Here is a 461373-nt window from a genome sequence, read left to right on the forward strand (position 1 = left end):
GTCTGGCGCCTGCTGATCCAGGAGGAGCTCGCCACCACCAAGGTTTCGCTGCGCGAGGTGTGCGGGGCCGGCGAGCCGCTCAATCCGGAAGTGATCGAACGGGTCCGCAACGCCTGGGGACTGACCATCCGCGACGGCTATGGCCAGACCGAGACCACGGCCCAGATCGCCAATTCGCCCGGACAGCCGATCAAGATCGGCGCCATGGGCCGCCCCCTCCCCGGCTACGACATCCGCATCCTCGATGCCGACGGCAAGCCCGCCACGGAAGGCGAGGTCTGCCTGCCGCTCGGCGACACACGCTCGGCCGGTCTGATGCAGGGATACCAGAGCACCGACGGCAAACTCGGAGGCTTGGAGGGCGAGGTCTACCATACCGGCGACGTCGCCTTCATCGACGAGGACGGCTATCTCACTTTCGTTGGCCGGGCCGACGACGTCTTCAAATCCTCCGACTACCGCATCAGTCCCTTCGAGCTCGAAAGCGTGCTGATCGAGCACGAGACGGTGGCCGAGGCTGCCATCGTGCCGGTGCCCGACCCCATCCGCCTGTCGATCCCCAAGGCCTATGTGCTGCTGGTCGGCGCAGCCGAGCCGTCACGCGAGACGGCCCTGTCGATCTTCCGCTACACCAATGAGCGTCTTGCCCCCTTCAAGCGCATCCGCCGCATCGAATTCGTCACCGAATTGCCCAAGACCATCTCCGGCAAGATCCGCCGCGTGCAGCTGCGCCGGCTGGAAGTGGAGGAAGACACGCAAAGCCCGTTCCGGGGCGTCGAATTCGCCGAGACCGATTTCCCGGAGATGGCATCGGAGAGGAAGCGCGCATAGGGTTGCGGCAGCGGCATTCCGGGTGCGCGGACGTCTCGTCCGCTTCTTGCTCTCGGCAGACACTACGTTTCCAAAAAGCGGACGAGACGTCCGCGCACCCGGAAAGACAATTTTCACAACACGATGAAGGACCAGGCCATGCGACAGATCGGACATTTCATCGCCGGCAAGCGCGTCGAGGGCACCAGCGGCCGTTTTGCCGATGTGTTCAATCCCACCACCGGCGATGTACAGGCCAAGGTGGCGCTCGCCAGCAAGGCCGAGCTGCGGGCGGCTGTCGAGAACGCCCGCGAGGCGCAGGCAGTCTGGGCCGGCTGGAACCCGCAGCGGCGCGCCCGCGTGCTGATGCGCTTCCTCGAATTGATGCGGGACGAGCATGACAGCCTGGCCGAACTCCTGGCGAGCGAGCACGGCAAGACCGTGCCGGATGCCAAGGGCGACATCCAGCGCGGCCTCGAAGTGGTCGAGTTCGCCATCGGCATCCCGCATCTACTCAAGGGCGAATATACAGAGAGCGCCGGCACCGGCATCGACGTCTATTCCCTGCGCCAGCCGCTCGGTGTCGTCGCAGGCATCACGCCCTTCAACTTCCCGGCGATGATCCCCTTGTGGAAATGCGCGCCGGCACTGGCCTGCGGCAACGCCTTCATCCTCAAGCCGTCGGAGCGCGATCCCTCCGTACCGATCCGCATCGCCGAATTGTTCGTCGAGGCCGGCCTGCCGGCGGGCGTGTTCAATGTCGTCAACGGCGACAAGGAAGCAGTCGACGCCATTCTCGACGACGAGGACATTCGCGCCGTGGGCTTCGTCGGCTCGACCCCGATCGCCGAATACATCTATGTCCGCGCCGCCCAGACCGGCAAGCGGGCCCAGTGCTTCGGTGGCGCCAAGAACCACGCCATCGTCATGCCGGATGCCGACATGGACCAGGTGGTCGATGCGCTGATCGGTGCCGGCTACGGTTCGGCGGGCGAGCGCTGCATGGCGATTTCCGTCGCCGTTCCCGTCACCAAGGCCACGGGCGACGCCCTGATGGAAAGGCTGATCCCGCGGGTGGAATCGCTCAAGATCGGGCCTTCCAACGACGGCTCCGCCGATTACGGTCCGCTCGTCACGCGCGAGGCGGTGGAGCGCGTCAAGCGCTATGTCGAGATCGGCATCAACGAGGGCGCGAAACTGGCCGTCGACGGCCGCAATTTCCGCCTCCAGGGCTATGAGAATGGCTTCTTCATGGGCGGCTGCCTGTTCGACGAAGTCAAGCCCGAGATGACCATCTACAAGGAGGAGATCTTCGGGCCGGTGCTCTCCGTGGTGCGTGCCGATACCTACGAGGAAGCACTCGCTTTGCCGACTAAGCATTCCTATGGCAATGGCGTAGCCATCTTCACCCGTGATGGCGACGCTGCCCGCGACTTCGCCGCCAGGGTCAATGTCGGCATGGTCGGCATCAACGTGCCGATCCCGGTGCCGATCGCCTACCACACCTTCGGCGGCTGGAAGCGCTCGGGCTTCGGCGACCTCAACCAGCACGGCCCGGATTCGATCCGCTTCTACACCAAGACCAAGACGGTGACCTCGCGCTGGCCGAGCGGCATCAAGAGCGGCGCGGATTTCTCGATCCCGACGATGCGGTAGCACTCTCCACCCTCCCCTGGAGGGGGAGGGTCGGACGAAGTCCGGGGTGGGGTGACTATCTCGACTGTCGCGGTTCTCACCCCACCCCGACGCTGCGCGTCGACCCTCCCCCTCCAGGGGAGGGTATAGAACGCGCCCTTCCAACAAGGCGACCACCATGGATTTCGAACTCAGCGACGAACAGGCGGCGATCCGGGAGATGGCGGCCGGCTTCGCGGCGGAGGCGATCGCCCCGCACGCCCTCGAATGGGATCAGAACAAGCATTTCCCCATCGACACGCTCAAGGCGGCGGCCGGGCTCGGCATGGCCGCGATCTATGTGCGCGAGGATGTCGGCGGCTCCGGCCTCACCCGTCTCGATGCGGCACTGATCTTCGAAGCCCTGTCCTTGGGCTGTCCGGCCGTCGCCTCCTTCCTGTCGATCCACAACATGTGCGCCTGGATCATCGATGCCTACGGCTCGCCCGAGCAACGCAGCCAGTGGCTGCCGGCGATGACCGGGATGGAGATGATCGCCAGCTATTGCCTGACCGAGCCCGGCCATGGCTCGGATGCCGGCAATCTCGCGACCCGGGCGGTGCGCGATGGCGACCACTATATCCTCAACGGCCAGAAGCAGTTCATCTCCGGCGCCGGCGCCAGCGATCTCTATATCGTGATGGCCCGCACCGGGGGCGAAGGCCCGAAGGGGATCTCCACCTTCATCGTGCCGAAGGACACGCCCGGGCTTTCCTTCGGCGCCAGCGAGAAGAAGATGGGCTGGCATGCCCAGCCGACGCGCGCGGTGATGTTCGAGAATGTCCGGGTTCCCGCCGCCAACCGCATTGCCGAAGAGGGCCAGGGCTTTCGCATCGCCATGGCGGCGCTCGATGGCGGGCGCCTCAACATCGCCGCCTGTTCACTCGGCGGCGCCCAGGCGGCTCTCGACAAGGCGATCGCCTATATGGGCGAGCGCAAAGCCTTCGGAAGGAAGATCTCGGACTTCCAGGCCCTGCAATTCCGCCTTGCCGACATGGCGACGGAACTGGAAGTGGCGCGCACCTTCCTGTGGCGGGCGGCCAGCGCGCTCGATGCCAAGAGCCCCGAGGCGACGCGCTTTTGTGCCATGGCCAAGCGCTTCGTCACCGATGCCGGTTTCGAGGTTGCCAATCAGGCGCTGCAGCTTCACGGTGGCTATGGCTATCTGAGCGAATATGGCGTCGAGAAGATCGTCAGGGATCTCAGGGTGCACCAGATTCTGGAAGGAACCAACGAAATCATGCGCGTGATCATCGCCCGTGCCCTGCTGGGGAGCCGCTGATGGCAGCAGAGGAAGGGCTTCCCCAGTTCGAAACATCTGCGGACGTCATCGTCGAGCGTGTCGGCTCGCTCGGCCGCATCCGGCTCAATCGCCCCAAGGCGATGAACAGCCTCACACACGCCATGGTGCATCTGATCGCACCGGCTCTCGACGCCTTCGAGAAGGACGCTGTCATCGCGGCCGTGCTGTTGACGGGGGAAGGCGAACGCGGCCTGTGTGCCGGCGGCGACATCCGCGCCCTCTACGAAGGCGAGCGCACGCCCGACGGCACGGGCGCGCAATTCTGGCGCGACGAATATCGTGTCAATGCCCGCATCGCCCGCTTTCCCAAGCCCTATGTCGCCGTGATGGACGGCATCACCATGGGCGGCGGCATCGGCCTATCAGCCCATGGCGCCCACCGCATCGTCACCGAACGCAGCCGCATCGCCATGCCCGAGGTCGGCATCGGCTTCGTGCCGGATGTCGGCGGCACCTGGCTGCTCGCCCATGCCCCTGGGGAGATCGGCACCTACCTCGCCCTCACCGGCGAGGCGATCGGACCTGCAGACGCTATTTATGCCGGCCTGGCCGATGTACAGATCCCGCTGGCCGGCATTCCCGCGCTGATTGACGAGCTGACACAGCTCACGCCGGGAACAGGCAATGCGGCAATCCATACCTTGCTAGCAAAACACGCCATGCAGCCCGAAACCGCTCGCCTTGCCGGGCATCGTGCTCTGATCGACCAATGCTTTGCCGGCTCTTCCGTCGAAGCCATCCTGCAAGCTCTCGAAGCGGATGGCACGCCCTTCGCCCTGAAGACGCGAGACCTCATCGCCTCCAAATCGCCGACCAGCCTGAAGCTCACCTTCCGGCTGATCCGGCTCGCTCGCGAGGCCGAGGGCCTGGAAGAGTGCCTGGAGCGGGAATTCGCCGCCGCCGTCGCGGTGGCGCAAGGCCATGATTTCTACGAGGGCGTGCGGGCAGCCATCATCGACAAGGATCGCAATCCGCGCTGGTCGCCGCCGAGCCTCGCCGAGGTCGACGATGGCAATATCGAAGCCTGGATCCAACCGGTGGCGGACCGGGTGTTTGGATAATGGCGACGGCAGGGGCAGATTCCGGTTGCGCAGACGTCTCGTCCGCACCTTCTCGCCCTAGAACTCAGCGTTTCCAGGAGCGGACGAGACGTCCGCGCACCCGGGAACACCTACAATCGCTCTATCGAGAAGGAGTCCCCAATGGCCAGCAGCAAGATAGGGTTCATAGGCCTCGGCCACATGGGTGGGCCGATGGCGGCCAATCTGGTGAAGGCGGGCCATCAGGTACGCGGCTTCGACCTGTCCCCGGCCTCGCTCGAGACGGCGCGCGGTAATGGCATCATCATCGCGGCCTCCGCCGCGGAAGCAGTCGAGGACGCCGACGCGGTGATCACCATGCTACCGGCCGGCGCTCATGTGCTGAAGGTGTGGTCTGAGCTGGTGAGTCTCGTGCCGGCCGGTGCCCTGCTGATCGACAGCTCCACCATCGATGTCGACAGCGCCCGCAAGGCCCATGACATAGCCGCCGGACGCAAACTCGCCGCCGTCGATGCACCCGTCTCCGGAGGCGTCGGCGGCGCCAAGGCCGGCACGCTGACCTTCATGGTCGGCGGAGCCGACGAGGCCTTCGCCCGAGCCGAGCCTCTGCTCGCCGTGATGGGCAAGCGCGTGGTGCATTGCGGCACCGCCGGCGCCGGCCAGGCGGCCAAGATCTGCAACAACATGATCCTCGGCATTTCGATGATCGGCGTCTGCGAAGCCTTCGCACTTGGCGAAAAGCTCGGCCTGTCGCAGCAGGCGCTCTACGACGTCGCCTCGACCTCTTCGGGCCAGTGTTGGTCCCTCACCACCTATTGCCCCGTCCCCGGGCCGGTGCCCACCTCCCCCGCCAACAACAACTACCAGCCGGGGTTCGCCACAGCCCTGATGCTCAAGGATCTCAAGCTCGCCCAGGCAGCGGCCAACTCGGTGGGCGCCAATACGCCGCTTGGCGCTGAGGCGGCCCAGCTCTATTCCCTGTTCGACGGCCTCGGCCACGGTACCGAGGATTTCTCCGCTATCATCCGGTTGCTGCGCGGCAAGCATTGAGGACCAGACATGACTTATGAGACCATCATCACCGAACAGCGCGGACGCGTATTGCTGATCACGCTCAATCGCCCCGAGGCCCTCAACGCCCTCAACCGCAAGCTGGCCGGCGAGCTCCTGGCGGCCACCCAGGCGGCGGACGCCGATCCCGGCATCGGCTGCCTGGTGATCACCGGCTCCGCCAAGGCCTTCGCCGCCGGCGCCGACATCAAGGAGATGCAGGCCCAGAGCTTCGTCGACATGCACAGCAGCGACTGGTTCGCGGAATGGAACCATTTCGCGGCCTGCCGCAAGCCGAAGATCGCTGCCGTAGCCGGCTATGCTTTGGGCGGCGGCTGTGAACTCGCCCTGATGTGCGATTTCATCCTGGCCGCCGACACCGCCAAATTCGGCCAGCCCGAGATCAAGCTCGGCGTCATCCCCGGCATGGGCGGCAGCCAGAGGCTGGTGCGCTCGATCGGCAAGTCCAAGGCGATGGAACTGTGCCTCACCGGCCGCCTGATGGACGCGGCGGAGGCCGAGCGCTGCGGCCTGGCCTCGCGCGTCGTTCCGGCTGCCGATCTCGTCGAGGACGCGGTGAAGACGGCCGATACCATCGCCAACATGTCGCTGACGGCCAGCATGGTGATGAAGGAAGCGATCAACCAGGCCTATGAACTGCCGCTCGCCAGCGGCCTCACCTTCGAGCGCCGCGTCTTCCAGGCCCTGTTCTCGACCGAAGACCAGAAGGAAGGCATGGCCGCCTTCGTGGAAAAGCGTCCGGCGCAGTTCAACCGGAGGTAATTTCCCCGGGTGCGCGGGCATCCTGCCCGCATCTTCCTAAACCCCAAACGCAATATTTGCGGATGAGAAGGGCGGGCAGGATGCCCGCGCACCCGGGAATATGCCTCCCCTCAGTTCGTCGAGGGGAAGTTCAGGTTCACGCCGGAGCGGATGCCGGTTGGCCAGCGTGCCGTCACGGTCTTCAGGCGGGTGTAGAAGCGCACGCCCTCCATGCCGTAGATCGAGTGGTCGCCGAACAGCGAGCGCTTCCAGCCGCCGAAGGAATGGTAGGCGACCGGCACCGGCAGCGGCACGTTGACGCCGACCATACCGACCTCGATGCTGTCGGCGAAGGCGCGGGCCGCATCGCCGTCACGGGTGAAGATGGCGGTGCCGTTGCCATATTCGTGGTCGTTGATCATCTTGGTGGCATGCGCATAGTCGCGGGCGCGCACCATGGAGAGCACCGGCCCGAAGATCTCTTCCTTGTAGATCGACATCTCTTCGGTGACGTGATCGAACAAGGTGGCGCCGACGAAATAGCCGTTCTCATAGCCCTGCAGCTTGAGCCCGCTACCATCGACCACCAGCTTGGCGCCTTCGCGCACGCCGGCGTCGATATAGCCGAGCACCTTTTCCTGGTGCTGCTTGGTGACCACCGGCCCCATCTCGGCCTGCGGATCGGCGGCGGGGCCGACCTTGAGCTTGTTGATGCGCGGCAGGAGATGCTCGACCAGCGTATCGGCGGTCGCATCACCGATCGGCACCGCCACCGAGATCGCCATGCAGCGCTCACCGGCCGAGCCATAGGCGGCCGAGACCAGCGCATCGGCGGCCTGGTCCATGTCGGCATCCGGCATCACCACCATATGGTTCTTGGCGCCGCCGAGGGCCTGGCAGCGCTTGCCGTTGGCTGCGGCGGTCGCATAGATGTACTGGGCGATCGGGGTCGAGCCGACGAAGCTGATGGCCTTGACGTCGGGATGGTGCAGCAGCGCGTCGACGGCTTCCTTGTCGCCGTTGACGACGTTGAGCACACCCTCGGGCAAGCCGGTGTCGAGGAGGAGCTGCGCCACCAGCAGGGCAGCGGAGGGATCACGCTCGGACGGCTTGAGGATGAAGGTGTTACCGGCCGCGATCGCCACCGGATACATCCACAGCGGCACCATGGCCGGGAAGTTGAAGGGCGTGATGCCGGCGACGACGCCGAGCGGCTGGCGGTCATTGTGGGTGTCGATGGCCGGGCCGACATTGCGGCTGAATTCGCCGGCAAGCAGATGCGGGATGCCGCAGGCGAATTCGACGACCTCGATGCCGCGCTGTACTTCGCCCAGAGCGTCGGAATGGGTCTTGCCATGCTCGGCCGAGATCGCCTGGGCAATCCTGTCGGCATTGGCCTCGAGCAGTTCCTTGAACTTGAACATGTAGCGGGCGCGCTTGAGCGGCGCGGTGGTCGACCAGGCCGGGAAGGCCTTCTTGGCCGCCTGCACGGCGGCGTCGACGTCCGCGGTCGAGGACAGGCCGAGTTCGCCGCTCTGTTCGCCGGTGGCAGGGTTGAACACGGGCGCGAAGCGTCCGCTGGTGGTAGCGGTCTGCTTGCCGCCGATCAGGTTGTCGATACGGGCCATGGGGTTTCCTCTGAAAAATAGGTCATCCCGGACGCATTGCGGCACGCAGTGACGCGATGCAGATCCGGGACCGTCTTCCGATAGAAGCTCATCTGTCACGCGATCCCGTGTCGGCGACGCAGCATTGCATGCTGCATCGCGCACGGGATGACATGACCTCAATCCAGCGTCTTCAAGACGTCGCCGAGCGTGGTGACTAACTCGTCGATCTGCGCCTTGGAGATGATCAGCGGCGGGGACAGGGCGATGATGTCGCCGGTAGTGCGGATCAGGAGGCCCTTCTCATAGGCCTTCAGGAAGGCGGAGAAGGCGCGCTTGGTGGGCTGACCGGCGATAGGCTCGAGCTCGATGGCGCCGATCAGGCCGAGGTTGCGAATGTCGATGACATGCGGCAGGCCCTTGAGCGAGTGCACCGCGTCTTCCCAATAGGAGGCGAGATCGGCGGCGCGGGTGAGCAGGCCTTCCTCGGCATAGGTGTCGAGCGTGCCGAGCGCGGCGGCGCAGGCCACCGGATTGGCCGAATAGGTGTAGCCGTGGAAGAGCTCGATCAGGTGCTCCGGCCCCGTCATGAAGGCATCGTAGATCTCCTTCTTGGCGAACACCGCGCCCATCGGGATCACGCCTGAGGTGATGCCCTTGGCCACCGTCATCATGTCGGGGGTCACGCCGAAATAATCGGCGGCGAAGGGCGCACCGAGGCGGCCGAAACCGGTGATGACCTCGTCGAAGATCAAGAGGATGCCGTGCTTGTCGCAGATGGCGCGGATCCGCTCCAGATAGCCCTTGGGCGGCAGCAGCACGCCGGTGGAGCCGGCGATCGGCTCGATGATCACGGCCGCGATGGTGGAGGGATCGTGCAGGGCGATCACACGCTCCAGATCCTCGGCATATTCGGCACCATGTTCGGGCAGGCCGCGGGAGAAGGCGTTGCGGGTGAGGTCATGGGTGTGGCGGATATGGTCCACGCCGGTGAGCAGCGTGCCGAACATCTTGCGGTTGGAGACGATGCCGCCCACCGAAATGCCACCGAAGCCGACGCCGTGATAGCCGCGCTCTCGGCCGATCAGGCGGAAGCGCTGCCCTTCGCCGCGGGCGCGGTGATAGGCGAGTGCGATCTTGAGCGCGCTGTCGACGGCTTCGGAGCCAGAATTGGCGAAGAAGACGTGATCGATGCCCTGGGGCGTAAGCTGAACCAGGCGCGAAGCGAGCTCGAAGGCGGCGGGGTGCCCCATCTGGAAGGCCGGCGCATAATCGAGCTCCGCCGCCTGCTTCTGGATCGCCTCGGTGATCTTGGGGCGGCCATGGCCGGCGTTGCAGCACCACAGACCCGCCGTACCATCGAGCACCTGGCGGCCATCGGCCGTCGTGTAGTGCATGTCCTTGGCCGCGACGAACATGCGCGGATTGGACTTGAACTGTCTGTTAGCCGTAAACGGCATCCAGAACGCTTCGAGGTTGTTGGTCACACGGATCGGGGCATTCATCAGGATCTCTCCGGAAGCTGCCGGGGTCCCGAAGGCTGGCGGGAAGCCCGGCTCGTTAAGCTGGCAATAGCTTTGCCTTGAATTTGAAAATTATGCCAACTCTTTGTTGTGGCAGCATCATTCCTATTTCGGCCACACTTTCATACCCGAGTTTTTGTTCTAGAACGAATGTTCAATAACAAGCGTTAGGTTCGTAAATTCCCGCACATTGAATGCAAAGTGGAATTATCGACTGCGTTCATGATATTTAACATTCTAAACAGGCCTGGATGGAGGACCACATCATGCAGAACGTCGATTTGGGTTCTCTGTTGCGGCGCGTGCGCGAGGCGCGCGGATTGTCGCAGCGCCAGCTCGCCAAGCGTGCCGGCATCTCCAACGCCACCATCTCGCTGATGGAATCGAATGCAGTGAACCCTTCGGTCGGTGCCCTGAAGCGGGTGCTCGACGCCCTGCCGATCGGCCTGGCGGAATTCTTCGCCCTCGACGCCAATCCCGGCCGCAAGGTGTTTTATCGCTCGGGCGAGTTGATGGAAATCGGCCGGGGACGCGTCTCCTACCGCCAGGTCGGCTCGGATCTGCGCGGGCGCGCGCTGCAGATGATCTCCGAGCGTTACCAGCCCGGCGCCGATTCCGGCAAAGTGCTGCTGCACCACCAGGGTGAGGAATGCGGCATCATCATTCGCGGCCAGCTCGAAGTCACGGTGGGCGAAGATGTGGCCGTGCTTGGTCCCGGGGATGCATATTATTTCGACAGCCGCGAGCCTCATCGCTTCCGCAATGTCGGCGATACGGCCTGCGAGCTGATATCGGCTTGCACACCGCCAAGCTTCTGAGCCATGAAGGAATGGGAACAACGAAACAGGAAGCGCTCATGGCAGAGGGAGGAGAGGCCGGCCGGCAACGCAACAAGACCAAGCTCGGCCTGGCCAATATCGACAAGATCCTCGACAGCGCCCTTTCGGCCTTTTCGAAACATGGCTTGCGCGGCACGCGTATCGACCAGGTCGCCGAAGCCGCCGGCATGTCGAAGACCAATCTCCTCTATTATTTCCGTACCAAGGACGCCCTCTATGAGGCGGTACTCACCCGCACGCTGGAAGTCTGGGTCACGCCGCTGAAGGAACTCGACGCCACGCGCGGCCCGGTCGCGGCCCTGACGTCCTATATCGAGCACAAGCTCAAATGCTCGCGGCTCTATCCGGAGTCCTCCCGTCTCTTCGCCATGGAGATCATGCAGGGGGCGCCCCATCTGAAGAAGGTGCTGGCGACGGATCTCACCAACACCGTCCGGCAGAAATCGGTCATCATCCAGCGCTGGATCGCCGAAGGGAAATTGCGGCCGATCGAGCCCTATCATCTCCTCTTCATGATCTGGGCGACCACCCAGCATTATGCCGATTTCGCCACGCAGATCAGCGTCCTCACCGGCAAGGACCTCACCGACGAAGCCTTCTACGAAGAAACGCTGAAGACGTTGACAGAAACGATCCTGCGCGGCGTGCTGGCCGAGCGCTGATCGGGCCTTGGGCCCAAAGCAATTTTCGGAAAGGTAGCCTCGCATTTAAGCTAATAAAATGCGCCAAAACAAAGAGTTATAGACAAAACACAACCCAGAGAAATCACGTCTTACCCTAGCAGCCGTGCTATCCTCACCCCACATGGATAGAGGGGTCATCCCCTAGAGCAAAGCGCGTTCAGGCGTGAACGCTTGTTTGCCCTAGCTCCTTGTTCCGACGCGTCTTTGCGATTCCTGGTGCTTCCAGGAAATCACAAAACGCTTTTGGGAGGACGAGATGGGACACGCTATACTGAGTGCTCAGACGATCGAGCAATGCATCATCCCGCAGGATTGGGATCGCTACACCAAGGAAGACCACGAGACCTGGTCGATCCTGTTCAAGCGCCAGCTCACGGCTCTCAAGGGCCATGTCGCGCAGGAATATCTGGATGGGCTGGCCACACTGGGTATCGACGAGACGGGTATACCGAATTTCGAGCGCATGAACGAAAGGCTGCGACGGGCCACCGGCTGGGAGGTGGTGGCCGTGCCCGGCCTGATCGCCTCCCGCCCCTTCTTCGAGATGCTGGCAAGCCGGCGCTTTCCGGCCGGCACCTTCATCCGCACGCGCGCGCAGCTCGACTATCTCGAAGAGCCCGACATCTTTCACGACGTCTTCGGCCATGTGCCGCTGCTCACCAATCCGGCCTATGCCGATTACATGAACGAATATGGCCGAATCGGCCTCGACGCGATCGACAACAAGGGCGTGAAATTCCTCGCCCGCCTCAACTGGTATACGATCGAGTTCGGCCTGATCCGCAAACCCGAGGGCATCCGCATCTATGGCGCGGGCATCGTCTCCTCCTTCGGTGAAGCCAAATATGCCGTCGGCGATACCTCCGCCCATCATCTGCGCTTCGATTTCGACAGGGTCGTCAGGACCGGCTACTACATCGACGACTTCCAGGCGAGCTACTTCGTGATCGACCGTTTCGAAGAGCTCTTTGACCTGCTCAAGGGGATCGATGCACCGGCGCTGTTCGCCGAATTGCGGGAGAAGCCCACGCTGTCCCCTTTCGAGATCCGGCCCGAGGACGAAGTGCTGCGCCGGGGCAGCGGCGACTATTGGCGTGATTTTCCCAAGACCAAGGCGAAGCTGAAGTAGAGCGATCCTTCGCTCAATGCGCGGCCAGGAAAGCGTTCATGTAGAAGCCCGCCTCCCCAGCGCCATACGCCTTGTCAGGGGCGACCGGACAAGCCCGGCGCGCGAGGCAGCCACCATGCCTGCAGTTGGTGCCTTGCGGTGAGTGCACATGGGCGGCGCAGCGTTCGACATCGTAACCGGCCATCGTGAAGGCCCCGACCGGACAGCTGTTCAGGCAGGGCTTGGCCGCACAGCTCTCGCAGGGATGGACTGCCTCTGCGAGCGGCGGCAGCGCCAGCCTTTCGCCAAGGCCGAGCGCTCCGCGATAGCTGTGCCAGAGACCATGCACGGGATGCACATAGATGCCGAGCGGCGAAGGGAAGACAGCGCCGCCGCGCTGCGCCCAGCGCTGGAACGGCAAATAGGGTGGACCGCCGAAGGGATAGAGGGCGACGGCACCGAACTCGTTCGCCATCGCGTCGATCACCCGGGCGGACCAGCGATCCAATGGATGCTGCGCACCATCGGCTGCCTCCGGCGAGGCCGCGAAGGCGGGCCATTGCCGACCACCGGCCCAGCCGAGCAGCACCAGCGTTTCGACCGGCCCGGTATCGAGCGCCGGTACGCCGTCCTCCTGCCGAGGATGGAAGGCACCCCCCACCGAGACGCCGACAGCTTCGGCATGTTCTGCAATCTGATCCAGCGTCATGGGCTCGGCGTGATTTCCCGATGAGAGCGCTGCATCCTGGTCTGGGCGGAGAGGGATGACAATCTCATTCTGCTCGATCGAGTGTCACCCTCATCCGGCTGCCGCCACCTTCTCCCGCAAGGGGAGAAGGGAATTTACTCGGCGTGGGATGCGGTATTTGGGATCGCTCAGTTGGTCTCGGCCTTCCCCATCAAAACCCCTTCTCCCCTTGCGGGTGTCGTCAACTCTCTTGAGTTGACTAGAGGTGGCGGCAGCCGGATGAGGGGTGGTGGCGCGGCCCGCTCGAGTCCTGCCCTACTCCGCCGCCGCGGCTGCCTTGGCATGCACGGCCGGATTGTTGGGATGCTCCTTCCAGGTGCGATGCCCGCCCACCGGCCTGCCGGTGCGCTTGTCGACTCCGGACGTCACCGGTTCGAGCGTGATGCAGTTCTCGATCGGGCAGACCACGGCACACAGATTGCAGCCCACGCACTCCTCCTCGATCACCTCGAACTTGCGCTCGCCGGCGACCATGTTGGTGATGGCCTGGTGGGAGGTGTCCTCGCAGGCGATGTGGCAGCGGCCGCATTTGATGCAGGCTTCCTGGTCGATATGGGCCTTGACCACATATTCGAGGTTGAGATGCTGCCAGTCGGTCACCTGGGGTATGGCCTTGCCGACGAACTGGTCGACGGAGGTATAACCCTTCTCGTCCATCCAGTCGGACAGGCCGGAGATCATCTCCTGCACCACCTTGAAGCCATAGACCATGGCAGCCGTGCAGACCTGCACCGTGCCGCAGCCAAGCGCCATATATTCCACGGCATCACGCCAGGTCTCGACGCCGCCGATGCCGGAGATCGGCAGGCCGCGGGTGGCCTCAGCCCGGGCGATCTCCGAGACCATGCTGAGCGCGATCGGCTTCACCGCCGGGCCGCAATAGCCGCCATGGGTGCCGAAACCGTCGGTGTTCGGCCAGGGGCGCATATTGTCGATGTCGACCGAGACGATGGAATTGATGGTGTTGATCAGCGACACCGCATCGGCGCCGCCGCGCTTGGCCGCCTCGGCGGGCTTGCGCACGTCGGTGATGTTGGGCGTCAGCTTCACGATCACCGGCATGCGGGTATATTGCTTGCACCAGCGCGCGACCATTTCGACATATTCGGGCACCTGCCCGACGGCCGAGCCCATGCCGCGTTCCGACATGCCATGCGGGCAACCAAAGTTCAGCTCGATGCCATCGGCCTCGGTGTCCTCGACGAAAGGCAGGATCGACTTCCAGGCATTCTCCTCGCAGGGCACCATCAGGGAGACGATGAGCGCCCGGTCCTTCCAGTCACGCTTGACCTGTTTGATCTCGCGCAGATTGACCTCGAGCGGCCTGTCGGTGATCAGCTCGATATTGTTGAAGCCCATCACCCGGCGGTCCTGGCTGTGCCAGGCGCCGTAGCGCGGACCGTTGACGTTGACCACCGGTGGGCCCTGCTCGCCGAGCGTCTTCCAGACCACGCCGCCCCAGCCCGCCTTGAAGGCGCGGACGACGTTGTATTCCTTGTCGGTCGGCGGCGCCGAGGCCAGCCAGAACGGATTGGGAGACTTGATGCCCAGGAAATTGGTGCTGAGATCGGCCATGTCGTTTCTCCTCACGCAGCCTTGGCTTCAGATTTCAGAACGCGATCGATCGAGAGGGCGGCCTGCTTGCCGTCTTCCACTGCCGCCACGGTCAGATCCTTGCCACCGGCGACACAGTCGCCTCCGGCCCAGATGCCGGGCACCGAGGTGCGTTGCTCGGCATCGACGGTAATCCGGCCTTTTTCCAGTGCGAGCGCTACGCCGTTCACTTCCTCGGGCAGGAAGGATTGCCCGATCGCGGTGAAAAGCTGGTCGCATTCGAGCCTGACGGTCTCGCCGGTGCCCGTGAGGCGCCCGCCCTGCTCCACGGTGTATTCGAGCTCGACGGCCACCAGCCTGCCGTCCTCGGCATGCAGCCGCGCGGGCTTGAGCCAGTGGCGGATCAGCACGCCGTCGGTCTGCGCCACTTCCTGCTCGTAGTCGGAGGCATTCATCTGCGGCTGGCCGCGGCGATAGGCGATAGTCACACTCTCCGCCCCCAGGCGCTTGGTCTGCGAGGCGATGTCGATGGCGGTCATGCCGCCGCCGATCACCACGATGCGGCGGCCGACCGGCAGGTCAGCAAGATCCGCCGCCTGGCGCAGGTCGGCGATGTAGTCGACGGCATCGATCACGCCCTCGATGCCCTCTTCCAGGCCGAGATCGTTGGTGTCGCCCAGTCCCATGCCAAGGAAAACCGCATCATACTCACGAGCGAGGCTCGCCAGTTCGACGTCGCGGCCGAGGCGCTTGCCATAGTCGATGGTGATGCCGCCGATCGCCGTGATGTAGTCGACCTCGGCCTGGGCAAAGCCGCCGGTGCTCTTATAGGCGGCGATGCCATATTCATTGAGCCCGCCAGCCTTCTCGCGCGCCTCGAACACGGTAACCTCATGGCCCAGCGTTGCCAGCTTGTGGGCACAGGACAGGCCCGCCGGACCGGCACCGACCACGGCGACGCGCTTGCCGGTGGGGGCGCCGCGCTTGAACAGTTGCCGGCCCTTGGCGAAGAGCTCGTCGGTGGCGTAGCGCTGCAGATTGCCGATCTCGACCGCCCTGCCCTCCGAGGTCTCCTTGACGCAGGCTTCCTCGCACAGCGTCTCGGTGGGGCAGACGCGGGCGCACATGCCGCCCATGATGTTGGATTCCAGGATGGTCCGGGCCGCGCCGACCGTGTTGCCGGTCATGATCTCGCGGATGAACATCGGAATGTCGATCGAGGTGGGGCAGGCCTTCACGCAGGGCGCATCGTAGCAGAACAGGCAGCGCTCGGCGGCAACGCGCGCCTCATGCCTGCCGAAGGCCGGATGCAGGTCTGAGAAATTGCTGGCGAGCGTGGGGGAATCGAGACGGCCCCGCGCAATGTCGGATCGTGCAGTCATCTGAACCTCTGGTATTTGGCTCTTTATTTTTTACCAGTTGATCAAAAGAACGAGTCGCTGTCAATCACACTTTTGAACAGCTCCAGAGTGAGAATCTGCCTGTCTCGACGGCTTGGCAAGGGGTTTGGGGGCTGGTCTTCAGACACACCCCTTTCAAGGTGTTTGGAACGAACCCGGAAAAGACTGGGACAGGGCAACACGACCCCTCATGCGCCCCTCCGGGGCACCTTCGCCCGCAAGGGGAGAAGACAACCGACCAGCGCCGCGTCTCCTGAAAAGATCCCCTTCTCCCCTTGCGGGAGAAGGTGCCGGCAGGCGGATGAGGGGTCGCACCACTCTATCCGAAATTCAGACCTCAACACCCTGAAAGGGGCGGGTCTGAAGATCCGCCCGCCATCATGCCGCGATCTGCTTCGCCAGCATGGCGGCGAGCTTCTGCATGATCTCGTCCGGCCCGTGGCCGATCAGCATGTAGGAACGCTCGGCATCCGACCAGTAGACCACGTTGAAGCCGTTGCGCTGTTCGAGCGTCGGCGGCGTTACCGCACCGGGGCTGTTGCCATAGATGCAGAAGGCGAGCGGGCCCGTCAGTTCGTCGAGATAGGCGATCTCGACCAGGGGCGCATTGTCGTAGTGGAAGAGTTCGACGCGCTTGAGCTCCTGGGCCGGCAGGCTGATCTTCTCGGGCGTCAGCGGGAAGCCGAGCCGACGGGTCGCTGCGGCAAGATCACGCTGCGCGGTGGAGACGTCGTTCGGCATCCAATCGAGCGTCTGCGACGTCGTCAGCCCCCAATAGTCGGCGACGGTCGAACGCCAGGCGTCCGGCCCTTCATGGTCGCTGCGCTGCGACGAGGGCAACGGCCAGAGGCCCGGCGGCATGTAGTGGCCGACCCCGGTACCCACGACGAACAAGGCGAGCGCTGCTGCGACCGCGGCAGGCGGGATGCGCCAGCGCGAGCCCCGTGCATTGTCATTGGCCACCGGCGCCGGAACCGCGGCCAGGCTTTCGGCCAGAAGCGCTTCCAGACGTTGCCGTGGCGCATGCGCCGTCAGGGCCTCGTAACTCTGCTCGAAGGGGAGCGAACCGCCCGCCAGAGCGTCCAGCCTCGCCTTCAAGGCCGGTTCCCGAGCCAGGCGCCCTTGTAACGCCGCACGTTCTTCGGGCGGCAGCGCATCATCGAGGAAAGCCACGAGGACGGCATCGTCGGGTCCCATCTCTTCCACACTCATGATGTCTCCCCCGAAGCGCCCTCGGGCGTATCCCTGTTCAGATGAGCGAGCCTGAGCCGGGCTGAGGCAAGACGACTCATGACGGTGCCGATCGGCACGGCCAACATCTCGGCCGCCTCGGCATAGCTGAGCCCCTCGCCATAGACCAGAAAGACGGTTTCGCGCAGCGCTGCAGGCAGGGCCTGCACATGCCTCAACACCTGAGCAGCCAAAATATTCGTTTGAAACTGCCGTTCGCCGTCAAAAGACAGAGCCGCCTCCGCCTCGTCGAGTTCGACGGGATTGCGGACCTTGCTGGCCCGGATCTCGTTGAGCCAGATCGAACGCTCGATGGCGAACAGCCAACGATCGAGACGCGTTCCGGGGATGAACTGGTGCGACCGCTCGAGCGCCCTCAGGCAGGTAGCCTGGACCAGTTCCTCCGCCGCCTGTCCGCTACCCGATAGCACAAGCCCGAACCGCCACAGCGCTACAAGATGCGCGGCGAGGCCGGTTCGAACGTCCTGATCACCTGATTGGGGCATGAATCGCCTATGCCGATATGGCGCGGCATTATTGTGGCGCGGCTGGCGGGAAACGCAATCATGTGAAAAGGGGTGGTGAGCGGACTTGCGACAAGCATTACCGCCGCTGCGCCAAAGTCTCCCTATCCCTTCTGTTGTCAGAAGGCCTATTCGGCGGCGTCGAGCAGGATTTCGTCGGCATTCGCCGCTTCGACCATGTCACGCAGGGCGCAATCCTCGGTGCAGTCATGGCAGCGTGCTGCTGCGCGTGCATCGGCGAGAATCTGCCGCACGGTGATCAGGCAGCGGCCGCATTCCGGTCCGCAACCCAGGCAACGATAGGCATCTGCAGCCGAACGCGGACACCCCGGCTGCTCGGTCGCGAGCGTGCTGGTGAAATCCTCATCGGTCAAAACACGGCAGGAACAGACGATCATTCGCGGCGATCTTGGGTTCGAGCAAAGGCAGTGACGCGAGTGATGTGGACGGACGCGAGCGCCTTGTCAATGGCTCGCCGCAACAATAGAATCGTTATAAATCAGTAGTTTAGAATGACAATAAACTGGGATTCGCCTCGACAGTCATCGGTGACCGACCTCATCCCTTCCCCTGGATAAAATCCTCCGGACAAATTTGACGCCACCAGGGGCTTGCCTAAATTTAGAATTCTTCTAATGTGGCTTCAGTCCACTAAGTACGGAGAAACGCTCATGAAGGGCGACAAGAAGGTCATCGACTATCTCAACAAGGCGTTGCGTAGCGAACTGACCGCAATCAATCAATATTGGCTGCATTACCGGATCTTCGACAATTGGGGCCTGCTCGGTCTTGCCAAGAAGTGGCGTGCCGAATCGATCGAGGAGATGCAGCACGCCGACAAGCTGACCTCGCGCATCCTCTTCCTCGAAGGCTTCCCGAACATGCAGACGCTCGATCCGCTGCGGATCGGCCAGACGGTGAAGGAAGTTCTCGAATGCGATCTCGCCGCCGAGCGCGAGGCGCGCTCCCTCTATCAGGAAGCTGCGGAATATTGCCGCACCGTCAAGGATTTCGTCTCCGAGAACCTGTTCAAGGAACTGATGACCGACGAGGAAGGCCATATCGACTTCCTTGAGACCCAGCTCGACCTGGTCGAACGCCTCGGCATCCAGAACTACTCGCAGAGCCATCTCGGCGGCTTCTCGGAAGAATAGGCCGTTCTTCCTCAGAACTATCGGACAAGGCGGTCGCGACGACCGCCTTTTTCTTTGGTTTCGCCGGCCTGCAGCGACGGCAGGCGCTCACCTCGTATATGGTAACCGTATCGACCATTGCCACGCTTTCGTAGCCGACGAGGACCCCATGCCGAGCAGATCGCCGATACACATCAAGCCAACCAGAATCGGCCTGATCGGCGGCTTGGCGGCCAGGGCCGGGATCTACTACTACGAGCGGATCCTGCAAGAATATCAGGGGGCGAAGATCGCCCTCGACCTGACGCTGAGACATGCCGACATGGGCACGGTACTGCGCCATGTCGGATCGGGGGACAGGGTCGGGCTCGGCCACTATCTGGGCTCGCTCGCCAACGAACTGTTCGACGCCGGCATGGACACGGTGTCCATCACCGCCGTCGCGCCGCATCTTGCCATCGACGAAATCAAGAAACGAGCGAAGGGCCCGATCATCGACGTGCTGGCAACGATCCCGGGCGCCCTGAAATCCGCGGGCTTCGAACGCGTCGCGATTTTTGGCAACCGCGCCGTGATGACCTCGGCGGTCTTCGGCGCCGTGCCGGAAGATATGGTCGTCAAGCTCGATCCAAGCGAGATCGCGCGCGTACACGAGACCTACACCGACATTGCCCTCTCCGGTAAGCGCGGCACCAAGGCCGAGGTCGCCTATTTCGACGACCTGGCCGGCGACCTGCTCGGCCGGAGGGGCGCACAGGCCATCATGCTGGCCGGGACGGACCTGTCGTCCTTCTATGCGGATCGTGAGCCCGATTTTCCCTTCCTCGATGTGAGCGCCCTGCACATCGAACAAATTCTCGCAGGAATCTGAGCGGCATCGCCGGCGAGGAATTACAGCACGACATCAAGAGGTTCGAGTCCGATGTCACGGTCGCACGTCGATCTTTGAACCGCCCCTGCAGGACTGGTCCGGTTCAATTCGGTTCCGGCGTGATATCGATCTCGACGACCTCGCCCTCCTGCGGCCCGACGCGGATGACATCCCCGACATCCTTGCCGAACAACGCCTTCGCTAGCGGCGAGACATGGCTGATCCGGCCATGGGTGGCGTCGGCCTCGTCTTCGCCGACGATGCGCCAGATCCTTTCGCGCCCGTCGGGATAGTGCAGCGTGACGGCCATCCCGAAGCGAATGCCGGTATCGGCGACAGAGGGGATCACCAACTCCGCAGAGGCCCGCCGAGCTGCCCAGTAGCGAATGTCGCGCGAGGCATTACCCATGGCAATGCGATCCCCCGCGGCCTCCGCCGTGGCGAAAAGCGCGCGCGCCCGCCTGAGCTCGGCCTCGATCATGGCAAGGCCGCGCGCGGTGACGAGATTGCGCTCGATCGAGATCGGCCGCTCGGGAAGGACCTGGGCGTCCTCCCCTTCCTGGCCGTCCTGGGTGAAGGCTCGGCTCATGTTGCGACGATCAGGCGGCCAAGGTCATGCCGCCAAGATCATGCGGCCTGGGCCGTGCCCTCGACGCGCTTGGCGATGAGGGTGCGCAGCTTGCCGAGATCCTTGGCGAAGCCGCGAATACCTTCGGCGAGCTTCTCGGTCGCCATGGCATCCTCGTTCATCTCCCAGCGGAAGGCGCGTTCGTCGATCTTGCCGGTAGTCGGAGCAGCGGCATAGTTGCCAGGCGAGAGCTGGCGCTCCAGCGTGCCTTGATCCGCATCGAGCGCCTGCAACAGGTTCGGTGCGATGGTGAGACGGTCGCAACCGGCCAGTGCCTCGATCTCGCCGGTGGAGCGGAACGAAGCGCCCATCACGACCGTCTTGACGCCGCGGGACTTGTAATCGGCATAGATACCGCGAACCGACAGCACGCCCGGATCCTCTTCCGGGGTGAAGGTGCGGCCGTCATTCTTCACGTGCCAATCGAGGATGCGGCCGACGAAGGGCGAGATCAGGAACACGCCGGCATCGCCGCAAGCCACAGCTTGCGCCTTTGAGAACAGCAGGGTCAGGTTGCAGTCGATGCCTTCCTTCTGCAGCACTTCGGCGGCACGGATGCCTTCCCAGGTCGAGGCGATCTTGATCAGAATGCGGTCGCGCTCGATGCCGCGCGACTTGTAGTCGGCGATGATGGCATGCGCCTTGGCAATGGTCGCCTGCGTATCGAAGGAGAGGTCGGCGTCGACTTCGGTCGAAACGCGCCCGGGAACGAGCTTGGTGAGTTCCGCACCGAAGGAAACGGCGAGGCGATCGGCGATGGCTGCGACGACGCCGTCCTTGCCGCCACCCTGCTTGCTGCCCCAGCTCACGGCTTCCGCGATCAAATGGTCATAGGCCGGCATTTCGGCTGCTTTGAGCAGCAGGCTCGGATTGGTGGTGCAGTCCACCGGCTTGAGCGCCTTGATCGAGTCGATATCGCCGGTATCGGCGACCACGACCGTCATGGCACGCAATTGTTCGAGTTTCGAAGCCATATGTTACGTCCTTGTTCACAGAGCTTGTTAGCGTCCCGTCACGGACCATAGACCCCAGCCCCGGCGGCGTCATCAGTTATCATGCCTGTTTTTCTGCCTCGCCGTCGGAGCGGGCAAGAGAGCACGGTGCGGCAGACATTTGCCGCCTCGAACATGCCTCGGATGATCCTCCAGGCTGCCTATCAAGATATGGCTCCGTTGCCGGGAGATACAAGGCGACTGCGGTACGCGGATCACTTGCGGCAGCAGATGATGAAGCGCTGGTAGAGATAGGTGCGCAGCCGGTTGCGCAGATTCGCCCGGCGCCTCTGGGCAGCGGCGATCGGCCGATGCGAGGAGACCACGACATCCCTGAAACCGGCCTGCTCCAGGAGCGGCAGGAGATCGGTGCTCCGCAGTCCCCGGCCAAAAGGCAGCCGCTCCATGATGCGGGCATGGCGTTCGCCCATCGCGCCATCATAGTAGGGATCGGCGCCACCGAGGCGATCGATCAGGGCGATGAGCCTGGACGCCATGCGTCCGGTCCTGGTCGGTCTCGCCCAATCCCCGTCGAAGAACAGCAATCTGCCGCCCGGCTTCAGCACGCGATGCCAATCGGCGAAGGCCTTCTGCGGCTCGGTCAGCGTCCAGACCAGATGCCGGCAGACGACGGCATCATAGGCGCCTTCCGGTTCCATGGTGTTTTCGGCGTCGCCGAGCCGGAAGCGCAGGCGCTGTCGCCCGGCATGCTTGCGCCGGGCGACAGCCAGCATCGCCTCGGAAAAATCCAGGGCCGTGACCTCGTGGCCGAGCGCCAGCAGCAGCTTGGTGATCTCGCCCGTGCCGCAGGCGAGGTCGAGAACCCGGCGCGGATCGCTGCCGAGATGATCGCGGATCGCCGCAGCCCAGGCCTCGAATTCCGGACCTTCGGGAATGTGATGCCCGAAGGCGCGGTCGAAGGTTTCCGACCGCCCCGACCAGTAATCGCGGATCTCTTCCTTGAGATCGTAATTCGCGGTGCCGGTGCTGGTCATCTGACGGTTCTCTCCATCTGTTGGCGGATGCGGGTCATGACGCCGCCGCGATCCAGCCCGCCCGCGGTGCCGGAAGATCCGGATGCCGATAGCGAATGAAGCAGCCTCCCGCGCCGTCGCGAACGATTTCGGCGGCGACACCGAAGACCGACTGGATGCGCGCCGCCGTCAGCACCTCGGACGGAGGACCGATCGCCTCGATCCGTCCCGCCTGCATCAGGGCAATGCGGTCGCAGAACATCGCCGCGTGGTTGAGGTCATGCAGGGCCGCCACCACGGTGAGGTTCTGACGGTGCACCAGATGCAAAAGGCCGATCTGGTGGCCGATATCGAGATGATTGGTGGGTTCGTCGAGAAGCAGGATCTCCGGCTGCTGCGCCAGGGCACGAGCGATGTGGAGGCGCTGGCGTTCCCCACCGGAGAGCGTGTGCCACAGGCGACCGGCAAGGGCGGTCATCGCCACCTCCTCGAGCGCGAGGTCGACGATGGCATCGTCCTGGTTCGACCAGGGCGTGAAGGCCCCCAGATGCGGTGTTCGCCCAAGCTCCACGGCCTGGCGGGCGGTAATGCGCTCGGCCGTCTCGGCCTGCTGTTCGACCAGGGCGATGCGGCGTGCGACTTCGCGGCGAGCGAGGCCATGGAGCGGCTGGCCCGAGAGAAGCACCTGCCCCCCCTGCGGACGGCGAATGCCGGCCAGCAGGGACATCAGGCTGGTCTTGCCCGAACCGTTCGGGCCGATGATGCCGAGCAACTCGCCCGGACGGACCTCCAGCGATACTCCGTGCAGGATCGAGACCCCACCAGCCGACCAGGACAGATCGTGGGCCGACAGGCTCATGCCGTCGCCTTTCTTTGGCTGAGGATGAGAGCGAAAGCCGGCGCACCGACCAGAGCCGTGATCACGCCGATCGGCAGAACCTGGCCGGGGATGATGATGCGGGACAGAATGTCGGCGATGATCATGAAGACGGCGCCGATCAAGGCGCTGGCCGGCAGCAGGCGCCCATGGCGCACGCCCACAACCATCCGCGCCGCATGGGGGATCACCAGCCCGACGAAGCCGATCGATCCGACGATACTGACCATCACGGCCGTCATCATCGCCGCAACACCGACGAGCACGACATAGGCGCGCCGGACGGAGATGCCGAGGGACGCCGCCGATTCCGTGCCGAAGGTGAAGGCATCGAGCGCGCGGGCATGCCACAGGCAGACCAGCAGCCCTACGGCCGTGACCGGCAGCGCCAGCCAGACGTCGGGCCAGCGTACACCCGAGAGATTGCCCAGCAACCAGAACATGATGCCGCGCGCCTGTTCGGCATTGGCCGCCTTGGTAACGATGAAGGAGGTCAGGGCATTGAAGAGCTGGGATCCGGCGACCCCGGCCAGGATCACCGCGCCGGTGCCGCGGCCCGAGCGCATCGCCAGCAAGGCGACGAAGCCGAAGGCCGTCAGCGCACCGAGAAAGGCGCCGGCGGGCAGGCTCAGGACCCCTGCCCCGAGGCCGAGGATGACGACCCCGACCGCTCCCGTCGATGCCCCAGCTGAGATGCCGAGGACATAGGGGTCGGCCAGGACGTTGCGCAGCAGCGACTGCAGCACGACGCCCGACAACGCCAGGGCCGCGCCGCAGCAGGCCGCGACGACCGCGCGGCTCAGCCGGTAGTTCCACACGATGCCTTCATCGATGCGATCCAGACCATAGCCGGCGCCCCACAGGCGGTTGGCAGCCGTCTTGGCGACGACGTCCATCGGAATGGCCGTCTCGCCAATGGCGGCGCCCAGCCAGAGGGCCAGCACGAGCACCGCCAGCGCCAGCATCCCGATCGCCAGCAATCGTGTGACGGGGCGATTCATCTCAGCGCTTCAGGCCGAAACGCTGGATGGCATCGGCGAGCATCTCGATGCCCTCGACGACGCGCACGCTCGGCTGCATCGCCTGCACGTCCATCTCCACGACATGGCCCTGCTTGACCGCCGGCATCAGGCTTGCCACCGGATCGGTCTTGAGAAAGTTGAGCTTCACGGCGATGTCGTCGGCCGGATAGCGGCGACGATCCATCCGGCCGGCGACGATGATGGTCGGATCGGCCTTGGCGATGGTCTCCCAGCCGACGCTCGGCCACTCCTCCTCGCTCTCCACGACGTTCCGCACACCCAACGCGGACATGATATAGCCCGGCACGCTGTTCTTGCCGGCCATATAGGGATCGACGTCGACCTTGGCGCTCGAGAACCAGAAGGCGGCGGAGACCTTGCCATCGCCGGCCGCGATCTTGAGGCGGGCGGCTTCCTCACGCGCTTTCAGCTCGGCGACGACTTTCGCCCCGCGCTCCTGCACGTCGAAGATCTCGGCAAGCTCGGTGATCTCCCGATAGACCAGATCCATGGTGAAGAGGGTGCCGCGCGTGCCGTCGCCGCCGCTGGAATTGTCCTTGCCGACGCAATCGGCGGGCGAAACATAGGTCGGGATGCCAAGTTCCTCGAACTGCTCGGGCTTGCCGACAATACCGCTGGGCCCGACATGCCATTGGAACTGCGCCGTCACAAGATCCGGCTTCCTGGCGATCACGCTTTCGAAGCTCGGATCATTGTCGGCCAGACGCGGAATTTTGGCATTGGCCGCTTCATAGCCGGGCAATACAGGGCCGAACCACACCGCCGTGCCGACGACCTTGTCGGCCAGGCCGAGGAGATAGAGAACCTCCGTGCTGCTCTGGCCGACGGAAACGGTGCGCTGCGGCGCATGCTCGAAGGTGACGGTGCGGCCGCAATTGGTGAGCTTGAGGGGATATTTCGTTGCCTGCGCAGCCGCCGGATCGATACCCAGCGCCAAGCCGAAGCTGGCCGCAAGCATGACGGCGAAGCTGGACCAGCGGGCCTTGCTCGTTGAAAGGATCATGACGTTCTCTCGTTTCGCGATAAGGGAAGCAGCGGTCTTCAGCACCAGCCGAATACCGTGAGGTTTCCTCAGGCCAGGCTGTGGCAAAGGACGTGAGCGTGCGAAGCGGAGGGAACAGGCGGGCAAGCGCCCGAAACGTCGGGAAGAAACGTCACATTGTCTCCTGTTCCGGGCATCCCCGCCCGTGACATGGGATTGATCGATATGACGGCAGGTTTCCTGGCTCGCGGATAAAGGCCTTGCATCTGCCTTCCCATGGGAGACCCACAGTGGCATGGCGCCTTTCGCGCCACGGGGATACTTGGCAATCCGCCTACAGTTGCGGGGGCAGCCACGGCATGGGCATTTAGAAAGCCGAACCGTGTTCCCTATTACTCCCGACGGGCTCGCACCCGACGGGAACCGTCACCGCACAGTTATCGGGGCGTCACGACCGCGGTCAAGCGAATATGCAAAGCGAACGGCCCCTGATGCCGTGCCCTGCCTTCCCGCGTCAGGCCCGACAAGCCAGGAAGCCCTGTTCGATCACGTCCTTCGGCAGGTTGCGCCCGATGAAGACCAGGCGGCTTCGGCGCTCCTCCTCGGGCTTCCAGGCACGCTGATGATCGCCTTCGAGCAGCATGTGCACGCCCTGCACGACGAAGCGCTGCGGATCGCCATCGAAGGCGACGATGCCCTTCAGGCGCAGCATGTCCGTGCCGAACTGTTGCACGATCATGTTGAGCCAGGGCATGAATTTGCCGGGATCGAGCGGCTCCTGGGACACGAGAGCGAAGCTGCCGACATGATCGTCATGGTCGTGGTCATGGAAACCCTCGAGGAAATCAGGCTCGGCTTCGAGGATACGGTCGAGGTCGAACGCGCCGCGGCCGAGCACCTTGTCGAGCGCGATGTCGCAACGCCGGGTCTCGTGGAGAGTGGCGGTGGGATTGATGCGACGGATCCGCTTCAACACCCGATCGAGTTCCTCTGCCGTGACCAGATCGATCTTGTTGAGGAGGATCGTGTCGGCGAAGGCAAGCTGCTCCTGCGCCTCATGCGCCGTCTCGATCTCGCCGAGCAAATGCCGGGCGTCGACCACGGTGACGATGGAGTCGAGCTGGGTCTTGGCGCGCACATCGTCATCGACGAAGAACGTCTGGGCAACCGGTGCGGGATCGGCCAGCCCGGTCGTCTCGATCAGGATGGCATCGAAGCGGTCGCGCCGACGCATCAGGCCCTCGATGATGCGAATGAGGTCGCCGCGCACCGTGCAGCAGATACAGCCATTGTTCATCTCGAAGATTTCCTCGTCGGTATCCACGACAAGGTCATTGTCGATGCCGACTTCGCCGAACTCATTGACGATGACCGCATATTTCCTGCCGTGGCTCTCGGTCAGGATACGGTTGAGAAGCGTGGTCTTGCCTGCCCCGAGATAGCCGGTGAGGACGGTGACGGGTGTCTGCGGCGCGGGCTGCATGATGTCGGAATTCCTTGATCCGTTGCGGATGCCCCGCAGCATGTCGCTGCCGAGAGGCCTCATTGAATTTTGATTTATATGAAACGTTATAACATAACTATCACAATCGCAAGTGAGCTCTCACCATCGTCACCCCAGCAATCGCCACGCAGGTGGGCAGAGGCTTGCTGGCATTCTCGACCGTGATCATTCCACCGGATTTGTCTGCCAGCAGAGGAAATCCATGCGGGAAATTTTCGAATCACGGCCCTTGTCGGATAAGCCTCACGCTTCACCCTGCAATGGAATCAGGCACCAAGGTGCATCCTGCCGGCATGACCCTCTCCTCTCCGCGAGATCCTCTCGCCATCCTCAATAGCGTGTTCGGCTACGCCGCCTTTCGCGGCCAGCAGGAGGCGGTGGTGCGCCATGTCACCGGAGGGGGCGATGCGGTGGTGCTGTTCCCGACGGGAGCCGGCAAGTCGCTGTGCTACCAGATCCCGGCTCTGTGCCGGCGCGGCGTCGGCATCGTGGTCTCGCCACTGATCGCGCTGATGCGCGACCAGGTCGAGGCACTCAAGCAGGCCGGCGTGCGGGCGGCGGCGCTCAACTCCTCCCTGTCGCGCGAGGAGGCCTATAAGGTCCGCCGTTCCCTGATGGACGGCAAGCTCGACCTCCTCTATGTCGCGCCCGAGCGCGTGGCGACGCAAGGTTTCCAGGCCCTGATCGCCGATGCCGACATCGCGCTCTTCGCCATCGACGAGGCCCATTGCGTCAGCCAGTGGGGCCACGACTTCCGGCCCGAATATCGCGAGCTAGGCGGCCTCGCCGCGTCCTTCCCCGGCGTGCCGCGCATCGCCCTCACCGCCACGGCCGATCCGGTTACCCGTGCCGACATCATCGAGCGGCTCGGCCTCAACCAGGCCGAGGTCTTCGCCACCAGCTTCGACCGGCCCAACATCAGCTACGCCATCGTCGAGCGCGACAATGCCCGCCGGCAATTGCTCGCCTTCCTGGCCGGGCACAAAGGCAATAGCGGTATCGTCTACTGCCTGTCGCGCGCCAAGGTCGAGGAGACGGCGCAATGGCTGAACGAGCAGGGTATCCGCGCTCTGCCCTATCATGCCGGCCTGGAAGCAGCTGTTCGCAGCGCCAACCAGGACGCCTTCCTGGAGGAGGAAGGCCTCTGCCTGGTCGCCACGGTCGCCTTCGGCATGGGCATCGACAAGCCTGACGTGCGCTATGTCGCCCATCTCGATATCCCCGCTTCGGTGGAAGCCTATTACCAGGAGACGGGCCGCGCCGGCCGCGATGGCCTGCCCTCGGATGCCTGGATGAGCTACGGCATGGCCGATGTGGTGCAGCGCCGCCGCATGATCCAGGAGGGCAATGCGCCGGAGACGGTGAAGCGGGTCGAACTCGGCAAGCTCAACGCTTTGCTCGGCATCTGCGAAACCGCCGAGTGCCGGCGCAAGGCAATCCTCGCCCATTTCGGCGAGACCCATCCCGGCCGCTGCGGCAATTGCGATACCTGCCTTTCGCCGGTCGAGAGCTGGGACGGCACCGATGCCGCCGTCAAGGCGATGGCCGCGATCTACCGCACCGGCCAGATGTTCGGTGCCGCCCATATTATCGACGTGCTCACCGGCAAGGTCACGGAGAAGGTCCAGCGCTTCGGCCATGACAACCAGCCCGTCTTCGGGGCGGGCAAGGACATCGAGGCGCGCACCTGGCAGTCGGTGCTGCGCCAGCTCACCGCGGCCGGCCTCGTCAATGTCAACCACGAGGCCCATGGCGCCCTGATCCTGGCCGAGGAGGCGCGAGCCGTGTTCAAGGGCGAGCGGCAGATCGTCTTCCGTCGCGACCGCCCCCGCAAGAGCACCGAGACCAAACGCGCCCGGCGCGGCGAGATCGAGATGTCGGAACGCGACGGCGCCTTGTTTGCTGCCCTTCGGGCGGAGCGCAGCCGCCTCGCCCGCGAGCAGGGCGTGCCGCCCTACATGATCTTCGCCGACACCACCTTGCGCGCCATGGCGAGCGAGCGCCCCGGCAGCCTGCCGGAATTTCTGGCCCTGCCTGGCGTAGGCCAGGCAAAGCTGGAGCGCTATGGCGAAGTCTTCCTGGAAGTCGTCAGGCGCGAGGGCTAGGATGACGGCTCGGTACCGCTGGTTCACGCCACTGTGCGGCGGCGCACAGGCCGGACATGAGCCAGCCCTCCCCTCCTTGACGCCGTTTACCATACATTTTAAGTTAGTGAACGAACGCTAACTTAAAATGCGATTCTCCCGCGCCCGGTACGCGCCCATCCAGGAACCACACCGATGCTCGCATCGCTGATGTCCGCCCGCCGCTTCTGGCCCCTGTTCTGGAGCCAGTTCTTCAGCGCCTTCAACGACAATTTCATCAAGCAGGCCCTGACCATCCTTGCAGTCTACGGCATTGCCGAAACGGCCGCGATGGAAGGCGGCGACAGCATGGTCTCGATCGCCGGTGCCTTGATCGTGCTGCCCGGCCTGCTGCTGTCGGGTCTGGCGGGGCAATTGGCCGACCGTTACGACAAGGCCCGGGTCGCCCGGCAGATCAAGCTCGCCGAGATCGCCATCGTCGCCATCGCTGCGGTCGGCTTTGCCCTGCACTCCATGCCGATCCTGCTGGTCAGCATGCTCACGCTCGGCATCATGGGCACGCTGTTCACGCCGGTGAAATACGGCATCCTGCCGGACCATCTGGCGCCGGAGGAACTGCCGGCCGGTAACGGCCTGATCGAGGCAGGCACCTTCCTATCGATCCTGATCGGCATCATCGGGGCCGGCTTCGTCGCTCCCCACCTGCCCAGCTGGATCGTGGCCGCCATCATGGTGGCGGTGGCCGTGGCCTGCTGGTGGTTTGCCCGCCTGATCCCGCCCACGGGCGAAGCGGCCCCCGACCTCAAGATCGACTGGAACATCATCCGATCGAGCTACCAGCTCGTGCAACTGGTGGCCTCCGACCGCAAGCTCCTGATCGGCTCGCTGGCGGTGGCCTGGTTCTGGATGAGCGGCATCGTCATCCTGTCGCTGACCCCTTCCCTCGCCCACAGTGTCATCGGCGGTGACGGCACGCTCAATACCTGGTTCACCACCGCCTTCTCGATCGGCATCGCCATCGGTTCGATCCTGGCCGCACGCCTGGCCACGGGCCGCATCATCGTGCTGCTCTCGCCGATCGGCTGCATCCTGATGGGGCTGTTCTGCCTCGACGTGGCCTGGATCGCCTTCGGTACCGAGCGCTCGGCCACCCCCCTCCATTTCCTGAGCTATCTCGCCACCGGCTCCGGCGTGCACATGACCCTTGCGCTCGTGCTGGTGGCGCTGGCAGCGGGCCTGTTCATCGTGCCGATCTATGCGGCCGTCCAGCACTGGGCCCCCAAGGACGAACGCGCCCGCGTCATCGCCGGCGGCAATGTCATCACGGCCCTGTTCATGACGGTCGGCGCCGGCGGTCTCTCCCTGCTGCAGGGTAAATTCGGCCTCACCACACCGACTGCCCTGCTCGGCATCGCCGTCCTCGACATCATCGCCGGCGTCATCCTGCTCTATGTCCTACCCATGAGCCGGTTCCGCGACTTCATCCTGCTGCTTTACCGGCTGCTCTATCGCCTCGAGGTCAAGGGCATCGAGAACCTGGAGACGCCGACGCCCCATCGCATCATCGCGATCAACCATGTCAGCTTCCTCGACGCCGGCCTGGTCCTGGCCCTGCTCGACAAGGATCCCGTGTTCGCCATCGACCACACCATCGCCAAGGCCTGGTGGGTCAAGCCCTTCCTCAAGATCTGCCGGGCCTATCCGCTCGACCCGACCAAGCCGATGGCGACGCGCGGGCTGATCAATGCGGTGAAGGCGGGCGAGACCCTGGTGATCTTCCCCGAGGGGCGCCTCACCGTCACCGGCGCTCTGATGAAGGTCTATGACGGTGCGGGCCTGATCGCCGACAAGTCGCATGCCGACATCGTGCCCATGCGTATCGACGGCCTGGAGCGTACGCCCTTTACCAGGCTCGACGCCAACAAGGTTTCGCGCCGCTGGTTCCCGAAAGTGACCGTCACTTTCACCGAACCGACACGCCTCACCATCGATGAGGACCTCCGCGGCAAGAAGCGCCGCCAGGCCGCCGGCGCCGCCCTCTACGACGTGATGTCGGACCTCATCTACAAGACGAGTTCGGTCGACACCGATCTCTTCCGTGCCCTGGTGGCGGCGGCCGACAAATATGGCCGCAAGCGGGTGGTGCTGGAGGACCCGGTCAGCGGCACCCTCACCTATAAGCGCCTCTTGATCGGCATCAACGTGCTCGGCCGCAAATTCATGGGCTTTACCGCCCCCGGCGAGCACGTCGGCGTGCTCCTGCCCAACGCCAATGCCGTGGCCGTCACCTTCTTCGCCCTGCAATCGACGGGCCGCATCCCGGCCATGCTGAACTTCTCCGCCGGACAGGCCAATCTGATCTCGGCCTGCAAGACAGCGCAGGTGAAGACGGTGCTGTCGTCCCGCGCCTTCGTGGAGAAAGGCCGGCTCGGCGATGTCGTGGCCGCGATGGAAGAGCATGTGCGCTTCGTCTGGCTGGAGGATGTGCGCGCCGAGGTCGGCACCGCCGACAAGCTGAGGGGCCTCCTCGGCGCCGGGCGCGCCCATGCCAGGCCCGCGCCGGGTGCCCCCGCCGCCGTCCTGTTCACCTCGGGCTCGGAGGGCGCGCCGAAGGGCGTGGTGCTGTCGCACAGCAACATCCTCTCCAACATCGCGCAGGTCGGTGCCCGCATCGACTTCGGCCCCGGCGACATCGTCTTCAACGTGCTGCCGGTCTTCCATTCCTTCGGCCTGACCGGCGGCATGATCCTGCCGCTCGTCAACGGCGTCAGGCTCTACCTCTACCCGACGCCGCTGCACTACCGCATCATCCCCGAACTGATCTACGGCACCAACGCCACCGCCTTGTTCGGCACCGACACCTTCCTCGCCGGCTATGCCAAGATGGCCAATCCTTACGACTTCCGCTCGCTACGCTATGTCGTGGCCGGCGCCGAGCCGGTGAAGGTGGAGACCCGGCGGGCCTATAACGAGAAGTTCGGCCTGCGCATCCTGGAAGGCTACGGCGTCACCGAGACCTCGCCGGTGCTGGCGCTGAACACACCGATGTTCAACAAGAACGGCACCGTCGGCCGGGCTCTGCCCGACATGGAGACGCGACTGGAGGACATTCCGGGCATCGAGGAAGGCGGCCGCCTGCATGTGCGCGGCCCCAATGTGATGCTCGGCTATCTCAAGGCCGATCAGCCCGGCGAGATCGCCGCACCCGAGGAAGGCTGGTACGACACCGGCGACATCGTCACCATCGATCCGCAAGGCTTCATCGCCATCAAGGGCCGGGCCAAGCGCTTCGCCAAGATCGGTGGGGAGATGGTGTCGCTCGCAGCCGTCGAGGCGATGCTTGCCGATCTCTGGCCTGAGAGCCCGGTGGCCGTGCTCGCCACCCCCGACCCCCGCAAGGGCGAGCGCCTGGTGCTGATCACGCCTCACAAGCAGGCCAGCCGCGCCGACGTGATCGCACATCTGCGCTACAAGCATGCCGCCGAGCTGATGATCCCCTCGGAGATCATGATCATCGACGCCATGCCGGTGATGGGCACCGGCAAGACCGATTATGTCGGCCTCAACAAGATGCTGAAGGAGCGTCAGGCCAATGCCGGCGCCGCCGAAGCAAAGGCCAGCCCACCGGCCCCGCTGCCGGGCTTGCCCGAGCCGCCCAAGCCCCCCGCGGCTTCGCCTGCGCAGGGCAATGGTGCCGAGCCGGAAGCCCATCGCCCTCCGCCTGCCCCGCTCGCCGCACCGGGTCGCCCCGCCGGCGAGTCCAGGCCGGCCGCCGAAGCAGAAGCGCCGCCTTCGGTCAGGGCCGCCCACGACGAAACGGGCGGGAATCATGCGTGACGGATCGAAGACGCGCGCCAAGATCGTGACGGAGGCCTTGCGCCTGTTCGCCCAGAAAGGTGTGGCAGGGACCTCGATCCGCGACATCGCCGGTGCCGTGGGCGTGGCGGAGGCTGCCCTCTACCGCCACTTCCCGTCCAAGGACGCGTTGTCGCGCTCCCTTTTCCTGGATGGCTATGCCAGGCTTGCCGGCGACATCCTGGCAGCGGACCAGGCCCATGCCCGGTTCGACACCAAGATCACGCGGATCGTCGAGGTCTTCTGCGACCTTTTCGACGAAGACCGCGCCCTGTTCACCTTCCTGCTGCTCTCCCAGCACGCCCATCTGGCCGAGGTTCCCCACGAAGCCGGCAAGAACGTGGTGGAGGCCGTGCACTCGATCTTCGCCGGCGCCATGCAAAGGCGGGAGATCCGCGAGCACGACACCGACCTCCTGACCGCGATGGCGCTGGGCATCGTCGCCCAGCCCGCGATCTTCACCCTCTATGGCCGGCTCCAGGGGCCGTTGCGTCATCGCGCCCCGGACATGGCGAAGGCCATCCTGGCGCTGGTCGGTTAGGGGAATTTCGAGAAAATCCGATCGGCCCTTCGCTCAGGAGAACATGCCGGCACGGCATTGCCCCGGCATCGCGGAGGATCATATCGCACCATGCGGAAATGCCTGGGTTGCGGCGCGGGCCGGACATCCGCCATGATGGCCGGCACCAGACGATTCAGATTGTCCCCGCCGGAATGAAGCCCCTATGACAGCAGCTGCCCTGGAACCCGTTCGCCTCGCCGACTACCGGGTGCCCGCTTTCCTGATCGACACGGTGCATCTCGACATCCGGCTCGAGCGGACGCAGACCCGTATCGTTTCTACCCTGACTTTGCGGCGCAATCCCCACAGCGCTGGGCAAGGCGCCTTGAAGCTCGACGGCGACGGCCTCGTCTTCGTAGAGGCGTGGCTCGACGGCGTGTCGCTGCCATCGGATGCCTATTCGGTCTCGCCCCATGGCTTCAGCCTGCACCAGCCGCCCGCCGAGCCCTTCACCTTGGCCATCGAGACGCGCCTGGATCCTTCCGCCAATACACAGCTGATGGGGCTTTACCGCTCCAACTCGGCCTATTGCACCCAATGCGAGGCCGAGGGCTTCCGGCGCATCACCTATTTCCTGGACAGGCCGGATGTGCTGTCGGTCTACACCACCAGGATCGAAGCTTCGTTCCAGGAAGCACCGGTGCTGCTCGCCAATGGCAACCGCACCGAGCACGGATCCTTGGCAGACGGCAGGCACTATGCCGTCTGGCATGATCCCTTCCCCAAGCCCTCCTACCTCTTCGCCATGGTTGCGGGCGATCTCGCCATGGTGGCCGACAGCTTCACCACCCGCTCGGGGCGGGAGGTGCGCCTGGAGATCTATGTCGAGCACGGCAAGGAAGACCGCTGCGCCTATGCCATGGACGCCCTCAAGCGCTCCATGCGCTGGGACGAGCAAGCCTTTGGTCGCGAATATGATCTCGACATCTTCATGATCGTCGCCGTGTCCGATTTCAACATGGGCGCTATGGAGAACAAGGGCCTCAACATCTTCAACGACAAATATGTGCTGGCCCTGCCCCAGACGGCCACCGACAGCGACTTCGCCGCCGTCGAGGCGATCATCGCGCATGAATATTTCCACAACTGGACCGGCAACCGCATCACCTGCCGCGACTGGTTCCAGCTCTGCCTGAAGGAGGGCCTGACGGTCTTCCGCGACCAGGAATTCTCCTCCGATCAGCGCTCGCGCCCCGTCAAGCGCATCAATGACGTCAAGCTCCTGCGCAGCCAGCAATTCTCCGAGGACGGCGGACCGCTCGCCCATCCCGTCCGTCCTGAAATCTACAACGAGATCAACAACTTCTACACCGCCACGGTCTATGAAAAGGGCGCAGAGGTCGTGCGCATGCTCAAGACCCTGATCGGCGACGAGGCTTTCGCCGCCGGCATGGATCTCTATTTCCAGCGCCATGACGGGGAAGCGGTCACCATCGAGGATTTCCTGACCTGCTTCGCTGAGGCAAGCCGGCGCGACCTCGGCCAGTTCATGCTCTGGTACAGGCAGTCGGGCACGCCGGAGATCCGCGCCGAGGGGCAGTGGGACGAAGAGGCCGGCACCTACCACCTCAGCCTGAAGCAGATCCTGGCGCCGACGCCGGGCCAACCCAACAAGCAGCCCATGCTGTTCCCGATCCGCCTCGGCCTGGTCGGCGAGGACGGCGATCTTCCCGTCACGCTCGATGGCAAGCCTTTCGATGGTCTGGTGGCCCTGGCCGAATCCGAGCGCAATTACGTGTTCGGCAATGTACGCCAGGCCCCCGTCCCCTCGTTGCTGCGTGGCTTCTCGGCACCGGTCAAGCTCACGGTCGCGCTTGACGAGGAAGCCCTGCTCACTTTGCTCAAGGCCGACAGCGACCCCTTCAATCGCTGGCAGGCCTCCCAGAGCTACGCGCTCAAGCTGCTGCTGCGCCTGGTCAAGGACCCGACGACGCCGGTCGACCCGCGTTTCATCGCGGCTGTCCGTGGCCTCCTTGCCGGGGGAGCCGTCGATCCAGCCTTCACCGCGCTTTCCCTCGCCTTGCCCAGCGAGACCGACATCGCCCGCGAGATCGGCAATGACGTCGATCCCCAGGCCGTCTACCGGGCCCGCTCGATCCTGCGGCGGACCTTGGCCCGGGACCTGCAGGCGGACTTGCTGCGCACCATCGAGAACATGACGGTGGCGGGCCCGTACTCGCCCCAGGCCGCCGATGCCGGGCGACGTTCCCTGCGCAACGGCGCACTCGACCTGGTCTGCGCTGGCGGCACGCCCCAGGCGCTGGATGCTGCCGCCGCGCAGTTCGACAAGGCCGACAACATGACCGATGAAATGGCAGCGCTGGCCACGCTGGCCCTGTCCGCTACGCCGGCCGGCGAACGGGCCCTGCACAATTTCCGCGAACGTTACGACAATGATCCACTGGTCATCGACAAATGGATGGGCGTGCAGGCGATGCTGCCGCTCGAGGCGACGCTGGATCGTGTCAAGGAACTCATGCATGACCCCGCCTTCTCCCTGCACAATCCCAACCGCGTCAGAGCCTTGATCGGCACCTTCTGTTCCGCCAACCAGACGCAGTTCAACCGCGCCGACGGCGAGGGTTATCGCTTCGTCGCCGACATCATCCTGGCGATCGACCCGAAGAACCCGCAACTGGCGGCCCGGCTGCTGGTCGCGTTCAAGACCTGGCGCTCGCTCGAACAAGGCAGGCGCACCTTGGCGGCGGCAACATTGCGCGACATCGCCAGGCGTCCGGGACTATCGCGCGACGTTGCTGACATCGCGCAAAGATCGCTTGCATGAAGCAGCCTTTGCAACTATGCGGTCGGCTCGGCGCCGGCTGACCGTTGCAATCGAGAGTACTGGTGCCTCTAGGGAAGCATTCATAGGCTGCATTCCAAGGAAAGCAGCCCCATGCCACCAGATCTTGTGGTGGTGAGTTTTCAGCTCCATACATGTAGCCAAAGCATCAAGATTTTGTCTTGAATCGGGCGCGAATTCTTCGCTTTTCAGCCGCAAACGGACACAAATAATTAAAAAAGTGTTCACGGCGACTCTAGACAAATCACGTGAAGGTTGATTCTTATAGCTTTATCGATTCGGGGGCGGTGATGACCACCTGCCCTGTCGCAAATTCTCAGATAAGGCTTGGAAGGGCTAAGCAATGGCGCGTGCAAACGCGACACATGCGTCTTTGCGCGCGCCGGGCATCCGGGGCCTTGCCAAGACACTGGTCTGCCCAACCTATCGGCGACTGATCGGGCTTGAACCGATCCTGCGCAAGGCCGTGCCCTTGCTGATCATCGCCTTCCTTGCCGTCATCGCCCTCGCCTCCTTCATCCAGGCCCGGGACAGCCGCCAGCAAGCCATGCAGGAGGCCGGCCGCAACCTCGATCTCATCGTCTCGGCCGCCGCGGCACAACTGAGTGCGATCGTCGCCCAGAGCGGCCGCGTGCCGACCCGTGCCGCGATCACGGCGCCCGAGCACACACTGCTTGCGGTGATCACGCCGCATGGCCGCCTGCTCAACGACAATGGCGACGTTGCCGGCCTGATCGGCGCGATCGGGGACCGCGTCAGTGGCCAGTTGACCGTCACGGTCGGCGGCACTGCCATGCTCGCCTCCATCGGCACCAGCGAGAGCCTGCGCATCGTCGCCGCCAGGCCGATCGACGATATCCTGGAAGGCTGGTACGCCCTGAGCGGCCGGCTGCTCGTCTTCACCACCACCACCGGCGGCGTGCTGCTGATCCTGGGCTTTGCCTATTATTGGCAGGCCTCCCGGGCCCGCCGGGCCGACGACATCTACAACAATGTGCGCAACCGGCTGGAAACCGCGCTCAGCCGTGGACGCTCGGGCCTGTGGGACTGGGATCTCGAAGCGGGACGGGTGTTCTGGTCGGATTCGATGTTCCATCTGCTCGGCTACGAGCCGCAGGACGACCTTCTGGTCCACAGCGACATCGACCGGCTCATTCATATCGACGATGGCGGCTTGCGCACCCTTTCCGCCGAACTGCTGGCCAAGGATCCGCCACTCGCGATCGACCGGCGCTTCCGCATGCGCTGCGCCAATGGCGAATGGATCTATGTGCGCGTGCGCGGCGAGCTGGTCTATGGCCCGCAGGGCAACAAGCGCCTGATCGGCATCGTCGTCGACGAAACCGAAGAGCGGCGCTTCGCCGAGCACACCAAGCGGGCGGACCTGCGCCTGCGCGACGCCGTCGAAACCATCTCGGAAGCCTTCGTCCTGTGGGACGCCGGCAATCGCCTGGTAATCTGCAATTCCAAGTTCCAGGCACTGCACAACCTGCCGGACGGCCTGGTACGTCCCGGCACCCATTACAGCGCTATCGTCGAGGCCGGCTCCCAGCCCGTGGTGCGCACCAACATGTCCGCCAACGCGCCGATCGAGCGGGGCGCGCGCACCTTCGAGGCCCAGCTCCAGGACGGTCGCTGGCTCACCATCAACGAGCGGCGTACCAAGGATGGCGGCTATGTCTCCGTCGGTACCGACATCACCTCGCTGAAGGAACAGCAGACCCGGCTGATGGACAGCGAGCGCAGCCTGATCGGCATGATCGCCGACCTCAAGCGCTCCCGGCAGGTGCTCGAGCGCCAGACCCAGGAATTGGCCGAGCTGGCTGAGAAATATGCCGAGGAAAAGATCAAGGCCGAGTCCGCCAACCGGGCCAAGTCGGAATTCCTCGCCAATATGAGCCATGAGCTGCGCACCCCGCTCAACGCCATCATCGGCTTTTCCGAATTGATGGAGAACGGTACCTTCGGCGCGCTCGGCCAGCCGCGCTATGTCGGCTATTGCAAGGACATCAACGACAGCGGACGCTATCTCCTGAACTTCGTGGACGACATCCTCGAAATGTCGAAGATCGAGGCGGGCGAGGTCACGCTGCAGCGCGAACTCGTGGCGGTCGACCGTCTGCTCGGCGACCTGCTGCGCTCGCTCCGGCCGGAGACGGACGCCAAGAAGCTCAGCCTCCACCCCTCCTGGAGCAATGGCGTGAACCTGCAGGCCGATCGCCGCGCCCTGCGCCTGATCATGAACAACCTTCTCTCCAACGCCATCAAGTTCACGCCGGAGGGCGGCAGGATCGGCGTTCGCATCCGCCGGCACGGCAGCCGGGTCGCCCTCTATGTCGAGGATTCAGGCATCGGCATTCCGGCGGAAGCAATCGGCAAGCTCGGTCGCCCCTTCGAGCAGGTCCAGACCCAGTTCACCAAGACGCACAAGGGCTCGGGCCTCGGCCTTTCCATCGCCAAATCCCTGGCGGAGCTGCATGGCGGCTCGATCCGCATCCGCTCCGCCGTGGGCGTCGGCACCGTCGTCATGGTGGTGCTGCCGGTCGAAGCCACGCGTTCGCCGGTTCAACCGACCACGCCGCTCCTGATGCGGCCCACGCCAAGACGCGCGGCATCGGCAGCGCTGTTGCACTGACACCGCCGCGCGATGGAACCTGCCGGCGTCGGCTTGGCGAGGGGATCAGGTTCGGCTCTCGCCTCCTTCATCGGCGCCACGCGCCCCATCCATCTGCTGCTGCAGCGCCGCCAGCCGCGCCTCCTGGGCCGCGATGCGATCGGCCAGAAGGTCCTCATTCGCGGCCCCGGAAGATGCCGCCGCCTGCTCCATCAATTGACGGATGTTTTCGCGGATGATCGCGATCTCGGCATCGTAGGACTGTGTCGTGCGGGGCGTGCTCATTCTTCCGGCTCCGTCGTGAACAACAGGGGATAGCCCTGGCTGCGCGCCATATCCGTCGCCCGGGTCGCCTTCGTCTCGGCAATGTCGCGCGCGAACACGGCCACCACGCAGACGCCTCTTTGATGGGCGGTAAGCATAACGCGATAGGCCTGTGACTCGTTCATCCGGAATTCGGCCTTGAGCACCACCACCACGAACTCCCGGGGGGTGTAGTCGTCATTGACCAGGATGACCTTGTGCAGCTGCGGCCGCTGGGTCCTGGTTCTGGCCTTGATGCGAGGGCGAAGGTCGGTGTCGCTCATTGGCAGAAAACTCCCAATGAAGCCTCCCGTCGGGAAGCGATGATCGCAATCATTCTTCCACGTCCGAGCGGCAAAATCGAGCCCGCTCGAAGGGAGACCAGGGATGAACCGGCCGCATCGCCGCGCGGGCTTATTTCCCGCCGACGACCTGCTTGAAAATATCCCGCACCTGCGCCTGCGTCACGCCGATGACGGCGTTGAGCTCGTCGAAATCGCTGCATTCGGCCACGCGGCTGAGCAGGATCTTGCCCGTTTCGGATGTCTTGTCGGGATCGAGATTACCGCCGACACAAAAACGGATCACCTGGGAGAGAGCGGTGTAGAGCCGCCAGGCCTCGATGAGGCGCCGATGCGCCGTCTTGGCCAGCACGCCGGCTTCCAGGGCCTTGTCGAGGGCACGGCCGGTATTGGTATCGAGCATGGCCGGATGGGTGGCCGCATGCAGGAGCTGCAGGGTCTGGGCGATGAATTCGATATCGACCAGGCCGCCCCGGGCATTCTTGAGGTCCCACGGCCCGCGCCCGCCCTTCTCGCTTTCGAGCAGGGCCCGCATTTCCGCGACGTCCTTGAGGATCTTGCGCGACTCGCGCTCGACGGTGAGGATCCCGGCGATGGTCTCCTCGATCAGGCGACCGAACTCGGCGTCACCCGCGACGATGCGCGCTCGCGTCATCGCCATATGCTCCCAGGTCCAGGCTTCCTTGAGCTGGTATTCCCTGAACCCGTCGATATGGATGGCGACCGGCCCCTTCTGCCCGGACGGGCGCAGCCGCATGTCGACGGAAAAGGCCGTTCCCTCTCCCGTCGGGGCCGAGAGGGCGGCGATCAGCCTCTGCGTCAGCCGGGCGAACCAGACGGACGGGGCGATCGCGCGGGGTCCGTCAGTTTCAATGGCATCGGGATCATGGTCGTAGAGCACGATCAGGTCGAGGTCGGAGGAAGAGGTCAATTCCCCCCCGCCGAACTTGCCCATGGCAAGGATGCCGACGCGGGCACCGGGCGGGCTGCCATGGGCCTGCTTCAGTTCGGCGATGACGAGATCGAGCAACGCCCTGACCACGGCCTGCGCCAGGGCGGTGATCTGCTCGCCGACCAGCAGGGGATCGAGTTCTCCGGAAAGCAGGCGGGCGCCGAGCACAAAAATGCGCTCGCGCACGAAAATGCGCACCAGGTCGAGTTTGTCCTCATAGCTCTCGCCCGTCGCGAGCGCACCGGCGAGGCGCGAATCGATCCAGGCCTGAGCATCACCACCCTCGGCACCATGGTCGAGCAGGCCGTCCAGCGCATGCGGGCGCCGCACCAGCACTTCGGCCAGGCGTGGCGCCACGCCGAGCACGCGCGCGAGCACCGAAAACAGCTTGGCGTTGTTGCGCAGGATCGAAAAGAGCTGGTAGCCCGAGGGCATGCGGGCGAGCAGCCCGTCGAACACGAACAAGGCCTTGTCGGGACGCCCCTCCTTGGCCAACGCCTGCAGCAGAGCGGGCGTGAGTTCGGTGAGATCCTCGCGTGCCTTGGCCGAGCGCATGGCGGGGTAACGTCCGTGATGCCAGCCGCGGATCATCTCCGCCACCTGCGAAGGCGAGGCATAACCCAGGCGCTCCAAGGTCTTCAGCGTCTCCGGATCGTTCTCCTTGCCGGTGAAGACCAGGCTGCCGACATCGCTGGCGAGCGGCGCCGAGGCCTCGAACAAGCGGGCATAATGCTGCTGCACGGTCTCCAGGCGAGCGATCAGCGCCTTGGACAGGGCTTCCACATCGGCGTAGCCGGCAAAGCGGGCAAATTCCAGGAGTGCCTGCTTCTCCGCCGGCAGGCTGTGGGTCTGCTCGTCCGCCATCATCTGGAGGCGATGCTCCAACCCGCGCAAGAAGTCGTAGGCCTCGGTCAATTGGTCACGCGCCTCCGGCGTGATCCAGCCGGCTTCCTGCAGGGCGGCGAGCATGGCGATGGTGCCGCGCCCGCGCAGGTCGGGATTGCGGCCACCGGCAATCAGCTGCTGGGTCTGCACGAAGAACTCGATCTCGCGGATGCCGCCGCGCCCGAGCTTGAGATTGTGCCCGGCAACGGCGATGGCCTCATGGCCCTTATGGGCATGGATCTGCCGCTTCATGGCATGGACGTCGGCGATGGCGGCATAGTCGAGATGACGCCGCCAGATGAAGGGCACCAGCCCAGCCAGGAAACGCTCGCCCAGCGCGATGTCACCGGCGCAGGGTCGCGCCTTGATCATCGCCGCCCGTTCCCAGTTCTGCCCGACGCTTTCATAATAGCCATAGGCGGCAGGAAGCGAGATCGCGATCGCGGTGGCTCCCGGATCGGGCCGCAGACGCAGGTCGACCCGGAAGACATAGCCATCGGCCGTGCGCTCGGACAACAATTTGACCAGCCCCTGTGTCAGCCGCACGAAGAAAGGCGCCGGCTCCAGCCCTTCGCGCAAGGGCGCCGTTTCCGGATCGTAGAGGACGATCAGGTCGATATCGGATGAATAATTCAGTTCGAACGCGCCCTGCTTGCCCATCGCCAATGCCACCAGGCCGCAATCCCGGTCCGGATTTTCAGGATCGGACGGCAGGAAACGACCTGCGGCGGCGGCCTCCCGCAGCAGGAAACGCAAGGCCAGCGTCGCGCTTTCGTCGGCCACGCGCGTCAGGGCCGCCGTGACCTCGGCAAGCCGCCAGACGCAGCCGAGATCGGCAATGCCGATCAGCAAGGCTGCCTCCTGCTTGAGCAGGCGCAGGGCCCTCATGGCCTCGGCGATATCGGCCGCGGCGCTGCATTGAGCCTTGGCACGTGCGATCGCCTCTTCGAGCACCGCCCCTGGCGCTCCTGCCAGGATGCGCTCCAGGCGGGCGGAATCGGCCAGGGCCAGCCCCCACAGGAAGGGTGAGGCGGTGGCAAGCCCGGCCAGCACGGCATGGCCCTGCCCGCCCTCCAGCGCCGTTGCGACGGTCGGTTGGGCGGCCGGATCCAATACGTCCGTCAGATCGGCGAAGCGGGATTTGACACGACGTTTGTCTTCAATGGGAATCATGCCGCCGCCTCACCCTGCTTTCACGCTCTTCTTGTCGTTCCTTGGCGATAGCATTGGTTCAAACAATTCGCATACGCAAATGGCTGACTTCGAATGCCGTCGCTACGACGTAGCATGCTCTCGAGCAGGTGTCCGGTTCAGGAGCGAACGCGCAAGCCCGGGCGGCGCAGGGCGAGCTTGGACGGCACCGGCTCCTCGGCGGGCTTGTCGGGCAATTCCAGCACCACACGTAGACCCGGCTGGTTGTCTTCCAGGCGGATCGTGCCGCCATGCAGCTTCACCATGGCGGAGACGAGCGCCAGGCCAAGGCCGGAGCCCGGGCGCGTGCGGCTCGATTCCAGCCGGACGAAGCGTTCCAGCACCCTCTGCCGGTCGGCCTGCGGAATGCCGGCGCCATGATCGGCCACGCTGAGAATGACGCGCCCGTCGCGTTTCTCGGCCGCAATCGTCACGTCGCCAGCCGGTCCGCCCTCCTCCTTGGGGCTGTATTTGAGGGCGTTGTCGATGAGATTGGCCAAAGCTTGGCTGACCAGCTCGCGGTTGCCGTGCAGCGCCAAGGGCGATTGCGCCGCCACCACGATCCTGGCACCGCTCTCCTCGGCAACGGGTTCGTAGAGCTCCGCCACTGCATGCACGGCCTCGGCGACATCGAACTCGCTGAGCGCCCCGTCGATACGGCCGCCTTCCGCCCGCGCGATCATCAGGAGAGCGTTGAAGGTGCCGATCAACCCGTCTGACTCCTCGATGGTGCGATCGAGCGCAGCGCGATAGGCATCCTCGTCCTTCGCCGTTCGCAACGCCTCCTCGGCGTGATTGCGCAGGCGCGTCAACGGGGTCTTGAGATCATGGGCGATGTTGTCGGAAACCTCCTTGAGGCCCGCCATCAGTTCCTGGATGCGATCCAGCATGGCATTGGTCGTCGAGGCCAGCCTGTCGAATTCGTCATCCGTGCCTGCGACCTTGAGGCGGCGGGTGAGGTCCCCGTCGATGATGGAGCGGCTGGTGGCATTGATGTCGTCGAGGCGATGCAGCACGCGCCGCGCCACGAACCAGCCGCCGGCCACGCCGAGCAACATGATCAAGCCGACCGACCACAGCGCCGCATTGAACATGATCGCACGCACGCGGCTCTGCTCGTCGAGATCGACGCCGACGAGGAGCTTGTAGCCATCCTGCAGGGCAAAAACCCGCACCAGCGCCGTGCGCGGACCGGCCTTGCCGCCATCATCACGGCGATAGGGAATATTGCTGAGGCCTGGCTTATCGAGGACACCGTCGGGCAGTTCGCTGACATTGCCGACGAGCGCCTCCCCCTGCGGCGTGGTGAGCAGATAGAGCAGCGATCCCGGCCGGCGGGTGCGGGCCTCGATGGTCGAGGCCAGCAGCATCACGCCACCCTGGGCATATTCGTCACTGAGGCTGTTGATCTCGGCATTGATGGAATTGCTGATCTGCGAGCCGAGGAGGCGCTGGGCATTCCAGAAGAAATAGCCGAGCAGCGAAGCCGCGAACAGCGTGAACACCAGCAGATAGGCGGCCATCAGCTTGAAGGCCGTGGTTCGGATCAGTTTCCGCAGTCCGGTCACAGCCAGTCTTTCCGATTCAGCCCCCGACGCAGTGCTCCTCATCTTCACGCGGTGGAATCCTGCCGGGATGGCTTATTTCGCACTGTCGCGGATCATGTAGCCCGCCCCGCGAATGGTGTGCAGCAATGGCTTCTCGAAGCCCTTGTCGAGCTTGGAGCGCAGGCGCGACACATGGACGTCGATGACATTGGTGCCGGGATCGAAGTGGTAGTCCCAGACATGCTCGAGCAGCATGGTACGGGTCACCACCTGGCCGGCATTCTTCATCAGATATTCGAGCAGCCGGAATTCGCGGGGCTGGAGGTCGATCTCCTCCCCCGCCCGCTTGACCACATGGGACAGGCGGTCGAGCTCGAGATCGCCGACCCGATAGACCGTTTCCTCGCCCTTGCCGGGACGCCGGCGCGACAGGACCTCGACCCGAGCCAGGAGCTCGGAGAAGGCATAGGGCTTGGGCAGATAGTCATCGCCACCGGCGCGCAGGCCCTTGACCCTATCATCGACCTCGCCCAACGCGGACAGGATCAGGGCGGGTGTCTGCGTGTCTTCGAGGCGCAGGCGGGAGATCATCGAAAGGCCATCGAGTTTGGGCAGCATGCGATCGACGATCAGCACGTCATAGGGACCGTCCTTGGCCATGGCATAGCCGCTCAAGCCATCGGCAGCATGGTCGGCAACATGTCCCGCTTCCGAGAAGGCCTTGACCAGGTAGGCGGCTGCGTCGCGGTCGTCCTCGACGATCAGAATACGCATTTTGGTTTCAGACTCATTCAGATTTCGAGTTGAAGGCGTCTGAGACGAGCTTTGCCACATTTCGAGGTCACCTCATAGGGGCGCAATGATCCGCGCCCGCAGCATTCACACGGTGTTTTCAAGAATGCACCCCCCATCCCGATCTGCTCCGACCGGAGCGAACGGGGTGGGGGGGACATGGATTCGAGCCAAGGTGCCGTCACGGCCGCCCGTGACGGGCAGCCGCATCGGCGTTTCAGCTCGGATCAGGCCTTGCCGATCGGCAGGGCGACGAAGTGCAGGCCGTCATTGTTCTTCACGCGCAGCAGCACGGTGCGCTTGGAGTCGGCCTTGGCGCTCGAAAGGATCTCGCGAACCTCGCGCACATTGCTCACCGGCTTGCCGGCAATGTCGAGGATGACGTCGCCCGGGCGCAGCGATTCGGCAGCGGGGCTGCCTGGATCGACATCGGTCACGACCACACCGGCCTTGCCGGCACCGGCAACGGCAGCAGCCGGCGCCAGTTCGACGCCCAGGCTGGCGAGCGAGCTCTTGCCGCCGGTGTCGTCATCCTGCTGCGAGCGCGCATCGGCCAGCTGCTTGTCGCCCGGCAGTTTGCTGGTCTCGACCTTGACGCTCTGCTCCTTGCCGTCGCGCCAGACGGTCAGGTCGGCGGTCTCGCCGGGCTTCACATCGGCGATGGCGCGGGCAAGCTCGCGAGAATCGCCGACTTCCTTGCCGTTGACGGCGGTGATGGCATCACCCGACTGCAGGCCGGCCTTGGCGGCAGGACCGTTCTTGGTGACGTCGGCGATCAGGGCACCCGAAGCCTTCTTCAGGCCGATGGAGTCGGCGATATCCTGGGTGACCGGCTGGATCTGCACGCCGATATAGCCACGCGTCACCTGGCCATCGGCCTTGAGCTGCGAGACCACGCGCGAAACCGTCTCGGCGGGAATGGCAAAGCCGATGCCGATCGAGCCACCGGACGGCGAGTAGATCGCCGTGTTCACGCCGATGACGCGCCCGGAGAGGTCGAAGGTCGGCCCGCCCGAATTGCCGCGATTGACCGGAGCGTCGATCTGCAGGAAGTCGTTATAGGTCGAGTTGTTGAGATCGCGGCCACGCGCCGACACGATGCCCGCCGTCACGGTACCGCCCAGGCCGTAGGGATTGCCGACAGCCAGGACCCAATCGCCCACGCGCGGTTCGTTCTGCAGTTCGAGTTCGACAAAGGGGAACTTGCCCGCATCGTCCTGGACCTTCAGCAAGGCGAGGTCGGTCTTCGGATCGACGCCGATCACCTTGGCCGTATAGGTCTTGCCGCCATCGGTGACGACATCGACTTCCTTGGCATGGTCGACGACATGGTTGTTGGTCACGACATAGCCGTCAGCCGAGATGAAGAAACCGGAGCCCAGCGCCATGCCGAACTGCTTGCGAGGCCGGCCGGGCTGCATGTTGCCGCCACCGGGCCCGTTGAAGAAGAACTCGAACGGATTGGCCGGCGCACCGTCATTGTCGTCGTCGGAAGCGCTGGCATTGGTTTCGGTCTTGACCTTGATGGAAACCACTGCCGGCCGCACCTTCTGCACGATATCGGCAAAGCCCGGCTGCGCGACGCCAGACTGAACGGCTTGGCTCTGGGTCTGCGCGAAAGCGGGCGTGACGGATGGCATGACCACGAAGTTGCCGGCAACCGCGCCGGCGACGCCAAGGCCGAACACGGCAGCCATCAGGCGCGTGCGGCGGCGGGCGAGGATACCGGCCTTCGGCTTCATGTCATGATCGGATGAATTCATCGTGATAGGCTCCATAATGACACGGCCTTCCGTAGGGATAGACCGGTCGCCTTTGCTTCAGCGCCCCCATTCAGCGCCGTTGCCGGTGACAATGCCCTGACCAACATTACGGCTCTTTTTCCGCCGGATTACTCTTTAGTAAGACGCAGTTTTTCCCGCTCGAGAGCATGTCCCACCGGCTGGATGCCGGCCCCTGTCGTACTATAACCGCACATCCCACCGGACGGCACCGGTTTTCCGCGCCCCTTAGAATCCATCTAAACTATTGATGTTGCAGGGAAATTATTGATGGGATATCAGGTCCTGCATTGAGTTGACGCGCATCGCCCTCCCGAAGCGCGACTTCGTTTCCATTTCCGATGCCACGCCGATGACGACGTTCACCACGACCGATGCCCGTGACGACCTGATGTCGCTCTATCTGCGCCAATGGAAGACGCTGCGCAGCCTGCTGCGCAAACGCAGTGGCTCGCACGATCTCGCGGAGGAGGCCGTCCAGGAAACCTGGCTTCGGCTGGCGGACATGAAGGGAACGCGAAGCCCCATTCAGGACCAGCAGGCTTTCCTGCTACGCATCGCCGGCAACATCGCCATCGATCTCGCCCGCAAGGATCGTCGGCATTCGGCCCGCTGCCTCAGCGACGAAGCCATTCTCCAGGCGGTCGCCGACAGCGCACCGTCACCAGAGACGATCACGATCGATTGCGACCAATTGCGTTTCCTGGCCATCGGCCTGGCCAAACTCGCAGCCAAGCCACGCACGGCCTTGTTGCTGAATCGCTGCGACGGCCTTTCCCATCGGGACATCGCAAAGCGACTCGGCGTTTCCGAAAGCATGGTGACGCGCTACCTCGCCCAGGCGCTACGACATTGCCGCGACCATTTCCGCGCCATCGCCTGACCTCTCGGCCGAGCGCGTATAGATTGCCGGGAGCGGATGGTGACGAGAACGCCGACCAGACAGACGGAACCAGGCCAAGAGAGGCAGCAGGCCGATCTCGCACTCAGCGACGCGGCCATCGACTGGCTGGTTAGGCTCCATTCCGGCCAGGCTGGCAAAGCCGACCATGAGGCTTTCGCGGCCTGGCGCAGGCAGAGCCGCGAACATGAACTGGCTGCCCGCGAGGCCGAGACGATCTGGCATGGTATCCGCCTTGCCGGAGACAAGGTCCAGCGCAATGCCCGCGCCAAATTGACGAGACGGGCAGTGCTTGGTGGTGTGGCGATCGGTGGATTGGCCGTCGCCGGTTCCAGCCTTCTGCGCCAGCATCTGTTCGCCGACCACAGCACCGGTGCCGGAGAACGCGCGACGATAACCCTGCCGGACGGCTCCACCGCCCTTCTCAACGGCGACACCGCGCTGAATGTCTCCTTCGATGCCGCCCATCGGCACCTGGAACTGCTCGCAGGTCAGGCGCTGTTTCAAGTCCGACCGGACGCCGGACGGCCTTTCGTGGTGGCGGCCAATGGCGGGCAAGCGCGGGCCGTGGGAACCGTATTCGACGTCGACATCCGTTCGCAGGAAGTGGTCGTTACCGTGGTGGAGGGACAAGTGGACGTGACGGCCGGTGCCGGACCCGGCACGGGCGTACTCGCGGCAGCCGATCAGCGGGTGCGCTACGGAACAGGCCGGCAGCCCTTCGCGGCCGAACCCGTCGACGCCGAATCCGAGACGGCCTGGCGCAGGGGCAAGCTCATCTTCAACCAGAGGCCGCTGGGCGATGTCGTGGTCGAGATCGAGCGCCAGCGCCGCGGCAGGATCGTGATCACCAGCGCCCGCCTGCAGTCGCTGGAGGTGACCGGGGTATTCGAACTGGCCGACCCGGAATCCGTGCTCTCCACCCTCGAGGCAACGCTCCCCGTCAAGGTGACGCGGCTGCCCTTCGTCACCATCCTGCACTGAAGCCGCCTTCCCTCGAGCGCTTGGGACATGGTTCCGCTCCCCCTCTTCCGCGAGCACTTCGAAATTTTCCTGCCGATGCGCTGCAAGATCGCCGGTCTCGTTTCGTCCTGGAGATATGGGGGACTGGCAGACGTTTTCAGGAAACGCCTGCCCTCCCCCCTTTGGTCAGCGGGGCGGGATTGATGGACGGCAGAAGATTGGGACATAACAAGGGGTGCGGCTTTGGCGGCCTCACCAGGATCGCACTTTTGGGGTCGGTATCGATCGGCATGGTGCTGGCGTCGGCATGGTGCGGCGGCACCGCCTATGCGCAAACGTCACAGCAGGGCAGTATTCGCCTCGACATCCGCCAGCAGGACCTGGGCCCGGCGCTCACCCGCTTTGCCGATCAAGCCGGGTTGCGGTTGCTGTTCGCCTCGTCCCTGGTCGCCAACCGGACCAGCCCTGCCCTATCAGGCAGTTACACCCGCGAACAGGCGCTTTCGCGCCTTCTCGCGGGCACAGGCCTCTCCTACAGCTTCACCAGCGCCAACACCGTGACCATCAGCGGGCGTGCTGCCGGCACGGCGGCCCCGCTTGCCGATGACGGCTCGCTGGTCCTCGACGTCATCACCGTGACGGCCGGCCAGGGCGGCAATCAGCAGGAAGCCCCCTACGAGACGCCGGCGCCCACCGCCTACATTTCGGAAAAGGCCATCGAGCGCTTCCGGGGATCGAGCCCGGCCGACATCTTCCGGGGCACGCCGGGCGTGACATCGGGCGAAGCGCGCAACGGTGCCGGTGCCATCGACGTCAACATCCGCGGCATGCAGGGCATGGGCCGCGTCGCGGTGACGGTCGACGGAGCCGAGAATGCCGTGACCGTCTACCAGGGCTATCAGGGCACGTCCAACCGCACCTTCGTGGACCCGGACCTGCTCGGCGGCATCGACATCACCAAGGGGTCGGACGTCACCTCCAACGGCATTGCCGGCACGGTCGCCATGCGCACGCTCGATGCCGCCGACATCGTGCAGGACGGCAAGAATTACGGCGTGCGCGTCCGTGGCGGTTTCGGCACCAATACCTCTTCGCCGAAAGCCGGCGCAGTGGCCGGCTACCAGTGGCCCTACGCCTCCTGGGCCTCCCCGGTGGCCACGCCCTCGCCGACCGGCATGGACCGGCCGGCCCTCCTGTCGCCGACGAGCGGCTCGGGCAGCGTCGTGGCTGCGGTGAAGGAGGAGAATTTCGACCTGATCGCCGGCTACGCCTATCGCAAGCAGGGCAATTATCATGCGGGAACGAACGGGCCTTCCGCCTATCCCATCCATCTGGGGCCACGCCGCGTCTGCTCCACGCCCACCTACTGCCAGAACTACACGGACTATATCGACAATGGCGGCATCGCCAATTATCGCGCCGGCGAGGAAGTGCTGAACACCCAGCTGGAGACGCAATCCTGGATCGCCAAGGGAACGGTGCGCTTCGGCGACGGCCACAGCGTGCAGCTCGGCTATAACGGCTTTCGCAGCGAGGCCGGCGACCTTCTCGCCTCCCGGCTCACCAATGACCGGGGCCAGGCGGTCCAGCAGGCACAGACCACCGGAACCTCGGTGGACAGCGTCACGCTGCGCTACCGCTGGAAACCTGCGGACAACGACCTCATCAACCTCAAGACCAATCTGTGGTGGAGCAAGCTGGAGATGCGCAATCCGCTGCGCGCCGGCTACAGGCCGCCCAAGCCGGGGGACTTCCGCTCCGGGTCCGACACGGACATGTGGGGTGCCGAGATCACCAACACCTCCAAATTCCAGCTGGCCTATGGTTCGGCCGACCTGACCTATGGCCTGTCCTATCGGGGCGAGGACACTCGCCCGAGCCGCGGCACCAAGGAGGCCGAAACCTGGCTGGACCTGCGCGACGGCATCCGCCATGAAGCTGCCGGTTTCGCCAAGGCCGCCTGGCGGCCCGCCGACTGGCTCACCCTCAACGGGGGGCTGCGCTACCAGTATTTCTGGTCCGAGGATCGCAATGCCCCCGAACTGGTGCGCCCCGACTACACCTACGACACCAGGCTGGCCAAGGGCGGCATCAGCCCCTCGATCGGCGTGACGGTCGAGCCTTTCGACGGCACCCAATTCTACGTCAACTATTCCAATGCGATGCGGCTCCCCAGCATCATGGAATCGGTCTCGGCCTTCACCATGAACGTCAATTCGCATCTGAAGCCCGAGCGTTCCAGCAATTGGGAAATCGGCACCAATCTGCGCCGGGAGGGCCTGCTGTCGGCGAATGACAAGGGCATGCTCAAGCTGGGCTATTTCGACTGGACCGTCGACGACTACATCGCGCGCCAATGGTACACCTTTCCCAACGGTGTCTCGGGCATGCGCATCTTCAACATCGATCGCGCCCATTTCTCCGGCCTGGAACTATCCGGCCGCTACGAACTCGGCGGCTTCACGGCGGATCTGGCGGCCAATTACTACACCAATGTCGAGTTCTGCCGCACCGCCGGGACCTGCGAGAACAAGTCGCTCTATGCCGACTATTCGACCAACCATATTCCGCCCCGCTATTCGCTGGCGCTCACGCTGTCCCAGAAATTGATGGACGATGCGCTCACCGTGGGCGGGCGGATTTCCCATGTCGGCGCGCGCGCCATCGGCCATGGCGACGTGACGGCGCAGGGTGCGTCCCAGTTCATCGCCCTGGTCGACTGGAAACGGCACACGTTGGTGGACGTCTTCGCCGAATACAAGTTCAGCAAGAACCTCACGGGCAGCGTCCGCGTCGAGAACCTGACCGACCAATATTACGTCGACCCCCTGAGCCTGGTGCAGCAACCGGGCCCGGGGCGCACCTTCTACGCCTCGCTGACCGCCACATTCTGACGGCGCCGATGAACACGCTACGCGAGGCCAGCTATCCCACGATAGCCCCGGCCGGGCTGGAGTGCGTACCGGAAGGCGCCCCATCGTGACCGATTGGCAAACCGTCTCAGGCTCCAGGAGCCGCCTCGCGGATCTGGCTCTCTGGGCCGGTTCGGGTCTTGTCGTGCTCAGCCTGCACCTTGGGGTTGCCATCTGGTGTCTGTGGCCGTCGCCGGCGGCGCCTTCCGCCGATGCTCCGCCGCCGGCGATCATGATCGAGCTCGCGCCGACCCCGGAGGCGATGCAGACCCAGACCAACGAGATCTCTCCCGACCTGCAGGCGGCGGAGCCCCAGGCGGCAAGCGAGGCGGTCCCGGCGCCCGAGGAGCCCGTGCCCGCCGACCCCATCGAGGAGGTCCAGGCTCCGGAGCCGGTGACGGAGGCGGCCGAGCCGCAGCCGACAATGGAAACGCTGCCGACGCAGGTCACGCAGGCCGAAGTACAGCTCCCCCAGCAGCGGCCCATCGAGGTGAAGGCGAGGCAGCAGACCACTCTCCGGGCAGAGCCGAAGAAGCCGCCCAAGCAAAAGCCAGCCAAGCCTCGTCCTCAGCACGCCCATGAAGCTTCGAAGGCAGCCGTCGTGGCACAAGCCCAGGCCAGTCAGTCGAGCCGCAACGCAGCCCGGCAAACCAGCTCCGGCCAGCTGTCCGGCCAGGCGCCGGCGGAGTGGCGCTCGCAGTTGATGGCGCATCTCGAACGGCGCAAGCGCTATCCGGCCGGCGCCCGTTCGCGCGGTGAACGCGGTATTGCCTATGTCCGCTTCCGGATCGACGATAAGGGCAACGTGCTGGCAGCCTCGCTCGCCCGCTCCTCGGGTTCTGTCGAACTCGACCAGGAGGTACTGTCCCTGGTCCGGAGGGCCTCGCCCGTTCCCCCGCCGCCGGCTGGCGTCAGCCGGACCATCACCGCGCCGGTTCGGTTTGATTCAAGGTGAGATCGGTGCACGAGCAACCAGGCAAAGCAGACAGGGCCATGGCGGTCCAACGATTGTCCAAGCTCGATCCGCGATGAACCTTGCTGGCCGAGCGATGTTCTATGAAGGCTGCCTCTCTGTCATGGTTCCGCTTGGGCTGGAGAGGAGCGCCACCGACCTGATAGCAAAAGGAAACGACTTGATGGCCAAGGACAAGGCGAAGGCATTGAAGACGGCGGATCTGCGGGTCCCCACCGATCTGGGTTCCAATGCGACAAAGGATCTGTCAGGCGCACTCACGACGTTGCTTGCCGACGTGTTCACCCTTTATCTGAAGACCAAGAATTTCCACTGGCACGTCTCGGGCCCGCATTTTCGCGACTATCATCTGCTGCTGGACGAGCAGGCCGATCAGATCTTCGCCATGACCGACGCCATCGCGGAGAGGGTCCGCAAGATCGGCGGCACCACGCTGCGCTCGGCTGGCCATATCGGGCGGCTGCAGCGCCTGTCGGACAATGATGCCGATTTCGTCACGCCCGGCGACATGCTTGCCGAATTGCTCGACGACAACAAGCGCCTGGTCGGCTTCCTGCGCGAGACCCACGATCTGTGCGACGAACACCGCGATGTCGCGACCGCCAGCCTGATCGAAAACTGGATCGACGAAACCGAACGCCGGGCCTGGTTCCTGTTCGAGACCGGCCGATAGCAAAGCTCTTCAGCACCGCGAGCTCGGCAGCCGGGGCGATCCGATGCTGCAGGCTATTGTTGTCGCATCGCTTTTGCCGAAAATCAGCGTCCGCTTTTCGGCACGATGCTCTAGCCTTCCCGCTTGAGAATATCGTCGACCCTGGCCTGCTCATCCGAACTGAGCGGTGCAGGAGCGGCAGCGTGCCGCCGCCGCGTCGACAGGAAGATGGCGATGCCACCCAGCAGCAGCAATGCCGGCGGTCCCGACCACAAAGCGAGCGTTCGCCATTCCAGAGGCGGCTTCAAGAGGATAAAATCGCCATAGCGGGCAACCAGGAAGTCCTTGACTTCAGCGTCGCTGTCGCCGGCCTTCAAGCGTTCGCGCACGAGGATGCGCAGATCCTTGGCGAGCGAGGCATTCGAATCGTCGATCGACTCGTTCTGGCAGACCATGCAGCGCAGCTGCGCCGACAACGCGCGGGCGCGTGCCTCGAGGGCCGGGTCGGGCAAGACCTCGTCCGGCTGCACGGCCAGGGCCGGCAGTACCATGAGGCCGAAAAGGCAGGCGAGGATGAAACGCTTCGCCATCGCCTACTCGGCCGGTTGCATGGTCTGGGCAAGCCGGCGCGCCGGCTTGGGAGCGCCGACGCGCAGGCGACGGTCCGACAGGGACAACAGGCCGCCCAACGCCATGATCAGGCAGCCGAGCCAGATCAGGGTGATCAGCGGCTTGTCATAGAGCCGCGCCGCAATGGCACCATCCGGCAGATTGTCGCCGAGGCCGATATAGATCTGGTCGAAACCATGGGTGCTGATGCCCGTTTCCGTCACCGGCATCTGGCGCGCCGGGTAGAAACGCTTGGAGGACGTCATACGGCCGATCTCGACGCCATCGCGGCGGATGACGAACTGCGCCTCGGTGGCCGTATAGTTCGAGCCGCGCCTGGGTACTGCGCCGACATAGGTGGCCTGGAAGCGTCCGAAGCCGGCGGTATCGCCGGGCTTCATCGCCACGATGGTCTCCGATTGCCAGGCCGAGGCGGCAACGACGCCCATCAGCGTCACGCCGACGCCGAAATGGGCAAAGGCCGTGCCGAAGGCCGACCGCGGTAGGCCGGTTGCCCGGCGCAGGCTGGATCCCAGCGGCTCGCGGAACAGCTTGATGCGCCCGGCGATCTCGACCACCGCTCCCGCCATGATGAAGAAGGCGAGGCCCGCGCCGAGCGGCGCCAGCACCGGCCCGCCTTGCTTGAGCCATAGCGTCACCAGCGCGGCCAGGATGGCGAGGCCGATCGCAGCAGCGAGGCGCTGCATGGCACCGGCCAGGTCACCGCGCTTCCAGGCAAGGAAGGGGCCGAACGGCATCACCACCAGCACCGCCAGCATCAGCGGCCCGAAGGTCAAGTCGAAGAAGGGCGGACCGACCGACACCTTGCCGCCGGTCAGGGCCTCCAGCGCCAGGGGATAGAGCGTGCCGATGAACACGGCAAAGCAGCTCACCGTGAGCAGGAGATTGTTGAGGATCAGCGCGCCCTCGCGCGAGATCGGCGCGAAGATGCCGCCCTGCTTCAGGGCTGAAGCGCGCCAGGCGAACAGGCTGAGGCCACCGCCGATGAACAGCACCAGGATCGCCAGCATGAACACGCCGCGCCTGGGATCGGTGGCGAAGGCGTGCACGGAGGTGAGCACGCCCGAGCGCACCAGGAAGGTGCCGAGCAAGGAGAGCGAGAAGGTGAGGATGGCGAGCAGGATCGTCCACACCTTGAGGGCATTGCGCTTTTCCATCACCAAAGCGGAGTGGAGGAGCGCCGTACCGGCGAGCCACGGCATCAGCGAGGCATTCTCGACCGGATCCCAGAACCACCAGCCGCCCCAGCCCAACTCGTAATAGGCCCAATAGGAGCCCATGGCGATGCCCAGGGTCAGGAAGATCCAGGCCAGCAGGATCCAGGGCCGGACCCAGCGCGCCCAGGCGGCATCGATGCGCCCCTCGATCAATGCGGCAGCCGCAAAGGCAAAGGCGATGGAGAAGCCGACATAGCCCAGATAGAGAAGCGGCGGATGGATGGCGAGGCCGACATCCTGCAGGATCGGGTTGAGATCCTGCCCCTGCATCGGTGCCGGCGTGAGGCGGGTGAAGGGATTGGAAGTGAGCAGGATGAACAAGAGGAAGGCAGCGCTGATCCAGGCCTGCACCGCCAGCACGGTCGCCTTCATCGTCGGCGGCAGGTTGCGGCCGAAGGCGGCCACCAGCCCGCCGAAAAACGCCAGGATGAGGACCCAGAGCAGCATCGAGCCCTCATGGTTTCCCCACACGCCTGTGATCTTGTAGAGCAGCGGCTTGGCCGAATGGGAATTCTCGAACACGTTGGCAAGCGAGAAATCCGAGCTGACATAGGCATAGGTCAGCACGCCGAACGCCGTGGCAACGAAGAGAAGCTGGAACAGGGCGGAACTGGTGCCGATGCGCATCAGCCCGAGATCGCCCGCGCGAGCGCCCCACAGCGGCAGCACCGACTGGATCACGGCGAGCGTGAGGGCGAGAACGAGTGCGTAGTGGCCGGCTTCGACGATCATGGCTTCTTCCCGTAGGCGCCGCCCTCTTCCCAGTGGCCTTGCGCCTTCAGCGCATCCGCCACTTCCTTGGGCATGTATTTCTCGTCATGCTTGGCCAGCAGCGTATCGGCCTGGAAGACACCGGCGCTGTCGACCACGCCCTCGGCCACCACGCCCTGCCCCTCGCGGAAGAGATCGGGCACGATACCCGAATAGACGACCTTGATCGACTTGTTGGTATCGGTCACCGTGAAGGCGATCTCCGACGCGCTGCCGCGCTGCAGGGAGCCCTGCTCCACCAGGCCGCCCAGCCGCCAGCGCTGGCCTGGCGTGGTCTGCTTGCCGACGATGTCGCTCGGACCGGCGAAATAGGACATGGTGCCGCCCAGGCTGAACAGCACCAGGCCCACCGCAGCCGCGAGGACCACACCGGCTGCGCCGATCATCGCCAGACGTCTGCCCTTGCGCGTCATAGACCCAATGCCTTCGAAAGCTCGTCCATCTGCCTGACGGCATCGGGCGAATTGGCCAGGGCCTTGCGGGCATCCGCGAGCGCAGTGCGGGCATTGTCCGCCTGCCCGAGCACGCTATAGGCCTTGATCAGCTTCATCCATTCCTCCGGGCTGCCCCCTTGCGATTTTAACCGCTCGGACAGCCCGGACACCATGCCCTGGATCATTTTGCCGCGCTCCTGCGGAGTCATCGCCTGGGCTGCCCTGACATCGTCCTGTGAAGGGCCGCGTGCAGCCGTATCGGGAGCGGCGCCATCGGGAGCAGATCCGGGCTGCCCGCCGACCCTGGCGATTTCCTGCCGCAGGAAGTCGGCAGCATTGGGATTGTCGGCAATCAGGGCCTGCCAGGCCTCGATCGCCCCGTTCTTGTCGCCGTCCTGCTCCCTGGCGAGGCCGAGGAAATAGGCAGAACGGAATTCCTTGGGATCGAGCTTGAGAGCCCGCTGGAAGGCGGCCTTGGCATCGGCCGTCACCATGCGGTCGGCGGCAGCGACGACGGCGACGCCGAAATTGGCCTCGCGTTCGGCGGTCGATCCCAGCAGCCGCAGGGCATTGGCATAGGCCTGCTTGGCATCTTCGAAGCGCTGCTGGCGCAGATAGATCTGCGCCATCAATTCCCAGCCGCGGCCATCTTCAGGATTCTCCGCCAGCTTGGCTTCGACCCGGGCCACCAGTTCATCGAGCGAGGCGTTTTCGATATTGTCGTCCAGCCGGGCCGCCAGGGGCTGGTCGGGACTCGACGGCGAGCCGAGATAGGCATAGAGCCCAAGGCTGAGCAGCGGGACCGCCACCAGGACGACGCACGCGGCAAACCTCCGCCGCCCGCTGGCCGCCTGCGCGGCCGGCTGCCGGTCCTTCTCGGCTTTCTCTCCCTCATCGGCCTCGATCAGCCGGCGGGAGACCTCGATGCGGGCGGCCTGCGCCTCGCTCCCGGCGATCAGCCCGCGCTCGAGATCGCGATCGATCTCGGCCAACTGGTCCTTGTAGATGGCGACATCGGATGCCTGCGGCGTCACGGCGCCGCCACGCTGCGCCAGCGGCCACAGCAATGCCAGAGCTGCGAGGCCGGTCATGGCGGCCAGGGCTATCCAAAGGAGCATTCGAGATCTCTTGCGCTGGCCATAAGGCCTAATTTGGGCGTTTCAAACGCGCAGAGACGCCTTATCACCCATCGGCTGCGGGCAGCGTGCGCGACCGCACCCCCGCCCGCCCAGATATCGCCGCAGCAAAGCGCGTTCATGACCGAACACCTCTTCGCTCCGGCTTGTCGTCCCGACGCGTCGCTGCGATTCCCGGCCCTTCCGCCCAATCGCAAAACGCCTCAGCTGTTGACCCAACCGCCATCCGGCTGCCGGCACGCCGTCGAACGGGCGACGCTCGGCACGCCGTCCTTGTAGACGGTCTGGGAATATTGCCGGCACGGAGCCGCACCCTGGTTCTGCAGTGGCCCGGCCACCACGCTGCCATGGGTGGTGGCGTTGCTGTCGCTCTTCCAGTCGATGCTGACCTTGGCCTTGCCATCCAGGGCCGTGCGCCGAGCCTGCTCGGCGCGGGCGCGATCGGCGGGATCGAGGCTGTCGAGGATCGGCGAATTGCTGGTGGCAGGCGTGGGCGGCGCGGCAGCGACGGTCGGCTGGGTGGTCGAGCTGGTAAGCCCGCATCCTGCCAGCGGCAGCGCCACCACAGCCAGGCCAAACAGCTTGACGATCGATTTTGTCATAGGACCCCTGACCTAAGCATAAGAGCATAAGCTGTCGGCAGCCTTACACGCAAAAACGCCCCGCGCCAACCGTCTCTCAGTGTCGCAAGGGGCAGGTGTTCCGCGTGATACGAGAAAGTGATCCTGATACCGGCCCAACCGGTTTTGCGACTTGGTGGAACCACCAGAAATCGCAAAGACGCGCCGGACTGGAGAAGTCGAACCAACAAGTGTTCGCATCTGAACGTGTTTGGTTCTAGACCGTCGCGCCTTCACCGCTTCGCGAGGATGGCCGGGCGCCGGCTGTTGGTACCGGCCCCTGCAGGGCGGGAATATCGAGGATGGCCCGCAGACCGCCGATCGGTGCTTCATCGAGATTGAAACGGCCGCCATAGAGCGAGACGAGATCCTGTACGATGGCGAGGCCGAGGCCGGTGCCGGGCTTGGTCTCGTCGAGCCGCTTGCCGCGCTGTCCCGCCTCGGCGCGCTTCTCGGGTGACAGGCCCGGTCCGTCATCGTCGATGATAATCCGGGCGAACATCGCGCCATCCAGGTGGAACGCCTCGGTCCGGATCATTACCTCGCTGATCGACCATTTGCAGGCATTGTCGATGAGATTGCCGGTCATTTCCTCGATGTCCTGCTTCTCACCGCGGAAACGCAGCGCCGGATCGACCTGAACCGTGATCTTCAGGCGCTTGACGGCATGGATTTTCTCCATGGCCCGGACCAGCCCCTCGATCACCGGTGCGATCTCGGTCACCGTTCCCACCACGCTGACGGCGGCGGCGATGCGCGCGCGCTGGAGGTGGTGATCGATCTGCTTGCGCATCACGCCGACCTGTCGGCCCACCTGTTCGGCCAAGGGACTGGCCGGCGCCGTACCCGCCTCGTTGGCGATGACGGACAAGGGCGTCTTCAGGGCGTGGGCGAGATTGCCGACATGGGTGCGGGCCCGTTCGACCACTTCCCGGTTGGCGTCGACCAGCGCATCCAGTTCACGCGCAAGCGGCACGATCTCGTCGGGTAGGTCCGGCGGCAGCTTGGCCGCCTCGCCAGTGCGCATGCGCGCCAGCGCACCGCTGATGCGCGAAAGCGGCCTAAGGCCGAAGCGTACCTGCAGCAGAATCGCAGCGAGCAGCCCGACGCCAAGTGCGGTAAAGGTCAGCAGCAGCGAATATTGAAAGTCGGAAATGGCGCTGTCGATCTCATCGGCAGGGCCGGCCAGGGTTACCCGGTAGCGGCCGTCCTCCCCAAGATCGATCAGACGCTCGACGGCACGCAGCCGGCGATCGTCCGGGCCCTTGATATAGCCCTCGCGCACACCGCTGGGTTCGCCGGGCGTGTTCTGGTCGTCGAGGCTCGGCAGGGTCGCCTCGAACAGCGATTTGGATCCATTGGAAGCCGGCTTGTCGAGGCGGTTGATCTGCCAGTACCAGCCCGACAGCGGCAACTCGAAACGGGGCTCGCCCATGGCGCCTGGCGCCGTGCGGTCGCCCACATCGGCGCCAGCGATATCGGCGACCAGCGTCTTGAGATAGACATGCAGGCGCTCGTCGAAGGAGCGCTCGGTCGCATGCTGGTAGACGGAGGAGAGCACCACGCCCGCCACCACCAGCACCACCACCACCCAGGCCGCGGCGGCGACGAAGAGGCGGAAGGCCAGCGAGCGTGTGGTCATACGCGCATGGCGTCCGGCGGCGTGAGGATATAGCCCATGCCGCGCACGGTCTGGATCACATCCACACCCAGTTTCTTGCGCAGCCTGCCGACGAACACCTCGATCGTATTGGAATCACGGTCGAAATCCTGGTCGTAGAGATGCTCGACCAATTCGGTGCGCGACACGACGCGCCCGGTATAGTGCATCAGATAGGCCAGCAGCCGATATTCATGCGAGGTGAGCTTGATCGGGTTGCCGTCGACCACCACGCGGCCGGCCCGGGCATCGAGGCGCACGGGGCCGCAGACGAGTTCATTGGTGGCATGGCCGGTGGTACGGCGGATGAGCGCGCGAAGACGTGCCAGGACCTCTTCCATGTGGAAGGGCTTGGCGACGTAATCGTCCGCCCCCGAATCGAATCCCATCACCTTGTCGGACCAGCGATCCCGGGCGGTCAGAATCAGCACCGGCATCACCTTGCCGGCGCGGCGCCAGCGGTCGAGCACGGTAATGCCGTCGAGCTTCGGCAGCCCGACGTCGAGCACAACGGCATCATAAGGTTCGGTATCACCGAGGAAATGGCCTTCCTCGCCGTCGAAGGCCCGGTCGACGGCATAGCCGGCCTCTTCAAGCGCCTTGACCAGTTGGCGGTTGAGATCCTGATCATCCTCGACCACGAGAAGCCGCATCGGTATTCCTTTACTTCACACCTACGACTTCGCCGGTCTTGGCGTTGATCGTCGCTCTTATCACCCGACCATCGGTCCCCAGAAATGTGACGACATAGCGGTAATTGCCAGGGTCTCCACACAAATTGCCGTCAATCATCTCTCCCTTTACCGCACGTCGAGCCGCTCCCAATGCCGAAAGAAGAGGCACGATCGTACCTGACTTCACGAGCGGGCGCGCCTCGCTGAGGCTGACGCAGGCAGCCATCGCCGGCTGCAACGCCACAAACCACCCCAGTCCCAGGGCAAGGGCCACGGCTAAGGAAGATATCCGCCCCATCCTCATCCTTCTGCTATAGCTCGCCTCGTGCAAAATCCAAAAACGCGCCGAAACAAGGAGTTAGAACAAGGCGGCATTTCCGCCCGACGCGCCTTGCTCTAGATTTCGCCGCAATTCCCCTCGATTCGAGCCATCATCATTGTGCAGAGCCACTGAACACGGCATGAACGTAATGCTCAATCCCGCCTTTCGCCAGAAGGAGCGCCCCGTTAATACGACAGGTGCCGGCTGGTTCTCGCCCGGGCCACGCCAGTCACGGATGCTGGCATCGATGTCGACCTGGGTCCTGCGCTCACCCATGATCGCCCTTCTGAGCCTGGTCATGGCTCTTGTGTCGGCGTTGCCCGCCCATGCCATCGTCGGCGGCACGCCGGCAGCCGCCGATATGGCCCGCCACGTCGTGATGATCGTCTCCGATCGCGGCAGTTTCTGCTCGGCCAGCGTCATTGCCTCCGATCTTCTGCTGACGGCAGGCCATTGCGTACGCAAGGGCGCCAATTACCGCCTGCTGACCTATCAGGGCGGCAAGCCGGTGCTGTCACAACTCGGTAGCGTGGCGATCCACCCCCAATTCGATGCCAAGGCCTATGACAAACGGCATTTCACCATCGATCTCGCTCTGGTGAAACTCGATGCGCCCCTGGCGGGCTATGCGCCGCTTTCCCTGGCGGCCGAAGCAGGCATCGCGGGTGCGGTCTACCGCGTCGCCGGGTTCGGCCTGACTGCCCAGAATGCCGGCAAGAGCGGCGGCGTTCTGCGTGAAATTGCGCTGGAAGGATCTCCGCCTATCTCCAGGGTGCAGTTGCGCCTGCGCGAGAACAGTGGCGTCGGCGGCGCCTGCCAGGGCGATTCGGGCGGTCCGGTGCTGCGCGAGGGCATGCTCGTGGGCGTGCTGGCTTCGGCCGTGGGCGCCAATAGCGGCCGGGGCTGCGGCGGCATGACGGGCGTGGCCCTGCTGGGCACCGCCCTGCCCTGGATTCGCAGCAATGCAGCGCGCATGGGAGCGCCCCTGCCATGACAGCCCGGCGTTTGAAATCCGGCCGATTCTTCACGGTCGAATCCGAGACTCGCTCGGCAAGAACCCGCCCGAACGCGCAACAATTTGGTTTTGGTTGGAAATGCTCTACAGCTTAGCCATGATGAAAACCCGCCTCGCCGCCGCTGTCATGTCCTTCGTGGCCCTCACCATGCCAGCCCTGGCGATCAAAGGCGGTCGCGACGTCACCGATCCCTCCGGCGTACGCAGTCACGTGGTACAGATCACGGGGCCGAGCGGCACCAAATGCAGTGGCACGGTGATTTCCCGCAAGCTTGTGCTCACGGCCGCTCATTGTTTCCTGAGCGGGCATGGCGACTATCGCATCCGTGCCCTCGATACCCAGTTCCGCTTCCGCTTCGCCGAGGCGACGCAGGTGGCGATCCATCCCCAGTTCGACGTAACGGCGCTCGGAACCTCGGCTGCGATCAACGATATCGCGCTGATCCGGGTCGACCACGATTTTCCCGACTGGCTGGTGCCGGTGCCGCTGGCCTCGCGTATCGCCGATGACGGCAGTTTCGTCGACGTCCAGGTCGCCGGCTTCGGCATGAGTCGCGATCGCGTGGTCAGCAGCGCCGGCAAGCTGCGCGAACGGCGCTTCGACATGCTGGACCAGATCGACAGCAAATCCCACCAGCTCTTCCTGATCGATCACAAGGCAACCCGCCGCACCATCAACAATAACGGCATTTGCCGGGGCGATTCGGGCGGGCCGGTGTTCCAGCGCCAGGGCGCGAACTATGTGCTCGTCGGCGTGATCTCGGCCGTGATGGGCGGCAAGGGGCGCGATTGCGGCACGATCACCGCCGTTACCGCCGTCTCGGCTTATCGCACCTTCATCGAGACCATGGCCGACAGAGCCGGCTCCCCTGTGCGCTTTCAGTAAGCGAGACGCTCATCGCCGGCGATCGCAGGCCCTGCGATCGTTCCTGTGGCCCCTGCCCTCGCTATTTCAATCCTGAGCACTGCTTTCCGAGGTCACATGCAGCCCCATGGTCGCGCTCGAAACGGCCAATGCCGGCGGCCGAGCTTAGAAGAATGAAGCAAGGAACAAGACGGAGGCAGCAATCACGACAAAGGACAGAGTCGAGATCGCAAAACTGAGATGCCGTCCAGCCGCCGAGGGATTCACGCGGCCGAAGCCCGCCACCCGCTCAGGACGATCGAAAACCAGTTGCGCACGTGTCATCAATCTTCCCCCGAATCTGATGTTCAACACGCCCTATTTCGAACATTTGCGCGTATTCGCTCTGTGCGAAAACGCACAAACTCCTCTCCTTCGACAAAACATGTTTACCAAAGAGTAAACTTAGTATTTTCCAACCTCAGACCGGCATGGACAGGGCAACATGCAAGATCATGCCCGCCAAGATCATGAGCACGGCAGCAGAGCCGATATCGACAAGCGTTTCCATCCCGCAACTCCTGTTGAATGATGCAAAGATAAGCGTGCTGTGTTGCTGGAATGCTGCCCGAGTGGGGCAATTCCCAGAATGTCCGCACAGCGATGCTCGACGATGCGGTGCCATGCCGTTTCCCCGTCGCCGCGATTCCACCCGTCTTCGGCTCGCTCGAATGGCGTTTGCTGCCGTTGCGCCAGGAAAGCCCGCAGGCAACCGCGCTCCCATCCTGACGTTTCAGGCAGGGCGGCGGAGCGTCGCCTTCACACAGGCTTCAGCGCCTGCGAGCCGCCTTGGGTACGCGCGCGGGCCAACGCACCACGTGCTCTTCCCACTCGCCCTCGCCCACCTGCTTGTCGTCGGCCTTGACCTTGCCGCGCACCGAGACATTGGCCTGGTGCACGGTATTGGGGTCCCCCGAAACCAGGGGATGCCACCAATAGAGATCCTCGCCGTCGGCGACCAACCGATAGGCACAGGTCGGCGGCAGCCAATCGATGGTGCGCACCAGCTCGGGCGTCAGCGTGACGCAGTCAGGAACATGACGCTTGCGATGCTCGTAGTCGGAGCACTGGCAGCTATGGCATTCGAGCATGAAACAGGCGACATCGGTGAAATAGGTGTCGCCGGTTTCCTCTTCCTCGAGCTTGACCAGGCAGCAGCGCCCGCAGCCGTCGCAAAGGCTCTCCCATTCCTCCGGGGAGAGGGCCTCCAAGGGCTTGGTCTTCCAGAAGGGCTTCGAAGGCTGTTCCATCGCCGTTGCCATAGCGGAACAGCCGGTCAGAGTCACCCTTCGTGAGAAGGCGGGCCGCCGGAAGGGAGCGCTTCAGCAGGCCATCTTGCGCATACCTTCCTGGATTTCCTCGACGGTGAGGTCGCGCTGATGGGTGGCGATCGACCAATGATGCCCGAAGGGGTCCTTGATCACGCCATAACGGTCTCCCCAGAACATGTCCTGCACCGGCATCGCCACTTCGGCGCCCGCCTCGACAGCGCGGGCGACGAAAGCGTCGACGTCGGCGACGAAGAGATGGATGGTCACGGGGGTGCCGTTGAGCATCTTGGGCGATAGCAGGCCCCATTGCTTGTTCGCGTCGACCAGCATGACTGAACTGCCGCAGACCTTGATCGAGGCATGCATCAGCTTGCCGTCGGGTCCGGGCAGGCGGATCATCTCTTCGGCGCCAAAAGCCTTCTTGTAGAATTCGATGGCATCGGCTGCGCCGTCGCAGACCAGATGCGGCGACAGGACGTTCATGCCGTGCGGGGCGATATCAGCCATGGTCTTCCCTCCTCATGGGCAAGTTTCGTGGACTTACCCCAAGGACGGCGCAGCGCGGCCGGTTCCGACAGGGATGAAAAATTAATTCTGAACGCAACGTTGTTTGCCATGCCGATGGAAAATCTCGGCAGGGAAATTGCAGGTCTTTCAGGATCGGCGACCGGGGGTTAGACTGTCCATCCTGACGTCTTTCGCGTACCGGTTGGTTCCATCGTGCCTGAACGCAAGCCAGAGCCGTCCTTTCGAAAGCGCCTGAGCCGCGCCGCCCTTCGTTTGGACTCGTGGCTCGACAACGCCGTCTATGCGTCGTGGCAGAAAGTGCGGGCCGGGATCGAGCGCGGCTCCGACATCTCCAACAGGTTCCAGGTCTCGGGCTGGCGCCGGATGCTGGTGGAAGTCGGCTGCGAGGGGCTGACGCTGGGCACGGCCGGCATGATCTTCGGCCTGATGCTGATGCAGCCGGCGATCCGCCAGATCGGCGATGACTGGTTGCGCCGCGCCGACATCGCCGTCACTTTCGAGGATCGCTACGGCAACATCGTCGGCCAGCGCGGCATCCGCAGCAATGACAGCGTCGCCCTGGCCGACATGCCCGACTATGTCATCAAGGCCGTGCTCGCCACCGAGGACCGACGTTTCTACGATCATTTCGGCATCGATGTCATCGGCACGCTGCGCGCGCTCACCGTCAACAGCCAGGCGAGCGGCGTGGTGCAGGGCGGCTCCTCGATCACCCAGCAGCTCGCCAAGAATCTCTTCCTGTCCAACCAGCGCACGCTGGAACGCAAGATCCGCGAGGCCTATCTGGCGCTCTGGCTCGAGGGGCATCTGAGCAAGGACGAAATCCTCAAGCTCTATCTCGACCGCGCCTATATGGGCGGGGGTGCCTTCGGCATCGAGGCGGCGGCGCAATATTACTTCGGCAAGTCGGTGCGCGACGTCTCCCTAGCGGAAGCGGCCATGCTGGCCGGCCTGTTCAAGGCACCGACCAAATACGCACCGACCAACAACCTCGCAGCGGCACGTGGGCGTGCAAACCAGGTGCTCAGCAATCTCGTCGACGCCGGCTTCATGACCGAGGGCCAGGTCTCCGGTGCCCGCCGCAATCCGGCCACGCCGGTCGACCGGGCGCGGGAAAAGGCACCCGACTATTATCTGGACTGGGCCTATGGCGAGATCGCCGACCTCGCCGATGACGGGGCATTGGGCAGCGAATCCGTGTTCGTGGTGCGCACGGCGCTGGATCCGATCATCCAGGCAACGGCGGAAAACGCCCTGGAATCGAATCTGCGCCAATATGGCAAGGACTATAACGTGCACCAGGGAGCCATCGTGGTCATGGAGCCTGACGGCGCTGTACGCGCCATGGTGGGCGGACGCGATTACAGCCAGAGCCAGTTCAACCGGGCCACGGATGCCCTGCGCCAGCCCGGCTCCTCCTTCAAGCCCTTCGTCTATGCCACCGCCTTGATGAACGGCTTCACGCCCAAATCCATCGTGGTGGATTCGCCCGTCTGCATCCGAAACTGGTGTCCCCAGAATTTCGGCCACAAATTCTCCGGTCCGATCACGCTGACACAGGCCATCACCCGCTCGATCAACGTCATCCCCGTCAAGATCTCCCTGGCCCTCAGCAAGAGCGCCGCCGACGGCCGGCGCATGATCATCGAGACGGCCAAAACCATGGGCATCGAGACGGAGCTCAAGGAGTCCTGGGCCCTGCCGATCGGGGTCGAGGCCGTCAATCTCCTGGAGATGACCGGCGCCTATGGCGTCTTCTCGTCCGGCGGACACAAGGCGCCCCCCCATGCCGCGCTGGAGATTCGCAATGCCAAGGGCGACCTTCTGCATAAGTTCGATCCCGCCCGCGAGGATCCGGTGGTGATCGACCCCAAGATCATCGCCGATATGAACGGCATGCTCAACAGCGTGGTCGAAAACGGCACGGCCAAGCGAGCCCAGCTGCCCGGCATCAAGGTGGCCGGCAAGACCGGCACCACCAATTCCTATCGCGACGCGTGGTTCATGGGCTTTACCGGTAACTTCATCGGTGGGGTCTGGTATGGCAATGACAATTTCCAGCCCACGGAGGAGATGACCGGCGGCTCCCTTCCGGCCATGACCTGGCAGCAGGTGATGACCGTCGCTCACCAAGGCGTGGAAATCCGGCCGATCCCCGGCGTTGCCCCCTTCCCGCCGGTGCAGCAGCCCAGCAAGGCCGAACCGTCGGCCCCCGATACGGCGGATGCGGCGCAGATGGCTCCTGCGCCGCCGCCTGTCCTCACCCGCAACGCGACACAGATCCTGCGGGACGTCGCCACCCTGATCGAGCAGGCCGATCATTCGCCTGCCAGGCAGGCAGCCCAGATGCGCCGCCCGGCGCCGGTTTCGGCCATCGAATGAAAGGTTTCTCCGCGATCCTGGGGCTGGTCTATGCCCTTGCCCTCGGCGGCGCGCTGGGGCTCGGTCTCACCTGGTGGGCTACCGGGGCCGATTTCCAGCTCGGCGCCCTGCGCTTCGGTCCCTGGACGGCATGGCCCCTGGCCGACCCGCTCGGGGCCGATCGCTATAGCCGCGCGCGCATCGCCCGCAGTGGAGACCTGCCTCTCGGGCCTGGTGAAGGCCTTGCCTTCACGGCGTGGGAGGATTCGGCGGGGCGAGCGCTCGATGGCACCTGCCGGTACCGCCTTTCGGCCATGCTGCCGCAGGCGCGCTGGTGGACCCTCAGCCTCTATGATCGATCCGACAGGCTGGCCCGCAATCCCAGCAACCGGGCCGGCTTCACCAGTGCTTCCGTTCTGAGGGGCGAGGAAGGACGGGTGACCGTCACCGTGGCACCCGACAGCCAGCCCGGCAACTGGCTGCCGAGTTCCCCCGGACCGATGAGCCTGATCCTGCGCCTTTATGACAGTCCGATCTCGACAGGCCTCGCTACGGAATTCGGAGCCGGCCGGAGTATTGCCGTTCCCGCAATCGAACGGCTCGACTGCGTGGCTGGAGGCCCCCCGTGATCCGCTGGCTGTTATGGACGCTCGCGGGCCTGCTCATCGGCGTCGTGGTGCATTTGGCCACGATCGTCACTCTACCCCGCCTCAGCGGGCAGACCGGCTTTCAGCGCGCGAGCGCAATCGCCCCACTCGGACGTTTCGTCATCCTGACTGCCGACAAGACCCCATTGCCGCTACCGGACCCGGCCATCGTAACGGCTTTCTGCCGCTACGACCTCACCGGTGGCCCGGTCCATGTGCGCGTTCCGCTGAATGCCGGTTTTCTGTCGGTGTCGTTCTATACGCCGGCAGGCCTCAATTTCTACACGCTGACCGACCGTGCGGGCGCGAACGGCGCGCTCGAGATGACCTTGTTCACACTGGCGCAGCTTGCCGAGATCAGGGCCAAGCAAGGTCCGGATCTGCCGGTCGCCTTGCGACTTCAGGCCCCCGAGCCGACGGGCCTGATCGTGGTGCGTGCGCTCGTGCCCGAACCGACCCAGCAGGTCGATGTGGAGCGGGGACTGGAACCCGCAAGCTGTCGCTAGAGCGTTGTTCAGAAACGTCGACAGATTTTTCGATAGAGAAAGCGCTCGGCACCCTCTCAACCCAGCGCGAGAGCGCGGGCCGTCTCGATGATCTCATCGCCCCACACGACCTTGTGCTGCCAGGCGATCGGAATGGCGCTTCGTCCCCACAGGGCACCGGCCAATTGGCCGGCCACAGCGCCGATCGTGTCGGCGTCCCCACCCAGATTTACCGCGTCTACCACCGCACCCTGGAAGCATCCGGCTCGGGATACGGCCCACAGCGCCGCCTCCAGCGTGTGCATGACATAGCCGCTGGAGGAAATGGCATCGCGTTCGACCCGCCGCCAATCCGTGCTTGCACAACGCCGCAGCCGCTCGGGAAGGTCCTCCGGCAAGTGCCTCGGCCGTAGCACGCTCGCCGGATCCGCACCGTGCAGGGCCTCGAACAGCAGGGTTGCGAAATAGACGCAGGCCTCGACGGCTTCCTCGGCCCCATGAGTCAGGCGGGACTGGTCCGCCGCATCCCGCAGGGCACGTTGCCGATCTCCTCGAGCGGCGATGACGACCGGCACCAGTCTCATTAAGGAGCCGTTGCCGGCGGTATCGGCGGCTGTCGGGCCAGCGAACGGATTGCCCGAGGCCTCATAGCGCGCCAGGGCCTTGCTGGTTACCCCGCCAATGTCGAAACACTCGCCGGTCGCGCTCAAATAGCCGTGTCGCCACCAATTGACGAAACGGTTCATGCAATCCTGGGGATCGAATTGTTCGTGCTGCTGGAGGCTCGCCGCCAGGCAAAGCGCCATGGAGGTGTCGTCGGTCCAGGCCCCGCGTGGAAGGGCGAATGGCCCGCCGCCGACGATGTCGGTCAGGGGAGCATGGCTGTCGCGGGCTGAAAATTCGAGCGTGGTGCCGAGCGCATCACCGATGGCAAGCCCGAGGAGAGCTCCCTCGGCTCGGTCGAGATAGTCACTGGAACTCACGCCTTGCGATGGCGCTTGCCACCACCGGCGCCACGACGCGGCTGGGGCGACTGACGATCGTCTTCCACGTGGCGCTCGATACGCACGCCGGTGAAGAACAGGATTTCGGCACTAGGCTCCCGGGCCTCCTGTTCACTCGGAGGGCGTGGGGCTTGGGGTTGTTTGGGAAATGGCAGGACGATGCTCATGGCGGGACCTATCAGCAGATTGCACCAGAAATCGAGACTCCGTTCGCTTTGGGGTCATTAGCAGGTAAGGAAAGTTAACAGTCTGTGTACATACGCACTAAACGCCGCCCGCCGTCGCTGCGGCGTGACTCCGGTGTGCGATTTTGCACATCGGGCCCCGATATTACGGCCAATTGGCCCTTTTTGGGCAAAACGCGCCCAACAAAATAGGCGTAGGCCTTTCGGGCATGGTGCGTCCGGCAAGGCATCACCGGCCGTCCGGGCCAGACTATGCACCCAAAGCCATCGGTTGCGGAATCACGTTTTGATACATTGCCGAATGGTAATTCGGGCAATGCCCGCCTCAGCTTTCCTCGGCGAGGTCGAGGAAATGCCGGCCCTGACGGTCCTCCGCCTCGATGACCCAGAGGTCGGGGTCGAAGCGGAATTCGCGCTGCAATCGCGTCTCAGCATCCAAGGGCGTGGCGTCCGCCGGCGTGATCCGCACAAAGCGGCGCACGCCATCATCCTCGGTGATGAGCGATTGCGGCGCCGGGCCGTAAAGCGCGGCGGTGCCGTCGAGATGGTCGATCTTGACGAAGATGGCCCCGGCCTCCTCGGAACCGCGCTGGCGCAATGCGGCGAAGGCACCCTCCGCCATGGCGCGGCGAAGATAAGCCGCGACGAACAGGCTGGATTTGAGCCGGGCGCTCATTCCACCTTGGTACCGGAACGGGCCAATTCCTGCAGCAGCCGCGTCGAGATCTGGCCGGTTACCGGCAATCCACGATCCTTCTCGAAGCGGGAGATGGCGTTGCGCGTGTCGGCCGCCATGAAGCCATCGACCTTCAGGGGACCATAGCCCTGCTTGGCCAGTGCCTTTTCGACCCCAAGCACGCGTTTGTCGGGCTGTGGGCCGGCCGGGGCCGGCGGCTCGCCATTGATCAGCGCGGCGATCTGGTCGACGGGCGGAGCGGGGGGCGCCTCTGTTGCGGTCGGTTCGGTGGTGAGCAGGGGACTGGAACTGGCGATGATCTTGGTAAGCAGCGCCGCGCTGGGCTGGCCGTCGACCGGCATGCCATTGTGCTGCTGGAAGGAGCGGATCGCCGCGGTGGTCTTGGGGCCGAGAACCCCGTCGGCCAGGCCGTCATAGAGCCCGCGCTCGGCCAAGGCGAGCTGGACATCCCGCAGCACGGCAACTGCATCCTGGGAAGCGGCATCGTCAGCCCCACGCGCGCTCGCACCCGACGCCGAAACGGAAGGAGCCGACGAGGCCGAGCCGCGCTGGGCGATGAAGGGCGAGGTATGCGTGCCGTTCTGCAGAACCAGAGCATTGACCAGGATCGCAAGGCTGAGGCCCCCCATCACCGCCAGTCCCGCGACCTCGGCCGGACGCTGCAGGATCACCCGCATGATACCAACATAACGCGAGGGGGCCTCTTCGACCTTGTCCGACAGCAGAAAATCGCGATCGGAACGGGCTAACGCTTCACGCACGCTTCTTCCCCAATTCTTCTTCGATAAAATGATCTTGGACCGCCGGACGCACCGGCAGCGTTTCAATGGTGGCGCCGCTGGCAAAGGCCCGGCGCGAGGCTTCGCTTTCGCAATCGGACGGCAGCTGAACCGTGACGGTGGTACCGTGACCGATCAGGCTGTCGACCTCCATGCGCCCGCCATGCAACTGGGCAAGGCCCTTGACCACTGAAAGGCCGAGGCCGGTACCTTCATAGGTCCGTTCGTAGTCCTTGGACGGCTTGCCGGCCGTCGACTGGAAGAAGGCCTCGCCCAGCCGCGGCACGTCCTCGCGCGCCACGCCGACGCCGTCATCGGCGACGAAGAGGGCGACGCCGTATTTCTCCTGGCGTGCGCCGATGGTGACATGGCCGCCGCGCTTGGTGAATTTGAGCGCGTTGGACATCAGGTTGAGGTAGATCTGGCGGCAGGCGCGCTTGTCGGCGATGATCGGCGGCATGTCGGGCGCGATGGCGGTCTCCAGGGAGATGCCGAGTTCCTGCGCCTTCAGCAGCAGGATATTGCGGCAGTTCTCGATGAGGTCGCGGATCTGGAAGGATTCAGGCACCAGCTCGAAGCTGCCGCTCTCGATCTTCGACATGTCGAGGATGCCGTTGACCATCGACAGCAGATGGTGGCCGCTGTCATGGATCAGGCCGGCATATTCATGCCGCCGCTCTGCCGAGAGCTTCATCATCTCCTCGTTCAGCATCAGCTCCGAAAAGCCGATGATGGCATTGAGAGGCGTGCGCAGCTCATGGCTCATCGTGGCCAGGAAGCGGCTCTTGGCGGCATTGGCCTTCTCGGCCTCGATCTTGGCGTCGATGAGCTGGTGCTCATAGGCCTTGCGATCGGTGATGTCCTGCATGACCGCCACCGTCTGGCGGTCCTCGTCCTCGCCCAGCGGCCGGCAGCGCATCTCCACCCACAGGAAGACGGGAGCCCCCTCCCCCTTGCGGCGCAGGCGGAACTCGACCGTCGAGCCCAGCCCATCCATCTCGGCGCTGGAAAGCGCAGACAGATAGGCGGGACGGTCGGCGATATGCACATAATCGAACAGGCCCTGGCCGAGCAGTTCGGACGGCTCGGCACCGAACAGCGCCTGGGACGCCGGCGAAGCATAGACGACCTGGCCGCGCTTGCCGTGCCGGGTCACGAGGTCACTGATGTTCTCCGCCAGCAGGGTATAACGGGCTTCGCCGGACTTCACGAGCTGGCGGTCGTAGCGCCTCAGGCGCAATTCCATCAGCACGATGCCGCCGACGGCAGCAAGGGCAAGCACGACGCCCAGTCCGTCGAGGAAGCGCGTACCGAGACTGGGCGGCGGCGCCATCTTCGTTCCCGCCAGAGCGATCATCATGGCGGTGATGCCGGCCAGGACGATAGCGCGGATCACGATGTTGCGGGCGCCCGTCAGCAGCGCGAGGGCGGGAGCGACGGCCAGAAGCGCATAGGCGCTGGCGCTGTGCCCGCCGCTGTGGCGGGCGACGATGCCGGCAAAGCCGCAGACGGCGAGGACGGTGAGTAGAGCCGCAACATCGAGACGACCGGTGACGGACAAGCGCCAGACAATGGCGAGCAGGGCGGCAACCAGTACCATGATGCCGCCGACACCGAGGCTGGGACCACCGGAGAAAGCCAGGAAAGGCGGCACCAATGTCAGGCCGAACAGCGCCGCGCCGAGCAGCATCGCGACGAAGGCACCATGTCGGGCCGCTGTCAAGGGATCGTGTTTCGCCGATCCGTGGACCAAGCGGTCGACGGATGCCTTGGCGGATATGAACCAATCAAACTGACGCAACGCCCCGGCACGGCCCTGCGGCCGCGCTCCCTACATGACCCGTCGACCATGGCAGTGCGTCCTTTAAACGAACCCTAAGAGAATGGGCCTGCCAGGCCGTTCCTGCGTCTGGAAAGGCCTCTTGGCGGGTCAAGTGCCAAACATGGTGAACAATTCCTCACCAAGACGGGTTGGCGGGTTAACCATCCCTTCACTTTGCCGCCGTCCGTGCGATGAGTCACGCTCCTGTCGATGGTGCCCATGCTAGAATTGACCATCGATCGGGAGCCCATGACGTGTTCTTCATCCTGCGCATGATGTTCTGGCTTGCCGTGGTCGCCCTGCTCTTGCCGGCGCCGCCGGCCCAGCATGACAAGCAGGCCCTGGCGGGTCTGTCGGCAACGGCCCTCGCCGACAAGGCCGTCGGCGCCGCCTTGTCCTATTGCGCCGCCAGTCCCCAGCAATGCGCCGCTGGCCTCGCCGGTGCCAGGCAGCTTACTGGCCTCCTCGCCAGCCCGGGTGACGATGCCGCCGCCGCTCCCGCTCCAGCCGGTCAGCGCTTCACAGCCCTGCCGCCCCCACGCCCTTCCATTCCCTGAGAGGGCTTTGTCTTCCTCGGCATCTCACTTATATGAAGGGGATGAGCAGCCAAGACATCGCCGTCATCATCGAGAATTTCGAACTCCTGGACGATTGGGAGGATCGCTATCGTTACCTGATCGAGCTCGGCAAGACGCTGGAGCCGCTGCCCGACGAGGCGCGGACAGCGGCCAACAAGGTGCAAGGCTGCGTCAGCCAGGTCTGGCTCGTCACCCATTGGAAGGAAGGGCGGGCCGGTTTTCAGTGCGATAGCGACGCCTTTATCGTGCGCGGCCTCCTGGCGATCCTGGTGGCCGTCTATTCCGGCCGCACCGCGTCGGAGATTCTGGCCATCGACGCACTTGAAATCTTCCGCAAACTGCAGCTCGAGGAACATCTCACGCCGCAGCGTTCCAACGGACTGAAATCGTTTGTCGAACGCATTCGCAGCGATGCGCGGCAGGTCCTGGTCACGACCTGATCGCTTCCTGCCTCGAACGTCTTGCGCCAAACCATAACTGGCGACACCCCCTATATACTTCAAACAACAACAGCCGGATGCATGGCATCCGGCTGTTGTTGTCGTCCCGGCAGGGCCGTGGCGAAATTACCGTCCCTTGCGACGACGCTGCTGGCCGAGGCCCATCTGCTTGGCCAGGTTGGAGCGGGCCTGAGCATAGTTGGGGGCAACCATCGGGTAATCGGCCGGCAGAGCCCACTTCTCGCGGTATTCTTCCGGCGAGATATTGTATTGCGTGCGCAGGTGACGCTTCAGGGACTTGAACTTCTTACCGTCCTCGAGGCAGATGATGTAGTCAGCCGTCACCGACTTCTTGATCGGAACCGCCGGCTTGGGAGCCTCGGCCGGCACTTCCTGCACGCCGCTGGTGATACGCTGAAGAGCACCATGGACCTCATTGATCAAGCCGGGCAGGTCCGATGCAGCAACCGAATTATTGCTGACATAGGCCGAGACGATGTCCGCCGCGAGCTCGATGAAGTTGGTGTTGTTGGATCCGTCGCTCATGGTAAATCGACTTTCTTTTTTTGGTCTGATTTAACTAAATGTTCACCACCGGCTACGCTGCCGCGCCATTCATTAACAGCAGTGCAGGCCATACATCCGCTTCGCAACTTTGGAATCGCGAATTTCGAATTGCGCACTGATGTAAACTCTCAAATCTTATCAATCAAGATCTTTTGCAAGACAAGCATGAATTTTGCACTACGCCGCATCTGATTACTGCCGTGAAAACATGCAACCGCCTACGTAAGACGCTCCCCTATCACAAATGGGTACTGCAACACCCGATCGGACTATCTGATCTGCACTGATGACCGGATAGGTCACGCCAGGCACGACAGCAGACTGCAATTGTAGAAAGGCGCACCTAACCAGCGCATTACGCAGCATCGCTGCGCCTGCCGCCGATCCCGCGCCGATGAGAAAGGTCTAGAATTCGACCGGCTTCCCTTGCGACAATTGCCACCCTCGGCAAACAGCAAATGCAAATTTGCAAGCCCGCCGCGGAATTCAACAAGACACTGAATTGCGAACTGTCGCCCCACCCCCTATTTACGACGAACTGAATAGTCTTCAAACGCTCGGCCCGTCGAATCAGTCGCAAAGTATGTCCACCGTTTCGATAGCATCCCTTTGCGGCAAAATATTGGGAGACAATTGTGCCAAACAAGAAAGTTAACAAAACAGATGCGGAATGGCGGACGCTTCTCTCTCCAGAACAATACCACATTACCCGCGAACGCGGCACGGAGCGCGCTTTTACCGGACCTTTCTGGAACGCCAAAGAAAAAGGCACCTATTCCTGCGTCTGTTGCGGTGAGGAATTGTTCCGGTCGGACACTAAGTTCGATTCAGGCTGCGGCTGGCCGAGCTATTTCGAACCCGTGCGCGCGGATGCCGTAGTCGAGTTGGAGGACAGATCCTACGGCATGCGCCGTATCGAGATCCGCTGCGCCGCTTGCGATGCCCATCTCGGCCATGTCTTCCCGGATGGCCCGCCGCCTACGGGCCTGCGCTATTGCATCAACGGCCATGCCATGAACTTCACACCCGACCAGAAGGCATGAGATGGTGACTTCCTCCCCCATTCTGCCGCCGATTGCCGAAAAGCGGCCAAGCAAACGCGTCGTTCACGGTATTGCGTTACAGGACGACTATGCTTGGCTGCGGGCGGACAATTGGCAGGACGTGCTGCGTGACGGCTCGACGCTGCCCGCCGACATCAAGACCCATCTCGAGCAGGAAAATCGCTATGCCGACGCCCAGCTTGCGGAGGGCGAGCACCTGCGGGCCGTCCTGTTCGAGGAGCTCAAGGGGAGAATCAAGGCCGACGACTCCTCGGTGCCCTCTCCGGACGGGCCCTTCGACTACTATTCGCGCTTCCGGCAGGGCGGACAGCATCGCCTGTTCTGCCGGCGCCCGCGTGGCGGCGGTGAGGAAACGCTGCTTCTGGACGGCGACGCCCTCGCAAAGGGCAAGAGCTTCTTTGCCTTCGGCGGTTTTGCCCCCTCGCCCGATCATCGGCTGATCGCCTGGAGTTGCGATGAGAACGGTTCGGAATTCCATACGATACGCCTGCTCGATACCTCGAAAGGCGTAATGCTCACCGACAATGTCCCCGATACGGAAGGCGAGGCCGTCTGGCTCGCGGATGGATCGGGCTTCTACTATGTGAGGCTCGACGAGAACCATCGCGCCTCCAGCGTGTGGCTGCATCTCTTGGCTACCCCAGCCGGTACCGACCGCCTCATCTATGAGGAGGCCGACGCCGGCATGTTCGTCGGTCTGTCGCAGACCCAGTCGCGCCGTCTGGCGGTCATCGACATCCACGATCATGAAACCTCGGAAGTCCGGGTGATCCGCCTCGAAGATGGCGACAGCCGCGTGCATCTGATCGCCGCGCGCCAGGAAGGCGTGCAATATGAGATCGAACACCGCCCCTTGCCGGACGGGAAGGATCAGTTGCTGATCCTGACCAACTTCGACGATGCCGAGGATTTCCGCATCATGACCGCGCCTCTGGCGACGCCCGCACAGGCGTCCTCAACTCAGGCATCCTGGAGCGACCTCATCCCGCATAAGCCGGGCCGCTATATCCTCGACATCGTGCTGCTGGCCGATTGGCTGGTCCGGCTCGAGCGCGAGGACGGCCTGCCGCGCATCGTGATCCGCTCCTTGTCCAGCGGCGAGGAACACGCCATCGACTTTGCCGAGGAAGCCTATTCCCTCGCGCTCGATGGCGGCATGGAGTTTGCGACAGACCGGATCCGGTTCGTCTATTCCTCGATGACCACGCCGGCCGAGACCTATGACTACGACATGCGCTCGCGCGAGCGTGTTCTGCGTAAGCGCCAGGAGGTTCCATCCGGACACGATCCTGCGCTCTACGTCACCCGCCGGGTCTTCGCCCCCACGGCCGATGGCGAAAGCGTGCCTATCAGCCTGCTCTACCGCAAGGAAACCGCCCTGGACGGCTCGGCACCGCTGCTGCTCTACGGCTATGGCGCCTATGGCCTGTCGATGCCGGCGCAGTTTTCCACCAACGCGCTGTCATTGGTCGACCGTGGCTTCGTCTATGCCATCGCCCATATTCGCGGCGGCACGGAAAAAGGCTGGCGCTGGTATCGCGAAGGCAAGCTCGCCAAGAAACCCAACACCTTCCAGGACTTCATCGCGGCCGGCAGCTATCTGGCGGAACGCGGTTTCACGGCCCGCAAGCGGATCGTCGCCCATGGCGGCTCGGCCGGCGGCATGCTGATGGGCGCCGTCGCCAATCTCGCTCCCGACCTGTTCGGTGCCATCGTGGCAGAGGTTCCCTTCGTCGACGTGCTCACCACCATGCTCGACGACAGCCTGCCCCTCACCCCGCCGGAGTGGCCCGAATGGGGCAATCCGATCGAGGACGAAGCGGCTTTCCGGACCATTCTTTCCTACAGCCCGGTCGACAACGTGGCCGCCCGTCCCTACCCGCCCATCCTGGCCCTCGCCGGCCTGACCGATCCCCGCGTGACCTATTGGGAACCGGCTAAGTGGGTGGCGCGGCTGCGCGAGAAGAACCCGCAGGGCAATCCGGTGATCTTCAAGGTCAATATGGATTCGGGCCATGGCGGGGCTTCCGGGCGCTTCGAACGGCTGAAGGAAGTGGCGCTGGTCCAGGCCTTCGCCCTGCAGAGGATGGGAGCGGCGTGACTTAAAAATCATGCCGGTCACCCTGCCAAATCAGTTCCCTTCCAGCGCCATCGCGCTTAAGTTTGCCCGCCGACGGTGCATCGGCCTTGCAGCCCGCTCCAGCGGGCATCGGGGCTGCTAGCCGCCACCCCTTCACTCGGCTCCCGCCCGGATGGCTGCAAGATCTTCGATCTCGCGGCAACCGTTCGGGAACACTGGACGGGCGGGCTGCGTTTTGTAGCCATGCCCATCGCCATCATGTCACTTCATGAGGAACACCATGTCCTTCACGCTCCCCGAACTGACCTACTCCTATGACGCCCTCGCGCCCTACATGTCGCGCGAAACGCTGGAGTTCCACCACGACAAGCATCACCTTGCCTATGTGAACAACGGCAACAACCTGCTCAAGGGCACGGAGTGGGAAGGCAAGAGCCTCGAGGACATCGTCAAGGGCTCCTATGGCAAGAATGCCGGCCTGTTCAACAATGCCGGCCAGCACTACAACCATCTGCATTTCTGGAAGTGGCTGAAGCCGAATGGCGGCGGCGCCATCCCCGGCAACCTCGAAAAGGCCATCGTCGATGGCCTCGGCTCGGTGGACAAGGCCAAGGAAGAATTCATCCAGGCCGGCGTCACCCAGTTCGGTTCGGGCTGGGCCTGGCTTGCCGTCAAGGACGGCAAGGTCATCGTCGCCAAGACCCCGAACGGCGAGAGCCCGCTGGTGCACGACGCTACGCCGATCCTCGGCGTCGACGTCTGGGAGCATTCCTATTACATCGACTATCGCAATCGTCGCCCCGACTATCTCAAGGCTTTCGTCGACAACCTGGTGAACTGGGAATATGTCGCCGAGCTCTATGAAGCGGCAGTGAAGTAAGCAGCTCCGGAGCGCCATTCGACCCGTGGGCTCGAATGGCGCTTACTTTCAAAGAGGTCGCCCCGCGCCTTCGTCGCACCCTGTCTGACTGCAGGGCGTTTTCGGATATTCTGTCGAGAAGCTGAAAGGGCGGAGCGTTCTCCGCCCTTTTCATTTTAGGAGACTTGATAGTCGATCCGTCCCGCGCAGCGCATGGCTTGCCCCATTTTGGGCACAAGGCGTAAATGCAAAATCTTGGACATGAAACACAACTTATTGATACATCTACTCTTTATAGAGAAACGGTAGCGGAGCACCTGCAATCGCTACGCATGGCTCGCCTAGCAGCCATGCAAACTCAGCAATTGTTTATTGTGCGGCGCACACTAAACTAATCCCTATCAAACGGCGCGGAATTTTTCCCCGTTTGATAGCCCTCCTTGGGCGTTTCCTCCCTAGACTTGGGCCGCAGCGCAAGCTGCGGCCTCTTTCTTTTCTGGAACCCGTTACACGCTGGCGCGTGTCCCCGGAATCACAAGGCGGGCGTAAACGACGTGGAAACAAATCGGGCTCACGCCTGAACGCAGTTGGCCCGAACGACAGCTTCTCCACCGAAAATCCCTGCCGCCATCATCCGTTGGCAACCTTTTCAAGGCGATAGTGCCTGTTCCCGCCGATCAAAGCCGCGTATAGGCGGAGCTGACATCACGATAGGCCCTCTCCTTGCTGAAGAACATTCTTTCCATCGGCGCCTGGACCATGGTGTCGCGCGTGACCGGTTTTGTCCGGGACGCCTTGATGGCCGCCCTGATGGGAAGCGGCCCGGCCGCCGAGGCCTTCATCGTCGCCTTCCGCCTGCCGAACAATTTCCGCGCCATCTTCGGCGAAGGCGCCTTCAACGCCTCCTTCGTGCCGGCCTACACCAGGGTCCACCAGCAGGATGGCGACGACGCCGCACGGCTGTTCCAGGGGCGGATCGTGTCGATATTGCTGATCTCGCAGGTCATCCTGCTGGGATTGGTGCTGATCTTCACGCCGCAATTCGTCGGCTTGAATGCGCCGGGCTTCGAGGGTGAGCGCTTCGATCTTGCCGTAACGCTCACCCGCATCACTTTTCCCTATCTCATCCTGATCACCCTAGCCACGCTCTATGGCGGCGTGCTCAACGCCGTCGGACGCTTCACGGCGGCTGCCGCGGCACCGATCCTGCTCAATGTGGCGATGATCGCCACCCTGCTCGCGCATCATTGGTTCCCGACCACCGCCCATGCCGCGGCCTGGGGCCTCACCATCTCCGGTGTCCTGCAGCTCGGCTTCATGCTGTGGGCGGCGCGCCGGGCCCGTGTGCTCGCCAAGCCCGAGCCGATCAAGCTGGACGCGCCGGTGAAAGCCTTCTTCAAGGCGCTGGGGCCGGCCACCATCGGCTCGATGGGCACGCAAATCGCCATCTTCGCCGACACCATCATCGCCTCGCTGCTATCGGCCGGCGCGGTGGCGGCACTCTACTATGCCGACCGCATCAATCAGCTGCCGCTCGGCATCATCGGCATCGCGGCCGGCACCGTGATCCTGCCGCAGATGAGTCGCCTGTTGGCGGCCGGACAGGTCGACGAGGCGCATGCCGCCCAGCGGCGGACCATCTTCCTGACCTGGCTGCTGGCAGCCCCCTTTCTCGCCGGCTTCCTCGCGGTCCCCGATCTCATCATGCGCGCGCTCTTCATGCGCGGCGCCTTTACGGCTGGTGACGCGGAGGCCGCCTCCAGCGCCCTTCTCGCTTATGGCGCAGGCTTGCCGGCCGTGGTGCTGATCCGCTCGGCCGTCGCCAGCTTCTACGCCCGCGGCGATACGGCGACGCCACTCTGGGCCTCCCTCACCGGCATCGCCGTCAACATCGGGCTGAAGGTCGTCCTGATGGGGCCGCTCCAGCAGGCGGGCCTTGCCCTGGCGACCTCGCTCGGTGCCTGGGTCAATCTCGGCCTCCTCACGGTACTGGCGAGCCGCCGCGGCTTCATGCATCTCGACAGGCGCCTCTATGCCATGCTGGCTTGCGTCGCCCTGGCAACCGTCACCGCCGGCCTGGCCATGTACGCGGCCGCCACCGCCCTGGTGCCACTCCTGGCCGGGCTCTCCCATATCGGCGACATCATCGGCCTCGCCCTCGTCGGCATCGTTGGCGCCGCGTTCTACGGCGCCACCGTGTATTGCGCGTTCGGCACGGCCGGCATGGACCTCAAAAGCGCGTTACGACGCTGATGCCGACGCCGTCGAAGCGGTCCATCCGCATCAGGGCTTCCGGCGCCTCGTCGAGGCCGATGCGGCTGCCGATCAGCTTCTGAGGCGCCAGCTTGCCGGCAGCGATCATGTCGAACATCGCCTGGTAGCGGAAAGCCTGCATGCCGTGGCTGCCGAGGATCTCGAGCTCATAGGCGATCACCCGGTCCATCGGTATCGGCGGCCGGGCATGGTCGCCCAGCATCAGGCCGACCTGGATGTGGCGGCCGCGCCGACGTAGATTGCCGATGGAATTGACGCTGGTGACGGGATGGCCAAGCGCGTCCAGCGATACCTGGGCGCCACCGCCGGTGAGGTCTCGGACCGCGGCGACGACATCCTTGGTCTGGGCCGCATTGATGGTTGCCACCGCGCCGAACTGGCGGGCGAAATCCAGCTTTTCGTCGGTCAGGTCGATGGCCACGACATTGGCGCCGACGGCGCTGGCAATCATGATCGCCGACAGCCCGACGCCGCCGCAGCCATGCACGGCGACCCAATCGCCTGCCCGAACCCGTCCCTGGTCGACCACCGCCCTGAAAGAGGTGGCGAAGCGGCAACCCAGGCTCGCCGCTGTCGCCGAATCGAGGGCCTCGGGCAATTCCACCAGATTGGCATCGGCGAAATCGAGCGCCACGAATTCCGCGAAAGACCCCCATCCCGTAAAGCCCGGCTGGAACTGCTGTTCGCAGACCTGCTGATTGCCGCCGGCACATTCCCGGCAATGGCCACAGCCCGCGACGAAAGGCACCGTGACGTGCTGCCCCGCGCGCCAACGCCGGACCTGGCTGCCGACCGCCACGATGGTGCCGGCCAATTCGTGCCCAGGCACATGGGGCAGCACGATATCGGGGTCATGCCCCATCCAGCCATGCCAGTCGCTGCGGCACAGGCCCGTGGCCTCGACCTTGACGACCACGCCTTCCGGCGAGGGCGCCGGATCGGGCACGCTCTGCAGTCTCGGCGGCTGCCCGAATTGTTCGAAAACCACAGCTTTCATGGTGGACCCGTATCGCAGCCAATGGACGAGGGCCGGCGCTGGCGCCGGCCCTGCTCGAGGCCTGCCCTATTTGGCGAGCGCATCGAGAATGCGCACCCAGGAGCGGATGCCCCGATGGAAGCTGCGCACATCGTATTTCTCGTTGGGCGAATGGATCTGATCGTCTTCCAGGGCAAAGCCGATCAGGAGCGAATCGATGCCGAGGATGCGCTGCATGTCGCCGACCACCGGGATCGAACCGCCCGACCCGATCACCGGCGCGGTGCGGCCCCATTCCTCCGCCAGCGCCGCTCGCGCCTTGGCAAGCGGCTCGCTATCCGCAGGTACGGCGATCGCCGGTCCCATGCCATGCGACTGGAATTCGGCCTTGCAGTCTGCAGGCAGGCGATCGGTCACGAATTTGCGAAAGGCAGCCTGCACCTTTTCGGGCTCTTGGCCTGCCACGAGGCGGAACGACACCTTGGCGAAAGCCTGCGCGGCGATCACCGTCTTGGCGCCCTCTCCCTCATAGCCGCCACTGATGCCGTTGACGTCACAGGTCGGGCGCACGGTGATCTGCTCGAGCACCGTGCGGTCCTTCTCGCCGGCCGGCACCTTCAGGCCGACTTCGGCGAGATAGGCCTCGCCGTCGAAGTCGAGGGCAGCCCACTCGGCCTTCACTGCCTCGGGCAATTCCTGCACGCCGTCGTAGAAGCCCGGCAGGGTGACGCTGCCATTGTCGTCATGCAGGGCGGCCAGGATCTTCGACAGCACCCGAATCGGGTTCTGGGCAGCGCCGCCATACATGCCCGAATGCAGGTCGCGGCTGGCGGCCTTGATGGTGACTTCCTCATAGACCATGCCGCGCAGCATGGTGGTGATGGCCGGCGTTTCGCGATCCCACATATCGGTATCGCAAACCAGGCAGAAATCGGCCTTCAGCTCGTCCTTGTTCTCTTTGAGGAAGGGAATGAGGCTGCGCGAGGACGATTCTTCTTCGCCCTCGAGGAACACCGTCACATCAACGGGCAATTCCCCCTGGGTCTCGATCAGGGCACGGCAGGCCTCGATGAAGGTCATCACCTGGCCCTTGTCGTCGGAAGCGCCTCTGGCCACGATGATGTCGCCATGGGGACCGGGCTTGCGCACCGGCTCGAACGGCTTGGTGTGCCACAGATTGAGCGGATCCGGCGGCTGCACGTCATAGTGGCCGTAAAACAGGACATGCGGCACGCCCGGCTTGCCGGTGCGGCGATGTCCCACCACCATGGGATGGCCGATGGTCTTGCGAGGGGAGGCATCGAAGCCGATGTCCCTCAAGACCGCAGCGGCCCATTCGGCCGCCTTCTGGCAATCGCCGGCATAGGCGCTGTCGGCGGAGATCGAGGGAATGCGGAGAAATTCGAACAGCCGGTCGAGGCTGGCATCGAGTGCCGTGTCGGCAGCATCGAGCGCTTTATTGATGTCAGACATGTGCCTTAACGATGCGGGTGAGAAAGCGCCAAGCTAACGCGCCTTGCCCGATCTGGGTAGGGCCGACTTGCCTTCCGATGGCATTTTCGCGGCCCATGGCTGCGCCCTCCCCTGAGCGGGAAGGGCAAGAATAGCGCTGGTCAGCTCGCAAGGCTCCGCATCCGGGCGGTGAGTCGCGTGCGCTGGATCATCGATCCCACCCGCCGATAGATCTGCCGCGGCGAGACCGGCTCGGTCAGCACGGCATCAAAACCAGCCTGGGTGGCGGTGAGAAGCGCAGCACGGTTCGGCTGGTTTGCAACCAGCAGAATCGGCACTTCGCGCAGTTCGCCTCCTTCGTCCTGGCTCAGTGCGCCCAACAACGCAAAGGCGTCCGCAAGCACCGGCAGTGCGATCACAACACCCAGCGGCGGGTCCCGCCGCGCCATCTCCAGAGCATCCACGATACCCGAAGCAAGTCTGACTTTGGTCATGCCGAAATCCAGCAGGTTCTCACGCCAAAACTCGGCAACCTCTCGGTTTGGATTCACTAGTAAAATATCAGCAGATTGTATTACTTTTCTATTCGACCGGTCGTTCAGTATAGTTGCGCCATCCATCGCCCAAGAGCCTCCAGCAATCGCGCTTCAAAAGCTCATACGCCAAGGGTACCCAAACGTATATGCTGATCCCAATACCTCACCAGGAGGGCTAGGAATGCAATACGGGAAATTTGACGTAGGCGGCCCGAATAACGGCGAACTGGTAGTACTTGTATACTGACTCTTCAGCTATGGCATTGCGAGAGAGCATGCCTCAGCGTCGTGAACGGCCGCCGAGCACACCTCTCAGGATCGCCTGGGTAATTTCCCGGCCGGCGGTCGTGGCGATCGTGCGCGTCACCGAGCGAATCACGGCCTGCGAGGTCGTCATGCGGCCGGAAGCACGCCCACCGCCGCTGCCCGAACCGAACACGCTCCCCAGGACGCTGCCGAGCAAACCGCCGCCCTCCTCCGCCTGCTCGGCGGGCCCCGCCTCGTCGGTGACGCGGCGCTGCAGCATTTCGAAGGCCGATTCGCGATCGACCACGGTTTCATATTTGCCGCGCAGCGGGGAAGCCTGCAGGATCGCCTGGCGCTCGGCCGGCGTGATGGCGCCCACGCGTGCCGCCGGCGGCAGGATCAGCGCCCGCTGCACGATGGAAGGCACGCCATTGCCTTCGAGGAAGGAAACCAGGGCCTCGCCCTTGCCGAGCTCCGAGATGACCTTGGCGGTGTCGAGATCGGGATTGGGGCGGAAGGTCTCGGCAGCGGCCTTGACCGCCTTCTGATCGCGCGGGGTGAAGGCGCGCAGAGCATGCTGCACGCGATTGCCGAGCTGGCCGAGCACGGTGTCGGGCACGTCGAGCGGGTTCTGGGTGACGAAATAGACACCGATGCCCTTGGAGCGGATCAGGCGCACCACCTGCTCGATCTTCTGCAGCAACGCAGGCGGGGCATCGTTGAACAACAGATGCGCTTCGTCGAAAAAGAACACCAGCTTGGGCTTGTCGAGGTCGCCGACCTCGGGCAGTTGCTCGAAGAGCTCGGACAGCAGCCAGAGCAGGAAGGTGGCGTAGAGCTGGGGCGCCATCATCAGCTTGTCGGCGGCCAGGATGTTGATGGTACCGCGCCCCTTGGCATCGAGCAGGCCGATATCGGCAAGCGACAGGGCCGGCTCGCCGAAGAATTTGTCGCCACCCTGCTGCTCCAGCGCCAGGAGCTGGCGCTGGATCGCCCCCACCGTCGTCTTGGAGACATTGCCATAGGTCTTGATCAGTTCGGCGGCCTTGTCGGCCATGTCGGCCAGCAGGGCCTGGAGATCCTTGAGATCGAGCAGCAGCAGGCCCTGGTCGTCGGCGAGCTTGAAGGCGGCGTTGAGCACACCCTCCTGGACATCGTTGAGCTGCAGCATCCGAGCCAGAAGCAGCGGTCCGACATCGGAGACCGTCGCGCGGATCGGCATGCCCTGTTCGCCGAAGACGTCCCAGAACTGCACCGGGAACTGGTCGGGCTGATAGGTGATGCCGACCTCGGCGGCCCTCTTGACGATGAAGTCCTTGGCTTCGCCGCGCTGGGAAACGCCGGAGAGGTCGCCCTTGATGTCGGCGGCGAAGACCGGCACGCCACGGGCGGAGAACCCCTCCGCCAGCACCTGCAGGGTCACCGTCTTGCCGGTTCCCGTCGCCCCGGTGACCAACCCATGGCGATTGCCGAAGGCCAGCGCGAGATATTGAGGCTCGACGCTCTTGGCGACGAAAATCCGGCTCTGATCGGTCATCTCTTCCTGTCCTGAACGGTCAAATCGCAACGCAAACCATAACCGGCCGCGCCGCCAATCGCTACGGCCAATGGCTTGATGAAGTGTTACAAGTATTTAAAGCCACGGCCTTGATCTCCATGGCAAAATGGGAAACAGAGAAGAGCGGTTTGCCTACCGTGTGTCTCTGGTAGCAGCCGCGTCACGTCAGGGAGAAGAAAGATGGAAGAGCTGGTCGCCCAACTGGGTGCGAAGATTGGCGTGAGCCCCGAAGTTGCGACGCAGGCTATCGGTGCCGTGCTTGCCTTCCTGGAGCGGGAAGGACCCGCCGACGCGGTATCGAAGCTCGTCGATTCGATCAGTGGCGCGCGTGAAGTCACCAATGAGGCCATGAATGCCCAGAGCGGCGGTTTCATGGGCATGCTGGCCGGCATGGTCGGCCATGTCGGCGGCGGCATTGCAGGCCTCGGCGGCCAGCTGATGGCGCTCGGCCTCGACCTCAACCAGATCCAGGCGATCGGCAAGGAGCTCTTCGCCTATGCCGAGAAGGAAGCCGGGCCGGAAGTCGTCGGCAAGATTGTTGCCGAGATCCCTGAACTCGGCCAGTTCGTCTGAGCCATGGCGGAGGCGGATGCGGATGAGGCCCGCTGGCGCGACGCCGTCGCCGGCGTGCTCAAGGGAGCCTCCTTCGAGGACAGGCTGACCAGCCTGTTGCCGGACGGCGCGCGCCTCCAGCCCATCCATGCCCGCATGGCCGGCGCCCTGCCCATTCCCGGGCGGTCGCCGGCTGCACCCTGGACCATCGTCCAGCGTGCCGACCATCCCGATGTCGTACCGGCGAACAGCCAGCTCCTCGAGGATCTCGAGGGCGGTGCCGGTGGCATGACGCTGGTGACGACGCAAAGCCCGTTCGCCCGCGGCTTCGGCGTCGTGATCACCTCGGCCGGCAGCCTGGACGGCCTGCTGGCCGGAGTCGTGCGCAATGCGATCGAGATCCGGCTCGAAGCGGGGCCGCAGACCCTCGAAGTCGCGCGCTGGCTCAGCGAGATCGAAGGCGGCACTGTTCATTACGGTTATGACCCGATCGGCCAGCTCGCCACCACGGGCATCTTGCCAACCGGCTGGCCCTCGACAGCTTCGGTTCTCGCCAATCATCGGCAAGGCGGCACGGTGCTGACCGCCGATAGCCGCCCCTTTCATGAGGCCGGCGCGACCCCGGGGCTCGAGCTCGCCAGCACGCTGAGCTCGGCCCTGTCCTATCTGCGCGTGCTGGAAGCGACCGGCCTGCGCCTCGAAGAAGCGCGCCACTGCATCGGCTTTACCGTCGCCGCTGATCAGGACGTGTTCACCACCATCGCCAAGCTCCGGGCCCTGCGCCTGCTCTGGCTCGAGATCGAGGACGCCTGCGACCTTGCCTCCTCCCCGATCCACATCCACGCAGAAACCGCCTGGCGCATGCTGAGCCGGCGCGACCCCGCCACCAACATGCTGCGCAATGGGCTGGCCACCGCCGCGGCAGGCCTGGGTGGGGCCGACAGTGTCGCCATCCTGCCCCATACCGCCGCCAACGGGCTCGCCGACACCCATGCCCGGCGCGTTGCCCGCAATTGCCAGCATGTCCTGATCAGCGAGGCCAATCTGCACCGCATCGCCGATCCGGCCGCCGGCTCCGGCGGGCTGGAGGCGATGACGCAGGCTCTGTGCGAGGCCGGCTGGACCCAGTTCCAGGCCATCGAACGCCAGGGCGGCATCATTAATGTGATCCAGTCGGGCTGGCTGCAGGAAGAGATCCAGAGGCTGCGCCGGCCCGTCGGTACCATCATCGGCGCCAACAAATACACCCTGGCGGAGGAACCGGCGGTTTCGGTGCTGCGGCCGGCCCCGGACGAGGAGGCCCCGCCCCCCTCGCCGGCCCTGAGCCGCAAGCGCGACGCGCTCGCCTTCGAAAGCCTGTCGGGAGGCACCCCATGAGCCGCATCCCCGATTTTTCCGCGCGTCCCCGCCGCCGACCCGCCCCTGGACCGCTCTTGACCGGCGAGGTCTGGCGCACGCCCGAGGGCATCGACATCAAGGCCGTGCATGGCGAGAGCGACCTGATCGGCCTGCAGGCGGTCGATTCCTGGCCGGGCCTGCCGCCTTTCCTGCGCGGCCCCTACCCGACCATGTATGTCCAGCAGCCCTGGACCATTCGCCAATATGCCGGCTTTTCGACTGCCGAGGAATCCAACGCCTTTTATCGGCGCAACCTTGCGGCAGGCCAGAAGGGCCTGTCGATCGCTTTCGATCTCGCCACCCATCGCGGCTATGATTCTGACCATCCGCGCGTGACCGGCGATGTCGGCATGGCCGGCGTCGCCATCGATTCCATCATCGACATGCGCACCTTGTTCCAGGGTATCCCGCTCGACGAGATGTCGGTGTCGATGACCATGAACGGCGCGGTGCTGCCGATCCTGGCGCTCTATATTGTCGCGGCCGAGGAACAGGGCGTTTCGCCCGACAAGCTGGCGGGAACTATTCAGAACGACATTCTGAAGGAGTTCATGGTCCGCAACACCTATATCTACCCGCCGGGCCCTTCCATGCGCATCGTCGGTGACATCATTGCCTACACCGCGCGGAACATGCCGAAATTCAACGCGATCTCGATCTCCGGCTACCACATGCAGGAGGCCGGCGCGACACAGGACCTGGAGCTCGGCTACACCCTGGCCGACGGTGTCGAATACATCAAGGCCGGGCTGAAGGCCGGGCTCGACATCGACCATTTCGCCCCGCGCCTGTCCTTCTTCTTCGCCATCGGCATGAATTTCACCATGGAGGTGGCCAAGCTGCGGGCCGCCCGGCTGCTGTGGACGCGGCTGGTGCAGCAATTCAATCCGACGTCGCAGAAATCCCTCGCCTTGCGCACGCATTGCCAGACTTCCGGCTGGTCGCTGACGGCGCAGGACGTCTACAACAACGTCACGCGCACCTTGATCGAGGCGATGGCAGCCACGCAAGGCGGCACCCAGTCCCTGCACACCAACGCCCTCGACGAGGCCCTGGCGCTGCCGACGGACTTTTCGGCCCGCATCGCCCGCAACACCCAGCTCGTGCTGCAGCAGGAGAGCGGCACCACCGGGCTGATCGATCCCTGGGGCGGGGCCCACGCCATCGAAAGCCTCACCGCCGACCTTGCCGCCAAGGCCTGGCAGCATATCGAGGAAGTCGAGGCGATGGGCGGCATGGCCAAGGCGATCGAAGCCGGCCTGCCCAAACTGCGCATCGAGGAAGCCGCCAGTCGCACCCAGGCCCGCATCGATGCCGGCGAACAGGCGGTGATCGGCGTCAACATCTACAAGCCGCAATCGGAGCCACCGCTCGACCTGCTCAAGGTCGACAATTCGGCGGTACGGGCGGCCCAGATTGCCAAGCTCGCGCAGTTGAAGGCCGAGCGCGATCCGGTTGCCCTGGAGCAGGCCCTGGACGCCCTGAGCAAGGGCGCGGAAGGCGATGCCAATCTCCTTGCCCTCGCCGTCGACGCGGCGCGGGCCAAGGCGACCGTCGGCGAGATTTCGTCAGCCCTCGAAAAGGTGTTCAGCCGCCACAAGGCGCAGATCCGCGCCACCTCCGGCGTCTACAAGGCCGCGATGAGTGGCGACGGCATCGCCAAGGTCCAGCAGAAGACGCAGACCTTCCGTGAGGAAGAGGGACGTCCACCCAAGATCCTGGTGGCCAAGATGGGCCAGGACGGCCATGATCGCGGCCAGAAGGTGATCGCCTCGGCTTTCGGCGATCTCGGCTTCGAGGTCGAGATCGGCCCCCTGTTCGCCACGCCCGAGGAAGTCGCCAGGCAGGCAGCCGACAGCGACGTCCATATCGTCGGTGTCTCCTCCCTCACCGCCGGGCACCTGACATTGGTTCCCGCCTTGCGCAAGGCCCTGGTGGCCGAGGGGCGGCCCGACATCATGATCGTGGTAGGCGGCGTGGTGCCCGAGCAGGATTTCGAAGCGCTCTACACGGCGGGTGCCCAGGCGATCTTCCCGCCCGGCACGGTGATCACTGAGGCTGCCGGCGGCCTGCTCGACGAATTGCTGAACCAGTTGCGCCACCGGCACCACAACAGGCCAAGGGACGCTCAGTGACGGCCGGCGTTTTATGGGATCGCAGGCATCCCTGCCTGCTCTTCCTTGAAACGCCGCGGTTCCAAGGGCAGGCAAGGATGCCTGCGATCCCAATGTACTCCGCCAAGATCGTCACGGCCCGCCCTCATCACGATTTGGCGGAGATCGCGCTCAATTCTTCCAGGTCGAGGTCCCGCTCCAGTTCGTGCAGCGTCTCGTTGTCGATCTTTCCGAGCCGGTGGAGGCGAATGAGTTCGTCGCGCCCGGTAGCGATTGCCGCCAAAACGACGTCGAAATGGGCGTGCAGCCCTGGCTGATACGCTTCGGTCCGCTCGGCATAGTCGACGATCATCGTGGCCCGGCGCTGGTAGCGCTCCAGCAATCGGGGATGGATGAGCGTCCCCTCGCTGTCATAGGCGAGCTTCTCGATGGTAACCAATTGCTTCTGCGCCATGGCGGATTCGGCCTGGGCCATGGTGAGGCGCGCCCGCTCCGATTCCGGCTCGACCGGCTTCACCCAGCCGATCACCCGCCCCAGGGTGGTGCCCTGGACGAGCACCGTTCCCAGGATGACGGCGAACGACGTCACCAGGATGAAGTCGCGGCCGGGAAAGCCTTCCGGTATGCTCAGCGCCAGGGCCAGGGTGACGACGCCGCGCACGCCAGCCCAACTCAGGATGGTGGCGTTGGCAAGGCCGAGCGGCGTGTAGCGATCGAGCCCCGCAGCCCTGCAAAGCCGGATCACCAGATCGGACCCGAACACCCAGGCAAAGCGCGCAAGGGTGAGTGCCGCGAGGATCACCAGAATGGGCACGGCCATGGTATCGGCCACCACGCCGAATCCGCCACCGCGCTCCACCACGCCACGCAGGGTGAAGCCGATCAGGATGAAGACCGCCGCTTCCATCAGGAAGATCATCACGGTCCAAAACGCCGTGCCGCGCATGCGTACCGAAGCCGAAAACACGGTGTGCTGGTACCAGCCGGCGATCAAGCCCGTGGTGACCGTGGCGATGACGCCGGAGACGTGGAGCATCTCGCCCAGCAGGTAGGACGACCAGGACAACAGGCAGGTGGCAGCGATGATCAGATATTCGTCACCGAGGCGGCGGGCGAGCAGCACCCATGTCGCGCCCGCTGCGACACCAACGAGGACACCGCCCAGTGCCAGCAGGAAGAACTCGCCGACCGCATCCACCGCACTGAAGGTGCCGGTGACGCCCGCAGCGATGGCAAAGCGGAACAGCACCAGGCCGCTGGCATCGTTGAACAGGCTCTCGCCCTCGAGCAGGATCTGCAGGCGCCGGGGCAGCTTCACCCGTTGCAGCACGGCGCGGGCGGAGACGGCATCGGGCGGCGAGACGATCGCCCCGAGCGCCGCACAGGCGGCCCAGGGCAAGGACGGGAAGACGAGATGGGTCGCCACCGCGACGACGAGAGAGGTGAAGACCACAGCACCGACCGCCAGCGAGGCGATGCCGATCATGTGGCGCCGCAACCGGCCGAGTGCGATGAACCACGCCCCGTCCATCAGGAGCGGTGGCAAGAAGATGACGAGCACCAGGTTGGGATCGAGCGCAATGGCGGGCAGGCCCGGCAGAAAGGCGAGCGATGCGCCGCCGACCAGCAGCGCCACTGAAGGCGGCAGCCCCAGCTTGTGGGCGGCAAAGTGCAGCACGATGATCGCCAGGAACATCGCGATCACCAGTTCGAACAGGTGAATAGGGTCCATCAGCCTTTGCCCCGATTTGGCTTTTGCAGACCCTATAACGTCAGATCAGAAATGAAAGCCGGCGTTTCGGCGGAAATGCCGGGCCGATGAGACTGCTCCTATCGAGTCTCTCATTTCGAAGAGCATGGCCCAGACGAGCGAGACGCGCCAATCCTTCCCCGATTGCGGGGAAGGTGGCGATGCGAAGCATCGACGGAAGGGGGAGAGCGGCTCAAATCGTGCAATAACAAGCACTATGGCGCCACTCTCCCCCACCCGGCCCTTCGGGCCACCCTCCCCGCAGACGGGGAGGGATTGGCGCGCTCAATTCTGAAATCGTACCTTGTTCAGCCCGATTGACGATATCTCCCCCGCTCAGCGCGGAGCGGTAACGATGACGTTCCAGGATCCCGGCATGAGTCTCGCCTGCAGCCGGTCGCCTTCAAGGCTCACAGTTTCGATCGGTGCCGGCGCGACGGTGTCCTGGGCGTCTTTGGTGTTGACCGCCTTCATGTTGGGATGATGGATCTGCAGCGCCTCCACCACTTGCCGGTTGCCGCCGAAGCCCCGCAGCAGCACTTCGAGGTCCATCGGTTCGCCGAGATGGCGGTTCAGGGCGAAAATGGTGACCTGGCCGGTGGTCTCGTCCTCGGTGACGCAGGCATGGAGGTAGGGAATTTCCGGCGCCGTCTTGCCGGCATAGGAGGGCGAGGAGATCAGCGAGCGCAGCACGCGGCCATGGGCATGGCGTGCCGTGAGTGCGAAGGGATGGAAGATGGTCTGGCGCCAAGCCGCTCCGCCCGGCTCCGTCATGATCGGGCCGATGATGTTCACGAGCTGGGCAATGCAGGCGCATTTCACGCGGTCGGCATTGTTGAGCAGCGTGATCAGCGCACCGCCCACCAGGAGCGCATCCTCGGTGTTGTAGACTTCCTCGATCAGCGGCGGATGCTCGGGCCAGCCGGGCTTGCGTAGATGCTCGTGGGTGCGAGCCTTGTACCAGACGTTCCACTCGTCGAGGGACAGCATGATCCGCTTGGGCGAGCGGCGCGTGGCGGCCACCGCGTCGGCAATGGCGACCACTTCGCGGATGAAGGCCTCCAGCAGCTCGATATTGCCGAGGAATTCCTCGGTGCTGTCATGCGGGTTCTGGAAATAGGTGTGCAGGGAGATGAAGTCGACATAGTCGAAGCAATGGTCGAGGACTTCGTATTCCCAGCGGGCATAGGTGGCCATGTCGCGGTTGGACGAACCGCAGGCAGCCAGTTCGATGGAGGGATCGACCCAGCGCATCACCTTGGCGGTCTCATGGGCGATGCGGCCATATTCGCCCGCCGTCTTGGCGCCGATCTGCCAGGGGCCGTCCATCTCGTTGCCCAGGCACCAGAACTTGATGTCGTGCGGCTTCTCATAGCCGTGGCTCTTGCGCAGCTCCGACAGCTCGGTGCCACCCGGGTGGTTGCAATATTCGATGAAGCGCCGCGCCTCGTCATGGTCGCGGGTGCCGAGATTGACGCCGAACATCGGTTCCACCCCGACCTTGCGGGACCAGTCGATGAACTCATTGGTGCCGAAGGCATTGGTCTCGGTCGAGAACCAGGCGAGGTCGAGCCGGCGCGGCCGCTCTTCCACCGGGCCGACGCCGTCTTCCCAATTGTAGCCGGACAGGAAATTGCCGCCGGGATAGCGCACGATGGTGGTGCCGAGTTCGCGGGTCAGCTCGGCGACATCCTGGCGAAAACCCTGGTCATCGGCGCTGGGATGGCCGGGCTCGAAGATACCGGTGTAGACGCACCGTCCCATATGCTCGACGAAGGTACCGAAGATACGGCGGTCGAGATCGGAGATGATGAAATCGTGATCGACGATCAGGCGGGCGGACGGCATGGCGAAAACTGACCTTTGAACCGGGGAAATATCGGGCGGAAAAGGGACCCACGGCGGGAGGAGAGCCGTGGGTCCTAGAGCGTTTTCCAGAAAAGCTGATAGACTTTTCGATTAAGAAAACGCGTCAAAACAAAGAGTTAGAGAGAGTGGGATTTAAAGAAATCATACTTTCTCTAGCTGTGGCGAACGCGGCCTTACTTCGCGTTCGCCAGCAATTCGTTGATGCGGGACTGGGCATCGGCGAGCGCGGCGTCGATCTCCTTGTCGCCGGTCACGCCGGCGGTGACCTCGTCATTCTCGATCTCCTGGATCGCGAATTGACGCTTCACCGCCGCCGGACGGGCGGCGCCGTTGGTGGTCAGCGGTGCGAGATCGGCCCGGTGCGGCAGGGCCTTGAACTCGGCGCTGTCGGCCACGGACCTGCGGATGGGCAGATGGCCGGTGCGCGCCCACTGGAAATCATTGTCCCACAGGAATTTCAGGAATTCGTAGGCCGATTTGCGCTGGGCATCGCTGAGATCGGCCTTGAGGACCACCCAGCTATGCCCATCGGCCCAGACGCGCGGGCTGCCGGGATAGAGCTGCGGGAAAGGCACCACCGCATAGCCATTGGACAGGGGCGCACCACTCTTCTTGGATTCTTGGTCATAGGTATCGACCAGCCAGGTGCCGCAGATGAACACGCCCGCATCGCCGGCCGCGAAGCTGGCGACCGAGGCGGCATAGTCCTGCCCCTTGGTGGTGTCGCCGTTCTGGTAGAGCGCCTTCAGCAGTGTCGCGGCGTTCTTGGCCTCGGGCGTGGCGAAATTGACCTTGGTTGGATCGGCGAAGAATTCCGAATTCTGCTGGTAGAGCAGCGTATCGAAGGTGCGCGTGAAGAAGGCACGCTCATTGGCGATGGTCCAGACGAAATAGGGCTTGCCCGTCTTTTCCTTGAACTGCTTGGCCTGGGCCAGCAGTTCCTCGCCATTCTTGGGCAGGATCGGCTTGCCAGCAGCATCGACGAGGCCGGCCTGCTTGAACAGGTTCAGATTGATGTGCCAGAGCCAGGTATGGGTATCGAAGGGCAAGGCATAGGTCTTGCCGTCCTTGGTGACCCCGGCCTTGGCGGCATCGGTGAAGTCAGCGGTATCGACACCCGCCGCCTTCAAGCCCTCGTCGAGGGGTTCCAGCAGCCCGCGCGAGGAATAGTCGCTGATCACGGCCTCATGCATGACCGAGATGGTCGGCGGCTCGCCCGAGCGGATGCGGGCGGTGAGCTGGTCGTAGCCCGGCCATTCGACGATATCGACCTTGACGCGGGTGTCCTTGCTCTCCGCATTGAACTTGTTGATCAGCGCCGTGATGATGCCGCACTCGCCATTGGCCTTGGCGACATCCGTCACCGCGCCATAGTCGGCTTCGCAGGCACCGAAGAAGCGTGACACCGAGATCTCGGTCTTGTCCTGGGCGAGGCCGGCCTGCGACGACAGCAGCAAGAGGGCCCCGGCATAGAGCAATCGTTTCAAACCGATCATGCATTTCCTCCGTTTCGGCCGATTTTGTTCAAGGTCGAGCGCGCGGCCGGGACGCGGAACCAGGAGATCTTCTCGGAGTCAGCGGATCGCGGCGCCGGCCACGGCGCGGACGATGTATTTCTGGAAGAACAGGTAGACGATGAAGACGGGCAGCCCGGCGAAGACGGCCTGCGCCATCAAGAAGCCGAGCCCCTCGGACTGGGCAAAATTGGTCTGGGTCGAGGCCATGCCGACGGTGAGGGTGAACATGTCGGGCTTGGTCGCCGAGATCAGGGGCCACAAATAGTCGTTCCAGGCCGACAGGAAGGTGAAGATGCCGAGCGTGGCCTGAGCCGGGATGGTCAGCGGCAGCACCACCTTCCAGAAGATCTTGAAGCGCGAGGCATTGTCGAGCATCGCGGCCTCGTCGATGTCGCGCGGGATGGCCTTGAAATATTGCGTCATCAGGAAGACGCCGAAGGCATGGGACAGCCCCGGCAGGATCAGCGCCGGATAGCCATTATGCATCTTCCAGTCGGTGAACATCTGGTGGCGGGCGATGATCACCGCCTGTTCGGGGATGGCGAGGCCCAGCAGCACCAGCACGAACAGGATGTCTCGGCCGAAAAACTCGGTGCGTGCGAAGCCGTAGCCGGCCAGGGATGACAGCACCAACGTGCCGATGGTCATGCCGCCGGCCACGATCATGGAGTTGAGCAGCCAGCGAAACACGCCGGATGACGCGATGATGTCGGTGTAGTTCTTCAAGGTATAGGGCGGATGCAGGGCCGTGGCGGTGGAGAGCATCAGCTCCGAATTGGGCTTGAAGGAGAGCACGATCACCCAGGCGACGGGAACCAGCCAAGCGAAGGCCAGGACCAGGACGCCCGCCAGGATCACCCGGTCTCCGGCGGTGCGGCCGACGAATTGCTGCGCGCTCGCCATGGCCTAGCCCTCCGCCCGCCGGCGGGCGGCGACATATTGCAAGATCGCGGCAATGGCCATCAGAAGGAACAGCACCTCGGAGGCCGCGGCGGCATAGCCGACATTCCAGCGCTGGAAGCCCTCCTCATAGATGAACTGCACGATGGGGCGGGAGGCGTTGTTGGGCCCTCCCCTGGTGAGAAGCTGCGCCTGGCCGAAGAGCTGGAACTGCGCGACGATCTCGTAGATCGCCACGACGACGACGCTACGCCGGATCGAGGGCAGCGTGATCGACCAGAAGGAGCGCCAGCGCCCGGCATTGTCGAGCGCGGCGGCCTCGTAGAGCTCGCCCGGTATCTGCTGCAGGGCGGCGAGGAAGAGCATCATCGGCAGGCCGATCACCCACCACAGCGTGCACAGCGCGATGGCCGGCAGGGCAAGCTCCTGGCTAGTGAGGAACTGGATCGGCGGCAGGCCGAAGATCGAGAGGATGCCGGCGATCAGGCCCCGGTCCGGCAGATACATCATCTTCCAGATGATGGTGACGATGGTCACCGACAGCACCGAGGTGCCGAAGAAGACCGCCCGCAGGGCGGCGCTACCCTTGCTTTCCCGGTTGAGGGCAAGCGCGAGGCCAAGGCCGATGGCGACGAAAACCGGTACCGTCATCAGCACGAAGACGAAGGTGTTGCTCACCGTGCCCAGGAAGACCTTGTCGGCGAACAGGCGGCGAAAATTTGCCAGGCCGGCAAAGGAGGCCGTCTGGTCAAACATGTCGTATTCCTGCAGGCTGATCCAGATGCCGCGAAACAGCGGATAGACCAGGAGAACGACATAGACGGCAAGGAAGGGCAGCACGAACAGGAGATTGCGCCAGCTCGGCCCGATCGAGGCGCCGGCATAGCGGGGTGCGGGCGTCGCGGCCGCCGTGGAGGCAAGGCTCTGCGTGGACATCAGCCCCTCCTCACGCGGCATGGAAGGCGCGGCCGCCATCGTCGAACAGATGGGCAGCTTGCGAATCCACCGAGAAGCGGGCTTCGCCGCCTGCAACGGCGGTCGAAGCGCCCCTGTCCTCGGCGACCAGCGAGGTGCCGTCGGGGAGGCGTACATAAAGATGCGTGCGGTCGCCGAGGCGCTCGACCACTTCGATCCGGCCGGCAAGGGAGCCCGCCGGATCGGCGCGGACAGCCTCCGCCCTCACCCCCAGGCGCAGCTTGGCACCCTGAGGCAGGGTGGCGACGGGCACGCGGGTGGTGATGCCAGTGCCATCGGCCAACCTGGCGGCGGCAAGGCCGCCCTGCTCGGCGACCGTGACGGGCAGGAAATTCATGGCGGGCGAGCCGACGAAACGGGCCACGAATTCGGTGGCGGGCCGTGAATAGACCTCCATAGGCGTACCCACCTGCTCGATCTTGCGGGCGTTCATCACCACGATGCGCTCGGCCAGGGTCATCGCCTCGACCTGGTCATGGGTAACGAAGATGGTGGTAGCCTGGACCTGCTGGTGCAGGCGGGCCAGCTCGACACGGGTGCGCACACGCAGCGCCGCATCGAGATTGGAAAGCGGTTCGTCGAACAGATAGGCCTTGGGGCTCTTCACCAGAGCGCGGCCGATGGCGACACGCTGGCGCTGGCCGCCGGAGAGCTGGCCGGGCTTGCGGGCAAGCAGCGGCTCGATCTCCAGGATGCGCGCTGCTTCCTTCACCCGGCGATCGATCTCCTGGCCGGGCACCGCGATGTTGCGCAGGCCGAAGGCCATGTTCTCGTAGATCGTCATATGCGGATAGAGCGCATAATGCTGGAACACCATGGCGACGCCGCGCGCGCCGGGGGGAAGCTGGTCGACCCTCTGGCCGCCGATCGAGATCGAGCCGCCATCGACGCGCTCCAGCCCCGCGATCATGCGCAGCAAGGTGGACTTTCCGCAGCCCGAGGGCCCGAGAAAGGCAATGAACTCACCCGAGCGGATCTTCAAAGAGAGGTCTGCGATGACGTTCACGGCGCCAAAGGTCTTGGACACCCTGTCGATGTCGATGGCACTCAAGGCCTCTTCCTCCTACCATCTTTTCTTATTATCATCTGATGATAAGATAGAAGCAATCGCGATCCGGTGTCAATCGCCGCCGACGTGAAGAAGGGCAATTTGTAGGAGGATTTCCCATTGGCAGGAGGGTTGCTGGGCGCTTTGTTCCCCCCCGATAGCAGTGTTAAGAGGTGGGAAGCCCCTCAGATCACGGCGGAATCAGCCGGCGGGAGGAGCACGGTGCCGCCCGCATCCAGCAACGGGCTGGTTTGGAGATGAGTATGTTCGAGCGGGATACCGCCATCAGCACGATGAGCGCGCAGGTCGCGCGCATCATCGGCACCCGCATCACCTCGGGAGAGTTTCGCCCCGGCGACACCCTGCCGATCGAGAACGAACTCTGCCAGGCCTATGGCGTCAGCCGCTCGACAGTGCGCGAGGCCGTGAAGAATTTGGCGGCCAAGGGACTGGTCGAGGTTTCGCCCAAGACCGGCACACGCGTGCTGCCTTTCGCAGACTGGAACCTGCTCGACCAGGATGTGCTGTCCTGGCGCCTCAATGCCCAGTTCGACGAGCGCATCATCGAGGATCTCTACGAAATGCGGAACTGCTTCGAGCCGCGCGCCTGCTTCCTGGCGGCGCGGGACGGTTCGGCGGATGATCTGGAACGTATCCGCATGCGCTTCTCGGACCTGGTCTCCATGCTGGGGCAGCCGGCCTTGGCGGCGGGTGCCGAGACCGAGTTCCACCTCGCCATCATGACGGCCACCCATAACGGCCTGTTCGTCACCATCGGACGGGCGGTTAAGACGGCCCTGAAGGTTTCTTTCGGCCTGACCCAGCGCAGCGCCAATGGTCAGGCGATGGACCTGCAGCCCTATCAGGCCGTGGTGTCAGCCATCCTCGCCCGCAAGGCGGACGAGGCCTCGCGGGCCATGAGCCAGTTGCTGGAAATTTCGCGGGCCCGCATGCTGGAGGCCCTGCGCAATGCGCCCCGCGCCGTGGAGAAGACGGCCGGCGAATAGAAGCGGCCCCGGAAGGATAGCGATATGCGGGACAGCGCGCCGGACCTGTGCTTATCTTCCCGCTCGTAACTGGACAGCGAGGCGACGTCCGATGATCCGCAGCAAGGAGCTCTTCACCCGGTCCGGCGACGCCGAATGGCAGCCTACGCCGGACGGCAACCGGCGACGGGTCCTGGCCTATACCGACGAACTGATGATGGTCGAATTCGCCTTCGAGAAGGATGGCGTGGGCTGGCTGCATTCGCATCCCCACATTCAGTCCAGCTATGTCGCCGAGGGACGGTTCGAGGTCACCATCGCGAGCAGAACCGAGACGCTCGTCGCCGGCGACAGCTTCATCGTGCCATCCGGCCTCGAACATGGCGTCAAGGCGCTCGAGAAAGGCCGGCTGGTCGACTGCTTCACGCCGCACCGCGCCGATTTCCTGGCGTAGTCCGGACTTTGCGTGATTGCGCGGCCCGGCGCGAAAACTACTGATCCGCGTTCTCGATCGCCCGGGAGACCACGGCCCGCACTTCCTCGCGGCTCATGAAGATGTCGTGGTTGATGAAGCCGGAGCCGAAGTCGGAGGCGTCGACCACCTTCACGCCGGTCTTCTGCAGTTCCTCGCTGTCACCGGAACCGACCCGCGGCACGCCACCGGCGAGCTTGGTCGAGATCTCCAGGGCGCGGTCGTTCTTGGAGACGATCACCGTCATCTTCGACGACAGCGACGACAGCCGCTTCATCTGGCGACGGAAGAGGTCGAGGTCGACATCCGGGTTGGCCAGCACGATGGCGCCGAAATGATTGGGAAGCGAGGCCCCCATGCGATCGGACATCGAGCGCAGGGCTTCCATCATCACCATGCTGCCCATGGAATGGGCGATCAGGTTGATGCGGCCGACCTTGGGATCGTTGGCGAGCGCGGTGAGCGTGTCCTCCAGGGCATCGCGCGACCACATCGCGCTGTCCTTGTCGGTGACATAGTCCAGCAAAGCTGCACGCGAGGGCCAGGAGAACAGCACCGGCACGCCCGAGAACTTGATGCCGTCGACCAGCTTGGCATAGCTCGTCGCCGCGCTGTCGAAGGTTTCGTTGTAGCCGTGGACATAGACGATGACGTCACGCCCCTCGGCCTGCGTCGCAAGGGAGGTGGCCGGCTGGTCTCCCGGCAGGGCGCTCACCCCGGCCACCGACCAGCCAGGTGTGGAAACCGGGTTGACCGCGGCCAGCAGCGACTTGGACGGCGGATACATCACCAGGCGCGCAGCCGTCGGGTCGGAAGCGCGCTTGGCCCCGAACCAGGGTTCCTTGTTGCCGGTCGAATTGCGCGTGGTCATCACCAGCATGGTCATGCCGCCGCGCCAGATGCCGAGCGGGGCGGTGTTGGCCGCCTGGTCGTTCGAGGCCGTGTTGGTCAGCACGGGCTTCAGGGATGAGGTCGAGTCACCGGAATCGTCATCGATCCCGACGCAGCCCGTCAGCACAAGTGCCGAAGCGATCAAAGCGAAGAGCGAGGCGACCCGCATCGAAACCCAATCCTGTTTGCTTAAGCTGCCCTCAATGCAGCAAAAGGGGTGAATAGTCAGTGAACGGGCGAAATTGAGGCGGCTGCGTTCGAACCAGCCAAAAAACCGGCCGCACTGTCGTTTTCCACGAGAATGTCGGCAAAAATATCACACCCCTTCACAGAAGGCCGGCGGTGCAGCCCCCATCTGCTGTCGCGACGCTCTTTTGTCACTCCGGCCTGGCAAGGAGAGCCACGGCGACCGCGGGCGCAAGCCTGCGGTATCCAACGAAAAAGGGCCGGCGGTGCCGGCCCTTCCCGTGTCATATGCTTTGGAGCAGACCTCAGCCCAGGCCGCCGAGGCAGACATATTTGGCATCGATATAATCCTCGATGCCGTATTTGGAGCCTTCCTTGCCCATGCCGGATTCCTTGACGCCGCCGAAGGGCGCGACTTCGGTGGTGATCAGGCCTTCATTGACGCCGACCATGCCGTATTTCAGCGCCTCGGCAACCCGGAAAGCACGGCCGAGATCCTTGGTGTAGAAATATGAAGCCAGGCCGAACTCGGTGTCGTTGGCCATCCGGACGGCCTCTTCCTCGGTCTCGAACTTGAACACCGGGGCCAGCGGCCCGAAGGTCTCGTCGCGCGCCACCAGCATGTCCGGAGTCACCCCCGTCACCACCGTGGGCTCGAAGAAGGTGTGGCCGAGAGCGTGGCGGTTGCCGCCCGCCACCACCTTGCCGCCCTTGGCAACGGCGTCGTTGATGTGCTCCTCGACCTTCTGCACCGCCTTCTCGTCGATCAGCGGGCCCTGCTGCACGCCGGCCTCCAGGCCATTGCCCACCTTGAGCGCGTTCGAGGCCGCGATCAGTTTCTCGACGAACTTGTCGTGGATGCCCGCCTGCACCAGGAAACGGTTGGTGCACACGCAGGTCTGGCCGGAATTGCGGTACTTGGCGATCATCGCGCCTTCGATGGCCCGATCGACATCAGCGTCGTCGAACACGATGAAGGGGGCGTTGCCGCCCAGTTCCATCGAGACCTTCTTGAGCGTCTTGGCGGACTGCTCGACCAGGAGCTTGCCGATCGGCGTGGAGCCGGTGAAGGTGATCTTGCGCACCAACGGGTTCGAGGTGAGCTCGCCGCCAATGGCGCTGGCAGAACCGGTGAGGACGTTGACGACACCGGCGGGAACGCCGGCCATTTCGGCCAGGACGCCCCAGGCCAGGCCCGAATAGGGCGTCTGCAGTGCCGGCTTGATCACGATGGTGCAGCCGGCGGCCAGCGCCGGGCCGAGCTTGCGGGCGATCATCGAGGAGGGGAAGTTCCAGGGCGTGATGGCGCCGACGACGCCTACCGGCTCCTTGGTGACCAGGATGCGGCGGCCAGGCCAGGGCGAGGGAATAACGTCGCCATAGACCCGCTGGGCCTCCTCGGCGAACCAACGCACATAGGCAGCCGAGAACACCACCTCACCGCGCGCCTCGGTAAGCGACTTGCCCTGCTCGACGGTGAGCAGCACGCCGAGCGCCTCGGCATTGGCCTCGATCAGATCGGCGAGCTTGTGCAGGATCTTGGCCCGTTCCTTCGCCGTCTTGGCGCGCCAGGCCGGGAAGGCCGCATCGGCCGCGGCAATGGCCCGCGCCGTCTCGTCCTTGCCGCAATCGGGCACGCTGCCGATGAGTTCACCGGTGGCGGGATTGGTGACCGGCAGGGACTTGCCGTTGTCGGCAGCGATCCATTGACCGTTGACGTAGGCGGCCTCACGCTTGAATTCGAGTGTCTGCGCCAGTTTTTCCAACATGCGCCTTCCTCCGTTATGTCTCTCGCTGGCGCTTAGATAGGCGTTCGGCGCGCGCGGATCAATGTAGAAATGTGATCACATATTCGGGTATTGCCTCGGCCCGCGAAGCCTGCGATGGAGGCCCGCCTGCACATAAAGAAAGCAAGTCGCCATGTCCAATCCCGTCCTGGCCGAACTCATCCGCGGCGGCATGGTCGAAAGCCGGCATAGCGGCGCCGTTGCCGTCAGCGATCCCGAAGGCCGCCTCGTACTCGCGCTCGGCGATGTCACCCGCCCCGTCTTCCCCCGCTCGGCGGTGAAGGCGTTCCAGGCCCTGCCTTTGCTGGAATCGGGAGCCGCCGACAAGCTCGGTCTTACCGACGCGGACATCGCCCTCGCCGTCTCCTCCCATGGCGGCGAGCCGCGCCATGTCGAGCAGGCTGCCGCCATGCTGGCCAAGGCCGGCCGCGATGCCGGCACGCTCGAATGCGGCGCCCATGCGCCGAGCTTTCGCCCGGCCGCCTGGGCCCTGCTGCGGGCCGGAGAAGAGCCCTCGGCCCTGCACAACAACTGCTCGGGCAAGCATGCCGGCTTCATCTGCCTTGCTTGCGCCAGCGACCGTGATCCCCACCATTACATCGAGGCCGGGCATCCGGTGATGCGCGAGGTGATGGGGGCGGTCAACGCGATGAGCGGAGCCGCCCTTGCCGGCGATGGCGTCGGCATCGACGGCTGCTCCATCCCCACCCAGGCCGCTCCGCTCGCAGGCGTGGCGCGGGGCTTTGCTCGCTTCGGCACCGGCGCCCATCTCGGCCCCGAAAGGGCGAAGGCCGCCGCCCGCATCCGCCGCGCTGCGGCCGCGGAGCCCTTCCTGGTCGCCGGCACCAGGCGCTTCTGCACCGAGATCATGACGATCTTCGGCGAACGCGTCTTCGTGAAGACAGGCGCCGAGGGCGTGTTCTGCGCCGCCTTTCCCGAACTCGGCTACGGCATCGCCCTCAAATGTGACGATGGCGGTACCCGGGCTGCGGAACTGATGATGGCCGGCGTGATCGCCAAGCTTCTGCCCCTTTCCGACAGCGAGGCCGAGGCGCTGAGGAGCTTCCTCGAACCGGTGCAGAAGAACTGGAACGGCCTCGAGGTGGGCAGGCTGCGCCTGGCGGGAGCCTTGGCCTAAGGCGCCGCCGCCCATCACTCTTCTTCACGTCGAAGCCGCCTTCTTCCAATCGCCGGTGCTGTTCCACCAGCGATTGGGGTTCTTGCTGTCGTCAAGCCCCTTGGAACGGCTGGACAGGATGGCCTGCAGCCTGATTACCGGCTCCTGGTAGGAATGGGCCTGGAAGATCGCCTCGACCACCCTCTCCGCAACATCCTGTGCATCGGGAAGCTCGAAAACGACTTCCACCACCCCCTGGCGCCGACGAAGATCACATTCCGCGCCGACCGCGGCCCCTTCCTGCGGGCGATAGCGCTCAATCCCGGGAGAGGACTGATAGGCATTGCTATCATAGGCTCCCATCGCCAGGGGAACGATGGCGACGACGGCCTCCATGATGCGGTCGACATCCTCGACCGGGGCCTGAAAGGTCAGAAGGCGCATGGGAACCATCGCTACCGACAATGTCTCGAAACCTGTCATGGCCCTCGCCCCTCCCCGCCGATCGAAGTGCGAAGGTTAGTTCATTGCTGCTGACAACGATCTGTCAGCACTGTCGCTATCCGAGGTCCGTGCGAGCCGCTATGCGCCTGCAGCCCGCCGCGGTCTCTCGGACGGACGGTCGGCTGTCGACCGACATGCCGCAAATCAGCGCTTGATCTAGAGTGCACTCCAGCAAGTAGCCTCGACAGCGGTCCGGGAGTGCGATGAAGACAGATGAAGATCGGAGAACTGGCGCGCCGTTCGGGATTGTCGGTCCACACGCTGCGCTATTACGAAAAAGTCGGCCTGCTTCCGCCGGCCTTTCGGAACGGCTCGGGCCAGCGGGACTATGACGCCGCCATCCTCGGCTGGATCGACTTTCTCGGCCGCATGAAGGCCGCGGGCATGCCGATCCGGGACATCGCGGCCTATGCGCTCTTATGGCAGCAAGGCGCCGGCACCGAGGCCGCGCGCCGCGACATGCTCGAGAAACAAAGCCGGCGGGTGGCAGCCCAGATCGAGGACCTTCAGTCCTGCCTCCTCGTCATCGAGCAGAAGATCCTGGATCTGGCTGAACTGGAAAAAGGACGAAAATCATGAGTGCCTATGTCATTTCCGACGTGGTTCCGCAGGATGAGGAAGCCTGGAACGCCTATGTGCGGCTTGCCCCCGCGACGATCGAAAAATATGGCGGCCGCTATCTGGCGCGCGGCGGCCCGGTCCGAACCATGGAGGGCAATTGGTCGCCTCGTCTGATCGTCCTTGTCGAATTTCCCGATCGTGCCGCCGTCGAGGCCTGGTATGCCTCCCCCGAATATGCCGAAGCCCTGGCGTTTCGCAGCAAGGCCCTAAGCAGAAACCTGATCTGCGTGGATGGCGTGGGTACACATGGTTCGACGCGCGTCGAAACATTGCCCGGCACGGCCCGCTAGAACGGGGCGACAAGTCGATGCAATTGCCAGGTCGCCGTGATGACGAGAAAACTTGCTTATTTCACCGACGCCCATCTCGGGCAAAAACTCGTCATGGGCGGTGCGATGGACAGCGACAAGATGCGCTATGCCAGTGAGCCGGCAGAACATCGAGACCATCTGCGCTGGGTCCTTGACGACATTGCCGCGAGAGGCATATCGGAGGTGATCTTCGGTGGCGACATCGGCGCACGCAACTCCGTCCCCGACTTCTTCGAGATCCTGGGATCCTACGATTTCAAATCGAGAATAGTCCTCGGCAACCACGACGACTATGACGCGGTTTCACCCTTCCTTTCCGATCAGACCCATGCCGTTGAGGGCAAGGCCTGTTTTTCCGAAGGCGATCCGGCGCTGAAATGGGTGTTTCTCGATTCATCGGCCAACCGGGTGGATGAGGACCAACTCGCCTGGTTCGCGCGCGAACTGCAGGACACGCGCCGCCTCCTGCTGTTCCTGCATCATCCGGTCCTGCCGATCGATACACCGGTGGAGCACGCCGGCGCCGCCTTGAGGGAACGCGATACTCTCAAGGCGCTTCTGATCGGCAGCGAATGCGACATATCACTGTTTTGCGGCCACTATCACATGGCGGATGAACGGCGCGAGGCGAACATCCGGCAGTTCTGCACCCCCGCCGTCTCCTACCAGATCGTCAAGGAGGCCGATCGGCTTGAAGTCGATACGACGCGACGCGGCTATCGCATTGTGGTGATCGACGGCGGCGAGATCGAAACCGAGATCGTCTATCTCGGCCTGCTCTAATCAATCGAGTGCCCGCCTGCCATCGGACCGATGCCTCCCGTCACGCCCCATTGCAGATGGGGCAGCCATGGGCATGCTTGATCAGGCCATGCGCCGGACAGCGCTCGAATTCGGGGGCCGACCACAAACCCTTCCGGTCCGTCGCCTCGGCGCGAATGTCAGCGGGCACAAACGCCGCCAGCAGCACATGGAATTTATCCAGGCATGGCATAAGCCACTCTTCCTTCGGCTCGTAGCCGAGCCGGTGCCAATCGCGCTTCGCTTTCGCCGTTTCGATCGTGCGGAGGATGAAGGATCGGTCTTCGACGAAACTCTCAATTTCCCAGGGCATCTCGGCGATATCGAAGCCCACGGTCCCAAGGCCAAAGATGCCTTGGTCCCGCGCGGCGATCCACGCTGCAAACTGGCATTGCCGATGGGCAGACGCCAGTGACGATGCGGCCAACGCCAAGACGCCGATGAACACCGACGTCAGCGAATTGCTCATCTGAAGATATGGCAGGTCAGGCCGCGCATCGTAGGTGATAAAATTCGCCATCGGGCCAGGTCCGATTTGCTCCCACGATGCAGAAGGTAAGAGGCAGATTGATCGTGGCGCAGTTCGGTTCCGGGTGCGCGGCCATGATGTCCGCGCACCCGAACGAGAACCGGATGATCGCCTCACACCTGTCCGAAGCGATATTGCGTCTCGTGATCGTAGACCTGGCCCGGCCGGATGATCGAGGACGGGAAATGCGCCTTGTTCACGGCATCCGGCAGGTTCTGGGTCTCGAGGCAGAAGCCGCCGAAGGCCCCATATTTGGCGCCGCCGAGGCCGGGAACCGGGATGTCCAGCTTGGCGGCATCGTAAAGCTGCACGCCGGGCTGGGTCGTCCAGGTCTCCAGGCTGACGCCGCTCTTGGGAGACCAGGTCCGCGCCGCCCGCGCCAATACGCCCGAGCTCCTCAGCACCAGATTCCCGTCATATTTGAACGGCCCCTCCGGGGTCTCCAGGCGCAATGTGCGCTCCTGACGGAAGTCCCATGGCGTACCCGCCACCGAGAGGATCTCGCCGGTGGGGATGAGGTCGGCGTCGGTGGGCGTATAGAAATCGGCATCGATCTCCATGCGATGGTCGAGCACATCGGCCGAACCATCGAGATTGAAATAGGAATGCTGGGCGAGATTGACTGGCGTCGCCTTGTCGGTGGTGGCGGTGAAGATCACCTGCAACGTCGCCGGCTCCAGCAGGCGATAGGTACAGGTCGTCACCACGCGGCCGGGGAAGCCCATGTCGCCGTCCTCGGAGACGAGCACCAGCGTGGCCGAGCGCTGGTCCGATTGCACCAGGGACCAGACGCGCTTGCCGAAGCCGGTGGCACCGCCATGCAGCGTGTGCGGACCGCCATGGCTCTTGGAGAGATCGTAGGTCACGCCATCAAGGGTGAAGCGGCCAAAGCCGATGCGATTGGCGACCCGGCCAGGATTGGCGCCAAAATGCGGGGAATATTTGGGGTAGTCCTCGAACTTCTCGAAGCCGAGCACCACACGCTGCGGCCCGTTCTTCGAGGGCACCAGGAGATCGCGCACCACGCCGCCATAGGTAATGATCCGGGCCTCGGCACCGGCATCGGAGCGCAGGGTGACCTCGAGCACATCGGCGCCGTTGAAGGTTCCGAACAGGACAGGCTTGGACATGGGATTTCCTTGGCAGAGATGAGGCGTGAACATCCGATCGCCGGCAGGCAGCGACGACTCGTTTCTACACAGTCCACCAATAGCGGACCACATGGAAGAAGATCGGCGCGGCGAAGACGACGGAATCGAGCCGGTCGAGCATGCCGCCATGCCCCTCGATCAGATGCCCCCAATCCTTGACGCCGCGATCGCGCTTGATCGCCGACATCACCAGCCCGCCGAAAAAGCCCATCAAGGTGATCACCAGCGCCACCAGCCCGGCCTGCCAGAAGGAGAACGGGGTGATCCACCACAGGCCGGCACCGAGCAAAGTGGCACTCGCTACCCCACCGACCAAGCCTTCCCAGGTCTTGGAGGGCGACAATTTCGGCGCCACCTTGTGCCGGCCGAAGAGCTTGCCCCAGACATATTGCAGGACGTCGCTCATCTGCACCACGATGACCAGGAAGGCGATCAGCAGGAGCTTGCGGCCCTCGAAAGCGGGAATATCCAGCGTCAGCAGCGCCGGCACATGGGAGAGGCAGAAGATGGCGATCATCACGCCCCATTGCATCTCGGCGACACGGGTCATGAACTTGGCAGTATCGCCCCTCAGCGCGATCAGGATCGGCAGGAGCAGGAAGACATAGACCGGAATGAAGATCGAATAGAGCCCGTACCACTCGATCCATATCAGGTAGTACTGGATCGGCAGCACCACGAAGAACATGGCGAACAAAGTGCGATGGTCGGCCCGGCGCGTCGGCGTCAGCGTCAGGAATTCACGCAGGGCCGCAAAGGAGGCGAAGGCAAAGAGGGCGATCACGCCGGCCTTGCCGAGGAGGAAGGCACCGCCCATCAGCGCCACCATCACCCACCAGGCGCGGATGCGGGCATTGAGATTGTCGATGGCGGCATTGCCCTGCGGGCCGGCCCTGCGGTCGAGCTGCCAGCCGATGAGGGAGGCCAAGACCAGGAAGGCGATGATGCCGCCAAACAGGGCCAGGGTATGGTTCTCGAACATCAACCCTCGTCCCCCTCATGCGGCCTGAGAGCCAGCAGGGCATTGCGGCTGCGATCGAGGAAGGCCTGCTTCTCCTCCCCGGGCCCCAGCCGCAGCGGTGCTCCGAAGGTGACGGTGCACAGGAAGGGCACCGGCAGAAACTCACCCTTGGGCATCACGCGATTGAGGTTCTCGATCCAGACCGGCACCATTTCCACGTCCGGCTGGCGCTTGGCGAGCCAGAACAGGCCGGACTTGAAAGGCAGCAGCGGCTCCTCGCCCATGTTGCGCGTCCCCTCCGGAAACAGGATCAGCGAGGATCCCGCCTCCAGGGCAGAGGCCATCTGGCCGATCGGATCGACACTGCGGGTCGCGCTCTCGCGATCGATCAGCACGGCATCGAAGACATTGTGGGCGAGGAAGCGCCGCGTCGCGCCGGCATTCCAGTAATCGCGCGCCGCCACCGGGCGTGCCGTCGCGCGCAGGGCAGACGGAAAGACCGTCCAGACCAGGATGAAATCGCCATGGCTGGCATGGTTGGCAAAATAGATGCGCGGTTTGCGCGCCGGCAGGCAGCCCTGCCAATTGCCGCGCACGCCGGTGACGAGCCGGGCAAAACCGATGGTAGCGCTTCCCACCAGCCGGCCGAACAGGGAACGGCCATCCCGCACCGCGATGTCGCTCACAGCATGGCCCCAAGCAGCGGCAAAGCCAGCAGGCTTGCGACCTGCAGCACCAGGAAGATGGCCTGGCGGCGCACCAGGGCCATGGCGCCACGAGCCCGCTCCGACATCGGGCGCGAGGCGCGGTCTTCAGCAAACAAGCCGAGACGCTTCATCGCCCCGTCGAAATTGGTGGTGCTGAAGGCATTGCCGGCCAGATGGCCGAAAATCTCGGCATCAAAGCCCGCGCGCAGGGCGAAATAGCTCTGTACCAGGCCGAGCAGCACGGCCAGCACTGCAAGCCCGCTGACGGACAGGGGCGCTGATGCATAGGTGGCGATCACGACGGCGAGGACACCCAGCAGCGTCAATCCGCGCGAAATCCAATCGAGCGCCCTGCCCTGCCGCAAATAGGAAGCGGCGATGGCGGCGATCACCGCCGGATTTTCCTGTGCCTCAGCCATGGACTTCAATCACTTTGGACATCAACCAGTTTGGCGGCTGCCACGATGGCGGCCTGCGCCTCGGACCCCAACACGATTCGCGGACGGACGGCACGTAGGATCGCAACCGCGTCGTCCACCGTTTGCGCCTGCCCACTGGCGAGCAGCCAGGTCGCAACCGCCGCGGCGCTGCGTGAATAGCCGAGTGCGCAGCACACCAGCACCGTGCCCTTGCCGCGCGCCGCTTCGATCGCTTGCGAAGCCTCCACCAGCTTTGCCGGCTGCGGCGCTATCAGGTCGAGCATCGGTACCGCACGCGTCGACACGCCCCGCCAGGCGGACAGTTCGGCGGCAAGATCGACAACGCTGCCATAGCTCCCCGGTGCGCGATCGAGGCGCGAGGGGATACGGCCGAGATAGATCCCGGGACGGACTTCGCCGGCGGATGGCTCGCGGCGCGTCCACCAGCGCGAATTGAGGAAAGCCCCGAGCTGATAGGGCGCGAACAGGAGCCGGACCGCCAGCGGCATCGAACCGTCGCCCCGTTTCTGGAAACCGGCCGCCCCGCGCCAGAGGTAGTTCGCCGCGACAAGGGCGAGCGATGCCGCCGGATAGCAGAGCCACAGCCCCCAGCCGCCGACCCCGATGCCGATGACGGCAAGAGCCAGGGCGCCCAGACCATAATAGGCGGCGAGCTTTCGACGCTTTCTAACCTCTCCCGGAGGGGGAGAGGGAACGCCCATCTCGTCGGGCCACAGCCACAGACAGAACAGGCCGAGCAAGGCGCCGGTCGGTATGTCGAAGAAATGATGCTGGTAGGTGGTGAGGACGGAAAGCCCGATCAGGGCGAACCAGGGATGGAGCAACCACCGGGCCCAGGCCGACAGATGGCTGGCGTAGTGCACCCAGAGGATCACCAGGAGCGCGATATGCAGCGAGGGCGCCTGGTTGTAGGGCTTGTCGAAGCTGAGCAGCGCATCGAACATGAAGCCGGACAGGCCGCCGCCGATCTCCGGCTTGGCAAAGCTGAAGCGCAGCGGAAAGAGGAGGAAACAGGCGACCGCGATCACCTGTGCGGTCAGCAGCCGGCGCCCCAGTGTGTCCAGCTCCGTCCTGCTAGTGCAGACGAACAGCGAGGCGGCATAGAACAGGTTGACCGACCAATAGGGAATGATCGTCCAGGCCAGGAACGGCATGCCGTGTTCCCAGCCGAACACGATGGACTGCACGAAGACGCGCTGGTCGGCGAGGTAATTGGCGAGGCCATAGCTCGAATAGAAGAAGATGCCGAGGCCTGCGAGCCAGACAAGCGCCCTGCCCCAAGGACGCCTGTCGGAGCGCCCGCCATCGGCAGGCCTTGCCGGTACCGTAATGGTCATGACGATACCTCTTGCCGGAAGCCCCTTGGAGCGCGGACATCCTGTCCGCTTCTTCCCTTCCCATCAGCAGGGCGTTTCCAAGAGCGGACTGGAAGTCCGCGCTCCAAAACAGGGGTCATGACACGGCCTTGCGGCGAGCGAGCGAGACCGAGAAGATGCCCCATTCGTCTATACGCTGTTCGAGCTTCTCGAAACCGGCGGCCTCGACGAGCTGGTCCATCTCGGCCTGCGTGCGCCGGCGCATCACCCAGGCCTGCCCCTGGCGGTGGCTGGTCAAGGCGCGCGCGATGAACTCGAGCTGCGGATGCCAGGGCTGGCCGGTGTAGATCAGATAGCCTCCGGCTGGGATGGCGGCGGCAAGGCCGCCCAGCGACCATTTGATCAGGTTGTTGTCGGCGAAGAGCTCGTAGAGCCCGGAAACCAGCCCGAGAGTGGGCTTGGGCTCGATGCCGGCAAGGCTGGCCGCATCGAAGGCATCGCCCTTGACGAAGCGGGCGATGTCGGCGAGGCCCTTTTCGGCGATCAGCCGCCCGCCCGCCTCGACATTGATGTCGCTGTAGTCGCGCAGCAGGATCGAATCCGGCCGTGAGACGCCTTCCGCCTCCAGGGCTTCGAGCACGTAGCGGCCATGGCCGGCAGCGATGTCGACGATGGAAACCGGCCGCCCCTCTTCCCGCAGCCGGGCGATGGCGGCGCGCAGCAATTCCTCGACATGGAGCTTGCGCTGGCGGATGCCGCGCCAGCCGATCGCCTCCAGATAGTTCTTGTCGGCCAACCGCCCGAGAGCCGAACGCCCCGACGGCGTGTTGCGATAGACATAATCGAGGGTGGAGCCGGAATCGAAGCCGGTCTCATGGCCAAGCCTGATGCCGTCGGAGACCAGCCCCGTCGCCTTCAGCCCAAGCTTGCTACCGGCCCAGTAGAGGCCCTTCGGCGAGGCGAGCGGCAGGGGCGAGGCAAGCCTGTCGGCTTCGTCGCGGGTGTAGCCCTGCCGGTCGGCCTCGGTGAGGACGGTGCGTTCCAGGGGCGCGGCGAAGCGCTCGCCGAGAAAGCGCCTGACATGGCCGATCGCCACCGCCCTGTCCTTCTCGCCGAGCGTGTCGTGGTAGAACCCCGGCAACACGTGCCGCTCCTTGGTAGCCGATCCCAGATTTTCGTAGAAGCGGTGCTGGGGTCCGTGATGCACCACCCAGTCGGCGCCCGAGACGAGCAATTGCGTCGGCACCGTGATGGCCCGGGCATCCTCGACCACCCGTCGTGCTGCCTCATAGAGCCCGAGCAGGATGCGCACCGAGATCGCCCGGGTGATCTTGGGATCGGCGTCGAAGGTCGCCTGGCGCTCGAGATCATGGGTGAGGAACTTGGCCTTCACATAGGATTGCACGAAGAAATTGCCCTTGTAGGCCTGCCACAGCTTCAGGCCCGGCCGGGCGAAGGGCACATAGAGCTTCACCTTGAAGGCGGGAGAGGCCACCACCAAAGCACGGATCTTGGGCGCATAGTCATGCACCCAAGCCGAGGCGACGACGGCCCCGACGCTCTGGGCGAGCACGGCGATATCGGCGGGCGCGAAACCATGCGCAGCGCCGATATGGTCGATGAAGCTCTGCACATCGCGCACCAGGGCGCCGAAACTCGGGGCATCGCCACGTTCGCCGGGCGAGTCGCCATGGCCCCGGGCATCCCAGGCGAAGAACTCATAATCGGGCATGGCGAGTTCATCGGGCAGATGCGCCATGCGCCCCGAATGCTCATGCCCGCGATGGAACAGCACGACCGCGCCCTTGGCGGGGGCATTGAGGGCCGGCCAATGGCGGTAGAACAGCTCGACACCGTCATGGCTGCGAAAAAAACCGGTCTCAGAGGGACGCATCATGACTCCTGCCGTCATCGGCCTGCTTGGCGCGGGCTTCACGCAGGCCCTTATGCACACGATTGACGATGGTCAGTGTGAGAAAAAGCACGGCAAGCGGCATGATCCAGCCGAACCAGCCGGGCAGTGGCAGGCCGAGGCCGACCCACAGGCCGAGTGCGCCGAACACGAAAGCACGGTCGCTCTTGCCGAGCGGGCCGTCATAGCGCCTGTTAGCGCCGACCATCGGCCCCATCACGCCGGCAAACTCGCTGATCACGGCCAGCACGATCACCGCGCCGGTCCAGAACGGCCCAAAGACCGGCAGGGTGGCGAAAGGCAGGATCAGCACGGCGTCGGAGACGACGTCGGCGATCTCGTTGAGATAGGCGCCGAGCAGGCTCTTCTGGCCGAATTCGCGCGCCAGCATGCCGTCGATGGCATTGAGAGCCATGCGGATGGCGAGCCAGACCGGCAACAGCAGGAAGAGGATGCGCAGGTCCGAGAGCCAGGCCACGCCGAGGCCGACGATAAGCGAGCCAGCCGCCGCCGCCAGCGTTACCTGGTTGGCGGTCGTGCCCCGCTCGGCCAGCCGCGTGACGCGCGGGCGCAAAAGGGCCTGAAAACGAGGCTTGAGAGCATAGAGACTCACGGGACTGTCCAGATTCGCGGTTTAGCCGGCTATCATGGCTCAGCCGGCGAGCCTCATGCAACCCGACCGACCAGCCCGCACGTACCGGTGCATGGAATTTCCGGCCACGCCCCGAAAACAGGGTTCTCGCAGGCATGCATGGTGATTTCGAGGGCGGACGAGACGTCCATGGGCGCTAAGATAAGGCGAGAGGCGCGAGGCCGGCCACCCCATCGCCCCGTTTACGGGGAGAAGGTAAGGATGAGGGGCGGTGCGACCTCACAAACTGACGCCTTCCGTAGCCCCTCACCTCCATCCTCTCCCCGTAAACGGGGCGATGGGGCTCATATGTCGAGCTCGATCTCCAACCGCCTCATCTCGCCCAACCCCTTATCTTAGCGCCCATGGACGTCTCGTCCGTCTCCCCTTCCCGTCAAGCACAGCTCTGCCATCGGAAACCTCAATGGCACTATCGGTTCCTTCCGTTTTCCAGGCCGTCGCCGATCTGGGATGCCCATGCGCAGGTTCATCGGCATCGAAAGGAAACGCTTCATCATGAGTCTTGCAAAATCGAGAATTCTTATCGCCGGCGGCGGTTCCGGCATGGGCCTGGCACTGGCACGGCGTTGCCTCGATGCCGGTGCGCGGGTCGTCATCGTCGGACGGAGTGAGGAGAGACTGGCCCAGGCCCGCTCGAGCCTCGGTGCCGCCGACGCTCTCGATACCGTTTCTGCCGACATCACTCGGGAACACGAGGTCGCAGCGTTGTTCGAGCACATCGGCCGGCTCGATCACATCGTCAGTACCGCGGCTGATATCGAAGGCGCCTATGCGCTTCTGCCCTCTCTCGACCTGAAGGCCGTCCAGAGAATCATGGAGAGCAAGGTCTACGGGGCCCTCCTCCTGGCCAAGCATGGCGCCGGGACGCTGGCACCGTCCGGCTCCCTGACCTTCGTCTCCGGTATCGCCGCCTATCGTCCCCTGCCGCGGGGCGCAGCGGTCGCCGCCGTCAATGCCGCCCTGGAGGGGCTGGTCAAGGCGCTGGCGGTCGAGCTTGCGCCCTTGAGGGTCAACGCCGTGTCGCCCGGTTGGGTCGATACCCCGATCTGGGCCTTCGTCGCCGGCGACAGGAAGGACGAGACCCTGGGAGCCATGGCCAGGAAATTGCCGGTCGGCCGGGTCGGCCGGCCTGAGGACATCGCCGATGCCCTGGCCTTCGTGATGGGCAACGGCTTCACGACAGGATCGGTTCTGCATGTCGAGGGTGGGCACCGCCTGGTCTGAGTGCGTCGAGCCCGGTGCTCGCCGAGGCGAGCAGCAACTTCAAGGCCGGCGGCTGCACCCGCCGCCGGCGCCAGATCATCACCAGCTCCGCGGCGAGATTGGCAGCTTGGGCCGGGGCTGGCCAGCAAAGCTCGATGACCTCGCCCCGTGCGAGTGTCTCCGCGACCGCCAGGCGCGGCACCAGGCCAAGGCCCGTTCCGGCCGCCACCAGCCGGGCAATCGCGCCGATGCTGCCCGCTTCGGCCGCGAGCTTGGGTGCCGCAAGCCCGGCGGTGGCAAAAGCCGCATCGAACAGATGGCGGTAGACGCAGCCCATCTCCGTCACGACGAACCGTCTTGTGGCAAGCATGGACAGACCTTCATCGGCCGGCAGCGGCGGTTCGCCGGCCGGCGCAATCAGGATCAGCGGCTCTCTGGAAATGCCACGCCTGGCGAAACGCTCGTCGAACTCGCCATTGTCGAAGCAGAAGGCGACGTCCACCTCGCCATCCTCCAGCTTGCGCAGGAGGTCGCCCGTACCCGCGACGGACAAGCGAAGTGCGATTTCAGGATGGGCCTGCCCGAAACGCGAGAGCCAGGCCGGCAGACGGGCGGCCGCAATCGTTTCCAAGGCGCCGATCGAGACCGCTCCGCGCTCCTGCCCCACCGTCATGGCCACGGCGCCGCGCGCCTCCTCCGTCAGCGTCAGGATCTCCTCGGCATAGGGCTGCAGCGCCGCTCCGGCGGCCGTCAGTTGCAGGCCCGACCGCGAACGCGTGAACAAAGGCGTACCGAGTTCGGCTTCCAGCGCCTGGATCTGGTCGCTCACGCTCGACTGGGCCAGATGCACCACCTCGGCTGCCCGGGTGACATTACGATGGCGGGCAACGGCGAGAAAGGTCTTGAGCAATCTGGAATGCATGGTCTTTCAGGCCTCGGTCTCGAATGATGCAGCAGAGTCCCGAACGCGCTTCAGCGGGCCACAAGACGGATGCCCGATACGAGGCAGAAGACGATGCCGGAGGCCAGGCCATACGCTGCAGACAGCAACAAGCCCTCCGGTTCCAGCAGTTCTCCCGGCCTTCCTCCCAGCAGCCAGGCGTAGCCATACATCGTGATCGGCCCGAGCAGGATACACCAAAGGCACAATCTTGCGCTCGACAAACTCTGTTTGCGCCGCAGCCACAAGGCCACCGGCATCACCAGGATCAAGGTGACGGCGTAGGTGAAAGGCAGTCCAAACATCAGAAAAGCCGCAAAGACACCGGCAATCTGAGAGTCGGGAATGCCGTCCTGCCCGCCGGCCAGGAGATCCAGCACGACAAACAGGAGTGGAAGGCCGGCAGGAACCGTCCAGGGACTGACCAGGGCCCCGAGCGCCAGGCTTCTCTCATGCTGCTTGCCGGTCGGCGCCATGGCTACTCTGCCCGTCCCGCCTGCCGCATCGCTTCGAACACCGCCTTGGCTTCGTCGGTTTCCAGCATGGCGTGGACATCGAGGTCGAGGCGGCGGCGCCAATTGGGATATTCCCGATCGGTCCCCGGCAGGTTGACCGGGTCGACCTCACCGGCAAGGTCCTCGACCTGCGCGGCGACGAGGCCCGAGGAAGCAGAGGCCAGGAAGCCATGGATGGCGCCGACGAGAGCCGGCGTCAACACACTCTCCTCGCTGCCGACGGCCTGCAGCAGCGCCTGCCTGTCCTCGGCGCGCACCGCCTCGGCGTCCTCGGCGACGGGCCTGCCAAGCGTGCGCTCCAGTGCGATGTCCGCGCCGCTCCACCAGCCGCGCAAGGTCGGCAGGTCGTGCGTGGCAACGCAGGCCAGCGACGCGGCCGGATAAAGATCGGGCCGGCGAAACACTCCGCCGTCCCGCTCGAAGAACAATACGCGATAGGAATAGAGCTCGGCTTCGGAGAGCCGCTCGCGCAGGCCCTCCGGCACGGTGCCGAGGTCCTCGCCCACCACCATGCAGCGATGGCGCTGGCTCTCCTCGGCGAGCACCGCCAGCATGCCTTCGAGCGGATAGGTCAGATAGGCGCCCTCGCTGGCCGGCGCACCATCGGGCACCACGAAGAGCCGGGTCAGCGCCATGACGTGGTCGATGCGCAGGGCCCCGGCATGGCGCATATTGGCGGCGAGCAGTTCGCGGTAATGGGCAAAACCGCTCTGGCGCAGAGCGACCGGATCGAGCGGCGGGATATGCCAGACCTGGCCGCTGGCCGAGAAGGGGTCGGGCGGAGCTCCGGCGGAGACCCCTTTCAGGAAGGCATCGGGCGCCGTCCAGACCTCGGCGCCATCCGGCGCCGCTCCCACGGCGAGATCTCGGCAAAAACCGATGGCAAGGCCGCCGCGGCTGGCCGCGGCAAGCTGCTCCTCCGCCAGGAATTGCAGATAGCCGGCGAAATCGGCGGCATGCTGCAGGTCGGGGGGCAGGGCCGCCGTCGACATCGCCGGGATCGCGCTCGACCCGGCCTGCTCCTCCAGCGCCTGGAACAGGCAGAAGCGAGCCAGCGCCTCGCCGCCCGCCATCTGGAAGGCCCGTAAGGCAGCCAAGCGCGCAGGGCGTTCAGTCAGGATCGAAAAAGCCTGGGCCAGCGCCGCCCGCTTGTGGCGCCAGACTTCGGGCCAATCGATGAAACGCCCGGCCGGTGGCGGGACCGTGAGCCGGCCTTCCAGTTCAGGCACGGCGTCAAGGGCGATCAGGGCCGGATCGAGGAAGCGCCGGTCGGAGGGCTGATAGGGGCTGGCCCGCTGCCGGTCGGAGGGGAACATGGCATGGAAGGGGTTGAGCGCGATCAGGCTCGCGCCCTTGCCGGCCGCGTCCCTGGCCAAAACCTCCAGCGTGCGGAAATCCCCGACGCCCTGGCCCCCCTGCCGTCGCAGCGTATAGAGCTGGGCGGAGAGGCCGAAGCGCTTGCCACCATCGGCGAGCATCGGTGGCAAAAAGGCCTTGGCTTGTCGGTTCCCGACGGGCGCAGCGAGCGAGCGTAGATGCTCCAGGCTCTCGCGTGCCTGGGCGAGCGAGTGATGGGGCAGGCCCATGGCGGTGAGCAGAGCGCGCTTGGTGTCTCCGGAGACCAGTGTGTGGCGGCCCGAAACCTCCCACCACTCCGGCGCGATGCCTGCCGCCTTGGCCAGAAGCTCGAGCACTTCGGGCGGCGCGTCGCCATCCCGGCGCGGCGCACGCCCCGGCTCGGCGATGAACACGCCGACCGAGCGCGGCGCAAGCTCCATGATGTCGAAGGCGCCGTAGAGGGCCGGCGGTGCGAAGGCCTGGTATTCGTCGCTGACATGCGCCAGCCGCCAGACGAGCCCGGGTGCGAGATCCGGCAGCCGGGCATAGAGCGGCTCGGCGCCGGCATGGAACCAGATCAGCGCTTTCGAGCCATCCGGTCCCGCAAGCGCCATGCCGAGGCTGCGCAGGGCCGGATTGCCCCATTCATTGTCCTGCAGAGGCTGGCCGCTTGGACCGAGCCAGATCACGTCGGGCGCTCCATCAGCCGCGGCGTCGGCAGAAGGCCTGCCGGTCAGGAACCGATCCGCCGTCACCAAAGGCAATGACTTGCGCAGGCGCGTCAGGCTCGCCACGAACTGGATCAAGGAGCGATCGGCACTGGCCCAATCGCTCCAGGTGATGGCATTGTCCTGGGCATAGGCGTTGTTGTTGCCGCGCTGGCTGCGGCCGAGTTCGTCGCCCATGGCGATCATCGGCGTGCCCCGCGACAGCAGGAGGCTCGCCAGCAAGGCCCGGACATGGCTGCGCCTGAGCGATACGATCTCCGGCGCGGTGCTGGGGCCTTCGGCGCCATCGTTCCAGCTCACCTCGCCCGAATGCCCGTCGCGGTTGCCCTCGCCATTGGCGTCATTGTGCTTGCCGGCGAAGCTCACCGTATCGGCCAGGGTGAAGCCGTCATGGGCCGCGACGAAATTGATGCTGTCGCTCGGGCGGCGGCTGCCGGGGTCGAACAGATCCGAGGAGCCGGCCAGCCGCGTCGCCAGCGCGCCGATGCCGCCGTCGCCGCGCCAGAACCGCCTGACGTCGTCTCGGTAGCGATCGTTCCATTCCGCCCAGCCTTGCGGAAAATGGCCGAGCTGGTAGCCGCCGGGGCCGATGTCCCAGGGTTCGGCGATCATCAGCCGCGTGCTCAGCACGGGGTCGGCGGCAATGGCGGCGAACAAGGGCGCTTGCCGGTCGAAACCATCGGGCCGGCGCCCCAGCACCGGGGCGAGATCGAAGCGAAAGCCGTCGAAGCCGCCGATCTCCGCCCAATGCCGGAGGGCAGCGAGGGTGAGGCCGAGCCCCGGCTCGCGATCGAGCGCCAGCGTGTTGCCGCAGCCGGTATCGTTGGCATAAAAACGCGGATTGTCGGCGAGCCGGTAATAGGAACGATTGTCGAGCCCGCGCAGCGAGTGGGTGCCGCCACGCTCGTCGCTCTCCGAAGTGTGGTTATAGACGACGTCGAGCAGCACCTCGAAGCCAGCCTCGTGCAGCCGGTCCACCGTATCGGCGATCTCGGCCATGCCGCCGGGGGCGAGGCGCGGATCCGGCGCCAGGAAACAAGCAGGATTGTAGCCCCAATAATTCCTCAGCCCGAGCGGCTCGAGATGGCGCTCGTCGATCGCCGCGGCCAGCGGCATCAATTCGAGCGTGGTGATGCCGAGCTCGGTGAAATGGGTGATCGCAGCCGGATGGGCCAGCGCGGCCACCGTCCCACGCAGCTCGGGCGGGATGCCGGGATGAGCCTGGCTGAAGCCCTTGACATGGACTTCATAGATGATGCGGCTCTCGGGCCTCACACCGGAAGGGCGGGTCCTGCCCGGCGCGGGCCGCTCCAGCACCGCCTTCGGCATGATCGCGGCAGTGTCGGTTTCGTCCAGCACGATATCGTCCACACCCTGTGCGCCCTTTATCGGCAAAGCGGAGGTCATGCCCTCCGGCAGGACGAGCCTGACAGCGTGGGGATCGATCAGCAGGCGTGCCGGGTTGAAGCGCAGCCCCTCCTCCGGGCGCCAGGGACCATGGGCGCGCAGCCCGTAGAGCTGTCCCTCCGCAAGGCCGCCGATGCGGCCGTGATGCACCGGCCCGTCGCGTCCCGAGAGCAGGATTCGCTGGCTCTCGGTGCCATCGGCATCGAACAGGCACAGCTCGATGCGTTCGGCTTCGGCAGCGTGGACGGCGAAATTGACCTCTTCCCCGATCCAACTCGCTCCGAGCGGAGCTGCCGCACCGGGATTCGCCATGCTTGAACGTGCCATACGGTCCTTGCCTCGACTGTCGAATGCCTGTCGTACTTTCCTGACATCTTGGACGATCAAAACGCAAAGACTAGATGACAGGATGCGGCGAAATTTCTGTCCGCTATCCATTGCGGCTGAATCGTCGCCGACCAATGTCCTTGTCGCGCGTTTTGCTGTAGGAACGTCCTGGCGCGATCGTGTGCCCGAAGGAAAACCATGGTTCGCCATATTGCCGACCCAGCCGGGGCCGAAACGGACGTCGTCCAGTTCACCTATGCGGACCCCACCTTTTCCAAACCGAAACAGGCCCTGATCCGGGCCATCGAGAAGGTGACGGGGCAGCCTCGGCTGAAGCGTCTCTACCTCGAAAACCAGCGCAATCCGGTGGCCGGCGAGAGCTTTTTTGCCGCAGCGGTCCGCCAGCTCCGGCTCGACGTCCAGTTCGACAGGACCCAGCTCGACAAGATTCCAAAGACGGGGCCCTGCGTCATCGTCGCCAACCACCCCTATGGCGTGCTCGACGGCATCACCATCGCCTGGCTGATCGGCCTGGTCCGCCAGGATTTCGTCATCCTCACCAATGCCGTGCTTCTGCATGCGCCGGAAACGCAGGCCTTCCTGCTGCCCGTCGATTTCGCGGAGACCGAGGAGGCGATGCAGACCAATTTGCGCACCCGCGCCGAAGCACGCCGGTTGCTCGACCGCGGCGGCTGCGTGATCGTCTTCCCGGCCGGCGGTGTCTCGACCTCACCCGACAAGCTCGGACGGCGCCCCGCCATGGACGCTCCCTGGCAGCCCTTCACCGTGCAGTTGATCCAGCGCTCCAAGGCCACGGTGGTGCCGATCTTCTTCGGCGGCCAGAACAGCCGCCTGTTCCAGATCGCCAGCCATCTCAACCAGACCCTGCGCCTGTCCCTGATCTTCAAGGAGGTGCGTGATCGCATCGGCACGATCCTGCCGATCGCCATCGGCGATCCCATCGATGGCGCAGCTTTCGCCGCTGCAACCGACCGCAAGGCGGTCGCGCTGGAGCTGATGCGTCGTACCTATGCCCTGGCGGGCCAGCTGAGGGATGACCGCACCGCCAAGCGCATCGCTGCCGGCCTTCTCGAGCCGGCGGTGCTGAACCAGCCCAAACTCTGCGCGCCGCGAGGGTAATGGCGTTGGGGGGCTGGTCTTCGGACCAGCCTGAAACGGCGAGTTGGCCGAATAGCAAGAGGCGGGTCTGAAGACCCGCCCCCTTCAGGTCACCACACTCGGTTCGGCCATGCCGGTTTTCTCGGCGATGCCGCTGAGCTGGCGCGCGACGGCGATGACATCGGCGAGAGCGGCCTGCGTCTCGATGGCATGATGGGCAGGATCGGCCTCGTAGCGCTCGAGATAGACGCGCAAGGTCGCGCCTTCCGTACCGGTGCCGGAGAGGCGGTAGACGATGCGCGAGCCGTTGTCGAACAGCACGCGCAGGCCCTGGTTCTTCGAATCCGAACCGTCCACCGGATCGTGATAGGCGAAATCGTCGGCGGATTTGACCTTTAGCGCCCCGAAGCTCTTGCCAGGCAGGCTGGGGATCTGCGAACGGACCGCTTCCATCACCGCATTGGCGGCTTCGGTGGGCACGGCCTCATAGTCGTGGCGCGAATAGTAGTTCCGGCCATATTTGGCCCAATGCTCGCGTACGATATCAAGCGTAGGCTGGCGGCGCTTGGCCAGCAGGGTCAGCCAGAGCAGCACCGCCCACAGCCCGTCCTTCTCGCGAACGTGGTTCGAGCCAGTGCCGGCGCTTTCCTCGCCGCAGATGGTGACGCGGTCGGCATCGAGCAGGTTGCCGAAGAATTTCCAGCCGGTCGGCGTCTCATAGATGCCCACGCCCATCGCCTTGGCGACCTGGTCGGCGGCAAGGCTGGTGGGCATCGAGCGGGCGATGCCGGAAATGCCCTTGGCATAGCCGGGCGCCAGATGGGCATGGGCGGCGAGGATGGCGAGGCTGTCCGAGGGCGTGACGAAGATACCGCGGCCGATGATGAGGTTGCGATCGCCGTCGCCATCAGAGGCCGCCCCGAAATCGGGGGCGTTCGGCCCCATCATGAGATCGTAGAGCTCCTTGGCGTTGACCGGGTTGGGATCGGGATGATGGCCGCCGAAATCGGGCAGCGGTGTCGCGTTCACCACCGTGCCGGCAGCGGCACCCAGCTGGTCCTCGATGATGCGTCGGGCGTAAGGGCCGGTGATGGCCGACATCGCATCGAAGCGCATGGTGAAGCCGGACTTGAACAGCTCCCGGATGGCATCGAAGTCGAAGAGCTTGCCCATCAGCTCGGCATAATCGGTGACGGGATCGACCACTTCGACGATGGTATCGCCGATCACCGTTTCGCCGAGCTTGTCGATGTCGATATCGGGCACGTCGGCGATCTTGAACTCGCTGATCGACTTGGTACGGGCAAAGACGGCATCGGTGATCTTCTCGGGCGCCGGACCGCCATTGCCGATATTGTACTTGATGCCGAAATCTCCGTCGGGCCCGCCGGGATTGTGGGAAGCGGAGAGCACGATGCCGCCGAAGGCCCCGTATTTGCGGATGACGGCCGAGACGGCCGGCGTCGACATCAGGCCGCCCTGACCGACCTTGATGCGTCCGAAGCCGGCGGCGGCGGCCATTTTGAGGATCTTCTGCACGACCTCGCGGTTGTAGTAGCGCCCGTCGCCGCCGACGACCAATGTCTTGCCGGCAAAGCCCTCAAGCGTGTCGAAAATCGACTGCACGAAATTCTCGACATAATGCGGCTGCTGGAACACCGGCACCTTCTTGCGCAAGCCGGACGTGCCGGGCTTCTGGCCATCGAAGGGTTGGGTCGGGACGGTACGGATCATAGTGAGGTTCCGGTTCTGGTTTATCCGAAGGTCTATCGATAGCATATGGGAGCAGCGCTGCCCCTCACCCTTACCCTCTCCCCGTAAGAACGGGGCGAGGGGCGCCAAGCGTGATGCCTCGATGCGAGACGTCGCGCCCGCTGGATAAGTCGCGACATCGAGGTCCCCCTCGCCCCGTTCTTACGGGGAGAGGGTAAGGGTGAGGGGCGGCTCCTCCCCTCAAAAACCGCGGCCGAGCTCTCCTCACGCCACCAACTCGCGATAGAGCTTGGCATAGCCGGCAGCCCTGAGATCCCAGGACTGGTCCAGCCCCATGCCGCGGCGCTGCATCGCCTGCCACACGGGCTTGTCGTGGTAGAGCGCGATGGCCCTCGAAATGGCATCGCGCAGCATGTCCGGCGTGATAGGCTGGAACTGCACGCCGGTGGCGGCCTTGAGCGTCAAGGCGGCATCATTGGCGTCGACGATGGTGTCGGAGAGCCCCCCGACACGTGCCACCACGGGAATGCAGCCATAGCGCAGGCCGTAAAGCTGGGTGAGGCCGCAAGGCTCGAAGCGCGACGGCACCAGGGTCATGTCCGAGCCGCCGAACATCAGATGCGAGAGCGCCTCGTCGAAACCGAACACCGTACCGACGCGCCCTCGATGCTGAAGGCTTGCCTGGCGGAAGATGCCCTCCAGTTCCCGATCGCCGGAACCGAGCAGGGCCAGCCGCGCGCCGGAGGCGACCAGATGCGGCAACGCCTCGGCGAGAATGTCGATGCCTTTCTGCCAGGTCAGGCGGCTGACCAGGCAGAACAGCGGCGAGTCGTCGTGATCGAGGCCAAAACGCTCCTCCAGTGCCTTGCGATTGCCCCCACGCCTGGCGAGGGACTTGGCATCGTAATTCACGGCCAGGCTCGGGTCGGTCTGGGGATTCCACACCCGTTCGTCGATGCCGTTGACGATGCCGGAGAGCACATCGGCGCGACCGGCGAGCAGGCCTTCCAGCCCCATGCCGGCTTCCGCCGTCTTGATCTCGGCGGCATAGCGCGGCGAGACGGTGGTGATGCGGTCGGCAAAATGCAGCCCGGCCTTGAGGAAGCCGATCATGCCGTAATACTCGACCCCGTCCAGGGCAAAGGCCCGCTGCGGCAGGCCGAGACTGCCGAGGATCGAGCGGGGATACTGGCCCTGGAAAGCAAGGTTATGCACCGTGATCACCGATTTCGGCCTGACGGCATCGGTGTAGTTGAGATAGGCCAGCGTCATCGCCGCCTGCCAGTCATGCACATGCACGATGTCGGGCCGGTAGGTCTTGACCAGACCGTGGCAGATTTCCGCCGCCGCGCTCGACAGGGCGCAATAGCGCTGGGGATTGTCGAGCCAGTCGCGCCCATCGGCGTCGACATAGGGATTTCCCGGTCGGTCGAACAGATGCGGCGCATCCACGGCCAGGAGATCGAGCTCGCCGATGGTGGCGCGCTTGATGGCGGTGCGACCACCGAAGAACCCCGGCAGCTTGGCCACCGTCTCCCAGGCCGTGCTGGCCGCCATCACGGCGGGGTAGCCGGGGATGACCGTCGTCACCGCGACGTCATGGCCTTTCAGGGCGGCAGGCAGCGCGCCGACGACGTCGGCGAGCCCCCCCGTCTTGATCAGCGGATGGATTTCGGACGCAACCGCGAGAACTTTGATCATCGAAAGCGCTAACTTCTTGTTTTGACGTATTTTCCTGGCCGATGAGCCTGTGGCTCCGCCGGAAAATGCCCTGGATCGTGTCGTCAGAGCTTCAGCTTGTCGATCATGGGCTGCGTGATCAGGCAGATGCCCTTTTCCGTCCGCCGGAAGCGCTTGGCGTCCAGTTCCGGATCCTCGCCGACGACCAGGCCCTCGGGAATTATCACGCCGCGGTCGATCACCACATTCTTGAGCTGTGCCGATCGCCCGATCTCGACATAGGGCAGGATCACGGCATTCTCCACACTGGAATAGGAGTTGATGCGCACGCCGGTATAGAGCAGCGAGTGCTTGGCCGTTGCCCCGGAGACGACGCAGCCGCCGGACACCAGTGAGGAGATCGCGGTGCCGCGCCGTCCCTCGGTGTCATGCACGAATTTAGCCGGCGGCGTAATTTCGGCGAAGGTCCAGATCGGCCATTCCTGGTCGTAGAGATCGAGCGCGGGCACGACGTCGGTGAGGTCGATATTGGCCTCCCAATAGGCGTCCACCGTGCCGACGTCGCGCCAATAAGATTCCTTTTCATGCTCGGAGCGCACGCAGCTCGCCGGGAAGCGGTGCGCCACCGCCTTGCCGTTCTTGACGATGTGGGGAATGATGTCCTTGCCGAAATCGCGGCTCGAATTGGGATCGTTGGCATCCCGGTTGAGTTCCTCGGTGAGGAACTTCATCGAGAAGACATAGATGCCCATCGAGGCCAGGGCCATTTCGGGATTGCCGGGAATGCCGGGTGGATCCTTGGGCTTCTCCACGAAGGCGACGATGCGGTCCTGCTCGTCGACATGCATGACGCCGAAGCCGGTAGCCTCCATGCGCGGCACTTCGAGGCAGCCGATGGTGACATCGGCGTTCTGCTCGACATGCTGCTTGAGCATCAGCTCATAGTCCATCTTGTAGATATGGTCGCCCGCCAGGATGACCATGTATTCGACGCCGGTGCCGTCGATGATGTCGAGGTTCTGATAGACCGCGTCCGCCGTGCCGCGATACCACATGTCCTCGGAAATGCGCTGGCTGGCCGGCAGGATGTCGAAGCTTTCATTGCGCTCCGGCCGCAGGAAGTTCCAGCCGCGATTGAGGTGGCGGATCAGCGAATGCGCCTTGTATTGCGTGGCCACGCCGATACGACGGATGCCCGAGTTGATCGCGTTCGAAAGGGCGAAGTCGATGATGCGGCTCTTACCTCCGAAATAGACCGCGGGCTTGGCGCGCCGGTCGGTCAGTTCCATCAGGCGGCTGCCGCGGCCTCCGGCCAGCACATAAGCCATGGCCGAACGTGCCAGCGGCCCACCCTTCGAATGCCTCGGTTCCGTCATACAGTTCCTCCCACTGATAATCCGGGATGACGCTGCTGCCTTCTTGTTCAGCCTTGGCTCCTATCGCGGAGCCGCGACTCTCCAAAGACATGCAACGCCCACTCCCCAGCCTAGTTCCCCGCCCATTCCAGCATGATGGCCGTTAGGGGCGGCAGATTGATACGCGCGGACGCCGGTTTGCCCTTCCAATCGCCCGCATAAGCATAGACTCCGCCGGAATTGCCTCGATTGAGCCCGAAATAACGCTCGGAGTCGGTGTTGAGAATTTCCCACCACTGCCCGGCCAGCGGCAGGGGCAGCAGATAGTCGTCGCGCGCGACGGGAGTGAGATTGGCCACCACCACGATCGGCATCGCATCGGTGGCATAGCGCGCCCAGGCGAACACCGAATTGGCATTGTCGTCGACGACCATCCACTCGAAGCCGTCACCCTCGCAATCGCGCTGATGCAGCGCCGCGCGGCCGCGATAGAGATGGTTGAGATCGCGCACGAGATCGCTCAGCCCCTTGTGCGGGCCGTATTGCATCAGGTCCCAGTCCAGCCCGACATTCTCGTTCCATTCGCGGCGCTGACCGAAATCCTGCCCCATGAACAGCAATTTCTTGCCGGGATAGGCCCACATCAGTGCGTAGTAGGCCCGAAGGGTCGCGAATTTATCGCCCTCCATGCCGGACATCTTGTTGACGATGGAATTCTTCCCATGGACCACCTCGTCATGGGAGAGCGGCAGCACGAAATTCTCGGCAAAGGCGTAGATGAGGCCGAAGGTCAGATCGTCATGATGATATTGGCGATAGACCGGCTCGCGCTGCATGTAGCTCAGCGTGTCATGCATGAAGCCCATATTCCACTTGAATCCGAAGCCGAGACCGCCGTCATGCACGGGCTTGGACACACCGGGCCAGGCGGTGGATTCCTCGGCGATGGTCATCACGCCGGGATGGGCGGCATAAACTTCCTTGTTCATGCGCTGCAGGAAGGCGATGGCGTCGAGGTTCTCACGCCCGCCATGGACATTGGGCAGCCACTCTCCGTCCCGGCGCGAATAATCCAGATAGAGCATGGAGGCGACGGCATCCACGCGCAGCCCGTCGATATGGTAGCGCTCCAGCCAGAACAGGGCGTTGGCGATCAGGAAGTTGGCAACCTCGCGCCGGCCGAAATCATAGATCGCCGTGTTCCAGTCGGGATGGAAGCCGCGCCGGGGATCGGGATGCTCATAGAGCGCGCTGCCATCGAACCAGGCCAGGCCGTGCGAGTCGGTCGGGAAATGCGCGGGCACCCAGTCGAGGATCACGCCGATACCGGCGGCATGGGCACGGTCGACGAAACGGGCGAACCCCTCGGGCGAGCCGAAACGGCTGGTCGGCGCGAACATGCCGGTCGGCTGGTAACCCCAGGACGCATCGAGGGGGTGCTCCGTCACCGGCAGCAATTCGATATGGGTGTAGCCCATATGCTGGACATAGGCGATCAGCTCGTCGCCAAGCTGGTCGTAGCTGAGGAAGCGCTGGTGCTCGCCACGCTTCCAGGAACCGAGATGCACCTCGTAGATCGACATCGGTGCCCGTCTCGCATCGCGATGCGCCCGCTCCTCGAGCCATTGCTGGTCCGTCCAGACGAAGGGCTCCGACGAGGCGACCCGGGAGGCCGTGCCGGGGCGCAATTCGCTGGCAAAGGCGAAGGGATCGCTCTTCAGCGGCAGCAGCGCGCCATTCGGACCGATGATCTCGTATTTGTAATGGGCGCCGACCCCGACACCGGGCAGGAAGATTTCCCACACGCCGGTATCGACGCGCTTGCGCATGGGATGGCGACGGCCGTCCCAGTCGTTGAAATCGCCGACGATCGACACTCGCCTGGCATGCGGCGCCCACACGGCGAAATGCACGCCCTCCATGTCGCCATGCTGCAGGGGACGAGCACCGAGCTTGTCCCAGAGCCGGAGATGCGTGCCTTCCGTCAGCAGATAGTCGTCGACCTGGCCCAGCAGCGGCCCGAAACGATAGGGGTCCTCGACCTCCCACTGCCCTCCCGCATTGACGGCATGCAGGCGGTAGATCCCGACGCTGTCGGGCACCAGGCCTTCGAAGACGCCATCGTCATGCCGCCGCTCCAGGGCAACGGGTCCGACCAGATTGGGCGCGAGCACCGACAGCGTCTCGGCATTGGGAATGAAGGCGCGGATGACGAGGCCGGCAGGTGTCTCATGCGGGCCGAGTACGGCGAAAGGATCGGCATGACGCCCGGCCGCGAGCGCGGCGACTTCCACTTCGGACAAACGCCAATCCGCTGTCTTGCTGCGGCTGGCCGGCCGCTTGGCCAAGGGTGCCGGCTTTGCGGCTCTGGCGACGGGAGCGTTCGTCTTCGTTGTCTTTGCCAAGCGCTACGACCCCTTTTCGAACCGGATCGAAACGCCTGGACTTGCCGGGACCAGGCGTCTTCCTGTGATCCTCTCGAACACAAGCTAGGGCTTTTGCTACAACGGTCAACGATTAAACGCAGCCTGCCCAAATGGGTTATGCCGAGGCTGCTGCAGGGTGAAAAATTTGGTGGTTCCGGCCTTATGGCGCGCCGTCGGCGACCTTCGAAGAAGCGCCGGCACCGGCCACCCGGCGAGGGTCAATCGAAAATCCACGGGGTGATTTGACATCGTCTCCAACATGGGCTCTAGATATGGGATCGATCCCACAATGCAGCAGCGGAGCCTTGGTGGCCACGATCAGAGACGTATCCAGGCGGGCCGGTGTTTCGCGATCGACGGTATCGCGGATCATTGCCGGCAATGGCTATGTCTCGGACAATGCGCGCCAGGCGGTGGAGGCGGCCATCGCGGAACTGGGCTACCGGCCCAACACCATGGCACGGGGACTGCGCTCCAATCGTTCCGAGATCATCGGCGCGGTGGTCGTCAACGTCGCCAGCCCCTTCTACGCCCAGATGGTCGGCGGCATGCAGAGCGTGTGCCGCGCCGCCGACAAGTCGATCCTGCTCGCCTCGGGCTACGCCCAGGCGCATGAGGAAGCGCGGGCGATCCTGGAATTGATCGACCGCTCCTGCGACGGCCTGATCCTCTATCTCGAAAATGCCGTGAGCGACGAGGTCAAGGAAGTGGTGGCCAAGGCCGATATCCCGATCGTGGCGATCGGCGGAGAGCCGACCTCGCTGGCCTGGGCCAGGGTGGGCATCGACAACTACAACGGCGCGCTCGACGGCATGCGTTATCTGCTGACCATGGGCCATCGCGACATCGCCTATTTTGCCGGCACCCTCACCTATTTCGACACGCGCGAGCGCCTGCGCGGCATCGACACCGCCCTGGCGGAAGCCGGCATGAGCCGGGCCGACATCCATTTGGAAGCCGGCGACTACAAGGAGCGCTTCGGCTACGAAGCCACGGAACGGCTGCTGGCGTCGGGCCGGCAGGTCAGCGCCATCTTTGCCGGTGACGACGACATCGGCGCCGGCGTCCTGCTGGCGCTGCGCCACCACGGCGTCAGGGCGCCGGAACAGATCTCCCTCCTCGGCTTCGACGACAATTTTCACGCGAGGCATCTCACCCCGTCGCTGACGACCATCCGCCAGCCGACGGACATAGCCGGTCAGACGGCTGCAAGACTCCTGCTCGACATGATTGCCGACAGGAATTTCACACCGGAGGACATCGTCATTCCCGCCGAACTGATCGTCCGGGAAAGCGTCATCCCCCATTCGGCAGGACAGCGGACGGACCACGCCGCGGAGGCAACAAGAGCGTAGGACGGCCCGCCCCGCCCAGCACCATGTGCCGGCCGGGATGGGTTGTGAAATGACCATAAACAAATGTGGGATCGATCCCATAACAGAGGTGGACCATGAAACGCATCCTGATCGCTTTGTGCGCGAGCACCATCATCGGCAATGCCTCGGCGGAGGCGCTGCTCACCATGCATATCGAGGAGCAGACCAGCTGGGTGCGCAATTTCAACCCCTTCGACGCAGCTGGCCGTCGGCAGAGCACGCTCGACTTCATCTACGAGCCGCTTGTCATCTTCAACGCCTACGACAACGGCAAGCCGATCTATCGCCTGGCCACCGCCTACAAGTTCTCCGATGACCTCAAATCCGTTACCTACACCATTCGTGACGGCGTCAAATGGTCGGACGGGCAGCCCCTGACCGCCAAGGACGTCAAATTCACTTTCGACCTGATGATGAAGAACCCTTCCATCGACATCGTCGGGGTCGGCGCTGCCGTACAATCGGTGGAGCTGCCCGCGCCCAACCAGGTCAAGGTCAATCTCAAGGACGTCGATTCCCAGTTCCCCGAGTCCCTCGCCGACTTCACCGTCGTGCCCGAGCATGTCTGGAAGGGCGTCGGCGATCCCTTCGCCTACAAGAATGAGAATCCCGTCGGCTCCGGCCCGATGACCGAAATCCGCCGCTTCACCCCGCAGGTCTACGAGCAATGCCGCAATCCCAATTATTGGGATGCCGAGCATCTGAAGGTGGATTGCCTGAAGCTGCCCCAGATCAGCGGCAACGACCAGATGCTGGCGACCTTGCCCGAGGGCAACATGGACTGGTTCGGTTCCTTCCTGCCCGAGATCGAAAAGACCTATGTCTCGCTCGATCCCAAGCATAATGGCTACTGGCAGCCCTCCGCCAATACCGTCTCCTTCGAGATGAACCTCAAGACCACCAATCCGGGCAACAAGGCGGCTTTCGACGACATCAAGTTCCGCCAGGCCGTCAGCCTGCTGATGGACCGCAAATCGATGGTCGATATCGCCGGTTTCGGCTACCCACAGGTCAATCCCCACGCGACCGGCCTGCCGCTGCATTTCGACAATTGGGCCAATCCGCAGGCCCAGCAGGGCCAGGACGCCTGGATGGGCTATGACGTCGACAAGGCCAACAAGCTCCTCGACGAGGCGGGCTACGCCAAGGGTGCCGACGGCTTCCGCAAGACCCCGAAGGGCGAGCCGATCGCCTTCACCGTCGCCGTGCCGAATGGCTGGACGGACTGGATCGACGCCGTGCAGATCGGCGTGGAGGGCCTGCGCAAGGCCGGCATCAACGCTTCGGTCGCCACACCCGAATATGAGCAGTGGAACAAGCAGATCGTCGAAGGCAATTACGACACCGTGTTCCAGTCCCGGCCCGACGGCCCCACCCCGTTCCGCGCCTATTACCAGACCCTCGCCACCCCCTTTGTCGGCCGGTCGTCCTTCGCCGCCTCGCGCTATAGCAATGCCGACCTCGACAAGCTGTTCGAGGACTACAAGCGCGCCTCCAAGGATGCGGACTTCCGAGCCATTTTCGGCAAGATCCAGCTCCACATCGCCGATAATTTCCCCATGGTTCCCCTGTTCAACGGCCCGACCTGGTATCAGTACAGTTCGAAGCGTTTCACCGGCTGGGTCACCAAGGACGATCCCGCGATGAATCCGGAGAACCACGACGACAACCGCATCAGGCTCATGCATCTGCTACGCCTGAAGCCAGTGGCGAATGCCGACTGATGCGGCTCTCATCCCGCCGGCTGGCGGTCTATGGTACCGCCTTCATCTTCGCCATCCTGGTCAACTTCCTGCTGCCGCGGCTGATGCCCGGCAGCCCTGTCGACGGGATGATCGCCCAACTCGGCCCGCGCGCCACGCCTGCGGCCGTCGATGCCATCCGCGCCCGCTTCGGTGCGGTGGACCAGTCCTATTGGAGCCAGTTCCTGGAATATCTGCAGGGGCTGGCGACGTTCGATCTGGGGGTATCGGTCAAATACTATCCCCAGACCGTCACCCAGGTCCTCGCCCGCTCCGCAGGCTGGACCGCCTTCCTGATCTTCGCCGCCATCACCTTCTCGCTCATCGTCGGCTGCCTTCTCGGCGCCCTGGCGGCCTGGCGCCGCGGCGGACGTCTCGACACCATCGTCTCGCCGCTGGCAATCGTGATGAAATCGGTGCCGCCGGTGGTGATCTGCCTGTCGATCCTCTTCTTCTTCGGCGTGTCCCTGCGCTGGCTGCCGGTGGGCTATGCCTATGATCCATCGCTGGATCCGTCCTTCTCGCCAGGCTTCATCGGCAGCGTCCTCCTCCACGCGGCCATGCCGGTCCTTGCGCTTTCGCCTGCACTGATCGGCGAATTCCTGACCACCATGCGCACCAGCATGATCTCCGTGCTCGGCGAGGATTACGTCACCATGGGCCGGGCCAAGGGCCTGAGGGAAATGGCCGTGATGTTCAACTACGCCGCCCGCAACGCCCTGCTGCCCGTGCTTACCAACCTTGCCCTGATCCTGGGCGCGGTCTTCGGCGGCTCCATCGTCACCGAGATCGTCTTCAATTATCCGGGCCTCGGCCTGACGCTCTATACGGCGAGCGTCGCGCGTGACTATCCGGTCATCCAGGGTCAGCTCCTCCTGATGACGCTGGCGACGCTCGGCGCCAATCTCCTGGTCGACCTCGTCTATGGCGTGATCGATCCGCGCATCGGGGAGGCCAGGGCATGAACGCCGTGCTGAAACAGAAGAAAGCCGTCTTCGGCCTGGTCATCGTCGCGCTGCTCTGCCTGACGGCCCTGCTGGCGCCGGTCCTGGCCCCCAACGACCCGGCGGCCCGTGTCGGTCGCCCGCACCAGCCCCCCAGCACCGAACATGTGCTCGGCACCACCAAGATGGGGCGTGACGTCTTCGCCCAGTTCGTCTGGGGCGCGCGCTCCTCGCTGGCGGTGGGCTTTGCCACCGGCCTGGCCATCACGGCCCTCGGCACGCTGCTCGGCCTGTTCGGCGGCTATTTCGGCGGTCGCACCGATAATGCCCTCGACCTCCTCACCAATGCGGTGCTGGTCATTCCCAACATACCGCTCCTGATCCTGCTCGCCTCCTTCGCAGGCAAGGTCGGCCCGGTCGCCATCATGACCATCATCGCCCTGACGTCCTGGCCATGGGGCGCGCGCATGACGCGCTCCCAGACGCTGGCGCTGCGCAACCGCGAATTCGTGGTTGCCGCCCGCATGATCGGCGAGCCGAGCTGGCGTGTCGTCTTCGTCGAGATCCTGCCCAACCTGCTGCCGCTGATCGCCCTCAACTTCGTCGGCAGCGTCATCTACGCCATCGTCGCCCAGACGACGCTGGAATATCTCGGTTTCGGCGATCCCCTGAACGTCAGCTGGGGCACCATGCTCTACAACGCGCAGAACTCCTCTGCCATCATCGTCGGTGCCTGGTGGGACATCGCCACGCCCTGCATCGGCATCATGCTGGTCGGGCTCGGCCTGTCGCTCGTCAACTTCACCTTCGACGAGATCGCCAATCCGCAATTGCGCTCCGGTCCTGCCTTGACCCGCTGGCTGCAACTGAGCAACCGGCGCAAGCGGCTGTCGAGGAGCGGGTCATGAGCGAGGTGCTTCTCGATATCCAGAATCTGAGCGTCGACTACCTCACCGACAAGGGGGCCTTCCAGGCCGTCAGGGAGGTCTCCTTTCAGATCCGTCGCGGCGAACTCTTCGGGCTTGCCGGGGAATCCGGCTGCGGCAAGAGCACGATCGCCTATGCCATCACGCGCCTCGCCAAGCCGCCGGCCTGGACAAGAGGCGGCCGCATCCTGCTGGACGGCCAGGACATCCTGGCCCTGCCGGAGGACGAACTCCGGCATATCCGCTGGCGCAAGATCGGCATGGTCTTCCAGAGCGCAATGAACTCCCTCAATCCGCTGCTGCGCGTGGAAGCGCAGTTCCACGACGTGCTCCGTCTCCACAAGGGCTATTCGCGGGCGCAGTCGCGGGCCAGGGCGGAGGACATGTTTCGCCTGGTCGGCATTCCCACCGATCGCCTCGGCCACTATCCGCACCAGTTCAGCGGCGGCATGCGCCAGCGCATCGTCATCGCCATCTGCCTGGCGCTTCATCCCGAGCTGATCATCATGGACGAGCCGACCACTGCGCTCGACGTCGTGGTGCAGCGCGAAATCCTGGAACAGGTCGTGGACCTGCAGCAGAGCCAGGGCTTTTCGGTGCTCTTCATCACCCACGACCTGCACCTGATGGCGCAGATCTGCCATCGCATCGGGGTGATGCTGAAGGGCGAACTCGTCGAGGTCGGCGATACCGTTCAGATCAGCACGGCCCCGCGCCACGACTATACCCGCAAATTGTGGAGCGCCATCCCGGTCCTGCCCACGGCCCGCCATCTCGAGGGGAGCCTTTGATGAACATGCTGGCCACCCCCACCCGCCTGCAAGCGGCAGCGACCTCGATCATCCGGCTGGAGAACATCACCCGCTCCTTCGGCGCCGTGCAGGCGCTGCGCGGCATCACCCTGTCGCTCGTGCCAGGCAAGGCCCTCGCTTTGGTCGGCGAGTCCGGCTGCGGCAAGACCACCTGCGCCCGCATCATCGCCCGCATGGACCAGCCGACCGGGGGAGCGCTGCACTTCCACGACCGGAACGTCACGCTGGCCGGCAGCCGCGCAGAGGAAAAGGCCTATCGGCGCGCGGTGCAGATGGTGTTCCAGGATCCCTTCGCCTCCCTCAATCCGGTCTTTTCCATCGGCCATCACCTCATCCGCCCCCTGCTGCTGCATGGCCATGCCCGGGGACGCGCCGAAGGCCGGGCGGGGGTGAAGCAGATCTTGGAGAGCGTCGGCCTCGATCCCGAGCTGACCATCGGCAAATTCCCGCACCAGCTCTCCGGCGGGCAGCGCCAGCGGGTCAACATCGCCCGCGCCATTGCGGTTCGCCCGCAGGTCCTGCTGGCGGACGAGCCCACCTCGATGCTCGATGTCTCGATCCGGCAGGGCATTCTCGACCTGCTTGCCGGCATCAAGCGGGAACGCAACCTGGCTCTGCTCTACATCACCCACGACATCGCCACGGCGGCCCATGTGGCGGAAGAAATCGTCGTGATGTTCGCCGGACAGATGGTGGAATGGGGCGATGCCCTGGCGGTGATCACCAATCCGCGCCACCCCTACACCAAGCTGCTGCTCTCGGCGGTTCCCGATCCGAACCGCCCGTTCATCCCGGGCCAAAGCGGAGCCTTCCTCAGGCGCGCCGAAGACATTCGCCGCATTTCGCGTCCCGCCTCGAACACGGTCGAACAGGCGGGCCCGAACCATTTCGTCCGGATGCCCGGATCTGCGGACCACAACGCTTCAGACTGAACAGGACTTTGCATGGACCTTCTCGTCAAACTCTACGACCTCGCCCCTAACAAGGCGCTGGACGCCCGCCTCGACGATGCCGACGTCACCCTCCGGCGCGCCCTGCCCCCGGAGCTCGCCGCCATAACGGAGTGGATCCGCCGGCATTTCACCGCCGGCTGGGCCAGCGAGGCGACCGTGGCTCTCTGCCGCCAACCGGTCTCGTGCTTCATTGCGGTCAGGCACGGACAACTGCTCGGCTTTGCCTGCTACGACGCCACCGCCAGGGGCTTCTTCGGCCCCACCGGCGTGGACGAGGCCGAGCGCGGCCGCGGCATCGGCCATGCCCTGCTCCTCGCCTGCCTCAACGACATGCGCGCGCAGGGCTATGCCTATGCCGCCATCGGCGATGTCGGGCCGGTGGAATTCTATGCCCGCACGGTCGGCGCCACACCGATCGCCGACTCCACGCCCGGCATCTTCGCCGGTCTCCTCAAAGCTTCCAGTTGATCCTTGCCCTTCGAGAGACTTTCATGACGATATCCGTGCGCAATCTTCTTCGTCTCGAAACCCAATGGACGCCGTCCGGCGAGGATCGGCCGCTCGCCTATGCCCTGACCCTGACCAATGCGTCGGACAGGCCGATATCGGGCTTCCGGCTCTGCATCAGCGGGCCGGGACGCATCGACCCGGCCGCCACGATCGAAGGCGGCTCGCTTCGAACCCGCCTGTCGAACTATGCCGAGTTCGCGCCACCCGAAGGGTTCGTCCTGCATCCGGACACGGCCTGGACCGTCACCGCCCGGGGCCTCAGCTACCCGCTGCGGCATTGGACGGACGGAACCAACACCGCCTATGTCGTCTTCGACGATGGAACCAACCTGCCGGTCACGGTCATGCCCAGCCGGTCCAGTGGCGACAACGCCTCCCCCAAGCGAGGCGCGGACGTCTATCCGGTGCCGGATATCGCGCCCGCCGCCATCTCCATCGTGCCCTGGCCGAACGAGGTTTCGGTCACGGGCCGGCGCGGCGTGCCCTTGGGGCTTGCCCCCCAGCCCGATTGCGATGCGGCCAGCCGGGCCATCGCCGCCTTTGACGAACTGGCGACCAGCCTGTTCCCGGTGGAAGGCATCGTGCGACCGGAGGCCGAAGGTGGACTCACCGTTGCCCTGCGGCGCCAGGACAGCATGGCCGCCGAAGCCTATTCGATCCTCTTCGCGGAAGACGGTGTCACGCTCACGGCCGCGAGCCATGCCGGCTTCCTCTACGGCCTGATCACGCTCGGCCAGATGCTGCGCGGCGCGCGCCTCCATCCGCAGACCTTCCTGTTCCCGCTGGAGGGCGAGATCCGGGACGAGCCCTGGGCCCGCTGGCGCGGCACGCATCTCGACGTCGCCCGCCAGTTCTATGGCTCGGCCGAGATCGCGCAATTCCTGCGCGTTCTCGCCTGGAACAAGCTGAACCGTTTCCACTGGCACCTGTCCGACGACGAGGCCTGGCGCGTCGAGATCGAGGCCTATCCGGAACTGGTCGCCACCGGCGCCTGGCGCGGCCATGGCCTGGCCATTCCCTCTCTCCTCGGCTCCGGCGCGGCGCCCACGGGCGGCTACTACACCAAGGCGGCGATCCGGCAGATCGTGGATCTGGCAACGCGCCTCGGCATCGACGTCGTGCCGGAGATCGACATGCCGGGCCATTGCTACTCGGTGCTGCAATCCCTGCCCTCGCTGCGCGACCCGGACGAACAGGGCGAATATTTCTCCATTCAGGGCTTTCCCAACAACTGCCTGAACCCCGCCCGTGAAGAGACCTACGCCTTCGTGGAAAAGCTCCTCGACGAATTGCTCGAACTGTTTCCCTCCCGCACCATCCATGTCGGCGCAGACGAGGTCCCGGCGGGCGCCTGGGAAGGCTCTCCCCAGGCCATGGCGCATCTCAAGGCATTCGGGGGCGGCGGCACCGCCGAATTGCAGGCCCATTTCCTGCAGCGCGTCCAGGCCTCGCTGACCGCCAGGGGCCGCATCACGGGCGCCTGGGAAGAGGCCGCACATGGCGGCGGTATCGACAAGGCCAGTTGCTACCTCAATGGCTGGCACACGGTGGAGATCAGCGCCAAACTCGCCTCCGAAGGCTATGACATCGTCGTCTGCCCCGGACAGGTCTATTATCTGGACATGGCCAACAGTCCGGCCTGGTCGGAACCGGGCGCCGGCTGGGCCGGCTGGTCCGATGCCGAGAAGATCTATGGCTTCGATCCGGTGGAGGGCTGGTCAGACACCCAGAGGCAACATTTCCTGGGCGTACAGACCTGTATCTGGTCTGAACCGATGACCGACAGGGGCGTGTTCGACCGCCTGATCTTCCCCCGCATTTCGGCTCTTGCGGAAACCGGATGGACGACCCCGCCCAGGAAATCCTGGGATCGCTTCAGGGCCATGGTCGGTCTGATGCCGCTGCTCTACGGGATCAGGGCGTAACCCAGGGCTGAGGCGATACCGACGGGGCTTTGCGCCGCCTCTCAAAATCCATAAGCCCGCAAACGATATGTGACATCTATTCCACCGGCGTCGTCTGCACGCCCCAGATCTCGTCGGCATATTCGCGGATGGTGCGGTCCGAGGAGAACCAGCCCATGCGGGCGACGTTGAGGATCGACTTCTCGCGCCAGGCTGCCTTGTTGGCCCAGAGCGCATCGACATTGCGCTGCATGGCGGCATAGGCGTCGAAATCGTCGGTGACGAAGAACCAGTCGCTGGAGCGCAGCGCCTGCACCGTGCCGCGATGACGCTCGCGATCGGTCGGCGAGAACACGCCGCTTTCCACCGCGTCGAGCACCTCGGCCAAAGCGGGCGAGGCCGCGATGGCGTCGGCAGGATTGCGGCCCTGGCGCTTCTTTTCCTCGACCTCATGCGCCTTCAGGCCGAAGATGAAGATATTCTCGTCGCCGACATGCTCCTTCATCTCGACATTGGCACCGTCGAGCGTGCCGATGGTGAGGGCGCCGTTGAGACCGAACTTCATGTTGCCGGTGCCCGAAGCTTCCAGGCCCGCGGTCGAGATCTGCTCGGAGAGGTCGGCCGCCGGAATGATCACCTCGGCGAGGCTGACATTGTAGTTCGGCATGAAGACGACCTTGAGCAAATTGCGCACGGCCGGATCCGAATTCACCACCTTGGCGACGTCGTTGATCAGCTTGATCACATATTTGGCCGCGGTGTAGCTCGCGGCCGCTTTGCCGGCAAAGATCTTCACGCGCGGCGCCCAATCCTTCTCGGGATGGGCGCGGATGGCGTTATAGAGCGCGATGGTCTCGAGGATGTTGAGCAGCTGGCGCTTATATTCGTGGATGCGCTTGATCTGGACGTCGAACATCGCCGAGGGATCGACGCGCAGGCCCACGGTCTGCTGCAGCACCTTGGCCAGCCGCGCCTTGTTGGCATGCTTGACCGCCGCGAAGGCCTCCTGGAAGGCAGCGTCCTTGGCGTAGGGCTCCAAGGCCACCAGCTTTTCGGCATCGTCGAGATAGGCATCGCCGATGGTTTCGCGCAACAGCGTGGTCAGCCCCGGATTGGCCGTCATCAGCCAGCGCCGCGGCGTGATGCCATTGGTCTTGTTGGTGATGCGGCCCGGGAACAGCGTGTTGAGGTCGCGGAACACCGTCTCCTTCATCAGCTCCGAATGCAGAGCCGACACGCCATTGACCTTGTGCGAGCCGACAAAGGCGAGATTGCCCATGCGCACGCGCCGGCCATGGCTCTCGTCGATGATCGAGACGGTGGCGATCATGGCATCGGAGGCGCCGCTCTCGCGTGCCTCGGTCAGCACGCGGGCATTGATGGCGTAGATGATCTGCATGTGCCGTGGCAGCAGCCGCTCGATAAGCGGCACCGGCCAGGTTTCCAGCGCCTCGGGCAGCAGGGTGTGGTTGGTGTAGGAGATCGTCTCGCGGGTGATGGCGAAGGCATCGGCCCAGTTGACCCCGTGAATGTCGATCAGGATACGCATCAGCTCGGCCACCGCGATGGCTGGATGCGTATCGTTGAGCTGGATCGCCGCCTTGGACGGGAGGGTCTTGATGTCGCGATGCTGCTGCAGGTGGCGGCGAACGATGTCCTGCAACGAGGACGAGGTGAAGAAATACTCCTGACGCAGGCGCAGTTCCTGCCCCGCCGGGGTGGAATCGGCCGGATAGAGCACGCGCGAGATCGACTCCACCTTGGTGCGGTCGTTCAGGGCGCCGATATGGTCACCGGCATTGAAGGCGTCGAGCGAGATCGGATCGAGCGAGCGGGCCGACCACAGGCGCAGCGTGTTGACGCGGTTGCCGCGCCAGCCCACGGCCGGCGTGTCATGGGCAACAGCGAGCACGGTCTCCGCCGGCTTCCAGCTGTGTATGGCCGAGCCGTCCCAGCCATCGCTTGCCTCGACGGCACCGCCGAAGCCGACCTCATAGGCGACTTCCCGGCGCGGGAATTCCCAGGGATTGCCGTTCTGCAGCCAGTTCTCGGGCGATTCCGTCTGCCAGCCATCGACGATGTTCTGGCGGAACAGGCCGTTCTCGTAGCGAATGCCGTAGCCATAGGCGGCGATGCCGACGGTGGCCATGCTCTCCATGAAGCAGGCAGCAAGCCGGCCGAGACCGCCATTGCCGAGGGCGGCATCGGGCTCCATCTCGGCAATCATGTCGAGATCGACGCCGACAGAAGCCAGCGCCTCGCGCGCCGTGGCCACGAGGCCGAGATTGTTGAGGCCGTCCTTGAGCAGGCGGCCGATCAGGAATTCGAGCGAGAGATAATAGACGCGCTTGCCGCCCATGCGGTAGACGCCGCGCGTCGTCGCCATCCAGCGGTCGACGATATGGTCGCGCAGCGCCAGGCTCACCGCCCGCAGCCAGTCATGGTCGCGCGCCACGATCGGGTCCTTGCCGACGGCATAGGTCAGCTTGGCGAGGATCAGGTCACGGAAGGCGCGTGCCTCGCCGGTCGCTTCGGGCAGCTTGGCCGCATCATCACCGACAGCCATCGCCGCCTCGGCCGAATAGAGCTTGTCGTGCAACGTTGAAGTCATGTGTCGCTTCTCGATCGTTGATCCCAGGACGGTGGTCCTTAACCCAAGTGACGCCCGGTTACGAGTGCCCCTTTTGCATAAGATGTAGGCAAAAACACTGATATCTTGTGATTTTGGCACGCTACGCCGCCATGATCATCTCATATGTTGGTTCTGCATAGCTCTCGCGCCTTGTGCATGGTGCGCACAGAACGACCCGATGCTGTTGTCGATGGCCGTGGAGAGTGCGCACTCATGACGGAATCCTGGCTGAATTCCGCTGGCGATGATGATATGCCACCGACACGGAGGCATGCGATTGCGTGGGATCGACAGGAATCGCAAAGCCGCGTCGAAACAAGGAGTTAGGGCAATCGGACGCTCCGGCGTTCTGCCCTGGGAGACAGGTATGACGGGTATCCTCTATCTTGCGGTCGACGGCGGCGGCACCAATACGCGCGCAAGGCTCTACGACGAGGATGACAAGCTGATTGGCGAAGGCCTGTCGGGTTCTTCCAATCTCACTCTCGGCACCGAGATCGCGGGTCCGGCGATCGCAGCGGCCGGCGATGCCGCCCTTGCCGCGGCCGGGCTGGCACCGGACGCGAAGCGGCTTGTCCGGGCCGGTCTCGGCCTTTCCGGCGGCAATATTCCTGCTCTCGCCGACAGTATCGCCGCCTTTCCCTTCGGTTATGGGGCCCTGACGGTCACTTCGGATGCCGTCACCGCCTGCCTCGGCGCCCATGCCGGCGAGGACGGCGGCATCTTCATCCTCGGCACGGGCTCGCAGGGCCTGGCCCTGGTGAGCGGCAAGGAAACCTCGGTCGGCGGTTGGGGGTTTGCCCTGGGCGATGATGCCTCCGGCGCCGTGCTCGGACGCTCTGCCCTCCGGGCCGCCCTGCTCAGCGTCGACCTGCTTGGTCCGGTGAGTGACCTGACCCGCCGCCTGCTGGCGCATTTTCATGACGATCCGAACGAGGCGGTGATCTGGGCCAAGACCGCCACACCGAGAGACTACGGCCGCTTCGCTCCCCTGGTGTTCGAGGCCGCCGGCGGGGATGTGGTGGCGGACCATCTCATTGCCGGGGCGACCGGCTCCATCGTCGCCATGCTCGATCGCCTGACGGACCTGGGCGCGCCCAGGATCGCCCTGATGGGGGGGCTCGCCGAACCCTATCGCCCCTATTTGCCGGTGCGCTATGACGAGATCCTGGTTCCGCCCAGGGGCGATGCCCTGGCAGGGGCCCTGACCCTGGCAAAGAGGGAGCGCTGACGATGTCGCTCAACGCACTGACCGCCCCGCGCCTGTTCAATGGCGAGGCTTTTGTCGAGGGCCACGCCGTCCTGGTGGAAGCCGATACCATCCTCGGCCTGGTGCCGCGGGCCGACATTCCCTCCCATGCCGCTGTGACCACGCTGCCCTCCGGCGTGTTGGCCCCCGGCTTCGTCGATGCCCAGGTCAATGGCGGCGGCGGATTCCTGTTCAACCAGTCTCCTGATGTCGCGACACTCGAGGGCATGGTCGCGGCCCATCGCCGCCACGGCAGCACCGCTTTGCTGCCCACCTACATCACCGACACGGCCGAAGGCATGAAGAGCGCCATCGCCGCCGCCCGCCAGGCGATCATCGACGGTGTCCCGGGCATGGCGGGCATCCACCTCGAGGGCCCCTTCCTTTCCGTACCACGCAAGGGTGCCCATGATCCCGCTTTGATCCGCCCGCTGACGGAAGCCGATGTCGAGCTCATTCTGAGTAGCGGCATCGAGACTGTCCTGCTCACGGTAGCGCCGGAAAACGCGCCGCTTCACCTGATCCGGCGCCTGGCGGATGGGGGCGTGATCGTCAGCCTCGGCCATACCGACACCAGCTATGAGGCGGTGATGGCGGCGGCGGATGCCGGCGCCACCGGCATCACCCATCTCTTCAATGCGATGTCGCCCCTGCAGGGCCGCCACCCCGGCGTCACCGGTGCCGCCCTGGATCATGGCGGGCTCTGGGTCGGCATCATTGCCGACGGCCTCCATGTGCATCCGGGCTCGCTCTCGCTGGCCTTGCGGGCGAAAAAGGCTCCGGGGCGGCTGTTCCTCGTCACCGACGCCATGCCGACGGCCGGCGATGCCAACGATGTCTTCTATCTCAACGGGCGCAAAGTCACGCGGCGCGACGGTGCCCTGACGCTGGAAGACGGCACGCTCGCCGGCTCCGACCTCACCATGGATGCGGCGCTGCGCTACAGTGTCGGCCATCTCGGCATCGGTCTCGGCGAGGCCCTGCGCATGGCCAGCCTCTATCCCGCCCAGTTCCTGCGCCTCGACAGCCGTCGCGGGCGCCTGGCGCCACGCTATCGTGCCGATCTGGTGCATCTCGACGAGCAGCTGACCGCGCGCGGCGTGTGGGTGGGTGGCCGCAAGCTGGCTGGGTCAAGTGAGTTCTCATACCAAGAGTCATTGAAAATGACTTTTGGTTCCGCCTCGCGATTTTCGCCAAATCTCTGATTTGGCATCGACAATCGCGAGGTGTTCAAGTCACGGATGCGCAAGCATCTTCGCGACTTGGTATCAAGCGGTACGGTGCGGCGCGAATAGGATGACAGCCATACCGGCGAGGCACAGGACCGCTCCGACCAGGTCCCAGCGATCAGGCCTGATCCCCTCGACGCCCCAGAGCCACAGCAGCGAGGCAGCAATATAGATGCCGCCATAGGCGACATAGGCCCGACCCGCCGCATCCGTCTCGATCTGGGAGAGCAGGAGGGCAAAGGTGACGAGGGCAGCCGTGCCCGGCACCAGCCACCAGGCCGACTTGCCCAGCCGCAGCCAACTCCAGAAGGCATAGCAGCCGCCGATCTCGCCGGCGGCCGCCAAGACGTAGAACAGAATCGATTTCATGCCGGCTGCGCACTCCGCTTCCGCGTCAGCTTAACGGGCTGCCGCAGAAGGCGGAAGGCGGCGAAGATGGCGGCGGGAACCCATGCGCTCCCGCCCCCGATCTGCTCAGAATTTGTAGCTGACGCCGACCAGCGCGACCGTCTCGTGGAAGCCGGCCTTGAAGCGGGTATCGGGCGCCACCCGGAAGCGCGACTTGCCGAAATCGGTATAGCGTACTTCGACGCGGCCGATCCAATTGTCGGTGAAAGCGTATTCGACGCCGGCACCCACGGTCCATCCCGCCTTGGTCTTGGACCCGGAGCCAACGATATCGCCGTCAAACAGGTTCCAGCGCTCGCGGATGTCAGCAAAGGCGACACCACCGGTGGCATAGACCAGGACCCGGTCGAAGGCATAACCCAAACGGGCGCGGATCGAACCCTGCCAGCGGTTGCGCATATGCAGACGACTATTGCCGTTATTGGCGTCGATCACGGTATGAGAGCCGTTGATGCCGCTGAGATCGATGTCGCCTTCCAGGCCGACCACGATATTGTTGGAGAACTGCTCATTGTAGCCCGCATGCAGACCGCCGAGCACGCCATTGACGTTGAAGCTGTCGGCGGGCACGGGCAGCGTCCGGCTCAGATCGTCCCTCTCCTTGCCCCAGGCATAGCCGATATGGGCACCGACATAGAATCCGGTCCAGCTATAGGGCGTTATTGGCGCTACCGGCTCGACCGGCGTCGCCGCGAGATCTGCAGCGAGAGCAGACGTTGGCGCCAGCAAAAAGGCCGCCAGGACGATTTTTTTCATGATCCCCACCCCATCGTGACATGATTCAACAATAAATCACTGTCACAATTCTTATTATCTGTCCACATTTTCGACAAAATTTCGATGATTTCGGAGTGGGATGATTTTTATGAAATATACTTCATGCTTTATAAGAATAATTTGATTGCTTGTTACTATGTCGCCCTTAAGTCTAATTAGCCTCTAGGGAAACACAGGCATGTTGCCTTGCCAAGTCCTGACAGCAAAACGGGCCGCAAAGCGACCCGCTGCTGGATCGACGTTCAGCTGTCTCGCGATCAGCCCTTGCTCGAAGCCGCCCAGAGATTGACGTTGCCTTCCTCGGCATAGTGATCAATCTCGGCCAGCTCCTCGGCCGAGAAATCCAGATTCTTCAAGGCACCAACGCAGTCCTCGATCTGCCCGGGCCGGCTGGCACCGATGAGGGCCGAGGTCATGCGCGGATCGCGCAGGACCCAGGCGATCGCCATCTGGGCCAGCGACTGGCCACGGCGACGGGCAATCGCATCGAGCGCCCGCAGCCTTGCCAGATTCGCCTCGGAAAGCTGGTCGGGCGAAAGCGACTTGCCGGCTGCAGCCCGGCTGTCAGCCGGAATGCCGCTTGCGCCGAGATATTTGTTGGTGAGCAGGCCCTGCGCCAACGGCGTGAAGGCGATGCACCCTGCACCATCGGCCTCGAGCTGGCCGAGCAGACTGTCCTTCTCGATCCAGCGGTTGAGCATGGAATAGCTCGGCTGATGGATGAGCAAGGGCGTACCAAGGCGGCGCAGGATTGCCGCCGCCTCCTTGGTCCGTTCGGCACTGTAGGACGAGATGCCGGCATAGTGGGCCTTGCCCTGGCGCACGGCATCATGCAGCGCCGTCATGGTTTCTTCCAGCGGGGTGTTCGGATCGAAGCGGTGGGAATAGAAGATGTCGACCGTCTCGATACCCATGCGCTTGAGGCTGGCATCGAGGCTGGAGAGCAGATATTTGCGGCTGCCCCACTCGCCATAGGGGCCGGGCCACATGCGGTAGCCGGCCTTGGTCGAGATCACCAGTTCCTGGCGGTGATGGGCGAAATCCGTCTTCAGGATACGCCCGAAGGTCTCCTCGGCCGAGCCGGGCGGCGGACCGTAATTGTTGGCGAGATCGAAATGCGTGATGCCGAGGTCGAAGGCCTTGCGGCAGAGCGCCCTGGCGTTCTCGAAGGGGATGTCGCCACCGAAATTATGCCAGAGCCCGAGCGAGAGCGCCGGCAGCTGGAGCCCGGATCGGCCGGATCGGCGATATTGCATGGCGTCGTAACGCGTTTCATCCGCAACATAGGTCATGGCAGTTCTCACAATTGGAAATGAACGTTCTACAATATGATTCATCTGACAAAATGCCCCGCCCATGGCATTTGTTCAACCGTTCAGATGACCGTTTCCGCTAAAGCGTTTTGCGATTTGGTGGAATCACCGAGAATCGCAAGGACGCGTCGAAACAAGGAGCGAAAGCAAACAAACGCTCACGCCTGAACGCGCTTTGCTCCAGAGGAAACAAAGAAGCCGGCGTCACCGCCGGCCTCCATCGTTGTTTCAAGACGCGACGCATTCAGCGGGTCGGCACGGCATCCTCGTAGTCCGCATCCGAGGTTTCGTCCTGCGTGGTCGAACCGAGCACCATGGTGAGCACCACCGAGACGACGAAGTTCAGCACCACGGCGATCAGGCCGATATAGAAGGAGGTGCCGAACAGGGCGTAGGTCGGCGCCACCGCTCCCGAAGCCATGGCCATATAGGTGCCGGCGAGCATGCCCACGGCCCAGCCGATCAAGAGGGCCCAGCCATTGAACCAGCGCGTATAGAGCCCGGCGACAAGGGCGGGGAAGATCTGGATCATCCACACGCCACCGAGAAGCTGCAGGTCGATGGCGAACTTGGTCGGCAGCCAGAAGATCACCGCAAGGGCGCCGATCTTGACGATCAGGCTCATCAGCTTGGCGAGGTAGGATTCCTTCTGCGGCGACATGTCCGGCTCGATGAAGGGCCTCCAGACATTGCGGGTGAAGGTGTTTGCCGCCCCGATCGACATCACCGCGGCCGGTACCAGGGCGCCGATGGCGATGGCCGCAAAGCAGAAGCCCGCGAACCAGTCGGGGAACATCTTGTTGATCAGGAGTGGAATCGCCATCGAGGCATCGCCATTCGGCGTCTCGATGCCGGCGGCAACCGCCATCACACCCAGCAAAGCGATGAGGCCGAGGATCAGCGAATAGGCCGGCAACGCCACCGCGTTGCGGCGGATGGCATTGGGGCCGGTGGCCGACAGCGTGCCCGTGAGCGCATGCGGATACATGAACAGCGCCATGGCCGAGCCGATGGAGAGCGTGATGAAGGGCCAGATCTGCGCCGGCGTCAGCGTCAGGCCGACATTGGCAGGCTTGCCGGCCGCGGCGAGGGCTGCCGCTTTGGCATCATAGACCACCTTGGCCTTTTCGAAGATCGAGCCGAAACCGCCGAGCTGGTAGGGAATGATAACGACCGCGGCGATCACGAAGATGTAGATCATGATATCCTTGATGAAGGCGATCATGGCCGGGGCGCGCAAGCCGCTCTTATAGGTGTAGAGCGCCAGGATGATGAAGGCGATCGTCAAGGGCAGATGAGAGGCGAAACCCGTGGCCGAGAAACCGAGGGCCTGGATCACCTTCTCCATGCCGACGAGCTGCAGGGCGATATAGGGCATGGTGGCGAGGATGCCGGTGAAGGCCACCGCCAACTCCAGCCAGCGATTGCCGTAGCGCCCGGCAATGAAATCGGCGCCGGTGAGATAGCCATGCTTGTGGGTGGCGTTCCACAGCCGCGGCATGATCAGGAAGATCAGGGGATAGATCAGGATGGTATAGGGCACGGCGAAGAAGCCGTAGGCGCCCACCGCATACATCAGGCCGGGCACGGCGATGACGGTATAGGCGGTATAGAGATCGCCACCCAGGAGGAACCAGGTGATCCAGGCCCCGAAGCGCCGGCCGCCGAGGCCCCATTCGTGCAACTGGTCGAGATCACCCGCCTTCCAGCGCGCCGCCACGAAACCCACCACGGTGACGAGGAGGAAGAAGAAGACGAACACCATCGCCGCCGTCCAATTGAGATTGTCCAGCATCAGCGTTCAACCTTCCAGGCGAGGTAGACGAACAGCGACGAAATCGGCACCAGGACGAGAAGATAGAAATAGAAGAAGGGCAGGCCGAACAGCACGGGATCGATGCTGTTATAGAGCGGCGTCAGCAATGCCAGTACGCAAGGTACCAGCAGAAGCAGGTATTTCATGGCATTTCCCCCGGAGACTCTGAGAACGTGGCGGCAGCCGAATCCTCGCCTGCTGCAAACTCTTTGGACGGATTCTTATTCCCTTGGAGAAAGATTGAGTCCAGCGGCAATACGGCTGACTTAACGGGAATGGCTGCGATTTCTAGCCGGGCTCGCGGGCTCGGCCCGGCTATTCAAAAGCCCCGCTCGATACGAGCCGAGGCAGGATTGCCGGGCCAGGCCCGCCGACAAAGCTCTTTCCCGCCCAGCCGCGCGTCAGATCTTGGCCGCCTTGACGAAGGCCGGATCGAAGGTCTTTTCGTAGGGGACGTCGGCGTTGGCGAGTTCGGGATCGAGCGCCTTGAGCGCGTTCATCATCGACTCATAGCCGTCCTTGGTGACCATGCCGTCCGGCGAATACATCTGCCGCGAATTCTGGAACGCCTGCATATAGAGGTCCCGATTGCCCAGCAGATATTCCTTGGGCACGAGATCGGCGACATCCTCGGGCTTGGCCTGGCCGAGCCACTTCAGGGCCTTCATCATGGCATTGACCACGCGCTGCGTGGTGACCGGATTGTCCTTCGCGAAGGACTGCTTGAGATAGACAGTCGCCGCCGGATTGGTGCCGCCGAACAGGGCCTTGGTGCCCTCCTCGGTACGCGTATCGAGCAGGATGGCGATGTCGTCGTCATGCTGAAGCTGGCTGATCACCGGATCGAGATGCGACAGGCCGTCGATGCCGCCATTCTTGATGGCCGCCACGGCGCTGGCGCCGCCGCCGATGCCGATCTGGGCGACGTCGGCCGAGGTCAGCCCGTTCTTCTGCAAGGCATATTGCAGCAGGAGAGCGGTGGAGGATCCCGGCGCCGTCACGCCCACCTTGCGCCCCTTGAGATCGGCAATGGTCTTGATCTCGCCGGCGAGGCTCTTGCGCACCGCGATGACAATGCCGGGAAAGCGGCCGAGGTCGCAGACGGCGATGACATCCTGCCCCTTGTTCTGCATGCGGATGGTGTGCTCATAGGCGCCAGTGACCACGTCCACAGAGCCGCCGACCAGCGCCTGCAGCGATTTGGAGCCGCCGGCGAAGTCGTTGATGGTGACGTTGAGACCTTCCTCCTTGAAGAAGCCTTTCTGCTCGGCCACGGTCAGCGGCAGATAATAGAGCAGCGGCTTGCCGCCGACACCGATGGCGAGGTCGGTTTTCTCGGGCTTGGCATCCTCCGCGAAGGCCGGCAGCGTTCCGCCGAGCGAGGCACCAAATACCATGCCGGCAGTGCCGACCAGAAAAGTCCTGCGTTTCATGATTTTTCCTCCCAATTCGCTTTCCAATATGCGTTAGCCGCGCCAGACCAGCAGCCGGCGTTCCACCGCCGTCATCAGCCAGTCGACGATGAGAACGAAGGCCATCAGCACGAACATGCCGGCAAAGACGCCGGTGACGTCGAACACGCCTTCGGCCTGCTGGATGAGATAGCCCAGGCCCGCCGAGGAGCCGAGATATTCGCCGACCACCGCCCCGACCACGGCAAAGCCGACCGAGGTGTGCAGGCTGGAGAACACCCAGGACATCGCCGAGGGCAGATAGACATGGCGCAGGAGCTGGCGCTCATTCATGCCGAGCATGCGCGCATTGGAGAGCACCGCCGGGCTCACTTCCTTGACGCCCTGATAGACGTTGAAGAAGACGATGAAGAACACCAGGGTGAAGCCGAGCGCCACCTTCGACCAGATGCCGAGGCCGAACCACAGGGCGAAGATCGGCGCCAACACCACGCGGGGCAGCGCATTCGCGGCTTTGACATAGGGATCGAAAATTGCGGCGACCACGGGCTGGCGGGCGAACCAGAAGCCGAGAATGACGCCGCCCACAGCGCCGGACAGGAAGGCCAGCGCCGATTCAGCCAGGGTGATCCAGAGATGGTACCAGATGGAGCCGTCGGTGAACCACTCCACGATCCGCTTCCACACGCTGAGCGGCTCGCCGAAGAAGAAGGCCACGGTCTTGGGCGAGCCGAACAGCGACGTCGTCGAGGCCAGATGCCAAAGGGTGATGCCGACGACCGCGACGAGCACCTGCAGGACGAGCAAGACGATCTTGTTGTTCATTGAGTCCCCCTGGACGGCCGTCTTCGGATGGCAGAATTGAATTTCGTCATTGCGAGCGCAGCAAGGCAATCCACCTGCCATAAAGCGAGAGCCCTGGATTGCTTCGCTGCGCTCGCAATGATGACGAATGATCGATCGAACTCATGAGAAAAACCGCCGAACTAGCTGTAGGCCTTCATCACCTCGTCGCGCAGGGCGTCCCAGATATCGCGATGCAGGCGGATGAAAGCGGGGTCATGGCGAATTTCCGCAATGGCGCGGGGCCGGGGCAGCGGCACGCTGAACTCGCCGATGATGCCAGCCTTCGGGCCAGCCGACATGATGACGATGCGATCGGCCAGCGCGATCGCCTCATCGAGATCATGGGTGACGAACATCACCGCCTTGCGATCCTCCGACCACAATTTCAGCAGGAGGTCGCCCATCACCAGGCGGGTCTGGGCGTCGAGCGGCCCGAAGGGCTCGTCCATGAGAAGCAGCTTGGGATTGCGGATGAGCACCTGCGCAAGGCCGACGCGCTTGCGCTGCCCGCCGGACAGCATGCGGGGATAGCGATCGCCGAAGCGGGCGAGGCCGACCCGCTCCAGCCAGGTCTGCGCCGCCTGCCTGGCCTTTTCCGCAGGCGTGCCGGCGACTTCCAGGCCGATGGCGACATTCTGCAGGACGGTCTTCCAGGGCATCAGCGATTCCTGCTGGAAGAGGTAGCCGGCCTGCCCGTTCAAGCCCTTGAGCGGCTTGCCGAAGACTTCGACCGTTCCGGCGACCGGGATCAGCAGCCCGGCCGTGGCATTGAGCAGCGTTGACTTGCCGCAGCCCGTCGGCCCGACAATGGCAACGAATTCGTGCTCCCCTACCGAGAGATCGACATTGGCCACGGCATCGAAGCGGGAATCCCTGGTCGCGAATGAAATCGAAACGCCCTTCAGCGCAACGGCTTGCGCTGCGCTCATGCGGCCTTGGCCCTTCTCATCTGCAGTCCTCCCGAATTGGTCCTACGAGTCGGCTTTGTGCGAACTCTATACCGCGACAGCAAGCAACGGCCAGCCCCGCGAACAGACTCGTCAGGAGCAAGGCATGGTCAGGACGGCGAGAAACGGGCCACCAGCTGATGGCGGTCGCCCGGATAGGTGAAGCGCACCGCCGTGACGAACTGGTCGCCGCGCCAGGTGCGCCGCTCCACCACAAGGCAGGCGCTGCCGGGCTCGAGCTTCAGCAAGGCCGCCTCTTCCCCGCGAGCCGCCGCAGCCTTGATGTGGTGTTCGGCCACCGTCCAGGGCACATGCCCGAGGAGCCAGACCCCCGGCGGTTCCCGGCCAAAGTCTGCCTCTTCCGCCAACGGCACCGCCTCGAGATCGATCAGGCGCTCTTCCAGGCAGAACGGGCTGTCACCGGCGAAATGGCGGCAGGTCAGCGCCAGCAACGGCCTGGAACCCTCCAGCGCGAATGTCAGGCGTTCCGCCGACGTCGGCCGACGCTGGCGACGTTGCAGCAATTCGAAGCGATACGGCAGACCAAGCGCGGTCACCTCCGCCTCGATGCCGTGAATGGCGAGTACGGCGGCCTCGCTGCGCGGCTGGGTCACGAAACTGCCCGCCTTGCGCCGACGCTCGATCAACCCGGCGGCGGCAAGCTGGGTCAGCACCTTGTTCACCGTCATGCGCGAGCAGCCATAGATCTCGGTCAACTCGGTCTCGAAAGGGATGCGATGGCCCGGCGGCCATTCGCCCGAAACGATGCGGTGCTCGATATCGCCGAGGATGCGCTGATGCAGCGTCTGTGCCTTGGCATCCAGCTCGAGGGGGGCTGTCTCGTTCATCAAAGGCTCCCGCTGCGATATGGCCCCATCCGGGCGAGCGCCGCAATTTCGAGGACCTCCGCTTCCTTAGCCATTGCCGCTCCCCTCGCCAAGTTCCGCTTTCCCGCTCAAGCCAATCGGCACTAAACTTTCATCATTCCACTTGCGCGTCAATTAATATGTCTATACATGTTCCCGCATAACAGCAGGGTGGAGAGATCGATGGCGACAGACAGCCAAGGGGGTCGTTTGTGGCGCAATGCGCGCCTGGCAACCCTGGTCGGGGATGACCTCGGCATCGTGGAGCGGGGAGCCGTGCTTGCCGAAGGTGAGCGCATCGCCTTCGCCGGCCCCGAAAGCGACCTGCCGGCCGGCATGCGCGACAAGGTCGAGACCATCGACCTCGAAGGGCGCTGGATCACACCGGGCCTGATCGACTGCCATACCCATCTCGTCTTCGGCGGCGACCGGGCACACGAATTCGAGCTGCGCCTCAAGGGTGCCAGCTATGAGGAGATCGCCCGGGCAGGTGGCGGCATCGTTTCCTCGGTCAACGCGACGCGGGCCGCCAGCGACGATGAGCTTCTCGCCGGCGCCCTGCCCCGTCTCGACCATCTGATCGCCGAGGGTGTCACCACGGTCGAGGTGAAGTCGGGCTACGGCCTGGAGACCCGCACCGAGCTTGCCATGCTGCGTGCAGCACGCCGTCTCGGCGAGGCCCGCAAGGTCAATGTCTCGACCACCTTCCTCGGTGCCCATGCCCTGCCCGTCGAGGCCAAGGGCGACAAGGACGCCTATATCGATCTCGTTTGCAGGGAAATGCTGCCGGCCGTGGCCGCCGAAGGCCTAGCCGATGCCGTGGACGGCTTTTGCGAGGGCATCGCCTTCCTCCCCGAGCACATCAGCAGGGTCTTCGACGCGGCGAAGAAGGCCGGCCTGCCGGTCAAGCTTCATGCCGACCAGCTCTCCAATCTGCACGGCGCCAAGCTCGCGGCCGATTACGGCGCGCTGTCGGCCGATCATCTCGAATATACCGACGATGAAGGCGCCGCCGCCATGCATACGGCGGGCACGGTCGCCGTGATCCTGCCCGGCGCCTACTACTTCATTCGCGAGACCAAGCAGCCGCCCATCGCCGCCTTCCGGGCCCACAAGGTGCCGATGGCCGTGGCGACGGACTGCAATCCCGGCACCTCGCCGCTGACCTCGCTGCTCACCACCATGAACATGGCCGCCACCCTGTTCCGCATGACCGTCGACGAATGCATCGCCGGCGTCACCCGCAACGCCGCCAAGGCGCTCGGCAGGGCCGGCGATATCGGTACGCTCGAAGCCGGCAAGCAGTGCGACCTCGCCATCTGGGATATCGAGCGCCCGGCTGAACTTGTCTACCGCCTAGGTTTCAATCCGCTACATCAACGCATCTGGAGAGGCCAGTGACCAACCCCGTTTTGCTGCGTCCCGGCAGCGTCTCGCTCGCACAATGGCGCGCCATCTATGACGGCGCGCCCATCAGCCTGGACGAGGGCTGCCGCCCGCTGGTCGAGGCCGCTGCCAAGGCCGTCGCCGACATCATCGCCAAGGGCGAGCCGGTCTATGGCATCAATACCGGCTTCGGCAAGCTGGCGAGCGTGCGCATCGAGAATGCCGACCTCGCCATCCTCCAGCGCAACATCGTGCTCTCGCATGCCGCCGGCGTCGGCGAGCCCCTGCCGGTCGAGGTCGTCCGGCTGATCATGGCCCTGAAGCTCGGCAGCCTCGCCCAAGGCGCTTCGGGCGTGCAATGGTCGACCATCATCATGTTGCGCGACTGTCTCGCCAGGGACCTGATCCCGGTCGTTCCCGGCCAGGGCTCCGTCGGCGCCTCCGGCGATCTCGCTCCCCTGTCCCACATGACGGCGGCGCTCACCGGCGTCGGCACCTTCTTCGTCAAGGGCGAGAAGGTCGAAGCCACCGAGGCGCTCAAGCGTGCCGGGCTGTCGCCGCTCGTGCTCGGTCCGAAGGAAGGTCTGGCGCTACTCAACGGCACGCAGGTCTCCACCGGCCTGGCGCTGGCTGGCCTGTTCCAGGCCGAACGTGTGTTCCAGGGCGCGCTAGTGACCGGCGCACTCTCCACCGATGCCGCCCGCGGCTCGGACGGCCCCTTCGATCCGCGCATCCACAAGGTCCGTGGCCATCGCGGCCAGGCCGAGGTCGCCGACACGCTGCGCGCCCTGATGGCCGGCAGCGCCATCCGCGCCTCCCACCTCACTGGTGACGAGCGCGTGCAGGATCCCTATTGCCTGCGCTGCCAGCCCCAGGTGATGGGCGCCTGCCTCGACCTCCTGCGCCAGGCCGCCGCGACGCTGACGATCGAAGCCAATGGCGTCACCGACAATCCGCTGGTCTTCACCGACACGGGCGACGTGATTTCCGGCGGCAATTTCCATGCCGAGCCCGTCGCCTTCGCCGCCGACATGATCGCCATGGCGCTGTGCGAGATCGGCTCCATCAGCGAGCGCCGCATCGCCATGCTGGTCGACCCGGCCCTTTCCGGCATCCCGGCCTTCCTCACGCCCAAGCCCGGCCTCAACTCCGGCTTCATGATCCCGCAGGTCACCGCCGCCGCACTGGTGTCGGAGAACAAGCAGCGTGCCTTCCCGGCCAGTGTCGACTCGATCCCGACCTCGGCCAACCAGGAGGACCATGTCTCCATGGCCTGCCACGGCGCCCGCCGTCTCCTGGAGATGAGCCGCAACACCGCCAACGTCATCGGCATCGAATATCTCGCGGCCGTGCAGGGTTGCGATTTCCACGCACCGCTGAAGTCGAGCGAAGCGCTGGAAAGCGCCCGCGCCACACTGCGCGCCGAGGTGCCCCATCTTTCCGACGACCGGCATTTCGCGCCCGACATGGCCGCCGCCACCGCGCTGATCTGGAGCGGCGCGGCGCAGAAGGCCGCCGGCCTCAAGACTTTGGCCAGCGTGGTGGAGGGCACGGCATGAGCCGGCCCGACTGGCTCGAGATCCGGCAGGGACAGGCACCACTGCTTGTCTCGCTGCCGCATACGGGCACTGAGATCCCGGCCGCGATCGAAGCGCGGCTGGTGTCGCCCTGGCTCGCCCGCAAGGACACCGACTGGTGGATCGAGACGCTCTACGACTTCGCAGCCGGGCTCGACGCCACCATCGTGCGCACGCCGATGTCGCGCACCGTCATCGACGTCAACCGTGACCCATCCGGGGTTTCGCTCTATCCCGGCCAGGCCACCACGGAGCTGTGCCCGACCACCAGCTTCGACGGCGAGCCGCTCTACAAGGACGGCGAGGCCCCCAGCACGACCGAGGTTGCCGAACGGCGCGCCCTCTGGTTCGATCCCTATCACCAGGCCCTGGCCGACGAAGTCGCCAGGCTTAGGGGACGCCATCGCAACATCGCTGTCTATGACTGCCATTCGATCCGCTCGGTCATTCCGCGCTTGTTCGAGGGCACGCTGCCGCAGTTTAACATCGGCACCAATGGCGGCGTGACCTGTCATCCCGCCTTGGCCGAGACGATCGAGGCGCTCTGCCGCTCCAGCGGGCGCGAGACGGTGATGAACGGGCGCTTCAAGGGTGGCTTCATCACGCGCAGCCTCGGCCAGCCTGACAAGGGCGTGCACGCGGTGCAAATGGAGCTCGCCTGCCGCTCCTATATCGACGAGCCGCTCGGCCCCGTCGACGAAGCCAACTGGCCGGTCGCCTTCGACGCGGCCTACGCCCAGCCCCTGCGCGAAACCCTCGGCAGCATCCTCAATGCCTGCCTGGTCTTTGCCAGGGCGCTGAAATAGTAGTGTGCCGGTCTTCAGACCGGCATTCCTTCAAGCTCAACACCGTCTTATCGGTCTCCTGCCATGAAGCTGATCCGTTTCGCCGACCTCACGCCGAAGCCCTGGAAGAATGGCGGCGGCACCACCACCGAAATCGCCGTATCGCCTGACGGCGCCGGCTTCGACGATTTCGACTGGCGCCTGTCGGTTGCGGAAGTAGCGAGCAACGGTCCCTTCTCGCTCTTCCCCCAGATCGATCGCACCTTGACCCTGATCGAGGGCCAGGGCCTCGACATGTCGATCGAAGGGCGGGAGGCGGTGAGGCTGACCCCGGTTTCCGCTCCCCTGGCCTTCCCCGGCGATGTGCCCGTCACGGCCAGCCTGGTCGAAGGCCCCATCCGCGACTTCAATGTGATGACCCGGCGCGGGCGATTCAATCACCAGGTCTCCCGGCACGATCTCGCAAAGGGACGGCTGGCGTTGCCGCAGGACGGCCTGCAGCTGGTGGTGGCGCTCGGCGTCGGTTCGATCCGGATCGGCGCTGATAGTCTCGACCTCGGCTTCGGCGACGTCCTCGTCTTCGAGGCGGACGATACGGGCAGCATCGAGGGAGCGCTGCCCGTCTTGTTGATCGGATTACGGCCCGCAACAGCGGGCTGACCGCAGTGCGAAACTCACTGCACCGCGTGCTTGACGGCGCGGCCGGTGGCCTTCACGTCCCGGCCGACGCCGGTGACCGTATTGGCGCAGGCGGTCAGAGTGAGTGCGGACACCACGAGAGCAACGATCGCGAAGGAAATTTTTGACATTCGTTCATTCCCCGAATTGGCTGTGCCGACAATGGCAACAACACGGGAATCGTTATGCCATATTCGCCTGGCTTGCACAGCCGGACTTTTCCTTCCCAAAGGGAATATCAGGGCTGTACTTGTCTATCCTGATGCTCCCGTGAGACAGGCTCGAGCCCTGGAACGGCCGCCATCCCCATGAGCTCCGCCCGTTGCCCCTATCCCAAGCCGGGCGATGCCGTTATGCTCCGCCCTCTCGAAGCGGCCCGACATTCGTCGCGGGCATGCAACCCCCTCAAAGGCACCTTGTTCCTCGACATTGCCATCATCGTCTTCCTGACGCTTCTCAACGGCGTCCTCGCCATGTCGGAACTCGCGATTGTCTCCTCCCGCCCAGCCAGGCTGCGCGCACTCGCCGGCCGCAAGAAGCGAGGCGCGGCGACCGCGCTGGAGCTCCTGGAAAATCCCGGCCGCTTCCTCTCCACCGTCCAGATCGGCATCACGCTGGTGGGCGTTCTCTCCGGCGCCTTCTCGGGCGCGACGCTCGGCACGCGCCTTGCCGGCTGGCTGCAGACGCAGGGCCTGTCAATCCACGCTGCCGACACACTTGGCGTCGGCATCGTGGTGGTAGCGATCACCTATCTGTCGTTGATCATCGGCGAGCTCGTGCCCAAGCAGATCGCCCTGCGCGACCCCGAGCGCATGGCGGCCCGGGTGGCGCCGGCCATGCGTCTCCTGTCGAAATGCGCGGCGCCTCTGGTCTTCCTGCTCGACATCTCCGGGCGCACCGTGCTGAGGCTGCTCGGCCAGGGCGGCAAGACCGAGGAGAAAGTGACGGAAGAGGAAGTGCGCACCATCCTCAAGGAAGCCGAAAGTGCCGGCGTGCTGGAAACGGCTGAGCGCGACATGATCTCGGGCGTCATGCGGCTGGGCGACCGCAGCGCCCGCTCGCTGATGACGCCGCGGCGCGACGTCGAGGTGATCGACCTCTCCGATTCCGCCAAGACGATCATGGCGCAGCTGCGCGCCACCAGCCGCTCGCGCCTGCCGGTGCAGGACGGCGAGGACGACAACATCGTCGGCGTGGTCATGGTCAAGGACCTGTTCCAGAGCCAGCTCGACGGCCGGGCCCTCAATGTGCGCGACCATGTCCAGACGGCACCGATCGTGATGGATACCAACGAGGCGCTGGGCGTGCTGCAGTCGCTGCGCTCCTCCAGGGCGCATATGGCGCTGGTTTTCGATGAGTATGGCCATTTCGAGGGTGTGATCACGGCCAATGACGTGCTGGAGGCGATCACCGGCGCCTTCCAGGACGATGACGGCGACGAACCGGCCATCACCATGCGCTCGGACGGTTCCTACCTGGTATCGGGCTGGATGCAGGCAGACGAACTGGCCGAGACCCTGTCGATGCCGATCGAGCGCGGCGACTACGAAACCGCGGCCGGCTTCATCCTGGCCGAACTCAACCGCCTGCCGCAGACCGGCGAGAGCTTCGTGCGGGACGGCTGGCGCTTCGAGGTCGTCGACCTCGACGGCCGGCGCATCGACAAGATCCTGGTGTCGAAGGACGCCTGAGAGGTACCACCTTATCGAGGCCGCCAAGCAAAACGCGGGCAACCCTTCTCCCCTTGCGGGAGAAGGTGGCGCGGAGCGCCGGATGAGGGGTGCCAACACGCTCCTTGCTAGGTTGCGTTTCTCCCCTCATCCACCCCTTCGGGGCACCTTCTCCCACAAGGGGAGAAGAATTCTCCGCGACCGCCTGCTCGGATGCGCCCTGCCTCTCACCGCGCCGGCGCGGTGACCGCCTGCGCGGCGTTGGCCCATTGCGTCACCACCATGCCGCCGACGATGAGCAGGACGCCGGCAAGGCGCGCCGGGTTGACGGGCCTCGGCGCAAAGCCCATCAGGCCGAAATGATCGATCGCCAGCGAGGCGATCATCTGGCCGGCGATCACCGCCACCATGAAATTGGCGGCGCCGAGCCGGGGTGCCAGCAAAAGCGCGGCGGTGATGTAGATCACACCCGCAAGCCCGCCCGTCCAGATCCACCACGGCCCTTTCGACGCCGCATCGATGGTGGGGATCGGGACACGGAAGGCCGCCATCACCGGCAGGATCACCGCGATGCTGACCGCCAGTGAAACCAGGGTGGCCCAGAGCGGATGACCGAGCAGCCGGCCAAGCGTGGCATTGGCCCCAGCCTGGAACGGCACGACCGCGCCTGCGATCAGGGCCGGCAGCAGCAGAAACAGGGAAGCGGGGTTGGTCATGGCGGTCTCCTTCGATCACCGAAGGTCTATGCCATGCCTAATTCAGATGGAAATTCCGATTTCCTATCCATACTATGCACCATATGAATAATCTTGCCGGCATCGACCTCAACCTGCTCACCGTCCTCGAGGCCCTGCTGGCGGAGCGCCATGTCTCGCGCGCGGCCCTGCGCCTGAACAAGAGCCAGCCGGCCGTCAGCCACGCCCTGGCGCGGCTGCGCACGTTGCTGGACGATCCCCTGCTGACACGCCAGGGCGGCAGCCTCAGGCCGACGGCGCGGGCGCTCGAGATCCAGCCTCATCTCACCGAGGCGCTCGACCGCATGCGCCATCTGCTGACCCCGGCCGGCTTCGATCCCTCGCGCGAGCGGCGCACCTTCCGGCTGGCGATGTCGGACTATGGCGCCGCCGTGCTGCTGCCGAGACTGGTGCCGCTGCTGCGTGCAGAGGCGCCGCACAGCGACCTGCTCGTCACCCAGGCGGGCCGGGAGGCGATGGCGGCCCAGATCCTCGATGGTGAAATCGATCTCGCCTTCGGCGTGTTTCCCGATCTTGGCGAGCAACTCGCTCAAGCGCTTCTGTTCGAGGATCACTATGTCTGTCTCGCGGATGGGTCCGGCCTGCCGCCCCCCGGCCGGCTCGACCTTCCCTCCTATCTTGCCCGCCCGCACGCGCTGGTGGCGCTGCGCGCCGATGTCGAGAACGAGATCGACCGCACCCTCGCCGCGCTCGGCCACAAGCGGCGGATCTGCCTCACCCTGCCGCATTGGGGCGTGGCACCGCGCCTGATCGCCGGCACGGACATCATCCTGACCGTGGCGCGCGGCATCCTGCCGCCCTCTATCGAGGCTGGCGGTCTTCGCCTGTTCGAGCCGCCTTTCACGCTGCCGGCCGTGCCCTTCACCCAGATCTGGCACCCGCGCCGTCGGGGCGATCCCGCCCATCAATGGCTGCGCGAGCGTATCGCGAGGTTTTATGGGAAAGGGCGAGGGTGATCGCGCCCTGTCATCCCGGACGCGATGCAGCATGCAGTGCTGCTTCGCAGATCCGGGACCACAGGACAATTCTGCGCCGCACTCGGATTGCGGTCCCGCATCTGCACCGCAACGCCATGCGTTGCAGTGCGTGCAGGATGACAAGCGAAAACCGTGCCTTCTTCCTCCTCAATCCCCGAGATCGACCGGCTTGAGGGTGGGATAGAGGTCGCCGGGGCCGGGATTTTCCGCGGGCGAGCGGCCACCGAGATGGGTCATCACGCCCCAGACCGCGTTGAGCGCCGTCTGCACCGCGCCCTCGACCCAGGCTGGCGTCCAGCTTACGCCGTCGCCCGCCATGAAGATGCCGCGCTGGCTCTCCGGCAGGTCGGCCTGCATGAAATGCCCGTACATGCGGTGGTTGTAGCGGTAATGCCCCGGCAGCGCTCCCTTGAAGGCGCCAAGAAAATTCTCGTCCGCCTCCCAGCTCACGCAGATCGGCGAACCGATGATGTGGCTGGCGATGTCGAGCCCGGGATAGATCTTGCCCAGCGCCGAAAGGGCGAGCTCCACCCGCCGCTCGGCCGGCAGCGGCAGCACCTTCAGCGCATCCGTCATCCAGGAATAGGACAGGCAGATCACGCCCGGCCTGTCGTCGCCATTGTCGAACAGATAGGTACCGCGGGTGATGCGGTCGGTCAGCGTCATCGACATCACGTCACGGCCGGTGGCCGGGTCCTTGTCCTTCCAGAACGGGCGATCCACCATGATGAAGGTCTTGGCCGCCTGCATGTAGCGGGTACGATCGAGCGCCATCCACAGCTTCTGGTCGAACAGGCTCTCCTCGGCGGCGATCGAGGTGGTGAGCAGATGGCTCTGGCAGGTGACCACCACCGCCTCGTAGTCGTCGCGGTTGCCCCATTGGTCCGTCACGGCAAAGCCGCCCCTGCCATTGTGGGCGATCGCCTGCGCCCTGCCCCTGGTGGCGCCGGCATTGAGCCCGGCCAGCGTGGTGCCGGCCGGCCAATGCGCCAGCTTCTCCGGCGCCTTGGACCAGATGCCCTGCGCCACCTGCTCGACCCCGCCCACGACATAGCGTTGCTCGTCGTCGAAGGCGCCGAGATTGACGCGCAGAATCTCCAGCATCGAATTGGGAAAATCCGAATCCCAGCCGCCGGTGCCGAAGCCTACCTGCCCGAACACTTCGCGGTGGCGGAAGGAGAGCTTGCGGAAGGCCTGCGAGGACACCACGAAATCATAGAAGGTGCGCTCGTCCCAATCGCGCACGATCGGATCCCAGATCTCCTTGATGCGCCTGGCGTCGCGCGCCCGCATCGCCGCCTGCAAGGCGGAGAACTGGGCCCCCTCCTCCAGCGCCTGGTGATAGGCGTCGGCGACCTCCCGGTAGAGCGGCGGCAGATCGTCCAGCGTGCGGGCATAGAGGGTCTCGCCCTCCAGATCGATCACGGTGGAGCCGGCCGCCGGCGTCAGCGGATTGGGGAAATCCCGCGTCTCCAGCCCGAGCTTGTCGACATAATGATAGAAGCCGCGCGAGGAGATAGGAAAGCGCATGCCGCCGAGTTCGGCGATGATGCCGTCCGTGCCCTCGAAGCGCTGCGAGCGCAGCCGCCCGCCGAGCCGTGCCGATTCATAGAGCACGGGCCTCAAACCGAGGCGCATCAGCTCATAGCCGGCTACCAGCCCGGCTGCGCCCGCCCCGATGATGGCGACCCGCTTGCCATGCTTGTCGGCCGGCACCGCGCCGAGCCCGGCCGGATGGGCCAGCCATTCGTCATAGGCAAACGGGAAATCCGGCCCGAAGGCGCTGATGGCATCGGAGGGGTGGTTCGGCATGGTTGTTTCCCTGCTGGCATGATGGGCGCCGGAAAGACGCACGCCATCATGCGCGAGGCAGGGGAATAGGGGAAGTGGGGTGATTTGGGGAGGGGGTGATTATGAGCCCCCTCCGCCGCAAACGAACGGCCTTCACAGAAACGCCCGAGCATACCCAGGCCGATCACTGCACGGGGTCACGGATTGGCCGCGACCTCGGCGAAGGTGATCCTGTCCCGCGCAACCTCTTCGCGCTGCGCCGGGGTCAATCCCGCCAGCGCCTTCTCCACCAGACCCGGCCCATACAGGCTCTCATCCGGCCAGTCGCGCCAGGCATTGGGATTGATGTCCTGGCTGACCAGGCCGCCCTCGGCATTGCGCACCCGGCTGCCGTAGATGACATAGCCCGGCGGCACCGTGGCGGGCTGCCCCTTCTTGCCGGTAGCAAGGTCGTAAATGCCCTGGACCTCTGCGTCCAAGGCGATCACGCCGACATATTTGCCGGCGGGATCGATGCCCATGATGTTGGCGATCGGCGCCTTGACCAGGTTGACGGCATCGGTGGCCAGGTCCCAGATCTCCATGCCCTGCTCGCTCGATCCTACGGCATAGGTGCGCACCATATATTTGCCGGCGGGATCGCAGACGGAGACGGTGACGGCATTGCTCGCCTCGCGCAGCCGCATGGTCTTCTTCTGCGCCAAGTCATAGACGCCGAGCAGGCGCTTGTCGCCGCTGCTGTCGAGCGCAAAGCAGATCGTATCGTTGCTGCCGAAATTGGCCTGCACCAGACGGCCGCCCCGCGCCTTGCCCCCGGGCTGCGTGAGCTGGCCCGACTTCACGGTGAATACCGGCTTGCGGCTGGCGACATCGATGACGGTCAGCGCGCTGGAGCCGTCGCCGCCCAGCAGCAGCCGGCTCTCGTCCGGGCTGAATTCCATCGAGGTGACATAGCCGCCGGCCTTCAGGTCGAAGAGCCTGGCGCCATCGAGCCCGTTCCACACGGTGACCACATTGTCCATCTCGGTGACCAGCAGATTGCCGTGCGGGCTGAACAGGAATTTCGAGACCCTGCCCTTGGTCGGCAGGCTCGCCAGCGCCTTCTTCTCGGCGACCGACCACAGAGTAAGGTCGCCGGACTGGTAGTCGGCGCTCATCTGGTAGACGGCGACCCGCCCCTGCGTCGATACCGCCACCTGGGAGAAGCCGGGCTTCACCGGCAGCAAGGCCTCGCGGCTCTGCACGGCGGCATAAAGCGCCACATAGGCTTTGGAAAAGCGCTGGAGCGCCGTCTCGTCCGGCGTCGCGGGCAGGCCTTTCAGGGCCTCGACGATCGCCTCCTCCCGCCTGCCATTGGTGTTGAGTAAGGTTTGGGCCCGGGCGGCATGATTGTCGGAGACGGACTGGGCCTCGGCCAGGGTCTGGCCGCCACCAAGCTTGAGCTCGTCGGTCAGCGAGGATTTCATCCAGGGCGTCTGGGCCCAGTCGGTCTCTTCCCCCACCGCCTTGGTGACGTCGCTCATGATGCGCTGGATCGAATAGCCGGAGGTGCCGACCGCCTTGACGAAGGCACCGGTGAAGGGGCTGAGCTCGCCCTTGCCGTCCAGCGCCACCGCATTGGGCGAGGTGGCATAGGCCACCATCAGCCCGCGCGCCTGCACCGTGCCGGGCGCTGCCGCAGCCCCCGCCCCCTCGACACGCGCGAGGCCGCGCCCGGTCGAGACCGAAAGCCCGGCCTGACCGCCCTCGGCCATCGGGTTGTTGCGGCAAGCATCGAGGAAGACCAGGGTCGCCTTGGCGCCTTTCTGCAGCGTGTCGACGATCGGCTGCACCGGCACGAAGCCATGCTGGAGATCCTTCGAGGTGGCATCGGTGGCCACCAGATAGTTCTCGTCTTTGATCTGGATGCCATGGCCGGAATAATAGAACATCGCCACATCGGCCCCGGTCGCACTGGCATAGGCGGTGGCGAGGCAGTTCTGCAGGCCCGCGCTATCGGCATCGCCGGCGAGGAAGACCTCGAAGCCGAGCGCCCCCATCGCCTTGGCGACAGCCTCCGCATCCCTGGCCGGATTGGGCAGGGCCGGAATGCCATTACCATAGCCGCCATTGCCGACGATGACAGCCACCCGCTTGCCGCTTGCCCCGGCCGGCGCGGCCCGGTGCTCGCAGGTGGTGGCGGCCTGGGCGGAGCTACTCGGATGCAAAACGACAGCCAAAGACAAAGTCGCGAATGACGCTGCCACAAGCCAATGAACGATTTTCATGATGCTTCCTAAAGTCTGCTTCGACAAAATTCCGAAAAGCCAAGATGAATTCCGCCGCAAACCTTCCGGAAGGTCAAGACCTTAGAACTGGCAAAGGGCCGATTTATCCGCACGCCATTGCGGCAGGCAAAGCACGAGATATTGGAGCTCCGAGCCGGCGGGCCAGGATCGCCTCGTCGTTGGCGTCACAACGATTTTCCAGCTTCACGACCGGACATTCCGCCTCCCATCGACCTTATCATTGAAGTGCGCGTCTCAACTCAGGGGTACAGTCCATGAATGCACTGTCACCGTAATTCTAATAAATTTTAGCGCCACCGTAACTCAAAAACTCGCCATTTAATATATTAGCAAATCTCCATCAGGAAATCGGCCCAACCAACCACACGGAACTCGACCATATTCGTAAATAGATACTATATCTTTCCAATATCTTTGAATTTTATAGCCACATAAAAAAACATAATCTTCTTGGCAAAAAGACAGAAAATCATCAGCCAAATTCAGCGCCTCATGCATATTTGTTGAGATTTTTTTAAAAATTGAACCATCAACTTCTAATCTAAAATCATCTCTAAGCTGTATAGCAATTTCGTTTAAATTCTTTAAAATAATATCAGCTTTCTGCCGATCAACTTCTCCGGCTAATCTCCTAAATGAATTACTCATATCATTTAAGGCATTATCCCACTCTATTGAAGTCATATATTCAACGGCTTCAGCCTCGTCGTTCACGAAAGAAATATTACTAAATGATTCGTATTTTGGTATAGTTCTTTCCCTTGACCCCGCCTCCGAGAAAAGAGCAGAATTCAGAAAAAATTTAAATCTGTTTCTGTAGGAATCAAAAGGAATCTTAACCAAGTTACACCTCTTTTTTAATATTTACAGTCTGGCTTCTTCGCTTTAGCAGCGGGTGGCTGTGCTACATTAGTTCGACCTGGAATTTGAGGAACTTGACTGTTGGCACCCAAGCCGAAAGCCCGCTGTTGTGCGGCTGCCTGGTCTGTGAGTGACGTTGCAATAGCAGGGGGTATACCTGCAGCCTGCAATGATGTGGTCATAGCTGCATTATATTGACCCACGGTTGGCGTTTGGCCGAAAAGGGAACCGCCACGACGATAGGGCTCCCAGAAGCGTTCCATAGATTGGTGAAACGCCCAATGCTGTCCACCAATGTCTTGAATGCCACCTGTTAGCGGTATTGCCAATCCCTGACCTGAAGGAATTACGCTCCCAAACGCAGCATCTTGGCTCAAATGATTAGCTTGAGTAACTCCTTCACCAAGATTTTTTATGTCATTATAGCTTGAAGCGCTTCCAGTAACAACACAGCTTTAAAGACCGAGAGGATCAAATAAAATAGCAGGCGAGACTACAAAGCCGAAATTCCTGATCCCTCCAAACATTCCAATGGGATCCGGGCTCATATACTGTCCCGCCAGCGAGTCATAGTGCCGGAATCGGTTATAATATAGCCCAGTTTCCTCGTCTTCCCACTGCCCCTGAAAGCGGATCGGACAGAGGAAGCGCGCCTGCATTACAGCATCGGCCTCGTCCTTGAGCGCTAAGGCGCCATAGATTCGCCCACCACCACGCGGGTTGACGCCACCACCGTCATCTCCACCGTTGCCCGACCGCATCGGCTGTTCCAGCGGCGCCAGCACTTCCGCCCAGTGATCGCCGGCCTCCCGGGCATTGTCATTGACCGCCCCAGCCACCCATAACCGCCGCATCTCGCCCCAGGTGCGATACTCGGCGGCCCATCGCAGCTTACCACTTCCCCCAAACATCTCGCGCGGCGTGCCGAGATGGTCGGTGACGATGTAGAACAGGGTGCCGTCCGGCGCCTCCTTCGCCAGCGGCCGGAAGGAATTCGGCTCATAATGCCAGCGTTTCGCTTTGTTCCAGTCGACGCTACCGTCGAGCCGCAGCGGCGCCTCCTCGGCGATGACGTCGCCATCCCAGCTGAAGGCTATACCGATGACGGGTACTTCCGAAAGCTCTGGTATTACGGTAATGGCGTGTTTGACAACGACCATCCTGGCACAGCTCACTCCGTGGAACAGATGCCGCGGAAGGCGCCGTCCACACCATCACCGTAATCCAATAAAGCGTACGCTTATCATAACTTAATTATTGAAAATTACTTGTAATATCGCGCCATTTAATCTTAGATGGCAAATCCTTATGATTTAGAAAAGCAACAAACGCCTCAATAACAATCGAAATCGATACCCACTCATCTGACAATAATTTCAACTCCCCGCCACCAAAGGCAAGAATGGTGCCATCAGAAAATATCTTGCTCTTACTATCAAGGTAAGCGCGGTAGAATTTATTATCTTTAGCATCATATCGCTCCAACATACAATGCAGCCCGCCACCTGCAACCTGAAGATAATTTCCGATATCATCAGTTATTGAAGCAAAAGAAGATGGACCATAATTACGCAAGCTGTTCAACACAGCGCGAATTTTAGCTTCCTTTACATTCTCAACTGGCGCTTTTTTTTCGACTTCAAAACGCATTAGAAACCTCCAGACGGCACATACACCGTTGTCGTACCTGTCATTCTCATCCCTTGAATCGGTCCAGTACCATTTGCGCCAAATCTGTTCACAAACATATCGGTGAAATTTTGATAGGCATTTCTGCTGGCATTTCCGCTTTTGACCTCGATGCCATGCAATGTACCGTCCGGATTCCTGGTTACGATGTCATATCTGCGACTGCCAAGAGGACCTTTGACTGTCAACTCTTCACCGACAACATCAACACCGTTCGTCCTCAAAAATTCCGCAAATCGGTGAGCGGCAGTAGTACCAGGAGCGGGTACTCCTAGCTGGCTGGCAAACTTTCCGTCGGGGGTACGAATACTGCCGTCCGGATAAGATCGCGCATTGCTAGTACTAGCCAATCCTAGTGGGTCAATCCACGTGGTGGGCCGCTCCACATATCCCTGTGGCCGATCTCCTCCCTCCAACTTAATCGGATCTGGGCTAGCAAATTGTCCCGCAAGAGGGTCGTAGTGCCGATAGCGATTATAATATAACCCCGTTTCCGCGTCCTGCCACTGGCCTTGGAACCGGATCGGACAAAATCGCCCCTGCGGAGAGTCAAAGGCAACTGCTTTGAAGACAAGGGTATCATCAACGTCGTCTATGACACGAATACCTCCAGCATCGTTACCGGGTCTGAAACTCTCGACATAGTCATCATTTGCCGTTGTCGACGCAGCGACTTTGAGCCCTCTTATCAAGCCCCAGGTGGTGTAACTTGCTGCCCACTGTATCTTTCCGCATTCATCTAGCGCCTCCCTCGGTGTGCCGAGATGGTCGGTGATGATGTTGAGCAACCGGCCAGGGGTCTCCTCCACTGTTCCATCCGATCGTCGGGTCCGCCGTAATGCCTCTTGCTTGGCAAGTGGGCGAAAGCTGTTAGACTCATAGTGCCAGCGCGTCGCCTGGTGCCAGTCGATGGCCCCGTCGAGTCGCAGCGGCGCCTCTTCGGCGATGACGTCTCCATCCCAACCATAGGCAACGCCGACGATCGGCGGCCTATCCTTATCGCCACTCGCCCGTCCCGACAGGTCCTCCCGGCGCTCGGAAGGTAGCGGCAGTAGGCTGCTGGCATAGTCAGGTGTTACCCGACCGGCCGCGATCAGCCCGGAAAAGCGGCTGGCATGGCTTCTTGCCTCCGCTTGCGTCAGTTCGCGCACCTTCCACACCCGTCGCCCGAACGCATCGTAGCCATACCGCCAGACGTCGCCCTCTGGCGTCATGCATTTCACAAGGCGATCGTACTGATCCCAGCCATAGTGCCAGACCTTTGGCCGAAAACCGTTGCGTTCCACCTTGCGTTCGATCACCCGCCCGCATTCGTCATGCGTGAGAGCCAGCCGCTCACCCCGTGGTCCCCTGGCGATCCGTACCACGCCGCCCGGCGTGTTGCTCCAGGCCGTCAGCTTGCCGAGCATTTCGCCGAAACCATGCAATTGGCCGGCCCCCGCCGCCGCCATGCCGACGAGATTGCGCGCCGCATCATATTGGAAGCGCTCGCGCAACTCGTCGCTGGTGCCTTCGCCCGCTCTGGTCGCTTCCACCTGGCCGTTGGCATCGTACTCATAGTTGGTCTCGCCCCACAGCCCATCCAGGATGGCTAGCGGCGCGTTAGCCCGATCCCAGCGATAGCGACGCTCGATGGCGAGGCCCGCGCCAGAGGCGGGTGCTTCCCTGAACGCAGCCTGCCCGAAGCCTGTCATCCCCAGGCTTGACCCGGGGACGCGCCCGCCTGTCTGCTCGATGAGCTGGCCCACCGCATCATGCCGGCTCGCCAGATGGAAGCCGATCGGGCTTGAGCGCCGTGTCTCCCGCCCCAGAGCGTCATGCTGGAAGGACAGCGGGGCATGGCCGTCGATGGTGAGGCTTTCGATCAGCCCTAACGGGTCGTAGCTGTAGGCGACCAGGCTTTTGCCAGGATCGGCCGCCTTTGGCGTGGAGAGCTCGCGTTCCACCCGCCGCCCCATCGCATCGAGCTTCACCGCGACCCGTCGCCCGTTCACCGTCTCGGCGGTGATAGTTCCATTCTTGTCACGCTCATACTCGACCAGGGAGGCGCCATTCTCTGCCTTGATCACCAGGCCGCGCCCGTCGTACCAGAAGCGCGTCACATCCAGCGGCGCAGTTTTGGCGTTGGTATCTTCGCGCTTGACCTTCGGCGCGAAGGTTTCGATGTGCGTGATCCTGTTGGTCCTGTCGTAGCCATAGACCAGCCGCCCGCCATCAGGCTTGATCGTCTCAGTCACCCGGCCGCCTGCGTCACGGGTGTAGCGAGTTACTCGCCCATCAAAATCCTCTTCCTCGATCACCCGGCCGGCTACATCGCGGTTGAGGGAATAGATCCGCCCCATCGCATTGGTGACGGTAATCAGGTGTCCGTCGCTATCATAGCCGAAGGAAAGCTCACCGCCTTTGGGATCGGTGATCGCTTGCAGCACCTCGAAAGCGCCAAAGCGGTAGTGCCATTGCCGCCCTTCGCCATCATTCACCGAGGCAAGCGAGCCTTCCGCGTCGAATTGGCGGCCGACGCTCACCCCATCCGGCCGCGTTAGCCTGGTGGGCGTAGCAAAACCGCCGGCGCCAGCCTCATAAGCAAGCTTGGTCACGCCGCCGAGAGCATCAACCCATTGGATCAGACGGCCGAAGGAGTCATAGGTAAAGCTTGTCAGTCCACCCTTGGCATCGCGGATCTGCACCAAACGCCCATGCTCGTCATAGGCCCGGGTTTCCTCGCTACCATCGGCCAAGAGTGTTCGGATCAGGCGCCCGCGCTCGTCGCGCGCGAAACGCGTCTCGTGCATCTCGGCGTCGCGCGCCACCACCACATTGCCGAAGTGGTCGTTCTGAAATTTGCGTACGCCCCCGGCGCCATCAACAATGGTGTCGACGTCTCCGTTTGGACCCCATCCATAGATGGTGCTGCGTCCCTCGGCATCAGTGAACTCACGCACATTGCCGTATTGGTCGTATTTGGTGTTGCCCGTATGACCATTGGCATCCGTGGTGGAGACACGCATGCCCGCCTGGTTGTAGCGGTGTCTGACCGCCCCACCCAAGGCATCGATCTCAGCTGTGACGTTCTGCTGCTCGTCGTAGTGAAAGCGCTGAGCGCGTGTCTCCTCCCCCCCCGGCAGATAGGTGGTCTCGCGGGCCTGACTGTCATAGCGGAAGCGATCGTCGTTCCAGATGCCATTGGTGGCAGTGTGGACGACGCGCCCCTCGGCATCATATTGGAACACTGTCTCTGAGCGCCGGGTCAGATTGTACCAGCGCTTGAGCAGTGGCCTAGTGGTGGACCAATAATAGCGCACCGACATGCCAAAGGCGCAGTCGGCGGAAACCATGCGCCTGCGCGTATCATAGGCATAGCGGACAAGTTCGAGCGAAGAACCGTCTGTGCCGATCAACGTGATCGAAAGGCGACGACCTTCGCCGTCGTTTTCGAAGGAAAGAGAGAGGCCGTCACTGGATTCGATTCTCTCCAGCGCCCCCACTTCTGAGCGAGTGAAGGTGAGCGCATTACCGTTAAGGTCTTCGATCTTCTCCAGGTAATAGAAGCGGTCATCATATTGGGTGAAATGCTTGACGATGCGCCGATCCTTCAAGCACAACCTGCCAAGTGCCGGCGCTTTCAATTCCAGATGCGGATAAGCGCCATTGATCGAGGGCAGGAAGTTGAAAGGGCGATCGAAGGCGACCACCTTGCCATCGGCTTGATAGAATATGAGCTCGCCACGCCTGGGGTTGGCGAAAAATTCGTCGAAGGCTGAGATCTGGCAAGCGCCGAGCGGGTTGCGCCAGCGTGTCGGCATCGGCAGCTTGAGGCCCATATAACGCGAACCGTCGAGCGGCAGCGCTGCCCCGGGAATCAGAAAATCATGCCAGGTTTCCAGATATTCGCCGCTGGTGACGGAAACGGGTTCACCGGCAGTTACAGGCAAAGACTCGGTAGGAGGAGGTCTGACAGGTGGAGGTTCAACAGGAGGAGGTCTGACAGGTGGAGGGCGGGTCGCTTCTACAGGCTCTCCTTTGGTTGCTTTGCGGAAAAATATGAATGGCAAAAAGAATCCGGCACCATATTGTAGCGGCCTACCTTCTTTTGCTGCTTGCTGGTTCAGTTTCTCTTTTTCGTCTTTTGGATCATACTCGACGATTCCACCGGTACCCTGAAGAAAGCCGCTTCCCAAAGCCCGCAAACCGCCGTTCGCATTTTGATTTATTGCTTCTTGAAGATCGTCAAAGTCTTTTCTATCCTGTCCGCTTAGAAAATCGTGCAACGATCGATCGTAAGATCCTGCGTTAGCATATTTCTGATCGTGATCATCGTCCCCCGTAGCGAGACGCCAAAGACCATATTTTATTGGATGTTCTTGCTGATAATTTTTGATCCAAGAAAGCCTATCGTCATATTCTTTCTTCTGCGCCGCCTTCGCTTTGTTACTAAGCTCATTGTACCTTTTATATGTATCATCAAAATCAGGTTTTGAGGTTGAATCCGTACAGACCTCGCCCTTGGAATTCTTGTTGTGGTCGCAGGTGGTATTCCTGCCAGGAATCGTCGCTGCCGCCTTCGCTGCATCTTGGGCAATCTTGTCCGCTTCGGCGCGTAGATCGGCGGCGGACATACCCGGGCGGCACACATTCGGATTTGGACCACCATCGGCCATCTTACTTTTCTCCGATCTCGCCCGTTGTCTCGTCTCCGCGGCCTTTTTGTGTCTCCTCCGGTCCGATCTCCGGCCCGTTAATCCAAGCGGGATCGCGATGGCTCACGCTGGCAAAGCCCTCAGAATAGAGGAAATCTGCTGCCGTATCGACATGAGCAGGCCCGAGATAGCCGGGTTTATGTACCCCTTTGTCGATACCCGGTTCGTGTCCCGTGGATGTCGCGCAACGTGAATTCAACTGAAAATCATAGTCACCATTGTTGCGCACCGAGGTTGAAACTCGTACCGCCGTATCCATGAAGGCGATGGAGTTATAGGCGACTTTGACCCTGGTATTGCCCCGAGGGGTCCAGCACACATCCGGGCCCTTCGAGACGATGGTATGCGCATGGGTCTTGCGCGCCGAAACCTTGGCTTCACTCATGCCGCCGGCCTCTTTCTGACATTGATGTGCTGGATATGCTCACGCGCCGCTATCGCATTCGCGTTGCGATGCTCGCGCGCGATACGTATGCTCTCATAGACGTCCGGCTCGAAATTCGCCCGCCAGGTCAAGAAAACGTGGCGTCTGCGGCGCTTGTCCGATGCGATATCGAGCAGAACGGTATCCAGTTCCGCTTCGCGTTGGTCACAGCTTCCGTCCGACTTGATAAGATCCAGATTTATCCTATCGCCCGGCAAGTCAAAGACAGTCGTCGGCTCGTCTGTAATCAAGTTGGTAAGGGTGACGCGTTCATCACCGCGCAGATAGCTGCCACAGATCAAGTCGGGATGCGCCGAGTTGTTGTAGGCAAATTGATAATCCGCCGGCCAATTGGGCCAAACATTCTTATCCCAATCATCGTCATAAGTGCCGCCAAGCGGCAAACGCGGCTCCCATGCAGGGGGGATCGGTCCGAGGCTCTGGGGAGCGTGGCTCGTGTAGGCGGCACTGACTGGATCATTCACCGCTTCGACCTGCGGTGCGGGGTGAGAAATCGTGAGATCGCTCCATTCCTCATCGAGCGCGCCGCGCCCCAATGGATTATAGGGGCTGAAATCGAGAATGGGTTCACCGTTCTCGTCTTGCCCTACTGGTTTGGGACCGCCATAGGCATATTCATAGTGGAGCGGCAGATACGAAATTGGCTCTGGCTCCGACAGCTGCCAACCTTCAAACCAGCGTCGGTGCTTGCGCCATTCTTGGATTTCGCGATCGGATAGCTGTCTCCTCCATCGAGGGACCCATTGGCGCGGTCCGGTAACACGCAGGTTCTTTTCGACAACGGTAGCACCGTCTTGGGCCTCGATGCGCAGACCACAAATCCATGAGGGCTTTGGCTCGCCACCCGATGCCCTGGCGACTGCGTTGACGATGATGTCTGTGCTCGGCTTATTGGGTACTAGATCGGAAGGATGTCGCAGCGAGGTAACGTTAACGGCACCATGGCATAAGTCGGTAAACACCAAAGCTGCTTGCTCCTCGGCCAGCAGCAGCCGCCCGGAAGGTGCAAATTCATACGTTCCCTTGACGATGACGACACCGAACTCCTTCCCCGTATTATCGGATGAGTAATACCGAAAATTGGGGAAAGGCGCGTGATTAATCAAGCGAGGCACGATCAAAATCCTCCAGACAGATTTCTCAGCCGATGTTGGGAGGATTGTTGTCGATCATATCGGAGATAAGCTGGATATGAGCATCGGCAAGACCATATAGCTTGACTCCCTGCAGAATGATGTCGCCGTTACTTCTCATTACCAAGATAGCTTTGGGTGGCGTCGGCTTACCTTCTGCGTCTACGCTAGCACCAACGCCGATGACGAATTCTTCGCCCACATCGACATGATAGGCATTGCCGACCTTCTGCTTGAACACCTGCCCGACATTCGACACCTTCGCTGTACCGATATGCTCCGCGCTGGCCACACCCACATTCTTGACCTGCATCCGCCCGATGGTCTGGCTAAGCACGCCGCCTCCCAACAATCCTCCCAGCGTACCCAGCGCCGATGTGCCGGCTGCCGCCATCGGGGCGCCGCCGGCTTGGAACAGGGCCTGGGGGGCGACATTGGCGGCGGCCTTCAGGCCCTGGTCGAAGAGGCCGGAGGCGACGCCGAGCACGTTGTTCATCAAGGAGCCGGCAATGCCCCCGGCAATGCCGCCCTGCCCGCCGGCATCGGCCGGCGGTACGAAGGGCGGGGTGGAGAGGATGCCGCCATCGCCGGCGCCACCGCCGCCTCCCGCCGGACCGCCGGAACCGGATCCGCCACCGAGACCGCCCAGCGCCGCCTGCGTCACCGCCGAGGCGGCTGCACCTGCAGTCTTACTGGCGGCACTGCCCGGCTGGCTCGCGGCGGCCTGCGCCGCGATCGCCATGGCCTGCTGCAGCATGCCCGCGCTCTGGCCCATCAGCCCGGCGAGCGGCGCCAGCAGGGCGGCTGCGCCCATGCCGGTGGTGGCGCCCACCACCTGGTTGAGCCCGCCGCCGACCTGGTGGTTCATGTTGGCGCCCACGGTGAGCTGATGCTGCTGACCATAGGAGTGCAGCGCGCTGGCATCCACCGTGTGGATCTGATTGTTGAGCACCTTCGAGGTCATGTCCTTCTGGGCATGCAGGTGGAAATTCTCCTGGCCCGGCGCATCCTCGAAGGAAAACTCGTTGAACTTGGTCGGATCCTTGGACTTGTAGGTGTTGGAGCGGAAGATGCTCTTGGTCTTGTGCTCGGGCAGTTGGTAGGGCACCTGCTGGCTGGCATTGGGCACCAGCGCGGTGATGATCGGCCTGTCGGGGTCGCCGCCGAGATAGGAAACGATCGCTTCCATACCCACGCGCGGGATGATCTGGCCGCCCCAATTGCCGCCGCCCCAGTTCTGTGCCACCCGGATCCAGCAGGTGTCGGTGCCGTCCTTCTTGGCGCGGCGGTCCCAGGGGAACCACACCTTCACCCGCCCATATTTGTCGGGATGAATCTCCTCGCCCGGCGGGCCGGCGATGATGGCGATGTCGGTGCCGTCGATGCGCGGGCGCTGGGTCGAGCGGTGGGGCGTCGCCGGCACCCGGCTCGGCAGGGCGATGAAACGGTTGGAATAGTCCGGCTCGCCCTCATTGGTCTCGTAGGAGCGGTCGCGCGCCACATGCACGATCTGGAAGGTGACGTGCTCCTCGTAGCTGTTGCCGGGATTGGCGACGTCATAGGGCTTGAAGCGCCGGCCGGGCGAGAGGGTGCGGATGGAGGAAGCGCCCTCAATGCGCTCGTAATCGGCCTCGGCCGCCTGCATCCTCAGCTTGGACTGTCGCTCCACCCGGTCATTGGCGATGCCTTCGGAGGCGCTGTCGGAGCCGTAGCCGCCGACCATGGGGTATTCATAGAGCTCATAGGCCTCGTTGCCCGGCAGCGACACCAGGCTCGGCGTCTCGCCCGAGGGCACGGAGCCGGGGGTGAGGAAGTTCCAGTCCCCCGCCGAGCGCTTGCCGGGCACATAGGTGAAGCTGCGCTCGAACTTGGTGAGGTGGTTGCGGTCGCTCGAACCCATTGCGAGGCGTACATCGGTCTCCGGCCCGCTGGTATAGCCCGAGACATGCGAGGCGATGTGCATGACATGCTTGGCGGCGACCGAGCCGGCCGAGCCGCCCTCATGCTCGAACCAGAAGAACAGGCCGTCCTCCTCCAGCCGGCGCAGGAGATAGGCGATATCGGTCTCGTTATATTGCACCGAATAATGCTGGGGCTTGGGTTCGGGGATGACGCCCGAGGTCACCGGCGCCTGCAATTTGTGCTCGGAAAGCAGCGTGCGGGCAACGTCGAGCGAGGTCTTGTCCTGCCAGATCCGGCAGTCCGAACGCTGGCTCATCAGCCAGTGCTGGGGCCGGATCTCGAGCTGGTAGGAACGCATGCCCCGCGTCACCGGCGGCCCTTCCACCAGGCGCACCACCAGCCCGTTCCAGGTGCGCCGCTCGCCTTGGCCGAGTTCGAGCGAGACGTCGACCAGCTTGCCGACGATCTCGTTCGGCTTGATGTCGGTCTTCTTGGAGCGTACCGCGACATGAAGCGTGAACAAGTCGTTCACCGCCTCGCGCATCTCCACGTGCTCGGGCAGCAGCACGTCGGCGCCCAGCGGTGTCTCGATGCGCAGGATGCGTTCGGCCTGGATATAGGATGCTGAGCTGGCGTCGCCGTCCATCGAATGCCTGTCCCCGTATCATCTGGCCGGCGGCGGTGGCGAGTTCGCCTCACCGCGGGCCTGCCCGTTTCGATCGCGGCCCCGGCCTGGCGCCGGCGCCGCATGCGAAGTCGATGCTCAGTGGCTGATCCGCTCTCCCAGGAGATAGACCGTCACATAGCTGATCGAGCGGTTCGGCGGCGTCGGGCCGATCCATGGCCCCTGCACCAGCCTGGCCAGGGTCGGCTCCAGCTCGGCGCGGCTGCGGGCCGATTCGAGAAAATAGGCACTGCGCCACATGAAGGCGCGGGTATCGGCCCCCTGCGCCAGCGAATAGGTCACCTGCATCACGAAGACCGTATGGCCCTTGGCGTCCATCGCCTGGGAGATCGGCTGATCATTGTTCTTCAGCCAGGTCCGCAGCGCATAGGTCAGCGAATATTCGTTGAGCAATTCGGAGCCCTGGCGGAACAAGGCCGCGGCCGCCCCGACCGTGGCGGCCCTGCCGCCGGCTTCGCGCGGCCCCGGGGCATAGGCGAAGTAGTCGAGGTTGGGGGCCCGGCCCATGCGGGCAATGGGCGGCACATCGGCCGGAACCAGCGGCCTTACGCTGAGCCTTGCAGAGGAAACGCTGAAATCGACCATGCCACTCCCTTGCGATTGTCGTTCGATATGGCTGGAAGGCTTCTCCGGAACCGGACCGGAAAGCCGTCGAAAGGTCCGGGGCGCCGCCGGATCGGAGGCGCCCCGTCATCATGCCGGAGGTGCTTAGGCAGCCTTCGTCGTGGCCAGATCGTAGGTGGCGATCGTCGGCGAACCGGAGGTGTTGTCCTCGTTGTAGGGGGTGTACTTCACCTGCATCTTGGTGAAGTTGAGCCGGATCGTCTCGACCGGGCGATCGCCATTCGAATCGACCGAATAATTGGCGAGCAGCGTGTTGGTCAGCGTGTATTCGATATAGGTGTTGCCGGGGCTGCCGGTGGACACCAGATGGATCACCGCCGTCTTGCCCGTGCGGCCCGAGCAGGCTTCCTGGAACAGCCGGGTGGAAGAGGAATCGCTGACCTTGGTCAGGATCACTTCCGAAATGGTCGGCTCGGAGGCTTCGCGGTTGGCGGCCGAACCTGCCGAAGTGTTCATGTTGCGCGAAACGTTCCAGTGAATGGCTTCGATATCCATCCACTTCTTGTGCTGTTCCTGGGTGGCGTCGCCCTGGATACCATCGAGCTGCAGATAAATCGGCATACTACTTCTCTCCTGTTCGAAGTTGAATCGGCTTAAGACAGGTCAAGGCGCTCGCGCCTTTCTGGGTCGTACCGCATCCGAATGAGCCTTCTTGCCATTCGAGGCTGCTTTATCCGCCGGCCGTTTCCTCGGCCTGGCGAATTCCGTGGCGGCCGCCGGCTCAGCGGCAATGCTGAAACGGTGACCGTCAAATCCGATCTCGATCCGCCCTGCCTTGGTTCCGGCGGTGACCTGATCGAGGAAGAAGGTGGACAGATCCGGCAGGAGTTCGCGCGCGATCATCGCCTCGATGGCACGCGCGCCCATCTCGCTGGTGCCGGCGCGGGCGACCAGGGCCTCGCGCGCCGGGGCCAGCAGCACCACCTCGCTGCCATAGCTCGCCGCGACGCGGTCCTGGATGCGCCCGATCTGGATGTCGACGATGCCCGACAGCGCCTCCCGGCCAAGCGGCATGAAGGGCAGGATGGTGGTGCGGCCGAGGAAGGCGGGCTTGAACTGCTTCTGCAACTCGCCGAGCAGCAGCCCCTCCAGCGCCTCGCCTTCCGGCATGGTATCGGGATCGGCCGAAAGCGTCGCCAGCAGGTCCGAGCCGGTATTGGCCGTCATCACGATGGTGGTGTTCTTGAAATCGATGTCGCGGCCCTCGCCGTCGCGTAGCGTGCCCTTGTCGAAGACCTGGTAGAAGATCTCCTGGACGCCGGGATGGGCCTTGTCGATCTCGTCGAGCAGCAGCACGCCATAGGGCCGGCGCCTGATAGCCTCTGTCAGCACCCCGCCCTCGCCATAGCCGACATAGCCGGGGGGCGAGCCGAGGAGCATGGAGATCTTATGCTCCTCCTTGAATTCCGACATGTTGATGGTGGTCAGATACTGGCTGCCGCCATAGAGCAGATCGGCGAGTGCCAGCGCCGTCTCGGTCTTGCCGGTGCCGGACATGCCGACGAACAGGAACACGGCGGGCGGGCGGCGCGGATCGTTGAGCCCGGCCCTGGCCGTGCGCATCGCCGAAGCGACCCGGCCGACGGCGCCGTCCTGGCCGATGACGCGTTCCTTCAGGCGCGCTTCCAGCGTCTTGACCGTCTCGACCTGGTCTGTCAGCAGCTTGCCGACGGGAATGCCGGTCCAGCGTGCCACCAGGGCCGCGATCACCTCGCGATCGACGGCGCGCGGCAACAGAGGCGTCTCGCCGGTGAGGGCGGCCAGGCTCCCTTCGGCCTCGGCCAGCGCGGCGCGGGCGCTTTCGCGGGTGCCGGGCTGCTCGGGGAAAGGCGCGACATTGCCCTCCTCGCCCCCTGACGATGACGGCTCGCCCGCCTCGTCCTCGCCCGACAGGATCGCCTCCAGCCGATCGGCCTCCTCCACTAGTCGGGCCTCGGCCTCGAAACGAGCTTCGAGCGCCTCGATCTCGTCGGCGATGGCCACCAGCCTCGTGGCTATCCAGCCTTGCCGTTCCAGGCCCTCGGCGCTCTCGGGCTCCTTGGCGAGCCAAGCCGTTTCGACCTCGAGCAATTCACGCTCGCCCCGCAGGGTGCGAATCGCCTCGGGCACCGCCTGGCGGCCCAATGATACCGCCGCTGCCGCCGTGTCGATCAGGCTGATTGCCTTGTCGGGCAGCTGCCGGGCCGGAATGTAGCGCGCCGACAGCCGTACCGCCGCAGCCAGGGCCTCGTCGCGAATGCGCACCTTGTGGTGGGACCGGAAAGCGCCGGCGACGCCGCGGAGCATGCGGATCGCGGTTTCTTCGTCGGGTTCGTCGACCTTCACCGTCTGGAACCGCCGTGTCAGGGCCGCATCGCGCTCGATGAAACGCTTATATTCGCCCCAGGTCGTGGCAGCGATGGTACGCAGCTCGCCACGCGCCAGCGAAGGCTTGAGTATGTTGGCGGCATCGCCCTGCCCGGCCTGGCCGCCGGCCCCGATCAGGCTGTGCGCCTCGTCGATGAACAGGATGATCGGCACGGACGAGGCCTTGACCGCATCGACCACGCCATGCAGCCGGCGCTCGAACTCGCCCTTCACACCGGCCCCCGCCTGCAGGAGGCTGAGATCGAGCGACAGCAGGCGGACGTCCTTCAGCATGGCCGGCACATTGCCGGCCGCGATCTCCAGGGCCAGCGCCTCGGCGATCGCCGTCTTGCCGACTCCGGCCTCGCCCACCAGGATCGGGTTGTTTTGCCGGCGGCGCATCAAGACGTCGACGACCTGGCGCAGCTCACGGTCACGCCCGATCACCGGGTCGATACGGCCGGAGCGCGCGTCCACCGTCATGTCCTGGGTGTAAAGCCGCAGGAAATCGCTTTCGCCGGTCGCCCCGGCGGTCGGCGGCGTGCCTGCCGGCGCCTGGTCCACCTCCGCCGCCTTGAGGTCGGCGAGCGCCGCTTCGACGGCCTTGAGGTCGATGTCCCGCAGGCTCGGGGCCGTGGCCCTTGCCACGATACGAAGGCTCTGCTCGGTGGCGAGCGCCACCAGGAGATCGCCGAACTCGACGCTGTTGCGCCCGAACTGCAGCGAAGCCACCAGCCACGCCTCACGGGCGAGTGCCAGCACATTCTGCGACAAGGTCAGCTGCGCCTGACTGTCCCGCGACAGGTCGGCGATAGCAAGATCGAGCTCACGCCTGAGTGCCTCGACGCCGACCCCCGCCTGTTCAAATCGCGCCACCAGACCGGGGGCCTGGACGAGCCCGCTCAGCCAATGCGCCACTTCCACAGTGGGGTTTGCGTTGCGTGCGGCGATGGACGCAGCTGTCTCAAGAGCGACACGCAGCTCCGGTCCCAACATCCTGACAAGTTGGTTGAGATCGATATTCGGCATCCACGAATTCCACGTAGGTTTTGCTGCTTATGCGCAAGTGCGCCGTAACGTCAATTGAGTTAAGCAGGATTCCTATTTTCCGTCTATAGAGCTATTATTACAAAAGCCAAGATACCGGTACACCACTGCGAGTCTACGACCGTTAGTGCGGTACGATAGTACATGACATTTTGATGACATTCGCGCGACGTGATTCATATGATTCTTCATCAATTGGAAAACTGTAAGGTAATACCATATACCGTCATTCATTCATCATACGGGCTGTGGCATTGACATTACTGTACCTTTGGAAACAGAATGCTTGAGCCTTTGGAAGCAAACTGCCATCGGGATGTGTCAGGAGTTTAAAGCTTGGGGCCGCTGTGCTGATGGATTTAAGGGAGATTATCTCTCCACTTGGGCAGGATAGCCCTTGCGGCGAGAATATTAGGGTAGCTCCCAAATATCAGGAAAAGTATTATCGGATTAAGGACGCTCGCAATGCTGCTCGAAGCGTTGAGCGGAGCGCGTCTCCGAACGATAATATTCGTCTTACGCCCGCCTGGCATGAGGTCAATGAACTAGGTCTTCAGATCTTGTCGTCCAACAGCAAGGATATCGAAATCCTTGCCTGGCTCGCCGAGGCGCAACTCAGGCTGCGTGGTTTCGAGGGCCTACGGGACAGCTTCACCGCCATGATGTCGCTTTTGGACAATTATTGGGAGGAGCTGCACTCCATCGGCGACGACGATATCGAGGAACGACTGGCTCCTCTTGCCGGCCTCAATGGCGTCAATAGCGAAGGGTCCCTGATCCAGGCGATTCGCCTGACCTCGCTGGTCCCCAATGGCAGTTTCGCCCAGCATTCCCTGTGGGACTATCAGCTCGCCCAGCGGGCTGGAGAAGCCGAGCGTCGCGACCTCCTGCACGAGGCGGCCACGGAAGCGGGAATGGCTGCCATGGCCTCCCATCTGGCCGTGGTCAACGACTGCATCGCCTCCTTTGCCAAGCTGGCGACGGTGCTGACCGAACGCTGCGGGGACCGGGCGCCGCCAAGCTCGAACACCCGCAACGTCCTGCAGGAGGTCGCGGCCGCCATCCGGGATCTCACCGGCCTCGGCACGGAAGAGAGTGATGCCATGCCGGCGACTGCGGCGGAAACGCAGGCGGGCACGGCTGCCGAGACCGCTCCGGCACCGTCGGCGCCGCGTTCCCTCGTTCCCGGCAGCATCACCTCGCGTGAGGAGGCTTTCGAGATCCTGCTCGCCGTTGCCCGCCATTTCCGGCGGACAGAACCGCACTCACCGATTTCCTTAGCCATCGAAACATTGGTGCGCAGAGGGCGCATGGACTTTTCCGAACTGCTGGCCGAGCTCCTTCCCGAGGCGCAGACGCGCAACGCCGTCCTGACCGCGGCCGGGATCCAGGCCAAGACCGAAAAACGGGACAATTGAGAGACCCTTCGGCGCCGTGCGGGAATTGAAACCCTCGTCGCCCTGGCCGTTTCCCGTTCCGAACGACGCAAGAAATTTATCTGCGGCCTAATTTTATCAACGTGCCCAATTTTACCAACGTGCCCTTGGCACAGACAGGAAGACCAAGATGGAAAGCGTTCACGCCAAGCTCGAAAGGGTGCGCAAGCCCCGGGTCCACATCAAGTACGAGGTCGAAACCGAAGGGGCGATGGTGGTCAAGGAACTGCCTTTCGTCGTCGGCGTGCTCGGCGACTTCTCCGGCAACCCCACCCAGCCGCTCAAGCCGTTCGGCGAACGCAAGTTCGTGCAGATCGATCGCGACAATTTCGACGACGTCATGCGCCGCATGACGCCCGGCCTCAACATCGCGGTCGAGAACACCCTGGCCGATGACGGCACCGACCTCGCGGTCAATCTCAAATTCGAGAGCATGGAAGATTTCGAACCCGGCGCGATCGTCAATCAGGTGCCGGCGCTCAAGGCCCTGCTCGACGCCCGCAACCAGCTGCGCGACCTGATGAGCAAGGCCGACCGCTCCGAGGACCTGGAACGGCTGCTCGAAAACATCCTGCAGAACCAATCCGACATCAAGCAGCTGGTCGGTGAACTCGGCGGCAACAAGAAGGACGGCTCGGCGAACTGACGCCGCAGCGACACGAGGATCGAGCCATGAATGCCAAGACCCAAGCCAAGCGTGACGTCGTCGTCGAAACGACAGCGGAAGAGAACCTGCTCTCCAAGGTCGTGTCGGCCACCCGCCAGACCGAGCCGGATCGCGCCCAGGACCTGCTGCGCACCCTGACCGACCAGGCCCTCAAGGGCACGGTGGTCTATGACCGCAACCTGACTGTGACGCTCAACAACGCCATCGCCGCCATCGACAAGACGATCTCGCGCCAGCTCGCGACGATCATGCAGTCGCCCGAATTCACCAAGCTCGAGGGCGCCTGGCGCGGCCTGAACTATCTGGTGAAGAACTCGGAGACCAGCGTCAATCTGAAGATCCGGGTGCTCAACGCCTCCAAGCGTGATCTCGCCAGGGACCTGTCCAAGGCCGTCGAGTTCGACCAGTCGCGCCTGTTCAAGTCGATCTACGAAGACGAGTTCGGCACCCCCGGCGGTGAACCGATGGGCGCGATCATCGGCGACTACGAGTTCGACAATTCCTTCGACGACGTCCAGCTGCTGCAGGGCCTGTCCTCGATCGCAGCGGCCGCCTTCGCGCCCTTCATCTCGGCTGCGAGCCCGCGCATGTTCGGCTTCGAGGACTATCGCGACCTGGCGCGTCCGCGCGATCTGGAGAAGATCTTCGAGACGGTGGAATATGCCAAGTGGCGTTCACTGCGCGAAAGCGACGATTCGCGCTTCGTCACCCTGGCCCTGCCCCGCGTGCTCGCCCGCATGCCCTATGGACCGAAGACGCATCCCATCGACGAATTCGGCTATGATGAGACCGGCGATTCCAAGACCGGCGAACTCCCGCACGACAATTATTGCTGGATGAACGCCGCCTATGTGATGGGAACGCGTCTGACCGAGGCCTTTGCCAAATTCGGCTGGTGCACCGCCATCCGCGGCGCCGAGAATGGCGGCAAGGTCGAGAACCTGCCGATGCACATCTTCTCCAGCGACGATGGCGATCTCGATCTCAAGTGCCCCACCGAGGTCGGCATCACCGATCGGCGCGACGCCGAACTCGGCAAGCTCGGCTTCCTGCCGCTGTGCCACTACAAGAACACCGATTACGCCGTGTTCTTCGGCGCCCAGACCGCCCACAAGCCCAAGCTCTACGACCGGCCAGAGGCGAATGCCAACGCCGCCGTGTCGGCCCGCCTGCCCTATATGATGGCGACGTCGCGCTTTGCCCACTATCTCAAGGTGATGGGCCGCGACAAGATCGGCTCCTTCATGGAAGCCAAGGATTGCGAAGCCTGGCTCAACCGCTGGATCTCCAACTATGTCAACGCCAATGACGAGGCCGGCGAGGAAACGAGGGCGCGCTACCCGCTGCGCGACGCCAAGGTGACGGTCCAGGAAGTTCCGGGCAAGCCGGGCTCCTACAATGCCGTGGCCTGGATGCGCCCCTGGCTGCAGATGGAGGAACTGACGACCTCGCTGCGCATGGTCGCTCGCATTCCCGCCAAGAACTGAGCCGGCGAACAGACAGTGAGCCGTGCCGCCGGCCCGCCCGGCGGCACCTTCGGCTTTCCTTCCGAAAGCCATCTCCGACGATAGGTTTCGAGAACTTGCTGCGAGGCAGAGCAGATCGGCTCATCGCCCTGATCGACGAGGCGCTGAATCGCCAGGTCAACGCGATCCTGCACCATCCCGAATTCCAGGCGATGGAGGCACGCTGGCGCGGACTGGCGATGCTGGTGCGCGTCGCCTCGCGCTCGAGCGAGGTCAAGATCAAGCTGCTCGGGCTGAGCTGGAAGGAGCTGGCGCGCGGCATGGAACGCGCATCGGACTTCGACCAGAGCCATCTGTTCGAGCTGGTCTATAATCGCGAATTCGGCATGCCGGGCGGCGAGCCCTATGGCCTCATCATCGGCGATTATCACCTCTCGCCCACCGATCCCCAGGAGGGCGGCGATGTGGTCGGCACGCTGACCCAGTTGGCCCCGGTGGCGGCGGCCGCGTTCTGCCCCTTCGTGGCCGGCGCCTCGCCGCGCGCGATCGGGTTGGACAGCTTTTCCGAACTCAACCGCGTGCAGGATCTTCATTGGCTCGATAGCAGCCCCGATCGCATACGCTGGAACCGCCTGCGGACCCACGAGGATACGCGCTTCCTCGGCCTGGTCGCGCCGCGCGTCCTGATGCGCCAGCCCTACGAGCCCTATTCGCGTCGGCGTGACGACGGCTTCCCCTTCCGCGAGGCCGTATCGGCGGATGGCGCAAGTCTGCTGTGGGGCAACGGCGCCTTCGCCTTCGCCACCATCGTCATCCGCAATTTCATCCAGTCCGGCTGGTTCGCCGACATTCGCGGCGTCACCCAGGACGCGGTGGACGGCGGCATGTTGAGCACGGCCGAACTCGCTGCCTATGATTTTGCGACCGAAAGCGAGGGCCTGTCCGCCCAGCCGCCGGTCGAAGTGCGCCTGACCAGCGGACAGGAGCAGCAATTCTGCGATCACGGGCTGGTGCCGATCGGCACCACCTACATGTCCGCATCGGCCATCTTCAACGCCAACCAGTCGCTCCATGCGCCCCAGCATTACGCCAATGAAAATGCGCGTCAGAACGCGCGCCTCGCCGCCATGCTGCAATATGTGCTCTGCGCCTCACGCTTTTCCCACTATCTCAAGGTGATCATGCGCGACCAGGTCGGCCGGCTGGCCGATGCCACCGCGCTGCAACGCAAGCTCGAGGACTGGCTGTCGGGCTATACGCTCGGCAATGACGATGCCGACCTGCCCCTGCGCACGCGCTATCCGCTGCGCTCGGCGGGCATTGCGGTCGAGGAACTCGCCGGCAAGCCAGGCACTTTCATCTGCACCGTGCGGCTGCAGCCGCATTTCCAGCTCGACGACGTGTCGACCAGCTTCCACCTCATTGCCGAAATGGCGCCGCCGACGAGTGGTGCCGATACGGCCTCCCCGCCCAGAAGGATGACCGCATGACGCTCGCCGCCAGCATTGCCAGTTCCCTGTCCGAAGGCGCCCTGAGCCAGGCGCTCGACCATGCCAAGGACCATGTGCGGGCCCGTCCCTCGGACAAGGACGCCCGCCATCTCTATATCGACCTGCTCGTCCTCGCCGGGGACTATGAGCGGGCCGATACGCAATGCAGCCTGGCCGTGACCCTGGCGCCGCAGGACACCATGGGCTTTGCCCTGCTGCGCAACCAGCTGCGGGCCATGGCGGCCCGCAAGGCCTGGTTCGAGGCCGGCGCCGTGCCGGAATTTCCCCAGGGGCCGAGTGCGCTCGACAAGGCCGCCATCGAGCTCGCCATCGTCCATCGCGAGGGTGGTGCGGCAAGACCCGCGCTGGAAGCGCTGGACCAGCTGCGCGGCGAACAGCCCATGCTGTGGAACGGCAAGCCGGTCGGTGATTTCCGGGACCTCGACGATCGGGTGCCGCATGCGCTCGAAGTCATCATGACGGGCGGCGCCTATCTGTGGATCGACTTCGCCAAGATCGCCTCGGTAACGGTGGAGCCGATCGCCCGGCCGCGCGACCTCGCCTTCCGGAGGGCGGAGCTGTCGCTGATCGACGGCGCGTCCGCACCCGTGCTGCTGCCGGCGATCTATCAGGGTACCGAAGGCAACGAGACGCTCTTGCTGGGACGCGAGACCGAGTGGGTCGCCGAGCCTTCGGGCATCACCACCGGCCGCGGCCAGCGTTGCTTCCTGGCCGGCGACGACCTGGTCTCCTTCCACGACATGCAGACCCTGGGCATGCCGGAAGTCGCCCATCACAAGCAGGCTGCCCATGGTTGATCCGCTCGAACGGTTCCGGGCCCGCGAACAGGTCCTGTCGCGCTCGATCCTCGATCGATTGCTCGACGCGACACCCGATCTCGTCCAGGACCCCGCCCTCAGCCTTGCGGACCAGGCGCGGGAGATGCGCGAGGCCATCCGCCGCGACCTCGAGGCGCTGCTCAATACCAGGCGCTGTCCGACCACCCCGCCGGACAGGCTGGCGGAGCTCGAGGACGCGCTGGTCAGCTACGGCGTGGAAGGGATCGTCTCCGCCAATCTGGTCACCGACGAAGCCAAGCTGCAGCTGGCACGCGCCATCGAGCGGCGCATCGCCCTGTTCGAAACGAGACTGTCGAACATCCGCGTGACCATCCTCAAGAATCGCACCCAGGGCGAAAGAGCGCTGCGCATGCGCATCGAGGCGACCTTCCGCCTCTATGACGGCATGCCGCCGATCAATTTCGAATCGACCATCGATCCCACCAGCCAGCGCTTCCAGGTGGAGGCGGCACATGGCTGAGGGGTTCCTGCGGCGCTACAATGAGGAATTGTCGGCCTTGCGCCGGCGTGCATCGCGGTTTGCCGATGCCTTCCCCAAGATCGCGGGACGCCTGCGCTTGACCGGGGAGGTTGCCGACGATCCCCATGTCGAGCGTCTCATCCAGAGCTTCGCCTATTCGGCAGCCAGGGTGCGCCAGAAGCTCGACGACGAATTTCCCGAACTCACCGACGGCCTGCTCGAAACGCTCTATCCGCATTATCTCGCCCCCCTGCCCTCCATGAGCATCGTGCGCTTCGCACCGGGCGAGTCGCTGGCCGCCATGCAGACCCTGCCGCGCCACACCGAGGTGCAGGCCGAACCGGTCGGCGGCGAGACCTGCCGCTTCCTGACCACGCAGGATGTCGAAATCGCGCCGGTGGAAGTCACCGCGGTCACGCTGTCGGGACAGCCGATCCAGGCCCCCCTTTCCCGCCATGCCGGTGCGGCCGGCTGTCTGCGGCTGTCGATCCGTTCCCTGGCAGGGCGGCGTCCCTTGTCGGAGCTCGGGGTCAAGCGCCTGCGTTTCTACATTGCCTCGCCCTGGCGGCAGGCGAGCGCCTTGTACGAATTGCTCGTCAACCACACGCAGGGCATTGCACTGGCACGCCATGCCGACGACGACAAGGCGATCTTCCTGCCGGCCGATCACCTCAAGCCTGTCGGCTTTTCGGCCGACGAGACCATGCTGCCCTATCCGAGCACGAGTTTTACCGGTTACCGCCTGCTGACGGAATTCTTCGCGCTGCCGCAGAAATTCCTGTTCTTCGAGATCGACGGGCTGCAGCGCTGGCATGGCGACGGGCTGGAGATCTTCGTCTATCTCGGCCAGACGGACGGCAAGCTCGAGCGCTCGGTTACCAGCCGGGATCTGGTGCTGCACGCGACGCCCGTGGTCAATTTGTTCCGCCAGACCTGCGAGCCGCTCGCGCTCGACGGCACGCGCACCGAATATCGGCTGCTCTCCGACTCGCGTCGGCAGCGGACACGCGAGATCTATTCCATCGAGAAAGTGACGCTGACGGGATCGAAGGGCGAGCAGCAATCCTGCCAGCCCTTCTTCGGCCGCACCCAGCGGTCAGGCGCTGCCGCCGCCTATTGGCAAAGCTATCGGCGCTTCGACCCCGACGACGGCACCTGCGATCTCGACATCGCCTTCGTCGACCACAACCGCCGGGTTACCGGCAATATCGATGCCGTGGCCAGTGTCGACGCCTGGTGCCTCAATCGCGCTCTTCCCGAGCGCCTGCCCTTCGGAGGCGGCCATCCCCATCTCAAGCTGGCGCTCGGCAACGAGGCGGTCGGGCGCATCGAGGCGTTGATCGCCCCGACACCCGCCGTGCGCATGAATGACGAGGATGGCCGCAACTGGCGACTGATGTCGCATCTCCTGCTCAACCATGTCTCGCTGTTCGACAATGGCGGGGCGGCGCTCAAGGACATCCTCTCGCTCTATGCCTTCCGTGACCTGCCGGAGACCCGCCAGCTCGTCGACGCCATCATCCGGGTGGAGGCGCGAGCTGCCACCGCTCGCATCCGGGGCGGCATGGTGCCCGGCACCGAGATCACCGTGGAATTCGACCCGGCTGCAATCGATCGCCCTTCCGCCTTTCTGTTCGGCAGCGTGCTCGATCGCTTCTGCGGCCTCTACACCTCGGTGAACAGCTTCACCCGGCTGACCGTCTCCATCAAGGGCCAATCCAAGCCGATCGCCACCTGGCCCGCCCGCGCGGCCGAGCGGCCGCTGCTGTAGGAGGCCCTTGCACGCCATGCTTCCTGATCCCAACACAGACAGCCTTGCCGACCTGCTCGAACGCGACCCCGGCCGTTTCGAGCCGACCACGGCCTTCCGGGTCGCCCAGGCCTCCGGAGAGCAGCTTGCCATCACGGCGCATGGCGGTGTCTCGCCGGCCGCCCTGCCGGTATCGGGCTTTCGCCGGAAAGAAGGTGAGGCGACGCTGCGCAGCGCCCTCGCCGGGCTCGCCGGACCGTTGGGTTCGCTGCCGCCAGCCTATAACGAACTCGTCATGCGCGAGGAACGCAACAAATCCTCCTCGCTCGCGGCCTTCCTGCAATTGTTCGGCGCCCGCATGGACGAACTGTTCGTCGATGCCTGCGAGAAATACCGGCTCGCCCGGCTGCTGCGCTGGGGAACCCGTGAAGGGCGCAACGGCTTCATCAAGACATTGCTGTCCCTCACCGGTTTCGGCACTGCGAGGCTGCGGGAGCGCAGCGGCACCGACGACGACGTGCTGCTGCGCTTCAGCGGCTTCTTTGCAGCGCGAACCCGCAATGCCAGCAATCTGAGAGCCATGCTGTGCGAAGTGAGCGGCCTGCCGGTCGAAATCGAGCTCTTCCAGGGCCGTTGGCTGAGCGTACCCGAACACGAGCAGAGCCGGATGACCCGGGCGGCCACGGTGCGCCTTGGCGTCGATGCCATGGCAGGCTCGGCCATCCGGGACCTCTCCAGCACCTTCCGCGTGGTGATCGGTCCTCTCGACTATCGAGACTATCTGTCTCTGGCGCCAGGGAGCCGCAATATCCAGGAACTCTTCGCGCTTACCCGCCTGTTCGTCGGTTGCGGGCTCGATTTCGACATCCAGGTCGTTCTCAAGAAGGAGCACGTTCCTTTCTGTCAGCTCGGCCAGGCGGGCGATCCACCACGCCTGGGCTGGAACAGCTGGGCACGCACCGCACCGGCGGCACGGGACAGCGACGATGCCGTCATTACCGAGCGCCAGGCGGTGCTTCAACCGGTCTCGTGAGGAGATGGCCATGCGGTTGGAACTCAAGCAGGTCGAGGCAAACGGAGCCGGGGCGGGCACGCCACCCTGGGTGCTGGAACGCGGGCGCCGGACGCTGGGACGATCGGTCGATTGCGACTGGCAAGTGCCTGACGCCGGCCGCACCGTCTCCAAGCTCCATTGCACCATCCTGCGCGATCGCGACGGCTATTTGCTGCGTGACGAAAGCGCCAATGGTACCCGCGTGGACGGCGTGCTGGTCCTGGAGGGCGAAACTGCTCGCCTCCGGCATCAAACGCGCCTCGAACTGGGGGGCCATGCCTTCGCGGTATCGGTCACCGGCGAGGCCGACCGCGACATCGTCGACCCCGATGCCGGCCTCGCCGTCAGTTCGGAGAACCTGACGATCACCGCCATCCTTGCCGATATCGCGCCGGGCGGGCAGACGGCGACCGGCGTGATGGGCGGGCGTCTTTCCGACGACTGGCCTTTGGAGCAGCCGAAAGCCTCCCAGCCCGCGGGACGCAAGCGCGAGGCCGCTCCCTCCTCGCGTCATGTCGAGATCGGCTGGAATGGGCCACCGGATCCCAGGGCGATCAAGGCGGTCCTGCCGGATGACTGGAACGAGGATTTCGACTACGGCAACCGCCTCGAACATGGCCGGGCCACTTTCGTGTCCATACCCATGGCCCGCGACCGCAGCAAGGATGGCAGCGGGGCGGCACCGGCAAGTAACGACGGAAGGCAGGTGGTCGTGCCCACCGAGCCGGACGAGGAGCCCGCCGATTTCCTGGCCGCCATGGCCGCTCCCTCTTCCTGGCTGCCGCGCTGCGACGGCCTGCTCGCCCAATGCGAAGAAGCGCTCGAGAAGGCCTTCGTCACCTTCGAGATCGGCGCCGAGGCCTTGGCACCAGCACCGGACGTCTTCGGCCTCACTCGAGAGGAAGCCCTGTTGGCACGGCTCGAAACCCTGCTGGCGCGCCAACAGGCACTCGCGGAGGCGCTCGGCACCTTGGTCCGCGAAGTCGGCCCCCAATTGGAGCCACGCATCGTCGAGGCGAGCATCGATGCCCGTGCCATGGGCCTGCCCTGGCGCCGCAACGGCGCCTATTGGCAAGCCTATCGCCAGCAATTCGAGGCCGACGGCCGGGATCTCTCCGTCCGCGACCTGTTCCGCAGGGCAATGCTGCGCTCCCTCGACCCGGCTAGGAACGAACCAGGCGGCAGCGAGCCGGCCAAGACTGGGCACGGCACTGCGCACAGCACGACAAGCAAGGACGACGAAGTCGCATGAGAAACGAAAACAGGGTCGCGTGGAGCGAGGGAATGTTCCTTCGCGTGCAGCATTTCCAGCAGGCCGACCGCTGGACGGAGCGGCTCGTTCGAGCGACCACGCGTGAGCTTGCCGCCTATCCCTGGGGCATTGCCGAGATCGGCATCGATCGCGGTGCCCTGGCCATCGGACAGTTCGCCCTGGCGAATCTGCGCGGCACCCTGCCCGACGGCACGCCGTTCGAAGCGCCCTTCGATACCGACCTGCCGCCGCCGCTCGAGCTCGACGAGGCCACCAAGAACGCCATCATCTATCTGGCGCTGCCGGCCCGCCGGCCTGGGCGCGCCGACATCGCCGTCAATGGCGCGGCTTCCTCGTCGGGGGTGCGTTTCGTCGCCTCGCACTACGAAGCGCCCGACGCCAATGTCGAGACCGACTTCATGGCGCCCATCGATGTCGGCCGGCTGAGCCTGCGTTATCTCAAGAGCGGCGACGACCTCGCCGGCTACGAACTGATCGGCCTTGCCCGCATCATCGAGGTGCGCTCGGACAAGGCCGTGCTGCTCGATCCCGACTACATCGCCCCGTGCCTGAATTGCGCAGCCGAAGCGCGGCTCAGCGAACTCATGGCCGAACTCCTCGGTATCGTGCGCCACCGCGCGGCGGCCATCGCCGAGCGCATCGGCGATCCTACCATCCGAGGCACGGCCGAAGTCGGCGATTATTTCCTGCTGCATATCCTGAACCGGGCCGATCCGCTGCTCAGCCACATCGCCGCCAATGCGACGCGGATCCATCCGATGACCTTCTACGAGCATTGCATCCAGCTCGCCGGGGAACTCGCCACCTTCACCATGGATTCCAAGCGCGCCAGCGAGTTCCCGCCCTATCGGCACGACGACCTCAAGGCGACCTTCGCCGCCGTGTTCGACGATCTCAGGACCTCGCTCTCGGCCGTGCTCGAACAGGCGGCCGTCGCCATCGAGCTCGCCGAACGCCGGCATGGCGTGCGCGTGGGCACCATCAACGACCGAACCCTGCTCAAGGATGCCGGTTTCGTGCTGGCCGTCAGGGCCGAGATGCCGGCCGAGGAGGTGCGCCGCCGCCTGCCGGCCCAGATCAAGGTCGGCCCGGTGGAGCGCATCGCCGAACTGGTCAACGTCGCCCTGCCCGGCATTCCCGTCCGGCCGCTGCCGGTGCTGCCGCGCCAGCTGCCCTATCGTTCGGGCACCATCTATTTCGAGCTCGATACCAAGAACCCGCTGTGGAAACAGCTCGATACGTCGGGCGCCATCGCCCTCCATCTCGCCGGCGACTTTCCGGGTCTTGAGATGGAGCTCTGGGCCCTGAGGGAATGAAGGAGGCCAGCCGATGAACAAGGCAACGACAGCCCCCTGGCAGTCCCTGCCGACGGTGGTCGAGCTCACCGAGGACGGCGCCAGGAAGCAGCAGGTCGCCCGCAAGATGGCCGAGATGCTGGACGATGCGCCGCAGGATGCCGCGGGTCCGGCCGAACCATTGCGCTCGGGCGGCTGGTCGGCCGACACGCTGGTGCGCAATTTCCGCTTCGGCGGCGAGGAAGTCCCCACCATCGTGGCCTCGGCCGCACCCCTGCTCAATCTCGCCCATGCCTTGCGCCACACCGCGGACCAGCCCGACATAGAACAGTTGCGCCGCACCACCACCGAAGCGATCAACCGCTATGAGCGCGATCTCGCCGGCGCCCGCATCAGCCCGGAGCGGGCGCGCGCCGCTCACTATGTCGTCTGCGCCACCGTCGACGACGTGGTGCTCAGCAAGCCCTGGGGCGTGCGCGCCGGCTGGGCCCGCTCGGGCCTGGTCTCGACCTATCACATGGACGTCACCGGCGGTGACAAGGTCTTCGACCTGCTCGACCATTTCCACCAGAGCCCGGGCGCCAACAAGGATCTGCTGCTGCTGATCTATCTCAGCCTGTCGCTCGCCTTCGAGGGCCGCACCCGCGTCTCCCCGCGCGGCGCCCTCGAACTCAGCCGCATCCGCGACAGCCTCTACAAGACACTGCTCGGCCAATATGGCGCCTTCGAGCGGGAATTGTCGCCCCACTGGCGCGGCGTCATCGCCAGGCACAAGCCGTTGCGCACCGCGGCGGCGCTCTGGACGCTGCTCAGCATCCTGGCGCTGCTGTTCGGCCTCGGCTACCTCTTCTTCTCGCTGTCGCTCGACCGGGCCTCCGACGGCACCTTCACGCGCCTGGCCAACCTGCCGCCCAACGAAGCACCGAGCATCTTCATCCCGCCGCCGCCCAAGGCGAAAGATCCGCCGCCGGTCCAGGTCCAGGCCAAGGCCGAGGTCCCCCCGGAACCCGTGGGTGTGACGCGTATCCGTCAATTCATGAACTTCCTGCAGCCGGAGGTCGACAAGAAGCTCGTGACCTTGTGGAACGACAATGGCCAGGTGCTGGTCCGCATCAACAATGCCGGCCTGTTCGATACGGGCAAGGCTGACGTCAAACCCGGTTTTCAGGATCTGATCGACAAGATCGGCGTCGCCCTGGCCGCTTCTCAATTCAGCGCAAGGGTGATTGGCTACACCGACAACCGGCCATTCAACGGCAATCGACGCATCCGCGACAATCAACAATTGTCAGAGGAGCGGGCCGACGCCGTCGGCAACATATTGAAGACCTACGCTCGCGACCGCATCACCACCGAAGGCCGGGGTGAAGCCGAACCGATCGCCTCCAACGATACAGACCCGGGACGCGCGCAGAACCGCCGCACGGAGATCCTGGTGATCGGCAAGCCCGAGGATGGCTATACCGGTTCGCCTCTCGTGATGAGCCTGCCGGTTGTCGATCGCAGCGTCATTCGGCCGGGAGGCGCCACGCCATGAACCCGCTCAGCTATTATTATACGATCCGCTCCTATGTCGAAGCCTATGGCACGCTGCTCGGCCAACGCTTCCTGCCCATCGTCTGGATCGCGGCGCTCTGCCTCATCATCTGGTTCTACGGCCACCTCATCGGCTATGGCGAATTCTATCCGCTTGCCAGCGCGACCAATCGGCTGATCGCCATCGGCATCGTGCTGGTTGCCGGCCTCGCCTATATCGGCATCAGCATCTACCGGGCCCGCAAGCGCGACAAGGCGCTGGTCGCCGACCTCGAAAAGAGTGCGGAGGCGGAAGCCGCCGCCAGCCAGCAGGCCGAGGTCAGCGAAATCCGCGACCGCCTGAAACAGGCCTTGGCACTGCTGCGCCGCGTCACCAAGAAACGCTTCGGCTATGTCTATGAACTGCCCTGGTATGTGATCTTCGGGGCGCCCGGCTCGGGCAAGACCACCGCCCTCACCCATTCGGGCCTGAAGTTCCCGCTGGGTGATGCGCTCGGCGCCAATTCCGTGCAGGGCATCGGCGGCACGCGCAGCTGCAACTGGTGGTTCACCGACGAGGCCATCCTGATCGATACGGCCGGCCGCTACACCACCCAGGACGATCTCAACGGCAGTTCCAAGGCCGGCTGGGAAGGTTTCCTGACCCTTTTGAAAAAGCACCGCCGCTCGCAGCCGGTGAATGGCGCTCTGGTCACCTTGTCGATCGCCGACATCCTGACCCGCGAGCCCACCGCCCGGCTGGAAGAGGTGCGCGCCATCCGCCAGCGCCTGTCGGAGCTCGACGAATACCTGCAGGCCCGCGTCCCCGTCTATCTCGTGCTGACAAAATCGGACCTGCTCACCGGCTTCGTGGAATTCTTCGACGGGTTCAATGCCAGCGACCGCGAACAGGTGTGGGGCACTACCTTCGGTCTGGACGAGAGCTACAAGGCCGACGATCTGCCCGAGCGTTTCCTGGAGGAATTCAGCCTGCTCCAGCAACGTGTCGACGCCATGCTGATCGAGCGCCTGCAGCAGGAACCCGACAGCGAGATACGTGGACGCATTTTCCGTTTCCCCGCCGAGCTCGCTGCCCTCAAGGAGCGCCTGCATGAGGTGCTGGTGGAACTTTGCGCAGGATCGAAGCTGGTCGAATCCCCGCTGCTGCGCGGCATCTATTTCGCCTCTGGAACGCAGGCGGAGGTGCCCGGCGCGGCCGGTGCTCCACGCATGCGCCGCAGCTATTTCCTGCCGCGCCTGTTCAAGGAAGTCATCTTCGGAGAGGCCGCGCTCGTGGCGCGCGACAAGCGGCTGACCCGCCGCCAGCTGATGCTGCGCCGTATCGCCTATGGTGTCTCGGCCGTGGTGCTCGGCGTGGTCTTCTCGAGCTGGATCGCGACCTATTTCCAGAATTCCCGCGCCCTGGCGCAGGCCGACGAACGTATCAGCTCCTATGAGAAGCTGGTGCAGGGCATCCCGGTACGCGACGTCAACGACACCGATTTCCTGCGCATTCTCCCGGCGCTGAACGATATCAGAGGCGTGACCGATGGCTTCTCGGGGTCAGATACGTGGCAGGTCGGCTTCGGGCTGGACCAGAGCGACAAGATCGCCGGCCGGCAGCGCGAGGCCTATCAGCGCGCCCTCAATTCGCTGCTGCTGCCGCGCCTGATGGTGCAGTTGCAGAAGCAATTGGGCGACACCTCCAATCTCCGCCAGACCTTCGATGCCCTCAAGCTCTACGGCATGCTCGGCGGATTGGGCCAGATCGACGCCAAATTCGCCTCGCAGGAGGCCGAGCAGATCTTCGACTCCCTCTATCCCGGCGAGGGAAGGGTGGCCGCCCGCCGCGAACTTCTCCAGCATGTCGAGCAGTTGGTGGCGAGGAGACTGCCACCGATCGACATCGACCAGACCCTGGTCGCCAAGGCCCGGCAGGCAATCAGCGGGCAGAGCCTGGCGGCACGGGCCTATGACATCCTGGAGGAGAATCGGCAGGTGCGCGCATTGGCACCCTGGGTGCCCGCCGATGCGCTCGGCCCGCTCGGCGAACGGGTGTTCCAGCGCCAATCCAAGGCTGCGCTGCGCGAAGGCATTCCCGGCCTGTTCACCGGCGAAGGCTATCGCTCCGTCGTTTTGCCGGAGGTCGCCGAAGCCGCGCGCCAGGCGCTGGACGAACACTGGGTTCGCGGCGAGCCGCCCAGCGGCGGCATGACGGTGGACAGCCTGTCCCTGGCTGCGCTGCAGCTCTATTTCGACCAGTATGAGAAACGCTGGGCGAGCCTCCTGGCTGATCTGAACATCAAACCGTTCCAGTCACTGGCCGATGCCGCCGATACGCTTCGCGTTCTCTCCAGCGAGCCGGGCCCGATCGAATCCCTGGCCCGTTCCATCGCCAATGCCGCCGACCTCAGGCCCCAGGCGAGCGCCTCCGTGGCGCTGGCCCAGCAGGGTAGCCAGAGCACTGCCTTGAACAGCAGCACGATCAGCGTCCCCGATCCCTATGGCCGCCTGCGCGAAGCACTGGAAACCCCCAAGCAGAGCGAAACCAGTAGCTCGGAAAAGCCACGTTCGCAGATCCAGGCCCTGAAACCCCTGCTCGGAGCCATGTATACCCAGCTCTCGCGGGCTGCAGGATCGACACAGCCGGTGAACAAGATCTTCAACACCGACAGCCAGCTTGCCGCCGCCGTGCAATCCCTGGCGGAAGAGAGCCGACGCTTGCCGCCCCCGATCGACGATCTGGTGGCAGGCCTTGTCGGGGATGTCGGCGCATTGGCGTCCAAGACCGCCCGCAACGAGGCAGCCGACAAATGGGCTGGTGATGGCGCCAGGCTTTGCTCCACCATCATGGCTGGACGCTATCCCTTCGATCGGTCTGCCAGGGAAGACATGGCACTGACGGATTTTGCCCGACTGTTCGGTCCCAAGGGGCTTTTCCCGAGCTTCTTCCAGAACGAACTGCAGGCTTTCGTCGACACCTCGGCCAGTCCCTGGCGCTGGAAGGGCGCTCCCGGGGCGGAGGGGATGGCAAGCGAGGCACTGGCCCAGTTCGAAAATGCCGACGAGATCCGCAAGGCCTTCTTCCCGAATGACGGCGAGATGCCCTCGATCCGCATTACCATGACCGGCCTGTCTCTCAACGATGCGACCGACATGGCCGTCCTCACGACGGCCGGCGAGGGCGTCCGTCTGTTCAAGAGCAACGCCCAGGCCAAGACATTCGAATGGCCGTCGAAGGACACCAAGGCCGAATCCTGGGTGTACATGCCTCCCGGTGACTTCAACCGGAAGATCCAGGTAACCGGCGAATGGGCGACCTTCCGGCTGCTCGACAAGGCCGTGATCACCGCTGAAGGAACCGACCTGTTCAAGGCCCGCTTCAGTCAGGACGGCAGGAGCGCCGAGTTCAGGGTGCAGTTCGGCGGTACGCTCAATCCCTACCGCCTAAAGGCGCTGGCGGATTTCCGCTGCCCTTCGCAATTCTGAGGGCGGGTGATGAGTCAGCGCGGCGCTTCTCACCCTCCCTCGTCCGAGAATGACGGCATCGGCTTTTTCGGCAAGGTGCCGAGCCATGGCGATTTCGTCTCGACCGGTCTCGGTCGCCAGGCCGAGACCGAACTCGTCAACTGGCTGCAATCGGGCCTGCAGGAAAGCGAGCAGACGCTCGGCGCCCAATGGGAAAACCTGTTTCATGCCTCCCCGCCCTGGCGTTTCGTGATCGAGCGATCCTTGTGGGGGCACGCCACCATGGTGGGCATCCTGCTGCCGAGCAAGGACAGGGTCGGCCGCAGTTTCCCGCTGGTGATCGCAGCCCGGCTTGGCAATTATGACGGTCCGGCACGCCTTTTCTGCTTCGACGAGAGCTGGTTCACCGCCGCCGAAGCGATTGCCGAGACGTCGACACTGCGCGATTTCAACATCACGGCCTTTCTGGGCGGGCTGAAGCGCCTGCGCCTCCCCCAGGCCCGGCCGGTGCCGCCACCACCACCCGGCTCTGCCGATAGCCGCGTCTCGCTGTGGTGGACCGTTGAAAGCGGCACCGGACGGGCCAGCGGCTTCAAGACTCAAGGGGCACCACGCGCCGGCGATTTCGTACGCCTGCTGAAAGGCGGCAACCCCACCGTCAAGCCGCCCTCTCGTCCGCCCTCACCGCCTGCGCCGGCCGAGAGAACCGAAACGACGGCCCCGCCCATGGCTGCAACTCCGTTGCCGGCACTGGTGATGGAGCGCGGCTATGCCACGCATGCCGGCACGCGCCTGTCGATCAATGCCGACGCCTTGCTGGTCTCCGATAATCCGCGCCTTTTCGCGGTTGCCGATGGCGTCGGCGATGGCAATGGCGCAGCGGAGGCTGCCAAGATCGTCACCAACACGCTGGCCTATGTCTCGCCGGCCGATACGCTCGAAACCCTTGTGCAGGATGTGAAGGGCAAGCTCGGGCGTGCGCATAGCCTGGTGCAGTCGATTCGCTTCCCGGGCGCGTTGGAGCTTCCAAGCGCCAGCGTCGTCACCCTCGCCCTCGAGAACGGGGACTTCGCCGTGATCTGGGCCGGCAATGCCCGCTGCTATCTGATGCGCGAGGGCATGATGCGCTGCCTGACGCGCGACCATGTCGAGATCGGTCTGCGTTTCGCGCTCGCGCGCAGCATCGGCGCGCCCCGCCAACTGGTGCCCGAGATCGTGCACGACAGGGCCCAGCCGGGCGATCGCTTTCTGCTCTGCAGTGCGGCGCTCGCGCGTGTCCTCGACGAGCGCAGCATCGCCGCCAACATCGCCGAGCAGCCGGTGAAGGAGGCCGCCGCCGCCCTGATTCAGGAGGCCCTGATCGCCAATGTGCGGGAGAATGTCAGCGCCATCGTCGTGGCTGTCCAGGCGACATGAGCAGCGAACTGCCGCCGGATGACCTGGAGGCGATCGCCACCTGCTTTGCCGCGTTGTGGCAGGCCCTCAGCCGGAGCGGCGCCGAACCACGCACGCCCGCTGAAACCCGTCTGCTGGCCGATCGCGTGCGCGATGCGCTTGATCGGCGCCTCGACAGGCTAGATGCGGTGGAGCCAGGTTTCATCGCCAACAGCTTCGCCCTGGAAGCAATGGTCCATGAGGGCGCTCTCACACAGATCCATCGCCTGCGCCATCGCGATCTCGGCACCCGCCACGCCCTCAAGACGCTGCGGCCCGACCAGGCCGACAATGTCGTCGCCCGCGACCTCCTGCTGCGCGAGGCCGGCTTCGGCGCCAGACTGCGCCACCGCCACGTCGCCGCCGCCACCGCCGCTTTGCGGCTCGCCGACGGCCGGCCGGCGCTGCTGATGGACTGGCTGCCCTCCAGCCTCTCGGAGCGGATGCGAAAAGCCTCGTTCCGCCGTGACGAGGTGGCCGGGATCGCCGCGGCCCTGTTGTCGGGATTGGAGGCGGTGCATGCAGCCGGCCTGGTGCATGCCGATCTTGCGCCGGACAACCTGCTCTATGACGGCAAGGATCTCGCCACGCTGCGTATCGCCGATTTCGGCATCGCGCTGGAAGCGGGGCGGCGCCATGGCGATGTCGACCTGGCGAAGGCCGGCCGCGACGGCTTCAGCGCCCCCGAACAGCAGGCGGGCGAGCCCCTCGACGGCCGGGCAGACCTCTATGCCTGCGGGCGGATCCTGCGGTTGCTGCTGGAAGACCGCGCTGATCCACCCCAGGCCGAAGAGCCCTTGCGAAAACTTGCCGGGCAACTCGCCTGTCTCGATCGGGACGAAAGGCCGTCATCGGCAGGCATCGCCCTGGCGATGCTGCACGGCATCCAAAAAGCCTCCTGAGGCCTGCCTGCGTCAACGGGACGGCAGGTTCAGGGACACACCCGGCGCGGGAGGCGGGCTGGACGGGATTCCTCCGGTCGGCTGCGGGGCCGCCGCCGTCGGCACGCTCTTCTGGAACACGGTGAAGAGCTTGGCGAAATCGACCATGCCGGCATTGCTGGCGAACAGCATGTCGCCGCTCTCCATCTGGACCTGCTGCATCATCAGGAGGCTGGAAGCGTCTCTCATATTGATGCGGAAGATCACGGCACGCGGCGGTGGCGGCGAGGCCATGGCTTCCGGGCAATTGCTGCGCGGCGGCATGGTGCCGCTGCCATAAGACGAGGGCCGAACCAGCACGCAATCCTTGGTCGTCCAGTAATAGGCACGCTTGCGGAACAGATAGACGTAGCGCGAATCGGCCCGGTCATCGAGCAGACCGCCGCTGCGTGCGATGGCCTGCGCCAAGGTCAACTGGCCCGGTTCGAAATTGAACTCGCCGGCGCTTTTGAACGCTCCCATCGCGGTGAAGCTCGGCGTATTGCCACCCAGGATGACCTGATCGCCCGGCTGCAGGTAGATGTTCTGCTTGGGGTTGGCCATTACCTGGTCGAGGCTTTGATCGGCGCGCTGATTGCCGCGAATCACCGTCACCGTCGTCGCGTTGGCGGGCCCGGTCGCCCCGCCGGCCCTCGCCACCACATCGAGGATGCGTTCCTTGCCTGAAGCCATCGGCATGCGGCCGGCGGCTCGCACCGCACCGGAAATGGCCACGGCACTGTTCGGACGATCGACGATGGTCACCACCGCCTGGGGATTGACGGAAGAGCCCTTGAGGCTGCCGACGATGCGCTTCTGCACCGATTCCGGCGAGGAGCCCGCCACACGCTGCTTGCCGACGAAAGGAATGTCGATCGAGCCGTTGTCGTCGACGGTAAAGCGGCCGAGATCCAGCGTCTTGCTATTCGTCGGCGAGAACAGACCGTCCTCGCCGGTATCGAGCACGGTGATCTGCAGGACGTCGCCGCGACTGATCTGCGTGCCGGTAAATCCGGCCGAACGCAACGTCGACAGACCGGGCGTTGCCGCAAAGGATGAGGCACCGGCGCCCGGAGCCAGGGCCGTCTGCGCGGCATAGGTGATGTCGATGACCGGAACGCGCTCATTCGTATAAGGCTGGCGCGCATTCAGGAAACTTCCGGCACTCGGGCCGTCGGAAGGGCTGGAGCAGCCACCCAGCAGGACAAGCAGGCCTACGCCCAGCAGCTTCCGCATTCCCAATCCTCATAACGAATCGTTAATCGCACAGATATCCAAATGCCACATTAAAGACAATATCTCTACGCCGGAGACGGAATAACGACAAAGCTTAAACAAGCGGCAATCTATTCGGCGCCGAGCCATTGTCATAAAGTTGTTACACTGTATTCAGTTACCCATGTAACAGCCGAGGAGCGTTGAGGCACCCGCTCCGCCATACTTCACGAGACAATAGCTATGCGCTTGCCGAAGACGGTATCATCATGACTTTCAACAAGAAAGACATCGCGATGCTGCTTCGCGTACCAGTACGACGGCTTGGACAGGCGGTTGCGCATGCGCCAACGCCACGATGAGCGGCGTCTATGGCTTAGTAATCAAGGATTGGATCTCGGGAAAATCGACTGGTCGGAGTGGCAGGATTTGAACCTGCGACCCCTACGTCCCGAACGTAGTGCTCTACCAGGCTGAGCCACACTCCGTATTCCAGTCGTGGGCGGCTCTATAGCGGGATCATCGGCGAGCCGCAAGCACGATATGCGCTTTTTTGGTAATGAATTTCGCAGCGCTTTTTTGTAGCCATATCTTGCGGCCTGGGAGCGAACCGTTTATTGAGCCGCACCGATTGGGGCGTAGCCAAGTGGTAAGGCAGCGGATTTTGATTCCGCCATTCGGAGGTTCGAACCCTCCCGCCCCAGCCAGATTCTCGATGCCCGACCGGACTTCCATGCCTCCCGCGGGACCAGTGCCCGCCCTGTCGAAGATTTGCGCTCCTACGCTGGGCACAACGCCTTGCGGCCGCCCTTTTGTTTGCGCAGCATGATGCAGCAAATCAATGCGATGGAGGCAAATGTGCGCGTGACGATGGCAGCATTCCTGGCAGGCGCCCTTTGTCTAGGCAGCCTCCCGATTCCACAGGCGCTGGCGACCGAGAAGCCCCCCGCCGACAAGGCGGCGCCGGCCAAGCCGGAGGACGCCGCGCCTGCGGCGGTCAAGCCCCCGGCACCCGCCAAGCCGCATGTGCCCGTCAGCCAGGCAGTCGACTATGGCGACATGCGCTGCGGTTTCGCCGTGCGCCGCCGCGATATCCTCGACAGCCAGATCATCGCCTGGGCCGGCGGTTATATCGAAGGCTATGCCAAGGCCAATCCCGGGCACTTCGGCAGCGAACGCTCCCTTACCGACCTTACGGATCCGGTCGCCCTGCGCACCCATCTGCGCGGCTATTGCCTGAAGCACCGCGACAAGTCGCTCGAGACGGCCGTGCTCGCCATGGTGCCTCGCCCGCATGGCGACAGCAAGCCTGCCACGCCGCCGCAGCACCCTGCCCCCAAATAAGCGTTTCAGCCCCGGATGAAACGCTCGACATAGTCGGCGCCCAGGCCGTTGGCGGCATAGTGGGCCCGACACATGTCGATCTTGGAGAAGACGTCCTCGAACCCCGTCACCTTGCCCCAGGGATCGACATAGATCATGGCGCCGGTGATGTGGAACAGGGTGATCATCTCCTCGCAATCCTCCGGCACCACGAGGGTATGAGTCTCGCCTGGCGGCTCGAACACATAGGAGCCGGTCTCGGCCACCCAGTCATGCTCGAGATAGTGCCAGCGCCCCTTCAGGACATGGCCATGCACCGGGGCCGGATGGCGGTGGCGCGAGAGCACGCCGGATTTGCGCACGCGCAGCAGGTTGACCCAATAGCCCTGCCCGGCATGCAGGCAGAGCGGGCGGAACCAGACATTCTCCATCTGCGGCACCCAGACACGCTCGTCATCGGGCAGCACATGCGGCACCACGATCTCGGTGGCCGCCTCCGCGGGCATCGGCAGTTGATAGGGCATCCGGCTCTGGTCGAGCTTGCGGTCGGGCACGGTCATGGCTTCATCCAATCAGATAGCCGCCGTCGACGGGCAGGATCGTACCCGTGACGAAAGCGGCGGCGGGGGAACACAGGAACAGCACGGGCCCGACCAGATCCGCCGGCACGCCCCAGCGCCCGAGCGGGGTACGCGCCAGGATCGGGCCGCTGCGGGCGGGATCCTCCACCAGCGCCCTTGTGAGCGGCGTCTCGATCCAACCGGGAGCGATCGCGTTGACGCGGATGCGTTCGCCCGCCCAGGCGATGGCCAGCGATTTGGTGAGCTGGGCGATGCCGCCCTTGCTCGCGCTGTAGGCCGGCACCAGGCCGCCGCCAAAGAAGGACAGCATGGAGGCGAGATTGACCACGGCACCCGCGCCCGAAGCCGCCAGGGCGCTGCGACAGGCGGCGCAAAGGCGCATCGTGCCGTTGAGATTGATGTCGATCACCTCTTCGAAGATCTCCGGCTCATGCTCGGCACCACGCCGGATGATGCCGGCGGCATTCACCAGCACGTCGAGACGCTGATAACGCCCGGCCAGCGCGGCGACGGCCGCACCATCCCTGACGTCGAGCTCCACCGTCTCGACGCCGGCAGGCGCGGCCGCTCCGGGCAGGCCTGCGGCCACGACGGAAGCGCCGGCTTCGGCAAATCCTGCCGCGATCGCGGCTCCGATGCCGCTGGTGCCGCCGCTGACCAGCACCAGCCTGCCCTTGAAATCGAATTGCATGATCCATTCACCATAGTGCGCCGGCTCAGGCAGAACCTGTCAATGATCTGACAATACCCCCTACCCGGCGTCAATCCGGGTGCGACCATGGGAAACGGGACAAGGACTGCGTCGGTTCCTTGACGCGCCGGACGGCACGGTCCCGCATGATGCTTGACACCTTCGCTCTTCTTGAATTTACTCAACGGCAATGAATAAAGAGCGGCGTGGCGACTATGCGCTCGCCCAGAAAGTGGGAGCAAACAAGCGTTCACACCCGAACGTGTCTTGCTCCAGGCGGTAAGGGGGAGGAAGCCATGGCGCCCGCGTCGATGGCGGAACGCGGATTGACCTCCGCGCGCATCCGTCACTACCACCATCGTGTCGTGCTGCAGCGCCTGCGACGCCTGCGCGAAGCCTCCAAGGCCGACCTTGCCCGCGCCGCCAACCTGACCAACACCGCCATCGGCGAGATCGTCTCCGACCTGCAGGCCTTCGGGCTGATCTCCGTTGTCGGCAAACGCTATCACGGCCAGCGCGGGCAGCCGGCGACGCTGCTGCGCCTGGAGCCGACGGGGGCCTATGGCATCGGCGTGCGGATCGACCGCAACCGCATCGAGACCGCCCTGGTCGATCTCGGCGGTCATCTCATCGACAAGCGTTCGCATGACTATCCCCTGCCGGCTCCGCAGGAGGCCCTGGCCGTGGTCGCGGCCGACGTCGCCGATCTCAAGGCCATCGCCGACGGCCTGTCCCCCGGACGCGTGCTCGGCATCGGCCTGGCGCAGCCCTACAATCTCGGAGCCTGGCTCGATCGGCTCAATTTGGAGATCGACACGCTGTCGCTGTGGGAAGGCTATGACTTCGCCGCCGCGCTGCAGAGCCTGACCGGCCTCGACGTCCATGCCGAGAATGACGGCACCGCCGCCGCCATCGCCGAGCTCTTTTATGGTTTTGGCCGGGAATCAGACGATTTCGTCTATTTCTTCATCGGTCCGGCGATCGGCGGCGGCGTGGTGCTGGGCGGCGACTATCGCCGCGGCGCCCAGGGCAATGCCGGCGACGTCGCCATGCTGCCGGTGCCGCCCTCCCGCCTGGCCTCGGTGCCTCCGCCCAAGGGCCCCTATGACATTCTGCTGGCGCGGGCCTCCATTGCCGCCCTGATGCGCCATCTCGGCTGGCATGGCCGCAAGATCGTCGGCCCGCACGATCTGCCGGCCGCCATCGCCGCCAATCCGGCGGCCCTGGAAGAATGGATCGCCGATTGCGTCGACGCCCTGGTCGGGCCGGTCCTGTCGGCACAGGCTCTGCTCGACGTTCCCAATGTGGTCATTGACGGCGACCTCGGGGCGCCGATCATGCAGGAGATCGTCTCGCGACTGGAAACCGCGCTGGCCGCGGCCATTCCCGAGGCACGCAGCGCACCGGTGCTGCGGCTGGGCACCTTCGGCTCGATCGCCCATGCCCTGGGTGCCGCCAGCCTGCCGCTGTTCATCGACTTCGCGCCGCGGGCCACCTTGTCGGCCAGCGCCCGCCCGATCGCGTCGCTGGGAGAGACACGCCTGGCCTGATTCCTCCTCAAAGGCGGATCAGCGCTTTTCTTCTTCCTTCAGCCAATCGAGGCGGATGAGGCCGTTGCCTTCCTTAGCAAAGAGCGGAGCCAGATAGTCGCCCACCGCCCGCAGTTCCTCGTCCAGCTTCCAGGGCGGGTTGAGGATGATTATGCCGCAGCCATTCAGGCGGTCGATGCGCTGCACGGTGTAGCGGCTGAGTTCGAAGCGCAGGATGCGACCGGCGGGCAATGCCGCCACCTTGCGGGCGAAGCTCTCGACCTCGCGCATGCCCTTGATCGGATACCAGATGGCATAGATGCCGGTGGCCCAGCGTCGCAACGCCTGCGCCAGACCCTCGGCGATGGCGCGAAACTCGTTGTCCTCCTCGAAAGGCGGGTCGATGAAGACGAGGCCCCGCCGCTCGGGCGGCGGCAGCAGGCCGGGCAGCAAGGCCCAGGCATCGCCCTCCATCACCTTGGTCCGCTTGCCGCGGGCGAAATTGCCACGCAGGCGGCTGGCATCCTCGGGATGCTTTTCGCAGAAGACCAGGCGGTCCTGGTCGCGCGTCAGGTCGGCGGCGAGCCAGGGCGAGCCGGGATAGAGCGGCGGGGACTGGGCCATCAGCCCCTGGCAGAGATCGTGCCAGGGTGCGATCAGTTCGGCGACCCGCACCGATGGCGGATTTGCCGCCATCAGGCCGACGCCATCCCGCCATTCGCCGGTGCGGCGGGCTTCGTCGGCTTCCAGACTGTAGAGCCCGGTGCCGGCATGGGTGTCGATCACGCGGAACGGCGCATCCTTGGCCTTGAGATGGGTCAGGATGCGCGCCAGCACGATATGCTTGAGGACGTCGGCAAAGTTGCCGGCGTGGAAGGCATGGCGATAGTTCATGATGCGTGTTGCGGAGCCTTCGATTTCGCTTTCCTGCCGATATAACCCTCCCAGATCGCCACGACGAGCATGATCATGGTGGTGATGCCGCTGATCATCAAAAGATCGGTCATGAAGGCGAAAGGCGCGGTGATGGCGAGCGCCAGCAGGCCGACGACATGGGTGATCGGCACACCGCCATAGATCAGGCGCTTGTAGAGCGCATTGCCGAGCAGATAGATCGCCGGCCCGCCGAAAATCACCGCCATGCCACCGAAATCGACGTGATGGGCGGGGTGGGCGATCGACAGATCATTGCCGACGGCCGTGACGATGACGCCGGCGATCAGGACGACATGCAGATAATGCGTATAGGCGGCGATCTGTCCGGGCCTGTCGGATTCGACGATCGCCTCTGTCGCATCCTTGGTGGAGATGTCGAAATAAACCCACCACATGGCGATCGAGCCGAGGAAGGCGACGAAGAAGGCGATCAGGCCGGGGGCATCCCAGGCCGCCGACTTGGCCAGGGTGGCTCCGGTGACCAGGACGGATTCGCCCAGCGCGACGATGACGAAGAGCGCACAGCGCTCGACGATGTGGCCGCCTTCCACCGTCCATTCCTTGCCGGGATCGGAGCGGCCGAGCCCCGGCAGCCAGAAGCCGAACCAGGGGGCGAAATATTCGCAGGCCACCGCGACGATCCACAAGACAATGCGGGTTTCGCCCTCGGCGAGGCCGCCGGCGATCCAGATGCAGGCCGCGATCAGGTTCCAGCCGATCATGCGCTGGAAATTGCGGGAGATCGGGGTACCGGCACCCAGGCTGAACAGGGCGAAGGCCGTGCGCCCGACCTGGATGGCCGCAAAGCAGATCGCAAAGATCAGCCCGCGTTCCCCGAAGGCCTCCGGCAAGGCGGCTGCCATCACGAGCCCGAGCGCCATCAAGGCGAACAGGCAGATACGGACCGGCGTCTTCTCCGGATCGAACCAATTGGTGAACCAGCAGGTATATTGCCAGGCCAGCCAGACGGCGAACCACAGGACCAGGGTCTGCAGCGCCCCGCCCCAGGAAAGATGCTCCAGAAGCGAGTGGGAAAGCTGCGTCACCGTGAAGACGTAGACGAGATCGAAGAAGAGTTCCGCATAGGAAACGCGAGCCTCATGACCATCGCGCTCACGTAGAAAACTGGTGGTGCCGCCCTGCTCTGCTGCCATTGTACCTGTCACCTCCGCCCAGCCCATATCGCCGGGAAGCCACTGGAGTGGCAAGAGGGGAAATCGCAGCCGGGCGGCATGGCAGGCAGAAGTCCACGGCTTAGGTCGCCCGCACGTCGGCATCCGCAGCGGAGACGATCGAGGTAGGCCACGACATGACTGGACCGGCAGGGTCATGTCGAGACGGCACGCCCGGCAATTGGGCACGACGAGGCGATCCTCCCCACCCGCAAGCGGAGAGAAGACGAGACCGATGTCCCGTCCTAAAAGCGGCGTTCAAATCCGGATCACGTAGCTCTTGCGCGTCGTCTCCACCACTTCCCAGCTGCCGGCAAAACCCGGTTCCAGGATCATGGTGTCGCCAGGGCCCAGTTCGACCGGCGCCCCGCCATCCGGCGTGACGATGGAGCGGCCTTCGAGCAGGGTACAGCTCTCCCATTCCTCGTAGACGATGCGCCAGCGCCCGGGCGTTGCCTCCCAGATGCCGCAGAAGGTCTTGCCATCGGCGCTCTCATAGCTGTTCCAGGTGCGGAAGGCCGGATCGCCGGCTTCCAGCCGTTCAGGCTTGGGTGCGCCCGCCTCGGCCTCCCCTTCCCCCACGCCTGCGAATTTGAGCCATAGAGCCATGTCGATTTCCCCCAAGCGATGTCAGTTCAGCGCTGGTATCAGAATGTCGCGCGTCCGGCAGCCCTGATAACGCAGCTGCGTCGGGCAGGTCCGGAAAGTGCGCAGATCCTTGCTCAGGCAGATACGCAATTCCGTGAGCACGCTGCCACGCTCGCCCCGGCTGCAGACCACGGTCATCATGTCGGGCCGCAGGCCGGGATTGGCTTGCGAGAAGGCCCGCCCGATCTCGATCGGTGCGGCCCGGCTGTCCTGCCCCGGGGCCCGATAGGCTTCGGGGACGACGATCCGGCGATAGAGCGTCGCCATCGCTTCGAAATAGCGGGTCGGGGACAGGCCCGAACAGGTGCCATGCTTGCGCCACTCATAGCGGGCCAGGCCTTCGGAGGGCATCACGCCCCGGGTTGCGGCGAGGTCTCGCCGCTGCACGAAGGCACCGGGATTGCATTCGGTGGGAAAATCGCGCTCCCCCTGCGGCCACAGGCCATGGACAAGGAAGCCGAGGCGCGAACCGATATCGCACTGGTCGGGCTGCTTGGCCGCGCCGCCCGTGGCGCAGAAGCCCGGCGACCAGGTCAGCGCGAGCAGATAGAGATCAAAATCACCTGGTGTCCCGCCGCGGATCTCTCGCGCGGCGAGGCCGCTGCTCGCCGCCACCATGACAATGGCCGCGAGCAGAAGACGGATCACGGACGCGCCATCTTGCAGGCGGGCGCATAGGCTAGGTTGTGGTCGGTGCCATCGACGCACCATTCCACGCCCCAGCTTGCGCCGATCCAGCCGGTATCCTCGGCGATCGCATAGGAGACGCGGCGATAATGCCCGTCATTGGTCAGCACGCGCGCCACGCAGAAGCGGCGCGGAATGTAGCTCGCGCCCCAGGGCCGGAAGGCGACCTGGCGATGACGGTCGATCTGCTGGATCGCCAGGTTGGAATGCCAGTAATTCGCTTCCTTGCGGGCAAAGCGCGCGGCGATCTGGTCGGAGACGGCCTTGTCGGCGCAATGGGGCAGGACGGCGTCGTAATTAGGCCCGGACAGCCAGAAATTCTTTTCCAGCGCCGAGGCGGCAAGCGCCGGCGCACAGGATGCAGCCAGCAGGACGGCGGCAAGACCGGCAATACGCATGATGAGAATCCTTAAATCAGCAACTCATGCGAATCTGTCCGCGCTGAGGCCAGCCGTCAAGCACCAAGCCATGGGGCCGGGCCCCAATTGCTGCCGTTCGCAAGGCGGCCTGACAATCGCTCGGCTTGCTGCTGCCCCCAAGACGACATGATCGCCTTCGTCTGTCACATTTCTGTCAGGAAACACGGTTGTTTTGCAGCAGCCATGAACAGGCTTAAACATGGATCATGAAACGGGGCGTCGATTCGGCCATGCAGAAATTCACCACCGCCCGCGAAGCTGCGCTGGCACTCCGCCCGGACGAACCGGTCTATGGCTTCCGACCGCAGGTCCTGGCGGCCGATGCGCGCGAGTTCATGGCCCAGTTTCCCGGCAAGACCGCCTATGCCGTGAAGACCAATGGCGAGCCGATGATCCTCAAGGTGCTGGCAGAGGCCGGCATCACCTCCTTCGACGTCGCCAGCCCGGCCGAGTTCGAAGCAGCCCGGGCCGCTTCGCCGAACTGCGAACTCCTTTATATGCATCCGGTCAAGGCGCAGTCCCATATCCGCCTGGCGCTGGAGACCTATGGCATTCGCGAACTCTCGCTCGACCATGAGGACGAAGTCGCCAAGATCCTGCGCATCGTGCGCGCCCTCGACATTCCGCCCGAGGAGATCACGCTGTTCCTGCGCCTCGCCACCAAGGGTGCGGCTGCCTACGAACTCTCCAAGAAGTTCGGCGCCACGCCGACCCATGCGGTCGAGCTGCTCGATCGCATGGCCGGCATCGGCTTCAAGACCGGCATCGCCTTCCATGTCGGCTCCCAGGTCGAGGATCCGGAGACCTATGAACGGGCGATGGCCTCCGTCGCCTGGGTGCGCTCGCGCATCAAGGAGGATATCGTCAGCCTCGACATCGGCGGCGGCTTTCCCGCGCAATATGGCCTCGACCCCAAGAAGAAGGGCTCGAACCAGGGCACGCCGACGACCGAGGCGCTGATGCGCCAGATCCGGGCCGACATCGCCGACTGGAAGCTGGACGACCTGCCGCTGGTGGCCGAGCCCGGCCGGGTGATCGTGGCGCGCTGCCTGTCGGTGATGGTGCGCGTGCTGCTCAAGAAGGGCCAGCGCCTCTACATCAATGACGGTGTCTGGGCCTCGCTCTCCGATTCATGGACGGGCAAGCTCCTGCTGCCGACCCGCTTCATTCCCGATCCCGCCCGCAAGCGCCGCAACGGCTCGCCCGACAAGCTGTTGCCGTTCCGCATCTGCGGTGCGACCTGCGATTCCGTCGACATCCTGACCCGCCCCTTCTATCTGCCCGAGACAATCGACACCGGCGACTGGATCGAGATCGGCCATATCGGCGCCTATTCGCTCGGCCTGCGCACCCGTTTCAATGGGTTCTTCCCCGACAAGTTCGTCGAGCTGGAGACCCCGTTCGAGGAAGAGCCCGGCGTCAGCATTCCGATTGCGGCGGAGTAGAAATCTTCTTGCCCTGTTCTTTTATCGCCGAGCGTTGATCTGAACTTCGAAATCATTTGCTCGTGACGGAAACTACCCCTAGCTTGGTGACGTAGTAGAATACACTACTTGTTCTATGCCTTGGGGGTTCTCTTGATCCGTCTTCTCGGTATTTTTGCTGTTTGCCTTGCTTTAGCCTCCTGTGCGGGACGCGTATCGCTCTCACCGGCCACCGATGCCGGCCTGGCATCGCGAGGCTGGGAGGAAGCGCGTAATCTGGCATATTACGCGCCGTCGGGCGTGCGTCTCACCAAAGGGCTTATCTGCAGGAGCGCACGCTGCGGTGGGCCAGGCTTCGTGATGACCGGAACCGCTTCCCTGCCGAACGGCAGCGCACTGGGTTTCCGGGGCGTGATGGCCAACCGTTCTCTTACCGATGCCAAGCTCCTCCACGCACTCCGGCTGCTTAGCGAGGGCTCTCCGAACCTGGCGGGAATCGACGGCCACCTCATCGGCGCACGTAAACGGGCCAATTCGGTCGAGCTGACGTTCTCCTTTGCCAAAAGCACGCCCCAAACGGGCCGCATCGTCGGACTGGCCCGCGCCGATGTCAGGGGAACCGACATGTCGGTGGTGGTGGCCGGTGGCCCCACCATGGCCAGTGCGCGGCAGCGGTTGGGGCTGCTCCCCAATTAGAGGATAGCCCGAGCCAGGCCGCCGTCGATCGGGATGGCCGCGCCCGTGACATAGGAGGCGAGGTCACTGGCCAGGAAGGCGGCAACGGCACCGAATTCATCGGCGGTGCCATAGCGCCCGATCGGAACCTCGGCCTGGCTCTCCGCCGCAATCGCCTCTGCATCCACGCCGCGCGCCTCGGCATCGAGGCGGTCGAGTACCTTGGTCCGTTCGGTATCGAGCCGGCCGGCCAGCAGCAGGTTGACGGTGACGCCATCCGCCGCCACCTCGTTGGCAAGGCTCTTGGCCCAGCCGGCCACCGCCGCCCGCAAGGCGTTCGAGGCCGTCAGTCCCCTGATCGGCTCCCGCACGCTTGTGGATGAGACCACGAGGATGCGGCCCCAGCGCCTTGCCTTCATACCCGGCAGGACATGGGCGGCGATGCCCAGGCCCGTCAGGAAGAGAGCATCGAACTGTCGATGCCATCTTGCGCTATCCGTTTCGCCGGCACCGAAAGGCGGCGGCCCGCCGCCATTGAGCAGCAGAATATCGACGCCGCCCCATTCGAGATCGATCCGCTCGAACATGGCTGCGACATCGGCGGGATTTTCGAGATCGGCACGAATACCGAAGGAGGACGGCGAGACGCCGCGGAGTTCCGCGGCCGTCGTCTCGAGTGCTGCCGCGTCGCGTCCAACCGCGGCGACGACCGCCCCCTCCGCCGCCAGGCGGGCGGCCACGCCGCGCCCGAGGCCCTTATTGCCACCGAGCACCAGGGCCCGCTTACCTTCAATTCCGAGATTCATGTTTCTATCCAATATTTTGTTGCGTCATCCGTTCAGCGCACATGCACGATGGCATCGACCTCGACGGCGACGCCCAAAGGGAGCCCCGCCATTCCCAAGGCGGAACGGGCGTGCTCGCCTCGGGATCCGAGGATCCTGAGAAACAGCTCCGAGGCACCATTGCCTACCTGCGAGATCTGGCTGAACCCGGCCGCGGCATTGACATAGACGGTGAGCTTGGCGACCCGGACGATCCGATCGAGATCGCCCTGAAGCTCCCTGTCGAGCCAGAACAGCACATTGGCGGCGCATAGTTCGGCGGCCTTGCGGGCCTCATCGAGGCTCACGCCGTCGCCAACCTTGCCGATGGCCGTGATCTCCTTGCCGCGTTCCGGAATCTGGCCGGAGATGTAGACGATGTCGCCGATACGCACACAGGGCTCGAATGGCAGGTCGGCGCGGACAACCAGCGGCGGTGTCAGGCCGAGTTGGTGAAAAATCTGGCTGATCATGAACAAGGCTCCCTTCCGGCGATGTGACGGAATGGGCTTGCCAGATCGAGAGGTTAAAAAGTATCCTTATAATGATGATATAAGCATCAGGATAATTTATGGATCGAGATCTGGATCCTTATCTCCTGCGAGCTCTGCTTGCCGCGGCCGAAACCGGGACGATCAGCGCGGCAGCCGAACGGCTGTCCCGGACGCAGGCGGCGGTCAGCATGCAGTTGCAGCGGCTCGAAGGCGATCTCGGCACCAGACTGCTCGACAGGACGCCGCGCGGCGTCTCGCTGACGCAGGCCGGCGAAACATTGGCGGCCTATGCCAGGCGCCTGCTCGCGTTGACCAGCGATGCGCGGCGACAGATCGAGGGCCGGCAACTGGCCGGCAGAGTCAGGCTGGGCCTGGTCGAGGACCTCGCAATGACGCCATTACCACTCGCACTCGCCGAGTTTCGGCAGCAGCATCCCAAGATCCAGCTCGACCTGATGACGGCCCACAGTCCCGAACTCGACGGCGCCGTGCGGGAAGGCCGCTGCGACATCGTCATCGGCGATCCCGCCCGTTTCGGTTCGGCGCCCCATTTCCACTGGTCCCGGCGGCTGGTCTGGGGCGGCAGCCGCCTCATCGACCTGTCCGACGCTGCGCCCGTACCTTTTGTCGCCTTCGAGGAATCCTGCACCTGGCAGGACAGGACAGCCGTCGCCTTTGCCGAAGCCGGCATCGCCTGGACCATCGCCTGCCACGTCACCACGTTCGCTGCCCTGGTCGGCGCATTGCGTGCCGGTCTCGGCATCAGCCTGATGTTGCCGGAGACGCTCCCTGCCGACTGCGAAACCTTGGCACCCCGCATTCGCCTGCCGGCACCGCCCAGCGCCCATTTCGGCCTGTTCCTGGGGGAAGAACCGAGCAATCCCACCCGGCAGCTCGCGGCGTTCCTGCGGGACCGGCTGGTTGCCTGAGCATATGCGCCGATCCTGTTTGGCGACATACAGGAGGGATGACGTCTTGTCATCCGTTGCAAAGACCTTTCCGCGGAACACTCGGATGTCCCGCCTGACAAGGGAGCAGCTGTGTGGCTGTCTTTTCAACCCCAACCCCCGCCAAGCGTAACTTGGAAACCCCAATGCTTGTCTATTGAAAACGGTACAATTTAACCATTAATATCTCATTAGCTGCCAATGAAGTCGAAAATTCGCTCATTCTTTGTAACCGAATTTGTATTGACCGGATAATTTCTTGACGCTTCAAATTTTTAATTGCCAATGTCTGAAGCCAATGCAAATTTCTGTTGTGGGACTTGGGGGGCCCAAATCCAGGTCGTCAAATGAAAAATATTGCCATTGTAGGATCGTTGGCATTTACTCTTTCTGGATGTACAACGCTTGGCGTCATGCAGGCGAACGAAACAATACCGGCAGGGAGGATAAGAAAGGTCGACTTTTATTCGGCGCTGCATGAGGATTGCTCCTCAATGGGAGAGCCAACGGTTCGCATCTCCCAGCAACCCCAGCATGGCCATCTCGAAATTAAACCCGGCAAGGACTATTCCAGATTCACGAAGACAAACCCCCGCAACGTCTGCAACAAGATGCCGACACAAAGTGCTCAGCTCTGGTACAAGCCGGACTCAGGATATACTGGAACAGATACCTTCTCGGTGCTGATCATATATCCTGACAACGGCACCAGATCGAGAAATTACACGATCCATGTCATCTAGGACTGAGACACCAGGGCGTGCGCGATGCCCTTGTTGCCGGGTCGTCGCGCAATCGCCGAAAGCTCCGGCTTAAGCTCAATCTTTCAAGGGGTTGGGGACTCCTGTGCAGGGTCCCCTGCCCTCAGTGATGCCCATGCAGGCATTTGTCGTGATCGGCCAGGATCTCGATCACGCGGCATTCGTCGACGCGGCCATGGCGGCAGCCTTCCGCCATGCGCTGCAATTCAATTTTCAGCGCCTGCAGGCTGGCAATGCGCTGTTCCACTTCGACCAGGCGAGCCTGGGCAATGGCGTCGGCCGCCGCGCAGGACTGGCCGGGATTGTCCTGCAGGTCGAGCAGGGTCCGGATCGCGTCGACCTCGAAGCCGAGTTCGCGCGCATGACGGATGAAGGCGAGCCTGCGCACATCGGCTGCCTCATAGAGACGCCGGTTGCCGTCGGTGCGCGGCGGCGCCGGCAGCAGGCCCACCTGCTCATAGTAACGGATGGTCGGCACCTTGACGCCGCTGCGCTTGGCTGCCTCGCCGATCGCCACGCCTGAAAGCTTCATTTTCCGCTTGCTCCTCTAGCCACTAGAGGATGTAGTTGCCTTCGCAGAAGATGCAACCCATTCGAAATGCGAGACTCGAAATGGCTATCGCTGCGACCCAGACCCGTTACCGCGTGGAGGGCATGGACTGTGCTTCCTGCGCCAGCAAGATCGACAAGGCCGTGCGCGGCGTCACCGGCGTGGAGGACGTCTCGGTATCGGTGACGGCAGGCACGATGACGGTCAAGCATGGCGACGGCCAGGATCTCGGCGCGGTCGAGGATAGGGTCCGTCGCCTCGGCTACAAGGTTTCTCCCCTGGCCAGCGCAGCGCCGACGACCGTGGGAGCGAAGCCAGCTCACGATCATAAGCACGACCATGATCACGGCGCCTGCTCCGGTCACGACCATGCTCATGCGGGGCACGTCCACGATCACGACCATGATGATCATGACGATCATGCCGGCCACGACCACGGCAAACACGATCATGGCAAACATGATTATGGCGCCCAAAGCGAGGCACCTGCCCTCGCCGGCCTGCATGGCCATGACCACGGCCCTTCTTCCGGTCCCTGGTGGCGCTCGGGCAAGGGCCAGCTCACCATTGCCGCCGGCGTCGCGCTGGTGGCCGCCTATGGCATCGGCCATCTCTTTCCTTCGATCGCGGTCTGGGCCTTCGACATCGCCATGCTGGTCGGCCTCATCCCAATCGCGCGGCGCGCCTTCGTGGCGGCTCGCTATGGCATGCCCTTCACCATCGAGATGCTGATGACCATCGCCGCCGTGGGCGCGGTGATCATCGGGGCGGCCGAGGAAGGCGCCGCCGTGGTCTTCCTGTTCCTGGTCGGCGAATTGCTGGAGGGCGTCGCGGCCGGAAAGGCGCGCGCCAGCATCCAGTCTCTTGCCAGCCTGGTGCCCAAGACCGCCCTTCTCGAAGAAGAAGGACGCACCAAAGAGGTGCCGGCGGAAACGCTTGCCGTCGGCGCCGTGATCCTGGTGCGACCGGGCGACCGCATTCCCGCCGACGGTGTCATCGTCTCGGGCGAGAGCGCCATCGATGAGGCGCCGGTCACCGGCGAAAGCACGCCCAAGCGCAAGGAGACCGCCGACACGGTTTTCGCCGGCACCGTCAATGGCGACGGCGCCCTGCGCATCCGCGTGACGGCCAGCGCTGCCGACAACACAATCGCCCGGGTGATCAAGCTCGTCGAGGAAGCCCAGGAGAGCAAGGCGCCGACCGAGCGCTTCATCGATCGTTTCTCGCGCTATTACACGCCGGGCGTGGTGGTGGTCGCGGCCCTGGTGGCCATCCTGCCTCCCCTCCTCGGCGGCGCTTCCTGGAACGAGTGGATCTACAAGGGCCTGGCGATCCTCCTGATCGGCTGCCCCTGCGCTCTGGTCATCTCGACGCCGGCCGCCATCGCCGCCTCGCTCTCGGCCGGTGCGCGCCGTGGTCTCCTGATGAAGGGCGGCGCCGTGCTCGAAACCGTGGGCAAGATCACCGCTGCCGCCTTCGACAAAACAGGCACGCTCACCGAGGGCAAACCCAAGGTAACCGACATCGTGCCGCTTGGCCGCGACGAGGCCGAGGTGCTGAGGCTGGCCGCGGCCCTCGAGGCCGGCTCGAGCCACCCGCTCGCCATCGCCATCCTGGCCAAGGCAGCCGAACGCAACGTCCTCGCTCCCGTCGCCCGGGACTCCAAGGCATTGGGCGGCAAGGGCGTCACCGGCAGCATCGATGGCCTCGCCCTCTTCCTCGGCTCGCCCAAGGCTGCGGCCAGCGAAACGGCGCTTCCCGCGGACATCGTGACGCGCATCGAAGCCTTCAACCAGGAAGGCAAAACCGTCTCGGTCCTGCTGGCCGGCGGCGTGCCTGCGGGGCTGATCGCCATGCGCGACGAGCCGCGCGAGGACGCCATCGCCGGGCTGTCGGCCCTGCGTGCGGCCGGCGTGCGTACCCTGATGCTCACCGGCGACAATGCCCGCACGGCCCAGGCGATCGGCAGCAAGCTCGGGCTGGAAGTGCATGCCGAACTCCTGCCGCAAGACAAGCAGCGTATCGTCAACGAGCTCAAGGCGCAGGGGTTGACGGTGGCCAAGGTCGGCGATGGCATCAATGACGCCCCAGCCCTGGCGGCGGCCGATATCGGCATAGCCATGGGCGGCGGCACCGACGTCGCCCTGGAGACGGCCGATGCCGCCGTGCTGCATGGGCGCGTCAGCGATGTGGCCGGCATGGTCTCGCTGTCGCGCTGCACCATGACGAACATCCGCCAGAACATCACGATGGCACTCGGGTTGAAGGCCGTGTTCCTGGTCACCACCATTGCCGGCATCACCGGGCTGTGGCCGGCTATCCTCGCCGACACCGGGGCGACCGTGCTCGTCACCTTGAACGCGCTGCGCCTGCTCCACACGAAAATCGGCTGAGGACAGCCAATTCTCCCATTCGACCTGCAAAGGGCGCGCGGACTCCGGTCCCGCGCCCTTTTTTATGGCGCAGTCTCTGCCTGGACTGCCCTACGAGCGACCTTGACGCGTCGGCCCGGGCATCGTATATATCCACTAGGTTAATTAACTGGATGGCTATATACGATGCCCGACCATCTCAGCGACACCTTCTCGGCCCTGGCCGACCCGACCCGCCGGGCCATCCTCGCCCGACTTGCACAGGGTGAAGCGACCGTCATGCAATTGTCGGAACCCTTCACGCTGACTCAGCCGGCCATCTCAAAACATCTCAAGGTCCTGGAAAAGGCCGGCCTGATCACTCGCAGCCGCAGCGCGCAATGGCGCCCTTGCCGACTGGAGCCGGGCCCGCTGCGGGACGCCTTCGACTGGGTCCAGCACTATCGCCGCTTCTGGGACGACAGCTTCGACCGCCTCGACGACTATCTCGCCGAACTCCAGTCCCAAAAAAGCGACAAGGACAACCAGCATGACTAGCGCGCCCTCCATTCCCCCGGCCGCCAAAGAGCACGAACTCGTCATCACCCGCCTGTTCAAGGCGCCGCGCGAACTGGTGTTCAAGGCCTGGACGGAGCCGCAGCACCTGGTTCGCTGGCCCGGACCGAAGGGGTTCACGGCGACCTCGGACAAGTTCGATTGCAGCCCGGGAGGCTTCTATCGCACTTGCCTGCATGCCCCGGACGGCACCGACCATTGGGTGCGCGGCACCTATCTGACGGTGGAGCCGCCGGCCCGCCTCGTCTTCACCCATGCCTGGGAGGGCGATGACGGCAATCCCGGGCCCGAGACCATCGTCACCGTCACCTTCAAGGACGAGGACGGCCAGACCTTGATGCACTTCCACCAAGGCGTCTTCACCACCCTCGCCTCGCGGGACGGCCATGGCGAAGGCTGGAGCCAGAGTTTTGATAGGCTCGAAGCCTACCTGACCGAGGTGTCGCCATGAAGCTGTTCTATTGTGAGACCCTGAACCCGCGCAAAGCCTGCGCCGTTGCCCGGCATCTCGGCTCCCCGGTCGAGTTCGTGCGGGTGAACCTGGCGCATGGCGAGCATCGCCGGCCCGACTTTCTCGCCATCAATCCGAACGGCCGCGTGCCCGTGCTGCAGGACGGCGACTGGTCGCTCTGGGAAGCCAATGCAATCATGTGCCATCTTTCCGACCTGGCACAGTCGGACCTGTGGCCGCATGACGTCCGCCAGGTCGAGGTCATGCGCTGGCTGAGCTGGGACGCTCATCACTTCACGCGTCCCGCCGGCACCTTGTGGTTCGAGCATCTGATCAAGCCCCTCATCGGCATGGGCCCGCCGGACCCAGCTTTGATTGCCTCCGCCACGGCGGAGTTCCACAGCGCCGCCGCATTGCTCGAGCGACACCTCGCCGGACGAAACCACGTCGTCGGCGACCGCCTGAGCATTGCCGATTTCGCCCTGGCCTCCGCTCTGCCGGATGCGCAGGCCAGCCGCATTCCACTCGACCCCTATCCCAATATCCGCCGCTGGCATGACAGCCTGCTCGATATCGAAGCCTGGCGCCAACCCTTCCCCGTTTCATCAGCGCCGCTCGCCGCCTGAATCAATCGCATCTCACACCATTTCTCACCGACGAGGCCCCTGCCATGCGCAAGCTCAAGCTGGAAATGCAGATATCGGCCGATGGCTTCAGTTCGAGCCATGACGGCAACAATGACTGGATGGCCTGGAACTGGGCGCCGGATTGGGGCTGGGACGAGGAACTGCGCCGCTACCACCACGACCTCACCTTTTCCTCCGACTGCATCCTGCTCAGCCGCATGATGGCCGAGGAGGGCTTCCACCAGCACTGGCAGACGGTCTCGGAGGATTCCGCCAGTCCCCAGTCGGGGTTCGCCAGGGCGATCAGCGACATGCGCAAGATCGTCTTCAGCCGTACCCTGACGGACTCGCGCTGGGCCAATACTGAGATTGCCGGAGCCGGCCTCGCCGAGGAGGTCAACCGCCTCAAGCGCGAACCTGGCAAGGACATCATCGTCTATGGCGGTCCCATCCTGGTGTCCTCGCTGGTCGAAGCGGGGCTGATCGACGAATTCCACTTCATCATCAATCCAGCCGTGCTGGGCAGCGGCAAGCCGATGCTCGGGGAGCTTCGCAAGACGACACGGCTCCGGCTCGTCGACGCCCGCCCCTTCGCCTGCGGCGTGGCCGTGCTGCACTATGCCAGGACGTAGCGGCTTCGGTTAGGCCTCCGTCTTCAGGAAATCGACGAAGGCGCGCAAGGCCGGGCGCATCAGGCGCCGGCTAGGATAGTAGAGGAAGAGACCCGGAAAGGCCGGGCACCAATCCTCCATGAGGCGCACGAGCCTGCCTTGGGCAAGCGCCTCCGCCACGAGCCCCTCGATCAGCACAGCCAGCCCCTGCCCCGCCAAAGCGGCATCGAGCATCAGGGCGTCGTCATTGACGATGAGGCTGCCCGTCACTGCCAGTTCGATGGCCTTACCATCCCGTTCGAGCTCCCAGCGATAGAGGGAGCCATCGGTGAAGCGGCGCTGGATGCAATCGTGATCGTGGAGATCCGCGGGCAGTTCCGGCCTGCGCCGGCCATCGAGATAGCCGGGCGCCCCGACGATGGCAAAGCGCAGCGGGCCGCCGAGCGGCACGGCGATCATGTCCTGCTGCAGGCTTTCGCCGAACCGTATGCCGGCGTCGAAACCCGACGCCACGATATCGGTGAAGGCATCCTGGGCCAGGATTTCCACGCTCACCGCGGGATATCGGCGCATGAAACGCAGGGCCAGCGGCAGCAGCACATGCTGCACGGCCGTGCGTGGCGCGCTGAAGCGGAGCCTCCCGGCGATGTCCGCCTGCGAAGCGCTCGCCTGTTCGAGCGCCTCCTCGATCGATGCGAGCGCCGGCTGCAATTGCCCCAGCAAGCGTTCCCCGGCGGCGGTAGGCGCAACGCTCCGTGTCGTGCGGGCCAGCAGCCGCACGCCTAGGCTTTCCTCGAGACCCGTGATCGCCTGACTGACGGCCGACACCGACATGCCGAGCTTGCGAGCCGCGGCACGAAAGCTGCGCTGCTCTGCGATAGCCGAGAGAATGACGAGACTGGGTAGATCGGTTCGTTTCATTGTTCAGTTATACAAAACAAGCCATTTAAAAAAGCATGGATTATCGAACAACTCAATGAGGTGCATGGTCGCCGATATTACGGAGGACCACATCATGAAGACACGCCAACTCGGCACCGAGCTCAGCGTTTCCGCCATCGGCCTCGGCTGCATGGGCATGAGCTTTGCCTATGGCGGCCAGGCCGAGGCGGATGCCATCCGCACGCTGCATCGCGCCGTCGATCTCGGCATCACCCTCTTCGATACCGCCGAGGTCTACGGACCCTTCACCAATGAGGAGCTCGTCGGCAAGGCGTTGAAGGGGGCCAGGAACAAGGTGGTGATCGCGACCAAATTCGGTTTCCGCATTGCCCCGGAAGGCCAGGATCGTGACCGTATCATCGGTGTGGACAGCCGTCCCGAACATGTGCGCGCCGTTGCCGAAGCCTCGCTTCGCCGTCTCGGCGTCGAGACCATCGACCTGTTCTACCAGCATCGTGTCGATCCCGCCGTGCCCATCGAGGACACGGTCGGGGCCATGGCGGAGCTGGTGAGAGAGGGCAAGGTCAAGGCCCTCGGCCTGTCGGAAGCCGGCGCGACGACCATCCGACGCGCCCATGCCGTCCATCCGATTGCCGCGGTCCAGACGGAATATTCACTGTGGAGCCGCGATGTCGAGGCGGATGTGCTGCCGGTCTGCCGGGAACTCGGCATCGGCTTCGTGCCCTACAGTCCGCTGGGCCGCGGCCTGCTCACCGGCACGATCCGGGATCACAGCACGCTCGCCGCCGACGACTGGCGCAAATCCCTGCCCCGTTTCCAGGAAAGCAACATGGCGGCGAACCAACGCCTGCTGGCGAAATTTGCCAGCATTGCCGAGGACAAGGGGGTAACGCCTGCCCAGCTCGCACTGGCCTGGGTGCTGCACCGGGGCGACCATATCGTGCCTATTCCCGGGGCCCGGCGATTGTCCCATCTGGAAGACAATGCGGCGGCGGCCGCAATCTCGCTCACGGCGGCCGATCTTGCTGCCATCGACGAAGCCATGCCTCCGGCCAGCGTCAGCGGCGAGCGCTACATGCCGGAAGCCATGGCGCTGGTCGACGCCTCCTGAGACAAAGCAATCAGCATCGCCTCAGGACGCGCGATACCTGCAAAAGCACACCCTGGCCGGCGCCGGCCCTGTCCAGATGTCCCCGGACGATCAGGCAAGACCACTGGCGCCAAGTACGGCGGATCGCGGCGGCATCCGCGGGCCTTGCCTGCAGCCGGGGCAGCGGGCCTCGGTAGAGCGGGTGCGGCGAGTCGGCCGCATCCACCGGCTGGATCGCCATTTCGCCCCAGGGACATGGCGCCCGGATGCACATGATCCGAAGCGGCGCCAGACGCAGTGTTTGCAACCGGTCCCGCGCAAGACCCACTGCCGGAGCAAAGGCGCCAGCGAAAATGACCGCCGCCGCCATGCCAAGGGACAGATACCGAATTGCCCGCATCGCTCGCGCTCCCATCATGGCCGCCCCCTCATCCATCCCAGCATGGCGCCCGGGTTCCCGCTGTTGTCCTGGCAACAGGCAGCGTTGTTTGGGCGCTTTCAATGCAAAAGGCAGGCTCGCGGCCTGCCTCCTTGCTTCGTCTCGCCGGTCTCAGCTCCGTCAGGCCGCAGCCGACTGGCTCTCAGGGCGCACCGCCTGATTGAAGTCTTCGATCAGGCTGCGAGTGATGGTGCCGGGCGTGTAGCGATGTTCGAGGATCTCGCTGACCGGCGTGACCTCTGCTGCCGTGCCGGTGAGGAAGCACTCGCTGAAGCTGCCGAGTTCGTCCGGCATGATGCGCCGTTCGATCACGTCCAGACCGCGGGCCTTGGCAAGATCGATCACCGTGCGGCGGGTGATGCCGTCCAGGAAGCAGTCGGCGATCGGGGTGTGGATCTTGCCGTCCTGGATGAAGAAGACATTGGCACCGGTGCATTCGGCCACACGGCCCTGCCAGTCATACATCAGCGCATCGGCATAACCGCGACGCTCGGCACGATGCTTGGAGATGGTGCAGATCATGTAGAGGCCGGCGGCCTTCGACAAGGAAGGTGCCGTCTTCGGATCGGGCCGGCGATATTCGGCCACATCAAGGCGAATACCCTTCATCTTGGTCGCCATGTCGAACATGCTCGGCCATTCCCACACGGCGATGGCGGTGTGGATGGTGGCATGCTGGGCGGCCACGGCCATCATTTCCGAGCCACGCCAGGCCACCGGCCTGACATAAGCATCCTTCAGGCCATTCTTGTCGAGCACGGCCTGCTTGGCGGCATCGAGTTCCTCGACCGAATAGGGAATGGCGAAATCAAGAATCTCGGCAGAACGCTTGAAGCGTGCGGAATGCTCGGAGGACTTGAAGATCTTGCCGCCATAGGAACGCTCGCCCTCGAAGACGGCACCGCCATAGTGCAGCCCATGCGAAAGAACATGAAGCTTGGCATCGCCCCAGGCCAGCATCTGGCCATCCAGCCAGATAAAGCCATCGCGTTGATCGAAGGGCAACATCGACATGACACATCCTCCAGCGCTTAGCGCTTCCTCGAGCAAAGTGCGTCTTGGCGAAAACGCTTGCTTGCTCTTACTCTTCGGTTCGACACGTCTCGGCGATTCCTGGCGTTTCCGTCGAATCGCAAAACGTGTTGGAGCAAATGGCAAAACGCCGACTTGCTCCATTTGCGGAGCCCTGCATCCCCTGGCGATTTCACCGGGGCGCAAGACAGCTTGGTAACCGCAATGTTATAGCCATTGGCGGGCAGTTGCGGAAACTGTTCCGTTCGCCGCGAGCGTCTTTTTCGCTCGGGACGTGGCTGGATAATGGCAACCGTCGCTTTTGCGTCGGGGGGCAAATCCCCTTATGTTTCGTGCCGGAAACGGCACCGCGCCTCGCGCGTTGAGATATCCACCCGTTCCAGAGCAAAGCGCGTTTAGACGGAAACGCTATTTTGCTCTAACTCTTTGGTTCGATGCGTCTTTGCGATTCTTGGCAATTCTGCCAAATCGAGAAACGCTCCGGCGGAACATCCTTTCGCGCTGAGCCCGGTTTGCGTAACGATCTGACGAAAATATGTCAATATGGCTGACGTAAATTTCTCGTTCTCCCCTGCCTCCACGCCACGCTCGGAAACCGAGCAGGGCGAGCCCCCGCTTTATGAGCTGATCGAACTCTTCTTCTTCGCCTATCGCGACTTCGTTGCCGATCCCGACCATGCCCTCGAAGCCTATGGTTTTGGGCGGGCCCACCATCGCGTGCTGCATTTCGTCGACCGCAATCCCGATCTTACTGTCGCCGAATTGCTGGATATTCTGAAAATCACCAAGCAGTCGCTGGCCCGGGTGTTGAAGGACCTGGTCGACCAGGGCTTCATCCTGCAGCGCGAAGGCAGGGAAGATCGTCGGCAGCGTTTGCTGACCACCACGGTGAAAGGCAAGCAACTGGCCGTCGAACTGGCAACGACGCAATCCCAGCGCATCGCGCGAGCACTCGCCGAAGCCGGGCTGACCGGCCCCGAGCTGGCGCAACGCTTCCTGTTCGCCATGGTCGATCCGGACGGGCGGGCGGAAGTCGCCCGGCTCATCAGCGGCAACGTCACCAAAGGCGACAAGATCCGGGGTGAAAAACGATGAACAAGGTTGCCGTCCTTCCCGACGACGCCCCCCATATCCTGCTGGTCGACGACGACAACCGCATCCGCACCCTGCTCTCGCGCTATCTCGGCGAGCACGGCTATCGCGTGACCACGGCCGAACACGCGGCCAGCGCCCGGCAGCGCATCGAGGCGATCACCTTCGATCTGATGATTGTCGATGTGATGATGCCAGGCGAGAACGGTTTCGACCTGACCCGCTGGATCCGCACCGGCTCCAGCGTGCCGATCCTGATGCTGACGGCACGCGGCGATCCGGATGATCGCATCAAGGGCCTGGAGATCGGCGCCGACGACTATTTGCCCAAGCCGTTCGAACCGCGCGAATTGCTGTTGCGCCTCAACAATATCCTGAAGCGGGCGGTTGCTCCGACACCGGCGGAACCGGTGCGCGACATCGTCACCTTCGGCGACTTCACCTTCCATGTCTCGCGCGGCGAACTCCAGCAAGGCGGCGAGACGGTTCGCATCACCGAACGCGAGCGCGACATGCTGCGCCTGCTGGTCGAGATCCCGCGCGAGACGGTGGACCGGCTGGCGCTTGCCGGTTCGGCCGCCGACATCGCCAATGAGCGCACGGTCGACGTGCAGGTGAACCGCCTGCGCCGCAAGATCGAGAAGGATCCGGGCAATCCGGTCTATCTGCAGACGGTGCGCGGCACAGGATACCGCCTGATGGTCGACATGTGATGCAGTCCCGTCCGCCGGCCCTTCAATCTGCCGGAGCGCTGCTCCGCAAAGGCCTGTCGCGGGCGTCGGAGGCCGCCCGCATTGCGTTGCCCCGGATGCGAGAACTCGCCGCCGGCCCCGGGCGTGTGCTGTCGGCACTGGGCGACCGCATGCCCAAGGGCCTCTATGCCCGCTCGCTGCTGATCATCATCACGCCGATGGTGCTGCTGCAGGCCATCGTCACCTACATGTTCATGGAGAAATATTGGCAGGGCGTGACGGCGCGGCTGTCGGCCGCCACCACCAAGGACATCGCGGCGATCGTCGAGCTCTACCAGCAAATGCCCCATGACAAAGGCACGACGGACCTGCTCCAGTTGGTGGCCCAGAAGCAGCTCGCGCTCGGCATCGAGTTCCGCCCCCTCGAGGATCTGCCGCCGCGCGGTGCCCGGCCCTTCTTCGACATTCTCGACCAGGCGCTGTCGGACGAGATCCGCATGCGCATCGGCCTGCCCTTCTGGATCGATACGGTCGGCCGCTCGGATTTCGTCGAGATCCGGGTCAAGCTCGATGATGCCGTGCTGCGCGTCTTCGCCCGTCGCAGCCAGACCTTCGCCTCCAACTCTTATATCTATCTGCTCTGGATGCTCGGCTCCTCGCTGATCCTGATCACGGTGGCGATCCTTTTCCTGCGCAACCAGATCCGGCCGATCCAGCAGCTCGCCAATGCCGCGCAGGATTTCGGCAAGGGGCGCGATGTCCAGAACTTCCGCCCGCGCGGGGCTCGCGAAGTGCGCCAGGCCGCGAGTGCCTTCATCGAGATGCGCCGGCGCGTCGAGCGCGCCTTCGAGCAGCGCACCGCCATGCTCAACGGCGTCTCGCACGACATGCGCACCATCCTGACACGCTTCAAGCTGTCCTTGGCCCTGCTCGACGAAAGCAGCCCCGAATATGAGGATCTGCAGAAGGACGTCGACGAGATGAGCCGTATGCTGGAGGCCTATCTCGCCTTTGCGCGCGGCGACGCAGCGGAGCAGGCCGAAGCCACCGACATTGCCGCCCTGCTGGAGGAGCTGCGCGCCAATGCCATACGCCACGGCCAGGATGCCCGGGTCAGCTTCCAGGGCGATCCCATCGTGGTGGTGCGACCGGACGCCTTCCGACGCTGCCTGACGAACCTGGTATCCAACGCCCAGCGTTTCGCCAGGACCATCGTCATCACCGGGGTGCGCGAGCAACGCTATCTCGTCGTCACCGTCGACGATGACGGCCCCGGCGTGCCCGAAGAAAGCCGCGAGGACGTGTTCAAGCCTTTCTTCCGGCTGGACGAGGCCCGCAACCAGGATCATGGCGGGACAGGCCTCGGCCTCGCCATCGCCCGCGACATCGCCCGCTTCCATGGCGGCGACATTACCCTCGCCACCAGCCCATTGGGCGGACTGCGTGCGAATGTGCGCATCCCGGTCTGATGCCGATCAAAGATCGGCAGATGCCCGGCGCTGGCCGATCTACTTGTCTGTACTGACTTTCCCGCCACCGGAGGTGCCACGCGCCAGCTTCAGCGCCGCTTCGATGCCGTCCTCCAGGATCGCGTCGGACTGTTCGGGATTGGGGACGACGCGCGCGAGCTGAAGCGTTCCAGCCAGCAGGGCCATGATGGCGGTAGCGGTGCTGCGGCGCATTTCGGCATCGCCACCGGGCAGAGCGTCCGCGACCACGCCGATGCTGCCGAAGAGTTCCTCGGTGAAGACGGCCCGGGTCGTCTCGGACTGGCGCGCGATCTCACTGGAAAGCGCGGCGATGGCGCAGCCCTTGTCGGGCATATCCCGGTGGATAGGACGCAGATAATAGCGGATCAGCCCTTCGATCGGGTCATCGGCGCGCTCGGCGGAGCGGCGCAGCTTGCCACGCCGTTGTGTCAGCGTATGGGCGACGGCTTCCCGCACCAAGGCATCCTTCGAGGCGAAATGGCTGTAGAAGCCGCCATGTGTCAGCCCCGCATCGGCCATCAATGGCGCAATGCCGGTGCCGTCGATGCCATCCCGCAACAGGCGCAACGCGGCGGTTTCGAGAATCTGCCGGTGCGTCGCATCCTTATGGCCCTTGTCATAGCGCATGAACAGCCTCGCCTCCTGTCACGGATCGCGCCGCCGGAAAATCCACGGCCAGAAAATCGACGGTCTGGCCGATCACACCAGCATCGCTGAGAATGCGGCCATGACCAAGCCCGTCCAGCTCGATCAATCCTGATCCGCGCCAATATCTGGCAATTTCGCGCGCTTCGCCAATGGCGACGACGCGATCGTCCCTGGAATGGAGGAGAAGAGCCGGTTGCGTCAACCGCTCGGCAAAACTGGGCAGGTCCATGATCGGCAATTCGGTACCCAGGCGGATGAGTTCGTCGGCCATATGGGCGAGATCCCTGGTGTCGACCACCCCCAATGCCATTGCCGCCGCCCGCATCTGACGGCCGTAATTGGCGGGTGACGCAATCAGGACCACGCGCCCAGCCTCCAACCCGCCGGCCAGTGCGACGGTCAGGACCGGCCCGCCGACGGAATGGCCGATCACGCCATGCAGGCGCCCACAGGCCTTGCCGACAGCGGTCACGGCCCTGGCCATCTGTGGGATGGTCGCCGAGACGCCCTCGGAGCTGCCATGAGCCGGCAGGTCGACCGCGATCACGCCGAGACCGCGCGCGAGCAGGGGTTCCACGAAAGCGAGCATGTCGAGATGGGAGGCTTCCCAGCCATGCACGAGGAGCACTGGTTCGCCTTGACCCCAGCGCCAACCGGCGATGACGGCGCCATCATGCTCTACGGAGAAGGGGATAGCACCTTCGGGAACCGTGACAGGGCGCGGGGGAAGCCGCCGGGGCGTGATCATCTGCAGAGCCAGCCTGCGCGGGTCGATGCGTTCCGAAAGATCCATGACCACTCTCCTCTTTAAATTATGATCATAATATAATATGTCACTCGTCATGCAATAGGTACTCCGCAGCATCAGCGAGGATTGAGCCATGTCCAGCAGCGACCCCATCGTCATCGTCTCCGCCACACGCACACCGCTGGGGCGTTTCCAGGGTGACCTCTCCAGCCTGCCCTCCCCCGTGCTCGGAGCGCATATCGTGAAAGCGGCCCTGGCAAGAGCGAACCTCGCCGCTGATCGCGTGGACGAGGTCTTGCTGGGCTGCGTGCTTCCGGCCGGCCTTGGCCAGGCGCCGGCCCGTCAGGCCGCCCGCCAGGCAGGACTGCCCGACGCCACGGGCGCAACGACCGTCAACAAGGTGTGCGGTTCCGGCATGAAGGCGACCATGCTAGGCCACGATCTCCTTCGCGCCGGTTCCGCCGACATCGTGGTGACGGGCGGCATGGAGTCGATGTCGAATGCGCCCTATCTGCTGGCCAAGGCACGCAGCGGCTACCGCATGGGCCATGACCGCCTTCTCGACCACATGATGCTCGACGGCCTGGAGGACGCCTATGAAGGCGGCCGCCCGATGGGCGATTTCGGCGAGGCGACGGCTGAGGCCTATCAGTTCAGCCGCGACGACCAGGACGCCTATGCCGTGGAGACCCTGACCCGCGCCCGCAAGGCGATCGAAACCGGTGCTTTCGCCGCCGAGATCGCACCGGTGGAGGTGCCGGGCAAAGGCGGATCCAGGTTGATTGCCGACGACGAGAACCCGCTCAAGGTTTCACCCGACAAGATCCCGCAACTCAGGCCGGCCTTCCGCAAGGACGGCACCATCACCGCCGCCAGTTCCTCGGCCAATGCCGATGGCGCGGCCGCACTCGTCCTCACCCGCCGCTCCATTGCCGAGCGCGACGGCCTGCCCGTGCTCGCCGAGATCAAGGGCCATGCCACCCACAGCCAGGATCCGGCCTGGTTCACCACGGCGCCGATCCCGGCCATGCGAAAACTGCTCGAACGTACGGGCTGGCGCGTCGGCGATGTCGACCTGTTCGAAATCAACGAGGCCTTCGCCGCAGTCGCGATGGCGGCCCGCCACGACCTCGACATCCCGGCCGACCGTCTCAACATCCATGGCGGGGCCTGCGCTCTCGGCCATCCCATCGGTGCCACCGGGGCGCGCCTCATCGTTACCCTGCTGCACGCTTTGGCCCGCAACGACCTCAAGCGCGGCGTCGCCTCGCTGTGCATCGGCGGCGGCGAGGCAACCGCCATCGCGATCGAGAGAGTCGGATAAGCGGAGGCGGCTTGATGTTACTGCAGTGTCGACCTCCTGGTCGACATCGCCAAAAACCCCATTCAGGATGAAGAGTATGGCGACCGGGAGGTCGCCACTCCGCACTTTCGCCAGCTCTCAGAACAGTCGCGAGCCGTTCGGGGCACCGCGTTCGGGTGTCGCCAGCACGACAGCACCATCGGCGCCGGGAAAGCCCAGCGTCAGCACCTGCGACATGAACTTGCCGATCTGGCGCGGCGGGAAATTGACCACAGCCATCACCTGGCGCCCGACCAGCTCATCGGCCCTGTAGAGCGCGGTGAGTTGAGCGGACGACGCCTTGATGCCGATCTCGTCGCCGAAGTCGATGCGCATGCGATAGGCCGGCTTGCGGGCCCCTTCCAGGGGCACCGCCTCCAGCACCGTGCCGATGCGAATATCGACCTTGAGGAAATCGTCGAAGCCGATCTCCGCCGCCGGCTGCCCGTTGCTGTTACTCACACCGCCTCCGCATCGTCTCGATCATCCCTGCCTCGCCGGCGCGACTCGGCGAAATCGTGAAAACGCTCGCGCAGCCTTTCGCGCATGCGGGCACGGCGCTCATGAGAACGTTCGGCGATGCGGCGGAACGGCGCGAAGATCTGGCAAAGATCGTCGGCCCGCTCCATCCAGCGTTCGCCCGAGCGAAGCTGCCGGTCGACTTCCTTCATCGTCGTGGCCAGGCCTTCGTCCTCGTCCTTCAGCCAGACCTTGACGATGCGAGCCCAAGCCAGCGCCAGTCCCTGCGCCCGCACGGCTCCCATCGGGCCATCGGCGTCGATATCGGCGGCCGTCAGCATCCATTGCATCGAATTGGTGACGACACGGTTCCAGGCCGCCATGGCGAGCGGATCGAGCGCGAAGGCCCTGGAAATATTGGCGATGGCAGTCTTGTGCGGCGAGAGCACGTCGATACGGCGCATCAGAATGTCGAACAGCCTCTCACGGGCCGGCTCTTCGGCCATGCCCGCATCGATGCCATCGAGCACCTTCTGGTCGACCTGGCGCGAATAGGCAGCAAGGATGGCCCCCTTGGAGGGGTAGAGGCCGCGCAATTGCGACAGAGACAGTCCCGCCTTGTCGGCAATGTCGGCCAGGCCGATCTCGCCCCAGGGATTGTCGGCGCATAGCGACAGCAAGGCCTCTACAGCGGCCTGACGCGGATCGACGGCATTATCGGCTTTCGGCTTGGCAACCATGGCTCGAACCTCGTTTTTCGGTGTGCCCCGTCCGATAAAGATAGGCCGATTGCGAACCGGATCAATGCGGCGCGTTGGCCGCAGGAGTTCGGTGTTGCCGTCTGGGGGACGTGTCTTCAGACCCGGCTCTCGACATGAGAGGCCTTCGTGATCTGGAGACCAGCCCTCAGGACGCGAGTTCGCCCGCGCGCCGGCGAGCGGCCTCCACTGCCCGCTTCATCAATGCCGTCAGGCCGTTTTCAGCCATCAGCACTTCGAGCGCCGCCGCAGTGGTGCCGCCCGGGCTGGTGACGTTCTGCCGCAGCGTGGCGGCCTGCAGGTCGGACTGGTGCAGCAATTCGCCGGAACCCGCCACGGTGGCGCGCGCCAGCCGCATGGCGAGATCGGCCGGAAGGCCCGCCGCCGCTCCGGCCTCCGCCATGGCTTCGACGAGATGGAAGACATAGGCCGGCCCCGAGCCGGAAACCGCCGTCACCGCATCGATGTGGCTTTCATCCGCCACCCACTCCACGGCGCCAGTCGCCCGCAGCAAGGCGTCGGCCGCCCGTTCCTGATCGGCGGTCACGAAGGCATTCGGCACGGCAGCGGTGATACCGCGGCCGACGGCAGCCGGCGTGTTCGGCATGGCGCGCACGATGGCGGTGCCTGCCGGCAGCAATGCCGCGATGCTGGCAATGGTCTTGCCTGCCATGATGGAGACGGCCAGCGTATCCGATCCGAACAGGGGGGCGACCGAACCCATGGCGACGTCCATCATCTGCGGCTTGATCGCCAGGAGCACCACCGCCGGCGTGCCGAAGGACGCCAGCATCGGGTTGACCGCGACACCTTTTATGGTGAGGTCTCCGGCAATCTCCGGCGGCAAATGCGGATCGATCACCCCCACCTGGGCCGGATCTAGGCCGAGCTTCAGCCATCCTTCCAGCATGGCCCCGCCCATCTTGCCGGCGCCCAGCAGCAGCAGCTTGCCGCCAATGTCCAATGCTTCAGCCATGCGAAGAACTCCTGCAAATAAGAAGCCGGCTTCGGCAGCCGCCTATTTCGCAGCTGCAATGGGTCACCGGAAAAGGTTCGTCCTTGCGAGCGCAGCGAATCAATCCAGGAATGTCCGTGTAGACCCTATGAGGGCCGGATTGCTTCGCTGCGCTCGCAAGGACGCGGAAAGCCCCCGAATACCAGAGCAAAGCACGTTTACACGTAACCGCTGCTTTTCTCTAACTCATTGTTTCGACGCGTCTTTGCGATTCTTGGTGATTCCAGGAAATCACAAAACGCTCTAGGCTTCGCCCACGGTTTCGAAAAGCACCGCTTCGAGCGCCTCCTTGGGGGTCTTGCCGGCCCAGATCACGAATTGGAAGGCCTGGAAATAACGTTCGCAGGTTTCCACCGCGATCTCGATCAGGGCTTCGCATTGGCGCGGCGTGGCCTCGGCGCCGCCGGCCAGGAACAGGGCATGGCGATACATGATGACCTGGTCGGCATTCCAGACGTCGAAATGGCCGACCCACAGCTGTTCGTTGACGAGCGCAATCGTCTGCAAGAGATCGGCGTGGCGGCGCTTGGGAATTTTGGCGTCGAAGGAGCAGGCCAGATGCAGCGACTCGATATCGTCCATCCAGGTGAAGGAGACGGCATAGTCGCAGCCATGCCCCTTCACGACGATGGAGATCTCGTCTTCGCCGAGTCTGTCGAAGGCCCAGTCATGAAGACTCGCCAGATGTTCGACGAGATCAACCGGATGACCGGCCCGCTCGCTCTGGAGCTCGATTACCGACATTGCAACTCCCGGCGCCTCCGAGGAGGCGCATTGGCGCTGCGAATACCGATCGATACGCAGCCTGTGTGGGGAGAGTTCAGGCATTCGGGCTGAATCGGCAAGGATTCGTTCCCGCCGTCCACAAGGAGGCCTCTCATTCTTCGCCGGTCTTATTGTCGCACGGCGAGACAATCTTGCGCTTAACGCGCGGCAAGCTTGGCTTCGAGTTCGGCGATACGGGCCGCCAGGCGTTCGTTTTCGTCGCGAGCCTTGATCGCCATCTCGCGCACGGCATCGAACTCATCGCGTCGAACATAGTCGAGATCGCGCATGATGCGTTCGGCCTGGCTGCGCACGACACTGTCGACTTCCCGGCGCACGCCCTGCGCGACGCCGGCGGCGTCGGTCATCAATTTGGCGAACTCGTCATAGATACGGCCGGATTGCTGTGGCATCACGAAACTCCTTTGCGGCGTCGATAGCACGGGCCAGACCTCGATAAAAGTGCGGCCCCGCTAGGGCGTGTCGTCAGTTATGGTTTCGAGCGAGACGAGGTCAAAATCGCTCCCGTCTAGCCCGAAACCATAACTGACGACACGCCCTAGAAGCTTCTGCCTTGACGCTGTCACCTCTAGTCACCAAAAGGCACCCATGCCTGAGCAATATTTCATCGTCCCCGCTTTCGATCCGGTGCTGATCCATATCGGCCCGCTCGCCATACGCTGGTATGCGCTGGCCTATATTTTCGGCCTGCTCGGCGGCTGGTGGTATGGACGCCGCCTGATCGGCAACGCCAGGCTCTGGCTCGTACAGCCCGGCACCAAACTGCAATTCGACGACCTCCTGATCTGGGTCACGCTCGGCGTGGTGATCGGCGGACGGCTCGGCATGCTGCTCTACGAGCCCGATTACTATCTCGCCAATCCGATCGAGATCCTCAAGGTCTGGGAAGGCGGCATGGCCTTCCATGGCGGTTTCCTGGGGGCGGCACTTGCAGTGATCCTGTTTGCCTGGCTCAACAAGATCCCGGTCCTGTCCTATCTCGACATCGCCTCCTGCGTGGCGCCGATCGGCCTGTTTCTCGGCCGCATCGCCAATTTCATCAATGACGAACTATGGGGGCGCCCGGCCTGGGGGTCGTCCTGGGGCATGATCTCACCATCGAGCCCGTTCTCGATATTTCCGCAGGGGCCGACGCCGCGCTATCCGAGCCAGTTGATCGAGGCCGCCCTGGAGGGCCTCGCGCTGTTCGTGCTGTTTGCCATCATGACACGCTTCGGTGCCTTGAAACGGCCGGGCCTGATCGCCGGCCTGTTCGGCATCGGCTACGCCGCCGCCCGCTCCTTCAGCGAACTCTACCGCGAGCCGGACGGCTGGTGGATCCAGGACGTGCTGACGGTCGGACAAGCCTATTCGCTGCCGATGGTCCTGGTCGGCCTTGGCCTGGTGGTGTATGCCCTGATGCACCGTCCCGAGGCGCCCAAGGCCTCCGACACACCGAAATCGGCATGAGCGAAACCCCGCTCGCCCGCGAGATCAAGGACCTGATCCGCCAGGAAGGGCCGATCGACGTGGCGCGCTACATGACGCTCGCGCTCGGCCATCCCCGTCACGGCTACTACATCACGCGCGATCCGCTCGGTGCCGCCGGGGATTTCACCACCGCTCCCGAGATCAGCCAGATGTTCGGCGAGATCATCGGCCTGTGGGCGGCCCATCGCTGGATGATCCTCGGCTCGCCCGCCCGGATCAACCTGCTCGAACTCGGGCCCGGACGCGGCACGCTGATGGCGGACGCCTTGCGGGCGATCGGCAAGGTCGTGCCCGCCTTCGCCGAGGCCATCGCACTCCATCTGGTCGAGACGAGTCCCGTCCTGCGCGAAGCCCAGGCCAAGACCTTGGAGAACAGCCTCGGGGGACGCCGCCCGACCTGGCACGACGACATCGCCAGCCTGCCGGAGGGGCCATCGATCATCATCGCCAACGAATTCTTCGATGCCCTGCCCGTGCACCAGCTGGTGCATCAGGGCGGGCGCTGGCATGAAAGATTGGTCGGCCTGGTCGATGACGAACTCGCCTTCGGGCTCGCCCCGGAGCCCGTACCGGCCAACCAGGCACCTCCCCTTTCCGATGGCGCGCTCGACGGCACCATCGTCGAATATCCGGAAGCCGGTTCACAGGTGATGGCGGCCCTCTCTGCGCGCCTTGGCCGCTTCGGCGGCGCCGCCCTGATCATCGATTACGGGCATCTCGAATTCGGCGTCGGCGACACGCTGCAGGCCATGGCCGGCCATGCCTTCGTCGATCCGCTGACCCGTCCCGGCGAGGCCGACCTCACCACCCATGTCTGCTTCGAGACGCTGGCCCGCATCGCCGCCGACCGGCATCTGGCGATCGACATCCTCACCACGCAGGCCCATTTTCTCAACGAACTCGGTATCCGCCCGATGGCTGCCAATCTCAGCCGCCATGCCACGCCGGAACAGGCAGAAGCGATCGCCAAGGCGCTCGAACGCCTGACCGACGACGCCCCGCGCGCCATGGGTTCGCTGTTCAAGGTGCTGGCCGTCTCGGCGCCGGGAACCGAGCGCAGCTGAGAAAGGCATGGTTCTTGCCATCACCGAGGCAGGCCCGGGTGATGGCAAGCTAGCGAGAGCCTCGCAATTTTCGCTCAGCTCCTCGAGGCCTCACACCTTGCAGCGGCAGCTCTTGCGATGCTTCTTCGCCTTGTAGTGATGGCGATGGGCCTTGTGGCGGGGACGGTAGGCCCGCTCGGTCTGGATGATCACCGGCGCTGCGACCGGGCGGATATGCAGGCTGCCGATGCCGGCCGACGCGTTGAGGCCGGTCTGCCCCTGCACCGAGATCGGCTGCAGCGTCACGCCGCCATTGCCGCCACCGAGCAGGACATTGGCCCCGACGCCGACCGCCGCGCTGGCCTCGGCCGACACGCCGGCATAGTTGCCGCCCAGGGGCGCGTGACGGTTGGACGGCTCGAAGACCGCCCAGACCATACGCCCGCCGAAGGTGAAGCCGACATCCACGCCGACCTTGGTGATGGTGCCGTCATAGAGTTCGCTGTAGCCGTTGAAGCCGGAGAACCGGCAGGAAACCGGCTTGCGCGATCCCAGCACCACGCCGATGCCACCGCCGATGTCGCAGGTAAGCGTTCCCGTCCTGACGGCCGCCTCGGCCGAACCGGCCGCCGCAGGCGCCAGCAGGGCCGCCAAAGCAAATGCGGACAAGGTTTTCGTGATCTTCATGGGGCACCTATTCAACAAATCTTCTCCGGCCGCGGCAGGATGCCAGGGCACTTTGAACCAACGGCTTGAAAACGCAACGGTTCCCGCCGCGAAATCGCCGGTATCAGAATCCTGACTGGCCCGGCTTCCCGCCGGGCGCCGGTTTGACATCCCTCCACTTCCTCCCGATCCTGCCGCCATGACCGATTCGCCCGCCATCGCGCTCCAGCACGCCGCCCTCGACCTGCCCGGCATCCGCCACGGCTTCTTCACGCGCCAGGGAGGCGTGTCGGACGGCATCTATGCCTCGCTCAACGGCGGATCAGGCTCGGACGACGTTCCCGATCACGTCCGCGAGAACCGGGGCCGCATGGCCGACAGCCTCGGCGTGCCGCGCGATCGCTTCATCACCTGCTACCAGGTGCATTCCCCCAACGTGGTCACCGTCACCGCGCCCTGGACCCGCGAGCACGCGCCCAAGGTCGACGCCATGGTGACGCGCGAGCGCAACCTCGCCTTGGCTGTCGCCACCGCCGATTGCGGCCCCGTCCTGTTCGCAGACGCCAAGGCCGGCGTGATCGGCGCGGCTCATGCCGGCTGGAAGGGCGCCTTCACCGGTGTGCTCGAAACCACGCTCGACGCCATGGTCGGCCTCGGTGCCACACGCGGCAACGTCGTCGCGGTGCTCGGTCCCATGATCTCGCGGGCGGCCTACGAGGTCGGGCCGGAGTTCAAGGCCCGCTTCATCGAGGCTGCTGCCGACAATGCCCGCTTCTTCGGCCCGAGCCCCAATGCGGGGCATGCCATGTTCGATCTGCCGGCCTATATCACCATGCGTCTCACCGCGGCCGGCATCGGCCGCTTCGAGGACATGGCGCTGTGCACCTATCAGGACGAAGAGCGCTTCTTCTCCTACCGGCGGGTGACCCATCGCAAGGAGCCAGACTATGGCCGCCTGCTGCATGCGATCGCGCTGGCAGATCACTAGAGCAAAGCGCGTTCAGGCGTGAACGCTTGTTTGCTCTAACTCTTTGGTTTTACGCGTCTTTGCGATTCCTGGTGAATCGACCAAATCGCAAAACGCATCGGGAACGAGGTTCGAGGCGGGACCTGCCATGTTACATTTTTCGACCGATGAGTTCGCCACGCGCCTGAAGCGCCTGCAGGCGGAGATGGCCACGCAAAAGCTCGATGCCATGCTGCTCTTTGCCCAGGAGAGCATGTACTGGCTGACCGGCTACGATACCTTCGGCTTCTGCTTCTTCCAGTCCCTGCTGGTGCGCGCCGACGGCACGATGGCGCTGCTCACACGCACGGCGGATCTGCGCCAGGCCCAGCACACCTCCAACCTCACCGACATCCGCATCTGGACCGATCGCAGGGATGCGACACCGGCCCAGCAACTCCTCGCCATGGTCCGCGATCTCGGCGTGACGGGCGGCCGCATCGGCGTGGAATTCGATTCCTACGGCCTCACCCATGCCAATGGCCGCAAGCTCGAGGCGGCTTTTGCCGGCGATTTCGAGCTGGTCGACGCTTCCGATGTCGTCGCCCATCTCAGGGCGGTCAAGTCGGCGGCAGAAATCGCCTATGTGCGCGAGGCCGCGCGCCTCTCGGACGCGGCCGATGCAGCCGGCATCGCCGCCGTATTTCCCGGCGCCGACGAGGGCGACATCCTCGCGGCCCAGCACAATGCCATCTTCTCGGCCGGCGGCGACTATCCCGCCAACGAATTCATCATCGGCTCGGGGCGCGACGCCCTGCTCTGCCGTTACAAGAGCGGCCGCCGCAAGCTCGCCGAACGCGACCAGATCACGCTGGAATTCGCCGGCGTCTATCGCCACTACCACGCGGCGCTGATGCGCACGATCACGGTTGGGGACGTCTCGCCCCGTCACAGCGAACTCTATACCGCCGCCCATGAGGCCCTTCTCGCCTGCGAGGCCGAGATCCGGTCGGGGCGCACGGCCGGCGATGTCTTCGCCGCCCATGCCCGGGTGATGGATTCGCACGGGCTGGAGGAGCACCGGCTCGCCGCCTGCGGCTATTCGCTCGGCGCCAAGTTCACGCCGTCCTGGATGGACCAGCCGATGTTCTACGAGGGCAATGACTGGGTGTTGGAACCGGGCATGGTGATGTTCGCCCACATGATCCTGATGGACTCCGACAGCGGCACCGCCATGTGCCTGGGGCGGACCAGCCTGACCACCGAGAACGGCAGCGAAGTGCTGAACGGGGCCGACGCCGGATTGCAGATGCGTTGACCCGGCCGGGCATCGGAACAGCGGCAAATCATCCCAATCTGCACGCATTCCAGCCATGCAAGTGTGAACTCCTTGTGACGCCCCCATTGTATGCGGGCCGGTCAGTTGCTAAGAGCCGGGTGCATTTTTCTCAAAGCGGGAGCCGGCTTCATGGCGGCAGGTGACAGGGGCCACGGTTCGGGCGAGATCAAGCTCGTCGCCGGCAATTCGAATCGTGCACTGGCCGAATCGATTGCGACCTATCTGAAGACCCCCCTGACGAAGTGCTCGGTGCGGCGGTTCGCCGACATGGAGATCTTCGTCGAGATCCAGGAAAATGTCCGCGGCGCGGATGTCTTCGTGATCCAGTCGACCTCCTTTCCCACCAACGACCATCTGATGGAGCTGTTGATCATCACCGATGCCCTGCGCCGCTCCTCGGCCCGGCGCATCACGGCGGTGATCCCCTATTTCGGCTATGCAAGGCAGGATCGCCGCGCTTCCGGCCGCACGCCGATCTCGGCCAAGCTGGTCGCCAACCTGATCACCCATGCCGGTGCCGACCGTGTGCTGACCCTCGACCTGCATGCCGGGCAGATCCAGGGCTTCTTCGACATTCCCACCGACAACCTGTTTGCCGCTCCGGTGATGGAGCGCGACATCAAGGCCCGCATGGAGCTCGACAAGCTCATGGTGGTCTCGCCCGACGTCGGCGGCGTGGTGCGCGCCCGTGCCCTCGCCAAGCGCATAGATGCGCCCCTGGCCATCGTCGACAAGCGCCGCGAGCGCGCCGGCGAGAGCGAGGTCATGAACGTGATCGGCGACGTCAAGGGCCGTACCTGCATCCTGATCGACGACATCATCGATTCCGGCGGCACGCTGGTGAATGCTGCCGAAGCCCTCTTGGAGCGCGGCGCCAAGGACGTGCTGGCCTATATCACCCACGGCGTGCTCTCAGGCGGCGCAGTGGCCCGTATCGCCTCCTCCAAGCTGCGCGAACTGGTGATCACGGACTCGATCATGCCGACCGAGGCGGTACGCGTGGCCCAGAACATCCGCGTCATCTCGATCGCGCCGCTGATCGGCGAGGCCATCGGCCGCACTGCCTCCGAAGAGAGTGTCTCCAGCCTGTTCAATTGAGCCAGCCGTTCTCATCAGTTCGAATTGCCATCACGAAACCGCCGCGCGAATATGCCCATTCGCACGGCGGTTTCGTTTTGCCTGGCCCGACATGGCGTCACATCCTGCCCTGTCACACGCGGCCAGGTTGTGCACGGCTTATCCCCATAATTCAATCAGACCTTCATCCTATCAGTCTTCGCAATGCACAGGACATAAAGCGCGGTCGGTTATGGCGAATATTGCGTCGCATCCCGGCCACCCGCAATTTTCAGACGATCACTATACCCTTCGACATACTATCCCCCTGCACGCGGACCGAGCAGCTCTACCCTTCCTTTCCCCGTCGAAAATCGCGGGTTGCCGTAGCGAATGCGAAGGCCTTTACTGCCGGCCTTCAACCAATAGCCGGAACAACTGGCTTCAGAGGGGACATCAGGATGACAGCAGCCTTGAAAACGCGCTTGTTCGGCGCCCTGCTCGCCGTAGGCTTGCTCAGCGGCACGGCCTTGTCGGCTTCCGCCGAAACCGTGTTGAACAAAGGCCTGGGCGGCGAACCTCAATCGCTCGATCCCATCCACACCACCACCAATATCGAGCAGTTCATCATCGACGACCTCTACGAAGGTCTCACTGCCTATGACGGCGCCGGCAAGGTGGGTCCCGCCGTCGCCGAAAGCTGGACGGTTTCGCCGGACGGGCTGGTCTACACCTTCAAATTGAGGCCCAGCGCCAAGTGGTCCAACGGCGACCCGGTCACGGCCGAGGATTTCGTCTACAGCTTCCGGCGCAATCTCGATCCCAAGGAAGCCGCCGAATATGCCAGCCTGTCCTATCCGATCAAGAACGCACAGGCGATAAACACCGGCAAGGCAGCGATCGATACGCTCGGCGTCAAGGCCATCGATGCCGGTACGCTGGAAATCACCCTCGAAAGCCCCGTCCCCTTCTTCCCCGAACTCCTGGCTCATCAAAGCGTGGTGCCGGTGAACAAGGCCAATGTCGAGAAATATGGCCGTGATTTCGCCAAGGCGGGCAAGCTGGTGTCGAACGGCGCCTATACGGTCACCGAGCAGATACCCGGCGATCACCTCACCTTCGTCAAGAACCCCAATTACTGGGGCGCGGCAAATGTGAAGATCGATCGCGTCGTCGCCTATCCAAGCGAGGACCAGGCCGCCATCCAGCGCCGCTTCCTGGCCGGGGAACTCGACCTCGCCTATCAGTTCCAGGCCGATCAGCGCAAATTCCTGCAGGAGAAGGTCGGCGACGAGGTTCACGTCTCGCCATCGACGTCGAGCGAATATTACGCCTTCGACACCCGCAAGCCGCCCTTCGACGACATCCGGGTCCGACGGGCCTTCGCCATGGCGATCGACCGCGACTTCCTGGCCAATGACGTGCTGAACGGCGTCTATCAGCCGCTCTATAGCTGGATCCCGGAGGGTATCGCCAACTACACGCCTGCCAAGGCCGACTTCGCCGACACGCCTCAGCTCGACCGCGAGGACAAGGCCAAGGAACTCTTGAAGGAAGCGGGCTACGGCCCGGGTGGCAAGCCGCTCAAGGTCGAGATCCGCTACAACACCAACGAGAACTGGAAGAAGGTCGCCACCGCGATCGCCGATATGTGGAAGGGCCTCGGCGCCGAGGTCACCATGCTCAATTCCGATCTCAAGTCGCACTATTCCTATCTGCAGCAAGGCAATAGTTTCGACGTCACGCGGGCAGGCTGGGTCGCCGACTATGCCGATCCCGAGAATTTCCTGACCCTGGGTGTCTCCACCAACAAGGTCTTCAACTACGGCCACTACAACAATCCCGAATTCGATGCCCTGATGGCCAAGTCCTTCACCGAGCGGGACGTCGCCAAGCGCATGCAGATCCTGCATGACGCCGAAGCCATGCTGCTGCGTGATGCCTCGGTAACGCCCCTGCTGGTCTATAACGACCCCTGGCTGGTTTCCAAGAAGGTCAAGGGCTGGCACGACAACCTCGCCAACCACCACGGCACGCGTTTCCTCACCAAGGAATGAGCTGCTGCGTGTGTGATGGCAGGAGGCCATCCTCCTGTCTCTCATCCGCGGCTGGAGAAGCGTGCCTGCCTCGCCGATGACGGGCCTGAACGCTTCGCAGACAGCCAATCCGAGGCGATGTCATGCTTTCATTCGTGCTGAAGCGTCTGGCGAGCGCGATTCCGACCCTGTTCGTGATCGTCACGCTTTCTTTTTTCCTGATGCGCCAGGTACCGGGCGGGCCCTTCAATCTCGCCCGGCCACTGCCGCCGCAGATCATGGACAACCTGAACCGCGTCTATCATCTCGACGACCCGGTATGGAAACAGTATCTAAATTATATCTGGAACGTATTGCGCGGCGATTTTGGCCCCAGTTACGTCTATCGCGACTATACGGTCTCTGAAATCATCCTCCAGAAACTGCCATACTCCCTGCAACTGGGCAGCATGGCCTTGCTCCTGGCTGTCGTCGGCGGCATTCTGATCGGAACAATCGCTGCACTGCGCCAGAATTCGATCGTGGATGTTGCCGTAACCGCGATCGGCAATATCGGCATCACCATCCCCAACTTCGTCATCGGGCCGGTCCTCGCGCTCCTCTTCGGACAAACCCTGCATTGGCTGCCGACGGGCAGCTGGGGCGACGGCTCGTTTCGCTATCTGCTCCTGCCGATGATCACCCTGGCCCTGCCGGAACTGGCGACCTTTGCCCGCCTGATGCGTGGCTCCATGCTGGAGGCCCTGCATGCCGACCACATCCGCACGGCGAAGGCCTATGGCCTGCCCGCCAAGCTGACCATCGTCGCCCATGCCATGCGCGCCGGCACCCTGCCGATCGTCACTTATCTTGCTCCCGCCGCCGCCTCGCTGCTGACGGGCTCGGTGGTGGTCGAGAAGGTGTTCGGCATTCCCGGCGTCGGCAAAGATTTCGTCGAGGGTGCCCTCAACCGCGACTACACGCTGGTGATGGCGACCGTGGTGCTGGTTTCGGTCTTCATCATCATCTTCAACCTGATCGTCGACCTGCTCTATGCCTGGCTCGATCCGAGGGTGCGTCATGACTGAAACAAGCCTGGCACCCGCCACACTCCCGCGCAGCCGCAGCTTGCTCGAACTCGCCTGGCTGCGCCTCCGCCGCAACAAGGCCGCCATGGTCAGCCTGTTCGTGTTTGCGGCCATCGTGATCTTTTCCGTGCTGGGGCCGTTCTTTTCGCCCCACGGCTACGACCAGGTCTATGGGTCCTACGTCAAGGTTCCGCCCAGCCTCTCGCCCTATCCCAAGCATGCGACGCTCGAGGAGGCCATGAAGCGCGCGGCTTCCCAGGCCCGTCTGCAGGTCCAATCCTTCGAGACATCGGGCACCCAGTTCACGGCGACATTGACGTCGAGCCGGGCGATCGATCCGCGCGCCACCCGCTATGTCGATCGCATCGACGAATTCCGCAACACCAAGGTCACCGATATCAGGGACGACGGCCGCACGGTCGTCATGCAGGGTGACATCAATGGCCAGTATTTCCTGCTCGGCACCGATGGCAATGGCCGCGATCTCATGACGCGTATCATGATCGGCGGCCAGGTCTCGCTGCTCGTCGGCCTGCTCGCCAGCCTGGTCAGCTTGGTCATCGGCGTCACCTACGGCGCCGTGTCGGGCTATATTGGCGGGCGTGCCGACAATCTGATGATGCGCTTCGTGGAGATCCTCTATTCGCTCCCGTTCATGTTCTTCGTCATCCTGCTGGTGGCTTCGTTCGGGCGCGATTTCTGGCTGATCTTCGTCGCCATCGGCGCCATCGAATGGCTCGACATGGCCCGCATCGTGCGGGGCCAGACCCTGTCCCTGAAACGGCGCGACTTCATCTCGGCAGCCCATGCCCTGGGGCTCAGCGAGGGGGCGGTGATCCGCCGCCACATCATTCCCAACACGCTGAGCCCGGTGCTGGTGTTCCTGACGGTGCGCATTCCCCGCATCATCCTGCTCGAAAGCTTCCTTTCCTTCCTCGGGCTCGGTGTACAGGCACCGCTCACCAGTTGGGGAGCGCTGATCAAGGAAGGCGCCGATTCCATGGAGGCGGCCCCCTACCTGCTGATCTGTCCGGCCATCTTCCTGGTCACCACCCTGTTCTGCCTCAATTTCATCGGCGACGGCCTGCGCGACGCCTTCGACCCCAAAGATCGCTAGAGCGTTTTTCTTTCAGACGGAGGCGCTTTGAACCGCAAAATACTACCGATATCAATACGTTAAAACGCGGGGACGGTTCGGCTTAGCCGCATTTTGCTTAAGGGAAGACCGATGCAACAGACACCTGTGGATCAGGCTACGAAAGACATCCTCCTCGACGTCAGCGGCCTGGAGGTCGACTTCAGCACCCCCGACGGTACGGTCAAGGCGGTCAAGGGCATCGACCTCAAGGTCAGCAGAGGCGAGACCGTCGCCATTGTGGGCGAATCCGGCTCGGGCAAGAGCCAGACCATGATGGCATTGATGGGCCTGCTGGCCGGCAACGGCCAGGTCCGGGGATCGGCCAAATATCGCGGCAGGGAATTGCTCGGCCTGCCGGCGAAGGAGCTCAACAAGGTACGCGGCGACAAGATCACCATGATCTTCCAGGAACCGATGACCTCGCTCGACCCGCTTTACAAGGTCGGGCGCCAGGTAGCCGAGCCGATCGTCCATCATCGCGGCGGCAGCTATAAGCAAGCCCGCAAGAAGGCAGTGGAGCTGTTCAAGCTCGTGGGCATTCCCCATCCCGAGCGGCGGGTGGATGCCTATCCCCATGAGATGTCGGGAGGCCAGCGCCAGCGTGTGATGATCGCCATGGCGCTCGCCAACGATCCCGATCTGTTGATCGCCGACGAGCCGACCACCGCCCTCGACGTCACGGTGCAGGCGCAGATCCTGTCCCTGCTCGCCGATCTCCGGCAGCGCCTGGGCATGTCCATCGTCTTCATCAGCCACGATCTCAACATCGTCCGGCGTTTTGCCGATCGCGTCTATGTCATGCGCCGTGGCGAAGTGGTGGAGACCGGCACCACGCAGGAGGTCTTCGACAATCCCCGGCATGACTACACCAAGATGCTGCTGGCGGCCGAACCGTCGGGCCACAAGGATCCGCCGCGTCCCGATGCTCCCGTGCTGCTCGAGGGCCGCAACATCCGCGTCACCTATCATCTCAGCGGCAGCCTGTTCGGCGGCCACAAGGCGATGGATCTGAAGGCGGTGGACGATGTTTCCGTGCGCCTGCAGCAGGGGCAGACCATCGGAATCGTGGGTGAATCGGGGTCGGGCAAGTCGACCCTGGGCCGCGCCCTGCTGCGGCTGAATACCGGCGAAGGCAACATCCGCTTCGACGGTCGGGACATCTCGCGGGCAAGCGTGCTCGAGATGCGTCCGCTGCGACGCGCCCTGCAATTGGTGTTCCAGGATCCCTACGGTTCGCTTTCCCCCCGCATGTCCGTGGGATCCATCATCACCGAGGGCCTGAGGGTGCATGAGCCGAATCTGTCGGCTGCCGATCGCGACATCAGAGCCATCCAGGCCTTGACCGAGGTTGGCCTCGATCCCACCGCCCGCAACCGCTATCCGCACGAATTCTCGGGCGGCCAGCGCCAGCGCATCGCCATTGCGCGCGCCATGATCCTCAAGCCCAAGGTGGTGGTGCTCGACGAGCCGACCTCGGCGCTCGACCGCTCGGTGCAAAAACAGATCGTCGAGCTGCTGCGCGAGCTGCAGGCCTCCCACAGCTTGTCCTATCTGTTCATCAGCCATGATCTGTCGGTGGTACGCGCGCTGTCCGACTATGTCGTCGTGATGAAGGAAGGGCGCATCGTCGAGGAGGGCCCCACCGCCCAGATCTTCGATGCACCGCGCGAAGCCTATACTCGCACGCTTATGGCGGCTGCACTCGGCAAGGAACGTGTGGAGGCAACAGGTACGGCCTGAGGACCTGTCGCCTGCGCGTCGCTTTGGCGGCCCCTTGTCATCCCCCCGTCATCGCTTGGTCTTATCCGCGAATCCCATCGCACAACCCGGATTCGGCGAAGGAGCGGATGGGCATGACGGATGTGAACAGCATCGGGACACAGGCGCCAGCCAAGAGCCAGGGCCATGTGAAGCAGGCCGTGGAACATCACCGGCTATTGTCGCTGCGCGGCATGCAGGACCGGCTCTTCACCTTGGCTTTCAGTGGCCTCGTCTATGCCCAGATCTGGGAAGATCCCGAGATCGACATGGAGGCGCTGGCTCTCAAATCCGACGACCGACTGGTTGCCATCGCCTCCGGCGGCTGCAATGTGATGAGCTATCTCAAGGCTGGCCCGGCTGCGATCACCGCGGTCGACCTCAACCGCCACCATATCGCCCTCAACCGCCTGAAGATCGCGGCCGCCCGGCACCTGCCCGATCATGCCGCCTTCTACGACTTCTTCGCACGCGCCCACCAGCGCCGCAATGTTTCGATCTACGAGACAGCCCTGCGCTCCCATCTCGACGCCGAGACACGGGCCTATTGGGACGGGCGCGACCTGCTTGGCCGCCGCCGCATCGGCTATTTCGGCAAGAATCTCTATCGTTACGGCCTGCTCGGCCGTTTCATCGGCTTGGGACACCTGATCGGGCGGCTGCATCGCATCGATCCGGCCGACCTCCTGGCCGCCCGTGATCTCGCCGAGCAGCGCCGGGTCTTCGACGAGCGCATCGCGCCCCTGTTCGATCGCCCCCATATCAAATGGCTCACCCGCCGGCGGGCCTCGCTCTATGGCCTGGGCATTCCGCCCGAGCAATATAACGCCCTGGCCGGGGCGGCCGCAGACGGGGAAGGCATTGCCGACGTGCTGCGCGAGCGGCTGGAACGCCTCGCCTGCGATTTCGACCTCAAGGACAATTATTTCGCCTGGCAGGCCTTCGGTCGCGGCTACAAACCCGATGGCGACGGGCCGGTGCCACCCTATCTCGAGCAGACGGCCTACGAGGCCGTGCGCGATCGGGCCGATCGCATCGATGTCCGCCACGTCAATTTGATCGACCACCTCAAGGCCCAGCCGGCAGCCAGCCTCGACGCCTATGTGCTGCTCGATGCCCAGGACTGGATGACCGATGTCATCCTCACCAAGCTGTGGAGCGAGATCACCCGGACGGCTCGCCCCGGCGCCCGCGTGATCTTCCGCACCGCCGCCGAGGAAAGCCTGCTGCCAGGCCGAATTCCCGCCGACCTTTTGGCGCGCTGGTCCTACGACCGCGAGCGCTGCCGGGCCTGGACCGCGCGCGACCGCTCCGCCATCTATGGCGGCTTCCATCTCTACGAGCTGCGAGCCCTCCATTGAGCATCCAGATGCAGGCAGGCGACGCCGCGGCGGCGATGAACCGGATCTATCGCCACCAGCGCTACATCTATGATCTCACGCGCAAATATTACCTGCTCGGGCGGGACCACCTGATCGCCTCGCTCAAGCCGGCAGCGGGTGAAACCATTCTCGAAATCGGATGCGGCACCGGCCGCAACCTCATCGCCGTGGCCCGGCGCTATCCCGCCACGGCGCTCAACGGTTTCGACATCTCGACGGCGATGCTCGAAACGGCTCGACACTCGCTGGACCGCAATGGCCTGGCCCGTGTCAGCGTGGCTCAGGCCGATGCCACCCGTTTCTCGCCCGAGCAGTTCGGGCGCAAGGGGTTCGAGCGCATCTATATCTCCTACACGCTGTCGATGATCCCGGATTGGCGCGCCGTGCTGGAACGGGCCGTTGCAGCCCTGGAACCGGGCGGTCGCCTCCTCATCGTGGATTTCGGCCAGCAGGGCGGCCTGCCGAGCTGGTTCAAGCGGGTGCTCTTTGCCTGGCTGGCGCGCTTCCACGTCCATCCGATCGCCGCACTGCCCGCAGCACTGGCGGATCTTGCAAGCCGCGAGGGCTTGCAGCTCCGGACCAGGGACCTCTACCGCGGCTACGCGTTCTATGCGGAATTGGCACGGAAACCGGGCAAGCCGATCTCCTGATCGCGCCATGTCTTGGCGCTGGTGCTGGGAGGACGGGAGAAACCCCTCTGCTCCTTTCAGAGCCCCAGCTGATCGCCTCGCCAAGTCTTGCCTCCCGGCCTGGCTAAGGCACGTCTACTTAGCCCGATCGATAGGGCTCGAGCAACTATGCGACCAGGTTGATGGCTCCAGGTCCTTCAGTGCGGATTGATGACCCGTACACCGAGGCGCCTCATCCACGCCTTTCCCAGAAGACAGTGCCCTCGAAGCGGAACGCCTGCTCGCCATGCTGGTTGAGCGCCGAGCTCTGCATGGAGACGATGCCCCATTCGGGGCGGGAAGCGCTCTCCTTCTTGCCCGTGATCTCCACGCTGTAGCGCAGCGTATCGCCGGCGCGCACCGGCTTGGCCCAGACCATGTTGCGAAAGCCCGGCGACGGGCCGAGCTTCACCACCGGCTTGCCGAGCTGACGCGCCCGCGCGATCTCGACTTCCTGATGCGCCACCAGGAGCTTCATCCAGACCGCCGCAACCTGCCAGCCCGACGCCACCAGGCCGCCGAAATGGCTGGCCTCAGCCGCAGCCTCGTCGACATGAAAGGGTTGGGGATCGTAGAGGGTCGCAAAGCGCTTGATGTTCTCGACCGAAAAAGTGAAGGCGCCGATCTCGTCGGTATCGCCGATGGCAAGATCCTCGAAATATTTCATGCCACCTGCCTCCGGCCGAACATGATGGAGCCAGTCTGGGTCGTGACCACCGTCTTGCCGTCCGCCACCAATTCGAACAGAAACTTCACCAAGCCCATTTCGGGGCGGCTTCTGGAAGCCCGCGCCTCCAACGTCGTACGGCGAACGCTCAGCGTGACATCCGGGCGGAGCGGCGCCAGCCACTTAACCTCGTCGATGCCGGGGGCGCCCATCGAGGTGGAGTTGAGCATGAAGCCATCGCAATTGAGCCGCATCAAGATGCAGCAGGCATGCCAGCCGGATGCCGCAAGCCCGCCCAGCATGGTGCTTTTTGCCGCCTCATCATCGAGATGAAACGGCTGGGGGTCATATTCCCTGGCGAAGGCGAGGATGGCCTCACGCGTCAGCCTGTACGAGCCATAAGTGGCGATCTCGCCGACCGGGAAATCTTCGAAATGGAGGGTATCAGCCATGCCCTCAGGATGGACCGATTAGGCCCTCAACGGCAAGAGCCTGATATTTGTCGAGGAAAGCCTCGACCGGGAGCTTGCGGAAGTCCGGCAGGGCGGCCCGCAGCGCTTCATGCGACCAGTCCCACCAGGCCAGGGCCTGCAGGCGATCGGCAATCGCGTCGTCGAAGCGCCGACGGATCGGCCGCGCCGGATTGCCGGCGACGATGGTATAGGCCTCGACGTCGCGGGTGACCACGGCGCCAGCACCCACCACGGCGCCGATGCCGATACGACGTCCTGGCAGCACGATCGCACCATGCCCGATCCAGACATCATGGCCGATATGGACATCGTGTTCCCTACGCCAAGCGAAGAAGTCGCTCTCGTCGCTCTCGCCTTCGAAATAGGCCGAGGCGCGATAGCTGAAATGGCTTTGGCTCGCCCGGTCCATCGGGTGATTGCCCGGATTGATGCGCGTATGGGCCGCGATCGAGACGAAACGGCCGACATGGCTATAGGCGATGTCCGCATCGTTGACGACATAGGAATAGTCGCCGAGTTCGACTTCAATCAGGCTGGTCCACGGTCCCACCTCTGTGTAGCACCCGAGCCGGCTCGCTGAAACCGAAGCCGTCGGGTCGATGAGAGGCGTGGGGCTGAGCTTAGGCAAGGCAATTCACCGGTCATGGAAAGGCTCGTACTTCCCATTCTCCTGCGACAACGCCATGACAAGAACCGGCCGGAGTGCCCGGCCTGTCGCAATTGTCGGCGACATCGGCGGTGGATCGTCACCGAAACATCATTGAACTGCCATCCCTCTGTAATGGCCCGGCGTTACCGACTCCGGAAACCTGCACGAGAAGGGATCTGTTCATGCTGGCGATCAAAGGAGTTTCCAGGCGCTTTGGCGGCAAGACGGCTGTCGCCGATGTGAATCTGGAAATTGCGCCCGGCGCCTTCATCGGCGTGATCGGGCGCTCAGGGGCCGGCAAGTCGACATTGCTGCGCATGCTGAACCGCCTCGTCGACCCGAGCGACGGTACGATCTCCTTCGATGGCGTCGATGTCACGGCCCTGCGCGGACAGGCCCTGCGGGACTGGCGCGCGCGCTGCGCCATGATCTTCCAGCAGTTCAACCTCATCGGCCGCCTCGACGTGCTCACCAATGTGCTGATGGGCCGCCTTAACAAGGTCTCGACCGCCAGCGCCGTGCTGCAGCTGTGGGGCCTCGAGGACAAGGCCATGGCGCTCGCCGCGCTGGAGCAGTTCGACATCGCCAATCTTGCCGGCCAGCGTGCCGACAGCCTGTCCGGCGGTCAGCAGCAGCGCGTGGCGATCGCCCGCGCCCTGGTGCAGGAACCTTCGATCATCCTGGCGGACGAGCCGATCGCCTCGCTCGACCCGCGCAATACCAAGGTGGTGATGGACGCGCTCTTACGCATCAACAAGCATTTCGGTATCACCGTCATCTGCAACCTGCATTCGCTCGACCTTGCTCGCTCCTATTGCGACCGCCTGATCGGCATGTCGGCGGGACGCGTGGTGTTCGACGGCGTTCCCGCCACGCTCACCGCCGACGCGGCCCGCGACCTCTACGGCCTGGAGGCCGGCGAAGTGATGGACGCAGATGCCGACACCAAATGGGCAGGCGGTACAAATTCGGCAGGCTTGGCTCGCCCTGCCAGCGTCGCGGCCTGACAGGCCGGCTGCGCATCTTCAAGAGCCACAAGAACACGATATTTCCGACAGGAGAGACCTATGCTTTCGCGCCGCACGCTGCTCGGCCTTGCCGCAGCAGCCATGAGCTTTGCCGCCGGTACTGCCCAGGCCGAGGACTGGAAGGCCCAGTATCCCGAATTGACGCTCGCCGTCATTCCGGCCGAGAACGCCTCCACCACCAATGACCGCTACCAGCCGCTGGCCGACTACATCGCCAAGCAGGTCGGCGTGCCGGTCAAGCTCAACATCGCCAACGACTACGCCGCCGTGATCGAAGCCCAGCGCGCCGGCTTTGCCCAGATCGCCTGGTACGGCCCGGCCTCCTATGCCCGCGCCATCATCACCGGCGTCGCCACCGAGCCGGTCGCCGTGCCCCGCCATAACAACGGCCTCACCGGCTATTATTCGGTGATCTATGTGAAGGCCGACAGCCCCTACAAGACCATCGAGGACCTCAAGGGCAAGAAGCTCGCCCTCGTCGACCCGAACTCGACCTCCGGCAACAACGCACCGCGCTTCGGCCTGCACAGCCAGGGCATCGACGTCGACAAGTTCTTTTCGTCCGTCGTCTTCGCCGGTAGCCACGACAATGCCGTGCTGGCCCTTGCCCAGGGTACCGCCGACGCCGCCGCCAACAGCTGGAACTCGGAAGACGATTCCAACCTGACCCGCATGCTCAGCCGCGGCATCCTCAAGAAGGATGACGGCACCGCGATGACCAAGGCCGATTTCCGTGTCATCTACAAGACGCCCTTCCTGCCTGAAGGCCCCTATACGGTGCTCGCCTCGCTGCCCGACGATCTGAAGAAGAAGATCGGCGCCGCGCTGATCGACTACGCCAAGAACGACAAGGCCAATTTCGACAAGCTTTCCGATGGCAAGGATCTCGAACTCACGGCGATCAGCGCCAAGGAATATCAGCCGATCGTCGACATGGTGAAGTTCAACGACGCGCTCCGCAAGACCCAGTAAAGCCAGGCACGACCGAAAGAAAGGGCGCGTACCGCAAGGTGCGCGCCCTTTGCGCAGACGGATTTCGCCTTGGACCGCGCTCGCTCGACTTGGCAGGAGGATATAATATTGCCGGCTATCAATAGCCTGCCGGAAGCGCAGGCCCGGGCGTTGCTGAAGGCCTATCAGGCAACCATTGCCGCCAAGAAGCGGCGGATCTGGCTCGCCGTCGCTGTCGGCATCGCCCTCTACGCCCTGTCGGCGCATGTGGCCTCGGTCCGGCCGGGTTTCCTGTGGACTCATCTCGGCAACTTCACCTCCTTCTTCAGCCGCATTGCCCCTCCCCTCAGTCTCGGCAACTTCCTCGGCGATGTCAGGGAGTGGTATTGGGGTTTCGGCAAATGGCTGGTGCTGCTCGGCGACACGCTGCTCGTCGCCTATCTCGGCACGCTGCTCGGCGTGCTCGGCGCCTTCGTCCTGTGTTTCATGGCGGCCGCAAACCTGACGCGTAGCCGGCTTCTGCGCGCCGTGGTGCGCCGTTGGCTCGAATTCTGCCGTACGGTTCCCACCATCGTCTTTGCCATGATCTTCCTGATCGCCTTCAAGTCCGGGCCGATGGCCGGCGCCCTGGCACTTGCCATCCACACCATGGGTGCGCTCGGCAAGCTGTTTGCCGAAGTGGTCGAGAATGTCGACATGAAGCCTGTCGAGGGCACAGTCGCCACCGGCGGCTCCTGGCTGGAAAGCATACGCTTTGCGGTGCTGCCCCAGACCCTGCCCAACTTCGCCTCCTATTCCCTGCTCCGCTTCGAAATCAATGTCAGAGAGGCCGGCGTCATGGGCTTCATCGGCGTCGGCGGCATCGGCCAGGAGCTCCTGGTGGCGATCCGCACCTTCGCCTATGCCGATGTCAGCGCCATTCTTTTGATGATCATCGTCACCGTCTTCATCATCGATTTCGCCACCGAGAAGCTGCGCCACCGCCTGATCGGCCAAGAGGCACTCCATTGAACAAGGCGATGCCATGAACAATCGCATCAACGGCCCGGCACCGCGTCCGGCGGGTCCGCTCGCCCCGCTCGGCCCTGAAAAACTCGCCTCCGTGGCGGCCCGCCATCGCGTCCATTTCGAAACCTCCTGGCGGACGCGTTTCCTGGCGGGCGGCGTGATCGCCGTCCTGCTCGCCCTTGCCGTCGTCGCCATGATCCGGCTCGAAGTCACGCCGGATCGGTTCTTCAGCGGCCTTTCGCGGCTCGGCACCTTCGTGGTGCAGATGTTCCCGCCCAATGACGAAGGCAAATTCTGGTTCTTCGTCGAAGCCCTCGCCGAAACGCTCGCCATCGCCTTCGCCGGCACGCTCACCGCGGCCGTGCTGGCCGCGCCTGTGGCCTTCCTGGCGGCCCGCAACGTCATTCCCAATGTCTTCGTCCGGTTCGCTGTGCGCCGCGGTCTCGATGTGATCCGTTCCGTCGACGCGCTGATCTGGGCGCTGGTCTGGGTCGGCGTCGTCGGCCTCGGTCCCTTCGCCGGCGTGCTCGCCATCATCTGCGTGGACTTCGGTGCCTTCGGCAAGCTGTTCTCCGAGGCAATCGAGACCACCGACAACAAGGCAAGCGAGGGCGTTCTCTCCACGGGCGGCAACCGGATCCACCGCATCCGCTTCGCCCTGATCCCGCAGGTCCTGCCGGTGATGGCGAGCCAGGTGCTCTATTTCTTCGAATCCAATGTGCGTTCGGCGACCATCATCGGCATCGTCGGGGCCGGCGGCGTCGGCCAGTATCTGGCCGAATTGCTGCGGGTACTCGACCTGCCACCGCTCGGCGTGCTGATCTTCATGATCCTGGTCACCGTCGCCGTCATCGACGTGATTTCGTCGCGCCTGCGGCTCGCGATCATCGGCCAGCCGCAGCGCCCCTGAGGCCTATTCCGCCAGGCCGAAGGTCGCGTCGAACGCCTTCGCGCCGGCGGGCGTGAAGGCGATCACGCGCCCCTGTTTGCGCCGGGCCCAGTCGCGCTCGATCACCCAGTCGAGCAGCCTCGCGCCCAGGGCTCCGCCGAGATGGCTGCGGCGTTCGCTCCAGTCGAGGCAGCGTCGGCAGACGGGTCTCCGGCTCCTGGCCATGGCCGGAACGTCGAGCCCCAACCCGACGAAGAAATCCCTGCCCGTGGCCGTCACCACGGGATTATCGTCACCGCTGATGAAGCCCTGGCAGACGAAGCCGTCCAGCAGGGCAACACCGCGTGCCCCGGCCAGGTGGTCGTAGCAGATCCTTGCCGCCCGCATGGCTTCGTCGCGCGGGCCGGTCCGCACTCTTAGTGGTCGTAGCAGATCCTTGCCGCCCGCATGGCTTCGTCGCGCGGGCCGGTCCGCACTCTTATCGCACCGGTGCGCTGGGCCAGCCCCATCAGGGCTTCCAGGACCTGCGCGACATCGTGGCCCGACAGGCGAAAATAGCGGTGCCGTCCTTGTTTTTCCGCCGAAAGCAGGCCGGCGGCATCGAGCTTGGCGAGATGGCCGCTGGCTGTCTGCAGACTGATGCCTCCGGCCTCGGCCAGTTCACTCACGGTGAGGGCCCGCCCGTCCATCAGCGCCGTGAGCATGTTGGCACGGGCGGGGTCGCCGATCAGGGCGGCGACAGAGGCGATCATCGGTCCGTCTTTCATACTACGATCATAGCCGAAGCATCGAGGTCGCTCAATCGCCTAGCCTGTCCCGGTCGTTTTCAACCACGGGACATCCACGATGATCGCCTGCCATGACATCGCCCCCTGCAAGCCCGCGCCGCGTGAGGGATCGGCGACGACGGCCCATTGGGCCGACAACACCGAGGACCTTGCCGATCTGGCGGTCGAACCATGACCATGGCGCAGATTGGCTACATTGAGCAGCCTTGTTTGCAGGAGAGCGCTGCGGAAAGGAACAAGTCACGGTCGACAAACCCTCGGACGGTGCCGAAGAAGAGGTTGCGCGGTCTCTCCGATCGTTTGTTGCGCGATATCGGCGTGATCGACGGTCATGAGAAGAACGATCAGCCCCAGCCCGCCGCCTGCGCCCGAGACTTGATCGATCGCTATCGCTAGAGCATCGCGCCGAAAAACGGATGCCGATTTCAGCAAAAAACATGCGACAACAATGACCGGCGGCCTCGAATCCGCTTCCGAAATCGGGTTCGAGGCTGCAGAGCAAAACGCCTTTTAGCGGAAACGCGTGTTTGCTCCCGGGTTGGCATATCCAGCCATTGCCTGCTAAAGGGCTGCCTCGCCGTGGCGATCCAGCCGGCATCATGGCAAGAGCATCGAAATGAACAAGCATTCCAGCCTTCGGAGCGCTTCCGATCTGGAAGCCAGCGGGCTCATTTCTTCGGCCGAGCGTCTCGACATCGAAGAGGTGGCGCGGCGTTTTTCGGTGGCAATCACTCCAGCGATGACGGATCTCATCGCTGGCTCCCCCCAGGACGATCCCATTGCCGCCCAATTCGTGCCGACCGGCCGCGAACTGATATCGAGCCCGGACGAACTCTCGGACCCGATCGGGGATGACGCCTTTTCGCCGGTGAAAGGCATCGTCCATCGCTACCCCGACCGCGTCCTGCTCAAGCCACTGCATGTCTGCCCGGTCTATTGCCGTTTCTGCTTCCGCCGGGAGATGGTAGGGCCGGAGGGCGAGATGCTCGCCGGCGGCGAACTCGATGCTGCCCTGGCCTATATCGCCGGCAACCCCGCCATCTTCGAGGTCATCATCACCGGCGGCGATCCCTTCGCGTTGTCGCCGCGGCGCATCGGCCGGATCGTGAAGGCGCTGTCGGCCATCGATCATGTCGGCGTGATCCGCTTTCACACCCGCGTGCCGGTGGTGGCGCCCGAACGGATCACGGACGAACTCATCGAAAGTCTCGACAGCCCGAAGGGCGTGTTCGTCGCCCTGCACGCCAACCATGTGCGCGAACTCACGCCCGCCGCGCGGGAAGCCTGTACGCGGCTGGTCAAGGCGGGGATCGCCATGGTCAGCCAGACCGTCCTGCTCAAGGGCGTCAACGCCACGGCCGAGGCGCTGTCGGCCCTCTTCCGGGCGCTGCTCGGCCTGCGCATCAAGCCCTATTACCTGCATCATGGCGACCTCGCCAAGGGCACGAGCCATTTCCGCACCACCATCGCCGAGGGCCAGGCGGTGATGCGGCAATTGCGCGGAAGTCTCACCGGCCTCGGCCAGCCCACCTATGTGCTCGACATCCCCGGCGGACACGGCAAGGTGCCGATCGGACCTGGTTATCTCGACGATGGCGAGAACGGCCCTGTCGTGACGGATCCGTGTGGAAACAGGCACGATTATCGCGGCTAGGTACGCCGGGAAGCGAACGAAGGGTAGCCCCGTCATGCTTGGCCCCGCTGCCACCAATGCCGACATTTGATCGAAATACCCGTTTGAACGGCGGCGTTCACGAGGTCTCGGCGCACCAGCCATGGCAAGCATCGGGCCCATCGCTGGATTCGCATGGACACCGCCTTACTTTTGGATAATAGGCCTTATCCTCCTGGGCTTGAGCCGGCATCTCGCCGTAACTCGCTGATTCGAGGTATAAATCATGTTTCTTCTCGACCATGTCTCGATCGGCGTTCCCGATCTTCAGCAGGCACGGGCGTTTTATGATGCAATCATGAGTGCCCTCGGGGCGCCCAAAGTCTATGACCGGAGCGAGGCCATCGGCTATGGCGAGCGCTGTCGATCAAACGACACGCAATCGACATTCCTGGCTATCTACCTCGACGCATCGAACATCGAAGAGAACAAGCGGCATTGGTGCTTCAAAGCCGCATCTCGCGCCCAAGTCGATGCGTTCTATGCCGCCGGCCTTGCGTCCGGGGGCCGCGCGAACGGTGCTCCGGGATTACGAACGCACTATCACGACCATTATTATGCAGCTTTTCTGATCGACCCTGCCGGAAATCGGGTCGAAGCGGTGTGCCACGAAGCGATTTGATCGGTCATTCGCATTCTGGAAAAGCCTATCGGATCATCAGCTCTGCACCACGATCTCGGTACGGTCCGCGGCGAACAGGCTGGAGATCGCCTGGATCGGCACGCCGTCGGCGTCGATATTGACGCCTTCCACCGTCAGGACGGGGCGGCCGGCCGCAATATCGAGCCTGGCTGCTTCGTCGGGTGAGGCAAAGCGCGCTCCGACACGGGTCGATATCCGCTTGTAATCATCGACGCCGCAGGCCGCCAAGGCCGGCGTCACGGCCCCGAAGCGCCGATAGGCATCGGCAAAACCGGCAAAGCGTGGCAGCGGCAGGAAGGAGTTGCCGAAGGCGATCGGTACGCCGTCGGCCGAACGCATGGTCAGCAGTTTCAGCACCGGACTGCCCGGCGTTATGGCCAGCAGCCCGGCAAGACGCGGATCGGCCTCGATTTCGACGGCCTCCAGCACGATGCCCCCGGGCTCGCGCCCTTCCTGCGCCATGTTCTGGCTGAAACGCGTGCGTTCACCGATCGGATAGGCGAGCCGGGAAAGCTCGACGAAGGTCCCCCTGCCCTGCGCAGTGCGCACCAGGCCCTTGCCAGCCAGTTCGCCAAGCGCCCGCCGTACCGTGTGCCGGTTGACGCCGAAGCGGGCGGCCAACGCAGCCTCCGTCGGCAATTGCGTCCCGGGAGCCAGCATGCCGCCAATGATCTCGGCCTCGACGAGATCCGCGATCTTGCGCCAGGCGGCGATACCATCGCCGCGAAAGACGGCACCATCCACAGCGTTGCCATCCCCGCGGGAAAGGCTGCCTTCCGCAGCGGCGAAATCGCCTGTTGCGGCCTGCGGCGAAAAATTTTGGGTCGGGACTGGTTTTGTCATGGAAGCGTTGCAGGGTTCCTCATATAGTTGTCTATATCACTAGACAACATGCTGCGCCAGCCTGTTGTGATCCAAGGCAGAGCAATGGTTCCGACATGAATGAGTCCTCCCCAGATCGTCATCGCCAGATGGCGGCCGAGCCCGCTGCCGGACTGAAGGCACGCCAGGCCGTCATGCGTCTTTGTGCCCACGCGACCGGTGCAGAACTCGACCAGGCCCTCTCGACCCTGGCCCCGTTGCCGGCCCATGCAGCACTGCGGCCCGCCTTAACCGGCCTCGTCATGCTGCAGGGCCGGGTTGGCGGCGACGGCGCCGCCTTCAACCTGGGCGAGGCGAGCACATCGCGCGCCACCGTCCGGCTCGAAAACGGGCCTGTCGGCTTTGCCTATCATCTCGGCCGTAACAGCGCCAAGGCCAGCGCCGCCGCCCTGCTCGACGCACTCTGGCAGGACGAGGCCCGTCGTGAGGCGGTCGAACGGGCACTGCGGCCGGTGGCCACCCGGCTGAATGCGGAAGCCGGCGTTTCAGCCCGGCAGACCGCAGCGACCCGGGTCAATTTCTTCACCATGGTACGGGGAGAGGACTGATGATCGGCCTTGCACAGGACCAATTTGCACAGGATCTGGCGCCCGGCTTTGCCGATGCGGCAATCGAATCCCAGGCCGTCTTCCGAGCCTGCATGGACGCGCTGGCCCGGCCGGCCCGTCTCCGGCCCCTTGAAACGGGTCTCGTGCCGCCAGCGCCGCTGACGCCGGAGCTGGCCGCCCTTGCCCTCGCTCTGGCCGATCACGAGGCCCCGCTCTGGCTCGATGCCAGGTTGCGGACACCGCAGGTGCGGGCCTATCTCACCTTCCATACCGGCGCCCGCCTGACGGACGCCCCGCAGGAGGCGGCCTTTGCCCTCATCGCAGACGCAGCCGCCTGTCCTGATCTCGCCAATTTCGCCCAGGGCGATGATGAATATCCCGACCGCTCGACCACGCTGCTGATCGCTCTCGAGCGGCTCGAACCCGGCCATGATCTCGTCTTCACCGGGCCTGGCATCAAGACCGATGCGGGTCTGGCACTCGCGCCGCTTCCCGACGACTTCCGCCGGCAGCTTGGCGCCAACCATGCCGCCTTTCCGCGCGGCGTCGATATCGTCTTCACGGCGCCGGGCAGGATCGCAGCCCTGCCGCGCTCGTCCCAAATTCTTGGAGTCGCCTGATGTATGTCGCCGTCAAGGGTGGCGAGGAAGCCATCGACAACGCCCATCGCCTGCTCGCCCATGTCAGGCGCGGCGACAAAGCGGTCCCCGATCTCTCGATTGAGCAGATCCGCGAACAGCTCACACTCGGCGTCGACCGCGTGATGGCAGAGGGCTCGCTCTACGATCGAGATCTGGCGGCCCTCGCCATCAAGCAGGCCCGGGGCGACCTGATCGAAGCGATCTTCCTGGTACGTGCCTATCGCACCACCTTGCCGCGTTTCGGCACCAGCACGCCTGTCGATACCGACGACATGGCCATTCGTCGTCGCATCTCGGCGACCTTCAAGGACCTGCCGGGCGGCCAGGTGCTCGGCCCGACCTTCGACTACACCCATCGCCTGCTCGACTTCATGCTGGCCGCCGGCGCCGAGGTCGAGCCCCCCAAGGAAAAGCCCGCCGCCGGGGAGAAGACGCCGCGCGTCAGCGACCTGCTCGGCGGCGAGGACCTGATTGAGCGCAACGCTGCGCCGGACCCCGAACGCCCGGTGGGCGATCTCACCCGCGAACCCCTGGCCTTCCCTGTAGACCGCGACCTCAGGCTGCAGGCGCTCGCCCGCGGCGATGAAGGCTTCCTCCTGGCGCTTGCCTATTCCAGCCAGCGCGGCTTCGGCCGCACCCACCCCTTCGTCGGCGAGATCCGGCTCGGGGAAGTGGAGGTGGAATTCGTGCCGGAGGAGCTCGGCTTTGCCGTGCCGATGGGTTCGATCACCGTCACCGAATGCCAGATGGTCAACCAGTTCGCAGGCTCTGCCGAAGCCGCGCCGCAATTCACCCGCGGCTACGGCCTGGTCTTCGGGCAGGCCGAGCGCAAGGCGATGTCCATGGCGATGGTCGATCGCTCACTTCGGGCGCGCGAATTCGGCGAGGAGCGGACCGCCCCTGCCCAGGACGAGGAATTCGTGATGTCCCATTGCGACAACGTGCAGGCGACGGGCTTCGTCGAGCATCTGAAACTGCCCCATTACGTCGACTTCCAGGCCGAGCTCGACCTCGTCAGACGCCTAAGGGCCGAGCATGCCGAACGCCGCGAGGCGGCACAGGCCGAGGTCCGGCAGGAGGACGCAGCATGAGCCAGACTGAGATCCAATCCCGGACGCCGCTCGCCGGCAGCGACCGCATTCCAGCGGAGGCCGGCTACAATTTCGCCTATCTGGACGAACAGACCAAGCGCATGATCCGCCGGGCGATCCTCAAGGCCATCGCCATTCCCGGCTATCAGGTGCCCTTCGCCTCGCGCGAGATGCCGATGCCCTATGGCTGGGGCACGGGGGGCGTGCAGGTGACCGCCGCCGTCATCGGGCCCGACGACGTCCTGAAGGTGATCGACCAGGGCGCCGACGACACCACCAATGCCGTCTCGATCCGGCGCTTCTTCGCCAAGACGGCCGGCGTCGCCACCACCACCGCCACGCAGGATGCCACCATCATCCAGACACGCCATCGCGTGCCGGAAGCGCCCCTTAAGCCGGACCAGATCCTGGTCTATCAGGTGCCGATCCCCGAGCCGCTGCGCTTCCTGGAGCCGCGCGAGACCGAGACGCGCAAGCTGCATGCCCTTGCCGATTACGGCCTGATGCATGTGAAGCTCTACGAGGATATCGCCCGCCATGGCCATATCGCCACCACCTATGCCTATCCGGTGGAGGTGGCTGGACGCTATGTCATGGATCCCTCGCCCACGCCGAAATTCGACAATCCCAAGATCGACGGTTGCGAGGCGTTGCAGCTCTTCGGAGCCGGGCGCGAGAAGCGCATCTATGCCGTGCCGCCGCATACGCGGGTGAAGAGCCTCGACTTCGAGGATCATCCCTTCAGCGTGCAGCGTTTCAGTCAGCCCTGCGCTCTCTGCGCCGCGCAGGGCGTCTATCTCGACGAGGTCGTCCTCGACGATCGCGGCGGCCGAATGTTCGTCTGCTCGGACACCGACCATTGCGAGACCAGGCGGGCCGCGGGGCACAAGGGCGAGATGCTGGGCTCATCGCCTCTGGAAGCGCAAACGTCCTCATCCACCCTTGGAGACGGTACGTCCGGTGAGGAAGAAAGGGCGGATGAGGACGTCCGCGCGCCCGAGGAGACTAGGCCATGAGCATCGCACCTGCCCTGTCCGTGCGCATCGGCGGCAAGGCGGACCTGCCGGCCGTGCTCGCCCTCTACGGACAGCCCGATTTCAACGGCGACAATGTCCTGACGCTCGCCGAAGCCGAGGACAAGCTCGAACATCTCGGCCTTTATCCCGATTATGGGCTCTATGTCGCCGAACAGAGAGGCACGGTCGTCGGCAGCTTCTGCCTGATGGCGGTCGACAACCTCGCCCGGCGCGGCACTCCCTTCGCCGTGATCGAGAACGTCGTGATCGCTTCAGATCGACAGGGCGAAGGCATCGGCCGGCTCATGCTGCAGGCCGCCTTCCGCCTGGCGCAGGAGAAGGGCTGCTACAAGGCCATTCTCGCCTCCAGCCTGCACAACAGCCGCGCCCATGCCTTCTACGATTCGCTCGGCTTCGAGCGCCATGGCGTGTCCTTCCGCCTGTCCTTGCCGGAGAAAGCCGCATGACCTTCAACGATTCCCCCCTGCTCCAGGCACGCGGGCTCACCAAGCATTACGGCACGCGCCTGGGCTGCGCCGACGTTTCCTTCGATCTCTATGAAGGCGAGGTTCTGGCCGTGGTCGGCGAATCCGGATCGGGCAAGTCGACCCTGCTCGGGCTCCTCTCCAGCGAAGTCGAGCCCACCGCCGGATCCGTGCGCTATCGCATGCGTGATGGGGCTGTCCGGGACCTTTTCGCGCTGAGCGAGGCCGAACGCCGCTTCCTTCTGCGCACCGACTGGGGCTTCGTGCGCCAGGATGCACGCGACGGGCTGCGCATGGGCGTCTCGGCCGGCGCCAATGTCGGCGAGCGCCTGATGGCGGTCGGCGCGCGGCACTATGGACGCATTCGAGAATCGGCGCTGGACTGGCTCGGCCGGGTGGAGATCGAGGCCGACCGCATCGACGATACGCCCGCCAGCTTCTCCGGCGGCATGCGCCAGCGCCTGCAGATCGCCCGCAACCTAGTGACCCGCCCCCGCCTCGTCTTCATGGACGAGCCGACCTCCGGCCTCGATGTCTCGGTACAGGCCCGCCTGCTCGACCTCCTGCGCGGCCTCGTCGCCGATCTCGGCATCGCGGTCGTCATCGTCACGCACGACCTCGCTGTCGCACGGCTGTTATCGCACCGCATCATGGTGATGCGGCAGGGCCGGGTGATCGAAACCGGGCTGACCGACCAGGTGCTCGACGATCCGCACGAGGCTTACACCCAACTTCTGGTTTCTTCGGTACTGGCAGCATGACCTCCCCCATCCTCACCCTCGAAGGCGTTTCCAAGAGCTTCACCCTGCACCTCCAGGGTGGCCAGAGCATCGGCGTGATGCAGGATGTTCGCTTCACCGTCACCCCGGGGGAATGCGTCGTGCTGGGCGGCCCGTCCGGGGCCGGCAAATCCTCGATCCTCAAGATGATCTACGGCAATTATCGCTGCGATGGCGGCGCGATCCTGCTGCGCGAAGGCGATGAGACGGTGGATATCGCGACGGCCGAGCCAAGGCGTATCCTGGCGCTGCGCCGCCGCACCATGGGCTATGTCAGCCAGTTCCTGCGTGTGATCCCGCGCGTCTGCGCCCTCGCCATCGTGGCGGAAGCGGCCCGCGAGACCGGCCTGGCCGAGGATGCGGCCGAAAGGCGAGCCCAGGACCTGCTTCACCGGCTCAACGTGCCGGAGAGGCTCTGGCGTCTGCCGCCCGCGACCTTTTCCGGTGGCGAGCAGCAGCGCGTCAACATCGCACGCGGCCTGGCCGCCGACCGTCCTCTCCTGCTCCTCGACGAACCGACCGCTTCGCTCGATGCCGCCAACCGGGCCGTCGTCGTCGAGCTCGTCACCGCCAAGAAACAAAATGGCGTCGCAATTGTCGGCATCTTTCATGATGAGGATGTGCGCGAGCGAGTCGCCGACCGCGTGGTCGACGTCACCCGGTTTTCCGTCCCCTCTCTTGCCGCCTGAACGGACATTTCAACCATGCCTGATCTTGAGCAATTTGTTCTCTCAAACGCCCGCCTCGTCCTGGCCGATCATGTGATCGACAAGGGCTGGATCGCCGTCGACAAGGGCCGCATTGCCGACATGGGCGAGGGCGAGGCACCGGAAAAGGGACTCGACATGGCTGGGGACCATATCCTGCCCGGCCTGGTGGAACTCCATACCGACCATCTGGAAGCCCATTACTCGCCGCGCCCCTCGGTGCGCTGGCATGCCCTCAGTGCGGTGATGGCCTATGACGCCCAGATCGCGGCCGCCGGCATCACCACCGTCTTCGACTCCATCCGCCTCGGATCCGAGACGGAGGAAGGCACGATCTCCAAGGAAGGCACGGCCCTGGCCGGAGCCCTGGAAGAGGCGCGCCAGCACGGCCATCTGCGCGTGGAGCACCGCACCCATATTCGCTGCGAACTCGCCACGCCGGACGTCCTCACAGCCTTCCAGGCCTTCCGGGAGCTCTACCCCGTCCATCTGGCCTCGCTGATGGATCATACGCCCGGCCAGCGCCAGTTCCGCGATCTCAACACCTGGATGAATTTCTATTTCCCACGCCGGGTGCGCGGCGAGACCGATGTCGAGACCTACATCAAGGACAAGCTCGACAGGCATGCCCGCTTCGCCATGCACAGCCGTACGAACCTGGTGGCGCTGGCGCGCGAACACGGCATCGTGCTCGCCAGCCATGACGATGCCACCGCCGGGCATGTTGAAGAAGCTGTGGCGGACGGGGTCGCCATCGCCGAATTCCCCACCACGCTCGAAGCAGCACTCGCTTCGCACGCTGCCGGCATCAGCGTGATGATGGGCGCACCGAACGTCGTGCGCGGCGGCTCCCATTCCGGCAATATCGCGGCGTCGGACCTCGCCGGCGAAGGGGTGCTCGACATCCTCTCCTCCGACTATGTGCCTGCCAGCCTGCTGCTCGCCGCCTTCCAGCTGCCCGAGCGCGTGCCCTCGATCGACCTGGCGGCGGCGGTGCGCATGGTCAGCGATACGCCGGCCCGTGCCACCGGCCTTGATGATCGAGGCCGGCTGGAACAGGGACGCCGCGCGGATCTGGTGCGGGTGACCCAGGTCGCCTCGGGTGCCGGCACCACGCCGATCATCCGCCGTGTCTGGAGCGAGGGCAAGATCGCGGCATGACCGACGAACCCGCCTTGATCCAGCCCAAGCCGCGGCTCGGCAAGCTGATCGCCATCGTCGGGCCGAGCGGTGCCGGCAAGGACACGCTGATCGATGCCACCCGCCTGCGTTTCGCGGATCATCCCGGCCTGATCTTCCCGCGTCGCATCATCACGCGTGAAAGCAATGCTTCGGAAGATCACGACACGCTGTCCGAGGAGCGCTTTGCCGAGCTGGAAGCGCAAGGAGGCTTCTCGCTGTCCTGGCGCGCGCATGGCCTGAGCTATGCCCTGCCTCTCGAGGTGCGGCTTGCGACCGAGGAAGGGCGCCATGCCGTCTGCAACCTCTCGCGCTCCAGCCTGCCGGAGGCACGCCAGCGCTTTGCCGGCCTCAGCGTCGTGCTGGTCACCGCGCCTGCCGAGATCATCGCCCAACGCTTGGCGGCCCGCGGTCGCGAAAGCGAAGAGATGATCCGGGCGCGCCTGGCCCGCAAGATCGACCGCGAGGATAGTCTCGCCCCCGACCTCATCATCAGCAATGACGGCCCGGTGGAAGCGGCAACCGACAGGCTGATCGCCCATCTGCAGGCCGAACTCTCCGGGCAGGCACAGGCGATGGAATAGGTCGGAACGGCGGATCGTTCGATCAGGCGGGCGGACCGGCGACCGATCCCCGCAAATCGAGCTCGCAGGCCACCTCGACGGTCCGGGGCGACTCGCCGGGTTCGGCCAGGCGTTGCATGAGCTGGGCCCAAGCGACTTCGGCAATCGCCTGCACCGGCTGTATCACCGCGGCAATCGGCGGGTGCGTCACCTGCATCCATTCGATGTCGTCGAACCCGACGACCGACAGATCCCGGGGCATGACGAGGCCGCGTCTTTCCACCTCACGCAACGCCGCAAGCGTGGCGGGGCTGTACAGCGTGAAGATGGCCGTCGGCAGCCTTCCCTCGTCGAAGCGCGAAGCCATCGCATGCATGGCCGACGCGACATCGGGGCCGCACAGCAGGACCTCGATATCCTCGACGATATCAGCCTGCCGCGCCGCAGCCATCGCGCCATCGACGCGATCGCGCATATTGGTGAGGTCGAGCGAGGACGGGCCGAGCAGGATACGCCGATGTCCCCGAGCCACGAGTTCACGGATGACGGCGGCGCTGGCCTCGACATTGTTGACACTGACGCGATCGAAGCCGGTCTCGTCGGGAACGCGGTCGAGCAGGACCGTGGCGACCTTCTGATCGAGGAGGGAGGCTTCGGCGGCTGGCCGCCCATCCGTCGGCACCACGATCATGCCGGCCACGCGCCAGTCGAGCAGTGCCTCGGTCTGGGCAGCCTCCCGCTCGGTCTTCTCGGCGCTGGAAACGGTCACCAGGCGATAGCCGCTCCCCTCCGCCAGACGCTCGAAATGGGCGACCATCGACCCGAAGAAAGGATTGCGGAAGTCAGGAACGATGAGCCCGACGATCGAGCGGCGCGAGCGGCGCAGATTGGCTGCCAGCGGGTCGACCCGGAAACCGAGCTCCCGCACGGCGGCATGGATACGCGCCACGCTTTCGGCCTTCACGGCGCCGAGGCCGCGAAGCACTTTGGAAACGGTGGCGGGCGAAACATTGGCAAGCCGGGCGACGTCATGGATGGTCGCCCGCTCGCCCGGCGTCTTGCGTGGCGGCTCGTTGGATTGCATGGCCCCCGCCCCTGTCACGAACGAACACTCACGCCATCATAGCACAGATAAATCGATTTTCTTCCGCCAATCGGCAGCATTCCATCAAGAGCTGCCAATTGGCCTATCACAATGCTAAATTACGCCGGTTCAGCAGACAAACAAAGACCTTTCAAGATCTTCAGATCGAGTGCGATTTATTTGCACTCAAGTCGCAAAGCGGAAATGCAGAACATCGCCGTCTGCGACCACATAATCCTTGCCTTCCAGGCGGAACTTGCCGGCTTCCTTGGCGCCCGCCTCGCCGTTGAGGGCGACATAGTCGCCATAGGCGATGGTCTCGGAGCGGATGAAGCCCTTCTCGAAATCGGAATGGATCACGCCTGCAGCCTGCGGGGCGCGCATGCCCTTGGTGATGGTCCAGGCCCGAGCCTCCTTGGGACCCACCGTGAAATAGGTGACGAGATCGAGCAGTTCATAGCCGGTGCGGATGACGCGGTTGAGGCCGGGCTCGTTCAGGCCGATGGCGTCGAGATAGTCCTTCTGCTCCTCGGGCGGCAGGATGGCGATCTCGCTCTCGATCTTGGCAGAGACCACCACCGCCTTGGCGCCTTCCTCGGCGGCGCGGGCCTTCACCCTGTCGGACAGGCCATTGCCCTTGTCGGCCGAGGCTTCCTCGACATTGCAGACATAGAGCACCGGCTTGGCGGTGAGGAGCTGCAGCATGTCGAAGGCACGACGCTCCTCAGGCTTGACCTCGACCAGACGGGCGGGCTTGCCTTCGCGCAGCAGAACCAAGGCCCGATTGATCAAATCGAGGCTTTCCTTGGCCTCCTTGTCGCCACCCCGCGCCTTCTTCTCCAGCGCCACCACGCGGCGCTCCAGGCTGTCGAGATCAGCGATCATCAGTTCGGTCTCGATGGTCTCGATGTCGGCGACCGGGTCGATCTTGCCCTCGACATGGGTGACGTCGCCATCCTCGAAGCAGCGCACCACATGGGCGATCGCGTCGCATTCACGGATGTTGCCGAGGAACTGGTTGCCGAGGCCTTCGCCCTTGGAGGCCCCCCGCACCAGACCGGCAATGTCGACGAAGGTCAGGCGGGTGGGAATGATGGTTCCGGACTTGGCAATGGCGGCGAGCTTCTCCAGGCGCTCGTCGGGCACCGCCACGTCGCCGACATTGGGCTCGATGGTGCAGAAGGGATAGTTGGCCGCCTGCGCCGCCGCGGTCTGCGTCAGCGCATTGAACAGGGTCGACTTGCCGACATTGGGCAGGCCGACGATTCCGCATTTGAAACCCATGGTGATCGCTCGTTCATCTTGTAGCCGGCGCGCTCCTGCCGCCGACGAAATCCGTTAAGGCGCTGGGTAGATAGGAAGCAGCGCAACGTCAATGGGAAGGCAAGCCCGGCGTGCCTCTCCTAGGCTCCCGCCAGCTTGGCAGCGCCGTGCCCCCTCGCCTCCATGAACAAATGCACCTTGTTCTGGAAGCTCGCATCCTCTCCATCAGCCAGCAGTGGCGCCGCATCGGCACAGGCGGTGCACAGATCTTCGACCCAGGGCCATTCGGCCTTGGCAAAATCGCTGAGCACGAAATGATGCACCAGCGCCTTGTCACCGGGATGACCGATGCCGAGCCGGGCGCGGCGATAGTCGTTGCCGCAATGGGCGGTAATCGATCGCAGTCCGTTATGGCCGGCATTGCCGCCACCGACCTTCACGCGCAGCTTGGCGGGCGCCAGGTCGAGTTCGTCGTGGAAGACCGTGAGATCAGGCAGGCCGATCTTGTAGAAGCGCATGGCCTCGCCGACCGACTGCCCGCTTTCGTTCATATAGGTCTGCGGCTTGAGCAGCATGACGCGCTCACCGCCGACGCTGCCCTCGCTGACCTGCCCCTGGAAGCGCGAGCGCCAGGGCGCGAAGCGATGGCGCCGCGCGATCTCGTCGATGGCGAGGAAACCGATATTGTGCCGGTTGGCGGCATATTTGGCACCCGGATTACCGAGACCGACGAACAGACGCATGATGGCCCCTGAAGCAAAGCGCGTCTAAGCGAAAACGCTGTTTTGCTTCAGCTCCTCTTTCGAACGCGTCTTTGCGATTCTTGGTGCTTCCACCAACTCGCCAAACGCTGTGAAAGCACGAATGGCCGGGACGAGCCCGGCCATCGCAGCAATGGATATTCAGCCGGATTACTTCTTGGCAGCTTCAGCGGGCTCGGCAGCCACTTCAGCGGCGGGAGCAGCTTCTTCACCGACCGGCGGCACGATCGAGACCAGGGTCGCGTCGTCCTGCCCGGCGTAGGAAACGCCTTCCGGCAGCTTGATCTGCGAGACGTGGACCGAATCGTTGATATCGAGAGCGGCGACGTCGACATCGATCGAATCGGGAATCTTGTCGGCGGGAGCCAGAACCGAGAGGGAGTGCGTCACGATGTTGACGGCACCGCCGCGCTTCACGCCCACGGAAGTCGCGGCGTTGACGGCATGCACGGGAACATCGACGCGCAAACGCGAGCCGGCATCGACGCGCAGGAAATCGACATGCTCGACGGTGTCCTTGACCGGGTCGAGAGCATAGTCGCGCGGAATGGCGCGGGTCTTGCTGCCATCAACTTCGATCTCGAACACGGTGGTGAGGAAGTGGCCAGCGTAAACCAGCTTGTTGGCTTCCTTGGCGTCGAGCGCGATAGAAACGGGGGGCTTGCCGGCACCATAGATCACGGCCGGTACCTTGCCTTCACGACGAACGGCACGCGCGGCCCCCTTGCCCACTTGCGTGCGAGCCGTGGCGGAAATCTGCTTCACGGACATTGTATGTTCCTAGGGTTGTTCAAAGAAAAAGGCCGCTGGCGCGGCCGGTTCGGTCGTTCCGCATTGCCTCCAGGGGTGTCTGGTCGCGGAACGGCGTTCTCATAGACGCATCCCGGGCGAAAAGCAAGAAGCCAGGTGTGCCGGTCTTCAGACCGGTATGAATGGCCATGGCCGGTCTGAAGACCGACCCACCATGCCTCCCCTCCCGTTCAATGGCCTTCGAAGGACACCAGCGTATGCACGGGCACGCCCAGCGCCCGGATCTTGTCGGCCCCTTTCAGCTCGGGCAGATCGATGATGAAGACCGCGGCCAGCACATCGGCACCGATCTCGCGCAGCAGCTTGACCGCGGCCTCCGCCGTACCCCCGGTGGCGATGAGGTCGTCGACCAGGATGACCCGCTCGCCCGGTTTCACCGCATCCTTGTGGACTTCCATTTCGTCGAGGCCATATTCCAGCGAATAGGCGATGCGCACGGTCTCGTGCGGCAGCTTGCCCTTCTTGCGCACCGGCACGAAGCCGGAGGAGAGCTGATGGGCGAGTGCGCCCCCCAGGATGAAGCCGCGCGCCTCGATCCCAGCCACCTTGTCGATCTTGGCACCCGCCCAGGGCTGCACCAATTCGTCGATAGCCCGTCGGAAGGCCCAGGCATCGCCCAACAAGGTGGTGATGTCGCGGAACGCCACCCCGGGCTTGGGATAGTCGGGAATGGTGCGGATCGCGTCCTTGAGGAAGCGGGCTGTGGAGCCCGAGATTTCTGTCTTGGCGGTCATGATCTGCCTTCCGGGGATTCGTTGCCGAAAAAGACCACGCTCGCACGCAAGAGTCGAGGCCGTACCAGCCAGCCGGCTTCCCACCGGTCGAGCCAATAAATCGATCGAGAGGAAACTGCAGGGCCTGAAACAGCAAAGCCGGGGATCGGCGATCCCCGGCTTTGCTCAATCAAGCGTTGGTCGAAGCCCTCAATGGGCGTCGGCCCAGATCTTCTTCTTGGTGTAGTAGAGCAGTCCCGACAGCACGATCAGGAAGATGATCACCACGAAGCCGGTCTGCTTGCGCTTTTCGAGCGAGGGATCGGCAGCCCAATTCAGGAAGGCCGCGACGTCGCGGGTGTACTGATCCACCGTCTGCGGCGCACCGTCGGTATATTCCACCTGCCCATCGGCCAGAGGCTTGGCCATGCCGATCGAAGCGCCGAAGATCTTGTTGTAGTGGCCGTTCGGCGGAACGGTGACGCCCTCCGGCGGCTTCTCGTCATCCTTCAGATAGCCATCGGTGATCAGGGCATGGATATAGTCGGGGCCCTGCTCCTGATACTGGGTGAAGATGTCGAAGACGAAGCCAGGGAAGCCGGACTTCACGCCGCGCGCCTTGGCGAGCAGGGACATGTCCGGCGGAATGGCACCATTGTTGGCGACGGCAGCAGCCTGATCGTTCGGATAGACCAGCGGGAAATAATCCGCAGGCCGACCCTTGCGCTCGAGCACCTCGCCCTTGTCGTTGGGCACGTCCATCACTGTGTATTCGGCCGCGAGGGCCTTGACCTGGCCTTCGGTGAAACCGGGACCGCCTGGATCGGCCAAGGTCCGGAAGGCAACGCGATGCAGGCTGTGGCAGGCCGAGCAGACCTCGCGATAGACCTTGAAGCCGCGCTGCAGCTGGCCCTGATCATAGCGCCCGAACGGGCCCGCAAAACTCCATTGCTGGCGGGTCGGCTGCTCGCCCCCCTCCGCCCAGGCGGGCTGGGAAAGGCCGGCAGCGCCGAACAGGGTGGCAAGGGCGACAGCCAGACCGGCTACGCGTGAGGGTTTGAACATCTCAATCATCTCGTTCGCCCCTCAGCCCTTGCTTTGCGATTCGGCGGTGTTTGCGGCCGGCAGGGGGATGCCGCTCGACTTCGCCAGAATGGCATCGGCGATCGAAGCGGGCACCGGCTTGGTCTGCTCAAACAACCCCAGCAGCGGCAGGGCGATGAGGAAGTAGGCGAAGTACAGCGCAGTCAGGATCTGGCCGATCAGCACCTTCGAGCCTTCCGGCGGCTGCGAGCCGATCCAGCCGAGGCCGATGCAGATCGCCACGAAGATGAAGAACACCCAGCGGAACACCGGACGATAGACCGCCGAACGCACCTTCGAGGTGTCGAGCCAGGGCAGCAGCGCCAGCATGACGATGGCGGCGAACATCATAATGACGCCCAGCAGCTTGTCCGGGATCGAGCGCAGGATCGCGTAGAACGGCAGGAAGTACCATTCGGGCACGATATGGGCAGGCGTCTTGCCGGGATCGAAGGTGATGTAGTTCTCCGGATCGCCCAGATAATCCGGCATGTAGAACACGAAATACATGAAGAAGACGAGGAAGCAGGCGATGCCGAAAGCATCCTTCAGCGTCGCATACGGCGTGAAGGGCACCGAATCCTTGTCCGACTTGATGTCGACGCCGGTCGGATTGTTCTGGCCGACCACGTGCAGCGCCCAGATATGCAGCACCACGACGCCGGCGATCATGAAAGGCAGCAGATAATGCAGCGAGAAGAAGCGGTTCAGGGTCGGGTTGCCCACCGCATAGCCGCCCCACAGCCAGGTCACGATCGACTTGCCGAATACGGGAATGGCGGAGAACAGGTTGGTGATGACGGTAGCGCCCCAGCCCGACATCTGGCCCCAGGGCAGCACATAGCCCATGAAGCCGGTTGCCATCATCAAGAGGAAGATGACGACGCCAAGCAGCCACAGCACTTCGCGGGGGCCCTTATAGGAGCCGTAATACATGCCGCGGGCGATGTGGAGATAGACCGCGATGAAGAACATCGAGGCGCCGTTGGCGTGCAGCTTCTGAATCAGCCAGCCCCAGTTCACGTCGCGACGGATCAGATCCACCGAGGTGAAGGCCAGGCTCGAATCGGAGACATAATGCATCGCCAGCACCACGCCCGTGAGGATCTGCGCCCCCAGCATGAAGGAGAGGATGGCGCCGAAGGTCCACATATAATTGAGGTTGCGCGGCGTGGGATAGGCGATGAACGAGGAGTGGACGAGCCCACCGATCGGCAGGCGGCTCTCGAACCACCGTCCAAGGCTGGATTTCGGGGTCCAGGTCGAGGTTCCGCTCATGAATTGTGACCTTAAGCTTGTGCGTTCGATTCGGCGCCGATCATGATCTTGGTCGGGCTCTCGAAATTATAGGGCGGAACTTCCAGGTTGAGCGGAGCCGGACCCTGACGGATGCGTCCCGAGGTATCGTAGACCGAACCATGGCAGGGGCAGAACCAGCCGTGATAGGAGCCTTCGTTGACCAGCGGGATGCAGCCCAGATGCGTGCAGATGCCGACCACGACCAGCCATTGTGCCTGATCTTTCTTGACCCGGTCCGCATCGGCCTGGGGGTCCTTCAGGTCGGTCAGCTTGACATCCTCGGCCGCTGCGATTTCGGCCTTGGTGCGGTGACGAATGAAGATCGGCTTGCCGCGCCAGAAGATCTTCACCGACTGTCCCTCGGGAATCGGCGTCAGGTCGACCTCGACCGGCACGCCCGCCGCGATGGTCGCCTTGTCCGGATTCATCTGGCTGATGAAAGGCCAAGCTGCGCCAGCGACACCCACAGCACCGACCGCGCCGGTGGCAATGTAAATGAAATCGCGACGAGTGGGCTCTGCGGCGTGTTCGTTCGTGACTGCCACGGATCGATCCTTCTCATACGTCGCATCCCGGCCGTCGCCGGGATGATGGAGGAACCGGACCTATCAGCCCCGTACCGTCCATACTCTGCCAAATCTCGGCCACCCCAGCCGCGCCAAACCGGATCGCGGCGAAACTGGGGCAAACCTTATCAAGGGGCTCATGCCACTCTGTTGCGAAGTTGTCTAGATCGTGCAGCCCGCAAATGGCGCTATGTCGCATGACATCAACGCCATAAATGCAAATTCTCTATCCCCGATGCCGGAAGCGTCCCCTATGAAGAACGTCTCCGCCCTCGCCCTGCCGATGCCCCAATGCCGCTCACTCTCGCCCTGTTTCAACCCGACATCCCGCAGAACGCCGGCACGATGCTGCGCCTGTGCGCCTGCCTCGGCGTAAAGGCGGCCATCGTCGAGCCCGCGGCCTTTCCCGTGTCGGACCGGGCATTCCGCCGCGCCGGGATGGACTATCTCGACCGCCTTGCCATCGACCGCCATGTTTCCTTCCCGGCCTTCGAGGCCTGGCGGGCCGCGAGCGGACAGAGGCTGGTGCTGCTGACCACCAAGGGCGCGGTGCCCCATACCGGCCATGTATTCCGGCCGGACGACATCCTCATGGTCGGCAGGGAATCAGCCGGCGTGCCCGATGCGGTCCATGCCGCGGCCGACGCGCGGGTGTTCGTACCGATGCGCCCGGGACTGCGCTCGCTCAACGTGGCCGTCGCCGCCGCCATGGTGCTGGGCGAGGCCCTGCGCCAGACCGACGGCTTCCCTTCCCCGGCGGAATCGTCCTGATCGAGCACGTCCGCCTTTCGGCCGTCATTGATCCTGCGCAATTGCCTGCTAGCGGAAACGGACTATAGAGGCAGCATGACAAAGCCCGGTTCCGCCCCTCTTTCCTCCGAGATCGCCCCCCGCCAGGCCGAGGCCCGTGCCTGGTTCGAGGCTCTGCGCGATCAGATCTGCGCCGCCTTCGAGACCCTCGAGGACGCGCTGCCCCAGGCCCGAGCCCCGGCCGGTACGGCCGCAGGACGCTTCAGGCGCACGCCCTGGCAGCGCACCGACCACACCGGCCACCCGGGCGGTGGCGGCGTGATGGCGATGATGCATGGCAGGGTTTTCGAAAAGGTGGGCGTGCATTGTTCGACCGTCCACGGGGAATTTTCACCCGAATTTCGCACCGACATTCCCGGCGCCGCCGAGGATCCACGCTTCTGGGCCTCCGGCATCTCCCTGATCGCCCATCCCTGGAACCCTCATGTGCCCACCGTGCACATGAACACCCGATTCGTGGTGACAACCAAGGCCTGGTTCGGCGGCGGCGCGGACCTGACGCCGATGCTCGACGGACGCCGCACGCAGGAAGACCCGGACAGCCTCGATTTTCACGCCGCCATGCGCCGGGCCTGCGAGGCTCACGCCGTGGCCGACTATGCCCGCTACAAGAAATGGTGCGACGACTATTTCTTCCTCAAGCATCGCAACGAGTCGCGCGGCATCGGCGGCATTTTCTATGACGGGCTCACCAGCGGCGACTGGCAGGCCGATTTCGCCTTCACCCGGACGGTCGGTACGGCCTTCGCTGCCATCTATCCCGAGCTCGTGACGCGCAATTTCGAAAAACCCTGGACGGAGGCCGAGCGCGACGAGCAGCTGGTGCGTCGCGGACGTTACGTCGAGTTCAACCTGCTCTATGACCGTGGCACGCTGTTCGGCCTCAAGACCGGCGGCAATGTGTCTTCGATCCTGTCGTCGATGCCGCCCACGGTGAAATGGCCCTGACCCGCCGATTCCTGCCTTCCGCCCGCCGTCAGGCTGCAGGCGGATAGGTCCGCGGCCCGCTTTCGGGTCGAAGCGTTTTGCGATTTGACGGAATCACTCAAATCGCACTTTGTCCCCAGGGGCAGCGCGGCCTGTTGCTGCCATCGACAAGATCGGGCCACAATGTCTCTGACAGATGCGCGTCGACTCCGGAGACCCTGCTGCATGCACCGTCCGACGACCGCCCTGGTGGCTCTTGCCACCGCCGTCTTCTCGACGATGCCGGCCGGTGGAGGCAGCGCCCTGGCCCAGCCATCGGAGGCCGCCGTCGCAAGCGCCTGCACGCTGCTGGCCGACGTGGCGACCGGCAAGCTGCTCAAGCAGGAAGGGAGCTGCGACAAACCGATCACGCCGGCCTCGACCTTCAAGATCGCCATCAGCCTGATGGGCTATGATTCGGGCCTGCTGAAGAACGAGCATGTGCCCGCCCTGCCCTTTCGCGAAGGCTATGCCGACTGGGTGCCGGAATGGCGCACCAGCACCGACCCCGCCAGCTGGATGAAGAATTCGGTGGTCTGGTACTCGCAGCAGATCACGCGCAGTCTCGGCAAGCAGCGCTTCAAGCGCTATGTCGCCGAATTCGACTACGGCAATCAGGACGTCTCCGGGGATCCGGGCAAGCAGAACGGCCTCACCCAGGCCTGGCTGAGCTCATCCCTCAAGATCACACCGCTCCAGCAGCTCGACTTCCTGGAGCGGATGGTGCGTCACCAATTGCCGGTCTCGAACCGGGCCTACGACATGACAGCCCGTATCCTGGTGCTTGCTCCCCTGCCCAATGGCTGGGAAATTCACGGCAAGACCGGCTCCGGCGCGCCCCGGCGCTCCGACGGCAGGCTCGATTTCGATCATGCCTATGGCTGGTTCGTCGGCTGGGCCAACAGGGACGGCCGCAATGTGGCCTTCGTGCGCCAGGTGCAGATGGGCTCCAAGGGCAATCTCAGGGCCGGGCTGCAGGCGCGCGACGCCTTCCTGGCGGAGTTGCCCGACTTGCTGGACCGGCTGTAATCCGGTCCGTGCCGGTCGGGCTGGCCCTCGTCACAGCAATTCCTCCCCATCGAGATAGTTGCGCAGGAAGGTGGGCACTCGGACCTGCCCCTGCGGCGTCTGGTGATTCTCGATCAAGGGCACCAGGATGCGCGGCGTCGCAATCGCGGTGTTGTTCAGCGTGTGGCAGAATCGGACCTGCCCCCGCCGATCGCGCCAGCGGATATTGGCTCGCCGGGCTTGCCAATCATGCAAGGTGGAACAGCTATGGGTTTCCCGATAGCATCCGAGGTTCGGCACCCAGGTCTCGATGTCGTTCATTCTCACCTTGCCCGGCCCCATGTCGCCGGTGGAGCATTCGACGACCTGATAGGGCAGCTCCAGGGCCTGCAGGACGGTCTCGGCATTGGCGAGCAGCCGGCCATGCCAATGGGCGGATTCTTCGGGATCATCGCGACAGATCACATATTGCTCCACCTTGTAGAACTGGTGAACCCTGAGCAGGCCACGCACGTCGCGTCCCCCGCTGCCGGCCTCGCGGCGGAAGCAGGGAGAGAAGCCGGCATAGAGCAGCGGCAGGTCGCGCTCATCGATGATCTCGCCGCCATGCAGGCCGGTCAGCGCGATCTCGGCGGTGCCGGCAAGATATGCACCGTCCCGCGGGAGTTCGAAGGTGTCCTCCCTGGCGAAGGGAAAATGGCCGGTATTGACGAAGGCATTCCCACGAACCAGGGCGGGAACGGCGATGGGCTGGACCCCCTCGCGGGCGAGCCGACGGGACGTGTCGAACAAGAGCGCCTGTTCCAGCAAGGCCAGGCGCCCCTTCAGCACATAGCTGCGGGCCCCGGCAACCTTGGCAATCCGGGATTGGTCGATCCAGCCATGCCTGTCGGCAATGGCGAGGTGATCGAGCGGCGGAAAGGCGAAGTCGGGCCGATCGCCGACGGCGCGCACCACCTGATTGCTCTTTTCATCCGGCCCAACTGGCGCCCCTGGCCAGGGCAGGTTGGGAACCGTCAACAAGAGGTCGCGCAAGGTCTGTTCCGTTTCTCCGGCATTCCCCTGGAGGGCGGTAAGCGCGCTTGCGATCGCCCTGGAACGTTCGGCGCCGGCCGCGCGCAGCGGCGCAGAGGCCTCGGCGAACTGTGCCGTGATGCGATTTCGTTCCGCCCTCAAGGTTTCGATCCGTGTCTTGCCCCGACGCAAGGCAGTATCGAGGGCCAGGATCCGATCAAGATCGATGGTCATGCCCTTGACCCGGGCCGCCTCGGCGACCGCGGCGGTGTTGTTACGAATGAAAGCGATGTCCAGCAATGTTGCCTCCTGATGCTGGCGACGCACAGCGGCAGGAGCAAACGAAAAGGCCCTGCCGGATGGCGGGGCCCTGGTTGAAACGCGATGGCGGAGAGAGTTCAGCGCATGCGACTGCAACCCGGCCCCGAGGGGTCGGACGAGATCAGCCGCGAGTTCGATCGATTGAACCTGAACATAGGACCACCCTGCCAGCGACGTCGGCGGAGGTCAACTGGCCCAGGCCGCGAAAACCGCCCTTCTCAGTCGGCCGTCGGCAAATGGCGCATGGTGACGAAGATCTGCCCGTCCGGCAGTTCTTCCCAGTATTCGATCTCGGTCATATAGGCCGCCTTGGGGTAGCGGGTAAACAGATCGCGCGCCTTGGCACGTGCTTCCTCACGCGGCAAAGTAAAACTCTCGCGCCGGAAGCCCAGCGTCGTCTGGGATCGTCGGTCTGCATGGCGCTTGGCCAACGTTCCTGGCCGGATCTCGTCGCTACGCATTCTCGTATCCTTGGCCCATTCCGTTGAGGCAGGCACGGTTGGAAACCTGCATCTCCAATTTAGGGCCTCCCGGCTCAAGAGTCGAATCGTCAGGCCAGGCATGGCGGAACGGAGGCATCGACGCCATCCTGCCTGTCAGCCGCCATGCGTGGGAGCGCCGGGAGGATATAGCTGCAATTTTCATCCGAGAGGCATCCGGCGTATCAGCCGGGAGGCCGACACTCCGCATATCCCGCGCTCTGCCATGCAAAAGCGTGTGTTGGGCTACCGGCCTTCCCGGGCCCAGAGCAGGGTGACGCCGCCCAGCAGCAAGGCAAGGCCGAGCAGGCCCGCGAAGAGCGGGATAGTGTCGATGCCCTGTACCACCGACGCCTCGCTGCGCTTGAGGCCGATCCAGCCGCTGCCGCCATAGGCGGAGCCGGCGCCGACCGCGCGAACCGCCGGTATCGACAGGCCGGACGCGGTGGCGAGGCGCTCCACGCTGCCGCCGGTCTCGCCGGCTATGCCCTTCAGCCTGTCGGGCGTGGAGAGCAGGTCCTGGAATTCGCGTGGATTGGCGGGACCGACATTGGTGATCGCCAGCAAGGCGCCGTCCTGGGCCCGCCACAACCCCATCACGTCGGTGGAATAGACTGCGCTCCACAGGCCCGGTTTCTCCGGTTTGAGGGCAAGCCTGACCTTCTCGCCATTCGGGCCGATCAGTTCGACCGGTGCCGCCGTCTCCGCCATGGTCTGGCGCTCGACCGTGATGTCGCGGCCGACAGCCCGTGCACGCAGAGCCTCCTCGTCGAGATCCGGCTCCTTCAAAAGCCAGTGCGACAGGCGCCGCAGCAGATCGACATGGGGCCCGCCGCCCTCATAGCCACGTGCCCACAGCCAGGCATGGTCGGATAGCAGCAGGGCCACCCGGCCCTTGCCCTGGTGGGCGAGCACGAGCAGCGGATCGCCTCGGGCGCCGGTCATCACGGCGCTGCCCTCGCGCAGCTTGGTCTCTACCGTGGTGAACCATTGGCCCCAGGCCGGCGGATTGGCATTGCCGCCCGGCAGGTCCCGCGTCACCGGATGGCGTTTGCCGAGCGCGCTGATCTCCGGCCGGTAGGGCTGATAGAGCACGTTGCCAGATGGCGAGGCCGGCAGGATCTCGGCCAGGCCGGTACCCCACAGACTGTTCTCGGAGGCGTAATCGGCGCCCGATGCCAGCAGGATCGCCCCGCCATTGCGCACGAACTCCGTCATATTGTCGAAATAGGCGGCCGGCAGCAGGCCTTCCTGCGCGTAGCGGTCGAAGATGATCAGGTCGAAGCGGTTGATCTCCTCGTCGAACAGGCGGTGCGTCGGGAACTGGATCAGGGAGAGCTCGTTGATCGGGGTGCCGTCCCCCTTCTGCGGCGGCCTGAGAATGGTGAAATGCACGAGCTCGACATTGGCGTCGGCCTTGAGCAGGTTGCGCCAGGTGCGCTCGCCGGCATTGGGTTCGCCCGAGACCAGCAGGACGCGCATCTTCTCGCGGATGCCCTCGATCTGCAGCACGGCCCGGTTGTTCACCGGCGAGAGTTCGCCCGGCACGGTTTCGGCTTCGAGCTCGACCACATTCACGCCGGCATGCTCGATCGGCACCTGCAGCGACGACAATTCGCCGACCGGCACGGTGGTGCGCGCAATCTCTTCGCCATCGCGGCGCAGGATCACCGCGGCGGTCGACGGCATGTTCGGACCGCGATCGACGACGCGGAAGCGAATGGTGGTGGCCTGCTTCACCAGTCCGAAGCGCGGCGCCTCGACCAGGTTGATCTGGCGGTCGCGTTCATCCTCCCGGCCGGTGATCAGGGCATGGAGCGGCGCCTTGAAACCGAGGGCCGCCGCTCGAGCCGGCACGTCGTGGACCACGCCGTCCGTCAGCAGGATGGCGCCGCCGACGCGGTCCGGCGGCACGTCGGACAGGGCAGTCGCCAAGGGAGTGAAGAGCTGGGTGCCGTCAGCACCGGACTTGACCCCGCCCCCCGCTTCGACCACCCGCAGCTCGGTATTGCCCAGCGCCTTGATCTGCCGGCTCAGCTCGTCGCGGGCCGCGTCTGTCTGCCGCGTCCTTTCGTCCAGCGACTGGGAGGCGGAACGGTCGACCACCAGGGCCACGACATTGGGCAGCACCGCGCGCTGCTCGCGCGTCAGGATGGGCCCGGTGAGAGCGAGGACGAACAGGCCCAGCACCAGCGCGCGCAGCCAGGCCCCACGCAGCCGCGCCAGCAGGCACAGCGCCGCGACCGCAGCCGCCAGCACGGCCAGGCCGATGACGACAGGCCAGGACAGCAAGGGCAGGAATTGCAGGGAGAAATCGCTCATCAGCGGCCGAGCCTCTCCAGGAGATCCTGTACATGCACCTGATCCGCCTTGTAGTTGCCGGTCAGCGCATACATCACCATGTTGACGCCGGCGCGATAGGCCAGCTCACGCTGGCGCTCCAGCCCGGTGGAAACGGGAAAGAGCGGATTCATCTGGGCATCGACGGCCCAGGCTGCGGCCAGATCGTTGGAGGTGATGATCAAGGGCGAAACACCGTCTCCCCCCAGCACGGGCTTGTCGCTGTCCTCGGATGTCGGGGCGGTGGCCTGCACCCAGGTTTCGCCATTGTCGTAACGCCCGACGAATTTGTCGAGCAGGTAGAAGGTCTTGGTCAGCACGTGCTTGGCCGGTATGGGCTCGAGCTCGGGAATGTCGAGCCCCGAGAGCAGGCGCTTGAGCGTTTCGCCGGCCGGCGTGGCCGCTCCCCCCGCATCCTGCTGCACCGCATCGCGCGTATCGAAAATGATGGTGCCACCCGATTTCATGAACGCGTCGATGCGCGCCATCACTGCCGGCGGCGGCGGTTCCTTGCCCGGCACGATCGGCCAGTAGATCAGCGGATAGAAGGCCAGTTCGTCCTTGGCCGGATCGATGCCATCGGGCGGCCCCGGCTCCAGCGCCGTGCGTTCGGCGATATAGGCGGTCAGGCCCTTGAGACCGGCGAGGCTGGTATCGTCCGTCTCCTTGTCGCCGGTGACGACATAGGCAAGGCGGGTCTTCAGCGCAGCGTCGAAGGGGCGGCTCTGCGCCTGGGCATCCGGCGATGCCAACAGGGTGAGGGACAGCGCCAGCACGACGAGGGCCGCCGACCCCACACCGGGACGGGCAAGACGCGTCCAGCCGCCCGCCATGAAGAAGACGATCAGGGCATCGGCCAGCAGCAGGGCCAGCGCGACCAGCAGCAGAACGGGCCCGAGGGCGATCGGCTTGGCAACCGTATAGTCGGCCAGGGACGCATTCACGGTGGTATAGTCCAGGGGTTTCAACACGGCATTGGCAGCCAGCGCATTGACGGCCACCAGGCCATCGGGCGGCCCGTAGAAGCCGGGCGGATGATCGGGACGGCCGATGCCGGGCTGATCCGCCCGCACGGGCTGGGCGGTGGCCGGCGGCACCTGGAAAGCACCCTGCCCATCGAGCGTCCGGCTCGGCGCCGCATAGACCGGCGCTGTGGCGCTCGCCTGCGCTGCGGCAGCCCCCGCAACCGGCGCGGATTTGGCCAGCCCCACCACCTTGCGCAGCATCTCCACGAAGGTTCCCGACAGGACTAGGTTGGACCAGGTGGTGTCGGCCGTCACGTGAAAGAGCACGATGACGCCATTGCCCCGTTTCTCGGCCGTGACCAGCGGCGTACCGTCGGCCAGGGCAGCCCAGGTCCGGCCGGGCAGATCGATATCGGGCTCGGCCAGCAATTGGCGCTTGACGCTGACGTCATCCGGCAAGGCGAGGCCTGCGAAGGGGCTATTGGCATCGAAGCTGCCGAGCTTTTGCGGCTTCTCCCAGGAGAGCGTCCCGCCCAGTGTGCGCCCGCCCTGGCGCAGCTTCACCGGCAGCAGCGTATTCTCGGCGGCAGCGAGACGCGAGCCGGCAAAGCGCACCAGAACGCCGCCATTCTCGATCCAGGTCGAGAGCTTGGCTTCGGCATCGCCGAGATTGCCGACATCGGCCAGCATCAAGACCGGCAGTTTGTCATCGAGAAAGCGGCCGATCGCCTCGGCCGGCGAGGTTCCCTCGGCAGTCCTCACATCGGCATAGGGTTCGAGCGCTCGCGTGAGGTAATAGTTCGCCGACAGCAGGGGCTGGCTGACATCCTTGTCCTGCCCCGAGACGATGCCGACCATGCGGCGGCGCCAGGTGCGGTCGAGCAACTGCACCGCTCCGGCCGACGCGTCGCCGACGATTTCCAGCCGCGCCACATCATTGCGAATGTCGACGGGCAGGTCGAGCTGCGCCGTGGTCTCGCCGGCGCCTGCCGGGAAACTGAAATCGGCTTGGCCAACCGGCAGGTTCTTGAGGTCGAGCGCCCTCACCGTGCCTGACAAGACGCGATCGAGCTTGCCCGTGCGCAAAACGCGCACCGAGATGCCGCTCGGCGCATTGGCCGCGCCCGCAAGGGCCAGCGAACTGCGGCCATCGTCACGATAGACCGTCACCCGCCCCTGCTTGCCGGCTTCCGACAAAGCGGCGAGAAAGCCATTGTCGCCATCCCCTGCCAGGCCATCCGAGAACCAGAGGATCTCGGCCTCCGGCGCCGCACGCAGGAAGGAGGCGATGGCGGGCGCATAGGCGCCACGATTGGCCTGCCAGGGCTGCGGAGCAAGCGCTGTGAGGCGCGGACCGAGGCTCGCAGCAGGACTGAGCGAAAGATCGGTGAGCGGCTCGGCCAGGGCCGCCATTGCCACCGGGCGGCGATCCTGCTCGGCCGCGGCGAGTGCGGCCTGGATCACTTCCTGGCGCTTTGCCCAGGTCGCGGCGGAACCCCAGCCATTGTCGACGAGGAACAACAGCGGCGCCGTACGCGTCGGTCCGGCCTGACTGAAAGGCCGCAGCGTCGGCACGGCCAGCATGGCGATCACCAAGGCAGCCAGGATGAGGCGCAAGGCCGTCAGCCACCAGGGCGAGCGCGCTGCCACCCGCCCGCGCGGCAACAGGCCGTAGAGCAGGCGCAAGGGTGGAAAGTCGACGCGTTGCGGCCGTGGCGGCACCAGGCGCAGCAGCAGCCAGATGGCCGGCAGCAGGGCCAGAGCCGCCAGCATCCAGGGCGAGGCGAGAGCCAGCGAACCTAGCATCGACCAAGCCTCCGTCCGCCAGGCTTGCGTTCGGCAACAGGCGTTCCGTCATCCCCGGCTGCGCCACTCGCGAGCGAAGCGAGAGAGGGCGAAGGGAAGGGGATCCAGGGACCAAAGGCATCGGTTGCAGCCCTGGATCCCCTTCCCTCGGCCTCCGGCCTCACCGGGGATGACAGAGCACTTATCCCCAAACGTCTCCCCAACCTCCGTAGGCCAGGCCTTTCGATCGCCGCCATCAGGCCCCCTCCCCCTGCTGCAGCAGCGGATGCAGGGCCAGCACGGCCTGGGAGGCCGGCTTGTCGGTGCGATGCAGCGTCATACTCCAGCCATAACGGTGCGTGATCGCCCGCAAGGCGTCACGATGGGCGGCAAGCCGAGCCTCATAGGCCTGGCGGATGTCCTGGGCCCGCGGAGCCTGGAACTTCGCTCCCGTTTCAGGATCGATCAGTTCGGTACGGCCGGCAAACGGAAAGGTCTCTTCGATCGGATCGGCGACGACCAGGAGATGACCGCGCGCGCCGCGAGCCGCCAGGGCCGCAATGGTGCCCCCCGTTACTTCCGGCTCGTCGAGAAAATCACCGATCAGAATGGCTTCGCTGCGAGGCCCGAGCGCAATCCGCTCGGGCAGTCCGCTGCGCTCCGCCGTGGCGGGCGGAGCCGCCGCCATCAAGGCGAGAGCGAATTTTTCGATAATCGCCCTCTGCGAGGTCGGCCGGGCCAGGCCGATCAGGCCGACGCGTTCACCGCCCTGCACCAGGAGGTCGGCAAAAGCCAGGCACAGCACCAGTGCCCGTTCGAGCTTGGAGGTCTGCGCCAGGCTCGACGCCAGATTCATCGAGACCGAACGGTCGACCCACAGCCACAGGGTCTGGGCCGCGTCCCATTCGTGCTCACGCACATAAAGTTCGTCGCCACGCGCCGACCGGCGCCAGTCGACATTGGCAGCCGCCTCCCCCGGGGCGAAATGGCGGAACTGCCAGAAATTCTCGCCCTGTCCGGCCCGGCGGCGGCCATGCAGGCCATGCAATGCCGTTGCCGCCACGCGGCGCGCCTCCAGGGCAAGCCTGGGCATGGCTTCGGCCAGATCGAGCGCCGCCTGCTGCAGGCCTGATGACCTGACCGCCTTATGCTCGTCGATCAGCCGCGTGGAAACCGCCATTCGGCTCAGCCCAATTTGCGCGCAAGGCGTCCGATCACGCCCTCGATGCTCTCGCCATCGGCCCGGGCGGCAAAGCTGAGGGCCATGCGGTGCTTGAGCACGGGTTCGGCGAGAGCGATGACATCGTCGATCGAAGGAGAGAACCGGCCCTGCACCAGGGCACGTGCCCGCACAGCGAGCATCAGGGCCTGGCTGGCGCGCGGGCCCGGGCCCCAGGCGATCTTGCCGGCAAGGTCTGGCGTCTCGCCGGGGCGGGCCGAGCGCACCAGCGTGAGGATCGCCTCGACCACCGATTCGCCGACCGGCAACCGCCGGACCAGGCGTTGTGCGCCCAGGAGATCCTCCACGCTCATGGCGGGCCGCGCGGGAGCCTCCTCGGCGCCCGTGGTGAAGAGCAAAATGCGCTTCTCGTCCTCGCGATCGGGATAGGGCACGTCGATCTGCATCAGGAAACGGTCGAGCTGGGCTTCCGGTAAGGGGTAGGTGCCCTCCTGCTCGAGGGGGTTCTGCGTCGCCAGGACATGGAAGGGCTTGGGCAGGTCATGGCGCTCGCCCGCCACGGTGATGTGATATTCCTGCATCGCCTGCAGCAGGGCCGACTGGGTGCGCGGCGAGGCGCGGTTGATCTCGTCGGCCATCAGCAATTGGGCAAAAACCGGACCGCGCACGAAACGGAAGCTGCGCTTGCCGGTCTCGCTGGCGTCGAGCACTTCGGTGCCGAGAATGTCCGAGGGCATCAGGTCCGGCGTGAACTGCACGCGCTTGGCATCGAGCCCCAATACCACGCCGAGCGTTTCGACCAGCTTGGTCTTGGCAAGGCCCGGCACGCCGACGAGCAGGCCGTGCCCGCCGGAAAGCAGGGTGATCAGGGCGCCATCGACCACGGCCTCCTGGCCGAAGATCACGCCATGCACCGCTTCGCGGGCCCGCTTGATCAGATCTGCCGTGTTTTCAGCCGAGCGGATGATGGCTTCATCGAGATTGGTGGCGGTATCGGCCGTCATCATGCCTCGCAGGAAACGCGCCGGACAGGCGCTGGATAATGGGAAAGCTTGCGCGATTCCCTTGTATCGCAGGATACTAGAGAGCAACTAAGGCAGGAGCGAGAGCTTGTCTGTCGTTTTCACGTCCGTTTTATCACCGAGTGTTTTCGACTATGGCCCAGACCGATCTGGCCGGATTGACCAAGGCCGTCAAGGAAACCGGCAAACATGCCGGCGCCCGTCCGGTGCATCTGTGGAATCCCCCATTCTGCGGCGATATCGACATGCGCATCGCGGCCGATGGCAGCTGGCATTACATGAAGAGCCCGATCGGGCGGATCGAACTCGTCAAGCTGTTTGCCTCGATCCTGCGCCGTGACGAGGATCGCTATGTGCTGGTGACGCCGGTGGAGCGCGTCGGCATCGCAGTGGATGACGTGCCCTTCGTCGCCGTGGAAATGCGCGTGGAAACAGGCGCAGGCGGGCAGATCCTATCCTTCCGCACCAATGTCGACGACTGGACCGAGGCCGGCCCGGACCATCCCATGCGGTTCGAGAGCGGGGCTTCCGAGGGGCTGAAGCCCTATGTGCATGTGCGCGCCGGCCTTTGGGCTCGGGTCAATCGCGCTCTCTATTACGATCTTGCCGACCTCGGCGAGATCCGGGAAGTCGACGGGGTCGCCCTGTTCGGCGTCGCCTCTGGCGGCAGCTTCTTTGCCATGGCCCCTGCCGATGAAATCGGTGCCGAGCCTCGAAACACCAATCCCTGACATGCTGACCGCCCTGCCCCCTGAGACCCACCATCCCGAGCTCGAGGCCTTCCTCGAACGAGCCCGACACCGGCTTGCCGTCGAGGCGCCGGCAGGGCTCCATCTCGACAGCGTGCCTGATCATGGCGATCACCGCTTCTCCCCCGGCCTGCTTGCCGAATTGCCCGCGGCGCCCTCCAAGCCAGCGGCCGTGCTGATCGCCCTCATCGACCGGCCCGACGGACCCACGGTGCTGCTCACCCATCGTTCGAGCGCACTGCGCAACCATTCGGGCCAGATCGCTTTTCCCGGCGGTCGCATCGATCCCGACGACGGCAGCGCCCTGGCAGCTGCGATGCGCGAGGCCGAGGAGGAGGTCGGGCTGTCGGCCAGCCTGATCAGCCCGATCGGCTATCTCGATCTCTATCTTACGGGCTCGGGCTACCGTATCGCGCCGGTGGTGGCCCTGGCCGATCCGGGCATGGTGCTGCATCTCAATCCCGCCGAGGTCGACAGCGTGTTCGAATGCCCGCTCGCCTTCCTGATGGATCCGGCCAACCACATTGCCGAAAGCCGGGAATGGCGCGGTGCCATGCGCCAATATTATGCAATTCCCTGGCAGGGCCACTATATCTGGGGCGTGACGGCGGGGATCATCCATACCCTCTATGAGCGGATCTATGGCTGAGACGATGAAGGTCGCAAGCTGATGTTCCGGCCTTTCCTGTTCGAGGCAGTGCTGTTCATCCTGCCTTTCCTGGTCTATGGGATCTGGGTGCTGCTGCGCGGCGGCCAGCCTGGCACCCCCGAGCGGACAGGGGTCCCGCTGCTGCGACTGATCGCGCTGGGTGTGGTGAGCATGGCGGTTGGCCTGGCGCTCTTTGCCCATTATGGCGGAGCCCCTGCCGGCAGTGCCTATGTCCCCGCGCATATGGAGGACGGCAAGCTGGTCGAGCCTCAGACACGATAGGGAAAAGTGCGCATTCTCCGAATCGGATTTTCTCTCTAACTTATTGTTTTGACGTATTTTCTCAGCTGAGCAGCCCGACGACTTTTCTTGAAGATGCCATTGGATGCATGACCGGATGGATGAGCGTTTCCCCTGGCTCGACAAGCCCCCCTTGTCGACGCTGCTCGCGGCCCTGAACCAAGACGGGGAAGAAGCGCGGGTGGTGGGAGGCGCCGTGCGCAATGCCCTGCTCGGCGAGGCCGTCGCCGACTGGGACATCGCCACCACGGCCCTGCCCGTCGAGACCCAGGCCCGGGCTCGGGCGCGCGGCTGGAAGGTCGTGCCCACCGGCATCGAGCACGGCACCGTGACCGTGGTCATCGATGGCCACCCGCTCGAAGTGACGACGCTGCGCGAGGACATCGAGACCGACGGCCGCCGCGCCGTGGTGCATTTCGGCCGCGACTTCCGGGCCGACGCATTCCGGCGCGACTTCACCATCAATGCCCTCTCGCTCACCCCCGACGGCCGGCTGCACGACTATGCCAGCGGCCTTGCCGACATCGCCGAGCGGCGGGTCCGCTTCCTCGGCGAGGCCGATCAGCGTATCGCCGAGGATTATCTGCGCATTCTGCGTCTTTTTCGCTTTCATGCCCGTTTCGGGCAGGGACCGCTCGATAAAGCGAGCTTCACAGCGGCGATACGCGGACGCGAGGGCCTGCGCCGGCTCTCGGCCGAACGCATCAGGGCCGAGCTCCTCAAACTGCTCACGGCGCCGCACGCCAGCGAGGTCCTCGCCGAGATCGAGGCTGCCGGTTTTCTCGGCATTCTGCTGGGGGGTATCTCACGCGTCGAGGCGTTTCGTCGCCTCGCGGACCTCGAAGCCCGGGGCCAGACGAAACCCGACGCCATCCGGCGGCTGGCGGCCCTCAGCCTGTTCACGCGGCAGGATGCCGAGCGGCTGGCGGCACGGCTGCGGCTATCGAACGCCGAGGCCAAACGCCTGGCCACGATTGCCCTGTTGCTGGAGCGCGTCAGACACGCCCCCACCCTTCCCAAGGCCCGGGAATGGCTTTATCGCCTGGGCCCGGAGCTTTATCGCGACGGCATGCTCGTCGCGGCCGCGCACCACCCCGAAGCCGATTTTGCCGAGGCCCTGGCTTTACCGGAGCATTGGAGCATTCCCGAGCCCCCCTTCAGCGGCAGGGATCTCGCGCAATTCGGCATCAAGCCTGGCCCGCGCATCGGCCGCATCCTCGCGCGCGCCGAGCAGGCCTGGATCGACGGCGGCTTCACGGAGGATGGCGCACAGCGTCAGGCCATCCTGGACGAAGCAGTGCGCATGACCACCTGACCAGCCCGATATCTGGAATGCCCGGCCGGTTCAGCCGCCGCGCGCAGCGCCCGCAACCCCTTCGAAGGCCCCCTCCACCAGTTCCTTCACCAGGAGGCGCAGGGGATCGACCGGCCCGGGCAGCATGACCCGTCCTGGCGCGATGCGCGTGAAGCCGACCCGGCTGTAATAGGGCTCGTCGCCCACCAGGATGACGAGCCGATGGCCAATCTCGGCGGCCTCGGTCAGGCTGGCCTGCATCAGCGTCAGGCCGATGCCGCGCGAGCGGAAGGCGGGCTCCACCGTCAGGGGGCCGAGCAGCAGGGCCGGGGCCTCGCCGACATGGATCGGTGTCAGCCGGATCGAGCCCACGATCATCGAACCGATGCGTGCCACATAGGACAGTTTGGGATGCGGCGGCACGCCTTCGCGCAGGCGGAAGGCCGTGCGGGCGAAGCGGCCGGGCCCAAAGGCCCGTTCGTGCAGCTTGTCGATGACGGCACCGTCGTCGGGCGTCTCGGGGGTGAGGTCGATGGCGATTTCAGGCATTGCGTGGTTCCGGCAGGCAGGGAGCGCCCGCCGGCTTGACCGTTCAGGCGCGCGAAAGGGAGTGGGGCGAAACCACGGTTCGTCGTCGCAGCTGAAGGCTCTTCGTCATCATGGCCGGCGCGTACAGCAAAAGAGGCCGCCTTACAACCGGATTTATCGATCGGACGATATTTTGCTGCGCGGATCGTGCCATTTCGGGAACCCGCGCGTCGCAAATGCCTTCGGCACGGACCGCCGCATCACCACAGGCCATCCGGCTGTCGCCGTCCCGCCACTTCATCGAGCCGACGGCGGGTCGCCTGGGTGGTTTCCTCCGGCAGGGCATCGAGGGGAAAGAAGCCGGCCTCAGCGATCTCGTGATCCGGCAGGCGGGGTTGTGCCTGGGTGTAGTGCCGCACCAAGAAGAAGGCAATGTGGTCGCGGCGGCTGATCTCCCGATTCCAATAGAGCCCCTGCAGCTCTGGCGATGCATCGAGATGGATATGCCCCTCCTCATCCAGCTCACGGGCCAGGGCCTCCAGTGCGGTTTCCCCGGTCTCGACACCCCCGCCCGGAAGATACCAGCCCGGCACATAGGTATGCCGCACCAGAAAGACCCTGCCCTGCCCGTCGAGCACGGCGGCGCGCACGCCCAAAGTCATACCGCGCTGCATGCGGGAATAGACCATGAAAAGCGGAGTCACCAGACGTCCGATCTTCTGTCGCAATGTAATTGAAGAAGAATTCATTCATCGACGCTCAGTGATTGGAAGGAAGTGGCCAGGCCCTGTCTGGGATCATATCGCAAAAAAACTTCACACACCCTGCCATCTCGCCCATGCATGGCTGTCCAGCGCGCCAAGCAGCCTTTACCGGCTGGTAAAATACCTGTTCCTGCGGTATAGAAGCGCCACCCCAATAGAGGAGACCCAGGGGCCTTCGCCCCGGTATAGTTCGATGTTTACCTATTTCCGGCTGCTTGCCAGCGCCGTTCGTATCCGTGCCAAGACCCAGGCTACCCGCGACACTGTCGCATTGTTGACCTTCAGCAAAGCTTAACGATCGTCCCGCAGCGTAGCGGCGGTTGATGGTCCCCGGCCAAAACGACGCCTGCCGTTCGCGAGAACGCGCAGGCGTTTTGCGTTGACAGAGGCAGGCCATATGGCCACGCTAGCGTCACTGCCTGTCGCTTCGTGATTACCCCGCCTCCCCGATTGCCTCCTCATGTTCAAGCTCGCGCATCTTTCAGACCCCCATATCGGGCCTTTGCCGCGAGCCAGGGCCAAGGAACTGGCGGGAAAGCGGGTTCTGGGCTGGATCAACTGGAATCGAGGGCGCCGGGACGTCCACCGCATGGATGTGCTGCAGCAACTCCTGGTGGATTTGCATGCGCAGGCGCCCGACCATATCGCCTTGACCGGCGACGTGGTCAATCTCGCTCTGCCTGGCGAGTATCCGGCGGCGCGCGCTTTTCTCGAAACCGTCGGCGCGCCCGACTTCGTCTCGCTGGTGCCCGGCAATCACGATGCCTACACCAAGGGCGGCGCCCTCCATTTGCTCTCGGCCTTCGATCCCTGGATGCGCGGCGACAACGCCGGCGCCCATCCCCTCGACGAGGACGAGCGCTTTCCCTATGTGCGCATCCGCGGAAAAGTGGCGCTTGTCGGCCTGTCCAGTGCGATTCCGACCGCGCCTTTCATGGCTACCGGCAAGCTCGGTCCGCGCCAGATCGCCAAGCTCGGCCCCATCCTCGAACATCTGGAGCATGAAGGCTATTGCCGCGTGGTCATGCTGCATCATCCCGTGCGACGTCAGGATGCCGGACCGACCGCGATGCTGATCGATTGCGACCGGCTGAACGCCGTGCTGCGCCGTACCGGGGCAGAGCTCGTCCTGCACGGGCATATCCACACCGGGCTGGTGCATCGCATCAAGGGCCCCAAGGGGCCGATACCGGTGGTCTGCACCCCCTCGGCCTCGGCCGCCCCGGAGCGTGCCCGCTGGCCGGCCTCCTACAATCTCTTCTCGATCACCGGCAAACAGAAGAACTGGAAAATCGGGCTGACGGTCCGGGGCTTCGTAGCAGCCGGCCACCCGCCAGAGCAGCTGCGTTCGCAAGAACTGGCCTGAAGGCGGCAGCATCGCTCGAGGGAGTGGATGCGCCGGGCTTGACCCGGCTATCCAGAAGCCACCCGCCGAAGAGAACGGTATTGCCTGCGAGAGCGCCCTGAATGGGAGCGCCTTCGGAGTTTCATCCGGATCCGCCGTTACGCGGCAGCCCGCCTGTGGGCGATCACAGCAAGCCGCGCCTGGCCAGGTTGCGCAGGAGGTGGCTGGCACCGAAGGTCCAGGGCGGTGCGTCGGAACTGCGCACCATGCGATTGGTGAGCGAGCCGAGCTCGGGGGCAGCAATGGTGACGATATCACCGATCTTGTGGGTGAAGCCCTTACCCTTCTCGTCGCGATCATCGATGGGCGCGAACATGGTGCCCAGGAAGAGGACCGCGCCGTCGGGATACTGATGGTTGACGCCGATCATCTGCGAGACGAGATCGCCAGGATCGCGGCTGATCTTGGAGATCGAACTCATGCCGGTGAGCCGGTAGCCTTCGGGCCCGCGTACCTCCAGCGTCACGTCGGCGCGCCTGACATGATCGAGCGAGAAGGTGGAGTCGAACAGGCGCACGAAGGGGCCGACCGCCGCCGATGCGTTGTTGTCCTTGGCCTTGGAGAGGAGCAGGGCCGACCGGCCCTCGAAATCGCGTAGGTTGACGTCGTTGCCCAGCGTCGCGCCGACGATCTTGCCGGCAGCAGAAACCACCAGCACCACTTCCGGCTCGGGATTGTTCCAGGTCGAATTGGGATGAAGGCCGGCATCGGCGCCGGTACCGACGGCCGCCATGGGCTGGGCCTTGCTGAAAATCTCGGCATCCGGTCCGATACCGACTTCCAGATATTGCGACCATGCGCCCTGGGCGATCAGCACCTCCTTCAGCTTTGCAGCCTCGGCCGAGCCGGGACGCAGGCGCGCCAGGTCGTCACCGACCAGCTTGACGATCTCAGCCCTGAGGGAAGCGGCTGCAGCCGAGTTTCCCCGCGCCTTCTCCTCGATCACCCGCTCGAGCATCGACACCACGAAGGTGACACCGGCCGCCTTGATGGCCTGGAGATCGATCGGCGCCAGCAGCCAGGGCTTGCGCAGGTCGCGGTTGGCCGGCGGCGTGTTGGCCAGGATTTCCGCCAGGGCCCCGATTTCGGTGGAGGGTGCCGCCTTGGCAGCCTGGGCTGGATTTCGCGCTTCGCAGAGATCCCTGACCGTCGGGAAGCTGGAGGTAATGTCGTGCAGGCCATCCTCCTTGGCAACCACGACGGCCGGTCCCTCGACATCCGGCAGCCAGACACGCCCGATCAATGTCCCGGCGACACCGTCGACCGGGAGGGTATTTTCGGGGGTGAGCGTGAACGACATTGCGGACCTCGCGGCTGGTAAGAGCTCTATCAACCTGCCCTTAGCGTCAACCGCGCGAATGGGCAAGACTTGCATAAGCGGTATACAAAGATATGCGCCGTACGAATGTGGATTAACCTCACGGGTATAGGCCTGTAAGCAAAATTGACTAGCGAGGTATCCTCATGGATTTAAGATTTAACTCAATATATAAAGAGACAAATACAAAATATTTCAAAAATTTAAACGCCAATATTTTGGTATTAGGTTTTGTTTTAAAAGTTTAACACACAAAACCTAACGTCTACGGCCACATTCGGCCATCCCACGCATGCAACTAGTCCGACGAATTCCACGCGATACGGAGCGCTCTAGGTATTAAAGTACGTGCTAGAGACGTTCCGAGATTGCAAAAAAGCTCCGAAAATCTTCCGGTGTGTCCAAGCTGGAATCATAGACAGGATTGCGTGTAGGAAAAGCCGCGATTTGGTCGGGATAATCGGCAATCAGACTTTCGCTCAAAAGATCAACGCCCTCCACGTCAAAATCCGGCGGTATCATCACGGGGTAGCCTCTTCGCTCGCCGCGTACCGGAACCAGTGCCTTGCGCCGGTCGCCGGCGCTGTATTGCTTGATCAAACCGGCGATTTCACGCTCCGTCAGTCGCGGCTGATCGCCGACACATAACATGATACCGTCGTACCGCCTCTGGGCCGCGAGCAGGCGCGCGCGCTCAAAAGCCCGCCGGATTGCGGTCGCCGCGCCATCGGACGGAGGCGAAGCCACGAATTCGACCGGTGTGCGGACGAGCGCCTCCTCGATGCGTTCCCGCTGGTGGCCGGTCACCACAATGACGTCGGCGATGACGCCGCGGATGGTCTCGACGACATGGCGGATCATCGGGCGGGCAGAAATATCGAGCAACAGCTTGTTGCAGCCCATGCGCCGCCCTTCGCCGCCGGCGAGGACGATCGCGATGTAATTCGCCAAAGGCCGATCATCGTCCGTGGGCATGGATGACACTTTTCTCTTTGGAAAAGGCAAAGCGGCATACACGCTTTTGGCCTGATTGGCCATCGTGGAAGCGACCCGCGTGGATGAAATCGATCACGTCCGCGCGGTTAACGCTTCTTTTTGAAAATGGCCGGTAAACTCCGGGTATGTTGCGTCGCGTTGCGTGTTCTCTCGTGCTGGGTACGGTTCTGGGTAGCCTGGCTGGTTGCGGGTCGTTCTTCAATCTCGAAGAGCGAGAACCCTGGCGTGCCCAGGCCGAATCCCAGTGCCTTGCTTCCGGCGAGGTCCGGGAAACCGCCGGCATTCGCATCGCCCAGGCGATCGAAGGACCTGGCGTCTGCGGTGTCGACCACCCCTTCCGCGTCACCGCCCTCAATACCACCGGAGCACCTGCCGCGCCCGTCTATGCGGCGCTGCGGCCCCGCGCACCGGCAACCGTGGCACCTCAGCCGAATGAGGCACCTCAGCCGCAATATGCTCCGCAACCATCGGGCGCACCGGATGGCTTGCTGCCGCCTGCAGCGGTCGGCGACCAGACCGGAGCGATCGGTGACGGCGACGCTTCGGCTCCGATGTCCTACCGGGCTGCTCCATCCCCCGGTCCGGTTCGTATCGCCGACGGTGGCCCCTTCTCGGTCTCGATGGATCGCAGCCTGGTGCTGTCCTGCTCGATGATCCCCGCCATCACACGCTGGCTGGTTCAGGACGTGCAGCCGGCGGCGATGGCCAATTTCGGATCCCCGATCGTGGAGATGACGACGTTCGGCAGCTATTCCTGCCGCCGGCGCAACAATGGCCATTTCGGCCGCATGTCCGAACACGCTTTCGCCAATGCCGTTGACGTCAAGGGCTTCAAGCTGGCCGACGGCCGCGAGACGCGCATCCTGACCGGCTGGCGTGGTTCGGCCCAGGAGCGCGGCTTCTGGCGCGATATCGCCTTTGGCGCCTGCGCCAAGTTCACCACCGTGCTCGGCCCCGGCGCGCCGCTGCACGACAACCATCTGCATCTCGATCTCGCCCGCCACGGCGTACGCAGCAAGAGCATCTGCCGCCCGCGCCCTCCCGCCGGCTGGGTCGCCGCCGCGCAGCGTGGTGCCGGCGGGGCACCGCCGCCGTCCGAGGACTATACGGGCTCGATCCAGGACATTCCGGCCGGCGGCTATGACGAATGACGGCGCCCTAAGCCAGGAGCGCCGCCTCTTCCTCCCCGATCACACCCAGCCGCGTCGCCGCCCGCAAAAGATGGCGGCGCATGGCGCTGCGCGCATTCGCAGCCGAACCCGCCTCGATGGCACGGCAGATGTCGCCATGTTCCTCGATGACGCTGTCGACATGAGCCGGCCCCTTCTGCGTCAGGGTGTTGCTGCGGGCAACCGTCACGCTCTGATGCAGCAGCAGGGATAGATAGCGCTGGAAATCGGCGACCTTGCCATTGCCGCTTGCCGCCGCGACGGCGCGATGAAACTCGATATCGGCACCGACGCCGAGATCCTCGCCAAGCTTGGTGCGATCCATTTCCTGCAGCCAGTGCCGGAGCGTGGCGAGATCGTCTTGCGAACGGCGGACTGCGGCGAGACCGGCACCTTCCACTTCGAGGCACAGGCGCAATTCGAAGATCTCGCGCAGGGCAATGCCGCTGCCGACTTCGGCATCCCGGATACGGAAGGAGCGCTGCAGCGGGGCGGCGCTGACAAAAACCCCGGCGCCCTGGCGGCTGACTACGATGCCATCGGCCTTCAGCCGGGATACCGCCTCGCGGATCACCGTGCGGCTGACGCCGAAACTGGCGGCCAGTTCGGGCTCGGTCGGCAGGCGGGCACCCGCTTCATAGCGCCCCTTCTCGATATCCTCCTGCAGCGCGGCAACCACCCGATCGGCCAGAGGCAAGGGCCTGCCGATCCGCCTGTCCTCATCGCCGACAGGCCCCGCAGCTTCCGGGACCGGGCGCATTCGCTCTTTGAGGGCCAAATACGCCTCCTCCTGGATTCTCGAGCGGACCATTGCCGGGATTGGAAATGTTACGCGGACCGACAATCCGTTTCAAAACATCGCGAGACTAAATTCATCATATGACCATGTCACTATGTGATATTGACATGTTTCTACCATTGTGGAAGCCTCCCATCAACTTCGCAAGTCAGGACATACGACCCGATCACGGACTGGCCGCGCGGCTCCCTCGCCCGGCTCGGCAGAATGATCGCCGGCGCAGGAGGACATGACGATGGCACCCATCGATCGGGGCGCGAACGAGACCATCTTCACCCTGGAGGCAACGCAGCTCAAATTCGGCAATGGGGCGGTCGAGGAACTCGACTGGGAGCTCAAGCGCCTTGGGCTGCACAAGATATTGCTGGTCGCCGATCCTCGGCTGCGCCGGCTCGGGATTACCGAACGCGTCACCGGCATTATCGCGCGCGCCGGCGTCGGCATCAGCGTCTTCGAGAGCATTCTCGTCGAGCCGACCATCGAATCGCTGGGGGAAGCTGCGGCCTTCGCCGCATCCCAGGATGTCGACGGCTTCGTTGCCCTGGGCGGGGGCTCGACCATCGACACCGCCAAGGTGGCCAACCTGATCCGCAGTCATGGCGGCGCCATCATCGACTATGTCAACGCGCCTGTCGGCGGCGGCCGCAAGCCCCCCTCGCCCCTGCGCCCCCTGATCGCCATCCCGACCACGTCCGGCTCGGGCTCGGAAGCGACCACGGTGGCGGTCCTCGACATTCCCGAACTCAAGATGAAGACCGGCATCTCGCATCGCTACATGCGGCCGACGCTGGCCATCGTCGATCCCGAACTGGCGCGCACCACGCCGGGAGCGGTCACGGCCTCCTGCGGCCTCGACGTCGTCTGCCACGCGGTGGAATCCTTCATCTCCCGCCCCTTCGACGCCCGGCCGCGCCCAGCCACGCCGGATGATCGGCCGCCCTATCAGGGCAGCAATCCGGTGGCCGACATCTGGTCCCTCAAGGCGATCGAGTTCGGCGGGCGCTTCCTCGAGCGCGCCGTCCGCGACGGCAATGACCTGGAAGCGCGCGGCACCATGATGCTCGGCGCCACCATGGCCGGCATCGGCTTCGGCACGGCGGGGGTGCACATCCCGCATGCCTGCGCCTATCCCCTCGCCGGCCTCAAGCACAGCTACAGCGCCCCCGGCTATGAAACGAGCCACAATTTCGTGCCGCATGGCTTTTCGGTGATCGTCACCTCCCCCGCCGTGTTCCGCTTCACCTATGACGCGGCGCCCGACAAGCACATCCAGGCGGCAGAGCTCCTCAATGCCGGGCCGATCGCCAATCCGGGCCCGGACTCGCTGCCGGACACCCTGATCAGGCTGATGAAGGCTGTGGGTGCACCATCGGGCATCGCCGAACTCGGCTATGGCGAGGAAGACATTCCCGCTCTGGTGCAAGGGGCGCTCAAGCAGCAACGCCTCCTAGTCGGCGCACCCAAGGCCATCGATGCCGCCGGGATCGAGGCCGTCATGCGCCAGTCCCTGCGCAACTGGTAGGCATGCCGGACGGAAAAAATACCAGGAGGAAAGCATGGGTGAGATCGAACTGCACATGTTCCAGTGCGGCACGCTGAAGTGCAAGCTGCATAACATCAAGATGAATCAGGGTGCCAACACGGACTACGAGATCCCCGTGCCCTGGTACCTGCTCAAGCACCCCAAGGGGCTGGTGGTGATCGATGGTGGCAATGCCGTCGAGTGCGCCAGCGATCCGCGAGGCTATTGGGGCGGCATCTCGAAGACCTATTGGCCGGTGATGCAGGAGAGCGATGGCTGCGTGCAGAAGCTTGCCGCCATGGGTATTTCGCCTGACGACGTCACCCATGTCGTGCAGTCGCATCTGCATCTCGACCACACCGGCGCGATCGGCCGCTTCCCCAATGCCGTGCATGTCGTGCAACGCCGCGAATATGAATATGCCTATGCGCCGGACTGGTTCGCCGCCGGCGGCTATATCCGCGCGGATTTCGACCGGCCCGGCCTGAAATGGCAATTCCTGGAGGCCGAGGCCACCGATGGCTACGATCTGTTCGGCGACGGCACGCTCAAGATGATCTTCACGCCCGGCCATGCACCGGGTCACCAGTCCTTCCTGGTCACCCTGCCCAAGAGCGGCGCCATCCTGCTGGCTGTCGATGCCGCCTACACGCTCGACCATTGGAACGAGAGGGCCCTGCCCGGCTTCCTTGCCTCGACGGTCGATACGGTGCGCTCCGTGCAGAAGCTGCGGTCCCTGGCGGCGAAGACGGATGCCAAGGTGGTCACCGGCCACGACCCCGACGCCTGGCCGAGCTTCAAGCAGTCTCCGGGCTTCTACGACTGAGGCTCTCTCCGGTGCAGCTTACGGCGCGACGGCCTCTCCCATCCGTCGCGACCGCCTTGCCAGCAGATTGGCGACCACCAGCAGGATGATCGAGAGCCCCATCATCAGGGTCGCCGCAGCGGTGATAGCGGGGCTCAATTGTTCGCGCAGGCCCGTGAACATTTCGAGCGGCAGCGTGCGCTGGCTGGCGCTGGCGAGGAACTGCACCACCACCACCTCGTCGAAGGAGGTCACGAAGGCGAAGGCCGCACCGGACAGCACGCCGGGCAGGATCAGCGGCAGCATCACGCGGAAGAAGCCGGTCAGAGGCCTGGCACCAAGGATGGCGGTCGCCCGCATGAGGTTGCGGTCGAAGCCGGACAGGCTCGCCCCCACCGTGACCACGACGAAGGGGCTCGCCAGCACCGTGTGGGCCAGGATGATGCCGACATAGCTGTTGGCGAGGCCCATCCGCGCATAGAAGAGATAGGTGCCGACCGCGGTCACCACCACCGGCACGATCAGGGGCGAGATGAGCAGCGGTACGATCAGGCGCCGGGCCGGAAAACGTGGATCGGAGAGGCCGATCGCCGTCAATGTCCCCAGCACGGTGGCCAGGATGGTGGCCCCGATGCCGATGAGCAGGCTGTTGCCGATAGCCGCGAGCCAGCGCGGCGTGCCCAGCACCACCTCGTACCAGCGCGTGGACACGCCCTGGAGTGGGAAGGTGAAGAAGGACCCCGAGTTGAAGGACAGCGGCACCGGCACGAAGATGGGCACCACCAGGAAGATCAGCACCAGGACGCACCAGGTCCAGAGCAGGCCGACGCGGATCCGTTCGCCGAGCGTTGGATAGGGCGACAGCATGTTGGCTCATCCCATTTTGAAGATGTCGAGGCCGAGATAGCGCGTCATGCCGATATAGAGCCCCAGGGTCGACGCCAGCAGCACGAAGCTCAGGGCCGCCGCCATTTCCCAGTTGAGCTCGACATTGACGTAGTTGGCGATGAAGTTGGAAACGAGCTGATCACTGGCCCCGCCGACCAGCACCGGGGTGATGTAGTAGCCCAGGCAGAGGATGAAGGTGAGCAGGCAGCCCGCCAGCACGCCAGGCATCACCTGCGGCAGGTAGACCCGCCGGAACACCGTGAAGGGCCTGGCGCCGAGCGATTGGGCCGCCCTGAGCTGCGAAGTCTGGACCGATCGCATCACGCTGTAGATCGGCAGCAGGGTGAAGGGCAGCTGGATATGGATCATCGCCAGGACCAGCCCGGTGCGACTGTACATCAGTTCCAGCCGCTCCGAGGCCAGGCCGAGCCAGAGCAAGAGATCGTTGAGCAGGCCGAATTTCTGCAGGATCACGGTCCAGGCGGCCGTGCGCACCAGGATCGAGGTCCAGAAGGGCAGCAACACCAGCACCAGGACGATCCCGGCCAGGGCCGGCCGCAGATTGGTCATCCAATAGCCCAGGGGAAAACCGAGAACCAGCGTTCCCAGCGTCACCAATGTCGCGATCAAGAAGGTTCGCCCGATCACGCGCAGGAAGACGGCCTGGTCAGGAGGCACCATGCCGATGCTGCCCTGGTCGGTCCAACGCAGGTCGAAGGCGGACAGCAAATAGAAAGAGGTGAACCCGTTCAGGCCGCCTTTGATCGCGGTCCAGCTGCGATCCTGGCCGAGAAGCGGCGCTGCCTTGATCATGCTCGCCTTGTCCATCGGCTGGCCTGACGCCGTGCTGCGCCCAAGACGCAAGATCTGGCTGCGCGCGCCCGGCAGGCGCGTGTTCAAGCTCTTGGCGAACTCATTGATGGAGCCGGCGCCGGCCGCATCCTTCAGGTCGGCGGCCAAAGCCTGGAAGGTCTCCTCGCCTGGCACGTTGGCATCGTCCTTGCCCAAGGCGACAGCCGTGCGCGACAGGGTATTGGCGATCGTGGGCTCATAGATCGCCCGCGACAACAGGGCCAGGATGGGCGCGCCAAAGCTGAAGATGAGGAGAACGAGCAGCGGCATTGCGAGCCCCAGGGGTCGCAGCCCTTCCCAGTTCCGTCTCGTCCGGATTGTCGCCGTCGCGCTCGATGACATGGGCTTTCCCTCGCGGGTCTGCGATCGAGCGGCGAGCCGCCCGATCGTATTTGCAGTTGCGGCCGTGGCTTATTGCGCCAGCCAGGCGTTGAAGCGCTTCACCAGGTCTTCGCCGTGATCGCCCCAGAACTCGACATTGGCCACCAGATGCCGCTGCATGTTCTCGGGCGCGGTGGGAAGCTTGGGCAGGACTTCCTTGGGAATGAAGGGTGTCGCATCCTTGATCACCGGACCGTAGGGAATGAAGCGGCCGAGCTGCGCACTGACCTCGGGCTGGGCCACATAGTTGAGATATTGATAGGCGAGGTCGAGATTCTTGGCGCCCTTGGGAATGGCCACCATGTCGAATTCGACGATCTGGTCGTTCCAGACCAAAGCGAAGGGGCGCTTGTCCTGGTCGATGGCGCTCTGGATGCGGCCGTTCCAGGCCGTGGTCATCACCACCTCCTTGGAGGCGAGCAACTGCGCCGGCTGGGCCCCGGCATCCCACCAGACAATGTCCTTCTTGATGGTATCCAGCTTCTTGAAAGCGCGATCGACGCCTTCCGGCGTGGCAAGCACGTCATAGACCTGGTCGATCGGCACGCCATCGGCCATCAGTGCCCATTCGAGGTTCTGGGCCGGTGCCTTGCGCATGGCCCGCTTGCCGGGGAATTTCTGGGTATCGAAGATGTCGAGCACCGAAGCGGGAGCCTGCTTGAGCACGCTGGAGTCATAGGCGAGCACATCGCCGTAGACATCGATGCCGACGCCGCAATCCAAGGCCGTCCCGGGGAGGAAACGCGAACGATCGGCGATCCTGGCGTAATCCAGCCGGATCAGGACGCCGGTATCGCACCCTTGCAGCACGGTCGAGGTCTCGACCGTAACCAGGTCGATCGGGACGTCGCCCGTCTCCACCATGGCTTTGATCTTGCCGAGCTCGCCCGTATATTCCTGCTCGTTGAAGGTGATGCCGGCCTTCTTGGCAAAAGGCTCGAACCAGGCCTGGCGCAGAGCGGCTTGCCAGGCGCCGCCCGTCGCCATGATGGTCAGCTCTCCCGCAGTGGCGGCCTGCACCTGGTGACAGAGCGCTGCTCCAGCCAGCGCGAGTGCGAGCGACAATCTCAGGCGTCTCATGGTTCTCTCCCGGTTATCCAGAGCAAGGCGCTTTCATGGTTGGATATTCTCTCGCCCTAACTCTGCGTTTCGACGTGTCCTTGCGCCTCTTGGCAGGCTCGTTCGGTCGTAAGGTGCGCTAATGCCCACCACTTATCGCGGTACCCATCGGAAAGGCGCGGCAGTCGCCGGTCGACCAGGCAAGATCGACAGGCTCGCCCATGGCCATGCTGGCTTCGGGCCGAATCTTGACCGTCAGGATCTGCCCATTGGCGAGCCGGGCGAGCAGGCGCTGATGGTCGCCGTGATAGATGCAGCCATCGACCGTGGCGCCGATGCGGTTGTCGTGGCCGTTCACCTCGGCCGCCAGCTTGATCTGCTCGGGCCTGATGGCGAGCTGGACCGGCGCGCCCTGGGGCAGCGGCCCGACCGCCTTGGCGATGACCTTCAGCCCGTCGGGCAACATGACGGCGCATTCGTCGCCATTCACCCGTTCCACCGTGCCGTCGAGAGCGTTGTTCTCGCCGATGAAGCTCGCGACGAAGGCCGTTGCCGGGTCGTTGTAGAGCTGGTCGGGCGAGCCGATCTGAGCGATCTCGCCGCTCTCGAAGATGGCGACGCGATCCGACATGGTCAGGGCCTCGCTCTGATCATGCGTCACATAGACGACGGTCACGCCCAGCATCTCGTGAAGCTGCTTGAGCTCGATCTGCATATGCTCGCGTAGTTTCTTGTCGAGGGCGCCGAGCGGTTCGTCCATCAGTACCAGGGTAGGCTCGTAGACAAGCGCACGCGCCAGGGCGACACGCTGCTGCTGGCCGCCCGAAAGCTGCGTCGGCTTGCGGTCCTTGAACTGGGCAAGCTTGACCATTTCGAGGGCACGGACCACGCGAGGCCCGATCTCGCTCTTGGGGATCTTGCGCACCGACAGCGGGAAGGCGACGTTGTCGGCCACGCTCATATGCGGAAAGAGCGCATAATTCTGGAAGACCATGCCGATATTGCGCTCATAGGGCGGCATCCGCTCGACCGGCTGCCCGTCCAGGCGGATCATGCCCTCGCTGGGCCGCTCAAATCCGGCAAGCATGTTGAGGGTGGTGGTCTTGCCGGATCCGGAGGGCCCGAGGAAGGTCAGGAACTCGCCGCGGCGAATATCGAGATTGAGCCGCCGCACGGCATGGAAGCTGCCATACATCTTCTCGACGTCGATGAATTCGACGAATTTGGCGCCATCCTTTTCGCCGTCGCCTGACTGGGCTGCCATCGCTGTCCCGACCTCCCCTTCGCTGCGCCCGTTCGGGCTGCCCTCTGCTGCCGCCACGGTTCCATTCCGAACCCGAAGCGCCTGACCTTGCGTTAGCATTGTATGGTCATACAACTTTTATTTGAGTGACCATATTTGCGAAGTTGGACCACGTCAAGGCCCCACAATTGAACGAGGCACCGAGATTGTATGGGTTACAATTGGCAGAACACCTATGATAAGCCGCATACAACCTGCATTGTCTGATGTCATTGACCATGCTAAGAGGGGCCAAAGGGTGGTCTCCGGGAACGCCAAACGCAGATGCTTGACAATTTGGAGCTGCCGGAAAATGACCGGCCGATCTATCAACGCCTTGCTGATGCCATCGGCGAGCGCATTGCCCGTGGCGATCTGACGGAAGGCGAGAAGTTGCCGCCGCAGCGCGAGATCGCCAAGGCCCTCGGCCTCAACGTCACCACGGTCACTCGCGCCTTCTCCACCCTGCAGCAACGTGGCCTGGTCGAGGCGCGCCCGGGCCGCGGCACCCTGGTGGCTCCCCGCGAAAGCGACGATCCCGGCTTCAAGTCGGCCCCCAGCGACGAGGCCGGCCTGATCGACCTGTCGGTAAACCGGCCGGCCACCTCCGCCTATCTCGAAGCCCTGTCGGCGCTGCTGCCGCGCCTGTCCAGGGATCGCCGCTTCGGCGCCTTGCAGGACTATCACCCTCCCGAAGGACCGCTCTGGGCTCGCACGGCCGTCGCAGGCTGGTTGCAGGACATTGCAGGCGATGGCGACGCCAGCCGTGTCGTGCTGACCGATGGGGCACAGCATGGCCTGGCCTGCGTCTTGCGGGCGCTGACCCAGCCCGGCGACGTCATCCTGGTCGACCAGATCACCTATCAAGGCATCAGCGCCCTGTGCCGTTCGCACGGGCTCGATCTACGCGGCCTTCCTGCAGATCGGGAAGGCATGCGCCCGGACGCCTTCGAGGATGCCTGCCAGACCTGGCGTCCCCGAGCGGTCTTCCTGGTGCCCAGCCTGCACAATCCGACGACGGTGACCCTGAGCGAGAGCCGGCGCCGCGCCCTTGCAGCAATCGCCAGACGACACAACGTGCTGATCATCGAGGACGACGTCTATCGCCCACTGCTCGAAACTCCCCTTCCCTCCTTCGCAAGTCTGGAGCCGGAACTCACGATCTATGTCGGCGGCCTGTCGAAATGCGTTGCGCCCGGGCTTCGCTTTGGCTTCGTCGTGGCGCCGCGCGCGGTACTGGGCAATGTCGCGGCAGCGCTGCGGATCGACTGCTGGAGCGTCAGTCCGCTGATTCCGCTGATCGCGACCAGCCTTCTGGAGGAAGGAACGGCGGCTCGCATCATCGAGCGGCAGCGCGAGGAACTTCGCGAGCGCCAGGCAATCCTCGCTGAAGCGCTCGCCGCTTTCGACATCCAGACCCACGAAGCCTCGCCCCACGCCTGGCTGCACCTGCCCGAGCCCTGGCGCGGCGCCAGTTTCGCCAGGGCCTGCCGCCAGCGCGGCGTCGGCGTGCTGCCCGCCGATGCCTTCGCAATCGGGCGGGAAACCCTGGCCCACGCCGTCCGCATCAATGTGGGGGCCGCACCCTCGCGCGGCGAATTGCGACAGGCGCTCGGCATCATCGCCAACCTTCTCAATGCCGGCAATTTCGAGCTTTCGGGTGCGATTTGAGGCATAAGTTCCGGGCATATGGACGTCCGAGTCCAGCGGAGAGTCCAGCTTGACCACCACCCGGCAGCGTCTCGTCGACCATCTCCATGGCATCGCCGGCTATAACGACAAGGGTTATCTGTGGAGCCGGCATACGCCCGCCGAGGTGCAGGCCAGTCAGGACGAGGCGCAGGCCGTCATTCTCAGGCTGATCGACGAGATCGGCGCGACAGCCTTCAGCCGGGACCTGCTCGCCGAGCTTCAATCTGGTGCCGGAGCCCGTGACGATTCTGGCAATCTGGCCGAATGGACGCGCCGGGAGTTGCTGCGATGAACCCTGGTGATAATCCCGCCAGACCGGCGGCCATCCCCGAGCCGGCTTTCGCCGATTTGCTCACGGCCTATCGGGATCCGCACCGGCATTATCACGATATCGGCCATATCGAGGCCATGCTGGCGGAGCTGCAGGACTGTCGCCCCCTCCTCCATGATGCCGAAGCCGTCGAACTCGCGATCTGGTTCCACGATGCCATCTACGATGCCGCGGCGCCCGACAATGAGGAGCGCAGCGCCGATCTTGCCCGGCAGGTTCTCGGCAGGCGGCTCGGGCAGGGCAGACTGGAACGGGTGGCGACGCTGATCCTGGCCACCCGAAAACATGAGCTTGCAGGCGATGTCGGCCCGCAGGAACGGGCGGACATGGCCTATTTCCTCGATCTCGACCTGCAGGTCCTCGGCGCGGAGGCAGCGCGCTTCGATGCCTATGAGGCGGCGGTGCGGCGCGAATATGCCCATGTGACCGAAGCAGCCTGGCGCATCGGGCGGGCGGCCGTGCTGCGGCGCTTCATGGCCCGGCCGCGGCTCTATTTCAGCAACCTTTTCGCCGAAAGGCTGGAGGAAAGAGCGCGCGCCAATCTCGCGCGCTCCCTCGCCAAGTTGACGGAAGGCGAGCCGCCTCAGGCCAGCGTGTAGCTGGTCTTCACCGTGGTGTAGAACTCGGCGGCGTAGCGGCCCTGCTCGCGCGGGCCGTAGCTCGAACCCTTCCGACCGCCGAACGGCACGTGATAATCGACGCCCGCCGTCGGCAGGTTGACCATCACCATGCCGGCCTGGACATTGCGCTTGAAATGCGTGGCGTATTTCAGGCTGGTGGTGGCGATGCCGGCGGAAAGGCCGAATTCGGTGTCGTTGGCGGCAGCCAGCGCCTCGTCGTAATCCTTGACGCGCACCACGGCGGCGACCGGCCCGAAGATCTCCTCGCGGGCAATGCGCATGTCGTTGCTGGCACCGGTGAACAAGGCCGGCGTCAGATAGAAGCCGGGTGCCTCGCGCTTCACCAGATCGCCGCCGAAGGCGAGCTTGGCGCCCTCGTCCTTGCCGATCTTGATGTAGTTCAGGTCCTGGTCGAGCTGGCTCTGGTCAACCACCGGGCCGATATGGGTGCCGGCCTTCATGGCATCATCGACGCTGAGGCCCTTGAGACGCTCGACGAGGGCGGCAACGAAGGCATCGTGGATGCCGTCGGTGACGATCAGGCGCGAGGAGGCCGTGCAACGCTGGCCGGTGGAGAAGAAGGCACCGTTGACGGCGGCTTCCACCGCCACCTTGACGTCGGCATCATCGAGCACGACGAAGGGGTTCTTGCCGCCCATTTCGAGCTGCACCTTCTTCATCGGCGAAGAGGCGACGCAGGTCGCGGCGATCTTGCGGCCGGTACCGACCGAGCCGGTGAAGGAGATGGCATCGACGTCGGGTGAGGACAACAGCGCCTCGCCGACCACCGAGCCGCGGCCCATCACCAGGTTGAACACACCAGCCGGCAGGCCGGAACGGGCGATGATCTCGCCCAGCGCATGCGCGGTGGCCGGCACCAGGTCGGCCGGCTTCAGCACCACGGTGTTGCCGTAGCAGAGCGCCGGGGCGATCTTCCAGGCCGGAATGGCGGCGGGGAAGTTCCAGGGCGTGATCAGGCCGACCACGCCGATGCCTTCGCGTGTCACCTCGACGCCGACGCCGGGACGGACCGAGCCGATGATCTCGCCGGCCAGGCGCAATGCTTCACCGGCAAAGAAGCCGAAGATCTGGCCGGCCCGCGCCACCTCGCCGATACCTTCGGGCAGGGTCTTGCCTTCCTCGCGCGACAGGATGGCGCCGAGCTCCTCCTTGCGTGCCAGGATCTCGTCGCTGATGCGCTTGAGCACGTCATGGCGCTCCTGCAGGGTCGAGCGGCTCCAGCCGGGGAACGCAGCCTTGGCGGCAGCAATGGCCTTTTCGGCTTCGGCCTTGGTCGCCCGGGGGAAGTGCCCGACGATCTCGGCGGTGTTGGAGGGATTCACGTCCGGCGCGAGATCGGACGAGGCGACCCATTCGCCGGCGATGAAGTTACGGGCATGCAGTGTCATCGGGAAGATCCTAGAGATAACGAAACCGGCCGGACATTAGTCTAACAAATGCCCGGCGCAAACCGGCAGCTTGACGCGGCCGGCAATTTTCTGGCAGCGGCGGTCAGGCAGCCGCGACTGCCGTCACGCGCTGGCGCACGATCAGGAGGGCGATCAGCGCCGCCACGATACCGGTGAGGCCCGAGAAGAGGAAGGCCTCGACATAGCTTCCCTGCAGCACCCGCATATAGCCGGCCAGGGCTGCGGCGCTGGCGGCGCCGATCTGGTGGCCGGCCGCGATCCAGCCGAACACCACGGGGGCGTCGCGATCGCCGAAGGCCTCGTTGGTCAGGCGCACGGTCGGCGGCACGGTGGCAATCCAGTCGAGGCCGTAGAACACGCCGAAAATGGTGAGCGTATAGATGTTGAAGCCGCTGAAGGGCAGATAGATCAGGGCGATGCCGCGCAGGCCGTAATAGATGAAGAGCAGCTTGCGCGGATCGTATCGATCGGTCAGCCAGCCCGAGAAAGTGGTGCCGAAGAGGTCGAAGATGCCCATCATCGCCATCAGGCCGGCGGCCTGCACTTCCGGGATGCCCATGTCGCCGCAGAAGGAAATCAGGTGCATGCCCACCAGGCCGTTGGTGGTGAAGCCGCAGATGAAGAAGGTGGCGAACAGGTACCAGAAGGTGCGCGTGCGGGCTGCCCGCACCAGCGCGCCGAGCGAGGCGTCGATGAGGCCGGTCTGGGCCTGTGGCGGCTCGATCGGCGCGGAGGGATCGGCGCCATAGGGGCGCTGGCCGATGTCACTGGGATGGTTGGGCACCAGGAAGAAGGCAAGCGGAATCAGGACAGCACAGGCAATCGCCACGGCCGCGACCACCAATTGCCAGCCGCCGATCTCGGAAAGCTTGGCAAGACCAGGCTGGAAGATCAGCGTGCCCGTTGCCGCGCTGGCCGCCATCAGCCCCATGATCAGGCCGCGATTGGTCTTGAACCAGCGATTGGCGACGGTGGCACCCAGCACCATGGCGACGCAGCCCGACCCGAGCCCGGAGAGCACGCCCCAGGTCGCGATCAACTGCCAGGACTGCGTCATCAGCAGGCTAAGGCCGATCGAGGCGGCCATCAGCGTCAGAGCGATGACCAGCACCCGGCGGATGCCGAACTTGTTCATCAGGGCGGCGGCGAAGGGACCGACCAGGCCATAGAGCAGGATGCCGATCGACCCCGAAAGCGAGATCGTGTCGATACCCCAGCCGAATGCCTTGTGCAGGGGCTGGAGCAGCAGCCCGGGCGCGGCACGCACACCGGCCGCCACCAGCAGGGAAAGGAAGATGACGGCGACGACGACGAATGCATAATTCTGGCCGAAGGGCCGGCGGCTGACGCGCTGCATCGGGAGACCTGTAGGATGTCGAGATTGACTTGATACGTACCGGTCTGTAACATCGTTGTCGGAAATTGGAAAGAGGCAAATGACCGGATCCGCAAACGCCGCTTCGCCACCGCAGCCACGCGCGGCGGAACGCATCCTCAAGACTGCGCGCGAACTCTTCTACAAGGAGGGAATCCGGGCTGTGGGCGTCGATACCATCGCCTCGGAAGCCGGCGTGACCAAGCCGACGCTCTATCGCTGCTTCAATTCGAAGGATGAACTAGCGGCCGCCTATGTCCGGGTCTACGACGCCGAGTTCTGGGCCCGCTTCGAGGGTGCGGGCGTCGGCTTCGAGAACGACCCGCGCACCCATCTGCGCAACTACCTGGCAGGCCTCGGCGAAAGGGCAACCCTGGCCGGCTATCGCGGCTGCGGGCTGAGCAACGCCGCCGTGGAATATCCGGAGGAGGACAATCCCGCCCGCATGGTCGCCGAGGGCGGCAAGGTGTTGCTGCGCGAGCGCCTGGAAGGCATGGCCGAGCGCATGGGCGCCAGGAATCCGGGCTTGCTCGCCGACGGGCTGCTGCTGTTGATCGAAGGCGCTTTCGTCAGCGGCCAGATCTTCCACGAGGGCGGGCCGGCCGGTTCGGTCGCAGTGATCGCCGACATGCTGATCGAGGCAAGCCTGAAGGATTGAGCCGGAGCGCGCGGGACGAAAGGCGCCCAATCGATTGCCGGCCTTCCTCGCGATGCTTCCGAGCTTTCACTGCGCCTGTTTTGCTGCCTGCAGCTCAGCCTTGGCCTTGGCATGTCCCTGGTCCGCAGCCTTGCCAAACCAGAACAAAGCCTGCTGCTTGTCGCGGGCAACACCCAGCCCCCGCGCATATAGGGTGCCGAGCGCATATTGCGCGCTGGCACGCCCCTGATCGGCCGCCTTGCGCAAGAGGTCCGCAGCCATGACGTAATCCTGCGGCACGCCCCAACCATTGGCATAAAGGGTGCCAAGGCCATCCAACCCGGCGGCGTCACCCTGCTCGGCCGCCTTGCCGAGCCAGAAGGCAGCCTGGAAATAGTCCTGCGGCATGCCCTGACCGTTGGCATAGAGGGCGGCGAGATTGACCTGCGCGGTGACATGGCCCTGGACGGCCGCCTTACGGTAGAACGCTGCAGCCGTGGCTTGGTCCTGCACTACGCCCTGACCCTTGGCATAGAGCGCGCCGAGGTCGTTCTGTGCATTGGCGTCGCCCTGATCGGCAGCCTTGCGATAGAGCGCCACGGCCTCGACATAGTCCTGCCTCACCCCCTGCCCGTTGGCACAAAGGCGACCGAGATTGAATTGTGCCTGGGCATTGCCTCGGTCAGCGGCCTTACGGAAGAGAGCCGCGGCCTTGATATAATCTTGCGCCACGCCCCAGCCATTGGCGTAAAGCACGCCTTGGGCGTTCAGAGCGTGGAGATCGCCTTGGTCGGCGGCCTTGCGAAACCAGAGGGCGGCCTCATCCTGGCGTTGTGCGACGCCCTTGCCCTGCAGATAAGCCGTGCCGAGATTGAACTGCGCCTTGGCATTGCCCTGTTCGGCGGCTTTGCGGTAAAGCGCGGTCGCCTGTCCCGGGTCCAGTGTGACACCCCAGCCATTCGCATGGAGCATGCCCAGGCTGTTCTGCGCGTCGGCATCGCCCTGCTCGGCCGCCTTGCCATAAAGGCCACCGGCCAAGACATAATCGCGCGGCACGCCGCGACCGTTCTCATAGAGATCGCCGAGATAGTATTGTGCCCTGGCCAGGCCCTGCGCGGCGGCTTTACGATAGAGCTCCCCGGCTCGGGCATAATCTTGCTTTACCCCCCAGCCATTGGCATGAAGCACGCCCAGGTCCACCAGAGCGTTGAGATCATTCTGATCCGCAGCCTTGCTCAGCCAAAAGGCTGCCTGGGCATAGTCTCGTGCCGTCCCCTGGTCATTGGCGTAGAGAATGCCGAGGTTGTACTGCGCCCTGGCAAAGCCTCGATCAGCGGCCTTGCGATAGAGTTCGGCAGCCTTGGCATGGTCCTGTGACACACCGTACCCGAGGGCATGGAGAGAACCCAGTTCGTTCAACGCCCCCGCATCCCCTTGATCCGCGGCCTTGCGAAACCAGAACGCGGCCTGCCCATAATCCTGGGTGAGACCTAGCCCCTTTTCATAGAGGAAGCCGAGATTGTATTGCGCTCCGGCGTGTCCCCGTTCGGCGATCTTACGGAGAATGTCGGCCGCCCGACCATAGTCCCGCTTGACGCCCTGGCCCTCGACATAGAGGGCAGCGAGGCTGTTCTGGCCATCGGCATCCCCCTGGGCCGCCGCCTTGCCGAGCCAGGCTACCGCCTGCTCGTAATCCCGGGCCACGCCCTGGCCGTTTCGATAGAGCAGACCGAGATTGGTTTGGGCACCAGCATGGCCCTGATCCGCGGCCTTGCGATACCACAAGGCCGCTTGGCCGTAGTCCAGGGGCATGCCCAGTCCCCTGGCATATTGGAGCCCGAGATTGAACTGCGCCTCGACATGGCCCTGCTCGGCCGCCTTGCGGAATAGGGCGGCCGATTGGGTATAATCGCGCGGCCCGCCCAGCCCCTCGGCAAAGAGAACGGCGAGATTGTTCTGCGCCAAGGCATCTCCCTGAGCGGCTGCTTTGCGATACAGCTCGATAGCTTGGCCGTAATCCTGGGCGACACCCCGGCCATCGGCGTAGAGCAGGCCAAGATTATACTGTCCGCCGGCATGGCCTTGAGCAGCCGCTTTGCGATAAAGGGCGGCAGCTTGCGCAATTTCCTGCAGCACGCCCCGGCCACTGGCGTAGAGGGAACCTAGGCTGTTCTGCGCAGCGGCATTGCCCTGGTCTGCCGCCTTGCGGAACCAATCGGCGGCTTGGCTGGCACTTTGCGTGACGCCTTTGCCTTGAAGATACATCTGGCCGAGACCGTATTGCGCCTCGGCGTTGCCCTGGTTGGCAGCTCGGCGGAACCAGAAGGCGGCCTGGCCATAATCTTGAGCCAAATCCTGCCGTCCCTCAGCGTAAATGGTGCCGAGGGCAATCTGCGCCTTGACATGCTCCCGCTCGGCCGCGCTACGGAAAAGGGCTACTGCCTGGGCATTGTTTTGTACCACGCCTTGGCCGCGTTCATAGAGGATGCCGAGATTATACTGGGCCTCGCTATCCCCCCGCGCCAGTGCCTTGCGAAACAATATGACGGCCTGACCGAAATCCTGCGGCATGCCCCAGCCTTTGGCATGGAGAAAGCCGAGAGCATTCTGCGCTCCGGCATGTCCCAGGTCAGCAGCCTTGCGATACCAAAAAGCTGCCTGCCCATAATCCTGGGGCACCCCTTCTCCCTTGAGGTAGAGGGAAGCAAGATTGTATTGCGCGTTGGCATTGCCTTGATCGGCCGCCTTGCGCATCCAGGCGGCGGCCTGAACGTCGTCTCGCGCAACGCCCCGACCTTCATGCAGCATCACGGCGATCTTGAGCTGGGCACTCGCATCGCCTGTTTCGGCTTGCGCCTTATAAAGCCTGAAAGCCTCGGCATGATTGCCTTGGGCATAGATATCGTCTGCGATACCAGCTTGGGCCGGATCAAGCAGAGTCCAGAAAAGCAATCCGCAGATCAGAACGCCGATCCTGCGCATGGCCAATCCCCCGAGCAAAATCCCAACGACTTTCGCAGCAATCTTGATAGTTGAAAAATACCCCGCAAGTGTGCCTTGAATTACACTTGTCGGACACGACGGCCCCCGTGGCTCACGCCGCGCCGAAGCGGCGGCGATAATCGCCCGGGGTCAATCCCATCGTCCGCACGAAGATCTTGCGGAAGGAAACCGGATCGCCATAGCCGACATTCCAGGCGATGCGGTCGAAGGAAAGCCGCGTCGTCTCCAGCATGTCGCGAGCCTTGGCAACACGCAATTGCTGGCAATATTCGATGGGCCTCAGGCCCGTGGCCTTGCCGAAACGGCGCAGGAAGGTGCGCCTTTCCAACCCGGCCCTGGCCGCCATGGCGTTGACGTCGACGTCGCCGGCATAGGCCTGCTGAAGCCAGTGCTGAACCGCGAGGATCGCTCCGTCGCCGTGGTTGAGCCGCGGCGAGAACACGCTGTAATGGCGCTGCTCGCGCCCCTGCGGATCCACCAGCATGGCGCGTCCCGTCGCCACCATCACGCTGGTTCCGAGCAATTTCTCCACCAGTTTCAGGCCGAGATCGGTCCAGGACATCAATCCGGCGGCAGTGATGATGTCGCCGTCGTCGATCACGATCTTGGCCGAATCCACCCTGACCTTGCCGAAGCGCTCGGCGAGATCATCGGCGTAGCTCCAGTGGGTGGTCGCCTCGCGCCCGTCGAGCAATCCGGTTTCCGCGAGCAGGAAAGCGCCGATGCAGACCGAGGCAAGCACGCTGCCGCGACCATGACAGTTGCGCAGGAATTCGGCGAGGTTGGAGGTCCAGGCGTCGCTCGGCGGCTTTGCCAGGCTCGGCGGCAGGATGATCATGCTTGGGATCGCGTCGTCCGCGCCGTCGCGATTGCGGATCTGGCCGCCGGCATCACACTCCCAATGGCTCACTCGCAGCAGCGGGCCACTGCCTTCCCTGCGCTCCCGCGCGATTCTGTCGGCGATGGCGAAGAGGTCGGTCAGACCATAGAGCGCGGCCAGTTGAACGTCGGGATAGGCCAAGAGGCCGATCTCGGAGGGAGCCGAGGTCATTTGTCACTTTCGCCCTGATTTTTGTCACATGTGCCAATCGGCATTCTGCCCCGCGCGTCCTATTTCAGCAATCACGATATCCTTTGAAACTGGAGAAACACCCCATGTCCAAGCGTGCCTTGATCCTCGTCGATATCCAGAACGACTATTTCCCGGGCGGCAAATGGACCCTGTCCGGCATCGAGGCGGCCACCGCCAATGCCGCGCGCCTGCTGGAGGCGGCTCGGACGAAGAACGACCTCGTGGTGCATGTGCGCCATGAAGCGGCCAAGGCGGATGCCCCCTTCTTCGTGGCCGGCACGCCGGGCGCCGAGATCAACCCGGGTGTCGCCAACCGCGCCGGCGAAGAGGTCGTCGTCAAGAACTTCCCCAACTCCTTCAGGGACACCAACCTCAAGAAGCTGCTCGACGATGCCGGCGTCACCGACCTCCTGGTCGCCGGCGCGATGAGCCATATGTGCATCGAGGCGACGACCCGGGCGGCAGCCGATTTCGGCTATGCGGTCACCGTTGCCCATGATGCCGCGGCCACACGGGACCTGGAATTCGGCGGAGTCACCGTACCGGCGGCGCAGGTCCATGCCGCCGCCATGGCATCGCTCGCCTTCGGCTACGCCAAGCTTGCTTCGACGGATGAACTGCTGGCGGGTTGAGGCAGCAAGGAAAGGCGCAATCTTCCTTCTCCCCCTGCGGGAGAAGGTGGCATTGCGCAGCAATGACGGATGAGGGATGTTGGCGCATATCTCGGGGAAGGTTTTGTTTCACCCCTCATCCGCCCCTTTGGGGCACCTTCTCCCGCAAGGGGAGAAGGAAGATGGCGTCTTATTCGTCTGGACCAAAAGCTGCTGGCCCCGCGGCACCCGACAAGCCCACGCCCCTCACATACCCCAGCGCAGGGCCGGGGTATGCACTGGCGCATCCCACAGCGCCTTGGCCTGGTCGTCCAGCACCGAGAGCGTCAGCGAGCAGCCGGCCATGTCGAGCGAAGTGACATAGGAGCCCGTCAGCGAGCAGGCGACCTTGATGCCCTTGCCGTCGAGCCATTTGCGGGCCCTATCCTGCATCAGATAAAGCTCCATCAACGGCGTACCGCCGAAGCCGTTGACGAAGAGCAGGACCTCGGTGGCCGAGGTCAGCGAGAGGTCGCCGACGATGGCGCCCAGCATCTCGTCGACGATGGCATCGGCGGAAGCCAGCTTGACGCGGCGACGGCCCGGTTCGCCATGGATGCCGACGCCCATCTCCATCTCGTCCTCGCCGAGGCTGAAGGTCGGCTTGCCGGCGGCCGGAACCGTGCAGGAGGTGAGCGCCACGCCCATCGAGCGCGTATGGCTGTTGACGCGCACACCCAGGGCCTTGAGGCTCGCGAGGTCGTCCCCACGCTCGGCCGCAGCGCCGAGGATCTTCTCGACGATCAGCGTACCGGCAACGCCGCGCCGGCCGGTGGTCCAAGTCGAGTTCTCCACGGCGACGTCGTCGTCGAGGATCAGGCTTTCGACGGGGCCGGACGCCATCTCCGCCGCCATGGCGAAATTCATCACGTCGCCCTCGTAGTTCTTGACGATATAGAGCGTGCCCGCACCGCCATCGACGGCCTCGGCCGCCGCCATCATCTGGTCGGGCGTGGGCGAGGTGAAGACCTGGCCCGGACAGGCGGCATCGAGCATGCCGAAGCCGACGAAGCCGGCATGCAGCGGCTCATGACCGGACCCACCCCCGGAGATGAGGGCCACCTTGCCGGGCTTGACCTGGCGGCGGCGCACGAATTTGCGCTCCTCGCCCAAGGTGACGATGTCGGCGTGCGCGGCCGCGAATCCGTCCAGGCTCTGCGCCAGCACGTCGTCGACAGCATTGATGAGCTTCTTCATTCCATGGGCCTCCATATTGTTCGTGGTTAGATCGGGCCGCTGCAGGAACCGATATTCGGACTCAACTCCGAACCTGGCTTTCTCCAGGCTCATCCGGAACCGGTTCCTCCTCCCCCTTGGCCTTGCGATCGAGTGCGCGCGTGTAGTGGACGAGGCTGGCGACGAAATCGAGAATGGCCTTGTCCATCGCCTGGTTGCGTCTGACATCGCCGAGATCCGGCAAAGTCAGCGTCAGGCTGCGCCCCTGGGCCGGCTTGCCCTGGGCCTGCGTCCGCCCCGGATGGGCGGTCTGATAGGCCTTGAGGAACTCTGCCCTCTCTGCCGGTGCGAGGTGGCAGACCTCGAAAATGACGTCGAGGTGCTGGGCCGGAATCGGAATGGGATAGCCGGGATTGGTGATCTGCGAAATGAAGGACCTGTTGGTGCCGAGGGCCGCCGCCAATTTCAGCCTCGTGCCCGAGGGACGATTGTCCAGCGCGCGCCGCAGCAGCGCCTTGTAGGCCGCTATCGAACGCGTGCTGGCATCGCGGGCATCAGACATGTTTGAAATCTGCAATTGCGGCCTTGACGGCCCCTACCAGGGCGGGCGGCACGGATAGGCAGGTCAGGCCGACGCCGATGAGCTTGGGCACCAGGCGCACCTCGCCCGCGGCATCCCCACAGATCGAGACCGGAACCTTGCGCGCCTTGCCGGCACCCACAGCGCGAGCCATCAATTCGAGCACGGCCGGATCGCCAGCGTCGTTGAGGCCGGCGACGTCGGCGATGTCGCGCGCCGCTGCCATGGTGTATTGCGTGAGATCGTTGGAGCCGATCGAATAGAAATCCGCCGGGAAGCGCAGGGCGCCGAGGGCTGCCGCGGGAACCTCGACCATGATTCCAAGCGGCGGCCGGCGGCAGGGCGTGCCTTCGGCGATGAGGGACGCCACCACCTCGTCGAGCAGGGCGGACGCCTCGGCCAGTTCTCCCGGCACCGTCACCATCGGCAGCATGATGCGGATCTCGTGATGCAGGCTGGCCCGCGCCAGGGCCCTGAGTTGGACGCGGAAGGTTTCCGGGCGAGCCAGGGACAGCCGCAATCCGCGCAGCCCAAGGAAAGGATTGGATTCGCCGTCGCTGGTGACGCCAGCGATCGGCTTGTCGCCGCCGGCATCGAGGGTCCGGATCGTCACCGGCCGCCCATCGGCCCAGGCGGCGATGGCGACATAGGCGGCATATTGCGCTTCCTCGTCCGGCAGGGGCCGGCCAGGCTCGAATAGGAACTCGGTGCGCACCAGGCCGATACCGTCGCAGATCTCCGGTGAGATGCCCTTGAGATCGTCCGGCGAGGCGACGTTGATCATGATGTCGACCCGCGTGCCGTTGGGCAGGAACACCGGCTCGGCCTTCATGGTCTCCGCGCGGGCATCGGCTTCGTGCCGGCGTGCGAGGGCAGGGCCGAAATCGGCGAGCGAGGCACTGTCGGGATCGAAGGTCACAGTTCCAGCCGCCCCGTCGACAATGGCCTGGCTCGCTTCCTCGAGCGCTCCGAGCCCGGTCACCATCGGTACGCGGCGACTGCGGGCGAGCATGGCGACATGGGAGGATGGCGAACCGGCGCCCAGGGCAATCGCGCCGCCCTTGCTCCAGTCGACCGACAGGAACAAAGACGGCGGCAGGTCTTCGCCCACCAGCACGGAACCGGGCGGCACCTTCTCGCTTTCGGCCGCACCGGTGAGATGGGCGAGCACGCGGTCGCGGATATCGGCAAGGTCGGTGCCACGGGCACGGAAATAGGCATCCTCGCTGCGTTCGTAATCGGCGATCTCCGCTTCGAGGGCCGAGCGCCACGCGTGGACGGGGGGAACGCCGGCGGCGATCGCGTCGAAGGCCCCCTCCGACAGGGCCTCGTCCTCGAGCATGGCGATCTGGAAGCCGATAATGTCGGCTCCCTCTTCATCGACGGCCTCGACCAGGGACACCAGATCGACCAAGGCTGAATCGATGGCGGTGCGCAAGGCGGCGTCGCCATCTTCCTGCGCCGGTGCCTTCCTTTCGGTCCGCGGCTTCGGCTTGCCGATCGTGAAGACGGGGCCGGAGGCCAGCCCGGGCGATGCAGGGCGTCCCGTCATCCGCCGTTCAGTCATGACAACCTCCTTGGCAGCCCCTAGAGCAACGCGCGTTCATGACTGAACGCTTGTTTGCTCTAGCTCTTTGGTTAGGCGCGTCTTTGCGATTCGAGGTGACTCCGTCAAATCGCAAAACGCTGTGGAATGCCGCATCGTCACTCTTCTCCGAACTTGTCCTCGATCAGGCCCAGAATCGCTGATAGCGCCGCCTCGGCATCCGGTCCGTCCGCCATGAAATGCAACACGGTGCCCTTGGGCGCCTTCACCCGCATGACCTTGACCGGGCTCTTGGCGTCGAACCACGGCCCCGCCGCATCGGTGGCCAGCTCGATGCTCGATTGGAAGCTCTTGGCGAGCTGGGTGAGCTTCACGCTCGGCCTGGCATGCAGCCCGATAGCGTTGGTCAGCTCGGCCTTGCCCGTCAGTGCTCCATTCATATCCGGCATATCAATCCTATCCATAGAGATCTTCGGCGGCGGAGCGGACCGCGGCCAGGGAGGAATTGCCGGAGGCCTCGGTCGCGGCGATCACCGCTCCCTCGACCACCGGCGCATTGCAGATGACCACAAGGTCGCGCTTATGCTCGTCGAGCATCTCGACGGCCATTTCGGCATTGGTCTCGGCACCGCCGAGGTCGACGAGGACCGCGACGCCCTCTTCGGACCAGACGCTATCGATGGCGGTGATGATCTTGGCGACATCGGTGCCGAGCCCGCCCCCGGGATCGCCCCCCGTCCAGGCGACGCGCACGCTCTCGCCCACCATCTGCCTGACCATGTCGGCCGCGCCTTCGGCGACCTTGGGCGAATGCGATACGATCACCAGACTCACGGTCATGACATCAGGCCCTGTTTGTTGAGTTCGTCTGCCACCGTGGCGATGATCAGCGAGGAGGAGCGAGCGCCCGGATCCATGTGGCCGACGGAGCGTTCGCCCAGGAAGGAAGCGCGCCCGCGGATCGCCTGCATCGGCACCGTCCTGTCGGCGGCGGCGATGGCTTCCGCCTTGAGCGTGGCGGCATCGGCACCGGCTGCCAGGGCGGCCTGGACGGGGACGAGGACGTCGAGCAGCGTCTTCTGCCCGGCCTCCGAACGGCCGCGCGCCTTGACGGCCTCGACGGCCTTGGCGAAGGCGGCGATCACCGCTGTCCGATCGGGTTCGCCACCCACCGTCTTACCCAGTTCCATGAAGAAGGTGCCGAAAAGCGGGCCGGACGCGCCGCCGACCTTCATCACCATCGCCATACCGGCCGCCTTGAGCAGGTCCGGCCAGGGTTTTTCGGCAAGACCGGGCAATTCGGCAGTGACCGCCTCGAAGCCCCGCTTGAGATTCAGCCCATGGTCGCCGTCACCGATCGCCTGATCGAGCGCGGTGAGCTCTTCGGAATGTTGGATTATGGTTGCCGCAACCGCGCGAATGAGCTGCTCTCTTGCTTGGCTGTCCATCGCCCCGCCTCCGCCCCGCACTCTTGTGACGGCCGGCACTGCCGGCTCGCAGTTTGCTTATTTGTTTAGTTGATCACCTAATCCTAAACATTGCAAGCCAAATTGTCGCTTGTTCTACGGGGTGCAGGCATTGGCAATGCTGCACCGCACTGAACATCGATCGGAGGGTTGCCTGACGGGGCTCCAACCCCCGCAACAGGCATGCCCGGCCCGGCATTCCGTCATATTGCTGTGTCCGCCGCCGCCTAATGAGATGCCTATCTTAAGGTCAGTATTGGTGCCATATCGCCATTGACGAAGCTTGCCCGGACGGCCAAGACTAGAACCAAGCAAGATTTAGAAGCGCCAGGGGAAACGCTCCGCTTGATGGCAAAAGATACAGTCCTGAAAGCCGAAGGCCTGACCAAGGATTTCAGGGGATTCCGGGCCGTCGACGGCGTCGATCTCTCGGTCATGCGCGGAACGGTCCATGCTTTGATCGGTCCGAACGGCGCCGGCAAGACCACTTGTTTCAATCTCTTGACCAAGTTCCTGTCTCCGTCGGCCGGACGCATCACCTATAAGGGGCATGACATTACCGGCATGAAGCCCGCCGCCGTGGCCAGGCTCGGCCTCGTCCGGTCCTTTCAGATCTCGGCCGTGTTCGGCGAAATGAGCGTGAACGACAATATCCGCATCGCCCTGCAGCGCCGCCGAGGCCACTCCTATGATTTCTGGCGCTCGCAGCGTGTTCTCGACGGCCTGAACCCCGAAGCCGCCGAACTCGCCGACAGCGTCGGCCTGTCATCCTTTCTCGCAACGCCGGCCAAGGAACTCTCCTACGGCCGCAAGCGCGCTTTGGAGCTCGCGACGACCCTGGCGCTCGATCCCGAAATGCTGCTGCTGGACGAACCGATGGCCGGCATGGGTCACGAGGATGTCGAGCGCACCACCGAGCTGATCCGCAAGATCGCGGCGAGCCGCACCATCCTGATGGTCGAGCACAATCTTTCTGTGGTCGCCACCCTCTCCAACACCATCACCGTGCTGGCACGCGGCAAGGTGCTGGCGCAGGGCGACTACAAAACCGTTTCCGGCGACCCGCGCGTGGTCGAGGCCTATATCGGGAGTGGCCATGCCTGACCCCGTGAAAAAGCCTGATCCCCTGCTGCGGGTACGAGGCCTCGAGGCCTGGTATGGCGAGTCCCATGTGCTGCATGGCATCGATTTCGACGTCAATCCCGGCGAGGTCGTGACCCTGCTCGGCCGCAACGGCGCCGGCAAGACCACCACGATGAAATCCATCATCGGCGTGATGGCCAAGCGCAAGGGCTCGATCCGTTTCGGCGGCCGGGAGACCATCGGTCTCGGCTCCCGCCACGTCGCCCGCCTGGGTATCGGCTATTGCCCGGAGGAGCGCGGCATCTTCGCCAGCCTGTCGGTGAAGGAAAATCTCGAACTGCCGCCGGTGGTGAAGCCCGGCGGCCTCAGCGTGGACGAGATCTTCACCCTGTTTCCCAATCTCAAGCAGCGCCTCACCAGCCAGGGTACCAAGCTCTCGGGCGGCGAGCAGCAGATGCTGGCCATCGGCCGCATCCTGCGCACCGGCGCCAATCTCCTGCTGCTCGACGAACCGACCGAAGGCCTCGCACCGGTGATCGTCGAGCAGATCGGGCACACCATCGCCAGCCTCAAGCAGCGCGGCTTCACCATCATCCTGGTCGAACAGAATTTCCGCTTCGCCTCGACCGTGGCGGACCGCCACTATGTCGTCGAGCAGGGCAAGGTGATCGACATGATCCCCAATGCCGAGCTGGAAGCCAACAGCGACAAGTTGCACGCCTATCTGGGCGTGTGACGCCAATGATGCCAAATCTCCGATTTGGCGAAAATCGTTAGAGAGAACCGAGAGGTATTGAAAATTCCTCTCGGTGTAAAAAGCTGAACGGGAGACGCTTATGATTTCAAAACGGACCCTGCTCGCAGCAGCAGCCCTCGCCGCGGTATTCGCAGGCTCGGCGCTGGGGCCGGCAAGCGCCGAGGACATCGCAGTCAAGCTCGGCATCCTCAACGACCGTTCCGGCGTCTATGCCGACCTGTCCGGCGAAGGCTCGGTGATCGCCGCCAAAATGGCGGTCGAAGACTTCAAGGCCGCCGAAAAGGGCCTGAAAGTCGAGATCGTCTCGGCCGACCATCAGAACAAGCCCGACATCGGGGCCGGTATCGCCCGGCAATGGTACGATCAGGACGGCGTCGATGCCATCTTCGACGTGCCGACCTCCTCGGTGGCGCTCGCCGTCAGCCAGGTCACCAAGGAAAAGAACAAGATCTTCATCGATTCCGGCGCCGGTTCCACCGAGATCGCCGGCAAGCAATGCACGCCTAACACGCTGATGTGGACCTATGACACCTATGCCCTGGCCAAGGGCACGGGCGGCGCCATGGTCAAGCAGGGCGGCGACAGCTGGTTCTTCATCACCGCCGACTATGCCTTCGGCAAGTCGCTGGAGGAGAATGCCACCGCTATCGTCACGGCTGCGGGGGGCAAGGTGCTCGGCTCGATCAAGGCGCCCTTCCCGACCTCCGACTTCTCCTCCTTCCTGCTGCAGGCCCAGTCCTCCGGCGCCAAGGTGATCGGTCTTGCCAACGCCGGCGGCGACACCGTCAACGCCATCAAGCAGGCCGCCGAGTTCGGCATCACCCAGGGCGGCCAGAGCCTGGCGGGCCTGTTGATCTTCATCTCCGACGTGCATGCGCTCGGCCTGCAGGCGGCCCAGGGCCTGGTGCTGACGGAAGCCTTCTACTGGGACCTCAACGACGGCACCCGCGCCTGGTCCAAGCGCTTCGCCGAACAGAGCGGCGGCAAGATGCCGACCATGGTGCATGCCGGCGTCTATGCCGGTGTCCTGCACTATCTCAAGGCCATCGAAGCCGCCAAGTCCAAGGATGCCGGCAAGGTCATGGCCCAGATGAAGGCGACGCCGACCGACGACCCCCTGTTCGGCAAGGGCGAGGTCCGCAAGGACGGCCGCGTGACCCACGACATGTACCTGTTCCAGGTCAAGAAGCCCGACGAATCCAAGGGGCCGTGGGATTATTACAAGCTGCTCGCCACCATTCCGGCGGGTGAGGCCTTCCAGCCCATGGCCGAGGCCGGCTGCCCGCTGGCGAAGTAACTAGAGAGCCGCTCGGCGCGTGGCGAAGCGTGCCACGCGCCTTTCGCCCTTTTCGCCGATGACGAAGCAGACGATGGTGAAGGACCCATAAGGTGACCACGATTTTCGGCATTCCCCTGCAGGGCATCATGGCCCAGCTCGCGCTGGGCCTGATCAATGGCTCCTTCTACGCCTTGCTCAGCCTCGGCCTTGCCATCATCTTCGGCCTGCTCAACGTCATCAATTTCGCCCATGGCGCCCTCTATATGATGGGCGCCTTCGCGGCTTGGATGCTGCTGAACTATGCCGGCATCGGCTTCTGGCCGGCCCTCGTCCTGGCACCACTGGGCGTCGGCCTGGTCGGCATCGCCATCGAGCGGCTCTTCATCTCCAGGCTCTACCAGCTCGACCATCTCTACGGCCTGCTGCTCACCTTCGGCCTGGCGCTGATCATCCAGGGCCTGTTCCGCAATTATTACGGCGTCTCCGGCGTGCCCTATACCCTGCCATCAGCGCTGACGGGGCCGGTCAATCTCGGCTTCATGGTGCTGCCCAAGAGCCGTGTCTTCGTGATCGCCTTCTCGCTCGCCATCTGCCTCGCCACCTGGCTGGTGATCGAGAAGACGCGTCTCGGGGCCTATCTGCGTGCGGCGACCGAAAACCCCAGGCTGGTCGAGGCCTTCGGTATCAACGTGCCGATGCTGCGCATGCTGACCTATGGCTTCGGTGTCGGTCTCGCCGGGCTGGCCGGCGTGCTGGCGGCGACCACGTCCAACGTCAATCCCAATATGGGCTCCGACCTCATCATCGTTGTCTTCGCGGTGGTGGTGATCGGCGGCATGGGCTCGATCCTCGGCTCGGTGGTGACAGGCTTCGGCCTTGGCCTGATCGAGGGCATCGTCAAGAATTTCTACCAGCAGGGCTCGGCCACCGTGGTCTTCGTGGTGATGGTCATCGTGCTGCTCGTCCGGCCTGCCGGCCTGTTCGGGAGGGCTTCCTGATGGCAGCCTCGATCCAACCGGCCGCCGCAATCCGCGGCACGCCGCTGCTGGGTGACCGCGGCGTGATGCTGCTGATCGTCGTGCTGATCGCCGTCGCCCCCTTCGTTGCCTATCCCGTCTTCGTGATGAAGGTGCTGTGCTTCGGCCTGTTCGCCTGCGCCTTCAACCTCCTGCTCGGCTATGGCGGCCTGCTCTCCTTCGGCCATGCCGCCTTCTTCGGCATGGCGAGCTATGCCAGTGCCCACGCGGCCAAGGTCTGGGGCCTGACGCCCGAGCTGGCGATCCTGTGCGGGGGCGCCGTCGCCGCCGTTCTCGGCCTCGTGGTCGGCTCGCTCGCCATCCGGCGCCAAGGCATCTATTTCGCCATGATCACCCTGGCGCTGGCCCAGATGGTGTATTTCTTCGCCCTGCAGGCGCCCTTCACCGGCGGCGAGGACGGCATTCAGGCAGTGCCGCGCGGCAAGCTGTTCGGCCTCATCGACCTTTCCGACGACAAGGCGCTCTATGTCCTGGTTGCCGTGATCGTGCTGCTGGGCCTGTTCGTCATCCACCGTATCGTGCATTCACCCTTCGGCCAGGTGATGAAGGCGATCCGCGACAACGAGCCCCGCGCTTTGTCGCTGGGTTATGATGCCGAACGCTTCAAGCTGCTGATGTTCACCCTGTCGGCCACGCTGGCTGGCATCGCCGGCGCCACCAAGGCGCTGGTGTTCCAGCTTGCCTCGCTCACAGACGTACACTGGTCGATGTCGGGCGAGGTCGTGCTGATGGCCCTTGTCGGCGGCACCGGCACGCTGTTCGGGCCGATGCTCGGCGCCCTGCTCGTGGTGGCGATGGAAACCTATCTCGCCCCGCTCGGCTCCTGGGTGACGGTGGCCCAAGGTGCGGTCTTCGTCATCTGCGTGCTCGCCTTCCGCGATGGCATTGCGGGCACTTTGGGCAAGCTCTTGCGCAAGAACGGCTAGAGCAAAGTGCGATTTCCTTGAATCGCACTTTCTCTCTATCTCTTTGTTTTGACGCGTTTTCTTAATCGAAAAGTCTAGCAACTTTTCTGGAAAACGCTCTAAACGCTATCGCCGCCCTCCTCAGTCAGGAGAGCGGTGTTCGAGCCGTTCCGTGGCGAAGGCGGCCAGCCCGGCGATGCCGAGCGCGGCGCCGGTCGCAGCCGTGACCATCCAGCCACCGGCATGGTAGGTCAGCGTGCCCAGCACCGACCCGAGGGCCCCGCCGACGAACACCGTCGTCATGTAGAGGGCATTGATACGGCCGCGGACCGCCGGAGCCGTCGAGAAGATGGTGCGCTGGCTGACGATCTGGTTGGTCTGGACCGCCGCATCGATCACCAGCGTCGCCACGATCAGCACCAGAAGAGACAGGATGTGCTCGCCGAGAACCGTTGCGAGAAAGGCGAGCGCCAAAGAGGCCATCGCACCATAGGTCGCCATGCGGCCATGCCCGTGATCGGCAAGGCGCCCCGCCAGCGGTGCCGCCAGCGCCCCGCCCGCCCCGGCGAGGGCGAAGAGCCCGATCGCATAGTCGGACATGCCGAAACGTTCCGTCAGCATCAAGGGCGCAGCGGTCCAGAACAGGTTGAAGGCGCAGAACAGCAGCATCTGATAGAGGGCGCGGCGACGCAGGATCGGCGTATTCCGCACGAGGCCGGGCAGCGAGGCCAGCACCGCCCCGTAATGGCTCGTGCCAGACGGCTGGTAGCGCGGCATCATGCGCCACAGGACGGCACCGATCGCGATCATCAGCACGGCGGATGCCAGGAAGACTGCCCGCCAATTCAGATAGGCCGCCACGAAAAGGGCGGCCGGCCTTGCCAGCATGATGCCGGTGATCAGGCCCGCCATCACCAGGCCGACCGCGCGTCCGCGCCGCTCGGGCGGAACGAAATGGGTGATGAAGGGCACCAGGATCTGGGCTCCGGCCGAGAATATGCCGATGGCGAGCGAGGCGAACAGGAAAGCCACGACACCTTGCGCGCCAGCCGCCAGGAGCAGGCTGGCGGCCGCACAAACGAGCGTCGCCAGGGCCAGAACCTTGTTTTCGATGAGATCGGCCAAGGGCACCAGCAGGATGAGCCCGAGGCCGTAGCCGATCTGGGTGAGGCTGACGATGGCGCCAGCCAGGTCCGGGCCGATGCCGATCTCGGGCGCGATCTTGGCCACCAGCGGCTGGGCATAATAGAGATTGCCGACGATGGCCCCGGTTGCGACTGCCAGGGTCAGGACCAAAGCGGGAGCGGCCTGCCGAACGGCGGCGGAGGCGGTGTTTTCCATCTGATGCATGTGATTCACGGCAGGCGGTTTGACGGCGCGTATTTGCCAACTAATGAAACGATACGTATCGTTATGATTGAATAAAACGATACGTTTCGTTATGTCAAGATGGGGAGGCACCGCATGGAGACGAAAGCCACGCAGCCAAGGCGCCGCTCGATCGGTGCCCGCCGCAATCCGCAGACCGAGACCGCCATCATCGAGGCCGCACGACAGCTTCTGGCGGATCGAGGCTATGCCGGTTTTTCCATCGAGGAGGCTGCACGGCGTGCCGGCGCCGGCAAGGCCACCGTCTATCGCTGGTGGCCGACCAAGGCCGATCTGTTCATGGCAGCCTATGGAGCCGAAAAGGCTCGGGCGATCAGCCTGCCTGACACCGGCAGCCTGATCGAGGATCTGGTGCAGCACACCGCCGATCTCTGGCGTTTCTGGCGGACACCGCCCGGCGGTGCCTTCAGGGCGCTGCTCGCCGAGGCGCAAGCGAGCGAGGCAGCGGGCTCGCGACTGCGCAACGAGTTCCTGCCCGTGCTGTTCCGGCCGGTGCGCCATCTCTTCGAGCGGGCAGCAGCGCGCGGCGAATTTCCCGCCCAACTGATCGATGAACGCATCGCATTGTGGGCAGGGTTCAACTGGTATCACCTGCTGACCTGGCAGATCGACGCCGATGAGGCACTCCTGCGCCGGGTCGAGACGCTCGTTGTCTCTACCGAGATCCGAGCCGGATAGGCGGTCCGCTTTCCTACAGCTTCACCCAGACGCCGCCCTTCTTGGAGGATTTCACGGCCGCCTCGATGAAGGCCATGCCGGCAATGCCGTCGTCGATACCGGGGAAGAGCACGGCCGGATCGAGCGCCTCGCCACTGCGGGCGGCCCGGATGGCGCGTGCGATCTCGGTATAGATATTGGCGAAGCCTTCGAGATAGCCTTCGGGGTGGCCCGGCGGCACGCGCGTCACCCGCGCCGCATCCTCGCCGGCCGCGGCCGAGCCGCGAGTGATGATGCGGGTCGGTTCGCCATGCGGGGTGAAATAGAGATAATTCGGGTTGTCCTGGCGCCAGTGGAATCCGGCCTTCTCGCCATAGACGCGCAGCATCAGGCCATTCTCGTTGCCGGGCGCCACCTGGCTCGCCCACAGCGCCCCGCGCGCGCCATTGGCATAGCGCAGCAGGATCTGGACGTTGTCGTCGAGAGCCCTTCCCGGCACGAAGGATGTGAGTTCGGCCAGCAATTCCGAAACCTCCAGACCGCCGACGAACTGGGCCAGGTTGAAGGCATGGGTGCCGATGTCGCCGATGGCGCCGCCGGCGCCGGACCGCTTCGGATCGGTGCGCCAATCGGCCTGTTTCTGGCCGGTGTGCTCGATCGGCGTGGTGAGCCAGTCCTGCGGATATTCGACCTGGATCAGGCGGATGGCACCGAGCTCACCCGACTTCACCATCTCGCGCGCAGCGCGGATGAGAGGGTAGCCGGTGTAATTGTGGGTCACCGCGAAGATCACGCCCTTGTCGGCGGCGAGCTTCTTCAGGCGCAGGGCGTCCTTCAGCGTCGTCGTCACCGGCTTGTCGCAGATGACATGGATGCCGGCCTTGATGAAGGCCTCGGCCGCCGGTGCATGCATGTGGTTGGGCGTGACGATGGAAACGGCCTCGATGCCGTCCTTGCGCCGCTTTTCCTTGCGCGCCATCGTCTCGAAGTCGGGATAGATCCGGCTCGGATCGAGGCCGAGCGCCTCGCCCGAACGCTGGGCCTTCTCGGGCGTGGACGACAGGGCGCCCGCCACCAGCACATAATCATCGTCCATGCGGGCGGCGAGGCGATGCACGGCGCCGATGAAAGCGCCCTCCCCGCCGCCGACCATGCCATAGCGCACACGCCCGCCTGCCTTGCTGTCCGAACGGCCCTCGATCGCCATCTGTTGTCTCCCTGATTGCAACACCCTCCCCTGGATGTCCGCAACTCACTTGAGTTGCGTAGGGAGGGTCGGCCCAAAGGGCCGGGGTGGGGTGAAAACGCACAGGTCGAGATGTCATGAGCGGCTGATTGCTCTCAAGAAGTCACCCCACCCCGACACTGCGTGTCGACCCTCCCCCTCCAGGGGAGGGTAAAACTCGCGCCTCGCAGGCCTAAGCTGATGCTTGCCTGCCTACCTGCCCAGGCCGAGCATGCGCCGCACCGCCTTGCGATCGGTACCGCCGCCGGCGAAATCGTCGAAGGCCTTCTCCGTCACCCGGATGATGTGGGCGGCGATGAAGGGCGCCCCTTCCGCCGCGCCGTCTTCGGGATGCTTGAGGCAGCATTCCCATTCGAGCACGGCCCAGGAAGCGTAGTCGTATTGGGCGAGCTTGGAAAAGACGCCGGTGAAGTCGACCTGGCCGTCGCCCAGCGAACGGAAGCGCCCCGCCCTCTCCGTCCAGGAGGCATACCCCGAATAGACGCCCTGGCGGCCCGTCGGATTGAACTCGGCATCCTTGGCGTGAAAGGCCTTGATGCGCTCGTGATAGATGTCGATGAAGGCAAGATAATCGAGCTGCTGCAGCACGAAATGCGACGGATCGTAATTGATGTTGGCGCGCTTGTGCCCCTTCAGCCTGTCAACGAAGCGCTCGAAGGTGGCACCATCGAACAGGTCCTCGCCCGGATGCAGCTCGTAGCAGACGTCGACGCCGACCTCGTCATAGGCGTCGAGGATCGGCTTCCAGCGCTTTGCGAGCTCGCCGAACGCCTCATCGATCAGGCCCGCCGGCCGCTGCGGCCAGGGATAGGCGAAAGGCCAGGCCAGGGCGCCGGAGAAGCTGACGCTGGCATCGAGGCCGAGATGGCGAGAGGCTGTCGCGGCAGCCTTCAGCTGCTCCACGGCCCAGGCCTGCCGCTCTCTCGGCTTGCCGCGCACTTCCGGCGGCGCAAACCCGTCGAAGGCCTCGTTATAGGCCGGGTGCACGGCAACCAGCTGGCCCTGCAGATGGGTCGACAATTCGGTGATGGCGAGGCCGTGCTTGGCGACCACACCGGCAATCTCGTCGCAATAGGTCTTCGACTCCGCCGCCTTCTTGAGATCGAACAGACGGTCGTCCCAGCTCGGGATCTGCACGCCCCTGTAGCCGAGCGAGGCGGCCCATTTGCAGATGGAATCGAGGGAATTGAAGGGCGCGGCATCGCCCGCGAACTGGGCGAGAAAGATCGCCGGTCCCTTGATCGTGGCCGCCATGCTGCGTCTCCTAAGGTGATGCCTTCGGGCCGCAGAGTCCGGAGCCGCTCTAGGTGCCGGCTCGCCCCCTCGGCCTGGGACCATTTGTCTGACCTGTCCCTCGGCTTGCCTCACCATGGCAAATCCTTCCGGACTGTGCAACGGCGATTTGATGTACGTACACCAGGGAAGGCCGAGACTATCTACGGCCTCCCTTCAGACGCGCCGGCAGGCGGGGTCGAGCCCACAAGACAAAGGCCGGACATGAAGCCCGGCCTTGCTCAAACACAGCGATAGGCGAAATCGACGTCCGCTCAGGCTTCCGACATGCCGGGGCCGAGGACGACCACGCGGCCACCGAGAGGGGCGCGGCTGTAGAGGTCGATCGCGTCCTGGACGATCATGCGGATGCAGCCCGAGGAGGCGTTGTGCCCGATGCTGTAGGGCTCGTTGGTGCCATGGATACGAAAGAGCGTATCCTTGTTGTTCTGCCACAGATACATCGCGCGTCCGGTGATCGGATTGCGCGGTCCGCCGCGTACGCCGACACCGCTCTGCAACTGGGTGAGGCTCGGCTTGAGATCGGGACGGCGGGCGATCATTTCCTTGGGCGGATACCAATCGGGCCACTCGCGCTTGTAGCGGATTTCCGCGGTGCCCGACCAGCCGAAGCCCTGCTTGCCGACGCCGACGCCGTAGCGCATCGCCCGTCCGCCGCCCATGACGTAGTAGAGGTAGTGCGCCCTGGGATCGACGATAATGGTGCCCGCCTGCTCGCTGGTCGGATAATCGACCTCGGCGCGCAAGAATTGCGGGCCGATACGCTTGGTATCCACGGCCGGCACGACGAATTTACCGTCGGTCTTCTGACCATAGATCGCCTTGTAGTCATAGGTGCCCTCAGGCGTAAGGGGCTGTTCGGGCTGCGTGATCTCATCGGTCGGCCGGCCATCTACCGGCACCGCCGGCAGCGTTGCCGGATCGGCCGAAGCCACGACGACCGGCTTGATTGCGGCTGAATCGGTCACGCAACTGGCCAGGCCAAGGCCCAGCCCAGTCAGCGAAGCGCCCATGAGAAAGACGCGGCGGGAGAGAGACGACATTACACATCCTACTGGGATCGGGAGAACCGGCACTTACAATAAGCAAGACTTCCGTGTTCGGCTGTGCCTTTGCTGCAACGTTCCGAATTTCTTTATATCGCGTTCTCGTGAACGTACCGCCGTTCACATTGGCTTCATCTACGCCTTCCAGATTACGTGGGGGTGTGCCTTTGAGCACATGGCGCCCCCAATGAAGGCTTGACCCATCTCTCGCCCGCCTGCACAAGGCGCGCATGGCTCCTCCCCTGCTCTTCCTGCGCGATGTCCAACTGACCTTTGGCGGCACCCCGACCCTCGAGGGAGCCGATCTGTCGATCGCGCCCGGCGAGAGGCTCTGCCTCGTTGGCCGCAATGGCTCCGGCAAGTCGACTTTGCTCAAGATCGCTGCCGGCCTGATCGAGGCCGATCGCGGCGAGCGTTTCGTGCATCCCGGCGCCACGGTGCGCTATCTGCCGCAGGAGCCGGATTTAAGCGGCTTTGCCACCACGCTCGCCTATGTGGAGGCCGGCCTTGGGCCGGGTGATGACGATTACCGCGCGCTCTATCTGCTCAATGAGCTCGGCCTGACGGGCGAAGAGAGCCCCGACAATCTCTCCGGCGGCGAGGCCCGGCGCTCGGCGCTGGCCCGCGCGCTCGCCCCAGAGCCGGACATCCTGCTGCTCGACGAGCCCACCAACCATCTCGACCTGCCGGCCATCGAGTGGCTGGAAAAGGAAATCGGCTCGTTGCGCTCGGCCCTGGTGCTGATCAGCCACGACCGGCGCTTCCTCGAAAACCTGTCGCGCGCCACCGTCTGGCTCGACCGTGGCCAGACCCGGCGCACGGACCGCGGCTTTGCCTTCTTCGAGGAGTGGCGCGACCAGGTGCTGGAAGAAGAAGAGCGCGACCGCCAGAAGCTCGACCGCAAGATCGTGGCGGAGGAGCATTGGGTGCGCTATGGCGTGACCGCCCGCCGCAAGCGCAATGTCCGCCGCATGGCCAATCTCGCCGCCCTCAGGCAGGAGCGCCGCGATGCCCGCCGTGTCACCGGCGCGGTGAAGCTGACGATGACCGAAGGCGAGGAAAGCGGCAAGCTCGTCGTCGAGGCAATCGGCGTGAACAAGAACTGGGGCGGTCCGCCGATCGTCAAGGATTTCTCCATCCGCATCGCCCGCGGTGACAGGATCGGCATTGTCGGCCCCAACGGCGCCGGCAAGACCACTTTGCTCAACCTCCTGACCGGTGCCATTCCGCCCGACAGCGGCGTGGTGAAGCTCGGGGCCAGCCTGCAGATGGTGACGCTGGACCAGCGCCGCGAGAGCCTGGACCCGCAGACGACCCTCAGCGACACGCTAACCGGCGGCGGGTCGGACTATGTCGAGGTCGGCGGCGAGCGCAAGCATGTCATCGGCTATATGCGCGATTTCCTGTTTCCGCCCGAGCAGGCGCGCACGCCGGTTTCGGTGCTGTCGGGCGGCGAACGCGGCCGGCTGATGCTGGCGCGCGCCCTGGCCAAGCCCTCCAATTTCCTCGTCCTCGACGAACCCACCAACGATCTCGACCTGGAAACACTCGATCTCCTGCAGGAGATGATCGGGGACTATCAGGGCACCGTCATCGTCATCAGCCATGACCGTGACTTCCTCGACCGGGTCTCGACCTCGATCCTGATGAGCGAAGGCGACGGGCGCTGGACGGAATATGCCGGCGGCTATAGCGACATGGTGGCCCAGCGCGGCGGGGGCGTCGCCCGCAAACCGGCCGAGAAGGCGGAAACGCCCAAGCCGGCCGTCGCGGACCAGGCTGCGGCCGGTTCGACGCCAGAGCGCAGCGGCAAGCGCAAACTCTCGTTCAAGGAGAAGCACGCCCTCGAGACCCTGCCCGGCAAGATCGACCAGCTTGCCGCCAAGGCAGCGAGCCTGCAGGAGCGGCTTGCCGACCCCGACCTCTTCGCCAAGGATTCGAAAAAATTCGCCGAGCTCAGCCAGCAGCTTGCCAAACTCGAAGCCGAGAAGGCGCATGCCGAGGAGGAATGGCTGGCACTGGAGATGCTGCGGGAGGAAATCGAGGGATGAGTGGGCTTCGCAGCAAGCCCCGATAAGAATTATTCTATAGTAATATCAAAAGCTTGCAATCTCTCCGGAAAGGCAACAAGGGTGTGTCCCCCGGAGCAAGGCGCGTTCAGATGGAGACGCTGTTTTGCCCGGTCCCGTTGGTTCGCCGCGTCTTTGCGATTCTGGACGATTTCTCCAGACGGCAAAACGCCTTAGCTTTCCGGAACGACCCATGTCTGCCTTCCGACGTCTTGCACTGATCCTGGCTTTGCTCGGAGCGCCGCAGGGAGCGCTTTTGGCGGTCTCGCCCGCCTGGGCCCAGTCCAAGCCGGCTCCCGCCGCTGCGCCGATCACCGATGCCAAGAGCTGGCACGCTGCCCTGCTTCGGCAGGTGGGGGCCAATACCCTGTTTCCGAACCTGCCCCAACCACCCGTGAAGGAGGGCGAGACGCCGCCGCCCCTGCCATCGGCGCAGGTTACGGTCCAGTTTGTCCTCGATCGCAACGGCCAGGTGCTGTCGGCAACGGTGGTCCAGGGCTCCGGCAAGAGCGAGTTCGACCAGGCCGCGCTCGACGCGCTCAAGCGGGCCGCGCCCTTTCCCAAACCGCCGGCCAATGTGAGCGGAGAGACCTTCCCGCTCCGGCTTCCAATTCAATTCAGGGGCGGACCTCAGCCCCAGAACCCGCCCAAGGCCAAGCCGCCCCGCTCGAATTGAGTGCGAATCCCCTGCATCGGGGTTGTCCGCAGTTCCAGCGGAACCAGCTGAAGGATCGGCGCCGGGCCTTTGGTGATGCCCTTTTTGCGCAGCGCCTTGCCGAGATCGCGTTCCAGGTCGGCGACAAGGCCCGGGACGAGACCTTCGTCATTCTTGACAAACGCCATCGGCAGCTTTTCTGCTGGCTGTGACCGATATCGATCGAGATCACGCTGCCGTCATCTTTCCTCCCTAGAGCGTTTTGCGATTTGGCGGGATGGCCAATTCCTCACTCCCTTGTCGCAGGGCCTGTCATGATCACCACACATCGCTTGTGCCCGACGACCAAGGACAGGCTGCTGCCCCACACACTGCAGCCAGGTGAGCCCCTCGCGGGGGATGTTCTGTGGATCGACCTGCTCAACCCGACGCGCGAGGAAGACCAGCAGGTCGAGGCGCTGCTCGGCATCTCCATCCCCACCCATGAGGATATGGACGATATCGAACCCTCCGAGCTGATCTGGTCGGAGAACGGCACGCGCTACATGACCACCCGCCTCCTGGTGAACGTCAACACCAGCGAGCCGGACATTTCGGCGGTGACCTTCATCCTCACGGCCAGCGTCCTGGTGACGGTGCGCTACAGCGAACCGAAATCCTTCACCACCTATACGGGCCATGCGGTCAAGGCCGGCGGCTGCGGAGGCAGTCCCGAGGCGATCATGGCCGGACTGATCGATGCCGTCATCGACCGCGCTGCCGAGGTGCTGCAGGACACCGGCGAGCGCCTCGACGCGCTCTCGCGCGGCGTGTTCAAGGAATCCGTCAAGCAAGGCAATCGCAACGCCACCCTGCAGCGCACCTTGCAGGCGCTCGGCCGGCACGGCGACCTCGTCTCGAAATCGCGTGAAAGCCTGGTCTCGATCGAGCGGGTGCTGTTGTGGTTCTCGGCGGGCCTCAAAGCCGCCAAGGTGCCCTCGGAGCTGCGCGAGGAAGTCAAGATGACGCTGCGCGACCTGCAATCACTCGAGGAACACGCGACCTTTCAGTCCGGCAAGATCCAGTTCCTGCTCGACGCCACGCTCGGCCTGGTCAATCTCGAACAGAACAACATCATCAAGCTCTTTTCGGTGATGGCCGTGATCTTCATGCCACCGACATTGGTGGCCTCGGTCTACGGCATGAATTTCGAGAACATGCCGGAACTCAAATGGGCACATGGCTACCCAATGGCCCTGATCCTGATGGTGGTGGTCGCCATCGCCCCCTATGTGCTGTTCCGCTGGAAGAACTGGCTGTAGGCCCCCATCATCCAGCGGCGGGGCGGACTACCTTTTCGCTGCAGGCCGTGCCAGGGCGGCCCGGCCGCGCGGGGTGAGGCAATAGCCGATGGCCCGGTAGCCCGCCTTGATCACCGCGATCGAATCCATCTGGCTGGGCAATTCCGATCGCGTTTTCTGCGAGCCGTCGGGCAAATGGAAGACGGCCTCGCACCAACCGAACTTCCGGCACATATGGCCGGCCTGCCCGCTGATCGACGGTCTCAGTTCGCCCGCTTCCAGAGCCGCCAGATAGGCTCGTTCACGAGGGGTCGGATCACGGTCCGGCAAGGGCATGAAGTTCATGACGGTCCCTATCGTCGCTTTCGATGATGCCGGCACCTGCCGAGCCGTGAAGACTTGAGAATGACCAGCGCCCTGACAGGGGCGCCGGTGCTGTGTCCAAAGCAGTTGAAAGGCATTGGATGTTTCCGCTCTATTCCGCCGCCGCAGCCGTTCCCCTGCTGCCGTGGCCGTTCTCCAGCGCGGCTGGAACGCCGGCCTTCCCCGTCTCGTCCTTCGGCCCCACGAGGGGACCGAAGAGGAAGGAAATGCCACGCGTGAGATCATCCATGACCGCATAGAAGGACGGTACGAAGATCAGCGACAGCAGGGTCGAGACGATCAGGCCGCCGATCACGGCAATCGCCATCGGTGCCCGGAACTCGCCGCCATCCCCATGTCCCAGCGCCGTCGGCACCATGCCGGCCACCATGGCGATGGTGGTCATCACGATCGGCCGCGCGCGTTTGCGCCCGGCATCGATGATGGCGTCATGGCGGTGCATGCCATGCTTGACCCGCTCCACCGCGAAGTCGACCAGCATGATGGCGTTCTTGGTGACGATGCCCATCAGCATCAGGATGCCGATCACCACCGGCATCGAGATCGAGTTGTGGGTGGCAAGCAGAGCCAGGACCACGCCGAGCATCGACAGCGGCAGCGAGAGCAGGATGGTGATGGCATGGAAGGGGCTGCCGAGCAGCAGCACCAGCACGCCCGCGACCATCAGCAGGCCCGTCCCCATCGCCATGGCGAAGCCCGAGAACACCTCGGCCATCACCTCGGCGTCTCCGGTCGGCGCGAAGACCACGCCCTTGGGCAGGTCCTTGGCCTCCGGCAGAGCCATGGCCAGTTCCAGCGCCTCGCCGATCTCGAGCCCCTTGCGCAGGTCGGCGCCGATCTTGACCTGCCGCTCGCGGTCGTTGCGCTCGATCGAGGTCGGCCCCTGGCCGAATTCGACATCCGCCACCGCCGAGAGCGGCACGCTGCCGCCCGAGGCCGTGGTCAGGCTGAGCGCTTCGATCAGGCCGAGATTGCCACGGGATTCCTCCGTCAACTGCACGCGGATCGGCACCAGCCGGTCCCCGGCATTGAACTTGGCCAGATTGGCGTCGATGTCGCCGATGGTCGCCACGCGCACCGCCTCCGAGATCTGTTCGGTGGTGATGCCATAGCGGGCAGCATCGTCGGTTCTCGGCAGGATGCGCACTTCCGGCCGTTCGAGCCCGGTATTGGCAGCGACATTGTTGAAACCGGGCACATGGCGCATGGCGCCTTCCAGGCGCGACGACGCCAAAGCGAGGGCCTTCGGATCATTGCTCTTCAACGCCAGGTTGACGTCGCGCTCGCCATTGTCGTTGACGCGCCAGGCCCGCATGTCGGGAATGGCGGTGAGGATGCGCGCAATGTCGTCCTGGATGGCGAGCTGGTGGCGTGCGCGTGTCTCACGCTTGGTGAGCTTGACATAGATCGCAGCGCGCCGCGGGTCGAGCTGCCCGGTCGGCGAGGTGCCGCCGATGACGAAGACCTGCTCGACTTCCGGGATCTTGCGGATGGCGGCGACCACCTCGTCGGTCTTGGCCTGGGTATTCTCGAGCTTCCCGCCCGGCGGAATCTCGGCGGAGATGACGACGCGGGCGTTGTCCTCGGGCGGGATGAAGCCCTGAGGCAGCAGGCCCATCAGGCCGAACGTCACGATCAGGAGCCCGAAACCGGCCACGATCGTGAGATAGGGCGAGAACCAGCGCGCCAGCGTCATTTCCAGGAAGCGGGTATAGGCCCGCATGATCACGCCGTCGCGCGCCTCGACATGGGCATGCGGCCTGAGGAAATAGGCCGTCATCATCGGTGTGATCAGGCGAGCGACAAGCAGCGAGAAGAACACCGCTACCGCCACGGTCAGGCCGAACTGCTTGAAATATTGGCCGACGATGCCGCCCATGAAACTCACGGGCGCGAAGATGGCGATGATCGTCATGGTGATCGCCATCACGGCGAGGCCGATCTCGTCCGCCGCCTCGATGGAGGCGCGGTAGGGCGACTTGCCCATCTTCATGTGCCGGACGATGTTCTCGATCTCGACGATGGCGTCATCGACCAGGATACCCGTGACCAGGGTGATGGCGAGCAGGCTGACGAGATTGAGCGAAAAGCCCATCATGCTCATCGCCCAGAAGGTCGGAATCGCCGAGAGCGGCAAAGCGATGGCGGCGATCAGCGTAGCCCGCCAGTCGCGCAGGAAGATCAGCACGACGATGACGGCGAGAATGGCGCCTTCCACCAAAGTCTGCATCGCCGCTTCGAAATTGCCATAGGTCGAGGCGACGCCATCGTCCACCACCGCATAGCTGACCTCGGGATGGGCCTGGTGCAGCGCCTGGATCTTGGCGGCGACGGCCGCCGCGACCGTGGTGTCGCTGGCGCCCTTGGAGCGGAAGACTGAGAAGGCGACGATCGGCGTCGAGCCATTGATGCGCGCAAACGAGGTCTGGTCGGCATAGGCGTCGGTGATGTCGGCGATCTCGTTGAGGCGCACCTGCCGGCCGCCGGGCAGCGTGATCTTGGTCTCCTTGAGTTCGTCGACCGTATGAGCGCCGGCCAGCGTCCGGATGGCCTGTTCGCGATTGCCGACCTCGCCCTTGCCGCCCGACAGGTCGACCGTCGTCGCCTTCAGCACACGGTTGACGTCGGCGGCGGTGATGCCGAGCGAAAGCAGGCGATCGGGATCGACGGCCACCCGGATCTCGCGCGTCACGCCGCCGATGCGGTCGACACGGCCGACGCCACGCAGGCTCTGCAGGTCCCGCTTCACCACATTGTCGACATGCCAGGACAGCTGCTCCAGCGTCATGCCGGGCGCCGTAGCCGAATAGGTCATGATCGACTGCGACTCGATCTCGAGGCGCGCAACCACCGGCTCCTCGATGTCACGGGGCAGCTCGGTACGGATCTTGGTCACCGCATCCTTGACGTCGTTGAGAACGCGGTCGGTGTTGGTGCCCAGCCAGAACTCGATGGCAACCGTCGAGGTGGAGTCGGTGATGGTCGACTGCACATGCTTGACGCCGGCGACACTGGTGACCGCGTCCTCGATCTTGCGCGTCACCTGGGTCTCCAGCTCGGAGGGCGCCGCGCCGACCTGGGTCACCGTCACCGTGATGACGGGGATGTCGATATTGGGGAATTTGGTGATCGGCAGATTCTGGAACGAGACCCAGCCAAGCGCCATCAGTACCACGAACAGGACGATCGAAGGCACCGGATTGCGAATGGACCAGGCCGAGACGTTGAAAGACATCGGCGCCTCACTTGGTCTCGGTCGCGGGCTGGGCGAGGCCAGCCCCATCGACGGCGCTGACCTTGTCGCCATCGCGCACGAAGGTGCCCGCGGTAGCGATCACCTTGTCGCCGGCCTTGACGCCCTCGACGACCTCGGCCTGCTTTTCGGTACGCAGGCCGAGCTTGACCGGCGTGGTCGCCACGACACCGTCATGCACGATCTGCACCGTGGCGCCGTCCTCGGTATAGAGAACCGCCGATTGCGGCACGAGCACGCCTGTATGGTTGGCAACCGCCACGCTGGCGCGGCCGAAGGCACCGATCGTCAGGCCCGGTGCCTGGTCGATGGCGATGCGCACGCGTCCAAGGCGCGTGACAGAATTGACCTCGGGCGAGACCAGGCGCACGCGAGCCACGAAGGGTTCCTTGCTGCCCGCCGTGGTGACCTCGGCCGTCATGCCGGGCCGGATGCGCGCCAGCGTTGCCTCCGGCACATCCGCTTCGAGCTCGATGTCGCCGTCGCGAATGATACGGAACAGCGGATCGCCGGATGCCGACGCGATCGCGCCGATACGGGCGGCCCTGCGGCTGATCACGCCCGCCGCCGGTGCACGCACCTTGGTGTGTTCGAGGCGCACCATCAATTCGGAACGCTGGGCATCGGCGAGCTTCTTGTCGGCCCTGGCCACGGTCAGGGCGTGTTCGGCCGATGCCGCACGCGCATCCGCCATCTTGGCGGCGGCTTCGCGCTGGTCGAGCTGCTCAGCCGTGGTGTTGCCGGTCCGGACCAGGGCCTTGGAACGCGCATAAGCGCTGGCGGTCTGGTCCTGATTGGCCTTGGCCTCGGCGATCGCACTCTCGGCCTGGGCAATCGCGGCCTCTGCCCTGGCGGTCTGCGCCTCGTTCTGCGCGAGCGAAGTATCGATGGTGGTGGTCGAGAGCTCGGCCAGCACCTGGCCTTCGCTCACGCGGTCCCCTTCCTCGACCATGATCTTGTCGACGGCATAGCCCTCGATCTGGGGCGAGACCAGGATCTCCTCGCGTGCCACCAGATTGCCGGTCACCACCGCATGCTCGGTGATGGCACCGGTCGTGGCCGGCGTCACCGTGACGGCCGGTGGCTTGGTGATCACCACAGGCGGGGGCGGCGGGTTGAGACGGGCCATCAGAGGCTCGCGATAGGCATGGAGAACCGCGGCCGCGACGATGACGACGAGCATCAGGATGGTGAGCTTGGTGTACCAGGGTGTGCGGCGATATTCGACCGTCTCTCCACGGGATCGGCCGGACAGGCGCACCGCCGTCAGGCTTGCCTCGTCGGCAAAGCCTTCCTCCCGCCGCTGCCGCTCGCCATCGCGCTCGGGCCGGTTCTGCTTTTCAACCGCGGACATGGGGCTTTTCCTCTGAAACGGGCGGAGAGCCCGGAGAATCTGACATCACAGGCAAAGGACGATCGAGCGGGATCTTTCCCGACATCAGTGCGTCCATAACGTTCACCAGCAGCCGGAAGCCGTCCTCGACATCGAAATCCGGCTCCAGGGCGCGACGGGTGAACATGCCGTCTCCCATTGCCGAAAGCACGGTGATCACGGCCGCGCTGTCCACCGATGGGGGGATCTGCCCCGAGGCCTTGGCCGCTTCCAGGATCGCGACCATGAAGTCGTTCACCTCCTTGTCGACGGCCGCACACATCTCTGCCACCTGCGGGTTGCGGCTGGCCTCCGCCCAGATCTCCATGAACTGCACGCAGCGCTCGCGCGGCGTTTCAAGGAAATGCTTGCGTCCCAACGCGACGAAGGAACCCATGACATCGCTGGAACGCGCCACATTCATGAAATCGGCGCTGAAACGTTCGCGATCGCGCTCAATCAGGCCCGACACCAGAGCCTCTTTGGAGGAAAAATAGCGGTAGAGATTGCCGGCGCTCATGCCGGCTTCCCTGGCGACGTCCTGCATGGTGGTGCGGTGGAATCCGGTGCGCTGGATGCACACCTCGAAGGCATCGAGGATGTGATTTCGACGCGCGTCGACTCCCTTTGCAATCGTGGGAGGCGACGGCACCACCCCTGCTTCGATCACCACTATCACAACCCCAAATGAGAATGAACGTTCATTCTCAGTATCAGAGATTGTACAAGAAGCCAAGTCACACTCGTTCGGCCGGGCGGGATCATGCTTCCCATCCAACGGCGGAATTAAGGCGAAAGGCGTATACCAGCACGGAAACAGCTGCAAAACCTGCCGAAACCAGCGCCAAAAGCCCCTCCGCAGCGCGAAAGGGCGTCATATTACAGTTAACTAGGAGTTATTGCCTCAGCACGTCACCCAGCCAGACCGAGTGTCCGGCCGGAGGCGGGACGGCGCGAACGCGCGATCAGGCCTCGAAGTCGAGCACCAGCAGACCGTCGACACCGCCTTGCGTCGCGGCCACAAGAGCCTGCGCTACCGTGGCATGATGCGGATGGGGCAGGTAGGCGTCGCGGGCCGCCGCGTCGACAAAGTCCACGGTGAAGGCGTGGCCATAACCGCGCGCCAGGCCCTCGGGGCTGTTGTCGCTGCCGATCTCTATCTGCAGGATGCCCGGAATCTTGGTCTTCATGCCCCGAATGGCAGTCAGCAACGTCTCCGTCTCCTGTTTCGACAGGTCCGGGCGCAAGCGGGCGAGAACGATGTGGCGGATCATGGTGTTTCCCTGCTCAGGAGCCGAAATTGACGGCGGGCAGCGGCTGCCTGCCGGCGATGAGATCGGCGCCCTTCTCACCGATCATGATGGTGGGCGCGTTGGTATTGGAGGAATTGACGATCGGCATGATCGAGGAATCGCAGACACGCAGCCCCTCCAGCCCCCGGACCTTGAGCTCGGGCGTCACTACGGCCATATCGTCGATCCCCATCTTGCAGGTACCGGCGGGATGGTGATCCGTCTTGCAGGTTCGGAAAGCATAGTCGCTCAGATCCGCCTCGCTGACCTTGTCCGGGCCAGGCATGCGCTCGGCAAGGATGAAAGGCTCCAGCGCCTTCTGGCGCAAGATCTCGCGCGCCATGCGCAGCCCCTCCAGCGACATCGCCTTGTCATAGGGATCTGACCAGTAATTGGGATCGATGAGGGGATGGTCGGCCGGATCGGCGGATTTGAGCCGCACGGTGCCGCGGGAGCGCGGCTGCAGGAAGGCCGAGTTCAAGGTCACGCCGGCATTGCGCAGCCGGGCGACGCCCGCCTCGATGCCCGAACCGGAACCGAGATGGAACTGGATGTCGGGCGAGCGGGCGGCCTTGTCGGCATAGGCAAAGCCGCCGGTCTCGAACAGGGTCGAGGCCACCGGCCCCTTCTTGAACAGGAGATATTGCAGCCCGGCCCAGGCCGTGCGGTGGGGCTTGGCGACATTGTCATAGGTGTGGTCGCCCGTGCACTCGGCAATGACATAGAGATCGAGATGATCCTGCAGATTCTCGCCGACGCCGGGTAAGTCATGCACAACCTCGACGCCGACCTCTCTCAAATGGGCGGCCGGGCCGATGCCTGAGAGCATCAGCAGGCGCGGCGAGCCGATGGCGCCGGAGGAGATAATGACCTCGCGCTCGCAGCGTATCTGGCTCCTGCCGCCCTTTCCGGCAATCTCGACGCCGACGGCCCGCCCCTTCTCGATGAGAATACGGGTGACCATGCCGTCGGTGCGGACGGTCAGGTTCGGCCGCTTGCCCTCGATCGGCTTCAGATAGGCGGCCGCGGCGGAGGAGCGCCGGGCATTGCGCACCGTGACCTGGTAATGGCCAACCCCCTCCTGGCTGGCACCGTTGAAATCGGCGTTGTAGGGCAGGCCATATTCCTGGCCGGCGCGGATGAAGGCCTCGTTGATCGGCAGGGGATTGATGGGAATGGAGACACCGAGCGGGCCGCCGGCACCATGATAGCTGTCGATGAAGCGCTGATTGTCCTCGGCCCGTTTGAAATAGGGCAGGACCTCGGCATAGCTCCAGCCCTGGCAGCGATGCACATAGGCCCAGACGTCGTAGTCGCGCGGATTGCCGCGAGTATAGATCTGCGCGTTGATGGAGGAACCGCCGCCCAGCACCTTGGCCTGGGTGTACCAGAGCACCCGTCCATCCAAATGTTTCTGCGGCACCGTGGACCAGCCCCAACTGGCGATGCCCTTGGTCATCTTGGCAAAGCCCGCCGGCATGTGGAAGAAAGGGTGGCTGTCGCGCCCGCCCGCCTCGATCAGCAGGACCTTGATGGCCGGATCCTCGCTCAGCCTTGCCGCCAGGGCACAGCCGGCCGGCCCGGCCCCGACGATGATATAGTCTGTCATGTCGAACTCTTTCCGGGTGCGCGGACGTCCCGTCCGCCCTTCCTCTCCGCAAGCACACCGTTTCCAAGAGTGGCCGTCGCGACAATCGGTAAAGCCGATTGCGCGGCTACGTCCGCGCACCCGGGCATCATTACAGCCTCGATATGGAAAGAGCGCCGTCGCAGGCGATGGCGCTGCCGGTGGCGAAGCCGAAGGAACTGCCGGCGAGCGCCAGCGCCATCTGGGCGACATCGGCGCCCTCCCCCCATCGCCGTGCCGGCACCACGCCCTGGTCGATCACGGCCTGGTATTTGTCGGCGACCACGGCGGTCATGTCGGTACGGATCACGCCCGGGCGGATCTCAAACACGGGAATGCTGTCCGGCGCCAGCCTGACGGCGAGGTTCTTCACCCACATGGAAAGCGCCGCCTTGGAGACGCAGTAGTCAGCCCGCTCGGGCGAGGCCATTTCGGCGCTGACCGAGGTGATGAACAGGATGGAGCGGTTGCGCACGGGCTTTTGCGGCGGCGGCAGCTTCAGCATGGTGCGGGCCACAACCTGGCTGAGGAACATCGCTCCGCGCATGTTGACGTTCATCACCCGATCGAAATTGCCGGGTTCGAGGTCGAGGAGATCCCCGCGGACCGGCGAACCGATGCCGGCATTGGAGACGAAGCAATCGAGCCTGCCATAGCTCGACAGGACCTCGTCGACCAGGCTCTGATGGCTGGCGAGATCCGCGACATCGTTCTGGAAGAAAAGCGCCGCGCCGCCCGCCTGGCCGATCGCCAGTTCGGCATCGTCGATGTCGTCATTGTCGATGATGTCGGTGAAGGCGATGTCGTAGCCGCCTTCGGCGAAAGCCACCGCGATGGCAAGGCCGATGCCGCGCCGGGCACCGGTGACGAGGACGACGGGACGGCTCATCGGTTCAGCTCCGTTTCACGAATATGCTTGGCGGTCCGCAGGGACAGGGCAGCCACCGTCAGCGACGGGTTGACGGCGGCCGAGGTTACCAGGGTCGAGGCATCGGCGACGAACAAATTGCGATGGTCGAAGGCCCGGCCGAAGGGATCGAGCGGCGCCTGCCCGGGATCGGTGCCGATGCGGATGGTGCCGCATTGATGCGAGGGCGTCTTGCGATCGAACAGATGGGAGAGCACGATCGGAAAGCCGGCCTGTTTCAGGGCTTGGCGCATCACGACCTTCAGCCCTTCATGCGCGGTCATGTTGGAGCGGCGCCATTCCAGCACGATCTTCTCGCCGTCCAGCCGGACGCGGCTGGCGGGATCCGGCAGGTCCTCGCTCATGATCAGGAAGTCGATGGTCTTGCGGGCCACGGCGTTGAGCACGAATTCAGGCACCTTGCGCAGGTCCGATTTCAGGATGGTACCGGAGACGCGGCCGAGCAGCTGGACATTGCCGAGCGGCGGGCCGCCCTTGCCGTCGCCGAGATAGAAATCATTGAGCGCGAAGGTCTTCTGGTAGATCGAATCGTTGGTGAAGCGCGGATCGACACCGATCATCGCCGACAGATTGTGGTTCATGAAATGCCGGCCCACCAAACCGGAGCCGTTGGCGAGGCCCCCGGGCGCGGAGGCCAGCAGGATCGCCGCCGAGCGCACCGCCCCGGCCGCCAGCACGACGAGGCGCGGCGTGACGCGCTTGAGCTCACCGCCTTCGAGATACTCAACCGCCTGGATACGCCTGCCGTCCGGAGCCGGGATCAGGCGGCGGACCTCGCAATGGTTCTGCAGGCGTACATTGGCATGTTCGAGAGCCGGCAGCAGCGCGCAGGTCTCCGCATCCATCTTGCCGGTGCGCGCATCGGGAAAGGCGTCCCACGGTGTCCGCCCATGCGAGAGCCAGGTGTCGATATCGACGCCGAGCGGCAGGGAGAACGGCTTCAACCCGATGCGGGTGAGGCGCTCGCGTACCTCGGCGATCGCCCGCTCGTCGGGGACGGGCGGAAAGGCGAAGTCGCCGCTGCGAGGCGGCTCCGTCGGGTCCTCTCCTGCCCTGCCGCGTACCTTGAACAGTCGCTCGGCCTCGTCGTAATGGGGAGCCAGCTCGCCGTAGCGGAACGGCCAGGCCGGCGCATCGCCATCAGCATGGGCGATGCCGTCGAAATCCTCCGCACGGTAGCGCAGCAGCACCGCGCCGTAGAATTTCGAATTGCCGCCATTGCAGTAGTAATTGCCCGGATTGAACGGATTGCCGTCGCTGTCGTACCAGCTCTCTTCAGGGCGGAAGAAGCCCCGCTGGAAGATCGCGCGGGCATCCCGGTTCTCCGGCCGGTCCGGCAATTGCCCGCCCTTGTCGAGGATGAGGATCTCCGCCCCGCTCGGCGCCAGGGCGTGGGCAATGGTCGCCCCGCCCATGCCGGCGCCGATGATGACGATGTCAGGCGAAGGCATGAGACTTCCGATAAGCGCTGATAGGTGGTGAAAAACGCGACGCCGGCCGCTCCCTTCGCCCCGTTCTTACGGGGAGAAGGTAAGGATGAGGGGCAGCATAGCGGCCGCAAAATAGAGAATTGCGCAGCCCCTCACCTCCATCCTCTCCCCGCAAGCGGGGCGAGGGGGCACAAACGTCGAGCCGCGTTCTTTGGCCTGCCATCTCGCTCAACCCTTCAGCTCCCTCACATCCGCATGGAAGTGGTCCAACAAGAGGCCTACAGCCTCTTCCCGCTCGCCGGATCGAACACCACCGCCTTGTCGAGGTTGAAGGCGAAAGGCAGTTCCTGGCCCGGTGCCACCACGGCATCGGAGCGCATGCGTGCCGTGACCTCCTTGCCGCCGAGATGAGTGACGACGAAGGTGTCGGCGCCGGCCGGCTCCACCACGTCGACCACCGCGCTGACCGTCTCGATCGCCTTGGAATTGCGGTCGGCGCCGTCATGGTCGGTGATCGCCTCGGGCCGGATACCGAAGATCAGCTCGCGGCCATCCTCCAGCGGCACGTCGGCGATATCCTCGGGCACCGGCAGGCTGACGCCGCCGCCGCTCTTGTTGAGGATCTTCAAGACCGTCCTGCCATTCTCGCGCGCCGCCTTGGCCTGGATCAGGTTCATGGCGGGCGAGCCCATGAAATCGGCGACGAAGAGGTTGTTGGGCTTGTTGTAGATCTCGGCCGGCGTGCCGACCTGCTGCAGTTCGCCATCCTTGAGCACGGCGATCTTGGTGGCGAGCGTCATCGCCTCGATCTGGTCATGCGTGACATAGACGATGGTCTTGCCGGTGGTGGCATGCAGGCGCTTGATCTCGACACGCATGTCGACGCGCAGCTTGGCATCGAGGTTGGAGAGCGGCTCGTCGAACAGGAAGAGTTTGGGGTCGCGCACCAGGGCGCGGCCCATGGCGACGCGCTGGCGCTGGCCGCCCGACAGCTGCGAGGGCCTGCGGTCGAGCAGATGGCCGATCTGCAAGGTCTTGGCGACCTGCGCCACCGCCGTGTCGCGTTCGGGCTTGGCGACGCCACGCATCTCCATGCCGAAGGCGATGTTCTGCCCCACCGTCATGTTGGGATAGAGCGCATAGCTCTGGAACACCATGGCGATGTCGCGCTTGGAAGGATGCAGGTCGTTGATCTTGTTGCTGTCGACCCGGATCTCGCCCTCGGTGATGTTCTCCAGCCCCGCAATGGTGTTGAGCAGGGTCGACTTGCCGCAGCCGGACGGGCCGACCAGCACGAGGAAGCCGCCCTTGTCGAGGTCGAGATTGATCCCCTTGAGGATTTCGACGGCGCCGTAGCGCTTCTTGAGATTGTTGATTTCGAGAAATGCCATGGGGTCAGCCTTTCACAGCGCCCGCCATCAGGCCACGCACGAAATAGCGGCCGGCGACGATATAGACGAAGAGAGTGGGAAGGGCGGCGATCATCGCTGCCGCCATGTTGACGTTGTACTCGACCGCGCCGGTGGTGGTGTTGACCACGTTGTTGAGCGCCGCCGTCATCGGCATCACGTCGCCAGTGCCGGCGAAGGCGGAGGCGAACAGGAAGTCGTTCCAGATGTTGGTGAACTGATAGATCACCGTGACCACGAAGATCGGGATCGAATTGGGCAAGAGGATGCGCCGGAAGATCTGGAAGAAGGAGGCACCATCGACCATCGCCGCCCGCACGAGTTCGTTGGGGAACGCCTCGTAATAGTTGCGGAAGAACAGCGTGGTGAAGCCGAGGCCATAGACCACATGCACGAAAACGAGGTTGAAGGTCGAGGACCCGAAGCCGAGCGATGTGCCTATGGCCGACTGCAGGAAGGAGCCGATGCCGCCGAACTTGCCGAGCACCGTCGCCATCGGCAGCAGCACCGACTGGAACGGGATGAAGCAGGCGAACAGCATCATGGCGAAGACGATCTTATGGCCGGGGAAACGCCACTTCGTCAGCACATAGCCGTTGAGCGCGCCGAGGATGGTGGAGATCGCCACCGCCGGCACCACCATCTTGAGCGAGTTCCAGAAATAGCCCTTGATCCCTGCACAAGTGAGGCCGACGCAGGTCTCGTTCCAGGCCTTCAGCCAGGGCTGCACCGTCGGCGAGCTGGGCAAGGCGAGCATGTTGCCGCCCTGGATCTCGTCCATGGTCTTGAACGAGGTGGTCAGCATCACGAAGAGGGGCACGAGATAGACGAAGGCGAAGATCAGCAGCAGGCCGTAGATCACGACGCGGCTGACCCAATTGGAGCCGACCGGCCCCGCAACGTCCCGGGTGGCGGCGCTCATCACTTCTTCTCCCGCAATTCGGAATAGAGATAGGGCACGATGATGGCGCTGATCGTCATCAGCATGATCACGGCGCTGGCCGAGCCGATCGCCATCTGATTGCGCTTGAAGGTGTATTCATACATGAAGTTGGACGGCAGCCAGGCCGAGCCGCCGGGCCCACCCGATGTCAGGGCGACCACGAGGTCGTAGGACTTGATCGCCATATGGGCGAGCACGATGAAGGCGGACAAGAAGACCGGCCGCAGGATCGGGATGACGATGCGCCAATAGACCTGGAAGGTCGAGGCGCCGTCGATCTGGGCGGCCTTGAGCATCTCGCCGTCGACGCCGCGCAGCCCCGCCAGGAACATCGCCATCACGAAGCCGGAGGCCTGCCAGACGCCGGCGATCACCACCGTGTAGATCACCCGGTCCTTGTTCTTGATCCAGTCGAAATGGAAGCTGGTCCAGCCCAGATTGTGCAGGGTCGCCTCGAGGCCGAGGCCGGGGTCGAGAAACCATTTCCAGGCCACGCCGGTGACGATGAAGGACAGCGCCATCGGGTAGAGATAGATCGGCCGCAGGATGCCCTCGCCTCGGATGCGCTGGTCGAGCAGGATGGCGATGAACAGGCCCAGCACCAGGCAGATGCCGACATAGAGCACGCCGAAGATCGCCATGTTGGTGATCGAGTAGTACCAGCTCGATGGCGGGTCGCTCTCGAAAGTCCAGCCCCACAGGCGCTGATAGGCAAGGCCTCCCGTCAGCTCATAGTTCGGGAAGGTCTTGGAATTGGTGAAGGACAGATAGACCGTCCACAGGATGAAGCCGTAGACGAACACCAGGATCGCGGCGAAACTCGGCGCCAGCACGATCTTGGGCAAGGCATCCTGAAGTTTCTCGCGCAAGCCCGGGCGAGGCGGCGCGCTTGTCGTAGCCAATGTCATGAAGGTTCCCCGCTTATTGTTCTTGTGCCCCCAAGAGCCTATCGACCGGGCGCAAAAACGGCGCCCGGTCGGTTCGCTTCTAGTGGAAACGCTCGCTTCAGCGCTTACTTGGCTTCGTCGATGGCCTTGACCAGCTGGGTGACGGCCTCGTCCGAGGTCTTGATCTGGCCGTTGAAGAACTTGTCCACCACGTCCTTGTAGGCGGTGGCGACGGCCGGCGTGGCGCCATAGCCCTGGGCGAGCGAGCCGAACAGCGTACCGCCGTCATTGGCCTTCTTCAGATCGGCGATGCCCTTCTTGCCGCAAGCGTCGAAGTCGGTGTCCGGCACGTCGGTGCGCGCGGGAACCGAACCCTTGACCACGTTGAAGGACGACTGGAACGACTTGGACAGCGTTGCCTTAGCGAGCGCGAGCTGGGCTTCCTTGCGATCGTCGGGAACCGCGAACATGCCGAACATGTCGGAGTTGTAGACGACGCTGCCATCCGTGCCCGGGAAGCGCATGCAGATATAGTCGGTGCCCGGGGTCTTGCTGGCGGCCTTGAATTCGCCCTTGGCCCAGTCACCCATCACCTGCACCAGGGCATCGCCCTTGATCACCATGGCGGTGGTCAGGTTCCAGTCACGGCCCGAGAAGTTGGGATCGACATAGGCCTTGAGCTTGGCCAGATTGTCGAAGGCCTTCTTCATGGTGTCCGACTTCAGAGAGGCTTCGTCGAGGTCGTTCATCGCCTTCTTGTAGAATTCGGGGCCGCCCGTCGAGAGCACGACCGAGTCGAACATGGTGGCTTCCTGCCAATCCTGGCCGCCGAGGGCGAGCGGCGTCACGCCGGCAGCCTTGGCCTTATCGAGCAGGGCGATGAAGTCGTCGAAGGTCTTCGGCTCGGTGCCGCCGATCTTGTCCATCACCGCCTTGTTGATCCACAGCCAGTTGACCGAGTGGACGTTGACCGGGACGGCGACCCACTTGCCGTCATAGACGGCGAATTTCTGCAGCGGTGCCGGCACGGCCTTGTCCCAGCCTTCCGACTTGGCAAGCTCGGTCAGGTCGCCCATCTTGCCGGCGGCAGCATAGTCGAGCACGGTATAACCCAGCATCTGGGACGCCGTCGGATTGTTGCCGGCCGCGACCATGGCCTTCAGCGCGGTCATGGCGGCATCGCCACCGCCGCCCGCGACCGGGACGTCCTTCCAGGCATAGCCTTCCTTGGCCAGATCCTGCTTGAGGACGTTGAGCGCGGCTGCCTCGCCGCCCGACGTCCACCAGTGCAGCATCTGCACTTCCTTGGTCTGTGCCTGCGCTGCCCCCACGAAGCCGAGGCTAGCGGCGGCGAGCGCCACGCCCGCGATCAATTTGGTACGAACGGTCATCTAATCCTCCCATGACCTTATGATGCCGGATACGTTCCGGCGACGTCTCAATCGCCTACCGCGGCAGCCACCAGGCCGTACGCGGTCCGCAATGAAGATGCATCGTCTTTTCCTCGGTGTAATCCGCCGCGGCATTGCGGCCGAGTTCCCGTCCGATCCCCGATTGCCGGAAGCCGCCGAAGGGCAGTTCGGCGGCGCCGTCCATGAAGGTGTTGGTCCAAACCGTGCCCGCCTTGAGGCGCCTGGAGATGCCGACGGCCTTGTCGAAATCCCGGCTCCAGACACTGGCCGACAGACCGTAATCCACGCCATTGGCGATGGAAACGGCTTCGTCCGCGCTGGCGAAACGCATCACCGTCGCCACCGGCCCGAACACTTCGTCGCGGGCGATCGCCATCGAGGCGCGCGCGCCGGCCACCACCGTCGCCGCCATGAACTGGCCGGCCTCGCTTTCCAGGCGGTTTCCTCCCAGCGCGACCTCGGCTCCTTCCGCCCGGGCGTTGGCGACATGCCCCTCGACCTGAGCCAGATGCTGCGGCGAAATCAGCGCACCGACCAGAGTGGCCGGATCCAGCGGGTCGCCGACCACGACCTGGCGGGAGCGCTTGACGAATTCGGCCTCGAATTCGGCTGCGATGTCCTGATGGACCAGCAGGCGACTGCCGGCATTGCAGCATTCGCCGGCGTTGAAATAGGAACCGAACACGGCGGCATCGAGCGCGGCGTCGAGATCGGCGTCCGGGAAGATCAGTTGCGGGTTCTTGCCGCCGAGCTCCATCGACAGCTTCTTCAAAGTGCCCGAGGCTGCCGCCATCGCCGCCTTGCCGACCCGGGTCGAACCGGTGAAGGAAACCATGTCGACGCGTGCATCCGTGGTCATCGGCCCGCCGATCTCGGGGCCGTAGCCGGAGAGGATGTTGACCACGCCTTCCGGCAGGCCGGCCTCCGCCAGCAAATGGCCGAGCAGCAGGGTCGAGCCCGAGGTCATCTCGCTCGGCTTGACCACGGCGGTGCAGCCGGCGGCAAGCGCGAAAGGCAGCTTCTGGCTGACGATCAGGAAGGGGAAGTTCCAGGGCGTGATGATGGAGACCACCCCGATCGGCTCGCGCATCACCAAGCCGAGCTTGTTGGCACCGATGGTGTTGTAGCTCTCGCCATGCAGGTCGCGGGCGAGGCCCGCCGCATAGCGCCAGATGTCGACGGCGCCGGCCATCTCGCCGCGGGCCTGGCTGATCGGCTTGCCAGCTTCGAGGCTGTCGAGCGTGGCGAAGATCTCGAGCCTTTCCTCGATCAGGTCAGCGACCTTGTGGAGGAAGCGCGAGCGCTCCGCCCCGGTCAATGAGGGCCATGGCCCGTCATCGAAAGCTTTGCGCGCCGCAGCGAGGGCGCGATCGAGATCGGCCGCACCCGCCTGCGGATAGAGGCCCACCCGCTCGCCATGACCGGGGCTGAGGCGTTCGATGGTCCGCCCCTCCGCGGCAGGCCCGAAGGTTCCGGCGATGAAAAGCTGGTGCTCACGGGGGATGCCGGCGAGCGCGGCGGCGAAACGGGCCTTGTCGAGGCGGACGGCGATCGTCACGGTCATTGTCCCTTGAACTGGGGCGCGCGCTTCTCGACGAAGCTGGCGACGCCCTCCTTGAGATCGTCGGTGTAGGAAACCAGCGATCCCGCCAGGATTTCGATGGCGGCGGCAGCATCCTCGCCCTCCGCCGCATTGATCATCTGCTTGGCCACGGCATTGGCGATGGGCCCGCGCCCGGCGATCTTGCGCGCAAGCTCGTGTGCTTGCGCGAGCCCCTGCCCCTTGGGCGCGATCTCATCGATCAGGCCGAGCTGCAGCGCCCGCTCGGCCGTGACGATCTCGCCGGTCAGGGCAAGGCGGCGCACGGCGGCCGCGCCGAAGCGGGTGACGAGGCGCTGCGTGCCGGACCAGCCCGGCACCATGCCGATACCGGTCTCGGGCAGGCCGAACTTGGCCTGCTCTTCGGCGACACGGATGTCGGCCGTCGCTGCCAATTCGAGGCCTCCACCCAGCGCATGCCCATTGATGGCTGCGATCAGGGGCGCACGCAGCCGCGTCAGGCGGTCGAAGACGCGATGGCCATCGCGCACCCAGCGCTGGCCCATATCGAGGGCCGAGAGCTTGCCCCAGGCCGCAATGTCGCCGCCCGCGCAAAAGCCCTTGCCCTCGCCGGTGAGGATGGCGGCACGGACGGAACCGTGGGCGTCGATCCGCTCGGCCGCGATGGCCAGCCCCGATATCATCGCCTCGTCGAGGGCATTGAGTTTTTCGGGACGCGCCAGCGTGATGATGGCGATACCGTCTTCGATGTCGAGACGGACGGGATCAGACATGGCGGTCCCTCGATAGCATTGCTCCAACACCCCTCATCCCCCTGCCGGGACCTTCTCCCGCAAGGGGAGAAGGGAATTGATTTGGTAGGCGAAGTGCAGACCAGTAACCGGCTCGAATACGACAACCTCGCCCAGTCAAACCCCTTCTCCCCTTGCGGGAGAAGGTCCCGGCAGGGGGATGAGGGGTGAAGGCACCGACCCATCACGCCTGTCCTCCCCTCAAATCCAGCCCGATCGCTTCCGGCTGGAACAGAGCCGCATCCATCACCCTGAGATCGTCGGCGACACCAAGCGGGAACTCGGCCTGGGCCAGGATGTCGCGCTGGAGGTCGGCGCCGGGCGCAATTTCCGTGACCACGATGCCCTTGTCAGTCAGCTTGAGCACGCAGCGCTCGGTGACATAGGTGATGTCCTGGCCCTGGGCGACGGCGCGGCGACCGGAGAAGGAGACATGCTCCACCGCCTCGACCAGTTTCCTGACCTTGCCTTCCCTGGCGATGACCAGCGCGCCGTTTTCGACGGCAAGGCCGGCGGCGGCGGTGAAGAAGCCGGAGAAGATGATGCGCCTCGCCCGGGCCGTGATGTCGACGAAGCCACCCGCCCCCGCCGTCACATGCGGGCGCACACCGAGCTTGGAGACGTTGACGCTGCCCTCGCGGTCGATCTGCAGGAAAGAGAGCAGCGAGGCATCGAAGCCGGCGCCCTGGAAATAGGTGAACTGATAGGGCGAAGGCATGATCGCCTCGGCGTTGGAGGCACAGCCGAACTGGAAGTCAAGCAACGGCACGCCGCCGACGGCGCCCTGTTCGATCACCCAGGTCACTTCGCCATGCCGGCCCTCCTCGATCAGGATGCGTGGCACATTGGCCGAAATGCCGAAGCCGATATTGACGGCATCGCCGTAACGCAATTCCTGCGCCACCCGGCGGGCGATCACCTTGGAAACGCCGAATTCGGGGATCTCGAAGCTCGACAGCGGGCGGAAGATCTCGCCCGAGATCGCCGGCTCATAGGACGTCTGCGTCGTCTGCATCTGGTCCGGCGCGACCACGATGGCATCCACGAGCACGCCCGGCACCAGCACGTTCTGCGGCTTGAGCGTGCCGCTCTCGGCGAGGCGCTTCACCTGGGCGATGACGATGCCGCCATTGTTGCGCACGGCGAGTGCCTGGTCGAGCGGGCCGAGATAGCCGCCCTCATGCTCATAGGAAAGATTGCCGCGCTCGTCGGCCGTGGTGGCGCGGATGATGGCGACATCCGGCACGATCGTCTTGAAATAGAGCCAGTCCTGCCCGTCGAACTCGACCTTGCGCACGATCGGCGCCTCCGCCGCCCGCTGGTTCATGGCACAGCCCTCGCGAGCCGGATCGACGAAGGTGTCCATGCCGATCTTGGTGAGCACGCCGGGGCGCTTGGCCGCCGCCTCGCGATGCATGTCGAACAGGATGCCGGAGGGGATGTTATAGGCGGGGATCTCATTGCCGGTGATCATCTTCCAGATCGCCGGCGGCTCGGCCGAAGAAGGACCGGACGGATAGGAGCCGCCGAGGATACGGGCGAGCAGGCCCGGCTTGGCGATGTGGTCGATGCCCTTGATGCCCCACATGTCGCCGGCCGCGATGGGGTGCAGGGTGGTGAGGTTGCGCGGGTGCCCGGCGGCATCGAAGCGGCGGCCGATGGCGGCGAGCATCGCATCCGGACAACCGAGGCCGGAGGAGGAAGAGACGGTCACCACGGCATTGTCGGGGATGAGCGCGGCAGCCTGGTCGGCGGAAAGGACTTTCGGGAAGGCCATCGGATCAGAGCCCCGGCTCGACGGCGACTTCGCGGCCCGTTTTGGCCGATTTCAGCACGGCCAAAGCCAGGGCCATCGAACGGATGCCGTCCTCCCCCGTGGCCGACGGGGTTCCCTTGCCGCGCACGGCGTTCTGGAAATTGGCGACGCTGCGGACATAGAGATTTTCCGGCTCGAAGGGCAGCTTGTGCTCGCCGGACGCATTACGCAGCACCACTTCGCCGACGGGCTTTTGCGTCATGCAATCGGTGCCGATCAGGGAGCCTTCGCTGCCGTGCACTTCGAAGCCTGTCTTGGCATAGGCGGTGGTGAAGGCGTCGTGGAACTGTGCCAGCAACCCGCTCTCGAAGCGCACCACGCCCATGACGCCGTCCTCGATGCCGGCGCCGCCCATGCCGCCGTGCTGGGTGAAGGCCGTTGCCGCCACCGGCTCCTCGCCGAGCACGAAACGCAGCGTGTCGGCATCATGCACGGTGATATCCATCACCACGCCCGAGCCGGCCTTGGCATCCTTGATGCGCCAGCCCTGCAGATGCGGCGGCAGGTAGACGGCGTGGAAGACCCGGGCGAACAGCGGCTTGCCGATCTTGCCGGAGGCGACGGCATCGCGCATGGCACGGAAGGCGGCGGCATTGCGCAGATGGTGGTTGGTAGCCATGACGACGCCGGCTTCCTTGCAGGCGGCGACCATCCGGTGCGCATCGGACAGCTTGAGGGCCAACGGCTTTTCGCACAGCACGTGAATGCCGGCCTTGGCAGCTGCCAGGGTCTGCGCCTTATGCTTTTCGTTGGTGGTGGCGATGTAGACCGCATCGATATCCTTAGCGAGCAGGGTCGCAAGGCTGCGGGTCGAATGGGGAATGCCGTTCGCCTTGGCGTAGGCCTTACCGCGCTCCGCGTCGGAAGACATCACGCTGACGACCTCGCCACCCGTCTCGCGAATGGCCCCGATCATCCATTCCCTGGCGATGGTCGTGGCGCCGACGATCCCCCAGCGCAAGCCTCGTTTTGAAGCTGCCACGCTCTTACCCGACGCTGGCTGGGCCATTATGCCGTCTCCTTCAAGATAGTACGTCCATGAGCGCCGCAGGATTCACGCACCACCAGACGGGTCGTGCCGATGAAGGACATCGCTTCCGGATCGGCGCCGTCGATCAGGCCAAGCAGGCTGCGGGCCGCGCGCGTGCCCATGATCCTGGTATCGGCATTGACGGTGGTGAGGGGCGGGGCGTTGTGCTCGGCCTCGACGATGTCGTCGAAGCCGATCACCGCGAAATCGACGCCGACGCGGATGCCGCGCAGGCCGAGGGCGCGGGTCGCCCCCATCGCCACGATGTCGTTGTAGCAGAAGGCTGCCGTCGGCCTGTGGGGGCTCGCCAAGGCCGCCGCGATGGCTTCGGCACCGCCGGCCCGTGTCGGCATGGCCTCGCAGATCAGTTCGTCGGTGAGCGGCAGCCCAGCTGCGATCAGCGCGTCCCGATAGCCGGAAATGCGCTCCTTCTGGGTGGTCATGCTGCCGAAGCCGCCGAGAAAGGCAATGGAGCGGTGGCCGAGCTTGATGAGATGGCTGACGGCCTCGCGGGCGCCGGCACGGTTGTCGGGGCCAATATAGGGCAGGCTGCTGCCCTCGACCCGGCGCATGGTCAGCACCATCGGCAGGGAACGCGGCAGCGTCTCGGCCAGCGACCAGACATCCGTGCCGCGGGCCGGGCTCATGATGATGCCGGCGACGCCGTGCTCGCGCAGGGATTGCAGCACCCGGGTCTGCCGCTCGACATCCTCGTTGGTGTTGGCCAGGATGGGCACGAAGCCCATATTGTGCAGCCCATCCTCGATGCCGACGGCGAGTTCGGTGAAGAAGGGGTTCATGAGATCCGAGATCACCATGCCCACGAAGCTGGAGCGGGCGGTGCGCAGGCTCGCGGCCGAGCGGTTGTAGACATAACCGAGCTGGTCGATGGCCCGCATGACGCTCTCGCGCGTGGCCGATTTGACGAGGGGGGAATCCTTGAGCACCAGCGAAACGGTCGACTTCGACACGCCGGCCGCCCTGGCAATATCGATGATCGTCGTCGCCCGGCCTGCGCCGCGCTTGCCTCCGCTCATCCTCACGCTCCCTCCGCCGACCTCTTGAATGGATCGGTGCTCCTATTTTTTTGGAACGTTCCTATGAATATGTCAATACCGCTTTCGAGTACCCATGAACTCATTGAAATAAAAGAATAAATATTCCCCCACATGAAATATCCTTGACTTTGGAACGTTCTAATCGACATGCTTATCCCCAGGGCGCGACGCCTTGGCCTATTTTCACCGGCATCCTGTGACGATCTTGTCGGGGCGCTGCTTTGCAGCCGATTCCCCCGCAAACGCCGGGCATCGGACGAAAAATGGCACGGGCGTCAAAGAAGCCGGATGGGAGAGGAACGAGGAGAGGCCGATGAGCGCACTGATATTGCCTACTGTCGACGGCAGCCTGGAGGCCTATCACTACGGGCCGTCCTCCCCCTACCCGCTCGTCCATACCGGCAATTTTCCGCGTACCCTCTATGCGGCCGCCCATGTCGTGGCCGATCCCCGCCGCCTCGAGGACCCCTGGCGTCGGCCGGCGGTCGACTGGGAGGCGACCTTGCGTTTCCGCCATCATCTATGGGGGCTGGGTTTCAAGATCGCCGAAGCCATGGACACCTCCCAGCGTGGCCAGGGCCTGGACTGGCCTGCCGCCGCCGAACTGATCGAACGCTCGTTGGCCGAGGCCCGCAGCCGGCCGGGCGCGGACCTCGCCTGCGGCGCCGGCACCGACCAGCTCGCCCTCGAAACCGCCACCACGCTCGACGACGTCATCCGGGCCTATGAGGAACAGATCGCCCATGTCGAGAAGCATGGCGGGCGCATCATCCTGATGGCGAGCCGCGCTCTCTGCCGCCTTGCCAAGGGACCCGACGACTATCTCACCGTCTATGGCCGGTTGATCGAGCAGACCCGCGACAAGGTGATCCTGCATTGGCTCGGCGAGGCCTTCGACCCGACGCTCGCGGGCTATTGGGGCTCGCAGGCGTTCGAGCCGGCCATGCAGACGGTGCTGGAACTGATCCGCAGCCATGCCGGCAAGATCGACGGCATCAAGATCTCCCTGCTCGACGCACAGAAGGAAGTCACCCTGCGCCGGCTGCTGCCGGAGGGCGTGGCGATGTATACCGGCGACGATTTCAACTATGGCGAACTGATCCAGGGCGATTTGCAGGGCTTCTCGCACGGGCTGCTCGGCATCTTCGACCCGATCGCGCCGGCCGCCGCCGCGGCGATGGACCGGCTCGCGGCCGGCAACGAAGAAGGCTATCGCGTCATCCTCGATCCGACCGTGACCCTGGCCCGCCGCCTGTTCGAGGCGCCGACCCAGTTCTACAAATCCGGCGTGGTGTTCCTGGCCTGGCTCAATGGCTTCCAGTCGCATTTCCGCATGGTCGGAGGCGCCGAGTCCGCCCGCGGCATCGTCCATTACGCCGACCTCTTCCGCCTGGCGGACAAGGCCCAGCTTCTGGTCGACCCCGAAAAGGCCGCCCACCGCATGAAGCTGCTCTGTGCCCTGAACGGTATTGGATAACTCCCCAAGCGCCCGTGACGGACCATGACGGCGCTGCGCCCCGTGCTATGCAAAGGGCGATCGATCGGAGTTGTCATCACCATGGTCATGGACATCCTGGCACGGGCGCGGAACCTTTTGCTGTCGCCGTCAGCCGAATGGCGAATTATCGCCGCCGAGGCGACCAGCGTCGAACGCATCTATCGGGACTATGTCCTCTATCTCGCCGCGATCGGCCCGATTGCCGGCTTCATCGGCACCTCGCTGATCGGCATCGACGGCGCCCGCATCGGCTTGGTCAGCGGCCTTGTTCTGGCCTTCCTGCGCTACGTGATCACCCTCGCCATGCTCCATGTCATGGCAATCGTGATCGATCGGCTGGCTCCCCATTTCGGCGGCAGGTCCGACTTCCTCAGCGCCTTCAAGCTTGGCGCCTACGGCATGACGGCGGCCTGGCTCGCCAACGTCTTCACGATCGTTCCGGCCCTGGGATTGCTCGCCATCGTCGGCCTCTACAGCGTCTATCTCCTGTTCGCCGGCGCTCCCGTGCTGATGCGGATCCCCACCATGAAGACACCGATCTACACGATCGCCGTGGTGCTGATCGGCCTGCTTCTCAACTTTCTGGTGGGTTCGGTATTGGCGGCATTGCTCGCGCCGCCTTTCTTCCCGGGCTGAGGGATTTGGCTCGACAGGAACCGGCAGGCGGGATAGAAGGATCTAAATTTAGAATTATTCTAATCTAGGCTCACCATGAAACGCTTTTCCGATCTGAACGAGGCCGAGATCCTGGCGCTCGCCATCTCCAACGAGGAGGAGGATGCGCGCATCTATCTGCAATTCGCCAATCGCCTGCGCGCCGATTTTCCCGGTTCCGCCAAGATCTTCGAAGCGATGGCCGAAGAAGAGCGCGGCCATCGCCACCGCCTGCTGGAGACTTATACCGCCAAGTTCGGCGATACCCTGCCCTATATCACCCGACAGGACGTCAGCGGCTTCCTCAAGCGCAACCCAATCTGGCTGCTCGACAATCTGCGCATCGACGCGGTGCGCGAGCAGGCCGAGACCATGGAGCTGGAAGCCGCCAGCTTCTATGCCAAGGCGGCGGAACAGGCCCACGACGTCGAAATCCGCACCCTGCTGGCCGATCTCGCCGAAGAGGAAAAGCGCCACGAAAGCCTGGCGGAGACGCTGGAGTCCAAGCTGCCGGCCGACCAGAAGCGCAGCGAGGACGAGACTTCCCGGCGCCTTTTCGTGCTGCAGATCGTGCAGCCCGCCCTGGCCGGGCTGATCGACGGCTCAGTCTCCACCCTCGCCCCGATCTTCGCCGCCGCCTTCGCCACCATGAACTCCTGGGACGCCTTCCTGGTCGGCCTCGCCGCCTCGATCGGCGCCGGCATCAGCATGGGTTTGACCGAAGCCCTGTCGGACGATGGCGAGATCACGGGGCGTGGCCATCCCTGGGTGCGCGGTGCGGCCTGCGGCGTGATGACCACGGTGGGCGGCCTCGGCCATACCCTGCCCTATCTCATCCCCGATTTCTGGGTAGCGACCGGCGTCGCCGGCTGCGTGGTCGTCTTGGAACTCATCGCCATCGCCTGGATCCGTACCCGCTTCATGGCCACGCCCTTCACGTCGGCGATCGTGCAGGTCGTCCTCGGTGGCATCCTGGTGCTGCTCACCGGCATCCTGATCGGCAGCCAGTGAGGGGCGCGCTTAGAAACAAGTGTGCTGTCATCCCCGGCGAGGCCGTAGGCCGAGGCAAGGGGATCCAGGAGCCGATAGGGGCAATTTGTGGCCCCTGGATTCCAGTCACAAGCGCAGCTTGTGACGATACCCTCGCCCTCTCTCGCTTCACTCGCGAGCGGCTCCGCCGGGGATGACAGTGCGATCCGAGCACTTATTTTTCCGCGAGTCTCAAGCGCCCCCGCAGATACCCTCACCCCTGTTTCCACATCCAGCGCAGATAGAGATAGAGCAGGAGGCCGCTGACGAATGGGCCGATCCCCGGGATGAGCAGGGGGAAGATCAGGATCGCGGCGATCACGAGCAGGCGCTTGGGCGTAAAGCGCAGCTTCCTGCCGGCCCGTGGGCCTGAAGCCCCCTGTGCCTGTCCCGTCGCCTGGCTTGCCGGCGACGGCGAAGTTTCGGAGGTGGCGCGGCGCAAGGCACTTTGTGCCACGGCCTGCCGAGCGGCCTCCGCCTTCCGCTGCGCCTGTTCGGCCTTTTTGGCCTCTTCGCGCGCGAGAGCCGCCAGCACGGGATCGAGAGCCGGCGCCGGCCTTTCCGCCGGCAGCCAATGATTGCCCGCAGGCGCCCGCCCGGCCGCAGCGGCGGCGCGGAAAGCCGCCGCACCGCCTGGCTGCTTCGACCTCTCAGCTGGCGCGGCATGCGCCGCAGCAAGACGGCGGGCACGTTCCAGCAAACCGGCTCCCTGTTGCGGATCCACCATGGCCGCGAACTGGCCAAAGCCGAGCAAGGAGCGCACCACGTCCTTGCCCGGGCCGAAATGGCGGCCAGCCGGCCCGTGTCGTTCCACCTGCTGCAGCACCGCGCGATAGCGACGCAGGAGGGGACGGGGCACGGCGACCCGTTCATTGACCGTGAGGCCCGTGACCTCCTGATGCCCCGAGCGGCGCATGACGCGGGTCTTGTCGGGATGAATGATGAAACCCTCACCGACGACGATCCCCTGCACCGCCTTCAGCAAGGTCCCGATCTTCCTCGCCGCTTCACCGGACGCCGAGAAAGTGAGGTCGTCGGCATAACGGCTATAGGTATAGCCGAGTGTCCGGGCGAGCCCCTCCAGCCGCCGGTCGAGCCGCCGGCAGACGAGGTTGGTAATGGCGGGGCTGGTCGGCGCGCCCTGCGGCAGCAGCCTGGGCCCGTCAGCGACGAAATGGCGTTCGCCGTCCAGTTCCACCTCGTCGACCTTGGGCTCGGTGCAGAGCAAGGCGAGCGGAATCGCGGCCGCCTCGCTATAGCCCAGCGCCTCGAACAGTCCTTTCACGCGCCCATAGGTCAGGCTCGGGAAGAAATCCTTGAGGTCGAGATTGACGACCACGTCCTTGCCGACATGATTGCGCGCATTGGTCAGGATCGAGCGCCCGGGCACGAAGCCATGCGCCGCCTCATGCAGGCCGGCCTTGGCGAGGATGTTGTCGAGCACCCAGTATTGCGCCCGCTTCAAGCGTGGCATCGGCGCCGAGATCAGGCGCTCTCCACCCGTTTTCTTGGGAATGCGGAAGCGCTGATAATGGCTGACGCTCGATACGGCGCGGTTGAAGGTGAGAAAGCGCAATTCGCCGAGAGAAATGCCGATCCGGTCGGCCAGCACCTTGGCATCGGCGATTTCAGGCAGGCCGGGCAATCGAGGCTTCTCGGCTTTCGTGGCGCCCAGCCCGGCGGACACACCCTCCCCCAGATAAAGCACCTCGCGCTGGCGCCTGACGTGCCAGGCCTCGGCCCGGTCCTGGCGCGCCTGGGCATGGCGCCGCCTGGTCTCGGTCCTCCGCGCCAGGGCCTCGGCCTTGCGCCGCTTGTGCATCTCCTTGATCGCCCGCTCCGGATCGCTCCACAGGGCATTCTGGCGCTGAAGCTCGCCGAGTTCGCGCATGGCCTCGCCGCGCTCGCGGATCGCCTCGGCGGCCGGGCTCGGTGCGGCCGCACCATCCGGCCAGAAGCCGAGCCGGATCATCTCTTCGAGGATGACCTCGTCCTTGGAGGATTCACGGATGCGGTCATAGAGTTCCTGCCGGGTCAGGGTTCCCGGTGCGACACTCTGGTTCATGCCGCCCCCCGCCATTGGGGACGAAGGAAGGCATCGCAATGGGGAACCGGAAGGGGCGCAGGCCGGACTGCCTTCGTCTCGTCCAAGGACTGGATCAATCCACTCGAAGCGGGGACGCCTACCGGTGCGCTATTGGGTTCAAGGAACCCAATCTGCAATAGCGCACCGGTAGGCAGTCCCCGCCCAGTGAAGATTGGGCCAGTGATGCGTGCACGGTCATGTTGCAAGGACGGCGATACGCCACCCGGGTTGCAAGGTCCTGACCGGCCCGCGCCCTTCCGATAAGTGAGGTAAGCGCATCCGCTCACCGATTTCAAGCCAAGGTGCTGTTCCCGGCGGAACACAGGTGAGAAAGTCCCAACGTGCCGGCACACCGGCCCTGGCGACGCCTCGGTAAACAAGGGAAGCCTCATGCCGCATCTCCCTTGTCCTGCGCCACGCCCTCGACCTCGGCATGGAAGATGCGCCTGAGCGCCAGCATGTGCTCGCAAGGCCCGCGCATCATCTTGTTGTGTCCGTAGAAGTGACAGCTGCAGCGTGCCTCGACCAAGCGGTCGTCCGCATCGATCGTGAGCGCGACGCTTTCCTTGCGGGCATTGTCGAGCACCGTGCCGGCGACGATGCGCCGGCCCTGATTGCGGTCGACGCCGGCGATGGTGACGAGGTTGGCCTCGACCAGGCGGTCAGCGCTGGCCTCCTGCTCGCTGGCGAAACGCAGCTGCGACGGCGCCAGGGGCTCGCGCGTGAGCTCGCGCCGGCGATAGATGCCCTTGTCGAGGTCGAACATCACCCGCCCTGCCTGGGTATAGGCGGTGAGAGCGGCCTGCACCATGCTTTCCTCCAGGCCGAGATCCCGGGCGAGGTCCCGCGCCGGTGCGGCATGCCGGTCCCCGAGTGCGGCGAATACGCGCTGGGCCGTATCGGCATCCACCTTGTGACGGGGAGCCAGCAGGTCGAACTGGCCGGCCGAGGACCAGTCATTGGCCGTCCAGCCAGAAAGGCCGAGTGTGAAGCGGATGCCGCCGAAATCGACCACGAAGAAGGAAGGAAGCCCCGTGCCGGTGAGATGCACGCGCACGCTGCGGGCAAGCGGCAGCGCCCTTTCCAGGATGGCAAGACGGCGCCGGCCCCAGATCCGGATCTCGCCCCCTTCCCGCCCCCGATAGATCGAGCGCCGGAAGGTGAGGCGCTCGCCCCAGGGCTCGACCACGACCTCGACCGGCGCGTCGGGCTTGAGCAGGAAACGCAGCGAGCGCGGACCGACACGCTCCTTCCTGCGGGCAAGGGTGCCCAGGATATTGGCGAGATCCATCGGATGGAGGTCGAAGACATGAGCCGGCAGGGTCATGGCACTCGAGACCTGCAGGAAGCCGCGCACCCAGCTGTCGGGCAGATCAATCTTTTCTTCGCGAAAGGCGTTGTCGTCGGCGGTCTGCACTTCGAAGCCGGATGGGTCGATGCTCAGCGTGGTGTCGCGATAGGTACGGATCTTCTGGAATTCGTCATAGAGCGCATGGCTGTAGTCGATATTGGTGGTGCCGAACGCCATCTCGCCGAGCTGCTCAAACACGTCATGATCGCAGGACAGGCGCCCATAGCTCGATTCGTCCAGGCTGAAGCACTCGAAGAAGATCTCGTCCGGATGCACGGTGATGACCGGATCGAGCACGATCCAGGCATCGCGATTTTGCTTGTAGAGATAGTTGAAATAGGCCTGCCGCGCCGTGAAGAACGGTTTCATCAGGCGCTGGCTCTCGTCATCGAGCGAGCGTATGCGCTGGCGCAGCGTCTCGATGCGCGGTTTGAGTTCCTCGCGGCGGGCGGCCGCCTCGGCCAGCAACGCTGCCTCGTTCTGCTTCAACCATTCGAAATAGGCGGTACGATCGCGCGGCTTGAACCGGAGATCCGAGACCACGACATGGTGCAGCGCGGAGATCGCCTCGCGAAAGGCCAGGTGCCGCACAACCTTGCCGCTGAAGAAGGCCGGCTGGCGCAGCGTATCGGGCGCGAAGCCGAAAGTGGACGCCGCCGCATCCGTGCTCGCGCGGCTTTCGCCGAGAAAACGATAGACGAAATTCATGCCGCACTCTCCTGCGAGGCGGTACGCATCGCCTGGCGGGCCGGTGCCACCCGGACGGGCAAGGCGATTTCCGGCCACCGGCGAGCGATGTCGATGAGGATGGCTAGTGCCGGCGCCCGGTCCTTGGCAACGGAGCTGAGAGTTACATCATGCAGGAGGCGCCAGATCGCCTGCGCCCTGTCCTGGCTGCCGAGCGCCTCGCGCCGGAGCGCGGCGAACACGCGGTCCTTGGCGATCCGGCCACGATTGACCTGCATCAGGATGATGCGGGCCTGCGTCAGGAAGGTCGCGAACATTGTCGGATCCGCAAGGCTCTGTCCGGTGATCAGTTCGGTGACGAAGAGATGGAAGCTGCCGGAGGGGTGTTCGAGCACACGCGCGAGCACCATGCCGGCATCGCCCGAATCCAGGCTTCGGCGCAGCAATTGGCGCGCACTCTCCTGCACGGCCGGTGAGGTGGAGTCGGCCATCACCGCCAGCGCTGCGGCCGGCAAGGCGCCATCCGGCCAGTTCAGCAATTGCCGCGTTGCGGGTACGCGAATGTCTTCCCACTCGCTTTCGACCAGCAGCACCGCATCTTCAGGGGCGGCCAGGAAGCGGGCCTGGTCAGCCTCGAAGGCGTTCAGAGCAAAGGCCCGTACCGCCGCGAAGGGATGATTGCCGAGCCGGGCCAGCTGCTTGATGGAAAAGCGCGAAGCGTCGGTTTGCCCGAGCGCCCGAGCACCAAGCAGCCGCGCACCTTTTGCTCGCGCCTGCAACAGGCGCCAGAGCGTCGACATGTCCAAGCCGGCGAGAAAACCGGGCAGGCTCGCGGCAAAAAGCTCGACCATGTCAGCCGCATGCCCGTCGGAGGGTTCGGCACGGAACAGACCATCGATCAGCCGGTCCCTGAGGGCTTCGGCAAAGCCGGGATCATGCGCAGCAAGCCGGGTTATCAGCGGGCGGGCCGCGGCGCGCAGATCCGCATGGGCGCCGGTGGCGGCAGCCAGGATGGTCTGGCCCTGCGCTGCGAGCTCGGTGTCGTCGAGCCGCGCGAGCAGGCGCATCGAGGCGGACCGCACCGGCAGCGATTCGGCTGCGAGGACGGCCTCCCAGAAGGGACGCGGCAGCTCGCCGGGACGAATCGGCGTGACGGCAAGCAGTTCGATCGCAGCCCCCTGCACCACGCCGGCCTTGTGGCCCGTCAGTGCCTCGACGGCGGCCGGGGGCAGCGGGCAATCATGGGCGGGCCACAGAACGGGCAGCAGGGACAGGGCAAAGCGCAGGCCGGCAAGCTGGCGCTCGTCCGGTTCGGCCGGCAGGGCCCCGAGCCAGGCTGCGAAACCCTCGGTCAGGCGGACCCGCTGCTGCCGGCTCGGCGGGCGCTGTTCCAGCCAATCGCGGGTCTCCTGCTGCATGCGTGCCTGCGGGGTGAGCAGGGCCGCCAATGCCAAAGCCGGTTCGGACCAGGGCCATTCGGGACGCCCGCCGATCGCCCGGATCGCCAACATGTGGGCTTCGGTGACGTCGGCTTGCATCAGGGCCGCGATCAGGGTGGCATCAGCCTTGCCCTCGTCGATCAGGCGGCGGGCAAGCGATACCGCCAGGCCAAGCACTTCGGCATAGGGCGAGGTCAACAGATCCGGGATCGCGGCAGCATCCATCGCCACCGGTCGTGCAGGCCCCTCCCGCAGGGCCTGCACGGCAAAGAGCGCCGCGGCCTGGTAGCGTGCCCCTGCGGCTACCCGCAGCAGGCGTTGCGGCTGGGCGTCCCACAAGGCCGGAAACGCCTCCCCGCGCCCATCCGCGCCCGCTTCGTCGGCAACCGAGAAACTCAACCTGTTCGGACGGAAGCGCACACCGGGCTGGTTGCGATGAAGCAGCTGGCCAAGGCTCCAGATCCGCCGCAGCGCGGGATGGTAGAGCGTGCGCCGCTGATATCGCCCATCGACCTGCACGAAATATTGCTGCTCATAGGCCTTCTCGCCATCGGCGTCGCCGAAGGCCAGCAACAGGTCGCACGCCATCGCCGTGAAGGCATCCTGACCGAGTTCGCCGCGCTTGCGCAGGCTGCGCCAGGCCCGGCGTTTGAAGTAAAGCAGCGTCTGCTCCGACAGTGCGACGCGCGGCGTGACGCTGGCCTGCTCCTCGCTGAGCTTCACGGGCTTGCGCTGGCCCGGGAGCCAGACCTGGCCGCGATAGGCGTAGCGATACATCGGCGTGGCCAACTCGAACTGGCGGGCCGTTGCCGCAAAGAGCGGACCATCATCGGTGAGATCGGCATATTTGAACAAGCGCCGCAGCACCTGCACGAAGGGAGGCCGGGCGGAAACGACGGCGAGCCCCGCCAGCAGGGCCTTGCGGGCCGTGCCGTCGACCAGCGCGCGATGGGCAAGGGCAATCAGGAACTGGTTGGCGAAGCCAGGCTGCTGCGTCGCAGCGGCAAGCAGCACCTCGACCAGGGCAGGACCGTTGGCAGCAGCGATCGCCGCCTCGATGGCCGCCGCCTGCGCCGCATTGTCGGCCCTGGGCAGTACGAGGCGTGGCGGCTGACGGGCCGGGCCGAGGAGATCGCTGGCAAGGGCATAGGCGGCATAGTCTCGCGTCACCGCGCTGACATTGGTCTCGGCGATGCCGGCCAGGAGCCCGGCCGCATCGGCGCCGCCGCAACGCGCCAAGGCATGCACCAGGCTGTAGCTCGCCTGGCTCGGGCCGAGCTTTTCGGCAATGGCGGCGAGCTGCGGCCAAGCGGCCTTCAGGCGGATGACGCCGAGGCGCCAGAACAGGCGATCACGTTCCTTGGCGGGCCAGGGCGAGCGGAGGCAGGAGGCAAGCTGGTTGAGCAACTCGCCATCGCGCCCGCCAACGGGAACCTCGCCCGCCGTTTGGGAGGCCGTAATGGCCGGAACGTCCTCGCCCATGCGGCGATAGCCGTCATTCACCTTTGAAATGACGACACTGTCATAAAGCTTTTCTGCCGACGCCAATACGACCGGAGAAGGTGTCTTCGTACCATCCCGCAGCGTCTTTCCACGCCTGCCATATCGAAAATTGACGAGATAGCGCTCTTCAACTTGTGCGTGTTCGAGATCGACAAGATCCACCTCGTAGATCTTGTCTGATGTCCCCTCCTTCATCCATAGGCGGACAGAACGGACGAGTTTCATTACCACCCCATGGATGCATATTTCGATGAAGGTGTGGCAAGTTCCGCCTCCGGCGTCAATCGGCTGCATGCGTCAGGCGATACCGAGGAAACACCGCTGACAGGCCAGCGCGGCATCATGGCCGTTGCCGTCGGCGCGCCGGCACGGGATAAGGGAGCTTTCCATCCCGTGATCGGACAAATGCAATGCCTGATATCGACGTCTATCGCCGCGAACTCGCGGCCGCCTTCCGCCTTGCCGCGAAGTTCGACTTCAACGAGGGCATCTGCAACCATTTCTCGGTGCAGGTCCCCGGCGCCGAAGAGCGGTATCTCTTCAATCCTTATGGGGTTCACTGGTCGGAGATGCGCCCGGCCGACCTTCTCCTCGTCGATGGGCAAGGGCAGATCCTGGAGGGCGAAGGCGAACTGGAGGCGACGGCCCGCAACATCCATATTGCCGGGCATCGCGCCAATCCGCGCCATCTTTGCCTGCTTCATACCCATATGCCCTGGGCCACCAGCCTCACCATGATCGAGGGGGGCCGGCTCGAAATGGCGCACCAGACGGCGGCCCGCTTCTACGGCCGTACCGCCTATAACGACGAATTCGGGGGCTTTGCCTCGGGTGAGAAGGAAGGCGAGCGCATCGCCAGCTCCGCCAAGTCGGACCAGAAGGCCGACATCGTCTTCCTGGCTCATCATGGCGTCATCGTCGGCGGTCCGTCCGTCGCAACGGCCTTCGACGATCTCTATTATCTCGACCGGGCCTGCCGGCAGCAGGTGCTGGCCATGTCGACCGGCCGGCCACTCAAGCTCATTCCCCAACAGGTCATCGAGAGCACCGCGCGCGAATGGATGACCGTGCTCGATCACCAGGCCAAGCTGCATTTCGACGCGCTGATGCGGATCGACGGCCTATGACCACCCTGCGCTGGATCCGGATCCGCCAGAACGCCAGGGCAGAATTGTGGAAGCTCGACAAGCCGCTGCCCGAGGGCGGCGTGGCGACCTTCTATCGCGGCCGGCTCTTCGAACAGAAGGGTGGCGAGCGGATAAAGCTGGACGAGGAAGCCAAGTTCACCGAGGCCGAGCCGGCCTTGGCCTGGTTCGAACGCCAATAGAGCTCCCAAGGCCGTTTGCGCATAGCATGAGCCATGCGCTGAGCGTGGATGACCGGCGGACGCGCCCTGCACGGCCGATGATGTAGTCACTGCCGCCCTTCGCAGGTGCAGCATGGACTGTCCTGCTCTTCTTCACGGAATCGGCTCGAGCAATAATCAAAGAAAAAGCCGCCGGGAACCATCCCGGCGGCTTCGCATTCCGTAACGGACGCTAAGCTCGATTAGCGAGCGGCGCCGCGAGCAATTTCCTCGATACGGCCACGGAAGATGCCGAGATCAGCAAGCTCGCGGTCATCAAGAGCCGAAAGAGCCTGAAGGGTACGGCGATAATTGCGATAGGCCGTGAAACGAGAAGCGATCGAAGAAACAAAACCGAAGAGAACCATAACACTTACTTTCCAGAGAGATTGATTTGTTGCAGTGCATATACTCCTCTTTTGCACCGCACGGTAAAAAATCGCACAGACCGGCGCGTATGCCCGGTATGCGGCGGCTGCATGGATTTTGTGCATAGCGCTTAGCAATGGGGCAACATTCTGCCTCAATCGAATGCCCCCAGCCCGATCCGAGGCGGATTCCGCCTCCGAATTGCCGCAGGGGTAACCAAGCTGATAGGATCACCACCAAAATAAAGCCGGCAACACAAGCCAGCCACAATTGCGCCTTTCCATCGACGAAAGCCCGGTTGGGCTGGGGTCGCCGTCAATCAGGGAGCCTGCCCGTGGCCAAGGAGACATCCGACATCCTCGCCATCGACATTGGAGGCACCGGCCTCAAGGCGGCGATCGTCAATCCGAGCGGGCAGATGCAGGGAGAGCGGGTGCGGGTGCCTACGCCCCATCCCTGCCCACCCGATCTGCTGGTCGAGACACTGGCCGAGTTGGTCGCGCCCCTTTCGGCCTATGGCCGCATCTCGGTGGGCTTTCCCGGCCTGGTGCGACATGGCCGCATCCTCACCGCGCCGCACCTCGCACCCGAAGGCTGGGACGGCTTTCCACTCGGGCAGAAGCTCGCCGCCCAACTCGGCAACAAGCCGATACGGCTGATCAACGATGCGGAGGTCCAGGGCCTCGGCCTGATCAAAGGCAAGGGCATCGAGCTTGCCCTGACGCTGGGCACGGGCGCGGGCACGGCGGTGTTCCGCGACGGCGAGCTGATGCCGCATATGGAACTGGCTCACCACCCCATCACCCGCACCAAGACCTATGACGACTATATCGGCGAGGCGGCACGGGAGAAGATCGGCAACAAGCGCTGGAACAAGCGGCTGAGGCACGTCATCGACGTGCTCTTCGTGCTGTTCCACTATGACCACCTCTATCTCGGCGGCGGCAACACCAAGCATGTGAAGCTCGCGCTGCCGGCCAATGTCACGCTCGGCTCCAATGATGCCGGCCTCGACGGCGGCGCTGCCCTGTGGCGCCTGAAGAATTTCCACGAATCCGAGGAAGCGCCCGAACCGTCTTCCAGGACCAGGACATCGCCCAAGGCCAAGGCGTCCGCCACGGCCAAGCCCGCTGCCACGGCCAAGTCCTCCCGCAAAGCCAAGATAGCCGACAAGGCCACCCCCATCGGCAAGAAGACCAAGGCATGAGCGAGACTGCCTCACCTCCCGGAGCCCCTGGCGTCGAGCCGCGCTGGACCTCGGCGGCCAAGAGCGGCATCGGCACCGCCGGTTCCGCGTCGAGCCGGGTCTGGTTTGCCCTCAGCCATGGCATCCTCAACGAGATCTATTATCCGCGCATCGACCTTGCCTGCATCAGGGATTGCGGCCTCCTCGTCACGGCCGCGGACTATTTTTCTGAAGAAAAGCGCGACGCCGACGGCGATATCCGCATGGAGAGCGACGGCACCCCCGTCTTCGAACTCGTCAACACGGCGCAGGACGGGCGCTACCGCATCCGCAAGACCATCCTGGCCGACCCCTTCCGCGACAGCCTGCTGCAGGACATCCGCTTCGAAGCCCTGAAGGGCGAGGCCGAGGATTACGGCCTGCACGTGCTGCTATCGCCGCATCTGGTCAATCAGGGCAGCCGCAACACCGCCTGGGTCGACGACTACAAGGGGCACGGCCTGCTGATGGCCAGCGGCAGCTATGGCTATTCGCTCGCCCTCGCCGCCTCGGTTCCCTGGCAGGCCCGCTCGGCCGGCTATGTCGGTTTTTCCGATGGCTGGCAGACCCTCAAACGCGGCGAAGGCGTGAATTCCGACTGGCTTCGCGCCGAAGACGGCAATGTCGCGCTGAGCGGCACGCTCGACCTTCGCGGCAGCCAGGGCCGCGTCCTGCTCACCCTCGGCCTCGGCCTGCGACCGGAGGAAGCGGCCCTCAACGCCATCGCCAGCCTGCAGCAGGGGCTCGAGCCCGCACGCCGGCGCGTGCGCGCGATCTGGCAGGGCTGGCAGGCCGGGCTTGAGGATCTCGATCATGTCAGCCCCGCCCGGGGCACCAGCTACCGCACCAGCACCGCCGTGCTCGCCGCCCATCGCACCGGCGCCTTCACGGGCGGCGCCATCGCCAGCCTGTCGACGCCCTGGGGCTACAACAAGGGCGATAACGACCTTGGCGGCTATCATCTGGTCTGGCCGCGCGACCTGGTCGAGACCGCCGGCGGCTTCCTGGCGGCCGGAAGCCCGGCCGACGCGCGCGGCATCCTCGACTATCTGGCCGCCATCCAGGAGGGCGACGGCCATTGGGCCCAAAACAACTGGATCGACGGCCATCCCTATTGGGACGGCATCCAGATGGACGAGACCGCCTTTCCCATCCTGCTCTTCGACATGCTGGTGCGTGCCGGCAGCCTGGATGCGGCGGAGGCCCGTCGCTTCCTGCCGATGGTGGAGCGCGCGGCGAGCTTCGTGCTGCGCAACGGCCCCGTCACCGACGAGGACCGCTGGGAAGAGGACGCCGGCTATTCACCCTTCACGCTTGCTGTCGAGATATCAGCCCTCCTCGCCGCCGCCGACGCCATGGACGCAGCGGATCGCCCGGATGCCGCCACGCTGCTGCGCGAGACGGCGGATGAATGGCATGCCGAGATCGATGCCTGGACCTTCGCCAGCGATACCGACCTGGCGCACACACTGGGCATTCCCGGCTATTATGTCCGCATCGGCCCCGGCGACAGCGAGGATGGCCCGGGCCTCGGCGGCACCGTCGCCATCAAGAACCGCTCCGCCCAGGAAGCCGTGCTCAGCGCCAAGATGCTGCTCAGTCCCGATGCCCTCGCTTTGGTGCGCTTTGGCCTCAGGGCCGCCGACGACCCGCGCATGGTGGCGACTGTGAAGGCGATCGACCATCTCCTGAAAAGAGACCTGCCCAGCGGCCCCTGCTGGTATCGCTACAACAACGACGGCTATGGCGAGCACGAGGACGGCTCGGCCTTCGATGGCACCGGCGTCGGCCGGCTCTGGCCGCTCCTGACCGGTGAAAGGGCGCATTACGAGCTCGCCGCCGGCAGGCCGGAGGAAGCCCGGCGCCTGCTGGCCGCGCTCGAAGCGTCGGCAGGGCCTGGTGGCCAGTTGCCCGAACAGATCTGGGACGGCCCGGACCTGCCGGAGCACGAACTCTTCCTCGGCAAGCCGACCGGCAGCGCCATGCCGCTGGTCTGGGCCCATGGCGAGCATATCAAGCTGCTTCGCTCGCTGCGCGACGGGGCTGTGTTCGACACCCCGCCCCAGACGGTCGAACGCTATCTCAAACGCAAGATCGTCAGCAACCGCCGTTTCTGGCGGCTCAACCACCAGCGCCACACCATCGCCCCCGGCCAGATCCTGCGCATCGAGCTCACCGACCTCTCCGCCCTTCGCTGGAGCTTTGACGGATGGGCGAGCCACGACGAGGGCCGAACCCATGACGCGGGCCTGTCCCTCCACGTCCTCGACCTGCCGACCTCGGCCCTGTCCGCCGGCAGCGAGATCCGCTTCCGCCTCGCCCCGATCGGCGGCCCCTGGCTGGAGGCGGATTATCGGGTCACGGTGGGATGAGAAAGTGCGTTCTTCTCGGCTAAGGTCGCGGTGCCCCTCACCCGCACCCTCTCCCCGCGGGCGGGGCGAGGGGACTTTGGCCGCGCATTTCATAGCGCAAGCATCCCATCTCGCCCTGCCGTCGCGCGAGATGAAAGATCTGAGGGTTAGTCGCGACGCTTGCGCCCCCTCGCCCCGTTCTTACGGGGAGAGGATAGCGGTGAGGGGCAGCGCCCCCTGCAAAAGAAGCAAGCAACCGCCCTATGACCCCGCCCCCGTCAGGGCTGATGCCATCATCCAGACGGCGACCAGAGCCAGCATGAAAGCATAGATGAAGCCCTGGATCCGCATGGCCTGTGGCGAGGAGAAGCGCCGGGCCAGCCACATCGCACCGAGCGTCCAGACGAAATGCGAGACCAGGCTGAGCACGGTGAGGGCAACGGCGATGATCAGGGCGTTGGCGACCAGGCCCTTATCCGCCAACTGGAACTGGGCGTAGATGATGAGCAGGAGCGTCAGCCCCTTCACGTTCAGGCCCTGCACCAGCATGCCGCCCCAAAACCCCATCGGCTGCGCTCCGCTCGCCGCCGGAGCGTCCGGCGAGGCTCCCCGCGCCATTTCGAAGGCGATATAGAGCACCACCAGCGCCCCGACGAGCTGCACCATGGTGAGCAGGCCGGGATAGTTGACCAGAAAACCGGTCACACCCAGGCCCACCACCAAGGCGGGCAGGAACACCATCAGGTCCATGCCGAGGATCATCGGCACCGAGCGCACCACACCATGGCGGCTGCCCGAGGCCGCGCAGAGGAAATTGGTGGGCCCGGGGCTGAACATCAGCGGGAAGACGAGCAGGAACAGCTTGACGAAGGCTTCGACACTCACCGGACGGCTCCGCCGTCATCCTGCCGAGAGTTCATCCCCGCCCCTTTTTCCGTTTTACAGCCGCCCGCACCCATACGACAATCAACCTCGTTCAGGCCTGCGGACACCCGGTTCGAACGGATCATACAAACATGTCGGGATTTCCCGAAGTCATCATCATCGGCGGGGGCATAGGCGGACTGGCCGTGGCCAACGCCCTGACGCAGGCGGGCATGAGCTGGGAGATCTACGAGCGCTCGCCGCGCATCGGGCTCGGCGGCACCGGCCTCACGCTCTGGCCCAATGCCCTCAGGGCGCTCGGCCGGCTCGGCCTCGACCACGGCGTCCAGACCCTGGCCGACCCGTTGGAGCTGGGCGAGATCTATGATTGGCGGCAAAGGCCGCTGAAAACCATCCCGCTCACGCCGGTGCGCGAGCGTAGCGGCCTGCCTCTACTCTGCCTGCGCCGGGTCGACCTCTATGCCGAGTTGCTGCGGCCGCTCGATCCCGCCAGGATCCATACCGGCAGCCGCTGCATCGGCTATCGGCGCGAGGCGGAGGGCGCCAGCCTGACCTTCGAGGATGGCACGATGCGCAGCGCCCCCCTGGTGGTGGCGGCCGACGGCGTGCGCTCCTTCCTGCGCGATGCCATGATCGGCGCCTCGCCCTTGCGCTATGTCGGTTGGATGACCTGGCGCGGCGTCGCCAAGCTGTCGCCCGGCAGCTTTCCGAAAGGCCGCTACCGCGAGTTCTTCGGCCGCGGCAGCCGCTTCGGCGTGTTCTGGATCCGCGACGACTATGTCTACTGGTACGGCACGCTCAACAGCGCCGTGCACGACAAACCCGCCATCCATCCCGCCCACAAGGCCGAGGCCCTGGCGCATTTCGCGGACTGGCCGCCCCTCGCGCATGCCGTGATCGGTGCGACCGATCCGGAGGACCTGGTGCGCACCGGTGTCTATGACACGCTGCCGCTCCCCCGCTGGACCGACGGCGCCCTCACTCTGCTCGGCGATGCCGCCCATCCGATGACGCCCGATCTCGGCCAGGGCGCCTGCCAGGCCATCGAGGATGCCCTCGCTCTGGCGCAATGCCTGAAGGCCGGGCCCGACCTTACCAAGGCTTTGGAGACCTATCAGGCCATCGGGCTGGCGCGCACAACGCCCCTGGTGGCGCGCTCGCGCAAGATCGGCAAGATGCGGCAATGGCAGACGCCGGTAACGGCCACGCTGCGCAACACCATCATGCGGCTGATGCCGCAAGGCGCCATCCTCAAACTGTTCGAAACCTGATGGCCGATGGCAGTGGAAACCGTACGGGGCACTCCGATGAATAGAACCGCCGGCATCGTGTGCCTCATCTGTGCCCTCAGCTATGCGGCGACCGGCGCGACCTTCTTTCTCGACCCGACCTCGCAGTTCAAGACCGGCACGCTCGACTATTGGAACGCGCTGGCGAGTGCGCCGCTCGGGCGCCAGGCTTTCCTGATGGCCTTCGCTTTGGCCGGCCTCACCGCTTTCTGCGCCATGGGCGAAGTACAGCGCCTGATCGGCCCCACGAGCGGCCTCGCCCGGCTCGCCGCCTCGCTCGGCCAGCTCGGCTTCGGTGTCACCGCCATCAGCTATATCCGCCTGCTCGGCGGTGAGGCTCAACGCGCGCAGGCCTTCGCGGCGGGTTCGGAGGCGGTGCGGCAGTCGATCACCTCCTTCTCCCTCGTCCTCGACCCGCAGGGCTGGCTGATCTTCTTCCTGAGCGGACTGAGCCTGCTGCTGTTCGGCGCGCTAGGCTGGCGGTTCGGTACCCTCCCCAAGGCCCTAGCTGTGCTCGGCATGGCTGGTGGGCTGCTCTATATCGTCGCCTTCATTGCACGCGCCAACCAGCAGATGCTGATCGTCGACGTCGCCGCTGGCCTTGGCGGCGTCATCGTCGGCCCGCTCTGGTGGGCCGGCCTTGCCCTGCGCTTCCTCAGATCCGGCGATCAGGCCTCGGCGAGGCGATAGGGCTCGAGGCCCTCGCGTTCGACCTTGCGCTGCCACTCCCTGAGGGCACGCACATGGTAGAACGGCACGTGCCGGAACCAGAGGTCGCGCCAGCGCGTGAATACCGGCTCGATGCCCCTGATCATCCGCAGCACAGGCTCGTCGCCTGATTTGTCCCATTGCCGGGACACGGTGCAGAAACCGCCATGGCTGGAAAGCGCCAGATTGAACAGGAGGCGGTAGAGCGGCCTCGGCACAAGACGGCCAAGATGCCGGCGCCAGGTCGGGCCGGCTGCCACCCCCGCCCCGTCGGCGAAGTCCGTCAGCCGCACTTCCGCTTCGACCCGGATCCGGGCCAGGCTTGCGATACGGACCACGAAGCCCACACAGCTCTGGTCGAGCAGGTCGAAGCCGAGTTCGCCCTCACCCTTGCCGCGCTGCATCTGCTCGATACGGGTGCAGATGCCGTCAAAGGCCGGCCGCGACAAGGCGATGCGGGTGATCAGCGGGTTCCAGGCGATACGGTCATATTTATCCGGCAGCAGCAGCATGCCCGGCATGCGCAGGCCGGGGAAATCATCCGGCTCGACGCCGGTGCTCTCATCCGGAAAGAAGCCGATGGGGCGAATGCCGCCCTCCTCGTCGACCAGCCGGATGAAGGCATGCCCGTGATCGCGCACCAGCCCCGGCACCTCCGCCTTGCAGACGGAGACGATCTCCAGGACGGGTGTTCCAGGGCGCTCGGCCTCGGCGAGCCAGCGCACGGGCCGGAGCTCCGTCCACAGGGCCCGCTCGTCGATCGGGCCCCGCTTGCCGAGATCCAGCCGATCGGCCTTGCGCTGCCGCCACAGCATGGCTCATTCCGCGGCAACGGCCCAATCGGCCCGCCGCAAATAGCTGCGGTCGGAAACGACATGCAGGTTGCGCGCCTCGAAGCCGGCGACGAACTCCTCATGGCTGGCGAAATAATGCATGAACTGCTCGCCCGACATCACCTCCTCGAAGGTCGGTGTCGCCTCGGCAACGCCGCGCACCCGCTCGAACATGGTGTCGAGTTCCGATTGCTTGAAATCGAGATAGGCGCCCGGCGAGATCTGGACCAGGGTCGAGGTAAAGCAGCAGGCCGTCTCGACGCAGTCGGTCTGGATATCCGGCGGCACCCGTCCATTGGCGAAGACCCAGGCCATGCGGTCGGGAAAAGCCAAAAGATAGATGGCGGCGATCAGCTCGAAATTGCCCTGGGTATCGAAGTCGAACTCGCTGGCGGGGCGGTTGTCGCTCGCCTGGGTCAGAATCGGGTTCCAGGCCGGCATGCCGATGATCAAGGGCTCGACCGCATCGCCATAATGCTCGATCAGCCGGCGGCCATGCAGGACGACGGAGAGGATATCGGCCTCGGTGACCTTGGACAGGCCGATCATGGCCCCGAGCCCGGCCTGCAGGCCGGCGCGGATGGCCAGTTCCTGCGAGCGCAGCCGATGCAGGAAACCGACGGGTTCGTCGGTCTTCTTCTGCAGGCGCAATTGCTCGTCGACACCCCAGGCTTTCGGTCCGCTCGGAATATGATAGCCGTAGAGTTCGCGGTCATAGGTCTCCTGCCAGGTCAGCACGCAATCGAGCCCCTCCTGCCGGAGGTCGCGATAATGCTGCTCATGCATCGGCACCAGGCAGACCGAGACGCGCGCCTCGGGGTTGACCGCCGACGTTTCTTCCTTGAGGCCGCGCACCAACCCCTTGAGGTGCTGCTGCAACAGGGTCAGGTCGTCACCGCCGGCGATCTCGAAATGCGAGAAACCCTTGCGCGCCAGGATGCGCGCCTGCTCGCGGATGGCGGTTTCGGTGATGGAAAGGCGCACCATCTCCTTGTTGTCGGCGCGCCAGCCGCAGAAACGGCAGGTGCTGGCGCAAAAGGAGGTCACCTCGATCGGCACCATCGTCGCCACGCTCTGGCCGAAGGTTCTCCGGCGCTGCATGCGGGCCGCGTCGACAACCATCGTGCGAAGTGCCTGATCCGGTCTTTGACGCACGAGGTGGAGAAGAGTGGCCGTTTCCTCAGGCAATAAACCCGTCAACGGCTCCCTATTCTCCAAGATGTTCGAGATGAGATCAGCGCGCTCGGATGCCGTTATATCGGCAGATATTTCATTCCCTTTAAATAACTCTAGAGAACTATCAAAAATCGAGAGATAGAAAGAAGAAGAAATTGGTTCAATCATCAGATTCCCTCCAATTTCACTAGCCAAGCGAAGATCAAATCATGAATTCGAGCAATATGCAATGTTCTCCCTGCCGCTTCCAGCGCCCACTAGTGTTGTGGCATCAGTAGAAACAGGGATAATAGTACCAGTACAGCCTCTTGGCTCAAGGCCGAGGTACCTCCGAAAACTGAAACAGTCACCATCGTGATGGAAATCCACGCGCCGGACTCTCTGGCGGCCAACCGCTCGCCGACGAATGTCGTCCCCCCGGTTCGCGCAACAAGCGAAAAAATACGTCAGCATTATTGACATATTTTTTCGCAGGGAGGATGCTGCACGCAACATGAGCATCGCGCCCTGAAATTGGGCAGGCGATGCGATGGCCATATGACGGCAAGCACCTCGCGGCCGTCTGTCAGGAGAACAGGACCTTGGACTGGGAAGCGATCTTCGCCACGCGGGCGGGACGGATGCGTGCCTCGGAAATCCGCGAACTTTTGAAACTGCTTGAGCAGCCGGACATCATTTCCTTCGCCGGCGGCATTCCCGACCCCGCTCTGTTTCCGAACGAAGCGTTCCGGACGGCCTATGCCAGCGTGCTCGGTGATGTCAGTGCCGGCGCGGCGCTGCAATATTCCACCAGCGAGGGCTTTCCGCCCCTGCGCGACTGGGTGGTCAGGCAGATGCGGCGCATCGGCGTGGCCTGCGGGCCGGACAACATCCTGATCACTTCGGGGTCGCAACAGGCGCTCGACTATCTCGGCAAGCTCTTGCTCTCGCCCGGCGACACTGCCCTCGTCACCTGGCCGACCTATCTCGGCGCGCTGCAGGCCTTCAATGCCTATGAGCCGCGCTACGACAGGCTGGCGCCGGTGGAAGGCAACATGACCCCCTCGGCCTATGCCGATGCCGCCGCAAAGGCAGGCGGCCGGGTGAAGTTCGCCTATCTGACCCCGGATTTCGCCAACCCCACCGGCGAGACACTGGACCAAGCCGGGCGTGAGCGCGTGCTCGACCTCGCGCGCGAGCTCGACATCGTGGTGATCGAGGACACAGCCTATCAGTCGCTACGCTATGACGGCGCCGACGTGCCGCCGATCCTGGCGCTCGACATCGCCCGCGAGGGCGGTATCGATGCCACCCGCACCATCTCCTGCGGCAGCTTCTCCAAGACGCTGGCGCCGGGCCTGCGCATGGGCTGGATCTGCGCCGCCGCCGGCGTGATCAAGAAGCTGGTGCTGATGAAGCAGGCTTCCGACCTGCACAGCCCCACCATCAACCAGATGGCGATGCACCACGTGGCCGAGCACGCCTTCCCGGCCCAAGTCGAGAAGATCCGCGGCGCCTATCGCCATCGCCGCGACCGCATGCTGGCGGCGCTGGAACGCCACATGCCCGAGGGCGTGCGCTGGTCGCGCCCCGAAGGCGGCATGTTCGTGTGGGTGACGCTGCCCGATGGCATGGATGGCGCCCGCCTGCTGGCCCGCGCCATCGAGACCGCCCGCATCGCCTTCGTGCCCGGCCGGGCCTTCCATGCCGACGGCTCGGGCGCCAACACGATCAGGCTCTCTTTCTCGCTGGCCAATGACACCGCGATCGACCAGGGCATCGAACGGCTCGGCCGCGTCATCCGCGAAGCTGGCGCGGCCTGATCGCAGCGGCCCTGTTTCCTCTGTTATCAGCTTCGGAATGTGCTTAAATCCGAAGCAGGTACAGTCCACGGAACGGGATCATGACGGCAGAACCGACGAGACCGGCGTTTTCCAATCGCCTGCTGGATTGGACCGGCCTCGGCCTGCTCTATGCCCTGCTCCTGGCTGTCCCGTTTTTCGGCGCGCGCTGGCTCGGTGAGATGCTGCCCTCGATCTTCCATCCGATCGGCCGTATCGTCGCCAATGCCGTGGTGATGCCGTTCTTCTATCTGTGCCTGCATCTCATCCTCCGGCGCTTCGGCGCGCGGGTGCAGAACTTCATCATGCTGGTGGTACTGATCTACGGCATCGCCACCTATATCGAACTCCAGCGAGCTTTGCGGACAGGCGACAACAATGCCTGGTTCAGCGCCTTCGTCGCCGCGGTCTACACGCTCGGCTTCGCCGCGCTCACCATCAACAGCCTGATCGCCTGGCGGCGCGAAAAGCGCGCCGAGCGCCTGGTGGCAGAGCGTGAAGAGGCGGAACGGCAGGCCGAGGCCTTCGCCAAGGCTCGCCAGATCGGGCCCTGACGCAGCCTGTACAGGCCTGCCGGAGCCAGCGCGCCGGCCTTCGATCCACAGAAGCAAGGCTCGATCCCGCGTGATTCCGCCGGATCGAAAAACCTGTCAGCACAAGAAGAGTGGAATCTGCGGCATCCGGCAGTGCCCGCCGATGTAGGATGTTTCGTCGGGGACGCGCGAACCAGCCCTGGGGGCCGGCCGCAACCTCACAAGCACAACAAACAATCACATCGGGAGGATCTGATGTCACTGAAAGTACTGGCCGGGCGGGTAGCGCGCTGGGGTCTCGGCGCCGGCGCCGCGCTGTGCATGGCGTTCTCGTCTGCACCGTCGCCGGCAGAGGCGGCTCCAAAGACGTTCTACTGGATCTCCCATGGCTCGGCCGCCGACCCGGTCTGGACCTATTTCCTGGCCGGCGCCGAGCAATGGGCCAAGGACACCGGCAACAAGGTCAACACCTCCTTCCACAATGGCGACGTCGCCTCGCAGCAGGAAGCCATCCGGGCGGCGATCGCGGCGGGTGCCGACGGCATCGTCACGGCCAGTCCCGCAGCCGGCAGCCTGGTGAAGCCGGTCGAGGAAGCCAACGCCAAGAAGATCCCAGTGATCGCCTTCAACTCCGACGACAAGACCGTGCGCTTTTCCACCTTCGTGGGCGGCGACAACGTCAAGGCCGGCGCCGACCACGCCCGCTACCTCGTCGACAAGGGATTGGTGAAATCCGGCGATTTCGTCTGGATGCCGGTGGAAGTGCCCGGCGCTACCTATGGCGCCGACCAGGAAAAGGGCATCGCCAGCGTGTTCAAGCCGCTGAACATCAGCTGGGAGGTCACCGATTCGACGCTGGACCAGGCCGACATCATCTCGCGCATGAGCGACTACCTCACGGCCAATCGCAGCAAGATCAAGGCGATTCTCCCGCTTGGCGATCTCGTCTCCGGCTCGATCAAGCGCGTGTTCGACCAGGTCGGCGTGAAGCCCGGCGAAATTCCGGTGGTCGGCTGGGGCAATTCGCTCGATACCGCCAACGAGGTGCAGGACGGCTATGTTCTGGCGGCGGCCTGGCAGGACCCGCAGGCCCAGAGCTATCTCGCCCTCTCGCTTGCCGCGATGCAGGCCGGTGGAATCAAGCCCGGCTTCGACATCACCACCGGCTCGATGTACGAAAAGGACAAGGCCGCCGACTTCATCGCCTTGATGGGCGGCAAGAAGTAGGGAGCTACGTCATTCCCCGTTGGCAAAGGCCTTACGGAGGCTGCGCAGAATGTCGGCCATGCGGTCGCGGCTCGGCGCAGCCTTGTGCTCCACCAGCAGTTCGACGCCGTCCGCGGTGCGGTAGCGATAGAAGAAGGTGGGAACGCCAAACTTCTCGCGACATTAGAGCATCGCGCCGAAAAGTGGGTACCGGTTTTCGGCAAAAAAGATGCGGCAACAAGGAATTTCAGCATCGAGCCTGATTCAGAAATCAGGTTCGATGCTGTAGATCTCTAACCCAACCCGCTCCTCATACCTTAATTTTGCTGTCTCACATATGGGGCGTAGTCCAGCGCCCAGTTGAAACAGGCTCTTGGACTCGGGCTCTCAGGGCCCCGCCAGCGACGGCCAGGCCGCCATGGCCGAAGTGACGGCGGAATTCAGTTCGTCCGGCCCGGTCCCGCCCCGCGCGCTGAGGCTCAAGCCCTTGTGGACGGTAGCATAGAAGGCGGCGACGGCGCGGATATCGGTCCCGGCGGCGACATCGCCGTCCTCAACACCCTTGCGCAGCCGTGTCGAGAAGTTCTCGTCATTAGCCGCGCGCAATTCGCAAAGGCTCGCCGCGAGTTCGGGAGACATGTCGCAGGCCTCCCCGGCCGTCTGTTCGACCATACATCCGCTCGGGAAATCCGTACGGGAGAAGACGGTGACAGCGTTGCGCAACAGGCCTTCAATACTTTCGCGTGCCGTCGGCAGCTCCATGATGCGCAACACGATTTCCTTGTGAAGCGCCACATAGTGATCGAGGGCCGCACGATAGAGGTTCTCCTTGGAACCGAAGGCTGCGTAGAGGCTGGGCGAGGCGATGCCCATGGCGCCAGTGAGGTCACTCATTGAGGCGCCGGCAAAGCCCTTCGCCCAGAACACGCGCATTGCCTGTTCCAAGACCTCCTCTCGATCGAAACTGACAGGGCGGCCCCGCTTCGGAGCAAGGGGCGCCGATGGATGCGGCATCATGCGGTTCTCTTTTTTTGCTAACCGTTACATAATTCTCTTGTGCTGGCAGGGCAAGGTCGATAACCATTTCTGTGTTGAACGATACAGAAATGATCTAACCTAGGAATACTGCCATGAACATTGCCACTCTTCCTCTCGCCGGCAAGCGCGCCCTTGTTACGGGTGCGGCGCGCGGCATCGGCGCGGCCATCGCGCTGAAGCTGGCCGAAGACGGCGCCGACGTCGCTATCACTTACGAAAAATCGGCCGACAAGGCAGAGGCTCTTGCCGCTGAGATTCGTGCCCTGGGTCGCAAGGCCCTCGCCATCCAAGCCGATGCCGCCTGCCCGGAAGCCGCGAAGACAGCGGTCGAACAGACCGTGGCCGACCTCGGCGGCCTTGACATCCTGGTCAACAACGCTGGCGTCCTCATTGCGGGTGCCTTTTCCGCGCAATCACTGGAGGAGATCGACCTGCAGCTGAATGTCAATGTGCGCGGCGTTTTCGTGACCACCCAGGTTGCGCTGCAACACATCCCGAATGGCGGCCGTGTCGTCACTATCGGCAGCAATGCGGGTCTGTCTGTCCCGTTCGCTGGTATAGCAGTCTATGCGGCCACCAAATCCGCGATGGAGAGCTTCACCCGCGGTCTCGCCCGTGAACTCGGCCCTCGTGACATTACCGTCAATCTGGTCCGCCCCGGCCCAATCGACACCGACATGAACCCCGCCGACGGCCCTCTCGCGCCTTCCATCCTCCCGAGCCTGTCTATTGCCCGCTACGGCAAGACCCGGGAGGTCGCCGAGGCCGTTGCCTTCCTCGCCGGGCCTGGCGCCGCCTACGTTACCGGTTCGGGCATTCTTGTCGATGGTGGCATAAGCGCCTGAGTTACCACCCGAGGGGGCGGCCGGCCTCCTGGCACGACCCGCAGGCCCAGAGCTATCTCGCCCTCTCGCTCGCCGCGATGCAGGCCGGCGGAATCAAGCCCGGCTTCGACATCACCACCGGCTCGATGTACGAAAAGGACAAGGCCGCCGACTTCATCGCCTTGATGGGCGGCAAGAAGTAGAACCGGCGAAATTCCAGGCGGAAACGGCCCCAAAAGCAAAAAGCGGCCCCGAAGGACCGCTTTTTTGTTTTTCCCCGAAGGGACCACTGGAGCGGGCGAAGGGATTCGAACCCTCGACCCCAACCTTGGCAAGGTTGTGCTCTACCCCTGAGCTACACCCGCTTCCGTGGGCCGCAGATGCTCGTTGCATCGGCGTGGGCGCTCTATGCCAAAGCCCGTGACGGATTGCAACAGGCAAGTTTCAGTTTTTTTGCATTGCGTGTTTCATCCACAGGCCGCGCTGACATCGTCGGGGGTGACGCGGACACCGTTTCGTGCCAAAAGCGCGCCAATTCCCGATGATCTCCCCCGCTTTGGGGCTGCAAACTTTTCCTTAGGTCTGCCTTGAACGATCTGTCACACACTTCGGCCCTCACCCCGCTCGCCCGCGAAGTCGAGCGGCGGCGCACCTTCGCCATCATTTCCCATCCGGACGCCGGCAAGACCACGCTGACGGAAAAGCTGCTGCTGTTCGGCGGCGCGATTCAGCTGGCGGGGCAGGTCAAGGCCAAGGCCGAGAAGCGCAATACCCGCTCGGACTGGATGTCGATCGAGCGCGAGCGCGGCATTTCGGTGGTCACCTCGGTGATGACCTTCGAATATGAGGGCCTGGTCTTCAACCTGCTCGACACACCGGGCCATGAGGACTTCTCGGAAGACACCTATCGCACGCTCACGGCCGTCGATTCGGCGGTGATGGTGATCGACGCGGCCAAGGGCATCGAGGCGCGAACGCGCAAATTGTTCGAGGTCTGCCGCCTGCGCGACATTCCCATCGTCACCTTCATCAACAAGATGGACCGCGAGGGCCGCGATCCCTTCGAACTGCTCGACGAGATCGAGAAGACCCTCGCCCTCTCTACCGTGCCGATGACCTGGCCGCTCGGCCGCGGCCGTGACTTCGCCGGCACCTATGACCTCGCGGCCAGCCATGTCCGCCTGCTCGACAAGGACACCGCGCCGATTCCGGTCGAGGCTGGCGATGCCGCAGCACTGGCCCGCGCCGTGCCCTCGATCGATGCCGAGGCGGCCTCCGAGGAAATCGCACTGGTGCAGGAGGCCTGCGGCGAGTTCGATCTCGCCGCCTTTCGCGAGGGCCACATGACGCCGGTGTTCTTCGGCTCGGCCATCAAGAATTTCGGCGTGGGCGACCTGCTCAAGGGCCTGGGCGACTATGCGCCCCAGCCGCGCGACCAGGCAGCGGCCACCCGCATGGTCGAAGCGACGGAGGACAATCTCTCCGCCTTCGTCTTCAAGATCCAGGCCAACATGGATCCCAATCACCGCGACCGCATCGCCTTCGTACGCCTGTGCTCGGGCAAGCTGACGCGCGGCATGAAGGTGAAGCAGGTCCGCACCGGCAAGTCGATGAGCCTCAACGCGCCGCAATTCTTCTTCGCCCAGGATCGCGCTTTGGCCGAGGAGGCCTATGCCGGCGACGTGGTCGGCATTCCCAACCACGGCGCATTGCGCATCGGCGACACGCTCACCGAGCGCGAGGAGATCGCCTTTCTCGGCGTGCCGAGTTTCGCCCCGGAAATCCTGCGCCGGGTCCGCCTGCCCGACGCCATGAAGGCCAAGAAGCTCAAGGACGCCCTGCAGGACCTCGCCGAGGAAGGCGTTGTGCAGGTGTTCCGCCCGCGCGACGGCTCACCGGCCCTGGTCGGCGTGGTCGGCGCCCTGCAGCTCGACGTGCTGCAGGGCCGGCTCGCCGCCGAATATGGGCTGGAGATCCGCTTCGAACCGTCCGAATTCGCGCTGGCACGCTGGGTCTCGGCACCGACGAAGCAAGAGCTCGACAGCTTCCTCACTTCCCACAATTTCTCGATCGCCGACGATCTCGACGGCGATCCGGTGTTCATGGCCAAATCCGCCTTCGACCTGCGCTATCAAGGCGAACGGTCGCCGGCCATCGTGTTCGCCGACATCAAGGACGTGAAGAAGGCGAAGTAAATCTGAGAGGCGGCTCTGCAGAGCCGCCCCGGCTGGTCTCGCTCCATCAATACGCCGATGGAGCTGAGAAGCCCTCCGTCACGCAGGTACTTCTTCCAGCGCCGGATAGTCCGTATAGCCCTCGGCGCCCTTGGCGTAGAAGGTCGCGGCGTTCCAGGGGGTGAGCGGAGCGCCAAGCGACAGTCGCTTGGGCAGGTCCGGATTGGAAATGAAGAGCTTGCCGAAGGCTGCCGCATCGGCCGCTCCGCTCTCGACCAGGACCTCGGCGCTTTCGGCCGTCAGCTTCTCATTGGCGATGAACACGCCCTTGAAATTGCTGCGGATCACCGGGGCGACGCTGGAGCCATCGGAATATTCGCGGGCGCAGATGAAGGCGATCCCGCGGGCATCCAATTGCCGGGCGACATAGCCGAACAGGGCCGGCGCATCGGAATCGCCCATCGAATGCGAATCGCCGCGCGGAGCCAGATGCATGCCGACGCGATCGGCACCCCAGACCGAAATCACCGCGTCGGTGACCTCGAGCATCAGCCGCGCGCGGTTCTCGATCGAACCGCCATAGGCGTCGGTGCGCTTGTTGGTGGAATCCTGCAGGAACTGGTCAAGCAGATAGCCGTTGGCTCCGTGGATCTCGACGCCGTCGAAGCCGGCTTCCTTGGCATTGGCCGCGCCCTGGCGGTAGGCCTCGATGATGGCGGGAATCTCGTCGAGTTCGAGTGCGCGTGGCGTGACATAGGACTTTTCAGGCCTGATGAGGCTGACATGGCCGTTGGGTGCGATGGCGCTCGGGGCCACCGGCAGGGCCCCGTCGAGGTAGACCGGATCGGAAATGCGACCGACATGCCAGAGCTGCAGGGCGATGCGCCCGCCGGCCTCGTGCACGGCCTTGGTGATGACCTTCCAGCCCTCGACCTGTTCGCGCGACCAGATGCCGGGCGTGTCGGGATAGCCGACTCCCATCGGCGTGACGGCGGTGGCTTCGGTCAGGATCAGGCCGGCCGAGGCGCGCTGGACGTAATAGTCGCGCATCAGCGTATTGGGCACACGACCCTCGCTGGCCCGGGTGCGGGTCAAGGGGGCCATGATGACGCGGTTGGGCAGGTCGAGCGCGCCGATGCGAATAGGGTCGAGCAGCGAGGGCATTGAAAGAAACCTTGTTCCAAATGACTTTTCTGAACGATCGATTGACACTCCTGCACCTGGCTTACACAGACTTAACTGGTGGTCGGCTCACCGAGGCGTTAGAATTTCAAAGTTCGATGTTCGTCGAATATAGGTAGAAGAACGCATGAAACAACACCCTCACCCCGATGTGAACGACATCAATCTGATCGGCGTTCTGGCCGCCCTCGGTGATCCGGTGCGACTGCACATCGTCACCACGCTGCTCGCGGAAGGCGAGAAGGGATCGACGGAATTCGATTGCCAGGTCGCCAACTCAACCCTGAGCCATCACATCAAGCAATTGCGCGAGGCCGGCATCGTCAGCCACCGCAAGGAAGGCACGCGCTGCTTCGTGGCCCTGCGCCCGGATATCGAGGAAAAGTTCCCGGGATTGCTGCAATCCGTGCTGAAATTTGCCGACTAGACTTCTTGTCCGAGAAAGTCATTCCGAGCAGAAGCGCGCCCGGTAGGCGGCGGGGCTGACGCCCACACGGCGCCGGAAATGGTGGCGCATCGTCTCCAGCGAATTGAAGCCGCAGCTTGCTGCAATGTCGCCGAGCGAGGCGCCGAGATTGCGCTCGAGCTGCTCGCGGGCCAGCCGCACGCGCTCGGCCACCAGCCATTCACCCGGCGGCAGCCCCGTCGTCTCCTCGAAGCGGCGCTGGAAGGTACGCTGGCTCATGCCGGAACGGGCCGCAATCGTCTCGATACGATGGGGGACGGCCAAATTCTGGCGCAGCCAATCGATCAAGGGAGCCAGCCGGGCGGATTCGCGCTCGCGCGGCACCGGCCGTTCGATGAACTGGGCCTGGCCGCCGTCGCGATGCGGAGGCACCACCAGGCGACGCGCCACCGTGTTGGCGGCATCCGGGCCGAAATCGCGCCGGATCACATGCAGGCAGAGATCGAGGGCGGCAGCGCTTCCAGCGGCGGTGAGCACATCGCCGAGATCGACATAGAGCCGGTCCGGATCGAGCGCGATACTGGGATGGCGCGCGCCGATATCGGCCGCGTAACGCCAATGCGTCGTCGCCTCCCGGCCGTCTAGCAGGCCGCAGGCAGCCAGCACGGCAATGCCCGAGCACAGCGACATCAGGCGGGCTCCGCGCCGATGTGCGAGCTTGAGGCTGTCGACGAGGTTCGCTGGCACGGGGCTGCCGATACCGCGCCAGCCCGGCACGATGATGAGATCGGCCTTCTCCAGCAATTCGAGGCCGGCATGCGGCTCGACCATCAGCCCACCCGCCGCATGAAGTGGCCCCGGCTCGATGCCGCAGGTGGCATAGCGATACCAGGAGGGCCCCATCTCCGGACGCGGCAGGCCGAACACCTCATAGGCCACCCCGAACTCGAAGGTGCAGAGGCCATCATAGACGAGCACGGCCACGAGGGGACCGCTGAGGGAAGAGGTGCCTGGCATGATCTTGACGGAGTGTTGCAGTTCGGCCATGGCGGCGCAAGGGATTGTCGGTTTCAACCTCCTTGGAGGGGCGATCTGGAGATCGACCCTCCGCTACCCCTCAATCCTGCCGTACCTCGTTGCGGCGCATGCGCTGCTCCAGCCGGCGCACCAGGAGGGTCAGGCCGATGGTCATCGTGAGATAGAAGAAGGCCACCACCGTATAGGTCTCGAAGAAGCGGAAGGTCGAGGCCGTATAGGTCTTGCCGTTCTGGGTGATGTCGGCGATGCCGAGCACGGACACCAGCGAGGAATCCTTCAGCATGGAGACGAGGTCGTTGCCGAGCGGCGGCGTCATCGTCTTGAAGGCCTGTGGCAGCACGATGAGGCGCATGGTCTTGAAGCGCGTCAGGCCGAGGGCCTGGGCCGCCTCGAACTGTCCGGCCGGTATGGACTGGATGCCGCCGCGCACGATCTCGGCGATGAAGGCCGAATAAGCCAGGGTCAGCGCGAAGATCGCCCGCCACTCGAAGCTGAAATCGCGGATGGTGATCTCAGGCATGAAGCCTGCGGCGATGGCCGAGCCGAACAGCGCGACATAGCCTTCGATCAAAGCCGGGCCGACTGCAAAGGCGATGTAATAGAGCAGCACGATCATGGGCACGCCGCGCATGATCTCGACATAGGCCTTGAGCCCCTCCCCCAACCAGCGCGACTGCGACACCAGCCCGAGCGCGAGAATGGTGCCGAGCACCAGCGAAGCGGCGAAGGCGATCACCGTGACCCGGATGGTGACGAAGAGCCCCTGCCCCACCACGCCGAAGATGATGCGATATTGCTCGCTGGCCAGGCCGCCGATCAGGACGGCGGTCCCCAGCACGATGAGGATCACCAGCCACCAGGGCACTTTCGACAGGAAGGAGGGCGGCGGCGGTGGCGCGTGAGACGTCGTCATATGAAGGCAGGAAGATCCGGAAGTAAGGCAGGCGGCTCAAGGGGCGAAGCGATAGACAATTTCGTCACTGCGAGCGAAGCGAAGCAATCCAGGCTTCGCCGCCCGCAGAATACTGGATTGCTTCGCTCCGCTCGCAGTGGCGCCATGGCAGAGGGTGGCCGATCCCGGCTCAGTTCGCGGTCTTGTAGTCGAAGAACCACTTCTTATCGAGCGCCTTGGTCGTCCCGTCCGCCTTCATCGCGGCCAGGGCGGCATTGACCGGCCCGATGAGGTCGGAGCCCTGCTTGAGGATGAAGCCGAATTCGTCATGGCCAAGGCCGTTGCCGACGATCTTGAAGCTGTCGGGCGAGGCGGCGATGTTGCCCTCAGCGCCGGCCTTGTCCATCAGCACCGTGTCGACGTCGCCCGATTTGAGCGCCTGCACCGAAGCCCCGAAGGTCTCGAACAGCTTGAGGCGCGGGCTCTTGTCATTGCCGCCGAGCAGATCGGTGACCGAGACGAAGAAATTGGTCGTGCCGGACTGGGCGCCGACGAACAGCTTGTCGTCAGTCGCGAAGCTCTTGGAGTCCGTGAAGCGCTTCTCGTCGGCCCGCACCAGCATGAACTGCTCGGACACCATATAGGGGTCGGTAAAGGCGATCTGCTTCTTGCGCTCGTCGGTGATGGAGATGCCATCCATGCCGATGTCGAACTGGCCGTTCTGCACCGCCTGAATCATGGCGTCCCAGGACGAGGTCTTCCATTCGATCTTGGCATTGAGGCGCTTGCCGATCTCGTTGATCGCATCATATTCCCAGCCGATGCCCTGCCCCGTCTTCGGATCGGTGAAGTTCAGCGGAAAATAGGCGTTCTCGGTGACGGCGACGATGGTGCGGCCCTTCAGGTCGGGCAGCGTCTGGGCCTCGGCCGGTCCCTGGGCCAATCCAAGGGGAACGGCCATGGCGGCGATGGCCCCGAGGGCGAGAAAGGTGCGGCGAAGCATCGGGAAACTCCGGTGTGGCAGGCTCAAGCCGCAACCTTGCCACGCGGGTTTCATGCCGAACAGGGGATTTTCGCGGTCCCCACATGGAAAAGGCCGGAGCGCGGACATCCTGTCCGCCCTTGCGGCGGCTCGTAGGTGAAGGGAAAGAGCGGGCTAGAAGCCCGCGCTCCACTTTTATTCCGCGATCTTGGTGGCCAACAGCGCCACCGTCTTGCGATAGAGCTCGCTGCCGTTCCAGGCCTTGAGGGCATCGAAATTCGGCTCGCCGGGGTTCCAGCCGGCGCCACGCTGCCAACGGCCAGACAGGAACTTAGCAACCGAGCCGATCACGTCGGCCTGGCTCTTGACCAGATCCTTATGGCCATCGCCGTCGAAATCCACCGCATGCTTGAGATAGGAGGTCGGCATGAACTGGACTTGGCCGATCTCGCCCGCCCAGGCGCCGCGCATTTCGTGCAGCGGCACGTCGCCCTTGTCGACGATGGTGAGGGCAGCAATCAGTTCGGGGCGGAACTTGTCGCCGCGCCGGCAGTCGAAGGAGAGCGTCGCCAGCGAGCGGATGCTCTCGAACTTGCCGACATTGGCGCCGAAATCGGTCTCGAGAGCCCACAGCGACGCGATGATCGGCGCCTGCACGCCATACTCGGCCTCGGCCTTGTCGAATACCGCCTGGTATTTCTTGATCACCTGCTTGCCGCGCTTGATGCGGTAGGCATTGACCATGCGGCCGGAGAACTCCTCGAAGGTCTGCGAAAAGGTCTTCCGCTGGGCGCGGTCGAGCCCGATGACCTTGGGATCGTAGGTGACGCCTTCCAGCGCGGCCATGCCCTGGGCGCCGATGCCCCTGGCCGCAGCATCCTTCTTGAAGTTGTCGAGCCAGGCCGGGAAGCCGGCGGGATCGGTCGGCGTGGTGCAGGCCTGGACTTGAGGCTGGGGCTGCGGCTGGGCCTGCCCCTGTGGCTGGGCTTGGGGCTGCGGCTGGGCGGCGGGCTGCGCCTCGGGTTGCGGCTGGGCTTGAGGCCCAGGCTGGCCTTGAGGCTGCGGTTGAGCTTGAGGCTGTGGCTGGACCTGAGGCGACGAAGGTTGCGGCTCCGTCTGGGCCAGGGCGGGCGAGGCCATCAGCAACAGGGCAGCAAGCAGGGGGGCAGTGCGCATGAAACCATCTCGGAGGGAAGAAAAGCCACAAAAGCCAAACAAGAATGCGCAAAATGTGGCGGTTGCCGGGAAAGAGCAAGGCCTGCCCGAGATGCGCTTGGAAGGCAGGTTCCTCATGACGGCAATCGCGGCGTGACGCAAGAGGGAAAGCGGCAACCGGCGGAGCGTCGCATTGTTGCGGGCGCGAATCTGTGGCACGGGATGCGTTTTCGGACCTATGGGTCCGTCGCGAGGAGCCATGGCCTATCGTCCCGTTCTGTGTGCAGGGGGCTGCGTCATCGACCGTGTCGGCGAGACCGCCGATGCGAATGAACGCCTCTACACCTCGAACATCGGCTCGATGCGCACCAGCCTGGGCGGTGTCGCCCGCAACGTGGCTGAGAATCTCGCGCGCCTGGGCATCGATGTCGGTCTCGTCTCGCTGGTCGGCGACGATCTGGAAGGCCGCCGCGTCGTCGAGGAGAGCAGCCGGGCCGGCATCGACATGAGCGCCGTCACGCTGGACACCGGAGCCACCACCGCCTCCTACACCGCCATCTTCAGCGGCGAGGGTGAGTTGGTGATCGGTCTCGCCGACATGGCGATCTTCGACCGGATCGAGCCCGAAACCATCGCCGCCCGTATCGCAGCCTTCCCTGCGACAGGGTTCGTTTTCGCCGATGCCAACTTGCCGCCAGCCGTATTGCAGGCAGTGGCGCAGGCGAAGGGATCCCGGCCCCTCGCCTGCGTGCCCGTTTCTGTGCAGAAGCTCGCCAAGCTCGTGCCCATCCTGGCGGCGATCGACATCCTCTTCCTCAATCTCTACGAGGCACGTGCCCTGCTCGGCAGCGCGGAGGAAGCGGAAGCCCTGGCTGCAAGGCTGGCGGCAGGCCCGGTGCCACGCGGGTTGCTCACGCTCGGCCCACGCGGAGCCCTCGCCTGGGATGGGGGACAGGTCTCCACCATCGCTGCGCTTCCATCCCGCCCGACCAACGTCAACGGTGCCGGCGACGCGCTGGCCGGCGCCACGCTGGCACGCCTTGCCGCCGGCGACACCTTTCTCGCGGCGGCGCACTGCGCCATGGCCGCGGCAGCCCTCACGGTCGAATCGCCCCAAACCGTACGCGCCGACCTGTCCATGCAGGCCGTGCTGGCCCGCTACAACCATTCTCAACCAACCGAAACGATAGCATCATGACGTCCATTACCCACTCCGCCGCCGTCGCAGCCGCCCTCAAGGCCGGCAAGCCGGTCGTCGCACTGGAATCCACCATCATCACCCACGGCATGCCCTGGCCCCAGAATGTTGAGACGGCCCGCAAGGTCGAGGCCGCCGTCAGGGCCGGAGGCGCCGAGCCGGCAACCATCGCCGTGCTCGACGGCGTCATTCATGCCGGGCTCGAAGACAGCCAGCTCGAAGCCATGGGCCAGGCCACGGGCTTCCTGAAGCTCAGCCGTGCCGACCTCGGCTATGCTATCGCCACGGGCAAGAACGGTTCCACCACCGTGGCCGCCACCATGATCGCCGCCGACCGGGCCGGTATCCGCGTCTTCGCAACGGGCGGCATCGGCGGCGTGCATCGCGGCGTCGAGAAGACCTACGACATCTCGGCCGACCTGCAGGAACTGGCGCGCACGCCGGTCTGCGTCGTCTGCGCCGGCGCCAAGGCCATCCTCGATCTTCCGAAGACGCTGGAGACCCTGGAGACGCTCGGCGTGCCGGTCGTCGGCTACGGCTCCGACGAATTCCCCGCCTTCTGGAGCCGCAAGAGCGGCCTGGCGGCACCCATGCGCCTCGACGATCCCGCCGACATTGCCGCCCTGATCCGAGCCCGCGCGGAACTGCGCCTCGACGGCGGCGTGCTGGTGGGCAACCCGATCCCGCTCGCCGACGAGATCGCCGCCAACGAGATCAATCCTGCCATCGAAGCGGCCGTGGACGAAGCCGATACCATGGGCATTTCCGGCAAGGCTCTCACACCTTTCCTGCTCTCGCGCATGCTCGACCTCACCGAGGGTCGCAGCCTGATCGCCAATATCGCCTTGGTGGAGAACAATGCGCGCCTGGCGGCGAAGATCGCAGCCGCGCTGTAACACCATCCCGGTCCTTGGCGGGAGCGACAAATGCTCCCGTCATTCTACGGCTTGAGCGGCGCGCCGATCGACCAGGTATGGCCGAAGGGATCCTTGAGCTGCCCGTAACGGCTGCCCCAGAACATGTCCTGGATCGGCATTGCGACGGTGGCACCACGATCGAGAGCGCGCTGCCACCATCGGTCGGCGTCGTCGACCTCGATATGGATGGTCACGCCATGCGGCGGCGTGGTGGCCATGCCGAATTCCGGAAACAGGTCCCACATCATCACGTCGCAGCCATTGATGCGGATATGGGCGTGCATCAGCCGCTTGCCATCCTCGTGATCGGCGCGGCTGACCTCCTCGGCACCGAAGGCGTCCTTGTAGAAGTCGATGGCGGCCTTGGCACCATCGATGGTCAGGCACGGCACGATGCCGTTCAGCTTGGTCATGGCTCGCTCCTGTAGACGGCCCTCTGCCTTGCCATGCCAGCCATAGCGTCGAAATGCGTTGAGAGCGTGGTCAGCGCGGCCGGGCTTCCTGGCCTGCCTGTGCCGCCTGGTCCTGCGCAGCCGGATCGTTCGCCGCCTGGCGCTCCGGCCCGGGTACCACGCCAACGGCCCGGCGGGTTGCCGCCTCGCGGGCGATTTCGGCAGCGACCTGCGCCATTTCGCGACGCAGGAGGCTGTTGTCGGCCTCGATGCGCAGCCAGGATTCATGGGCTTCCTCGCGAAGAGCGGCAAGCTCGGCCTGCAGCCGGGCCCGCTCGATCTTCAGAGCGCCGATTTCTTCCTCGGCGGCGCTCGGTTCCGCACTGCGGCGCAGGCGGTTGAGCTCCGCGATCAGTTCGGCCTCCCGTCCGGCGGCCAGGGCCAGCCGGGCATCGCGTTCGGCCAGCAGGGCATCCTTGCGGCGCAGATCTGCCTCCCAGTCCGAAAGCCGGACCAGGCTGTCAGATCGCTCGGTTTCGGCTGCCTGCCTCTTGCCTGCCATCGCCTGCAATTCGCGCTGCAGAGAGGCTGTCCGCGCCTCGAGTGCGGCGATCGCAGTATCGCGCCGCATCAGCTCGATTGACTGGGTGGCGAGGCGGTCATCCTTGCCGGAGGCCAGTTCCAGCGCCTCCTGCAATTCGTGCTGATGCAGAACCGCACCATCCTCCGCCGCATCGAGCTTGGTACGAAGAGCGACCAATTCGATGCGCAGGCCGTCATTGCTTTCCTGCGCCGTGGCAAGCTCGCGGCCGTGATCGAGGGCCTCGTCATCGCGCAGCGCAATGGTCACTCGCGCCGCCGCCAGCTCCGCCTTCAGCGCCGAAACCTCCTGCTGGGCGGCAAGCACGTCGCGCTGGCCATTGGCCGCACCATCTTCCAACTGACCAAGCCTTGCGGCATCGGCTCCGAGCAGGGCCTCGAGCCGGCGCAGCCTTTCACTCTGACGGCCATAATCGGCCATCAGCTGATGCCGCCGAGCCCGCTCATGCTCCGTTTTCTGTTCGAGGCGACGGTGCCGCATGGCCGCTTCCGCCCGGACATGATCCTGGGCAGCCCGCACCTGCGCCATCGACAGGGGCAACGCCGTTTCCATTTCACGACGGATCAAGCGACGCGCACGTCCCCAGATCGCAGGCACCATGGCCAATGCGGCCAAGGCAGCGAGCGCTCCTCCGAGGAAAAAGGCAATCGCATAATCAAGCACGGCAGTGTCTCAGTACGGCGATATCTTCGCCGTACTATACGTCAATTCGACGACAATGCAGGATGAAAACGCACAGCGTGCTTAAAATCGCACTTTGATGTCCGGCCGGCGTCCATTGCGTACGGTTTATATAGATGATCTGACCGCAGCATTGGTATCCGTGTTTCCCTGCCGGGACGAGCACAAGAAACTGCCCTCGGATGCCGCACAGTAGTGCGGGATCAGAAGGGATTCCACGTGGCCGACGGCGTGAATTTGAGATAGCCTAGATTGATGCCGAGACGGGCGCCGACGCCGGACTTGATGGGAACCACCATCATATTGCCATCACCCAGCGCGGTCATGCCGAAACCGCCGATGATATAGGCCGAACCGGCGATCCCGGGGAAACGGCTGTAGATCTCGTCGATCCGGTCCATATTGTAGACCAGCATCATGGTGCGCGCGCCGTCGCCACCGAAATCCCACCCTACGGAGGGGCCCTGCCAGTAGACCTTGCGGTCGCCGACATTGCGCGTGAACATCGTGCCCTCGCCATAGCGAAGCCCGCCGATGAAGGCGCCCGACCCTTCCTGGCCGAGGATGTAGCCATTGGGTTCACCCCAGCGCGCCACGGCCTTCTGGATGGTGAGCGCCAGGTCCCTCGACACGGTGCCGAAGAAACGGTGGCCGGAATTGACGAGTTCGTTGGAGGAGATGCGCTCCGGCCGCTCGGACTGTGCAAGCGCCAGGGAAGGAGAGACGAAGCCGGTCGCGGACAGAGCCATGCCGGCCATCATGGTAAGAGCCTTGCGGCGGGGAAGAATGTCGTTCATCGCGAGCCTCGTTGGCTTAGGCCTCTGTAAGCCCTGTTTTGGGCCTCTGTGAGCCCTATTTTGTGGCCTATCAGCGTTAACAAATTGCTTCCAAGAGCAAAGTGCATCCGAATGGCTGCTCTCCTTGCCCTCGTTCTTCGTTTCGACGCGTCCGCGCGGGTCCCGGTGAGGCCACCGGGTCACAAGAGGCCTTGGCGATACGACCACGTGATTCCAGCAGGCAAAACGCCCGGAAACATGGCCGCATCTGCGCGGGATTGAGGCAAGGGAGCGGGCGCTGCAAGGCGGCGGCTCGGCATCGGGCCGAAGCACCAGGCAAGGCCCTGACCATGGTTATCTTCGAGGAGCGTCCTGGCCCCAGGCCACGAAGGCGACATTGCGGAAGCCGGCAGCGGCCTTGCCATAGAGAAAGTCTTCGCCATCGGGCATCAGCACCTGCCCGCCCGCGGCGGAGAGCACGGCATGACCGGCCGCGACATCCCATTCCATGGTCGGCCCGAAGCGCGGATAGACATCGGCGACACCTTCCGCCACTCGGCAGAACTTCAAGGAGGACCCGGCTTCGCGCCGGTCCGCAATGGCATATTCGGCCAGAAAGGCTTCGCTCTTGGCGTCGGGATGAGAACGGCTGCACAGCGCCGTCAGCCCCTCGACCGGGTAAGCCCGCGTCGAGATCGTCTCTTCGGCGCCGTCCCGCACGCGCCAGGCGGTATCACCGCCCGCGTAAAGCGTGTCGACCGCCGGTGCGAACACACAACCGGCAACGGGCCTGCCATCTTCGATCAGGGCGATGTTGACGGTGAACTCGCCGTTGCGGTTGAGGAATTCCTTGGTGCCATCGAGCGGATCGACCAGGATGAAGCGCCTGCCGACATCCGGAATCACCCCCTTGGCGGCGCACTCTTCCGCCACCACCGGCACGTCGGGCATGACATCCGCCAGCCGCCGCAGAATGATCGCCTCCGCCACTTCGTCCGCCTCCGTCACCGGCGAGCGGTCATCCTTGATGCGGGCGTCGCATCCCTTGGCATAGACTTGCATGATCGCGGCGCCCGCCTCACGGGCGATCTCGGCAAAGGCATGCGCAATCGCGTCCGGGCTGGAAAGGGGCGAGGGTGAAGTCTGAGCGGTCTGGGTCAAAAGGGCCTCCGATAGCAGCGGCCTGTTTAGTCCTGATTGGCGTCGTACCGCAAGAATATTGGGTCTGCCGCTCATTTTTGCACCCCCTTCGCCAGCGCGCCTCAGGGTTGCAATCAGGGCGGAACGGGACATGCTGGCACCTCGCGCCTTCACATCCCGCGCCGCAGAGTCTATCTGAAAAACAGGTTCTCGAGACCTGATTCTCTTCCGATTTGCCTTTCTCTCCTGAATTATTCTGGGTGCTGCGATGACCGCTGGTTTTCAACTCGATGCGCTTGATCTGGCCGCCCTGCTCTGCTCTCGCGTCTGCCATGACGTGATCAATCCGGTGGGCGCTATCGTCAACGGGCTCGAAGTCCTCGAGGACGAGGACGATGCCTCGATGAAGGCTTTTGCTCTCGACCTGATCAAGAAGAGCTCCCGGAACGCCTCGGCCCGCCTGCAGTTTGCGCGGATCGCCTTCGGCGCCGCCGGCTCGGCCGGGGCCTCGATCGACCTCGGCGATGCCGAGAACGTCGCCCGCGGCTTCATCCAGGACGAGAAGGTGACGCTGAGCTGGTCGGCGCCGCGCCAGTTCATGCCCAAGAACAAGGTCAAGCTCTTGCTGAACCTGCTCGTGGTCGCCACCACGACCATTCCGCGTGGCGGCTCGATCAATGCCAAGGTCACCGGCGATCCCGAGGCGCCGACCTTCGAGGTCGTCTCGCTTGGCGGCAATTCGCGCATTCCGCCCGGGCTGATCAGCCTTCTGGCGGGCGAGCCCGAAAACGGCACGCTCGATAGCCACCTGATCCAGCCCTATTACACCGGGCTGATTGCCCGTGCCGCCGGCATGTCCGTGGCCATCGAGACGATCGATGGCGGCGTGCGCATCACCGCTGCGCCTGTGTGAGGAAGCATCCATGCCCCGCAAACTGATCTCGACCGGGTCCCCGCTCGAACGCAGCGCCGGCTATTCCCGCGCCGTGGTGCAAGGCGACTGGTGCTTCGTATCGGGCACCACCGGCTATGACTATGCCAGCATGACGTTGCCTGACGACATTGCCACCCAAACCGAGAATACGCTTGCGACCATCGAAAAAGCGCTGGTCGAGGGTGGTTTTGCCATGAGCCAGGTGGTACGTGCGACCTATTATGTGACCAGCACCGACCATGTGGAGACCGTGATGGCGGTCACCGGCCGGGTCTTTGGGGAGATTCGACCTGCGGCCACCATGCTGATCTGCGACCTGATCAAGCCCGAGATCAAAGTCGAGATCGAGGTCACCGCGTTCCGCGGCTGACGGTATTTTGCTTTAAGTCTTTGTTTTGAAGGCCGATTGCAGGGAGTGTGCCTCAATGCGCAGCGTGCTGATCCGCCTGTGTCTGGCTAGCGCCATACTGACTGTCGGCCAGGAGTGGTCGCAAGCGCAGGACAGCCAGGCCAAGCCGCCGGAGCCTCCTGCTCCCTCCCAGCCCATCGCACCCGACGACCGCGTGCTGTCCTTCGTCGCCGGCAATCCCGATTGCACGGAGATCACCGACGAATGCATCATCTGCGCGGTGGTGAATGGCAAGCCGATGTGTTCGACCCCGGGCATCTCCTGCGTGCGCAAGGATTTGCGCTGCACCAGCACCAAGCCGCCGACGCCCAAGCAGTGAACGGCGGCCCTGCAGTCTCCAAATCCGAGACTGGCTGGGATTTGCCCACCTCGACTTCCATGGCGTTTTGCGATTTGGCGGAGTCACCTGGAATCGCAAAGGCGCGTCGAAAAAAGAATTAGAGCAAACAACCGTCCAGTCTTGAACGCGCTTTGCTCTATTGGGCAGCGATGCTGCGCTCGCTGGCCTTTTCGCGATCGTCGAGGGTCTCGACCATCTTCAGATCGTCCAGGGCATCGGCGAGCGCACTTCGGGCATCTTCCAGCTTGATCTTCAGATCGTCGGCCGAACCCCGCAGATTATCCCTGCGTGCCGTAGCTGCGCGGGCATAGGTCGGATAGGCGAAATGGCTCGGATCGGTGATGCCGGCCTTGGCTTCCTCGGCCTTGATTTCGCGGTCGAGTTCACCCGCCATGCGTTCGAACTCGGCCACCATGGTTTCGATCTGGATGACCTGGCGGCGTCTCTCATCTGCCTGGAAGCGCTTGAGACGAATAAGGGTATCGCGCGACTTCATTACTCACTACTCCATCAGCCGCATCGGCCCGCCGCCCCTACCATGGGGGACAGGCCGCACAATCGGATCGCCAGACCCATCGGCCCAGCGAAGACCCACACCATCCGGCATGGACGTGAATTCTTCCTTACTCGCCGCAAAAAAGCCGCGAACCAAGGCGGGACAGTCGACCGTCAAGAAAATCGCACGCCATGATTTACCAAGTCGGCACACCATTTCTCCATGCCCCCGCCTCTTTTCTTAAGATTTCTCCTGGGGGCCAAAGGTTGCAGCGCGACTACCGAATCCGACCCCAGCTATGCTTCAAAGAAGGCGGGGACAGCAAAATTAATACTGCGTTCACTTGTTTCTAACAGCTTGAAGAAGCAGGCGGATTCGATGACGCGGCTCCACCGTGAAGCGTCCAGCCGCTTTCGTCGCCGATGAAGCAGCCACCGCTCCCACTGCACGGGCAGCACGATCGAGGAAAGCTGTTGATTCGCTCTGAATCCCTAAGAAGCTGCCCCGACGGTAACCATTAATTTACCTGCCTCGTTAATGATCCCTAACAACGGTCAACGAACTCACCGCCACGTTTGTCGAAATTCTGCGGCGAATGGGTGAGTCGGTTGAATCGCTTAGGCGAGTTTCTTCATGTGAATGTTGACGCTTGTCGCTCACCGAATCTGTCTTTCAGGCAATGTGTTACAGGGAGTTTTGGACCTTGTTTTCAAGTTTCGCTTGCATGAGAGAATCACAATTTGTTAACCATGCCTGCGTAGCGTCGCGGTTGATCATCGACGAGGTGACTTCACCGTGCCGTCTGCGCATTCGCGACGGCGGTCGACCCTCCGAGGCCGCAGTGGGGGATTGAGATGCGCGTACTTCTTGTCGAAGACGATAGCGCCACGGCGCAAAGCATTGAGCTGATGCTCAAGTCAGAGAGTTTCAACGTCTACACGACGGATCTGGGCGAAGAAGGTGTCGATCTCGGCAAGCTCTATGATTACGACATCATTCTACTCGACCTGAACCTCCCCGACATGTCGGGCTACGAGGTCCTGCGCTCCCTCAGGGTGGCCAAGGTCAAGACTCCGATCCTGATTCTGTCAGGCCTCGCCGGCATAGAGGACAAGGTGAAGGGCCTCGGCTTCGGCGCCGACGACTACCTGACCAAGCCTTTCCACAAGGATGAGCTGGTTGCCCGCATCCACGCCATCGTTCGCCGCTCCAAGGGCCATGCCCAGTCGGTGATCGCCACCGGCGACCTCGTGGTCAATCTCGACACCAAGACGGTCGAGGTCCATGGTTCGCGCGTGCATCTGACTGGCAAGGAATATCAGATGCTCGAGTTGCTCTCGCTGCGCAAGGGCACCACGCTGACCAAGGAGATGTTCCTCAACCATCTCTATGGCGGCATGGACGAGCCGGAACTGAAGATCATCGACGTCTTCATCTGCAAGCTACGCAAGAAGCTGGCCAACGCCACCAACGGCACCAACTACATCGAGACCGTCTGGGGCCGCGGCTATGTGCTGCGCGAGCCCAACGAGATCGAAGAGCGCATCGCGGTCTGACGCTGCGCAACCCCACGAACGAGATGAGATGGCCGGGCTCAGTCCCGGCCTTTCTTTTTGCAAGGCCGGCAACCACCTTGGAATGGCTTGACATCAAGGCGATGAACGAATGGCCTATGGTGTCCGTTCCCGCCTTCGCTGAACCGCCACGCCCCGGAAGTCCCCATGACAGTTTCTTCTACCGCCCCCCTCGGCATTCTCGTCCCGCTCGCCCAGGAGGCCGAAGCGCTTTTCGCCCTGATGAAGCAGGATGGCGCCACGCAGACGCAGCGCATCGGCGGCAGGGACTATCACAGCGGCCATCTCTTCGGCCGCCCCTGCGTGCTGACGCTCTCGCGGGTCGGCAAGGTCGCAGCCGCCACCGCCGCTGCCGGCCTCATCCATACCTACCAGGTCGGCGCCATTCTCAATGTCGGCGTGGCCGGCGGCGCGGCCCGATCGGTGAAGGTCGGCGATATCGTGGTGGCCGACGCTATGCTCCAGCACGATCTCGACGCGCGGCCGATCTTCCCGCGCTACGAGGTGCCCCTGACAGGCATATCCCGCTTTAGCGCCAATGCGGCCATCAGCAACAGCCTGTCGGGAGCGATCGAGGCCTTCCTGGCCGAGGATCTGCCGCAGCTTTCCGCCGAGATCCGCGAACGCTTCGCTCTCGCTGCTCCCCGCCTGCATCGTGGCCTGATCATCAGCGGCGATCAGTTCGTCAACGGTCACGCGGCGGTCTCGGCCCTGCGAAACGACATTCCGGACGCCTTTGCCATCGAGATGGAAAGCGGAGCCGTGGCGCAGATCTGCCATGACTACGGCGTTCCCTGCGCCGTGCTGCGCACCATCTCCGACAGCGCCGATGACAATGCCCATGTCGATTTCCCAGCCTTCCTCGCCACGGTCGCCAGTTTCTACTCCCACCACATCCTGCGGCGCTTCCTGCAGCGCACCGACTGGTGACTGGTTCAAAGGGCCTGTGCATAGCGGGCCCGCGGCGGACTGGCCGAAGTTGAACGGCATGCTATAAGGACGCCGTGCATTCAGCGGAGCGTGACGATGGTTGGCAGTCAGTATGGCGTCTGGGCGGCTCGTAGCGCCCTGTTGGCAGGTGTGGTCGCCCCGGCGCTCCTTCTCGGCGGCTGCACCAGCAGCATGATTACCGGTGTCTATGGCACGCCGACGGAAACGACGACACCCACGCAGACCGCATCCCAGGCCCCACTGCGGGTGGATTTCGACCCCGACACCGAGTGCCCGCAGATCAACATTCCCACCGGCGCGGCGGCCTATGGCCCTCCCAACGCGCAATTCTCGATCACCAACTTCGCCCGTGAGTGCGATCTCGCCAGCGGCAATACCGTCACCATCAAGGTCGGCGTGGAGGGTCACGTCGCTTCGTCCGGCGGCGGTGGCTATTCGGCGCCAGTGCGTATCACCATCCGCGACCGCGACGAGAAGCCCGTCTACACCAAGGTGATCCGCGTCTCCGCCGCGGCAACGCCTGGCGGCGGTCCGGGCAGTTTCCGGGTGGTCGACACCTCGGCACCGATCACCATCGGCCTCGAGCAGCCGCTCAGTTCCTATGACATCGTGGTCGGTTTCGACGGCAAGGGCGGCACTGTCACCAAGAAAAAGCGCCGGGGCTGAGCCGGTCTTATATTCCTCTGACCTTTTCCCATCGCGCCCCATTCTGTTGGGTTGACGACAGGAAAGGCCAAGGATAGCTTCCCGGCATTCGGCCGATCCCCGCGGAAGAGTTCGGTCTGATTCTCTTGAGAATCACGGACCGGCGCCGAAGGAGCAACCGCCCCGGAAACTCTCAGGCACCCGGACCGCGGGGGAACGAAACTCTGGAAAGCGGCACGAATGTGCGAGCATTCGGGCTCACCGAAGGGCGTAAGTGGTTCCCCAGGGTGCGGAATCGCGAAATCTCTCAGGTAACCGCGACAGAGGGGGCACAACCGGACATCCGTCCGGCGTGCACCCTTTTGCCGGAGTACCCATGGCCGAGCCTGCCGCAAGTCCAGATCAGCAAACGCTCCTGAAGACACCCCTTCATGCCGAGCATGTCGCCCTCGGCGCGCGCATGGTACCGTTTGCCGGCTACGACATGCCGGTCCAGTACCCCACCGGAATCATCGCCGAGCACAACCACACGCGCAACGCCGCCGGCCTGTTCGACGTGTCGCATATGGGGCAGGCCTATCTCATCGCCGACAGCCATGAAGCCGTTGCCACCGCCCTGGAAACCCTGGTGCCGGCCGACATTCTCAATCTACCGCCCGGCCGCCAGCGCTATACCCAGTTCCTGAACGACGAAGGCGGCACGCTCGACGATTTGATGGTGGCGCGCTCGACCGACCCCGCCGAGGACGGCAAGCTCGGCCTGGTGGTCAATGCCGGCTGCAAGGACGCCGATTTTGCCCTGTTGCGCGACCAGCTCGGCGACAGCGCCCAGTTGGTCGTCGCCGCCGACTACGCCCTGCTCGCGCTGCAGGGGCCTCTCGCTGCCGCCGTGCTGGCCGATCATTGCCCGGACGCTGCAGCCATGCCCTTCATGGCTTCCCATCGCTCGACCTTCGACGGCATTGCCATCGGCCTCTCCCGCTCGGGCTATACCGGCGAGGACGGCTATGAGATCTCGGTACACAACGACAAGGCCGTTGCACTCTGGCGCACGCTCCTCGCCGACGAACGGGTCAAGCCGATCGGCCTTGGCGCCCGCGATTCACTGCGCCTGGAGGCGGGCCTGTGCCTCTATGGCCATGAGCTCGATCCGACCATCTCGCCGATCGAGGCTGGCCTGATCTGGTCGATCCAGAAGCGCCGGCGCGAACAGGGCGGCTTTCCCGGTGCGTCCCGCATCCAGCGCGAAATCGCGGAAGGCCCCGCTCGCATCCGCGTCGGTCTCAAGCCGGAGGGCCGCGCGCCCGTGCGCGAAGGCGCGGCCTTGAAGAATCAGACCGGCGAGACCATCGGCGTCGTCACATCCGGCGGCTTCGGTCCCACCGTGGGTGGCCCCATCGCCATCGGTTACGTCCCCCCTGCCCTGTCGGCTGACGGTACCGGCCTCATGGTCGAATTGCGCGGCAAGGACGTACCGATCGAGGTCGCGCCGATGCCCTTTGTCCCGCACCGCTTTCATAGATCGTAGAGGCATTTCAACGTGACCGGTTGCGCTGCCCCTCACCCTTACCCTCTCCCCGTAAGAACGGGGCGAGGGGACTTCGGCCGGCTCATTTCTTCTGCACCGGCGATCTCTCGCGCAACGCTCGACACCCCCTCGCCCCGTTCTTACGGGGAGAGGGTAAGGGTGAGGGGCAGCATCGCCCGTGTCGTACAAAACTTATCGATTTCCATCCCCCAACTCCACCAACCGATTCCACCAGAGGACTGTCCCATGGCCACGATCAAATTCACGAGCGACCACGAATATGTGTCCGTCGAGGGCGACGTTGCCACGATCGGCATCACCGACTACGCCCAGTCGCAGCTCGGCGACGTGGTGTTCATCGAGCTTCCCGCCGCCGGCAAGGTGCTCAAGCAGGGCGACGAAGCCGCGGTGGTGGAATCGGTGAAGGCCGCCAGCGAGGTCTATGCGCCGGTATCCGGCGAGGTGCTGGAAGTGAACGAGGCCCTGCCCGATCAGCCTTCCACCGTGAACGAGGATCCGCTCGGCAAGGGCTGGTTCATCAAGATCAAGCTCTCCAACCCGGCCGAACTCGACGCCCTCATGGACGACGCGGCCTACAAGGCCCATATCGGAGCCTGATCCATGCGCTATCTACCCCTGACCGCCGAGGATCGCAGCGCCATGCTGGCGAAGATCGGCGTCAACGGCATCGACGATCTCTTCGCCGCCGTCCCCGCCGACAAGCTCTTGAAGGCGCCGCCGGTGCTACCGAATGCCAAGAGCGAAATGGCGGTCGAGAAGATCATGACCGCCTTCGCCTCGCGCAATGTGACGGCGTCCTCGGTGCCGTTCTTCGTCGGGGCCGGCGCCTACAAGCATCATGTGCCGGCGACCGTCGACCATCTGATCCAGCGCTCGGAATTCCTCACCTCCTACACGCCCTATCAGCCCGAGATCGCCCAGGGCACGCTGCAATATCTCTACGAATTCCAGACCCAGGTCGCGCTGCTGACCGGCATGGAAGTCGCCAATGCTTCGATGTATGACGGCTCGACCGGCACGGCCGAGGCCGTGCTGATGGCCCATCGCATCACCCGACGCTCCAAGGCGGTCCTCTCCGGCGGCCTGCATCCGCATTATACCGACGTGGTGCATACCATCTCGAAGATGGCCGGCCACCATGAGGTGGCCATGCCCGCCGATGTGGACGGCAGCGAGAATCTGATCGCCGAGATCGACGGCGAAACCTCCTGCGTGGTGGTGCAGAACCCCGACGTCTTCGGCAATCTGCGCGATCTCACCCCGATCGCACAGGCCTGCCACAAGGCCGGCGCCCTGCTGATCGCGGTGTTCACCGAGGCGGTCTCGCTCGGCCTCGTCAAGTCGCCGGGCGAAATGGGCGCCGATATCGTGGTCGGTGAAGGCCAGTCCATCGGCAATGCCCTCAATTATGGCGGGCCCTATGTCGGCCTGTTCGCCACGCGCCAGAAATATGTGCGCCAGATGCCGGGGCGCCTCTGCGGCCAGACGGTGGACGCCGAGGGCCGGCGCGGTTTCGTGCTGACCCTCTCCACGCGCGAGCAGCATATCCGCCGCGACAAGGCGACCTCGAACATCTGCACCAATTCGGGCCTGTGCGTGCTCGCCTTCACCATCCACATGGCACTGCTCGGCGAGAAGGGCCTACGCAGGCTCGCCCGCGTCAACCATGCCAATGCGGTGAAGCTGGCCGACATGCTGGCCAAGGTTGATGGTATCGAGATCATCCAGAAGAGCTTCTTCAACGAGTTCACCATCCGGGTATCAGGCAGTGCCGCCTCGCTGCTGGAGAAGCTGGCAGCCCGGGGCATCCTGGGGGGCGTGCCCTATTCGCGCCTGTCGCCCAATGCCGAGCTGAAGGATCTCCTGATCATTGCCTCCACCGAAGTGAACACCGACGAGGATCGCACCGCCCTCGTGAGCGCCCTGAAGGAGCTGGTCTGATGCTGAACCGTCAGGGACGTCCCTCCTCCCCAGGAGACGGGGCCGAGGCCATCAATCCCACCTTTACCGGCAATCGCGCCCTCATCATCGAGGAAGCCTTGCTGTTCGAGACCGGCCGCATCGACGTGACCGGCGTCGACGTCGAAGAGGTCGAGGATTTCGAGCCGAGGCTCGGTGCCTTCGAACGCAAGGATCCGATCGGCCTGCCCGGCTTCGCCGAACCGGAGGCGATGCGCCATTTCGTGCGCCTGAGCCAGAAGAACTTCGGCATCGACACCGGGCTTTTCCCGCTCGGCTCCTGCACCATGAAGCACAATCCGCGCCTCAACGAGAAGGTGGCGCGGCTGCCGGGCTTTGCCGACATCCATCCGCTGCAGCCGATTTCGACCGTGCCCGGCGCGCTGGCGGTGATCGACCATCTCGCCCATTACCTCAAGACCCTCACCGGCATGCCGGCCGTGGCGATGAGCCCGAAGGCCGGCGCGCATGGCGAGCTCTGCGGCATGATGGCAATCAAGGCGGCCATCGCGGCCAGGGGCGAAGGCGAGACGCGCAAGGTCGTGCTGGTGCCCGACTCGGCCCATGGCACCAATCCGGCCACCGCGGCCCTGATCGGCTTCACGGTGGCATCGATCCCCGTGCGCGCAGACGGCACCGTCGATCCGGCCGAGATCAAGAAGGCGCTGGGGCCGCATGTCGCCGCGATCATGCTGACCAACCCCAACACCTGCGGGCTGTTCGAACGGGACGTGCGCGCCATCGCCGATGTGGTGCATGAGGCCGGCGCCTATTTCTACTGCGACGGCGCCAATTTCAACGCCATCGTCGGCAAGGTCCGCCCCGGCGATCTCGGCGTCGATGCCATGCACATCAATTTGCACAAGACCTTCTCGACGCCTCATGGCGGCGGCGGGCCGGGTGCGGGACCGGTGGTGCTCTCCGACAAGCTCGCGCCCTTTGCGCCGTTCCCCTATGTCGTCAATGCCCGCGTGCTGGTCGAACGGGCCGAGGAAGTGATGAATGGCGAGACGCCCTTCGGCCGCCTCACCGCCTTCCACGGCCAGATGGGCATGTTCACGCGGGCGCTGACCTACATGCTCTCGCATGGCACCGACGGCATGCGGCAGGCCTCGGAGGATGCGGTGCTCTCCGCCAATTATATCCGCACCGGCCTGGCTGATCTGATGTCGGCCCCCTTCGGCGACCAGCCCTGCATGCACGAGGCGCTGTTCGACGACACCTGGCTCAAGGATACCGGCGTGACCACGCTCGATTTCGCCAAGGCGATGATCGACGAGGGCTATCATCCGATGACGATGTATTTCCCCCTCGTGGTGCATGGCGCCATGCTGATCGAGCCGACGGAGAGCGAATCCAAGGCCTCGCTCGACCTCTTCATCGCCACGCTGCGCGACCTTGCGCTGTCGGCCAAACGCGGCGAGACCGAGCGCTTCTCCGGCGCGCCCTACCACGCTCCGCGCCGGCGCCTGGACGAAACCCGTGCCGCCCGCCAGCCCGTGCTGCGCTGGACGCCGCCGGAGCCGATCAAGGACGCAGCGGAATAGAAAACGATCATGCCCGCCGGGCACAAGCCCGGCGGGATTTTCACATCACCGGGCAAGGCATGGGCTTCTTCCAGCTCTTCATCGACCGCCACCTCGATATCGAGACGATCCAAGGCGCCATCCGGCACTATTTCGGGCCTGAGCGGGCGATCGCCTATTTCAGTTCCAAGGACGAGATGATTGAGAGCTGGGGAGCGGGTAGCGACACGCCGCTCGACGTCCATGTCATCGTGCGGCCCCTGAGCGAAACCTATCCGCTCTTGATCGAAGTCTGGCAGCCCGGCCCGGACTCGCTCGAAGAGGAGCGGCGCTTCGCCATCTATTTTTCGAAAGCCGCGAACTGCCGCTCGATCATCACCGACGAGGAATTGAACCCCTATAGCTGGTATTGCGTGCATCCATCGGGGACGGTCGAGACGATCTACCTCACAGATGCCGATATGGGCGTGAAGGAGGGGTGACAGCCAAAAATATGCTCGAACGATATATACGCTTGGTCAATATGGTCCCGCCAAGAAGCGACCCGTTAATTATTCACATTTTGACAGCGGCTATTCCGCCCCACCAATGTCAATGCCTCGGTAAGAATGGATGAGGATAGTTAAAATATACACGCAAATCATCTCGTATTGTTTTAGTAATATATAACACCGCCAACATGCAAATACCTGCCATGACCGCCGTGAACGATCCTGGCATTTCCAATGCCGCCATCATAAGAAGCACAAAGGGTATCGAAACAAAATTAAGAAACGCCCCCTCATGCTTATTCGGATCCCACATGCCAAGTAATGTTTTCAGCATAATGCGAATTCTCACGGAATTATAAATAACCATTGTCGCGTTAATTACTAAAATTGAAAATATAGAATCATATTTGATTATGTCCTTGTATACAAAAGACATAACAATTACACAAATATTCATGCTTGCTATGTCCAAAATCAGAGTCTGAATGGAAGGCGAAATAGCAGCTCTCAGAAATCTGACCTTTAGCGCATATCCCGCCCCAAACCCCGGCGCCATTGCGGCCAACTCGCGATCGGCCGATACGTGATGATTGAAATTCCAAATCTTCTTGGCCTGCTCCAATGTGGTTGAATTCAACATGGCGAGAAAGAGCCATATGAGATTCGGAGGCTGTTTTATCCCCCCACCGAAGAGATACTGAAAACCTATAAGAACGCCGCCGATCAGTCCGAGGACCACCAGACGCTGCAGAAACTCCTTCATCACATGCGACCATCGAAAACCGTTTTCCAGATCCTTCCACAAAAGACAACGCAATGCCTCTGACCCTGAAATTGAATTCAACTCTGAATTATCTCCGCCGAAAACACTCGTAAGTTCAGAATAAACTGTTGCGTTATTTTTACTAAATTGACGTTTGTTTACAAAAATATACCCTATCGCCCGGACGACGGTATCTACTTTATGCTCGGCTGCCACTGAAGGATCGCGTTTTGAGGGCAGCAAGACGGGCCTGTAGAACCAGGCGGCAGCGGCAATGAGGCATGCTGTCAGCACCGTCACGCCCCATCCGAAGAAATGGGGAATCCTCGCGCCCCACATCGCCTCTTCTAGTCCCAACAGTATTATCGCGATGTAGAAGAAAAGCCATCCGTACCCCTGCAATCGCCCCATATTGCTGGGGTTCATTCGCAAGGCGATCAATCCTCCCATGATAACGCTGATCTGGATGGCGCATGAAACCAGTCCCTCGATCGGCGAGCGTCGGGCCAGCCCGATGATCAACGATGGCACTATGATCTGGGCTGCTGCGAAAAGAAGGAGTCCCTCGACGGCATAGCGGCCGAGGCGAGGAACGAGGAGGGCAGCCGCTACTTCAGCGCGGCGACGGGTCGCTTCCAAGGCATAGAACCAGCACGCAGCAGAACAACCGAGATAAATCAAGACGATGCGCGCAGAGGCATGATCGCCAAAGCTGAGTAATGGGGACAGGAGGAAGGTCGCCACAAACCAGAATAGGCAAGTGCATCCGAGCGTAGGGTCGCAACCCAGCGTCAATCTCAGCCAGATCTGCTCCCATTTCATCGCGCAATCTCCACGAAGAGATCCTCGATGCCGAGCGTTCTGATCCCAGCCCGACGGGCGAAATCGGGCCAGTCTTCGGCGGGCGAGCGCCGAAGCACCAGCGAGATGGCGCCATCGGCCAGAATTCGACGATGAAGCTCTCCTACCATGGAGCTTTCCGACAGTGCATGGGACGGCACGACCACCTGGGCCACGCATTCCTTGAGATCGTCCACCGGGGTATCCAGGATGAGGCGTCCCTGATGCAGGAACAAAATACGCGACGCCACACGTTCGAGATCCGACACGATATGCGTCGAGAACAGCACGGTTGTTCCGCCTTCACCGGCGCGGCCCACGATGTCGCGCAAAAGGTCCCGGCGGGCCGCGGGATCGAGCGCGGAGGCGGGCTCGTCCAAGACCAGAAGCTCTGGACGGGTGGCCAGGGCCCGCACCAGTTCGACCTGTTGACGTTCTCCCGGCGAAAGTGCCGAGAGCTTGCGATCAATCGGGATCTGGGCACGCCTCAGTTCCTCGTTCACATAGTCTCGATCCAACCTCGGATAGAGCCGAGCGACGAAGTGCATCATCTGCTTGACCGACATCCATTCGAGTGCAGTCGGGGTCTGTGAAACATAGGCCAGACGTGCCTTGACATCGTCGCCCATCGTCAGTGCCGCTTCGCCGAGGACCCAGGACATGCCGGCCTCGACCTCGATCAGGCCAAGCAAGGCCCGGATCAGCGTCGACTTGCCGGCGCCGTTTCGCCCGACGAGCCCGACGATCTCGCCGGGCTCTATGCGCAGGCCGACATTGCTGAGGGCCTGCTGCGTACCGTAGAACTTGCTCAGCCCGACCGCTCGTATCGGCGTCGCTGCCGGGATCGACTGTATCGACGCAAAACCCGTCATTCCTTCCCCTCCAGCAAGGCAGCGAGCCGGCGCAAGATGACGTCGCCGGGCAATTCCAGTTCGCGCGCCTGACGCGCCATTTCCACAAGATGAGGTTCGATCAGCCCCAGGCGTTGATCGAGCGAGGCGGCACGCCGGGACGACGACGCGACGATCATGCCGCGCCCCTGCAGGCGATCGAGATGCCCTTCGGTTTCCAGCAGTGAATAGGCACGCGACACCGTCATCGGATTGATGGCGTGAAAGGCCGCGACGTCCCGGACTGAGGGTAACGACGCGCCCTTCTGCAGTTGGCCGCTCACGATCATCCGGCGCAACTGACCGGCGATCTGCCGATAGATCGGCTCGGCGGCACCGGGCAATATGGTGAGGTCGGAAGCGTCCATGTGTATCAATATAGCAATACACTTGCGGCATGCAATCGCCATGAAAAGGAACGGTAGCCTCAGCCCCTATTGTGCTCGCTCACCTTCACCCGCCTCGGCGCGAAATGAGCTTCCAGTACCGGCAGGGCCCGGCGGGGATCGCAGCGCCCGCACATGAAGATATCGAGAGCGGCATAGCCGGTCTCGGGCCAGGTGTGGATGCTGATATGGGATTCGGCGAGCAAAGCGACGCCGGTGAGGCCGCCGGTGTCGCCGAAACCGTGCAGCTTGACACCGAGCACCGTGGCGCCGCAGGCGGCCGCGGCCTCGCGCAAGGTATGCTCGATGCCCGCGGCATCGGTGAGGCCCCGGCAGTCCCAGAAATCGATGAGCAGATGCAGGCCGGGGGCAAAGGCCCGGGGCTGGGCAGAGGCCCCATCTATCAGCGGAGCCGGCTCGGCTCCCGAGATTTGTGCTTGCGCTGCCAATGGCTTTCCCTGATCTGCCCGCGCCATCACAGCACCGTTTCGAAGGGATGGCCACTATAGGCCATGGCCTTCTCCGCCGCACGCACGCCATGCGTATAGGCTTCCTCGAAGATGGAAACGCCGCTCATGTCGGAATGGGCGGTGAAGATGGGCGGCCGCTGCTGCAGTCCGGCCCGCCGCTGCCCGCCCCAGATGAAGCCCGGCACCGGCCGGATCATGGCATGGCCCCAGACCCAGACATCGGCCCGCTCGACATGGCCGTCGAGCTCGGGATGCACGGCGAGGAGTTCCTTGAGGAAGATCGCCTGCCATTCTTCCAGGGGGCGGGCGAGCGCCTCGCGGCGGGCATCCTCGGGCGGCAGATGGCTGATCGGCCAGTAATAGGTCAGCACCGTCCTGGTCGGGCGCATCTGCGTGATCTGATGGGTGGCGACGACATAGCCGAGCAAGGGGCTGTCGAAGACGACATTGTCCCAGCTCAGATTGGCGCCGGTGCCGCCGGGCAGGCGGCTCAGCGTGATGTTGGCGACGGCCCAGGGCGCGTAGGAGAAGCCGGCGGCAAGGTTCTGGTCGCGCAGCAGCCGCGCCGTGACGAAATGCGGCGTCGCCAGGATGGCCGCCTTCGCCTCGATGCGGAGGGCCTTGTCTTCAGCCGCGTCCCAGACGTCGACGGCCACCCCATTGCCTTTCGCTTCGACGGCATGGGCGAGCGAGCGCGTCCTTATGCGCGGGCCGAGCGCATCGGCGAGGCGGCGCGCCAGATAGCCATTGCCCTCCGGCCAGGTCACCAGGCCCTGGTCCTCGGCATCGGCGCCACGGCCATTGCGGGCAGCGAAATAATGGATGCCGGCCCAGGCCGAGACGTCGCACGAGCGCGTGCCGTAGTCGTCGCGGCAGCAATAGTCGACATACCAGGCCAGGGACGGCGAGCGATAACCCTCCCGCTCCATCCAGGTCGCCATGGTAAGGTCGTCGAGCGCCATCAGATCGGCGTCCTGCGAGCTCAGGTCGAGCGGAATGGCGAAGGCGCGCCGGCCGTCGCTGCCGATGCGCTGGCGAAACGCCTTCATCGCCGCAAAGAAACGCTTGCCGTCGGTCTCTTCGTCGGCGTCGAGGCCGATGGCGGGCATCAGGCCTTCCTGCCAGCGTCCATAGCGATAGAGCCGCTCCGAAGGATCCGCACAGAGGGCGTATTCGTCATAGATGGCCGTGCCCTTGGCGTCGTAGCCGGTGATGATGCCGAGATCCTGGAACAGCGCCCTGACAGCCCTGGCCTCCTCGGTGAGCAGCGGCACGTAGTGGGCGCCCCAGGGAAAGGCACAGACCTCGTTGCGGCCGCTGGCGGCATTGCCGCCGGGAGCAGCCTCGAGGTCGAGCAGCAGGAAATCGTCATGGCCTGCCTTGGCGAGACGATAGCCCGCGCCGAGGCCCGCTATGCCGCCACCGACGATGAGGATGCCGGTTTTCAGCGTCTCTCCCGGCGCCGGGAAGCCGCCGCTCCGCAGCCTGTGACCGATGCGGGAAGACGCGCCCACCAGATCCCCGGGCACGGAACCGCCCTCGCCGCCGCCCGGCACCCCCTTGCCCGCCAGCAAGTCTCCGCCCACCAGCCCGGCGCCGGCCAGGCCGAGCGAGGCGGCCCCCAAAGCGAGGAATTGCTTGCGGCTGATCCGGGTCATGGCAGCGCCATGGTGTGCCGGTCTTCAGACCGGCATGGAACCACTGCCAGGATACCGGTCCCGCCCCATCCCTCGATGGGGCTGAGAAGACTGGCACACCATATCTCAATAAATGAGGTAATTGCCCCACTCCTCGTCGAAATAGCGCACCAGCGGCTGGTCATCGAGGCGCTGGATGGCGGTGGCGACATGGGCCATGTCGGGCGGGAACTGGAACATCGCCTGCATGGTCGGCAGATCAAGGAAGCGCAGCCCCTCAGGCAGGCGGTCCGGCGGGCGATAGGGTGAGAAGGAGCCGATGATGAAGCCCCATTCCCCGAAGGACGGCACGAAGAGGTGATAGGCCGCGGTCTGGAAGCCGGCCGCTGCCAGCGTGTTGTTGACGCACCAGAAGGATTTGCGCGCGACCAGAGGCGAGGTGCTCTGGATCACCACCAGGCCGTCCTGGTTCACCGCCGACTTCAGGAGGCGGTAGAAGGTGAGCGAATAGAGCTTGCCGATCGAGAAATTGGACGGATCGGGCAGGTCGATGATCACGGCGTCGAAGCGCATCTCGGCAGGCTTCTGTTCACGCAGCCAGAGGAAGGCGTCGGCGTTGATGAGGGTCAGCTTGGGCGAGGACAACGAGCCGCCATTGAGACCCGTCATCATCTCGTTGTGCGAGAACAGGCGCGTCACGGCCGGATCGAGATCGACCATGGTGACCGCTTCGACCGCCGGGTATTTCAGGACCTCCCGCAGGGCCAGCCCGTCGCCGCCGCCGATGATCAGCACCCTGCGCGGGGCCTTGAGGGCGCTCATCACCGGATGCACCAGGGCCTCGTGGTAGCGATATTCGTCGAGCGAGGAGAATTGCAGGTTCGAATTGAGGAAGAGGCGGATGTCGCGCTGCTGGCGCGTGACCACGATGCGCTGATAGGGCGTGGATTCGGCGTAAACAACCGTGCCCGGATAGGCGCTCGCCTCCGCAATCGACTGGATGCGCTCGGACCAGACGAAGCCGGCACCGAGCGCGGCCAGGACCACGAAGGCGGCGGCCTTGTGCGCGCCGCGGCGGAGGATGGGCGCCTTGATGGCGTAGAGCACCCAGATCGCCACCAGCGTATTGAGGATGCCGAACAGGAAGGCCGAGCGGATCAGGCCGAGATAGGGCACCAGCACCAGCGGAAACAGCAGGGAGGCGAAGAGCGCACCGATATAGTCGAAGGTGAAGACCTTGGAGACCAGGTCCTTGAAGGCAAGCCGTCCTTCTAGGATGCGCAGCAGCAGCGGGATTTCGATGCCGACCAGGATGCCGATGACCCCGACCAGGGAGTAGAGCCAGAGGCGGAAGGAGGCGACATGGTCGAACAGGATGAAGAGGGCAGCGGCCGAACTGCCGCCGACCGCCCCGACCAGCAGCTCGATGCGGACGAAATGGCCGAGAAGGTCGCGCTCGAGATAGCGTGACAGCCAGGAGCCCACGCCCATGGCGAAGAGATAGGTGCCGATGATGGTGGAGAACTGCGTGACGGAATCGCCAAGGAGATAGCTCGCCAGCGTGCCGGCGATCAGCTCGTAGATCAGCCCGCAGGTCGCGATCACGAAGGCGGAGAAGAGCAGCAGGATTTCCACGTACGCGCCTTACACCAATCTGCGTTGAGACTGCTTCTTCCTCGGACCGCAGGCGTCTCGCCTGCTCTTTCTATCGGCCTGTCGCGACGCTTCCAAGAGCAGGCGAGACGCCTGCGGTCCCAGGAGAATCGACGCCCTCAGCCATGGATGGCCGAGGCGATGATGATGGCGATGCCGAGCGCCACCGCACCCAGGAAGATCGCCATCGCGGTGTTGCGCTTCTCGCATAATTCCTTCCACACCTGCACCTTCGGGGTCAGCAGGTCGAGCAGCCAGAAGGCGATGACGAAGACGAGCAGGCCGATGCCGGAATAGACCAGCGAGGCCACCACATATTTCAGTTCGATCAGGCCCGAGACATCCATGAAAGCCCCCTATTTATGATATGAATAGCCGCCACCGCCGGAGCTTCTGCCGCCGCCGAACCAGCCGAAGGAGCCGCCATCGTCGCTGCTCCTGATGCCGCGGCTGGTGGTCTGCTTGGCGTGCCACATATTGGCCAGCGAATAACCGCCGAAATTGCCGAGGGCCATGCCGAACACGACGGCCCCGGCGAAGATCATCTGAATCCTGCTCACGTGTCCTCGCTGCTGGAACTGCTGCTAGAATCGTCGCTCGATGAGGAACCACCGCTGTCGTCGTCATCGTCGCTGCTCGACGACCACCAATTGTCGGTCCCGGAATCGGAGCTGCTGCTGCCGGCGGCGGCAACGAAACCGCCCGCCGCCAGGTTGCCGGACACCGATGGCGCTTCCTCGTCGATGCCGCCCTGCTCCCAGCGCGACTGCTCGAAGCGCCGGTCGCGGAAGAAGCCGAAGCCGGCGCCGAGAGCCAGGAGGCCGACGGCACCGAGATAGTTCGACCAGATCGGCACGGCGTGCCGGACCGTGACGGTGAATGTCTCCGAAGGTAGAGGATTGGCGGGCGCAGGGGCAATGGTGGGCTGCGAGGAGGGGAAACTGCCGCCCTGGCCATTGTTGCGCAACCAGGTCTGTAGGTAATCCTCGCGCGCCACCATCGGCACGGTCTCCGCCACCTTGGTGAACAGGCCGGCATTGGTGTCGATCAGCAATTTGTAGGTGCCTGCCGGCACCGGCGACAGCAATTCGCTGGTGCGCTCGGTGACCCGCCCGCTGCTGTAGTTCTCCAGCCCCTGGGAGGCATGATAGCTCCTGTTGGTCTCGACATTGACCAGGGCGACGTCGAGCTCCAGCCAATCGTCTTTCAGTTCGGCGCTGGTCTCGAACTCGACATTACCCCGGCCGTCCAGGCGGAAAGGTTCGGAGGCGAAGGTCTTACCCTTGTCGGCGGAGGTCAGGGTGAAGGTCTGCGAGGCGACCTGACGCCCGGGCGAGAGGGCGAGCGAGCCGAACTGCAACAAGGTCGCCACTCCGAGCGCTGCGAGCGGCACCCTCAGCCAGCGCCGGTGCGGGTTGGGTTGGTTGACGCCGGGCCCGTCGCGCTCGTCCGCGAGCGGCAGCTTGAAGGCCTCGGCCACCAGGCTGGGTTCGAGATAGACGCCTTCGGAGACGATGATCTCCTCGTCATTGCTCTCGACCATCAGCCGGTGAGGCGAGGCGATATAATCAGCCGTCTCGGTGACGTCCGCCGTGGAAGCACGCCAATAGAATTCGCCGGCGACATATTTGGTGAGCGCCTGTCCCTTGCTGAAGAAGGCATAGCGCCGCCCCTCGACCGTAAGGTCGATGGTACTGCCCGCGCCCGGCACGTCGCGGGTAAGCATCTTCACCAGCGTCCAGTGGCCCTGCTCCCGGACCAGGAAACGATAGCCCCGATAGGGGTTGAACAAGAGATATTCGATCCATTCGTAATATCCCGTGCGATCGCTCCGGCGCATATAGCCGACGACCTCCCACTCGACGTCCTGCAGCCGCCCGCGGGAACCGATGGGAATCTCCGAGGGCTCGAGCGCCGCCTGGGCCTTCTGGATGATGCGCAGATTCTCGTCGGCGACGTCGATCAGCGAGGAACACTGGCTGCAGGTGGCGCTGATCGACTGGCCGACGGCGCGCAAGGTCACCGCCCCACCGCAATTGGGGCAGGCAAAGGTTCGCGGCCGGCCGGGCGGCCTTGGCGCGGGTACGGCCGGCGATGGTGCTGGCGGCGCGAGAGGCTCGTCCATCACCAGCCCTCCAGCGGCCTGAGATTGGAGAAACGCAAGGCATCCCATTCGAGATAACGGCCGAGATAGGCACTTGCCTCCTTGCCGTCATGTTCGAGCGTGGCGAATTCGCCATCGGCACCGACGCAATCGATCGACACGGTACGCCGCCCCTTGGGTGCGGCGAAAGGCAGTTCGCCTTCCGAGCCCAGGCAGGTCGCCAGCTTGATGTCGACCGCCCTGAGCTGGACGCCATTTATCGTTACCGAGAAGCCCGGCCTGATGCCGGCGGCACCGGTCTCGTTCCCCTCCAGCAGCGGCCGGCAGCGCTCCAGCGCCTCGCGCACGCCGCCCCAGGAGTTCTCCTCCGCCTCCAGGCTCACCGAGAAGAACCCCTGCGCCTCGCCGATCCAGCCTTCCCGGCCGTCATCCATCAGCATGTGCCATTCGTTCCACAGCCCGTCGCTCCAGCCGATCTTCAGGCGTCCGATGATGGTGAAGGACTGGCCGTCGAACATACCGCCAGTGCCGAGCTGGAGGGGGCTCATGTCGTCGGGCAGCGCCGCCATCACCCCGAGCGAGGTCACGTCGACATCGGTGCGCACCACCATGGACTGGCAATAGGCACAGACGGCATAGACCGACTGCGCCGACCGGAACACGACATCCGCTCCGCAGGAAGGGCAGGCGAATTTACGCATTGGGCCTCGTATGGATCACGGGATTGACCGGCCTGTTCGGCCAAGCAGAGTTTCGCGGCGAGCAGGGCGAAGTCCGGTCTATTTGATCCGGGATAGCAGTTCGGCCTTCTTGGCGTCGAATTCCTGCTGGGTAAGGATGCCCTTGGCCAGCAGCCCGCCGAGTTTTTCGAGGAGCTGGATCGGATCCTCCGCCGGCTGCGGGGGCGCTGCCGGCGCCGAGGGAGCCTGCGCCGGCGCCGCATTGGCAAAGCCCTGTGCCATGGCCTGGCCGATTGCCATGCCGGCACCGAGCCCTGCCCCTGCTCCTGCCAGGCCGCCCGGATTCTCGGCGGCAAGCGGGATGGATTCGGCCGTCTGGAACTGGGCGTAGCGATTGAGATCGCCCAGCATGTTCATGGAACTGGCCTTGTCGAGGATACGCTGGAGTTCCTCCGGCAGCGACAGGCTCTGGACGTAGAAGCTCTTGACGTCGATGCCATAGTCACGCAGCGCCGGGCGGATGGCTTCCGCCAGCTTCTGGGAGAAAGCCTCCTGGTTGGCGGCCATGTCGATGAAGGCGACATTGCTCTGGCCGAGCGTCGAGGCGATGGCCGTGAGCACGGCACCGCGAAGCTGCCCCTCGATCATCTCTGAGGTGCAGCGCTCGGCCGTACCGACCAGCCGCGACCAGAACGCGCCGACATCGCCGATCGCATAGGAATAATTCCCGAAGGCGCGGATGCGGATCGGGCCATATTCCTTGTCGCGGATGGTGAGGGGCTGGGTGGTGCCCCATTTGCGGTCGATCTGGTCCTTGGTGTCGAAGAAATAGACGTCCGACTTGAAGGGCGATTCGAAGAACTTGTCCCAGTTCTTCAGATAGGTCAGCACCGGCAGGGTCTGGGTGGTGAGCGTATAGGTGCCGGGGCCGAAGATATCGGCGATCTTGCCTTCGTTGAAGAAGGCCGCCTTCTGCGTCTCGCGCACCACGAGCTGGGCACCGTTCTGGATTTCCATGCCGGACATCGGGAAGCGGTAGGCCAACAGGCCCGGCTCCTCGGCCGTCCACTGGATGACATCGATAAATTGCTTGGAGATGAAGTCGAGAATGCCCATGCCCGTATGCTCCATACCGACGGATCGCAAGCCGCAGACAGCCTATCCTACCTAGCATGCGTGGCAATGGGAAAGAGTAACCCACGGGACAGTTACAGTCCGCATCAATATAGAAATGCGCAGGACCCGCTCCCCTCGAAGAATGGCGCCGGCCTCCCGCCTCTTTTTGCGGGAGAATATGACAATCAGCGACGGATCAAGGGCATCGTTGCGATCGATATCGTCTTTTCGTGTGTTTTCGCCCGCCGGCCTCCCAAGAATGCTGGCCGGGATGTCGAGTCCTGCCACAGGAGAAGATGCCGTGATCCCGAACCTTGCTGCAGGCCAATGGAACCAGCGTCCTTGCCGAACGTGACATTAACGCACCAATTGGTTACTTAATTTTGGAAACCGTCGCAGCATTGTTTGCACCCATTCCAAAAACGTGAAAAAAGCACGGTCACTCCAAGCTATTTCAAACCACCGGAGACTACTCGATGACCGACAGTGCCGATCTCGGCCCCCGCGAGGCGATGGAATATGATGTCGTCGTGGTCGGCGCCGGACCTGCCGGCCTGGCCGCCGCGATCCATCTCAAGCAGCTCAATCCCGAAACCAGCGTGGTGGTGGTGGAGAAGGGCTCGGAGGTCGGCGCCCACATCCTCTCCGGCGCGGTGATCGATCCGGTCGGCCTCGACAAGCTGCTGCCCGAATGGCGCGAGGCGGAGGACCGCCCGCTGGTGACCGAGGTCACCGAGGACCAGTTCTATTATCTCGGCCCGTCCGGCGCCCTGCGCCTGCCCAATTTCGGCATGCCCAAGCTGATGTCGAACCACGGCAATTTCGTCGGCTCGCTCGGCAATGTCTGCCGCTGGCTGGCAGTCCAGGCCGAAGCGCTCGGTGTCGAGATCTATCCGGGCTTTGCCGCCGCCGAAGTGCTCTATGACGACAAGGGCGCGGTGATGGGCATCGCCACCGGCGACATGGGCATCGGCCGCGACGGCCAGCCCAAATCCGGCTTTACCCGCGGCATGGAACTGCACGGCAAATACACCCTCTTCGCCGAGGGGGCCCGCGGCAGCCTGACCAAGACGCTGATCGCCAAGTACAATCTGGCCGATGGCCGCGAACCCCAGAAATTCGGCATCGGCATCAAGGAACTCTGGCAGATCGATCCGGCCAAGCACGTGCCGGGCCGGGTGCAGCATTCCTTCGGCTGGCCGCTGGATTCGAAGACGGGCGGCGGCTCCTTCCTCTATCACCTCGAAAACAACCAGGTGGTGGTGGGCTTCGTCATCCACCTCAACTACACCAACCCCTATCTCTCCCCGTTCGACGAGTTCCAGCGCTTCAAGCACCATCCGCTGATCGCCCCGACCTTCGAGGGCGGCAAGCGCATCGCCTATGGCGCGCGCGCCATCACCGAGGGCGGCTACCAGTCGGTGCCCAAGCTCTCCTTCCCGGGCGGCGCCCTGATCGGCTGCGCGGCCGGCTTCGTCAACGTGCCGCGCATCAAGGGCAGCCACAATGCCGTGCTGTCGGGCATGCTGGCGGCCGAGCACCTTTCCAAGGCGCTGGCCGAGGGCCGTTCGCATGACGAGCCCGCCTCCTATGAGGCCGCCTGGCGCTCCAGCGAGATCGGCCGCGACCTCTACAAGGTGCGCAACGTCAAGCCGCTATGGTCCAAGCTCGGCACCTTCGCCGGCGTGATCCTCGGCGGCATCGACATGCATCTCAACGAGAAGCTCGGCTTCTCCCTGTTCGGCACGCTCAAACATGGCAAGCCCGACTATGCCACTCTGAAACCGATCGCCGAGAGCAAGCCGATCGACTATCCCAAGCCGGACGGCAAGCTCTCCTTCGACAAGCTTTCCTCGGTGTTCCTGTCCTCGACCAATCACGAGGAGGACCAGCCGATCCATCTCACGTTGAAGGATCCCAAGGTCCCGATCGAAAAGAACCTGCCGCTCTATGGCGAACCGGCCCGGCTCTATTGCCCGGCGGGTGTCTATGAAGTGGTCTATGGCGACGAGGCGGCCAAAAAGGATCCGCGCTTCGTGATCAACGCGCAGAACTGCGTGCACTGCAAGACCTGCGACATCAAGGATCCGGCCCAGAACATCAACTGGGTGACGCCGGAGGGCGGCGGCGGCCCGAACTATCCGAACATGTAAGCGGAGCGTCTACGGGTGAAGGCGCTTCTTTACGCCAGCCTCGGGGTCGTTCTCCTGGGCGTCGGCCTCTATCTGCAGTTCGGCACGGCCGGGGTTTCTCCGGCCGACAGGCTGCGTTGCGAGCAGGCGATCGAGAAGGTCTATGGCGACAGCGACGAGGCCAAATATACGCTCCTGCCCAAATGCAACGAGCCCGGCATGGTCGCCATGATGGATACGAGGATCGGCGGCGCCGGCGCCGAGCAGGCCGCCCAGGCGATTGCGTCCGCCAATCGCAGCGATCTCGTCGGCATCCTCATCAATTGCGCCCTGATCGGTGCCGGTATCGGTGCCCTGGGTGCGGCGGCCGCAGCCTTCCGCCAGTCGAAAAAGCAGGCCGCCTGACGGAGGAAAAATGGGGGCGGGTCTTTAGACCCCGCCCACGAGTACCGCCTCACGCATAGAGCGCCTTCACGGCCGTCTTCTCCAGCAGGTCCCGGGTGCGGGGCGTATCTTCGGTGACGAGCGTATCGATCGCCGACAGCGCAGCGAAATGGTGTGCTGCCGCAGAACCGAACTTATCCGGGGTCGCCACCGCGACGATCTCGGCAGTGGCCTTGATCATCGCGGCCTTGATCGCAGCCTCGTCATAGCCGGCGGTAGTCAACCCGAATTCCTCATGAATGCCATGCACGCCGATGAAGCACAGATCGGCGTTGATGGCGTAAAGCTGGTCGAGCACGCGCGCACCCAGGACCATCTGGCTGCGCTTGTCGAAGACGCCGCCGAGCAGGATGACCTCCAGATGCGGATGCTCGGTCGTGGCCGTCGCCACCAGTGGACTGTTGGTGACGATGGTCGCCCTCAGATCGCGCGGCAGCTGCCTGGCCACTTCGAGATTGGTGGTGCCGCCGTCGATGAGGACCACCTGATCCGGCAGCACGAGCCCAGCCGCCGCCCGGGCCAGGCGCGTCTTCAAGGCCGCCGCGATCTTGTAGCGCCCCTGGAAGGGCAAGCCTCCCGGCGAGACCGGCAGGGCAGCGCCGTGGACGCGCTTGATCAGGCCTTCGGCCGCCATGTCACGGAAATCGCGCCGAATGGTGTCCTCGGATACCTCGAAATGCGCCGAGACCTCCTGCGTCGACAGCCTGCCCTTGGCCTCCAACTGCGACAGGACGAAAGCCCGCCGTTCGTCAGGCGTGGATTCGATCGGCATGACGATTCCTCAATTGCACGTTTATGACGATATCGGTAGATACATGAACACCTATCACAGCACCAGCCGATGGATCCAGCATGAAAGAGCTCCTCCTGAAGGGGAATGTCATCCTCGAAGACGCCATTCACGAAGACGCCGTCATCCGCTGCGTGGACGGCCGGATCGCCACGATCGAGCCTCATGCTCGCGAGCATGAAGGCAAAGGACTGCTTGATTTCAGCGGCCGCTACCTGTCGCCGGGTTTCGTCGACATCCACGTGCATGGCGGCGCCGGCGCCGACTATATGGACGGCACGGTGGAAGCCGTGCGGCGGACCAATATCGCCCATGCCCGGCACGGCACGACCTCGATCTTTCCGACCACGACGACGGGATCCTTTGCCCAGCTCGATGCGATGGTGAAAGCGTGCGAAAACGTGCAGGCCTCGTGGACGCCCGCGGACGGCGCCCGCATAGCCGGCATCCACTTCTACGGCCCCTATTTCGCGGCGGACAAGGTCGGCATCCACGCATCGGAAGGCCGGCGCGATCCGGTGCGGGAGGAATACGAATATTTCCTCGGCCGAGAAATCATCAAGATCGCCACCTGCGCCTCCGAATTGCCCGGCGCCCTGGATTTCTTCGATCATGCCCGCGAACGGGACTGCTTCATCACCTGCGGCCATTCCAACGCCTGCTGGGATGAACTCGAGGCGGCTTTCACGCATGGCATGCGCCATGTCGACCATTTCTGGTGTGCCATGAGCTCGGTCGCCTCCCTGCGCAAGCGCTTCGGCACGCCGATGCAGGCCGGCATGGAGCAGTATGTCCTCGCCAACCCGGCGATGAGCACCGAGGTGATCGCCGACGGCATCCACCTCTCGGACGATCTCCTGCGCTTCGCCTTCCGCCTGATCGGGCCTCGGCGCTGCTGTCTCGTCACCGATGCGAACCGCGCCATGGACATGCCGCCGGGCCAATACCGCTTCGGATCGCAGGCAGACGGCAGCTGGGTCTGGAGTGACGGCCATTCCGTCCGGGGCGATGACGGCAGCCTGGCGAGCTCGATGCATGGCATGGACCGGATGGTGAAGACCATGGCGAAGGCCATCGAGCAGGATTTGCCCGCCGTCATCCGCATGGCGTCGCTGACGCCGGCCGAGCTTACCGGCATTGCCGGCGAGGTCGGCAGCCTGACGCCGGGCAAGCGTGCCGACATCGTGGTTCTCGATGAGAGTTTCGAGGTCGAGCGCGTCTTCATCGGTGGCGAGCCCCTGCCCGTCGCCGATGCGAGGCCCGATCAGGCGGCCTGAGCACCAACCGCGCTCGCCTCGCAGCAGGCCGCGGGTGGAGTCACGGCGCGGACGTTGCCGATGATGGCGGGTTCTGCGCGCTGGTGAAGATGAAATCCTCGGGCGGCAGCGAGCCATAGACGAAGGGCTCCTGCCGGTTTGCGGTGCGTGACATCACATCGCTGGTCACGAAGCGGAACACCTTGTTGATCTCCAGCCCCGGTTCCACCACCCGCCTGGCAAAGGCTTCGGCAAAGGCGCTGTGCTGGCTGTCGCCATCCTCGGCCACCGTGCCCTCCTTGGCCGAATAGACCACCAGCGTCGCTCCCGACGGCTCGACCCGCGAAAGGCCGCGCCCCACCGAGCGGGTTGCGGCCGTCATCGTCATCTGCGCGGCAAAGGGATTGTTGCGGCAGGCATCCAGCAGCACCAGCTTCAGGCGGCGCGCGCCGCTCAGTGCCGACAGGACGCGCTGCAGGCTGACGGTTTCATCAGGGACATCGCGATCGGACTGCAGCCTTGCATCGACGGGGATGAGGTAGTTCTGCCCCATCAGCTCCATGCCGTGGCCGGCATAATAGAGGATGGCCCAGTCGGCGGCGTCCGCCTTGGCGGAAAAGGAGCGCAGGGCCTCGACCAGGCCGGCGCGTCCGAGATCGTAGGCGACCGTGACATCCTGCACGCCGGCCGTCCGCAGGGCCGCGGCGACGAGGTCGGCGTCGCGCCGGGGATTGGGCAGTTGCGACACGGCCGCATAGCGTGAATTGCCGATGACCAGCGCAACCCGCCGCGATCCTTCGGCAGCGGCCTTCTGGGAGGAGGCGGGCGCGTCCTTCTTGCCGGCTTCGGCCTGCTGTACCGCCTTCGAGGCACGGAAAAGCGTTACATAGCGCTGGACATTGGGCAGGTTCGGATTGATCGAGAAGGCCATTTCCATGTCGGAGAGGCCAGCTTCCCGTTCCTCGAGGCGCCAATGCGCCAGTCCGCGATTGAGATAGGCCTCGGCATAGTCGCGCCGTGCCGCGATGGCCGTGTCGCAATCCGCCAGGGCCTCCCGCAACGCGCCCTTGGCCAGATAGAGCGCGCAGCGGCCCGAATGGAATTCCGCCATGCCGGGATTCAAGGCGATCGCCTTGCTGACATCGGCAATGGCCTCGTCGATCTCGCCTTTGGCGTAGTGCAGATTCGCCCGGTTGTTATAGGCATTGAAATTGCCGCCATCGGCCGCGATCGCCTTGTCGAAATCGGCCATGGCAAGGTCGTAGCGCTTGAGGTTGACATAGGAATTGGCGCGATTGCTGTAGACCAGCGAGACCCCCTGCTTCAGCGCGATCGCCTTGGTATAGTCGGCGACGGCCTTGTCGTGGCGGCCGAGCCGCTGCTGCAGATTGCCTCGATTGGCAAAAGCAGGCCCCATACGCGGATCGAGATCGACGGCACGCGAATAGTCGACAATGGCATTTTCGATATCGTCCTGCTCCGAGCGTGAATTGGCGCGGTAGAAATAGACTTCCGCCGATCCCGGCTTGATGGCGATGGCCTTGTCGTAATCGTCGATCGCCGCATTGTGGTCGCCGAGCTCGGCATAGCTGAGGCCACGGAAGACATAGGCCAGATAACTCTTGTCGTTATGCCGGATCGAGGCGCCGAGATCGTTGATCGCCAGGCCATACTGCTTCTGCCTGTAATAGGCCCGCCCGCGCTGCAGATAGGCGGTGGCCTGGCTGCCGGGCGTCACCGCAATGCGGTTGATGGCGGTGGTGCAGGCCGGAATGGCGATGGCCGGGTCATCCGAAGCGCAGCCCCCTTTCGGAGCCCCCGCCGCCGGCACGGCCAGCCACAGGGACATCGCCGCAGCCACGGTCATCAGGCGATATGCGTTCATGATCCCGCTCCCCGGCGTCCCCCGGCTCGATTCTGCCGTCGACATGGCGACGGCAAAACCGCTCGCCTCATGTCCATATCGTGCCGAACATGGCCGTCAATCGAGCACGGGTCGACACCTTTGTTTGCCTGACGCTGTCTCCCGCATCCGGCCTCGAGGCAGGCGTGCTTGCGAACCGACGGCTCCCCCCTCAACCTCCAGAGCGCATCAGCCGCACCGCGCATGCGATGGCGAGTACGATCAGCACCAGCGTGAAGCCGACCACGGCCGGCCACCCCCCGACGGTCCAGAACCAGCCGCCGCTCGAGCCCACGATGCTGGCGCCGAGATAATAAGCGAGCATGTAGAGCGAGGCGGCATGGCCTTTGCTCGCACCGCCCAGCCGGCCGACCCAGCCGCTCGCCACCGCATGGCAGGCGAACTGGCCCGCCGTCAGCACGGCGATGCCGGCGATGATGCCGGCGAGGCTCGAGGAGAGCGTGAGGCCGATACCGGCGGCCATGGTCAGGAGACCGGCGATCAGCACCGGCGCCCGCCCCAACCGGTCGGCCGCCATGCCGCCGAGCGAGGAAGAGACGGTGCCGAACAGATAGACGGTGAAGATCAGGCCTGTCTGCGTCGGGCTGAGGTCGAAGGGCGGCGCCATCAGTCGGAAGCCGGCATAGTTGTAGACGGTCACGAAACTGCCGAAGCCGCAAAAGGCGATGGCGAACAAGAGCGGCTTCGCCAGCACAACGCCGGGCCTCTCCCGGCCGAAATGCGAAGCCCATGCCCTAAGGTGATAGCGAAGATCGAAACCCTTGCGTGGCGTGAAATGCCGCGAGGGCGGCAGGAGCAGGACGAAGCCGAGGGCCAGGACGAGGCCACCGAGACCGACGATCGCCAAGGCAAGGCGCCAGGTCAGGAATTCAGCGAGGATGCCGGTCAGCACCCGACCCGCCATACCGCCGAGCGCCGTGCCGGCGATATAGAGCCCCATGGCAAAACCCAGGCCATTGGGCTCGATCTCCTCGGCCAGATAGGCGATGGCGATGGCCGGTACACCGCCAATGGCCAACCCTTCGACGGCACGCAAGGCGAGGATGGCATGCCATCCCGGTGTGACAGCCACGGCAAGATTGAGTAGGCTGGCAAGACCGATTGAAGCGAACATCAGTTCGCGCCGGCCGAATCGCTCCGAAACAGCGGCGGCCGCAAAGATGGCAAAGGCGAGCGCGCCGGTGGTCAGCGAGAGAGCGAGCGAACTCTGCGCCGCACCGACATGGAATTCCTCGGCCAGCAACGGCAGCAAGGGCTGCACGCAATAGATCAGCGAGAACGTACCGAAACCGGCGAGGAAGAGAGCGAGACTGATCTTACGGTAGGCAGCCGACCCGCGAGCGACATGGGGCACGGGGGGCGCATAGGCGGCGGGAGCGGACATCACCAAGGGGTCGTATCCCAGCGTCAGCTTGTCAAGCACCGATCCCGGGCCATTCCGGGAGGAGCGATCGATACCTGCCGGCACCGGTGCTATCCAGGGTTGCTGCCCGGCGGCGACCGACCGGAGATGGGCCAAACGGCCCGGCAAAATCGGCAGATTAGCGCGGAGGGTGGGTTGTTCCCTCGCCTCAAAGCAGCCATGGTAGCGGCGAATAATTCGCGACTGCGTCGCCTGTGTCGAGGCGGCCGGCTGATTCGGAGTTTTCTTCCCTGTGCCCCTGTCTTCCCGCACGTCTTTTTCCGCCGCCTTGTTGGCGATCGCCCTCTCGACGACCCTGATGGCGCCGGCACTGGCAGCCAAGGCGCTCGAACGTCCATTCAGGCCGACTTCCGCTTCAGGCAGCCTGTTGGCTGGCAGGCTGGCTGCCAATGTGCGTGACGACGACAATGCGGCCTCCTTCTATGCCAAGGCGCTGAGCAGCGGTCTGTTCAAGGACGAACAGGCTCGGCAGGAGCTGACCAACCGCACCTTCATCGCCTTGCTGACCTCGGGCGAAATGGACAAGGCCGTCACCTTCGCCCGGCGCGTGGTGGCGATCGACAAGAAGAACCCGATCGCCCATCTCGTGCTCGGCATCCGGGCGTTGAAGGGGCGGGACTATACCAAGGCCCGTGACGAACTCGCCTTCACGCTCGACAAGCCTATCCTGCAGCTGGCGACGCCCCTGATCTCGACCTGGACCTATGCAGGCGCCGGCCAGACCAAGAAAGGCGTGGTGGCCAGCGACGACATTTCGTCCAATGATGGCTTTTCCACCTTCAAGAATTTCTCCACCGGCATGATGCTCGACATGGCCGGCATGCGCGATGAGGCGATCGCCCGGCTCAAGGACGCCCATGAGCGCGATGCCAATGCCGTCTCCATCGTCGACGCCTATGCCCGCGCACTGGCGCGCGCCGGCAAGAAGGACGACGCGCTCAAGGTGCTGGAAGCCTATTCGGCCAAGGTGCCTCGCCAGCCGATCGTCGCGGCACTGATCGCCGACATCAAGGCGGGCAAGCGCATCGGGCCGGCCGTGACCTCGGCCCAGCAGGGTGCGGCCGATATCCTGGTCTCGGTCGCCGCCGGCATCGCCAAGCAGGGCGGTGCCGACTATGCCGTGGTGTTCTATCGCCTGGCGCTGTATCTGGAGCCCGCCAATGCCACGGCCCTGATCGGCCTCGCCGAACTCTACAGCGACCTCAAGCAGCCCCAGACCGCCGAAACCCTGTTCAAGAGCGTGCCCGCTTCCTCGCCGCTCAAGCGCAACGCCGAAATCGAGCTTGCCACCACGCTGGACGAGCTCGACAAGACCGATGAGGGCGTGGCGCATCTGAAGAAGATCATTTCGGCCAATCCGCAGGATCTGGACGCCATCATCTCGCTCGGCGGCATCTTTAACCAGCGCAAGCGCTGGGAAGAGGCGTCCGTGGCGTTCTCCCAGGCGGTCGACGTGATCGGCAAGCCTACCCGCAATGACTGGGCCACCTTCTATTACCGCGGTATCGCCTATGAGCGGATCAAGCAGTGGCCCAAGGCCGAGGCCGACTTCAAGAAGGCGCTGGAGCTCTTCCCCGATCAGCCCTCGGTGCTGAACTATCTGGGCTATTCCTGGATCGACCAGGGCATGCATCTCCAGGAAGGCATGGAGATGATCAAGAAGGCCGTCGATCAGCGTCCGGATGACGGCTATATCGTCGACAGCCTGGGCTGGGCCAATTACAAGCTTGGCCAATATGACGAGGCGGTCGAGCAGCTCGAGCGCGCGGTCTCTCTCAAGCCGAGCGACCCCACCATCAACGACCATCTCGGCGATGCCTATTGGAAGATCGGGCGCAAGCTGGAGGCGACCTTCCAGTGGCGCCATGCCCTCGATGCCAAGCCCGAGCCGGACGAGAAGGCCAAAATCGAGCAGAAGCTGAAGGACGGCATGCGGGACACGGCCTCGGCCGACGCCAGCAAGGCCGGTGACGTGGCCAAGTCTCCGGATGTGCCCAAGCCCGCGGATGCGCCCAAGCCCGCGGACGAGGCAAAGCCCGCCGACGCACCGAAGACGCCGGATGCACAGCCCGAAAAGCCGGCCGATGCCGACAAGCCAACGGAAGCCCCCAAGCCGGCTGACCAAACCAAGCCGGCGGACCAAACCAAGCCTGCTGATGCTCCCCAGCCCGCAGGCGAAACAAAGCCGGCTGATACCTCCAAGCCGACTGATACCTCCAAGCCGGTGGAGGCTCCCAAGCCCGTCGATCCGGCTAAGCCTGCTGATGCGCCCAAACCCGCCGATGCTCCCAAACCTGCCGATGCTCCCAAGCCGGCGGAACCCGTGAAGCCCGCCTCGCCGTCCAACAGCAATGGCGGCTGACGTCACGGCGGCCGGCGGGGCGGGAGCCTCGCCTGTGTGGCTGAACGAGAAAGCCCGTGCCAAGGTCAATCTGACCTTGGCCGTGCTGGGGCGTCGCGCGGACGGCTTTCATCTGCTCGACAGCCTGGTCGCCTTTGCCGATATCGCCGACGAGCTCAGTCTCGAGCCGGGGCCCGGCCTCTCCCTGGAAGTCTATGGTTCTCGCGCGAAGGAGGCCGGCGCGGTCGCCGACAATCTCGTACTCAAGGCAGCCAAGGCGCTCGCCGAGAGGCATGATGGCCTCACACTCGGGCATTTCCGGCTCGACAAGCGCCTGCCAGCGGCAGCCGGCATCGGCGGCGGCTCCTCGGATGCCGCAGCTGCCCTGCGCCTCATCGCCCGCGCCAATGAGCTGCCGTTAACGGACGAAAAAGTCCTGGCCGCTGCCCGCGCCACGGGCTCCGACGTGCCGGTCTGCCTGCAAGTGGTGGGTCGATGGATGCGCGACGCAGGAGAAACGCTGTCAGCTCCGGTTCCCCTGCCCCCTCTGCCCGCCGTCCTGCTCAATCCGGGTGTTGCCACGCCGACAGCGGATGTCTTCCGAACCCTCGCCCTTCCCGCGGGGACGGCCATTTCCCCCGACCTTTCCCTGGCCGCGGCCATCGAAGGCGAGAAAAGCCCGACGGCACTGATCCGCCATCTCGATCGGGGACGCAACGATCTCGAACCGGCGGCGCTTGTGCTGCGCCCAGCCATCGGCGAGGCGCTCGCCGTCTTGCGCGGCCAGCCCACCTGCCGCCTCGCACGCATGTCGGGCTCGGGCGCCACCGTGTTCGGCCTGTTCGAAACGGCCGAGGCGGCAGTTGCAGCAAGACAGGCGATTGCAGAGCGTCGGCCTGGCTGGTGGGTGGTGGACACCGTCATCGGCTGAGGGCGGCGGCGGCCCTTGGAGCGCGGACATCTTGTCCGCATTTTCGCGGCGTTTCCAAGAGCGGACAAGATGTCCGCCCTCCCCGCCACGCGCTTCGACATTGCATCCTGCCCCTTGATCGGGCAAAGGTCCGGCCAACGGAATTTCTGCAGGCGGTGACGATGAACATTCTTCTGATCGGATCGGGCGGGCGCGAACATGCCCTGGCCTGGGCGATATCGGCGAGCCCGCTCTGCGAGAGGCTCTATGCCGCGCCCGGCAATCCCGGCATGGAAGAGTGTGCCATCTGCGCCGCCTTCGACCCGACCGACCATCAGGCGGTGATCGCCTTCTGCCGCGAGAACGAGATCGACTTCGTGGTGGTGGGTCCCGAGGCACCGCTGGTCGCCGGCCTGGTCGACGATCTCGCCGCTGCCGGCATCAAGGCCTTCGGCCCCAGCAAGGCCGCCGCCCAGCTCGAAGGCTCCAAGGGCTACACCAAGGATCTGTGCCAGGAATTTTCCATCCCGACCGCCGCCTATCGGCGCTTTACCGATGCTGTTGCTGCGCGCGCCTATGTCCAGGAACAGGGCGCGCCGATCGTGATCAAGGCCGATGGCCTGGCCGCCGGCAAGGGCGTGGTGGTGGCGATGACGCTGGACGATGCCCTTGCTGCCGTCGAGGCCATCTTCGCCGGCAGCGTCGGCGAGGCCGGCCACGAAGTGGTGGTGGAACAGTTCCTGGAGGGCGAAGAGGCGAGCTTCTTCGCCCTGTGCGACGGCACCACCGCCCTTCCCCTCATCTCCGCGCAGGACCACAAGCGCGTCTTCGATGGCGACAAGGGCCCGAATACCGGCGGCATGGGCGCCTATTCGCCGGCCCCCATCATGACGCCGGAGATGGAAGAGCGTGTGATGGAAACCATCATTCGCCCTACCGTGCGGGCCATGGCCGCCCGCGGCACGCCGTTCAAGGGCGTGCTCTTCGCCGGCCTGATGATCACCAAGGATGGCCCTGAGCTGATCGAGTACAACGTCCGCTTCGGCGATCCGGAAACGCAGGTGCTGATGCCGCGGCTGCGCTCGGACCTGTTGCCGGCCCTGATCGCCTCGGCCGACGGCGTGCTCTCCACCATCTCGCTGCGCTGGAAGAACGATGCGGCGCTCTGCGTGGTGATGGCGACCAAGGGCTATCCCGGCAGTTTCCAGCGCGGCTCGGAAATCCGGGATCTCGCCAAGGCGGCTTCGCTCGACGACGTATTGGTCTTTCATGCCGGCACCAAACGCTCGGGCGACCATATCCTCGCCAATGGCGGGCGCGTGCTCGGCATCACCGCCAACGGCAAGACCGTCGCAGAGGCACAGAAGCGGGCCTATGAGGCCGTCGATCTCGTCGACTGGCCCGAAGGCTTCAGCCGCCGCGACATCGGCTGGCGTGCCATCGGCAAGGCCTGAGCCGTGACGCTGGCGGTCACGCGTTCGAGCAAGACCGTGGCCTTGGCCCTTGGCGGCGGCGGGGCACGCGGCCTCGCCCACATCCCGATGCTGGAAGTCTTCGACGAGCTCGGCATCCGGCCGGTCGCCATGGCCGGCACCTCGATGGGAGCGATCTATGCCGCGGCCTACGCCGCCGGCCTCTCGGCTGCCGAGCTCCATGCCTATACGCTGGCCATGCTCGCCGATCGGCGCGGCATGCGCAACAAGCTGATGGCAGCGCGCAGCGGGCGGCTGGCAGACCTGTTTTCCGGCCTCGGCAATCCGGTGATGATCGATGCCGAGGTCTTTTGCGACGCCTTCCTGCCCGAGGCCGTGCCCCAGGCCTTTGCCGATCTTGCCATCCCGCTCACCATCGTGGCCACCGACTATTATGGCCGCCGTGAGCGGGCCTTCACGGCCGGCCCGCTGCGCCAGGCCGTCGCTGCCTCCATGGCGATCCCCGGCGCCTTCAGGCCGGTGCGCATCGACGGCCAGGTGCTGGTCGATGGTGCCACCGTCAACCCGCTGCCGCTCGACCACCTCACCGGCAAGGCCGACATTCTCGTCGGCATCGACGTCTCGGGCGCCGCGACCATCGCCGCCGAAACCGACATGCCCGGCACCTTCGAGGCGATGTTCGGGGCCCTGCAGATCATGCAGGCGGCGATCGTCGATGCCAAGGCGGCCCATTATCGTCCCGACATCCTGATCCGTCCCAATGTCGGCAGCATCCGTGCCCTCGATTTCGCCCGCTCCAGCGTGGTCTTCCGCCTCGCCAGGCCGGCAAAGGAGGAACTGAAACGGAAATTGGGCGAGCTGCTGGAGCGGGGATAAGTCAGGTTCCTTCTCCCCTTGCAGGTGTCGCCAACTCCGAAGGAGTTGGCTAGAGGTCCCGGCAGGGGGATGAGGGGTGCAGCGATTTCCCGACCAGGTTGCGTATCTCCCCTCATCCGTCCCTTCGGGACACCTTCTCCCGCAAGGGGAGAAGGCGGTGGCGCTCTTTCCGGCCCCTTTCGACGCCCCCGCTCCCTTGTCTCTTCCCAGCCCGGCGCTGAGGGCTTATGTGAAGGGCACCACCGTCCCGTACCGCTTACTCCCTTCGACCGGAAAGGCCCCGCCTTGGCTTCCTCGCCCCGTCTCATCCATGGCTTTCGCGAGATTGCCAGCGCCTATGACCTGATCTTCTGCGATATCTGGGGCGTCATCCACAACGGCCACAGGGTGTTCGACGGTGTTGCCGACGCCCTCATCGCCTATCGCAGGCAGGGCGGCGTTGCGGTGCTGGTCTCCAACGCGCCGCGGCCTGCCCAGTCGGTGATGCCGCAGCTCGACCGGCTCGGCCTGCCGCGCGAATGCTGGGACGCCATCGTCACGTCGGGGGACGTGACACGGGCACAGATCGCCGCCGTGGCGGCAAAAAAGGTCTTCCATCTCGGCCCCGATCGCGACCGGCCGCTCTATGACGGCCTCGGCATCCGCTTCGCCGATACGCCCGAGGAGGCCGAAGTGGTCGTCTGCACCGGCCTGTTCGACGACACCACGGAGACGCCGGAGACCTACAGGGACATGCTGGCCGGCTTCAAGGCGCGCGACGTACCGATGATCTGCGCCAATCCCGACCTCATCGTCGATCGCGGCGGCACCATCATCTATTGCGCCGGGGCTCTGGCAGAAGCCTATCGCGCCATCGGCGGCGAGGTGGCCATCTGCGGCAAGCCCTACAAGCCGATCTACGACGCGGCCTTCGAGACAGCCGCCTCGCTCCGCGGCAAGCCGACATCCTCCGAGCGGACCCTGGCCATCGGCGATTCGGTGCGAACCGATCTCGCCGGCGCGGCCGCCATCGGGTGCGGCGCGCTGTTCATCTCCGGCGGTATCCATGCCCTCGAGGCCGGCCATGAGGGCGACGGCGTCGACCCCGAGGCGCTTTCTGCCTTCCTTGCCGACAAGGGCGTCATTCCCGACGCGGTCATGCCGCGGCTGATCTGGTAGACATCATGGCCTTCGAGCAGTTTCTCGATCCCGTCACCCTGCCCGCCCATCTTGCCGGTGCCGCCATCGCGATCGGCAATTTCGACGGCGTGCATCGCGGTCACCTGGCGGTGATCGATGCGGCCGAGGCTCTCGCCAGGGGCTCGCAGCCGGGACCGCATCATCGGTCGCGCCCGGCCGTCGCCCTCAGCTTCGAGCCGCATCCGCGCAGCCTGTTCCGGCCGGACGAGCCCCTGTTCCGGCTGACGCCGCCTGCCTTGAAGGCCCGCCTCCTGCAAAAGGCCGGCCTCGACGCGCTGGTCACCCTCACCTTCGACCGGGCGCTTGCCGGCATGACGGCGGAGGAATTCCTGGAGGAACTCGTGGTGCGGCGACTCGGCGCCCATGCCGTTGCGGTCGGCTATGATTTTCATTTCGGCAAGGACCGCCGCGGCACACCCGAATTCCTGGTGCAGCATGGCCGTGCGCTTGGCCTCGACATCGCCATCGTGGCACCGACGCGCGAGAGCGGCGAGGCCGTGTCCTCCTCGGCCATTCGCCGCGCCCTGGCGGCGGGCGACATCACGCGCGCCAATCGCCTGCTCGGCCATGAATGGTCAGTGCTGGGCACCGTCGTCCACGGCGAGAAGCGCGGCCGCGAACTCGGCTTTCCCACGGCGAACATGGCGCTCGATCCGCAATGCGGCCTCGCCCTCGGCATCTACGCCGTGCGTGCGGTGATCGACGGCATCGTGCATGCCGGTGTCGCCAGTTTCGGCCGCCGCCCGACCTTCGACAATGGCCCGCCTTTGCTGGAAACCTTCGTGTTCGACTATGCCGGCGATCTCTATGGCAAGGAAATCGAGGTCGCCTTTGTCGGCTATATCCGCGGCGAGCAGAAATTCAGCTCGATAGAGGCTCTGGTCGCGCGCATGAACGAGGATAGCCGTATCGCCCGGCAGATGACGGCACAGGCCGCGCCATGAAACTCGGCTTCATCGGGACGGGTGCGCTGACATCGGCGATCGTGACCGGCCTCAAATCGGTGGCCGACAACGACGTGCCGGTTGTGCTGTCGCCGCGCAACGAAGCTATTGCCGCCGACCTCGCATCGCGCTTTGCCGATGTTCGGATCGCGGCCGACAACCAGGCCGTTCTCGATGCCTGCGACACGATCATGCTGGCCGTCCGGCCGCAGATCGCCCATGACGTGCTGCCGGGCCTGCGGTTTCGCCCGGACCATCGCATCATCAGCCTGATCGCCACCCTGTCTCTCGAAGAGATCGTCGCCCTGGTCTCTCCCGCCGAGCGCGTCACCAAGGCACTGCCGATGCCGATGGTCGCCCAAAGGCAGGGGCCGACGATCATCTATCCGCCCGATCCCGACGTCGTGGCCTTCTTCGGCCGGTTCGGCAAGGCCTTTGCGGTGAAGGATGCTACCGAGTTCGATGCGCTGAGCGTCGCCACCGCGACATTCGCCACCTATTTCAAATATCTCGACACCCTTCACGGCTGGCTGCAGGGCCATGGCGTTGCCGATCCGACGGCGCGCGGCTATGTCACTGCTCTGTTCAGGGCCTTGGCGCAGGCGCCGGAGGCGGCGCCCGACGCCGATTTCATGCATCTGGCACAGGAATATGCGACACGTGGCGGCATCAACGAACAGGTCCTGCGCGAGCTGACCGATCGCAAGCTCTTCGAGGCTTTCGCCGAGAGCCTCGACGGCGTGCACCGACGCATTACGGCGTCCTGAGCAGGCGATCGAACGGAACCCGGCAGACCACGGGAAGATCGGCAATGCTGAAGAATTTCGGCGACGAGATCTGGATTGCGGATGGCCCGACCACCTCGGTGGCCGGCTTTCACTACCCCACCCGCATGGCCATCATCCGGCTATCCGGCGGTGATCTCCTCGTCTGGTCCCCGATCGCCTTGTCGCTGGATCTGCGGGCGCAGGTCGACGCACTGGGCGCGGTGCGCTGCCTGGTGCCGCCCAATTCGCTTCATCACCTCTTTCTGGGCGATTGGCAGCGCGCCTATCCCGGCGCCAGCGTCTATGCGCCGCCCGGCCTCAGGGCCAAGCGCAAGGAGATCCGCTTTGACCTCGATCTCGGCGAGGCGCCCATCCCGGCCTGGGCCGATGACCTCGACCATGTCCTCGTGCCGGGCAATCTGATCACCACCGAGGCGGTGTTCTTCCATCGCCCGAGCCGGACGACGCTGTTCACCGATCTCATCCAGCATTTCGACGCCGCCTGGTTCGAGGGCTGGCGGGCAGTGGTGGCGAAACTCGACCTCATGGTCGCCCCCGAGCCATCGGTGCCCCGCAAGTTCCGCATGGCCTTCGTGAACCGGCCAGCCGCGCGCGAGGCGATCAGGCACATCCTGGCGTGGCCGACCAAGAAGGTGCTGATGGCGCATGGCGAGCCCGTAACAGGGGACGGCCAGGCTTTCCTCGCCAGGGCCTTCGCCTGGCTGATCAAATGATGCACCGCTCAGGGATTGCGGGTACGGCCCGCTACGACGGCCGGTGACCGCGCGACGATGACGATCCCCGCCAGGGAAACCACCAGGCCCACCGCCATGGCCCAGGACAGCGGCTCACCGAACATCAGCCAGGCCCAGATCATCGTCACTGGGGGGCTGAGATACAGCACCGAGGTGACGCGGGTGGGTGAGGATTTGCGCAGGGCGATATAATAGAGGCTCCAGGCGCCGAAGGTCGCCACGAAGACCAGCCAGAGGATGCCGCCGATAAAACCCCTGTCGAGAACGGGCAGGACGCCGCCCTCATGCCAGGCGAACAGGGCGAAGATCGCCGAAGCGGACAGGCACTGGATGCACAGGCTCTGATGCACGGGCATGGCGCCGGCGGGGCTGCGCTTCTGCAGCAAGGTCGCCAGGGCCAGCGACAGCGTGCCGAGTACGGGCAGGCCATAGGCCCAAAGCGGGACATGACCCATGTCTAAAGACCAGCCCGAGGCGATCAGGACGCCTGCCAGGCCGAGGAATGAACCAAGCCACTGGCGCGCACTCAAGGCCTGCCCCAGCACCGGCCAGGACAGGATGGCCACGGCCAGGGGCAGCATGTCGGCAATCAAGGCGACGAGGCCGGTCGGCACGCCGAAGACGATCGCCAAAGCGAAGCCGGCAAGGTAGCCGGACATCGCCAGCGCGCCGAACCATATCTGCGGCAGGACATCCTTCCAGCGCAGCGATGGTCCAATAGTGAGCGCGAAGGGCAGCAGGACCAGGCCGGAGACCAGGCTGCGCCACAGCAGGATCAGGAAGATCGGGGCATGATCGATCGCAAACCGGATGCCGACGAACCCGGCGCTCCATGAGATCACCAATGCGGCTTCGAGCATGAGCAGCGCGGCGATCGACACAATCTTGCTTTCCCGGGGAGAGGGCGTGCTGAGGGCTTCACTCATGGGATCGACATCCGGTCTCAGAACCGCTCCAGGATCGAGGCGGCAATCCTGCGTGCGGTCTTCAGGCGACCGTCATGCCCATCCAGCCCGGCACGCGACATGGCGCCTTCGAGCAGGAAGGAAAGATGTTCGGCAGTTTCGACGATCGCCGTACCCGCCTCCGGCCGCATCTCGCCGAGATAGGCCCTGAACAGGCGCTCGACTTCCTCCTTTTGCGAGGCGACCGACGCACGGCCCGGATCACCCACCGGAAGTTCCGCCGCGGCGTTAAGCAGCCCACAACCGCGAAAGCCCCAGTCATAGGCGGCCTCGGCATGATCCAGATAGGAATCGAAGATCGCCAGCACCCGCTCCTGCGGCGTTGCCGCGCTCTTGAGGCGCTCCTGATAGATCGCCTGCCATTCGGTGCGCCTGCCCTGGATATAGGCATTCACCAGATCGGCCTTGGACGAGAAATTATTGTAAAGGCTCATCTTGGCCACCCCGGCCCGCGCCGTGATGGCGTCGATACCGGTGGCGCCGACCCCTTCACTGTAGAACAGTTCCGCCGCTGCCTTCAGCAGACGCTCCCTGGCTGGCATGCGGTCCGTCATGATCCTCGCTCCGTGATTAGGTAGACCGATCTACCTAATCACCTCACCTGTCAAGCCCCTTCTCTGCAACGCGGCAGCTGATGAGCCTATCTCTCGGATTTACAGACGGCTTCGATGTGATGGCCATCCGGATCGATTACGAATGCGGCAAAATAGGTCGGGCCATAATGGGCGCGAAGGCCGGGTGCGCCATTGTCGGCACCGCCGCGCGCGAGAGCCGCCTCGTGAAACTGCGAAACCGCCTGCCGGCTGGGTGCGGCAAAGGCCAGATGGAAACCGGCGCCGGGAGACCGTGCCTGTTCGCGCCTCAACTTGATCGTGAACTTGTCACCGCCGCCGGGCAACCCGTAGCCTACCGCCTGATCCGGATCGTCAGGCTGCAGATCCTCCCACACGCGCACATAGCCGAGGGTCCCCAGTACGGCGTCGTAAAATGCGGCGGAGCGCCGGATCTCCGCGACGCCGAAGGAAATGTGATGCAACATGCCGAGCCCCTCTGTGGAACAGCCGATCGGTGCCGGCGAGAATCAGCTGGCGATCATAGTCCATCCCCTCGGCCGGACGCTCGCCAGCGACGATCAGACGGCATCCGCCTGCGCCACCGACTGGCCGCTCGCCTCGACCCTCTCCTCGGCGGGGCCGGTCTGCCGCGCCAGATTGAGGGCGGTGTTGATCAGCCCGATATGGCTGAAGGCCTGTGGGAAATTGCCGAGCATGCGCTCCGCGATCGGATCGTACTCTTCCGACAGCAGCCCCACATCGTTGCAAAGGCCCACCAGCCGCTCATAGAGGTGCCGCGCATCCTCCTCGCGGCCCTGCAGCACATAGACATCCGCCAGCCAGAAGGTACAGACCAGGAAGGCTCCCTCGCCCGGCGGCAGGCCGTCATCGACATGGTCGGTGTTGTAGCGCAGCAGAAAGCCGTCGCGCATCAGCATGGTCTCGACCGCCTTGACCGTGCCGATCACCCGGGGATCGTCCGCCGGCAGGAAGCCGACAAGCGGGATCTGCAGCAGGCTGGCGTCGATCGTCTTCGAGCCATAGGACTGCACGAAGCTATCGAGGTCGGGATCGAAGGCCTTGCGGCAGACATCGTCATGGATCTCGTCGGCCACGCGCTGGCAGCGCTCGGCAAAGGCGGGCCTGTCTCCGGACTTGATCGCCATGTTGGCGGCCCGGTGGAAGGCCACCCAAGCCATCACCTTGGAATGGGTGAAGTGCTGCGCGCCGCCGCGGACCTCCCAGATCCCCTCGTCGGGACGACGCCAGGCGGTCTCGAGGAAGTTCATGATGACTTCGCTAAGCGCCCGGGTGCGGGGATGGCGCTGCAGGCCGCCGGCAGCGGCCTGCATCATGGCGTCGGCAACCTCGCCATAGACATCGAGCTGGAACTGCTCGGCAGCGGCATTGCCGATCCGCACAGGCCGCGAACCTTCATAGCCGCTGAGCCAATGAGGCTCCCATTCCAGGAGGTTCCGCTCGCCCGACAGGCCATACATGATCTGCATCTGCTCGGGGGCTCCGGCGATGGCCCGCATCAGCCATTCGCGCCAGGCGGACGCCTCTTCGTAATAGCCGAGCTTCATGAAAGCCTGCAGCGTCATGGTGGCATCGCGCAGCCAGCAATAGCGGTAATCCCAGTTGCGCGGACCGCCGATCTGTTCGGGCAGCGACGTGGTGGCAGCGGCCACGATGCCGCCCGTCGGCATATAGGTGAGCGCCTTGAGGGTGATCAGCGAGCGCTTGACGACATCGGTCCAGGGGCCGACCGATGGGCAGCGCGCTGCAAAATCGCGCCAATAGCTTTCCGTATTGGCCAGCGCGGCCTCGACATCGGGCTGGGTCGGCCGTGGCGTCGTGGAAGGGCCGTAGGTCAGCACGAAGGGCACCTGCTCACCGGCGCTGACCTTGAAAGACCCTGCGGTGTGCAGGTCCTCGCCCTCCAGAGGTACAGGCGTCGAGAGAATCAGCCGATCCGGTCCTGCCACCGCCGTGATGGTGCCGTCATCGGCCCTCGTGACCCAGGGCACGGTGCGGCCATAGTCGAAGCGCACCACGAAATCGGTGCTGAAGGCGACGGTGCCCTTCCGGCCCACCACCAGCCGGATGAGGTCGTTGGTGCCGTCGCGCAGCGGCATAAAATCGATCAGGGTGGCGACACCCTCATCCGTTTCGTAGGTCGTCTCCAGGATGAGGGTGTCGGGCCGATAGCGACGACTGATCCGCGCCTTCCTGTCGGTGGCGGCAATGCGCCAGCGCCCGTTCTCCGGCGTGCCGAGCAGGGCCGCGAAACTGGCGGGCGAATCGAAACGGGGAAAGCACAGCCAATCGATGGACCCGTCGCGTGACACCAGGGCCGCCGTTTCACAGTCGCCGATGAGGGCATAATCTTCAATCCGAGACGTCAAGGGATCTCTCCTTTCGACAGCCGGGACGCGGCATGCCCATGACGGGGCACCTGCAGCGCCTTTTCGCGGAATTGGCTCATAGGCGGCATTTCGACCGGAGCCCCGGTGATTCACCCCTATCTTCTCCTCCGGAATGCGGCGATTTAGTGCCGAAACCGGAGGTTGCAGCCCGAGAGCGGCGAAGATCTCTCCCTGGAGGAACGATCGACCTGCCTCTCATCTGGTCCATCGTACTTTCGATTGCTATGGTCCGCACTCAAATCCGGCGCCGCAACCGCGCTGCCAACAGCAGAAGGCCTCCAGCACATTGTCGGCGCTCACCCGTCTCCTTCCCACCTGGATGGTCCTGCTCCGGCGCTACTGGCCGCAATTGATGGCAATCTGGCTGATCGGCATGCTGGCCGAGGACGTGCTGACCGAGATCGCCGTGCGCATCGGTTTCCTCAATCGCCTGGCTGGCCTCTCGACGCTCACCCTGGTGGTTCTGGTCAAGCTGGTGGTGATCGTCGCCTTGTTCGAACTCGTCCGGCCCGGATTGCCTTCCCTGCAGGCGGCGGCAAGGGCTGCCGAATCACCGGAGAGCCCGCCTCGGGAGAGTGGGCCTACCGGCTTCACCATGGCACTGTCCCTGGCCCTGGTGCCGTTCTTCGCCTTCTATGCCGCCTGGGGCTTTCTCGGCGATACCGTACGCGAATATTCCAAGCTTGCCCTCGATCTGACTCCCTTTGGCGAGAATGCCCGCATTCTCGAAGTCAGCGGAGGCGGGCTGCTGCTGTTGCTGGTCGCCATTGCCTGGCTGGTGAGGCTGGGTGCCAAATATATGCACAAGCGCTCCAAGCGCGTGCTCTGGCCTTTCCTGATCGTGGTGTGCGAGGCCAATTGGGCCTTTATCGCGCTCTATGTGCTGCAGAACTGGCATGACAAGATCATGGCCTGGATTGCCGGCCTGCCGGAGTTCCTGAACCCCTCGCTGTTGCCGGCCGCTCGCGCGGCAAGCATCGCCCCGCCGGTCGAGGCTGCGTCCGCCTCCTGGTGGGACATGCTGTCGGCCCTGTTCTCCTACGCGCTCTATCCCGCCGTCTGGCTGACCCTGGCGGCGCTGGTCTACGGCTATGACATCGGACGGGCGGGGGCGTCCGTACAGGGCCGCTGGAGCAGGGCGATCGCACGCTGGGACGGATTACCCAAATTCCTGCGCGACTTTCTCGCCCATTTCGTGGCCGGTACGGCCAGGCGTTATCGCGCGCTGGCGGAGGGCCTCGGCCTGACTTTCGGCACGGGTCTCAGCCTGATCGTCGTCGTTCTCGTCGCCTTCCGTCTCCTGGACTGGGGTTCGGCCTGGGCCTGGTACGGCGCCGCCCGCCTGATAGGTCCTCATGAGATCGGCCTGTGGCAGATCATCGCCCACGGCCTCTCCATCCTGCTGGGCAGTCCGAGCGCACCCGGCAGCGGCGCCCTGATCATGCCCCTGAAGATCACGTTGCTCGCCGCTGGACTGGAAACGGGCTTTTCCCAGGGCCGGCAATGGCGCAGCGCGCGCCGGCCGATCAGCGCGGTTCCAGTTGGAAGCTGAGGGCGTCCGGCAGGGCCGAACGGAAGGAAAGCCGCACGGAAAGGTCCGAAGCGGCCTCGGACGGAAGCAGGAACTTCTCCTCGACCAGCGTCGGCTGGCCATCGAGGCCGATGGAACGGGCGGCCTCGAAACATCCCGCCACGGGCGTTGACTTCGGCTCCAGCGCACGGCTGATGTCGCGGGACAACACGAAGGACAACGGGCTCCAGCGCTGCCCCTGCCCATCGAGCAGGGTCAGGCTGCAGCCCAGCCAGATGGCCTGCCGCTGTGCCTCATCGACGACCCTCCCCTCGGGCACCGCCTTGAGGCGGACGATGAGAAGCTTGCGGTCCTTCGACAAGGGCAGGCGCGTACCCTCGCCGCCATCGACGAACTGGGCCGAAACGAGCGACCAGTCGGCACGTGCATAAGGGGCAGCCTCGCCAGGCTTGACCGTGGCGATGCGCAGTTCGTGCGAGGCGACATAGTCCAGGATGTCGACCCGGGCACCGAAGGCAAAGACCGCCAGCAGGAGCACGGGTATCGCGATCAGGCTGCGCCAGTACCAGCGCGTGGCGGGCCGGCTTTCCGGGAGTGCCTGTTCAGAGGGGGTCACGGCCGATCTCCAGGACGGTGCGACGGATGGCGGAACCTTCGTTGAGGGAGATGGCGAGCTGGGCTGTAAGCCGCGGAAAGACCTCCCGCGAAACCACCAATTCTGCGCCTGCGAGTTCGTCGGCCGGCAGCTCGAATATGAAGAGGCCCTGCTGCTGCAGGCCCGGCTGCAACTCCTTGCCGGACAGCAATTGGGACATGCCGTCCACCCGCGGGCTCTGCATATAGGTCCGTCCGCTGGCCCCACGAAGCGAAACGCCCGCCAGCATGAGTGTGCGATTGGTGGCGGACGCATCCGCCGTTACCACGGCCCAGACGCCGCCGGTGCTGCGTTCGACCTTCTTGCCATAGCGCTGGAAGACCAGCAGTTCCGAGAGGATGAGCTTGTCGACTTTCAGGTTGAACCCGGCGGTTTGAGCAGGTGCTCCCTGTCTGCCCGTCGTCTCGATCGGCCCGGTGAGAACGGCATAGCCAGGTGTCGTCCAACGCAGCAGCGCCAGCAGGACGATGCCCGTCAGCACGATCATCACGGTGATGGCGGCATTCTTCATCCGGGAGCCCCAGCGGCATCGAGAGGCACGCTCACGCGCGCAACATCATGCGGATTGAACCAGCCCGGCGCTCCATAGAGATTGTCCTTGGGCTTGAAGGTCACACCGGCGACGGTGAGCTCCAGCGTCTTGGGCAATGCGGCATCGGCCGGCAGGGTCCAGACGGCCTGCAGACGCTCCGGCAGGCGGGGCTGGAGCGCCATCAGCCGCTCCCTGTCCCGGACGAGGTAGAAATCAGGCCCCTCGGCGCCAGCGACATTGGTGAGCTTCAGGATACCGGTTACGGCATTGGAGGTGCCTTCGGTGCGGTTGGCAAGCGTGAGTTCGAGCACCACCGCGCGGCGGCCGGCCTTGACCGGGCGGCCATCCGGCAGCACCGAGGCCGGGGCGGCCGCGTTCGGCGTGACGAGCCAGCGCCCCGCCTCGATCGTCTGTCCTGCCGCCCTGTTCGGCACTTGGTCGGGATTGCGCAGCTGATAGAGCGAGGCGCCCAGCGAAATCGCGGCGGCTGCAAACCCGCCGATGCCGGTCAGCACCTTCGTCTTGAGGCTCTGGCGCGAAAATCCTGCGCGCAGCTTCGACAATGTCCCATTCGCATCGGCCATGAAACCGACTTAGTCGCTGAACGCCGCCCGGGCAAGATGCCGCAGGCGGGGACGACATCGCACCCACGCGCAATTTCTGCATCATGCCCGTGTCGCGATCGTCACATTCACCGGGTTCTGCCGCTGCGGTATTCGTTGCATGATGCCTGACATCGCGAGTCGCGGGAGGGGCCATGGCCGACGCGGATGCCATTGTCGTCGGGGCGGGCCTGGCCGGGCTGGTCGCGGCCACCGAGCTCACTGCCGCCGGCAAGCGGGTCATCCTGCTCGACCAGGAGCCTCGCCAGAATCTGGGCGGCCAGGCCTTCTGGTCGCTCGGCGGGCTCTTTTTGGTCGACAGCCCCGAGCAGCGACGCCTCGGCATCAAGGATAGTTTCGAACTCGCCTTGCAGGATTGGATCAGCACGGCCGGCTTCGACCGCGAGGAGGATTACTGGCCGCGACGCTGGGCGGAGGCCTATCTCGCCTTCGCCGCCGGCGAGAAACGCGCCTGGCTGCGCGCCATGGGGCATCGGATCTTCCCCGTCGTCGGCTGGGCCGAGCGGGGTGGCGGCAGCGCCGGCGGCCCGGGCAATTCGGTGCCACGCTTCCACCTCACCTGGGGCACCGGCCCGGGCGTGGTCGAGCCGTTCGAACGGCTCGCCTTGGCAGCCGAGGCGGAAGGCCGGCTCGCGCTGCGGTTCCGTCACCGCGTCGACGGCCTGATCCACACCGGCGGGGCGATCACCGGTGTGGAAGGCAGCCTGCTCGCGCCCAGCGATGCGCCGCGCGGGGTCGCCACCTCGCGCGAGGTCGTGGGTCACTTTTCCCTGGCCGCGCCGGTGACGATCGTCGCCGGCGGCGGCATCGGCGGCGACCTCGAGCTGGTGCGCCGCCATTGGCCGCAGCGGCTCGGCCAACCGCCGGAGACGATGGTCACCGGCGTCCCCGCCTATGTCGACGGGCGCATGCTGGCCATTGCGGCACAGGCAGGAGCGCGACTGATCAATCGTGACCGCATGTGGCACTATGTCGAAGGCGTCAGGAACTGGGATCCGATCTGGCCCGGGCACGGCATCCGCATCCTGCCCGGCCCCTCCCCGCTCTGGCTCGATGCCCGGGGCAATCGCCTGCCCGGCCCGCTCTATCCGGGCTTCGACACGCTGGGAACGCTGGCTCATCTGCGCGCCACCGGCTTCGACCATAGCTGGTTCATCCTGACCCAGAGCATCATCCGCAAGGAATTTGCACTCTCGGGCTCGGAGCAGAATCCCGACCTCACCGGCCGCGACTGGAAATTGACGCTGCGACGCGCCATCGGCCGGCGGGCGACCGGGCCGGTGGAAGCCTTCAAGCAGCATGGCGCCGACTTCGTGGTGGCAGAGGATCTGGAACGTCTCGTCGCCGGCATGAATGCCCTGACGCAGGGGCCCCTGCTCGACCCTGCCGCGATACGGCACTTGATCGAGGCACGCGACCGCGACCTTGCCAATGGCTTCGGCAAGGACGGCCAGATCATGGCCATCCGCAATGCCCGCCATTATCTCGGCGACCGGCTGATCCGCACGGCGCGGCCCCACGCTTTGCTCGATCCTGCCCATGGACCGCTGATCGCGGTCAAGCTCAACATCCTCACGCGCAAGACGCTGGGCGGCCTGGAAACCGACCTCGAGGGCCGGGTCTTCGGCGGGGACCTTGCTCCCCTGCCCGGCCTCTACGCCGCAGGCGAAGCCGCCGGCTTCGGCGGTGGCGGCATGCATGGCTACCGGGCGCTGGAAGGTTCCTTTCTCGGCGGCTGCCTGTTCAGCGGACGGCAGGCGGGTCGTGCGGCGGCCGCAGCGCTGTAGCCGCGGCCAGGCTTCGCGCGAAGACGATATCGACAAGCGTTCCAGGCGGCGGCAGTATGCCGGCATGAGCGTCCGCCTGCCTCAGAATTTCTCCCCTGCCACCGCCCGCACGGCCCTCGACGTCCTCGGCGCCGAGATCCGCGTGGAGAAGGCCGCTTCGCTGGAACGGGCGGGCGAGGCCGCCGGCCAGGCCATGGCCGCCCTGCATGCGGCGGCGCCAGAGGACCCCGGCCGCTCCCGCCTGCTCGCCGATGCCGTCGACGCGGTCTATGGCTATTTCATCCAGCGGGAGTTGATGGGCATGGCCTCCCATGGCGGTGTCATCCGCGAGCTCAAGATACCGCCCGAAGTGCTGGTCAGGCTGGGCGTCAGGCGCTGACACGGTCCATCGAGGACCGGGCGCCTTACAATTCCCCGATGCTGCCATCCGCCATGCGCCGCGCATAGACGGCGAGGACCAGGCGTTCGGAATGGATGAGATAGTCGCCGAGCATGGCGGCCGCCCTGTCGAACTGCCCCGCTTCGGCCAACTCTAGAATGGCGAGGTTCCTGTCGACGAAGGGAGCGTGCAGGAATTCGGCATCCTGCAACATGCCGAAGGCGAGCCGCAGCTCCGCCAGAACCTGGGCGAAGAGCAGGTTCAGCCTTTCGCTGTCGGCCAGTTCCACCACAGCCATATGAAAGGCCATGTTGGCCGTGCCCACCCCGGGCCAATCCTCCACCGCCCGGCAGCGCAGGGCTTCCTCGAAGGCATCGCGCATGCGCTTCTTGGCAGGGTGGCGCGGATAGGCCTGGGCGAGGGCCTGACATTCGATCAGGCGCCGGACGCGATAGATGTCGATGATGGAGGCGATGCTCGGCACCGCCACGAACACACCGCGATTGGGAACGTGCTTGAGCAGGCCGTCCTTGGTCAGCACCCGGAAGACCTCGCGCAGCGTGTTGCGGGAAATGGCCAGATCGTCGCTGAGCGCCTGCTCCGACAGGCGTTGTCCGGGACCGAATTCGCCCTGTGTGATCTTGCGTCGCAATTGCTCGGCGACACGCTCGCCGAGCGTCAGGGCGGATGAGGCCGGACGGGGATCAGCCGGTTGCGTCATGGGGCGCTGCCTCGCGCCATTGTCCGATCTTCACTCAACGTTGCCATTCCACCTGTCCATGACGACGAGCCGGATTGTAGGGCAATCCTCGGGATTCACAACGAAGCCCCTGCGATCTCGACAGTGACAAACGGCCTGGGCTGAAAGGAAGGCGTGCTGCCGGGCAAGCCACGTCCGCGCCTGAAGGCCGAAACCCCGCTGCCGCCCCAAGCAGGACACGGCCAAAGGCCATCCCTTGCGGCCCGCTTTCCGATTGTTCGGGAAGCATCACGATATTGTTGAACAATAATTTATATACGTTCAATCAAAACTCTTGATCAAGGCATCAATTTCGATGATATTGCCGGCGGATCGGGAAATATCACCCTACAAGAACCGATCACTTATCCAGACCATCCAATGTCCCCGGGGAGCGAACACCGTGCCTAGTGACATCAGCCTATGGCCCCTCATCGGCGTGGCCATCATCGTCGCGGGCTTCGTCCTGCGCTTCAATCCCATGCTCGTCGTGATCGTTGCCGCGATCGGCACGGCTCTCGCTGCGAGTTTCCCGCCGCAGCAGGTTCTCTCCGCCATCGGCACCGGCTTCCTGAAAACGCGCAATCTGGCGGTGATCCTACTGCTGCCGCTCGCCGTGGTCGGCCTGCTCGAACGCCATGGCCTGCGCCAGCATGCCCAGGCCTGGATCAGCAGGATCCGCTCGGCGACGTCGGGCCGCCTGCTCATCGTCTATCTCGCAGCCCGGCAGCTGACGGCAGCGGTGGGCCTGACCAGCCTCGGCGGGCATCCCCAGATGGTGCGCCCACTGATCGCACCCATGGCGGAAGGCGCGGCCGAGGTCCGGCATGGCTCGCTCACCGAGCGGGTCCGCCACAAGCTCAGGGCCTTTGCCGCTGCCACCGACAATGTCGGCCTGTTCTTCGGCGAGGACATCTTCGTCGCCTTCGGCGCCATCGTACTGATGACGACATTCCTCCGAGAAGCCGGCGTCGAGGTCGAGCCGCTTCATGTTGCCTTGTGGGGCATCCCCACGGCGCTGACGGCCTTCGCCATCCATGCCTTCCGGCTGTCACGCCTCGATGCGGCCATTGCCCGCGATCTGGCCGAGGCTCCGTCCGATGCCGGCCTGCGGCCTGAAGCGCAGTCGGAGGGCTGACATGATCCTCTCCCTTTCCCACCTGTTCTATCTCGTCGGAGCGATCCTGGCCGTCACGGCCGTGATGACCCTGGCCGACCGCAACCATCCCAAGCGCTTCAGCAGCGCCCTGTTCTGGGGCCTCTATGCACTGGCCTTTCTGATCGGGGACTTCCTGCCGCCGGCCGTGGTCGGCGTGGGCGTCGTCGTGCTGGCGCTGATTGCCGGGCTCGGTGGGGTCGGTGCCGGCCGTCACCACATTCCCAGCGCCGCCGAAGCGGTGGCCAGTGCAAAGCGGCTCGGCAACAAGCTGTTCGTGCCGGCGCTTGCCATTCCGCTGCTGACCGTGGCCATCACGCTTTCGGGCCATTACGTCATCATCGGCGGCACGCCGCTGTTCGATCCCAAGAATACCACCCTGCTCGCCCTCGGCATCGCCTGCATCGTCGCGCTCGTCCTCGCCTGCTGGCTGACGCGCGAAACACCCGTCCAGGGCCTGCGCGAATCCCGTCGTCTCACCGATGCGCTCGGCTGGGCCCTGGTCCTGCCCCAGATGCTGGGCATGCTCGGCCTGGTCTTCTCCGATGCCGGCGTCGGCAAGGCGGTCGCCCATCTCACCACCAGCTATGTCAACATGGACCTGCGCCTGGTGGCGGTCGCGCTCTATGTCGTCGGCATGGCGCTGTTCACCGTGATCATGGGCAATGGCTTTGCCGCCTTTCCGGTGATGACGGGTGGGGTTGCCGTGCCGGTCCTGATCGGCGTCTATCACGGCAATCCCGCGGTGATCGCGGCCGTTGGCATGCTGTCGGGCTATTGCGGTACGCTGATGACGCCCATGGCGGCCAATTTCAACATCGTGCCGGCCGCACTGCTGGAGATCGACAAGAATGCCGTCATCCGCGCCCAGATTCCGACGGCGCTGGCGCTGCTCGCCGCCAATGTCGTACTGCTCTATGTCCTGATGCCTCTCTAGAGCAAAACGCGTTCAAGTGTGAACGCTTATTTACTCTAACTCTTTGTTTCGACGCGTCTTTGCGATTTCAGGCGATTCCGTCAAATCGCAAAACGTTCCAGGACATCATTCGTGGAAAGCAGCCATGAGCCCCAAAAAGCCACCGGACCAGACGCCGCCAACCGTGTTGATCACCGGCTTCGAAGCATTCGAAAACGATGAGACCAACGCTTCCTGGGAGGTTGCCCGGGCACTGGATGGCTGGATCTGCGAGGGTGCCCTGGTCCGCTCGGTGCAATTGCCCTGCGTGTTCGGGGCCGCCATCGAGCGCTTGGACGAGGCCTTGAGGCAATGGCGGCCTCGCCTCGTCATCAGTCTCGGACAGGCGAGCGGGCGCGCCGAGATCACGCCAGAGCGCGTGGCGATCAATCTCGACGATGCGCGCATTGCCGACAATGACGGCCGCCAGCCGATCGATATCCCAGTGATATCGGGGGCGCCGGCTGCCTATTTCTCCTCGCTGCCGGTCAAGGCGATCGTGCGCGACCTCAGGTCGGCGGGCCTCCCGGCCTCGCTCTCCACCACAGCCGGCACCTTCGTGTGCAACCATGTCTTCTTCGCCCTGATGCATCGGCTGGCGACGCTGCGCCCGCTTGCCGGCGCAAGGGGTGGCTTCGTGCATATGCCCTGCCTGCCCGAGCATGCCGCGCGCCGACCCGGGCTGCCGAGCCTTGCGCTGGCGACGCAGGTCGAGGCCATCCGGCACCTCACGCACACCGCCCTCACCGTCCAGGAAGACGTACGGGAGAGCGGCGGGCAAATCCATTGAGCCGCCAGGCAGCCGGGCGGCAAGAGCTTATCGGGAGCTTCGTGCCATGAACGTCGACCTCCACCACATCGATCTCAACAGCGATCTCGGCGAAAGCTTCGGCGCCTGGCGCATGGGCGACGACGAGGCGATGCTCGCCATCGTCTCCAGCGCCAATGTGGCCTGCGGCTTTCACGCCGGCGATCCCACCGGCATCCTCGCCACGCTGCGGGCCGCCACAGCCAAGGGCGTGACGGTCGGTGCGCATATCGCTTATCCCGATCTCGGCGGCTTCGGGCGGCGCAACATGGATGTGGCCAGCGAGGACCTGATCGCCGACACCATCTACCAGATCGGCGCGCTCAAGGGCCTGGCCACCGCCGCCGGTACCCGCGTGTCCTACGTCAAGCCGCATGGCGCCCTCTACAACACCATCGCCAAGGACCGGCGGCAGGCAGAGGCCATCATCGAAGGGATCCGGCAGATCGATCCCGGGCTCACTTTGGTGGCTCTGGCCGGTTCTCCCCTCATCGGCTGGGCGCGCGCGGCCGGCCTTGCTGTGGTCGCCGAGGCCTTTGCGGACAGGGGCTATATGCCCGACGGCTCGCTGGTGTCGCGCCGAGAGCCCGGCGCGGTGCTGCATGAACCCAAGGAGGTGGCGGCACGCATGCTGCGCCTCGTCACCGAAGGTACGGTTCCCGCCATCGACGGCAGCGCGGTCCGCATCGAAGCGGATTCGATCTGCGTCCATGGCGACAGCCCCGGCGCCGTCACCATGGCCCGCGAAATCCGAGCCTTGCTGGAACGGTCGGGGGTGGCCGTGCGCTCCTTCATGACGCCCGCGGACGGAGAGCCTTGATGCGCTTCCTGCCGGTCAATCTCGATGCCCTCATGGTGGAACTGCCCGACCTGCCGCAGACCCTGGCCCTGCAGGCCTCCCTGCGCACCGAGCCCATCGCCGGCATCGAGGACATCGTGCCTGCGGCGAGGACCTTGCTGGTGCGCTTTCGTCCGGCAGCCATCGCACAACGGGAGCTGATCAGTGCCATCGGCCGGCGTCGCCTCGATGCCAAGGTCGAGCAAAGCGGCACCCTGATCGAGATCCCGGTCCGTTATGATGGGGAGGATCTCGCCGAGGTCGCCGATCTCCTCAAGATTTCGGTCGAGGAAGTGATCCGGCGCCATACCGGCAGCGACTACACCGTGGCCTTTACCGGCTTCGCACCGGGCTTTGCCTATCTCAGCGGCGGCCATCCGAGCTTCGACCTGCCCCGGCGCGCCACGCCGCGTCCACGCCTGGCCGCAGGTTCCGTGGGTCTTGCCGGGCATTTCAGCGCCGTTTACCCGCAGGCCAGCCCCGGTGGCTGGCAGATCATCGGCGTGACGGACCTGCCGATGTGGGACCTTGCACGCGAGCGCCCCGCTCTGCTGCAGCCCGGCGACCGCGTACGTTTCGTCGAAGCCAGCGGCAGGAAGGATCAGACGCGGAAACGCGACGCCAGCGCTTCCCTCCCCCGGCTGGCACAAGGCCAGGATGAGGGCATCCCTTCTTCCATCCCGCTCTTCGACGTCATCAAGCCAAGTCCGCAGATGCTGTTCCAGGATCTGGGCCGCCCCGGTCAGGCGCGGCAGGGTATCAGCGTTTCCGGCGCGATGGACCGCGCAGCCCTGCGCAGCGCCAACCGGCTGGTCGGCAACCCCAGCCCATTGCCAGGCATCGAGATCGCCTATGGCGGTTGCGAACTCCTCTGCCTCGGCGAGACTGTGGTCGCCGTCACCGGCGCCGAGGGACCGCTCACCTTGACGACCGCCGGAGGGTCCGTTTACCCCGTGCCGCGCTACGCCGCCATCGCACTCACTGCCGGCGACAGGCTGCATTTCGGGGAGCCCCAGGCTGGCATGCGCTCCTACCTCGCCGTCCGAGGCGGCTTCGCCGTTGCCCCGGTACTTGGCAGTGCCGCCACCGACACGCTGGCCCAGATCGGGCCGCCGGCCATTGCGGTCGGCGATCGCCTGTCCGGGCTCGCGCCGCCGCCCGGCGCTGTGACGGGGCTGCCGGACGTCCCGCCCACGCTGCCGCGGCTGGGTGAACCCGTCATTCTCGACGTCGTCATGGGTCCGCGCTCCGACTGGCTCTCCAAGCAGGCACTCGAGGACTTTGCGGCCCAATCCTGGTCGGTGACGCCCCAGTCCAACCGCATCGGCATCCGCCTCGCCGGCGAGCGGGCGCTGAAGCGCGCGCCGGCAAGCGAAGGCAAGGAACTGCCGAGCGAAGGCACGATCCAGGGCTCGATCCAGGTACCGCCGTCGGGGCAGCCGGTACTATTCCTCGCCGATCATCCTTTGACCGGCGGCTATCCCGTCATCGCCGCCGTCGCCCCGTACCATCTCGATCGCGCCGGCCAGATTCCCATCGGAGCACAGATCCGTTTCCGGCCGATCACCCAGTTTCCAGGGGGACTATAATGCCCATCAAGAAGGTCCTGATCGCCAACCGGGGCGAGATTGCCGTGCGCGTGATACGGGCCTGCGCCGACTATGGCGTCGCCTCCGTCGCCGTCTATGCCGATGCTGACATCGATGCCCTGCATGCCCGCATGGCGGACGAGGCCTATGGCCTGGGTGGCGACAAGCCGGCCGAAACCTATCTCGACATCGACAAGCTCATCGCCATCGCCCGCCGCAGCGGCGCCGATGCCGTGCATCCGGGCTATGGCTTCCTCTCCGAACGCGCCGCCTTTGCCCAGGCCGTGATCGATGCCGGCCTGACCTGGATCGGCCCGCCTCCGTCCGCCATCGAGCAATTGGGCGACAAGGTGCAGGCCCGCAAGCTCGCCTTGGCGGTCGGCGCTCCCCTGGTCGCCGGCACCGCCAATCCGGTTGGTGGCCCCGACGAAGTCCTCGCTTTTGCCGAGCAGCATGGCCTGCCGATCGCCATCAAGGCCGCCTTCGGCGGTGGCGGCCGCGGGCTGAAGGTCGCCTGGCGCATGGACGAGGTCGCCGAGCTCTTTGACTCGGCCGTGCGCGAAGCGGTGACCGCCTTCGGGCGCGGCGAGTGCTTCGTCGAGCAATATCTCGACCGCCCCCGCCATATCGAGGCGCAGGTGATCGCCGACAGCCATGGTCATGTCGTGGTGGTCGGCACGCGCGACTGCTCGCTGCAGCGCCGCAACCAGAAGCTGGTGGAAGAGGCCCCGGCGCCCTTCCTCAGCGAGGAGCAGCGCGCCCGCATCCACCAGGCGGCGCGCGATATCTGCGCCAAGGCCGGCTATGTCAGCGCCGGCACCGTGGAGTTCCTCTTGAGTGCCTCGGGCGCGATCTCCTTCCTGGAGGTCAATACTCGCCTGCAGGTGGAGCACCCGGTAACGGAGGAGACCGCCGGCATCGATCTGGTGGTCGAGCAGTTGCGCGTCGCCGACGGCCACCCCCTCAGCATCACCGAGACACCGGCGCCGCGAGGCCACGCCCTGGAGTTCCGCATCAATGCCGAGGATGTCGGGCGCGGCTTCCTGCCGGCCCCGGGCCTCATCACCGCCTTCGAGCCGCCTTCCGGCCCGGGCATCCGCCTGGATACCGGCGTCGCTGCCGGCTCGACCATCCCCGGCAGCTTCGATTCGCTAATGGCCAAGCTCATCGTCACCGGTGCGACACGGGGCGAGGCCGTTGCGCGGGCCCGGCGCGCCCTCGCCGAATTCCGCATCGAGGGGGTCGCCTCGGTGCTGCCTTTCCATCGCACGGTGATCGGCCACACCGACTTCACCGGCGAGCAGGATTTCAAGGTCCACACCCGCTGGATCGAGACCGACTTTGCCGCCACCCTCGCCGCCGCCACACGGCCCGAACCGCTGCCGGCAGCGACACTGCTCCGCACCGCCGTGGAGATCGACGGCCGGCGCGTCACCCTCGGCCTGCCCCCCGCCCTGCTGGGCGGCCTCCAGGCCGTGCCATCAGCGGCGCCGGCGATAGCGGCACCAGCCGAGTCGTCGCACGATGCGGTGATGGCGCCGATGGCCGGGACACTACGCTCCTGGCAGGTGGAAGACGGCGCCGAAGTCGCGGAGGGCGATGTCGTCGCCGTGATGGAGGCGATGAAGATGGAAATGCAAATCAAGGCCCACCGGGCCGGGAAGCTGGCGCAGGAGATCGAAGCCGGCACCACCGTGACGGCCGGCATGGTGATGGCGCGCATCGGATAGGAGCGACGACACGCCATACTCGCAAGAATGAGCGCGACCAGCCTTCTCCCCTTGCGGGAGAAGGTGCCCCGAAGGGGTGGATGAGGGGTGTCGGCACATCGCCAGCAAAGTCGTGTTTCTCCCCTCATCCGGCGCTTCGCGCCACCTTCTCCCGCAAGGGGAGAAGGCTTGTTACTCCGGTTTCTAGTGGACCCGCCGATGGAAACTGGAATTGTCGCCACATTCTGCTAGACGCTTGCCATCGCCTCCCGCCTATGAGCCCGCCGTGATCCCCTGGAAGCATCTCGACACCGCAACGATCCCCCATGGCGGCGGCGAGTTGCGCCTCAAGCAGCGTGGCAGCGAATTCTCGATCATGCTCGGCAGCAACGAGCTGATGAACAGCAGGCTGAGCGGCTCGGAAGAAGCGCTGGCAACGATGGCCGCCGAGCGCCTGGCGGCGCGCAGGCACCCTCGCATCCTGATCGGTGGCCTCGGCATGGGCTTCACTTTGCGCGCCGCCCTGGCAAGTTTCCTGGACGATGCCGAAATCGTGGTCGCCGAACTGGTGCCAGCCGTCGTGACCTGGGCCCGGGGACCGATGGCCGAGATCTTCGCGGGCAGCCTCGATGATCGGCGCGTCAGCATCGAGCTCGGCGATGTCGACGGCGTGATCCGCGCCGGGCACCGCTTCGATGCGATCCTGCTCGACGTCGATAACGGCCCCGAAGGGCTGACCCATGCCGGCAATGACCGCCTCTACAGCCTGGAAGGCCTCGCGGCCGCCCGGGAAGCGCTGACGGCGAGCGGCCTGCTAGCCGTATGGTCGCAAGGCCCCTCTTCGGCCTTCGACAGGCGGCTGCGCCAGGCAGGCTTTGCGGTGGACGAGGTCCGCGTCCGGGCCAACAAGGGGCGAAGCGGCGCCCGGCATGTGATCTGGTTTGCCAAGAAAAGCTGACTGCGATCCGGCCGACGGCCGGGTCCCCTCCACGATCGCCGCTCTTGCCTCCTATGCCCTTGCAGCACGCCGCCCGGCTGCATAACTCTAGAAGATCTTTCTTGCCCGCTTCCCGGGTATTGCGCATCCTGCCTCGCCGCGGACGCTCTTCACCAAGATGAATGCCATGACACTTCGTTCGATCATGCGCTCGGTCGTGGCCGTGCGTGCCAAGATTCCACAGGACGCCTTCACCGCAACTGCGCTCGGCACCGAGCGGGAGGGCAGCGGGGTGGTCATCCGCGATGACGGGCTGGTGCTCACCATCGGCTATCTCGTTACCGAAGCCGACGAGATCTGGCTGACCACCCAGGATGGACGTGTGGTTCCCGCCCATGTCGTGGCCTATGACCAGGCGACGGGCTTCGGCCTGGTACAGGCGCTCGGCCGGCTCGGCCTGCCGGCGCTGGGGCTCGGCAGTTCCGGCAAGGCGGCGGTCGGCGACGAGGCCGTGTTCGTCGACGGTACGGGGCGCCATGTCGATGCCCGTATCGTGGCCAAGCAGGAATTCGCCGGCTATTGGGAATATCTGCTCGACGAGGCGATCTTCATCGCGCCTGCCCATCCCGGCTGGGGAGGCGCGGCCCTGGTCGGCGAAGACGGCAGGCTTCTCGGCATCGGATCCCTGCTCCTGCAGATGGAACGCAGCGGCGAGGATTTCGACATCAACATGGTCGTGCCCATCGACCTCCTCCCCCCCATTCTCGACGATCTCCTGACACGGGGCCAGGTCGACCAGCCACCGCGCCCCTGGCTCGGCGCCTTCTCGGCGGAAAGCAACGGCAAGGTCGTGGTCGCCAGCGTGGCCAAGGGGTCGCCGGCCGCCAAGGCGGGGTTGAAGGCGGGCGACATCATCTCCGACATCCGCAACGAGGAGGTCCGGGGCCTCGCCGATTTCTATCGCAAGGTGTGGAGCGGCGGCCCGGCCGGCGTCGAGGTGCCGATGCGGGTCCTGCGCGATGGCCGCGAGAGCTGGCTGCGCGTCAAATCGGCCGATCGCAACGCCTTCCTGCGCAAGCCGCCTTTGCAGTGACGAGACAAAAGGTCGTCCCGGATCTGCATCGTCATTGCGAGCGCAGCGAAGCAATCCAGTGCCGGAAAACGTGGCGGCCACGGCTCCTGGATTGCTTCGCTGCGCTCCCAATGACACACGGGTCAAACATCGCCGCCGTTGGTATTATGCTTCATCCTGCTCGCCACCCCGGATCTGCGCCGCATCACTACGTGCTGCAGCGCGTCCGGGATGACCATCAGCTCGCGGCCTCCAGCTTGTCCTGGGTCCTGGTCTCGAAATCGCTGGCGTCATGGCGCTCGCGCAATTGGCTCGACGGCTCGCCCGAGGTGCGGTTGACCATGCGCCCGCGCTGCACGGCCGGCCGCTGGAAGATCGCCTCGGCCCAGCGCTGGACATTCTTGTAGTCCTCGACCTGCAGGAACTCGGCCGCGCCATACTGCCAGCCCCTGGCGAGGCCGCCATACCAGGGCCAGACGGCCATGTCGGCGATGGTGTAGTCGCTGCCGGCCAGATATTCGACCTCGCCCAGGCGGCGGTCGAGCACGTCGAGCTGACGCTTCACCTCCATGGCGAAACGGTCGATGGCATATTCGATCTTGGTCGGTGCATAGGCGTAGAAATGGCCGAAGCCACCGCCGAGATAGGGCGCGCTGCCCATCTGCCAGAACAGCCAGGACATGCATTCGGCGCGGGTGGCCGGGTCCTTCGGCAGGAACTCGCTGAACTTCTCGGCGAGATAGAACAGGATCGAACCAGATTCGAACACGCGGATCGGCTCGGCGCCGCTGCGGTCGAGCAAGGCCGGGATCTTGGAGTTCGGGTTGACGTCGACGAAGCCCGAGCCGAACTGGTCGCCCTTGCCGATCTCGATCAGCCAGGCATCGTATTCGGCGCCCTTGTGGCCGCGGGCCAGCAATTCCTCCAGCAGGATGGTGACCTTGACCCCGTTGGGGGTGCCAAGCGAATAGAGCTGGAGGGGGTGGCGGCCGACCGGCAATTCCTTGTCATGGGTGGGGCCGGCGATCGGCCGGTTGATATTGGCGAACGCACCGCCATTCGCCTTGTTCCAGGTCCAGATCTTCGGGGGCGTGTAGTCGGACGAACCGGTCATTCTCGAACTCCAGGTCAGAGCCTATCAGTGAAAGGGCCAGCGAGCGAAGAGGCTGCCTTCATGGCAGATAGGGAGAGGCTGAAGCTCATGCTAGGGCACGCTGTACGGCTGTGCTCCAGAAAATCCCGGCTTCGCATTCCCTCTCCGCTTTATCCCGCGCGCAGAGCCTGCTATTCACGCCCGCATGATAGACGTGCCGCGCATATCCCGAATTATCGTCCCGGCTTCCGCGTGCGGGCTCGGCTGAGCTCCGCGGAAGGTCCGGGTTTGCGCCGCTTTTCCCTTTCCTCCGTATCGACGGATCCCTGTTCATGACCGATGTTGCGTCCCCCTCCAGCGAGACCGCCGAGAGCTCGAAGGCGAGCTCTGGGGCTTTCGACTATTCCAAGACCCTGTTCCTGCCGCAGACGGCCTTCCCCATGCGCGGCGGCCTGCCGCAGAAGGAGCCGGAGATCCTGGCCCGCTGGCAGAGCCAGAACCTGCGCCAGCGCCTGCGCGACACATCGGCCGGCCGGCCGAAATTCGTGCTGCATGACGGCCCGCCCTATGCCAATGGCAACATCCATATCGGCCATGCGCTCAACAAGATCCTCAAGGACCTGGTGACGCGCTCCCAGCAGATGCTCGGCTTCGATTCCAACTATGTGCCGGGCTGGGACTGCCACGGCCTGCCGATCGAATGGAAGATCGAGGAGCAGTACCGCGCCAAGGGCAAGAACAAGGACGAGGTGCCGCTGGTCGAGTTCCGGCGCGAATGCCGCGCCTTCGCCGAGCATTGGGTCGGTGTGCAGCGCGAGGAGTTCAAGCGCCTGGGGGTCGAGGGCGATTGGGAGCATCCCTACCTCACCATGGCCTATGCGGCCGAGGCGCAGATCGCCCGCGAGATCATGAAATTCGCCATGAGCGACCAGCTCTATCGCGGCTCAAAGCCGGTGATGTGGTCGGTGGTGGAGAAGACCTCCCTGGCCGAGGCCGAGATCGAGTATGAGGACCATACCTCCGACATGATCTGGGCGAAGTTTCCGGTGCGCTCGGGTGCCACGCGCGACGAGCTGGCCAAGGCCGCCTTCGTGATCTGGACCACCACGCCCTGGACCATCCCGGGCAACCGCGCCATCGCCTATTCGAGCCGCGTCGCCTATGGGCTCTATCGCGTCACATCAGCGCCCGAGAATAACTGGGCCAAGGTGGGCGACAGCTTCATCCTGGCGGACAAGCTCGCCGAGGAGGTGTTCAAGACCGCCAAGGTGGAAGCCTATGAGCGCCTCGGCGGCGTCGAGGCCGGCGAACTCGCGCGCCTCACCGCCGCCCATCCGCTGGCGGGCTTCGATCCCGGCTACGGCTTTGCCGTGCCCCTGCTCGAGGGCGAGCACGTCACCGACGAGGCCGGCACCGGCTTCGTGCATACGGCCCCCAGCCACGGCCGCGAGGACTTTGACGTCTGGACCGCGCATCAGCGCGAGCTGACTGCCCGCGGCATCAACACGCACATCCCCTATCCCGTCGATGGCGACAGCTTCTACACGGCGGACGCCCCCGGCTTCGCCGGCAAGCGCGTCATCACCGAAAAGGGCGACAAGGGCGACGCCAATGACGCGGTGATCAAGGCACTGGTCGCCGATGGCAAGCTGGTAGCCCGTGGCCGTATCAAGCATCAGTATCCCCATTCCTGGCGCTCGAAGAAGCCGGTGATCTTCCGCAACACGCCGCAATGGTTCATCGCGATGGACAAGCCCATCGACGAGGTGGCTCCGGGCACCGTGCCGGCGGCGACGCCGGCCCGTACGGAAGGCGGCGCCCTGCGCAACGATGTCGGGCCGACGCTCGGCGACGGCTCGTCGCTGCGCGAGCTCGCTCTCAACGCCATCCGGCAGACCCAATGGGTGCCGGCGGCCGGCGAGAACCGCATCACCGGCATGATCGCCAACCGCCCGGACTGGGTGGTCTCGCGCCAGCGCGCCTGGGGCGTGCCGATCGCCGTGTTCATGCGCGACAAGCCGGGTGGCGGCGTCGAGATCCTCAAGGACGAGGCCGTCAACCAGGCCATATCAGCGGCCTTCGAAACCGAAGGCGCCGACGCCTGGTACCAGGAGGGCGCCTCCGAGCGCTTCCTCGGCGCTCGCGCCGGCGAAGGCTGGGTCAAGGTCAACGACATCCTTGATGTCTGGTTCGATTCCGGCTCCACCCACGCCTTCACGCTGGAGGACCCACGCCACTTCCCGGGCCTTGCGGGCATCAAGCGCAAGGTCGATGGCGGCGATGATAGCGTGATGTATCTGGAAGGTTCGGACCAGCACCGCGGCTGGTTCCATTCCTCGCTCCTGGAAAGCTGCGGCACGCGCGGGCGGGCACCCTACGACATCGTGGTCACCCACGGCTTCACGCTCGACGAGCAGGGCCGCAAGATGTCGAAGTCCATCGGCAACACCGTCGCTCCGCAGGACGTGATCAAGCGTTCCGGCGCCGATATTCTGCGCCTGTGGGTCGCCACCACCGACTATGCCGACGACCAGCGCATCGGGCCCGAGATCCTGAAGACGGTGGAGGACACCTACCGCAAGCTGCGCAACACCATCCGCTGGATGCTGGGCACGCTCGCCCATTTCGAGGCCGGCGATAGCGTTGCTGCCGCCGAGATGCCGGAACTCGAGCGGCTGATGCTGCACCGGCTGGCCGAGCTCGACGGCGAGGTGCGCGCCGCTTATGAAAGCTATGACTACAAGCGCGTGGTCGCCTTGCTGGCGACCTTCATGACGGCGGACCTCTCCGCCTTCTATTTCGACGTGCGCAAGGACGCGCTCTATTGCGATCCGAAATCGTCCCTGCGCCGCCGGGCCGCGCTGAGCGTGGTCGACACGCTCTTCACCTGCCTGACGACCTGGCTGGCGCCAGTGCTGTGCTTCACCATGGAGGAAGCCTGGACCTCGCGCTTCGGCCAGGAGAACTCGGTGCATCTGCAGCCTTTCGCGGCAGCCGATCCTGCCTGGCTCGATCCGGCGCTCGCCGAGAAATGGGAGCTCGTGCGCGAGGCGCGACGCGTGGTCACCGGCGCGCTGGAGCATGAACGCGCCGCCAAGCGCATCGGCTCCTCGCTGGAAGCCGCGCCGGTCGTCCACGTCGCCGACGAGGCAACGCTGGCGGTTCTGTGCAGCGTCGATTTCGAGGATGTCTGCATCGTCTCGGGGCTGACGCTCGTGGCCGGCGAAGGCCCCGCCGAGGCCTATCGCCTCGACGGCGTTGCCGGCATTGCCGTGGTTCCCGGCCGGGCCGATGGTATCAAATGCGCGCGTTCCTGGCGCTATTTCGATCCGAAGACCGCCGATCCCGCCTTCCCCGACATCACCCCGCGCGACGCGGCGGCGATGCGCGAATGGCAGGCGGCGGGGGCCTGAGCGATGAAGTCGATGTTTTTTGGGCGCTACACCCTCATCGGGGTGATGGTGGCGGTTCTCGCCATCATCATCGATCAGGGCTTCAAATATTGGGCGCTCCACATTTTCCAGATCGGTGAGCTGATCATGTATCAGGAGGCCGTCGACTGGACGCCCTTCCTGAAGTTCACCCTGGTCTGGAATCGTGGCGTATCGTTCGGCCTGTTCCAGCAGGAGAGCGAGATCGGCCTGATCCTGCTCGTCGCCTTTCGCCTCATTGCCACCGTGCTTCTTCTGGCATGGCTTGCCCGTATCCACACGAAATCATCGGCGATCGGCATCGGCCTGATCATAGGCGGCGCCATCGGCAATGCCGTCGACGGATTGCTGGCGATAGAGGGACCGTTGGCCCCCAATTGGCTGCAGCGGGAAGGCGTTGCCGACTTCTTCCTGCTCCATGCCGGCGATTTTTCCTGGTATGTCTTCAACCTGGCCGATGTCGCCATCGTTGCGGGCGTGGCCCTGCTGTTGTATGACATGGTGGTGAACAAAGAGCCGCAGACGCACGGGTCTTCCTGACTTTTTCAGGTACTGGTTGCCCGGAGGAATGGTGGTTTCTTGGTTTTGACGCATTTTCCGGGCAGTAGAGCGAAGGTCTCTCCCGGAATTTGCACCGAAATCTAGCAGTGATTGGGATACAGGATGCGGACAAAGATTTGGCTTGGCCTGGCTGCGGCGACGGCACTGGTTGCCCTGGCGCCGACGGGTGCGGCGAATGCGCAGTCCCTCGGTCAGAACTTCTTCCAGAAGATGCTCGGCACCGGTGACGATGCGCCGGCAATCAATTATTCCGACCGTGCGCCGCTGGCCAAGCCGGGCAAGCTCGACCTGCCACCGCCCGGCACGGCTGCGACTTCGGACAATGACCCGAACTGGCCGGTGGATCCCGACTACAAGAAGCGCAAGGCCGCCGGCGTGATGCCGCGCAGCAAGGCCGAGCATGGCGATGGCCGGCTCTCGCCTGACGAGATGGCGGCAGGCCGCGTGCCGGGTGCCGGTCGGGTCGACGCGCCGGAGCCGTTCGATGCGGCCAAGGCCAGTTCGGTCCCGCTCAAGCCCAGCGAACTGCAGAAGCGCCTCAACCTCGGCGAGGACAACACGCCACTCGCGGCCGGCGTCGAACCGCCACGCCGTTCCTTGACAGAGCCGCCGGTTGGCTATCGCAAGCCACTCGCCTCGGCGCCGCTTGCCGGCAACGAACCCCTGCCTTCCGAAGGCAACAAGAGCGAATCCTGGTTCGACCGGGTCTTCAAGACCCCGCGGGTCAAGTAGGAAGTTCAGGGACGCAGAATACCAATGGGGCCGGTCGCAAGATCGGCCCTTTCGTTTGTGCATTTCCGTTTCGGGCTTACCGTCGCCCGAACAGGGCCTCGATGTCGCCGAGCTTCAGCGTCACATAGGTCGGCCGGCCGTGGTTGCACTGGCCTGAATTGGGGGTGACTTCCATCTCGCGCAGGAGCGCATCCATCTCCGCCGGCAACAGGCGCCGCCCGGCCCGTACGGAGCCGTGGCAGGCCATGGTGGCGGCGACATGGTCGAGGCGCCGCTCCAGCACGATCTCCGAGCCCCATTCGGCAAAGCCATCGGCGAGGTCCCGGATCAGCGCGGCCGGATTGGTGCTGCCAAGCGCAGCCGGCGTGGCGCGCACCAGAAGGGCACCCGGCCCGAACGGCTCCACGACCAGGCCGAGAGCCGCCAGATCCCCGCTCGCCGCAGTCAGGCGCTCGACATCGGCGGGATCGAGATCGACGACTTCCGGGATGAGCAGCAATTGCGACCTGGCACCGGCGGCCGCGCGCTCACGCTTCAGCCGCTCATAGACCAGGCGTTCATGGGCCGCATGCTGGTCGACGATGACGACGCCTTCCCGGGTCTGGGCCACGATATAGGTCTCGTGCAGCTGCGCGCGGGCCGCGCCGAGCGGCCGGTCGAGACTGTCGGGCGCGGGAGGCACCACCGTGGCACGCGCATCCGCGGAAGGCATCACCAGCGCGTCGAATCCGGCCTGGGCCGGCGCCGCGAAACCGCTTCCTGCAGCCAAGCCGCCATTGTCGATGCCACCGTCTCCCATGCCGGCAGGATGGGGCGCCGCGGGCGACGCCCGCCAGTCCCAGTCGAGATCGGCCGGGCGGTTGAGGCTGCGGGCAAGCAGGCCGAGGGCGACATCGGCATTGCCGCTTGAGCTGCGGCCGGACTCCCGCTCCAGCGCGGAGCGGATCGCCGAGACGATCAGGCCGCGGACCAGGCCGCCATCACGGAAGCGGACCTCGGCCTTGGCCGGATGGACATTCACGTCGACATTCTGCGAGGCGATGTCGAGGAAGAGGGCCAGAACCGGAAAGCGGTCCTTGGGCAGATGATCGGCGTAGGCACCGCGCACGGCACCCAGCAACAGCTTGTCGCGCACCGGCCGCCCATTGACGAACAGATATTGGTGCTGCCCGGTGCCGCGATTGAAGGTCGGCAGACCGATATGGCCATGCAGGCGGACATCCCCGCGCGTCACGTCGATGGCAATCGCATTGTCGATGAAGTCGGCACCCAGCAAGGTGCCGAGGCGCGTCTCCTCGTCACCGGCCGGCCAGGTCGAGGGAGAATGGTCTTCGCCGGCCAGAGTGAAGGCGATGGCGGGGTTGGCCATGGCAAGGCGCTTGACGACATCGCCGATCGCCGCCGCTTCGGTACGCTGGGTCTTGAGGAATTTCAGGCGGGCCGGGGTGGCATAGAAAAGGTCGCGCACCTCGATGCGCGTGCCCTCCCCGATCGCTGCCGGACGGATTGCCTGGTGCTCGCCGGCTTCAATGGCGATCACGGCCCCGGTGGCCGAGCCACGCTCGCGCGTGGTGATGCTGAGGCGCGACACCGAGGCGATGGATGGCAAGGCTTCGCCGCGAAAGCCCAGCGTGTTGATGGCGAGCAGGTCCTCGGTCGGCAGCTTGGACGTCGCGTGGCGCTGCACGGCCAAAGCGAGGTCCTCGGGCGACATGCCCGAACCGTCGTCGACGATGCGGATCAGGCGCTGCCCGCCGCCCTCGGTGACGATCTCGATGCGGCGAGCGCCGGCATCGATGGCGTTCTCCACCAATTCCTTCACGGCACTCGCCGGCCGCTCCACCACCTCGCCGGCGGCGATGCGGTCGATCAGGATCTGGGGAAGGGCACGGATGGCCATGGGGCGAATCGTCCATCGGCGCCAGCGCTCCACCTGAGAGAAATCGGGCGCAAAATCAAAGGCTTGGCGCATCCGTGCTCACGGGTGGAGAACGAATGCGTCACGTGCCGGGAACAATACACCATGGGGCCGGCCATCGGAATGGCCGGCAGGCAAGCCTCAGGCTCCAAGGCGTTTTGCGACTTGGCGGAAGCGCTGCAAATCGCAAAGGCACTTTAGCCAATCCGTTGGAACGGCTGGAAGCGAAGCGCACGAGCAAAAAAGCGTTCGGTCATGAACGCCTGTTTGCCCTATTGCACATCGACATTGACGACGACGTCGAGCACCTTGCCGTCGGGAAAAGCCTTACGATAGGCAAATTGATCGGGACCGCGATAACCAGGTGCGGAGGTATAGAGCACCTGCCAGACCGGCACGCGCCGTGAATTGCAGGCGGCGCTGGAATTGCCGGCCTCATAGGGAGAAAAGTCGCGGGCCCTGCGGATGCTCACCTGGCCATAGCCCGCCTGCTTGGTGATACGAGCCGCAACGCCCGGCACTTCCCGGCAGGCCGGCGTGATGTAGGAAAACTGGTCGATCTTGCTGACCCGCCCAGACGGCACTGCAACGGCAGCACCGCTGGCACCGGGCCCGCGCGAGGTTCCAAGACCGGTGCTGACGCAGCCTGCCCCCAGAAGACCAACAAGGACGACAGCCGAAACACTCCAAAGCTTCATGACATCCTCCCGCTTGAGCGACCCCCGCCGCTTCTCGACGAGCGACAGGGTGATGCAGTCGGCCCCTTCGTGCAATAGTCAGTGTGACGTAAGCAGAACGATTTAACCTTGTCCGGCGAGAAGAAAACGCTCGACCAGGCTCGCTCTTCTCGTCGTTTCTTGCCGTTCTTCGCCGTGTTCTTTGTGACGCAGCGCCTTTACCCGGTCATCGCCGATATGATTTGGGCCGGCATCGGGAGTTATCCGGCGATCCTAGGACAGCCCCTCCGGGCGCCCGACAGCTACGACGAAGGGCTTGCCACCCCCGAACATCCGCTCGGCCACGCGCTTGGTATCGTCCAGCGTCACCGCTTCGACCAGGCCGTTGCGGCGATCGATGAAATCGATGCCAAGCCGCTCGATCTGGATCATGGTCAGCTGGTTGGCGATCTTTGTCGATGAGTCGAAGCGCAGTGCATAGGAGCCGGTGAGGTATTTCTTGGCGCTCTCCAATTCTGCGGCGCCAGGCCCGTTGCGGGCGAGTTCGGCCATCTCCGCCTCGATGATGGCGAGACTTTCGGCCGCCCTGTCGTTTCGGGTGGCGACGCCGCCGCCGACGAAGGCGGCTCGGGCCAATGCGCCGAGCTGGGTGGAGACCGAATAGGCCAGGCCCCTCTCCTCGCGCACTTTCTGGAAAAGGCGTGAGGAGAAGCTGCCGCCGCCATAGATATGGTTGAGCAGGAAGGCGGCCATGAAGTCGGGATCGTCGCGCTTCACGCCGGGGGTGGCGAATTGCAGCACGGTCTGCGGCACGTCGAGGTCGATCACCTTGCGGGTGCCCAGGTCCGCGAGCTGGGCCTCCGGCACCGGCTGCAGCAGGGCCGTGGTCGGCAGCGAGCCGAACACCTTGTCCAGCATCTCCTCCGCATCATGGGCATCGATGGCGCCGACGATAGAGACCGTCAACCCATCCTTGGCGAGCAGGCGGCGGTGCTGGGCCGCGATTTCGTCCCGGTTGACGGCACCGATGCTCTCCAGCGTACCGCGCGTCGGGCGGCCATAGGGGTGGTCGGGGAAAAGCCCGGCGAAAAAAGCCAGCGAAGCCATGGCGTTGGGATCGCTCGCCTCACGACGCAAGCTGGCCAGCAGGCTCTGGCGCACGCGTTCCACCGCGGCTTCCTCAAAACGCGGCTCGCTGACGGCATAGTGCAGAAGATCGAAGGCGAAGGCCTTGCGGTCGGACAGCGTGCGCAGCGAGCCGTTGATCTGGTCGCGCGCGGCATGGAAGGAGAGCTCGACCGCATTCTCCTCCATCAGGCGCTGGAAGGCCTCGTCGTCGTGAGGCCCTGCCCCCTCGTCGAACAGCGCCGACATGATGTGGGCCAGGCCTGGCCGGTCGGCCGGATCCTGCGCGGCACCGCCCTTGAAGGCGAAGTCGACGGCGATGACGGGTACGGCATAGTCCTCGACCAGCCAGGCTTCTATGCCAAGAGGCGAGACGATCTTCTGGATCATAAAAACTCTCGTTCACAAAAAACGATCGTCACAACCGGCAAAGCCGGCGATGACGGCAGGAGACTGATGCGCCGTTGCAAGCCTCCCAGCAGGAAAAGCGCGGCGCAGCAATCCAGACAATCATGGACGGCGCCGCCAGTCTGCCTGGCAGCATCCGTCATGACGTGCGAAACCTATCAAGCCTGCCCTTCGAGCAAGCCGACCACCGACTTGCCCTCCAGCAGGACGGCACGGCCCATCTCCGGCAGTCGTCCGGACGGCACGGCGGCGATGCGCTGCGGCCAGAGCTGCAGGTCCTCCACCTTGCCGCCGACTGACAGGGTGGCGCCGTAATAGCGTGCCAGGGTCGACTGGTTGTCCTGGGCATAGATCGCGTCGGCGACGAGGCGCGTCTTGGCACGCTCCAATTCCGCCTCGCTTACGCCCTCTGCGACGATGCGCCTGATCTCCTCGTCGACGGCCGCTTCCAGCGCCTCGAAACTGACGCCAGGCATCGGGATGGCCCAGACACCGAAACGCGTCTCGTCCACGGCGGAGCCGCCATAAAAGGCGCCGGCGGCCGAAGCCAGTTTCTTGTCGACCACCAGGGCCCGATAAAGCCGCGAGGTCTGCCCGCCGCCGAGGATCTGAGAGAGGAGATCGAGCGCCTCGCCCTCGCCATTGTGGGCCTGGATATAGGAAGGCGCCCGCCAATGGCGCTGATAGATCGGCTGCTCCACCCGCTTGTCGGCCAGCCGAACGCGGCGGTCTGCGCGCTGCCTGGGCTCCTGCGGCCGCAGACGCGGCGGCGGGTCGGCACGCCGGGCCACAGGACCGTAATGGGTTTCGGCCAGCTCGCGCACCTCTTCGGCCGTGACGTCACCAGCCACGATCAAGCTGGCGTTGTTCGGCGTGTAGAAACGGCTGTGGAAATCGATGGCGTCCTGCCGGCTCAGGCCTTCGATCTCGTTCTCCCAGCCGATGATCGGCGTGCCATAGGGATGGTGGGTGAACAGGGTCGAGGCGATCTCCTCGGCAAGCTGCGAATTGGGATCGTTGTCGACCCGCATCTTGCGCTCTTCGAGCACGACGTTGCGCTCGGGATTGACGACCTCGTCGGTAAGAGCCAGCCCGGTCATGCGATCGGCCTCGAAGGCCATCATGGTGCCGAGATGCTCCTTGGCCACTCGCTGGAAATAGGCGGTGTAGTCATAGGAGGTGAAGGCGTTCTCCTGGCCGCCCAGCTCGGCAACCTGCTTGGAAAAGCCCCCCGGATTCTTCTCCGTGCCCTTGAACATGAGATGCTCGAGGAAATGCGCGATGCCCGACTTGCCCTTCGGTTCATCCGCCCCGCCCACCTTGTACCACACCATGTGGGTGACCACCGGCGCACGGCGGTCGGGAATGACCACCACATGCAAGCCGTTGGGAAGCGTGAAATCCGTGATCGCCGGGCCCTGGGCATGGGAAGCACCGCCGAGACCGGGGATAAGCGCAAGCGTCATGAAAGGTCCGATCGGGAGGGAAAGCGAAAGATCCACCCAATATGGGTAGGAAACGCGGGAAGTGAAGTATCCCTTACCCCCTGGAGCATGAGCCTAGCAAGGCATAGGTCCGAAGAAAACAATCCCTACCGGCTCCCTTCCTGCTTCCAATCGGCCCGTTCCTTTAAGCCGCGGTCGATCTCGCGCCAGTCCCGATCGCTCAAGGCTCCTTCCACGGCATAAAGGGCGTTCAGGCTGACGCCGCGCCCGAACCGGAACTTCAGGCGCCGATAGGCAGCGACGGCTCCCAGTTGCCGGAGATCCTCCGGACTGCAGATGTCGACTTCGGCCAGCATGCGTTCGGTCGCCGGGCCAAGATTGCGCATATCCCGGATGCGCCCGCTCATGCCACCATCTCGATGCCGACCGGCACGCCGCTGCGCAGGGAATTGGCCACCATGCAGATCGTCTTCGCGCGCTCGATCACCGGCTGTGGGTCTGACCCGTCCAGCATCCGGCAGCGTACCTCGAGCCTTGCAGCCGTCGCCAGCAGCGGCTTGCCCTCAAGCTCCAGCGCGACGCTGACCGCGATGGTATCGACGGTCACACCCATTTCTTCGGCGGCGTAGCGCAGGTCGTTGCAAAAGCAGCCGCCAAGCGACAGAGCGAGCAGCTGGGCGCCATTGAAGCCGAGCCCCATGCCGCCGGCCTTGCCCTCGGGGCGGTCCACCACGATGGTATGTCCGCCGGCCCAGCCCATGGCAGCCTGCGTCTCACCGACATTGCGCAGTTCGACCGTTACCGTCGCCATGGCTGCCCCCTTGGATACTGCCGACTATGACAGCAAGGGGCCGAGGACGAAAGCGATGCCAAGCAGAGCGTGAAGCGGCGGCTCGATCAAAGCGCCCCAGCGCCGGACGTCAGGGCTCGTGGTGGAAGAAGCTGAGCCTGGTACCGGCATAGTCGCGCTGATCGGCCAGAGCGAAGGAGGGCGGCGCTTCGAGGGGGGCGTCCGTCGCCTCCTCGACCACGCAGAGCGCTCCCTTGGTCAGCCAGCCGCCATCGGCAAGGCTGACGAGCGCCTGTGATGCCAGCCCCTTGCCATAGGGAGGATCGAGAAAAGCCAGCGAGAAGGGCTCGCCCGGCCCGATCATGCCCAGCTTGGTCGCATCCCGGCGGAACAAGCGGGTGCGTCCGCCCAGGGACATCGCCTCGACATTGGAGCGGATCAGCCCACGCGCCTCCGCGCCCTCGTCGACGAAGGTGGCAAAGCGGGCTCCGCGCGACAGGGCCTCGAAACCGAGCGCGCCCGTGCCGGCGAACAGATCGATCACGCGGGCGTCGCGCACGGGATCGTCATAGCCATGCGCGAGGATATTGAACAAGGTCTCACGCAGGCGGTCCGAAGTCGGCCGGATCGCGTCCGACTTCGGTGTAGCCAGTTGCTTGCCGCGAAATTGCCCGCCGATGATGCGCATCGCTCAGCCGTCAACGCCCCCGGCGTGGCGCACCGCCCGGCTTGCCGCCGGGGCGAGGACGCGAAGGCCGTTCACCGCCATCATTGCGATCGCGGAAGGACGGACGCGGCTTGAACGGGCGGTCGCCACCCTCCTCGCCACGCGGGCGGAACGGCTTGCGCGGACGCTCGCCACCTTCGTCGCGGTCACGGAACGACGGACGCGGCTTGAACGGGCGGTCGCCGCCCTCTTCGTCACGCGGGCGGAACGGCTTGCGCGGACGCTCGCCACCCTCGTCGCGGTCACGGAAGGACGGACGCGGCTTGAACGGACGATCGCCGCCCTCTTCGCTGCGTGCACGGAAGGGCTTGCGCGGGCGCTCGCCCCCCTCTTCGTCGCGCGGCCGGAACGGCTTGCGCGGACGCTCGCCCCCTTCGTCACGGTCGCGGAAGGACGGACGCGGCTTGAAAGGACGGTCGCCGCCCTCTTCGCTGCGTGCGCGGAACGGCTTGCGCGGACGCTCGCCACCCTCGTCGCGATCGCGGAAGGCAGCCCGCGGCTTGAAGGGGCGGTCACCGCCCTCTTCATCGCGCGGACGGAATGGCTTGCGCCGAGCCGGCTTTTCGTCGGCCACGTCAGCGACCCGCTGGACCAGCACACGCCGGCCATGGCGATCCTCGACCAGGCTGCCACGCATCACGCGTTCCTTGCCGTCTTCCTCCGACTTGACACGCAGTCCGCGCGCCGGGCCACCCTTTGCGGGCCTGGCCGCAGCTTTGACCGGCTTTTCGCCGGCGGCCTCGTGGATTGGCGCCTCGAACTCGCAGCCGGCCTCGGCAACCAGCTCGGGGCCGAGCTGGTCCATCAGAACCCGGGTCTTCACTTCCTCGACGGCGCCTTCGGCCAGGTCGCCGAGCTGGAACGGCCCGTAGGACACGCGGATCAGGCGGTTGACCTCCAGGCCGATGGAACCCAGCACATTCTTGACTTCGCGGTTCTTGCCTTCACGCAGGCCGAGGGTCAGCCAGGAATTGGAGCCCTGCTCCTTGTCGAGGCGGGCTTCGATGCGACCATAGTCGACGCCGTCGACCGTCAGCCCCTCGAACAATTTGTCGAGCTGGACCTGATCGGTCTCGCCGAAAGCCCGCACGCGATAGCGCCTGAGCCAGCCGGTCTTGGGCAGTTCGAGCTGGCGCGCCAGACCGCCGTCATTGGTGAGCAGCAGCAAGCCTTCGGTGTTGATGTCGAGCCGCCCCACCGACATCACGCGCGGCAAGGACGGGTCGAGGTTCTCGAACACGGTCGGGCGTCCTTCCGGATCCTTTTCCGTGGTCACCAGGCCGCGGGGCTTGTGGTAGAGCCACAGCCGCGTGCGCTCCCGCCGGGGCAGGAGCTTACCATCGACGGTGATCTTGTCGTCGGCCAGCACGTTGAGCGCGGCGCTGGTCAACACCTCGCCATTGACGGCAACGCGGCCTTCCTCGATCCAGGTCTCGGCATCACGGCGCGATCCCAACCCGGCCCGCGCGATCACCTTGGCCACACGCTCGCCGGCAAAGGCGCCAGACTTGGCTTCGGCCTCGGGCTTGGCGACGGTCTCCGCCCTGGCCTCGGTGCGACGCGGGGCACGCTTGGGCGCGCGCTCCTCCTGGCGATCGTCGAAACGCGGCTCGAAGGCCTTGCGGCCGCCCTCGCGCGGCTCGAAGGAGGTGTCGAAACGGCGCGGCGCAAAGGAGCGCCCACCTTCATCGCCCTCGCGGCGAGGTTTGCGGCTGAACGAACGCTCACCGCCCTCCCCGCGCTCCGCATCCCGGCGCGGCCGGAAACCGCCTTCGGCGCCCTCGTCGCGCGACCGGAACGGCCGGCGAGCTTCCCCGCGCTCCTCGAAGCGGCGGGGCTTGAACGGACGTTCCTCGCCGCCTTTACGCTCGCGGAACGGACGGCGGGCGGGACGGGCCTCGGAATCCTCGCCTTCGCGCGGCTTGAAACGCGCCGGACGACGATCGCCGTCCTGGCGCTCGGCAAAGGAACGGGCCGGACGCTTCGGGCGAGCCTCGCCGCCCTCGTCACGATCCCGGAAGGAACGGCGCGGAGGTGCGTCACCATCGACGCCGCGCCGACGAGGTCCAGCGCCAGCGGAGGTCTTCTTGGGGCCAAATGGCTTCTTGCCCCCGCTTGGGGGCTTGCGGCCGCCGCCGCCAGATCGTTTATCGTCGGACATCGATTGTTGCTGGAATGGCCCCCGCTACCCATCGTATCGGAGGATATTCCAAAACTCCTTGAAAAGAGGGGCGTCTTTCCGATCCGCAGGGATCGTGAAACGCTTTAGCAGAAAAGGCGGCATGTCACGAGATGAAGCGCTCGATCATGGAACTGGCGCTGGAGGAAGCCCATGCTGCCGCAGGTCGCGGGGAGGTACCCGTCGGCGCGGTTGTCGTCAAGGACGGAGTGGTGCTTTCGCGCGAAGGAAACCGCACCCTGGCGCTGAAAGACCCCACCGCCCATGCGGAGATGCTCGCCATCCGTGCCGCCGCCCAGGTGCTGGGCAGCGAGCGCCTCGTCGGTGCGGACCTTTACGTCACGCTCGAACCCTGCCCGATGTGCGCCGCAGCGATTTCCTTCGCCCGCATCCGGCGTCTCTATTTCGGCTGCGACGACCCCAAGGGCGGCGCGGTGGAGAATGGCGTGCAGTTCTACGCTTCGCCGACCTGCCACCATCGCCCAGAAGTCTATTCAGGCATCCATGCCACCGCGTCGCGTGCCTTGCTGCAGGATTTCTTCCGGCAGCGGCGTTAGCGACAATCTCTTCGAAGTGTCAGCCTCCCGGCTGACACTCCAAATCCCGCTCAAAATGAAGACCTCAGCCAAACCGGAGCGCTTTTGCAATCCAGCGCCGCCGCCTTCAGGAGCCCAGATGTCCGGGCTCCTTGGACACGCCCTTCAATGAGAGGTGTTCCGGCGGCTCGGCCGGCGAGCCGTCGCTGGCATAGTGAAAGATCCGATATTCGTCGTCCGGCAGGCGCTCGACCTTCATATATTTGGCCTGGCCGAAGGGCATGGTGCCGTTCACATAGAAGACCGACGGATCATATTCCCTGGTTGCGACGGTCTTGCCCATCGCCTGCGCCGTCAATTGCATGAGCTGGAACTGGGTGGGACGGTCGAGCTGGCGGAAGGCATTGGCGATCGCTGAATCCGGCCTGTTGGTCATCAGCATCACCGGCACCACCGCCGTGCGCAGATGGCGGATCAGATGTCCCCACAGCCCATCCTCGCCCATCAGCTCGTTATGGTCGGAGGTGACGAAGATATAGACCGGGTCCTTCTCGGCCAGCATCGTGGCAATGATGTCACTGGTGCTGCGGTCCCAGCACTGCAGGCCGGTATCGTAGCGTGCGCGCCGCGCTTCGTCCGCGCTGCCGTCGGGTGGCGTGAACACCTGAAACTCGCCCGCATATTTCTTGCAATTGTCGAGATAGGGCTCGTGATCGGCGCGCTGGTGGACATAGATGAAGCGCCGGTCCGCCGGCGGCACATCCTTGACGTCGTCGGCAAGCGACTCCTCGGCCGACTTCTCGGCCGTCTCGTCATAGGTCTCCACCGTCTTCGACTGCCGGGCATACCGGGCTCCGCCGGCGATCTGCATGGTATGGATGGCCTGCGCCGAATAGTAGTAGCTGGCGAAATCGCCATCCTTGGCGATGTCGAAAATGTTCACCGGCTGCCGCTCCGCCAAATTGGGGAAATAGACGAGCCTGAGGGCCGAGGGGACGCTGGCGAGCGTCGCCACGCCGCCGGAAAAGCCTATCTTGGCGAACATCCGCCAGCCTGCCGGCGGCTCCCTGAACAAGTGATCGAGACGCGGCGTGGTCTGCCGCGCCCCGCCAAAGAGCGACATTCGCACCGGATTGATCGACTCGCCCATCACGAACACGACGGTTGCCCGGCCCTCCGGCACGTCGGTCTTGCCGAAGACATGATCAGCCAGGCCATTCAGGGAAGCCGGCGGCGCAGGCGCCTGGCTCGCACGATAGGCCAGCACGCCAGCATTGGCGCTGGAAATGAAAGATGCGGAATAGGCGTTGGCCTGCACCACGCTCGGCAGTTTGTGCAGCTCCCAGCGTGCCGCGACGCCGCCAAGGGCCGCAACGAGCAAGAGAGAAAAGGCCCAGGATCGACCGCTCCGCAGCGGGCGGATCAGCGTGAACACGGCGAGCAGGACAGCCGTCGCCAGCGCCAGGAGCAAAGGCAGCAGGAATTCACTCTGGACCTGCAAACCAGTCGAAACCGAATCGGCCGTGTCGCTGAAAAACAGCCTTACCTGCTCGGGCGTGAGCGGCGCTCCGAAATATACGAGCGAAC

At 64.5% G+C, this 461373-nt stretch carries 412 protein-coding genes, 3 tRNA genes, 3 pseudogenes and 2 riboswitches (2 of these 420 running past the window's edge); of the genes and pseudogenes, 197 read left to right on the forward strand and 221 right to left on the reverse strand.

Features of this window, described 5'->3' with window-relative positions:
- The 6 genes from ABXS05_RS11555 to ABXS05_RS11580 all read left to right on the forward strand — a co-directional run.
- On the forward strand, positions 1-831 hold the 3' end of the coding sequence (locus ABXS05_RS11555; protein ID WP_367624021.1) for an AMP-binding protein. The gene continues 891 nt to the left of window position 1, outside the view; the window shows 831 of its 1722 coding nt (coding positions 892-1722); the start codon falls outside the window, past its left edge; its stop codon occupies positions 829-831.
- Between the two features lie 138 nt (positions 832-969).
- Positions 970-2466, forward strand: coding sequence for a CoA-acylating methylmalonate-semialdehyde dehydrogenase (locus ABXS05_RS11560; RefSeq protein WP_311933321.1), 1497 nt, complete (start codon positions 970-972; stop codon positions 2464-2466).
- 157 nt (positions 2467-2623) lie between these two features.
- Complete coding sequence (locus ABXS05_RS11565; protein WP_367624022.1) at positions 2624-3766, forward strand: isobutyryl-CoA dehydrogenase; 1143 nt, start codon at positions 2624-2626, stop codon at positions 3764-3766.
- Positions 3766-4848 carry an enoyl-CoA hydratase/isomerase family protein gene (locus ABXS05_RS11570; RefSeq protein ID WP_367624023.1) on the forward strand — a complete coding sequence of 361 codons (1083 nt, stop codon included), beginning with the start codon at positions 3766-3768 and terminating at the stop codon, positions 4846-4848. Before ABXS05_RS11565 ends, ABXS05_RS11570 begins: the two co-directional genes overlap by 1 nt.
- 18 nt (positions 4849-4866) lie before the next feature.
- Entirely contained in the window at positions 4867-5877 is a 1011-nt protein-coding gene (mmsB, locus tag ABXS05_RS11575; protein ID WP_496204186.1) for a 3-hydroxyisobutyrate dehydrogenase, read from the forward strand.
- A gap of 9 nt (positions 5878-5886) precedes the next feature.
- On the forward strand, positions 5887-6660 hold the full coding sequence (locus ABXS05_RS11580; RefSeq protein ID WP_367624025.1) for an enoyl-CoA hydratase: 774 nt from the start codon (positions 5887-5889) through the stop codon (positions 6658-6660).
- Between the two features lie 110 nt (positions 6661-6770).
- Here ABXS05_RS11580 and ABXS05_RS11585 read toward each other — a convergent pair whose 3' ends face one another.
- On the reverse strand, positions 6771-8267 hold the full coding sequence (locus tag ABXS05_RS11585) for a CoA-acylating methylmalonate-semialdehyde dehydrogenase (RefSeq protein WP_367624026.1): 1497 nt from the start codon (positions 8265-8267) through the stop codon (positions 6771-6773).
- A 158-nt stretch (positions 8268-8425) separates the two neighbouring features.
- On the reverse strand, positions 8426-9751 hold the full coding sequence (gene aptA, locus ABXS05_RS11590) for an omega-aminotransferase AptA (protein WP_311933327.1): 1326 nt from the start codon (positions 9749-9751) through the stop codon (positions 8426-8428).
- A gap of 284 nt (positions 9752-10035) precedes the next feature.
- On the opposite strand from aptA, the gene ABXS05_RS11595 reads away from it, so the two are divergent.
- From ABXS05_RS11595 to phhA, 3 genes are all read left to right on the forward strand, one after another.
- On the forward strand, positions 10036-10587 hold the full coding sequence (locus ABXS05_RS11595; RefSeq protein ID WP_311933328.1) for a cupin domain-containing protein: 552 nt from the start codon (positions 10036-10038) through the stop codon (positions 10585-10587).
- A gap of 38 nt (positions 10588-10625) precedes the next feature.
- The gene (rutR, locus tag ABXS05_RS11600; protein ID WP_149254398.1) at positions 10626-11270 is read left to right on the forward strand and encodes an HTH-type transcriptional regulator RutR; all 645 of its coding nucleotides are present in this window, start codon (positions 10626-10628) and stop codon (positions 11268-11270) included.
- Positions 11271-11547: 277 nt separating this feature from the next.
- On the forward strand, positions 11548-12420 hold the full coding sequence (gene phhA, locus ABXS05_RS11605; RefSeq protein ID WP_367624027.1) for a phenylalanine 4-monooxygenase: 873 nt from the start codon (positions 11548-11550) through the stop codon (positions 12418-12420).
- Positions 12421-12433: 13 nt separating this feature from the next.
- On the opposite strand, the gene ABXS05_RS11610 is transcribed toward phhA, so the two are convergent.
- The 6 genes from ABXS05_RS11610 to ABXS05_RS11635 all read right to left on the reverse strand — a co-directional run bounded on the left by ABXS05_RS11610 (position 12434) and on the right by ABXS05_RS11635 (position 18253).
- Positions 12434-13108, reverse strand: coding sequence for a hypothetical protein (locus ABXS05_RS11610; protein WP_367624028.1), 675 nt, complete (start codon positions 13106-13108; stop codon positions 12434-12436).
- A gap of 294 nt (positions 13109-13402) precedes the next feature.
- Positions 13403-14722, reverse strand: a complete 1320-nt coding sequence (preA, locus tag ABXS05_RS11615; protein WP_367624029.1) for an NAD-dependent dihydropyrimidine dehydrogenase subunit PreA — start codon at positions 14720-14722, stop codon at positions 13403-13405.
- 11 nt (positions 14723-14733) lie between these two features.
- Positions 14734-16083 (reverse strand): NAD(P)-dependent oxidoreductase, encoded by a 1350-nt coding sequence (locus ABXS05_RS11620; RefSeq protein WP_367624030.1) that lies wholly within the window; start codon positions 16081-16083, stop codon positions 14734-14736.
- Between the two features lie 396 nt (positions 16084-16479).
- The gene (locus tag ABXS05_RS11625; RefSeq protein ID WP_311933333.1) at positions 16480-17313 is read right to left on the reverse strand and encodes an anti-sigma factor; all 834 of its coding nucleotides are present in this window, start codon (positions 17311-17313) and stop codon (positions 16480-16482) included.
- On the reverse strand, positions 17310-17837 hold the full coding sequence (locus ABXS05_RS11630) for an RNA polymerase sigma factor (protein ID WP_311933334.1): 528 nt from the start codon (positions 17835-17837) through the stop codon (positions 17310-17312). The genes ABXS05_RS11625 and ABXS05_RS11630 overlap by 4 nt, the downstream gene beginning before the upstream one ends.
- 146 nt (positions 17838-17983) lie before the next feature.
- Positions 17984-18253, reverse strand: a complete 270-nt coding sequence (locus ABXS05_RS11635; RefSeq protein WP_311933335.1) for a (2Fe-2S)-binding protein — start codon at positions 18251-18253, stop codon at positions 17984-17986.
- A 273-nt stretch (positions 18254-18526) separates the two neighbouring features.
- On the opposite strand from ABXS05_RS11635, the gene bfr reads away from it, so the two are divergent.
- On the forward strand, positions 18527-19009 hold the full coding sequence (gene bfr, locus ABXS05_RS11640; RefSeq protein ID WP_311933336.1) for a bacterioferritin: 483 nt from the start codon (positions 18527-18529) through the stop codon (positions 19007-19009).
- Positions 19010-19157: 148 nt separating this feature from the next.
- Entirely contained in the window at positions 19158-19859 is a 702-nt protein-coding gene (locus tag ABXS05_RS11645; RefSeq protein ID WP_367624031.1) for an aspartate/glutamate racemase family protein, read from the forward strand.
- A 103-nt stretch (positions 19860-19962) separates the two neighbouring features.
- Here the strand turns inward: ABXS05_RS11645 and greA are convergent, their stop codons facing one another.
- From greA to ABXS05_RS11680, 7 genes are all read right to left on the reverse strand, one after another.
- The gene (gene greA / locus ABXS05_RS11650; RefSeq protein WP_367624032.1) at positions 19963-20448 is read right to left on the reverse strand and encodes a transcription elongation factor GreA; all 486 of its coding nucleotides are present in this window, start codon (positions 20446-20448) and stop codon (positions 19963-19965) included.
- A 38-nt stretch (positions 20449-20486) separates the two neighbouring features.
- Entirely contained in the window at positions 20487-21461 is a 975-nt protein-coding gene (gene tal, locus ABXS05_RS11655) for a transaldolase (RefSeq protein ID WP_311933339.1), read from the reverse strand.
- 233 nt (positions 21462-21694) lie between these two features.
- Positions 21695-22474 (reverse strand): class I SAM-dependent methyltransferase, encoded by a 780-nt coding sequence (locus ABXS05_RS11660; protein WP_367624033.1) that lies wholly within the window; start codon positions 22472-22474, stop codon positions 21695-21697.
- A 34-nt stretch (positions 22475-22508) separates the two neighbouring features.
- On the reverse strand, positions 22509-23312 hold the full coding sequence (locus ABXS05_RS11665) for an ABC transporter ATP-binding protein (protein ID WP_367624034.1): 804 nt from the start codon (positions 23310-23312) through the stop codon (positions 22509-22511).
- The gene (locus ABXS05_RS11670; RefSeq protein WP_367624035.1) at positions 23309-24331 is read right to left on the reverse strand and encodes a FecCD family ABC transporter permease; all 1023 of its coding nucleotides are present in this window, start codon (positions 24329-24331) and stop codon (positions 23309-23311) included. The genes ABXS05_RS11665 and ABXS05_RS11670 overlap by 4 nt, the downstream gene beginning before the upstream one ends.
- Before the next feature lies 1 nt (position 24332).
- The gene (locus ABXS05_RS11675; protein ID WP_376717610.1) at positions 24333-25376 is read right to left on the reverse strand and encodes an ABC transporter substrate-binding protein; all 1044 of its coding nucleotides are present in this window, start codon (positions 25374-25376) and stop codon (positions 24333-24335) included.
- Between the two features lie 192 nt (positions 25377-25568).
- Positions 25569-25798: riboswitch (cobalamin riboswitch) on the reverse strand.
- 71 nt (positions 25799-25869) lie between these two features.
- Positions 25870-26838: a CobW family GTP-binding protein gene (locus ABXS05_RS11680; protein ID WP_367624036.1), complete on the reverse strand. Its 969-nt coding sequence runs from the start codon at positions 26836-26838 to the stop codon at positions 25870-25872.
- 281 nt (positions 26839-27119) lie between these two features.
- On the opposite strand from ABXS05_RS11680, the gene recQ reads away from it, so the two are divergent.
- The 5 genes from recQ to ABXS05_RS11705 all read left to right on the forward strand — a co-directional run bounded on the left by recQ (position 27120) and on the right by ABXS05_RS11705 (position 38798).
- Positions 27120-28964, forward strand: coding sequence for a DNA helicase RecQ (gene recQ, locus ABXS05_RS11685; protein WP_437178653.1), 1845 nt, complete (start codon positions 27120-27122; stop codon positions 28962-28964).
- A gap of 174 nt (positions 28965-29138) precedes the next feature.
- A complete protein-coding gene (locus ABXS05_RS11690; RefSeq protein ID WP_367624038.1) occupies positions 29139-32780 on the forward strand; it encodes an acyl-[ACP]--phospholipid O-acyltransferase in 3642 nt (1213 codons plus the stop codon).
- Positions 32773-33339, forward strand: a complete 567-nt coding sequence (locus tag ABXS05_RS11695; RefSeq protein WP_367624039.1) for a TetR/AcrR family transcriptional regulator — start codon at positions 32773-32775, stop codon at positions 33337-33339. Before ABXS05_RS11690 ends, ABXS05_RS11695 begins: the two co-directional genes overlap by 8 nt.
- 184 nt (positions 33340-33523) lie before the next feature.
- Positions 33524-36145, forward strand: coding sequence for an aminopeptidase N (gene pepN / locus ABXS05_RS11700; protein WP_367624040.1), 2622 nt, complete (start codon positions 33524-33526; stop codon positions 36143-36145).
- Between the two features lie 361 nt (positions 36146-36506).
- On the forward strand, positions 36507-38798 hold the full coding sequence (locus tag ABXS05_RS11705) for a PAS domain-containing sensor histidine kinase (RefSeq protein WP_367624041.1): 2292 nt from the start codon (positions 36507-36509) through the stop codon (positions 38796-38798).
- Positions 38799-38843: 45 nt separating this feature from the next.
- Here the strand turns inward: ABXS05_RS11705 and ABXS05_RS11710 are convergent, their stop codons facing one another.
- The 6 genes from ABXS05_RS11710 to ABXS05_RS11735 all read right to left on the reverse strand — a co-directional run bounded on the left by ABXS05_RS11710 (position 38844) and on the right by ABXS05_RS11735 (position 46512).
- Positions 38844-39062: a hypothetical protein gene (locus tag ABXS05_RS11710; RefSeq protein ID WP_367624042.1), complete on the reverse strand. Its 219-nt coding sequence runs from the start codon at positions 39060-39062 to the stop codon at positions 38844-38846.
- Positions 39059-39364, reverse strand: coding sequence for an ATP-dependent Clp protease adapter ClpS (clpS, locus tag ABXS05_RS11715; protein WP_367624043.1), 306 nt, complete (start codon positions 39362-39364; stop codon positions 39059-39061). The genes ABXS05_RS11710 and clpS overlap by 4 nt, the downstream gene beginning before the upstream one ends.
- Before the next feature lie 130 nt (positions 39365-39494).
- Positions 39495-42392, reverse strand: a complete 2898-nt coding sequence (locus tag ABXS05_RS11720) for a bifunctional [glutamine synthetase] adenylyltransferase/[glutamine synthetase]-adenylyl-L-tyrosine phosphorylase (RefSeq protein WP_367624044.1) — start codon at positions 42390-42392, stop codon at positions 39495-39497.
- Between the two features lie 137 nt (positions 42393-42529).
- On the reverse strand, positions 42530-43978 hold the full coding sequence (locus ABXS05_RS11725; protein WP_367624045.1) for a sensor histidine kinase: 1449 nt from the start codon (positions 43976-43978) through the stop codon (positions 42530-42532).
- Positions 43979-44050: 72 nt separating this feature from the next.
- Positions 44051-44731 carry a response regulator transcription factor gene (locus tag ABXS05_RS11730; RefSeq protein WP_068296804.1) on the reverse strand — a complete coding sequence of 227 codons (681 nt, stop codon included), beginning with the start codon at positions 44729-44731 and terminating at the stop codon, positions 44051-44053.
- A gap of 245 nt (positions 44732-44976) precedes the next feature.
- Positions 44977-46512, reverse strand: a complete 1536-nt coding sequence (locus tag ABXS05_RS11735) for a Do family serine endopeptidase (protein ID WP_367624046.1) — start codon at positions 46510-46512, stop codon at positions 44977-44979.
- A gap of 370 nt (positions 46513-46882) precedes the next feature.
- Here ABXS05_RS11735 and ABXS05_RS11740 point away from each other — a divergent pair, with 370 nt between their 5' ends.
- The 5 genes from ABXS05_RS11740 (at position 46883) to ABXS05_RS11760 (ending at position 52952) form a co-directional block, all read left to right on the forward strand.
- Complete coding sequence (locus ABXS05_RS11740; RefSeq protein ID WP_367624047.1) at positions 46883-47413, forward strand: RNA polymerase sigma factor; 531 nt, start codon at positions 46883-46885, stop codon at positions 47411-47413.
- A gap of 39 nt (positions 47414-47452) precedes the next feature.
- A complete protein-coding gene (locus ABXS05_RS11745) occupies positions 47453-48415 on the forward strand; it encodes a FecR family protein (protein ID WP_367624048.1) in 963 nt (320 codons plus the stop codon).
- A gap of 182 nt (positions 48416-48597) precedes the next feature.
- Positions 48598-51288 carry a TonB-dependent receptor gene (locus tag ABXS05_RS11750; RefSeq protein WP_367624049.1) on the forward strand — a complete coding sequence of 897 codons (2691 nt, stop codon included), beginning with the start codon at positions 48598-48600 and terminating at the stop codon, positions 51286-51288.
- Positions 51289-51373: 85 nt separating this feature from the next.
- Positions 51374-52261, forward strand: coding sequence for a TonB family protein (locus ABXS05_RS11755; RefSeq protein WP_367624050.1), 888 nt, complete (start codon positions 51374-51376; stop codon positions 52259-52261).
- A 181-nt stretch (positions 52262-52442) separates the two neighbouring features.
- Complete coding sequence (locus ABXS05_RS11760; RefSeq protein ID WP_068296793.1) at positions 52443-52952, forward strand: Dps family protein; 510 nt, start codon at positions 52443-52445, stop codon at positions 52950-52952.
- Positions 52953-53062: 110 nt separating this feature from the next.
- On the opposite strand, the gene ABXS05_RS11765 is transcribed toward ABXS05_RS11760, so the two are convergent.
- The 8 genes from ABXS05_RS11765 to ABXS05_RS11800 all read right to left on the reverse strand — a co-directional run bounded on the left by ABXS05_RS11765 (position 53063) and on the right by ABXS05_RS11800 (position 60347).
- The gene (locus ABXS05_RS11765) at positions 53063-53521 is read right to left on the reverse strand and encodes a cytochrome c-type biogenesis protein (RefSeq protein ID WP_367624051.1); all 459 of its coding nucleotides are present in this window, start codon (positions 53519-53521) and stop codon (positions 53063-53065) included.
- A gap of 3 nt (positions 53522-53524) precedes the next feature.
- Positions 53525-55510, reverse strand: coding sequence for a heme lyase CcmF/NrfE family subunit (locus ABXS05_RS11770; protein WP_367624052.1), 1986 nt, complete (start codon positions 55508-55510; stop codon positions 53525-53527).
- A complete protein-coding gene (ccmE, locus tag ABXS05_RS11775; protein ID WP_068296783.1) occupies positions 55507-55962 on the reverse strand; it encodes a cytochrome c maturation protein CcmE in 456 nt (151 codons plus the stop codon). The genes ABXS05_RS11770 and ccmE overlap by 4 nt, the downstream gene beginning before the upstream one ends.
- On the reverse strand, positions 55959-57101 hold the full coding sequence (gene ccmI, locus ABXS05_RS11780) for a c-type cytochrome biogenesis protein CcmI (RefSeq protein WP_367624053.1): 1143 nt from the start codon (positions 57099-57101) through the stop codon (positions 55959-55961). The genes ccmE and ccmI overlap by 4 nt, the downstream gene beginning before the upstream one ends.
- Positions 57102-57322: 221 nt before the next feature.
- Positions 57323-57721 (reverse strand): hypothetical protein, encoded by a 399-nt coding sequence (locus ABXS05_RS11785; RefSeq protein ID WP_311933362.1) that lies wholly within the window; start codon positions 57719-57721, stop codon positions 57323-57325.
- Between the two features lie 235 nt (positions 57722-57956).
- The gene (locus ABXS05_RS11790) at positions 57957-59381 is read right to left on the reverse strand and encodes an ATP-binding protein (RefSeq protein WP_367624054.1); all 1425 of its coding nucleotides are present in this window, start codon (positions 59379-59381) and stop codon (positions 57957-57959) included.
- Entirely contained in the window at positions 59378-60052 is a 675-nt protein-coding gene (locus tag ABXS05_RS11795; RefSeq protein ID WP_068296769.1) for a response regulator transcription factor, read from the reverse strand. Before ABXS05_RS11795 ends, ABXS05_RS11790 begins: the two co-directional genes overlap by 4 nt.
- 10 nt (positions 60053-60062) lie before the next feature.
- A complete protein-coding gene (locus tag ABXS05_RS11800; RefSeq protein ID WP_311933365.1) occupies positions 60063-60347 on the reverse strand; it encodes a PepSY domain-containing protein in 285 nt (94 codons plus the stop codon).
- A 187-nt stretch (positions 60348-60534) separates the two neighbouring features.
- Between ABXS05_RS11800 and ABXS05_RS11805 the strand changes: the two genes are divergently transcribed.
- Both ABXS05_RS11805 and ABXS05_RS11810 read left to right on the forward strand, forming a co-directional pair.
- Complete coding sequence (locus tag ABXS05_RS11805; RefSeq protein ID WP_367624055.1) at positions 60535-61389, forward strand: S1 family peptidase; 855 nt, start codon at positions 60535-60537, stop codon at positions 61387-61389.
- A 118-nt stretch (positions 61390-61507) separates the two neighbouring features.
- Positions 61508-62296: a S1 family peptidase gene (locus tag ABXS05_RS11810; protein WP_311933367.1), complete on the forward strand. Its 789-nt coding sequence runs from the start codon at positions 61508-61510 to the stop codon at positions 62294-62296.
- Between the two features lie 788 nt (positions 62297-63084).
- Here ABXS05_RS11810 and ABXS05_RS11815 read toward each other — a convergent pair.
- Together ABXS05_RS11815 and ABXS05_RS11820 are read right to left on the reverse strand one after the other, a co-directional pair.
- The gene (locus tag ABXS05_RS11815) at positions 63085-63576 is read right to left on the reverse strand and encodes a YcgN family cysteine cluster protein (RefSeq protein ID WP_367624056.1); all 492 of its coding nucleotides are present in this window, start codon (positions 63574-63576) and stop codon (positions 63085-63087) included.
- Between the two features lie 60 nt (positions 63577-63636).
- Complete coding sequence (locus tag ABXS05_RS11820) at positions 63637-64092, reverse strand: VOC family protein (RefSeq protein WP_367624057.1); 456 nt, start codon at positions 64090-64092, stop codon at positions 63637-63639.
- Between the two features lie 273 nt (positions 64093-64365).
- On the opposite strand from ABXS05_RS11820, the gene ABXS05_RS11825 reads away from it, so the two are divergent.
- The 3 genes from ABXS05_RS11825 to ABXS05_RS11835 are packed head-to-tail and all read left to right on the forward strand — an operon-like array spanning position 64366 to position 67627.
- Positions 64366-66495 (forward strand): transglycosylase domain-containing protein, encoded by a 2130-nt coding sequence (locus ABXS05_RS11825; RefSeq protein WP_367624058.1) that lies wholly within the window; start codon positions 64366-64368, stop codon positions 66493-66495.
- The gene (locus ABXS05_RS11830; RefSeq protein ID WP_311933371.1) at positions 66492-67103 is read left to right on the forward strand and encodes a DUF1214 domain-containing protein; all 612 of its coding nucleotides are present in this window, start codon (positions 66492-66494) and stop codon (positions 67101-67103) included. The genes ABXS05_RS11825 and ABXS05_RS11830 overlap by 4 nt, the downstream gene beginning before the upstream one ends.
- The gene (locus tag ABXS05_RS11835; protein ID WP_311933372.1) at positions 67100-67627 is read left to right on the forward strand and encodes a DUF1254 domain-containing protein; all 528 of its coding nucleotides are present in this window, start codon (positions 67100-67102) and stop codon (positions 67625-67627) included. The genes ABXS05_RS11830 and ABXS05_RS11835 overlap by 4 nt, the downstream gene beginning before the upstream one ends.
- A gap of 56 nt (positions 67628-67683) precedes the next feature.
- Here the strand turns inward: ABXS05_RS11835 and ABXS05_RS11840 are convergent, their stop codons facing one another.
- Positions 67684-68589, reverse strand: coding sequence for an ADP-ribosylglycohydrolase family protein (locus ABXS05_RS11840; RefSeq protein WP_367624059.1), 906 nt, complete (start codon positions 68587-68589; stop codon positions 67684-67686).
- 8 nt (positions 68590-68597) lie between these two features.
- On the opposite strand from ABXS05_RS11840, the gene ABXS05_RS11845 reads away from it, so the two are divergent.
- Positions 68598-68855 carry a hypothetical protein gene (locus ABXS05_RS11845; RefSeq protein WP_367624060.1) on the forward strand — a complete coding sequence of 86 codons (258 nt, stop codon included), beginning with the start codon at positions 68598-68600 and terminating at the stop codon, positions 68853-68855.
- A 265-nt stretch (positions 68856-69120) separates the two neighbouring features.
- Here ABXS05_RS11845 and ABXS05_RS11850 read toward each other — a convergent pair whose 3' ends face one another.
- Genes ABXS05_RS11850 through ABXS05_RS11860 form a run of 3 tightly spaced genes read right to left on the reverse strand, consistent with a single transcriptional unit; the run spans position 69121 to position 71994 of the window.
- A complete protein-coding gene (locus ABXS05_RS11850) occupies positions 69121-69471 on the reverse strand; it encodes a DUF1491 family protein (RefSeq protein WP_311933375.1) in 351 nt (116 codons plus the stop codon).
- Positions 69468-70253, reverse strand: coding sequence for a peptidoglycan-binding domain-containing protein (locus tag ABXS05_RS11855; protein ID WP_367624061.1), 786 nt, complete (start codon positions 70251-70253; stop codon positions 69468-69470). Before ABXS05_RS11855 ends, ABXS05_RS11850 begins: the two co-directional genes overlap by 4 nt.
- On the reverse strand, positions 70246-71994 hold the full coding sequence (locus ABXS05_RS11860) for a PAS domain-containing sensor histidine kinase (RefSeq protein WP_367624062.1): 1749 nt from the start codon (positions 71992-71994) through the stop codon (positions 70246-70248). The genes ABXS05_RS11855 and ABXS05_RS11860 overlap by 8 nt, the downstream gene beginning before the upstream one ends.
- A 353-nt stretch (positions 71995-72347) precedes the next feature.
- Between ABXS05_RS11860 and ABXS05_RS11865 the strand changes: the two genes are divergently transcribed.
- Positions 72348-72650, forward strand: a complete 303-nt coding sequence (locus ABXS05_RS11865; RefSeq protein WP_311933378.1) for a hypothetical protein — start codon at positions 72348-72350, stop codon at positions 72648-72650.
- Between the two features lie 41 nt (positions 72651-72691).
- The gene (locus ABXS05_RS11870) at positions 72692-73111 is read left to right on the forward strand and encodes a SufE family protein (RefSeq protein ID WP_311933379.1); all 420 of its coding nucleotides are present in this window, start codon (positions 72692-72694) and stop codon (positions 73109-73111) included.
- Between the two features lie 126 nt (positions 73112-73237).
- Here the strand turns inward: ABXS05_RS11870 and ABXS05_RS11875 are convergent, their stop codons facing one another.
- Positions 73238-73657, reverse strand: coding sequence for a Ros/MucR family transcriptional regulator (locus ABXS05_RS11875; RefSeq protein WP_068288823.1), 420 nt, complete (start codon positions 73655-73657; stop codon positions 73238-73240).
- Between the two features lie 656 nt (positions 73658-74313).
- Between ABXS05_RS11875 and msrB the strand changes: the two genes are divergently transcribed.
- From msrB to murJ, 4 genes are all read left to right on the forward strand, one after another.
- A complete protein-coding gene (gene msrB / locus ABXS05_RS11880) occupies positions 74314-74721 on the forward strand; it encodes a peptide-methionine (R)-S-oxide reductase MsrB (RefSeq protein ID WP_311933380.1) in 408 nt (135 codons plus the stop codon).
- 1 nt (position 74722) lies between these two features.
- The gene (locus ABXS05_RS11885; RefSeq protein ID WP_311933381.1) at positions 74723-76843 is read left to right on the forward strand and encodes a S9 family peptidase; all 2121 of its coding nucleotides are present in this window, start codon (positions 74723-74725) and stop codon (positions 76841-76843) included.
- Between the two features lie 259 nt (positions 76844-77102).
- Positions 77103-77702, forward strand: coding sequence for a superoxide dismutase (locus tag ABXS05_RS11890; RefSeq protein WP_367624063.1), 600 nt, complete (start codon positions 77103-77105; stop codon positions 77700-77702).
- A gap of 702 nt (positions 77703-78404) precedes the next feature.
- Entirely contained in the window at positions 78405-79934 is a 1530-nt protein-coding gene (gene murJ / locus ABXS05_RS11895; protein WP_311933383.1) for a murein biosynthesis integral membrane protein MurJ, read from the forward strand.
- Here the strand turns inward: murJ and ABXS05_RS11900 are convergent.
- The 4 genes from ABXS05_RS11900 to ABXS05_RS11915 form a co-directional block, all read right to left on the reverse strand.
- Positions 79912-80952, reverse strand: coding sequence for a zinc-dependent alcohol dehydrogenase family protein (locus ABXS05_RS11900; protein WP_367624064.1), 1041 nt, complete (start codon positions 80950-80952; stop codon positions 79912-79914). The genes murJ and ABXS05_RS11900 overlap by 23 nt on opposite strands.
- 66 nt (positions 80953-81018) lie before the next feature.
- The gene (locus ABXS05_RS11905) at positions 81019-82404 is read right to left on the reverse strand and encodes a M20/M25/M40 family metallo-hydrolase (protein ID WP_367624065.1); all 1386 of its coding nucleotides are present in this window, start codon (positions 82402-82404) and stop codon (positions 81019-81021) included.
- A 140-nt stretch (positions 82405-82544) separates the two neighbouring features.
- Entirely contained in the window at positions 82545-83003 is a 459-nt protein-coding gene (locus tag ABXS05_RS11910; RefSeq protein WP_156771527.1) for a response regulator, read from the reverse strand.
- A gap of 196 nt (positions 83004-83199) precedes the next feature.
- Entirely contained in the window at positions 83200-84702 is a 1503-nt protein-coding gene (locus ABXS05_RS11915) for a helicase HerA-like domain-containing protein (protein WP_367624066.1), read from the reverse strand.
- Between the two features lie 201 nt (positions 84703-84903).
- On the opposite strand from ABXS05_RS11915, the gene ABXS05_RS11920 reads away from it, so the two are divergent.
- Genes ABXS05_RS11920 through scpA form a run of 3 tightly spaced genes read left to right on the forward strand, consistent with a single transcriptional unit; the run spans position 84904 to position 88808 of the window.
- Positions 84904-85296, forward strand: coding sequence for a DUF2780 domain-containing protein (locus ABXS05_RS11920; RefSeq protein WP_068288794.1), 393 nt, complete (start codon positions 84904-84906; stop codon positions 85294-85296).
- Between the two features lie 3 nt (positions 85297-85299).
- A complete protein-coding gene (locus ABXS05_RS11925) occupies positions 85300-86652 on the forward strand; it encodes a methylmalonyl-CoA mutase family protein (protein WP_367624067.1) in 1353 nt (450 codons plus the stop codon).
- Positions 86649-88808 (forward strand): methylmalonyl-CoA mutase, encoded by a 2160-nt coding sequence (scpA, locus tag ABXS05_RS11930; protein ID WP_367624068.1) that lies wholly within the window; start codon positions 86649-86651, stop codon positions 88806-88808. Before ABXS05_RS11925 ends, scpA begins: the two co-directional genes overlap by 4 nt.
- A gap of 127 nt (positions 88809-88935) precedes the next feature.
- Here scpA and ABXS05_RS11935 read toward each other — a convergent pair whose 3' ends face one another.
- From ABXS05_RS11935 to ABXS05_RS11960, 6 genes are all read right to left on the reverse strand, one after another.
- Positions 88936-90519, reverse strand: a complete 1584-nt coding sequence (locus tag ABXS05_RS11935) for a Na+/H+ antiporter (RefSeq protein ID WP_367624069.1) — start codon at positions 90517-90519, stop codon at positions 88936-88938.
- A gap of 354 nt (positions 90520-90873) precedes the next feature.
- Positions 90874-92385 carry an arabinosylfuranosidase ArfA gene (arfA, locus tag ABXS05_RS11940; RefSeq protein WP_367624070.1) on the reverse strand — a complete coding sequence of 504 codons (1512 nt, stop codon included), beginning with the start codon at positions 92383-92385 and terminating at the stop codon, positions 90874-90876.
- 194 nt (positions 92386-92579) lie between these two features.
- The gene (locus ABXS05_RS11945) at positions 92580-93902 is read right to left on the reverse strand and encodes an extracellular solute-binding protein (protein ID WP_367624071.1); all 1323 of its coding nucleotides are present in this window, start codon (positions 93900-93902) and stop codon (positions 92580-92582) included.
- Positions 93903-93980: 78 nt separating this feature from the next.
- On the reverse strand, positions 93981-94826 hold the full coding sequence (locus ABXS05_RS11950; RefSeq protein ID WP_311933393.1) for a carbohydrate ABC transporter permease: 846 nt from the start codon (positions 94824-94826) through the stop codon (positions 93981-93983).
- Between the two features lie 3 nt (positions 94827-94829).
- Positions 94830-95759 (reverse strand): carbohydrate ABC transporter permease, encoded by a 930-nt coding sequence (locus tag ABXS05_RS11955; RefSeq protein ID WP_311933394.1) that lies wholly within the window; start codon positions 95757-95759, stop codon positions 94830-94832.
- A gap of 10 nt (positions 95760-95769) precedes the next feature.
- Positions 95770-96849, reverse strand: a complete 1080-nt coding sequence (locus ABXS05_RS11960) for an ABC transporter ATP-binding protein (protein WP_367624072.1) — start codon at positions 96847-96849, stop codon at positions 95770-95772.
- 260 nt (positions 96850-97109) lie between these two features.
- Here ABXS05_RS11960 and ABXS05_RS11965 point away from each other — a divergent pair, with 260 nt between their 5' ends.
- Together ABXS05_RS11965 and ABXS05_RS11970 are read left to right on the forward strand one after the other, a co-directional pair.
- Entirely contained in the window at positions 97110-97853 is a 744-nt protein-coding gene (locus tag ABXS05_RS11965) for a FadR/GntR family transcriptional regulator (protein ID WP_181161111.1), read from the forward strand.
- Between the two features lie 91 nt (positions 97854-97944).
- On the forward strand, positions 97945-98286 hold the full coding sequence (locus tag ABXS05_RS11970; protein WP_367624073.1) for a cupin domain-containing protein: 342 nt from the start codon (positions 97945-97947) through the stop codon (positions 98284-98286).
- Between the two features lie 37 nt (positions 98287-98323).
- Here the strand turns inward: ABXS05_RS11970 and ABXS05_RS11975 are convergent, their stop codons facing one another.
- Together ABXS05_RS11975 and ABXS05_RS11980 are read right to left on the reverse strand one after the other, a co-directional pair.
- On the reverse strand, positions 98324-99364 hold the full coding sequence (locus tag ABXS05_RS11975; RefSeq protein ID WP_367624074.1) for an alpha/beta hydrolase: 1041 nt from the start codon (positions 99362-99364) through the stop codon (positions 98324-98326).
- Positions 99365-99686: 322 nt separating this feature from the next.
- Positions 99687-101150: an NAD-dependent succinate-semialdehyde dehydrogenase gene (locus ABXS05_RS11980; protein ID WP_367624075.1), complete on the reverse strand. Its 1464-nt coding sequence runs from the start codon at positions 101148-101150 to the stop codon at positions 99687-99689.
- 151 nt (positions 101151-101301) lie between these two features.
- Here ABXS05_RS11980 and ABXS05_RS11985 point away from each other — a divergent pair, with 151 nt between their 5' ends.
- Entirely contained in the window at positions 101302-102306 is a 1005-nt protein-coding gene (locus ABXS05_RS11985) for an asparaginase (RefSeq protein ID WP_367624076.1), read from the forward strand.
- Between the two features lie 24 nt (positions 102307-102330).
- On the opposite strand, the gene ABXS05_RS11990 is transcribed toward ABXS05_RS11985, so the two are convergent.
- Positions 102331-102768 carry a YqfO family protein gene (locus ABXS05_RS11990; RefSeq protein ID WP_311933401.1) on the reverse strand — a complete coding sequence of 146 codons (438 nt, stop codon included), beginning with the start codon at positions 102766-102768 and terminating at the stop codon, positions 102331-102333.
- A 234-nt stretch (positions 102769-103002) separates the two neighbouring features.
- Between ABXS05_RS11990 and ABXS05_RS11995 the strand changes: the two genes are divergently transcribed.
- From ABXS05_RS11995 to ABXS05_RS12005, 3 genes are read left to right on the forward strand one after another with little or no spacing between them, the layout of a single operon-like run.
- Entirely contained in the window at positions 103003-103368 is a 366-nt protein-coding gene (locus ABXS05_RS11995) for a MerR family transcriptional regulator (protein ID WP_311933402.1), read from the forward strand.
- A complete protein-coding gene (locus tag ABXS05_RS12000) occupies positions 103365-103700 on the forward strand; it encodes a DUF1330 domain-containing protein (protein ID WP_311933403.1) in 336 nt (111 codons plus the stop codon). The genes ABXS05_RS11995 and ABXS05_RS12000 overlap by 4 nt, the downstream gene beginning before the upstream one ends.
- 39 nt (positions 103701-103739) lie before the next feature.
- Positions 103740-104504, forward strand: a complete 765-nt coding sequence (locus ABXS05_RS12005) for a metallophosphoesterase family protein (protein WP_311933404.1) — start codon at positions 103740-103742, stop codon at positions 104502-104504.
- A gap of 40 nt (positions 104505-104544) precedes the next feature.
- Here ABXS05_RS12005 and ABXS05_RS12010 read toward each other — a convergent pair whose 3' ends face one another.
- From ABXS05_RS12010 to ABXS05_RS12045, 8 genes are all read right to left on the reverse strand, one after another.
- On the reverse strand, positions 104545-105042 hold the full coding sequence (locus ABXS05_RS12010; RefSeq protein ID WP_311933405.1) for a hypothetical protein: 498 nt from the start codon (positions 105040-105042) through the stop codon (positions 104545-104547).
- 122 nt (positions 105043-105164) lie between these two features.
- Complete coding sequence (locus ABXS05_RS12015; RefSeq protein WP_367624077.1) at positions 105165-106181, reverse strand: aldose epimerase family protein; 1017 nt, start codon at positions 106179-106181, stop codon at positions 105165-105167.
- A gap of 64 nt (positions 106182-106245) precedes the next feature.
- Complete coding sequence (locus ABXS05_RS12020) at positions 106246-107184, reverse strand: phosphatidate cytidylyltransferase (protein WP_311933407.1); 939 nt, start codon at positions 107182-107184, stop codon at positions 106246-106248.
- Positions 107184-107840 (reverse strand): lysophospholipid acyltransferase family protein, encoded by a 657-nt coding sequence (locus ABXS05_RS12025; RefSeq protein WP_437178660.1) that lies wholly within the window; start codon positions 107838-107840, stop codon positions 107184-107186. The genes ABXS05_RS12020 and ABXS05_RS12025 overlap by 1 nt, the downstream gene beginning before the upstream one ends.
- Positions 107841-107845: 5 nt before the next feature.
- On the reverse strand, positions 107846-108289 hold the full coding sequence (locus tag ABXS05_RS12030; RefSeq protein WP_311933408.1) for a hypothetical protein: 444 nt from the start codon (positions 108287-108289) through the stop codon (positions 107846-107848).
- Between the two features lie 5 nt (positions 108290-108294).
- Positions 108295-109647 carry a phosphatase PAP2/dual specificity phosphatase family protein gene (locus ABXS05_RS12035; RefSeq protein WP_367624078.1) on the reverse strand — a complete coding sequence of 451 codons (1353 nt, stop codon included), beginning with the start codon at positions 109645-109647 and terminating at the stop codon, positions 108295-108297.
- 115 nt (positions 109648-109762) lie between these two features.
- Positions 109763-111523, reverse strand: coding sequence for a bifunctional alpha/beta hydrolase/class I SAM-dependent methyltransferase (locus tag ABXS05_RS12040; protein ID WP_437178654.1), 1761 nt, complete (start codon positions 111521-111523; stop codon positions 109763-109765).
- The gene (locus tag ABXS05_RS12045; protein WP_367624079.1) at positions 111507-112151 is read right to left on the reverse strand and encodes a CDP-alcohol phosphatidyltransferase family protein; all 645 of its coding nucleotides are present in this window, start codon (positions 112149-112151) and stop codon (positions 111507-111509) included. Before ABXS05_RS12045 ends, ABXS05_RS12040 begins: the two co-directional genes overlap by 17 nt.
- A 534-nt stretch (positions 112152-112685) precedes the next feature.
- Between ABXS05_RS12045 and ABXS05_RS12050 the strand changes: the two genes are divergently transcribed.
- Complete coding sequence (locus ABXS05_RS12050) at positions 112686-113414, forward strand: SDR family oxidoreductase (RefSeq protein WP_367624080.1); 729 nt, start codon at positions 112686-112688, stop codon at positions 113412-113414.
- On the opposite strand, the gene ABXS05_RS12055 is transcribed toward ABXS05_RS12050, so the two are convergent.
- From ABXS05_RS12055 to glgX, 3 genes are read right to left on the reverse strand one after another with little or no spacing between them, the layout of a single operon-like run.
- Entirely contained in the window at positions 113365-114315 is a 951-nt protein-coding gene (locus tag ABXS05_RS12055) for a LysR family transcriptional regulator (RefSeq protein WP_367624081.1), read from the reverse strand. The genes ABXS05_RS12050 and ABXS05_RS12055 overlap by 50 nt on opposite strands.
- Before the next feature lie 50 nt (positions 114316-114365).
- Positions 114366-114809 carry a hypothetical protein gene (locus ABXS05_RS12060; RefSeq protein WP_367624082.1) on the reverse strand — a complete coding sequence of 148 codons (444 nt, stop codon included), beginning with the start codon at positions 114807-114809 and terminating at the stop codon, positions 114366-114368.
- A 2-nt stretch (positions 114810-114811) separates the two neighbouring features.
- A complete protein-coding gene (gene glgX / locus ABXS05_RS12065) occupies positions 114812-118648 on the reverse strand; it encodes a glycogen debranching protein GlgX (protein WP_367624083.1) in 3837 nt (1278 codons plus the stop codon).
- A gap of 198 nt (positions 118649-118846) precedes the next feature.
- Between glgX and ABXS05_RS12070 the strand changes: the two genes are divergently transcribed.
- Positions 118847-119788, forward strand: coding sequence for a lysophospholipid acyltransferase family protein (locus tag ABXS05_RS12070; RefSeq protein ID WP_367624084.1), 942 nt, complete (start codon positions 118847-118849; stop codon positions 119786-119788).
- Positions 119789-119872: 84 nt separating this feature from the next.
- On the opposite strand, the gene ABXS05_RS12075 is transcribed toward ABXS05_RS12070, so the two are convergent.
- The 4 genes from ABXS05_RS12075 to glgB all read right to left on the reverse strand — a co-directional run bounded on the left by ABXS05_RS12075 (position 119873) and on the right by glgB (position 126863).
- A complete protein-coding gene (locus ABXS05_RS12075; RefSeq protein ID WP_367624085.1) occupies positions 119873-121501 on the reverse strand; it encodes an alpha-D-glucose phosphate-specific phosphoglucomutase in 1629 nt (542 codons plus the stop codon).
- A 243-nt stretch (positions 121502-121744) separates the two neighbouring features.
- Positions 121745-123178, reverse strand: coding sequence for a glycogen synthase GlgA (gene glgA / locus ABXS05_RS12080; RefSeq protein ID WP_367624312.1), 1434 nt, complete (start codon positions 123176-123178; stop codon positions 121745-121747).
- Positions 123179-123264: 86 nt separating this feature from the next.
- Positions 123265-124536 (reverse strand): glucose-1-phosphate adenylyltransferase, encoded by a 1272-nt coding sequence (gene glgC / locus ABXS05_RS12085; protein WP_311933417.1) that lies wholly within the window; start codon positions 124534-124536, stop codon positions 123265-123267.
- Positions 124537-124646: 110 nt separating this feature from the next.
- A complete protein-coding gene (gene glgB / locus ABXS05_RS12090; RefSeq protein ID WP_376717616.1) occupies positions 124647-126863 on the reverse strand; it encodes a 1,4-alpha-glucan branching protein GlgB in 2217 nt (738 codons plus the stop codon).
- Between the two features lie 386 nt (positions 126864-127249).
- Here glgB and ABXS05_RS12095 point away from each other — a divergent pair, with 386 nt between their 5' ends.
- From ABXS05_RS12095 to ABXS05_RS12130, 8 genes are all read left to right on the forward strand, one after another.
- On the forward strand, positions 127250-128296 hold the full coding sequence (locus ABXS05_RS12095) for a LacI family DNA-binding transcriptional regulator (RefSeq protein ID WP_367624086.1): 1047 nt from the start codon (positions 127250-127252) through the stop codon (positions 128294-128296).
- Positions 128297-128391: 95 nt separating this feature from the next.
- On the forward strand, positions 128392-130041 hold the full coding sequence (locus ABXS05_RS12100) for an ABC transporter substrate-binding protein (RefSeq protein WP_311933420.1): 1650 nt from the start codon (positions 128392-128394) through the stop codon (positions 130039-130041).
- Entirely contained in the window at positions 130041-131024 is a 984-nt protein-coding gene (locus ABXS05_RS12105; RefSeq protein ID WP_367624087.1) for an ABC transporter permease, read from the forward strand. The genes ABXS05_RS12100 and ABXS05_RS12105 overlap by 1 nt, the downstream gene beginning before the upstream one ends.
- The gene (locus ABXS05_RS12110; RefSeq protein ID WP_367624088.1) at positions 131021-131911 is read left to right on the forward strand and encodes an ABC transporter permease; all 891 of its coding nucleotides are present in this window, start codon (positions 131021-131023) and stop codon (positions 131909-131911) included. The genes ABXS05_RS12105 and ABXS05_RS12110 overlap by 4 nt, the downstream gene beginning before the upstream one ends.
- Positions 131908-132720, forward strand: coding sequence for an ABC transporter ATP-binding protein (locus ABXS05_RS12115; protein ID WP_311933423.1), 813 nt, complete (start codon positions 131908-131910; stop codon positions 132718-132720). The genes ABXS05_RS12110 and ABXS05_RS12115 overlap by 4 nt, the downstream gene beginning before the upstream one ends.
- 5 nt (positions 132721-132725) lie before the next feature.
- Positions 132726-133673 (forward strand): ABC transporter ATP-binding protein, encoded by a 948-nt coding sequence (locus tag ABXS05_RS12120; RefSeq protein ID WP_437178661.1) that lies wholly within the window; start codon positions 132726-132728, stop codon positions 133671-133673.
- A 12-nt stretch (positions 133674-133685) separates the two neighbouring features.
- Positions 133686-134162: a GNAT family N-acetyltransferase gene (locus ABXS05_RS12125; protein WP_367624090.1), complete on the forward strand. Its 477-nt coding sequence runs from the start codon at positions 133686-133688 to the stop codon at positions 134160-134162.
- A 23-nt stretch (positions 134163-134185) separates the two neighbouring features.
- Positions 134186-136129 (forward strand): beta-N-acetylhexosaminidase, encoded by a 1944-nt coding sequence (locus ABXS05_RS12130; RefSeq protein ID WP_367624091.1) that lies wholly within the window; start codon positions 134186-134188, stop codon positions 136127-136129.
- 76 nt (positions 136130-136205) lie between these two features.
- Here ABXS05_RS12130 and ABXS05_RS12135 read toward each other — a convergent pair whose 3' ends face one another.
- The gene (locus ABXS05_RS12135) at positions 136206-138719 is read right to left on the reverse strand and encodes a glycogen/starch/alpha-glucan phosphorylase (protein WP_311933427.1); all 2514 of its coding nucleotides are present in this window, start codon (positions 138717-138719) and stop codon (positions 136206-136208) included.
- Between the two features lie 388 nt (positions 138720-139107).
- Here ABXS05_RS12135 and ABXS05_RS12140 point away from each other — a divergent pair, with 388 nt between their 5' ends.
- Together ABXS05_RS12140 and nagA are read left to right on the forward strand one after the other, a co-directional pair.
- Positions 139108-139971 (forward strand): glucosamine kinase nucleotide-binding domain-containing protein, encoded by an 864-nt coding sequence (locus ABXS05_RS12140; protein ID WP_367624092.1) that lies wholly within the window; start codon positions 139108-139110, stop codon positions 139969-139971.
- Between the two features lie 2 nt (positions 139972-139973).
- Positions 139974-141194 (forward strand): N-acetylglucosamine-6-phosphate deacetylase, encoded by a 1221-nt coding sequence (gene nagA, locus ABXS05_RS12145; protein WP_367624093.1) that lies wholly within the window; start codon positions 139974-139976, stop codon positions 141192-141194.
- 63 nt (positions 141195-141257) lie between these two features.
- Here nagA and ABXS05_RS12150 read toward each other — a convergent pair whose 3' ends face one another.
- The 9 genes from ABXS05_RS12150 to hutC form a co-directional block, all read right to left on the reverse strand.
- Entirely contained in the window at positions 141258-141587 is a 330-nt protein-coding gene (locus tag ABXS05_RS12150) for a YnfA family protein (RefSeq protein WP_367624094.1), read from the reverse strand.
- Positions 141588-141692: 105 nt separating this feature from the next.
- On the reverse strand, positions 141693-142382 hold the full coding sequence (locus tag ABXS05_RS12155) for an outer membrane protein (RefSeq protein WP_311933431.1): 690 nt from the start codon (positions 142380-142382) through the stop codon (positions 141693-141695).
- Positions 142383-142660: 278 nt separating this feature from the next.
- A complete protein-coding gene (gene mgrA / locus ABXS05_RS12160; RefSeq protein WP_311933432.1) occupies positions 142661-143695 on the reverse strand; it encodes an L-glyceraldehyde 3-phosphate reductase in 1035 nt (344 codons plus the stop codon).
- A 265-nt stretch (positions 143696-143960) separates the two neighbouring features.
- The gene (gene mctP / locus ABXS05_RS12165; protein ID WP_367624095.1) at positions 143961-145511 is read right to left on the reverse strand and encodes a monocarboxylate uptake permease MctP; all 1551 of its coding nucleotides are present in this window, start codon (positions 145509-145511) and stop codon (positions 143961-143963) included.
- Positions 145511-145678 (reverse strand): DUF3311 domain-containing protein, encoded by a 168-nt coding sequence (locus tag ABXS05_RS12170; protein ID WP_082979752.1) that lies wholly within the window; start codon positions 145676-145678, stop codon positions 145511-145513. The genes mctP and ABXS05_RS12170 overlap by 1 nt, the downstream gene beginning before the upstream one ends.
- 255 nt (positions 145679-145933) lie before the next feature.
- Positions 145934-146965, reverse strand: coding sequence for an ABC transporter substrate-binding protein (locus tag ABXS05_RS12175; protein WP_311933434.1), 1032 nt, complete (start codon positions 146963-146965; stop codon positions 145934-145936).
- A gap of 33 nt (positions 146966-146998) precedes the next feature.
- Positions 146999-147769 carry an ABC transporter permease gene (locus tag ABXS05_RS12180; RefSeq protein ID WP_311933435.1) on the reverse strand — a complete coding sequence of 257 codons (771 nt, stop codon included), beginning with the start codon at positions 147767-147769 and terminating at the stop codon, positions 146999-147001.
- Positions 147770-147930: 161 nt separating this feature from the next.
- Positions 147931-148719, reverse strand: a complete 789-nt coding sequence (locus ABXS05_RS12185; protein ID WP_311933436.1) for an ABC transporter ATP-binding protein — start codon at positions 148717-148719, stop codon at positions 147931-147933.
- A gap of 128 nt (positions 148720-148847) precedes the next feature.
- Positions 148848-149585 (reverse strand): histidine utilization transcriptional repressor HutC, encoded by a 738-nt coding sequence (hutC, locus tag ABXS05_RS12190; protein ID WP_311933437.1) that lies wholly within the window; start codon positions 149583-149585, stop codon positions 148848-148850.
- Positions 149586-149786: 201 nt separating this feature from the next.
- On the opposite strand from hutC, the gene hutI reads away from it, so the two are divergent.
- From hutI to ABXS05_RS12210, 4 genes are all read left to right on the forward strand, one after another.
- Positions 149787-151004: an imidazolonepropionase gene (hutI, locus tag ABXS05_RS12195; protein ID WP_311933438.1), complete on the forward strand. Its 1218-nt coding sequence runs from the start codon at positions 149787-149789 to the stop codon at positions 151002-151004.
- Positions 151001-152548: a histidine ammonia-lyase gene (hutH, locus tag ABXS05_RS12200; protein WP_367624096.1), complete on the forward strand. Its 1548-nt coding sequence runs from the start codon at positions 151001-151003 to the stop codon at positions 152546-152548. The genes hutI and hutH overlap by 4 nt, the downstream gene beginning before the upstream one ends.
- Complete coding sequence (gene hutG, locus ABXS05_RS12205) at positions 152545-153372, forward strand: N-formylglutamate deformylase (protein WP_311933440.1); 828 nt, start codon at positions 152545-152547, stop codon at positions 153370-153372. Before hutH ends, hutG begins: the two co-directional genes overlap by 4 nt.
- Positions 153373-153435: 63 nt before the next feature.
- Positions 153436-154011: a HutD/Ves family protein gene (locus tag ABXS05_RS12210; RefSeq protein ID WP_367624097.1), complete on the forward strand. Its 576-nt coding sequence runs from the start codon at positions 153436-153438 to the stop codon at positions 154009-154011.
- Between the two features lie 14 nt (positions 154012-154025).
- Here the strand turns inward: ABXS05_RS12210 and ABXS05_RS12215 are convergent, their stop codons facing one another.
- Complete coding sequence (locus ABXS05_RS12215) at positions 154026-154160, reverse strand: entericidin A/B family lipoprotein (protein ID WP_068288645.1); 135 nt, start codon at positions 154158-154160, stop codon at positions 154026-154028.
- 285 nt (positions 154161-154445) lie between these two features.
- Between ABXS05_RS12215 and ABXS05_RS12220 the strand changes: the two genes are divergently transcribed.
- Complete coding sequence (locus ABXS05_RS12220; protein ID WP_311933442.1) at positions 154446-155720, forward strand: hemolysin family protein; 1275 nt, start codon at positions 154446-154448, stop codon at positions 155718-155720.
- Positions 155721-155926: 206 nt separating this feature from the next.
- Here ABXS05_RS12220 and ABXS05_RS12225 read toward each other — a convergent pair whose 3' ends face one another.
- Positions 155927-156415, reverse strand: a complete 489-nt coding sequence (locus ABXS05_RS12225; protein ID WP_311933443.1) for a DMT family transporter — start codon at positions 156413-156415, stop codon at positions 155927-155929.
- A gap of 83 nt (positions 156416-156498) precedes the next feature.
- On the opposite strand from ABXS05_RS12225, the gene ABXS05_RS12230 reads away from it, so the two are divergent.
- A complete protein-coding gene (locus ABXS05_RS12230) occupies positions 156499-157410 on the forward strand; it encodes a LysR substrate-binding domain-containing protein (RefSeq protein ID WP_367624098.1) in 912 nt (303 codons plus the stop codon).
- Positions 157411-157578: 168 nt separating this feature from the next.
- On the opposite strand, the gene ABXS05_RS12235 is transcribed toward ABXS05_RS12230, so the two are convergent.
- The 12 genes from ABXS05_RS12235 to tssH all read right to left on the reverse strand — a co-directional run bounded on the left by ABXS05_RS12235 (position 157579) and on the right by tssH (position 176921).
- Positions 157579-159243 carry a flavin monoamine oxidase family protein gene (locus ABXS05_RS12235; protein ID WP_367624099.1) on the reverse strand — a complete coding sequence of 555 codons (1665 nt, stop codon included), beginning with the start codon at positions 159241-159243 and terminating at the stop codon, positions 157579-157581.
- Positions 159244-159419: 176 nt separating this feature from the next.
- A complete protein-coding gene (locus ABXS05_RS12240) occupies positions 159420-161429 on the reverse strand; it encodes a caspase family protein (RefSeq protein ID WP_367624100.1) in 2010 nt (669 codons plus the stop codon).
- A gap of 399 nt (positions 161430-161828) precedes the next feature.
- Positions 161829-162224 carry a hypothetical protein gene (locus tag ABXS05_RS12245; protein WP_367624101.1) on the reverse strand — a complete coding sequence of 132 codons (396 nt, stop codon included), beginning with the start codon at positions 162222-162224 and terminating at the stop codon, positions 161829-161831.
- Positions 162225-162826: 602 nt separating this feature from the next.
- Complete coding sequence (locus ABXS05_RS12250) at positions 162827-163531, reverse strand: RHS repeat domain-containing protein (protein ID WP_367624102.1); 705 nt, start codon at positions 163529-163531, stop codon at positions 162827-162829.
- A gap of 94 nt (positions 163532-163625) precedes the next feature.
- Complete coding sequence (locus tag ABXS05_RS12255; RefSeq protein ID WP_367624103.1) at positions 163626-164021, reverse strand: hypothetical protein; 396 nt, start codon at positions 164019-164021, stop codon at positions 163626-163628.
- Positions 164021-168718 (reverse strand): RHS repeat-associated core domain-containing protein, encoded by a 4698-nt coding sequence (locus ABXS05_RS12260; protein ID WP_367624104.1) that lies wholly within the window; start codon positions 168716-168718, stop codon positions 164021-164023. The genes ABXS05_RS12255 and ABXS05_RS12260 overlap by 1 nt, the downstream gene beginning before the upstream one ends.
- 1 nt (position 168719) lies before the next feature.
- Positions 168720-169142, reverse strand: coding sequence for a PAAR-like domain-containing protein (locus ABXS05_RS12265; protein WP_367624105.1), 423 nt, complete (start codon positions 169140-169142; stop codon positions 168720-168722).
- Entirely contained in the window at positions 169139-170317 is a 1179-nt protein-coding gene (locus ABXS05_RS12270; RefSeq protein ID WP_367624106.1) for a DUF2169 family type VI secretion system accessory protein, read from the reverse strand. The genes ABXS05_RS12265 and ABXS05_RS12270 overlap by 4 nt, the downstream gene beginning before the upstream one ends.
- A gap of 25 nt (positions 170318-170342) precedes the next feature.
- Positions 170343-172883, reverse strand: a complete 2541-nt coding sequence (gene tssI, locus ABXS05_RS12275; RefSeq protein ID WP_367624107.1) for a type VI secretion system tip protein TssI/VgrG — start codon at positions 172881-172883, stop codon at positions 170343-170345.
- Positions 172884-173000: 117 nt separating this feature from the next.
- A complete protein-coding gene (locus tag ABXS05_RS12280; protein WP_322431029.1) occupies positions 173001-173507 on the reverse strand; it encodes a hypothetical protein in 507 nt (168 codons plus the stop codon).
- Positions 173508-173630: 123 nt separating this feature from the next.
- Positions 173631-174107, reverse strand: coding sequence for an Hcp family type VI secretion system effector (locus ABXS05_RS12285; protein WP_068288623.1), 477 nt, complete (start codon positions 174105-174107; stop codon positions 173631-173633).
- A 42-nt stretch (positions 174108-174149) separates the two neighbouring features.
- Positions 174150-176921 (reverse strand): type VI secretion system ATPase TssH, encoded by a 2772-nt coding sequence (gene tssH, locus ABXS05_RS12290; RefSeq protein ID WP_367624108.1) that lies wholly within the window; start codon positions 176919-176921, stop codon positions 174150-174152.
- 371 nt (positions 176922-177292) lie between these two features.
- Here tssH and tssA point away from each other — a divergent pair, with 371 nt between their 5' ends.
- The 14 genes from tssA (at position 177293) to ABXS05_RS12360 (ending at position 196009) form a co-directional block, all read left to right on the forward strand.
- On the forward strand, positions 177293-178357 hold the full coding sequence (tssA, locus tag ABXS05_RS12295) for a type VI secretion system protein TssA (protein ID WP_367624109.1): 1065 nt from the start codon (positions 177293-177295) through the stop codon (positions 178355-178357).
- Between the two features lie 148 nt (positions 178358-178505).
- Positions 178506-179021, forward strand: coding sequence for a type VI secretion system contractile sheath small subunit (gene tssB, locus ABXS05_RS12300; RefSeq protein WP_068288619.1), 516 nt, complete (start codon positions 178506-178508; stop codon positions 179019-179021).
- A 26-nt stretch (positions 179022-179047) separates the two neighbouring features.
- Positions 179048-180529, forward strand: a complete 1482-nt coding sequence (tssC, locus tag ABXS05_RS12305) for a type VI secretion system contractile sheath large subunit (protein ID WP_311933454.1) — start codon at positions 179048-179050, stop codon at positions 180527-180529.
- Positions 180530-180624: 95 nt separating this feature from the next.
- Entirely contained in the window at positions 180625-181998 is a 1374-nt protein-coding gene (tssC, locus tag ABXS05_RS12310) for a type VI secretion system contractile sheath large subunit (RefSeq protein WP_367624110.1), read from the forward strand.
- On the forward strand, positions 181995-182816 hold the full coding sequence (locus ABXS05_RS12315; RefSeq protein ID WP_367624111.1) for a type VI secretion system accessory protein TagJ: 822 nt from the start codon (positions 181995-181997) through the stop codon (positions 182814-182816). The genes tssC (ABXS05_RS12310) and ABXS05_RS12315 overlap by 4 nt, the downstream gene beginning before the upstream one ends.
- The gene (gene tssE / locus ABXS05_RS12320; RefSeq protein ID WP_367624112.1) at positions 182809-183318 is read left to right on the forward strand and encodes a type VI secretion system baseplate subunit TssE; all 510 of its coding nucleotides are present in this window, start codon (positions 182809-182811) and stop codon (positions 183316-183318) included. The genes ABXS05_RS12315 and tssE overlap by 8 nt, the downstream gene beginning before the upstream one ends.
- Positions 183311-185089: a type VI secretion system baseplate subunit TssF gene (gene tssF / locus ABXS05_RS12325; protein ID WP_367624113.1), complete on the forward strand. Its 1779-nt coding sequence runs from the start codon at positions 183311-183313 to the stop codon at positions 185087-185089. The genes tssE and tssF overlap by 8 nt, the downstream gene beginning before the upstream one ends.
- 16 nt (positions 185090-185105) lie before the next feature.
- Positions 185106-186101, forward strand: a complete 996-nt coding sequence (tssG, locus tag ABXS05_RS12330) for a type VI secretion system baseplate subunit TssG (protein WP_367624114.1) — start codon at positions 185106-185108, stop codon at positions 186099-186101.
- A gap of 10 nt (positions 186102-186111) precedes the next feature.
- Entirely contained in the window at positions 186112-187374 is a 1263-nt protein-coding gene (locus tag ABXS05_RS12335; protein WP_367624115.1) for an FHA domain-containing protein, read from the forward strand.
- Positions 187371-188711, forward strand: coding sequence for a type VI secretion system baseplate subunit TssK (gene tssK, locus ABXS05_RS12340; RefSeq protein WP_367624116.1), 1341 nt, complete (start codon positions 187371-187373; stop codon positions 188709-188711). Before ABXS05_RS12335 ends, tssK begins: the two co-directional genes overlap by 4 nt.
- 13 nt (positions 188712-188724) lie before the next feature.
- On the forward strand, positions 188725-190227 hold the full coding sequence (gene icmH / locus ABXS05_RS12345) for a type IVB secretion system protein IcmH/DotU (RefSeq protein ID WP_367624117.1): 1503 nt from the start codon (positions 188725-188727) through the stop codon (positions 190225-190227).
- Positions 190224-193694, forward strand: coding sequence for a type VI secretion system membrane subunit TssM (gene tssM, locus ABXS05_RS12350; RefSeq protein ID WP_367624118.1), 3471 nt, complete (start codon positions 190224-190226; stop codon positions 193692-193694). The genes icmH and tssM overlap by 4 nt, the downstream gene beginning before the upstream one ends.
- A 9-nt stretch (positions 193695-193703) precedes the next feature.
- Entirely contained in the window at positions 193704-195089 is a 1386-nt protein-coding gene (gene tagF / locus ABXS05_RS12355; protein WP_367624119.1) for a type VI secretion system-associated protein TagF, read from the forward strand.
- Positions 195086-196009 (forward strand): protein kinase domain-containing protein, encoded by a 924-nt coding sequence (locus tag ABXS05_RS12360; protein WP_367624120.1) that lies wholly within the window; start codon positions 195086-195088, stop codon positions 196007-196009. The genes tagF and ABXS05_RS12360 overlap by 4 nt, the downstream gene beginning before the upstream one ends.
- A gap of 12 nt (positions 196010-196021) precedes the next feature.
- Here ABXS05_RS12360 and ABXS05_RS12365 read toward each other — a convergent pair whose 3' ends face one another.
- Positions 196022-197263 (reverse strand): polysaccharide biosynthesis/export family protein, encoded by a 1242-nt coding sequence (locus ABXS05_RS12365; protein ID WP_367624121.1) that lies wholly within the window; start codon positions 197261-197263, stop codon positions 196022-196024.
- Between the two features lie 390 nt (positions 197264-197653).
- Positions 197654-197730: transfer RNA gene (locus ABXS05_RS12370), tRNA-Pro, on the reverse strand.
- 144 nt (positions 197731-197874) lie between these two features.
- On the opposite strand from ABXS05_RS12370, the gene ABXS05_RS12375 reads away from it, so the two are divergent.
- A tRNA-Gln gene (locus tag ABXS05_RS12375) sits at positions 197875-197949 on the forward strand.
- A 157-nt stretch (positions 197950-198106) separates the two neighbouring features.
- Positions 198107-198586 (forward strand): hypothetical protein, encoded by a 480-nt coding sequence (locus ABXS05_RS12380; protein ID WP_367624122.1) that lies wholly within the window; start codon positions 198107-198109, stop codon positions 198584-198586.
- A gap of 5 nt (positions 198587-198591) precedes the next feature.
- Here the strand turns inward: ABXS05_RS12380 and ABXS05_RS12385 are convergent, their stop codons facing one another.
- Positions 198592-199125, reverse strand: a complete 534-nt coding sequence (locus tag ABXS05_RS12385) for a 2,4'-dihydroxyacetophenone dioxygenase family protein (RefSeq protein ID WP_367624123.1) — start codon at positions 199123-199125, stop codon at positions 198592-198594.
- Between the two features lie 4 nt (positions 199126-199129).
- The gene (locus ABXS05_RS12390) at positions 199130-199837 is read right to left on the reverse strand and encodes an SDR family oxidoreductase (protein WP_367624124.1); all 708 of its coding nucleotides are present in this window, start codon (positions 199835-199837) and stop codon (positions 199130-199132) included.
- A 296-nt stretch (positions 199838-200133) separates the two neighbouring features.
- On the opposite strand from ABXS05_RS12390, the gene ABXS05_RS12395 reads away from it, so the two are divergent.
- Complete coding sequence (locus ABXS05_RS12395) at positions 200134-201387, forward strand: ROK family protein (RefSeq protein WP_311933475.1); 1254 nt, start codon at positions 200134-200136, stop codon at positions 201385-201387.
- A gap of 18 nt (positions 201388-201405) precedes the next feature.
- On the opposite strand, the gene ABXS05_RS12400 is transcribed toward ABXS05_RS12395, so the two are convergent.
- From ABXS05_RS12400 to ABXS05_RS12420, 5 genes are all read right to left on the reverse strand, one after another.
- The gene (locus ABXS05_RS12400; RefSeq protein WP_367624125.1) at positions 201406-202260 is read right to left on the reverse strand and encodes a 23S rRNA (adenine(2030)-N(6))-methyltransferase RlmJ; all 855 of its coding nucleotides are present in this window, start codon (positions 202258-202260) and stop codon (positions 201406-201408) included.
- Positions 202257-203456: a low temperature requirement protein A gene (locus ABXS05_RS12405; protein WP_311933481.1), complete on the reverse strand. Its 1200-nt coding sequence runs from the start codon at positions 203454-203456 to the stop codon at positions 202257-202259. The genes ABXS05_RS12400 and ABXS05_RS12405 overlap by 4 nt, the downstream gene beginning before the upstream one ends.
- Before the next feature lie 276 nt (positions 203457-203732).
- Positions 203733-204083: a cupin domain-containing protein gene (locus ABXS05_RS12410; RefSeq protein ID WP_311933483.1), complete on the reverse strand. Its 351-nt coding sequence runs from the start codon at positions 204081-204083 to the stop codon at positions 203733-203735.
- A 21-nt stretch (positions 204084-204104) separates the two neighbouring features.
- Positions 204105-204770, reverse strand: a complete 666-nt coding sequence (locus tag ABXS05_RS12415; protein ID WP_367624126.1) for a ribonuclease T2 family protein — start codon at positions 204768-204770, stop codon at positions 204105-204107.
- Positions 204767-205207 (reverse strand): hypothetical protein, encoded by a 441-nt coding sequence (locus tag ABXS05_RS12420; RefSeq protein WP_149254242.1) that lies wholly within the window; start codon positions 205205-205207, stop codon positions 204767-204769. Before ABXS05_RS12420 ends, ABXS05_RS12415 begins: the two co-directional genes overlap by 4 nt.
- Positions 205208-205458: 251 nt before the next feature.
- Between ABXS05_RS12420 and ABXS05_RS12425 the strand changes: the two genes are divergently transcribed.
- Together ABXS05_RS12425 and ABXS05_RS12430 are read left to right on the forward strand one after the other, a co-directional pair.
- A complete protein-coding gene (locus tag ABXS05_RS12425; protein ID WP_311933487.1) occupies positions 205459-206673 on the forward strand; it encodes an alanine racemase in 1215 nt (404 codons plus the stop codon).
- Between the two features lie 132 nt (positions 206674-206805).
- Positions 206806-207348: a hypothetical protein gene (locus ABXS05_RS12430; RefSeq protein WP_367624127.1), complete on the forward strand. Its 543-nt coding sequence runs from the start codon at positions 206806-206808 to the stop codon at positions 207346-207348.
- Here the strand turns inward: ABXS05_RS12430 and ABXS05_RS12435 are convergent.
- Both ABXS05_RS12435 and ABXS05_RS12440 read right to left on the reverse strand, forming a co-directional pair.
- Entirely contained in the window at positions 207345-208133 is a 789-nt protein-coding gene (locus ABXS05_RS12435; protein WP_311933491.1) for an SDR family oxidoreductase, read from the reverse strand. The genes ABXS05_RS12430 and ABXS05_RS12435 overlap by 4 nt on opposite strands.
- Before the next feature lie 32 nt (positions 208134-208165).
- Positions 208166-208624 carry a RidA family protein gene (locus tag ABXS05_RS12440; RefSeq protein WP_311933492.1) on the reverse strand — a complete coding sequence of 153 codons (459 nt, stop codon included), beginning with the start codon at positions 208622-208624 and terminating at the stop codon, positions 208166-208168.
- A 98-nt stretch (positions 208625-208722) separates the two neighbouring features.
- Here ABXS05_RS12440 and ABXS05_RS12445 point away from each other — a divergent pair, with 98 nt between their 5' ends.
- Entirely contained in the window at positions 208723-209574 is an 852-nt protein-coding gene (locus tag ABXS05_RS12445) for a LysR family transcriptional regulator (RefSeq protein ID WP_311933493.1), read from the forward strand.
- Positions 209575-209939: 365 nt separating this feature from the next.
- On the forward strand, positions 209940-210335 hold the full coding sequence (locus tag ABXS05_RS12450; RefSeq protein WP_367624128.1) for a hypothetical protein: 396 nt from the start codon (positions 209940-209942) through the stop codon (positions 210333-210335).
- Between the two features lie 121 nt (positions 210336-210456).
- Here the strand turns inward: ABXS05_RS12450 and ABXS05_RS12455 are convergent, their stop codons facing one another.
- Positions 210457-210885, reverse strand: coding sequence for a MerR family transcriptional regulator (locus ABXS05_RS12455; RefSeq protein ID WP_311933495.1), 429 nt, complete (start codon positions 210883-210885; stop codon positions 210457-210459).
- An 80-nt stretch (positions 210886-210965) separates the two neighbouring features.
- Here ABXS05_RS12455 and ABXS05_RS12460 point away from each other — a divergent pair, with 80 nt between their 5' ends.
- The 5 genes from ABXS05_RS12460 to ABXS05_RS12480 all read left to right on the forward strand — a co-directional run bounded on the left by ABXS05_RS12460 (position 210966) and on the right by ABXS05_RS12480 (position 215539).
- Positions 210966-213296: a heavy metal translocating P-type ATPase gene (locus tag ABXS05_RS12460; RefSeq protein ID WP_367624129.1), complete on the forward strand. Its 2331-nt coding sequence runs from the start codon at positions 210966-210968 to the stop codon at positions 213294-213296.
- A 165-nt stretch (positions 213297-213461) separates the two neighbouring features.
- On the forward strand, positions 213462-213812 hold the full coding sequence (locus ABXS05_RS12465) for an ArsR/SmtB family transcription factor (protein ID WP_367624130.1): 351 nt from the start codon (positions 213462-213464) through the stop codon (positions 213810-213812).
- Positions 213805-214281 carry an SRPBCC domain-containing protein gene (locus ABXS05_RS12470; protein WP_367624131.1) on the forward strand — a complete coding sequence of 159 codons (477 nt, stop codon included), beginning with the start codon at positions 213805-213807 and terminating at the stop codon, positions 214279-214281. Before ABXS05_RS12465 ends, ABXS05_RS12470 begins: the two co-directional genes overlap by 8 nt.
- The gene (locus tag ABXS05_RS12475) at positions 214278-214907 is read left to right on the forward strand and encodes a glutathione S-transferase family protein (protein WP_367624132.1); all 630 of its coding nucleotides are present in this window, start codon (positions 214278-214280) and stop codon (positions 214905-214907) included. Before ABXS05_RS12470 ends, ABXS05_RS12475 begins: the two co-directional genes overlap by 4 nt.
- 44 nt (positions 214908-214951) lie before the next feature.
- Positions 214952-215539 carry a dihydrofolate reductase family protein gene (locus ABXS05_RS12480; protein WP_367624133.1) on the forward strand — a complete coding sequence of 196 codons (588 nt, stop codon included), beginning with the start codon at positions 214952-214954 and terminating at the stop codon, positions 215537-215539.
- A gap of 9 nt (positions 215540-215548) precedes the next feature.
- On the opposite strand, the gene ABXS05_RS12485 is transcribed toward ABXS05_RS12480, so the two are convergent.
- The gene (locus ABXS05_RS12485; RefSeq protein WP_367624134.1) at positions 215549-216439 is read right to left on the reverse strand and encodes a LysR family transcriptional regulator; all 891 of its coding nucleotides are present in this window, start codon (positions 216437-216439) and stop codon (positions 215549-215551) included.
- Between the two features lie 94 nt (positions 216440-216533).
- On the opposite strand from ABXS05_RS12485, the gene ABXS05_RS12490 reads away from it, so the two are divergent.
- Entirely contained in the window at positions 216534-217532 is a 999-nt protein-coding gene (locus tag ABXS05_RS12490; protein WP_367624135.1) for an aldo/keto reductase, read from the forward strand.
- A gap of 538 nt (positions 217533-218070) precedes the next feature.
- On the opposite strand, the gene ABXS05_RS12495 is transcribed toward ABXS05_RS12490, so the two are convergent.
- On the reverse strand, positions 218071-218964 hold the full coding sequence (locus ABXS05_RS12495; protein WP_367624136.1) for a branched-chain amino acid aminotransferase: 894 nt from the start codon (positions 218962-218964) through the stop codon (positions 218071-218073).
- A 561-nt stretch (positions 218965-219525) separates the two neighbouring features.
- On the opposite strand from ABXS05_RS12495, the gene ABXS05_RS12500 reads away from it, so the two are divergent.
- The 3 genes from ABXS05_RS12500 to ABXS05_RS12510 all read left to right on the forward strand — a co-directional run bounded on the left by ABXS05_RS12500 (position 219526) and on the right by ABXS05_RS12510 (position 222235).
- On the forward strand, positions 219526-220077 hold the full coding sequence (locus ABXS05_RS12500) for a MarR family winged helix-turn-helix transcriptional regulator (RefSeq protein WP_311933512.1): 552 nt from the start codon (positions 219526-219528) through the stop codon (positions 220075-220077).
- On the forward strand, positions 220074-220787 hold the full coding sequence (locus ABXS05_RS12505; protein WP_311933514.1) for a response regulator: 714 nt from the start codon (positions 220074-220076) through the stop codon (positions 220785-220787). Before ABXS05_RS12500 ends, ABXS05_RS12505 begins: the two co-directional genes overlap by 4 nt.
- A 95-nt stretch (positions 220788-220882) precedes the next feature.
- Positions 220883-222235, forward strand: a complete 1353-nt coding sequence (locus ABXS05_RS12510; protein WP_311933516.1) for an ATP-binding protein — start codon at positions 220883-220885, stop codon at positions 222233-222235.
- Positions 222236-222274: 39 nt separating this feature from the next.
- On the opposite strand, the gene ABXS05_RS12515 is transcribed toward ABXS05_RS12510, so the two are convergent.
- Both ABXS05_RS12515 and ABXS05_RS12520 read right to left on the reverse strand, forming a co-directional pair.
- Positions 222275-222883, reverse strand: coding sequence for a TetR/AcrR family transcriptional regulator (locus ABXS05_RS12515; protein ID WP_367624137.1), 609 nt, complete (start codon positions 222881-222883; stop codon positions 222275-222277).
- Positions 222873-223697, reverse strand: a complete 825-nt coding sequence (locus ABXS05_RS12520; protein WP_367624138.1) for an alpha/beta fold hydrolase — start codon at positions 223695-223697, stop codon at positions 222873-222875. The genes ABXS05_RS12515 and ABXS05_RS12520 overlap by 11 nt, the downstream gene beginning before the upstream one ends.
- A gap of 88 nt (positions 223698-223785) precedes the next feature.
- Between ABXS05_RS12520 and ABXS05_RS12525 the strand changes: the two genes are divergently transcribed.
- On the forward strand, positions 223786-224976 hold the full coding sequence (locus tag ABXS05_RS12525; RefSeq protein ID WP_367624139.1) for an acetyl-CoA C-acyltransferase: 1191 nt from the start codon (positions 223786-223788) through the stop codon (positions 224974-224976).
- 117 nt (positions 224977-225093) lie between these two features.
- On the opposite strand, the gene ABXS05_RS12530 is transcribed toward ABXS05_RS12525, so the two are convergent.
- From ABXS05_RS12530 to ABXS05_RS12550, 5 genes are all read right to left on the reverse strand, one after another.
- Complete coding sequence (locus ABXS05_RS12530; RefSeq protein ID WP_311933523.1) at positions 225094-225456, reverse strand: tRNA-binding protein; 363 nt, start codon at positions 225454-225456, stop codon at positions 225094-225096.
- A complete protein-coding gene (locus ABXS05_RS12535) occupies positions 225453-226193 on the reverse strand; it encodes a TetR/AcrR family transcriptional regulator (protein ID WP_311933524.1) in 741 nt (246 codons plus the stop codon). Before ABXS05_RS12535 ends, ABXS05_RS12530 begins: the two co-directional genes overlap by 4 nt.
- A gap of 166 nt (positions 226194-226359) precedes the next feature.
- Positions 226360-227187: a pyrroline-5-carboxylate reductase gene (gene proC, locus ABXS05_RS12540; protein ID WP_311933525.1), complete on the reverse strand. Its 828-nt coding sequence runs from the start codon at positions 227185-227187 to the stop codon at positions 226360-226362.
- Positions 227188-227469: 282 nt separating this feature from the next.
- Complete coding sequence (locus tag ABXS05_RS12545) at positions 227470-227970, reverse strand: type III secretion system chaperone family protein (RefSeq protein ID WP_105861637.1); 501 nt, start codon at positions 227968-227970, stop codon at positions 227470-227472.
- 179 nt (positions 227971-228149) lie between these two features.
- The gene (locus ABXS05_RS12550; protein ID WP_068288466.1) at positions 228150-228404 is read right to left on the reverse strand and encodes an accessory factor UbiK family protein; all 255 of its coding nucleotides are present in this window, start codon (positions 228402-228404) and stop codon (positions 228150-228152) included.
- Positions 228405-228600: 196 nt separating this feature from the next.
- Between ABXS05_RS12550 and lgt the strand changes: the two genes are divergently transcribed.
- Positions 228601-229461 carry a prolipoprotein diacylglyceryl transferase gene (gene lgt / locus ABXS05_RS12555; RefSeq protein ID WP_311933529.1) on the forward strand — a complete coding sequence of 287 codons (861 nt, stop codon included), beginning with the start codon at positions 228601-228603 and terminating at the stop codon, positions 229459-229461.
- On the forward strand, positions 229458-230546 hold the full coding sequence (locus ABXS05_RS12560) for a class I SAM-dependent methyltransferase (RefSeq protein WP_311933530.1): 1089 nt from the start codon (positions 229458-229460) through the stop codon (positions 230544-230546). The genes lgt and ABXS05_RS12560 overlap by 4 nt, the downstream gene beginning before the upstream one ends.
- A 90-nt stretch (positions 230547-230636) precedes the next feature.
- Here the strand turns inward: ABXS05_RS12560 and ABXS05_RS12565 are convergent, their stop codons facing one another.
- Positions 230637-231212 carry a DUF992 domain-containing protein gene (locus ABXS05_RS12565; protein WP_367624140.1) on the reverse strand — a complete coding sequence of 192 codons (576 nt, stop codon included), beginning with the start codon at positions 231210-231212 and terminating at the stop codon, positions 230637-230639.
- A gap of 178 nt (positions 231213-231390) precedes the next feature.
- Between ABXS05_RS12565 and pgeF the strand changes: the two genes are divergently transcribed.
- The 9 genes from pgeF (at position 231391) to ABXS05_RS12610 (ending at position 242563) form a co-directional block, all read left to right on the forward strand.
- A complete protein-coding gene (pgeF, locus tag ABXS05_RS12570; RefSeq protein ID WP_367624141.1) occupies positions 231391-232179 on the forward strand; it encodes a peptidoglycan editing factor PgeF in 789 nt (262 codons plus the stop codon).
- 127 nt (positions 232180-232306) lie between these two features.
- The gene (locus ABXS05_RS12575; protein ID WP_367624142.1) at positions 232307-233455 is read left to right on the forward strand and encodes a M24 family metallopeptidase; all 1149 of its coding nucleotides are present in this window, start codon (positions 232307-232309) and stop codon (positions 233453-233455) included.
- A gap of 150 nt (positions 233456-233605) precedes the next feature.
- Complete coding sequence (locus ABXS05_RS12580; RefSeq protein WP_068288448.1) at positions 233606-234574, forward strand: ribose-phosphate pyrophosphokinase; 969 nt, start codon at positions 233606-233608, stop codon at positions 234572-234574.
- A 419-nt stretch (positions 234575-234993) separates the two neighbouring features.
- Entirely contained in the window at positions 234994-236589 is a 1596-nt protein-coding gene (locus tag ABXS05_RS12585) for a peptide ABC transporter substrate-binding protein (protein WP_311933539.1), read from the forward strand.
- 122 nt (positions 236590-236711) lie between these two features.
- Entirely contained in the window at positions 236712-237635 is a 924-nt protein-coding gene (locus tag ABXS05_RS12590; RefSeq protein WP_367624143.1) for an ABC transporter permease subunit, read from the forward strand.
- Positions 237628-238752 carry an ABC transporter permease gene (locus ABXS05_RS12595; RefSeq protein WP_311933542.1) on the forward strand — a complete coding sequence of 375 codons (1125 nt, stop codon included), beginning with the start codon at positions 237628-237630 and terminating at the stop codon, positions 238750-238752. Before ABXS05_RS12590 ends, ABXS05_RS12595 begins: the two co-directional genes overlap by 8 nt.
- A gap of 111 nt (positions 238753-238863) precedes the next feature.
- Positions 238864-240513, forward strand: a complete 1650-nt coding sequence (locus ABXS05_RS12600; protein ID WP_367624144.1) for an ABC transporter ATP-binding protein — start codon at positions 238864-238866, stop codon at positions 240511-240513.
- A gap of 113 nt (positions 240514-240626) precedes the next feature.
- A complete protein-coding gene (locus ABXS05_RS12605) occupies positions 240627-241892 on the forward strand; it encodes a BtaA family protein (protein WP_437178655.1) in 1266 nt (421 codons plus the stop codon).
- 8 nt (positions 241893-241900) lie between these two features.
- A complete protein-coding gene (locus tag ABXS05_RS12610; RefSeq protein ID WP_367624146.1) occupies positions 241901-242563 on the forward strand; it encodes a class I SAM-dependent methyltransferase in 663 nt (220 codons plus the stop codon).
- A gap of 211 nt (positions 242564-242774) precedes the next feature.
- On the opposite strand, the gene ABXS05_RS12615 is transcribed toward ABXS05_RS12610, so the two are convergent.
- From ABXS05_RS12615 to ABXS05_RS12625, 3 genes are read right to left on the reverse strand one after another with little or no spacing between them, the layout of a single operon-like run.
- Positions 242775-243248 carry a MaoC family dehydratase gene (locus tag ABXS05_RS12615; protein ID WP_367624147.1) on the reverse strand — a complete coding sequence of 158 codons (474 nt, stop codon included), beginning with the start codon at positions 243246-243248 and terminating at the stop codon, positions 242775-242777.
- Positions 243245-243700 (reverse strand): MaoC family dehydratase, encoded by a 456-nt coding sequence (locus ABXS05_RS12620; RefSeq protein ID WP_367624148.1) that lies wholly within the window; start codon positions 243698-243700, stop codon positions 243245-243247. The genes ABXS05_RS12615 and ABXS05_RS12620 overlap by 4 nt, the downstream gene beginning before the upstream one ends.
- A gap of 4 nt (positions 243701-243704) precedes the next feature.
- Positions 243705-244355: an LbetaH domain-containing protein gene (locus ABXS05_RS12625; RefSeq protein WP_367624313.1), complete on the reverse strand. Its 651-nt coding sequence runs from the start codon at positions 244353-244355 to the stop codon at positions 243705-243707.
- A 197-nt stretch (positions 244356-244552) separates the two neighbouring features.
- Between ABXS05_RS12625 and phnC the strand changes: the two genes are divergently transcribed.
- The 4 genes from phnC (at position 244553) to phnE (ABXS05_RS12645) (ending at position 248267) form a co-directional block, all read left to right on the forward strand.
- Positions 244553-245377 carry a phosphonate ABC transporter ATP-binding protein gene (phnC, locus tag ABXS05_RS12630; protein ID WP_367624149.1) on the forward strand — a complete coding sequence of 275 codons (825 nt, stop codon included), beginning with the start codon at positions 244553-244555 and terminating at the stop codon, positions 245375-245377.
- A 60-nt stretch (positions 245378-245437) separates the two neighbouring features.
- Positions 245438-246370, forward strand: coding sequence for a phosphonate ABC transporter substrate-binding protein (gene phnD, locus ABXS05_RS12635; RefSeq protein WP_149254205.1), 933 nt, complete (start codon positions 245438-245440; stop codon positions 246368-246370).
- A gap of 105 nt (positions 246371-246475) precedes the next feature.
- Positions 246476-247360: a phosphonate ABC transporter, permease protein PhnE gene (gene phnE, locus ABXS05_RS12640; RefSeq protein WP_367624314.1), complete on the forward strand. Its 885-nt coding sequence runs from the start codon at positions 246476-246478 to the stop codon at positions 247358-247360.
- A gap of 13 nt (positions 247361-247373) precedes the next feature.
- Positions 247374-248267, forward strand: a complete 894-nt coding sequence (gene phnE, locus ABXS05_RS12645) for a phosphonate ABC transporter, permease protein PhnE (protein WP_367624150.1) — start codon at positions 247374-247376, stop codon at positions 248265-248267.
- Between the two features lie 3 nt (positions 248268-248270).
- Here the strand turns inward: phnE (ABXS05_RS12645) and ABXS05_RS12650 are convergent.
- Positions 248271-249013: pseudogene (locus tag ABXS05_RS12650) on the reverse strand (ArsR/SmtB family transcription factor).
- A 192-nt stretch (positions 249014-249205) separates the two neighbouring features.
- Here ABXS05_RS12650 and ABXS05_RS12655 point away from each other — a divergent pair.
- The 3 genes from ABXS05_RS12655 (at position 249206) to ABXS05_RS12665 (ending at position 251328) form a co-directional block, all read left to right on the forward strand.
- Positions 249206-249430, forward strand: coding sequence for a hypothetical protein (locus ABXS05_RS12655; RefSeq protein ID WP_367624151.1), 225 nt, complete (start codon positions 249206-249208; stop codon positions 249428-249430).
- A gap of 220 nt (positions 249431-249650) precedes the next feature.
- Positions 249651-250688 carry a lysine-2,3-aminomutase-like protein gene (locus ABXS05_RS12660; protein WP_367624152.1) on the forward strand — a complete coding sequence of 346 codons (1038 nt, stop codon included), beginning with the start codon at positions 249651-249653 and terminating at the stop codon, positions 250686-250688.
- A 244-nt stretch (positions 250689-250932) separates the two neighbouring features.
- Entirely contained in the window at positions 250933-251328 is a 396-nt protein-coding gene (locus ABXS05_RS12665) for a VOC family protein (RefSeq protein WP_149254200.1), read from the forward strand.
- 36 nt (positions 251329-251364) lie between these two features.
- Here the strand turns inward: ABXS05_RS12665 and phnF are convergent, their stop codons facing one another.
- Complete coding sequence (gene phnF / locus ABXS05_RS12670) at positions 251365-252192, reverse strand: phosphonate metabolism transcriptional regulator PhnF (RefSeq protein ID WP_367624153.1); 828 nt, start codon at positions 252190-252192, stop codon at positions 251365-251367.
- 95 nt (positions 252193-252287) lie between these two features.
- On the opposite strand from phnF, the gene phnG reads away from it, so the two are divergent.
- From phnG to phnN, 9 genes are read left to right on the forward strand one after another with little or no spacing between them, the layout of a single operon-like run.
- Positions 252288-252779, forward strand: a complete 492-nt coding sequence (gene phnG / locus ABXS05_RS12675) for a phosphonate C-P lyase system protein PhnG (protein WP_376717612.1) — start codon at positions 252288-252290, stop codon at positions 252777-252779.
- Positions 252779-253399 carry a phosphonate C-P lyase system protein PhnH gene (gene phnH / locus ABXS05_RS12680; protein ID WP_367624154.1) on the forward strand — a complete coding sequence of 207 codons (621 nt, stop codon included), beginning with the start codon at positions 252779-252781 and terminating at the stop codon, positions 253397-253399. Before phnG ends, phnH begins: the two co-directional genes overlap by 1 nt.
- Positions 253399-254511 (forward strand): carbon-phosphorus lyase complex subunit, encoded by a 1113-nt coding sequence (locus ABXS05_RS12685; RefSeq protein ID WP_367624155.1) that lies wholly within the window; start codon positions 253399-253401, stop codon positions 254509-254511. The genes phnH and ABXS05_RS12685 overlap by 1 nt, the downstream gene beginning before the upstream one ends.
- Positions 254508-255527 carry an alpha-D-ribose 1-methylphosphonate 5-phosphate C-P-lyase PhnJ gene (locus ABXS05_RS12690; protein WP_367624156.1) on the forward strand — a complete coding sequence of 340 codons (1020 nt, stop codon included), beginning with the start codon at positions 254508-254510 and terminating at the stop codon, positions 255525-255527. Before ABXS05_RS12685 ends, ABXS05_RS12690 begins: the two co-directional genes overlap by 4 nt.
- Positions 255524-255994 carry a GNAT family N-acetyltransferase gene (locus ABXS05_RS12695; protein ID WP_311933569.1) on the forward strand — a complete coding sequence of 157 codons (471 nt, stop codon included), beginning with the start codon at positions 255524-255526 and terminating at the stop codon, positions 255992-255994. The genes ABXS05_RS12690 and ABXS05_RS12695 overlap by 4 nt, the downstream gene beginning before the upstream one ends.
- Positions 255991-256773 (forward strand): phosphonate C-P lyase system protein PhnK, encoded by a 783-nt coding sequence (gene phnK / locus ABXS05_RS12700; RefSeq protein ID WP_311933571.1) that lies wholly within the window; start codon positions 255991-255993, stop codon positions 256771-256773. Before ABXS05_RS12695 ends, phnK begins: the two co-directional genes overlap by 4 nt.
- Positions 256770-257480 (forward strand): phosphonate C-P lyase system protein PhnL, encoded by a 711-nt coding sequence (gene phnL / locus ABXS05_RS12705; protein ID WP_367624157.1) that lies wholly within the window; start codon positions 256770-256772, stop codon positions 257478-257480. Before phnK ends, phnL begins: the two co-directional genes overlap by 4 nt.
- Positions 257481-257495: 15 nt before the next feature.
- Complete coding sequence (locus ABXS05_RS12710) at positions 257496-258659, forward strand: alpha-D-ribose 1-methylphosphonate 5-triphosphate diphosphatase (RefSeq protein WP_367624158.1); 1164 nt, start codon at positions 257496-257498, stop codon at positions 258657-258659.
- Positions 258656-259261 carry a phosphonate metabolism protein/1,5-bisphosphokinase (PRPP-forming) PhnN gene (phnN, locus tag ABXS05_RS12715; protein WP_367624159.1) on the forward strand — a complete coding sequence of 202 codons (606 nt, stop codon included), beginning with the start codon at positions 258656-258658 and terminating at the stop codon, positions 259259-259261. Before ABXS05_RS12710 ends, phnN begins: the two co-directional genes overlap by 4 nt.
- A 22-nt stretch (positions 259262-259283) precedes the next feature.
- On the opposite strand, the gene ABXS05_RS12720 is transcribed toward phnN, so the two are convergent.
- The 7 genes and pseudogenes from ABXS05_RS12720 to petA all read right to left on the reverse strand — a co-directional run bounded on the left by ABXS05_RS12720 (position 259284) and on the right by petA (position 266798).
- Positions 259284-260324: a LacI family DNA-binding transcriptional regulator gene (locus ABXS05_RS12720; protein ID WP_311933579.1), complete on the reverse strand. Its 1041-nt coding sequence runs from the start codon at positions 260322-260324 to the stop codon at positions 259284-259286.
- Positions 260325-260510: 186 nt separating this feature from the next.
- Positions 260511-261608 carry a redox-regulated ATPase YchF gene (gene ychF, locus ABXS05_RS12725; RefSeq protein WP_367624160.1) on the reverse strand — a complete coding sequence of 366 codons (1098 nt, stop codon included), beginning with the start codon at positions 261606-261608 and terminating at the stop codon, positions 260511-260513.
- A gap of 119 nt (positions 261609-261727) precedes the next feature.
- On the reverse strand, positions 261728-262330 hold the full coding sequence (pth, locus tag ABXS05_RS12730; RefSeq protein ID WP_311933583.1) for an aminoacyl-tRNA hydrolase: 603 nt from the start codon (positions 262328-262330) through the stop codon (positions 261728-261730).
- 168 nt (positions 262331-262498) lie between these two features.
- Entirely contained in the window at positions 262499-263119 is a 621-nt protein-coding gene (locus tag ABXS05_RS12735; RefSeq protein ID WP_311933586.1) for a 50S ribosomal protein L25/general stress protein Ctc, read from the reverse strand.
- A 209-nt stretch (positions 263120-263328) separates the two neighbouring features.
- Positions 263329-263892 carry an adenine phosphoribosyltransferase gene (locus ABXS05_RS12740; protein ID WP_311933588.1) on the reverse strand — a complete coding sequence of 188 codons (564 nt, stop codon included), beginning with the start codon at positions 263890-263892 and terminating at the stop codon, positions 263329-263331.
- Positions 263893-264081: 189 nt separating this feature from the next.
- Positions 264082-266232: pseudogene (locus tag ABXS05_RS12745) on the reverse strand (cytochrome c1).
- 11 nt (positions 266233-266243) lie between these two features.
- Positions 266244-266798: a ubiquinol-cytochrome c reductase iron-sulfur subunit gene (gene petA, locus ABXS05_RS12750; protein WP_105861606.1), complete on the reverse strand. Its 555-nt coding sequence runs from the start codon at positions 266796-266798 to the stop codon at positions 266244-266246.
- Positions 266799-267110: 312 nt separating this feature from the next.
- Between petA and ABXS05_RS12755 the strand changes: the two genes are divergently transcribed.
- The 3 genes from ABXS05_RS12755 (at position 267111) to blaOXA (ending at position 269624) form a co-directional block, all read left to right on the forward strand.
- Positions 267111-267590, forward strand: coding sequence for a tRNA (cytidine(34)-2'-O)-methyltransferase (locus ABXS05_RS12755; RefSeq protein WP_311933594.1), 480 nt, complete (start codon positions 267111-267113; stop codon positions 267588-267590).
- Positions 267591-267665: 75 nt separating this feature from the next.
- A complete protein-coding gene (hemF, locus tag ABXS05_RS12760; RefSeq protein ID WP_311933595.1) occupies positions 267666-268577 on the forward strand; it encodes an oxygen-dependent coproporphyrinogen oxidase in 912 nt (303 codons plus the stop codon).
- Between the two features lie 258 nt (positions 268578-268835).
- A complete protein-coding gene (blaOXA, locus tag ABXS05_RS12765) occupies positions 268836-269624 on the forward strand; it encodes a class D beta-lactamase (RefSeq protein WP_376717619.1) in 789 nt (262 codons plus the stop codon).
- 30 nt (positions 269625-269654) lie between these two features.
- Here blaOXA and serS read toward each other — a convergent pair whose 3' ends face one another.
- The 6 genes from serS to ABXS05_RS12795 all read right to left on the reverse strand — a co-directional run bounded on the left by serS (position 269655) and on the right by ABXS05_RS12795 (position 278691).
- The gene (gene serS, locus ABXS05_RS12770) at positions 269655-270917 is read right to left on the reverse strand and encodes a serine--tRNA ligase (protein WP_367624161.1); all 1263 of its coding nucleotides are present in this window, start codon (positions 270915-270917) and stop codon (positions 269655-269657) included.
- 239 nt (positions 270918-271156) lie between these two features.
- Complete coding sequence (locus ABXS05_RS12775) at positions 271157-271399, reverse strand: hypothetical protein (RefSeq protein WP_311933601.1); 243 nt, start codon at positions 271397-271399, stop codon at positions 271157-271159.
- A gap of 264 nt (positions 271400-271663) precedes the next feature.
- Complete coding sequence (locus tag ABXS05_RS12780) at positions 271664-273739, reverse strand: hypothetical protein (protein WP_367624162.1); 2076 nt, start codon at positions 273737-273739, stop codon at positions 271664-271666.
- Positions 273739-276528 carry a DUF4159 domain-containing protein gene (locus ABXS05_RS12785; RefSeq protein WP_367624163.1) on the reverse strand — a complete coding sequence of 930 codons (2790 nt, stop codon included), beginning with the start codon at positions 276526-276528 and terminating at the stop codon, positions 273739-273741. Before ABXS05_RS12785 ends, ABXS05_RS12780 begins: the two co-directional genes overlap by 1 nt.
- Before the next feature lie 235 nt (positions 276529-276763).
- Positions 276764-277687, reverse strand: a complete 924-nt coding sequence (locus ABXS05_RS12790) for a DUF58 domain-containing protein (protein ID WP_367624164.1) — start codon at positions 277685-277687, stop codon at positions 276764-276766.
- Positions 277688-277692: 5 nt separating this feature from the next.
- The gene (locus tag ABXS05_RS12795) at positions 277693-278691 is read right to left on the reverse strand and encodes an AAA family ATPase (RefSeq protein WP_322431365.1); all 999 of its coding nucleotides are present in this window, start codon (positions 278689-278691) and stop codon (positions 277693-277695) included.
- 152 nt (positions 278692-278843) lie between these two features.
- Between ABXS05_RS12795 and ABXS05_RS12800 the strand changes: the two genes are divergently transcribed.
- From ABXS05_RS12800 to ABXS05_RS12815, 4 genes are all read left to right on the forward strand, one after another.
- The gene (locus ABXS05_RS12800) at positions 278844-279440 is read left to right on the forward strand and encodes a DUF1285 domain-containing protein (protein ID WP_367624165.1); all 597 of its coding nucleotides are present in this window, start codon (positions 278844-278846) and stop codon (positions 279438-279440) included.
- Between the two features lies 1 nt (position 279441).
- Positions 279442-280107 carry a CoA pyrophosphatase gene (locus ABXS05_RS12805; protein WP_311933611.1) on the forward strand — a complete coding sequence of 222 codons (666 nt, stop codon included), beginning with the start codon at positions 279442-279444 and terminating at the stop codon, positions 280105-280107.
- Positions 280108-280128: 21 nt separating this feature from the next.
- The gene (locus tag ABXS05_RS12810; protein WP_311933613.1) at positions 280129-280389 is read left to right on the forward strand and encodes a DUF6111 family protein; all 261 of its coding nucleotides are present in this window, start codon (positions 280129-280131) and stop codon (positions 280387-280389) included.
- 115 nt (positions 280390-280504) lie between these two features.
- Positions 280505-281722, forward strand: a complete 1218-nt coding sequence (locus ABXS05_RS12815) for a CCA tRNA nucleotidyltransferase (protein WP_367624166.1) — start codon at positions 280505-280507, stop codon at positions 281720-281722.
- Between the two features lie 30 nt (positions 281723-281752).
- Here ABXS05_RS12815 and ABXS05_RS12820 read toward each other — a convergent pair whose 3' ends face one another.
- Both ABXS05_RS12820 and ABXS05_RS12825 read right to left on the reverse strand, forming a co-directional pair.
- Positions 281753-282250 (reverse strand): GNAT family N-acetyltransferase, encoded by a 498-nt coding sequence (locus ABXS05_RS12820; RefSeq protein ID WP_311933616.1) that lies wholly within the window; start codon positions 282248-282250, stop codon positions 281753-281755.
- Positions 282251-282489: 239 nt separating this feature from the next.
- Entirely contained in the window at positions 282490-282933 is a 444-nt protein-coding gene (locus tag ABXS05_RS12825) for an NUDIX domain-containing protein (protein ID WP_437178656.1), read from the reverse strand.
- A gap of 520 nt (positions 282934-283453) precedes the next feature.
- Between ABXS05_RS12825 and ABXS05_RS12830 the strand changes: the two genes are divergently transcribed.
- The gene (locus ABXS05_RS12830; protein WP_311933620.1) at positions 283454-284359 is read left to right on the forward strand and encodes a metallophosphoesterase family protein; all 906 of its coding nucleotides are present in this window, start codon (positions 283454-283456) and stop codon (positions 284357-284359) included.
- 163 nt (positions 284360-284522) lie between these two features.
- Here ABXS05_RS12830 and ABXS05_RS12835 read toward each other — a convergent pair whose 3' ends face one another.
- The gene (locus ABXS05_RS12835; protein WP_367624167.1) at positions 284523-285698 is read right to left on the reverse strand and encodes a fumarylacetoacetate hydrolase family protein; all 1176 of its coding nucleotides are present in this window, start codon (positions 285696-285698) and stop codon (positions 284523-284525) included.
- A 369-nt stretch (positions 285699-286067) separates the two neighbouring features.
- Positions 286068-286754 (reverse strand): nucleotidyltransferase family protein, encoded by a 687-nt coding sequence (locus ABXS05_RS12840; protein WP_367624168.1) that lies wholly within the window; start codon positions 286752-286754, stop codon positions 286068-286070.
- 110 nt (positions 286755-286864) lie between these two features.
- Here ABXS05_RS12840 and ABXS05_RS12845 point away from each other — a divergent pair, with 110 nt between their 5' ends.
- Complete coding sequence (locus tag ABXS05_RS12845; RefSeq protein WP_367624169.1) at positions 286865-287863, forward strand: extensin-like domain-containing protein; 999 nt, start codon at positions 286865-286867, stop codon at positions 287861-287863.
- Between the two features lie 7 nt (positions 287864-287870).
- Here the strand turns inward: ABXS05_RS12845 and ABXS05_RS12850 are convergent, their stop codons facing one another.
- The gene (locus tag ABXS05_RS12850; RefSeq protein WP_311933627.1) at positions 287871-288659 is read right to left on the reverse strand and encodes a FadR/GntR family transcriptional regulator; all 789 of its coding nucleotides are present in this window, start codon (positions 288657-288659) and stop codon (positions 287871-287873) included.
- A gap of 250 nt (positions 288660-288909) precedes the next feature.
- Here ABXS05_RS12850 and ABXS05_RS12855 point away from each other — a divergent pair, with 250 nt between their 5' ends.
- Entirely contained in the window at positions 288910-290202 is a 1293-nt protein-coding gene (locus ABXS05_RS12855) for a hydroxyacid-oxoacid transhydrogenase (protein WP_311933630.1), read from the forward strand.
- Between the two features lie 34 nt (positions 290203-290236).
- Positions 290237-291028 carry an AttM family quorum-quenching N-acyl homoserine lactonase gene (gene attM, locus ABXS05_RS12860; RefSeq protein ID WP_367624170.1) on the forward strand — a complete coding sequence of 264 codons (792 nt, stop codon included), beginning with the start codon at positions 290237-290239 and terminating at the stop codon, positions 291026-291028.
- 18 nt (positions 291029-291046) lie between these two features.
- Here the strand turns inward: attM and ABXS05_RS12865 are convergent, their stop codons facing one another.
- From ABXS05_RS12865 to ABXS05_RS12880, 4 genes are all read right to left on the reverse strand, one after another.
- Complete coding sequence (locus ABXS05_RS12865; RefSeq protein ID WP_367624171.1) at positions 291047-291874, reverse strand: ABC transporter permease; 828 nt, start codon at positions 291872-291874, stop codon at positions 291047-291049.
- Positions 291875-291880: 6 nt separating this feature from the next.
- The gene (locus ABXS05_RS12870; protein WP_367624172.1) at positions 291881-293017 is read right to left on the reverse strand and encodes an ABC transporter permease; all 1137 of its coding nucleotides are present in this window, start codon (positions 293015-293017) and stop codon (positions 291881-291883) included.
- A 141-nt stretch (positions 293018-293158) separates the two neighbouring features.
- The gene (locus ABXS05_RS12875; RefSeq protein WP_367624173.1) at positions 293159-294208 is read right to left on the reverse strand and encodes an ABC transporter substrate-binding protein; all 1050 of its coding nucleotides are present in this window, start codon (positions 294206-294208) and stop codon (positions 293159-293161) included.
- Between the two features lie 118 nt (positions 294209-294326).
- Entirely contained in the window at positions 294327-295451 is a 1125-nt protein-coding gene (locus ABXS05_RS12880) for an ABC transporter ATP-binding protein (RefSeq protein ID WP_367624174.1), read from the reverse strand.
- Positions 295452-295754: 303 nt separating this feature from the next.
- Between ABXS05_RS12880 and ABXS05_RS12885 the strand changes: the two genes are divergently transcribed.
- The 3 genes from ABXS05_RS12885 to ABXS05_RS12895 are packed head-to-tail and all read left to right on the forward strand — an operon-like array spanning position 295755 to position 298091.
- Positions 295755-297140 (forward strand): aminotransferase-like domain-containing protein, encoded by a 1386-nt coding sequence (locus ABXS05_RS12885; RefSeq protein WP_367624175.1) that lies wholly within the window; start codon positions 295755-295757, stop codon positions 297138-297140.
- 49 nt (positions 297141-297189) lie between these two features.
- Positions 297190-297453, forward strand: a complete 264-nt coding sequence (locus ABXS05_RS12890; RefSeq protein ID WP_367624176.1) for a hypothetical protein — start codon at positions 297190-297192, stop codon at positions 297451-297453.
- On the forward strand, positions 297450-298091 hold the full coding sequence (locus tag ABXS05_RS12895; RefSeq protein WP_367624177.1) for an HD domain-containing protein: 642 nt from the start codon (positions 297450-297452) through the stop codon (positions 298089-298091). The genes ABXS05_RS12890 and ABXS05_RS12895 overlap by 4 nt, the downstream gene beginning before the upstream one ends.
- Here ABXS05_RS12895 and ABXS05_RS12900 read toward each other — a convergent pair.
- Positions 298076-299521, reverse strand: coding sequence for an aldehyde dehydrogenase family protein (locus ABXS05_RS12900; RefSeq protein WP_367624178.1), 1446 nt, complete (start codon positions 299519-299521; stop codon positions 298076-298078). The genes ABXS05_RS12895 and ABXS05_RS12900 overlap by 16 nt on opposite strands.
- 103 nt (positions 299522-299624) lie before the next feature.
- A complete protein-coding gene (locus ABXS05_RS12905; protein WP_311933638.1) occupies positions 299625-300899 on the reverse strand; it encodes an MFS transporter in 1275 nt (424 codons plus the stop codon).
- Between the two features lie 79 nt (positions 300900-300978).
- Here ABXS05_RS12905 and ABXS05_RS12910 point away from each other — a divergent pair, with 79 nt between their 5' ends.
- Positions 300979-301575, forward strand: coding sequence for a TetR/AcrR family transcriptional regulator (locus tag ABXS05_RS12910; RefSeq protein ID WP_311933641.1), 597 nt, complete (start codon positions 300979-300981; stop codon positions 301573-301575).
- 66 nt (positions 301576-301641) lie between these two features.
- Here ABXS05_RS12910 and ABXS05_RS12915 read toward each other — a convergent pair whose 3' ends face one another.
- From ABXS05_RS12915 to ABXS05_RS12925, 3 genes and pseudogenes are all read right to left on the reverse strand, one after another.
- Positions 301642-303906: a tetratricopeptide repeat protein gene (locus tag ABXS05_RS12915; RefSeq protein WP_367624316.1), complete on the reverse strand. Its 2265-nt coding sequence runs from the start codon at positions 303904-303906 to the stop codon at positions 301642-301644.
- A 102-nt stretch (positions 303907-304008) separates the two neighbouring features.
- A pseudogene (locus tag ABXS05_RS12920) lies at positions 304009-304536 on the reverse strand (tetratricopeptide repeat protein); the annotation flags it as partial.
- A 112-nt stretch (positions 304537-304648) separates the two neighbouring features.
- Positions 304649-305608, reverse strand: a complete 960-nt coding sequence (locus ABXS05_RS12925) for a GlxA family transcriptional regulator (RefSeq protein ID WP_367624179.1) — start codon at positions 305606-305608, stop codon at positions 304649-304651.
- A 104-nt stretch (positions 305609-305712) separates the two neighbouring features.
- On the opposite strand from ABXS05_RS12925, the gene ABXS05_RS12930 reads away from it, so the two are divergent.
- Positions 305713-306261, forward strand: coding sequence for a cysteine hydrolase family protein (locus ABXS05_RS12930; RefSeq protein ID WP_367624180.1), 549 nt, complete (start codon positions 305713-305715; stop codon positions 306259-306261).
- A gap of 225 nt (positions 306262-306486) precedes the next feature.
- Here ABXS05_RS12930 and dhaK read toward each other — a convergent pair whose 3' ends face one another.
- From dhaK to dhaL, 6 genes are all read right to left on the reverse strand, one after another.
- Positions 306487-307476 carry a dihydroxyacetone kinase subunit DhaK gene (dhaK, locus tag ABXS05_RS12935; protein WP_367624181.1) on the reverse strand — a complete coding sequence of 330 codons (990 nt, stop codon included), beginning with the start codon at positions 307474-307476 and terminating at the stop codon, positions 306487-306489.
- A 61-nt stretch (positions 307477-307537) separates the two neighbouring features.
- Positions 307538-308017 (reverse strand): hypothetical protein, encoded by a 480-nt coding sequence (locus ABXS05_RS12940; RefSeq protein ID WP_367624182.1) that lies wholly within the window; start codon positions 308015-308017, stop codon positions 307538-307540.
- Positions 308010-309602, reverse strand: coding sequence for a putative PEP-binding protein (locus tag ABXS05_RS12945; RefSeq protein ID WP_367624183.1), 1593 nt, complete (start codon positions 309600-309602; stop codon positions 308010-308012). Before ABXS05_RS12945 ends, ABXS05_RS12940 begins: the two co-directional genes overlap by 8 nt.
- 137 nt (positions 309603-309739) lie before the next feature.
- Complete coding sequence (locus ABXS05_RS12950; RefSeq protein ID WP_149255507.1) at positions 309740-310021, reverse strand: HPr family phosphocarrier protein; 282 nt, start codon at positions 310019-310021, stop codon at positions 309740-309742.
- A gap of 16 nt (positions 310022-310037) precedes the next feature.
- Positions 310038-310421, reverse strand: a complete 384-nt coding sequence (gene dhaM / locus ABXS05_RS12955) for a dihydroxyacetone kinase phosphoryl donor subunit DhaM (protein WP_149254153.1) — start codon at positions 310419-310421, stop codon at positions 310038-310040.
- The gene (gene dhaL / locus ABXS05_RS12960; RefSeq protein WP_311933659.1) at positions 310418-311029 is read right to left on the reverse strand and encodes a dihydroxyacetone kinase subunit DhaL; all 612 of its coding nucleotides are present in this window, start codon (positions 311027-311029) and stop codon (positions 310418-310420) included. Before dhaL ends, dhaM begins: the two co-directional genes overlap by 4 nt.
- Before the next feature lie 366 nt (positions 311030-311395).
- Here dhaL and ABXS05_RS12965 point away from each other — a divergent pair, with 366 nt between their 5' ends.
- The 5 genes from ABXS05_RS12965 (at position 311396) to ABXS05_RS12985 (ending at position 316129) form a co-directional block, all read left to right on the forward strand.
- On the forward strand, positions 311396-312151 hold the full coding sequence (locus tag ABXS05_RS12965; protein ID WP_311933661.1) for an ABC transporter ATP-binding protein: 756 nt from the start codon (positions 311396-311398) through the stop codon (positions 312149-312151).
- Positions 312144-312866, forward strand: coding sequence for an ABC transporter ATP-binding protein (locus ABXS05_RS12970; RefSeq protein ID WP_367624184.1), 723 nt, complete (start codon positions 312144-312146; stop codon positions 312864-312866). Before ABXS05_RS12965 ends, ABXS05_RS12970 begins: the two co-directional genes overlap by 8 nt.
- A 100-nt stretch (positions 312867-312966) precedes the next feature.
- Positions 312967-314184, forward strand: a complete 1218-nt coding sequence (locus ABXS05_RS12975) for an ABC transporter substrate-binding protein (protein WP_367624185.1) — start codon at positions 312967-312969, stop codon at positions 314182-314184.
- Positions 314185-314276: 92 nt separating this feature from the next.
- Positions 314277-315164 (forward strand): branched-chain amino acid ABC transporter permease, encoded by an 888-nt coding sequence (locus tag ABXS05_RS12980; protein ID WP_311933668.1) that lies wholly within the window; start codon positions 314277-314279, stop codon positions 315162-315164.
- Complete coding sequence (locus ABXS05_RS12985) at positions 315164-316129, forward strand: branched-chain amino acid ABC transporter permease (protein WP_367624186.1); 966 nt, start codon at positions 315164-315166, stop codon at positions 316127-316129. Before ABXS05_RS12980 ends, ABXS05_RS12985 begins: the two co-directional genes overlap by 1 nt.
- Positions 316130-316249: 120 nt before the next feature.
- On the opposite strand, the gene ABXS05_RS12990 is transcribed toward ABXS05_RS12985, so the two are convergent.
- The gene (locus tag ABXS05_RS12990) at positions 316250-317458 is read right to left on the reverse strand and encodes an MFS transporter (RefSeq protein WP_367624187.1); all 1209 of its coding nucleotides are present in this window, start codon (positions 317456-317458) and stop codon (positions 316250-316252) included.
- 114 nt (positions 317459-317572) lie between these two features.
- Here ABXS05_RS12990 and ABXS05_RS12995 point away from each other — a divergent pair, with 114 nt between their 5' ends.
- Entirely contained in the window at positions 317573-318175 is a 603-nt protein-coding gene (locus tag ABXS05_RS12995) for a TetR/AcrR family transcriptional regulator (protein WP_311933673.1), read from the forward strand.
- Positions 318176-318188: 13 nt separating this feature from the next.
- On the opposite strand, the gene ABXS05_RS13000 is transcribed toward ABXS05_RS12995, so the two are convergent.
- From ABXS05_RS13000 to ABXS05_RS13010, 3 genes are all read right to left on the reverse strand, one after another.
- Positions 318189-319361, reverse strand: a complete 1173-nt coding sequence (locus tag ABXS05_RS13000) for a Gfo/Idh/MocA family protein (RefSeq protein ID WP_367624188.1) — start codon at positions 319359-319361, stop codon at positions 318189-318191.
- A gap of 231 nt (positions 319362-319592) precedes the next feature.
- Positions 319593-320654, reverse strand: a complete 1062-nt coding sequence (locus tag ABXS05_RS13005; RefSeq protein ID WP_367624189.1) for a sugar phosphate isomerase/epimerase family protein — start codon at positions 320652-320654, stop codon at positions 319593-319595.
- A 293-nt stretch (positions 320655-320947) separates the two neighbouring features.
- Positions 320948-321736: a L,D-transpeptidase gene (locus ABXS05_RS13010; protein WP_311933680.1), complete on the reverse strand. Its 789-nt coding sequence runs from the start codon at positions 321734-321736 to the stop codon at positions 320948-320950.
- A gap of 233 nt (positions 321737-321969) precedes the next feature.
- On the opposite strand from ABXS05_RS13010, the gene ABXS05_RS13015 reads away from it, so the two are divergent.
- Both ABXS05_RS13015 and ABXS05_RS13020 read left to right on the forward strand, forming a co-directional pair.
- Positions 321970-323790 (forward strand): ABC-F family ATP-binding cassette domain-containing protein, encoded by a 1821-nt coding sequence (locus ABXS05_RS13015; RefSeq protein ID WP_367624190.1) that lies wholly within the window; start codon positions 321970-321972, stop codon positions 323788-323790.
- 211 nt (positions 323791-324001) lie between these two features.
- The gene (locus tag ABXS05_RS13020) at positions 324002-324484 is read left to right on the forward strand and encodes an energy transducer TonB family protein (protein WP_311933685.1); all 483 of its coding nucleotides are present in this window, start codon (positions 324002-324004) and stop codon (positions 324482-324484) included.
- Here the strand turns inward: ABXS05_RS13020 and ABXS05_RS13025 are convergent.
- On the reverse strand, positions 324439-324651 hold the full coding sequence (locus ABXS05_RS13025; RefSeq protein ID WP_367624191.1) for a hypothetical protein: 213 nt from the start codon (positions 324649-324651) through the stop codon (positions 324439-324441). The genes ABXS05_RS13020 and ABXS05_RS13025 overlap by 46 nt on opposite strands.
- A gap of 126 nt (positions 324652-324777) precedes the next feature.
- Here ABXS05_RS13025 and ABXS05_RS13030 point away from each other — a divergent pair, with 126 nt between their 5' ends.
- On the forward strand, positions 324778-325764 hold the full coding sequence (locus tag ABXS05_RS13030) for a magnesium transporter CorA family protein (RefSeq protein WP_311933689.1): 987 nt from the start codon (positions 324778-324780) through the stop codon (positions 325762-325764).
- A 27-nt stretch (positions 325765-325791) separates the two neighbouring features.
- On the opposite strand, the gene ABXS05_RS13035 is transcribed toward ABXS05_RS13030, so the two are convergent.
- The 17 genes from ABXS05_RS13035 to ABXS05_RS13115 form a co-directional block, all read right to left on the reverse strand.
- The gene (locus ABXS05_RS13035) at positions 325792-326088 is read right to left on the reverse strand and encodes a hypothetical protein (protein WP_311933691.1); all 297 of its coding nucleotides are present in this window, start codon (positions 326086-326088) and stop codon (positions 325792-325794) included.
- A 130-nt stretch (positions 326089-326218) separates the two neighbouring features.
- Positions 326219-329362 (reverse strand): efflux RND transporter permease subunit, encoded by a 3144-nt coding sequence (locus ABXS05_RS13040; protein ID WP_311933693.1) that lies wholly within the window; start codon positions 329360-329362, stop codon positions 326219-326221.
- 7 nt (positions 329363-329369) lie between these two features.
- Positions 329370-330734, reverse strand: a complete 1365-nt coding sequence (locus ABXS05_RS13045; protein ID WP_367624192.1) for an efflux RND transporter periplasmic adaptor subunit — start codon at positions 330732-330734, stop codon at positions 329370-329372.
- Positions 330721-331488 (reverse strand): TetR/AcrR family transcriptional regulator, encoded by a 768-nt coding sequence (locus tag ABXS05_RS13050; RefSeq protein WP_367624193.1) that lies wholly within the window; start codon positions 331486-331488, stop codon positions 330721-330723. The genes ABXS05_RS13045 and ABXS05_RS13050 overlap by 14 nt, the downstream gene beginning before the upstream one ends.
- Positions 331489-331717: 229 nt before the next feature.
- On the reverse strand, positions 331718-332026 hold the full coding sequence (locus ABXS05_RS13055; RefSeq protein ID WP_311933698.1) for a Dabb family protein: 309 nt from the start codon (positions 332024-332026) through the stop codon (positions 331718-331720).
- 13 nt (positions 332027-332039) lie between these two features.
- A complete protein-coding gene (locus ABXS05_RS13060) occupies positions 332040-333653 on the reverse strand; it encodes a GMC family oxidoreductase (protein WP_311933700.1) in 1614 nt (537 codons plus the stop codon).
- 130 nt (positions 333654-333783) lie between these two features.
- Positions 333784-334560 (reverse strand): 3-ketoacyl-ACP reductase, encoded by a 777-nt coding sequence (locus ABXS05_RS13065; protein WP_311933703.1) that lies wholly within the window; start codon positions 334558-334560, stop codon positions 333784-333786.
- Entirely contained in the window at positions 334557-336050 is a 1494-nt protein-coding gene (locus tag ABXS05_RS13070; RefSeq protein ID WP_311933704.1) for an FAD-dependent oxidoreductase, read from the reverse strand. Before ABXS05_RS13070 ends, ABXS05_RS13065 begins: the two co-directional genes overlap by 4 nt.
- 257 nt (positions 336051-336307) lie before the next feature.
- Positions 336308-337420 (reverse strand): ABC transporter ATP-binding protein, encoded by a 1113-nt coding sequence (locus ABXS05_RS13075; RefSeq protein ID WP_149254129.1) that lies wholly within the window; start codon positions 337418-337420, stop codon positions 336308-336310.
- A gap of 4 nt (positions 337421-337424) precedes the next feature.
- The gene (locus ABXS05_RS13080) at positions 337425-338360 is read right to left on the reverse strand and encodes a carbohydrate ABC transporter permease (protein ID WP_311933707.1); all 936 of its coding nucleotides are present in this window, start codon (positions 338358-338360) and stop codon (positions 337425-337427) included.
- Positions 338360-339289, reverse strand: a complete 930-nt coding sequence (locus ABXS05_RS13085; RefSeq protein WP_311933708.1) for a carbohydrate ABC transporter permease — start codon at positions 339287-339289, stop codon at positions 338360-338362. The genes ABXS05_RS13080 and ABXS05_RS13085 overlap by 1 nt, the downstream gene beginning before the upstream one ends.
- Before the next feature lie 104 nt (positions 339290-339393).
- On the reverse strand, positions 339394-340659 hold the full coding sequence (locus ABXS05_RS13090; RefSeq protein WP_311933710.1) for an ABC transporter substrate-binding protein: 1266 nt from the start codon (positions 340657-340659) through the stop codon (positions 339394-339396).
- 55 nt (positions 340660-340714) lie between these two features.
- Positions 340715-342244, reverse strand: a complete 1530-nt coding sequence (locus tag ABXS05_RS13095; RefSeq protein WP_437178657.1) for an aldehyde dehydrogenase family protein — start codon at positions 342242-342244, stop codon at positions 340715-340717.
- The gene (locus ABXS05_RS13100) at positions 342241-343014 is read right to left on the reverse strand and encodes an enoyl-CoA hydratase/isomerase family protein (RefSeq protein WP_367624194.1); all 774 of its coding nucleotides are present in this window, start codon (positions 343012-343014) and stop codon (positions 342241-342243) included. Before ABXS05_RS13100 ends, ABXS05_RS13095 begins: the two co-directional genes overlap by 4 nt.
- Positions 343015-343216: 202 nt before the next feature.
- Positions 343217-344809 carry an acyl CoA:acetate/3-ketoacid CoA transferase gene (locus tag ABXS05_RS13105; protein WP_367624195.1) on the reverse strand — a complete coding sequence of 531 codons (1593 nt, stop codon included), beginning with the start codon at positions 344807-344809 and terminating at the stop codon, positions 343217-343219.
- A gap of 4 nt (positions 344810-344813) precedes the next feature.
- The gene (locus ABXS05_RS13110) at positions 344814-345857 is read right to left on the reverse strand and encodes a Gfo/Idh/MocA family protein (protein WP_367624196.1); all 1044 of its coding nucleotides are present in this window, start codon (positions 345855-345857) and stop codon (positions 344814-344816) included.
- Positions 345857-346915, reverse strand: a complete 1059-nt coding sequence (locus ABXS05_RS13115) for a LacI family DNA-binding transcriptional regulator (protein WP_311933718.1) — start codon at positions 346913-346915, stop codon at positions 345857-345859. Before ABXS05_RS13115 ends, ABXS05_RS13110 begins: the two co-directional genes overlap by 1 nt.
- 334 nt (positions 346916-347249) lie before the next feature.
- Between ABXS05_RS13115 and ABXS05_RS13120 the strand changes: the two genes are divergently transcribed.
- From ABXS05_RS13120 to mbfA, 3 genes are all read left to right on the forward strand, one after another.
- Positions 347250-348413: a dihydrodipicolinate synthase family protein gene (locus ABXS05_RS13120; RefSeq protein ID WP_367624197.1), complete on the forward strand. Its 1164-nt coding sequence runs from the start codon at positions 347250-347252 to the stop codon at positions 348411-348413.
- An 81-nt stretch (positions 348414-348494) separates the two neighbouring features.
- A complete protein-coding gene (locus tag ABXS05_RS13125; RefSeq protein WP_367624198.1) occupies positions 348495-349070 on the forward strand; it encodes a Yip1 family protein in 576 nt (191 codons plus the stop codon).
- Between the two features lie 75 nt (positions 349071-349145).
- Entirely contained in the window at positions 349146-350099 is a 954-nt protein-coding gene (gene mbfA, locus ABXS05_RS13130) for an iron exporter MbfA (RefSeq protein WP_367624199.1), read from the forward strand.
- Between the two features lie 232 nt (positions 350100-350331).
- On the opposite strand, the gene ABXS05_RS13135 is transcribed toward mbfA, so the two are convergent.
- The 3 genes from ABXS05_RS13135 to ABXS05_RS13145 all read right to left on the reverse strand — a co-directional run bounded on the left by ABXS05_RS13135 (position 350332) and on the right by ABXS05_RS13145 (position 357408).
- A complete protein-coding gene (locus tag ABXS05_RS13135; RefSeq protein WP_367624200.1) occupies positions 350332-352182 on the reverse strand; it encodes a reverse transcriptase family protein in 1851 nt (616 codons plus the stop codon).
- Between the two features lie 409 nt (positions 352183-352591).
- Positions 352592-354262 (reverse strand): SWIM zinc finger family protein, encoded by a 1671-nt coding sequence (locus ABXS05_RS13140; RefSeq protein WP_367624201.1) that lies wholly within the window; start codon positions 354260-354262, stop codon positions 352592-352594.
- The gene (locus ABXS05_RS13145; RefSeq protein WP_367624202.1) at positions 354259-357408 is read right to left on the reverse strand and encodes a hypothetical protein; all 3150 of its coding nucleotides are present in this window, start codon (positions 357406-357408) and stop codon (positions 354259-354261) included. The genes ABXS05_RS13140 and ABXS05_RS13145 overlap by 4 nt, the downstream gene beginning before the upstream one ends.
- A 185-nt stretch (positions 357409-357593) precedes the next feature.
- Here ABXS05_RS13145 and ABXS05_RS13150 point away from each other — a divergent pair, with 185 nt between their 5' ends.
- Together ABXS05_RS13150 and ABXS05_RS13155 are read left to right on the forward strand one after the other, a co-directional pair.
- Positions 357594-358310 carry an aldolase gene (locus ABXS05_RS13150; protein ID WP_311933729.1) on the forward strand — a complete coding sequence of 239 codons (717 nt, stop codon included), beginning with the start codon at positions 357594-357596 and terminating at the stop codon, positions 358308-358310.
- On the forward strand, positions 358307-358510 hold the full coding sequence (locus ABXS05_RS13155; RefSeq protein WP_367624203.1) for a hypothetical protein: 204 nt from the start codon (positions 358307-358309) through the stop codon (positions 358508-358510). Before ABXS05_RS13150 ends, ABXS05_RS13155 begins: the two co-directional genes overlap by 4 nt.
- Positions 358511-358731: 221 nt before the next feature.
- On the opposite strand, the gene ABXS05_RS13160 is transcribed toward ABXS05_RS13155, so the two are convergent.
- Positions 358732-358896 (reverse strand): DUF1127 domain-containing protein, encoded by a 165-nt coding sequence (locus ABXS05_RS13160; protein WP_082979645.1) that lies wholly within the window; start codon positions 358894-358896, stop codon positions 358732-358734.
- Between the two features lie 335 nt (positions 358897-359231).
- On the opposite strand from ABXS05_RS13160, the gene ABXS05_RS13165 reads away from it, so the two are divergent.
- Positions 359232-360104, forward strand: coding sequence for an ROK family protein (locus ABXS05_RS13165; RefSeq protein WP_367624204.1), 873 nt, complete (start codon positions 359232-359234; stop codon positions 360102-360104).
- Complete coding sequence (locus ABXS05_RS13170; protein ID WP_367624205.1) at positions 360101-362494, forward strand: glucan 1,4-alpha-glucosidase; 2394 nt, start codon at positions 360101-360103, stop codon at positions 362492-362494. Before ABXS05_RS13165 ends, ABXS05_RS13170 begins: the two co-directional genes overlap by 4 nt.
- A gap of 240 nt (positions 362495-362734) precedes the next feature.
- On the opposite strand, the gene ABXS05_RS13175 is transcribed toward ABXS05_RS13170, so the two are convergent.
- Entirely contained in the window at positions 362735-363358 is a 624-nt protein-coding gene (locus ABXS05_RS13175; RefSeq protein WP_367624206.1) for a LysE family translocator, read from the reverse strand.
- A gap of 131 nt (positions 363359-363489) precedes the next feature.
- On the opposite strand from ABXS05_RS13175, the gene ABXS05_RS13180 reads away from it, so the two are divergent.
- On the forward strand, positions 363490-364629 hold the full coding sequence (locus ABXS05_RS13180; protein ID WP_367624207.1) for an FAD-dependent monooxygenase: 1140 nt from the start codon (positions 363490-363492) through the stop codon (positions 364627-364629).
- A gap of 36 nt (positions 364630-364665) precedes the next feature.
- Positions 364666-365337 carry a DUF4386 family protein gene (locus ABXS05_RS13185; RefSeq protein WP_367624208.1) on the forward strand — a complete coding sequence of 224 codons (672 nt, stop codon included), beginning with the start codon at positions 364666-364668 and terminating at the stop codon, positions 365335-365337.
- Here ABXS05_RS13185 and ABXS05_RS13190 read toward each other — a convergent pair.
- On the reverse strand, positions 365316-366170 hold the full coding sequence (locus ABXS05_RS13190; protein WP_367624209.1) for a hypothetical protein: 855 nt from the start codon (positions 366168-366170) through the stop codon (positions 365316-365318). The genes ABXS05_RS13185 and ABXS05_RS13190 overlap by 22 nt on opposite strands.
- A gap of 3 nt (positions 366171-366173) precedes the next feature.
- Positions 366174-367310, reverse strand: a complete 1137-nt coding sequence (locus ABXS05_RS13195; RefSeq protein ID WP_367624210.1) for a radical SAM protein — start codon at positions 367308-367310, stop codon at positions 366174-366176.
- Positions 367311-367984: 674 nt separating this feature from the next.
- On the opposite strand from ABXS05_RS13195, the gene ABXS05_RS13200 reads away from it, so the two are divergent.
- From ABXS05_RS13200 to ABXS05_RS13210, 3 genes are all read left to right on the forward strand, one after another.
- Positions 367985-369166, forward strand: coding sequence for an aminotransferase-like domain-containing protein (locus ABXS05_RS13200; protein ID WP_437178662.1), 1182 nt, complete (start codon positions 367985-367987; stop codon positions 369164-369166).
- A gap of 80 nt (positions 369167-369246) precedes the next feature.
- Positions 369247-369738 carry a hypothetical protein gene (locus tag ABXS05_RS13205; protein ID WP_311933746.1) on the forward strand — a complete coding sequence of 164 codons (492 nt, stop codon included), beginning with the start codon at positions 369247-369249 and terminating at the stop codon, positions 369736-369738.
- A gap of 300 nt (positions 369739-370038) precedes the next feature.
- Complete coding sequence (locus ABXS05_RS13210; protein ID WP_149255506.1) at positions 370039-370944, forward strand: substrate-binding domain-containing protein; 906 nt, start codon at positions 370039-370041, stop codon at positions 370942-370944.
- Positions 370945-371310: 366 nt separating this feature from the next.
- On the opposite strand, the gene ABXS05_RS13215 is transcribed toward ABXS05_RS13210, so the two are convergent.
- A complete protein-coding gene (locus tag ABXS05_RS13215) occupies positions 371311-371940 on the reverse strand; it encodes a TetR/AcrR family transcriptional regulator (RefSeq protein WP_367624212.1) in 630 nt (209 codons plus the stop codon).
- A 113-nt stretch (positions 371941-372053) separates the two neighbouring features.
- Between ABXS05_RS13215 and ABXS05_RS13220 the strand changes: the two genes are divergently transcribed.
- Positions 372054-372806 (forward strand): SDR family oxidoreductase, encoded by a 753-nt coding sequence (locus ABXS05_RS13220; protein ID WP_367624213.1) that lies wholly within the window; start codon positions 372054-372056, stop codon positions 372804-372806.
- 269 nt (positions 372807-373075) lie between these two features.
- Here ABXS05_RS13220 and ABXS05_RS13225 read toward each other — a convergent pair.
- Positions 373076-373150, reverse strand: a tRNA-Gly gene (locus ABXS05_RS13225).
- Positions 373151-373372: 222 nt separating this feature from the next.
- Here ABXS05_RS13225 and ABXS05_RS13230 point away from each other — a divergent pair.
- A complete protein-coding gene (locus ABXS05_RS13230) occupies positions 373373-374980 on the forward strand; it encodes a peptide chain release factor 3 (protein WP_149254102.1) in 1608 nt (535 codons plus the stop codon).
- A 78-nt stretch (positions 374981-375058) separates the two neighbouring features.
- On the opposite strand, the gene ABXS05_RS13235 is transcribed toward ABXS05_RS13230, so the two are convergent.
- Positions 375059-376123 carry an alkene reductase gene (locus ABXS05_RS13235; protein WP_367624214.1) on the reverse strand — a complete coding sequence of 355 codons (1065 nt, stop codon included), beginning with the start codon at positions 376121-376123 and terminating at the stop codon, positions 375059-375061.
- A 145-nt stretch (positions 376124-376268) separates the two neighbouring features.
- Between ABXS05_RS13235 and ABXS05_RS13240 the strand changes: the two genes are divergently transcribed.
- The gene (locus ABXS05_RS13240; RefSeq protein ID WP_367624215.1) at positions 376269-376568 is read left to right on the forward strand and encodes an ArsR/SmtB family transcription factor; all 300 of its coding nucleotides are present in this window, start codon (positions 376269-376271) and stop codon (positions 376566-376568) included.
- Positions 376569-376586: 18 nt separating this feature from the next.
- Here the strand turns inward: ABXS05_RS13240 and ftrA are convergent, their stop codons facing one another.
- The 4 genes from ftrA to ABXS05_RS13260 form a co-directional block, all read right to left on the reverse strand.
- Complete coding sequence (gene ftrA, locus ABXS05_RS13245) at positions 376587-377594, reverse strand: transcriptional regulator FtrA (RefSeq protein ID WP_437178658.1); 1008 nt, start codon at positions 377592-377594, stop codon at positions 376587-376589.
- Between the two features lie 70 nt (positions 377595-377664).
- The gene (locus tag ABXS05_RS13250) at positions 377665-378498 is read right to left on the reverse strand and encodes an amino acid ABC transporter permease (RefSeq protein WP_367624216.1); all 834 of its coding nucleotides are present in this window, start codon (positions 378496-378498) and stop codon (positions 377665-377667) included.
- Between the two features lie 169 nt (positions 378499-378667).
- Positions 378668-379480, reverse strand: a complete 813-nt coding sequence (locus tag ABXS05_RS13255) for a transporter substrate-binding domain-containing protein (RefSeq protein WP_311933761.1) — start codon at positions 379478-379480, stop codon at positions 378668-378670.
- A 174-nt stretch (positions 379481-379654) separates the two neighbouring features.
- Positions 379655-380635 carry a lytic murein transglycosylase gene (locus ABXS05_RS13260; protein WP_311933762.1) on the reverse strand — a complete coding sequence of 327 codons (981 nt, stop codon included), beginning with the start codon at positions 380633-380635 and terminating at the stop codon, positions 379655-379657.
- A gap of 238 nt (positions 380636-380873) precedes the next feature.
- On the opposite strand from ABXS05_RS13260, the gene ABXS05_RS13265 reads away from it, so the two are divergent.
- Complete coding sequence (locus ABXS05_RS13265) at positions 380874-381812, forward strand: carbohydrate kinase family protein (protein WP_367624217.1); 939 nt, start codon at positions 380874-380876, stop codon at positions 381810-381812.
- Entirely contained in the window at positions 381809-382708 is a 900-nt protein-coding gene (locus ABXS05_RS13270; RefSeq protein WP_367624218.1) for a pseudouridine-5'-phosphate glycosidase, read from the forward strand. The genes ABXS05_RS13265 and ABXS05_RS13270 overlap by 4 nt, the downstream gene beginning before the upstream one ends.
- A gap of 44 nt (positions 382709-382752) precedes the next feature.
- Here the strand turns inward: ABXS05_RS13270 and ABXS05_RS13275 are convergent, their stop codons facing one another.
- The 4 genes from ABXS05_RS13275 to cysQ form a co-directional block, all read right to left on the reverse strand.
- Positions 382753-383142, reverse strand: coding sequence for a VOC family protein (locus tag ABXS05_RS13275; RefSeq protein WP_311933767.1), 390 nt, complete (start codon positions 383140-383142; stop codon positions 382753-382755).
- A 70-nt stretch (positions 383143-383212) separates the two neighbouring features.
- Positions 383213-384385 (reverse strand): coiled-coil domain-containing protein, encoded by a 1173-nt coding sequence (locus tag ABXS05_RS13280; RefSeq protein WP_311933769.1) that lies wholly within the window; start codon positions 384383-384385, stop codon positions 383213-383215.
- Positions 384386-384606: 221 nt separating this feature from the next.
- Positions 384607-385200, reverse strand: coding sequence for a DUF1134 domain-containing protein (locus ABXS05_RS13285; protein ID WP_068286233.1), 594 nt, complete (start codon positions 385198-385200; stop codon positions 384607-384609).
- Between the two features lie 333 nt (positions 385201-385533).
- Positions 385534-386340: a 3'(2'),5'-bisphosphate nucleotidase CysQ gene (gene cysQ / locus ABXS05_RS13290; RefSeq protein ID WP_311933770.1), complete on the reverse strand. Its 807-nt coding sequence runs from the start codon at positions 386338-386340 to the stop codon at positions 385534-385536.
- A gap of 247 nt (positions 386341-386587) precedes the next feature.
- Here cysQ and chpT point away from each other — a divergent pair, with 247 nt between their 5' ends.
- Genes chpT through ABXS05_RS13305 form a run of 3 tightly spaced genes read left to right on the forward strand, consistent with a single transcriptional unit; the run spans position 386588 to position 387981 of the window.
- Entirely contained in the window at positions 386588-387232 is a 645-nt protein-coding gene (gene chpT / locus ABXS05_RS13295; RefSeq protein ID WP_311933772.1) for a histidine phosphotransferase ChpT, read from the forward strand.
- Between the two features lie 10 nt (positions 387233-387242).
- A complete protein-coding gene (locus ABXS05_RS13300) occupies positions 387243-387623 on the forward strand; it encodes a RidA family protein (protein WP_367624219.1) in 381 nt (126 codons plus the stop codon).
- Between the two features lie 55 nt (positions 387624-387678).
- A complete protein-coding gene (locus ABXS05_RS13305; RefSeq protein WP_311933774.1) occupies positions 387679-387981 on the forward strand; it encodes a hypothetical protein in 303 nt (100 codons plus the stop codon).
- A gap of 157 nt (positions 387982-388138) precedes the next feature.
- Here the strand turns inward: ABXS05_RS13305 and fliJ are convergent, their stop codons facing one another.
- The gene (gene fliJ, locus ABXS05_RS13310) at positions 388139-388498 is read right to left on the reverse strand and encodes a flagellar export protein FliJ (protein WP_105861515.1); all 360 of its coding nucleotides are present in this window, start codon (positions 388496-388498) and stop codon (positions 388139-388141) included.
- A gap of 854 nt (positions 388499-389352) precedes the next feature.
- Between fliJ and ctrA the strand changes: the two genes are divergently transcribed.
- From ctrA to ABXS05_RS13350, 8 genes are all read left to right on the forward strand, one after another.
- Positions 389353-390054 carry a response regulator transcription factor CtrA gene (gene ctrA / locus ABXS05_RS13315; RefSeq protein WP_105861513.1) on the forward strand — a complete coding sequence of 234 codons (702 nt, stop codon included), beginning with the start codon at positions 389353-389355 and terminating at the stop codon, positions 390052-390054.
- A gap of 165 nt (positions 390055-390219) precedes the next feature.
- Positions 390220-391002, forward strand: a complete 783-nt coding sequence (locus tag ABXS05_RS13320; RefSeq protein ID WP_311933776.1) for a 5'-methylthioadenosine/adenosylhomocysteine nucleosidase — start codon at positions 390220-390222, stop codon at positions 391000-391002.
- A gap of 96 nt (positions 391003-391098) precedes the next feature.
- Positions 391099-391689, forward strand: coding sequence for a hypothetical protein (locus ABXS05_RS13325; RefSeq protein ID WP_367624220.1), 591 nt, complete (start codon positions 391099-391101; stop codon positions 391687-391689).
- Positions 391690-391781: 92 nt separating this feature from the next.
- Positions 391782-391887: riboswitch (glycine riboswitch) on the forward strand.
- Between the two features lie 157 nt (positions 391888-392044).
- Positions 392045-393196, forward strand: coding sequence for a glycine cleavage system aminomethyltransferase GcvT (gcvT, locus tag ABXS05_RS13330; protein ID WP_367624221.1), 1152 nt, complete (start codon positions 392045-392047; stop codon positions 393194-393196).
- Positions 393197-393442: 246 nt separating this feature from the next.
- The gene (gene gcvH, locus ABXS05_RS13335) at positions 393443-393814 is read left to right on the forward strand and encodes a glycine cleavage system protein GcvH (protein ID WP_311933780.1); all 372 of its coding nucleotides are present in this window, start codon (positions 393443-393445) and stop codon (positions 393812-393814) included.
- Between the two features lie 3 nt (positions 393815-393817).
- The gene (gene gcvPA, locus ABXS05_RS13340; protein ID WP_367624222.1) at positions 393818-395158 is read left to right on the forward strand and encodes an aminomethyl-transferring glycine dehydrogenase subunit GcvPA; all 1341 of its coding nucleotides are present in this window, start codon (positions 393818-393820) and stop codon (positions 395156-395158) included.
- A complete protein-coding gene (gene gcvPB / locus ABXS05_RS13345) occupies positions 395158-396723 on the forward strand; it encodes an aminomethyl-transferring glycine dehydrogenase subunit GcvPB (RefSeq protein ID WP_367624223.1) in 1566 nt (521 codons plus the stop codon). The genes gcvPA and gcvPB overlap by 1 nt, the downstream gene beginning before the upstream one ends.
- A gap of 59 nt (positions 396724-396782) precedes the next feature.
- Positions 396783-397184: a hypothetical protein gene (locus tag ABXS05_RS13350; protein ID WP_367624224.1), complete on the forward strand. Its 402-nt coding sequence runs from the start codon at positions 396783-396785 to the stop codon at positions 397182-397184.
- A gap of 109 nt (positions 397185-397293) precedes the next feature.
- Here ABXS05_RS13350 and ABXS05_RS13355 read toward each other — a convergent pair whose 3' ends face one another.
- From ABXS05_RS13355 to ABXS05_RS13405, 11 genes are all read right to left on the reverse strand, one after another.
- The gene (locus tag ABXS05_RS13355; protein WP_367624225.1) at positions 397294-398778 is read right to left on the reverse strand and encodes a hypothetical protein; all 1485 of its coding nucleotides are present in this window, start codon (positions 398776-398778) and stop codon (positions 397294-397296) included.
- On the reverse strand, positions 398775-399668 hold the full coding sequence (locus ABXS05_RS13360) for an ABC transporter ATP-binding protein (protein WP_367624226.1): 894 nt from the start codon (positions 399666-399668) through the stop codon (positions 398775-398777). The genes ABXS05_RS13355 and ABXS05_RS13360 overlap by 4 nt, the downstream gene beginning before the upstream one ends.
- Positions 399665-400054, reverse strand: a complete 390-nt coding sequence (locus tag ABXS05_RS13365; RefSeq protein WP_367624227.1) for a GntR family transcriptional regulator — start codon at positions 400052-400054, stop codon at positions 399665-399667. The genes ABXS05_RS13360 and ABXS05_RS13365 overlap by 4 nt, the downstream gene beginning before the upstream one ends.
- A 59-nt stretch (positions 400055-400113) precedes the next feature.
- Complete coding sequence (speD, locus tag ABXS05_RS13370; RefSeq protein ID WP_367624228.1) at positions 400114-400521, reverse strand: adenosylmethionine decarboxylase; 408 nt, start codon at positions 400519-400521, stop codon at positions 400114-400116.
- A gap of 26 nt (positions 400522-400547) precedes the next feature.
- Complete coding sequence (locus ABXS05_RS13375; RefSeq protein ID WP_367624229.1) at positions 400548-402200, reverse strand: FAD-dependent oxidoreductase; 1653 nt, start codon at positions 402198-402200, stop codon at positions 400548-400550.
- A 105-nt stretch (positions 402201-402305) separates the two neighbouring features.
- Positions 402306-403814: a polyamine aminopropyltransferase gene (locus tag ABXS05_RS13380; RefSeq protein ID WP_367624230.1), complete on the reverse strand. Its 1509-nt coding sequence runs from the start codon at positions 403812-403814 to the stop codon at positions 402306-402308.
- Positions 403815-403951: 137 nt separating this feature from the next.
- Positions 403952-404179 carry a DUF350 domain-containing protein gene (locus ABXS05_RS13385; protein ID WP_156771483.1) on the reverse strand — a complete coding sequence of 76 codons (228 nt, stop codon included), beginning with the start codon at positions 404177-404179 and terminating at the stop codon, positions 403952-403954.
- Between the two features lie 9 nt (positions 404180-404188).
- Positions 404189-404392, reverse strand: a complete 204-nt coding sequence (locus ABXS05_RS13390; protein ID WP_311933804.1) for a hypothetical protein — start codon at positions 404390-404392, stop codon at positions 404189-404191.
- The gene (locus ABXS05_RS13395; RefSeq protein ID WP_367624231.1) at positions 404389-405957 is read right to left on the reverse strand and encodes a DUF4178 domain-containing protein; all 1569 of its coding nucleotides are present in this window, start codon (positions 405955-405957) and stop codon (positions 404389-404391) included. Before ABXS05_RS13395 ends, ABXS05_RS13390 begins: the two co-directional genes overlap by 4 nt.
- The gene (locus tag ABXS05_RS13400; protein WP_367624232.1) at positions 405957-406637 is read right to left on the reverse strand and encodes a DUF4178 domain-containing protein; all 681 of its coding nucleotides are present in this window, start codon (positions 406635-406637) and stop codon (positions 405957-405959) included. The genes ABXS05_RS13395 and ABXS05_RS13400 overlap by 1 nt, the downstream gene beginning before the upstream one ends.
- A 78-nt stretch (positions 406638-406715) precedes the next feature.
- Positions 406716-407732 (reverse strand): SPFH domain-containing protein, encoded by a 1017-nt coding sequence (locus ABXS05_RS13405; RefSeq protein WP_311933808.1) that lies wholly within the window; start codon positions 407730-407732, stop codon positions 406716-406718.
- Positions 407733-408208: 476 nt separating this feature from the next.
- On the opposite strand from ABXS05_RS13405, the gene ABXS05_RS13410 reads away from it, so the two are divergent.
- Both ABXS05_RS13410 and ABXS05_RS13415 read left to right on the forward strand, forming a co-directional pair.
- On the forward strand, positions 408209-409885 hold the full coding sequence (locus tag ABXS05_RS13410; RefSeq protein WP_311933809.1) for an electron transfer flavoprotein-ubiquinone oxidoreductase: 1677 nt from the start codon (positions 408209-408211) through the stop codon (positions 409883-409885).
- Between the two features lie 15 nt (positions 409886-409900).
- Positions 409901-410269: a hypothetical protein gene (locus tag ABXS05_RS13415; protein WP_311933811.1), complete on the forward strand. Its 369-nt coding sequence runs from the start codon at positions 409901-409903 to the stop codon at positions 410267-410269.
- 49 nt (positions 410270-410318) lie between these two features.
- Here ABXS05_RS13415 and ABXS05_RS13420 read toward each other — a convergent pair whose 3' ends face one another.
- The gene (locus ABXS05_RS13420; protein WP_311933813.1) at positions 410319-411080 is read right to left on the reverse strand and encodes a DeoR/GlpR family DNA-binding transcription regulator; all 762 of its coding nucleotides are present in this window, start codon (positions 411078-411080) and stop codon (positions 410319-410321) included.
- 80 nt (positions 411081-411160) lie between these two features.
- Between ABXS05_RS13420 and ABXS05_RS13425 the strand changes: the two genes are divergently transcribed.
- On the forward strand, positions 411161-412375 hold the full coding sequence (locus ABXS05_RS13425) for an N-acetylglucosamine-6-phosphate deacetylase (RefSeq protein WP_367624233.1): 1215 nt from the start codon (positions 411161-411163) through the stop codon (positions 412373-412375).
- A 40-nt stretch (positions 412376-412415) separates the two neighbouring features.
- Here ABXS05_RS13425 and ABXS05_RS13430 read toward each other — a convergent pair whose 3' ends face one another.
- Together ABXS05_RS13430 and ABXS05_RS13435 are read right to left on the reverse strand one after the other, a co-directional pair.
- Positions 412416-414239 (reverse strand): tetratricopeptide repeat protein, encoded by a 1824-nt coding sequence (locus ABXS05_RS13430; protein WP_367624235.1) that lies wholly within the window; start codon positions 414237-414239, stop codon positions 412416-412418.
- A 190-nt stretch (positions 414240-414429) separates the two neighbouring features.
- Positions 414430-415662 (reverse strand): MFS transporter, encoded by a 1233-nt coding sequence (locus tag ABXS05_RS13435; RefSeq protein ID WP_311933922.1) that lies wholly within the window; start codon positions 415660-415662, stop codon positions 414430-414432.
- A 271-nt stretch (positions 415663-415933) separates the two neighbouring features.
- On the opposite strand from ABXS05_RS13435, the gene ABXS05_RS13440 reads away from it, so the two are divergent.
- From ABXS05_RS13440 to ABXS05_RS13475, 8 genes are all read left to right on the forward strand, one after another.
- A complete protein-coding gene (locus ABXS05_RS13440; protein WP_367624236.1) occupies positions 415934-418063 on the forward strand; it encodes a tetratricopeptide repeat protein in 2130 nt (709 codons plus the stop codon).
- Complete coding sequence (locus ABXS05_RS13445) at positions 418053-418973, forward strand: 4-(cytidine 5'-diphospho)-2-C-methyl-D-erythritol kinase (protein ID WP_367624237.1); 921 nt, start codon at positions 418053-418055, stop codon at positions 418971-418973. Before ABXS05_RS13440 ends, ABXS05_RS13445 begins: the two co-directional genes overlap by 11 nt.
- Positions 418974-419134: 161 nt before the next feature.
- Positions 419135-420406: a phosphoribosylamine--glycine ligase gene (gene purD / locus ABXS05_RS13450; protein WP_367624238.1), complete on the forward strand. Its 1272-nt coding sequence runs from the start codon at positions 419135-419137 to the stop codon at positions 420404-420406.
- Between the two features lie 3 nt (positions 420407-420409).
- On the forward strand, positions 420410-421261 hold the full coding sequence (locus ABXS05_RS13455) for a patatin-like phospholipase family protein (protein ID WP_367624239.1): 852 nt from the start codon (positions 420410-420412) through the stop codon (positions 421259-421261).
- 285 nt (positions 421262-421546) lie between these two features.
- Positions 421547-422419 carry a TIGR01459 family HAD-type hydrolase gene (locus tag ABXS05_RS13460; protein WP_311933826.1) on the forward strand — a complete coding sequence of 291 codons (873 nt, stop codon included), beginning with the start codon at positions 421547-421549 and terminating at the stop codon, positions 422417-422419.
- A gap of 5 nt (positions 422420-422424) precedes the next feature.
- Positions 422425-423384, forward strand: coding sequence for a bifunctional riboflavin kinase/FAD synthetase (locus tag ABXS05_RS13465; RefSeq protein ID WP_367624240.1), 960 nt, complete (start codon positions 422425-422427; stop codon positions 423382-423384).
- Positions 423381-424151: a pyrroline-5-carboxylate reductase gene (locus ABXS05_RS13470; protein WP_311933829.1), complete on the forward strand. Its 771-nt coding sequence runs from the start codon at positions 423381-423383 to the stop codon at positions 424149-424151. The genes ABXS05_RS13465 and ABXS05_RS13470 overlap by 4 nt, the downstream gene beginning before the upstream one ends.
- A 44-nt stretch (positions 424152-424195) precedes the next feature.
- Positions 424196-424885: a DUF4336 domain-containing protein gene (locus ABXS05_RS13475; protein ID WP_367624241.1), complete on the forward strand. Its 690-nt coding sequence runs from the start codon at positions 424196-424198 to the stop codon at positions 424883-424885.
- A gap of 8 nt (positions 424886-424893) precedes the next feature.
- Here ABXS05_RS13475 and ABXS05_RS13480 read toward each other — a convergent pair whose 3' ends face one another.
- The 4 genes from ABXS05_RS13480 to ABXS05_RS13495 form a co-directional block, all read right to left on the reverse strand.
- Positions 424894-425832, reverse strand: a complete 939-nt coding sequence (locus tag ABXS05_RS13480) for a DMT family transporter (protein ID WP_311933832.1) — start codon at positions 425830-425832, stop codon at positions 424894-424896.
- 17 nt (positions 425833-425849) lie between these two features.
- The gene (locus ABXS05_RS13485; RefSeq protein ID WP_311933835.1) at positions 425850-426425 is read right to left on the reverse strand and encodes a TetR/AcrR family transcriptional regulator; all 576 of its coding nucleotides are present in this window, start codon (positions 426423-426425) and stop codon (positions 425850-425852) included.
- Between the two features lie 86 nt (positions 426426-426511).
- Positions 426512-426910, reverse strand: a complete 399-nt coding sequence (locus tag ABXS05_RS13490) for a VOC family protein (RefSeq protein WP_311933837.1) — start codon at positions 426908-426910, stop codon at positions 426512-426514.
- Between the two features lie 93 nt (positions 426911-427003).
- Positions 427004-428833 (reverse strand): glycoside hydrolase family 15 protein, encoded by a 1830-nt coding sequence (locus ABXS05_RS13495; protein ID WP_311933838.1) that lies wholly within the window; start codon positions 428831-428833, stop codon positions 427004-427006.
- Positions 428834-429140: 307 nt separating this feature from the next.
- Here ABXS05_RS13495 and ABXS05_RS13500 point away from each other — a divergent pair, with 307 nt between their 5' ends.
- Positions 429141-430406 carry a hypothetical protein gene (locus tag ABXS05_RS13500; RefSeq protein WP_367624242.1) on the forward strand — a complete coding sequence of 422 codons (1266 nt, stop codon included), beginning with the start codon at positions 429141-429143 and terminating at the stop codon, positions 430404-430406.
- Here ABXS05_RS13500 and ABXS05_RS13505 read toward each other — a convergent pair.
- The 3 genes from ABXS05_RS13505 to ABXS05_RS13515 are packed head-to-tail and all read right to left on the reverse strand — an operon-like array spanning position 430381 to position 432156.
- Entirely contained in the window at positions 430381-431001 is a 621-nt protein-coding gene (locus tag ABXS05_RS13505) for a hypothetical protein (protein WP_367624243.1), read from the reverse strand. The two genes, ABXS05_RS13500 and ABXS05_RS13505, sit on opposite strands and share 26 nt — an antisense overlap.
- A complete protein-coding gene (locus tag ABXS05_RS13510; protein ID WP_367624244.1) occupies positions 430988-431551 on the reverse strand; it encodes a hypothetical protein in 564 nt (187 codons plus the stop codon). Before ABXS05_RS13510 ends, ABXS05_RS13505 begins: the two co-directional genes overlap by 14 nt.
- Positions 431548-432156 (reverse strand): hypothetical protein, encoded by a 609-nt coding sequence (locus ABXS05_RS13515; RefSeq protein ID WP_367624245.1) that lies wholly within the window; start codon positions 432154-432156, stop codon positions 431548-431550. Before ABXS05_RS13515 ends, ABXS05_RS13510 begins: the two co-directional genes overlap by 4 nt.
- Before the next feature lie 173 nt (positions 432157-432329).
- Here ABXS05_RS13515 and ABXS05_RS13520 point away from each other — a divergent pair, with 173 nt between their 5' ends.
- Entirely contained in the window at positions 432330-433982 is a 1653-nt protein-coding gene (locus ABXS05_RS13520; RefSeq protein ID WP_367624246.1) for an FAD-binding dehydrogenase, read from the forward strand.
- A gap of 64 nt (positions 433983-434046) precedes the next feature.
- Positions 434047-434361, forward strand: a complete 315-nt coding sequence (locus tag ABXS05_RS13525) for a DUF6665 family protein (protein ID WP_311933851.1) — start codon at positions 434047-434049, stop codon at positions 434359-434361.
- A gap of 25 nt (positions 434362-434386) precedes the next feature.
- Here the strand turns inward: ABXS05_RS13525 and ABXS05_RS13530 are convergent, their stop codons facing one another.
- Positions 434387-435082, reverse strand: a complete 696-nt coding sequence (locus ABXS05_RS13530; protein ID WP_311933854.1) for a GntR family transcriptional regulator — start codon at positions 435080-435082, stop codon at positions 434387-434389.
- Positions 435083-435503: 421 nt separating this feature from the next.
- Between ABXS05_RS13530 and ABXS05_RS13535 the strand changes: the two genes are divergently transcribed.
- The 8 genes from ABXS05_RS13535 (at position 435504) to ABXS05_RS13570 (ending at position 444185) form a co-directional block, all read left to right on the forward strand.
- Positions 435504-436238 (forward strand): DUF969 domain-containing protein, encoded by a 735-nt coding sequence (locus ABXS05_RS13535; RefSeq protein WP_311933856.1) that lies wholly within the window; start codon positions 435504-435506, stop codon positions 436236-436238.
- A gap of 1 nt (position 436239) precedes the next feature.
- Positions 436240-437193: a DUF979 domain-containing protein gene (locus ABXS05_RS13540; protein ID WP_311933859.1), complete on the forward strand. Its 954-nt coding sequence runs from the start codon at positions 436240-436242 to the stop codon at positions 437191-437193.
- Between the two features lie 124 nt (positions 437194-437317).
- Positions 437318-438001, forward strand: coding sequence for a pyroglutamyl-peptidase I (gene pcp, locus ABXS05_RS13545; RefSeq protein ID WP_367624247.1), 684 nt, complete (start codon positions 437318-437320; stop codon positions 437999-438001).
- A 46-nt stretch (positions 438002-438047) separates the two neighbouring features.
- Positions 438048-438839: a LamB/YcsF family protein gene (locus ABXS05_RS13550; protein WP_367624248.1), complete on the forward strand. Its 792-nt coding sequence runs from the start codon at positions 438048-438050 to the stop codon at positions 438837-438839.
- Positions 438839-440446 carry a 5-oxoprolinase subunit B/C family protein gene (locus ABXS05_RS13555; RefSeq protein ID WP_367624249.1) on the forward strand — a complete coding sequence of 536 codons (1608 nt, stop codon included), beginning with the start codon at positions 438839-438841 and terminating at the stop codon, positions 440444-440446. Before ABXS05_RS13550 ends, ABXS05_RS13555 begins: the two co-directional genes overlap by 1 nt.
- A 5-nt stretch (positions 440447-440451) precedes the next feature.
- Positions 440452-442176 carry an acetyl/propionyl/methylcrotonyl-CoA carboxylase subunit alpha gene (locus tag ABXS05_RS13560; protein WP_367624319.1) on the forward strand — a complete coding sequence of 575 codons (1725 nt, stop codon included), beginning with the start codon at positions 440452-440454 and terminating at the stop codon, positions 442174-442176.
- 265 nt (positions 442177-442441) lie between these two features.
- A complete protein-coding gene (locus tag ABXS05_RS13565) occupies positions 442442-443113 on the forward strand; it encodes a spermidine synthase (protein WP_367624250.1) in 672 nt (223 codons plus the stop codon).
- Between the two features lie 166 nt (positions 443114-443279).
- Positions 443280-444185: a S1C family serine protease gene (locus tag ABXS05_RS13570; protein ID WP_367624251.1), complete on the forward strand. Its 906-nt coding sequence runs from the start codon at positions 443280-443282 to the stop codon at positions 444183-444185.
- Between the two features lie 217 nt (positions 444186-444402).
- Here the strand turns inward: ABXS05_RS13570 and yghU are convergent, their stop codons facing one another.
- Positions 444403-445278 (reverse strand): glutathione-dependent disulfide-bond oxidoreductase, encoded by an 876-nt coding sequence (gene yghU, locus ABXS05_RS13575; protein WP_367624252.1) that lies wholly within the window; start codon positions 445276-445278, stop codon positions 444403-444405.
- A gap of 311 nt (positions 445279-445589) precedes the next feature.
- Between yghU and ileS the strand changes: the two genes are divergently transcribed.
- The 3 genes from ileS (at position 445590) to ABXS05_RS13590 (ending at position 449981) form a co-directional block, all read left to right on the forward strand.
- Positions 445590-448670: an isoleucine--tRNA ligase gene (gene ileS, locus ABXS05_RS13580; protein ID WP_367624253.1), complete on the forward strand. Its 3081-nt coding sequence runs from the start codon at positions 445590-445592 to the stop codon at positions 448668-448670.
- A gap of 3 nt (positions 448671-448673) precedes the next feature.
- Positions 448674-449228, forward strand: coding sequence for a signal peptidase II (gene lspA, locus ABXS05_RS13585; protein ID WP_311944688.1), 555 nt, complete (start codon positions 448674-448676; stop codon positions 449226-449228).
- 123 nt (positions 449229-449351) lie between these two features.
- Positions 449352-449981: a hypothetical protein gene (locus tag ABXS05_RS13590; protein ID WP_311944690.1), complete on the forward strand. Its 630-nt coding sequence runs from the start codon at positions 449352-449354 to the stop codon at positions 449979-449981.
- Between the two features lie 76 nt (positions 449982-450057).
- Here ABXS05_RS13590 and mutL read toward each other — a convergent pair whose 3' ends face one another.
- The 8 genes from mutL to ABXS05_RS13630 all read right to left on the reverse strand — a co-directional run bounded on the left by mutL (position 450058) and on the right by ABXS05_RS13630 (position 459232).
- Positions 450058-451881 (reverse strand): DNA mismatch repair endonuclease MutL, encoded by a 1824-nt coding sequence (gene mutL / locus ABXS05_RS13595; protein ID WP_367624254.1) that lies wholly within the window; start codon positions 451879-451881, stop codon positions 450058-450060.
- A gap of 290 nt (positions 451882-452171) precedes the next feature.
- A complete protein-coding gene (locus ABXS05_RS13600; RefSeq protein WP_311944692.1) occupies positions 452172-452597 on the reverse strand; it encodes a hypothetical protein in 426 nt (141 codons plus the stop codon).
- Positions 452598-452849: 252 nt separating this feature from the next.
- Entirely contained in the window at positions 452850-454091 is a 1242-nt protein-coding gene (locus ABXS05_RS13605) for a M16 family metallopeptidase (RefSeq protein ID WP_311944693.1), read from the reverse strand.
- Between the two features lie 176 nt (positions 454092-454267).
- Positions 454268-455575, reverse strand: coding sequence for a M16 family metallopeptidase (locus tag ABXS05_RS13610; RefSeq protein WP_367624255.1), 1308 nt, complete (start codon positions 455573-455575; stop codon positions 454268-454270).
- Positions 455576-455700: 125 nt separating this feature from the next.
- Positions 455701-455961, reverse strand: a complete 261-nt coding sequence (locus ABXS05_RS13615) for a TfoX/Sxy family protein (protein ID WP_367624256.1) — start codon at positions 455959-455961, stop codon at positions 455701-455703.
- Positions 455958-456365 carry an OsmC family protein gene (locus ABXS05_RS13620; protein WP_367624257.1) on the reverse strand — a complete coding sequence of 136 codons (408 nt, stop codon included), beginning with the start codon at positions 456363-456365 and terminating at the stop codon, positions 455958-455960. The genes ABXS05_RS13615 and ABXS05_RS13620 overlap by 4 nt, the downstream gene beginning before the upstream one ends.
- 109 nt (positions 456366-456474) lie before the next feature.
- Positions 456475-457032, reverse strand: a complete 558-nt coding sequence (gene rsmD, locus ABXS05_RS13625; protein ID WP_367624258.1) for a 16S rRNA (guanine(966)-N(2))-methyltransferase RsmD — start codon at positions 457030-457032, stop codon at positions 456475-456477.
- 10 nt (positions 457033-457042) lie between these two features.
- The gene (locus tag ABXS05_RS13630) at positions 457043-459232 is read right to left on the reverse strand and encodes a pseudouridine synthase (RefSeq protein WP_367624259.1); all 2190 of its coding nucleotides are present in this window, start codon (positions 459230-459232) and stop codon (positions 457043-457045) included.
- Between the two features lie 131 nt (positions 459233-459363).
- Between ABXS05_RS13630 and ABXS05_RS13635 the strand changes: the two genes are divergently transcribed.
- Positions 459364-459807: a nucleoside deaminase gene (locus ABXS05_RS13635; RefSeq protein ID WP_311944701.1), complete on the forward strand. Its 444-nt coding sequence runs from the start codon at positions 459364-459366 to the stop codon at positions 459805-459807.
- A 106-nt stretch (positions 459808-459913) separates the two neighbouring features.
- Here the strand turns inward: ABXS05_RS13635 and ABXS05_RS13640 are convergent, their stop codons facing one another.
- Positions 459914-461373: the 3' portion of a sulfatase-like hydrolase/transferase gene (locus tag ABXS05_RS13640; protein ID WP_311944704.1), read on the reverse strand. 22 nt of this gene lie beyond the right edge of the window; only the last 1460 of its 1482 coding nucleotides appear in the window; its start codon lies off the right edge, out of view; its stop codon occupies positions 459914-459916.

It is taken from the genome of Labrys neptuniae (genome assembly GCF_040797145.1).
In the GTDB taxonomy this organism is placed as follows: Bacteria; Pseudomonadota; Alphaproteobacteria; order Rhizobiales; family Labraceae; genus Labrys; species Labrys neptuniae.

Excerpts from the sequence above, each read along its gene's own strand:
- ABXS05_RS11560 (WP_311933321.1), top strand. The coding sequence starts at position 970 with ATGCGACAGATCGGACATTTCATCGCCGGCAAGCGCGTCGAGGGCACC.
- ABXS05_RS11565 (WP_367624022.1), top strand. The coding sequence starts at position 2,624 with ATGGATTTCGAACTCAGCGACGAACAGGCGGCGATCCGGGAGATGGCG.
- ABXS05_RS11570 (WP_367624023.1), top strand. The coding sequence starts at position 3,766 with ATGGCAGCAGAGGAAGGGCTTCCCCAGTTCGAAACATCTGCGGACGTC.
- ABXS05_RS11580 (WP_367624025.1), top strand. The coding sequence starts at position 5,887 with ATGACTTATGAGACCATCATCACCGAACAGCGCGGACGCGTATTGCTG.
- ABXS05_RS11585 (WP_367624026.1), bottom strand. The coding sequence starts at position 8,267 with ATGGCCCGTATCGACAACCTGATCGGCGGCAAGCAGACCGCTACCACC.
- aptA (WP_311933327.1), bottom strand. The coding sequence starts at position 9,751 with ATGAATGCCCCGATCCGTGTGACCAACAACCTCGAAGCGTTCTGGATG.
- ABXS05_RS11595 (WP_311933328.1), top strand. The coding sequence starts at position 10,036 with ATGCAGAACGTCGATTTGGGTTCTCTGTTGCGGCGCGTGCGCGAGGCG.
- rutR (WP_149254398.1), top strand. The coding sequence starts at position 10,626 with ATGGCAGAGGGAGGAGAGGCCGGCCGGCAACGCAACAAGACCAAGCTC.
- phhA (WP_367624027.1), top strand. The coding sequence starts at position 11,548 with ATGGGACACGCTATACTGAGTGCTCAGACGATCGAGCAATGCATCATC.
- ABXS05_RS11610 (WP_367624028.1), bottom strand. The coding sequence starts at position 13,108 with ATGACGCTGGATCAGATTGCAGAACATGCCGAAGCTGTCGGCGTCTCG.
- preA (WP_367624029.1), bottom strand. The coding sequence starts at position 14,722 with ATGGCCGATCTCAGCACCAATTTCCTGGGCATCAAGTCTCCCAATCCG.
- ABXS05_RS11620 (WP_367624030.1), bottom strand. The coding sequence starts at position 16,083 with ATGACTGCACGATCCGACATTGCGCGGGGCCGTCTCGATTCCCCCACG.
- ABXS05_RS11625 (WP_311933333.1), bottom strand. The coding sequence starts at position 17,313 with ATGAGTGTGGAAGAGATGGGACCCGACGATGCCGTCCTCGTGGCTTTC.
- ABXS05_RS11630 (WP_311933334.1), bottom strand. The coding sequence starts at position 17,837 with ATGCCCCAATCAGGTGATCAGGACGTTCGAACCGGCCTCGCCGCGCAT.
- ABXS05_RS11635 (WP_311933335.1), bottom strand. The coding sequence starts at position 18,253 with ATGATCGTCTGTTCCTGCCGTGTTTTGACCGATGAGGATTTCACCAGC.
- bfr (WP_311933336.1), top strand. The coding sequence starts at position 18,527 with ATGAAGGGCGACAAGAAGGTCATCGACTATCTCAACAAGGCGTTGCGT.
- ABXS05_RS11645 (WP_367624031.1), top strand. The coding sequence starts at position 19,158 with ATGCCGAGCAGATCGCCGATACACATCAAGCCAACCAGAATCGGCCTG.
- greA (WP_367624032.1), bottom strand. The coding sequence starts at position 20,448 with ATGAGCCGAGCCTTCACCCAGGACGGCCAGGAAGGGGAGGACGCCCAG.
- tal (WP_311933339.1), bottom strand. The coding sequence starts at position 21,461 with ATGGCTTCGAAACTCGAACAATTGCGTGCCATGACGGTCGTGGTCGCC.
- ABXS05_RS11660 (WP_367624033.1), bottom strand. The coding sequence starts at position 22,474 with ATGACCAGCACCGGCACCGCGAATTACGATCTCAAGGAAGAGATCCGC.
- ABXS05_RS11665 (WP_367624034.1), bottom strand. The coding sequence starts at position 23,312 with ATGAGCCTGTCGGCCCACGATCTGTCCTGGTCGGCTGGTGGGGTCTCG.
- ABXS05_RS11670 (WP_367624035.1), bottom strand. The coding sequence starts at position 24,331 with ATGAATCGCCCCGTCACACGATTGCTGGCGATCGGGATGCTGGCGCTG.
- ABXS05_RS11675 (WP_376717610.1), bottom strand. The coding sequence starts at position 25,376 with ATGATCCTTTCAACGAGCAAGGCCCGCTGGTCCAGCTTCGCCGTCATG.
- ABXS05_RS11680 (WP_367624036.1), bottom strand. The coding sequence starts at position 26,838 with ATGCAGCCCGCGCCGCAGACACCCGTCACCGTCCTCACCGGCTATCTC.
- recQ (WP_437178653.1), top strand. The coding sequence starts at position 27,120 with ATGGAATCAGGCACCAAGGTGCATCCTGCCGGCATGACCCTCTCCTCT.
- ABXS05_RS11690 (WP_367624038.1), top strand. The coding sequence starts at position 29,139 with ATGCTCGCATCGCTGATGTCCGCCCGCCGCTTCTGGCCCCTGTTCTGG.
- ABXS05_RS11695 (WP_367624039.1), top strand. The coding sequence starts at position 32,773 with ATGCGTGACGGATCGAAGACGCGCGCCAAGATCGTGACGGAGGCCTTG.
- pepN (WP_367624040.1), top strand. The coding sequence starts at position 33,524 with ATGACAGCAGCTGCCCTGGAACCCGTTCGCCTCGCCGACTACCGGGTG.
- ABXS05_RS11705 (WP_367624041.1), top strand. The coding sequence starts at position 36,507 with ATGGCGCGTGCAAACGCGACACATGCGTCTTTGCGCGCGCCGGGCATC.
- ABXS05_RS11710 (WP_367624042.1), bottom strand. The coding sequence starts at position 39,062 with ATGAGCACGCCCCGCACGACACAGTCCTACGATGCCGAGATCGCGATC.
- clpS (WP_367624043.1), bottom strand. The coding sequence starts at position 39,364 with ATGAGCGACACCGACCTTCGCCCTCGCATCAAGGCCAGAACCAGGACC.
- ABXS05_RS11720 (WP_367624044.1), bottom strand. The coding sequence starts at position 42,392 with ATGATTCCCATTGAAGACAAACGTCGTGTCAAATCCCGCTTCGCCGAT.
- ABXS05_RS11730 (WP_068296804.1), bottom strand. The coding sequence starts at position 44,731 with ATGCGTATTCTGATCGTCGAGGACGACCGCGACGCAGCCGCCTACCTG.
- ABXS05_RS11735 (WP_367624046.1), bottom strand. The coding sequence starts at position 46,512 with ATGAATTCATCCGATCATGACATGAAGCCGAAGGCCGGTATCCTCGCC.
- ABXS05_RS11740 (WP_367624047.1), top strand. The coding sequence starts at position 46,883 with ATGACGACGTTCACCACGACCGATGCCCGTGACGACCTGATGTCGCTC.
- ABXS05_RS11750 (WP_367624049.1), top strand. The coding sequence starts at position 48,598 with ATGGACGGCAGAAGATTGGGACATAACAAGGGGTGCGGCTTTGGCGGC.
- ABXS05_RS11760 (WP_068296793.1), top strand. The coding sequence starts at position 52,443 with ATGGCCAAGGACAAGGCGAAGGCATTGAAGACGGCGGATCTGCGGGTC.
- ABXS05_RS11765 (WP_367624051.1), bottom strand. The coding sequence starts at position 53,521 with ATGGCGAAGCGTTTCATCCTCGCCTGCCTTTTCGGCCTCATGGTACTG.
- ABXS05_RS11770 (WP_367624052.1), bottom strand. The coding sequence starts at position 55,510 with ATGATCGTCGAAGCCGGCCACTACGCACTCGTTCTCGCCCTCACGCTC.
- ccmE (WP_068296783.1), bottom strand. The coding sequence starts at position 55,962 with ATGACGCGCAAGGGCAGACGTCTGGCGATGATCGGCGCAGCCGGTGTG.
- ccmI (WP_367624053.1), bottom strand. The coding sequence starts at position 57,101 with ATGCTCCTTTGGATAGCCCTGGCCGCCATGACCGGCCTCGCAGCTCTG.
- ABXS05_RS11785 (WP_311933362.1), bottom strand. The coding sequence starts at position 57,721 with ATGACAAAATCGATCGTCAAGCTGTTTGGCCTGGCTGTGGTGGCGCTG.
- ABXS05_RS11790 (WP_367624054.1), bottom strand. The coding sequence starts at position 59,381 with ATGACCACACGCTCGCTGGCCTTCCGCCTCTTCGTCGCCGCCGCGGCC.
- ABXS05_RS11795 (WP_068296769.1), bottom strand. The coding sequence starts at position 60,052 with ATGCGGCTTCTCGTGGTCGAGGATGATCAGGATCTCAACCGCCAACTG.
- ABXS05_RS11805 (WP_367624055.1), top strand. The coding sequence starts at position 60,535 with ATGAACGTAATGCTCAATCCCGCCTTTCGCCAGAAGGAGCGCCCCGTT.
- ABXS05_RS11810 (WP_311933367.1), top strand. The coding sequence starts at position 61,508 with ATGATGAAAACCCGCCTCGCCGCCGCTGTCATGTCCTTCGTGGCCCTC.
- ABXS05_RS11815 (WP_367624056.1), bottom strand. The coding sequence starts at position 63,576 with ATGGCAACGGCGATGGAACAGCCTTCGAAGCCCTTCTGGAAGACCAAG.
- ABXS05_RS11820 (WP_367624057.1), bottom strand. The coding sequence starts at position 64,092 with ATGGCTGATATCGCCCCGCACGGCATGAACGTCCTGTCGCCGCATCTG.
- ABXS05_RS11830 (WP_311933371.1), top strand. The coding sequence starts at position 66,492 with ATGAAAGGTTTCTCCGCGATCCTGGGGCTGGTCTATGCCCTTGCCCTC.
- ABXS05_RS11845 (WP_367624060.1), top strand. The coding sequence starts at position 68,598 with ATGGCGCTTGCCACCACCGGCGCCACGACGCGGCTGGGGCGACTGACG.
- ABXS05_RS11850 (WP_311933375.1), bottom strand. The coding sequence starts at position 69,471 with ATGAGCGCCCGGCTCAAATCCAGCCTGTTCGTCGCGGCTTATCTTCGC.
- ABXS05_RS11870 (WP_311933379.1), top strand. The coding sequence starts at position 72,692 with ATGAGCAGCCAAGACATCGCCGTCATCATCGAGAATTTCGAACTCCTG.
- ABXS05_RS11875 (WP_068288823.1), bottom strand. The coding sequence starts at position 73,657 with ATGAGCGACGGATCCAACAACACCAACTTCATCGAGCTCGCGGCGGAC.
- ABXS05_RS11885 (WP_311933381.1), top strand. The coding sequence starts at position 74,723 with ATGGTGACTTCCTCCCCCATTCTGCCGCCGATTGCCGAAAAGCGGCCA.
- ABXS05_RS11890 (WP_367624063.1), top strand. The coding sequence starts at position 77,103 with ATGTCCTTCACGCTCCCCGAACTGACCTACTCCTATGACGCCCTCGCG.
- ABXS05_RS11900 (WP_367624064.1), bottom strand. The coding sequence starts at position 80,952 with ATGAAAGCTGTGGTTTTCGAACAATTCGGGCAGCCGCCGAGACTGCAG.
- ABXS05_RS11905 (WP_367624065.1), bottom strand. The coding sequence starts at position 82,404 with ATGTCTGACATCAATAAAGCGCTCGATGCTGCCGACACGGCACTCGAT.
- ABXS05_RS11910 (WP_156771527.1), bottom strand. The coding sequence starts at position 83,003 with ATGGATGGCGCAACTATACTGAACGACCGGTCGAATAGAAAAGTAATA.
- ABXS05_RS11915 (WP_367624066.1), bottom strand. The coding sequence starts at position 84,702 with ATGACCGATCAGAGCCGGATTTTCGTCGCCAAGAGCGTCGAGCCTCAA.
- ABXS05_RS11920 (WP_068288794.1), top strand. The coding sequence starts at position 84,904 with ATGGAAGAGCTGGTCGCCCAACTGGGTGCGAAGATTGGCGTGAGCCCC.
- ABXS05_RS11925 (WP_367624067.1), top strand. The coding sequence starts at position 85,300 with ATGGCGGAGGCGGATGCGGATGAGGCCCGCTGGCGCGACGCCGTCGCC.
- scpA (WP_367624068.1), top strand. The coding sequence starts at position 86,649 with ATGAGCCGCATCCCCGATTTTTCCGCGCGTCCCCGCCGCCGACCCGCC.
- ABXS05_RS11935 (WP_367624069.1), bottom strand. The coding sequence starts at position 90,519 with ATGGACCCTATTCACCTGTTCGAACTGGTGATCGCGATGTTCCTGGCG.
- arfA (WP_367624070.1), bottom strand. The coding sequence starts at position 92,385 with ATGCCGTCCGCCCGCCTGATCGTCGATCACGATTTCATCATCTCCGAT.
- ABXS05_RS11945 (WP_367624071.1), bottom strand. The coding sequence starts at position 93,902 with ATGATCGGTTTGAAACGATTGCTCTATGCCGGGGCCCTCTTGCTGCTG.
- ABXS05_RS11950 (WP_311933393.1), bottom strand. The coding sequence starts at position 94,826 with ATGGCGAGCGCGCAGCAATTCGTCGGCCGCACCGCCGGAGACCGGGTG.
- ABXS05_RS11955 (WP_311933394.1), bottom strand. The coding sequence starts at position 95,759 with ATGTCCACGCAGAGCCTTGCCTCCACGGCGGCCGCGACGCCCGCACCC.
- ABXS05_RS11965 (WP_181161111.1), top strand. The coding sequence starts at position 97,110 with ATGTTCGAGCGGGATACCGCCATCAGCACGATGAGCGCGCAGGTCGCG.
- ABXS05_RS11970 (WP_367624073.1), top strand. The coding sequence starts at position 97,945 with ATGATCCGCAGCAAGGAGCTCTTCACCCGGTCCGGCGACGCCGAATGG.
- ABXS05_RS11975 (WP_367624074.1), bottom strand. The coding sequence starts at position 99,364 with ATGCGGGTCGCCTCGCTCTTCGCTTTGATCGCTTCGGCACTTGTGCTG.
- ABXS05_RS11980 (WP_367624075.1), bottom strand. The coding sequence starts at position 101,150 with ATGTTGGAAAAACTGGCGCAGACACTCGAATTCAAGCGTGAGGCCGCC.
- ABXS05_RS11985 (WP_367624076.1), top strand. The coding sequence starts at position 101,302 with ATGTCCAATCCCGTCCTGGCCGAACTCATCCGCGGCGGCATGGTCGAA.
- ABXS05_RS11990 (WP_311933401.1), bottom strand. The coding sequence starts at position 102,768 with ATGACAGGTTTCGAGACATTGTCGGTAGCGATGGTTCCCATGCGCCTT.
- ABXS05_RS11995 (WP_311933402.1), top strand. The coding sequence starts at position 103,003 with ATGAAGATCGGAGAACTGGCGCGCCGTTCGGGATTGTCGGTCCACACG.
- ABXS05_RS12000 (WP_311933403.1), top strand. The coding sequence starts at position 103,365 with ATGAGTGCCTATGTCATTTCCGACGTGGTTCCGCAGGATGAGGAAGCC.
- ABXS05_RS12005 (WP_311933404.1), top strand. The coding sequence starts at position 103,740 with ATGACGAGAAAACTTGCTTATTTCACCGACGCCCATCTCGGGCAAAAA.
- ABXS05_RS12010 (WP_311933405.1), bottom strand. The coding sequence starts at position 105,042 with ATGGCGAATTTTATCACCTACGATGCGCGGCCTGACCTGCCATATCTT.
- ABXS05_RS12015 (WP_367624077.1), bottom strand. The coding sequence starts at position 106,181 with ATGTCCAAGCCTGTCCTGTTCGGAACCTTCAACGGCGCCGATGTGCTC.
- ABXS05_RS12020 (WP_311933407.1), bottom strand. The coding sequence starts at position 107,184 with ATGTTCGAGAACCATACCCTGGCCCTGTTTGGCGGCATCATCGCCTTC.
- ABXS05_RS12030 (WP_311933408.1), bottom strand. The coding sequence starts at position 108,289 with ATGGCTGAGGCACAGGAAAATCCGGCGGTGATCGCCGCCATCGCCGCT.
- ABXS05_RS12035 (WP_367624078.1), bottom strand. The coding sequence starts at position 109,647 with ATGACCATTACGGTACCGGCAAGGCCTGCCGATGGCGGGCGCTCCGAC.
- ABXS05_RS12040 (WP_437178654.1), bottom strand. The coding sequence starts at position 111,523 with ATGATGCGTCCCTCTGAGACCGGTTTTTTTCGCAGCCATGACGGTGTC.
- ABXS05_RS12050 (WP_367624080.1), top strand. The coding sequence starts at position 112,686 with ATGAGTCTTGCAAAATCGAGAATTCTTATCGCCGGCGGCGGTTCCGGC.
- ABXS05_RS12055 (WP_367624081.1), bottom strand. The coding sequence starts at position 114,315 with ATGCATTCCAGATTGCTCAAGACCTTTCTCGCCGTTGCCCGCCATCGT.
- ABXS05_RS12060 (WP_367624082.1), bottom strand. The coding sequence starts at position 114,809 with ATGGCGCCGACCGGCAAGCAGCATGAGAGAAGCCTGGCGCTCGGGGCC.
- glgX (WP_367624083.1), bottom strand. The coding sequence starts at position 118,648 with ATGGCACGTTCAAGCATGGCGAATCCCGGTGCGGCAGCTCCGCTCGGA.
- ABXS05_RS12070 (WP_367624084.1), top strand. The coding sequence starts at position 118,847 with ATGGTTCGCCATATTGCCGACCCAGCCGGGGCCGAAACGGACGTCGTC.
- ABXS05_RS12075 (WP_367624085.1), bottom strand. The coding sequence starts at position 121,501 with ATGATCCGTACCGTCCCGACCCAACCCTTCGATGGCCAGAAGCCCGGC.
- glgC (WP_311933417.1), bottom strand. The coding sequence starts at position 124,536 with ATGACGGAACCGAGGCATTCGAAGGGTGGGCCGCTGGCACGTTCGGCC.
- ABXS05_RS12100 (WP_311933420.1), top strand. The coding sequence starts at position 128,392 with ATGAAACGCATCCTGATCGCTTTGTGCGCGAGCACCATCATCGGCAAT.
- ABXS05_RS12105 (WP_367624087.1), top strand. The coding sequence starts at position 130,041 with ATGCGGCTCTCATCCCGCCGGCTGGCGGTCTATGGTACCGCCTTCATC.
- ABXS05_RS12110 (WP_367624088.1), top strand. The coding sequence starts at position 131,021 with ATGAACGCCGTGCTGAAACAGAAGAAAGCCGTCTTCGGCCTGGTCATC.
- ABXS05_RS12115 (WP_311933423.1), top strand. The coding sequence starts at position 131,908 with ATGAGCGAGGTGCTTCTCGATATCCAGAATCTGAGCGTCGACTACCTC.
- ABXS05_RS12120 (WP_437178661.1), top strand. The coding sequence starts at position 132,726 with ATGCTGGCCACCCCCACCCGCCTGCAAGCGGCAGCGACCTCGATCATC.
- ABXS05_RS12125 (WP_367624090.1), top strand. The coding sequence starts at position 133,686 with ATGGACCTTCTCGTCAAACTCTACGACCTCGCCCCTAACAAGGCGCTG.
- ABXS05_RS12130 (WP_367624091.1), top strand. The coding sequence starts at position 134,186 with ATGACGATATCCGTGCGCAATCTTCTTCGTCTCGAAACCCAATGGACG.
- ABXS05_RS12135 (WP_311933427.1), bottom strand. The coding sequence starts at position 138,719 with ATGACTTCAACGTTGCACGACAAGCTCTATTCGGCCGAGGCGGCGATG.
- ABXS05_RS12140 (WP_367624092.1), top strand. The coding sequence starts at position 139,108 with ATGACGGGTATCCTCTATCTTGCGGTCGACGGCGGCGGCACCAATACG.
- nagA (WP_367624093.1), top strand. The coding sequence starts at position 139,974 with ATGTCGCTCAACGCACTGACCGCCCCGCGCCTGTTCAATGGCGAGGCT.
- ABXS05_RS12150 (WP_367624094.1), bottom strand. The coding sequence starts at position 141,587 with ATGAAATCGATTCTGTTCTACGTCTTGGCGGCCGCCGGCGAGATCGGC.
- ABXS05_RS12155 (WP_311933431.1), bottom strand. The coding sequence starts at position 142,382 with ATGAAAAAAATCGTCCTGGCGGCCTTTTTGCTGGCGCCAACGTCTGCT.
- mgrA (WP_311933432.1), bottom strand. The coding sequence starts at position 143,695 with ATGACCTATGTTGCGGATGAAACGCGTTACGACGCCATGCAATATCGC.
- mctP (WP_367624095.1), bottom strand. The coding sequence starts at position 145,511 with ATGCTGGACAATCTCAATTGGACGGCGGCGATGGTGTTCGTCTTCTTC.
- ABXS05_RS12170 (WP_082979752.1), bottom strand. The coding sequence starts at position 145,678 with ATGAAATACCTGCTTCTGCTGGTACCTTGCGTACTGGCATTGCTGACG.
- ABXS05_RS12175 (WP_311933434.1), bottom strand. The coding sequence starts at position 146,965 with ATGAAACGCAGGACTTTTCTGGTCGGCACTGCCGGCATGGTATTTGGT.
- ABXS05_RS12180 (WP_311933435.1), bottom strand. The coding sequence starts at position 147,769 with ATGAACAACAAGATCGTCTTGCTCGTCCTGCAGGTGCTCGTCGCGGTC.
- ABXS05_RS12185 (WP_311933436.1), bottom strand. The coding sequence starts at position 148,719 with ATGAGCGCAGCGCAAGCCGTTGCGCTGAAGGGCGTTTCGATTTCATTC.
- hutC (WP_311933437.1), bottom strand. The coding sequence starts at position 149,585 with ATGAACGAGACAGCCCCCCTCGAGCTGGATGCCAAGGCACAGACGCTG.
- hutI (WP_311933438.1), top strand. The coding sequence starts at position 149,787 with ATGGCGACAGACAGCCAAGGGGGTCGTTTGTGGCGCAATGCGCGCCTG.
- hutG (WP_311933440.1), top strand. The coding sequence starts at position 152,545 with ATGAGCCGGCCCGACTGGCTCGAGATCCGGCAGGGACAGGCACCACTG.
- ABXS05_RS12210 (WP_367624097.1), top strand. The coding sequence starts at position 153,436 with ATGAAGCTGATCCGTTTCGCCGACCTCACGCCGAAGCCCTGGAAGAAT.
- ABXS05_RS12215 (WP_068288645.1), bottom strand. The coding sequence starts at position 154,160 with ATGTCAAAAATTTCCTTCGCGATCGTTGCTCTCGTGGTGTCCGCACTC.
- ABXS05_RS12225 (WP_311933443.1), bottom strand. The coding sequence starts at position 156,415 with ATGACCAACCCCGCTTCCCTGTTTCTGCTGCTGCCGGCCCTGATCGCA.
- ABXS05_RS12230 (WP_367624098.1), top strand. The coding sequence starts at position 156,499 with ATGAATAATCTTGCCGGCATCGACCTCAACCTGCTCACCGTCCTCGAG.
- ABXS05_RS12235 (WP_367624099.1), bottom strand. The coding sequence starts at position 159,243 with ATGCCGAACCACCCCTCCGATGCCATCAGCGCCTTCGGGCCGGATTTC.
- ABXS05_RS12250 (WP_367624102.1), bottom strand. The coding sequence starts at position 163,531 with ATGGTCGTTGTCAAACACGCCATTACCGTAATACCAGAGCTTTCGGAA.
- ABXS05_RS12255 (WP_367624103.1), bottom strand. The coding sequence starts at position 164,021 with ATGCGTTTTGAAGTCGAAAAAAAAGCGCCAGTTGAGAATGTAAAGGAA.
- ABXS05_RS12260 (WP_367624104.1), bottom strand. The coding sequence starts at position 168,718 with ATGGCCGATGGTGGTCCAAATCCGAATGTGTGCCGCCCGGGTATGTCC.
- ABXS05_RS12265 (WP_367624105.1), bottom strand. The coding sequence starts at position 169,142 with ATGAGTGAAGCCAAGGTTTCGGCGCGCAAGACCCATGCGCATACCATC.
- tssI (WP_367624107.1), bottom strand. The coding sequence starts at position 172,883 with ATGGACGGCGACGCCAGCTCAGCATCCTATATCCAGGCCGAACGCATC.
- ABXS05_RS12280 (WP_322431029.1), bottom strand. The coding sequence starts at position 173,507 with ATGGTCGATTTCAGCGTTTCCTCTGCAAGGCTCAGCGTAAGGCCGCTG.
- ABXS05_RS12285 (WP_068288623.1), bottom strand. The coding sequence starts at position 174,107 with ATGCCGATTTATCTGCAGCTCGATGGTATCCAGGGCGACGCCACCCAG.
- tssH (WP_367624108.1), bottom strand. The coding sequence starts at position 176,921 with ATGCCGAATATCGATCTCAACCAACTTGTCAGGATGTTGGGACCGGAG.
- tssA (WP_367624109.1), top strand. The coding sequence starts at position 177,293 with ATGGATTTAAGGGAGATTATCTCTCCACTTGGGCAGGATAGCCCTTGC.
- tssB (WP_068288619.1), top strand. The coding sequence starts at position 178,506 with ATGGAAAGCGTTCACGCCAAGCTCGAAAGGGTGCGCAAGCCCCGGGTC.
- tssC (WP_311933454.1), top strand. The coding sequence starts at position 179,048 with ATGAATGCCAAGACCCAAGCCAAGCGTGACGTCGTCGTCGAAACGACA.
- ABXS05_RS12315 (WP_367624111.1), top strand. The coding sequence starts at position 181,995 with ATGACGCTCGCCGCCAGCATTGCCAGTTCCCTGTCCGAAGGCGCCCTG.
- tssE (WP_367624112.1), top strand. The coding sequence starts at position 182,809 with ATGGTTGATCCGCTCGAACGGTTCCGGGCCCGCGAACAGGTCCTGTCG.
- tssF (WP_367624113.1), top strand. The coding sequence starts at position 183,311 with ATGGCTGAGGGGTTCCTGCGGCGCTACAATGAGGAATTGTCGGCCTTG.
- tssG (WP_367624114.1), top strand. The coding sequence starts at position 185,106 with ATGCTTCCTGATCCCAACACAGACAGCCTTGCCGACCTGCTCGAACGC.
- ABXS05_RS12335 (WP_367624115.1), top strand. The coding sequence starts at position 186,112 with ATGCGGTTGGAACTCAAGCAGGTCGAGGCAAACGGAGCCGGGGCGGGC.
- tssK (WP_367624116.1), top strand. The coding sequence starts at position 187,371 with ATGAGAAACGAAAACAGGGTCGCGTGGAGCGAGGGAATGTTCCTTCGC.
- icmH (WP_367624117.1), top strand. The coding sequence starts at position 188,725 with ATGAACAAGGCAACGACAGCCCCCTGGCAGTCCCTGCCGACGGTGGTC.
- tssM (WP_367624118.1), top strand. The coding sequence starts at position 190,224 with ATGAACCCGCTCAGCTATTATTATACGATCCGCTCCTATGTCGAAGCC.
- tagF (WP_367624119.1), top strand. The coding sequence starts at position 193,704 with ATGAGTCAGCGCGGCGCTTCTCACCCTCCCTCGTCCGAGAATGACGGC.
- ABXS05_RS12360 (WP_367624120.1), top strand. The coding sequence starts at position 195,086 with ATGAGCAGCGAACTGCCGCCGGATGACCTGGAGGCGATCGCCACCTGC.
- ABXS05_RS12365 (WP_367624121.1), bottom strand. The coding sequence starts at position 197,263 with ATGCGGAAGCTGCTGGGCGTAGGCCTGCTTGTCCTGCTGGGTGGCTGC.
- ABXS05_RS12385 (WP_367624123.1), bottom strand. The coding sequence starts at position 199,125 with ATGACCGTGCCCGACCGCAAGCTCGACCAGAGCCGGATGCCCTATCAA.
- ABXS05_RS12390 (WP_367624124.1), bottom strand. The coding sequence starts at position 199,837 with ATGCAATTCGATTTCAAGGGCAGGCTGGTGCTGGTCAGCGGCGGCACC.
- ABXS05_RS12395 (WP_311933475.1), top strand. The coding sequence starts at position 200,134 with ATGGCGCCCGCGTCGATGGCGGAACGCGGATTGACCTCCGCGCGCATC.
- ABXS05_RS12400 (WP_367624125.1), bottom strand. The coding sequence starts at position 202,260 with ATGAACTATCGCCATGCCTTCCACGCCGGCAACTTTGCCGACGTCCTC.
- ABXS05_RS12405 (WP_311933481.1), bottom strand. The coding sequence starts at position 203,456 with ATGGCAGCAGAGCAGGGCGGCACCACCAGTTTTCTACGTGAGCGCGAT.
- ABXS05_RS12410 (WP_311933483.1), bottom strand. The coding sequence starts at position 204,083 with ATGGCTCTATGGCTCAAATTCGCAGGCGTGGGGGAAGGGGAGGCCGAG.
- ABXS05_RS12420 (WP_149254242.1), bottom strand. The coding sequence starts at position 205,207 with ATGCGTATTGCCGGTCTTGCCGCCGTCCTGCTGGCTGCATCCTGTGCG.
- ABXS05_RS12425 (WP_311933487.1), top strand. The coding sequence starts at position 205,459 with ATGCAGAAATTCACCACCGCCCGCGAAGCTGCGCTGGCACTCCGCCCG.
- ABXS05_RS12435 (WP_311933491.1), bottom strand. The coding sequence starts at position 208,133 with ATGAATCTCGGAATTGAAGGTAAGCGGGCCCTGGTGCTCGGTGGCAAT.
- ABXS05_RS12440 (WP_311933492.1), bottom strand. The coding sequence starts at position 208,624 with ATGATCAGCCAGATTTTTCACCAACTCGGCCTGACACCGCCGCTGGTT.
- ABXS05_RS12445 (WP_311933493.1), top strand. The coding sequence starts at position 208,723 with ATGGATCGAGATCTGGATCCTTATCTCCTGCGAGCTCTGCTTGCCGCG.
- ABXS05_RS12450 (WP_367624128.1), top strand. The coding sequence starts at position 209,940 with ATGAAAAATATTGCCATTGTAGGATCGTTGGCATTTACTCTTTCTGGA.
- ABXS05_RS12455 (WP_311933495.1), bottom strand. The coding sequence starts at position 210,885 with ATGAAGCTTTCAGGCGTGGCGATCGGCGAGGCAGCCAAGCGCAGCGGC.
- ABXS05_RS12460 (WP_367624129.1), top strand. The coding sequence starts at position 210,966 with ATGGCTATCGCTGCGACCCAGACCCGTTACCGCGTGGAGGGCATGGAC.
- ABXS05_RS12465 (WP_367624130.1), top strand. The coding sequence starts at position 213,462 with ATGCCCGACCATCTCAGCGACACCTTCTCGGCCCTGGCCGACCCGACC.
- ABXS05_RS12470 (WP_367624131.1), top strand. The coding sequence starts at position 213,805 with ATGACTAGCGCGCCCTCCATTCCCCCGGCCGCCAAAGAGCACGAACTC.
- ABXS05_RS12475 (WP_367624132.1), top strand. The coding sequence starts at position 214,278 with ATGAAGCTGTTCTATTGTGAGACCCTGAACCCGCGCAAAGCCTGCGCC.
- ABXS05_RS12480 (WP_367624133.1), top strand. The coding sequence starts at position 214,952 with ATGCGCAAGCTCAAGCTGGAAATGCAGATATCGGCCGATGGCTTCAGT.
- ABXS05_RS12485 (WP_367624134.1), bottom strand. The coding sequence starts at position 216,439 with ATGAAACGAACCGATCTACCCAGTCTCGTCATTCTCTCGGCTATCGCA.
- ABXS05_RS12490 (WP_367624135.1), top strand. The coding sequence starts at position 216,534 with ATGAAGACACGCCAACTCGGCACCGAGCTCAGCGTTTCCGCCATCGGC.
- ABXS05_RS12495 (WP_367624136.1), bottom strand. The coding sequence starts at position 218,964 with ATGTCGATGTTGCCCTTCGATCAACGCGATGGCTTTATCTGGCTGGAT.
- ABXS05_RS12500 (WP_311933512.1), top strand. The coding sequence starts at position 219,526 with ATGGCTGACGTAAATTTCTCGTTCTCCCCTGCCTCCACGCCACGCTCG.
- ABXS05_RS12505 (WP_311933514.1), top strand. The coding sequence starts at position 220,074 with ATGAACAAGGTTGCCGTCCTTCCCGACGACGCCCCCCATATCCTGCTG.
- ABXS05_RS12510 (WP_311933516.1), top strand. The coding sequence starts at position 220,883 with ATGCGAGAACTCGCCGCCGGCCCCGGGCGTGTGCTGTCGGCACTGGGC.
- ABXS05_RS12515 (WP_367624137.1), bottom strand. The coding sequence starts at position 222,883 with ATGCGCTATGACAAGGGCCATAAGGATGCGACGCACCGGCAGATTCTC.
- ABXS05_RS12520 (WP_367624138.1), bottom strand. The coding sequence starts at position 223,697 with ATGGATCTTTCGGAACGCATCGACCCGCGCAGGCTGGCTCTGCAGATG.
- ABXS05_RS12525 (WP_367624139.1), top strand. The coding sequence starts at position 223,786 with ATGTCCAGCAGCGACCCCATCGTCATCGTCTCCGCCACACGCACACCG.
- ABXS05_RS12535 (WP_311933524.1), bottom strand. The coding sequence starts at position 226,193 with ATGGTTGCCAAGCCGAAAGCCGATAATGCCGTCGATCCGCGTCAGGCC.
- proC (WP_311933525.1), bottom strand. The coding sequence starts at position 227,187 with ATGGCTGAAGCATTGGACATTGGCGGCAAGCTGCTGCTGCTGGGCGCC.
- ABXS05_RS12545 (WP_105861637.1), bottom strand. The coding sequence starts at position 227,970 with ATGTCGGTAATCGAGCTCCAGAGCGAGCGGGCCGGTCATCCGGTTGAT.
- ABXS05_RS12550 (WP_068288466.1), bottom strand. The coding sequence starts at position 228,404 with ATGCCACAGCAATCCGGCCGTATCTATGACGAGTTCGCCAAATTGATG.
- lgt (WP_311933529.1), top strand. The coding sequence starts at position 228,601 with ATGCCTGAGCAATATTTCATCGTCCCCGCTTTCGATCCGGTGCTGATC.
- ABXS05_RS12560 (WP_311933530.1), top strand. The coding sequence starts at position 229,458 with ATGAGCGAAACCCCGCTCGCCCGCGAGATCAAGGACCTGATCCGCCAG.
- ABXS05_RS12565 (WP_367624140.1), bottom strand. The coding sequence starts at position 231,212 with ATGAAGATCACGAAAACCTTGTCCGCATTTGCTTTGGCGGCCCTGCTG.
- pgeF (WP_367624141.1), top strand. The coding sequence starts at position 231,391 with ATGACCGATTCGCCCGCCATCGCGCTCCAGCACGCCGCCCTCGACCTG.
- ABXS05_RS12575 (WP_367624142.1), top strand. The coding sequence starts at position 232,307 with ATGTTACATTTTTCGACCGATGAGTTCGCCACGCGCCTGAAGCGCCTG.
- ABXS05_RS12580 (WP_068288448.1), top strand. The coding sequence starts at position 233,606 with ATGGCGGCAGGTGACAGGGGCCACGGTTCGGGCGAGATCAAGCTCGTC.
- ABXS05_RS12585 (WP_311933539.1), top strand. The coding sequence starts at position 234,994 with ATGACAGCAGCCTTGAAAACGCGCTTGTTCGGCGCCCTGCTCGCCGTA.
- ABXS05_RS12590 (WP_367624143.1), top strand. The coding sequence starts at position 236,712 with ATGCTTTCATTCGTGCTGAAGCGTCTGGCGAGCGCGATTCCGACCCTG.
- ABXS05_RS12595 (WP_311933542.1), top strand. The coding sequence starts at position 237,628 with ATGACTGAAACAAGCCTGGCACCCGCCACACTCCCGCGCAGCCGCAGC.
- ABXS05_RS12600 (WP_367624144.1), top strand. The coding sequence starts at position 238,864 with ATGCAACAGACACCTGTGGATCAGGCTACGAAAGACATCCTCCTCGAC.
- ABXS05_RS12605 (WP_437178655.1), top strand. The coding sequence starts at position 240,627 with ATGACGGATGTGAACAGCATCGGGACACAGGCGCCAGCCAAGAGCCAG.
- ABXS05_RS12610 (WP_367624146.1), top strand. The coding sequence starts at position 241,901 with ATGCAGGCAGGCGACGCCGCGGCGGCGATGAACCGGATCTATCGCCAC.
- ABXS05_RS12615 (WP_367624147.1), bottom strand. The coding sequence starts at position 243,248 with ATGAAATATTTCGAGGATCTTGCCATCGGCGATACCGACGAGATCGGC.
- ABXS05_RS12620 (WP_367624148.1), bottom strand. The coding sequence starts at position 243,700 with ATGGCTGATACCCTCCATTTCGAAGATTTCCCGGTCGGCGAGATCGCC.
- phnC (WP_367624149.1), top strand. The coding sequence starts at position 244,553 with ATGCTGGCGATCAAAGGAGTTTCCAGGCGCTTTGGCGGCAAGACGGCT.
- phnD (WP_149254205.1), top strand. The coding sequence starts at position 245,438 with ATGCTTTCGCGCCGCACGCTGCTCGGCCTTGCCGCAGCAGCCATGAGC.
- phnE (WP_367624150.1), top strand. The coding sequence starts at position 247,374 with ATGAACAATCGCATCAACGGCCCGGCACCGCGTCCGGCGGGTCCGCTC.
- ABXS05_RS12655 (WP_367624151.1), top strand. The coding sequence starts at position 249,206 with ATGACCATGGCGCAGATTGGCTACATTGAGCAGCCTTGTTTGCAGGAG.
- ABXS05_RS12660 (WP_367624152.1), top strand. The coding sequence starts at position 249,651 with ATGAACAAGCATTCCAGCCTTCGGAGCGCTTCCGATCTGGAAGCCAGC.
- ABXS05_RS12665 (WP_149254200.1), top strand. The coding sequence starts at position 250,933 with ATGTTTCTTCTCGACCATGTCTCGATCGGCGTTCCCGATCTTCAGCAG.
- phnF (WP_367624153.1), bottom strand. The coding sequence starts at position 252,192 with ATGACAAAACCAGTCCCGACCCAAAATTTTTCGCCGCAGGCCGCAACA.
- phnG (WP_376717612.1), top strand. The coding sequence starts at position 252,288 with ATGAATGAGTCCTCCCCAGATCGTCATCGCCAGATGGCGGCCGAGCCC.
- phnH (WP_367624154.1), top strand. The coding sequence starts at position 252,779 with ATGATCGGCCTTGCACAGGACCAATTTGCACAGGATCTGGCGCCCGGC.
- ABXS05_RS12685 (WP_367624155.1), top strand. The coding sequence starts at position 253,399 with ATGTATGTCGCCGTCAAGGGTGGCGAGGAAGCCATCGACAACGCCCAT.
- ABXS05_RS12690 (WP_367624156.1), top strand. The coding sequence starts at position 254,508 with ATGAGCCAGACTGAGATCCAATCCCGGACGCCGCTCGCCGGCAGCGAC.
- ABXS05_RS12695 (WP_311933569.1), top strand. The coding sequence starts at position 255,524 with ATGAGCATCGCACCTGCCCTGTCCGTGCGCATCGGCGGCAAGGCGGAC.
- phnK (WP_311933571.1), top strand. The coding sequence starts at position 255,991 with ATGACCTTCAACGATTCCCCCCTGCTCCAGGCACGCGGGCTCACCAAG.
- phnL (WP_367624157.1), top strand. The coding sequence starts at position 256,770 with ATGACCTCCCCCATCCTCACCCTCGAAGGCGTTTCCAAGAGCTTCACC.
- ABXS05_RS12710 (WP_367624158.1), top strand. The coding sequence starts at position 257,496 with ATGCCTGATCTTGAGCAATTTGTTCTCTCAAACGCCCGCCTCGTCCTG.
- phnN (WP_367624159.1), top strand. The coding sequence starts at position 258,656 with ATGACCGACGAACCCGCCTTGATCCAGCCCAAGCCGCGGCTCGGCAAG.
- ABXS05_RS12720 (WP_311933579.1), bottom strand. The coding sequence starts at position 260,324 with ATGCAATCCAACGAGCCGCCACGCAAGACGCCGGGCGAGCGGGCGACC.
- ychF (WP_367624160.1), bottom strand. The coding sequence starts at position 261,608 with ATGGGTTTCAAATGCGGAATCGTCGGCCTGCCCAATGTCGGCAAGTCG.
- pth (WP_311933583.1), bottom strand. The coding sequence starts at position 262,330 with ATGCGTCTGTTCGTCGGTCTCGGTAATCCGGGTGCCAAATATGCCGCC.
- ABXS05_RS12735 (WP_311933586.1), bottom strand. The coding sequence starts at position 263,119 with ATGTCCGTGAAGCAGATTTCCGCCACGGCTCGCACGCAAGTGGGCAAG.
- ABXS05_RS12740 (WP_311933588.1), bottom strand. The coding sequence starts at position 263,892 with ATGACCGCCAAGACAGAAATCTCGGGCTCCACAGCCCGCTTCCTCAAG.
- ABXS05_RS12755 (WP_311933594.1), top strand. The coding sequence starts at position 267,111 with ATGCCGCTCACTCTCGCCCTGTTTCAACCCGACATCCCGCAGAACGCC.
- hemF (WP_311933595.1), top strand. The coding sequence starts at position 267,666 with ATGACAAAGCCCGGTTCCGCCCCTCTTTCCTCCGAGATCGCCCCCCGC.
- blaOXA (WP_376717619.1), top strand. The coding sequence starts at position 268,836 with ATGCCGGCCGGTGGAGGCAGCGCCCTGGCCCAGCCATCGGAGGCCGCC.
- ABXS05_RS12775 (WP_311933601.1), bottom strand. The coding sequence starts at position 271,399 with ATGCGTAGCGACGAGATCCGGCCAGGAACGTTGGCCAAGCGCCATGCA.
- ABXS05_RS12780 (WP_367624162.1), bottom strand. The coding sequence starts at position 273,739 with ATGAGCGATTTCTCCCTGCAATTCCTGCCCTTGCTGTCCTGGCCTGTC.
- ABXS05_RS12785 (WP_367624163.1), bottom strand. The coding sequence starts at position 276,528 with ATGCTAGGTTCGCTGGCTCTCGCCTCGCCCTGGATGCTGGCGGCTCTG.
- ABXS05_RS12790 (WP_367624164.1), bottom strand. The coding sequence starts at position 277,687 with ATGGCGGTTTCCACGCGGCTGATCGACGAGCATAAGGCGGTCAGGTCA.
- ABXS05_RS12795 (WP_322431365.1), bottom strand. The coding sequence starts at position 278,691 with ATGACGGCCGATACCGCCACCAATCTCGATGAAGCCATCATCCGCTCG.
- ABXS05_RS12800 (WP_367624165.1), top strand. The coding sequence starts at position 278,844 with ATGGCCCAGACCGATCTGGCCGGATTGACCAAGGCCGTCAAGGAAACC.
- ABXS05_RS12805 (WP_311933611.1), top strand. The coding sequence starts at position 279,442 with ATGCTGACCGCCCTGCCCCCTGAGACCCACCATCCCGAGCTCGAGGCC.
- ABXS05_RS12810 (WP_311933613.1), top strand. The coding sequence starts at position 280,129 with ATGTTCCGGCCTTTCCTGTTCGAGGCAGTGCTGTTCATCCTGCCTTTC.
- ABXS05_RS12815 (WP_367624166.1), top strand. The coding sequence starts at position 280,505 with ATGGATGAGCGTTTCCCCTGGCTCGACAAGCCCCCCTTGTCGACGCTG.
- ABXS05_RS12820 (WP_311933616.1), bottom strand. The coding sequence starts at position 282,250 with ATGCCTGAAATCGCCATCGACCTCACCCCCGAGACGCCCGACGACGGT.
- ABXS05_RS12830 (WP_311933620.1), top strand. The coding sequence starts at position 283,454 with ATGTTCAAGCTCGCGCATCTTTCAGACCCCCATATCGGGCCTTTGCCG.
- ABXS05_RS12835 (WP_367624167.1), bottom strand. The coding sequence starts at position 285,698 with ATGTCGTTCACGCTCACCCCCGAAAATACCCTCCCGGTCGACGGTGTC.
- ABXS05_RS12840 (WP_367624168.1), bottom strand. The coding sequence starts at position 286,754 with ATGGCCAATCAGGCCAAAAGCGTGTATGCCGCTTTGCCTTTTCCAAAG.
- ABXS05_RS12855 (WP_311933630.1), top strand. The coding sequence starts at position 288,910 with ATGACGATGGCACCCATCGATCGGGGCGCGAACGAGACCATCTTCACC.
- attM (WP_367624170.1), top strand. The coding sequence starts at position 290,237 with ATGGGTGAGATCGAACTGCACATGTTCCAGTGCGGCACGCTGAAGTGC.
- ABXS05_RS12865 (WP_367624171.1), bottom strand. The coding sequence starts at position 291,874 with ATGCTGTCGCCCTATCCAACGCTCGGCGAACGGATCCGCGTCGGCCTG.
- ABXS05_RS12870 (WP_367624172.1), bottom strand. The coding sequence starts at position 293,017 with ATGCCGCTGCTCGTTCTCCTCATCTTCAGCTTTGGCGCGCCCATCCTG.
- ABXS05_RS12875 (WP_367624173.1), bottom strand. The coding sequence starts at position 294,208 with ATGAGACGCCTGAGATTGTCGCTCGCACTCGCGCTGGCTGGAGCAGCG.
- ABXS05_RS12880 (WP_367624174.1), bottom strand. The coding sequence starts at position 295,451 with ATGGCAGCCCAGTCAGGCGACGGCGAAAAGGATGGCGCCAAATTCGTC.
- ABXS05_RS12885 (WP_367624175.1), top strand. The coding sequence starts at position 295,755 with ATGCTTGACAATTTGGAGCTGCCGGAAAATGACCGGCCGATCTATCAA.
- ABXS05_RS12895 (WP_367624177.1), top strand. The coding sequence starts at position 297,450 with ATGAACCCTGGTGATAATCCCGCCAGACCGGCGGCCATCCCCGAGCCG.
- ABXS05_RS12900 (WP_367624178.1), bottom strand. The coding sequence starts at position 299,521 with ATGACACTGCATGCCCGTAACTTCATCGCCGGCGAATGGGTCGCCTCG.
- ABXS05_RS12905 (WP_311933638.1), bottom strand. The coding sequence starts at position 300,899 with ATGCAGCGCGTCAGCCGCCGGCCCTTCGGCCAGAATTATGCATTCGTC.
- ABXS05_RS12910 (WP_311933641.1), top strand. The coding sequence starts at position 300,979 with ATGACCGGATCCGCAAACGCCGCTTCGCCACCGCAGCCACGCGCGGCG.
- ABXS05_RS12925 (WP_367624179.1), bottom strand. The coding sequence starts at position 305,608 with ATGACCTCGGCTCCCTCCGAGATCGGCCTCTTGGCCTATCCCGACGTT.
- ABXS05_RS12930 (WP_367624180.1), top strand. The coding sequence starts at position 305,713 with ATGTCCAAGCGTGCCTTGATCCTCGTCGATATCCAGAACGACTATTTC.
- dhaK (WP_367624181.1), bottom strand. The coding sequence starts at position 307,476 with ATGAAGAAGCTCATCAATGCTGTCGACGACGTGCTGGCGCAGAGCCTG.
- ABXS05_RS12940 (WP_367624182.1), bottom strand. The coding sequence starts at position 308,017 with ATGTCTGATGCCCGCGATGCCAGCACGCGTTCGATAGCGGCCTACAAG.
- ABXS05_RS12945 (WP_367624183.1), bottom strand. The coding sequence starts at position 309,602 with ATGACTGAACGGCGGATGACGGGACGCCCTGCATCGCCCGGGCTGGCC.
- ABXS05_RS12950 (WP_149255507.1), bottom strand. The coding sequence starts at position 310,021 with ATGAATGGAGCACTGACGGGCAAGGCCGAGCTGACCAACGCTATCGGG.
- dhaM (WP_149254153.1), bottom strand. The coding sequence starts at position 310,421 with ATGACCGTGAGTCTGGTGATCGTATCGCATTCGCCCAAGGTCGCCGAA.
- dhaL (WP_311933659.1), bottom strand. The coding sequence starts at position 311,029 with ATGGACAGCCAAGCAAGAGAGCAGCTCATTCGCGCGGTTGCGGCAACC.
- ABXS05_RS12965 (WP_311933661.1), top strand. The coding sequence starts at position 311,396 with ATGGCAAAAGATACAGTCCTGAAAGCCGAAGGCCTGACCAAGGATTTC.
- ABXS05_RS12970 (WP_367624184.1), top strand. The coding sequence starts at position 312,144 with ATGCCTGACCCCGTGAAAAAGCCTGATCCCCTGCTGCGGGTACGAGGC.
- ABXS05_RS12975 (WP_367624185.1), top strand. The coding sequence starts at position 312,967 with ATGATTTCAAAACGGACCCTGCTCGCAGCAGCAGCCCTCGCCGCGGTA.
- ABXS05_RS12985 (WP_367624186.1), top strand. The coding sequence starts at position 315,164 with ATGGCAGCCTCGATCCAACCGGCCGCCGCAATCCGCGGCACGCCGCTG.
- ABXS05_RS12990 (WP_367624187.1), bottom strand. The coding sequence starts at position 317,458 with ATGCATCAGATGGAAAACACCGCCTCCGCCGCCGTTCGGCAGGCCGCT.
- ABXS05_RS12995 (WP_311933673.1), top strand. The coding sequence starts at position 317,573 with ATGGAGACGAAAGCCACGCAGCCAAGGCGCCGCTCGATCGGTGCCCGC.
- ABXS05_RS13000 (WP_367624188.1), bottom strand. The coding sequence starts at position 319,361 with ATGGCGATCGAGGGCCGTTCGGACAGCAAGGCAGGCGGGCGTGTGCGC.
- ABXS05_RS13005 (WP_367624189.1), bottom strand. The coding sequence starts at position 320,654 with ATGGCGGCCACGATCAAGGGACCGGCGATCTTTCTCGCCCAGTTCGCG.
- ABXS05_RS13010 (WP_311933680.1), bottom strand. The coding sequence starts at position 321,736 with ATGTCGTCTCTCTCCCGCCGCGTCTTTCTCATGGGCGCTTCGCTGACT.
- ABXS05_RS13015 (WP_367624190.1), top strand. The coding sequence starts at position 321,970 with ATGGCTCCTCCCCTGCTCTTCCTGCGCGATGTCCAACTGACCTTTGGC.
- ABXS05_RS13020 (WP_311933685.1), top strand. The coding sequence starts at position 324,002 with ATGTCTGCCTTCCGACGTCTTGCACTGATCCTGGCTTTGCTCGGAGCG.
- ABXS05_RS13025 (WP_367624191.1), bottom strand. The coding sequence starts at position 324,651 with ATGGCGTTTGTCAAGAATGACGAAGGTCTCGTCCCGGGCCTTGTCGCC.
- ABXS05_RS13030 (WP_311933689.1), top strand. The coding sequence starts at position 324,778 with ATGATCACCACACATCGCTTGTGCCCGACGACCAAGGACAGGCTGCTG.
- ABXS05_RS13035 (WP_311933691.1), bottom strand. The coding sequence starts at position 326,088 with ATGAACTTCATGCCCTTGCCGGACCGTGATCCGACCCCTCGTGAACGA.
- ABXS05_RS13040 (WP_311933693.1), bottom strand. The coding sequence starts at position 329,362 with ATGTCTTTCAACGTCTCGGCCTGGTCCATTCGCAATCCGGTGCCTTCG.
- ABXS05_RS13045 (WP_367624192.1), bottom strand. The coding sequence starts at position 330,734 with ATGTCCGCGGTTGAAAAGCAGAACCGGCCCGAGCGCGATGGCGAGCGG.
- ABXS05_RS13055 (WP_311933698.1), bottom strand. The coding sequence starts at position 332,026 with ATGATCCGCCACATCGTTCTCGCCCGCTTGCGCCCGGACCTGTCGAAA.
- ABXS05_RS13060 (WP_311933700.1), bottom strand. The coding sequence starts at position 333,653 with ATGACAGACTATATCATCGTCGGGGCCGGGCCGGCCGGCTGTGCCCTG.
- ABXS05_RS13065 (WP_311933703.1), bottom strand. The coding sequence starts at position 334,560 with ATGAGCCGTCCCGTCGTCCTCGTCACCGGTGCCCGGCGCGGCATCGGC.
- ABXS05_RS13070 (WP_311933704.1), bottom strand. The coding sequence starts at position 336,050 with ATGCCTTCGCCTGACATCGTCATCATCGGCGCCGGCATGGGCGGGGCG.
- ABXS05_RS13075 (WP_149254129.1), bottom strand. The coding sequence starts at position 337,420 with ATGGCATTTCTCGAAATCAACAATCTCAAGAAGCGCTACGGCGCCGTC.
- ABXS05_RS13080 (WP_311933707.1), bottom strand. The coding sequence starts at position 338,360 with ATGAGCGCCGCCACCCGGGACGTTGCGGGGCCGGTCGGCTCCAATTGG.
- ABXS05_RS13085 (WP_311933708.1), bottom strand. The coding sequence starts at position 339,289 with ATGACATTGGCTACGACAAGCGCGCCGCCTCGCCCGGGCTTGCGCGAG.
- ABXS05_RS13090 (WP_311933710.1), bottom strand. The coding sequence starts at position 340,659 with ATGACCGTTCGTACCAAATTGATCGCGGGCGTGGCGCTCGCCGCCGCT.
- ABXS05_RS13095 (WP_437178657.1), bottom strand. The coding sequence starts at position 342,244 with ATGACCGTGACGATCGCCGTCCGCCTCGACAAGGCCCGTTTCGCCGCC.
- ABXS05_RS13100 (WP_367624194.1), bottom strand. The coding sequence starts at position 343,014 with ATGTCTGATCCCGTCCGTCTCGACATCGAAGACGGTATCGCCATCATC.
- ABXS05_RS13105 (WP_367624195.1), bottom strand. The coding sequence starts at position 344,809 with ATGGCCTTCCCGAAAGTCCTTTCCGCCGACCAGGCTGCCGCGCTCATC.
- ABXS05_RS13110 (WP_367624196.1), bottom strand. The coding sequence starts at position 345,857 with ATGGCCCAGCCAGCGTCGGGTAAGAGCGTGGCAGCTTCAAAACGAGGC.
- ABXS05_RS13115 (WP_311933718.1), bottom strand. The coding sequence starts at position 346,915 with ATGAGCGGAGGCAAGCGCGGCGCAGGCCGGGCGACGACGATCATCGAT.
- ABXS05_RS13120 (WP_367624197.1), top strand. The coding sequence starts at position 347,250 with ATGAGCGCACTGATATTGCCTACTGTCGACGGCAGCCTGGAGGCCTAT.
- ABXS05_RS13125 (WP_367624198.1), top strand. The coding sequence starts at position 348,495 with ATGGTCATGGACATCCTGGCACGGGCGCGGAACCTTTTGCTGTCGCCG.
- mbfA (WP_367624199.1), top strand. The coding sequence starts at position 349,146 with ATGAAACGCTTTTCCGATCTGAACGAGGCCGAGATCCTGGCGCTCGCC.
- ABXS05_RS13135 (WP_367624200.1), bottom strand. The coding sequence starts at position 352,182 with ATGAACCAGAGTGTCGCACCGGGAACCCTGACCCGGCAGGAACTCTAT.
- ABXS05_RS13140 (WP_367624201.1), bottom strand. The coding sequence starts at position 354,262 with ATGAATTTCGTCTATCGTTTTCTCGGCGAAAGCCGCGCGAGCACGGAT.
- ABXS05_RS13145 (WP_367624202.1), bottom strand. The coding sequence starts at position 357,408 with ATGAAACTCGTCCGTTCTGTCCGCCTATGGATGAAGGAGGGGACATCA.
- ABXS05_RS13150 (WP_311933729.1), top strand. The coding sequence starts at position 357,594 with ATGCCTGATATCGACGTCTATCGCCGCGAACTCGCGGCCGCCTTCCGC.
- ABXS05_RS13155 (WP_367624203.1), top strand. The coding sequence starts at position 358,307 with ATGACCACCCTGCGCTGGATCCGGATCCGCCAGAACGCCAGGGCAGAA.
- ABXS05_RS13160 (WP_082979645.1), bottom strand. The coding sequence starts at position 358,896 with ATGGTTCTCTTCGGTTTTGTTTCTTCGATCGCTTCTCGTTTCACGGCC.
- ABXS05_RS13170 (WP_367624205.1), top strand. The coding sequence starts at position 360,101 with ATGAGCGAGACTGCCTCACCTCCCGGAGCCCCTGGCGTCGAGCCGCGC.
- ABXS05_RS13180 (WP_367624207.1), top strand. The coding sequence starts at position 363,490 with ATGTCGGGATTTCCCGAAGTCATCATCATCGGCGGGGGCATAGGCGGA.
- ABXS05_RS13185 (WP_367624208.1), top strand. The coding sequence starts at position 364,666 with ATGAATAGAACCGCCGGCATCGTGTGCCTCATCTGTGCCCTCAGCTAT.
- ABXS05_RS13190 (WP_367624209.1), bottom strand. The coding sequence starts at position 366,170 with ATGCTGTGGCGGCAGCGCAAGGCCGATCGGCTGGATCTCGGCAAGCGG.
- ABXS05_RS13195 (WP_367624210.1), bottom strand. The coding sequence starts at position 367,310 with ATGGTTGTCGACGCGGCCCGCATGCAGCGCCGGAGAACCTTCGGCCAG.
- ABXS05_RS13200 (WP_437178662.1), top strand. The coding sequence starts at position 367,985 with ATGCGTGCCTCGGAAATCCGCGAACTTTTGAAACTGCTTGAGCAGCCG.
- ABXS05_RS13205 (WP_311933746.1), top strand. The coding sequence starts at position 369,247 with ATGACGGCAGAACCGACGAGACCGGCGTTTTCCAATCGCCTGCTGGAT.
- ABXS05_RS13210 (WP_149255506.1), top strand. The coding sequence starts at position 370,039 with ATGGCGTTCTCGTCTGCACCGTCGCCGGCAGAGGCGGCTCCAAAGACG.
- ABXS05_RS13215 (WP_367624212.1), bottom strand. The coding sequence starts at position 371,940 with ATGATGCCGCATCCATCGGCGCCCCTTGCTCCGAAGCGGGGCCGCCCT.
- ABXS05_RS13220 (WP_367624213.1), top strand. The coding sequence starts at position 372,054 with ATGAACATTGCCACTCTTCCTCTCGCCGGCAAGCGCGCCCTTGTTACG.
- ABXS05_RS13235 (WP_367624214.1), bottom strand. The coding sequence starts at position 376,123 with ATGCCCTCGCTGCTCGACCCTATTCGCATCGGCGCGCTCGACCTGCCC.
- ABXS05_RS13240 (WP_367624215.1), top strand. The coding sequence starts at position 376,269 with ATGAAACAACACCCTCACCCCGATGTGAACGACATCAATCTGATCGGC.
- ftrA (WP_437178658.1), bottom strand. The coding sequence starts at position 377,594 with ATGGCCGAACTGCAACACTCCGTCAAGATCATGCCAGGCACCTCTTCC.
- ABXS05_RS13250 (WP_367624216.1), bottom strand. The coding sequence starts at position 378,498 with ATGACGACGTCTCACGCGCCACCGCCGCCGCCCTCCTTCCTGTCGAAA.
- ABXS05_RS13255 (WP_311933761.1), bottom strand. The coding sequence starts at position 379,480 with ATGCTTCGCCGCACCTTTCTCGCCCTCGGGGCCATCGCCGCCATGGCC.
- ABXS05_RS13260 (WP_311933762.1), bottom strand. The coding sequence starts at position 380,635 with ATGCGCACTGCCCCCCTGCTTGCTGCCCTGTTGCTGATGGCCTCGCCC.
- ABXS05_RS13265 (WP_367624217.1), top strand. The coding sequence starts at position 380,874 with ATGGCCTATCGTCCCGTTCTGTGTGCAGGGGGCTGCGTCATCGACCGT.
- ABXS05_RS13270 (WP_367624218.1), top strand. The coding sequence starts at position 381,809 with ATGACGTCCATTACCCACTCCGCCGCCGTCGCAGCCGCCCTCAAGGCC.
- ABXS05_RS13275 (WP_311933767.1), bottom strand. The coding sequence starts at position 383,142 with ATGACCAAGCTGAACGGCATCGTGCCGTGCCTGACCATCGATGGTGCC.
- ABXS05_RS13285 (WP_068286233.1), bottom strand. The coding sequence starts at position 385,200 with ATGAACGACATTCTTCCCCGCCGCAAGGCTCTTACCATGATGGCCGGC.
- chpT (WP_311933772.1), top strand. The coding sequence starts at position 386,588 with ATGACCGCTGGTTTTCAACTCGATGCGCTTGATCTGGCCGCCCTGCTC.
- ABXS05_RS13300 (WP_367624219.1), top strand. The coding sequence starts at position 387,243 with ATGCCCCGCAAACTGATCTCGACCGGGTCCCCGCTCGAACGCAGCGCC.
- ABXS05_RS13305 (WP_311933774.1), top strand. The coding sequence starts at position 387,679 with ATGCGCAGCGTGCTGATCCGCCTGTGTCTGGCTAGCGCCATACTGACT.
- fliJ (WP_105861515.1), bottom strand. The coding sequence starts at position 388,498 with ATGAAGTCGCGCGATACCCTTATTCGTCTCAAGCGCTTCCAGGCAGAT.
- ctrA (WP_105861513.1), top strand. The coding sequence starts at position 389,353 with ATGCGCGTACTTCTTGTCGAAGACGATAGCGCCACGGCGCAAAGCATT.
- ABXS05_RS13320 (WP_311933776.1), top strand. The coding sequence starts at position 390,220 with ATGACAGTTTCTTCTACCGCCCCCCTCGGCATTCTCGTCCCGCTCGCC.
- ABXS05_RS13325 (WP_367624220.1), top strand. The coding sequence starts at position 391,099 with ATGGTTGGCAGTCAGTATGGCGTCTGGGCGGCTCGTAGCGCCCTGTTG.
- gcvT (WP_367624221.1), top strand. The coding sequence starts at position 392,045 with ATGGCCGAGCCTGCCGCAAGTCCAGATCAGCAAACGCTCCTGAAGACA.
- gcvH (WP_311933780.1), top strand. The coding sequence starts at position 393,443 with ATGGCCACGATCAAATTCACGAGCGACCACGAATATGTGTCCGTCGAG.
- gcvPA (WP_367624222.1), top strand. The coding sequence starts at position 393,818 with ATGCGCTATCTACCCCTGACCGCCGAGGATCGCAGCGCCATGCTGGCG.
- gcvPB (WP_367624223.1), top strand. The coding sequence starts at position 395,158 with ATGCTGAACCGTCAGGGACGTCCCTCCTCCCCAGGAGACGGGGCCGAG.
- ABXS05_RS13350 (WP_367624224.1), top strand. The coding sequence starts at position 396,783 with ATGGGCTTCTTCCAGCTCTTCATCGACCGCCACCTCGATATCGAGACG.
- ABXS05_RS13355 (WP_367624225.1), bottom strand. The coding sequence starts at position 398,778 with ATGAAATGGGAGCAGATCTGGCTGAGATTGACGCTGGGTTGCGACCCT.
- ABXS05_RS13360 (WP_367624226.1), bottom strand. The coding sequence starts at position 399,668 with ATGACGGGTTTTGCGTCGATACAGTCGATCCCGGCAGCGACGCCGATA.
- ABXS05_RS13365 (WP_367624227.1), bottom strand. The coding sequence starts at position 400,054 with ATGGACGCTTCCGACCTCACCATATTGCCCGGTGCCGCCGAGCCGATC.
- ABXS05_RS13375 (WP_367624229.1), bottom strand. The coding sequence starts at position 402,200 with ATGACCCGGATCAGCCGCAAGCAATTCCTCGCTTTGGGGGCCGCCTCG.
- ABXS05_RS13385 (WP_156771483.1), bottom strand. The coding sequence starts at position 404,179 with ATGGATGTCTCGGGCCTGATCGAACTGAAATATGTGGTGGCCTCGCTG.
- ABXS05_RS13395 (WP_367624231.1), bottom strand. The coding sequence starts at position 405,957 with ATGGACGAGCCTCTCGCGCCGCCAGCACCATCGCCGGCCGTACCCGCG.
- ABXS05_RS13400 (WP_367624232.1), bottom strand. The coding sequence starts at position 406,637 with ATGCGTAAATTCGCCTGCCCTTCCTGCGGAGCGGATGTCGTGTTCCGG.
- ABXS05_RS13405 (WP_311933808.1), bottom strand. The coding sequence starts at position 407,732 with ATGGGCATTCTCGACTTCATCTCCAAGCAATTTATCGATGTCATCCAG.
- ABXS05_RS13410 (WP_311933809.1), top strand. The coding sequence starts at position 408,209 with ATGACCGACAGTGCCGATCTCGGCCCCCGCGAGGCGATGGAATATGAT.
- ABXS05_RS13420 (WP_311933813.1), bottom strand. The coding sequence starts at position 411,080 with ATGCCGATCGAATCCACGCCTGACGAACGGCGGGCTTTCGTCCTGTCG.
- ABXS05_RS13425 (WP_367624233.1), top strand. The coding sequence starts at position 411,161 with ATGAAAGAGCTCCTCCTGAAGGGGAATGTCATCCTCGAAGACGCCATT.
- ABXS05_RS13430 (WP_367624235.1), bottom strand. The coding sequence starts at position 414,239 with ATGAACGCATATCGCCTGATGACCGTGGCTGCGGCGATGTCCCTGTGG.
- ABXS05_RS13435 (WP_311933922.1), bottom strand. The coding sequence starts at position 415,662 with ATGTCCGCTCCCGCCGCCTATGCGCCCCCCGTGCCCCATGTCGCTCGC.
- ABXS05_RS13445 (WP_367624237.1), top strand. The coding sequence starts at position 418,053 with ATGGCGGCTGACGTCACGGCGGCCGGCGGGGCGGGAGCCTCGCCTGTG.
- purD (WP_367624238.1), top strand. The coding sequence starts at position 419,135 with ATGAACATTCTTCTGATCGGATCGGGCGGGCGCGAACATGCCCTGGCC.
- ABXS05_RS13465 (WP_367624240.1), top strand. The coding sequence starts at position 422,425 with ATGGCCTTCGAGCAGTTTCTCGATCCCGTCACCCTGCCCGCCCATCTT.
- ABXS05_RS13470 (WP_311933829.1), top strand. The coding sequence starts at position 423,381 with ATGAAACTCGGCTTCATCGGGACGGGTGCGCTGACATCGGCGATCGTG.
- ABXS05_RS13475 (WP_367624241.1), top strand. The coding sequence starts at position 424,196 with ATGCTGAAGAATTTCGGCGACGAGATCTGGATTGCGGATGGCCCGACC.
- ABXS05_RS13480 (WP_311933832.1), bottom strand. The coding sequence starts at position 425,832 with ATGAGTGAAGCCCTCAGCACGCCCTCTCCCCGGGAAAGCAAGATTGTG.
- ABXS05_RS13485 (WP_311933835.1), bottom strand. The coding sequence starts at position 426,425 with ATGACGGACCGCATGCCAGCCAGGGAGCGTCTGCTGAAGGCAGCGGCG.
- ABXS05_RS13490 (WP_311933837.1), bottom strand. The coding sequence starts at position 426,910 with ATGTTGCATCACATTTCCTTCGGCGTCGCGGAGATCCGGCGCTCCGCC.
- ABXS05_RS13510 (WP_367624244.1), bottom strand. The coding sequence starts at position 431,551 with ATGAAGAATGCCGCCATCACCGTGATGATCGTGCTGACGGGCATCGTC.
- ABXS05_RS13515 (WP_367624245.1), bottom strand. The coding sequence starts at position 432,156 with ATGGCCGATGCGAATGGGACATTGTCGAAGCTGCGCGCAGGATTTTCG.
- ABXS05_RS13520 (WP_367624246.1), top strand. The coding sequence starts at position 432,330 with ATGGCCGACGCGGATGCCATTGTCGTCGGGGCGGGCCTGGCCGGGCTG.
- ABXS05_RS13525 (WP_311933851.1), top strand. The coding sequence starts at position 434,047 with ATGAGCGTCCGCCTGCCTCAGAATTTCTCCCCTGCCACCGCCCGCACG.
- ABXS05_RS13530 (WP_311933854.1), bottom strand. The coding sequence starts at position 435,082 with ATGACGCAACCGGCTGATCCCCGTCCGGCCTCATCCGCCCTGACGCTC.
- ABXS05_RS13540 (WP_311933859.1), top strand. The coding sequence starts at position 436,240 with ATGATCCTCTCCCTTTCCCACCTGTTCTATCTCGTCGGAGCGATCCTG.
- pcp (WP_367624247.1), top strand. The coding sequence starts at position 437,318 with ATGAGCCCCAAAAAGCCACCGGACCAGACGCCGCCAACCGTGTTGATC.
- ABXS05_RS13550 (WP_367624248.1), top strand. The coding sequence starts at position 438,048 with ATGAACGTCGACCTCCACCACATCGATCTCAACAGCGATCTCGGCGAA.
- ABXS05_RS13555 (WP_367624249.1), top strand. The coding sequence starts at position 438,839 with ATGCGCTTCCTGCCGGTCAATCTCGATGCCCTCATGGTGGAACTGCCC.
- ABXS05_RS13570 (WP_367624251.1), top strand. The coding sequence starts at position 443,280 with ATGACACTTCGTTCGATCATGCGCTCGGTCGTGGCCGTGCGTGCCAAG.
- yghU (WP_367624252.1), bottom strand. The coding sequence starts at position 445,278 with ATGACCGGTTCGTCCGACTACACGCCCCCGAAGATCTGGACCTGGAAC.
- ileS (WP_367624253.1), top strand. The coding sequence starts at position 445,590 with ATGACCGATGTTGCGTCCCCCTCCAGCGAGACCGCCGAGAGCTCGAAG.
- lspA (WP_311944688.1), top strand. The coding sequence starts at position 448,674 with ATGAAGTCGATGTTTTTTGGGCGCTACACCCTCATCGGGGTGATGGTG.
- ABXS05_RS13590 (WP_311944690.1), top strand. The coding sequence starts at position 449,352 with ATGCGGACAAAGATTTGGCTTGGCCTGGCTGCGGCGACGGCACTGGTT.
- mutL (WP_367624254.1), bottom strand. The coding sequence starts at position 451,881 with ATGGCCATCCGTGCCCTTCCCCAGATCCTGATCGACCGCATCGCCGCC.
- ABXS05_RS13600 (WP_311944692.1), bottom strand. The coding sequence starts at position 452,597 with ATGAAGCTTTGGAGTGTTTCGGCTGTCGTCCTTGTTGGTCTTCTGGGG.
- ABXS05_RS13605 (WP_311944693.1), bottom strand. The coding sequence starts at position 454,091 with ATGATCCAGAAGATCGTCTCGCCTCTTGGCATAGAAGCCTGGCTGGTC.
- ABXS05_RS13610 (WP_367624255.1), bottom strand. The coding sequence starts at position 455,575 with ATGACGCTTGCGCTTATCCCCGGTCTCGGCGGTGCTTCCCATGCCCAG.
- ABXS05_RS13615 (WP_367624256.1), bottom strand. The coding sequence starts at position 455,961 with ATGAGCGGGCGCATCCGGGATATGCGCAATCTTGGCCCGGCGACCGAA.
- ABXS05_RS13620 (WP_367624257.1), bottom strand. The coding sequence starts at position 456,365 with ATGGCGACGGTAACGGTCGAACTGCGCAATGTCGGTGAGACGCAGGCT.
- rsmD (WP_367624258.1), bottom strand. The coding sequence starts at position 457,032 with ATGCGCATCATCGGCGGGCAATTTCGCGGCAAGCAACTGGCTACACCG.
- ABXS05_RS13630 (WP_367624259.1), bottom strand. The coding sequence starts at position 459,232 with ATGTCCGACGATAAACGATCTGGCGGCGGCGGCCGCAAGCCCCCAAGC.
- ABXS05_RS13635 (WP_311944701.1), top strand. The coding sequence starts at position 459,364 with ATGAAGCGCTCGATCATGGAACTGGCGCTGGAGGAAGCCCATGCTGCC.